Source organism: Pseudomonas sp. P2S-1 (genome assembly GCF_057197725.1).
In genome coordinates this window covers 166,773-622,211 of the sequence record NZ_CM170068.1, presented here as the reverse complement: position 1 = coordinate 622,211, position 455,439 = coordinate 166,773, and the positions used below count along the sequence as shown (strand labels likewise).

The 455,439-nt window shown below is 64.2% G+C and carries 411 protein-coding genes, 1 tRNA gene, 9 pseudogenes and 1 riboswitch (2 of these 422 running past the window's edge); of the genes and pseudogenes, 185 read left to right on the top strand and 236 right to left on the bottom strand.

The window, feature by feature from the left end; all coding sequences use genetic code 11:
* From AC2CQI_RS02940 to AC2CQI_RS02925, 4 genes are all read left to right on the top strand, one after another.
* On the top strand, positions 1-56 hold the end of the coding sequence (locus AC2CQI_RS02940; protein ID WP_484579107.1) for an HpcH/HpaI aldolase family protein. It extends 712 nt beyond the left edge of the window; 56 of the gene's 768 nt are visible here — the last part of the coding sequence; its start codon lies beyond the left edge, outside the window; it ends in the stop codon at positions 54-56.
* Positions 57-88: 32 nt separating this feature from the next.
* Positions 89-1,021 (top strand): DUF6282 family protein, encoded by a 933-nt coding sequence (locus tag AC2CQI_RS02935; protein WP_484579106.1) that lies wholly within the window; start codon positions 89-91, stop codon positions 1,019-1,021.
* Between the two features lie 8 nt (positions 1,022-1,029).
* Positions 1,030-2,091 carry a beta/alpha barrel domain-containing protein gene (locus AC2CQI_RS02930; RefSeq protein ID WP_075805623.1) on the top strand — a complete coding sequence of 354 codons (1,062 nt, stop codon included), beginning with the start codon at positions 1,030-1,032 and terminating at the stop codon, positions 2,089-2,091.
* Between the two features lie 263 nt (positions 2,092-2,354).
* A complete protein-coding gene (locus AC2CQI_RS02925; protein ID WP_484579105.1) occupies positions 2,355-3,521 on the top strand; it encodes an MFS transporter in 1,167 nt (388 codons plus the stop codon).
* Between the two features lie 21 nt (positions 3,522-3,542).
* Here AC2CQI_RS02925 and yghU read toward each other — a convergent pair whose 3' ends face one another.
* The gene (gene yghU, locus AC2CQI_RS02920) at positions 3,543-4,382 is read right to left on the bottom strand and encodes a glutathione-dependent disulfide-bond oxidoreductase (protein ID WP_484579104.1); all 840 of its coding nucleotides are present in this window, start codon (positions 4,380-4,382) and stop codon (positions 3,543-3,545) included.
* 207 nt (positions 4,383-4,589) lie between these two features.
* Between yghU and AC2CQI_RS02915 the strand changes: the two genes are divergently transcribed.
* Both AC2CQI_RS02915 and gabP (AC2CQI_RS02910) read left to right on the top strand, forming a co-directional pair.
* Positions 4,590-5,813, top strand: coding sequence for a DUF1444 domain-containing protein (locus AC2CQI_RS02915; RefSeq protein ID WP_484579103.1), 1,224 nt, complete (start codon positions 4,590-4,592; stop codon positions 5,811-5,813).
* 254 nt (positions 5,814-6,067) lie between these two features.
* Positions 6,068-7,468, top strand: a complete 1,401-nt coding sequence (gabP, locus tag AC2CQI_RS02910) for a GABA permease (protein ID WP_484579102.1) — start codon at positions 6,068-6,070, stop codon at positions 7,466-7,468.
* Positions 7,469-7,472: 4 nt separating this feature from the next.
* Here the strand turns inward: gabP (AC2CQI_RS02910) and AC2CQI_RS02905 are convergent, their stop codons facing one another.
* From AC2CQI_RS02905 to AC2CQI_RS02795, 23 genes and pseudogenes are all read right to left on the bottom strand, one after another.
* On the bottom strand, positions 7,473-8,591 hold the full coding sequence (locus AC2CQI_RS02905; RefSeq protein ID WP_484579101.1) for an OmpA family protein: 1,119 nt from the start codon (positions 8,589-8,591) through the stop codon (positions 7,473-7,475).
* Between the two features lie 23 nt (positions 8,592-8,614).
* Positions 8,615-9,052 carry a type VI secretion system baseplate subunit TssE gene (tssE, locus tag AC2CQI_RS02900; protein ID WP_484579100.1) on the bottom strand — a complete coding sequence of 146 codons (438 nt, stop codon included), beginning with the start codon at positions 9,050-9,052 and terminating at the stop codon, positions 8,615-8,617.
* A 3-nt stretch (positions 9,053-9,055) separates the two neighbouring features.
* Positions 9,056-9,586, bottom strand: a complete 531-nt coding sequence (gene tssJ, locus AC2CQI_RS02895) for a type VI secretion system lipoprotein TssJ (protein WP_484579099.1) — start codon at positions 9,584-9,586, stop codon at positions 9,056-9,058.
* A complete protein-coding gene (gene tssG / locus AC2CQI_RS02890; protein WP_484579098.1) occupies positions 9,567-10,652 on the bottom strand; it encodes a type VI secretion system baseplate subunit TssG in 1,086 nt (361 codons plus the stop codon). The genes tssJ and tssG overlap by 20 nt, the downstream gene beginning before the upstream one ends.
* Positions 10,616-12,379, bottom strand: a complete 1,764-nt coding sequence (gene tssF / locus AC2CQI_RS02885) for a type VI secretion system baseplate subunit TssF (RefSeq protein WP_484579097.1) — start codon at positions 12,377-12,379, stop codon at positions 10,616-10,618. Before tssF ends, tssG begins: the two co-directional genes overlap by 37 nt.
* Before the next feature lie 27 nt (positions 12,380-12,406).
* Positions 12,407-13,993: a type VI secretion system protein TssA gene (gene tssA / locus AC2CQI_RS02880; RefSeq protein ID WP_484579096.1), complete on the bottom strand. Its 1,587-nt coding sequence runs from the start codon at positions 13,991-13,993 to the stop codon at positions 12,407-12,409.
* 30 nt (positions 13,994-14,023) lie between these two features.
* Complete coding sequence (locus AC2CQI_RS02875) at positions 14,024-14,722, bottom strand: DUF3592 domain-containing protein (RefSeq protein WP_484579095.1); 699 nt, start codon at positions 14,720-14,722, stop codon at positions 14,024-14,026.
* Between the two features lie 178 nt (positions 14,723-14,900).
* Complete coding sequence (locus tag AC2CQI_RS02870) at positions 14,901-18,227, bottom strand: ImcF-related family protein (RefSeq protein ID WP_484579094.1); 3,327 nt, start codon at positions 18,225-18,227, stop codon at positions 14,901-14,903.
* 13 nt (positions 18,228-18,240) lie between these two features.
* The gene (locus tag AC2CQI_RS02865) at positions 18,241-19,428 is read right to left on the bottom strand and encodes a hypothetical protein (protein WP_484579093.1); all 1,188 of its coding nucleotides are present in this window, start codon (positions 19,426-19,428) and stop codon (positions 18,241-18,243) included.
* Between the two features lie 54 nt (positions 19,429-19,482).
* The gene (locus AC2CQI_RS02860; RefSeq protein WP_484579092.1) at positions 19,483-20,757 is read right to left on the bottom strand and encodes an SEL1-like repeat protein; all 1,275 of its coding nucleotides are present in this window, start codon (positions 20,755-20,757) and stop codon (positions 19,483-19,485) included.
* Positions 20,757-21,755 (bottom strand): annotated as a pseudogene (locus AC2CQI_RS02855) (phospholipase D-like domain-containing protein); the annotation flags it as partial. The gene AC2CQI_RS02860 and the pseudogene AC2CQI_RS02855, both read right to left, overlap by 1 nt.
* Positions 21,756-21,851: 96 nt before the next feature.
* Positions 21,852-23,036: an SEL1-like repeat protein gene (locus tag AC2CQI_RS02850; protein WP_484579091.1), complete on the bottom strand. Its 1,185-nt coding sequence runs from the start codon at positions 23,034-23,036 to the stop codon at positions 21,852-21,854.
* 92 nt (positions 23,037-23,128) lie between these two features.
* Positions 23,129-24,937, bottom strand: coding sequence for a phospholipase D-like domain-containing protein (locus AC2CQI_RS02845; RefSeq protein WP_484579090.1), 1,809 nt, complete (start codon positions 24,935-24,937; stop codon positions 23,129-23,131).
* Positions 24,934-27,711, bottom strand: a complete 2,778-nt coding sequence (locus tag AC2CQI_RS02840; protein WP_484579089.1) for a type VI secretion system Vgr family protein — start codon at positions 27,709-27,711, stop codon at positions 24,934-24,936. The genes AC2CQI_RS02845 and AC2CQI_RS02840 overlap by 4 nt, the downstream gene beginning before the upstream one ends.
* 49 nt (positions 27,712-27,760) lie before the next feature.
* Positions 27,761-30,391, bottom strand: coding sequence for a type VI secretion system ATPase TssH (gene tssH / locus AC2CQI_RS02835; RefSeq protein WP_484579088.1), 2,631 nt, complete (start codon positions 30,389-30,391; stop codon positions 27,761-27,763).
* An 89-nt stretch (positions 30,392-30,480) separates the two neighbouring features.
* Positions 30,481-30,984 carry a type VI secretion system tube protein TssD gene (tssD, locus tag AC2CQI_RS02830; RefSeq protein ID WP_484579087.1) on the bottom strand — a complete coding sequence of 168 codons (504 nt, stop codon included), beginning with the start codon at positions 30,982-30,984 and terminating at the stop codon, positions 30,481-30,483.
* Positions 30,985-31,031: 47 nt separating this feature from the next.
* Positions 31,032-32,714, bottom strand: coding sequence for an OmpA family protein (locus AC2CQI_RS02825; protein ID WP_484579086.1), 1,683 nt, complete (start codon positions 32,712-32,714; stop codon positions 31,032-31,034).
* 9 nt (positions 32,715-32,723) lie between these two features.
* Positions 32,724-33,386, bottom strand: coding sequence for a type VI secretion system protein TssL, short form (tssL, locus tag AC2CQI_RS02820; protein ID WP_484579085.1), 663 nt, complete (start codon positions 33,384-33,386; stop codon positions 32,724-32,726).
* Positions 33,383-34,735 (bottom strand): type VI secretion system baseplate subunit TssK, encoded by a 1,353-nt coding sequence (gene tssK, locus AC2CQI_RS02815; protein WP_484579084.1) that lies wholly within the window; start codon positions 34,733-34,735, stop codon positions 33,383-33,385. The genes tssL and tssK overlap by 4 nt, the downstream gene beginning before the upstream one ends.
* 23 nt (positions 34,736-34,758) lie before the next feature.
* A complete protein-coding gene (tssC, locus tag AC2CQI_RS02810) occupies positions 34,759-36,297 on the bottom strand; it encodes a type VI secretion system contractile sheath large subunit (protein ID WP_484579083.1) in 1,539 nt (512 codons plus the stop codon).
* Positions 36,298-36,331: 34 nt separating this feature from the next.
* The gene (gene tssB / locus AC2CQI_RS02805) at positions 36,332-36,835 is read right to left on the bottom strand and encodes a type VI secretion system contractile sheath small subunit (protein WP_484579082.1); all 504 of its coding nucleotides are present in this window, start codon (positions 36,833-36,835) and stop codon (positions 36,332-36,334) included.
* A 517-nt stretch (positions 36,836-37,352) separates the two neighbouring features.
* Positions 37,353-38,084: a carbon-nitrogen hydrolase family protein gene (locus AC2CQI_RS02800; RefSeq protein ID WP_075805557.1), complete on the bottom strand. Its 732-nt coding sequence runs from the start codon at positions 38,082-38,084 to the stop codon at positions 37,353-37,355.
* A 23-nt stretch (positions 38,085-38,107) separates the two neighbouring features.
* Positions 38,108-39,961 (bottom strand): ABC transporter ATP-binding protein, encoded by a 1,854-nt coding sequence (locus AC2CQI_RS02795; protein WP_075805556.1) that lies wholly within the window; start codon positions 39,959-39,961, stop codon positions 38,108-38,110.
* A gap of 229 nt (positions 39,962-40,190) precedes the next feature.
* On the opposite strand from AC2CQI_RS02795, the gene AC2CQI_RS02790 reads away from it, so the two are divergent.
* From AC2CQI_RS02790 to AC2CQI_RS02780, 3 genes are all read left to right on the top strand, one after another.
* Positions 40,191-40,676, top strand: coding sequence for a sigma-70 family RNA polymerase sigma factor (locus AC2CQI_RS02790; protein ID WP_075805622.1), 486 nt, complete (start codon positions 40,191-40,193; stop codon positions 40,674-40,676).
* Positions 40,673-41,614, top strand: a complete 942-nt coding sequence (locus AC2CQI_RS02785) for a FecR domain-containing protein (protein WP_075805555.1) — start codon at positions 40,673-40,675, stop codon at positions 41,612-41,614. The genes AC2CQI_RS02790 and AC2CQI_RS02785 overlap by 4 nt, the downstream gene beginning before the upstream one ends.
* Before the next feature lie 87 nt (positions 41,615-41,701).
* Entirely contained in the window at positions 41,702-44,161 is a 2,460-nt protein-coding gene (locus AC2CQI_RS02780) for a TonB-dependent siderophore receptor (RefSeq protein ID WP_484579081.1), read from the top strand.
* A gap of 20 nt (positions 44,162-44,181) precedes the next feature.
* On the opposite strand, the gene AC2CQI_RS02775 is transcribed toward AC2CQI_RS02780, so the two are convergent.
* The 4 genes from AC2CQI_RS02775 to AC2CQI_RS02760 are packed head-to-tail and all read right to left on the bottom strand — an operon-like array spanning position 44,182 to position 47,324.
* Positions 44,182-44,721, bottom strand: a complete 540-nt coding sequence (locus AC2CQI_RS02775; protein WP_484579080.1) for a histidine phosphatase family protein — start codon at positions 44,719-44,721, stop codon at positions 44,182-44,184.
* Positions 44,722-44,751: 30 nt separating this feature from the next.
* Positions 44,752-45,255: a flavin reductase family protein gene (locus tag AC2CQI_RS02770; protein ID WP_484579079.1), complete on the bottom strand. Its 504-nt coding sequence runs from the start codon at positions 45,253-45,255 to the stop codon at positions 44,752-44,754.
* A 21-nt stretch (positions 45,256-45,276) separates the two neighbouring features.
* Positions 45,277-46,311: a methionine synthase gene (locus tag AC2CQI_RS02765; protein ID WP_075805551.1), complete on the bottom strand. Its 1,035-nt coding sequence runs from the start codon at positions 46,309-46,311 to the stop codon at positions 45,277-45,279.
* Between the two features lie 29 nt (positions 46,312-46,340).
* On the bottom strand, positions 46,341-47,324 hold the full coding sequence (locus AC2CQI_RS02760; RefSeq protein WP_075805550.1) for a DUF1852 domain-containing protein: 984 nt from the start codon (positions 47,322-47,324) through the stop codon (positions 46,341-46,343).
* A 122-nt stretch (positions 47,325-47,446) separates the two neighbouring features.
* Here AC2CQI_RS02760 and AC2CQI_RS02755 point away from each other — a divergent pair, with 122 nt between their 5' ends.
* On the top strand, positions 47,447-47,926 hold the full coding sequence (locus AC2CQI_RS02755; RefSeq protein WP_484579078.1) for a P-loop nucleotide/nucleoside kinase family protein: 480 nt from the start codon (positions 47,447-47,449) through the stop codon (positions 47,924-47,926).
* Positions 47,927-48,345: 419 nt separating this feature from the next.
* Here AC2CQI_RS02755 and AC2CQI_RS02750 read toward each other — a convergent pair.
* From AC2CQI_RS02750 to AC2CQI_RS02735, 4 genes and pseudogenes are all read right to left on the bottom strand, one after another.
* Positions 48,346-48,423, bottom strand: a pseudogene (locus tag AC2CQI_RS02750) (hypothetical protein); the annotation flags it as partial.
* Between the two features lie 188 nt (positions 48,424-48,611).
* Positions 48,612-51,038 (bottom strand): TonB-dependent siderophore receptor, encoded by a 2,427-nt coding sequence (locus AC2CQI_RS02745; protein WP_484579077.1) that lies wholly within the window; start codon positions 51,036-51,038, stop codon positions 48,612-48,614.
* A gap of 109 nt (positions 51,039-51,147) precedes the next feature.
* Positions 51,148-52,092: a FecR domain-containing protein gene (locus AC2CQI_RS02740; protein WP_075805547.1), complete on the bottom strand. Its 945-nt coding sequence runs from the start codon at positions 52,090-52,092 to the stop codon at positions 51,148-51,150.
* Positions 52,089-52,592, bottom strand: coding sequence for a sigma-70 family RNA polymerase sigma factor (locus tag AC2CQI_RS02735; RefSeq protein ID WP_075805546.1), 504 nt, complete (start codon positions 52,590-52,592; stop codon positions 52,089-52,091). The genes AC2CQI_RS02740 and AC2CQI_RS02735 overlap by 4 nt, the downstream gene beginning before the upstream one ends.
* Positions 52,593-52,755: 163 nt before the next feature.
* Between AC2CQI_RS02735 and AC2CQI_RS02730 the strand changes: the two genes are divergently transcribed.
* Complete coding sequence (locus AC2CQI_RS02730; RefSeq protein ID WP_178392050.1) at positions 52,756-52,908, top strand: hypothetical protein; 153 nt, start codon at positions 52,756-52,758, stop codon at positions 52,906-52,908.
* Positions 52,905-53,342 (top strand): hypothetical protein, encoded by a 438-nt coding sequence (locus AC2CQI_RS02725; protein ID WP_075805545.1) that lies wholly within the window; start codon positions 52,905-52,907, stop codon positions 53,340-53,342. Before AC2CQI_RS02730 ends, AC2CQI_RS02725 begins: the two co-directional genes overlap by 4 nt.
* Before the next feature lie 36 nt (positions 53,343-53,378).
* Here the strand turns inward: AC2CQI_RS02725 and AC2CQI_RS02720 are convergent, their stop codons facing one another.
* The 8 genes from AC2CQI_RS02720 to AC2CQI_RS02685 all read right to left on the bottom strand — a co-directional run bounded on the left by AC2CQI_RS02720 (position 53,379) and on the right by AC2CQI_RS02685 (position 60,647).
* Positions 53,379-54,272 carry a LysR family transcriptional regulator gene (locus AC2CQI_RS02720; protein WP_075805544.1) on the bottom strand — a complete coding sequence of 298 codons (894 nt, stop codon included), beginning with the start codon at positions 54,270-54,272 and terminating at the stop codon, positions 53,379-53,381.
* Between the two features lie 82 nt (positions 54,273-54,354).
* Entirely contained in the window at positions 54,355-55,407 is a 1,053-nt protein-coding gene (locus AC2CQI_RS02715) for an alpha/beta hydrolase (protein ID WP_075805543.1), read from the bottom strand.
* 49 nt (positions 55,408-55,456) lie between these two features.
* Complete coding sequence (locus AC2CQI_RS02710; RefSeq protein ID WP_484580575.1) at positions 55,457-56,401, bottom strand: alpha/beta hydrolase; 945 nt, start codon at positions 56,399-56,401, stop codon at positions 55,457-55,459.
* Between the two features lie 121 nt (positions 56,402-56,522).
* Positions 56,523-57,296, bottom strand: coding sequence for a carboxymuconolactone decarboxylase family protein (locus AC2CQI_RS02705; protein ID WP_484579076.1), 774 nt, complete (start codon positions 57,294-57,296; stop codon positions 56,523-56,525).
* A gap of 229 nt (positions 57,297-57,525) precedes the next feature.
* Positions 57,526-57,993, bottom strand: a complete 468-nt coding sequence (locus AC2CQI_RS02700; protein ID WP_075805541.1) for a (R)-mandelonitrile lyase — start codon at positions 57,991-57,993, stop codon at positions 57,526-57,528.
* Between the two features lie 60 nt (positions 57,994-58,053).
* Positions 58,054-59,046 (bottom strand): aldo/keto reductase, encoded by a 993-nt coding sequence (locus tag AC2CQI_RS02695; RefSeq protein ID WP_075805540.1) that lies wholly within the window; start codon positions 59,044-59,046, stop codon positions 58,054-58,056.
* Between the two features lie 24 nt (positions 59,047-59,070).
* On the bottom strand, positions 59,071-59,661 hold the full coding sequence (locus AC2CQI_RS02690; protein WP_484579075.1) for a flavodoxin: 591 nt from the start codon (positions 59,659-59,661) through the stop codon (positions 59,071-59,073).
* A complete protein-coding gene (locus AC2CQI_RS02685; protein WP_075805538.1) occupies positions 59,658-60,647 on the bottom strand; it encodes an aldo/keto reductase in 990 nt (329 codons plus the stop codon). The genes AC2CQI_RS02690 and AC2CQI_RS02685 overlap by 4 nt, the downstream gene beginning before the upstream one ends.
* A 288-nt stretch (positions 60,648-60,935) precedes the next feature.
* Here AC2CQI_RS02685 and AC2CQI_RS02680 point away from each other — a divergent pair, with 288 nt between their 5' ends.
* The gene (locus AC2CQI_RS02680; protein ID WP_256721191.1) at positions 60,936-61,610 is read left to right on the top strand and encodes a hypothetical protein; all 675 of its coding nucleotides are present in this window, start codon (positions 60,936-60,938) and stop codon (positions 61,608-61,610) included.
* Positions 61,611-61,627: 17 nt separating this feature from the next.
* A complete protein-coding gene (locus AC2CQI_RS02675; RefSeq protein WP_075805537.1) occupies positions 61,628-62,143 on the top strand; it encodes a DUF2846 domain-containing protein in 516 nt (171 codons plus the stop codon).
* Between the two features lie 162 nt (positions 62,144-62,305).
* On the opposite strand, the gene AC2CQI_RS02670 is transcribed toward AC2CQI_RS02675, so the two are convergent.
* Positions 62,306-62,746: a PACE efflux transporter gene (locus tag AC2CQI_RS02670; protein ID WP_484579074.1), complete on the bottom strand. Its 441-nt coding sequence runs from the start codon at positions 62,744-62,746 to the stop codon at positions 62,306-62,308.
* A 115-nt stretch (positions 62,747-62,861) separates the two neighbouring features.
* On the opposite strand from AC2CQI_RS02670, the gene AC2CQI_RS02665 reads away from it, so the two are divergent.
* Positions 62,862-63,752 (top strand): LysR substrate-binding domain-containing protein, encoded by an 891-nt coding sequence (locus AC2CQI_RS02665; RefSeq protein WP_484579073.1) that lies wholly within the window; start codon positions 62,862-62,864, stop codon positions 63,750-63,752.
* A 190-nt stretch (positions 63,753-63,942) separates the two neighbouring features.
* On the top strand, positions 63,943-65,169 hold the full coding sequence (locus AC2CQI_RS02660) for an MFS transporter (protein ID WP_075805534.1): 1,227 nt from the start codon (positions 63,943-63,945) through the stop codon (positions 65,167-65,169).
* A 140-nt stretch (positions 65,170-65,309) separates the two neighbouring features.
* Here AC2CQI_RS02660 and AC2CQI_RS02655 read toward each other — a convergent pair whose 3' ends face one another.
* Positions 65,310-66,227 (bottom strand): bifunctional helix-turn-helix transcriptional regulator/GNAT family N-acetyltransferase, encoded by a 918-nt coding sequence (locus AC2CQI_RS02655; protein ID WP_484579072.1) that lies wholly within the window; start codon positions 66,225-66,227, stop codon positions 65,310-65,312.
* A gap of 136 nt (positions 66,228-66,363) precedes the next feature.
* Here AC2CQI_RS02655 and AC2CQI_RS02650 point away from each other — a divergent pair, with 136 nt between their 5' ends.
* Both AC2CQI_RS02650 and AC2CQI_RS02645 read left to right on the top strand, forming a co-directional pair.
* Positions 66,364-66,810: a GNAT family N-acetyltransferase gene (locus AC2CQI_RS02650; protein ID WP_075805532.1), complete on the top strand. Its 447-nt coding sequence runs from the start codon at positions 66,364-66,366 to the stop codon at positions 66,808-66,810.
* 336 nt (positions 66,811-67,146) lie between these two features.
* Entirely contained in the window at positions 67,147-68,481 is a 1,335-nt protein-coding gene (locus AC2CQI_RS02645; protein WP_484579071.1) for an MFS transporter, read from the top strand.
* 98 nt (positions 68,482-68,579) lie between these two features.
* On the opposite strand, the gene AC2CQI_RS02640 is transcribed toward AC2CQI_RS02645, so the two are convergent.
* The 5 genes from AC2CQI_RS02640 to AC2CQI_RS02620 form a co-directional block, all read right to left on the bottom strand.
* Complete coding sequence (locus tag AC2CQI_RS02640; protein ID WP_484579070.1) at positions 68,580-69,914, bottom strand: OprD family porin; 1,335 nt, start codon at positions 69,912-69,914, stop codon at positions 68,580-68,582.
* Positions 69,911-70,345 (bottom strand): pseudoazurin, encoded by a 435-nt coding sequence (locus AC2CQI_RS02635; protein WP_484579069.1) that lies wholly within the window; start codon positions 70,343-70,345, stop codon positions 69,911-69,913. The genes AC2CQI_RS02640 and AC2CQI_RS02635 overlap by 4 nt, the downstream gene beginning before the upstream one ends.
* Positions 70,342-71,355: an ABC transporter substrate-binding protein gene (locus AC2CQI_RS02630; protein WP_484579068.1), complete on the bottom strand. Its 1,014-nt coding sequence runs from the start codon at positions 71,353-71,355 to the stop codon at positions 70,342-70,344. The genes AC2CQI_RS02635 and AC2CQI_RS02630 overlap by 4 nt, the downstream gene beginning before the upstream one ends.
* Positions 71,356-71,481: 126 nt before the next feature.
* Positions 71,482-71,682: riboswitch (cobalamin riboswitch) on the bottom strand.
* Between the two features lie 22 nt (positions 71,683-71,704).
* Entirely contained in the window at positions 71,705-72,826 is a 1,122-nt protein-coding gene (locus tag AC2CQI_RS02625; RefSeq protein ID WP_484579067.1) for a ShlB/FhaC/HecB family hemolysin secretion/activation protein, read from the bottom strand.
* A 160-nt stretch (positions 72,827-72,986) separates the two neighbouring features.
* A complete protein-coding gene (locus AC2CQI_RS02620) occupies positions 72,987-73,280 on the bottom strand; it encodes a hypothetical protein (protein ID WP_484579066.1) in 294 nt (97 codons plus the stop codon).
* 261 nt (positions 73,281-73,541) lie between these two features.
* On the opposite strand from AC2CQI_RS02620, the gene AC2CQI_RS02615 reads away from it, so the two are divergent.
* From AC2CQI_RS02615 to AC2CQI_RS02605, 3 genes are all read left to right on the top strand, one after another.
* Positions 73,542-74,234, top strand: coding sequence for a response regulator (locus tag AC2CQI_RS02615; RefSeq protein WP_484579065.1), 693 nt, complete (start codon positions 73,542-73,544; stop codon positions 74,232-74,234).
* 59 nt (positions 74,235-74,293) lie between these two features.
* The gene (locus AC2CQI_RS02610) at positions 74,294-76,054 is read left to right on the top strand and encodes a sensor histidine kinase (RefSeq protein ID WP_484579064.1); all 1,761 of its coding nucleotides are present in this window, start codon (positions 74,294-74,296) and stop codon (positions 76,052-76,054) included.
* A 283-nt stretch (positions 76,055-76,337) separates the two neighbouring features.
* Positions 76,338-76,847 carry a GNAT family N-acetyltransferase gene (locus AC2CQI_RS02605; protein ID WP_484579063.1) on the top strand — a complete coding sequence of 170 codons (510 nt, stop codon included), beginning with the start codon at positions 76,338-76,340 and terminating at the stop codon, positions 76,845-76,847.
* Here AC2CQI_RS02605 and AC2CQI_RS02600 read toward each other — a convergent pair.
* Positions 76,783-77,922 (bottom strand): oxidoreductase, encoded by a 1,140-nt coding sequence (locus AC2CQI_RS02600; RefSeq protein ID WP_484579062.1) that lies wholly within the window; start codon positions 77,920-77,922, stop codon positions 76,783-76,785. The genes AC2CQI_RS02605 and AC2CQI_RS02600 overlap by 65 nt on opposite strands.
* Before the next feature lie 114 nt (positions 77,923-78,036).
* Between AC2CQI_RS02600 and AC2CQI_RS02595 the strand changes: the two genes are divergently transcribed.
* From AC2CQI_RS02595 to AC2CQI_RS02575, 5 genes are all read left to right on the top strand, one after another.
* Positions 78,037-78,930, top strand: a complete 894-nt coding sequence (locus tag AC2CQI_RS02595) for a LysR family transcriptional regulator (RefSeq protein WP_484579061.1) — start codon at positions 78,037-78,039, stop codon at positions 78,928-78,930.
* A gap of 72 nt (positions 78,931-79,002) precedes the next feature.
* A complete protein-coding gene (locus tag AC2CQI_RS02590; RefSeq protein WP_484579060.1) occupies positions 79,003-79,620 on the top strand; it encodes a hypothetical protein in 618 nt (205 codons plus the stop codon).
* Between the two features lie 7 nt (positions 79,621-79,627).
* Complete coding sequence (locus tag AC2CQI_RS02585; RefSeq protein ID WP_484579059.1) at positions 79,628-80,023, top strand: ASCH domain-containing protein; 396 nt, start codon at positions 79,628-79,630, stop codon at positions 80,021-80,023.
* Positions 80,014-80,517, top strand: a complete 504-nt coding sequence (locus AC2CQI_RS02580; RefSeq protein ID WP_484579058.1) for a surface-adhesin E family protein — start codon at positions 80,014-80,016, stop codon at positions 80,515-80,517. Before AC2CQI_RS02585 ends, AC2CQI_RS02580 begins: the two co-directional genes overlap by 10 nt.
* Before the next feature lie 53 nt (positions 80,518-80,570).
* Entirely contained in the window at positions 80,571-80,873 is a 303-nt protein-coding gene (locus AC2CQI_RS02575; protein ID WP_484579057.1) for an HAD family hydrolase, read from the top strand.
* A gap of 1 nt (position 80,874) precedes the next feature.
* Here AC2CQI_RS02575 and AC2CQI_RS02570 read toward each other — a convergent pair whose 3' ends face one another.
* The gene (locus AC2CQI_RS02570; protein ID WP_484579056.1) at positions 80,875-81,303 is read right to left on the bottom strand and encodes a TOBE domain-containing protein; all 429 of its coding nucleotides are present in this window, start codon (positions 81,301-81,303) and stop codon (positions 80,875-80,877) included.
* Positions 81,304-81,678: 375 nt separating this feature from the next.
* Here AC2CQI_RS02570 and AC2CQI_RS02565 point away from each other — a divergent pair, with 375 nt between their 5' ends.
* The gene (locus tag AC2CQI_RS02565; protein WP_075805516.1) at positions 81,679-83,037 is read left to right on the top strand and encodes an 8-oxoguanine deaminase; all 1,359 of its coding nucleotides are present in this window, start codon (positions 81,679-81,681) and stop codon (positions 83,035-83,037) included.
* A 99-nt stretch (positions 83,038-83,136) separates the two neighbouring features.
* Here the strand turns inward: AC2CQI_RS02565 and AC2CQI_RS02560 are convergent, their stop codons facing one another.
* Positions 83,137-84,063 carry a PDR/VanB family oxidoreductase gene (locus AC2CQI_RS02560; RefSeq protein WP_484579055.1) on the bottom strand — a complete coding sequence of 309 codons (927 nt, stop codon included), beginning with the start codon at positions 84,061-84,063 and terminating at the stop codon, positions 83,137-83,139.
* Positions 84,060-85,112 (bottom strand): Rieske 2Fe-2S domain-containing protein, encoded by a 1,053-nt coding sequence (locus tag AC2CQI_RS02555; protein ID WP_484579054.1) that lies wholly within the window; start codon positions 85,110-85,112, stop codon positions 84,060-84,062. Before AC2CQI_RS02555 ends, AC2CQI_RS02560 begins: the two co-directional genes overlap by 4 nt.
* Before the next feature lie 192 nt (positions 85,113-85,304).
* Here AC2CQI_RS02555 and AC2CQI_RS02550 point away from each other — a divergent pair, with 192 nt between their 5' ends.
* The 6 genes from AC2CQI_RS02550 to AC2CQI_RS02525 all read left to right on the top strand — a co-directional run bounded on the left by AC2CQI_RS02550 (position 85,305) and on the right by AC2CQI_RS02525 (position 94,341).
* A complete protein-coding gene (locus AC2CQI_RS02550; RefSeq protein ID WP_484579053.1) occupies positions 85,305-86,006 on the top strand; it encodes a GntR family transcriptional regulator in 702 nt (233 codons plus the stop codon).
* A 225-nt stretch (positions 86,007-86,231) separates the two neighbouring features.
* A complete protein-coding gene (locus tag AC2CQI_RS02545; RefSeq protein ID WP_484579052.1) occupies positions 86,232-87,047 on the top strand; it encodes an NADPH-dependent oxidoreductase in 816 nt (271 codons plus the stop codon).
* Positions 87,048-87,111: 64 nt separating this feature from the next.
* Positions 87,112-88,446: an MFS transporter gene (locus tag AC2CQI_RS02540; RefSeq protein WP_484579051.1), complete on the top strand. Its 1,335-nt coding sequence runs from the start codon at positions 87,112-87,114 to the stop codon at positions 88,444-88,446.
* A 329-nt stretch (positions 88,447-88,775) separates the two neighbouring features.
* Positions 88,776-89,933, top strand: coding sequence for a TolC family protein (locus AC2CQI_RS02535; RefSeq protein WP_484580574.1), 1,158 nt, complete (start codon positions 88,776-88,778; stop codon positions 89,931-89,933).
* 22 nt (positions 89,934-89,955) lie between these two features.
* Positions 89,956-91,170: an efflux RND transporter periplasmic adaptor subunit gene (locus AC2CQI_RS02530; protein WP_484579050.1), complete on the top strand. Its 1,215-nt coding sequence runs from the start codon at positions 89,956-89,958 to the stop codon at positions 91,168-91,170.
* A gap of 24 nt (positions 91,171-91,194) precedes the next feature.
* Positions 91,195-94,341, top strand: a complete 3,147-nt coding sequence (locus AC2CQI_RS02525; RefSeq protein ID WP_484579049.1) for a CusA/CzcA family heavy metal efflux RND transporter — start codon at positions 91,195-91,197, stop codon at positions 94,339-94,341.
* A gap of 39 nt (positions 94,342-94,380) precedes the next feature.
* Here the strand turns inward: AC2CQI_RS02525 and AC2CQI_RS02520 are convergent, their stop codons facing one another.
* Both AC2CQI_RS02520 and ptrR read right to left on the bottom strand, forming a co-directional pair.
* Positions 94,381-95,094, bottom strand: a complete 714-nt coding sequence (locus tag AC2CQI_RS02520; RefSeq protein WP_484579048.1) for an alpha/beta fold hydrolase — start codon at positions 95,092-95,094, stop codon at positions 94,381-94,383.
* Positions 95,095-95,271: 177 nt separating this feature from the next.
* Positions 95,272-96,153 carry a putrescine utilization regulator PtrR gene (gene ptrR / locus AC2CQI_RS02515; protein WP_075805507.1) on the bottom strand — a complete coding sequence of 294 codons (882 nt, stop codon included), beginning with the start codon at positions 96,151-96,153 and terminating at the stop codon, positions 95,272-95,274.
* Between the two features lie 105 nt (positions 96,154-96,258).
* Between ptrR and AC2CQI_RS02510 the strand changes: the two genes are divergently transcribed.
* Positions 96,259-97,650 (top strand): aldehyde dehydrogenase family protein, encoded by a 1,392-nt coding sequence (locus tag AC2CQI_RS02510; RefSeq protein WP_484579047.1) that lies wholly within the window; start codon positions 96,259-96,261, stop codon positions 97,648-97,650.
* Positions 97,651-97,763: 113 nt separating this feature from the next.
* Here the strand turns inward: AC2CQI_RS02510 and AC2CQI_RS02505 are convergent, their stop codons facing one another.
* The 4 genes from AC2CQI_RS02505 to glcC form a co-directional block, all read right to left on the bottom strand.
* The gene (locus AC2CQI_RS02505; RefSeq protein ID WP_484580573.1) at positions 97,764-99,194 is read right to left on the bottom strand and encodes an aldehyde dehydrogenase family protein; all 1,431 of its coding nucleotides are present in this window, start codon (positions 99,192-99,194) and stop codon (positions 97,764-97,766) included.
* Positions 99,195-99,201: 7 nt separating this feature from the next.
* The gene (locus AC2CQI_RS02500; protein WP_484579046.1) at positions 99,202-100,701 is read right to left on the bottom strand and encodes a purine-cytosine permease family protein; all 1,500 of its coding nucleotides are present in this window, start codon (positions 100,699-100,701) and stop codon (positions 99,202-99,204) included.
* Positions 100,702-100,774: 73 nt separating this feature from the next.
* Positions 100,775-101,176: a YybH family protein gene (locus AC2CQI_RS02495; RefSeq protein ID WP_484579045.1), complete on the bottom strand. Its 402-nt coding sequence runs from the start codon at positions 101,174-101,176 to the stop codon at positions 100,775-100,777.
* Positions 101,177-101,500: 324 nt separating this feature from the next.
* Positions 101,501-102,259 (bottom strand): transcriptional regulator GlcC, encoded by a 759-nt coding sequence (gene glcC, locus AC2CQI_RS02490; protein WP_484579044.1) that lies wholly within the window; start codon positions 102,257-102,259, stop codon positions 101,501-101,503.
* A 211-nt stretch (positions 102,260-102,470) separates the two neighbouring features.
* Between glcC and glcD the strand changes: the two genes are divergently transcribed.
* From glcD to AC2CQI_RS02465, 5 genes are all read left to right on the top strand, one after another.
* On the top strand, positions 102,471-103,970 hold the full coding sequence (gene glcD / locus AC2CQI_RS02485) for a glycolate oxidase subunit GlcD (RefSeq protein WP_484579043.1): 1,500 nt from the start codon (positions 102,471-102,473) through the stop codon (positions 103,968-103,970).
* The gene (gene glcE / locus AC2CQI_RS02480; RefSeq protein ID WP_484579042.1) at positions 103,970-105,022 is read left to right on the top strand and encodes a glycolate oxidase subunit GlcE; all 1,053 of its coding nucleotides are present in this window, start codon (positions 103,970-103,972) and stop codon (positions 105,020-105,022) included. The genes glcD and glcE overlap by 1 nt, the downstream gene beginning before the upstream one ends.
* 6 nt (positions 105,023-105,028) lie before the next feature.
* Positions 105,029-106,246 carry a glycolate oxidase subunit GlcF gene (gene glcF / locus AC2CQI_RS02475; RefSeq protein ID WP_484579041.1) on the top strand — a complete coding sequence of 406 codons (1,218 nt, stop codon included), beginning with the start codon at positions 105,029-105,031 and terminating at the stop codon, positions 106,244-106,246.
* Positions 106,247-106,374: 128 nt separating this feature from the next.
* On the top strand, positions 106,375-106,773 hold the full coding sequence (locus AC2CQI_RS02470; RefSeq protein ID WP_484579040.1) for a heme-binding protein: 399 nt from the start codon (positions 106,375-106,377) through the stop codon (positions 106,771-106,773).
* A 28-nt stretch (positions 106,774-106,801) separates the two neighbouring features.
* A complete protein-coding gene (locus AC2CQI_RS02465) occupies positions 106,802-108,985 on the top strand; it encodes a malate synthase G (RefSeq protein WP_484579039.1) in 2,184 nt (727 codons plus the stop codon).
* 101 nt (positions 108,986-109,086) lie between these two features.
* Here AC2CQI_RS02465 and treS read toward each other — a convergent pair whose 3' ends face one another.
* The gene (treS, locus tag AC2CQI_RS02460; RefSeq protein WP_484579038.1) at positions 109,087-111,153 is read right to left on the bottom strand and encodes a maltose alpha-D-glucosyltransferase; all 2,067 of its coding nucleotides are present in this window, start codon (positions 111,151-111,153) and stop codon (positions 109,087-109,089) included.
* A 122-nt stretch (positions 111,154-111,275) separates the two neighbouring features.
* On the opposite strand from treS, the gene acuI reads away from it, so the two are divergent.
* The gene (acuI, locus tag AC2CQI_RS02455; protein ID WP_484579037.1) at positions 111,276-112,256 is read left to right on the top strand and encodes an acrylyl-CoA reductase (NADPH); all 981 of its coding nucleotides are present in this window, start codon (positions 111,276-111,278) and stop codon (positions 112,254-112,256) included.
* Positions 112,257-112,303: 47 nt separating this feature from the next.
* Here the strand turns inward: acuI and AC2CQI_RS02450 are convergent, their stop codons facing one another.
* Complete coding sequence (locus AC2CQI_RS02450) at positions 112,304-113,209, bottom strand: LysR substrate-binding domain-containing protein (RefSeq protein ID WP_484579036.1); 906 nt, start codon at positions 113,207-113,209, stop codon at positions 112,304-112,306.
* Positions 113,210-113,304: 95 nt separating this feature from the next.
* On the opposite strand from AC2CQI_RS02450, the gene AC2CQI_RS02445 reads away from it, so the two are divergent.
* The 5 genes from AC2CQI_RS02445 to AC2CQI_RS02425 all read left to right on the top strand — a co-directional run bounded on the left by AC2CQI_RS02445 (position 113,305) and on the right by AC2CQI_RS02425 (position 119,657).
* Positions 113,305-114,399, top strand: a complete 1,095-nt coding sequence (locus AC2CQI_RS02445) for a tartrate dehydrogenase (RefSeq protein ID WP_484579035.1) — start codon at positions 113,305-113,307, stop codon at positions 114,397-114,399.
* A 173-nt stretch (positions 114,400-114,572) separates the two neighbouring features.
* Positions 114,573-116,192 carry a BCCT family transporter gene (locus AC2CQI_RS02440; protein WP_484579034.1) on the top strand — a complete coding sequence of 540 codons (1,620 nt, stop codon included), beginning with the start codon at positions 114,573-114,575 and terminating at the stop codon, positions 116,190-116,192.
* 131 nt (positions 116,193-116,323) lie between these two features.
* Positions 116,324-117,442 carry an aromatic ring-hydroxylating oxygenase subunit alpha gene (locus tag AC2CQI_RS02435; RefSeq protein WP_484579033.1) on the top strand — a complete coding sequence of 373 codons (1,119 nt, stop codon included), beginning with the start codon at positions 116,324-116,326 and terminating at the stop codon, positions 117,440-117,442.
* A gap of 101 nt (positions 117,443-117,543) precedes the next feature.
* Positions 117,544-118,503 (top strand): PDR/VanB family oxidoreductase, encoded by a 960-nt coding sequence (locus AC2CQI_RS02430; RefSeq protein WP_484579032.1) that lies wholly within the window; start codon positions 117,544-117,546, stop codon positions 118,501-118,503.
* A 74-nt stretch (positions 118,504-118,577) separates the two neighbouring features.
* The gene (locus tag AC2CQI_RS02425; protein ID WP_484579031.1) at positions 118,578-119,657 is read left to right on the top strand and encodes a PAS domain-containing protein; all 1,080 of its coding nucleotides are present in this window, start codon (positions 118,578-118,580) and stop codon (positions 119,655-119,657) included.
* On the opposite strand, the gene metC is transcribed toward AC2CQI_RS02425, so the two are convergent.
* The 6 genes from metC to AC2CQI_RS02395 all read right to left on the bottom strand — a co-directional run bounded on the left by metC (position 119,654) and on the right by AC2CQI_RS02395 (position 126,663).
* Positions 119,654-120,832, bottom strand: a complete 1,179-nt coding sequence (gene metC / locus AC2CQI_RS02420) for a cystathionine beta-lyase (RefSeq protein WP_484579030.1) — start codon at positions 120,830-120,832, stop codon at positions 119,654-119,656. The two genes, AC2CQI_RS02425 and metC, sit on opposite strands and share 4 nt — an antisense overlap.
* Positions 120,832-121,323: a GNAT family N-acetyltransferase gene (locus AC2CQI_RS02415; protein WP_484579029.1), complete on the bottom strand. Its 492-nt coding sequence runs from the start codon at positions 121,321-121,323 to the stop codon at positions 120,832-120,834. The genes metC and AC2CQI_RS02415 overlap by 1 nt, the downstream gene beginning before the upstream one ends.
* Positions 121,324-121,501: 178 nt before the next feature.
* A complete protein-coding gene (locus AC2CQI_RS02410; protein WP_484579028.1) occupies positions 121,502-122,755 on the bottom strand; it encodes an OprD family porin in 1,254 nt (417 codons plus the stop codon).
* 36 nt (positions 122,756-122,791) lie between these two features.
* Positions 122,792-124,096, bottom strand: coding sequence for a CitMHS family transporter (locus tag AC2CQI_RS02405; RefSeq protein WP_484579027.1), 1,305 nt, complete (start codon positions 124,094-124,096; stop codon positions 122,792-122,794).
* A 106-nt stretch (positions 124,097-124,202) separates the two neighbouring features.
* Positions 124,203-125,522, bottom strand: coding sequence for a dicarboxylate/amino acid:cation symporter (locus tag AC2CQI_RS02400; protein WP_484579026.1), 1,320 nt, complete (start codon positions 125,520-125,522; stop codon positions 124,203-124,205).
* 61 nt (positions 125,523-125,583) lie between these two features.
* Positions 125,584-126,663: a 4-oxalomesaconate tautomerase gene (locus AC2CQI_RS02395; protein WP_484579025.1), complete on the bottom strand. Its 1,080-nt coding sequence runs from the start codon at positions 126,661-126,663 to the stop codon at positions 125,584-125,586.
* On the opposite strand from AC2CQI_RS02395, the gene AC2CQI_RS02390 reads away from it, so the two are divergent.
* Entirely contained in the window at positions 126,662-126,835 is a 174-nt protein-coding gene (locus tag AC2CQI_RS02390) for a hypothetical protein (protein WP_178392048.1), read from the top strand. The two genes, AC2CQI_RS02395 and AC2CQI_RS02390, sit on opposite strands and share 2 nt — an antisense overlap.
* The gene (locus AC2CQI_RS02385; protein ID WP_484579024.1) at positions 126,811-127,704 is read left to right on the top strand and encodes a LysR family transcriptional regulator; all 894 of its coding nucleotides are present in this window, start codon (positions 126,811-126,813) and stop codon (positions 127,702-127,704) included. Before AC2CQI_RS02390 ends, AC2CQI_RS02385 begins: the two co-directional genes overlap by 25 nt.
* Positions 127,705-127,720: 16 nt before the next feature.
* On the opposite strand, the gene AC2CQI_RS02380 is transcribed toward AC2CQI_RS02385, so the two are convergent.
* Entirely contained in the window at positions 127,721-128,380 is a 660-nt protein-coding gene (locus tag AC2CQI_RS02380) for a FadR/GntR family transcriptional regulator (RefSeq protein ID WP_484579023.1), read from the bottom strand.
* Positions 128,381-128,480: 100 nt separating this feature from the next.
* On the opposite strand from AC2CQI_RS02380, the gene AC2CQI_RS02375 reads away from it, so the two are divergent.
* Complete coding sequence (locus AC2CQI_RS02375) at positions 128,481-129,224, top strand: FadR/GntR family transcriptional regulator (RefSeq protein WP_484579022.1); 744 nt, start codon at positions 128,481-128,483, stop codon at positions 129,222-129,224.
* A gap of 124 nt (positions 129,225-129,348) precedes the next feature.
* Here the strand turns inward: AC2CQI_RS02375 and AC2CQI_RS02370 are convergent, their stop codons facing one another.
* The 9 genes from AC2CQI_RS02370 to AC2CQI_RS02330 form a co-directional block, all read right to left on the bottom strand.
* Complete coding sequence (locus tag AC2CQI_RS02370) at positions 129,349-131,109, bottom strand: glycosyl hydrolase family 28 protein (protein WP_484579021.1); 1,761 nt, start codon at positions 131,107-131,109, stop codon at positions 129,349-129,351.
* A 161-nt stretch (positions 131,110-131,270) separates the two neighbouring features.
* Positions 131,271-131,618 (bottom strand): 5-carboxymethyl-2-hydroxymuconate Delta-isomerase, encoded by a 348-nt coding sequence (locus tag AC2CQI_RS02365; protein WP_484579020.1) that lies wholly within the window; start codon positions 131,616-131,618, stop codon positions 131,271-131,273.
* Positions 131,603-132,382 (bottom strand): ABC transporter ATP-binding protein, encoded by a 780-nt coding sequence (locus AC2CQI_RS02360; RefSeq protein WP_075805479.1) that lies wholly within the window; start codon positions 132,380-132,382, stop codon positions 131,603-131,605. Before AC2CQI_RS02360 ends, AC2CQI_RS02365 begins: the two co-directional genes overlap by 16 nt.
* Before the next feature lie 10 nt (positions 132,383-132,392).
* On the bottom strand, positions 132,393-133,232 hold the full coding sequence (locus tag AC2CQI_RS02355) for an ABC transporter ATP-binding protein (RefSeq protein WP_484579019.1): 840 nt from the start codon (positions 133,230-133,232) through the stop codon (positions 132,393-132,395).
* 12 nt (positions 133,233-133,244) lie between these two features.
* The gene (locus AC2CQI_RS02350) at positions 133,245-134,162 is read right to left on the bottom strand and encodes an ABC transporter permease (RefSeq protein WP_484579018.1); all 918 of its coding nucleotides are present in this window, start codon (positions 134,160-134,162) and stop codon (positions 133,245-133,247) included.
* A gap of 53 nt (positions 134,163-134,215) precedes the next feature.
* A complete protein-coding gene (locus AC2CQI_RS02345) occupies positions 134,216-135,814 on the bottom strand; it encodes an ABC transporter substrate-binding protein (RefSeq protein WP_484579017.1) in 1,599 nt (532 codons plus the stop codon).
* Between the two features lie 45 nt (positions 135,815-135,859).
* Entirely contained in the window at positions 135,860-136,897 is a 1,038-nt protein-coding gene (locus AC2CQI_RS02340; RefSeq protein WP_484579016.1) for an ABC transporter permease, read from the bottom strand.
* Between the two features lie 31 nt (positions 136,898-136,928).
* The gene (locus AC2CQI_RS02335) at positions 136,929-138,539 is read right to left on the bottom strand and encodes an ABC transporter substrate-binding protein (protein WP_484579015.1); all 1,611 of its coding nucleotides are present in this window, start codon (positions 138,537-138,539) and stop codon (positions 136,929-136,931) included.
* Between the two features lie 71 nt (positions 138,540-138,610).
* Entirely contained in the window at positions 138,611-139,765 is a 1,155-nt protein-coding gene (locus tag AC2CQI_RS02330; RefSeq protein WP_484579014.1) for a mandelate racemase family protein, read from the bottom strand.
* Positions 139,766-140,116: 351 nt separating this feature from the next.
* On the opposite strand from AC2CQI_RS02330, the gene AC2CQI_RS02325 reads away from it, so the two are divergent.
* Together AC2CQI_RS02325 and AC2CQI_RS02320 are read left to right on the top strand one after the other, a co-directional pair.
* Positions 140,117-140,842: an oligogalacturonate-specific porin KdgM family protein gene (locus AC2CQI_RS02325; RefSeq protein WP_075805472.1), complete on the top strand. Its 726-nt coding sequence runs from the start codon at positions 140,117-140,119 to the stop codon at positions 140,840-140,842.
* 66 nt (positions 140,843-140,908) lie between these two features.
* Positions 140,909-141,709 carry an NAD-dependent epimerase/dehydratase family protein gene (locus AC2CQI_RS02320; protein WP_484579013.1) on the top strand — a complete coding sequence of 267 codons (801 nt, stop codon included), beginning with the start codon at positions 140,909-140,911 and terminating at the stop codon, positions 141,707-141,709.
* Between the two features lie 183 nt (positions 141,710-141,892).
* Here AC2CQI_RS02320 and AC2CQI_RS02315 read toward each other — a convergent pair whose 3' ends face one another.
* Positions 141,893-142,786, bottom strand: a complete 894-nt coding sequence (locus AC2CQI_RS02315; protein ID WP_484579012.1) for an AraC family transcriptional regulator — start codon at positions 142,784-142,786, stop codon at positions 141,893-141,895.
* A gap of 166 nt (positions 142,787-142,952) precedes the next feature.
* Here AC2CQI_RS02315 and AC2CQI_RS02310 point away from each other — a divergent pair, with 166 nt between their 5' ends.
* Positions 142,953-144,008, top strand: a complete 1,056-nt coding sequence (locus AC2CQI_RS02310; protein ID WP_484579011.1) for an NAD(P)-dependent alcohol dehydrogenase — start codon at positions 142,953-142,955, stop codon at positions 144,006-144,008.
* Positions 144,009-144,013: 5 nt separating this feature from the next.
* On the opposite strand, the gene AC2CQI_RS02305 is transcribed toward AC2CQI_RS02310, so the two are convergent.
* Positions 144,014-144,916, bottom strand: coding sequence for a LysR family transcriptional regulator (locus AC2CQI_RS02305; protein WP_484579010.1), 903 nt, complete (start codon positions 144,914-144,916; stop codon positions 144,014-144,016).
* Positions 144,917-145,101: 185 nt separating this feature from the next.
* Here AC2CQI_RS02305 and AC2CQI_RS02300 point away from each other — a divergent pair, with 185 nt between their 5' ends.
* Positions 145,102-146,118: an AbrB family transcriptional regulator gene (locus AC2CQI_RS02300; protein ID WP_484580572.1), complete on the top strand. Its 1,017-nt coding sequence runs from the start codon at positions 145,102-145,104 to the stop codon at positions 146,116-146,118.
* A gap of 107 nt (positions 146,119-146,225) precedes the next feature.
* Here AC2CQI_RS02300 and AC2CQI_RS02295 read toward each other — a convergent pair whose 3' ends face one another.
* The 7 genes from AC2CQI_RS02295 to AC2CQI_RS02265 form a co-directional block, all read right to left on the bottom strand.
* Entirely contained in the window at positions 146,226-147,611 is a 1,386-nt protein-coding gene (locus AC2CQI_RS02295; protein WP_484579009.1) for an amino acid permease, read from the bottom strand.
* Positions 147,612-147,674: 63 nt separating this feature from the next.
* A complete protein-coding gene (locus AC2CQI_RS02290) occupies positions 147,675-148,022 on the bottom strand; it encodes a RidA family protein (protein WP_484579008.1) in 348 nt (115 codons plus the stop codon).
* Positions 148,023-148,053: 31 nt separating this feature from the next.
* On the bottom strand, positions 148,054-148,770 hold the full coding sequence (locus AC2CQI_RS02285; RefSeq protein WP_075805465.1) for an ABC transporter ATP-binding protein: 717 nt from the start codon (positions 148,768-148,770) through the stop codon (positions 148,054-148,056).
* Positions 148,767-149,540, bottom strand: coding sequence for an ABC transporter ATP-binding protein (locus AC2CQI_RS02280; RefSeq protein ID WP_484579007.1), 774 nt, complete (start codon positions 149,538-149,540; stop codon positions 148,767-148,769). Before AC2CQI_RS02280 ends, AC2CQI_RS02285 begins: the two co-directional genes overlap by 4 nt.
* The gene (locus AC2CQI_RS02275) at positions 149,537-150,784 is read right to left on the bottom strand and encodes an ABC transporter permease subunit (protein WP_484579006.1); all 1,248 of its coding nucleotides are present in this window, start codon (positions 150,782-150,784) and stop codon (positions 149,537-149,539) included. Before AC2CQI_RS02275 ends, AC2CQI_RS02280 begins: the two co-directional genes overlap by 4 nt.
* Positions 150,785-150,794: 10 nt before the next feature.
* Entirely contained in the window at positions 150,795-151,733 is a 939-nt protein-coding gene (locus tag AC2CQI_RS02270) for a branched-chain amino acid ABC transporter permease (RefSeq protein WP_484579005.1), read from the bottom strand.
* 135 nt (positions 151,734-151,868) lie between these two features.
* The gene (locus AC2CQI_RS02265) at positions 151,869-153,008 is read right to left on the bottom strand and encodes a branched-chain amino acid ABC transporter substrate-binding protein (RefSeq protein WP_484579004.1); all 1,140 of its coding nucleotides are present in this window, start codon (positions 153,006-153,008) and stop codon (positions 151,869-151,871) included.
* 380 nt (positions 153,009-153,388) lie between these two features.
* On the opposite strand from AC2CQI_RS02265, the gene AC2CQI_RS02260 reads away from it, so the two are divergent.
* On the top strand, positions 153,389-154,114 hold the full coding sequence (locus AC2CQI_RS02260; RefSeq protein ID WP_484579003.1) for a FadR/GntR family transcriptional regulator: 726 nt from the start codon (positions 153,389-153,391) through the stop codon (positions 154,112-154,114).
* Between the two features lie 116 nt (positions 154,115-154,230).
* Here AC2CQI_RS02260 and AC2CQI_RS02255 read toward each other — a convergent pair whose 3' ends face one another.
* From AC2CQI_RS02255 to AC2CQI_RS02215, 9 genes are all read right to left on the bottom strand, one after another.
* Positions 154,231-155,679 carry an NAD-dependent succinate-semialdehyde dehydrogenase gene (locus AC2CQI_RS02255; RefSeq protein WP_484579002.1) on the bottom strand — a complete coding sequence of 483 codons (1,449 nt, stop codon included), beginning with the start codon at positions 155,677-155,679 and terminating at the stop codon, positions 154,231-154,233.
* A 63-nt stretch (positions 155,680-155,742) separates the two neighbouring features.
* Positions 155,743-157,428, bottom strand: a complete 1,686-nt coding sequence (locus AC2CQI_RS02250; RefSeq protein WP_484579001.1) for a thiamine pyrophosphate-binding protein — start codon at positions 157,426-157,428, stop codon at positions 155,743-155,745.
* Between the two features lie 25 nt (positions 157,429-157,453).
* Positions 157,454-158,650: an NAD(P)/FAD-dependent oxidoreductase gene (locus AC2CQI_RS02245; protein ID WP_484579000.1), complete on the bottom strand. Its 1,197-nt coding sequence runs from the start codon at positions 158,648-158,650 to the stop codon at positions 157,454-157,456.
* Between the two features lie 26 nt (positions 158,651-158,676).
* A complete protein-coding gene (locus AC2CQI_RS02240) occupies positions 158,677-159,489 on the bottom strand; it encodes an NAD-dependent epimerase/dehydratase family protein (RefSeq protein WP_484578999.1) in 813 nt (270 codons plus the stop codon).
* A gap of 22 nt (positions 159,490-159,511) precedes the next feature.
* Complete coding sequence (locus AC2CQI_RS02235; RefSeq protein WP_484578998.1) at positions 159,512-160,714, bottom strand: pyridoxal phosphate-dependent aminotransferase; 1,203 nt, start codon at positions 160,712-160,714, stop codon at positions 159,512-159,514.
* 1 nt (position 160,715) lies between these two features.
* Positions 160,716-162,380 carry a hydantoinase B/oxoprolinase family protein gene (locus AC2CQI_RS02230; RefSeq protein ID WP_484578997.1) on the bottom strand — a complete coding sequence of 555 codons (1,665 nt, stop codon included), beginning with the start codon at positions 162,378-162,380 and terminating at the stop codon, positions 160,716-160,718.
* Between the two features lie 23 nt (positions 162,381-162,403).
* Positions 162,404-164,479 carry a hydantoinase/oxoprolinase family protein gene (locus AC2CQI_RS02225; RefSeq protein WP_484578996.1) on the bottom strand — a complete coding sequence of 692 codons (2,076 nt, stop codon included), beginning with the start codon at positions 164,477-164,479 and terminating at the stop codon, positions 162,404-162,406.
* A 235-nt stretch (positions 164,480-164,714) separates the two neighbouring features.
* Positions 164,715-165,470 (bottom strand): SDR family oxidoreductase, encoded by a 756-nt coding sequence (locus tag AC2CQI_RS02220; RefSeq protein ID WP_075805453.1) that lies wholly within the window; start codon positions 165,468-165,470, stop codon positions 164,715-164,717.
* The gene (locus AC2CQI_RS02215) at positions 165,463-166,212 is read right to left on the bottom strand and encodes an SDR family NAD(P)-dependent oxidoreductase (protein WP_075805452.1); all 750 of its coding nucleotides are present in this window, start codon (positions 166,210-166,212) and stop codon (positions 165,463-165,465) included. The genes AC2CQI_RS02220 and AC2CQI_RS02215 overlap by 8 nt, the downstream gene beginning before the upstream one ends.
* An 85-nt stretch (positions 166,213-166,297) precedes the next feature.
* On the opposite strand from AC2CQI_RS02215, the gene AC2CQI_RS02210 reads away from it, so the two are divergent.
* From AC2CQI_RS02210 to AC2CQI_RS02185, 6 genes are all read left to right on the top strand, one after another.
* Complete coding sequence (locus AC2CQI_RS02210; protein WP_484578995.1) at positions 166,298-166,891, top strand: TetR/AcrR family transcriptional regulator; 594 nt, start codon at positions 166,298-166,300, stop codon at positions 166,889-166,891.
* Positions 166,892-167,089: 198 nt separating this feature from the next.
* Positions 167,090-167,257 carry a periplasmic nitrate reductase, NapE protein gene (gene napE, locus AC2CQI_RS02205; protein ID WP_075805450.1) on the top strand — a complete coding sequence of 56 codons (168 nt, stop codon included), beginning with the start codon at positions 167,090-167,092 and terminating at the stop codon, positions 167,255-167,257.
* Positions 167,258-167,292: 35 nt separating this feature from the next.
* Positions 167,293-167,547: a chaperone NapD gene (locus tag AC2CQI_RS02200; RefSeq protein ID WP_075805613.1), complete on the top strand. Its 255-nt coding sequence runs from the start codon at positions 167,293-167,295 to the stop codon at positions 167,545-167,547.
* Entirely contained in the window at positions 167,544-170,048 is a 2,505-nt protein-coding gene (napA, locus tag AC2CQI_RS02195; protein ID WP_484578994.1) for a nitrate reductase catalytic subunit NapA, read from the top strand. The genes AC2CQI_RS02200 and napA overlap by 4 nt, the downstream gene beginning before the upstream one ends.
* Before the next feature lie 11 nt (positions 170,049-170,059).
* On the top strand, positions 170,060-170,539 hold the full coding sequence (locus AC2CQI_RS02190) for a nitrate reductase cytochrome c-type subunit (protein WP_075805448.1): 480 nt from the start codon (positions 170,060-170,062) through the stop codon (positions 170,537-170,539).
* A 9-nt stretch (positions 170,540-170,548) separates the two neighbouring features.
* Complete coding sequence (locus tag AC2CQI_RS02185; protein ID WP_075805447.1) at positions 170,549-171,145, top strand: cytochrome c3 family protein; 597 nt, start codon at positions 170,549-170,551, stop codon at positions 171,143-171,145.
* Positions 171,146-171,270: 125 nt separating this feature from the next.
* Here the strand turns inward: AC2CQI_RS02185 and AC2CQI_RS02180 are convergent, their stop codons facing one another.
* From AC2CQI_RS02180 to AC2CQI_RS02125, 12 genes are all read right to left on the bottom strand, one after another.
* Complete coding sequence (locus AC2CQI_RS02180) at positions 171,271-171,729, bottom strand: methyl-accepting chemotaxis protein (protein ID WP_484580571.1); 459 nt, start codon at positions 171,727-171,729, stop codon at positions 171,271-171,273.
* Positions 171,730-172,132: 403 nt separating this feature from the next.
* Positions 172,133-173,398 (bottom strand): OprD family porin, encoded by a 1,266-nt coding sequence (locus tag AC2CQI_RS02175; protein WP_484578993.1) that lies wholly within the window; start codon positions 173,396-173,398, stop codon positions 172,133-172,135.
* A gap of 90 nt (positions 173,399-173,488) precedes the next feature.
* Positions 173,489-174,691, bottom strand: a complete 1,203-nt coding sequence (locus AC2CQI_RS02170) for a benzoate/H(+) symporter BenE family transporter (RefSeq protein WP_484578992.1) — start codon at positions 174,689-174,691, stop codon at positions 173,489-173,491.
* Positions 174,692-174,878: 187 nt separating this feature from the next.
* A complete protein-coding gene (catA, locus tag AC2CQI_RS02165) occupies positions 174,879-175,805 on the bottom strand; it encodes a catechol 1,2-dioxygenase (RefSeq protein ID WP_484578991.1) in 927 nt (308 codons plus the stop codon).
* Positions 175,806-175,847: 42 nt separating this feature from the next.
* Positions 175,848-177,176 carry an MFS transporter gene (locus tag AC2CQI_RS02160; RefSeq protein ID WP_484578990.1) on the bottom strand — a complete coding sequence of 443 codons (1,329 nt, stop codon included), beginning with the start codon at positions 177,174-177,176 and terminating at the stop codon, positions 175,848-175,850.
* 47 nt (positions 177,177-177,223) lie between these two features.
* Complete coding sequence (locus AC2CQI_RS02155) at positions 177,224-177,985, bottom strand: 1,6-dihydroxycyclohexa-2,4-diene-1-carboxylate dehydrogenase (protein WP_484578989.1); 762 nt, start codon at positions 177,983-177,985, stop codon at positions 177,224-177,226.
* Between the two features lie 61 nt (positions 177,986-178,046).
* A complete protein-coding gene (benC, locus tag AC2CQI_RS02150; protein WP_484578988.1) occupies positions 178,047-179,057 on the bottom strand; it encodes a benzoate 1,2-dioxygenase electron transfer component BenC in 1,011 nt (336 codons plus the stop codon).
* 44 nt (positions 179,058-179,101) lie between these two features.
* Positions 179,102-179,590, bottom strand: a complete 489-nt coding sequence (gene benB / locus AC2CQI_RS02145; protein WP_484578987.1) for a benzoate 1,2-dioxygenase small subunit — start codon at positions 179,588-179,590, stop codon at positions 179,102-179,104.
* The gene (benA, locus tag AC2CQI_RS02140; protein WP_075805440.1) at positions 179,590-180,945 is read right to left on the bottom strand and encodes a benzoate 1,2-dioxygenase large subunit; all 1,356 of its coding nucleotides are present in this window, start codon (positions 180,943-180,945) and stop codon (positions 179,590-179,592) included. The genes benB and benA overlap by 1 nt, the downstream gene beginning before the upstream one ends.
* 213 nt (positions 180,946-181,158) lie before the next feature.
* Positions 181,159-182,112 carry an AraC family transcriptional regulator gene (locus AC2CQI_RS02135; protein ID WP_484578986.1) on the bottom strand — a complete coding sequence of 318 codons (954 nt, stop codon included), beginning with the start codon at positions 182,110-182,112 and terminating at the stop codon, positions 181,159-181,161.
* 166 nt (positions 182,113-182,278) lie between these two features.
* Complete coding sequence (catC, locus tag AC2CQI_RS02130; protein ID WP_484578985.1) at positions 182,279-182,569, bottom strand: muconolactone Delta-isomerase; 291 nt, start codon at positions 182,567-182,569, stop codon at positions 182,279-182,281.
* 13 nt (positions 182,570-182,582) lie between these two features.
* Positions 182,583-183,704, bottom strand: coding sequence for a muconate cycloisomerase family protein (locus tag AC2CQI_RS02125; RefSeq protein ID WP_484578984.1), 1,122 nt, complete (start codon positions 183,702-183,704; stop codon positions 182,583-182,585).
* 130 nt (positions 183,705-183,834) lie between these two features.
* Between AC2CQI_RS02125 and AC2CQI_RS02120 the strand changes: the two genes are divergently transcribed.
* The 3 genes from AC2CQI_RS02120 (at position 183,835) to AC2CQI_RS02110 (ending at position 186,680) form a co-directional block, all read left to right on the top strand.
* Positions 183,835-184,716, top strand: a complete 882-nt coding sequence (locus AC2CQI_RS02120) for a LysR family transcriptional regulator (RefSeq protein ID WP_484578983.1) — start codon at positions 183,835-183,837, stop codon at positions 184,714-184,716.
* A 355-nt stretch (positions 184,717-185,071) separates the two neighbouring features.
* Entirely contained in the window at positions 185,072-185,314 is a 243-nt protein-coding gene (locus AC2CQI_RS02115; protein WP_075805435.1) for a hypothetical protein, read from the top strand.
* A 340-nt stretch (positions 185,315-185,654) separates the two neighbouring features.
* Positions 185,655-186,680: an AraC family transcriptional regulator gene (locus AC2CQI_RS02110; protein ID WP_075805434.1), complete on the top strand. Its 1,026-nt coding sequence runs from the start codon at positions 185,655-185,657 to the stop codon at positions 186,678-186,680.
* Between the two features lie 131 nt (positions 186,681-186,811).
* On the opposite strand, the gene AC2CQI_RS02105 is transcribed toward AC2CQI_RS02110, so the two are convergent.
* From AC2CQI_RS02105 to AC2CQI_RS02070, 8 genes are all read right to left on the bottom strand, one after another.
* Positions 186,812-189,223 carry a TonB-dependent siderophore receptor gene (locus AC2CQI_RS02105; protein ID WP_484578982.1) on the bottom strand — a complete coding sequence of 804 codons (2,412 nt, stop codon included), beginning with the start codon at positions 189,221-189,223 and terminating at the stop codon, positions 186,812-186,814.
* Between the two features lie 102 nt (positions 189,224-189,325).
* Positions 189,326-190,315: a FecR domain-containing protein gene (locus AC2CQI_RS02100; RefSeq protein WP_075805432.1), complete on the bottom strand. Its 990-nt coding sequence runs from the start codon at positions 190,313-190,315 to the stop codon at positions 189,326-189,328.
* Complete coding sequence (locus tag AC2CQI_RS02095; protein WP_075805431.1) at positions 190,302-190,817, bottom strand: sigma-70 family RNA polymerase sigma factor; 516 nt, start codon at positions 190,815-190,817, stop codon at positions 190,302-190,304. Before AC2CQI_RS02095 ends, AC2CQI_RS02100 begins: the two co-directional genes overlap by 14 nt.
* 456 nt (positions 190,818-191,273) lie before the next feature.
* A complete protein-coding gene (locus tag AC2CQI_RS02090; protein ID WP_484578981.1) occupies positions 191,274-193,733 on the bottom strand; it encodes a TonB-dependent siderophore receptor in 2,460 nt (819 codons plus the stop codon).
* Between the two features lie 74 nt (positions 193,734-193,807).
* A complete protein-coding gene (locus AC2CQI_RS02085) occupies positions 193,808-194,749 on the bottom strand; it encodes a FecR domain-containing protein (protein WP_484578980.1) in 942 nt (313 codons plus the stop codon).
* Positions 194,746-195,255, bottom strand: coding sequence for a sigma-70 family RNA polymerase sigma factor (locus AC2CQI_RS02080; RefSeq protein ID WP_484578979.1), 510 nt, complete (start codon positions 195,253-195,255; stop codon positions 194,746-194,748). The genes AC2CQI_RS02085 and AC2CQI_RS02080 overlap by 4 nt, the downstream gene beginning before the upstream one ends.
* Before the next feature lie 51 nt (positions 195,256-195,306).
* Positions 195,307-195,498: a DUF2986 domain-containing protein gene (locus AC2CQI_RS02075; protein WP_075805427.1), complete on the bottom strand. Its 192-nt coding sequence runs from the start codon at positions 195,496-195,498 to the stop codon at positions 195,307-195,309.
* Between the two features lie 85 nt (positions 195,499-195,583).
* A complete protein-coding gene (locus AC2CQI_RS02070; RefSeq protein ID WP_484578978.1) occupies positions 195,584-196,708 on the bottom strand; it encodes a hypothetical protein in 1,125 nt (374 codons plus the stop codon).
* Here AC2CQI_RS02070 and AC2CQI_RS02065 point away from each other — a divergent pair.
* Positions 196,707-197,894: an MFS transporter gene (locus AC2CQI_RS02065; protein WP_484578977.1), complete on the top strand. Its 1,188-nt coding sequence runs from the start codon at positions 196,707-196,709 to the stop codon at positions 197,892-197,894. The genes AC2CQI_RS02070 and AC2CQI_RS02065 overlap by 2 nt on opposite strands.
* On the opposite strand, the gene AC2CQI_RS02060 is transcribed toward AC2CQI_RS02065, so the two are convergent.
* From AC2CQI_RS02060 to AC2CQI_RS02035, 6 genes are all read right to left on the bottom strand, one after another.
* Positions 197,895-198,824 (bottom strand): LysR family transcriptional regulator, encoded by a 930-nt coding sequence (locus AC2CQI_RS02060; protein WP_075805423.1) that lies wholly within the window; start codon positions 198,822-198,824, stop codon positions 197,895-197,897.
* A gap of 71 nt (positions 198,825-198,895) precedes the next feature.
* Positions 198,896-200,146 carry an aspartate aminotransferase family protein gene (locus AC2CQI_RS02055; protein WP_484578976.1) on the bottom strand — a complete coding sequence of 417 codons (1,251 nt, stop codon included), beginning with the start codon at positions 200,144-200,146 and terminating at the stop codon, positions 198,896-198,898.
* Positions 200,147-200,171: 25 nt separating this feature from the next.
* Positions 200,172-201,077: a LysR family transcriptional regulator gene (locus tag AC2CQI_RS02050; RefSeq protein WP_075805421.1), complete on the bottom strand. Its 906-nt coding sequence runs from the start codon at positions 201,075-201,077 to the stop codon at positions 200,172-200,174.
* A 34-nt stretch (positions 201,078-201,111) separates the two neighbouring features.
* Positions 201,112-201,648, bottom strand: a complete 537-nt coding sequence (locus AC2CQI_RS02045) for a 2,4'-dihydroxyacetophenone dioxygenase family protein (protein WP_484578975.1) — start codon at positions 201,646-201,648, stop codon at positions 201,112-201,114.
* A gap of 127 nt (positions 201,649-201,775) precedes the next feature.
* Complete coding sequence (locus tag AC2CQI_RS02040) at positions 201,776-203,188, bottom strand: amino acid permease (RefSeq protein WP_484578974.1); 1,413 nt, start codon at positions 203,186-203,188, stop codon at positions 201,776-201,778.
* Positions 203,189-203,465: 277 nt separating this feature from the next.
* Entirely contained in the window at positions 203,466-204,476 is a 1,011-nt protein-coding gene (locus tag AC2CQI_RS02035; RefSeq protein WP_484578973.1) for an AraC-like ligand-binding domain-containing protein, read from the bottom strand.
* A 248-nt stretch (positions 204,477-204,724) separates the two neighbouring features.
* Between AC2CQI_RS02035 and AC2CQI_RS02030 the strand changes: the two genes are divergently transcribed.
* Genes AC2CQI_RS02030 through AC2CQI_RS02010 form a run of 5 tightly spaced genes read left to right on the top strand, consistent with a single transcriptional unit; the run spans position 204,725 to position 209,506 of the window.
* A complete protein-coding gene (locus AC2CQI_RS02030) occupies positions 204,725-205,621 on the top strand; it encodes a transporter (protein WP_484578972.1) in 897 nt (298 codons plus the stop codon).
* A gap of 41 nt (positions 205,622-205,662) precedes the next feature.
* On the top strand, positions 205,663-206,703 hold the full coding sequence (locus AC2CQI_RS02025; RefSeq protein ID WP_484578971.1) for a phenylacetaldoxime dehydratase family protein: 1,041 nt from the start codon (positions 205,663-205,665) through the stop codon (positions 206,701-206,703).
* Between the two features lie 16 nt (positions 206,704-206,719).
* Positions 206,720-207,325, top strand: a complete 606-nt coding sequence (gene nthA / locus AC2CQI_RS02020; RefSeq protein WP_484578970.1) for a nitrile hydratase subunit alpha — start codon at positions 206,720-206,722, stop codon at positions 207,323-207,325.
* On the top strand, positions 207,325-207,957 hold the full coding sequence (gene nthB, locus AC2CQI_RS02015) for a nitrile hydratase subunit beta (RefSeq protein ID WP_484578969.1): 633 nt from the start codon (positions 207,325-207,327) through the stop codon (positions 207,955-207,957). Before nthA ends, nthB begins: the two co-directional genes overlap by 1 nt.
* Positions 207,958-207,988: 31 nt before the next feature.
* On the top strand, positions 207,989-209,506 hold the full coding sequence (locus AC2CQI_RS02010) for an amidase (protein ID WP_484578968.1): 1,518 nt from the start codon (positions 207,989-207,991) through the stop codon (positions 209,504-209,506).
* A gap of 192 nt (positions 209,507-209,698) precedes the next feature.
* Here AC2CQI_RS02010 and AC2CQI_RS02005 read toward each other — a convergent pair whose 3' ends face one another.
* Both AC2CQI_RS02005 and AC2CQI_RS02000 read right to left on the bottom strand, forming a co-directional pair.
* Positions 209,699-210,094: a hypothetical protein gene (locus tag AC2CQI_RS02005; protein ID WP_484578967.1), complete on the bottom strand. Its 396-nt coding sequence runs from the start codon at positions 210,092-210,094 to the stop codon at positions 209,699-209,701.
* A gap of 64 nt (positions 210,095-210,158) precedes the next feature.
* A complete protein-coding gene (locus AC2CQI_RS02000; RefSeq protein ID WP_484578966.1) occupies positions 210,159-210,467 on the bottom strand; it encodes an ABA4-like family protein in 309 nt (102 codons plus the stop codon).
* Positions 210,468-210,576: 109 nt separating this feature from the next.
* On the opposite strand from AC2CQI_RS02000, the gene AC2CQI_RS01995 reads away from it, so the two are divergent.
* The 3 genes from AC2CQI_RS01995 (at position 210,577) to AC2CQI_RS01985 (ending at position 212,047) form a co-directional block, all read left to right on the top strand.
* Positions 210,577-211,386, top strand: coding sequence for a helix-turn-helix domain-containing protein (locus AC2CQI_RS01995; RefSeq protein ID WP_484580570.1), 810 nt, complete (start codon positions 210,577-210,579; stop codon positions 211,384-211,386).
* A 118-nt stretch (positions 211,387-211,504) separates the two neighbouring features.
* Positions 211,505-211,801, top strand: a complete 297-nt coding sequence (locus tag AC2CQI_RS01990; RefSeq protein ID WP_075805412.1) for a DUF6555 family protein — start codon at positions 211,505-211,507, stop codon at positions 211,799-211,801.
* Between the two features lie 18 nt (positions 211,802-211,819).
* The gene (locus AC2CQI_RS01985; protein ID WP_075805607.1) at positions 211,820-212,047 is read left to right on the top strand and encodes a hypothetical protein; all 228 of its coding nucleotides are present in this window, start codon (positions 211,820-211,822) and stop codon (positions 212,045-212,047) included.
* A gap of 56 nt (positions 212,048-212,103) precedes the next feature.
* On the opposite strand, the gene AC2CQI_RS01980 is transcribed toward AC2CQI_RS01985, so the two are convergent.
* Positions 212,104-212,409: a hypothetical protein gene (locus AC2CQI_RS01980; RefSeq protein ID WP_075805411.1), complete on the bottom strand. Its 306-nt coding sequence runs from the start codon at positions 212,407-212,409 to the stop codon at positions 212,104-212,106.
* Positions 212,410-212,871: 462 nt separating this feature from the next.
* Complete coding sequence (locus tag AC2CQI_RS01975) at positions 212,872-214,590, bottom strand: SulP family inorganic anion transporter (protein ID WP_484578965.1); 1,719 nt, start codon at positions 214,588-214,590, stop codon at positions 212,872-212,874.
* Between the two features lie 369 nt (positions 214,591-214,959).
* Here AC2CQI_RS01975 and AC2CQI_RS01970 point away from each other — a divergent pair, with 369 nt between their 5' ends.
* Positions 214,960-217,014: an ATP-binding protein gene (locus AC2CQI_RS01970; RefSeq protein ID WP_484580569.1), complete on the top strand. Its 2,055-nt coding sequence runs from the start codon at positions 214,960-214,962 to the stop codon at positions 217,012-217,014.
* Positions 217,015-217,116: 102 nt separating this feature from the next.
* On the opposite strand, the gene yfcF is transcribed toward AC2CQI_RS01970, so the two are convergent.
* The 7 genes from yfcF to AC2CQI_RS01935 all read right to left on the bottom strand — a co-directional run bounded on the left by yfcF (position 217,117) and on the right by AC2CQI_RS01935 (position 228,011).
* Positions 217,117-217,743 carry a glutathione transferase gene (yfcF, locus tag AC2CQI_RS01965; RefSeq protein ID WP_484578964.1) on the bottom strand — a complete coding sequence of 209 codons (627 nt, stop codon included), beginning with the start codon at positions 217,741-217,743 and terminating at the stop codon, positions 217,117-217,119.
* A 191-nt stretch (positions 217,744-217,934) separates the two neighbouring features.
* Positions 217,935-220,919 carry an autotransporter outer membrane beta-barrel domain-containing protein gene (locus AC2CQI_RS01960; protein ID WP_484578963.1) on the bottom strand — a complete coding sequence of 995 codons (2,985 nt, stop codon included), beginning with the start codon at positions 220,917-220,919 and terminating at the stop codon, positions 217,935-217,937.
* Positions 220,920-221,124: 205 nt separating this feature from the next.
* Positions 221,125-222,732 (bottom strand): GMC family oxidoreductase, encoded by a 1,608-nt coding sequence (locus AC2CQI_RS01955; RefSeq protein ID WP_484578962.1) that lies wholly within the window; start codon positions 222,730-222,732, stop codon positions 221,125-221,127.
* Positions 222,733-222,787: 55 nt separating this feature from the next.
* Positions 222,788-224,005 (bottom strand): mandelate racemase/muconate lactonizing enzyme family protein, encoded by a 1,218-nt coding sequence (locus AC2CQI_RS01950; protein ID WP_484578961.1) that lies wholly within the window; start codon positions 224,003-224,005, stop codon positions 222,788-222,790.
* Position 224,006: 1 nt separating this feature from the next.
* Positions 224,007-225,317 carry an MFS transporter gene (locus AC2CQI_RS01945; RefSeq protein WP_075805404.1) on the bottom strand — a complete coding sequence of 437 codons (1,311 nt, stop codon included), beginning with the start codon at positions 225,315-225,317 and terminating at the stop codon, positions 224,007-224,009.
* 108 nt (positions 225,318-225,425) lie between these two features.
* Positions 225,426-226,850, bottom strand: a complete 1,425-nt coding sequence (locus tag AC2CQI_RS01940) for an aldehyde dehydrogenase family protein (RefSeq protein WP_484578960.1) — start codon at positions 226,848-226,850, stop codon at positions 225,426-225,428.
* Positions 226,851-227,078: 228 nt separating this feature from the next.
* A complete protein-coding gene (locus tag AC2CQI_RS01935) occupies positions 227,079-228,011 on the bottom strand; it encodes a LysR substrate-binding domain-containing protein (RefSeq protein ID WP_484578959.1) in 933 nt (310 codons plus the stop codon).
* A 193-nt stretch (positions 228,012-228,204) separates the two neighbouring features.
* Here AC2CQI_RS01935 and AC2CQI_RS01930 point away from each other — a divergent pair, with 193 nt between their 5' ends.
* Both AC2CQI_RS01930 and AC2CQI_RS01925 read left to right on the top strand, forming a co-directional pair.
* Positions 228,205-229,383: a hypothetical protein gene (locus AC2CQI_RS01930; RefSeq protein ID WP_484578958.1), complete on the top strand. Its 1,179-nt coding sequence runs from the start codon at positions 228,205-228,207 to the stop codon at positions 229,381-229,383.
* 27 nt (positions 229,384-229,410) lie between these two features.
* Complete coding sequence (locus AC2CQI_RS01925) at positions 229,411-230,283, top strand: LysR substrate-binding domain-containing protein (protein WP_075805400.1); 873 nt, start codon at positions 229,411-229,413, stop codon at positions 230,281-230,283.
* 104 nt (positions 230,284-230,387) lie between these two features.
* Here the strand turns inward: AC2CQI_RS01925 and AC2CQI_RS01920 are convergent, their stop codons facing one another.
* From AC2CQI_RS01920 to fae, 4 genes are all read right to left on the bottom strand, one after another.
* Complete coding sequence (locus AC2CQI_RS01920) at positions 230,388-231,746, bottom strand: MFS transporter (RefSeq protein ID WP_484578957.1); 1,359 nt, start codon at positions 231,744-231,746, stop codon at positions 230,388-230,390.
* A gap of 78 nt (positions 231,747-231,824) precedes the next feature.
* Entirely contained in the window at positions 231,825-233,258 is a 1,434-nt protein-coding gene (locus tag AC2CQI_RS01915) for an NAD-dependent succinate-semialdehyde dehydrogenase (protein ID WP_484578956.1), read from the bottom strand.
* The gene (locus AC2CQI_RS01910; protein WP_075805397.1) at positions 233,255-234,289 is read right to left on the bottom strand and encodes an aldo/keto reductase; all 1,035 of its coding nucleotides are present in this window, start codon (positions 234,287-234,289) and stop codon (positions 233,255-233,257) included. The genes AC2CQI_RS01915 and AC2CQI_RS01910 overlap by 4 nt, the downstream gene beginning before the upstream one ends.
* A 10-nt stretch (positions 234,290-234,299) precedes the next feature.
* Positions 234,300-234,812, bottom strand: coding sequence for a formaldehyde-activating enzyme (gene fae, locus AC2CQI_RS01905; RefSeq protein ID WP_075805396.1), 513 nt, complete (start codon positions 234,810-234,812; stop codon positions 234,300-234,302).
* Between the two features lie 175 nt (positions 234,813-234,987).
* Here fae and AC2CQI_RS01900 point away from each other — a divergent pair, with 175 nt between their 5' ends.
* Positions 234,988-235,293 carry a hypothetical protein gene (locus AC2CQI_RS01900; RefSeq protein WP_484578955.1) on the top strand — a complete coding sequence of 102 codons (306 nt, stop codon included), beginning with the start codon at positions 234,988-234,990 and terminating at the stop codon, positions 235,291-235,293.
* Between the two features lie 151 nt (positions 235,294-235,444).
* Here the strand turns inward: AC2CQI_RS01900 and AC2CQI_RS01895 are convergent, their stop codons facing one another.
* A complete protein-coding gene (locus AC2CQI_RS01895) occupies positions 235,445-235,636 on the bottom strand; it encodes a hypothetical protein (RefSeq protein WP_484580568.1) in 192 nt (63 codons plus the stop codon).
* 99 nt (positions 235,637-235,735) lie between these two features.
* Between AC2CQI_RS01895 and AC2CQI_RS01890 the strand changes: the two genes are divergently transcribed.
* On the top strand, positions 235,736-236,569 hold the full coding sequence (locus tag AC2CQI_RS01890) for a hypothetical protein (RefSeq protein WP_372239139.1): 834 nt from the start codon (positions 235,736-235,738) through the stop codon (positions 236,567-236,569).
* Between the two features lie 3 nt (positions 236,570-236,572).
* On the opposite strand, the gene AC2CQI_RS01885 is transcribed toward AC2CQI_RS01890, so the two are convergent.
* Together AC2CQI_RS01885 and AC2CQI_RS01880 are read right to left on the bottom strand one after the other, a co-directional pair.
* Positions 236,573-237,112, bottom strand: coding sequence for a methylated-DNA--[protein]-cysteine S-methyltransferase (locus tag AC2CQI_RS01885; RefSeq protein WP_484578954.1), 540 nt, complete (start codon positions 237,110-237,112; stop codon positions 236,573-236,575).
* A 179-nt stretch (positions 237,113-237,291) separates the two neighbouring features.
* A complete protein-coding gene (locus AC2CQI_RS01880) occupies positions 237,292-238,200 on the bottom strand; it encodes a LysR family transcriptional regulator (RefSeq protein ID WP_484578953.1) in 909 nt (302 codons plus the stop codon).
* Between the two features lie 135 nt (positions 238,201-238,335).
* On the opposite strand from AC2CQI_RS01880, the gene araD1 reads away from it, so the two are divergent.
* The 4 genes from araD1 (at position 238,336) to AC2CQI_RS01860 (ending at position 243,900) form a co-directional block, all read left to right on the top strand.
* Positions 238,336-239,334 carry an AraD1 family protein gene (gene araD1, locus AC2CQI_RS01875; RefSeq protein WP_075805391.1) on the top strand — a complete coding sequence of 333 codons (999 nt, stop codon included), beginning with the start codon at positions 238,336-238,338 and terminating at the stop codon, positions 239,332-239,334.
* A gap of 67 nt (positions 239,335-239,401) precedes the next feature.
* Positions 239,402-240,721 carry an MFS transporter gene (locus AC2CQI_RS01870; protein ID WP_178392046.1) on the top strand — a complete coding sequence of 440 codons (1,320 nt, stop codon included), beginning with the start codon at positions 239,402-239,404 and terminating at the stop codon, positions 240,719-240,721.
* A gap of 28 nt (positions 240,722-240,749) precedes the next feature.
* Positions 240,750-242,303: a UxaA family hydrolase gene (locus AC2CQI_RS01865; RefSeq protein ID WP_484578952.1), complete on the top strand. Its 1,554-nt coding sequence runs from the start codon at positions 240,750-240,752 to the stop codon at positions 242,301-242,303.
* Between the two features lie 19 nt (positions 242,304-242,322).
* Complete coding sequence (locus AC2CQI_RS01860) at positions 242,323-243,900, top strand: aldehyde dehydrogenase (NADP(+)) (RefSeq protein WP_484578951.1); 1,578 nt, start codon at positions 242,323-242,325, stop codon at positions 243,898-243,900.
* Positions 243,901-244,016: 116 nt separating this feature from the next.
* Here the strand turns inward: AC2CQI_RS01860 and AC2CQI_RS01855 are convergent, their stop codons facing one another.
* From AC2CQI_RS01855 to AC2CQI_RS01835, 5 genes are all read right to left on the bottom strand, one after another.
* The gene (locus AC2CQI_RS01855) at positions 244,017-245,798 is read right to left on the bottom strand and encodes a thiamine pyrophosphate-requiring protein (RefSeq protein ID WP_484578950.1); all 1,782 of its coding nucleotides are present in this window, start codon (positions 245,796-245,798) and stop codon (positions 244,017-244,019) included.
* Positions 245,799-245,895: 97 nt separating this feature from the next.
* Positions 245,896-247,980 carry an ATP-binding protein gene (locus tag AC2CQI_RS01850; protein ID WP_484578949.1) on the bottom strand — a complete coding sequence of 695 codons (2,085 nt, stop codon included), beginning with the start codon at positions 247,978-247,980 and terminating at the stop codon, positions 245,896-245,898.
* Between the two features lie 250 nt (positions 247,981-248,230).
* Positions 248,231-250,468: an ATP-binding protein gene (locus AC2CQI_RS01845; protein WP_484578948.1), complete on the bottom strand. Its 2,238-nt coding sequence runs from the start codon at positions 250,466-250,468 to the stop codon at positions 248,231-248,233.
* Entirely contained in the window at positions 250,465-251,079 is a 615-nt protein-coding gene (locus tag AC2CQI_RS01840; RefSeq protein WP_075805384.1) for a biliverdin-producing heme oxygenase, read from the bottom strand. Before AC2CQI_RS01840 ends, AC2CQI_RS01845 begins: the two co-directional genes overlap by 4 nt.
* A 179-nt stretch (positions 251,080-251,258) precedes the next feature.
* The gene (locus tag AC2CQI_RS01835; RefSeq protein ID WP_009406505.1) at positions 251,259-251,876 is read right to left on the bottom strand and encodes a LysE family transporter; all 618 of its coding nucleotides are present in this window, start codon (positions 251,874-251,876) and stop codon (positions 251,259-251,261) included.
* Positions 251,877-252,027: 151 nt separating this feature from the next.
* Here AC2CQI_RS01835 and AC2CQI_RS01830 point away from each other — a divergent pair, with 151 nt between their 5' ends.
* The 6 genes from AC2CQI_RS01830 to AC2CQI_RS01805 are packed head-to-tail and all read left to right on the top strand — an operon-like array spanning position 252,028 to position 256,987.
* Positions 252,028-252,450, top strand: a complete 423-nt coding sequence (locus tag AC2CQI_RS01830) for a nuclear transport factor 2 family protein (protein ID WP_075805382.1) — start codon at positions 252,028-252,030, stop codon at positions 252,448-252,450.
* Entirely contained in the window at positions 252,447-253,199 is a 753-nt protein-coding gene (locus AC2CQI_RS01825; RefSeq protein WP_484578947.1) for an SDR family NAD(P)-dependent oxidoreductase, read from the top strand. Before AC2CQI_RS01830 ends, AC2CQI_RS01825 begins: the two co-directional genes overlap by 4 nt.
* Positions 253,200-253,206: 7 nt before the next feature.
* On the top strand, positions 253,207-254,454 hold the full coding sequence (locus AC2CQI_RS01820; RefSeq protein WP_484578946.1) for an NAD(P)/FAD-dependent oxidoreductase: 1,248 nt from the start codon (positions 253,207-253,209) through the stop codon (positions 254,452-254,454).
* The gene (locus AC2CQI_RS01815; RefSeq protein WP_484578945.1) at positions 254,451-255,263 is read left to right on the top strand and encodes a DUF1365 domain-containing protein; all 813 of its coding nucleotides are present in this window, start codon (positions 254,451-254,453) and stop codon (positions 255,261-255,263) included. Before AC2CQI_RS01820 ends, AC2CQI_RS01815 begins: the two co-directional genes overlap by 4 nt.
* Positions 255,238-256,494, top strand: a complete 1,257-nt coding sequence (locus AC2CQI_RS01810) for a class I SAM-dependent methyltransferase (RefSeq protein ID WP_484578944.1) — start codon at positions 255,238-255,240, stop codon at positions 256,492-256,494. Before AC2CQI_RS01815 ends, AC2CQI_RS01810 begins: the two co-directional genes overlap by 26 nt.
* A 1-nt stretch (position 256,495) precedes the next feature.
* Positions 256,496-256,987 carry a DUF2878 domain-containing protein gene (locus tag AC2CQI_RS01805; RefSeq protein WP_484578943.1) on the top strand — a complete coding sequence of 164 codons (492 nt, stop codon included), beginning with the start codon at positions 256,496-256,498 and terminating at the stop codon, positions 256,985-256,987.
* Between the two features lie 157 nt (positions 256,988-257,144).
* Here the strand turns inward: AC2CQI_RS01805 and AC2CQI_RS01800 are convergent.
* From AC2CQI_RS01800 to AC2CQI_RS01790, 3 genes are all read right to left on the bottom strand, one after another.
* Positions 257,145-258,496, bottom strand: a protein-coding gene (locus AC2CQI_RS01800) for an IS3 family transposase (RefSeq protein WP_484577124.1) whose coding sequence is annotated in 2 segments (ribosomal slippage) — positions 257,145-258,016 and positions 258,016-258,496 — 1,353 coding nt in all. Because the reading frame shifts where the segments join, the coding sequence is not laid out codon by codon here.
* A gap of 115 nt (positions 258,497-258,611) precedes the next feature.
* Positions 258,612-259,148, bottom strand: coding sequence for a DUF3833 domain-containing protein (locus tag AC2CQI_RS01795; RefSeq protein WP_484578942.1), 537 nt, complete (start codon positions 259,146-259,148; stop codon positions 258,612-258,614).
* Between the two features lie 2 nt (positions 259,149-259,150).
* Positions 259,151-259,702 (bottom strand): chalcone isomerase family protein, encoded by a 552-nt coding sequence (locus AC2CQI_RS01790; RefSeq protein WP_484578941.1) that lies wholly within the window; start codon positions 259,700-259,702, stop codon positions 259,151-259,153.
* A gap of 139 nt (positions 259,703-259,841) precedes the next feature.
* Here AC2CQI_RS01790 and AC2CQI_RS01785 point away from each other — a divergent pair, with 139 nt between their 5' ends.
* From AC2CQI_RS01785 to AC2CQI_RS01775, 3 genes are all read left to right on the top strand, one after another.
* Complete coding sequence (locus AC2CQI_RS01785; protein WP_081430324.1) at positions 259,842-260,387, top strand: lipocalin family protein; 546 nt, start codon at positions 259,842-259,844, stop codon at positions 260,385-260,387.
* 125 nt (positions 260,388-260,512) lie between these two features.
* Positions 260,513-261,208 carry a tRNA (adenine(22)-N(1))-methyltransferase gene (locus AC2CQI_RS01780; RefSeq protein ID WP_484578940.1) on the top strand — a complete coding sequence of 232 codons (696 nt, stop codon included), beginning with the start codon at positions 260,513-260,515 and terminating at the stop codon, positions 261,206-261,208.
* Between the two features lie 238 nt (positions 261,209-261,446).
* A complete protein-coding gene (locus AC2CQI_RS01775) occupies positions 261,447-262,310 on the top strand; it encodes a sensor domain-containing diguanylate cyclase (protein ID WP_075805373.1) in 864 nt (287 codons plus the stop codon).
* Positions 262,311-262,342: 32 nt separating this feature from the next.
* Here AC2CQI_RS01775 and AC2CQI_RS01770 read toward each other — a convergent pair.
* Both AC2CQI_RS01770 and AC2CQI_RS01765 read right to left on the bottom strand, forming a co-directional pair.
* Positions 262,343-262,687 (bottom strand): annotated as a pseudogene (locus AC2CQI_RS01770) (glyoxalase superfamily protein); the annotation flags it as partial.
* 21 nt (positions 262,688-262,708) lie between these two features.
* Positions 262,709-263,116, bottom strand: a pseudogene (locus AC2CQI_RS01765) (NUDIX hydrolase); the annotation flags it as partial.
* 309 nt (positions 263,117-263,425) lie between these two features.
* Here AC2CQI_RS01765 and AC2CQI_RS01760 point away from each other — a divergent pair.
* Positions 263,426-263,566, top strand: a complete 141-nt coding sequence (locus tag AC2CQI_RS01760; protein WP_178392045.1) for a hypothetical protein — start codon at positions 263,426-263,428, stop codon at positions 263,564-263,566.
* A 7-nt stretch (positions 263,567-263,573) separates the two neighbouring features.
* Here the strand turns inward: AC2CQI_RS01760 and AC2CQI_RS01755 are convergent, their stop codons facing one another.
* The 3 genes from AC2CQI_RS01755 to AC2CQI_RS01745 all read right to left on the bottom strand — a co-directional run bounded on the left by AC2CQI_RS01755 (position 263,574) and on the right by AC2CQI_RS01745 (position 266,988).
* Positions 263,574-264,527: a D-2-hydroxyacid dehydrogenase family protein gene (locus AC2CQI_RS01755; protein ID WP_484578939.1), complete on the bottom strand. Its 954-nt coding sequence runs from the start codon at positions 264,525-264,527 to the stop codon at positions 263,574-263,576.
* A gap of 120 nt (positions 264,528-264,647) precedes the next feature.
* The gene (locus tag AC2CQI_RS01750) at positions 264,648-265,691 is read right to left on the bottom strand and encodes an ABC transporter substrate-binding protein (protein WP_484578938.1); all 1,044 of its coding nucleotides are present in this window, start codon (positions 265,689-265,691) and stop codon (positions 264,648-264,650) included.
* A gap of 325 nt (positions 265,692-266,016) precedes the next feature.
* Positions 266,017-266,988 carry an AraC family transcriptional regulator gene (locus AC2CQI_RS01745; protein WP_484578937.1) on the bottom strand — a complete coding sequence of 324 codons (972 nt, stop codon included), beginning with the start codon at positions 266,986-266,988 and terminating at the stop codon, positions 266,017-266,019.
* Positions 266,989-267,190: 202 nt separating this feature from the next.
* Here AC2CQI_RS01745 and antA point away from each other — a divergent pair, with 202 nt between their 5' ends.
* From antA to catA (AC2CQI_RS01725), 4 genes are read left to right on the top strand one after another with little or no spacing between them, the layout of a single operon-like run.
* On the top strand, positions 267,191-268,579 hold the full coding sequence (gene antA / locus AC2CQI_RS01740; RefSeq protein WP_484578936.1) for an anthranilate 1,2-dioxygenase large subunit: 1,389 nt from the start codon (positions 267,191-267,193) through the stop codon (positions 268,577-268,579).
* Positions 268,576-269,067, top strand: a complete 492-nt coding sequence (antB, locus tag AC2CQI_RS01735) for an anthranilate 1,2-dioxygenase small subunit (protein WP_484578935.1) — start codon at positions 268,576-268,578, stop codon at positions 269,065-269,067. Before antA ends, antB begins: the two co-directional genes overlap by 4 nt.
* 11 nt (positions 269,068-269,078) lie before the next feature.
* Positions 269,079-270,113, top strand: coding sequence for an anthranilate 1,2-dioxygenase electron transfer component AntC (antC, locus tag AC2CQI_RS01730; protein ID WP_484578934.1), 1,035 nt, complete (start codon positions 269,079-269,081; stop codon positions 270,111-270,113).
* 32 nt (positions 270,114-270,145) lie between these two features.
* The gene (catA, locus tag AC2CQI_RS01725) at positions 270,146-271,060 is read left to right on the top strand and encodes a catechol 1,2-dioxygenase (RefSeq protein ID WP_484578933.1); all 915 of its coding nucleotides are present in this window, start codon (positions 270,146-270,148) and stop codon (positions 271,058-271,060) included.
* 249 nt (positions 271,061-271,309) lie between these two features.
* Here the strand turns inward: catA (AC2CQI_RS01725) and AC2CQI_RS01720 are convergent.
* From AC2CQI_RS01720 to AC2CQI_RS01695, 6 genes and pseudogenes are all read right to left on the bottom strand, one after another.
* Positions 271,310-271,529 (bottom strand): annotated as a pseudogene (locus AC2CQI_RS01720) (methyl-accepting chemotaxis protein); the annotation flags it as partial.
* A gap of 412 nt (positions 271,530-271,941) precedes the next feature.
* A complete protein-coding gene (locus tag AC2CQI_RS01715) occupies positions 271,942-272,874 on the bottom strand; it encodes a SphA family protein (RefSeq protein ID WP_484578932.1) in 933 nt (310 codons plus the stop codon).
* A gap of 40 nt (positions 272,875-272,914) precedes the next feature.
* A complete protein-coding gene (locus tag AC2CQI_RS01710; protein WP_484578931.1) occupies positions 272,915-273,451 on the bottom strand; it encodes a flavin reductase family protein in 537 nt (178 codons plus the stop codon).
* A 12-nt stretch (positions 273,452-273,463) separates the two neighbouring features.
* The gene (locus tag AC2CQI_RS01705) at positions 273,464-274,702 is read right to left on the bottom strand and encodes a styrene monooxygenase/indole monooxygenase family protein (protein ID WP_484578930.1); all 1,239 of its coding nucleotides are present in this window, start codon (positions 274,700-274,702) and stop codon (positions 273,464-273,466) included.
* 44 nt (positions 274,703-274,746) lie between these two features.
* Positions 274,747-275,532: an SDR family oxidoreductase gene (locus AC2CQI_RS01700; protein WP_484578929.1), complete on the bottom strand. Its 786-nt coding sequence runs from the start codon at positions 275,530-275,532 to the stop codon at positions 274,747-274,749.
* A 3-nt stretch (positions 275,533-275,535) separates the two neighbouring features.
* Positions 275,536-276,786, bottom strand: a complete 1,251-nt coding sequence (locus AC2CQI_RS01695) for a dienelactone hydrolase family protein (RefSeq protein ID WP_484578928.1) — start codon at positions 276,784-276,786, stop codon at positions 275,536-275,538.
* Between the two features lie 262 nt (positions 276,787-277,048).
* On the opposite strand from AC2CQI_RS01695, the gene AC2CQI_RS01690 reads away from it, so the two are divergent.
* The 7 genes from AC2CQI_RS01690 (at position 277,049) to AC2CQI_RS01660 (ending at position 284,369) form a co-directional block, all read left to right on the top strand.
* Positions 277,049-277,564 (top strand): sigma-70 family RNA polymerase sigma factor, encoded by a 516-nt coding sequence (locus AC2CQI_RS01690; RefSeq protein ID WP_075805358.1) that lies wholly within the window; start codon positions 277,049-277,051, stop codon positions 277,562-277,564.
* The gene (locus tag AC2CQI_RS01685; protein WP_075805357.1) at positions 277,561-278,529 is read left to right on the top strand and encodes a FecR domain-containing protein; all 969 of its coding nucleotides are present in this window, start codon (positions 277,561-277,563) and stop codon (positions 278,527-278,529) included. Before AC2CQI_RS01690 ends, AC2CQI_RS01685 begins: the two co-directional genes overlap by 4 nt.
* A 103-nt stretch (positions 278,530-278,632) precedes the next feature.
* Entirely contained in the window at positions 278,633-281,137 is a 2,505-nt protein-coding gene (locus AC2CQI_RS01680) for a TonB-dependent siderophore receptor (RefSeq protein WP_484578927.1), read from the top strand.
* A gap of 255 nt (positions 281,138-281,392) precedes the next feature.
* Entirely contained in the window at positions 281,393-282,016 is a 624-nt protein-coding gene (locus AC2CQI_RS01675; RefSeq protein WP_075805355.1) for a glutathione S-transferase family protein, read from the top strand.
* 3 nt (positions 282,017-282,019) lie between these two features.
* A complete protein-coding gene (locus AC2CQI_RS01670) occupies positions 282,020-282,544 on the top strand; it encodes a P-loop NTPase family protein (RefSeq protein ID WP_484578926.1) in 525 nt (174 codons plus the stop codon).
* A 343-nt stretch (positions 282,545-282,887) separates the two neighbouring features.
* Positions 282,888-283,130: a hypothetical protein gene (locus AC2CQI_RS01665; RefSeq protein WP_075805353.1), complete on the top strand. Its 243-nt coding sequence runs from the start codon at positions 282,888-282,890 to the stop codon at positions 283,128-283,130.
* Between the two features lie 231 nt (positions 283,131-283,361).
* Entirely contained in the window at positions 283,362-284,369 is a 1,008-nt protein-coding gene (locus AC2CQI_RS01660; RefSeq protein ID WP_484578925.1) for an alpha/beta fold hydrolase, read from the top strand.
* 366 nt (positions 284,370-284,735) lie between these two features.
* Here AC2CQI_RS01660 and AC2CQI_RS01655 read toward each other — a convergent pair whose 3' ends face one another.
* Positions 284,736-285,092 (bottom strand): hypothetical protein, encoded by a 357-nt coding sequence (locus AC2CQI_RS01655; RefSeq protein WP_484578924.1) that lies wholly within the window; start codon positions 285,090-285,092, stop codon positions 284,736-284,738.
* 75 nt (positions 285,093-285,167) lie between these two features.
* A pseudogene (locus AC2CQI_RS01650) lies at positions 285,168-285,335 on the bottom strand (LysR family transcriptional regulator); the annotation flags it as partial.
* 114 nt (positions 285,336-285,449) lie between these two features.
* On the opposite strand from AC2CQI_RS01650, the gene AC2CQI_RS01645 reads away from it, so the two are divergent.
* Both AC2CQI_RS01645 and AC2CQI_RS01640 read left to right on the top strand, forming a co-directional pair.
* On the top strand, positions 285,450-285,848 hold the full coding sequence (locus AC2CQI_RS01645; protein ID WP_484578923.1) for a RidA family protein: 399 nt from the start codon (positions 285,450-285,452) through the stop codon (positions 285,846-285,848).
* Positions 285,849-286,314: 466 nt separating this feature from the next.
* Positions 286,315-286,623, top strand: coding sequence for a hypothetical protein (locus AC2CQI_RS01640; protein WP_484578922.1), 309 nt, complete (start codon positions 286,315-286,317; stop codon positions 286,621-286,623).
* A 189-nt stretch (positions 286,624-286,812) separates the two neighbouring features.
* On the opposite strand, the gene AC2CQI_RS01635 is transcribed toward AC2CQI_RS01640, so the two are convergent.
* The 9 genes and pseudogenes from AC2CQI_RS01635 to AC2CQI_RS01595 form a co-directional block, all read right to left on the bottom strand.
* Positions 286,813-287,244, bottom strand: a complete 432-nt coding sequence (locus tag AC2CQI_RS01635; RefSeq protein WP_484578921.1) for a hypothetical protein — start codon at positions 287,242-287,244, stop codon at positions 286,813-286,815.
* A 487-nt stretch (positions 287,245-287,731) separates the two neighbouring features.
* On the bottom strand, positions 287,732-288,097 hold the full coding sequence (locus AC2CQI_RS01630) for a hypothetical protein (protein WP_484578920.1): 366 nt from the start codon (positions 288,095-288,097) through the stop codon (positions 287,732-287,734).
* A 427-nt stretch (positions 288,098-288,524) separates the two neighbouring features.
* Positions 288,525-288,848: a hypothetical protein gene (locus AC2CQI_RS01625; protein WP_484578919.1), complete on the bottom strand. Its 324-nt coding sequence runs from the start codon at positions 288,846-288,848 to the stop codon at positions 288,525-288,527.
* A 514-nt stretch (positions 288,849-289,362) separates the two neighbouring features.
* Positions 289,363-289,686, bottom strand: coding sequence for a hypothetical protein (locus tag AC2CQI_RS01620; protein ID WP_484578918.1), 324 nt, complete (start codon positions 289,684-289,686; stop codon positions 289,363-289,365).
* A 90-nt stretch (positions 289,687-289,776) separates the two neighbouring features.
* On the bottom strand, positions 289,777-290,475 hold the full coding sequence (locus AC2CQI_RS01615; protein WP_484578917.1) for a transposase: 699 nt from the start codon (positions 290,473-290,475) through the stop codon (positions 289,777-289,779).
* A gap of 303 nt (positions 290,476-290,778) precedes the next feature.
* A complete protein-coding gene (locus AC2CQI_RS01610; protein WP_484578916.1) occupies positions 290,779-291,120 on the bottom strand; it encodes a contact-dependent growth inhibition system immunity protein in 342 nt (113 codons plus the stop codon).
* A 330-nt stretch (positions 291,121-291,450) separates the two neighbouring features.
* Positions 291,451-291,729, bottom strand: a complete 279-nt coding sequence (locus AC2CQI_RS01605; RefSeq protein ID WP_484578915.1) for a hypothetical protein — start codon at positions 291,727-291,729, stop codon at positions 291,451-291,453.
* 142 nt (positions 291,730-291,871) lie between these two features.
* Positions 291,872-293,269: pseudogene (locus tag AC2CQI_RS01600) on the bottom strand (GAF domain-containing hybrid sensor histidine kinase/response regulator); the annotation flags it as partial.
* Positions 293,270-293,341: 72 nt separating this feature from the next.
* Positions 293,342-293,953, bottom strand: a complete 612-nt coding sequence (locus AC2CQI_RS01595) for a TetR/AcrR family transcriptional regulator (RefSeq protein ID WP_484578914.1) — start codon at positions 293,951-293,953, stop codon at positions 293,342-293,344.
* Positions 293,954-294,320: 367 nt separating this feature from the next.
* Here AC2CQI_RS01595 and AC2CQI_RS01590 point away from each other — a divergent pair, with 367 nt between their 5' ends.
* The 8 genes from AC2CQI_RS01590 to AC2CQI_RS01555 all read left to right on the top strand — a co-directional run bounded on the left by AC2CQI_RS01590 (position 294,321) and on the right by AC2CQI_RS01555 (position 304,820).
* A complete protein-coding gene (locus tag AC2CQI_RS01590) occupies positions 294,321-296,051 on the top strand; it encodes an ABC transporter ATP-binding protein (RefSeq protein ID WP_484578913.1) in 1,731 nt (576 codons plus the stop codon).
* Positions 296,045-297,784, top strand: a complete 1,740-nt coding sequence (locus AC2CQI_RS01585; RefSeq protein ID WP_484578912.1) for an ABC transporter ATP-binding protein — start codon at positions 296,045-296,047, stop codon at positions 297,782-297,784. The genes AC2CQI_RS01590 and AC2CQI_RS01585 overlap by 7 nt, the downstream gene beginning before the upstream one ends.
* Positions 297,775-298,716: an ABC transporter permease gene (locus AC2CQI_RS01580; protein WP_484578911.1), complete on the top strand. Its 942-nt coding sequence runs from the start codon at positions 297,775-297,777 to the stop codon at positions 298,714-298,716. Before AC2CQI_RS01585 ends, AC2CQI_RS01580 begins: the two co-directional genes overlap by 10 nt.
* Positions 298,713-299,654: an iron chelate uptake ABC transporter family permease subunit gene (locus AC2CQI_RS01575; RefSeq protein ID WP_484578910.1), complete on the top strand. Its 942-nt coding sequence runs from the start codon at positions 298,713-298,715 to the stop codon at positions 299,652-299,654. The genes AC2CQI_RS01580 and AC2CQI_RS01575 overlap by 4 nt, the downstream gene beginning before the upstream one ends.
* Positions 299,651-300,427 (top strand): iron ABC transporter ATP-binding protein, encoded by a 777-nt coding sequence (locus AC2CQI_RS01570; RefSeq protein WP_075805338.1) that lies wholly within the window; start codon positions 299,651-299,653, stop codon positions 300,425-300,427. Before AC2CQI_RS01575 ends, AC2CQI_RS01570 begins: the two co-directional genes overlap by 4 nt.
* Positions 300,424-301,395, top strand: a complete 972-nt coding sequence (locus tag AC2CQI_RS01565; protein ID WP_484578909.1) for a siderophore ABC transporter substrate-binding protein — start codon at positions 300,424-300,426, stop codon at positions 301,393-301,395. Before AC2CQI_RS01570 ends, AC2CQI_RS01565 begins: the two co-directional genes overlap by 4 nt.
* A 115-nt stretch (positions 301,396-301,510) precedes the next feature.
* Positions 301,511-303,700, top strand: coding sequence for a TonB-dependent receptor (locus AC2CQI_RS01560; RefSeq protein ID WP_484578908.1), 2,190 nt, complete (start codon positions 301,511-301,513; stop codon positions 303,698-303,700).
* Between the two features lie 205 nt (positions 303,701-303,905).
* Complete coding sequence (locus AC2CQI_RS01555; RefSeq protein ID WP_484578907.1) at positions 303,906-304,820, top strand: LysR substrate-binding domain-containing protein; 915 nt, start codon at positions 303,906-303,908, stop codon at positions 304,818-304,820.
* A gap of 112 nt (positions 304,821-304,932) precedes the next feature.
* Here AC2CQI_RS01555 and leuD read toward each other — a convergent pair whose 3' ends face one another.
* Genes leuD through AC2CQI_RS01540 form a run of 3 tightly spaced genes read right to left on the bottom strand, consistent with a single transcriptional unit; the run spans position 304,933 to position 307,851 of the window.
* Positions 304,933-305,541, bottom strand: a complete 609-nt coding sequence (gene leuD, locus AC2CQI_RS01550; protein ID WP_484578906.1) for a 3-isopropylmalate dehydratase small subunit — start codon at positions 305,539-305,541, stop codon at positions 304,933-304,935.
* Between the two features lies 1 nt (position 305,542).
* Positions 305,543-306,964 (bottom strand): 3-isopropylmalate dehydratase large subunit, encoded by a 1,422-nt coding sequence (leuC, locus tag AC2CQI_RS01545; RefSeq protein ID WP_484578905.1) that lies wholly within the window; start codon positions 306,962-306,964, stop codon positions 305,543-305,545.
* Complete coding sequence (locus tag AC2CQI_RS01540; protein WP_484578904.1) at positions 306,961-307,851, bottom strand: alpha/beta fold hydrolase; 891 nt, start codon at positions 307,849-307,851, stop codon at positions 306,961-306,963. Before AC2CQI_RS01540 ends, leuC begins: the two co-directional genes overlap by 4 nt.
* Positions 307,852-308,619: 768 nt before the next feature.
* Between AC2CQI_RS01540 and AC2CQI_RS01535 the strand changes: the two genes are divergently transcribed.
* Together AC2CQI_RS01535 and AC2CQI_RS01530 are read left to right on the top strand one after the other, a co-directional pair.
* On the top strand, positions 308,620-309,315 hold the full coding sequence (locus tag AC2CQI_RS01535) for a 3-oxoacid CoA-transferase subunit A (RefSeq protein ID WP_484578903.1): 696 nt from the start codon (positions 308,620-308,622) through the stop codon (positions 309,313-309,315).
* An 8-nt stretch (positions 309,316-309,323) separates the two neighbouring features.
* Positions 309,324-309,965, top strand: coding sequence for a 3-oxoacid CoA-transferase subunit B (locus AC2CQI_RS01530; RefSeq protein WP_427637879.1), 642 nt, complete (start codon positions 309,324-309,326; stop codon positions 309,963-309,965).
* A gap of 141 nt (positions 309,966-310,106) precedes the next feature.
* Here AC2CQI_RS01530 and AC2CQI_RS01525 read toward each other — a convergent pair whose 3' ends face one another.
* From AC2CQI_RS01525 to AC2CQI_RS01515, 3 genes are all read right to left on the bottom strand, one after another.
* A complete protein-coding gene (locus tag AC2CQI_RS01525) occupies positions 310,107-310,289 on the bottom strand; it encodes a DUF1289 domain-containing protein (protein ID WP_075805737.1) in 183 nt (60 codons plus the stop codon).
* A gap of 114 nt (positions 310,290-310,403) precedes the next feature.
* Positions 310,404-311,174: an SDR family NAD(P)-dependent oxidoreductase gene (locus AC2CQI_RS01520; RefSeq protein ID WP_484578902.1), complete on the bottom strand. Its 771-nt coding sequence runs from the start codon at positions 311,172-311,174 to the stop codon at positions 310,404-310,406.
* Between the two features lie 80 nt (positions 311,175-311,254).
* Entirely contained in the window at positions 311,255-312,079 is an 825-nt protein-coding gene (locus AC2CQI_RS01515; RefSeq protein WP_484578901.1) for a transporter substrate-binding domain-containing protein, read from the bottom strand.
* Between the two features lie 301 nt (positions 312,080-312,380).
* On the opposite strand from AC2CQI_RS01515, the gene AC2CQI_RS01510 reads away from it, so the two are divergent.
* From AC2CQI_RS01510 to ppsA, 3 genes are all read left to right on the top strand, one after another.
* On the top strand, positions 312,381-312,887 hold the full coding sequence (locus AC2CQI_RS01510; RefSeq protein WP_484578900.1) for a heme-degrading domain-containing protein: 507 nt from the start codon (positions 312,381-312,383) through the stop codon (positions 312,885-312,887).
* A 69-nt stretch (positions 312,888-312,956) separates the two neighbouring features.
* Positions 312,957-314,345 (top strand): GABA permease, encoded by a 1,389-nt coding sequence (gene gabP / locus AC2CQI_RS01505; protein ID WP_484578899.1) that lies wholly within the window; start codon positions 312,957-312,959, stop codon positions 314,343-314,345.
* Positions 314,346-314,391: 46 nt separating this feature from the next.
* Positions 314,392-316,758 (top strand): phosphoenolpyruvate synthase, encoded by a 2,367-nt coding sequence (gene ppsA, locus AC2CQI_RS01500; protein WP_484578898.1) that lies wholly within the window; start codon positions 314,392-314,394, stop codon positions 316,756-316,758.
* 139 nt (positions 316,759-316,897) lie between these two features.
* On the opposite strand, the gene AC2CQI_RS01495 is transcribed toward ppsA, so the two are convergent.
* The 4 genes from AC2CQI_RS01495 to aptA all read right to left on the bottom strand — a co-directional run bounded on the left by AC2CQI_RS01495 (position 316,898) and on the right by aptA (position 323,284).
* Positions 316,898-318,844: a methyl-accepting chemotaxis protein gene (locus AC2CQI_RS01495; RefSeq protein ID WP_484578897.1), complete on the bottom strand. Its 1,947-nt coding sequence runs from the start codon at positions 318,842-318,844 to the stop codon at positions 316,898-316,900.
* A gap of 132 nt (positions 318,845-318,976) precedes the next feature.
* Entirely contained in the window at positions 318,977-320,281 is a 1,305-nt protein-coding gene (locus AC2CQI_RS01490; RefSeq protein WP_484578896.1) for an aminotransferase class III-fold pyridoxal phosphate-dependent enzyme, read from the bottom strand.
* A 109-nt stretch (positions 320,282-320,390) separates the two neighbouring features.
* Positions 320,391-321,887 carry a CoA-acylating methylmalonate-semialdehyde dehydrogenase gene (locus AC2CQI_RS01485; protein ID WP_075805748.1) on the bottom strand — a complete coding sequence of 499 codons (1,497 nt, stop codon included), beginning with the start codon at positions 321,885-321,887 and terminating at the stop codon, positions 320,391-320,393.
* Between the two features lie 50 nt (positions 321,888-321,937).
* Entirely contained in the window at positions 321,938-323,284 is a 1,347-nt protein-coding gene (aptA, locus tag AC2CQI_RS01480; RefSeq protein WP_484578895.1) for an omega-aminotransferase AptA, read from the bottom strand.
* Positions 323,285-323,385: 101 nt separating this feature from the next.
* On the opposite strand from aptA, the gene AC2CQI_RS01475 reads away from it, so the two are divergent.
* The 11 genes from AC2CQI_RS01475 to AC2CQI_RS01425 all read left to right on the top strand — a co-directional run bounded on the left by AC2CQI_RS01475 (position 323,386) and on the right by AC2CQI_RS01425 (position 334,305).
* Positions 323,386-324,306, top strand: coding sequence for a LysR family transcriptional regulator (locus AC2CQI_RS01475; RefSeq protein WP_484578894.1), 921 nt, complete (start codon positions 323,386-323,388; stop codon positions 324,304-324,306).
* A 324-nt stretch (positions 324,307-324,630) separates the two neighbouring features.
* Positions 324,631-325,467, top strand: coding sequence for a transporter substrate-binding domain-containing protein (locus tag AC2CQI_RS01470; protein ID WP_075805745.1), 837 nt, complete (start codon positions 324,631-324,633; stop codon positions 325,465-325,467).
* Positions 325,468-325,524: 57 nt separating this feature from the next.
* On the top strand, positions 325,525-326,346 hold the full coding sequence (locus AC2CQI_RS01465) for an amino acid ABC transporter ATP-binding protein (RefSeq protein WP_484578893.1): 822 nt from the start codon (positions 325,525-325,527) through the stop codon (positions 326,344-326,346).
* A gap of 10 nt (positions 326,347-326,356) precedes the next feature.
* Positions 326,357-327,028 (top strand): amino acid ABC transporter permease, encoded by a 672-nt coding sequence (locus AC2CQI_RS01460; RefSeq protein ID WP_484578892.1) that lies wholly within the window; start codon positions 326,357-326,359, stop codon positions 327,026-327,028.
* Between the two features lie 12 nt (positions 327,029-327,040).
* Entirely contained in the window at positions 327,041-327,706 is a 666-nt protein-coding gene (locus tag AC2CQI_RS01455) for an amino acid ABC transporter permease (protein ID WP_484578891.1), read from the top strand.
* 30 nt (positions 327,707-327,736) lie between these two features.
* Positions 327,737-328,612, top strand: a complete 876-nt coding sequence (locus tag AC2CQI_RS01450; RefSeq protein WP_484578890.1) for a dihydrodipicolinate synthase family protein — start codon at positions 327,737-327,739, stop codon at positions 328,610-328,612.
* Between the two features lie 172 nt (positions 328,613-328,784).
* Positions 328,785-330,065, top strand: coding sequence for an NAD(P)/FAD-dependent oxidoreductase (locus AC2CQI_RS01445; protein WP_484578889.1), 1,281 nt, complete (start codon positions 328,785-328,787; stop codon positions 330,063-330,065).
* Positions 330,062-331,543: an aldehyde dehydrogenase family protein gene (locus AC2CQI_RS01440; protein WP_484578888.1), complete on the top strand. Its 1,482-nt coding sequence runs from the start codon at positions 330,062-330,064 to the stop codon at positions 331,541-331,543. The genes AC2CQI_RS01445 and AC2CQI_RS01440 overlap by 4 nt, the downstream gene beginning before the upstream one ends.
* Positions 331,544-331,553: 10 nt before the next feature.
* Positions 331,554-332,582: a proline racemase family protein gene (locus AC2CQI_RS01435; RefSeq protein ID WP_075804230.1), complete on the top strand. Its 1,029-nt coding sequence runs from the start codon at positions 331,554-331,556 to the stop codon at positions 332,580-332,582.
* Between the two features lie 54 nt (positions 332,583-332,636).
* Positions 332,637-333,341, top strand: coding sequence for a GntR family transcriptional regulator (locus AC2CQI_RS01430; RefSeq protein WP_256721152.1), 705 nt, complete (start codon positions 332,637-332,639; stop codon positions 333,339-333,341).
* 208 nt (positions 333,342-333,549) lie between these two features.
* Positions 333,550-334,305, top strand: coding sequence for an SDR family NAD(P)-dependent oxidoreductase (locus AC2CQI_RS01425; protein ID WP_484578887.1), 756 nt, complete (start codon positions 333,550-333,552; stop codon positions 334,303-334,305).
* A 66-nt stretch (positions 334,306-334,371) separates the two neighbouring features.
* Here AC2CQI_RS01425 and AC2CQI_RS01420 read toward each other — a convergent pair whose 3' ends face one another.
* Both AC2CQI_RS01420 and AC2CQI_RS01415 read right to left on the bottom strand, forming a co-directional pair.
* Entirely contained in the window at positions 334,372-336,432 is a 2,061-nt protein-coding gene (locus tag AC2CQI_RS01420; protein ID WP_484578886.1) for a TonB-dependent receptor, read from the bottom strand.
* Positions 336,433-336,509: 77 nt separating this feature from the next.
* The gene (locus AC2CQI_RS01415) at positions 336,510-336,914 is read right to left on the bottom strand and encodes a DUF2946 domain-containing protein (RefSeq protein ID WP_484578885.1); all 405 of its coding nucleotides are present in this window, start codon (positions 336,912-336,914) and stop codon (positions 336,510-336,512) included.
* Between the two features lie 194 nt (positions 336,915-337,108).
* Here AC2CQI_RS01415 and AC2CQI_RS01410 point away from each other — a divergent pair, with 194 nt between their 5' ends.
* The 8 genes from AC2CQI_RS01410 to mdcH all read left to right on the top strand — a co-directional run bounded on the left by AC2CQI_RS01410 (position 337,109) and on the right by mdcH (position 343,894).
* The gene (locus tag AC2CQI_RS01410) at positions 337,109-337,600 is read left to right on the top strand and encodes a DUF1543 domain-containing protein (protein WP_484578884.1); all 492 of its coding nucleotides are present in this window, start codon (positions 337,109-337,111) and stop codon (positions 337,598-337,600) included.
* 307 nt (positions 337,601-337,907) lie between these two features.
* On the top strand, positions 337,908-339,569 hold the full coding sequence (gene mdcA / locus AC2CQI_RS01405; RefSeq protein ID WP_484578883.1) for a malonate decarboxylase subunit alpha: 1,662 nt from the start codon (positions 337,908-337,910) through the stop codon (positions 339,567-339,569).
* Positions 339,569-340,423: a triphosphoribosyl-dephospho-CoA synthase gene (locus tag AC2CQI_RS01400; protein ID WP_484578882.1), complete on the top strand. Its 855-nt coding sequence runs from the start codon at positions 339,569-339,571 to the stop codon at positions 340,421-340,423. Before mdcA ends, AC2CQI_RS01400 begins: the two co-directional genes overlap by 1 nt.
* 2 nt (positions 340,424-340,425) lie before the next feature.
* Positions 340,426-340,725: a malonate decarboxylase subunit delta gene (locus AC2CQI_RS01395; protein ID WP_075804222.1), complete on the top strand. Its 300-nt coding sequence runs from the start codon at positions 340,426-340,428 to the stop codon at positions 340,723-340,725.
* Positions 340,718-341,572 (top strand): biotin-independent malonate decarboxylase subunit beta, encoded by an 855-nt coding sequence (locus AC2CQI_RS01390; RefSeq protein ID WP_075804221.1) that lies wholly within the window; start codon positions 340,718-340,720, stop codon positions 341,570-341,572. Before AC2CQI_RS01395 ends, AC2CQI_RS01390 begins: the two co-directional genes overlap by 8 nt.
* On the top strand, positions 341,569-342,351 hold the full coding sequence (mdcE, locus tag AC2CQI_RS01385; protein ID WP_484578881.1) for a biotin-independent malonate decarboxylase subunit gamma: 783 nt from the start codon (positions 341,569-341,571) through the stop codon (positions 342,349-342,351). The genes AC2CQI_RS01390 and mdcE overlap by 4 nt, the downstream gene beginning before the upstream one ends.
* A gap of 5 nt (positions 342,352-342,356) precedes the next feature.
* A complete protein-coding gene (locus AC2CQI_RS01380) occupies positions 342,357-342,974 on the top strand; it encodes a malonate decarboxylase holo-ACP synthase (protein WP_484578880.1) in 618 nt (205 codons plus the stop codon).
* On the top strand, positions 342,971-343,894 hold the full coding sequence (gene mdcH / locus AC2CQI_RS01375) for a malonate decarboxylase subunit epsilon (RefSeq protein ID WP_484578879.1): 924 nt from the start codon (positions 342,971-342,973) through the stop codon (positions 343,892-343,894). Before AC2CQI_RS01380 ends, mdcH begins: the two co-directional genes overlap by 4 nt.
* A gap of 170 nt (positions 343,895-344,064) precedes the next feature.
* On the opposite strand, the gene AC2CQI_RS01370 is transcribed toward mdcH, so the two are convergent.
* From AC2CQI_RS01370 to AC2CQI_RS01355, 4 genes are all read right to left on the bottom strand, one after another.
* Positions 344,065-344,982, bottom strand: a complete 918-nt coding sequence (locus tag AC2CQI_RS01370; RefSeq protein ID WP_075804217.1) for a LysR family transcriptional regulator — start codon at positions 344,980-344,982, stop codon at positions 344,065-344,067.
* A 90-nt stretch (positions 344,983-345,072) separates the two neighbouring features.
* The gene (locus AC2CQI_RS01365; RefSeq protein ID WP_484578878.1) at positions 345,073-346,419 is read right to left on the bottom strand and encodes an SLC13 family permease; all 1,347 of its coding nucleotides are present in this window, start codon (positions 346,417-346,419) and stop codon (positions 345,073-345,075) included.
* A gap of 336 nt (positions 346,420-346,755) precedes the next feature.
* Positions 346,756-347,499 (bottom strand): SDR family NAD(P)-dependent oxidoreductase, encoded by a 744-nt coding sequence (locus tag AC2CQI_RS01360; protein WP_484578877.1) that lies wholly within the window; start codon positions 347,497-347,499, stop codon positions 346,756-346,758.
* 17 nt (positions 347,500-347,516) lie between these two features.
* On the bottom strand, positions 347,517-347,924 hold the full coding sequence (locus AC2CQI_RS01355; protein WP_484578876.1) for a DoxX family protein: 408 nt from the start codon (positions 347,922-347,924) through the stop codon (positions 347,517-347,519).
* A gap of 94 nt (positions 347,925-348,018) precedes the next feature.
* On the opposite strand from AC2CQI_RS01355, the gene AC2CQI_RS01350 reads away from it, so the two are divergent.
* A complete protein-coding gene (locus AC2CQI_RS01350) occupies positions 348,019-348,399 on the top strand; it encodes a winged helix-turn-helix transcriptional regulator (protein ID WP_075804213.1) in 381 nt (126 codons plus the stop codon).
* A gap of 40 nt (positions 348,400-348,439) precedes the next feature.
* Here AC2CQI_RS01350 and AC2CQI_RS01345 read toward each other — a convergent pair whose 3' ends face one another.
* The 4 genes from AC2CQI_RS01345 to AC2CQI_RS01330 all read right to left on the bottom strand — a co-directional run bounded on the left by AC2CQI_RS01345 (position 348,440) and on the right by AC2CQI_RS01330 (position 354,580).
* Positions 348,440-350,839 (bottom strand): TonB-dependent siderophore receptor, encoded by a 2,400-nt coding sequence (locus AC2CQI_RS01345; protein WP_484578875.1) that lies wholly within the window; start codon positions 350,837-350,839, stop codon positions 348,440-348,442.
* Between the two features lie 80 nt (positions 350,840-350,919).
* Positions 350,920-351,858, bottom strand: coding sequence for a FecR family protein (locus AC2CQI_RS01340; protein ID WP_484578874.1), 939 nt, complete (start codon positions 351,856-351,858; stop codon positions 350,920-350,922).
* Between the two features lie 2 nt (positions 351,859-351,860).
* Entirely contained in the window at positions 351,861-352,385 is a 525-nt protein-coding gene (locus AC2CQI_RS01335; RefSeq protein WP_484578873.1) for a sigma-70 family RNA polymerase sigma factor, read from the bottom strand.
* Positions 352,386-352,465: 80 nt separating this feature from the next.
* Entirely contained in the window at positions 352,466-354,580 is a 2,115-nt protein-coding gene (locus AC2CQI_RS01330; RefSeq protein ID WP_484578872.1) for a TonB-dependent receptor, read from the bottom strand.
* Positions 354,581-354,752: 172 nt separating this feature from the next.
* On the opposite strand from AC2CQI_RS01330, the gene AC2CQI_RS01325 reads away from it, so the two are divergent.
* Positions 354,753-355,472, top strand: a complete 720-nt coding sequence (locus AC2CQI_RS01325) for a DUF4198 domain-containing protein (RefSeq protein ID WP_484578871.1) — start codon at positions 354,753-354,755, stop codon at positions 355,470-355,472.
* Between the two features lie 235 nt (positions 355,473-355,707).
* On the opposite strand, the gene AC2CQI_RS01320 is transcribed toward AC2CQI_RS01325, so the two are convergent.
* Together AC2CQI_RS01320 and AC2CQI_RS01315 are read right to left on the bottom strand one after the other, a co-directional pair.
* Positions 355,708-356,967 carry a pyridoxal phosphate-dependent aminotransferase gene (locus AC2CQI_RS01320; protein WP_484578870.1) on the bottom strand — a complete coding sequence of 420 codons (1,260 nt, stop codon included), beginning with the start codon at positions 356,965-356,967 and terminating at the stop codon, positions 355,708-355,710.
* A gap of 1 nt (position 356,968) precedes the next feature.
* Entirely contained in the window at positions 356,969-357,631 is a 663-nt protein-coding gene (locus AC2CQI_RS01315; RefSeq protein ID WP_484578869.1) for an RraA family protein, read from the bottom strand.
* Positions 357,632-357,738: 107 nt separating this feature from the next.
* Between AC2CQI_RS01315 and AC2CQI_RS01310 the strand changes: the two genes are divergently transcribed.
* Positions 357,739-358,638, top strand: coding sequence for a LysR substrate-binding domain-containing protein (locus AC2CQI_RS01310; RefSeq protein WP_484578868.1), 900 nt, complete (start codon positions 357,739-357,741; stop codon positions 358,636-358,638).
* A gap of 89 nt (positions 358,639-358,727) precedes the next feature.
* Positions 358,728-359,537 (top strand): alpha/beta fold hydrolase, encoded by an 810-nt coding sequence (locus AC2CQI_RS01305; RefSeq protein ID WP_484578867.1) that lies wholly within the window; start codon positions 358,728-358,730, stop codon positions 359,535-359,537.
* Here AC2CQI_RS01305 and AC2CQI_RS01300 read toward each other — a convergent pair whose 3' ends face one another.
* The 4 genes from AC2CQI_RS01300 to AC2CQI_RS01285 form a co-directional block, all read right to left on the bottom strand.
* Positions 359,538-360,908, bottom strand: a complete 1,371-nt coding sequence (locus tag AC2CQI_RS01300) for an MFS family transporter (protein ID WP_484578866.1) — start codon at positions 360,906-360,908, stop codon at positions 359,538-359,540.
* A gap of 269 nt (positions 360,909-361,177) precedes the next feature.
* Positions 361,178-362,101, bottom strand: coding sequence for a LysR family transcriptional regulator (locus tag AC2CQI_RS01295; protein ID WP_484578865.1), 924 nt, complete (start codon positions 362,099-362,101; stop codon positions 361,178-361,180).
* A gap of 165 nt (positions 362,102-362,266) precedes the next feature.
* Positions 362,267-363,550, bottom strand: coding sequence for a dicarboxylate/amino acid:cation symporter (locus AC2CQI_RS01290; RefSeq protein WP_484578864.1), 1,284 nt, complete (start codon positions 363,548-363,550; stop codon positions 362,267-362,269).
* A 49-nt stretch (positions 363,551-363,599) separates the two neighbouring features.
* A complete protein-coding gene (locus AC2CQI_RS01285) occupies positions 363,600-363,722 on the bottom strand; it encodes a hypothetical protein (protein ID WP_484578863.1) in 123 nt (40 codons plus the stop codon).
* A gap of 285 nt (positions 363,723-364,007) precedes the next feature.
* Here AC2CQI_RS01285 and AC2CQI_RS01280 point away from each other — a divergent pair, with 285 nt between their 5' ends.
* From AC2CQI_RS01280 to AC2CQI_RS01240, 9 genes are all read left to right on the top strand, one after another.
* The gene (locus tag AC2CQI_RS01280) at positions 364,008-364,538 is read left to right on the top strand and encodes a thiamine pyrophosphate-binding protein (protein WP_484578862.1); all 531 of its coding nucleotides are present in this window, start codon (positions 364,008-364,010) and stop codon (positions 364,536-364,538) included.
* On the top strand, positions 364,526-365,122 hold the full coding sequence (locus tag AC2CQI_RS01275) for a thiamine pyrophosphate-dependent enzyme (protein ID WP_484578861.1): 597 nt from the start codon (positions 364,526-364,528) through the stop codon (positions 365,120-365,122). The genes AC2CQI_RS01280 and AC2CQI_RS01275 overlap by 13 nt, the downstream gene beginning before the upstream one ends.
* Before the next feature lie 69 nt (positions 365,123-365,191).
* The gene (locus tag AC2CQI_RS01270) at positions 365,192-366,355 is read left to right on the top strand and encodes an acyl-CoA dehydrogenase family protein (RefSeq protein WP_484578860.1); all 1,164 of its coding nucleotides are present in this window, start codon (positions 365,192-365,194) and stop codon (positions 366,353-366,355) included.
* 58 nt (positions 366,356-366,413) lie between these two features.
* Positions 366,414-367,616: a CaiB/BaiF CoA transferase family protein gene (locus tag AC2CQI_RS01265; RefSeq protein ID WP_484578859.1), complete on the top strand. Its 1,203-nt coding sequence runs from the start codon at positions 366,414-366,416 to the stop codon at positions 367,614-367,616.
* 49 nt (positions 367,617-367,665) lie between these two features.
* Positions 367,666-368,418 carry an electron transfer flavoprotein subunit beta/FixA family protein gene (locus tag AC2CQI_RS01260; RefSeq protein WP_484578858.1) on the top strand — a complete coding sequence of 251 codons (753 nt, stop codon included), beginning with the start codon at positions 367,666-367,668 and terminating at the stop codon, positions 368,416-368,418.
* Positions 368,415-369,344: an electron transfer flavoprotein subunit alpha/FixB family protein gene (locus AC2CQI_RS01255; protein ID WP_484578857.1), complete on the top strand. Its 930-nt coding sequence runs from the start codon at positions 368,415-368,417 to the stop codon at positions 369,342-369,344. The genes AC2CQI_RS01260 and AC2CQI_RS01255 overlap by 4 nt, the downstream gene beginning before the upstream one ends.
* A gap of 16 nt (positions 369,345-369,360) precedes the next feature.
* A complete protein-coding gene (locus AC2CQI_RS01250; RefSeq protein WP_484578856.1) occupies positions 369,361-370,200 on the top strand; it encodes an HTD2 family dehydratase in 840 nt (279 codons plus the stop codon).
* Positions 370,197-371,012 (top strand): HpcH/HpaI aldolase/citrate lyase family protein, encoded by an 816-nt coding sequence (locus AC2CQI_RS01245; RefSeq protein WP_484578855.1) that lies wholly within the window; start codon positions 370,197-370,199, stop codon positions 371,010-371,012. The genes AC2CQI_RS01250 and AC2CQI_RS01245 overlap by 4 nt, the downstream gene beginning before the upstream one ends.
* Before the next feature lie 186 nt (positions 371,013-371,198).
* A complete protein-coding gene (locus AC2CQI_RS01240) occupies positions 371,199-371,801 on the top strand; it encodes a TetR/AcrR family transcriptional regulator (RefSeq protein WP_484578854.1) in 603 nt (200 codons plus the stop codon).
* 602 nt (positions 371,802-372,403) lie between these two features.
* Here AC2CQI_RS01240 and AC2CQI_RS01235 read toward each other — a convergent pair.
* The 6 genes from AC2CQI_RS01235 to AC2CQI_RS01210 form a co-directional block, all read right to left on the bottom strand.
* Complete coding sequence (locus AC2CQI_RS01235) at positions 372,404-373,426, bottom strand: hydroxyacid dehydrogenase (RefSeq protein WP_484578853.1); 1,023 nt, start codon at positions 373,424-373,426, stop codon at positions 372,404-372,406.
* A 38-nt stretch (positions 373,427-373,464) separates the two neighbouring features.
* Complete coding sequence (locus AC2CQI_RS01230; RefSeq protein ID WP_484578852.1) at positions 373,465-374,820, bottom strand: MFS family transporter; 1,356 nt, start codon at positions 374,818-374,820, stop codon at positions 373,465-373,467.
* A 114-nt stretch (positions 374,821-374,934) separates the two neighbouring features.
* Positions 374,935-375,594 (bottom strand): alpha/beta hydrolase, encoded by a 660-nt coding sequence (locus AC2CQI_RS01225; RefSeq protein WP_484578851.1) that lies wholly within the window; start codon positions 375,592-375,594, stop codon positions 374,935-374,937.
* Complete coding sequence (locus tag AC2CQI_RS01220; RefSeq protein ID WP_484580567.1) at positions 375,587-376,747, bottom strand: MFS transporter; 1,161 nt, start codon at positions 376,745-376,747, stop codon at positions 375,587-375,589. Before AC2CQI_RS01220 ends, AC2CQI_RS01225 begins: the two co-directional genes overlap by 8 nt.
* Before the next feature lie 213 nt (positions 376,748-376,960).
* Positions 376,961-377,623 carry an RraA family protein gene (locus AC2CQI_RS01215; RefSeq protein ID WP_484578850.1) on the bottom strand — a complete coding sequence of 221 codons (663 nt, stop codon included), beginning with the start codon at positions 377,621-377,623 and terminating at the stop codon, positions 376,961-376,963.
* 58 nt (positions 377,624-377,681) lie between these two features.
* Positions 377,682-379,028, bottom strand: a complete 1,347-nt coding sequence (locus tag AC2CQI_RS01210) for an MFS transporter (RefSeq protein ID WP_484578849.1) — start codon at positions 379,026-379,028, stop codon at positions 377,682-377,684.
* Positions 379,029-379,169: 141 nt separating this feature from the next.
* On the opposite strand from AC2CQI_RS01210, the gene AC2CQI_RS01205 reads away from it, so the two are divergent.
* Together AC2CQI_RS01205 and AC2CQI_RS01200 are read left to right on the top strand one after the other, a co-directional pair.
* Positions 379,170-380,069 carry a LysR family transcriptional regulator gene (locus AC2CQI_RS01205; protein ID WP_484578848.1) on the top strand — a complete coding sequence of 300 codons (900 nt, stop codon included), beginning with the start codon at positions 379,170-379,172 and terminating at the stop codon, positions 380,067-380,069.
* A 100-nt stretch (positions 380,070-380,169) separates the two neighbouring features.
* The gene (locus AC2CQI_RS01200; protein WP_484578847.1) at positions 380,170-380,835 is read left to right on the top strand and encodes an RraA family protein; all 666 of its coding nucleotides are present in this window, start codon (positions 380,170-380,172) and stop codon (positions 380,833-380,835) included.
* 218 nt (positions 380,836-381,053) lie between these two features.
* Here the strand turns inward: AC2CQI_RS01200 and AC2CQI_RS01195 are convergent.
* From AC2CQI_RS01195 to AC2CQI_RS01165, 7 genes and pseudogenes are all read right to left on the bottom strand, one after another.
* A tRNA-Gly gene (locus AC2CQI_RS01195) sits at positions 381,054-381,129 on the bottom strand.
* Between the two features lie 67 nt (positions 381,130-381,196).
* Complete coding sequence (gene pgsA, locus AC2CQI_RS01190) at positions 381,197-381,757, bottom strand: CDP-diacylglycerol--glycerol-3-phosphate 3-phosphatidyltransferase (protein WP_075804200.1); 561 nt, start codon at positions 381,755-381,757, stop codon at positions 381,197-381,199.
* Between the two features lie 33 nt (positions 381,758-381,790).
* On the bottom strand, positions 381,791-383,614 hold the full coding sequence (gene uvrC, locus AC2CQI_RS01185; RefSeq protein ID WP_075804199.1) for an excinuclease ABC subunit UvrC: 1,824 nt from the start codon (positions 383,612-383,614) through the stop codon (positions 381,791-381,793).
* A gap of 2 nt (positions 383,615-383,616) precedes the next feature.
* On the bottom strand, positions 383,617-384,258 hold the full coding sequence (gene gacA / locus AC2CQI_RS01180; protein ID WP_075804198.1) for a response regulator transcription factor GacA: 642 nt from the start codon (positions 384,256-384,258) through the stop codon (positions 383,617-383,619).
* Positions 384,259-384,392: 134 nt separating this feature from the next.
* Positions 384,393-384,746 carry a helix-turn-helix domain-containing protein gene (locus tag AC2CQI_RS01175; RefSeq protein WP_075804197.1) on the bottom strand — a complete coding sequence of 118 codons (354 nt, stop codon included), beginning with the start codon at positions 384,744-384,746 and terminating at the stop codon, positions 384,393-384,395.
* A 134-nt stretch (positions 384,747-384,880) separates the two neighbouring features.
* Positions 384,881-385,312, bottom strand: coding sequence for a GNAT family N-acetyltransferase (locus AC2CQI_RS01170; protein WP_484578846.1), 432 nt, complete (start codon positions 385,310-385,312; stop codon positions 384,881-384,883).
* Positions 385,309-385,717, bottom strand: a pseudogene (locus AC2CQI_RS01165) (DUF488 domain-containing protein). The gene AC2CQI_RS01170 and the pseudogene AC2CQI_RS01165 overlap by 4 nt, the downstream one beginning before the upstream one ends.
* A 145-nt stretch (positions 385,718-385,862) precedes the next feature.
* Between AC2CQI_RS01165 and AC2CQI_RS01160 the strand changes: the two are divergent.
* Positions 385,863-387,473, top strand: a complete 1,611-nt coding sequence (locus AC2CQI_RS01160) for an inorganic phosphate transporter (RefSeq protein ID WP_484578845.1) — start codon at positions 385,863-385,865, stop codon at positions 387,471-387,473.
* Here the strand turns inward: AC2CQI_RS01160 and AC2CQI_RS01155 are convergent, their stop codons facing one another.
* Positions 387,474-388,538: a sigma-54 interaction domain-containing protein gene (locus AC2CQI_RS01155; protein ID WP_075804193.1), complete on the bottom strand. Its 1,065-nt coding sequence runs from the start codon at positions 388,536-388,538 to the stop codon at positions 387,474-387,476.
* 289 nt (positions 388,539-388,827) lie between these two features.
* On the opposite strand from AC2CQI_RS01155, the gene AC2CQI_RS01150 reads away from it, so the two are divergent.
* The 3 genes and pseudogenes from AC2CQI_RS01150 to AC2CQI_RS01140 all read left to right on the top strand — a co-directional run.
* Positions 388,828-390,051, top strand: a complete 1,224-nt coding sequence (locus tag AC2CQI_RS01150) for a lipase family protein (protein ID WP_484578844.1) — start codon at positions 388,828-388,830, stop codon at positions 390,049-390,051.
* A gap of 11 nt (positions 390,052-390,062) precedes the next feature.
* Positions 390,063-391,250: an LLM class flavin-dependent oxidoreductase gene (locus tag AC2CQI_RS01145; RefSeq protein ID WP_484578843.1), complete on the top strand. Its 1,188-nt coding sequence runs from the start codon at positions 390,063-390,065 to the stop codon at positions 391,248-391,250.
* A gap of 103 nt (positions 391,251-391,353) precedes the next feature.
* Positions 391,354-392,453 (top strand): annotated as a pseudogene (locus AC2CQI_RS01140) (IS3 family transposase); the annotation flags it as partial.
* Between the two features lie 154 nt (positions 392,454-392,607).
* Here the strand turns inward: AC2CQI_RS01140 and hpaA are convergent.
* Positions 392,608-393,495: a 4-hydroxyphenylacetate catabolism regulatory protein HpaA gene (gene hpaA / locus AC2CQI_RS01135; RefSeq protein ID WP_075804190.1), complete on the bottom strand. Its 888-nt coding sequence runs from the start codon at positions 393,493-393,495 to the stop codon at positions 392,608-392,610.
* 165 nt (positions 393,496-393,660) lie between these two features.
* Between hpaA and AC2CQI_RS01130 the strand changes: the two genes are divergently transcribed.
* From AC2CQI_RS01130 to hpaI, 8 genes are all read left to right on the top strand, one after another.
* Positions 393,661-394,332, top strand: a complete 672-nt coding sequence (locus tag AC2CQI_RS01130) for a fumarylacetoacetate hydrolase family protein (RefSeq protein ID WP_484578842.1) — start codon at positions 393,661-393,663, stop codon at positions 394,330-394,332.
* On the top strand, positions 394,332-395,123 hold the full coding sequence (locus tag AC2CQI_RS01125; RefSeq protein WP_484578841.1) for a fumarylacetoacetate hydrolase family protein: 792 nt from the start codon (positions 394,332-394,334) through the stop codon (positions 395,121-395,123). Before AC2CQI_RS01130 ends, AC2CQI_RS01125 begins: the two co-directional genes overlap by 1 nt.
* 5 nt (positions 395,124-395,128) lie before the next feature.
* On the top strand, positions 395,129-396,589 hold the full coding sequence (gene hpaE, locus AC2CQI_RS01120) for a 5-carboxymethyl-2-hydroxymuconate semialdehyde dehydrogenase (RefSeq protein ID WP_075804187.1): 1,461 nt from the start codon (positions 395,129-395,131) through the stop codon (positions 396,587-396,589).
* A 109-nt stretch (positions 396,590-396,698) separates the two neighbouring features.
* A complete protein-coding gene (gene hpaD, locus AC2CQI_RS01115) occupies positions 396,699-397,556 on the top strand; it encodes a 3,4-dihydroxyphenylacetate 2,3-dioxygenase (RefSeq protein ID WP_075804186.1) in 858 nt (285 codons plus the stop codon).
* A 116-nt stretch (positions 397,557-397,672) separates the two neighbouring features.
* Positions 397,673-398,065 (top strand): tautomerase family protein, encoded by a 393-nt coding sequence (locus AC2CQI_RS01110; protein WP_484578840.1) that lies wholly within the window; start codon positions 397,673-397,675, stop codon positions 398,063-398,065.
* Positions 398,066-398,116: 51 nt separating this feature from the next.
* Positions 398,117-399,421, top strand: a complete 1,305-nt coding sequence (locus tag AC2CQI_RS01105; protein ID WP_484578839.1) for an MFS transporter — start codon at positions 398,117-398,119, stop codon at positions 399,419-399,421.
* Between the two features lie 11 nt (positions 399,422-399,432).
* Positions 399,433-400,236, top strand: a complete 804-nt coding sequence (gene hpaH / locus AC2CQI_RS01100; RefSeq protein WP_484578838.1) for a 2-oxo-hept-4-ene-1,7-dioate hydratase — start codon at positions 399,433-399,435, stop codon at positions 400,234-400,236.
* A gap of 13 nt (positions 400,237-400,249) precedes the next feature.
* Complete coding sequence (gene hpaI / locus AC2CQI_RS01095) at positions 400,250-401,053, top strand: 4-hydroxy-2-oxoheptanedioate aldolase (protein ID WP_075804182.1); 804 nt, start codon at positions 400,250-400,252, stop codon at positions 401,051-401,053.
* Between the two features lie 90 nt (positions 401,054-401,143).
* On the opposite strand, the gene hpaR is transcribed toward hpaI, so the two are convergent.
* On the bottom strand, positions 401,144-401,569 hold the full coding sequence (hpaR, locus tag AC2CQI_RS01090) for a homoprotocatechuate degradation operon regulator HpaR (RefSeq protein ID WP_009394239.1): 426 nt from the start codon (positions 401,567-401,569) through the stop codon (positions 401,144-401,146).
* A 167-nt stretch (positions 401,570-401,736) separates the two neighbouring features.
* Here hpaR and AC2CQI_RS01085 point away from each other — a divergent pair, with 167 nt between their 5' ends.
* A complete protein-coding gene (locus AC2CQI_RS01085) occupies positions 401,737-402,102 on the top strand; it encodes a cupin domain-containing protein (RefSeq protein WP_484578837.1) in 366 nt (121 codons plus the stop codon).
* A gap of 93 nt (positions 402,103-402,195) precedes the next feature.
* On the opposite strand, the gene AC2CQI_RS01080 is transcribed toward AC2CQI_RS01085, so the two are convergent.
* The 6 genes from AC2CQI_RS01080 to AC2CQI_RS01055 form a co-directional block, all read right to left on the bottom strand.
* Positions 402,196-402,774, bottom strand: coding sequence for a TetR/AcrR family transcriptional regulator (locus AC2CQI_RS01080; protein ID WP_075804180.1), 579 nt, complete (start codon positions 402,772-402,774; stop codon positions 402,196-402,198).
* A gap of 31 nt (positions 402,775-402,805) precedes the next feature.
* Positions 402,806-404,029 carry a multidrug effflux MFS transporter gene (locus tag AC2CQI_RS01075; protein WP_484578836.1) on the bottom strand — a complete coding sequence of 408 codons (1,224 nt, stop codon included), beginning with the start codon at positions 404,027-404,029 and terminating at the stop codon, positions 402,806-402,808.
* Positions 404,030-404,170: 141 nt separating this feature from the next.
* Positions 404,171-405,130: a transcriptional regulator FeaR gene (gene feaR / locus AC2CQI_RS01070; RefSeq protein WP_484578835.1), complete on the bottom strand. Its 960-nt coding sequence runs from the start codon at positions 405,128-405,130 to the stop codon at positions 404,171-404,173.
* 246 nt (positions 405,131-405,376) lie between these two features.
* On the bottom strand, positions 405,377-405,964 hold the full coding sequence (locus tag AC2CQI_RS01065; protein ID WP_484578834.1) for a DUF3156 family protein: 588 nt from the start codon (positions 405,962-405,964) through the stop codon (positions 405,377-405,379).
* Positions 405,924-407,426 carry an APC family permease gene (locus AC2CQI_RS01060; RefSeq protein ID WP_484578833.1) on the bottom strand — a complete coding sequence of 501 codons (1,503 nt, stop codon included), beginning with the start codon at positions 407,424-407,426 and terminating at the stop codon, positions 405,924-405,926. The genes AC2CQI_RS01065 and AC2CQI_RS01060 overlap by 41 nt, the downstream gene beginning before the upstream one ends.
* A 199-nt stretch (positions 407,427-407,625) precedes the next feature.
* The gene (locus AC2CQI_RS01055) at positions 407,626-408,123 is read right to left on the bottom strand and encodes a PaaI family thioesterase (RefSeq protein WP_484578832.1); all 498 of its coding nucleotides are present in this window, start codon (positions 408,121-408,123) and stop codon (positions 407,626-407,628) included.
* A 170-nt stretch (positions 408,124-408,293) separates the two neighbouring features.
* On the opposite strand from AC2CQI_RS01055, the gene AC2CQI_RS01050 reads away from it, so the two are divergent.
* On the top strand, positions 408,294-408,698 hold the full coding sequence (locus AC2CQI_RS01050; RefSeq protein ID WP_075804174.1) for a DUF7832 domain-containing protein: 405 nt from the start codon (positions 408,294-408,296) through the stop codon (positions 408,696-408,698).
* 160 nt (positions 408,699-408,858) lie between these two features.
* Positions 408,859-409,503 (top strand): TIGR04211 family SH3 domain-containing protein, encoded by a 645-nt coding sequence (locus AC2CQI_RS01045; protein ID WP_075804173.1) that lies wholly within the window; start codon positions 408,859-408,861, stop codon positions 409,501-409,503.
* Here the strand turns inward: AC2CQI_RS01045 and AC2CQI_RS01040 are convergent.
* Positions 409,500-410,444, bottom strand: a complete 945-nt coding sequence (locus tag AC2CQI_RS01040; RefSeq protein ID WP_484578831.1) for a LysR family transcriptional regulator — start codon at positions 410,442-410,444, stop codon at positions 409,500-409,502. The two genes, AC2CQI_RS01045 and AC2CQI_RS01040, sit on opposite strands and share 4 nt — an antisense overlap.
* Positions 410,445-410,535: 91 nt before the next feature.
* Here AC2CQI_RS01040 and AC2CQI_RS01035 point away from each other — a divergent pair, with 91 nt between their 5' ends.
* The 5 genes from AC2CQI_RS01035 (at position 410,536) to fusA (ending at position 417,056) form a co-directional block, all read left to right on the top strand.
* Positions 410,536-411,588: a Gfo/Idh/MocA family protein gene (locus tag AC2CQI_RS01035; protein ID WP_484578830.1), complete on the top strand. Its 1,053-nt coding sequence runs from the start codon at positions 410,536-410,538 to the stop codon at positions 411,586-411,588.
* A 130-nt stretch (positions 411,589-411,718) separates the two neighbouring features.
* Positions 411,719-413,098 carry an MFS transporter gene (locus AC2CQI_RS01030; protein ID WP_484578829.1) on the top strand — a complete coding sequence of 460 codons (1,380 nt, stop codon included), beginning with the start codon at positions 411,719-411,721 and terminating at the stop codon, positions 413,096-413,098.
* Positions 413,099-413,127: 29 nt separating this feature from the next.
* On the top strand, positions 413,128-413,574 hold the full coding sequence (gene aroQ / locus AC2CQI_RS01025) for a type II 3-dehydroquinate dehydratase (protein WP_075804169.1): 447 nt from the start codon (positions 413,128-413,130) through the stop codon (positions 413,572-413,574).
* Positions 413,571-414,737, top strand: a complete 1,167-nt coding sequence (locus AC2CQI_RS01020) for a Gfo/Idh/MocA family protein (RefSeq protein WP_484578828.1) — start codon at positions 413,571-413,573, stop codon at positions 414,735-414,737. Before aroQ ends, AC2CQI_RS01020 begins: the two co-directional genes overlap by 4 nt.
* A gap of 213 nt (positions 414,738-414,950) precedes the next feature.
* On the top strand, positions 414,951-417,056 hold the full coding sequence (fusA, locus tag AC2CQI_RS01015; protein ID WP_484578827.1) for an elongation factor G: 2,106 nt from the start codon (positions 414,951-414,953) through the stop codon (positions 417,054-417,056).
* 51 nt (positions 417,057-417,107) lie between these two features.
* Here the strand turns inward: fusA and AC2CQI_RS01010 are convergent, their stop codons facing one another.
* Positions 417,108-418,307, bottom strand: coding sequence for a hypothetical protein (locus AC2CQI_RS01010; RefSeq protein WP_075805129.1), 1,200 nt, complete (start codon positions 418,305-418,307; stop codon positions 417,108-417,110).
* Positions 418,308-418,420: 113 nt separating this feature from the next.
* Positions 418,421-419,878, bottom strand: a complete 1,458-nt coding sequence (locus tag AC2CQI_RS01005) for a SulP family inorganic anion transporter (RefSeq protein ID WP_484578826.1) — start codon at positions 419,876-419,878, stop codon at positions 418,421-418,423.
* 277 nt (positions 419,879-420,155) lie between these two features.
* On the opposite strand from AC2CQI_RS01005, the gene AC2CQI_RS01000 reads away from it, so the two are divergent.
* The 5 genes from AC2CQI_RS01000 (at position 420,156) to AC2CQI_RS00980 (ending at position 428,014) form a co-directional block, all read left to right on the top strand.
* Positions 420,156-421,433 carry a bifunctional O-acetylhomoserine aminocarboxypropyltransferase/cysteine synthase gene (locus AC2CQI_RS01000; protein ID WP_484578825.1) on the top strand — a complete coding sequence of 426 codons (1,278 nt, stop codon included), beginning with the start codon at positions 420,156-420,158 and terminating at the stop codon, positions 421,431-421,433.
* A 243-nt stretch (positions 421,434-421,676) separates the two neighbouring features.
* Positions 421,677-423,449: a flavin monoamine oxidase family protein gene (locus tag AC2CQI_RS00995; RefSeq protein WP_484578824.1), complete on the top strand. Its 1,773-nt coding sequence runs from the start codon at positions 421,677-421,679 to the stop codon at positions 423,447-423,449.
* On the top strand, positions 423,446-425,128 hold the full coding sequence (locus AC2CQI_RS00990; RefSeq protein ID WP_484578823.1) for an alpha-keto acid decarboxylase family protein: 1,683 nt from the start codon (positions 423,446-423,448) through the stop codon (positions 425,126-425,128). The genes AC2CQI_RS00995 and AC2CQI_RS00990 overlap by 4 nt, the downstream gene beginning before the upstream one ends.
* Positions 425,129-425,435: 307 nt before the next feature.
* A complete protein-coding gene (locus AC2CQI_RS00985) occupies positions 425,436-425,933 on the top strand; it encodes a hypothetical protein (protein ID WP_484578822.1) in 498 nt (165 codons plus the stop codon).
* Between the two features lie 125 nt (positions 425,934-426,058).
* Positions 426,059-428,014 carry a DNA topoisomerase III gene (locus AC2CQI_RS00980; protein WP_484578821.1) on the top strand — a complete coding sequence of 652 codons (1,956 nt, stop codon included), beginning with the start codon at positions 426,059-426,061 and terminating at the stop codon, positions 428,012-428,014.
* 133 nt (positions 428,015-428,147) lie between these two features.
* On the opposite strand, the gene AC2CQI_RS00975 is transcribed toward AC2CQI_RS00980, so the two are convergent.
* Positions 428,148-428,969, bottom strand: coding sequence for a class I SAM-dependent methyltransferase (locus tag AC2CQI_RS00975; RefSeq protein ID WP_484578820.1), 822 nt, complete (start codon positions 428,967-428,969; stop codon positions 428,148-428,150).
* A gap of 116 nt (positions 428,970-429,085) precedes the next feature.
* Between AC2CQI_RS00975 and AC2CQI_RS00970 the strand changes: the two genes are divergently transcribed.
* Positions 429,086-429,475: a VOC family protein gene (locus AC2CQI_RS00970; protein ID WP_075805135.1), complete on the top strand. Its 390-nt coding sequence runs from the start codon at positions 429,086-429,088 to the stop codon at positions 429,473-429,475.
* Between the two features lie 81 nt (positions 429,476-429,556).
* Here the strand turns inward: AC2CQI_RS00970 and AC2CQI_RS00965 are convergent, their stop codons facing one another.
* The 3 genes from AC2CQI_RS00965 to AC2CQI_RS00955 form a co-directional block, all read right to left on the bottom strand.
* Complete coding sequence (locus AC2CQI_RS00965; RefSeq protein WP_484578819.1) at positions 429,557-431,650, bottom strand: TonB-dependent siderophore receptor; 2,094 nt, start codon at positions 431,648-431,650, stop codon at positions 429,557-429,559.
* A 188-nt stretch (positions 431,651-431,838) separates the two neighbouring features.
* Positions 431,839-432,783, bottom strand: a complete 945-nt coding sequence (locus AC2CQI_RS00960) for a p-hydroxyphenylacetate 3-hydroxylase reductase component (protein WP_484578818.1) — start codon at positions 432,781-432,783, stop codon at positions 431,839-431,841.
* Positions 432,784-432,852: 69 nt separating this feature from the next.
* Positions 432,853-434,022, bottom strand: coding sequence for a p-hydroxyphenylacetate 3-hydroxylase oxygenase component (locus AC2CQI_RS00955; protein WP_484578817.1), 1,170 nt, complete (start codon positions 434,020-434,022; stop codon positions 432,853-432,855).
* Positions 434,023-434,282: 260 nt separating this feature from the next.
* Here AC2CQI_RS00955 and AC2CQI_RS00950 point away from each other — a divergent pair, with 260 nt between their 5' ends.
* Both AC2CQI_RS00950 and AC2CQI_RS00945 read left to right on the top strand, forming a co-directional pair.
* The gene (locus AC2CQI_RS00950; protein WP_484578816.1) at positions 434,283-435,767 is read left to right on the top strand and encodes an aldehyde dehydrogenase family protein; all 1,485 of its coding nucleotides are present in this window, start codon (positions 434,283-434,285) and stop codon (positions 435,765-435,767) included.
* A 194-nt stretch (positions 435,768-435,961) separates the two neighbouring features.
* Complete coding sequence (locus AC2CQI_RS00945; protein ID WP_075805141.1) at positions 435,962-436,825, top strand: LysR family transcriptional regulator; 864 nt, start codon at positions 435,962-435,964, stop codon at positions 436,823-436,825.
* Here the strand turns inward: AC2CQI_RS00945 and AC2CQI_RS00940 are convergent.
* From AC2CQI_RS00940 to AC2CQI_RS00920, 5 genes are all read right to left on the bottom strand, one after another.
* On the bottom strand, positions 436,822-437,970 hold the full coding sequence (locus AC2CQI_RS00940) for an HPP family protein (RefSeq protein ID WP_484578815.1): 1,149 nt from the start codon (positions 437,968-437,970) through the stop codon (positions 436,822-436,824). The two genes, AC2CQI_RS00945 and AC2CQI_RS00940, sit on opposite strands and share 4 nt — an antisense overlap.
* Before the next feature lie 200 nt (positions 437,971-438,170).
* Positions 438,171-438,893, bottom strand: a complete 723-nt coding sequence (locus AC2CQI_RS00935) for an anti-sigma factor (RefSeq protein WP_484578814.1) — start codon at positions 438,891-438,893, stop codon at positions 438,171-438,173.
* Complete coding sequence (locus AC2CQI_RS00930; RefSeq protein WP_484578813.1) at positions 438,890-439,426, bottom strand: sigma-70 family RNA polymerase sigma factor; 537 nt, start codon at positions 439,424-439,426, stop codon at positions 438,890-438,892. Before AC2CQI_RS00930 ends, AC2CQI_RS00935 begins: the two co-directional genes overlap by 4 nt.
* Positions 439,427-439,494: 68 nt before the next feature.
* Positions 439,495-440,019 (bottom strand): DUF3455 domain-containing protein, encoded by a 525-nt coding sequence (locus AC2CQI_RS00925; protein ID WP_075805145.1) that lies wholly within the window; start codon positions 440,017-440,019, stop codon positions 439,495-439,497.
* A 122-nt stretch (positions 440,020-440,141) separates the two neighbouring features.
* Positions 440,142-440,429, bottom strand: coding sequence for a hypothetical protein (locus AC2CQI_RS00920; protein WP_484578812.1), 288 nt, complete (start codon positions 440,427-440,429; stop codon positions 440,142-440,144).
* 154 nt (positions 440,430-440,583) lie between these two features.
* Between AC2CQI_RS00920 and AC2CQI_RS00915 the strand changes: the two genes are divergently transcribed.
* The gene (locus AC2CQI_RS00915; protein WP_075805147.1) at positions 440,584-441,021 is read left to right on the top strand and encodes a hypothetical protein; all 438 of its coding nucleotides are present in this window, start codon (positions 440,584-440,586) and stop codon (positions 441,019-441,021) included.
* A gap of 80 nt (positions 441,022-441,101) precedes the next feature.
* Here the strand turns inward: AC2CQI_RS00915 and AC2CQI_RS00910 are convergent.
* The 3 genes from AC2CQI_RS00910 to AC2CQI_RS00900 form a co-directional block, all read right to left on the bottom strand.
* Positions 441,102-442,453 (bottom strand): IS3 family transposase gene (locus tag AC2CQI_RS00910; protein WP_484577124.1). Its coding sequence is split into 2 segments (ribosomal slippage): positions 441,102-441,973 and positions 441,973-442,453, totalling 1,353 coding nucleotides; the frame shifts between segments, so codons are not numbered across the junction.
* A gap of 90 nt (positions 442,454-442,543) precedes the next feature.
* Positions 442,544-443,917 (bottom strand): nucleotide 5'-monophosphate nucleosidase PpnN, encoded by a 1,374-nt coding sequence (gene ppnN / locus AC2CQI_RS00905; protein WP_484578811.1) that lies wholly within the window; start codon positions 443,915-443,917, stop codon positions 442,544-442,546.
* Between the two features lie 164 nt (positions 443,918-444,081).
* Positions 444,082-445,275: a Bcr/CflA family multidrug efflux MFS transporter gene (locus AC2CQI_RS00900; protein ID WP_484578810.1), complete on the bottom strand. Its 1,194-nt coding sequence runs from the start codon at positions 445,273-445,275 to the stop codon at positions 444,082-444,084.
* A gap of 149 nt (positions 445,276-445,424) precedes the next feature.
* Here AC2CQI_RS00900 and AC2CQI_RS00895 point away from each other — a divergent pair, with 149 nt between their 5' ends.
* The 3 genes from AC2CQI_RS00895 to AC2CQI_RS00885 all read left to right on the top strand — a co-directional run bounded on the left by AC2CQI_RS00895 (position 445,425) and on the right by AC2CQI_RS00885 (position 448,773).
* Complete coding sequence (locus AC2CQI_RS00895; RefSeq protein ID WP_484578809.1) at positions 445,425-446,681, top strand: OprD family porin; 1,257 nt, start codon at positions 445,425-445,427, stop codon at positions 446,679-446,681.
* A gap of 178 nt (positions 446,682-446,859) precedes the next feature.
* Positions 446,860-448,041: an MFS transporter gene (locus AC2CQI_RS00890; RefSeq protein WP_484578808.1), complete on the top strand. Its 1,182-nt coding sequence runs from the start codon at positions 446,860-446,862 to the stop codon at positions 448,039-448,041.
* A gap of 183 nt (positions 448,042-448,224) precedes the next feature.
* Entirely contained in the window at positions 448,225-448,773 is a 549-nt protein-coding gene (locus AC2CQI_RS00885) for a cupin domain-containing protein (RefSeq protein ID WP_009408871.1), read from the top strand.
* A gap of 28 nt (positions 448,774-448,801) precedes the next feature.
* On the opposite strand, the gene AC2CQI_RS00880 is transcribed toward AC2CQI_RS00885, so the two are convergent.
* The gene (locus AC2CQI_RS00880; RefSeq protein ID WP_484578807.1) at positions 448,802-450,283 is read right to left on the bottom strand and encodes a DASS family sodium-coupled anion symporter; all 1,482 of its coding nucleotides are present in this window, start codon (positions 450,281-450,283) and stop codon (positions 448,802-448,804) included.
* A 445-nt stretch (positions 450,284-450,728) separates the two neighbouring features.
* Here AC2CQI_RS00880 and AC2CQI_RS00875 point away from each other — a divergent pair, with 445 nt between their 5' ends.
* On the top strand, positions 450,729-451,061 hold the full coding sequence (locus AC2CQI_RS00875) for a hypothetical protein (protein ID WP_081430311.1): 333 nt from the start codon (positions 450,729-450,731) through the stop codon (positions 451,059-451,061).
* Between the two features lie 99 nt (positions 451,062-451,160).
* On the opposite strand, the gene AC2CQI_RS00870 is transcribed toward AC2CQI_RS00875, so the two are convergent.
* From AC2CQI_RS00870 to AC2CQI_RS00850, 5 genes are all read right to left on the bottom strand, one after another.
* On the bottom strand, positions 451,161-451,463 hold the full coding sequence (locus AC2CQI_RS00870; RefSeq protein WP_484578806.1) for a hypothetical protein: 303 nt from the start codon (positions 451,461-451,463) through the stop codon (positions 451,161-451,163).
* Positions 451,464-451,633: 170 nt separating this feature from the next.
* Positions 451,634-451,825 (bottom strand): hypothetical protein, encoded by a 192-nt coding sequence (locus AC2CQI_RS00865; RefSeq protein ID WP_075805153.1) that lies wholly within the window; start codon positions 451,823-451,825, stop codon positions 451,634-451,636.
* 138 nt (positions 451,826-451,963) lie between these two features.
* A complete protein-coding gene (locus AC2CQI_RS00860; RefSeq protein ID WP_075805154.1) occupies positions 451,964-452,848 on the bottom strand; it encodes an EamA family transporter in 885 nt (294 codons plus the stop codon).
* Positions 452,849-453,077: 229 nt separating this feature from the next.
* Entirely contained in the window at positions 453,078-453,629 is a 552-nt protein-coding gene (locus tag AC2CQI_RS00855) for an ATP-dependent Clp protease proteolytic subunit (RefSeq protein WP_075805155.1), read from the bottom strand.
* A 2-nt stretch (positions 453,630-453,631) separates the two neighbouring features.
* Positions 453,632-454,048, bottom strand: a complete 417-nt coding sequence (locus AC2CQI_RS00850) for a low affinity iron permease family protein (RefSeq protein WP_075805156.1) — start codon at positions 454,046-454,048, stop codon at positions 453,632-453,634.
* 237 nt (positions 454,049-454,285) lie between these two features.
* Between AC2CQI_RS00850 and AC2CQI_RS00845 the strand changes: the two genes are divergently transcribed.
* Complete coding sequence (locus tag AC2CQI_RS00845) at positions 454,286-455,203, top strand: DUF72 domain-containing protein (RefSeq protein ID WP_484578805.1); 918 nt, start codon at positions 454,286-454,288, stop codon at positions 455,201-455,203.
* Positions 455,204-455,228: 25 nt separating this feature from the next.
* Positions 455,229-455,439, top strand: the 5' portion of a protein-coding gene (locus tag AC2CQI_RS00840) for a Rho termination factor N-terminal domain-containing protein (RefSeq protein ID WP_484578804.1). It continues 161 nt past the right edge of the window; the window shows 211 of its 372 coding nt (coding positions 1-211); the start codon lies at positions 455,229-455,231; its stop codon lies off the right edge, out of view.

Genomic DNA, 455,439 nt, shown 5'->3' with positions numbered 1-455,439 from the left:
TGCTGCGCGCCGGCTGGAGCCAACAGGTCAGGCACCTGCGCAACCGCGCCCGCTGACCCCACCCGACAATAAAAAAGAGGTACCTGCCATGAATGCCATCCTGACCCCGACTGCCAGCGAAGAACGCCAGGCCCGCATCAATGAACTGCTGCACGGCGCCATCGACCTGCATTGCCATAGCGGTCCTTCGGTGATGCCGCGCTACTGCGACCATATCGAAGCCATGCGCGAAGCCTCCGAAGCCGGACTCAAGGCCGTGTTGCTCAAGGACCACTACTACAGCTGCACGCCGGTCACCACCCTGCTCAACAAGCACTTCAGTGAACTCGACGTGCACATGCTCTCCGGCGTGCCGCTGAACAACTCGGTGGGCGGCCTCAACGTGCATGCGGTGGAGCACGGCCTGAACCTGGGCGCCAAGCTGGTGTGGATGCCGACCTTCTCCTCGGCCAACCACATTGCCCACCATCACCAGGACGTGAAGTTCGTCGAGAAATTCCCCCAGACCACCCAGCGCATGCTGCAGCCGATCCCGCTGACCGTGCTCGATGACGACGGCAAGCTGAAGGAAGAGGTCAAGGCCATCCTCGACCTGATCGCCGCCCAGGACGTGGTGCTCTCCGCCGGGCACCTGAATATCCGCGAGATCTGGCCGCTGTTCGAGGAAGCGCGCAAGCGCGGGGTCAAGCGCCTGCTGGTCAACCACCCGACCTATGTCGTGGACGCCACCCTCGACGACATGCGCCAGCTGGCCAGGGAAGGCGTGTTCATGGAGCACTCGATGTGCATGTGGGTCCCGGGCTCCAAGTTCAAGTTCTATGACGACACCTTCCTGCGCCAGGTGATCGAGGCCGGCACCATCGACCTCACCATCCTCGGCTCCGACCTTGGCCAGCAGGGCAACCCGAGCATCGCCGACGGCTTCCGCAACGTGATCGGCCAGTTGCTCGACCTGGAATACAGCGACGCCGACATCCGCAAGATGATCTCCGGCAACGCCGCCCGGCTGATGAACCTGTGAGCGCCGTCATGACCCGACTCACCACCCGCATCGGCAACCTGACCCTGAAGAACCCGGTGATCTGCGGCGCCGGCGAGCAGACCATGACCGCCGAGGCGATCCGCGCCGCCCTGCACAGCGGCGCCGGGGCGGTGGTGGCGAAATCCACCAACGAGTCCCAGGCCGCCAAGGCCCAGCTGGACAAGACCGACTACGTGCTGCTGGACAGCCACTGGCGGCGCCTGCCCTGGAACTTCGCGCCGCCGGCCGATGCGCATCTGTTCGGGCGCTCCGGGCTGGTCCAGCGGGACTTCGACCAGTGGCTGGAAGAACTGGCCGGGCTCGACCGCGAAGCGCGGATGCTGGACAGCTATGTGGTGCCGAGCCTGATCCTCAGCGACCTGGAGCAATGCGCCGAATTTGCCCGGCGCATCGAGCAGGCCGGGTTGCGGGTGCTGGAGCTGAATATCGGTGCGCCCCATGGCGAGGAAGCGGCCAAGGGCGCCATTGTCCTGGAGCGCGGTGCGGCGCGGATCGAGACGATCGTCCGCAGGATCCGCGAAGCGACCCGCCTGCCGCTGTGGATCAAGCTCACCGGGCAAAGCGAGGATGTCGTCGGCCTGGCCCAGGCGGCACGCCGTGGCGGGGCTGACAGCGTGGTGATGATGGGGCGCTTCATGGGCTTTCTGCCAGACCTCGACACCGGCCTGCCGCTGCTGGGCACCAGTGCCGCCATCGGCGGTGCCTGGGCCCTGCCCCTCACGGCGCGCTGGCTGATGCTGACGCGCAAGGCCATGGCCGATGACTATCCGCTGATCGCCACCAATGGTGCGCGCAACGGGCTGGATGTGGCGCGCTTCCTGTTGGCCGGGGCTTGTGCCACGGAGATGACGTCGGCGGTGTTTACCGGCGGCTATGAAGTCCTGAGCCGGGCCGTCGAGGAGCTGGATGCCTACGTCGCCAGTCGCGACAGCAGTGTCGAGGCCTTGCTCGGCAGTGCGGCGGATCGGGTCGAGAGCTACCAGCAACAGGCCGACCGACCGGGCTGGTGGCAGGGCTTCGCCCCAAAGCCGACGGGGTCTCCCGAGTGAAGCGGTTGTGTCGGGAGATCACTGAGAGTTGGCGGATGTTGGCACCCTGAGAGGTTGAGAGTGTTCTTCAGGGCCTCATCGCTGGCAAGCCAGCTCCCACAGGTTCAGCGGCGCACGCGATACCTGTGGGAGCTGGCTTGCCAGCGATGAGGCCCGGGCGAACGACAGATTAATATCTGCCTGACTCAACTCCACCATTCCCATGACAATCCCCCACCCCGCCCATGCTAGAACGGCACCTTCCCCCGACCCGGAAGGTATCAATGTCCGCCAGCTCCCGCTTCACCCTGTTCTGCATCGCCTGCTTCCTGCTGTCCATCTCCTACGGTGCGACCTTCCTCCTGTCGCTGCTGGTGCATTCCTTCGGCGGTAACGAGCGCGACGCCGGCCAGGTCTTCGCCGTGGCCATGTGCACCACCCTGGTCGCAGTCCTGCTTTCCGGCCACCTGATGCAGCGCATCGGCGCTGCCCGTGGCGTGGCCTGGGCAGCGGCCTCCCTGGTCCTGGCCTCGCTGGGCTTCGCCCTGGTGCCCGGCCTGGGCAATGCCCTGCTGGCCTGCGGCGTGCTGCTCGGCATTGGCTGGGGCATTTTCTACACCCTTGGCCCGATCATGGTCGCGGCCATGGTCGAGCCCGCGCGCCGCACCCACTGCTTCGCCCTGCTTTCCGGCAGCATGCTCAGCGGCATCGGCAGCGGACCGTTGCTGGGCAAGCTGGCCAGCCTCGGCGGCCTGCCGGTGCAAACCGCATACTTCTGTGCCGCCGTGGCGGCGACCTTGAGCGCCATCTATTTCTGGCGCCTTGGTGCAGGCCTGGACGGACAGAAACCCGCCGAACGGGTGCAGATCAGCCTCGCCGCCACCGGCCGGGTACTGGGCTCACGCTCGGCATTCTCGATCCTGCTGGTCGGCCTCGGCGGCGCGATCTTCGGCGGCATGGGCAGCTTCCAGACCAGCTACGCGGCGAGCCTGGGGCTGGATTATTCGCTGTTCTTCATCGGCTTCATGGGCGCGGCGATCTGCTGTCGGCTGCTGATCGCCGGCTGGGTGGTCAAGCGCAATCCGTTCGCCAGCGCCTGGGTGCTGACCAGCCTGATGCTCCTGGCGGTACTGGGCTTTGGCGGCTGGGTACATGACAGCGTCGGCTATCTGTTGATGGCAGCACTGCTCGGCGTCGGCTATGGCCTGAACTACTCGGTGATCAACGGCCTCGCCGCCAATGAAGCGCCCCAGGGCCTGACGGCGCAGGCCTTGCTGCTGTTCAGCCTGTCGTATTTCATCGGAGTGTTCGGCTTCCCCTTCGTCGCCGGCAAGCTGATCAGCCATGGCGGGGTGCAGGGAATGCTGGTCAGCGTCGGGGTGATTGCCGGTGTGGTCTGGCTCGTGAGTGGTGGGCGCTGGGTGGCCTGGCGACTGGCTTGCAGAACCTGACCACTGCGCTCGCCGCGCCGATCAGTCGAAATCACTCGCCGCATGCCGCTCCGGCAACTGCTCCGCCTCATCCCCCCAGGTCTTGTTCACCCGCTGCCCGCGCTTGACCGCCGGGCGCTCGGCAATCTCGTTGGCCCAGCGCAGCACATGGGTGTAGCTGGCAGCGTCGAGGAATTCGGCAGCGCCATACACCTTGTTGCGCAGCATTTCGCCGAACCAGGGCCAGCAGGCGATATCGGCGATGCTGTATTCGTCCCCGGCGACATAGCGGTTTTCCGCCAATTGCCGGTCCAGCACGTCGAGCAGGCGCTTGACCTCCATGGTGTATCGGTTGATCGGGTACTCGAACTTTTCCGGCGCATAGGCGAAGAAATGCCCGAAGCCGCCACCGACGAAACCGGCGCCGCTCATCTGCCAGAACAGCCAGTTCAGGCATTCGGCGCGCTTGGCCGGGTCCTTGGGGATGAAGGCGCCGAAGGAGTCGGCCAGGTACAGCAGGATCGAGCCGGACTCGAAGAGGCGCACCGCCGGTTTCTGCCGGGTGTCCAGCAGCGCCGGAATTTTCGAGTTGGGATTGAGTTCGACGAAGCCGCTGCCGAACTGGTCGCCCTCGCCGATACGGATCAGCCAGGCGTCGTACTCGGCGTCCTTGAAGCCGGCCGCAAGCAACTCCTCGAGCAGCATGCCGACCTTGGCGCCGTTAGGTGTGGCCAGGGAATACAGCTGCAGCGGATGGCGGCCCTGGGGCAGTTCGCGCTCATGGGTCGCACCGGCGATCGGCCGGTTGATGTTGGCGAACTGGCCACCGCTGGCCTTGTCCCAGGTCCAGACCCTGGGCGGGGTATAGGGTTTGTCTGACACGGAAAAGCCCTCCTTGATCGGCTCGGAAACGAGTCTTTATCAGGGATTTCGGCAGCGCGAGGCAAGCCCGGGTTCAGTTTTTGGAAGGATTGCCCGGGACGGGTTTGCCCCTATGAGTGAATTTCCCTCGCTGAGCACGGTCATCTACAGGCTCGCGCTGTTGCCGCGCGGGGTCATGGACCACTGCCACTCACGGAGGAGCCCCACATGCTCGGCGCCCTGCTCGACAAAGTCTTCAACCGCCCCCTCGACGAACACGGCTTCGCCCGCAAGATGATCGAAGCCGCCCGCAGCGCAGGTTATCGAGAGCCGCTGGACTACCTGCCGGACGAGTTCCGGCTGCGCCACGGCGATGGCGCCTACTTCAACCTGCACAACGCCTTTCGCGATTATCGAAACGCCGAGCGCCCGAAACAGAGCGCGGTGCTCGAAGGCTACGTGGCGACCCTGCTACGTTCGCGGGACAAGGCCGCGCGCAGCCTCGACGAGGTGCGCCCGCTGCTGCGCCCGGTGATCCGCAACCTGGCCATGCTCGAAGAGGTGCGCCTGCACCATCTGCGCAGCGAAGCCGGGGGCGCCGGCTACGAGGTGATCCACCGCAGCCTCGGCAAGGACTGCGTGATCCTCCTGGCCATCGACCATCCGGAATCCACCTCGAGCCTGACCAAGGGCCCGGAACCAGGCTGGGGCCTGAGCATGGACGATGCCTTGGGCATCGCCCGCGACAACCTCCGGGCGAGCACGGCCGAAGCGTTCGAGGAGATCGTCCCGGGCCTGTACATCGGCCGCTGGAACGATGGTTACGACGTCAGCCGCGCCTTGCTCCCGGATGTCCTGCAACGGGCGCCGATCAAGGGCCAGCCGGTGTTCATGATCCCCACCAACGACGTTCTGCTGGTGGCCGGCGACCATGACCCGGCGGCGTTGCGGCAGATGGTCGAGCTGAGCTTCAAGGCCCAGGAAAACGGCCGCCCGGTGTCCAGCCAGATCTTCACTTACCAGGACCAGCGCGTAGTGGCGTTCAAATCCAGTGACGACATGCTGCTCGCCCGCCTCGCCACCCTCGACCACCTGCTGCTGCAAGGCGCCTATCACGCGCAGAAGGAACTGCTCGACAAGCTCCACGAAGCGCGCAGCGAGGACCTGTTCGTCGCCAGCTACATGCTCTACGAGCTGGCTGACAGCGGTGGTCGCACCTTCTCCATGTGCAGTTGGACGCAGACGGTAAACAGCCTGCTGCCGCGCACTGACCGGGTGGCCCTGGTGGAACTGGGGCCGGACGGGGTGAGCAATACGCGGCTGGTGGCATGGGCGGAGCTGGAGAGCAAGGCCGGTGGCTTGCTGGAGCAGGTCAGCCTGTATCCGCCGCGGTATCGGACCTTGGGGTTTCCCTTGCCGGAGCAGTTGGGGCAGATGGCGGTGCTTGGCTGAACAGGCTTCGTCGTCCTCCAGGCCTCATCGCTGGCAAGCCAGCTCCACACAGGGAGCTGGGCGAGCCACAGAATTGTGTTCGCCGCAGCGCCGCCCTCCGGCATGCCAATGTCGCTTTCAGCAATGAACGCGGCAAACCCAGGCAACAGACACCTTCCGTAACGGCCTAGCTTCGGCACAGGGCTGCGCTGCGTGCCCGAGCGCAGTCCTTCAGTGCCATTGCATAACAAGTCCAATAACAAAAGGCCTTCAGGATGAATACACCCTCCACGTCGCGTGATCGTGCACAACTGGCGCAGGGTTTCAAACCGCGCCATGTCACCATGCTGTCCATCGCCGGGGTGATCGGCGCCGGGCTGTTCGTCGGTTCCGGACATGCCATTGCCGCCGCCGGCCCCGCCGCCATTCTTGCCTACGTCATGGCTGGCTCCCTGGTGGTGCTGGTGATGCGCATGCTCGGGGAAATGGCGGTCGCCAGCCCCGATACCGGCTCCTTCTCCACCTACGCCGACCGCGCCATCGGGCGCTGGGCCGGGTTCAGCATCGGCTGGCTGTACTGGTGGTTCTGGGTGCTGGTGATCCCCATCGAAGCCATCGCCGCCGGCGTGGTACTCAATGCCTGGTTCCCGCAGGTCGATGCCTGGCTGTTCGCCCTCAGCCTGACCGTGGCCCTGACCGCCACCAACCTGGCCAGCGTCGGCAAGTACGGCGAGTTCGAGTTCTGGTTCGCCATGCTCAAGATCATCGCCATCGTGGCCTTCATCGGCCTGGGCTTCTTCGCCCTGCTCGGCGGCCTGCCAGGTCGCGAGGTCAGCGGCCTGAACCAGCTTCTGCAGACCCAGGGCGGCTTCCTGCCCAACGGCTGGACCGCGATCATCGGCGCCCTGCTCACCACCATGTTCAGCTTCATGGGCACCGAAGCCGTGACCATCGCCGCCTCGGAGTCCAGCAACCCCGCCGGCAACATCGCCCGCGCCACCCGCTCGGTGATCTGGCGGATCAGCGTGTTCTACCTGCTGTCGATCTTCGTGATCATCTCCATCGTGCCGTGGAACGACCCGCTGCTGCCGGTCCAGGGCTCCTACCAGCGCGCCCTGGAAATCATGCAGATTCCCTACGCCAAGCTGCTGGTGGACGCGGTGGTGCTGGTGGCGGTCGCCAGTTGCCTGAACTCGTCGATCTACATCTCCTCGCGGATGGTCTTCTCCCTCGGCAAACGCGGCGACGCCCCGGCGCTGCTGCAACGCACTTCATCCCGCGGCGTACCGCGCGCAGCAGTGATCGCCAGCACCTTGATCGGCATGCTCGCCACGGTGGTCAACTATTTCGCTCCGGCCCACGTGTTCCAGTTCCTGCTGGCCACGTCCGGGTCGATCGCCCTGCTGGTGTACCTGGTGATCGCCTGTTCGCAACTGCGCATGCGCGGCATCCTGCGCCGCGAAGGCAAGGCGCTGGAGTTCCGCATGTGGCTGTTCCCCTGGCTGACCCTGGCGGTGATCGCCTTTATCGTGTTCGCCCTGGGGGTGATGTTCGTGATGCCGGCGCACCGCCTGGAAGTGACGGCGACGCTGGCGTTGGCGGGGGGCATTGCGTTGCTGGGGGTGATGCGTTCACGCCGGCAGGGGCTCGGTGCGCAGGCCTGCGGCCAGGCCTGACGATTCACGCCCCACAGCCCTGGGCCTCAGGCAACAGATGGATATCCACGCGCCGGTTGGCAGCACGCCCCGGCGCGTGGTCATTGCTGGCGACGGGCTGGCTGTCGGCGGCATGGCGAATGGCGAAGCAATCGTCGGGGAGGTCGCTCATGCGCTGGATCCAGGCCCGCACGGCCAGGGCGCGGTCACGCGACAGCTCGCGGTTGCGAGCACTGTCACCGCTACTGTCGGCATGCCCGGTAATGACGATCAACCGGCCCGGATGTGCCGTTATGCCCAAAAGCGCCGCCATCAATGCCATGGTCGAATCGGCTTTCAGCTCGGCGCGGCCCGCCTCGAACAGCGTCAGGGCGCCCAGGCTGACGACCTCGGAAAGACGTGCAGTCTCGCGCAGGTCCGACTGCCAATGGGCCCACCCCGCCCATCCCGCCATCGCGGCCAGCAGAACAGCGGTACCAAGCCCCAGGAGCAGACGGGGCTTGCCCCGGCGCGGCTCGATGACGAACGGCGACGGTACCGGCACAGGCGGCAGGACGAACAGCGGCATGACCACCTGCGTCTCGCTCCCAACTGCGCCCGGCAACGCCATCGGTAGCGGCAAGCGACTGCGTTCGAGGTGTTGCAGGAACCCGGCAAGGTACTGGTCCAGCGACTGCAGCCCGGCCGGCGCCTGACTGACGTGCCCACGCAACAGGTCCTGCAGGCTGCGCACTTGCGCCTCCAGCTGCATCACCCGGGTCAAGGAAGTGGGCGCGACACTCAATCCGCGCAGCATTACCAGCACCTGCTGGCACAGCCAATCGAGGATCTCCAGCCGCGTCGCGTCAGCCTTCGGCCAGATGCCTGGCCATTGCCGCGCAAGCTCTTCGAGCAATGCGAACCCTTGCACCAGGCCCTCTGCCCCGCGCTGGTTGCCAAGGGCAAGGACGAAGGCCACGCCCGATTGCAGGTCGATGCCGTTCTCCTTGAAAAGCGCAAGGCACAAACCCTCCACCCGCTCCCAGTGCACATCCGGGCAGGCGGGATGATTCAGCTTTGCCAACTCGGTACACAGGTGCTTGAACGCTTCGAGGTGCCGCGGATCGCCGCCAAGGCGGACCTGCGCTGCGAATAGTGCCGTCATCCGGCGCTCCTTATCATGAGGCTTCAGGTAGCCAGGTGATCCTGGCGCTTGAGGTGGCGGATCAGCACGCGGCCACCGCCGGCCAGGGACGTGTCGAAGGTGACTGCTTCGCCGTTTTTCAGACGGGCGTGGAGCCGGTATTCCAGATGGCCCGGTCGCGTCAGGGGAGCAGCCTCGATGCGCAGATGGGACAGGCGTGGCTCGTAGACACCCACCGTCTTGCGCATGGCGTCGAGCACACCGTTGGCGGCAGGTGCCAGGCTCTGCAGGACTTGCCCCATGTCAGGCAGGCCAAGGTCCGGCAGGTGCGCCAGGCTGCCGGCGCGGCTGTTGAAAATGCGCTGCAGGTTGTCCAGTACCGACAGCACATGCTGGTCCTGTTCGTCGATGTGGTGCAGGTCCAGCTCGCCACTGAAGTTGCCCAGCAGCACCTCGTAAAGCGAGGGCGGATGATCGCTCAAGGCTCAGCCCTCCTCGGGTCGCAGGCTGAGGTGGTTGTCGCCCAGCTCGATGACCCGGGCCTGGTCCGGATCGAGGTCATCACGTTGCAACACCAGGCGCCAGGTGCCGGCCTGCGGCTCCGGGAAGCGAAACAGTGCGACCACGGCCACATGCCTGGCATCCCGGTGCATCGGCATGTTCAGTTGCGCGCCCTGCTCGGGCGTCACCACCACTGCGCGCTGATCCAGCAGGTCGGCGCCAAGCGCCTTCTGGCTGTCGTCCAGCAGTTCTTCGTAGCTGGCCTTGTGCAAGGCCTTCTGGTCGCGCAACTGGTAGACCCGCACCAGGGCCGGGACAGACAGCGCATTCATGTCCTGCAGACCGGTGTTCAGCGCCGAGCGGCCACTGAAATCCAGGTGCAGGGTCTTCACCTGCTTGTAGAACACTGCCTGTGCAGTGTCGCGGGTGCCGTCGGTGATGCCCTGGAACAGCCCGCAGCCGCCCAGCGAAACAGCCAGTGCAAAAATCGATGCCCTAGAAACGGTACGCCACATCTTCACTTTTCCTTTCCCGAGGGTTGTTCTTCAGGCCTTCGTAGCGGCCCAGATTGATGGTGATGCTGGCCTGCCGGTCGTCGCCGAGTGGCCCGAGTACCGCAGTCATGCCGAGCAAGGCGGTGCTGCCTCCCAGGGCTGCCGGCGCCAGGCTGTGCAGCGGCAGTGACAGATGCAGGCGCGCGGTACAGCGCCAGCCCAGGTACACCCGCAGCAGCACCAGCAGATCACTGTGCAGGTGCCCGCCGGGCAGCCAGTCACGGGCTTCCCGGGGATCCTCGGTCGAGAGCACCAGCAGCAACTGGCTGCTGGCATCCCGGGCCACCGCGCCCAGCGGCGTGCTTTGGTTCAGGTAGGTCGGGCGGCCGTGGCCCAGTCCCGGAGCCGGCGTCAGGTGGACAGTACGCGGCCAGTGCCCCTGGACCCGCACCCGGGTATGGCTCGCCAGCAGCGTGACCAGCGCGGTGACCCCTTCGGCATTGCGGGTCGGCAGGCGCATGACCGAGAGCAACGCAAGAAAACGCGAGACCGGCGTGGCGATGCGCTCGGCCGTCCCCGGTATGCCCAGGCCGATCAGGCCCAGCAGGCACTGCGAGGTGGCGTCGCGGCCACCCGCCTCGAAGGTGGCCGGATAGGAGTACTTGCGCCAGATCCGGTAGAACTGGGTGAAGATCCGGTGGTTGAACATATCCAGGAAGGACTCCAGCGCCTCGTGGCCTTCACGGCGGCAGGCGATGTCGTCCAGGTAGGCCGTAGGCAACGGCGAATCCACGCCATACAGCCCCAGCAAGCGGGTGCGTACCGTCGCCGGACGCTGCGGCGCCCGCTCGTCGAACTCGATGGCGCGCAGCTCGCCGCCGGGAAAGCCCATGCCGGGATCGGGGCGGAACCGCACCGGATCGTCGGCCGGATCATGGGTGCTGCCCAGCGGCGGCAGGCCGGATGAAGCGTTTTCCAGCAACTGGCAAAAGCGGTACAGGTCGGCCTCGGCCACCCGCCCCTGCAGGGCGCGGAGCAGTTCGGCGGCGTTCAGCCGGGGATCCGCTGGCTGTGGTTCTCGTTCCATCGCAGGGTCTTCCCGGTCGGTTGCAGGATCAGCGTGAGCTGGTTGAACAAATGGATATCGGCATACAAGGCGAAGAAGCGGTTGAGCAGCTCGCCGAACAGGGCGATATCGCCCTCGCCGCAGAAACCGTCGGCGTCCAGGGTCACTTCGATATCCACGCCGCGCAGCAGGAAGCCTTTGTCGTAGCGCTGGATCAGGTGATGGCGCACCTCGACGATGGCCGCCAGGCGCCGGCGGTTGAGTTCGTTGTCACCCCAGTCATACAGCGCCAGGGTGCCACGCAGGACCTCGGCGCTGTCGAGCATGGGCAGGAAGTTCGAGCCGAGGTGGCTGAGCACGCGCCAGTGGAAGCGGTCGCGGCTGGGGGGGTAGCACGGCAGGGTCGGGGCGGTGAGGTTGCGCACGCGCAGGCTGCCGTGCTCCGACTGCTGATGACTATCGAGCAGCGTGCTCTGCAGGGCCTTGCGCGGCAGTTGGCCATTGGTCCCGGTCAGGCTCAGGGACAGGCTTCTGCCAGCGACACAATCTTCCGTCTCGAAGCCTTCGCCCCCCAGAATCAGCCAGGTGTCGTGCAAGCCAGCGGGCCCCACTTTCACCCGACTATGGAAATAGCGCTCCGATGCCTCTTCCCGGAGCATTCCGCCCTTGTGGCGGAAGCTGCTGAACGAAACATAGTCGCGAGCCCCTCCCTCCCCCATCGTGGAAACGGCATCCACCGAGTAGATTTCGGTATGGCCATCCTGCAGGCGTTGAGGGCGCAACAAATAGCCCGATTGCAGCGGATCCAGTTGCAGGGGATCGCACTCGAGCGGGAACAGATTGATCACCGGCACGGCGTTCAAGCGTATATGTTCGAGCGCCGGATTGACGCTGTGGGACCACGGCTCGGGCAACACGACCTCCACCTCGAACCAGCGGGCACCGGCAGCCAGTTGCCAACGCTCCAGCCCATGCAGGGTCACGAACATGAACTTCTCGCGAAAACCGAAGTACTCCAGCAAGAGCTGATAGCCGCTGAATGCACTGTCGCCCTTGGCCCAGAGACGGTCTTCCTCGGCAAAGCCGGCGGGTGAGAAGTGGCCGTGCAGACGTCGACGCTGCACGTCTCCCGCCTGGCGAATGTAAAGCTCCGGCTGGTCCAGCGTCAGCGCCTTGTGCAGGGCGCACGCCATGGCCGGCTCGGCGTTGAGATAGAGCTCCAGGCGCTGCGGCCCCGGGAGCGTCTCAAGCGCACTGCGATCCAGGCGCAAGCGCAGCACGGTACGGCCATCCGCCTGGTAGTCGAGGCCAAAAGCGCTGACGGCGAAGGGTTGGAGACGCATGTCCCGGGTGGTGAGATAGCTGCACCGGGTACGCTTGGGACCGATCGGTTGCGATTGCACGGCGAAGCCGCGCGGAATCGAGGCCTGCGCCTTCATCTGCTGCAGATCCGGGATCAACTCGACGATCGCCAGCGACGGGATGGTCCGCAGGTAATGGGGCCAGAGCAGGCTGACCAGCCCTTCGGTCAGCTCGGGCAGGTCGTCATCGAGTTTTTCCCGCAGCCGCCCCATGAGAAAGGCGAAGCCTTCCAGCAGCCGTTCGACGAAAGGGTCGCGGGCGCCGGTCCGGTCCAGGTTGAGGTGCGCGGCGCGATCAGGAAACGCTTCGGCGAATTCCTTGCCTGCCTCACGCAGGTAGCGCATTTCGGCATCGAAATAGCGCAGGGTCAGGTTGTCGATGGTCAAGGGAGTCAGGTTCCGTTCAAGAGAAAGTCAGCCGCACAGCACGGCGGCACGTACCGGGTCGATGGCCACCAGGGCGGCGAGCTGGGCGTCCATCCGCCGGGCCAGCGCGGCACGGTCGACATCACCGCGCTGGGCCCTAAGGCGCAGCAGCCTGAGCAGGCGGGCCTTGATCTCGAAATGCAGGTCGGGCTCCCAGTCGCGCAGGCCCTGGCGCTCACCGATCTCGTCCAGTTCGCCCAGCAGATGCAGGGCCAGGTCGCTCTTGCCGTACTGCTCGGCAATCCGCGCCATCAGCAGGCGCAGCAGCCAGCGCTGACGTCCCGAACGCACCTCCGGACGCCCGGCCAGCCAGGCCAGGGCCTGCTCGACGCCCTCGCTGTCGGCCTGGGCAAGGGCTTCGCTTTCCAGTGCCAGGATGTCGTCCCGGGCCGGGGCCGCATCGTTGCCGGGAGCCGGCAGCCAGTTTTCGGGCCGGTTGCCGCTGACCTCGCGGGCGATCCATTCACGGGTCGCCTCCTCGGCCAGGGGTGAACCGTCCTCCCAGCACAAGGCTTCCAGGCCGGGCAAGCGTTCGAGAAACATGCCGAGGTCGCGCTGGATGATGCCGGCCCAGCTCCGCCGAGGCTCCGGTAGATGCGTCAGGGCCTGGTGCAGGTACCAATGCAGGTCGAGCCAGAAATGATTGACCGCTTCGGCGAACGCGTCCTCGACCTGTTCCAGCAACTCCTCCCAGCGCTGCCGGGTGTGCAGGCGCTTGAGCTGGGTGATCAGGGTTGCGCGGGGCGCATACAGATGGGTGCAGCCCCGGGTATCGTGGGGCGGGGTTTCCTGCAGGGTGTCCCAGCGCAGGCTGCGCATCAGGCGATGGGCCGCCAGCCAGCCTTCGGGTTGCTCGCGCAGCCAGCCGGCCAGCAGGCGACCGCTGTCCAGCAGGTCGCGGCCGGATCTGGGTGCCTGAATCGGCGTCGCGGAATCAGCAGCGGTCGGGTCCTGCGCCGTGGTGTTCTGCGGGACCACAGCCGTCACTCCGCCGGACTGATTCAGGCGCAATGACAACACCGAGTACAGCGAACCAAGGTCAGGGCGCTGTGCCTCAGGCCAGGCTTGCACGGTCTTGTCCAGCCAGGCCAGGGCTGCCACGGTACGTTCGGCCTCCTCCCGGACCACCGCCGGGAACTGCGCCAGGCCGTCCAGGACCTTGGCCGTGGCCAGCCATTCCAGGGCCATGCGCCGGGCATTGCCTCGGGCGGGCAGGACATCGCCGGCAAAGCGTTCGAGCAGCGCCGCCAGCAGGCTCAAGCCATCGGCCAGGCCGGCCTCGCCATCCCGTTGCAGACGGGCCCAGAGGTAGTACGTGGCGACCCGCAGGTCCTTGCAGCGGGTCTGCAACAGTCTCCGGGCCAGCTCCGCCACTTGCTGCGGGTCGGCCCCGGAGAGCTTGTTGACCTCCTCGCGCATCTGCTGGAAATCATCCTCGGAGGCCGGGTCAGCGCCGACCGCCGAGGTGCCGTCGATGGGCAGCAGCCAGTCCTGCCAGCGCTGCGCCTCCTTGCGAGCCAGGGACAGCGGATCACGGTCGCCGAAGCAACTATCGATAAGAGATGGCAGGCTCATGGATTTCCCTCGCAATGGACTTCAGGCCGCTCAGACCACAACGTTCGGCAGGAATGAAATATCCACGTGGTAGTTGCGGGAGTTGCGTTCATCCAGCAGAACGCGGATCTTTTCGCCATTGATATAACGGGACGGTTCGAACCAGATATTCTCGCTTTCGAAGACATGAAACTGCGAAGTCTGCGGATTGACCCAATGGCACACGATAACGAACGGGTTATTGCCATTCACCGATACAGTGCGGTTGCGCCGCACTTCCTGAAGGTCTGCCTGCACCTCGATACCGTTCTTGTGCAGATACTCCTTGTTACGCTTTCGCCGCAGACCGAACAGCATCATGAGGAGCCCGATCAACAGGAACGGCAGGCCCACGACCAGCAGCACCAGGCTCACCGCCCAATGCTCCGAAAAACTGTCTATACGGGCATCTTCCGGCTGATTCGGCGGGTACATCACCGTGACGCTCTCGCCCTTCTGGTAGGCCGGTGGGTAGCTGCTCACACTGGAGCTGAAGCGTACCGGCTTGCCATTGTCGTCCCTGAACACCACCACCGGGCGCAGGGTGGTGGAGTTGTCCCGGACCTCTGCCTGCAAGTCGACGACCACGCCGGTGGCAGACTTTGCGCTGGCGATGAAGTGCTGGGTGTTCTGATAGGAGATAACCGCACCGAGGACAGCGAGCCCCCCAATCAGCAGGAACAGGTATGTGGCAATTTTTAGAATTTTCATTTCTACCCTTGGAAATCGAAATGGCAACTGCGGCACTAATAGAGTGCACCGGATTGTTATTAGTTATGTTTTGCTCTACGCGAGTATCTTTCCCGCACCGGACAGTAAGTGATCTCAGCTAATAGTTCTACGGCTCGAGCCTACGCTGGGATTTTTCCATGCTTTAATAGGAAATTTCCTACAAGTCTCTGACCGTAACTTCCCTTTTGTCTTTGCCTTCCAGAAAGATCTGCGCCGGCAACTTGAACCCCCGCAACCGCAACAACGCCAGTGGCCCCTCGCCCAACTCCGTGCGCAGATGCCAGGTCAGTGCCTTGCCATCCGGTGCCCGCACCTCCAGGTGGTAACGGCTGGCGCCATCGTCCAGCAGGGTGACCTTGGCATTCTCCAGGAAGCGGATCAGCCCCCAGGTCCCCTGGTAATCGCCATACATACGCAGATCGCTGCCCACGCTGGTCCATAGCACTCGGGTGCCCGGATGACTGCCCTGCCCCGGCCAGTAGAAGCGCTGCCAGCGTTCCTTCTGGTTGAAGTAGTGATGCTTCTCGCCATTGAGGATCAACTGGGTATCGATCACGTTGCTGACCGGCTTGCCCCGCAGTTCGAAGCTCATGCCCAGCCCGCCATCGGGCGTGTAGAGCACGTCCGAAAGGTGGCTGAGCTGGTTGACCGCCTCCAGGAAACGCGGGTTGAAGCGCAGGCCCTGGCTGTGTTGCGGGTCGGCCACCCAGCGGCTGCCTTCCTTGCGCATCACGCCATTGAGCTGGGCGCTGAGGAACTGGTCGATACGCCCGGAATCGCTGCGGATCATCTGGCCGAGCATCGGCAGCGAGACATCGCTGTCGGTTGCCGCGAAGGGATAGCGGCCATCGAAGGCGCTGCGCCATTCACTCACGATGGCGCGCTGCCATTGGTTGTTCAGGCTTGCGGCCGCAGGTTGCAGCACCCGCTGCCAGGCCTCGTCCAGCGGTTGCACGAACAGGGTTTCGCCCATCGAGCCCCATTCGGCGCCGAGGCTGGCGGAGAGCAGGCTGCCGTAGGCGCGGGTGTCGCTGAGGTCCACGCTCTTGCCCTGGAACACGGTCTGGGCCAGGGCCTGGGTGGATTCGCGGGGGTCGGCGGCGTTGCTGATCTGCTGGAGCTTCAGGCGTACCCGGGTAACGCGGGTGAGGAAGGCTTGCAGGGTCAGGCGCTCTTCGCCGCTTTGCGCTTCTTCCTTGCCAAGCACCGCCAGCAGCGGGCCGAAGGTGTCGTCCAGCGGGCTGTCGAGGTGGGCGGCGACGCGCTCGACCAGTTGGGCCTTGTCTTTGTCCTTGCCGAGCAATTCCTGGGCAGATTGCAGCAGCGAATCGGCAAGCGCCTGTTCACGGGTGCCGGCGCGGCCCTGCCAGGCCAGGGTGTCCATCAGCGCCAGCAGCGGCGACAGGCGCACATCGCTCATTACCGTCAGTTGGTCGATCACCTCCGACAGGCTTCCCGCCCGCTGCCAGCGCAGGCTGTTGAGAAAGGCCAGCCAGGCGCTGCTGTAGTCACGGAAATAGCGGGTGGTGAGGCGTTGCTTGAGGACCTCGGGGGTCAGGTCGCTGGCGACTTCGCCATGGTTGTCGCTGAGCACCCAGTCGATCTCTTCGCGGCGGGCTTCGGCAATGTCGTCGATGGCCTTGCGAATCTCGCCTTCCCAGGCCTCGCGGGTGAAGACCCCGGGGACGCTCTTTGGGGTGGTGAACAGCGTGGCCTCGGTGTCGCCGAGCATCTGGTTCAGGTGCAGGTCCGGGTAGTGGCTGGTGGCGCGTTCGAGGACCTGTTGGTAGAGGGTGGCTTCGGCGTTGCGCTGGCCCAGTTGACCGAGCAGGACCTGGCGCGCCTGGCCCAGCAGAAGAGGATCGAGGTTTGCCGTCGGGTGGGCTTCAAGGTGCTCGGCGTAGAACTTCCATAACCCTGGCGCCAAGGTGTCCCAGGCTCCGGGCGATATGCCCTCGCGCTCAGGCTCCAGCTCGCCCATCACCCGCACCAGATAGCCCGGATCGACCTTTTCCGGCCGGGCCATCATCAGCCAGGCCTTGAGTTGCTCATAGGATTGACTGGCACGCCGGGCGCGCTCGGGGCTGTCCGGTGGCAGGCGCACCAGCGCGTCGAGCCTGGCTTGCAGCAGCGCTACGGCGGGGTCGCGCAGCAGCCGGGCATTGAGCTCGACATAGCGCGGCCACAGGGTGTCGAGCAGGTCCTGGTTCTGGCTGAGGCCGAAACGCAGGTACCACGGCGGGCCTTCCTGGGAGCGGTAGTCGAGGCGATCCAGTTGGCGGACCAGTTCGTGCAAAGCCAGCAACTGGGCATCGCCCTGCCCGGCCTGGTCCAGCGTGGTCAGCAGGGTTTGCACGTCGAGAATCTGCTGGCGGTTGGTGGTGAAGGACAAGGCCATTCCGGCGCCCCACACCAGCGCGAAAACCATGAACGTCGCATAGGCGATGCGCGGGGCCTGCCAGCCGAAACGGCGCGGGCGGGTCTTGTCATCGATCAGGGCTTGCCAAGGTTTTTCGGTGATCCAGAGGTGACCGAGCTTGTCGTCGGTACGCGGCGCGAAGACCGGGCCGAACCACAGGCCGCGCAGGTCCACGCCACGAATCCCGGAGACCAGCCATGGGCGCAGTACCGTCAGCCAACGAGGGATGCCGTTGTGGTGCAGGTCGTTGGACAGGCGCAGGAGGAAGTCGTGGTTCATGTTCTTGCGCATCTGGGCCAGGCCGGTAACGCGCAGGGGCTCGACCAGGGCGGTCAGTTGGTCTTCCAGGCTGGCGGTGGTGGCCTTCGGCGGCAGCAAACAGCCGACGGGCTGGGTTTCGCGGCCGTCCTGGGACCACTTGCTGGTGCGGACTTCCCAGAGGTACAGCGGCAGGTGCCAGTGCAGCGCACCCGCCAGTGAGCGAAGCCCCTCCTGACAAGTGCCCATGGCGTTTTCATCGATGCTCTGCTCACGGGTCAGGGCCCAGACCACACCGTCCAGACCGCGCCAGCGACTCAGGCTGCGCCACAGGGCCAGGTCGGCGGGATCGGGGTCCGCTTGCAGGCTACCGGCCCAAAGCAGCACGGTGTGCTCACCTACCAGCCAGCGCTGCTCGGCCAGGCCCGGGGCGATGGCCTCGATCTCGGCGGGTTCGCCGGCGATCAGCAGCAGGCGGGTCTTGCGACGCCAGAAGGGGCCGTAGCGTTCATGCAAGTAGCGACCGAGGGTGCCTGCAGCGGGCGTCTCGGCACGGTAGAGCGGCTGAGGCGGCCTTTTGCGCAACGGAGCAGAAAAGTCGGTCGCGCCCAGCTTGCCAAGCCCCAGCAGCCCCATCCATTGCAGAAAGAGCAGCAACAAACCGCCCCCCATAAGTGCTGCGGTAACCCTCCACCGGGTCGGTTCGGAGCCAATACTGACCAGATCGTTATCCACCCAGATCAGCAGGAAACCACACAGGAACAGGCAAGCGATCATCAACCAGATCGCTGCGAAAACATTCTTCATCGATAGACCTCGATCATGCTTGTTGCGCAGGACGGACCACGCACCAATGCGCTGTTGCGTCCTGCACCATCAAAAGTTGCGGCTGCTGGTCAGCGATCGCCTGCTCGCTGCCAACCACCAGCGCGATATTGCCAACCGCACAGCCCGGAGCCCCGAGAGTGTCGTCAAGGCGCAAGCCGGTATCGTTGGCCGGCGCACGTCCCTGCGACTGGTACAGTTCGCGCAGCAGCCCATCCGAAACCTGGGCCTGCCAGGCGAACGGCAGCGTGTCGTCAGGCAAGCAACCCCACAGCAGGACGTCACGCAAGGAATCGGCTTCGGCGCTCATCGCGACGGGGCGGTGAACCCAGGCCGAAGGGCCCACGCCTTGCTCCTCGCAAAATCCGGCACGTGCCAGCAGCACCGCCGATACCGACTCGGCCTGATCGGCGACGGGCTTGTCGAAGAGATTGATTTCAATGGACAGCACCAGCGGAAATGCCTGGGTCTGGTCCAGCCAGGTGTCCAGCCAGAACAGGCCATCGTCGCAGGCGACGTTCAGCGACTCGACATTCAGCGCCCGTTGCTGCGCACAGGCATGGCAGACCGCAAGGACGGTCTTGTTGGCAAGCACATGGTTGTGACGTACCCGCACACGAACGCGCTGCCCCGGGAAAAGGCGATTCAGATCCAGGTCGGGGGTGGACAGAACGCGCTCGAGCCAACTGCGCAGGCGCTGCGCCTGCTCTTCAGGCCCCAGCGGCTGCGGATCGATCAGGGGGCTCCAGCGCATCGTCTGGCTGGTGAGCGGCACGAACACCGTCTGCAAGGGCTTGCTGCCACTGCGCAACGACGCGGCCAGGCGCTCGTTGCCGCCTGCGGTGCAATAGGACATCGCCACGATACCGATCGCCTGGCGCCCCTGCTCGATCAGATCCTGCTCCAGATCTGCCCGGGCGGAGTTCCAGGCGCTGACGTAGGCCTGGCGATTTTCGTAGACGAGCAAGCGCAAGCCATACAGGAACACGCCGAGGGTCAAGGGAAACAACAGGGAGCGGATCCAGAACCATAGGGAGTCAGGTGGCACCTCGAACGGCTGGAGCAACAGCGTCAAGGCAAAGCCCGTCGCCGTGCATAGCAGGATCACCAACAACCAGCGGACTTTGCCGGGGGCGGCCGGGAGCGCGAGTTTATTGGGGAGGTCACGCAGGTTAACTGGCATGCGTTGGCCTCCCGGGAATGTCGATGAGCTGTTCAGTGGTGGACTTGCTTGACTTCATCCCAGCAGCCCCCACTTCACGTATATCGGACCCTTCATCAACTTTCTGGGCAAAGGCCAGATTCGGTGAATGTAGTAGTTGCCCTCAGGGTGGGGCATCAGATCGCCTTCGTTGAAGTGCTGAATAACGTCCTCGTTATGCACCCAGCTTTCTGGCCACATGACTTTCCAGTAGCCCTCTTGTGGGCAAGGTTCGCCGCTTTGGCAGATATCTGCTGGGAAGTATTCAGTCTGGAAGGCAGGAGATCCGGGTTTCGGTCTGCCCGTGGCAGGGTCCAAGCCTTTTTCCTTGGCCAGTTTTTCGATCAGCCACTCTTCGGGTTTGGGTGGAGGGACATTAGCGAGACGTTCTTCCAGCCATCGAAGCTTGCCCTCCCAAGGAGGAAGTCTCGTGGGTGGTAGTGGGGCTATTTCGTCGATTTCAGGGACTTTTGGATGGGCGTAAGAATAGTTGGCTAGTATTCGCCATATTTTTTCGTAACGCTCAGCTCGTTCAGGATCATCCGCTTGCCCAAGATAATAGAGTTCATCGTCGGGTTTTGCGCCTTGGAATGCCTGCCACAGACCATAGGCTGCACTTTCATCTCCTGCTCTCACCCCCATCTGCAGTAGCTTAATCGCCTCTTTATATTCACGTTTGCGTCGAAAAATGACTCCCAATACAGCAGCTGCCTCTCCGTGCCCCTGCTCAGCAGCGCAACGATACATCTGAAGTGCTACATGAGGAGCTATGGTTCTCGGCTCAAGCATTCCTCCGACATAATATTGCGCAAGAGAGCTACCAGCATCCGCAGCTTTACGGAAATACCGCAAAGCCATTTCCGCATCCTGTTCCAACCCCGCGGCACCTTTTTGTAGGAACGTCGCAACAAAGTAATAACCTGAAGCAACTTCATCATCAATCAGATTTTGACTCAGCCGTAAATGCTCATGACCTCGCAATCGAAAATACCCGTGCTCCGCCCCATTCTGCAGATTAATGTTAGACTTAGCATGCCCATGCTCAGCCGCAATTCGATAAAGCCGCTCAATCTCAGAATACACTGAAAAATCCTGCTTTAGTTTGTTGTTTACTTGAAGCCACCTCGCATAGAAAAATAGAGAATCCACACTTTCCACAGAAACAGGAAAGCGTTCATGCGCACAGGAAAAATCAATAACTTTTTCTACAGAACCCAATAGCTGCATTTTAACCAAACCCTCTGAAACCTTTTCACTGCCGTCCTTACAGCCAATCATCAGCAAGACCGTCAACAGCAACAATTTATGCATCAATCAAAATCCCTGAGAGATGCCTCCGCAAAGTGGAACTCAATCAGCGGGGCACAAGGCGCATCTCTATCCTTTTCCCTCCTCCCGTTATCTTGCATAATCGACTTCCAACCAGCGAAAGCTGCGCCCGCATTGTCCTGCGCCCCCCGATCATTTGTGTGCAAACCCCATAGCCTCCTCCTTAACTTCTGGGTCACACCCGCCCACTCATGCGCAATATTTATTTCCGAATCTACCTGCATACTGCGTGTATTGATGTTGGCCGACCCCAGCGTGGTAAACACGTCATCGACAATCATCAACTTGGAGTGAATATAAGTCGGCATCCAATCCGAACATGGCAATGAATCAGGCGCCACCAGTGAGCAGATATGCACTTTGAGGCCGGGAATATCCTCGGCACGGATCGTGGCTTGTTCGACTTGCTCAAGCCGCCGCTCGAGTTCGTCCGTGGTCCTGGCACTTTTCCAGACTTCGTTCTTGCGCTTCAGCTTGGTCGCGGCAGGCATCGTGTCGGCTCGGCCGAGGCTCTCCACCATGCGTTGGGTGTTGGCGATCCCCGGTCCAAGTCCGCCCGGATCGGCATTGGTGATGACGAATAGATGAAGTGCACCATGCAGGCCCGGATCACGCCCGGCAGCCGTTTGCTTGCGGGCGATTTCCTTGATCTTTTCGGCGAGCGGAGGCCAGCGAAAATACTGATTCTCGAGATAGATGAACTGCGTAGCGTTATTGGCGGCCTGCAAATACATCCGCTCGATGTCGCGAACACCGAACTGCGGCTGAGTTCGCAGTAATTGCGCGAGTTGCCGGGTACCGGGGCCACACTCGAGGTCCAGCGCCAGTGCTTTCGCCTTGCGAACGTCCAACAGGTTCTCGTAGGTTTCCTTGAGCCAGGATTGGGCAAAGTTGTGATGAAGGTGCTCCAGAATCGGCCTCGTCAAGCGGCTGGAAATGTCCTGCCGGGGCTTTGCTCCCCGAGGCCCCCGATCAGGAGCGGGTTTGCTGTCGCCAGTACGGTCACGCAGGTTGATCGGCATGCGTTGACCTCCCTGGAATAGCGATAGGTTGTTGAGTGGTGCAGTAGGTGAGCTTCATCCCAATAAGCCCCACTTCACGTAGATCGGCCCTTTCACCAGTTTTCTGGGCAGAGGCCAGATTCGGTGAAGGTAGTAATTGCCTTCCGGGTGCGGCAGCAGGTCGCCTTCGTTGAAATGCTGGATAACTTCTTCGTTGCGCACCCAGCTTTCCGGCCAAATGACTTTCCAGTAGCCCTCTTGTGGGCAAGGTTCGCCGCTTTGGCAGATATCTGCTGGGAAGTACTCAGCCTGGAAGGCAGGAGATCCGGGTGTCGGTCTACCTGTGGCAGGGTCCAGGCCTTTTTCCTTGGCCAGTTTTTCGATCAGCCACTCTTCGGGTTTGGGTGGAGGGACATTAGCGAGACGTTCTTCGAGCCACTGGAGCTTGCCGTCCCATGGCGGAAGTTTGGCAGGCGGCAACGGAACAATACGATTAAGTTCTGGAACCGTTGGATTCGCATAAGAATAATTAGCAATTACACGCCAAATTTTATTATATCTTTCCACACGCTCAAGGTCCTTAGGCTGCCCAAGATAATTGAACTTATCTTCAACTGACGGACCTTTGAAAGCCTCTTCCAGAAAACCGAGAGCCGACTCATCACCAGCCTTAGCCCCTAGATGAAACAGCTCCATAGCGTCGGTGAAAGCTCCCATCCGCTGATAATGAAGCGCCACCATCACGGCTGCGTGCCCGTGCCCTTGCTCAGCCGCACATCGGCGCATCTTTCGAGCAACTTTAGATAAAGCAGCTATAGGGGCCAGTTTGTCTGCAACGTAAGCTTGCGCCGCTGCATTGCCCTCATCTGCAGCCTTCCTGTAATACTTCAGGGACATTTCCTCATCCTGCTGCAAACCGCCGCCTCCGACCTGCAACATTCTGGCAATCATCAAGTAACCCGCAGCGACTTCGGCCTCTATCAATTGCTGGCTCATCCTCAACCGCTCGTACCCTCTCAGCTTGTAGTGCCCGCGCATTGCGCCAATTTGCAGATTGATATTGGCCTTGTGGTGCCCGCCCTCAGAGGCGATGCGATAAAGCCTTTCGACCTCGGCATAAATACTTGCATCGCGAGATAGTTGGTTATTTACTTGCAACCAGCGTGCGTAACGAAAAATCACATCTGCATCTCCCGTCAACTCAGGGATGACTTCATGCTTGCACGAAAAACTCAACCGACTCATTTCGGCATTGCTCATAGTTTCAACTCCAGACACAGCATCGGAAAGGTCTGACCGGCCGGTGCCACACGAAATCAACAGAGTGCTTAGCACCACCACAACACACCGCATCAATCGGTCTCCTTGAAAACCGGTGCCTGAAAGTCAAATTCAACCAAAGGAGCCCATGGGCTTTTTCTATCTTCCTGTAGCGCTTTATTTCGACTCATGATTTTTCTCCATTCCCTAAATGCCTCCACCGGATCATCCTGCGCGCCCTTTCCTCCCGTATGTAATTTCCACAACCGCCGCCGCAGCGCCTGAGTCACACTCATCCATTCATGCGCAATATTCAGCTCACTATCCCCAACCATGCTTCTATGGTTGATATTGGCCGACCCCTGAGTAGTGAAAACATCGTCGACAATCATCAACTTCGAGTGCACATACACCGGCATCCAGGGAGAGCCATCGAGAGAGTCAGGCGCTACCAGTGAACACACATGCACTTTCAACCCGGGTATTTCCTCCGGCAGGATCGTGCTGTCTTCGATTTCCTGGATCTGCCTGCCGACTGTTTCTTCCCACTGTTCCAGTTCGCGTTTCCCTCGGTGATCCCGTGGGTCCGGGCGTGGTTTGGGCGGCGCCGCCCGTTTGACTTCACGTATCCGCCGCAACTTGGTGACATGGGGAATGGTGTCCGCCCGCCCAAGACTTTCGAGCATGCGCTGCGTATTGGCAGAACCAGCCGCGACCGGATCAACACCGGCATTGGTGATCACGAACAGGTGCAGCGCTTCATGTACGCCGGGGTCGCGTCCCTGGCGGGTCTGGTTCAGCGCTGCGGTCTTGATCAGTTCGGCCAGAGGCGGCCAGCGAAAGTACTGGTTTTCGATGTAGATGAACTGAGTGGCATTGTTCGCGGCCTGCAAGTACAGCGACTGGATGTCCCGTATGCCGTGCTGGGGCTGGGTGCGCAGCACCTGGATCATCTGCCTTCTGCCGGGGCCGCATTGCAGACGTTTCCCCAACGCTTTGGCCGGGCGTACCTCGAACAGGTTCTCGCCGGTTTCCTTGAGCCAGGCTTCGGCGAAGTTCGCATGCAGATGTTCGAGTATCGGCCCGCTGAGCTGGCAGGAAATATCCTGCCGGGGCAGCAGACCTCGTGGACCGCGGTTCGGCGCCGGGCGACTATCGCCAAAGCGGTTGTGGGCAGAGTGCTGGTCGGTGTCCCAGTACTCGTCGAGCAGGTTGTGCCCGAGCACGAAGCCGATCGCTTCCTCTGGCAACTCGTAGTCGACCAGTACACTTTTCTGGTGATGACTTGGCGCGACTGCCATCACCAGCCGGGTTTTCCCGGCGATCTGTGGATCGCCGGCATGCTCTTTCAGCGCCTGGGCGATGTTACGGCGCTCGGAAAAATCAAAGCCGCGACTGACCAGCAACGGGATCCGGTCCTCCGCCCGCCTGGCCGCCTCGCTGTCCCCGATGCCGAAGCGCTTGAACCACTCGCGGTCAGCCTGGGCCTGCTCCTCGGTTGAACTCTGCATTGCAGTGTCCCAGAGGCCCAGTGCGCGGCGCTGCGGCAGGTTGGCCTCACCCGCCATACCCGCGGTGTTGAACGGCGCTTCCCAGGTCAGCACCCGGACCTTCACCCCTTCTGCGGCTTTCTGCCGGAGCAGTTCGCCGACGCTGGGTGATTGGCCATCGCGGATCAGGAACATCGACGGCTGGAATCCCCAGCAGATGATGTCGATGCTTCTCTTCGCCTGGGCGATGGCTTGGTGTACGGCCTTGAAGGTTTCCTCGCCGTTGACCAGCGGCTGGTACGTCGCCGTCTCCGGGTGGTACAGCGTGTTCTGCACGAACCAGGGTGAGACACAGGTGGCTTCCTGGGTGTGCTGCAGGGCTATGGGGACGACGATTTCGGGGCGGGTCATGGGTTCTCTTCCCTGGTAGCCGCGGAACCATCCAGCAACGCGGAGTAATGCGTGCGATGCTCCTTGTGAGTCCGGGGTTGATTGACAATTTCGTTGGTTAAAGACTGGTGGTTTTGCAGGCCACGATTAGCCATATGCGCCTGCTCTGGGTTGCTGTACTGGTCTGGAACCGGCAGGCGGAACTCCAGACCGTTGGCCAACTGCAGGCGGTAGCTGTGGGTGACGGGCTGGTGCTCGATCCGGACCTGTCCGCTTCTATCCAGTACACCCTCGCCGACCAGGCCGTCCCCCGCATACAGGCGATAGGGCATTCCCGCCCAACCGACTCGTGGCGCAGTGGCCGTCCGGGTGATGTTGAACCGCACCGGCTGCCTGAACTGCGCCAACGGATACTCCGGATGCGCCGCACTCATGCTCGCCGCCCCGGTAAACGCCACCCGGGGTGCCTTGACGTTGTAGTCCCCTTCGGTTCCGGCCTCGATCCGCGTCGGGTCGAGCACGAGGTAGCTGCCACCGGCATTCAGGGTGATCTTCTTTTTCGCGACGATGCGGATCTCGTCTTCGGTGCTGGTGATTTCCAGCCCTTGCCGCGCCATCAGGGTCAGGGTGTCGTGCTGCGCCTGGATTTCCACCGGCCCCTGGTTGGCGATCAGCTTGATGCCGAGTTTGCGCACGAACAGGCTCAGCCCTTCTCCCACGCCGATGAACAAGCGCTTGATCACGCTCATGTCGGCGTGCCCGCCAGCGTTGAGCATCAGGTTCCTCTCGGCCGCCAGTTGCAGGTGGCTGCCACTGGCAAGGGCGATGCCCTTGGGGGCACTGAGCAACAGCACCGCGGACTTCAACTGTTCCAGGTCGTTCTTCATCAACGCCAGTTGTGCCTGTACATCCGCAGGATCTGCACGACAGGCCTGGGCATCGGCGGAGAGCGCTTGCAACTGCTCGCCTGCCTGTTGCAGGCGCTCGAGTGCCGGGCCCATTTCCAGCACCGGCCCTTGCGCCTTGGGTTGCGCATCGGCACTGATGAATAACCCCTTGCCCGCCCGCAGTGCGCCCCAGTGATCGGTACGCAGCTCATACCCTTCACCGCGCTTCTGGCGCTGGTTGTCCACCAGATGCCCAAGGTTGAGCTGGCTCTTGCCGGCAAACTCGGTACTGAGCTTGACGTGCTCCTCACCCTCACGGTCGCCCATGCGCAGTTTGTTGTTGGCCGGCGTGCGCAGCACGTTGCGCTGATAGTTGTCGTCGTTGACGTGGTCCGGGTGCTTGCTGTCGTGCAGGGCATGGGCAATGTAGGGACGGTCCGGGTCCCCCTGCTCGAAGGCGATCGCCACCTCGGTGCCGGCGATCAGCGGCAGGTGCAGGCCGTATTTTTCCCCGGCGTAAGGCCGCGCCAGGCGCAGCCAGGCGCTTTCGAAACCGCGCTCGCGTTCGTCGCGGTCGAAGTGGAAACGCACCCGATAGCGGCCTTCCTGGTTGAGGTGGCCGTAGCGGTCATATTCCGTGCTGCTGCTGATCCGCGCAGGAATGGTCCCGGCAATGACCGGCTTGGGCTGCAGGGCCGGTCGGAAGCCGACGAACTCGTCGAAGGGAATCCCCGTGAACGTGGCGGTGAACCCAATCCTCCGCCCGCCCTTGGTCGCCACGCTGTGGATCAGGACTTTCTTCGCGAAGTCCTGGGGGATGTCGCCTTCGGGCATCAGCAGGTGCGCCGGCATGAGGATCTGGCTGCTGCTGACGCCGGTCAGGCGGGTGCGCAGGTTCTGGTTGCGCTGGTGGGTGAGCCGGGCGTAGAAGTGCCCGCTCCCGGTGGCCGGGCCGGGAAGCTGGGAGCCCTTTACCCCCAGCTCGGTGTAGGGCATGGCGTATTCGTAGCGTTCGCCATGGGCGGTTTCGGTGGTGCCCGGGATTTCGGTCTGGTCATACAGGCCATGCGCCGCCTGGCGGGGGTCGTAGCTGCGGAAATACACGTCCTTTTCCACCACCTGGTGGTGGGTGGCGAGGTTCCAGAGGCTGTCGTGGCCGGAACTGTTCATGCCCTTGCCGGGTAGATAGGGCAACTGGATTTCGAGACCCTTGCGCAGCGGCACGTCGGCGCAATGCATGACATCGGTCAGGTGCCGGGAGTCGAAGCCGATGCGGTACCAGATGCCGACTTCCGCCAGCAGGCGCTGGACGAAGGCCAGGTCGCTTTCGCCGAACTGCATGACCTGCTCGCGCTTGGGGTATTCGCGGTCGAGAAGGAAGTCGATCTGGTGGGGGTACCAGCGGTGCCGTTGGATCAGGATCTGCTTGACGATTTCCGGCACGGACTGGTTTCGGTACAGGCGGTATTGCTTGCCCTGGCCAAGCAGGGCCAGGCGCGGTTCCAGGGTGATCTGGTAGTGCCCCTCCTCTACGGAGCCACCGGTGCGCTGGAAGGAGGTGATGAAGCCGAACAGTTCGCGCAAGGGTTCATGCTGGGGCGGTTTTTCTTCCCAGGGGTACTTCTGTCGTGCCTCGCCGTAGATGGCGAAACGGGCGAAGCGCTTGAGCAGTTGATCCTTGTCCAGGTCCAGCGCCTTGGGCGCCTGCGGGTCAGGGCCGTGATAAATCGTGCCGGGCACATACCTGGGCTCGGCGCAGGTGAAGCGGATGGTGTAGCAGAACGGCTGGCTGAGGTGTTCCTCGCCGTCGAACGACAGCACATCGAGAGGGGCGTCGAGGTCATTGACGTTCAGTTGGTAGGGGTTTCGCGTGGTAGGCGAAGGGTATCGGCTGTTGATGCTGGCCATGCTCGAGCCTCTGGGTTCCGGTGGGAAATGCCGTGCTTGCCGGTTACGGCTAGCGGGCGGTCAATTCGGGCAGGTCGATGCTCTCGCTGGCTTCGTCGAACTCCAGCACCACCCCCTCGTCCGCGTCATACCCCAACACCACCCGCCCCACCGCCTGCTTCAGCGCCTGACGCTGCAGCAATTGCTGGCTGAGCACCGGCAGGATCTGCTGGTTGAGCAGGCTGTCGATGTTCCGCGCGCCGCTGTCCGGCAGCAGGCAGGCGGCGACCAGGGCCTGGTTGAGCGAGTCGTGGACGCGGCAGTCGAGGCCGTAGTGCCGGTGCAGGCGGCGGGCGACCTTGTCGAGTTTCAGGCCGACGATGGCCTGCAAGGCTTCGGCGCCCAGCGGGCGGTAGACCAGGGTCTGGAAGCGGGCGAGCAAGGCCGGCTGGAAGTGCTCGCGCAGCAGCGGACGCAGCAGTTCCTGCAGCGCCGCGTCAGGCGCGTCGGGCTGCTCGCCGAGCAAGGCCTGCAAGGCGTCGCTGCCGAGGTTGGAAGTCATGAGGATGACGGTGTTGCGGAAGTCGATCTCGCGCCCTTCGCCATCGCGCATGAAACCGCGGTCGAAGACCTGGTAGAACAGGTTGAGCACGTCGCGGTGGGCCTTTTCCACTTCATCCAGCAGTACCACGCTGTAGGGCCGCTGGCGCACGGCCTCGGTCAGCACCCCGCCCTGGCCGTAGCCGACGTAGCCCGGCGGCGAGCCCTTGAGCTGGCTGACGGTGTGGGCTTCCTGGTATTCGGAGAGGTTGAGGGTAACCAGGGATTTTTCCCCGCCGAACAGGGCATCGGCGAGGGCCAGGGCGGTTTCGGTCTTGCCCACGCCGCTGCTGCCGACCAGCAGGAATACGCCCTGGGGCGCCTGCTCTTCGCACAGGCCGGTGCGCGCTGCACGCAGGCGCTGGGCCAGGGCGTGCAGGGCCGGACCCTGGCCGATGATGCGCTGGCCCAGTTGCGCTTCGAGCTCCAGCAGGCCGGCCTGCTCGTCCTTGAGCAGGCTGCCCAGGGGGACGCCGGTCCAGTCGGCGATGACTTCGGCAACACCGCGGGCGTCGACCTCAAGGCTGAGCAGCGGTTGTTCACCCTGGATTTCGGCGAGGTGTCGTTGCAGGCGCTCGCACAGCTCCCGGCAGGGCTGCTCGCTTTGCCGGGCGTCGAGCAACTGCCGGCTCAGGTCCAGTTCCTGGCGGTATTGCGCCTCCAGCGTGGCGCACGCCTGGGCCAGCGCCGAGGACTGCGCGGCAATGGCGGCGATGCGCTCGCCACCGGCAGTGCCACCGAGGGCCAGATCCGCTTCCAGTGCCTGGCGCTCCAGCAGCAGGCCGGCCTGGCGGGCCTTGAGGCGCACAAGGGCCTGGGGCTCGCAGTCGAGGCTCATGCGCACCCGCGCGCTGGCGGTATCGAGCAGGTCGACGGCCTTGTCCGGAAGCTGTCGCCCGGTCAGGTAACGCCGCGACAGGCCGACCGCCGCCTGCACCGCCGCGTCCTGGATATGCACGCCGTGGTGAGTGGCATAACGCGGCTTCAGGCCACGCAGCATCAGGCAGGCGCCAGCATCGTCGGGCTCGTCGACCTTGATCATCTGGAAGCGCCGCTCGAGGGCGGCGTCCCGTTCGAAATATTGCTTGTATTCGCTCCAGGTGGTGGCGGCGATGGTGCGCAGTTCGCCGCGAGCCAGGGCCGGCTTGAGCAGGTTGGCAGCGTCGGCGCCTCCGGCCTGGTTGCCGGCGCCGATCAGGGTGTGGGCTTCGTCGATGAACAGCAGGACCGGATGGGGCGATTGCTGCACGGCCTCGATCACGTTTTTCAGGCGCTGCTCGAACTCGCCCTTGACCCCGGCACCGGCCTGCAACAGGCCAAGGTCGAGGACGTGGACGGCCACCGTCCTGAGGCTGTCCGGGACGTTTCCTTCAGCGATACGCAGGGCCAGGCCCTCGACCAGGGCGGTCTTGCCGACACCGGGCTCGCCGACCAGGATCGGGTTGTTCTTGCGCCGCCGGCTGAGGATATCGATGACCTGGCGAATTTCGTCGTCACGGCCGAACACCGGGTCGATCCTGCCTTGGGCGGCCTTGGCGGTGAGGTCTTCGGTGTATTTGTCCAGCACGCCGCTGGCCGGCGTTGCCACGACATCCCCAAGGGTGGTCGCAGTTTCGTGCTGAAGCTGCGGACGTTCTTCGGAGTGCTGGTCGAGCACCTCCATCAGCCGCTGCAACTGCACGCGGCTGACGCTCAGCAGCGGCCAGGCGGCCTCGCAGGCGAGCAGGTCAGGGCTGTCCAGCAAAGCGTCGAGCAAGTGCACCGAGCGCAATTGCCGGCGGTCATCGTCCAGCGACGCCAGCAGCCAGGCATCCTTGATCAGGCGCTGCAAGCGCGGACAGAGTTGCGGACGGGCCTGGACCGAGCGTGGCAGGCTGTCGAGGTGATCGAGAAGGCCCTGCCAAAGGGCGTCCATGTCCCAGTCATAGCGTCGGGCGATCAGGGTCAGGTCGCCTTCACCCTGTTCCAGCAGCTTGAGCAGCCAGTGTTCGATGCTGATATCGGCATGGGCGCGGGTCTGGCAAAGCGATGCCGCAGCACTCAGGGCTTCGGCGCAATAGGGGTTGAGACGGCGGAGCAGACGGGTGGGACTGATGGCCATGCAAGGCGTCCTTGGGCTGGAGTACGGGCGGGAAATAAGGGGGTGGAAAAATGCGCGCCCGAAACGGGCGCGCATTTTTCCGGTTCGAATCAGCCGGCGGCAGCGGTGATCGGACGGGTGTCCCAGTTATCGGTGTGGAGGTGGTTGCCATCCTTGTAATTCCAGGTGATTTCCTGGTAACGCAGCTCCACCTCTTCCAGGTGCTTGTAGCTCTTGTTGTCCGGGTCCTTGATGTCCAGCATCTTCTTGGTGACGCTGACCACCTTTACGTCCTTCAGGATCATGCTGAAGTACACCTCGATCTCACCGTCCGGCAGAACCTGCTGGAAATCGAGCCGGGCTTCCTGCCAGCTCCGGCCGGAGCCGACGGCTCGGTCGAGATAAACGGTGGAGGCGTCGATCTCCTTGGTCAGCATGATCGGCGAATGGACCCGCTCGCCGGTGTACTTGCCAGTATTGTCATCGGTCGGCCGGGACACCTTGTGCTCGAATTCGGTCAGTTCGATGCATCCTTCAAGCCCCTTGGCCGTCACCGAGCCTTTCAGGTGCTTGCCTGTTTCATCGGTGATTTTCAGATAGATCGGAAGTGCCATTTGAAGCTCCTTGTTCAGGTTTGAATGTCGCGACTGCGACGGGGTTGTCAGCCAGCCACCGGCGAGGTGGCCGTACAGGCCCCCTCCACCGGCAGCAGGCGGATATCGACACGACGGTTGCTCATGCGTCCGTCCTCGTGGTCATTACTGGCAACGGGCTGGCTGGCACCGAAGCCCTGGATGGCGAAGCAGCTGTCGGGGATGTCGCCCATACGCTGCATCCAGTCGCGCACCGCAGCGGCACGCTCGCGGGACAGCCGCAGGTTGTGCTGGTCGTTGCCGGTGGCGTCGGTATGCCCGGCAATCACGATCAGCCAGCCGGGCTGGGCCTTGATGTCCACCAGGGCATTGACCAGCACTTTGGTCGACTCCGGCTTGAGCCGGGCGCTGCCGGAGGCGAACAGCGACAGGCTGTCCAGCCGCACGGTGCCGGGCGCCTTGGGCGCGGGGCGCGGGATCACCGGCTGGCGATGCTCCAGCAGCACCGCCAGCAGGCGCTCACGCAGGACCTCGTCACGGTACAGGCCGAAGCTCAGCGCCAGGGGTTCGCCCCGCCGGCTGTAGTGCTCGAGCAGCGCGGCGTGCTGACGCAATACGGCCATGGCTTCCTCGCGCAATTCATGGGCCGTTTGCCCGGCACGCGCGGGCATGGGAATCGAGGCATAGCGCTGCAGATCGGCACTGACCTGGCGAATCAGGCGGTCGTTGTTCCAGGCCGAACTGGCAAGGGCGAGAATCCCCGCCACGGTGAACATCCAGATCGCCTTGACCGTAGCCCGCTGACGCGGCGTCGCACGCAGGCGCATCGGCATCAGGGACAGTGCGACGTCAGGAAGCCCCAGCAAGCCGCCTTGGGCGGCCTGGGCCCCGCGTACGCTTTGCAGGGCCAGCGTCTGGCGCAGCCACTGCTGCCAGAGATTGCCGCGGCGCTCGCCCGGCAGCGTGTCGACGAAGGTCATGGCACAGGCCGCCGGCGTGATGCCGGGCAGATGCACCAGTACCTGTTCGCGCCACCAGTGCGCCGCGCCATTCAACTGCACCGCAGCCCGCACGCGTGTGCTGAGCGTGGCGCTGTCGTCGGCCTGCCGTTGCCACAGGTCCAGACGGCTGCAAGTACCGGCTTCATGCACCTGCGGACAAACCTCGCTATCGCTCCAGACGAACCACGGCGCCCTTGCTGCCGGCCCGCGCAGATAGCTGGCCAGCAGCAACGGAAGCTCCAACCCCTGCTGCCTGCGCACCAGGGCCAGTTGATGAGCGAGCGCCCGGCTCTGGCTGGCCAGCAGGGTCGGGTCGTCCTGTGCTTCAGGGTTGACCACGTACAACACCCCGAGCTGTCCGCTCCAGTCCGGACGCCGTGCCAGCAAGGCCGACACCAGCGTCGGCAGCCGACGCGAGTCGCCCGCATCGAGATAGCAGGCCTGGGCACTCATGCGCAGACGCGGCCGATCGCCGTTCTTTTCGGCAAACAGGCCATCGCTATCGCCACACACCAGCACTACCGGCTGGCGATAACCGGCGGGGGGCAACACAACGCCCTCGGCCAGTTGCAAGGCCTCGCGCAATTGCCCGCTGTGCCGTCCGGCACGACGCCAGCCCTGCGCCACCCACGCGGTAACCAGCACCGCCGCCATCACCCGCCAGCCCGCGGCGAGCGGCACGATAAGCAGCACACCCAAGGCCAGGACCATGCCCCATAGCCAAAGTCCGCGAACCCACTTGAGAGTCATCCGCGCTCCTTAGCCCTGTCCGGGCAGCAAGCTGGAAACCAGACCATCGAGCAGCAGGTCCAGCCCCCACCACAGGCCCGCCAGCAGCAAGCCTGCGAGCAAAGCGTGACGCCAGGGCGAACCGGACCAGAGGCCACCGAACAGCACCCTGCCGCCCCGGCCCGCCAGGCCGCCCTGCGGCACCAATGGCGCGACCCGCTGATCAAGCGCGGCAATCAACTGTTCCCGCTGCGGATCGTCGAGCTGCTTGTAGCGCCCTTTGAACCCCAGGTTGAGGACGCGCTGGAACACCGTCAGGACCAGCGGATCCGCAGACGCTTCGCGCAATGCCTCGCGGATCTGCTCATACAGCCACTCGCCGGCCTGATGGCTGTTGAACAACCGTGCCTGCAATGACTCCCGGGCCCAGGCTTCATGCTCCTTGCCTGTGCACTTGCCCAGCACGGCTTCATCCAGCAGCGCGCACTGGGCATGGCTGATCAGATCCATGGAGCGCTGGCTCAAGCCAGCTTCCCGCAGACGCTCGCGCAGCGCCTCCACCAGTTCCAGGCAGCGCTTCCACAGGGCCTCGCTGCCTTCCAGCGCGTCGCTGTTGCTGACTTCCACTGCCAGCAGATAGCTGTCCTGCAGCAATGCGTCGATATCGAGGCCTTGCGCCTCATGCCGACTCATGAGCGCAGTACCGCGTAGAGCTCGAGCTTCACCTCACCCAGCGAGCCGGGCACATAGAAGGCACAGCCTTGCGCATCGAGGGCGGCACGACCTTTCGGGTGCCTGAAGTCGAGGGCAAAGTACTGGTTCTCGAGACGCAGCGGAATGGCCGCCGGAACCTGGGTCAGCGCTTGCAGTGGCACGCCATCGAGGGCGGAATTGACCAGTTGGTCGACGTCGTCCGGCGCCCCCACCTTGCACAGCCGCGGGAACTGCTCCTGCAACTGCACCGCCGACAGGCGACAGCGCACCGACAGGTAGAAATCAACACCCTCCGGTTCGCGCAGACGCGGGTCATGCAGCGCGACTTTCCAGCGGTGGCTGCCCTCGGGCAGCAGCTCCAGGGCGATCACCCGGGATGGCAGGCTGGCTTCGAGCAAGGTCGAGAGGGTCTGCATCAAGGGCGGGAAGACCTGTTCAAGACGCTCGTGGTGATAGGCCGGAATGCGGTCGAGGTCGTGCTCCAGGGAAAAGGTCAGCAAGCTGCCGGCCAGCTTGACCAGCTCGACATAGACCTGTTCCGGCGCCCGGGGATGGGCCTGGAGATCAGCGAGCACCGGCTGGTAGCTGTTCAGGGCATTGAGCAGCCAGAACAGCGAAACATCGGCAACGGCGAAATCGGCCATGCGCTGGTTGCTTTCCCGACGCATGCCCATCAGGCGCTGGCGCTTGGCCATGAGCTGGATCAGCAGGTTGTCCAGCTGCGCCACCAACCCGGCATGGGCCGTGAAGCGCAGCAACGGCGGCACGAAATTATCGTCGAGCCCCCACTCGCCCTGGGCGTCGCGAACCAGGCGCGCCAACGGGCAGGTCGCCCAGTCAGCGTTATCGTCGCTGCCCAGGCGCAGGCTCAGGTTGTGCTCCATAACGCTGATCTGTTGCTGGTCCTCGCCGTGGACATCCTGGACCTCGCACCACCCCTGGCGATAGCGCAACGGCCGCTCGGCTCTGCCCCCCTCGAACAGACAGTTTTCGCCATTGGCATGCTCCAGGGGCAAGGCCAGCAGCACCTCGACCGGGCCCGCACCCTCGGGCAGCAACCTGGCCAGCTCCAGCGCAGGCGGCAGGCGGTCGGCGCGGGCCGTGTCGATCAGCGTGCCATCAGGCATGCGCACCAAAAGCTCGGTGGCCTTGAGCACGCCGAGACGCAGTGCATCCTGATCAAACTGCGCGACCTCCACGCCCCAGGGGTGAGCAAGGGCCAGGCGGGCGACATTCTCAGTGGTGCGCGCCTCCCAGCGCGCCTGTTGCTGGAACTGCTGCGGGCACAGCAAGGCGCCCGCGAACCAGAGTGGACGATGGATCTTCATCAGATGGACTCCCTCCGCACGCTTCAGGCCTTGGCCTTGGGCATCCGGGAAACCAGCGACAGATTCACGTCCATGCCTTCCACCTGGAAATGCGGTACGGCATACAGCTTGATACGGAAGAAACCGGGGTTGTCGTCGATGTCCTCGACGATGACCTTGCCTTCGCGCAGCGGGTGGGAGGCCTGCAGGTCATCGCCCGGGTCGGTCATTTCAGTGACCAGCCCCTTGATCCAGCGATTCAGCTCCTGCTCCAGGACGCTGCGGTCCTTGGTGGTGCCGATATTTTCCCGCTGGATCAGCTTCAGGTAATGGGCAATGCGCGAGAGCAGGAAGATGTACGGCAGACGTGCGTTGATCCGGCTGTTGGCCGTAGCGTCGGCGGTATCGTACAGCGCCGGTTTTTGCGCCGAGTTGGCCGAGAAGAAGCACGCGTAGTCACGGTTCTTGTAATACGAGAGCGGAATCAGGCCGAGGTTGGCGAACTCGAACTCGCGGGTTTCGGGAATCATCACCTCCGAGGGGATCTTGGCCTGGTTGCCGGTGCCCAGGTCATACAGGTGGATCGGCAGGTCGGTCACCGCCCCGCCAGACTGCGGGCCACGGATCTGCACGCACCAGCCATTGGCGATAAAGCTCTTGACCATGTTGGCGGCAAAGGCGAACGAGGCGCTGGTCCACAGGTACTTGTCGTGGTCCGGGCCCTTGACGCTTTCGATGTAGTTGAAGCTGCGTACGGGCACGGTATCCGGGCCATACGGCAGGCGACCGAGCACCCGGGGCATGGTCAGGCCGATGTAGCGCGCGTCGTCGCTATCGCGAAACGCCTTCCACTTGAGGTATTCGGCGCGATCGAAGTAGTTGCCGATATCCTTGATCGCCGCCACTTCCTCCATCGACTGCTTGCCGAAGAACGCCGGCCCCACCGCACCGATAAAAGGCATGTGAGCGGCGGCCGCCACCTTGGAGATGTTGCGCAACAGGGCGATATCCTGGGGACCGCGTCCGAACTCGTAGTTGGAAATGGCCGCAGCGATGGGTTCGCCACCGGGGGTGTCGTATTCTTGGGTGTAGGTTTGCAGGTACAGGCCGCTCTGGGCGATTTCCGGCGCGTCTTCGAAGTCCTGGACAAGGTGGTCCTTGCTGATATCGAGCAACTCGATGCGCACGTTATGGCGGAAATCGGTCTGGTCGATCAGCAGTTTTACCCCGCGCCAGGTGGACTCGACGCGCTGGAAATCAGGGTGATGCATGACCGCATCGAGTTGCCGGCTGATCTGTGCATCGAGGGTGGCGATATGTTCATCCAGCAAGGCTTTGTCCAGCCGCTCGACTTTGCGTGATGACGCCTGGACCAGTTTCAGCAATACATTGACTGCCGCCGTGACCCGTTCATCCGCGGACACTTCGGAAAGTGCCTCGGTATGCTGGAAGACTTCGATATCACCGAGTTCGGAAACAGGATCGAGATTGATCTTGCCGAACAGCGAACTGTAAATACCCTGGCTATCTTCGGCCACGGTAGTGGTGCCACGGGACGACGCGGAAGAGTGTTCTACGGACATTGTTTTAACTTCCTGGAATACGGGACGAAGGGGATCAGCGGGTTTCCTGCGGCGCCAGTGCGGCCAGTTCGCGACGCAGGCCGTCACTCAGGTCTTGATCCTTGAGAATGCGCTCCAGCTCCTGGCGGAAGGTGGCGTTGTCGAGCAGGTTGGACTTGAGGTCGCGCAGCAGATTGCGCATGGCCAGCAGCGCCCGCAGCTCGGGAATCTGCCGGGCCACCTGTTCCGGCTCGAAGTCCTTCATCTGGCGGAACACCAGGTCTACCGGCATTTCCGACGCATCGCCGGCCAGGGTGTTCTCAGCCGCAAGCTTGAGCGACGGGGAAAAGTCGGCCAGCACGCTATTGAAGTTGTTGCGGTCGATATTGACCTTGCTGCGTTCGGACAGCGGACGTTGCTCACGGCCGTTGCTGTAGTCGCCCATCATCATGAGCTTCAAGGGCAACTCGACTTTTTTCTGCGCACCGCCGGTATGCAGGTCGAGTTTGATATTCACGCGGGCCTTGGGTACTTCGTTCTGGAAACTGTTTGAAGCCATTGGACTCTCCAAAAGCGGACTACGGAATGGGGGCATCCCTCTTCGTGACCGGCACGAAAACGGTTGCTACACGGATAGCGAATCGCCGGACCGGGAAGGACTTACACAAGAAGTGCTCGGCGAATGACGCAAGACAATGAACTATCCGATTCCGCTATTCCAGCCCTGGATGGCTCGTCACTACTTTTCCTACAACACCTTCGGAATATTCTCTTTGATCTTCGGAAGCAATTAGGACTAGATTTGAAACATCTAAAATTAAAACCCAATAAAACCGGGCATAAAGTGTTTCAAGCGATGCGGAAAGATGAAATATTTACTTACCAACAGATAAAGTTCACCTAAACGCTTAATCTGCCAGATAGAGCGGTGAAAAAGACAAGTAACTGCAGCAGGTTAACGCAGGGCGATGTGCGCCCTGAGACAATCAAGTCAATGGCTGTGCGGCCCTTCGCGACCGTTCGGCGCTCCGACAAGCCAGCGCAGCCCACAAAGGGGCCGCATCGTCTCCCGCGCTTCACTGCAACCCGATTACCTCACCCTCCCCGGTCCCGAGCTCATACACCACCAGCGCTTCGCTGACCGCATCGGCCCCGGCCACCAGTAGGCCCTCGGCGTTCCACACCCCCGACTGCCCGGCCGCGATAGAGTCATCCGCCCGCCCCACGCAGTTGGCCATCAGTACCGTCATGCCATGCTCCCGGGCAATCATCGGGTAATGCCCATAAGCGCTGTCCACCCCGCGCTGCGATTTGGCCACGCTGGTGAAATACACCTGCGCTCCGGCCTGCGCGGCATGTTGCGCATGCTCGGCTTGCAGCGACTCGAAGCAGATGGCCGGGGCCAGACGATAGTCGCCGCGGGTAAACAGGCTTTGCCCGGCCCCCGGCAGGAAGAACGGCAGCTCATCCGGATGCAGGCGCTGCTTGCAGTACAGGCTGCGCGGCAGCTCCGGCTGGAACACCAGCATGCCGATGCGGTTGCCACCGGCCTTGCGGATCGGCGCCCCCACGGCGATCAGCAGGCCGAAACGGTCGCTCAGCCACTGGAAGACATCCAGCCGCTCGTCCTCCGGCTGCATCGCCAGCACCTCGGCCAGGCGCGGTTCATAACCGGTCAGGGACAGTTCCGGAAAGACGATGGCATCGGCCCCCAGGCTGGCGGCGATCTCGATGATATCGACATGCTTGTCGAGGTTGTGCTCGACATCGCCAGGAACGCAGGCGATCTGTGCGGCGATCAGTTTCATTGCAGCTCCTTGTGAATCCGTCATTACTCCACGGCCTCGACCACACCCTGGTCCTCACCGAGGAAGCCACCGCTCTGGTGCTGCCAGAGCCGGGCGTAGGTGCCGTTCTTCGCCAGCAGTTCGGCGTGGGTGCCCTGCTCGATGATCTGACCGTTGTCCATGACGATCAACCGATCCATGGCCGCAATGGTAGACAGCCGGTGGGCGATGGCGATGACGGTCTTGCCCTGCATCATCTCGTCGAGGCTTTCCTGGATGGCGACCTCCACTTCCGAGTCTAGGGCGCTGGTGGCTTCGTCCAGCAGCAGGATCGGCGCGTTCTTCAGCATCACCCGGGCAATGGCGATGCGCTGGCGCTGGCCGCCGGAAAGCTTGATACCGCGCTCGCCGACCAGGGTGTCGTAGCCGCTATGGCCCTGGCGATCACTCAACTGGCGGATGAAGTCGTCGGCCTGGGCGTTGATCGCAGCCGCCCGGACTTGCGCATCGCTAGCTTCCGGGCGGCCGTAGGCGATGTTGTCGCGGATCGAGCGATGCAGCAGCGAGGTGTCCTGGGTGACCATGCCAATGGCGCTGCGCAGGCTGTCCTGGGTGACTTTGGAAATGTCCTGGCCATCGATGCGGATCGTGCCGCTGTCGACATCGTAGAAGCGCAGCAGCAGGTTGATCAGGGTCGACTTTCCGGCGCCGGAGCGGCCCACCAGGCCGATCTTCTCGCCCGGACGGATGTTCAGGCTCAGGCCATCGAGGACCTGGCGCTCGCCGTTGTAGTTGAAGCACACGTTGTCGAAGCTCACCGCACCGCCGGAGGTCTTCAACTCGCCGGCGTCGTCGGCATCCACCACCTTGGGGCCCAGGGTCAGGGTCTGCATGCCGTCCTGCACGGTGCCGATGCTTTCGAACAGCGAGGTCATCTGCCACATGATCCAGTGCGACATGCCGTTGATGCGCAGGGCCATGGCGGTGATCGCCGCCACCGCGCCGGTACCGACATCGCCCTGGTGCCAGAGCCACAGGGAATAGCCGCCGGCACCGATGATCAGGCCGACCACCAGGGCCTGGTTGACGATCTCGAACAGGCTGACCAGGCGCATCTGGCGGAAGCCGGTTTCCTTGAAGTCCTCCATCGCCGCGCGGGCGAAATGCGCCTCGCGCTTGGAATGGGAGAACAGCTTGACCGTGGTGATATTGGTGTAGGCATCCGACACCCGCCCGGTCATGGACGAACGCGCATTGGCCTGCTCCTGGCCGACCTTGCCCAGGCGCGGCACGAAATACAGCATGGCCAGGCCGAACAGGACGATCCAGGCAATGAACGGCAGCATCAGCTTGAGGGCGAAGCCGCCGGCCAGGGCGATGATCGCGATGAAGTACACGCCGATGCCGGGAAGGATCTCGATCAGGGTGAACAGCACTTCGCGCACCGCCAGCGCGGTCTGCATCACCTTGGTAGTGACCCGCCCGGAGAACTCGTCGGAGAAGAACGACAGGCTCTGGCGCAGCATCAGGCGGTGGAAGTCCCAGCGCAGGCGCAGCGGCAGGTTGATCGCCAGTACCTGGTGCTGAACCATGGTGCGTAGCGCCACCAGGCCGATGCTGGTCACCAGCACGATGCCGATGCCCCACAGCACGCGGCTCTCCTGCTCGCCTGCCGTACCGCCGGCCTGCCAGGCGGACAGCAGATCGACGACCTCGCCGAGGAAGGAAAACAGCCAGGCTTCGTAGATCGAAACGGCGGCGCTCAACAGGGCGAAAAGCAGCACGTAACCCCGGGCGCCGCGGGTGCAGGCCCAGAGGAAACGCAGCAGGCCAACGGGAGGTGGCGGGAGTTCGTCAGGCGGGAATGGGTCGAGGCGGCGTTCGAAAACACGAAGCATGGAGCATCTCTACAAAGGTGGTGGTGGGGAGAGTCTGCCATCTGATGGAGGCTTTGCGGGGGTTTTTGGTTCCAGGAAACTCGGGAAGTTGAACGACATGCCAGAAACCTGGTGATTGCAAAGTCCTTGGCGAAGCGTACAATTGCGATCAATTCTTATCCGCGTTAGTGGGCTCAAGGAGTTCCCGGTGTCCAACGGCTCGCTGCCCCCCTCTTCCCTGCACGACGACATGCACGGCCTTTATCGCGACCACAACCAATGGCTGCTGGGCTGGCTGCTCCGACGCCTGGGAGACCGCGAGCAGGCGGCGGACCTGACCCAGGACACCTTCGTGCGCCTGATCAGCAGTGCGCTGACCCGCGTTCCACAAGAGCCACGCAGTTACCTGGCGACCGTGGCCAAGCGCCTGATGATCGACCAGTTGCGCCGTCGCCAATTGGAAAGGTCGTACCTGGAATACCTGGCCAACGAGCCTTTGATGCAGGAGTGCTCACCCGAACGCCGGATCATGGTCATGGAAACCCTGCTGCAGCTGGATGCGATGCTCGACGGCTTGGACACCAAGGTGCGCCAGGCCTTCTTCTACGTGCAGCTCGACGGCATGGCCTACGGCGAAGTCGCCGCGCGCCTCGGCGTGAGCGTCAGCTCGGTGACCAAGTACATGGCCAAGGCCACCGAGCGCTGCCTGTTCTTCGAGCTGGACTCGCAGGCATGACCCTGTCCGATCGCCACCTGGCCCTGCGCGCGGCGGCACAGTGGCATGCCCGGTTATGCGCCATGCCGCACTGCCAAACTACCCGCGAGCAATTGCAGGACTGGTTGCTGGCCGACCCGTTGCATCCCTGGGCCTGGCAGCGGGTGGAGCGTCTGCAGGCCGGCCTGCAAGGGATTTCCGGCGGCCTGGCCCGATACACCCTGAGTACCGATGCCAGCGCCAGCGGACGCCGCGCGCTGCTCAAGGGCATGCTCTTCGGGTTGGGCGCGGCCGGCCTGGCGTGGGGCGGTTACCAGCGCTCGCCGGTATGGCTCGCCGATCTGCGTACCGCTATTGGCGAACGCCGCAACCTGCTGCTGGCCGACGGCTCGCGCCTGTTCCTCAACACCGGCAGCGCAGTGGATATCCGCTACGACGCAGATCAGCGCCTGATCCTGCTGAGGGCCGGGGAAATCCTCGTGGAGACCGCCGCCGACCCGCGCCCGCTCAGCGTGCGCAGTCCTCACGGTGACATGCGCGCCCTGGGCACCCGCTTCGGCATCCGCCTGTTCGACGACCACACCCGCCTCAGCGTGCTGGAACATGCGGTGGCCGTCAGCAATGCCAGCGCCGGCACGCCACTGCGGGTGGATGCCGGCATGGGCCTGGACTTCGACACCGGCCCCCTGCCCGCGCCGCACGTCACGGACGTCAGCCAGGGCGCCTGGAGCCAGGGTCGCCTGGTGGTCGACGACTGGCGCCTGGACCGCACCCTTGCCGAGCTTGAACGTTACCGCCGCGGCTTCATCCGCTGCGACGAGTCGATCGCCGGCCTGCGGGTGTCCGGGGTCTATCCGCTCGACGATATCGACCGCACGCTGCAGGTCATCGCCCAGGCCCTCAAGCTCCAGATGCACACGCGTACCCGCTTCTGGACGCGGTTCACTGCAGCAGCGTGAAAAAAGTTCGCAGGTCCGTTGTCGGATTCCGCGAGTTGTCCGTGCTCTCCTGACAACCGCCTGAAACAGGCCTTCGAAGGAGCCGTCATGCCACGCTTTATCCGCCCCCTGATCACCCCTGGTCCGACCCTGCCCAGGTTGCTGCTGGGCGCCGCCGTCGCCCTGCAGGCCGGGATCATCCAGCCGCTGCTGGGCGACGCTGGCCAGGCCTACGCCGAACAGCCATCACGCACCTACAGCATCGCCCCGGGTGCCCTGGGCAGCGCCCTGAACCAGTTCGCCCGCGAAGCCGGCGTGGTGCTGTCGTTCGATGCCGCCTTGACCCATGGCCGCCAGACACCAGGCCTGCAGGGCAACTACAGCGTGGACCAGGGCTTCGCCGTGCTGCTGCGCGGCTCAGGACTGCAGGTGCTCAGGACGGGCGACAACTACCTGCTTGAAACCATCAGCAGCGAGGCCTCCGTCGTGCAACTGGGCGCCACCAGCATCGAAGCCCAACGCCTTGGCGATATCACCGAAGGTACTGGCTCCTACACCACCGGCGCGCAAAAGACTGCGACCAAACTGGCGATGTCACTGCGGGAAACCCCGCAAAGCGTCACGGTGATGACCCGCCAGCGCCTCGACGACCAGGCCCTGGCCGACCTCAACGACGTGGTGCAGAACACCCCGGGCATGGTCATCCGCCGTACCGGCCCGGAGCGCTCGACCTATTACGCCCGGGGCTTTGCCCTCGACAACCTCATGTACGACGGCCTGCCCACCAGCCTCGACAGTTCGCAGTTGTCCCAGGACCTGCTGTCCGCCGACATGGCCCTGTACGACCGGGTCGAAGTCGTGCGCGGCGCCACCGGCCTGATGCAGGGCGCGGGCAACCCGGCGGCGGCCATCAACCTGATTCGCAAGCGGCCCACTCCTGTCTTCCAGGCCAGCATCCAGGGCAGCGCCGGCACCTGGGACCGCTACCGAACCGATGTCGACCTGTCCGGTCCGCTGACCGACAACGGTACGCTGCGCGGCCGGCTGGTCAGTGCCTACCAGACCCAGGGCAGCTTCCGCGACGCGCTGGAGAACGAGCGCAGCCTGTTCTACGGGATGCTCGAGGCAGACCTGAACGACAGCACCACCCTGACCCTCAGCGCCTCGCGCCAGCAGGACAACTACAACGGCAACGGCTGGACCGGCCTGCCCGTGGGCTTCGACGGCAGCGACCTGAAGCTGTCGCGCTCCACCTCGCTGAGCAACGACTGGGAATACTGGAACAAGACCAGCACGTCGGCCTATGCCGCCATCGAGCACGCCCTGGACAACGGCTGGAAACTCAATGTGTCGGCCACGCGGACCTGGGCCGACCTGGACATGCTGGGCACCTATATCCTGGGGCGCACCGCCACCCGGACCTACGACCAGTTCGTCGGCGCCGGCCACTACCGGGAAACCCAGAACAGCTTCGATGCCTATGCCAGCGGTCCCTTCCGCCTGCTGGACCGCGATCACGAACTGGTGCTCGGCGCCAGCCATCGCCGCGTGGTGTTCAATGGCGATGTGCCGACCAGTGTCCTGCTGCATAGCAACATCGATCCCTACAACTGGGACGGCAACACCCGGAAGATCGACAGCCAAAGCAAGTACGCCTGGCAGAACACCAACGCCAAACTCAACAGCGTCTATGCGACCACCCGCTGGAGCCTGGCCGAGCCGTTGAAACTGATCCTCGGCAGCCGCCTGGACTGGTACGAAAACAACACCAGCGCCCCCTACAAAGGCACCTCGACCGAACTCAAGGTCAACCGCCACGTGACCAAATATGCGGGCCTGGTCTATGACCTGGCCCCCCATCACTCGGTCTATGTCAGCTACACCGATATCTTCAAGCCGCAGAGCTACTTCGACACCTCGGGCTCGATCATCGCGCCCATCACCGGCAAGAACTACGAACTGGGTATCAAGGGCGAGTATTTCGACGGCGGCCTGAACGCCTCGGCGGCCATTTTCCAGCTGGACCAGGAAAACCGCGCCAAGACTATCACCGACCAGAGCCTGTGCCCGAGCTATCCCACCACCTCATGCTATGAGGCCGCAGGCAAAGTGCGCAGCCAGGGCATCGAGCTGGAACTCCAGGGGCAGCTCACCCCCGACTGGCAAATGGGCGCTGGCTACACCTTCACCGAGGCCAAGTACCGCAAGGATGCCAACAAGGCCAACGAGGGCCGTCTGTTCGACACCGACATCCCGCGCCACCTGTTCAAGCTGAGTACCACCTATAGGTTGCCGGGCATGCTCGATCAGTGGCGCGTCGGCAGTTCGCTCTACCACCAGAACCGTATCTACAACAAAGGCACGACCTACCTGGTGGAGCAGGATGGCTACACGCTGGTGGACTTCATGCTGGGCTTCAAGCCGACCGAGCATATCGATGCGCAATTGAACCTGAACAACGCGTTCGACAAAAAGTACTACAACTCGCTGAGTTCCTCGGTCACGGTGCCGAGCAATGTGTACGGGGAGCCGCGGAACATGATGTTGTCGGTGAAGTATGACTTCTGAGGCGAAGCGCTAGCCTTCGTTCAGCCGGCCTTGAACCGCCAGCGTCCATAGTGGCTGAGCTGCACCACGGACAATGGCGGCACATCGATTTGGTGGAAGGCCTCCAGCGGACAGCCCAGCACATGGATCAGTGCCGCCCTGACCACCATCGGGTGGGTCACCACCTGCCAACTGCCGCCCTGCGCCATGCCCTCCACCCAGCGTGCCACACGCTGGCACACATGCTCGACCGACTCGCCGCCGTGTGGCGCGGCGCACGGGTCGCCGAGCCACTGCTGCAGCGCCTCCGGCTCCTGCGCCTCCAGGTGCTTGAGCAACATGCCCTGCCAGCGCCCGAAATCGCAGTCGCGTAGCTCGTCATCCACCTGCCCTCGCAAGCCCAGGGCCTCGGCAGTCTGCCGGGCACGCAGCTCCGGCGCGACCAGCACATGATCGGCCGCAGGCAGCGATATCCGGACCTGCGCCGCGTCGCGGAGAGCTTCGTCAGCCCCAGGGAAACGTCCCACCCGCTGGGCCTCGGTCGGGGCGTGGCAGATCAGGCTCAGCGAGGTGCTCTTCATGGGTAACCCTTTCTTCAACGAACGCGCGTATCAGGCGTGTGCGGCAAGATTGCAGTATTCCCCCTTGAAGTACAGCAAGGGCTGCGCAACGTCGGTTTGTACCGGGCTCAACGCCTTGACTTCACCGATGACGATGAGGTGATCGCCAGCAACATGTTCGGCGTGGATCTCGCAATCGAGCCAGTGCAGGCTGCCGGCGATCAAGGGATTGCCCAGGGGCGAGTCCTGCCATTCCACGCCCTGCCATTTGTCCATGCCACGCCGGGCGAACAGGTTCGAAATCCCCACCTGCGCGCCCGAGAGGATATTCACCGCGAAGCGCCCCGCCTGGCGAATCCTCGGATAGCTCCCCGAACCGGCCATCACGCTGAAGGACACCAGCGGCGGATTCACCGACACGCTGTAGAACGACTGGCAGGTGAAGCCGACCGGCTCGTCATCGATGAGCGAGGTGATCACCGTGATTCCGGAGGCGTAGTGCCCAAGCGCCTCACGGAAATGCAGCGGCTCGATGGCGGTACTGGAAAGTGACATGACAGGTCTCGACAGCCTGGATCAATACTGGTTGAGCAGTTCTTTGCGGACGATCTCCGCGCCCGCGCTCAAAGCGTTGAGCTTGCCCCGCGCCACCTGGCGCGGCAGCGGCGCCATGCCGCAGTTGGTGCACGGATAGAGCTTGTCGGCATCGACGAACTGCAGGGCCTTGCGCAGGGTGTTGGCAACCTCCTCCGGCGTTTCGATGGCGTGGTTGGCCACGTCGATGGCACCGACCATCACCTTCTTGCCGCGGATCAGCTCGATCAGTTCCATCGGCACATGGGAGTTGTGGCACTCCAGCGAGACGATATCGATGCTGGACTTCTGCAGCCTGGGGAAGGCCTCTTCGTATTGGCGCCATTCCGAACCCAGGGTCTTCTTCCAGTCGGTGTTGGCCTTGATACCGTAGCCATAGCAGATATGCACGGCGGTCTCGCATTTCAGGCCTTCGATGGCCCGCTCCAGGGTGGCGACGCCCCATTCGTTCACTTCATCGAAGAACACGTTGAAGGCCGGTTCATCGAACTGGATGATATCGACGCCTGCCGCTTCCAGCTCGCGGGCTTCCTGGTTGAGGATCTTCGCGAACTCCCAGGCGAGTTTTTCGCGGCTCTTGTAATGGGCATCGTAGAGCGTGTCGATCATGGTCATCGGGCCAGGCAGCGCCCACTTGATCGGTTGCCCGGTCTGTTCGCGGAGAAACCTCGCATCCTCGACGAACACCGGTTTCTTCCGCGAAACCGCGCCCACCACGGTCGGCACGCTGGCGTCATAACGGTCACGGATGCGCACGGTTTCTCGTTTCTCGAAATCGACGCCTTCGAGGTGCTCGATAAAGGTCGTGACGAAGTGCTGGCGGGTCTGCTCGCCGTCGCTGACGATATCGATGCCCGCGTGTAGCTGTTCCTGCAACGCCAGGCGCAGGGCGTCCTGCTTGCCCTGGAGCAGTTCCTCGCCTTCGAGTTTCCAGGGCGACCAAAGGGTTTCGGGCTGGGCCAGCCAGGAAGGTTTTGGCAGGCTGCCGGCAGTGGAAGTTGGAAGCAGTTTTTTCATGAACAGATGGACCTTGTCGTTTCGATTATTCAGAAGGCGTGGCTGGCGGACCATTGCTGAAGAACAGCCTGGTAAGGCTTGATGAACTGCTCTTCGGCGAACTTGCCCTGCTCGATGGCCAGGCGGGTGCGCTCTTCCCGGTCGTAGACGATCCGGGTCAATGAATAATCCTCGTGCTTCAGGCTCGGCTGGTAGGACTTACCGGCCGCGGAATTGGCGTTGTAGATTTCCGGACGATAGATCTTCTGGAAGGTGTCCATGGTGGCGATGGTGCTGATCAGCTCAAGATTGGTGTAATCACCGAGCAGATCACCAGAGAAGTAGAACGCCAGCGGCGCGACGCTGTTCGGCGGCATGAAATAGCGCACCTTCAGGCCCATCTTGCGGAAGTAGTCGTCGGTCAGGGAGTACTCGTCCTGCTGGTATTCGAAGCCCAGCACCGGGTGCTGGTTCTCGGTACGGTGGTAGGTCTTGCTGCTCGATACGCTCAGGCAGATGACCGGCTGCTTGGCGAAATGCGCACTGTAGGCGCTGGAGTTCACGAAGCACTTGAATAGCTTGCCGTGCAGGTCGCCGAAGTCCTCCGGGGTACTGAACCCGGCCTGCCCCTTGTTGTGCCCCAGCAGCAACACGCTGAAGTCGTAGTCACGGACATAGGACGAGAAGTTGTTGCCGACGATGCCTTCGCTACGCTCGCCGGTCTTCCGGTCGATGATGTTGGTCTTGAGGATTTCGATCAGTGGCAGCGCTTCAATACGGCGGTTGCCGTCGATATTCATCGCGACGGAGATGATCTCGAGCTCGACCGCGTAGCGATCGCCTTGCGGGTTGTCCCAGTGCGCCAGGGCATTGAAGCGGTTGTCGATCATGCGCAGGGTGTTACGCAGGTTCTCCCGGCGGCGGGTGCCACGGGCCAGATTGGCAAAGTTGGTGGTAATGCGGGTATTGTCGGCGGGCTGATAGTTCTCGTCGAAATCAATACTCTTGATGGTGAAGCTGAATTCGTTGTTCATCGCGGTCCTGCGCCCTGTAGCTGTCTCGATAGGGCGCATTCTAGGGCGCGAGGATCATGAGCAAAATTGAATTGATTTCAGCGAAGCATTAGCCGGACTCATGATAAGGAATCGTCGCCCCCATGCCTGTACTCCACCTCTTATGCGGCAAGATCGCTTCGGGAAAGTCCACCCTCTCCAGGTCGCTGGCAGCCAGGCACGCCGCCATCGTGCTCAGTGAAGATCACTGGCTGGCCCGGCTGTATCCCGGGCAGATCAGTTCAGTGGCCGATTACGTGCGCCATGCCCGGCAGATTCGCGAAGTACTGGGGCCGCTGGTGATCGATATCCTCAAGGCCGGCGCTCATGTGGTGCTGGATTTTCCGGCGAACACGCTGGCAGACCGCAAATGGCTGAGCCATCTCGCCGATGTGGCGGGGGCTCAGCATTGTGTGCATTACCTGGAGGTCGAGGATGCGGTTTGCCGTGAGCGGCTGCGGGCGAGAAATGCCTTGGGTGAGCATGATTTCGCGGCCAGCGATGCGGATTTCGACTTGATTACCAGCTATTTCCGGGCGCCGGAAGCGGCGGAGGGGCTGGAGGTACAAGTACATCGGGGTTAGCAGGAACGACGCGGACCTTGTAGGAGCTGGCTTGCCAGCGATTTGGCCGGCACTGGCAAAGAGGATGTCAGGACGGGCCTCATCGCTGCATGGGTATCTACACAGCTCTGTTTCTGGCACGACGCCGTCGGGGTGGGAGCGGATTCATCCGCGATTGGGCGCGAAGCGGCCATAAAACCTGACTCCCAGGTGTGTCAGGCAAACCTGGGACTTAGGTTTTACGACGGCTCCGCCGCCGATCGCGGATGAATCCGCTCCCACACCGACCGCGTCGTTTCAGCCGTACCCCCGGCAACCCGTTGGCCGGCGCAGTACCGGTGGCATCATGGAACCGCCGCAGGGTCGCCATGTGACCTCAATTCTCGGAGCGCAGCGTAACGGCAAAGTTACGCGGCTCGCCGTAGTAATTGCCCAGGATAAAGGTCGCCACCCATGTGCCAGTCGCTCAGCTCGCCGGGCAGGCGGTAGCTGGTCGCCAGCTTGAACAGGCGCCGGGGAGCGGTTTCAGTCATCTCATGGACCATGAGTTTCAAACTCCCGGATTCTCGCTCGCTACAACCTGTGCGATCTCCACCGCCCCCCCCAGGGCAAGCTCACCAACCTATTGAGTGGGTTCAAGCGCGTTTGAAACGCGAGACTACACCGACCTGCGGAGCGGGCTGTCGATCCCGCAGGTCGGTATCGCTCAATTCTCGTACCGCAGCGTCAGCGCAAAATTGCGCGGTGCACCGTAGTAGTTGCCGAGGTCCGGGCTGAACACCGCCGTGTAGTACTTCTCGTCGAACAGGTTGTTCAGGTTGAGCTGCACACTGAGGTTCTTGTCGATCGCGTACCGGGTATTGAGGTCGACCAGGTTGTAGGCGCCCTGCTGCACCTCATCCAGGTAGATCCTGCTTTGGTGATAGACGTTGGCGCCTACCGTCCAGCTTTGCAGGCCGCCCGGCAGCCGGTAGGTCGTCCCCGCCTTGAACAGGCGCTGCGGCGCGGTTTCGGTGCCATAGTCCTTGCCTTTGTTCGGACCTGCCACGTACTCGGGGTGGCTGTAGGTATAGCCGGCCAATGCATTCCAGCCCGGCAGCAGCTCGCCCGACACTTCCAGGTCGAACCCCTGGTTACGCACTTTTGCCCCTTCGCTGTAGCAGCGCGAAGTGCGCGTCGGCCCACACTGACGAGGTGCATCCGCAATCACCGCCGGCAGGCCCGTCTGGTCCACTTCGAAGAGCGCCACGGCGGTGTTGAGCCGACCATCGAAGTACTCGCTTTTCACACCGATCTCATAGTTGCTGCCGGTGATGGGCTTCAGCAGTTTGTTGTCCAGGCTGTAGTTGCTTTGCATCTTGTAGATCTCGGTGTAGCTGGCATATACCGAGTGGTTGTCGTTCAGGTCATACACCACCCCGCCGTAGGGAATGATCTTGGCATCCTCCTTGAACGCGTCGGTATCCCAGGGCCCGGCGGTGTCGTAGTCGACCCAGCTCAGGCGGCTGCCGATGATCAGGTGCAAGTCGTCGACCGGGTTGAGGCGCGTGGCGAGGTAGAGGCCTTTGTCCTTGCGCAGATGGCGACTTTCGGAGACGGAGGGAAGCAGCTCTGGCGCGGGCAGCGGGCCTCCGCTGAAGGTATCCAGGTCGATCGTGGTGGGACCAGCGGTGCTGCGGGTGCCGTATTCCAGGCGGTCGCGCCGCGCACTGGCCCCGATCACCAGCTCATGCTTGCGGCCGAACAGTTCGAAGGCGCCATCGAGCGCGGCATCCAGGCTGATCTGGTCGTCGTCGTAGCGCGCCGAGTTGGCGTAGAAGTCCAGAACGCTGTCGTCACCACTGCGGTGGTAACCGTACTGGGCGAGAAAGTCGGCGTTGGACCAGATGACGTTGGTGGCCAGCGTCAGCTTCCAGTCCTCGTTGAAGCTGTGCTTGATATCGGCAAATACACTGCGATTGATCTTGTCCAGGTGCGCCCACTTGCCAGTGAACGAGGTGGAGCGGGAGAACCCGTAGGACTGGCCATTGCTGCGGGTCGGCATGCCGCCCCAGTCGTAGCCGCCGTTGTCGTCCTGTTGCAGGGAGATACCCAGCGATACCGTGGTGCGCTCGCCGAGGTCAGCCTCGCCGATGGCATAGAACAGCTGGTTGTCCTTCTCGGAATAGTCCTGGTAGCTGTTGCCCGTGTTGTACATCAGTACCGTGCGCCCCCGCAGGGTGCCCTGCTGGTTGAGCGGCCCGCCGACGTCCACCTGACCGCGGTACTGGTCCCATGAGCCGGCGCTGAGTTCGCCCTTGAGCTGGTAGAAATCGGTCGGCCGTTTACGCACCAGGTTGACCGCTGCGGACGGGCTGCCCGCGCCTTGCAGCAAGCCATTGGCGCCGCGCACGAACTCGACGCGGTCGTAGATGGCCATGTTGGTCACCGACATCACGTCCATCGAGAAGCTTTCCGAGATGCTCGTCGGCAGGCCATCGAACTGCAGATCGTCAACCTGGAAACCGCGGGAGAAATACCGGGAGCGTTCAGTGCCGAAGTCCTTGACGGTGTTGATCCCCGTCGCGGCCCGCGCGACGTCATCAAGGGACTGCATGTTCTGATCGTCCATCTGCTGGCGCGTCACCACGGTGACCGACTGCGGTGTCTCCCGTGGCGACAAGGCAAGCTTCGTTGCGGTACTGGTGGAGCCGGTGATGTAGGACCCGGTGCCCTCGCTCGCCGCCCCGGGCGCCCGCGCGTTCACGTTGGTCGCCCCCAGCTCCATCACCGCGTCACCGCTGGCGACCACCAGCACGTAACCCCCATTTGCCTGGCGCTGGGCGTGCAGGCCACTATTGGCCAACAGGCGTTGCAAACCTTCCTCGACACTGTAGGCACCTTCAAGCCCGGGGGTGGTGAGCTGGCGTGTCTGATTGGTGTCGAACGACAAAGTCACGCCGGCCTGCACGGCAAACTGCGTGAGTGCCGCGCCCAGAGGGCCGGCGGGAATCTGGTAGATGGCTTGGGTTTGCGCTGCGACCTGGGCTGGCAACAGCACGGCGGCAGGCACCGCGGCGAGGGTGATGCCGAACAGGGAAAGGCGGATGGCGCGGGTAATGGCGGGGCTGGCATCGAGGTGAAGCGGGAGCATTGAGTGATCCTTCCGTTGCTATGGCAGAAGTCGCTGTGATCGCGGCTTGTGTCATTGACGGATGAGAATCCAGATCAGCAAGGCAGCCCGAAAAGTTTTTGCAAAGGGCTCAGGCGGGTTCGACGCTGGCCCAGTAGCGCGTGAGGTAGCGCACCCTGACCGGCAGGCTCTTGCCGAGGTTTTCCAGGACCGTGTCGGTATCGTCGATGCGGAAGGCGCCGGAGATCTTCAGGTTCTCCACGGCGGCTGCACAACGCAGTACGCCCGGACGGTAGCGCCCCAGCTCGCTGATGAAATCGCCCAGCCGGCAGTCGTTCACGCTCAGCATGCCCTGCACCCAGGCGGCCGAGTTGGCGGGTAAAGGCTCGATGCTGCCGGTTTGCGTGTCGTCGAAGACTACCTGCTCTCCGGCCTCTACACGCAGGGCGGTCCCGGCAAGATATTGCGGACGCACCTCCACCGCTGCCTGCAATACTCCGACCTGGGTCCGCTGTTCCAGCTGGCGCACGCTGAACCGGGTGCCCAGGGCGCGCACGCTGCCGTTGGCGGTCTGCACGATAAAGGGCCGTTGCCCAGGGTCCCTGGCCGTTTCGATCAGCACTTCCCCTTGGTACAAGCGGATCAAACGCGTGTCGGCATCGAAGCGAATATCCACGGCGCTACCGGCGTTCAGTTCCAGTTGCGAACCATCGTCCAGGCGCAGCGAGCGGCGTTCGCGCACGCTGGTGCGCTGCTGGGCAAGCAGCGCTTGATACGGCAGCTGTTCGACGGCCAGCCAGGTGCTGCCGCTGGCGGCGAGCAACAGCCCCAGCAGCTTCAGCACCTGGCGTCGTTGTGCCTGGGCGGCCCCCAGACCGGACAGCGCCGCCTCCTGGGGAATCCGCGCCCATTGCTGCTGCAGCCGCTCGACCCGCGCCCAGGCCGAAGCGTGCTCAGGGCTGGCCAGCAGCCAGGTCCGCCAGGCCTGCTTGCGCGCGGCATCATCGTCACCGTCATTGAGTTGCACATACCAGGTTGCGGCGGCCTCCAGGACCTTGAGGTCGGGAGCGTTCATGGCGCGTCGACCAGCAACAGGCAGCGGGTGGTGGCACGGATCAGGTGGTTCTTCACCGTGGTGATCGACACGCCGAACTGCTCGGCAACGGCCCCGTAGCTCAGGCCCTCCAGTTGCACGGCGAGGAAAATATCCCGCGTGCGCGGGCCCAGTTCATCGAGCAATGTATCGATCTGGAGCAGCATCTCGATGATCGACAGCCGCACCTCCGGCGACACCTCCACCGGCTCCGGGCGCTGCGCCAGGGCGAACAGATAGGCCTGTTCGATGGCCCGGCGGCGTGACTTGTCGATCAACAGGGACCGGGCGATGGCACTGAGGTAACCGCGCGGCTCGCGGATGGGCGCGTCGTTGCGCGCGGTCATCACCCGGATGAAGGTGTCCTGGGCCAGGTCGGCAGCATCGGCTGCGTTGCCAAGGCGTACCCGCAGCCAGCCCTTCAGCCAGGTGTTGTGTTCGCGGTAAAGCAGATGGACAGCGGCTGAGTCGAGCGTCGACATGGGATGCAACCGATATGCAAATGGGAATTTGTCGCATTGTCTGGAGTTGAGGGATTTAATGCAAGGTTCAAAGGCCGCACCGAACGCGTTTTACTGTTTCGCCCATAGCGGGTGGAAAACACCTGGCCTCAAACGTCTTTCATAGACAGCCAAAGGAGCAACCATGAAAACGGACTGGAACCTGATTCGCGAAATGATGAACACCGCCATCGATAGCTGTGAGCAAATCGAGGCAGCGGGCTTTGACGAATCCCTTCGTTCAGCCACCATCAACATCAGCGGCGTCGAGTGCACGGTAATGGGAGCGCAAGAGTGAATACCACCCTGTTGCGCCGTCTCGTCTTTTGCCTCATCGGCACCCTCGGTCTCGCCCTGCTCCTCCCTTGGGGTATCTACTGGTTGGGATTGTCCAGGCTTTCCCACTACCCAGAGCCCCCCGTTCGCGCCATATCAGCCGTGCAACATGAATGGGTAAGGCGCCTCGCCGGAGGCGAAGGTGATCCGGTCGTGACGCCGCTGACTCCGTTTTCGTACGGCTACGCTATTTTCGCCCGGGAAATGGAAGCGGACAAAAGTACTCGGGTCATCGGGTTGGTGGCCTCCGATCATCTCAGCAATCAGGAACCCCAGCAGAGAATGCTGTGGCGGCACTTGTCGGGCGCGGCCCTGACCATCTGGTTGAGCAGGAACTGGACAGATCAACAGATTACGGCAGCGGCCTTGGTCGCCCTTCAGCGCCGGCCTCGCTGAACGAGCGACGACACCGCTTCAGGGTTCGTGACTCTCTCAGCGCTTGTGCCGCAATGCCTCAACCACCACGCCAAACGCTGACGAATGCTCACGCCGATTCGGGTAGTAGAGATGGTATCCGGCGAAGGGCTGGCACCAGTCTTCAAGTACCCGCAGCAGCGAGCCATCGGCCAGATGGTTCGCCACCATGTCTTCAGGTAGAAACCCCAGGCCACACCCCGCCACGGCCGCACGCAGGATCGGCACGCTGCTGTTGAAGGTCCACTGCCCCTCCACGCGGGCCTTGAGTTCATGGCCGTCCTTTTCAAAATCCCACTGCAGCAGGCTTCCGTGCGTGGGCAGGCGCAGGTTGATGCAGTTGTGGCTGGCCAGGTCACCAGGCTCCATGGGGAATGGCCGCTGCCTGAAGTACTCGGGCGACCCTACGACCGCAATGCGCAAAGGCGGGCCGATCGGCACGGCAATCATGTCCTTGGCCACCTGGTCACCCAGCCGCACACCTGCGTCATAGCGCTGGGCGACAATGTCGGAGAGCGCGTAATCCACGGTGATTTCGACCTTGATGTCCGGGTAGTCGGGCAATACCTTCAGCAGCTTTGGCCAGAGGATATTGTTCGCTGCGTGCTCGGACGCGGAGATCCGCACGTTGCCGGCCGGAGTGTCACGAAACTCGCTGACCGCCGCCAGTTCAAGCTCTATCTCGTCGAAGCGTGGCGCCATGGATTGATACAGGCGCTGGCCAGCTTCGGTCGGCGACACGCTGCGTGTGGTACGCGTGAGCAGACGTACCCCGAGCCGGGTTTCCAGCGCGCGCATGGTGTGGCTGAGCGCAGACTGGGAAACGCCCAACTGTGCGGCCGCGCGGGTGAAGCTGCCTTCGCGGGCGATGACCACGAAGGCTTGCAGGTCGTTGAGGTTGGCGCGGGACATTGATGAGAACCTCTCATGAGGGGCGCGGGATTGATCCATGAAAGCAGGTTGCACACGGATGCGCGACCCTCAGGAGCGCTGATTACAAGGTGCGGGCGTAAAACGCGGTCAGTTTGCCAATCGCGGCATCGACATAACGGGGCACCCAATAGGTTTCGATGTGCGTGGCGCCCTCGAGGATAAACACTTCCTTGTCGGTGGTGCCGGTTGCCCTGGGGAAGGCGTCCTGCGTCATGTACAGGCTGTCGGCCTTGCTGCCGGCAATCATCAGCAATGGCTGGTTGATCAGCTCGATGTGGTCAGTGGCGTCGAAACGCATCAGGTCGATCAGGCTGCTGGTGGTGTATTTGAAGGTCGAGTTGGGGTGCGCGTGCGTCTTCCAGTAGTACTCATAACCTTGGCGATACAGTTCGAAGGGCAGCTTGGCAATCTGCTCGTCGGTGAGGTTGGCGTCCCCCGAGTAGAGCACGGCACCACCGGCCGCTTGCTGGGCACGGGCTGCTGACGCCTGCTCCAGGCGTTGCTGGATGCTATCCATCTGCGAGTCGTTGTAGCCGTTGCGACGTACCCTTCCGGAGTTGAACATGCTCACCGTGGCCAGCGATTTGAAGCGTTTGTCGGTTTGCGCTGCCGCCAGCGAATAACCACCGCCACCACAGATGCCGAGCAGGCCCAGCCGCTTGTCATCGACGCCGGCAAACTGGCTGATGAAGTCAGCCATACCGTGAATGTCTTCTATGCGATACGCCGGTTTATCGATGCTGCGTGGCTGGCCGCCGCTCGCGCCCTGGTAGGCCGCGTCGGCCGTGATGGTGATGTAGCCCTGCTCGGCCAGGCGTTGCGCGTACAGACCGGCGACTTGCTCTTTTACGCCGCCATTGGGGTGTGCAACGACCACGGTCGGGTAGCTCTTCTTCGCGTCATAGTTGGCCGGCGTGTAGACGTTGGCGGCGATATCCAGACCGTTGAGCGTGTAGCTGACTGGATGGATATTGACCTTGCCGGGTTCGTTCTTGCTGATCGCGCCCTCGTAGGCAAGGGTGAACGGGTTCTTTTTGTAATCGGCGGCCAAGGCTTCGCCCGTAGAAAGGCCGACCAATGCCGACATGAACGTGGCTTTGAGGGTGTTTTTCATGTGAAGCTCCTGAGCAATCAAAGGGGCGGCAGTTGCAAAAGTGTTCGGGTCAGTCCAGCTGGTTTTCTTTGAGGAATTGCGCAACCAGGTCCGCGATCTGCATGTTGTTCAGATCCGACATGGGGAAATGGGTATTGCCGTGAATGCCGATTTCCGGCAGGTGGATCAGTCGCACGGCACCGCCGTGGCGATTGACCGCTTCACGCCAGAGTCGGGCCATTTTCAAACGTGCGCGCCAACTGTCCTGAGCGGGCAGGTCGACCTTCTCCTCCGGGATGTTGTCGCCGTAGAGGATCAGGATCGGAATGCGTGTAAGGGCCATGAATTGCTCCATCGACACTGCCGCGCCTTGCACCGTGTCGAACGCGCTGGGAATCGGCGCAGGCACCTCACCCTCGGCGAATACGAAGCTGCTGCCCGGTTCGAACGCCACGACGGCCTTGACCTTGTCGTTCTTGATCGCCGTCAACCAGCCCGGCCCGCCACCTTGCGAATGGGTGAATAAAATCCCCGGGCCAATCTTGTCGAACAGTGCTGACACGCCATCAGAAACCACGGCCATGTCGAAGGGCCCGGTGTTCGGCGTCATCGCCCGGAAAAACTGCTCGCGGGCCGGGGCATCCTGTGCCACTTGCACGCCGTTGAAGTAGTTGGGCCACAGGCCGAGGCGGAACTGGTTGAACCATAGTTGTTCGTCAGGCACAGGCTTGATGGTGGCCTCGACCATGCTGCGTCCGGCATCGCCACGTCGCGGCTGATCGATCAGGTAGACGCCGTAGTGCCGACGCAGAAAGATGTTCTGAAAGCCTTCGCGACCATCAGCGGTGGTTTCCCAGGTCTTGGAAAACTGACCCGCACCGTGCCACATGACGATGGGCAGTTTTCGCGCATCCACCGGAATTTGATAGAAGGCGTAGGCGTGGTCACCGTGGTAGGTCTGGCCGTTGGGCGTCATCGGTTGGCGCGGGTTGAAGGTGCCCGGTGCAGTGGTCACCGTTCCGCCAGCGGCAAAGCTGCCTTGTCGTTGAATCAGCAACGCGCCGTCGGGGTGATTCGCGCAGGCCGCCAACAGGCTCAACAGCGCGATGTTCAGCAGGTACTTTGCACGATTCATGTCATTTCCCCGAAGCCGCGAGCGCCTGGCTCAACGCGGTACTGGCACGTTCAGCCGTCTGCGCATCGCCGTGTTGTTTCAGCAGTTCGGTAACCTCGTGCAACTGTGCCGCGCTCAGACCGACGCGCAGGCTCGCCGCCATGTGCGAGCGCAATTGCGGCTCGACACCTGGGGTTGCCGCCAGCGCCCCGACGGTCGCCAGTTCGCGGCTTTGCCAGTCGAGGTTGTCGCGCTCGAAGATGTCGCCGAACAGGTGGGTTTGCAGGAAGCGGTTGATCACCGGCGCGAACTCGAACACCGGGCCTTTGACCGGAGCACCGGAGATCCTGGTTTGATTCGCGGTGCCGGCGGCCAGCAACTCATCCCCGCTCGGAATCGCCCGGCCTGGCTCACGCCCCGGTGCATCTTCGATGCCGCGCTGTTTGCGCGCCTGCACCACCGTCATCAGCTCGCTCAAGGCATTGAGGCTGCGCGGGAAGCCCACATAGGCGTACAGTTGCACCAGAATTTCCCGGGTTTCGCTGATGCTCAAGCCAGCATCGAGCCCTTGATTGAGCGCGGTGTCCAGGTTGGGCATGTCGCTGGTCGCCATGAACGCGGCGATCAGGGGAATCGCTTGTTGCTGGCGCGACAAGGTGACTGCGCTGGGGTGCGTACTGGCCATGGTCTGCGATACCTCGGCTGCTTGAGTCGTAACGCTGGGCATCGCCCCGATGCCCAGACAAAGCGCCATGAGTGCGGGAAGCGCAGCGCTGCGGCGTGCGTCAGTGTTCATCGTGAAAGGCTCCATCCATTGCGGGTAGCTGCGGTGTCGCTGGATCGTACGGAGGACGGTTGTGGCGATTAACCCCGAAATTGCGCAAGGACTTCTGAGCAGGGCTCATGAGTCGGCCTCGCCATAACCGCGACAATTGCAGCGCAACCACGCCACTACGGGGCCTGGAGCACGGATGACGGCTTGCGGCAAAGGTGCCGGGCGAGCGACCTCGACACATTCGGTAACTTCATTGGCCTGCGTATTGCGCCTCCGAGACCTGTTCCGCCCAGGTAACGGTCTGGCCGTCCTCGGCTTCTGCGATGGCGATGTGGGTCATGCCAGTGCTGGCCGTGGCGCCATGCCAGTGACGGGTGTGGGGCGCAATCCAGACAGTGTCGCCCGGTCGGATTTCCTGTCGCGGCCCCCCTTCTTGTTGAACGTAGCCGACGCCTGCGGTGACGATCAGCGTTTGCCCAAGCGGATGGGTGTGCCACGCCGTGCGTGCGCCGGGTTCGAAGGTCACCGTGCCGCCGGCGATGCGCGCAGGCGGCTCGCCCTTGAACAGGCCATCAACACGTACCGTGCCGGTGAAGTTTTGCGCCGCGCCCTTGACCGAGGGCTGCGAGCCGTGCGGCGTGATGCGGATTCCGCTGGCAGCCTGGGATTCCACTGCCATGAATGACAGGGCAACGAGTGGTGCGATCAATCGGTTCATCGGCTCGACTCCGGCCAGACGTGAAGGCAGCGGCGCACAGCGCGCCGCGTTTGCGCAGACTCAGAGTCCGGTCATCTTCAATGCCGATTCCGGCAGGCGTTCACCCTGTACCTGAAGCTGCGCCATCTGCTCGCTGATCATGCGCAGATCCTCGCTGGTCAACTGCAGCTCGACGGCGCCCAGGTTCTCTTCCAGCCGATGCGGCTTGGTCGTGCCCGGGATCGGCACGATCCACGGTTTCTGTGCGAGCAACCAGGCCAGCGCGACTTGCGCCGGCGTGGCCTGTTTGCGCTGCGCAACGGCTTTCACCACCTCGACCAATGCCAGATTGGCCTTGCGCGCTTCAGGGGAAAAGCGCGGGACGACGTTGCGGAAATCGCTGGCGTCGAACTGCGTGTGCTCGTCGATCTGACCGGTGAGGAAGCCGGCACCGAGCGGGCTGAACGGCACGAAACCGATTCTCAGTTCTTCCAGTACCGCCAGCAGCTCCAGCTCCGGGCCGCGCCAGAACAGCGAATATTCGCTCTGCACCGCCGTGACCGCTTGCACCGCGTGCGCCCGGCGAATGGTGTCCACACCCGCCTCGGACAAGCCGAAATGCTTGACCTTGCCCTCGGCGATCAGGTCCTTGACGGTGCCGGCGACGTCTTCGATAGGCACCTGCGGATCAACGCGATGCTGATAGAACAGGTCGATGCAATCAGTACGCAGACGCTTCAGCGACGCCTCGGCCACAGCGCGGATGTGTTCCGGGCGGCTGTTGGTGCCACCGCCGCGTGCGCCGGTGAGCAGGTCGATATCGAAACCGAACTTTGTAGCGATGACGACCTGCTCGCGGATCGGCTGCAACGCCTCGCCCAGCAGATCTTCATTGGCGAACGGGCCATAGGCTTCGGCGGTGTCGAACAAGGTGATGCCTTGCTCGTGGGCCAAACGAATCAGCTTGATCATGCTGGCCTTGTCGGCAGCAGGCCCATAGGCCGAGGTCATGCTCATGCAGCCAAGACCCAGTGCGGACACTTCCAGGCCATTGCCCAACGTGCGGATTTTCATGATGTCACTCCGTAGAGAATTCGATCAAGGCGTGAGGGGGTGATCGCTCAGCCAGCCGTTCACGCGCTCCATGGTCTTGCGCTCCTGCTCGCTCTCCATCACAAAACCTTCCAGAACCCTGGCCTTCGGCGCGTGCTCGACCAGCACGCTGCGGCTGTTGCCCAAGCCAAAACCGCCGTGGGTATTGACCGGGATAAGGGTCTTGCCGCTCAGGTCGTGGGCGCTGAGAAAGGCGCGCACAATGGGCGGAGCGGTTTCCCCCCAGATCGGAAAGCCGAGATAGATCGTGTCGTAGTCGCTGAGGGCGTGAACCTTGTTTTGCAGCTCGGGTTCGAAGCCGCTGTCACGCTCCCGGCGCGCCTGCTCCACGGTTTGCAGATAGTCCTCGGGGTAGGCATTGGCCGGCTGGATCTCGAACAGATCGGCGCCGAGCCCACGCTGGACCAGCCCGGCGACCACCCGGGTGTTGCCGGAGCGCGAAAAGTACGCCACCAGGATCCGTGATCCCGAACGCGGCGTTTCAGCACCGGCCTGCGTGTCGGCGAGCGAAAGCAGTGGAGCACTCGCAAGCGCCGCTATCACCGTGCGCCGGAGCGGATCGGGTTCATCGCTCATCGCCCGACCCGCGCCTTGAGTGCCTCAGGATAGCGATCACCTTCGATCGGTATCTGCGCCAGCGCGCTATCGATGGCCCTGAGTTCGCTGGCGTCAAGGGTGATGTCCGCGCCGCCCAGGTTCTCTTCCAGCCGGTGCAATTTGCTGGTGCCGGGAATCGGCACGATCCACGGCGCCTGGGCCAGCAGCCAGGCCAGCGCGATCTGCGCCGGGGTAGCCTGTTTCTCCTGCGCAATCTGCCGGATCAGGGCGACCAGGCCCTGATTGGCCAGCAGCGCCGACTGGCTGAAGCGGGGTACGACGCTGCGGAAATCGTCTTTGGCGTAAGTCGTCTCCGGCGACACGGTGCCGGTGAGAAAGCCCTTGCCCAGCGGACTGAACGGTACCAGTCCTATGCCCAGCTCCCAGAGCGTAGGCAGAATCTCCTGCTCCGGCTCCCGCCACCATAACGAGTATTCGCTTTGCAGCGCCGTCACCGGTTGCACCGCATGGGCGCGGCGAATGGTTTGCGCCCCGGCCTCCGACAGACCGAAATGCTTGACCTTGCCCTCCTCGATCAGAGTCTTCACCGCACCCGCAACGTCCTCGATCGGCACGTCCGGATCAACCCGGTGCTGGTAAAGCAGGTCGATGACATCGGTCTTCAAGCGGCGCAGTGATCCTTCGACGGCGACGCGGATATGCTCCGGACGGCTGTTGAGGATCTGCTGTTTATTGTCGGCGCCGAAGGTAAAGCCGAACTTGGTTGCGATCACCACCTGATCACGAATCGGGGCCAGCGCCTGCCCCACAACCTCTTCGTTCAGGTAGGGGCCGTAGACCTCGGCGGTGTCGAAGAAGGTGACGCCCCGATCCACTGCTGCGCGGATCAGCCCGATGGCCTGTTGCGTGTCCGTCGCCGGGCCATAGCCATGGCTCAAACCCATGCAGCCCAGGCCCAGGGCGGACACTTCGAGTGAACTGCAACCGAGTGTGCGCTTGTTCATGTGGTTCTCCTGACGTTGGCGTTGAGAGAACATTAAGGGAGGTCGGGATGGGGGACTAGAGGGTCAAATTGGGAAGGGTTCATGAGCAGTGCTCATGAATGTTGATGCGGGGTGGCTGCGTTGGGTAGATTGTAGTGAGTGTCCGCATTCGACCCAAAGCTGCTGTTGGCTAAAGGCTGCTTACGGCCAGGGGCGGACGCTCACGACGGCCAGAATTTGAGGACAGGAGGAACCCACGAAACCAAAAGCTATTCAACTTAACGCCTCGCAGACGTTGCGAGGCAAGACATGCATATCCGCTTGAATCGTTACCCGAACAAGGTCGAATTGATCTACACGGACGCTCACAGGCCTAATGGCCTCGATCACCTCAAGGAACAGAGCCCTATGTATGCCCGCTTTATCTTGGTCACGGTCGCCCTCATCCTCAGCGGATGCACAGCCAACCAGTACGACAACAGCAAACCCCCGGACCCAACTCAAGCCGTCATAGTTGGCCGCATCGCCGAAGGTTTCCTCACGCAACCGCACGGTCTGCAGATAGACATCCAACGTCAGGGCGAGCCCGCCACACGTATCCAGCTCAGGACCCTCGGGAACAACAAAGACGTCCACGGCCGTTTCGTTCTGGGCGAACACTTCATGTACCAGGTCCCACCAGGTACCTATGAAGTCACCGGTTGGCAGTACCAGTACTACGCTGGCAAGTCGATGGCCAGGCGCGCCGCCGACCATTTCACCGTCAAGGCTGGAGAAGTAGCCTACATCGGCAACTACACCGCTAATTCCCTGAGCTACTGTCTGACCCGCAACAGCCAGTTGGAGCCGGCCGTGGAGCCTTTGGTGAAGAAGTTCCCGATACTCAAAGACCGCCCCATCAACAACGTCGCCGAGAGCGCCCCCTTCGCCCCCTGGCCAACGTCTGATGCCCGTGACAATGGCAAAGGCCTCTGCAACTTCTGATCGAGTATCCCCCCACGATGATCAAGCACTTCCTGGCCGCTGTAGTGGTCGCCACCTCCCTCCTCCTCGCCGGCTGCAGCACTTCCAACTTGGAGGGGCGCCCATTCTTCGACACACTCGAAGCGCCACGCGCCGACCAGGCCACCCTGTACTTCTACCGAGTCATGCCCACCATCGCAGCCAAGGTCCCGGCAACCATCACCGTCAACGGCAACACCGCCGGCGAACTGCTAGGTGGAAGCTATTTCGTCACCCACCTGCCAGCTGGCAAGTACCACATCAAGTCGTCAACCTCGCCCCTGCTTGCAAGCCGGGACAATAGCGCTTTCGATCTGCAGGTTGAGAGTGGCAAGACCTACTTCATCGCCGACCAGGAAAACACCGAGCCCTTCAAAGCCGACGGCCAGTTGCTTGGATTGGAGTCCCACGCCAACTACCAGCGTAGCCCCTTCTATTTCCGTTACGCCCTGGTAACCCAAGATGAAGCACTGCGCGCGCTTAAGTGGTGTCAGAAAAGTACACCGGTGCGCTGAGGTTGAAACCCGGGCTACTACAGCGAACGGATGGAACTCAGATGGTCTCCGGTGGCAGGCCCAAGAAATTGGGTCTTTAGGCCGCAACATGAGCGTCTGCTATGGCTCGTAAACGGCCGTTCACGACCCATCGCAGGATGGCCAATTGGCGTTTCGGGCGGATTATGAGTTAACAGAACCCGCCTCCTTCGCGGACACTGGTAGATCAAACACCCTGTCGAAGACCCACTGAAATACCAGCGCGTAGAAAAAGAAGAACACGAACAACCCCAGATCAGTGACCAGTGCAGCCCACCAGGAAATCTCCAGCCACCAGGCCACCAGTGGCACCAACAGCAGAACCAGTCCGCCCTCGAAACCCAGTGAATGGAGCAACCGTCTGCTCAATGTCCGCTCACGCCGGGGCTGGCGCGCTTCCCAGTACTCGAAAACATGGTTGAACAGTACGTTCCACAGCAGCGCGCTGACAGACAACATCACTGACAGCGCACCCGCATGAGCCAAACCTTCGCCGTATATCGACGCAATGCTGGGTGACAGCACCGTAATAGCGATCGACTCATAGAGGATGGCTTGAAGGATTTTTCTGGAAGGGCCTTGCACGATGTTCTCCGAAGGTTGGGCAAGTCGAATACCAGCGACGGTACCCTCCCCTACGCACCAGGAAAAATGAGATAAATTGAATCCGCATCAATTCAATTCATTCAGGGAGCCCTGCGTGTTTTCGACTCTTCCACTCAACGCGCTGCGCACCTTCGAAGCGGCGGCGAGGCTGGGCAGTTTCAAGGCGGCCGCTGAGGAACTTTCGGTCACCCCGGCGGCCATTTCCCACCAGGTCAAAACACTGGAAACCCACCTCGGAACGCTGCTGTTCAATCGGTCCGGACAAGGCGTGGCATTGACCGATGAGGGTGAGTTGCTCTATCGCCAGACCCATCAGGCGTTATCAGACATTCGCCGCAGTCTGCAGGCTTTGCAGCCGGACACCGTTCACCAGACCCTGACCATCACCACTACGCCGGGCCTGGCCGCAGCCTGGCTGATTCCACGGCTGGGTGGCTTTTACCGGCGCTTCCCACAATTCACCGTGCGGGTCGATACACGCAATGAACTCGTCGATCTCCTGCGTGATTCCAGCATCGATCTTGCCATTCGCTCGGTCAGCCGCGATGACCCCAGGTTGTTCTGCCAAGCGCTGATGAATGAGCGATTTTCGGCTTACGGCGCCCCGGACCTGGTCGCCTCGCTGAACCTGGATCAGCTCGAGCTGATCAACCTGCAATGGAAAATTCCAGGCGCATTCCCGGTCAATTGGCAAAGCTGGTGTGCGTCAGCGGCTTGCCAGGCCTGGCTGGAAACCGCGCAGATGCGTGAGTTCGATGATGAGCATTTTGCCTTGAGCGCAGCCATCGCCGGTCACGGGCTGGTGCTGGCCAGCAATGTGCTGGTCGCTGACAGCCTCAGGCGTGGGGAACTGGTGGCCTACAGGCCAGAAATCAGCCTGCCGGGGCCGCGGTACGTTGCTGCGTGCGTACCGGGAAGGGAGCGGCAGGTGCAGGTGAGCGCGTTCCTGAGGTGGCTGGCAGATACCGCGCTACAGGAAGGATGACCAAACCGGAGAACGCGAATCCAACCACCCCGTGACCATTCCACGATCACGGATGTCCCATCGATCACACTGATGATTACTATCGAACCGCCCGCCTGTCGAGCGGTGGAACCGCGCTCTTATAATCCCCTTCGATTTTCCCCGCTTTCCCGCCTGCTCCAGGCGACCTCCCTCCTTGGAATCCGACACTATGCCAAGCGCCAGCCAGGCCCCACGGGGCCGTCCCGAACATGATCAACAAAGCGTTTTCCAGCAGTGGCTGGCGATCCTCTCCGTCGCCGTGGGTGCCTTCGCCCTGGTGACCAGCGAATTCCTGCCGGTGGGCGTGCTCAACGATGTCGCCAGCGACCTGGGCATCAGCGCCGGCCATGCCGGACTGATGGTGACCCTGCCCGGCATCATGGCCGCCCTCGCCGCGCCGCTGCTGTCGGTGGGTATTGGCGCGATGGACCGACGCTACCTGCTGGTCGGCCTGACGCTGATCATGATCCTCGCCAACTCGGTGGTCGCCTTCGCCAGCGACTTCAACCTGCTGCTGGTCGGCCGCGTCCTGCTGGGCATCAGCATCGGCGGCTTCTGGGCCACCGCCATCGCCCTGAGCGGGCGCCTGGCACCCAAGGGAGTCGGCGTGGCCCAGGCCACCTCGATCATCATGGCCGGGGTGACCCTCGCCACCGTGCTCGGCGTGCCCGTCGGCACCTGGCTCAGCGGCCTGATGGGCTGGCGCATGACCTTCCTGGCCACCGCGCTGGTGGGCATTCCGGTGCTGCTGGCGCAGGTCTTCCTGCTGCCAAAGCTGACACCCGACAAGGCGATCCGCGTCAGCGACCTGCCGGCCCTGTTCATCAACCCGCTGGCCCGGGTCGGCCTGATCGCCGTGTTGCTGATCGGCCTGGCGCACTTTGCCGCCTATACCTATGTCGCGCCGTTCTTCAAGCACAGCTCCGGCTTCGATGGCGCGACCATCAGCTCGTTGCTGCTGCTCTACGGCGTAGCCGGGGTGATCGGCAACCTCTTCGCCGGCTTTGCCGCCAACCAGAGCGTGCGCCATACCCTGCTGCTGGTCGCGCTGATGATCGGCGCCAGCACCGCGCTGTTCCCCTACTTCGCCACCGGCATGACCGGCGCGGTGATGCTGATCGCGCTGTGGGGCTTCGCCTTCGGTGCCTTCCCGGCCTGCGCCAGCATCTGGATGTTCGTGGTCGCGCCCAAGGACGTGGAGCGCGGCATGCCGCTGTTCGTTGCGATGTTCCAGGTGATCATTGCCCTGGGTTCGTTCTTCGGTGGGCAGATCGTCGACCAGTTCGGCAGTGCGCTGCTGCTGAGCCTGGCCACGGCGCTGGTGGGGTGTGGTTTCATCACCGTGCTGGTGCTGGGGCGCAATGTCAGCAATAGCCTGGCCACCCAGGCCGGCTAGGGTTTGGACGAAAAGTCGCCGAGCGGCGATCAGGCAAGGCGAAAACAGGCGAGGAAGCGGAGTTGACTGGTTGTCAATGAGCATTCCGAGCCTGTTTTCAACGCAGCATGATCGTCGCGCAGGCACTTTTCGTACAAAACCTAGAGTTGCAAGGCCCAGGTCTGGCTGACCAGATCCTTGCCGAACTCATGCACCGGCGCCTCCTCGACCAGTTGGAAACCCGCCTTCTGGTACAGGCGCCGGGCATCGGTCAGCACACTGACCGTCCATAGCATCATCCGCGTGTAGCCGCTGTCCCGGGCGAAGCGCAGGGTTTCTTCGATCAGCCGCTGGCCGATGCCCAGGCCACGGGCGCTGGCATCCACGTACAGCATGCGCAGCTTGGCGGTGCTGTCGTCGTGGCGGGTGACGAAGACCGAGCCGATCACCTTGCCGTCCTTTTCGGCGATCCAGCAGCGCTCCGCAGCCGGGTCGAACTCGCGCAGGAACTTCGCCACGATCTCCGCCAGCATGGCCTCGAACTCCGGGTTCCAGCCGTATTCACGGGTGTAGAGCTGCGCCTGCTGCTGGACGATCAGGCCCATGTCCCCGGCCTGGGGCGGGCGCAGGATGTATGAGCTGTCGCGCTCGCCAAGCAGCGACTGGACCTGCGCCATGGCCAGGATCAGTTGCTGTTGCCGGGCCGCAGGCATGTCCTGAAGCAGAAGCGCGACCTCTTCGCGGGCCGCTTGCTCGAGAGAGGCCAGCACCGCCTTGCCCTGTGCAGTGAGCTGAAGCACCGTCGCCCGCGCATCGCTGGCGGAGCGCGACTTGCTGATCAAGCCTTTCCTTGCGAAGCCGGCGATGATCCGGCTCAGGTAGCCGGCGTCCAGGCCCAGCAGTTGCCGAAGCTCGGCGCTGGTCAGGCCCGGGGTGCTGCCCAGTTCGAAGAGGATGCGGCTTTCGCTGAGGGAAAACCCGGTGCGCGCCAGATGCTCGTCCAGGGCGCCGATCTGGCGGGTGTAGAAGCGGTTGAAGCGGCGGATGGCGTCGGCGTGTTCAAGAAGAATGGCGTTCATTGGCAAGACGACTCATTTAGTTGCTTTGAGCAAATATATATTTGCCTTTAACAATCATGTCAATAGTTGGGCATTCTCTTGGGTAGACTCCCTCCCTTTACGCAAGCAGCGACTCTCGAAACCAAGGACGACCCTCATGCAGATACGCCACCTCACCCACGCCGACCTTCCCCACGCCAGCGCCCTGTGCCTGGAGGCCTTCATGCAGGCGGTGGCGCCGTCGCTGTCGGCGCAAGGCGTGGAAACCTTTTCGGGGATTGCGACAGAGACCGCCTTCGCCGAGCGCATGAAGGGTGACAACCTGATGCTGGCCTGTGTTATCGATGAGCTGCTGGTCGGGCTGATAGAGCTCAAGGAAGGCCGGCACGTGGCGATGCTCTTCGTTCTGCCGCAATGGCAGCGCAAGGGCGTTGGCCGACGCCTGATGGAGGCGGCGCTGGAGCAGGCCAGGAGCGAGGTGGTGACGGTCAGGGCGTCGTTGTCCTCAGTGCCGTCCTATGAACGCTATGGGTTCGTGCGCAGTGGTGAGGTGGGCGAGTTTGCCGGGATGGTGTTCCAGCCGCTGGAAAAGCATCTGGCCTGAGGCCCCTGTAGGAGCTGGCTTGCCTGCGAAGGACCGCAGAGCGGTCCCAAAACCATCCAGCACGAGCCGGCACCTCGCTCGATTACGGATTCGGTGCCTGCCAGACCGTAGTCATCCCGATACACGGTGAGACAGGTTTCGGGACCGCTTTGCGGTCCTTCGCAGGCAAGCCAGCTCCTACAAGATCCGCGTGCGTCCCGGTTACTGCGCCCACCCTCACCCAATACGACCCCCATCATCCCGATCGAGACACCCATCTTGCCGACCGGCCCGGGCGCCTTGCATCGTGCGCGAAACCCCATTCGCGCCGCTGCAAGACCCAGGAGAGCACCGGTCATGACCGAGACCATCAGCGTATCCCCCGCCACATTGCGCAAGGTGACCGCCGCCGCAGCCGTGGGCAACTTCGTCGAGTGGTTCGACTTTGCCGTGTACGGTTTTCTCGCCACCATCATCGCCAAGCAGTTCTTCGCCAGCGATGACCCCAACGCCGCCCTGCTGCAAACCTTCGCGGTGTTCGCCGTAGCTTTTGCCCTGCGCCCGCTCGGCGGGATCGTTTTCGGCGCACTGGGCGACCGCCTAGGCCGCAAGCGTGTACTCTCGGCCACGGTACTGATGATGGCCGCCGCGACCACGGTGATCGGCCTGCTGCCGACCTACGCCAGCATCGGCCTTATGGCCCCGGTGCTGCTGACCCTGACCCGCTGCGTCCAGGGCTTCTCCGCCGGCGGTGAATACGCCGGGGCCTGCGCCTACCTGATGGAACATGCGCCCAATCACCAGCGCGCCTGGTATGGCAGTTTCCTCCCGGTGTCGACCTTCTCCGCCTTCGCCAGCGCTGCGGTGATCGCCTACCTGCTGGAAGCCAGCCTGTCCGCCGAGGCCATGTCCCAGTGGGGCTGGCGCGTGCCGTTCCTGGTGGCCGCGCCGCTGGGCATCGTCGGCCTTTACCTGCGCTGGAGAATGGAGGAAACCCCGGCCTTCCGCCTGGCCATGGCGGAGCAGAAGGAGCATGCCCACTCGCCGCTGCGGGAAACCCTGACCCAGCAGAAAGGCGCGATGCTGCGCCTGGGGGCGTTCATCTCGCTGACGGCACTGTCGTTCTACATGTTCACCACCTACTTCGCGACCTACCTGCAGGTGGTCGGGCATCTGACCCGGGCGCAGTCGCTGATGGTCTCGACCATCGCCCTGCTCTTCGCGGCCGGCGCGTGTCCAGCGGCAGGTGCCTTCGCCGACCGCTTCGGCCGGCGCCGGACCATCGGCCTGACCTGCCTGTGGGTGATCGTCGCGGTGTTCCCGGCCTACTGGCTGGCGAGTTCCGGGAATGTGGTGGCGGCCGTGGTCGGGGTCATCCTGCTGGCGGTGGGCGCGGTGTCGTCAGGCGTAGTGACAGCGGCGCTGCTCTCGGAAACCTTCCCGACCCGCACCCGCTATACCGCCTCGGCGATGACCTACAACGTGGCCTACACCCTGTTCGGGGGCACCGCACCACTGATGGCGACCTGGCTGATCGGCCTCAGCGGCAGCAGCCTGGCGCCGGCGTTCTATCTGGTGGTGATTGCCTTGGTGGCGTTGGTCGGAGGGTTGGCGTTGCCGGAGACCAGCCGGATTTCGTTGCATGATGAGCCAGCCGCTGCACCTGCCAGCGGTGTGGGACAGACCCACTGAGGATTTCAAGCCAGCCCCCACGGGTACCGCGCGCACCGCTGAACCTGTGGGAGCTGGCTTGCCAGCGATGAGGCCCTGAAAAGCACCACAAGGCCCGATCAGAGCCCGCCGCCCAACGGATACTCCACCGCCAAACGGATTTGATCCCCATCCAGCTCCGCCTGCGCCGTATCCCCCCGGTGCACATTGTGCCGAATCGAGAAGGCCAGGCCCTTGGCCTTGCCGTCCTGCACCACATAACGCGCTTCCAGATCCCGCTCCCAGTGCTTGCCGTCCTTGCCGTAGCCCAGGTACGCATAGCCACCGTTCGGATCGACATGGGTCCCGTCGATATCGAAGCCACGGACATAGAGCGCCGTCAGGTTCAACCCCGGCATCCCGAACGCGCCCATGTCCAGGTCATAGCGCGCTTGCCAGGACTTCTCGTTGGGCGCGTTGAAGTCGGACAGCTGCACCGCGTTGCTGATATAGATCGCGCCACGGCTGACGTAGTCGAACGGCGTGTTGCCATCCACCTGCTGCCAGCCAAGCCCGAAGCCATGAGGCCCGCGGACGTAGCGCGACATCAGGCTCCAGGTGGTGTTGTCGATCCGCCCCGAAAGGGCCTTGCCGGTGTCGGTGGTGCGATACAGGTTGAGATCCAGGCTCAGGCTGCTGCGGTCATCCAGGGCGTGGGTGAAAGTGCTGCCGAGGTAATGCTGGTTCCAGCTGTCCTCGTAGCGCGAGGTGTACAGGCTGGCGCTGAAATCATCGCGTGGGTTCCACACCGCCCCGGCCAGGTCGAAAGCATTGCCCTGCTCGGCGTTGGAGTAATTGACCACGAAGCCCTGGTCATGACTGGAGGCATTGCGGTCGGCGTTCTCGGTGAAGTGGCCGGCCACCAGCTTGAGTGTGTCGATCTCGTTGCTGGTGAGGAAGAAGCCGGTGAAGGTCTCGGGCAGCAGACGGCTATCGGAAGAACTGAACACCGGCGTTTTCACCCGCTGCTCGCCCCAGGCCAGCACCGTGTCGGACACCCGCACCTTGAGCGCCGCGCCGGCCCGGCCGTAATCGTCCTTCGGATGCCCCTCGTTATCGACGCTGAGCAAGCGCGCCTTGCCGGCACGACCGCCCCCACTGTCGAGCTTCACGCCGAGATAACCATGGGCGTCCACCCCGAAACCGACCGTGCCCTGGGTAAAGCCGGATTGATAGCTGCCCATCAGGCCATAAGCCCATTCCTGCGCCAGGCCATTACGCTCGCTGCGCGGCTTCCAGGCATTGCGCGCACTGCCATTGCGGCCGCCGTGGCGATAGTCGCGCTGGTCAAAGACGCTGCGGTTGAGCACGCTCCAGGTGCTGTCCGCGATAAAGCCGTTGGACTGCGATTGCGCCGGGTCGGCCTGGGCGAACGGTGCTGCAACCAGCAGCGGAAGGTACCTGAACGCACTCACTGAGCGGCCCCCAGCTTCTCCAGCTGACTGGCCAGACGTGCAGTTGCCCGCGCCGGCAGGCCATCCGGCAACGCCGCCTTGTCGACAGACCCATCCCCCACCCGGATCAGCATGACCATGCCCATGGCCAGGTGCGGCACGCACTGGATGCCATACAGCCCCGGCACGCTGAAGGTCTGCTCGAACGGCTGGCTGAGCTTGCTCTTGAACGCCTGGGCCCCTGCCGGCAGCAACCCTGGAAGGCTGGCGGCATTGTGGCTGGCCTGGGTCGGCAGGAAGCGCACGCTATCGCCGGGCGCAATGTGCAGGTGGTCCGGCTCGTAGACCATGGCACCGCCAGCGCCACGGTTGAGCATCTTCACTTCATGCACTTCGGCCAGCGCCACGCCGCTGAACACCAGGCCGGCCAGGGCGAGCAGCACAGCCCTCATTGAGCCACCGCCTTGCCCGTGGCAAAGGCCGTGGACAGGGTTTCCAGGCCGCGGAACAGTCGGATACCGGCCTGCATGGCATCGGCGTCGAGAACGATGATGCGGTTGTTCTTCACCGCGTCCATATGCTGCGCCACCGGGTCGCTGCGCAGGAATTCCAGCTTCTTCAGGTAGTCATCGGCGGGGAAGCGGCGGCGGTCCATGCGGGCGATGATGATCCAGGTCGGATTGGCCTTGGCCAGGGTCTCCCAGCCCACCGAGGGCCATTCCTCGTTGGACTCGACCACGTTGCGCACGCCCAGGGTCTGCAGCATGTAGTCGGCCACGCCGCTGCGGCCCGCCACATATGGGTCGACTTCCATATCGGCACTGGAGAACCAGAACACCGCGCTGGTCTTGCTCAGGTCCTTGCCGGCCAGCTGCGCCCTGGCCTTGTCCATCTGCCCCTTGAGCCGGGCATTCAGCGCCTCGCCCCGGTCCTGCACGTCGAAGATCTGCGCCAGCTGGCTGACGCTCTTGTAGATGCTGTCGATATTGAACGGCTGGGTCCGGGTGCCATCGGCGCCGACCAGGTTGTCCTTGCCTTCGCAATCGGAGGGCAGGATGTAGGTCGGGATACTCAGCTCGTGGAACTGCTCGCGGGTGCCGACCACGCCTTGCGCGCCGACCATCCACTCGAACTGCACCGCCACCAGTTGCGGGCGCTTGCCGGTGACCGACTCGAAGCTCGGGTCGTTGTCGGCCAAACGCGGCACCCTGGCGTTCTGCGCAGCGAACTCGGGCAGCACATCGTTGAACCACAGCGAAGTCCCGGCGAGTTTGTCACCCAGGTCAAGGGCATAGAGCATCTCGGTGCCGGCCTGGCCGATGGTCACGGCGCGCTCCGGCGCCTGGGCGAAGGTCTGCGGCATGCCGCAGTTGTCAATGGTCAGGGGATAGTGGGTAGCGGCGGCCTGGGCCAGACAGGTCAGGCTGAGTCCGGCAAGCAGGATGGCGAAGCGAGGCAACATCAGGGGCGATCTCCTATCGAACGCGGCGCGGGACGAGCGCGCGGACAGGCATCACCGGGCTCCCGGCCGGCAGCAGGGAGCGCCACCCAGGGACAGGGCGGGATGTCCATCCCGGACACCCCGCCGGTTGGTAAATGTATGCCGGCAGGTCTCCTGACTGGTGCGTCCTCATCTGGCCCCACCTTCCCGGATCGAAGGATCCAGTGGCGATCAAAAGGAGCAGACTCGGCACCTACAGTTGCGGGGGCAGTTCCGTTTGGCCCGTGCGGGACGGGCTACGGATTCCCTATTGATTCCGTGAAGGAAACCGGCGGGCGGCATGGTAGACCATCTGCCCGCCGAAAGGGAATCAGAAGGAATACGCCAGTTGCCCCCAGATTCGCGGCTGACGATCCTCACTCTCGCGCTCCCCCAGCGGCCAGCCCGCCAGCGCGCTGATATTCCAGCCCCCATTTGACCAGCTTCCGCCAAACCCTGCAGCCGAAAGGCGCCGGGGTGCCGTGTCGACGGTCCAACTGGGCGTATTCAAGCGTGCCTCACCATGATCGGCAAAGGCGACCAGTTGCCAGTGTTGGGTCAGGGCATAGCGCAATTCGGCGCTGGCCTGCCAGCCCTGGTCGCCGAAGGCGGCGGTCTGGGGTTCGTAGCGCGCGCCGAAGACACCGCCGAGATAGAGCTTTTCCGAGTCATCCAGGTTGTCGTTCGACCATTGCCCTCGCACGCCCACGTACAGCGCCAGGCGATCACCCAGTGGCTGCAGACGTGCCAGGCTTGCGCGCAGCGCGCTGAAACGCCCCGTATCGGCCTTGCCGACCAGCGACCAGGGCGAGCCTTCGATCTCCAGGCGACCCTGGCGCCAGTTCAGTTCCAGGGCGCTCCTGCCCGCCGTGGCCAGCAGACCGTAGTCGAAGACCCGGGAGTGCTTGTCGCTGTCGAAGGCAAGCAGTCCCGATTCATCGCGCAGGTGCTTGTCGTCGTATTGCAGGCGGGCCTTGAGATCGAAGCCTGCGGTTTGCAACAGCGGCTGGAGGATAAAGGCACTGGCGGTACGCGCCTTGCCCTTGGCGTCGAGGGCTTGCAGTTCGTCACCGAGCTTGTAGGCCAGGTCCGAGAGGATGAAGCCGACACGGCTGGACCATGGGCTGACGGCCAGGGAGTAAGCGGCCCAGTGATAGTGCCCCGCCTCGGCCGAGCCCAGGCTGCGCAGGCTCAGCAAGTCGTCCGTGGCGAGCAGGCCATGCAGGTTGAGGCCGCTGGCGAGGCGGCCCTGGTCATCATGGCCGCCGAAGTTGTCCAGAGCCACGCTGCCGCTGAGGAACGGCATCGCCGTGATGTCTTCGGGCAGGTCGTAATGGGTGTCGGCCAGCGACAGGCTGCTGCGGGTCGGCAGGTCGGGCAGCTCCTGGAACGGCAGCACCTGGGCAAGGCAGGACAGCGGCAGGAGGCAGGCTGTGGACAACAGGGTGCGCATGGAGAGGATTACCAAAAAAAGAGAGAGCGACACGGACCCTGTGGGAGCTGGCTTGCCAGCGATGAGGCCAGCACTGACGATGATGTTGTCAGGACTGGCCAAATCGCTGGCAAGCCAGCTCCCACAAGTCCCTGCTAAATCAATGAGTCATGCAGGGTACTTAGAACGATCGAACCACCTGCGCCCACAACCGCGGCGTGCGGTCCACATCGCTTTGCGGATCATCATTGCCCAGCTTCCACGCCGCCACCGCGTTCACCTGCCACCCATAGGCCGCCCAGCGTGCACCCACGCCCGCCGCCGACAGGCTGCGGTGGTTCTCGCCATTGCTCCAGGTGTCCTTGTTCAGCCGCACTTCGCCGTGGTCGACGAAGGTGCTGAGCTGCCAGGCATCGGTCAGCGCATAGCGCAACTCGACGTTGGCCAGCCAGCCCGAGATTCGGGCTCCAGACAAGCGCGTAGGTGCGGTTCATGGTGGTACTCCTGGGGCCTTGCCGATGAACGGACGACAAGGTAAGGGCCGGAAAGTGGGCACAGGCGATACGGACCGCAAGGCCTGGCAAAGTGCTATTGGGCGTGAACCTATTGGCAAGTGGCTATCACCGAAATCAGGTAATTTCAGCGGCCCGGCATACCTGATTCTGGTGATGGTCGAAGGCCGTCACGGCATGTCAGACTAATGGCATTCCTTGTTAGCGGCATGGAGTGCCATTACTTGATAGCAATTCCCAATCACCCTCCTGATGAATCCCTGCTGCCTGCGCCGGTACTGGTCGTCGAGGACGATCCACTGATGCGCCAACGGCTGTCGCGGGTGCTCGGGGAGATCGGCTATGGCACCGATGCGGTGAGTTTCTCGGTCAACCTCGCCGAGGCCCGCGCCCATGTCAGCCAGCACCCGGCCGCGATGGTGCTGGTGGACCTCGGCCTGCCGGACGGCAATGGCATCGAGCTGATCCGCGAGCTGCGCGCCCAGGACCCGGCGCTGTGGATCCTGGTGATCTCGGCCTGGAGCACCGAGGAAGCGATCCTAGGTGCCTTGCGTGCCGGGGCCACCGGCTATGTGCTCAAGGAACGGGATGACCTCGAGGTGAGCCTGTCGATCCGCAGCGTGCTGCGCGGCGGCGCGCCGATCGACCCGTTCATTGCCCGGCGCATTCTCACCCTGCTGCCCACCGAACCGCTGGCCAAGCCGGCCGATGCCCAGGATGGCGAGGCCCTCAGTGCCCGCGAGAACGAGATTCTGCAATGGGTTTCCCGCGGCTTGAGCAACCGGGAAATCGCCGATCAGCTGACCATTTCCCGCTATACCGTCGAATGCCATATCAAACGGATCTACCGCAAGCTGGCCGTTTCCTCGCGTACTCGCGCGGTAAACGAAGCCCGGCAACGCGGCTTGTTGCCCTGATCCTGCTGCTCGCCCTGCTGCCCTGGCTGCCCGGCCTGGCGCGGGCGAGTTGTCAGCCGGTGATTACCCAGGTATCGGTCGCTCCCGAGCGGGCTGGCGATGGCTTGCGCCCGGTCGAGGGCTGGCAGCCGGTCACCCTGCCGGACCTTTGGCAACGGCACTGGCCCGGTTTCAGCGCAGCGGTCTGGTATCGCCTGGACTGGCAGGCCGACTGCCCGGGCGAAGTGCTGGCGCTGAATATCGACCGCCTGGTCATGGCCGCCGAGGTGTGGCTCAACGATGACCTGCTGTGGCGTGATGACAGCCTGGTCGAGCCCCTGTCACGCAGCTGGAACCTGCCGCGCTACTGGTTGCTGCCGCAGTCCGGGCTGCAAGCCGACAACACCTTGTGGATTCGCCTGGTGGGCTCGGAGCACGCCGCGCCGGGGCTGGGCACGGTGCGCCTGGGCACGCCTGCGCAGGTCTGGCCCGAATACCGCAAGCAGGAGTTCCAGCAGCGCGAGGTAATTTTCGTCAGCCTGATGATTTCCCTGGTGCTCGGCGTATTGTTCCTCACCTTCTGGCTGTTCCGCCGCCAGGAGCGCGCCTTCGGCTGGTTCGCCCTGGCCTCGTTGTTGTGGTCGCTGGGTATCCTCAACATGCTGGTGACCTCGTCGTGGCCCTTCCCCAATGGCGAAGTCTGGGACCGCCTGAGCCTGGGGGCGCTGGCCCTGTACTGTCCGGCGTTCTGCCTGTTCATCTGGACCTTCGGCGGCATGCAGTTCCCGCGGTTCAGGACCGCGCTGTGGACCCTGTCCCTGGCCCTGTGCCTGGCGACGGTGGTGGTACCAAAGAGCGACCTGGCAGTCCTGCAACTGACCTCGGCGTTTTCCCTGCGCCTGGCCTTGTTCGTGGTTTGCCTGCAACTCTTGTGGCGGGCGTTCCGGGTCCAGGATATCTACCTGATCCTGCTGGGGCTGGGCATCGGCGCCCTTTCCGTCTTCGAGTTCCTGGCCCTGACCGGGGTCCTCGGTATCGAGGGCGTCTACGCCCTGCTCTCTGCCCCGCTGATGTCGGTGCTGATGTTCCTGATCCTGGCCACGCGCTTCTCCAACAGCCTGCAGCGTATCGAGCGTTTCAACGATGAATTGCGGGCCACGGTCGACAGCACCCGCGCGGAGCTGACCCAGACCCTGCAGCGTGAACACCGCCTGGAAGGCGACAACATCCGCCTCAATGAACGCCTGCGGCTGACCCACGACCTTCACGACAGCCTGGGCAGTTCGTTGATGCGCTCGATCGCCCGCATGGAACATGGCGAGGGCTTGCGCGAGGCGCAGTTCCTCTCGGTGCTCAAGACCCTGCGCAGCGACCTGCGCGACGTGATCGACGGCTCGTCCGCCGTGCCGGCCTGGCAATCGCCGCAGGAATGGCTGGCGCCGTTGCGGCGGCGCTTCATCGACCTGTTCGATGACCTGGGCATCACCACGCGGTGGGACCTGCCGGAGCACTGGCCCGGGGTGTTCAGTGCAACGCAGTTGCTGGCGTTGACGCGCTTTCTGGAGGAAGCGCTGACTAATGTGCTCAAGCATGCCCGGGCAACCCGGCTGGAGGTGGGCGTTTGGGCTGAAGGGGAACATGGGTTGGGGCTATGGGTCTGTGACAATGGGCGCGGGTTCGATGTGGAGACGGTGCTGGCGGCCGGGACCGGGGTGGGCATGAGCAGCATGCGCATGCGCATCGAGCGGATGGGTGGGGAATTGCGGGTTGAATCGCGGGCGGGGGAAACGCGGTTGGTGGCAACGATTCGCGGGGCTGCGCCGGGTTCCACGGGGTCTTGAATCAAACCTGGCCTTTGTGCCCGATAGAAAACCCTGTGGGAGCGGGTTCACCCGCGATTGCGATAGTGGCTGCACCACCGCAATCGCTGGCAAGCCAGCTCCCACAGGTTTCTCGGCCAGCCACAGGTGTTGTGTTCAACGCGGTCACTGTGGGAGCTGGCTTGCCAGCGATTGCGGCAGATCAGGCAACATCATTGTCATCGCCGGCCTCATCGCCGGCAACGCCGGCTCCCACAGGGTCCGCGCCCTCCAAGAGTTATGGACTGTTTCTGGAAGATCACCCATGGAACTCCGACTGACCACCCAGAACGACTGGCAACGTCTCAAGCAGGCCCGCCTAGCCGCCCTCCTCGACTCCCCCACAGCCTTTGGCGTGAGCTACCAGACAGCCGCCGGGTACACCGACGAACAATGGCAGCAACGCGCCTCATCAACGGGCACGGCGTTCTGGCTGGCCATGCTTGGGGATCAAACCCTGGGGATGGTCGGTGCAGCGTTCAGCGACACCGGGCGCTTCAACCTGATCGGCATGTGGCTCGCCCCCGACGCCCGCGGCAGCGGCGCAGCCGAGCAACTGATCGAGGCGGTCAAGGCGCGGGCACGGGAACGCGGGCATGGACAGGTCTGCCTTGATGTCTCCCCGGAAAACGCCAGGGCGGTGAGCTTCTATCTCAAGCAGGGCTTCGTCTTCGTGGATGAATGGGAAACCCTGGAAAGTCATCCGCAGATCAAGGTGCGAGGGATGGTCTGGTCAGCTTCAACCCGAGATTGCCGATCAATTCATCGTCCTTGATATCGGCAATCGGCCCGAGAACGGCCGGATCGAACGCCGCCAACGCCTGACCAGCAAGAACCCGACGCGGAAAATCCGGATTGGCCAGCGCCACCTTGCCCAGCGCAACGATATCGGCCCCGTCCTCGATCAACGCCTCGGCACGCTCACCCTCCTGCACCCCGCCATTGCCAATCACCACGACACCCGGCGCATAACGACGCGCCAGCGCCACCAGGCTCCGGTCGCTGTCCACGAACGCCGGCTTCCAGGCTTCGAACTCGGTGACATGGACAAAATCCACACCCGCATCCGTCAGCGAACCGAAGATCACCTCGGCATCCGCCTCGCCCCCCGCCCACTTGTGGGCAAAGTCATTGACCTTGCCCTGGGAGATCCTGACCCCAACCGGAACCTCACCCACCGCATCCCGAACCGCCTTGACCACCTCCAGCGTCAGACCAATCCGTGCACGAACATCCCCCCCCCAACGGTCACCGCGCTGATTGCTGTAGTCCGTCAGGAACTGGTCGAGCAGATAGCCATTGGCGCCATGAATCTCGACTCCGTCAAACCCCGACTCCTGCACAGAGCGCCGCGCAGCCTGGGCAAAACCCGCGACGGCATCGGCGATGTCTTCCTCGCTCATGGCCCGAGGCACCCGGTACTTGCCCTCGCCGTAGTAGAAACGCATCTGCTCGCCCTTGGGCTGCACTGCAGAAGGCGCGACGCTGTGATCGACGAAGCGGTTGCCCTGGCTCAAGGCCCCGGCATGCATCAGCTGGGCGAATACCTTGGCGCCATGCACATGAGCGGCATCGGTGATGGTGCGCCAGGCCGCAGACTGCTGCGCATCGACGATCCCCGGCTGATACGGATAGCCCTGGGCAAACTGCCGGTCGGTGTAGATCCCCTCGGTGATCACCAGGCCGAACCCGCCCCGGGCGAATCGCTGGTAGTAATCAGCCATGCGCCGGGTGGCCAGCCCGGTCTCCGTGGCGCTGACCCGGGTCATGGGCGCAACCGCCAGGCGGTTGTGTAGCGCCAGGCCTTTAATATCGAATGGCGTTAGAATCCTGCTGTCTGAATGGCTCATGGCTGTCTCGTCGCTCCAGTGCTGTAGGGATGAATGAGCCAATCCTAGAAGTGACAACGAAGCCGACCAAGCCATGCTGAGGTGAAGGCGGCTTAACCAAAAAGGATAAAACCAATGCTGGTCGCGGATCTGCGCATCTTCCTTTCGGTCACCGGCGCCGGAAGCCTTTCGGCGGCAGCGCGGCAACTCGACGTGGCGCCCATGCAGGTGTCGCGACGCCTGGCGGCGCTGGAGGAGGAACTGGGCGTGCGCCTGTTCCACCGCACTACCCGCTCGGTCGCGCCGACCGCCGAGGGCGAAGCCTTGCTGCCCTACGCCAGGACGATGATCGATGCCGAAGAAAGCGCTCTGCGCGAGCTTGGCCCCTCCTCCGCCGGCGTCAGCGGCACCCTGCGCCTCACCACACCCAGCGTGTTCGGCCAGTCCGTGGTGCTGAACCTGCTGCCGAAACTGCTGGCCGAGCACCCCGGTCTGCGCGTGGACCTGGAGGTGTCCGACCGCCTGGTGGATATCGTCGCCGGCGGTTTCGACCTGGCCCTGCGCGTAGCGCCCCTGGCTGATTCGGAACTGGTCGCGCGCAAGGTCGCGCCCAACCCGCGTGTGCTGTGTGCCGCGCCGGCCTACCTGAAACACCGCGGTCACCCCAAGCACCTGGCCGACCTGGATGCCCATGACTGCATCCAGCTCCAGGCCGTGGCGCGGTGGCCGTTCGTGATCGACGGGCAAGTCCAGCGTCGGCGCATGCATGGCCGGGTCAGCACCAGCAGCGTCGATGCCGTGCGCAGCGCCGCCGTCGCCGGCCTGGGCATCGCCATGCTGGCGTACTGGGATGTGGTGCAGCAGTTGCGCGATGGCTCGCTGGTGGAGATCGAACTGCAGGACGCCGGGATGGAAGCCCTGTCGGTTTGGGCGGTGACACCAACCAGGCGCTACGTGCCGGCTCGGGTCAAGGTCTTTCTCGAAGCGCTGGAGGCCGAGATGAATGCGCTGCAAGCCGCAACGCCCTGAAGGCATTCCCCGTGCCCTCGATGAACCCTGTATCCTCCGCCACGGACGTGCCCACTTTCAGAAGGATCTCGAATGAAGTTCGCAGCAATCGCCACCAGCGTACTGTCCCTGGCCCTGCTCAACACGGCTCACGCAGGAAACGACGACAACAGGGCGTTGGTCGAAGCCCGCTGGTACACCCTGGACTATCTCGAGAAGCGGCTGGCCGTCATCAATCCGGGCTTGCTCAAAGAGACCTTTCCCGGGCGCACTACCTATGCCTTCGTCGACGACGTGCCTGGATATCCGGTGAAAGGGGCAAACCTGTTGCGCGAACCGTCGCAGACGCTACAAGGCGCCTTCATGCGCTGGCCGGATCCGAAAAGCGGCAATGTACTGGCGACAGCGGTGGACGACTTGTGCGTGAGAAACGCTGCGCTGGGACTGCGTTCGTTGTATCGGCAGGCCCGCCAGGTAGCACACCCCAAGCCCGGCCAGGGCATCGTCATCGCCGGGATCAGCACCGGGGAGCTGAAGTCGGCACCGCAGGATCTGGACCGGACCCCAAGCAGGAACCGCGACGACATCAGGTCGGTACGCCCCACGGACGAAGGCAGAATCCGCTGCAACGTCTATCGCACTGTTACCAACCGCAGCACGGTCTACGACATCTCCGTGGTCATGCGGTCCATGGGGGCCTACTGGAAGTGACCGGGATATGAAAACCCTCTCGATCGTCAGCCCCGGCGGCACAAGAATCGCCTCCGGCCAGAAAACCCTCGAGATCCGCCGCTGGCATCCTGACCTGGCCCTCTGCGAGGACCTGCTGATCGTCGAGAACGAACGCTTCCTGCACAACGACGGCGAGGAAGACGAGGGACACGCGGTAGCCATCGTCCGGGTCAAGGCCGTGCGCCCCTTCGAAGTCGCCGATATCGAGGCGGCCTGTGCCAGCTATCACGAAGACGGCTGGCTCGCCTGGGAACTCACCGACATCAGGGCGATCACAAAACCGCTGCCCGTTCGCGCTGCCCGGGGGATCTACGAGGTGGATTTCCCGGACTCGCACCCGCAGTCTTCCACGTGTTCAGGAGCTACGACGCAATGGAACTGACCCGCCCCCTCATCTGCCTGGCCGCCGCCCTGCTCCTGGCCGGCTGCGCCCATGACGCCGCAAAACCCGAGACCACCCCGGCAGCGCCTGTCGCGCCAACTCCCTCTTCCGACAAGCCAGCCGGCCTGTTCGAGATCCTCTCGACGTCCGAAGTCGCCACCTTCTTCGATGCCCATTCCGTGGCGCTGTACCAGGGCAAACCACAGCTGCGCCAGTTCAACCTGATCAACAACTACGCCAAGCCCGCCAAGATCGGCTCCGGCGAAACCTGGGTACGCAGCTCCAGCTCGCTGCGGGTAATCGACTGCGAACAAGGCAAGACAGCCCAGTTCGGCCGGGTGTATTTCACCGAATACTTCGCCAAAGGCGAAGAGGTCCTGCGCAAGGACGAAGTCCCGCGGTGGGAGGCGGTGCTGCAGCAGTCGATGCTGGGGCAATTGCGCACCATGGTGTGCGGGCTCGATCCGGCACGACTCAGGGGCGCAGGTAACTGACCCGACGACCACCGGCGACCACAGACCAACCCGAAGATAGAAAGGACAGCCCCATGCACCACGCGGCTCCCGCCATCGACACCATCGTATTTGACCTCGGAGGCGTTCTGGTCGACTGGAACCCCCGGCACCTGTACCGAAAGATCTTCATGAACGACGAACCGACAGTGGAGGCGTTCCTGTCCGAGGTCTGCAACACCGCCTGGAACGAGCACCAGGACCGCGGCCGCCCCTGGGCGGAGGCCATCGCCCAGGCAACTGCCGGGCACCCGACCCACGCGGCCAACATCCGCGCCTATCGCGAGCGCTGGGACGAGATGCTCGGCGAACTGTTGGAACGGGGCCTGCTGCGCTGACTCAGGCCGGCACACCCAGAATGATATGCGACGCCTTGATCACCGCCGTAGCACTCACCCCCGCCTTCAACCCCAGCTCATCCACCGCATCACGCGTGACGATCGAATACACCTTGCTGCCACCTGCCAGCTCCAGCAGCACCTCGGCATTCACCGCACCGTCGGTCACGCTGAGCACCTTGCCCTCCAGGCAGTTGCGCGCCGAAAGACGGATGCCGGCAGCCTCGGTCATCAGCATCACCCACGGCGCCTTGACCAGCGCCACGGCCTCCTTGCCCACCGCGATGCCGAGGCTGCGCACACTTTCCATGGTGACCACGGCCACCAGTTGCTCGCCACCCGGCAGGGTCAGGACCACTTCGGCGTTGACCGCGCCTTCCTGCACCTGGCTGACCTGACCCTTGAATACGTTGCGTGCGCTGACCTTCATGAGAGACTCCATTTCCTGACTTCAAAGTTAGATTCTGCCGTCAAGATGCGAGCTTGCGCTGTGTAGTCACAACCATAACGCCAGACATTCCCTGTATACAAAAACCAAAAACACTGCTTACAATCGTTACCGCCTACGACATCGGCAATCGCCCATGCGTATAGCAACGGTCCACAGCCATGCAACGCCAACCACAGTTCGACCTAATCGAACGTCCCCGCTGCATCCCCCTCGGTAACGCCCGTTCACGCCAGCCCTTGGGCAGGTCGAGGCCCTCGTCCTCGACAGCCATCCCGTTCGCGCCTTTGCACTGATCGATTTCGCCCGAGCGAAATGCCTTTGAAAACCGCACTCCCCCTCAGGAGAGGAATCCCCATGCCCAAGACATTACTGGTCAAGAACGCCGAGCTTCTGGTGACGATGGACGGCGAACGCCGCGAGATCAGACGCGGCGGCCTGTACATCGTAGACAATGTGATCCAGCAGGTCGGCCCCAGCGACGAACTGCCGCAACAGGCCGACACGGTCCTCGACATGACCGGCAAGGTGGTCATCCCCGGCCTGGTCAACACTCACCATCACATGTACCAGAGCCTTACCCGGGTGGTCCCGGCAGCCCAGGATGGCGAGCTGTTCAACTGGCTGACCAACCTCTACCCGATCTGGGCCCGGCTGACCCCCGAGATGATCGCCGTCTCGACCCAGACCGCCATGGCCGAGCTGATCCTCTCGGGCTGCACCACCTCCAGCGACCACCTGTACATCTACCCCAACGGCTGCAAGCTGGACGACAGCATCCACGCTGCCGGCGAGATCGGCATGCGCTTCCATGCCGCCCGCGGCAGCATGAGCGTCGGCCGCAGTCAGGGCGGCCTGCCGCCGGATTCGGTGGTGGAGAAGGAGAGCGACATCCTCAAGGAGTCGCAGCGCCTGATCGAGGACTACCACGACGCCAGCCATGGCTCGATGCTGCGGGTCGTGGTCGCGCCCTGCTCGCCGTTCTCGGTGAGCCGCGACCTGATGCGCGAAGCGGCGGTGCTGGCCCGTGAACACGGGGTGTCCCTGCACACCCACCTGGCGGAAAACGTCAACGATATCGCCTACAGCCGCGAGAAGTTCGGCATGACCCCGGCCGAGTACGCCGAGGACCTGGGCTGGGTCGGCCACGACGTCTGGCATGCCCACTGCGTGCAACTCGACCAGCATGGCATCGAGCTGTTCGCCCGCACCGGCACTGGCGTCGCCCACTGCCCGTGCTCGAACATGCGCCTGGCCTCGGGTATCGCGCCGATCCGCAAGATGCGCGATCACGGTGTGCCGGTGGGTCTGGGCGTGGATGGTTCCGCGTCCAACGATGGTGCCAGCATGATCGGCGAAGTGCGCCAGGCCCTGCTGCTGCAGCGGGTCGGTTTCGGTCCGGATGCGATGACCGCCCGGGAAGCCCTGGAAATCGCCACCCTGGGCGGCGCCAAGGTGCTCAACCGCAACGATATCGGCGCCCTGGCGCCGGGCATGGTGGCGGACTTCGTGGCCTTCGACCTCGGCCATGTGGCCTATGCCGGTGCCCTCCACGATCCGCTGGCAGCGCTAGTGTTCTGCACCCCGACCCATGTCGATACCAGCGTGATCAATGGCCGGGTGGTGGTGAAGGACGGGCGTATCACCACCGTCGACCTGCCACTGGTGCTGGAACGGCATAACCAGTTGGCGCGGCAATTGGTGCTCGGCGAGTAAAGAGATCTGAGTTGCCGCTGAGGGTCTCATCGCTGGCAACGCCGACCTGGGCTGGAAAAGGGGTGCTCCGGCCGGGATCGACCAGGCAGCACACCCTGGCTAGATATCCAGCACCAGGCACCCGCCTTTGGCCCGGGAACAGCAGGGCGTCATCTGCCCCCGCCGCTCCTCGGCCGTGAGGAACTGGTCCCGGTGCTCCACCTCGCCCTCCACCACCCGGGTGATGCAGGTGCCGCAAATCCCCTGCTCGCAGGACACCGGAATGATGATCCCGGCCTCGTCCAGCACCTGGGTGATGGAGCGGTCCGGCGGAATCTCGAAGACCTCCCCGGTCGCGTGGATGCGCACTTCGAAGGTTGCGTCGCCCGCCTGCGTTACGGGCGCCGCGCCGAAGTACTCGCGGTGCAGCCGCGATTCGTTCCAGCCCAGCGCCCGGGCGCCATCGAGTACGTGAGCCATGTAACCCGCCGGGCCACAGACGTAGAGATGGGTATCCGCAGGCTCGGCCGCCAGCACCTCGGCCAGCGCCAGGCGTTCGCCATCGTCGAAGTAACAACGCGCCGACAGCGCCCCAAGCACATCGAGAAACGCCGCGCACTGCGCCGAACGCGCCGAGTAATGCACCGCGAACGCCCGCCCCTCGCGGGCCAGGCTACGGGCCATGGCCAGGATCGGCGTGACGCCGATTCCCCCGGCAAACAACAGCGAGCGCCCGCCGTCGCGCTCCAGGGCGAAAAGATTGCGCGGCTCGCTCACCGTCACCCGTTGCCCCACCCGCAAACGCTCATGTACCGCCCGCGAGCCACCGCGAGACGCGGCATCGCGCAGCACGCCAATGCAATAGCGATGGCGCTCCTGGGGGTCATTGCACAATGAATACTGGCGCACCAGACCCTCGCCCAGGTGCACGTCGATATGCGCCCCGGCGGCGAACGACGGCAGTTCGCCACCGTCCTCGCGCACCAGCTCCAAACCGAGGATGTCCTGCGCCTCCAGGCGCATCGCCCTGATCAGCAGTTCCATCACGACGCACTCCGGGCAATGACCGGCGCCTGTTCCGCCGCAATGATCCGCTCGATGATGCGCCGCGATTGCACGCCACCGGCATCGATATTCAGCTTGAGCAGGTTGCGCTGCGGGTGCTCCAGCAGGTTGCGCTGCTGGCGCTCGAGCATTTGCAGGTCCTCGGCGAAGATCTTGCCCTGGCCCGTGCGGATGGTCTCGGTCAGCGCTGCATCATCGGCCTTGAAGTTGCGCGCCATGCCCCAGAAGTACCAGATCGAGGTGTCGCTCTCGGGGGTGATGAAGTCGACCACGATGCTCCCGGCCTTGCATTCGGCCGGGGCGTCGTAGCCACCGGTGCCGGCATGGGCCACGCCGACCTCGATCATCACGTGGCTGGGCGGGGTGAAGCGGCAGACCTGCCAGCGGTCCACCGCCACGTCGTCGGCCAGGCCGTTGCCACGCAAGGCCGCCTGCCAAAACGGCGGCGGCAGGATGTTTTCCATGTAGCGGCTGGTGATCACCTCGTCGCCATTGACCTTGGTACTGACCGGCGCCTCGTCGATTTCCTTCTGGCCGATGCTGGAGGCATGCACGTAGGTTTCGTGGGTCAGGTCCATCAGGTTGTCGATCATCAGGCGGTAGTCACAGGCGATGTGGTAGAGCCCGCCGCCATAGGCCCAGTCCGGGCTCTCGGCCCAGTGCAGATGGGGGATCAGCGCCGGATCCGCCAGCGCCGGATCACCCGGCCAGACCCAGATGAAGCCGTGGCGCTCCTCCACCGGGAAGCTGCGGATCGCCGGAAAGGCCTGGACCCGCTGGCACGGCATGGCGGCCGTTCGGCCGTCGCTGCCCATCTCCAGGCCGTGGTAACCGCAGATCAGCTTGCCGTCACGGACGAAGCCCAGGGACAGCGGCGCACCACGGTGCGGACAGAAGTCTTCCAGCGCGCCGACACGGGACGCGTCACCGCGATAGAACACCATGTTCTCGTTGCAGATCTTGCGGCCCAGGGGCTTTTCAGCGATCTCGTCGGGGGTGCAGGCGACGTACCAGGCGTTTTTCGGGTGCATGGGTCAGGCTCGTTTTGTTGTTGTGATGGATCCATAAACTGCAATTTAACGACCAATAACACAACAGAAACGCAAATAATGGATCCATTAACGGTTCGATAATCGCCCCGCTTTTGTTTCGCCCCTCCCTTCGCAGCGGCCGGCAAAGCCGTTACAGTGCCGCGCACGAAGGGTTTGGCCGTGGAGGCCGCAGTGAGTGGATCCGGACAACGTGTATTGAACCTGCTGCGCAGGATGATCCTCGACGGGCAGTTCGCCCCCGGCGAGCGCATCGCCGAGGTGCCGACCGCCGAATTGCTGGAGGTGTCGCGGATGCCGGTGCGCATGGCCTTGCGGGCGCTGGAGCAGGAAGGCTTGCTGGTACGCCAGGGTGCGCGGGGCTTTGCGGTGAAGCAGGTGACCGCCGAAACCCTGGGCAATGCCGTGGAAGTGCGCGGTGCGCTGGAAGGCCTGGCAGCGCGGCAAGCGGCCGAGCGCGGCCTGGACAAGGCGGCGCGGGCGGTGTTGCTGGAGTGCCTGGAGCAGGCGGACCTGTTGTTCGAGAAGGGCTTCGTCACCGAGGAAGACCTGGCGGCCTATCACGACATCAACAAGCGCTTCCACCAGACCATCATCGAGGCCAGCGGCAATGCGGCGGTGGCCGAAGCGCTGTCCCGCAACGAGCACCTGCCGTTCGCCTCGGTCAGCTCGATCGCCGTGGACCGCGGCAACCTGGCCCAGGAGTTCCGCCGCTTCAACTTCGCCAACATGCAGCATCACACCCTCGTCGATGCCCTGCTGGCCGGGCAAGGGGCACGGGCCGAGGCGATCATGCGCGAGCATGCGCAGGTGACCATCAGGTACATGAAGATCTTCAGCGGGCCGCGGCAGGAGGGGTTGAAGATTATTCAGTGACTGTACCGGCCTCATCGCCGGCAACGCCGGCTCCCACAGGTTCGGCGGTGCACGCGACACCTGTGGGAGCCGGCGTTGCCGGCGACGAGGCCCGAAAGTGAAACATGTAAATTCCGCATAAAAACAAAACATTGTTATTAACAAAGCACCAACCGGTATTTCACAACCTACCCTTCCCGCCCCTACTCTGTTCGCCATCCCTCCCCGTGATGAAGAACCCCGACCATGTCCCGATCCACCACCCTCCTGACCCACCGCTACGGCCCCACCCACACCACGCCCGCCCTCGACAACCCGATCATCGAGCACCTGCTGAACCACCGCAGCCTGCGCACCTACGCCGACCAGCCACTGCCGCCGGGCACCCTGGAAACCCTGGTCGCCGCCGCTCAATCCGCTGCCACCTCGTCCAACCTGCAGGCCTGGAGCGTGATCGAGGTCCGGGACCCTACCCGTCGCGCGCGCCTGGCAAAACTGGCCAACAACCAGGCGCATATCGTCCAGGCACCGCTGTTCCTCGTCTGGCTGGCGGATTTCTCCCGCGCCCAGCGCATCGCTGACCAGCGCGATACCGAACTCAAGGCGCCTGCATACTTCGACAGCCTGCTGGTCGGCAGCATCGACGCGGCCCTGGCCGCGCAGAACGCGGTGGTCGCGGCCGAAGCCCTGGGCCTCGGCACCGTCTACATCGGCGCCCTGCGCAACGACCTGCAGGCAGTGATCGATGAGCTGCAACTGCCGCCACTGGTCTACCCGGTCTTCGGCCTGTGCGTCGGCTACGCCGCCACGGAAACCGCGATCAAGCCACGCCTGCCGCAAACCGTGACGGTGCACCGCGATACCTACCAGGTCGACCCTGAACAGGAACAGGCGCAGATCCGCGACTACGAAACCCTGGCCGCCGACTTCGCCCGCAGCCAGGGCCAGAACACACTGTCGTGGAGCGAGCAGGTGATCAATCGCCTCAAGGACGAAAGCGCCCTGCACGGCCGCGAACGCATCGCCGGAGTACTCAACGCCCAGAAACTCGCCCTGCGCTAAGGCGGACCACCTGAACGCCCTGACCCGCCCGGACGCACCGCCAACCTTCCAGCGCAAGGTGCCGATGATCATCGGCTGCGCGCTGTTCATGGAACTGCTCGACTCCACCGCCGTGCTCACCGCCCTGCCCCAGTTGGCGGCGGACTTCGGCGAGCCCAGCGTGCGCATGAACCTGGTGGTGACCCTGTACCTGCTGGCGGTGGCGATGTTCATCCCGCTGAGCGGCTGGCTGGCGGAGCGCCTGGGGCCGCGCCGGGTGTTCATCGCGGCGATCGGGTTGTTCGTGGTCAGTTCGCTGGCCTGCGCGCTGTCCGCCAGCCTGTGGCAACTGGCCCTGGCACGCTTTTGCCAGGGCATGGCCGGGGCGCTGATGGTGCCGGTGGGCCAGGTGATCCTGCTGCGCTGGTCGAGCAAGGGCGATCTGCTCAAGGCCATGGCCTACCTGACCATGCCCGCCCTGCTCGGCCCGGTGTTCGGCCCGCCGCTGGGCGGGCTGCTGGTGACCTGGCTGTCGTGGCACTGGATCTTCCTGCTCAACCTGCCCATTGGTCTGCTCGGCATCTTGCTGGTGCTGCGCCATGTGCCGGACTATCCGGGGCAGCGCATCCGGCCGTTGGACCTGCGCGGGTTCCTTCTTGGCAGCCCGGCGCTGGCTTGCCTGGTGCTGGCCTTCGAAAGCCTCGGGCAGGGTTCGCTGCGCTGGGAGTGGTCGTGCCTGTTGCTGGTTTCGGGAATCGCTTTCGCCTGGGCCTATGTGCGCCATGCCCGGCGGGCAGTGGCGCCGCTGCTGGACCTGTCGCTGTTGCGCATCCCCAGTTTCGCCCTGGTGCTCTGGGGCGGCACCCTGTTTCGCCTCGGCAGTGCCTCATTGCCCTTCCTGCTGGTGCTGCTGTTCCAGCTCGGCTACGGCATGAGCGCGCTGGAGGCCGGGCTGCTGACCTTTGCCGGCGGCGCCGGGGCCTTGCTGATCAAGTTCATTTCCGTGCCGCTGGCGCGGCGTTTCGGCTTTCGTGACCTGCTGGTGTGGAACACGGTGCTGGGCGCGCTTTCCATTGCCCTGTGTGCGTTGTTTACCGAGGACACGGCTCCTGTCGTGGTGATGTTCATGCTGTTCGTGGGCGGGCTGTCGCGGTCGTTGCAGATGACGGCGATGGGGGCACTGACCTATGCGGATATCCCGCCGGAGCGCTCGGCCAGTGCGGCGACTTTGTCGGCGACCAGTGTGCAGATCAGTTTGAGTCTGGCGGTGTGCCTGGCGGCGATGTTGCTGGGCGGGATCCAGCGGGTGCAGGGGCATGGGCGGCCGCAGGCCGGGGATATTCAGGTGACCCTGGTGCTGGTGAGTTTGATGTGCCTGGGGGCTGGGTTGGTGTTCAGGCGGTTGGACAGGGAGAAGTGAGGGTGCTCTCTCGGGCCTCATCGCTGGCAAGCCAGCTCCCACAGGTTCACCAGTGTTCTTAAGAGCACCGCTGTACCTGTGGGAGCTGGCTTGCCAGCGATGAGGCCGGTAAGAGCAACACAAAATCTGGCGCTGTCCCTCGATTACAGAATTGTAATTTTGCCGCCACCCCCCTGATACCTGCCGCTCCTTAGAGTGCCGCCATCTTTCCAACCGGGCCTGGCGGCACCTTCGGCGTTTCCGTCGGGCTTTTCGAGCACGAGGACCCGCCAGTGCCCCGCCCCTCCTTGTTCCTTACGCTGTGCGCCGCGCTGGCCACGCCCGTCGCCATGGCCGACAGCCTGAGCCTGCCCCAGGCCCTCGCTACGGCCCTCGAACACAATCCGGACATGGCCGCCGCGCGCCAGGAGATCGGTATCGCCGACGGTGCCCGGCGCCAGGCCGGGCTGATCCCCAATCCGGAGCTGTCGGTCGAGGTCGAGGACACCCGGCGCAACACCAGCACCACCACCGTGACCCTCAGTCAGCCCCTGGAACTGGGCGGCAAGCGCGCGGCGCGGGTCGAGGTGGCCAGCGTCGGCCAGGCCCTCGCGCAGATGACCCTGGAACGCCAGGTCAACGACCTGCGCGCCGAAGTCACCCAGGCCTTCCATGCCGCCCTGCGCGCGCAGACCGGCGTGGAACTGGCGCAGCAATCCCTGGAACTGACCGGGCGCGGTCTGCAGGTGGTCGAGGGCCGCGTCCGCGCCGGCAAGTCCTCGCCAGTGGAAGCCACCCGCGCCGAAGTGCAACTGGCCGAGGCACGCCTGCAACTGAGCCGCGCCGAAACCGAAAAGACCAGCGCCTGGCGGCAACTGGCGCAGATCACCGGCAGCAGCGTGAGCACCTTCGACCGCCTGCAAGCCCCTTCCCTCTCGCCCGGCCTGCCACCCGATGCAGAGCTGATGCTCGCCCGTATCGAACAGACTGCCGAACTGCGCCAGGCCGCCGCACAGATCGAGCAGAACGAGGCGGCGCTGGGCTCGGAAAAGGCCCGGCGCATTCCCGACCTGACCGTCAGCCTCGGCAGCCAGTACAACCGCGCCGAGCGCGAGCGGGTCAACGTGGTCGGTCTGTCCCTGCCCTTGCCACTGTTCGATCGTAACCAGGGCAATGTCCTCGCCGCCGCGCGCCGCGCCGACCAGTCCCGCGACCTGCGCAATGCCGTGGAGCTGCGCCTGCGCAGCGAGACGCACACGGCCCTGAACCAGTGGGCCACGGCCATGGGCGAGGTCGGCGCCTATGACAGGACCATCCTGCCCGCCGCGCGCCAGGCCGTGGACACCGCCACCCGCGGCTTCGAGAGGGGCAAGTTCGGCTTTATCGAAGTGCTCGACGCCCAGCGCACCCTGATCAGCGCCCGCGAGCAATACCTCGCCGCCCTCACCGCCGCCACCGAGGCCCGGGCCCGGGTGGAACGGATCTACGGCGACCTCGGCCCCCTTTGAATCCCCTGCCTCTGGAGCATCCATGAACAACACACGCAAGATCGCCCTCGCCCTGGTTGCGGCGACGGCCCTGGGCTTTGCCACCGTGGCCTGGAATGGCAGCGCCGAGCATGGCGAGGAAGACGGTCACGGCCATGGCACCGAGAAAACCACAGCCGCCAAGGATGAGCACGGCCATGAAGAACAAGGCGAAGCCGGCCACGAAGAGGAAGGCAGGCTGACCCTCAACGAACAGCAGATCCAGGCCGCCGGCATCGAACTGGAAGCCGCCGCGCCCCGGGACCTGGGCAGCGTGGTCAGCTTCCCCGGCGAGATCCGCTTCGACGAGGACCGCACCGCCCACGTGGTACCCCGGGTCCCCGGCGTGGTGGAAAGCGTGCACGCCAACCTCGGCGAGCCGGTGAAAAAGGGCCAGTTGCTGGCAGTGATCGCCAGCCAGCAGATTTCCGACCTGCGCAGCGAGCAGCAGGCGGCGCAGCGCCGGGTCGAACTGGCGCGGGTCACCTTCGAGCGGGAAAAACAGCTGTGGCAGGAGCGCATCTCCGCCGAGCAGGACTTCCTGCAAGCCCGGCAGACCCTGCAGGAAGCCGAGATCGGCCTGGCCAACGCCCGGCAGAAGGTCGCCGCACTGGGCGCCTCGGTCAGCGCCGCCGGCGGCAACCGCTATGAACTGCGGGCGCCCTTCGATTCGGTGGTAGTGGAGAAACACCTGGCCCTCGGCGAGGTGGTCAGCGAAGCCAGCAATGCCTTCACCCTGTCCGACCTGTCCCGGGTCTGGGCCACCTTCGCCGTGCCGCCGCGGGACCTGGACAAGGTTGCCAGCGGCCGTCCCGTGCGCGTGTCGTCACCGGACCTGGACAGCGAAGTGGCCGGCACCATCGGTTATGTCGGCAGCCTGCTCGGCGAGCAGAACCGCGCCGCCACCGTGCGCGTCACCCTGACCAACCCCAATGGCGCCTGGCGCCCGGGGCTGTTCGTCAGCGTCGCGGTCACTGCGCAAACCGCCCCGGCAGCCGTCACGGTGCGCCATGACGCGGTGCAAACCGTGGAAGAGAAACCCTCGGTGTTCGTGCGCAGCGCCGACGGTTTCGACACCCGCCCGGTCACCCTGGGCCGCCGCGACGGCGACTACGTCGAGGTGCTCGACGGCCTGCCCGCCGGGGCGCTGGTCGCCACCCGCGGCAGCTTCACCCTCAAGTCCGAGCTGGGCAAGGCCTCCGCCGAGCACAGCCACTGATGCGCCCGTACAGGATGACCTTCCATGTTTGAACGTCTGATTCGCTTCGCCATCGAGCAGCGCATCGTGGTGATGATCGCCGTGCTGCTGATGGCCGGCCTGGGGATCTACAGCTACCAGAAGCTGCCGATCGACGCCGTGCCGGACATCACCAACGTCCAGGTGCAGATCAACGCCGCCGCGCCCGGCTATTCACCGCTGGAAACCGAGCAGCGCATCACCTTCCCGGTGGAAACCGCCATGGCCGGCCTGCCCGGGCTCAAGCAGACCCGCTCGCTGTCGCGCTCGGGGCTGTCCCAGGTGACGGTGATCTTCGCCGACGGCACCGATATCTTCTTCGCCCGCCAGCAGGTCAACGAACGCCTGCAGGTGGCCAAGGAACAGTTGCCGGAAGGCGTCGAGGCGGTGATGGGCCCGGTGTCCACCGGCCTGGGCGAGATCTTCCTGTGGACCGTGGAAGCCGAGGACGGCGCGCGCAAGGAAGACGGCACGCCCTACACCCCCACCGACCTGCGGGTGATCCAGGACTGGATCATCAAGCCGCAACTGCGCAACGTCCCGGGGGTGGCCGAGATCAACACCATCGGCGGTTTCGCCAAGCAGTACCTGATCGCTCCGGACCCCAAGCGCCTGGCCGCCTACAAGCTGACCCTCAGCGATCTGGTCACGGCACTTGAACGCAACAACGGCAACGTCGGCGCCGGCTATATCGAGCGCAGCGGCGAGCAATTGCTGGTCCGCGCCCCGGGCCAGGTCGCCGGCCTGGACGACATCGCCAACGTGGTGATCTCCAGCGTCGACGGTGCGCCGATCCGGGTCAGCAACGTGGCCGAGGTCAGCATCGGCAAGGAACTGCGCTCCGGTGCCGCCACCGAGAACGGCCGCGAAGTGGTGCTGGGCACGGTGTTCATGCTGATCGGCGAAAACAGCCGCACGGTGTCCCAGGCCGTGGCCGCCAAACTGGCCGAGATCAACCGCACCCTGCCCGAGGGCGTGGTCGCGGTGACCGTCTACGACCGCACCAACCTGGTGGAAAAGGCCATCGCCACGGTGAAGAAGAACCTGGTCGAAGGGGCGATCCTGGTGATCGCCGTGCTCTTCCTGTTCCTCGGCAATATCCGTGCGGCGCTGATCACCGCCATGGTCATCCCGCTGTCGATGCTGTTCACCTTCACCGGCATGTTCCACAACAAGGTCAGTGCCAACCTGATGAGCCTGGGCGCCCTGGACTTCGGCATCATCGTCGACGGCGCGGTGGTGATCGTCGAGAACGCCATCCGCCGCCTGGCCCATGCCCAGCACAAGCACGGGCGCATGCTGACCCGCAGCGAGCGCTTCCACGAAGTCTTCGCCGCCGCCCGCGAGGCGCGCCGGCCGCTGATCTTCGGCCAGTTGATCATCATGGTGGTGTACCTGCCGATCTTCGCCCTGACCGGGGTCGAAGGCAAAATGTTCCACCCCATGGCCTTTACCGTGGTCATCGCCCTGCTCGGCGCCATGCTCCTGTCGGTGACCTTCGTGCCGGCGGCGATCGCCATGTTCGTCACCGGCAAGGTCAAGGAAGAGGAAGGCCTGGTCATGCGCAAGGCGCGCCTGGGCTATGCCCCGGTACTGGAGTGGGTGCTCAAGCATCGCAACCTGGCCTTTGCCTCGGCGGTCGGCGTGGTGCTGCTGACCGGGGCCATGGCCAGCCGCATGGGCAGCGAGTTCATCCCCAGCCTCAGCGAGGGCGACCTGGCCCTGCAGGCGCTGCGGGTGCCGGGCACCAGCCTGAGCCAGTCGGTGGACATGCAGCAGCGCCTGGAAAAGGCGGTGATGCAGCAGGTGCCGGAAGTCGAACGGGTGTTCGCCCGTACCGGCACCGCGGAAATCGCCGCCGACCCGATGCCGCCGAACATCTCCGACGCCTACATCATGCTCAAGCCCAAGGCGCAGTGGCCGGATCCGGGCAAATCGCGGGAGGCCATCATCGCTGCCGTGCAGCAAGCCGCCGCTGGCGTTCCAGGCAGCAACTACGAACTGTCGCAGCCGATCCAGTTGCGTTTCAACGAGCTGATTTCCGGGGTGCGCAGCGACGTCGCGGTGAAGGTCTTCGGCGACGACATGGACACCCTCAACCGCACGGCAGCGAAGATCGCCACGGCCTTGCAGGGCGTTCCCGGCGCCTCGGAAGTGAAGGTGGAACAGACCACCGGCCTGCCGGTGCTGACCATCAATATCGACCGGGAAAAGGCCGCCCGCTACGGCCTGAACATCGGCGAAGTGCAGGATGCCGCGGCGATTGCCGTGGGTGGGCGCCAGGCCGGTACCTTGTATGAGGGCGACCGTCGCTTCGACATGGTGGTACGCCTGTCCGAAGCGCTGCGCACCGATGTCGCCGGGCTGGCCGAGCTGCTGATCCCGGTGCCGGCGAATGCTGCCCTGGGCGCCGAACAGATCGGCTTCATCCCGCTGTCCCAGGTCGCCAGCCTCGACCTGCAACTGGGGCCGAACCAGATCAGCCGGGAAAACGGCAAGCGCCTGGTGGTGGTCAGTGCCAACGTGCGTGGGCGCGACCTGGGTTCGTTCGTCGAGGAGGCCAGCGACACGCTGGTGCGTGAGGTGCAGGTCCCGGCGGGCTACTGGACGACATGGGGCGGGCAGTTCGAGCAGTTGCAATCGGCGGCCAAGCGCCTGCAGGTGGTGGTGCCGGTGGCCTTGCTGCTGGTCATGACCCTGCTGTTCCTGATGTTCAACAACCTCAAGGACGGCTTGCTGGTGTTCACCGGGATTCCCTTTGCCCTTACCGGTGGGGTGCTGGCGTTGTGGTTGCGGGATATTCCGCTGTCGATCTCGGCGGGCGTGGGCTTTATTGCCCTGTCCGGGGTGGCGGTGCTTAACGGGTTGGTGATGATTTCCTTCATCCGCAACCTGCGCGAGGAAGGGGCTTCATTGAGCAGTGCCGTGACCGACGGCGCCCTGACCCGCCTGCGGCCGGTGCTGATGACGGCGCTGGTGGCATCCCTTGGCTTCATTCCAATGGCCCTCGCCACCGGCACCGGCGCCGAGGTGCAGCGGCCGCTGGCGACGGTGGTGATTGGCGGGATCCTGTCGTCGACCGCGCTGACCCTGCTGGTATTGCCGGCGCTGTACCAGTGGGCGCATCGCCGGGATGAGGCGCTCGATCAGTAGCTCATGCCGGGGTTCGAGGGCCTGATCGCTGCGCAGCGATCAGGCGTCGAAGCGCCCGGCCAGCCAGTGGCCGAGCAGCTCGCTGGTGCGCTCGGGGTGCTCCAGCGGCGGCAGGTGGCCGCACTCGCCAATCACCTCGAAATGGGCTCCGGGGATGCCGGCATGGATCACCCGAGCCTCGGCCAGCGGAGTGATTTCATCCTGGGCGCCGAACAGCACCAGGGTCGGCACCTTGATATCGGCCAGCAGTGGTTGGTAATCGGCACGGTCGATGATCGCCTGCTGCTGGCGGATAAAGCCTTCGCGGCCGATGGCGTCGGCCATGTCCATGACGATCCGGGGCACCTCGGTGTCCAGGGCGCGGGCGTGCATCAGGCGTGGCAACAACTGTGGCGTCACCCCCTTGAACTTGCCCAGCCCGGCCAGTTCCAGCAGGCCGCGACGGACCCGGGCACGGTTCGCATCGTCGGGGCGGGCCATGGTGTCGAGCAGGGCCAGGCGTTCGACCCGCTGCGCAGCGCGGCGGAGAATCTCGAAGGCGACATAGCCGCCCATGGACAGTGCGGCCAGGGCAAAGCGTGGTGGCGCCTGTTCCAGCACGTGATCGGCCATGGCGGCGATGGAGTCATGCTGGCTGAGGTCCGGAATCAGGATCTCGCGGTCGGATTCGAAGGTGGCCTGGGCGTGGGTCCAGAGACGGTGGTCATTGAGCAGACCGGGGAGCAGGACGAGCGGGAGGTTGTTGCGGGACAACGGCAGGACTCCAGGGTGACGCTTGGGATGAGGGGGATAGTTTATACAGGATGTGTCTGGGAGTGTTGGGGTGATCTCTCGGGCCTCATCGCTGGCAAGCCATCTCCCACAGGGATCGCGTGCACCGCTGAACCTGTCGGAGCTGGCTTGCCAGCGATGAGGCCCTCAAATACACCATCAGGCTTCAATATCCAGCACATCCCCCCGCTCCCTGAGCAACTCGACAAACGTGCTCAGACACCGCGACATCATCCCCTTCCTCCACACCAGCCAGGTCCGCAGATAGCGGAAGCGCTCCGACAACGGCCAGACACTGACCGTACTGCACCCCGGCATGCTATCGAGCATGCTTCGCGGCATCAGCGCCAGCCCGGCCCCGGCGCTGACGCAGGCGAGCATGCCGTGATAGGACTCCATCTCGAGGATCTTCCCCGGCACCGCGCCATCCTGGGCGAACCAGCTTTCGAAGTGATGCCGGTACGAGCAGTTGGCCCGGAAGGCATAGATGGTCGAGCCGTTGACCTCCGCCGCCCGGCTGATCGCCCCGTGATTGAGCGGCGCGATCAGGACCATCTCCTCGATGAACACCGGCACGCCCTCCAGCGCCGGGTGCAGCACCGGCCCATCGACGAAGGCGGCGCTCAGGCGCCCGGCCAGCACGCCTTCGATCATCGCCCCGGAAGGCCCGGTGCTCAGGTCCAGCTCGACCTTGGCATAGCTCTGGTTATAGGCCGCCAGCAGCGCCGGAATCCTTACCGCCGCGGTACTTTCCAGCGAACCGAGGGCAAACGGGCCCTGGGGTTCATCGCCGGCCACCGTCTGCCGCGCCTCGCTCACCAGGTCGAGAATGCGCCGGGCATAGTCGAGAAAGGTCCAGCCGGCCGGCGACAGACGCAGGCGGCTTTTCTCGCGGATGAACAGGTCGACCCCCAGCTCTTCTTCCAGTTGTCGGATTCGCGTGGTCAGGTTCGACGGCACCCGATGAATATGCTGGGCCGCCGCACTGATGCTGCCCTGCTCTGCCACGGCCTTGAACATCTCCAGCTGGACCAGATCCATACACTCATTCTCTCTACGTGAACGTTTCGCTCAGTATTATTCAGTTTCAGGGAAACATACAACGCAGTAGGCTTCGATCCGTACTCCTTCCATCAGGACGCCGAGATGACCGTGATCAGCCACCAGACCCATGCCCTGTCGATCAATCCCGCCACCGGCGAGCAGATCGGCCACTACCCCTACGAAAGCGACGCCGTACTAGACGCCGCCCTGGCTCGTGCCGCTGCCGGCTACGCGGTATGGCGCCGCACCCCGCTGGAAGGCCGTGTCGGCCAGTTGCGCGCCCTGGGCGCTGCCCTGCGCGACAACGCCGAAGCCATGGCGCTGATGATCACTGACGAAATGGGCAAGCCGATTGCCCAGGCCCGTGGCGAAATCGAGAAATGCGCCCAGCTCTGCGACTGGTACGCCGAAGCCGGCCCGGCCATGCTCGCGCCTGAGCCCGCGCCGGTTCCGGTAGGCAAGGCGCGTATCGAATACCGTCCGCTCGGCCCGCTGCTGGCGGTGATGCCGTGGAACTTCCCGATCTGGCAGGTCCTGCGTGGCGCCGTTCCGGCCCTGCTGGCCGGCAACACCTACGTGCTCAAGCACGCGCCGAACGTGATGGGCAGCGCCTACCTGCTGCTGGATGCGTTCAAGCGTGCCGGCTTCCCTGAAGGCGTGTTCGAGGTGATCAACGTCACCCCGGATGGCGTGTCCAAGGCCATCGCCGACCCGCGCATCGCCGCCGTGACCCTGACCGGCAGCGTGCGCGCCGGTACCGCCATCGGTGCCCAGGCCGGTGCCGCGCTGAAGAAATGCGTGCTGGAGCTGGGAGGCTCCGACCCGTTCATCGTGCTCAACGACGCCAACCTGGATGAGGCGGTGAAGGCTGCCGTGATCGGTCGCTACCAGAACACCGGCCAGGTCTGCGCTGCGGCCAAGCGCCTGATCGTCGAGGAAGGCGTGGTCCAGGCCTTTACCGAGAAGTTCGTCGAGATGACCCGTGCCCTGGTGGTGGGTGATCCGGGCAATGCCGAGACCTACATCGGCCCGATGGCCCGTTTCGACCTGCGTGACGAGCTGGATGGCCAGGTCCAGGCGACCCTGGCCGAAGGCGCGACCCTGCTGCTGGGTGGCGGCAAGGCGGAGGGCGAAGGCAACTACTACCAGCCGACCATTCTGGCCGATGTCACTGACCAGATGACCTCGTTCAAGGAGGAGCTGTTCGGCCCGGTGGCTTCGATCATCACCGCCCGTGACGCGCGGCATGCCCTGCAACTGGCGAACGACAGCGAGTTCGGCCTGGCCTCGACTATCTACACCGCCAATGTGGAACTGGCCGAGCAACTGGTGGAAGAGCTGGATACCGGCGGCATCTTCATCAACGGCTACTGCGCCAGTGATCCGCGGGTGACCTTTGGTGGCGTGAAGAAGAGTGGATTCGGGCGGGAGCTGTCGCACTTTGGTGTGCGTGAGTTCTGCAATGCGCAGACGGTGTGGCTGGATCGCAACTAAGGCAAACACAAAACCCCTGTGGGAGCTGGCTTGCCAGCGATTGCGATGGTGAATTCACTACCGCTATCGCTGGCAAGCCAGCTCCCACAAGGTTTATCACAGGCCTGGAGATATCACCCCAGGCAACGGGTCACATGCTTGACCGACTGATACGCCGACAACCCCCAAGGCCCCAGCTCACGGCCAATGCCGCTGCCCTTGGTCCCGCCCCATGACGTCTCGACGAACACCGCCTGGATCGAGTTGATCCACACATGCCCCACTTCCAGGGCATCGGCGACCCGCTCGGCACGCGCCAGATCAGCACTGACCACCGTCGCCACCAGCCCGAAGCGGCTGTCATTGGCCAGGGCGATCGCCTCTTCCTCGGTCCCGAAGCGCTGGCTGCACAGCACCGGCCCGAAGATCTCCTCGCTCCACAGACGGCTGCCCGCCGGCACATCGGCATACAGCGTCGGGCTGACGAACCAGCCAGCACGGTCCAGCGGCTTGCCGCCGGTCAGGCAGTTCAGGCCCTCCTCCTTCGCCACGGCAAAGTACGCCGCGACCTTGAGCCATTGCCCCTGGCTGGTCAGCGGGCCCATGTCCACGTCTTCGGTCAGCGGATTGCCGACCCGCAGTTTCTCCAGCGCGACCTTCAGGCGTGCCAGCAGGTCATCGGCAATCCCGTCCTGGATCAGCAGGCGCGAAGTGGCCGAGCACATCTGCCCGGCGTTCCAGCAGATCCCGGCGACGATCCAGTCCACCGCCTGGTCCAGGTCGCAGTCATCGAAGACCACGATGGCCGACTTGCCACCCAGCTCCAGGGTCACCGGCCGACACTGCGCCGAGGCACTGCGCATCACCTGGCTGCCGACGGTGTTGCTGCCGGTGAAGGACAGCTTGTCCAGGCCGCTGTGGTTGCTCAGGGCGATCCCGGTTTCGGCCTTGCCCACCACGATATTCAGCACGCCTGCCGGCAGGCCCAACTGCTCGGCGATCTGCCCGTAGCTCTGTTCGATCAGCGGGGTCACCTCGGACGGCTTGAGCACCACGGTGCAGCCGGCGGCCAGGGCCGGGGCGAGTTTCCAGGCGCTGGTCACCAGCGGGAAGTTCCACGGCACGATCAGGCCGACCACGCCCACCGGCTCCAGCCGGGTACGGGCACTGAAGCCCGGGGCGGCCAGGGCCACATTGAGATCTTTCTGCGCCTGCTGCTCGATCAGGTCGGCGTAGTAGCCGAAGGTGGCGACGGCGTCGTCCAGGTCCACTTCCGCTTCATGACGCGGCTTGCCGTTGTTGCGCATCTGCAGGGCAATCAGTTCTTCACGGCGCAGGCCCAGTTGCTCGGCGAAACCGCGCAGGTAGCCGGCACGGGTGGCCACGTCGAGGGTTTTCCAGCCCGGCAGTGCGGCGCGGGCGGCCGCCACGGCGTCGTCCACCTGGGCGGCACTGGCCGCGATCAGCTCGGCGAAAGGCTCGCCCAGGGACGGGTCGAAGACCTTGATGCAGTCAGCGGTGGCGCCATCCACCCAGCGGCCATCGATGTAATGAGTCATGTGCAGCTCCAGTTCAGGCCGTTTCGGCAGTCGTCAGCGGCGCGTCGGCCGCCGGTTTGCGAAATACCCAGCGCGGGCCCTTGGGGCCATACACCGCAGCGGGTTCGGGGAAAATATTGATCAGCGCCAGGTACAGCACGGTGGCCAGGCCCAGGGTGATCGGCAGGCTGACGTCGATGCCGCCGGCCAGTTCGCCCAGGCTGCCAACGAACTGCCCAGGCAGGTTGACGAAGCACAGGCCGATGATCGCGCTGGGCACCCAGGCGCCCATGCCGCGCCAGTTCCAGCCATGGTGGAACCAGTAGTGGCCGCCCCGCTCGCCACGGGTGAACACCTGCAGGTCATCGGCGTGGTAGAAGCCGCGACGGGTGATCAGGCCGAGGATCATGATCACCATCCACGGGCTGGTGCAGGTGATGATCAGCACGGCGAAGGTGGACACGCTCTGCACCAGGTTGAAGGTGAAGCGGCCGATAAAGATGAAGGCGATGGCCGCGACGCCGATCAGCAGGGTCGCCCCGGCGCGGCTGAGCAGGCGCGGGAACACGCTGGACATGTCCAGGCCGGTGCCGTAGAGCGCCGTAGTACCGGTGGACATGCCGCCGATCACCGCGATCAGGCACACCGGCAGGAAGAACCAGGTCGGTGCGACCGCCAGCAGGCCGCCGACATAGTTGTTGGCCTCGATGTACTGCGGCGCCTGGCTGGCCACCAGGGTCGCGGTGCACAGGCCGAAGAAGAACGGGATCAGGGTGCCGACCTGCGAGGCGATCACCGCCAGCATGATCCGCGCCTTGGGGGTTTCCCGCGGGATATAGCGCGACCAGTCGCCGAGGAAGGCGCCGAACGACACCGGGTTGCTCATGGCCAGCAGCGCCGAGCCGATGAAGGCTGCCCAGAAGCCCGGCTGACCGAGGTTGACGCTCCCTGCAAAGCCCGCATCGAAGGGCCCGGCAAAGGCAAAGATGCCCAGCAGGAACAGCAGGCTGGAGGCCCACACGGCGATCTTGTTGACCCAGAGCATGAAGCGGAAGCCGTGGATGCAGACGATCAGCACCAACACCGCGAACAGGCCGTAGGCCAGGCCCAGGGTCAGGTCGGTTTCCGGCAGGCCGGCCAGGCGCTTGGCGCCGCCCACCAGGGCGTCACCGGAGCTCCACACCGACAGCGAGAAGAACGCCACCGCCGTCAGCAGCGACAGGAAGGAGCCGACGATGCGCCCGTGCACGCCGAAGTGCGCCCCGGACGACACCGCATTGTTGGTGCCGTTGAGGGCGCCGAACAGGCCCATGGGCGAAAGGATCAGCGCGCCGACCCCGACGCCCAGCAGGATCGCCCAGACCCCGGCCTGGAACGACAGGCCGAACAGTACCGGGAAACTGCCCAGTACGGCGGTGGCGAAGGTATTGGCGCCGCCGAAGATCAGGCGGAACAGGTCCAGTGGGGAGGCATCGCGTTGGTTGTCGGGGATCTGTTCGACCCCGTTGGTTTCGATCCCGGAGGAATGGCTCATGGTGGTGCTCCAGCGCCTGTCGTGATTGTTGTTGAGTGCGTTGGCAGTGACGGCAAGGCCGTCAAAAAGGGGCTCAGCTATCGCTCAGTGCCGACAGGTGCTCGTGACAGGCCAGCCAGTGCTCGCCGTGCAGGCGGAACACGATGGTTTCCCGTTCCTGCAACTGGAGTTCCTCGCCGCCGACCCGCAGATGGGTCGCCACGTCATGCAGGAAGATCGCCACATCGCCCTGCAGGCTGACCTGGCCATTGCTCGACTGGCAGCCGAGCACGGCAAAGCCTTCGGCCTGCCATTGGGCCCACAGCTGTTCATAGGCACGGCGCGACATCAGCGGTTGCGGGAGGGTGTGAAAGAGGAAGGTCGCGTCTTCGCTAAAGCAGGCGAAGTAGCGTTCGGTATGGTTGCTGGCAAAGGCCTCGACCAGGGTGGCGGCGGCCTGCAGAACCTGGGATTCACGCGTAGGTATAGGGTTCACGAGTGTGGCACTCACGGTTTTTGTAGTTGTCGTGAGGGATTCTGGCGAGGCGCCAGTGCCGGAAGAATCGCTGGGGGCAAATAATCAGTTCAGGATTTTCTAAACCAAGATCAAGGGCACCGCGGTCAATGTAGGAGCTGGTTTACCTGCGATGGACCGCAAAGCGGTCCCAAAACCATCCAGCACGAGATCTGGCTATAAGGGGATTCAGATTCAGCGCCTGCTTGATCGGGCTCATTCAGACTGATCGGAGTGGCAGGTTTTGGGACCGCTGCGCGGTCCATCGCAGGTAAACCAGCTCCTACACCGACCGTGTCGCCCGCTCTACTCCCAGCCCTCCAGCCGCATCGTCGCCCGCACCAGCCGCTGCTCCTCCTGCTCGATCTCCCGCAGGTTGTCCCTGATGCTCCCCAGATGCTCCCGCGCCGCCCGTTGCGCCTGCTCCGGCAACTGCTCCATCACCGCGTGGTACAGGCGCGCGTGCTGGCGATCGATCTGGCGTTTCTGCGCCGGGCGGCAATAGAGGTTGTTCACCGAGGCGAACACCGTGCTGAGCATCAGGTCGTTGAGCCCCTGCAACGTGTGCACCAGCACCGGGTTGTGCGAGGCCTCGCTGATGGCGCGGTGGAAGGCGTGATCGAGACGGGCCTGCTCGCGGGCATCCTGCTCCTCGGAACCGACCATTTCATCGAAACGCCGCTTGATCAGCAGGCGGTCGACATCAGTAGCGCGCAACGCCGCCAGCCGCGCCGACTCCCCTTCCAGCAGCGCCCGCACCTCCAGCAGGTCGAACAGCGTGCGCGGCTGCGAGGCGAACAGGTGCATCAGCGGCGTGGTGTCGTCGGCCCGGCTCAGGTCGGCGACATAGGAGCCACGTCCATGCTCGGTCTCGACGATGCCGCGCCCGCGCAGGATGCGCAGCCCCTCGCGCAAGGCCGAGCGCGAACAGCCCAGCTTGTCCACCAGGCGCCGCTCCGAAGGCAGCGCCTGGCCGACCTTGAGCACCCCGTCGACGATCAGCTTCTCGATACGCTCGGCCACCTGGTCGGCGACCTGCTTCTTGCCCGCAGTGGAATCGGCCATCGGATGACGCTCCATAACTGGTAGGACCAGTATGAGCCTGACAATGATTTTTGCCCGGAGTTTAGGGGCAGAATCCTTGAGATAGCCACCTGTTACTGCGGATCCGCGCAAAAACTGGTAGGACCAGTTCGCTCCCCGGTCGACGGACAAGCGCACGGACGAGCAGTCTGCAAGGCGTTCACCCCATAACAAGAATGGATGCCCCAGCCCGATGAACATCCTCTACGACGAACGCGTGGACGGCGCCCTCCCCGCCGTCGACAAGCCGCGCCTGCTGGCGCAATTGCGCCAGGCCCTGCCCGATCTGGAAATACTCCACAGCACCGAAGACCTGCGGCCCTACGAGTGCGATGGCCTGTCCGCCTACCGCGTGGTGCCGCTGCTGGTGGTCCTGCCGGAGCGCATCGAGCAGGTACAGACCCTGCTGCGCCTGTGCCACGCCAACCAGGTGCCGGTGGTGGCCCGTGGCGCCGGGACCGGCCTGTCCGGCGGCGCCCTGCCCCTGGAAAAGGGCATCCTCCTGGTGATGGCGCGCTTCAACCGGATCATCGAGGTCAACCCGCAGGGCCGCTTCGCCCGGGTCCAGCCCGGGGTGCGCAACCTGGCAATTTCCCAGGCCGCCGCGCCCCACGGCCTGTACTACGCCCCCGATCCGTCTTCGCAGATCGCCTGCTCCATCGGCGGCAATGTCGCCGAGAACGCCGGCGGCGTGCATTGCCTGAAATACGGGCTGACCGTGCACAACCTGCTGCGGGTCGACATCCTCACCGTCGAGGGCGAGCCCCTGACCCTGGGCAGCGACGCCCTGGACTCGCCGGGCTTCGACCTGCTGGCGCTGTTCACCGGCTCCGAAGGCATGCTCGGCATCGTCACCGAGGTCACCGTCAAGCTGCTGCCCAAACCGCAGGTGGCGCGGGTGCTGCTGGCCAGCTTCGATTCGGTGGAACTGGCCGGGCGGGCGGTGGCCGATATCATCGCCGCCGGCATCATCCCCGGTGGCCTGGAAATGATGGACAACCTGTCGATCCGCGCCGCCGAGGACTTTATCCACGCCGGCTACCCGGTGGACGCCGCGGCCATGCTCCTGTGCGAGCTGGACGGGGTCGAGGCGGATGTCCACGAGGACTGCGCCCGGGTCGATGCCGTGCTGCGCCAGGCCGGCGCCACCGATGTGCGCCTGGCCCGGGACGAAGCCGAGCGCGTGCGCTTCTGGGCCGGACGCAAGAACGCCTTCCCCGCCGTAGGGCGCATCTCTCCGGACTACTACTGCATGGACGGCACCATTCCGCGCCGCGAACTGCCGGCGGTGCTGCGCGGAATCGAGGAACTGTCGCGGGAGTTCGACCTGCGGGTGGCCAATGTCTTCCATGCCGGCGACGGCAATATGCACCCGCTGATCCTCTTCGACGCCAACCAGCCCGGCGAGCTGGAGCGGGCCGAAGCCCTGGGCGCGAAGATCCTCGAACTGTGCGTGGCGGTGGGCGGCAGCATCACCGGCGAGCACGGCGTTGGCCGGGAAAAGATCAACGCCATGTGCGCCCAGTTCAGCAGCGAGGAAATCACCCTGTTCCACGCGGTCAAGCACGCCTTCGATCCCAAGGGCCTGCTCAACCCCGGCAAGAACATCCCCACCCTGCACCGCTGCGCCGAGTTCGGCTCGATGCATATCCACCAGGGCAAGCTGCCCTTCCCGGAACTGGAGCGTTTCTGATGAGCCTCGATCACGATGACAGCACGGCGCTGCTGGAACAGGTCAACCAGGCGCTGAACGCCGGCAATGCCTTGCGTATCCAGGGCGGCAATACCAAGGCCCTGCTGGGGCGCCACACCAGCGGCGAGGTGCTGGACACCCGCAGCCATCGCGGCATCGTCAGCTATGACCCAACCGAACTGGTGCTGAGCGCCCGGGCCGGCACGCCGCTGGCGGAGATCGAAGCGGCGCTGGAGGCCGAGGGGCAGATGCTGCCGTTCGAACCACCGCATTTCGGCGCCGGGGCGACCATTGGCGGTGCCATCGCCAGCGGCCTGTCGGGGCCGCGTCGGCCCTGGTCCGGTTCGGCGCGGGACTATGTGCTCGGCACCCGCGTCATCACCGGCCACGGCAAGCTCCTGCGCTTTGGCGGCGAGGTGATGAAGAACGTCGCCGGCTACGACCTGTCGCGCCTGCTGGCGGGCAGCTTCGGTTGCCTGGGCGTACTCGCCGAAGTCTCGCTCAAGGTGCTGCCGAAACCACGCACCTGCGTCAGCCTCAAGCTGGAAATGGGCGCCGCCGAGGCCCTGTGCGAACTGGCCGAGTGGGGCCAGCAACCGATCCCGATCAGCGCCGCCTGCCACGACGGCGAACACCTGCACCTGCGCCTGGAAGGCGGCGAAGGCTCGGTGAAATCCGCCTGCCAGCGCCTCGGCGGCGAGCACATCGACAGCGGCTACTGGACGCAACTGCGCGAGCAGCAATTGCCGTTCTTCGCCAGCACCCGGCCACTGTGGCGACTGTCCGTGCCCAACAACACCGGGTTACTGGATCTGCCAGGCCAGCAGTTGCTGGACTGGGCCGGGGCGCAGCGCTGGTTGCTATCGGAGGCGCCTGCGGAAGATATCCGCCGCGTGGTGAGTGCGGCGGGCGGTCACGCGACCCGTTACGGGCCTCACGACTCACCGTTCCAGCCCTTGCCGGCGCTGCTGTTGCGCTATCACCAGAACCTGAAAAAGCAGCTCGATCCCCAGGGCATCTTCAACCCTGGCCGACTGTACGCGGAGGTCTGAGACGCCATGCAAACCCATCTGAGCGAACAGGCCAAGCGCCTGCCCCGCGCCGCCGAAGCCGAACGTATCCTGCGCTCCTGCGTGCACTGCGGATTCTGCACCGCCACCTGCCCGACCTACCAATTGATGGGCGACGAGCTGGATGGCCCGCGCGGGCGCATCTACCTGATCAAGCAGGTGCTGGAAGGCCAGGACGTGACTGCCAGCACCCGGGAACACCTGGATCGCTGCCTGTCCTGCCGCAACTGCGAAACCACCTGCCCGTCCGGGGTGGAGTACCACAACTTGCTGGATATCGGCCGGGCGGTGGTCGAAGAGCAGGTGCCACGCGGTCTTGGCGAGCGCCTGTTGCGCCAGGGGCTGAGAGCGCTGGTGCCGAACCCCGTGGTGTTCAAGGCGCTGGCCCGCACCGGGCAGGTGTTCCGCCCGTTGCTGCCGGAAAGCCTGAAAGCCAAGCTGCCCCGCCATCCGGTTGCGGCCAAGGCGCGTCCGCTGAGCCAGCATCCACGCAAGGTGCTGATGCTGGAAGGTTGCGTGCAGCCGTCGCTGTCGCCCAATACCAATGCGGCGGCGGCGCGGGTGCTGGATCGGCTGGGCATCTCCGTCGTCGCGGCGAAGGAAGCTGGCTGCTGTGGCGCCATCGACTATCACCTGAATGCCCAGGAACAAGGGCTGCAGCGGGCACGGCGGAATATCGATGCCTGGTGGCCGGCGATCGAGGCCGGCGCGGAGGCGATCGTGCAGACCGCCAGTGGTTGCGGTGCCTTCGTGCGGGATTACGGGCACCTGCTGGAAAACGATCCGGCCTATGCGGCCAAGGCGGCGCGGGTCAGCGAACTGAGCCGGGACCTGGCCCAGGTGCTGGGTGCCGAGCCGGTGGAGCGCCTGGGAATTCACGCCGAACGGCGCCTGGCGTTCCACTGCCCTTGCACCTTGCAGCATGCGTTGAAGCTGGGCGGTGCGGTGGAAAGCATTCTCCAGCGCCTGGGCTTCAGCCTGACCGCCGTGAGTGACGGGCACCTGTGCTGCGGCTCGGCGGGAACCTACTCGCTGACCCAGCCGGAGCTGTCACGGCGCTTGCGGGATAACCGCCTGAATGCCCTGGAGGCCGGCAATCCGGAGGTGATCGTCACCGCCAATATCGGCTGCCAGACCCACCTCGACGGGGCCGGGCGAACGCCGGTGCGGCACTGGATCGAGCTAGTAGAAGAAGCACTGTCATAAGCGCCGCGGACCCTGTGGGAGCTGGCTTGCCAGCGATAGCGGCGGTGAATTCGCCGACGTAATCGCTGGCAAGCCAGCTCCCACAGGGGTCCGCGTATCGCTCTCGAACGTCGTAAAAGGAGAACCCCATGCACCAAAAAGCAGTCCTTGAACACACCGACGCCACCCGCCTCCTCGCCGCTGCCCGCGACGAGGCCCGGCGCAACGGCTGGAACGTGAGCATCGCCATCGTCGACGACGGCGGCCATCTCCTGGCCCTGGAACGCCTCGACGGCAGCGCACCGATCAGCGCCTACATCGCCACCGAAAAGGCCCGCTCGGCCGCCCTGGGCCGACGCGAAACCAAAGGCTACGAGGAGATGGTCAACAACGGCCGCACGGCCTTCGTCAGCGCCCCGCTGCTGACCTCGCTGGAAGGCGGCGTTCCGGTCCGCTTCGAGGGCCAGGTGATCGGCGCCGTCGGCGTGTCCGGCGTGAAGTCGGAACAGGATGCACAGGTCGCAGCGGCAGGTGTCGCCGCGCTTTGAACCCAACATGTCCCAAGGAGTACTGGCCGTGACCCAGCGTATTGCCAGCCACCGGTTGCAGGTGGCGGAAAACCTCAAGCGATTCATCGATGACGAAGCCCTGCCGGGTACCGGGGTCGATGCCACAGCGTTCTGGAGCGGCTTCGACCGGCTGGTCCACGATCTCGTCCCGAAGAACCGCGCCCTGCTGGCCGAGCGGGATCGCCTGCAAACCCTGCTGGACACCTGGCACACCGAGCACCCGGGGCCGGTCACGGACCTGCCGGGCTACCAGGCGTTTCTCGAAGAGATCGGCTACCTGGTGCCGCAACCGGCGAACGTGAAAGTCGCCACCGCCAAGGTCGACCACGAAATCACCACCCAGGCCGGCCCGCAGTTGGTCGTTCCGGTGATGAATGCCCGCTATGCCCTGAACGCAGCCAACGCCCGCTGGGGCTCGCTGTACGACGCGCTGTATGGCACCGATATGCTCAGCGAAGCGGATGGCGCACAGAAAAGCGGCGGCTATAACCCGCAGCGCGGCGCGAAGGTGGTGGCCTGGGCCAAGGCGTTCCTCGACCAGGTGTTTGCCCTCGAAGGTGCGTCGCACACGGAGGCCGTGGCCTATCGCGTGGCTGCCGGGGAACTGAAGGTCGCGCTTGCCGATGGCCGTGACACGGGGCTGAGCAAACCCGGGCAGTTCGCCGGTTATCAGGGCAGCGCCGAAGCCCCAGGCGCGGTGCTGCTGCAAAACCACGCCCTGCATATCGAAGTGCAGATCGACCACGACAGCCCCATCGGCGCCACCGACCCCGCCGGGGTCAAGGACCTGCTGGTGGAGTCGGCCATCAGCACGATCATGGACTGCGAGGACTCGGTGGCGGCCGTGGATGCCGACGACAAGGTGCTGGTCTACCGCAACTGGCTGGGCCTGATGAAAGGCGAGCTGAGCGAATCGGTGAGCAAGGGCGGCAAGACCTTCTCCCGCACCCTCAACCCCGATCGCCGCTACCACGGGCGTGACGGCGCGGAACTGACCCTGCCTGGTCGCTCGCTGCTGTTCGTGCGCAATGTCGGCCACCTGATGAGCAACCCGGCGATTCTCGACGAGGCCGGCCGGGAGATCCCCGAAGGCATTCTCGACGCGGTGGTCACCAGCCTCGCCGCCGTGCACGACCTGCAGCGCAAGGGCAACTCGCGGACCGGCAGCGTCTATATCGTCAAGCCGAAGATGCACGGCCCGCAGGAAGTCGCCTTCGCCAACGAACTCTTCGGCCGCGTCGAGGACCTCCTCGGCCTGCCCCGCCACACCCTGAAAATGGGCATCATGGACGAGGAGCGGCGCACCAGCGTCAACCTCAAGGCCTGTATCGCCGAGGCGGCGCAGCGGGTGGTGTTCATCAACACCGGCTTCCTCGACCGCACCGGCGACGAGATGCACAGCGCCATGCAGGCCGGGGCCATGCTGCGCAAGGGCGACATGAAGGGCAGCGCCTGGATCCAGGCCTATGAGCGCAGCAACGTGCTGGTCGGTCTGGCTTGCGGGCTGCGTGGGCGGGCGCAGATCGGCAAGGGCATGTGGGCCATGCCGGACTTGATGGCGGCCATGTACGAACAGAAGATCGCCCACCCGCAGGCCGGCGCCAACACCGCCTGGGTGCCCTCGCCCACCGCCGCGACCCTGCATGCCCTGCACTACCACCAGGTGGATGTGCAGCAGGTTCAGGCCGGGCTCGAAGCCATCGATGCGGACGCCGAGCGCGGGGCGTTGCTGCACGGGTTGCTCAGTGTTCCGGTCAGTGCCGGGCGCGATTGGAGTGCGGCGGATATCCAGGCGGAGCTGGACAACAACTGCCAGGGCATCCTCGGTTATGTGGTGCGCTGGGTGGAACAGGGCGTGGGGTGCTCCAAGGTGCCGGATATCCATGATGTCGGGCTGATGGAAGACCGTGCGACCTTGCGCATCTCGGCGCAGCATATTGCCAACTGGCTGCACCATGGGGTGGTGGGTGCCGGGCAGGTGCGCGAGACGCTGGAGCGCATGGCGGCGGTGGTGGACGGGCAGAATGCCGGGGATCCGGCGTACCGGCCGATGGCGCCGGGGTTCGAGGCGTCCCATGCATTCCGCGCGGCCTGTGACCTGGTGTTCAAGGGGGTGGAGCAGCCGAGCGGGTATACCGAGCCGTTGTTGCATGAATGGCGGCGCAGGTTCAAGGAGGAAGTCAGTCAGTAATCATGGGGTGTTGCTGATGGCCCTATCGCTGGCAAGCCAGCTCCCACAGGGTACGCGTACCTGTGGGAGCTGGCTTGCCAGCGATAGGGCCAGTACTGTCATCACAAATGCCCGCTACTGCTGACAATCCGCAACGACAACGCTTCATACGGATCCAGGTTGATCAGCAACCGTCCATCCTCCCGCAAATCCCCCTCCAGCGTCTCACCCAGCATGTCCACCACAGGCCCCGGAGTGAAGCCCTCCAGCACGATCTCCTCGGCGATTACCTCGTTGCCGAAGTTCAGCGCCGTCAGTTGCGTGCCCTTCCCCGCCGGCAACTCATGCACCATCACCAGCAACCCCGGATGCTGCACCTCCGGCACCAGCACCTGGCGACTGGCGGCGATGCCATAGGCCTGACGTACCGCGAGCACCTTCTTCACCCGGCTGGCAAAGGAGTCCGCCTGCTGCAACTGGCTGGCCAGGCTGCCGTACAACGAGCGCGCTCGCGGCATGCCGCGCAACGATTCCCCGGCCTCCGGCGCCAGATCCACCAGGTCGTAGCCGCCGCGATGAATCCAGCGGGTATCGCCATCGCCCATGCGCTCGGCCACCTCTTCGGCGGCCAGCGGCAAGGCCCCGACCAGGTCCCAGCCGGACAGCGCCACCACCCCCGGCTGCATGGCGTTGTAGATCACCAGCAGCAGGTGAATCTTCTGGATCAGCGCCAGCTCTTCACTGCCGATCTGCGCCAGGTCACGAATCCCCAGCGCCGCCGTAATGATGCTGACAGTGGTGCAGGACACGCCATTGGTGACGAAACGCAAATTGTACGGCGCATGCTCGCCGGACAGGCGCTCGTACATTTCCTCGCGGATATGCTCGCGCAGGATGCTGCCGGGGAAGGTCTGGCCCTTGTAGAGGAACATGTCGTTGGCGTGCAGGGTCCAGAAATGCACCAGTTCGATGGTCAGTTCGTCATGATTCTGCAGGGCATGGATCAGCGAGGCCGGGTCGATGCCGAAACGCTGCATCTCGCCGAGCATCAGGCGCAGGAAGCTGGTGTCACCGGTCAGCAGCGCATGCTGGTAGGCCGGGCGGGTGACGAAGTCATAGGACAGGTCGGCGCCGCCCTTGGACATCTGGGCGATATCGTCGAGGGTCAGGTTGAGCTCCTGGAAGCTGAAGGCGCCGGCCTTGCGGATCATGCCGCCGAGGATCTGGTTGCCGGTCAGGGACAGCGGGTGGCTTTCCGACCAGGCGGTGTCGTCGGGGCGCATCTCCACGCCAAGGAAACCGTTGGCATCCAGGCGCAACCCACGGGCGCCCAGGCAGTCGATGGCATGCAGGGCATCGCCGATGATCAGTTGCTGGGCGGCGAAGGTCGGGTCGAGCCAGTTGAGGGACGGCTGGCCTTCCTTGAAGTAGTGCAGGTACACCCAGCGCCGGGTCTTGCCATCGCTGCCCACCACCGGCGGCGTCGCGCTCCAGTCGGTTTCCTTGACCCCGGGCTCGAAGAAGATCACCCGCTGCAGCTGGCCGACGATGTACTGGCGCTGCTTGAGTTCGTCGCACTGCGCCGGGCTGAGGTTGACCGCGTCGCGGCCCTCGGGCACCTCAGGCAGCAGGCCCCAGTCTTCCTCGCGGATCTCGACCATATGGTAGATGCCGGGGTATTCCCCGTGGCCCATCTCCGCCAGGCGGAAGTCCGCGCCCTTGCCGGTGTGGGAGGGAATCAGGTCGTCGATGGTCACCGCATTGTGCGCCGCCGCCATGCGGCTCAGGTGCACCAGTTGCTCCTCGCTGCCGTAGAGCGGATCGATATCGAAGCTGATGCGGTCGAAATTGCCATCGACGCTGGGGGTGAATTCACGGCCGCTGATACCGCCCGAGCGCTTGATCGGGCCGGTGTGGATGCCCTGCACGCCGAGTTCGGACAGGGCCTTCCACAGGCTGTCGGCGCCGAGGGCGTCGAGCACGCTGGCATCCTCGGGGCCGATGATGGAATCGGGGTAGACCGTCAGCCACACCGAGGCGATCTCGATGGCCCGCCGCGGCCGCGCCTCGGCATAGGGGTTCATCCACAAGCGGGACTGGCCGGCATAGCTCCGCGCCCGCTCCCGGGCCGCCTTGAGCATGGATTGCGCCTCCAGCCATTCCACGTAGTCGCCTTTTGCGGCCGTCATCACTACCTCCTTAGCAGCAGGGTCATTGCTAACTCTGACGGCGTGGAGGCGGAAACGTTCTGGTTGACAACGATGATGGCCTGGGACCATTAAGGACCCTTTGCCAAAACAGGAAGTCCACCATGTTCAACGCACTGTTGGTCGAAAAAGAACCCGCCTACGCCACCCGCCTGGCGCAACTGGACGATGAGCGCCTGCCCGAGGGCGATGTCACCGTTCGCGTGGCCTACAGCACCCTGAACTTCAAGGATGCCCTGGCGATTACCGGGCAGAGCCCGGTGGTCCGGCAGTTTCCACTGGTGCCGGGGATCGACCTGGCGGGGACCGTGGAACAGAGTTCGCATCCGCGCTACAAGGCCGGCGACCGGGTGTTGCTCAATGGTTGGGGCGTCGGTGAGAACCATTGGGGTGGGCTGGCGCAAAAGGCCCGGTTGAATGGCGACTGGTTGATCCCCCATCCCGAAGCCTTCAGCGAGCGTCAGAGCATGGCCATCGGCACCGCCGGCTACACCGCCATGCTCTGCCTGATGGCGCTGGAGCGGCATGGCCTGAATCCCAATGACGGCCCGGTGCTGGTGACCGGTGCCAGTGGCGGCGTTGGCAGCTTTGCGATCAGCCTGCTGGCGGGGCGCGGGTATTCGGTGATCGCGGCCACGGGCAAGGCCAATGAGGCGGACTACCTGAAGCGCCTGGGTGCCGGCAGCTTGATCGACCGTGCCGAGCTGTCCGAACCGGGCCGGCCATTGGCCAAGGAGCGCTGGGCGGCGGCCATCGACTCGGTGGGCAGCCATACCCTGGCCAACGTCTGCGCCGCGACCCGGGCCGAAGGTGCAGTGGCCGCCTGCGGGCTGGCCCAGGGGATGGACCTGCCGGCCACAGTGGCGCCGTTTATCCTGCGTGGGGTGAGCCTGCTCGGGGTGAACAGCGTGACCCAGCCCTATGCGCGGCGGGTCGAGGCCTGGGAGCGGTTGGGGAGCAGTGTCAGTGCCGAGCAGCTGGAGCTGATTACCGAGGAGATCGGGTTGGGGGATGCCATCGAAGCGGCGGCGCGGTTGTTGCGGGGTGAGGTTCGTGGGCGGATCGTGGTGGATGTGAATCGCTGACAGTCCCACGGAACCTGGTTGTTTTTGAGGGCAAAGCCGCATCCGGATCAATCACCTGCCCGCCCCGCGAAGTAACCCTTCAAATGCTCCACCGCCACCCGCACTTTCGCCGAGCCCAGCAACGGTGAAGCATGCACCGCCCAGATATCCGCATCCTGGCGATACTCCGGCAACACCCGGACCAGCCGCCCGCTGGCCAGGTCATCACCCACGTCCCAGATCGAACGCAAGAGGATCCCGCGCCCGTCCATACACCACTGGCGCACGATATCGCCCTGGTTGGCCGACAACCCGCCACCGACCTTGACGCTCTGCACCCCCTTCGGCCCGTCCAGGCTCCACACGCCGAAGGGGTGGTCGCGCTCCTTGATCACCAGGCAGTCATGCTGGGCCAGCTCCGCGAGACTGGCTGGCATGCCGCGCCGGGCAATGTAGGCAGGGCTGGCACACAACACCCGGTGATTCTTCGCCAGCAGCTTGGCGATCACGTTCGGCGCGATCTCGTTGCCGACCCGCACATCCAGGTCCACGCCCTCCTCCACCAGGTCCACCAGGCGGTCATGGATATCCAGGCGGATATCCAGCTTCGGATAGAGCAGGTTCAACTCCGCCAGCGCTGGCGCCACCCTGCGCCGTCCCAGTCCCGGGCTGCTGACCACCCGCAATAACCCCTTGGGTTCGGCATGCAGGGCCTCGATCTCATCGTCCAGGGCACTGACCTGGTACAGCAGCTGCTGGGCCCAGCGCGTCACCCGCTCGCCTTCATCGGTCAGGGCCACACTGCGGGTGGTGCGGTGCAGCAGGCGCAGGTTGAGGTCCTGCTCGAGCATCTTCACTCGCTTGCTGACAAAGGCTGCGGACATTCCCAGCTCTTCGGCCGCCGCCGAAAAACTCAGGCGCCGGGCCACCAGGAGGAAGACTTCAAGGTCCTGCAGATCGGGATATTTATTCACGGTTCGTAGTTAAAGTTTCAATAGTTGGCCGGATTATCTTCGAAGCAATGACGCCTAGCATAGCCCTCCTCACTTACCCCACAGAGGAACGAACCATGGCGTCCACACCCTTCCGCATTGCCGCAATCCCCGGTGACGGCATCGGCCTCGAAGTGCTGCCCGAAGGCCTCCGGGTGGTCGAGGCCGCTGCGGCCAGGCACGGCCTGGACCTGCAATTCGATACCTTCGAATGGGCCAGCTGCGATTACTACCTGCAACACGGCAGCATGATGCCGGCCGACTGGTTCGAGCAGCTCAAGGGCTACGATGCCATCTACTTCGGCGCCGTCGGCTGGCCGGACAAGGTGCCGGACCATATCTCCCTGTGGGGCTCGCTGCTGAAATTCCGTCGCGAGTTCGACCAGTACGTGAACATCCGTCCCGTGCGCCTGTTCCCCGGCGTACCCTGCGCCCTGGCCAACCGCAAGGTCGGCGACATCGATTTCGTCGTGGTCCGCGAAAACACCGAGGGCGAGTACTCCTCGGTCGGCGGGATCCTGTTCGAGAACACCGAGAACGAGGTGGTGATCCAGGAATCCGTCTTCACCCGCCGCGGCACCGACCGCATCCTGCGCTACGCCTTCGAACTGGCGCAGACCCGCGAGCGCAAGCATGTCACCTCGGCCACCAAGTCCAACGGCATGGCGATCAGCATGCCCTGGTGGGACAAGCGCACCGAGGCCATTGCCAGCGAATACCCGGCAGTGAGCTGGGACAAGCAGCATATCGACATCCTCTGCGCGCGCTTCGTCCTGCAGCCCAATCGCTTCGACGTGGTGGTGGCCTCGAACCTGTTCGGCGACATCCTTTCCGACCTTGGCCCGGCCTGCGCCGGGACCATCGGCATCGCGCCGTCGGCCAACCTCAATCCGGAGCGCAATTTCCCCTCGCTGTTCGAACCTGTGCACGGCTCGGCGCCGGATATCTTCGGGCAGAACATCGCCAACCCGATCGCGATGATCTGGTCCGGGGCGATGATGCTGGAATTCCTTGGCAACGGTGACGCGCGTTTCCAGCGCGCCCATGACGAAATCCTCGTGGCCATCGAGCAGGTGATTGCCGCCGGCGACGTGACCCCGGACATGGGTGGCAAGCTGTCCACCCAACAGGTCGGCCAGGCTATCACCGCAACCCTGCAGCGCCTGTCCTGACCCAAAAGCCCTGTTTCATCGCCGCAGGGACCCTGTGGCGATGAAATGCCCTTGCGTTACGCGACGATTGATCGCAGACTGTTAACCAATGGATTCATGTTAATCAACAGTTAACAGAAGCCAGGCCTGCGTTGGATATGCCACAACAACAAAAAAATCCTGGGAGTCGCCTGATGTCCTCCACGAACAAAAAGGTCGATGTGTTTCTCATCACCATGAGCCTGATCGCGGTCCTGCTGACCGTGGTCGGCCTTGCCGCATTTCCTGAACAAGCCGGTGTCGCCGCCAACCAGCTGTTCGAGTGGTCCACCCGCTCCTTTGGCACCGCCGTGCAACTGATCATCTTCGCCAGCACCCTGGCGGTGCTGTACATCGCCTTCAGCAAATACGGCAACATCCGCCTGGGCAGTGGCAAGGCGGAATACTCCACCACCACCTGGGTGTTCATGTTCATCTGCGCCGGCATGGGGTCCTCGACCCTGTACTGGGGCGTGATGGAATGGGCCTACTACTACCAGACCCCGGGCCTGAACATCGCCGCGCAGTCCCGCGAGGCGCTGGAATACAGCGTCGGCTACTCGTTCTTCCACTGGGGCATCAGCGCCTGGTCGATCTACGCCCTGGCCTCGCTGGCCATGGCCTACCACTTCCACGTGCGCAAGAAGAGCGGCCTCAACCTCGCCTCCGTGGTCGAGGCAGTCACCGGCTTCAAGGCCACCGGGCCGGTCGGGCGCATCGTCGACCTGATCTTCCTGCTGACCATGATGGGCGCCCTCACCGTGTCCCTGGCGCTCACCGCCTCGACCCTGACCCGCGGCCTCTCGGGCCTGGCCGGAACGCCAGACACCTTCACCGTGCAGGTGCTGGTGATCGGGGTGATCGCTGTGCTGTTCTCCCTCAGTTCCTATATCGGCATCGACGGCGGCCTGCAGAAGCTGAGCAAGATCGTCTGCTACGGCGCCCTGGTATTCGCGGCGGTGATCCTGCTGGTCGGCCCGACCCAGTTCACCCTCAACAACACCGCCAACGGCATCGGCCTGATGATTCAGAACTACGTGCACATGAGCCTGTTCACCGACCCGGCGGGCGACGGCGCGTTCACCCGCAACTGGACGGTCTTCTACTGGCTGTGGTGGGTGTCCTATGCCCCGGGCGTGGCCATGTTCGTGACCCGAGTGTCCCGTGGCCGCCAGTTGAAGGAAGTGGTGCTCGCCCTGCTGCTGGGCGGTAGCGTCGGCTGCTGGTTCTTCTTCGGCGCGCTGGAAAGCTACAGCATGCACCAGTTCATCACGGGCGCCATCGACGTGCCGGCGATCCTCACGGCCCAGGGCGGTGAAAGCGCAGTGGAAGCGGTGTTGCTGAGCCTGCCGTGGGGCAAGCTGTTCCTCGCCGTGTACCTGTTCATCATGGCGGTGTTCTGCGCCTCGCACATGGACGCGGCAGCCTATGCCGTGGCGGCCACCAGCACCCGCAACCTCCAGGAAGGCCAGGACCCAAGCCCGACCCACCGCCTGTTCTGGTGCGTGACCCTGACCCTGGTACCGCTGGCAATGCTGTTCGCCAAGGCCTCGCTGTCGACCATGAAGACCGCCGTGGTCCTCACCGCAATCCCCTTTACCCTGATCCTGATGGTCAAGGTCTACGGCTTCTTCCGCTGGCTGGTGCAGGACTACGGCAACGTGCCGACCCACCGTATCGAAGAGGAAGCCGCCGCCATGGCCCTCGGCGAGCAGCCTCGTGCTGGACAGCCGCCGAGCCAGGCCGTCAGCGTCGAACCGGGTCTGGCCCGCTGATTTCCTCCCGCGCAGGCGTTGCACTGCCTCGGTTGATGCCTTCGCGGGATTTTTTTTGCCCAGACTGTTAACCAACAGATTCACGTTAACCATAGATTACAAATAGCGCACTGCGCAGCCTGGAGACACCCATGACCAAGTTCGAACGCCTGCCCGCAGACTTCTGCAGCAATCACGAAAATGCCTTTACCATCCCGGCGCGCTTCTACACCAGCCCCGAGGTGTTCGAGCACGAGAAGGAGCAGATCTTCGCGAAAAGCTGGATCTGCGTCGGCCACCGCAGCGAAGTGGCGCAGAACAACGACTACATCACCCGCGAGATCATCGGCGAAAGCATCATCGTGATCCGCGGCCGCGACAGCGTGCTGCGCGCCTTCTACAACGTCTGCCCGCACCGCGGCCACCAGTTGCTGGAAGGCAGCGGCAAGGCCAAGAACGTGATCGCCTGCCCGTACCACGCCTGGACCTTCAAGCTCGACGGTGACCTGACCCACGTGCGCAACTGCGACCAGGTGGAAGCCTTCGACAAGGGCGACTTCAGCCTGGTGCAACTGCGGGTCGAGGAATACGCCGGCTTTATCTTCATCAACATGGATATGGAGGCCGGCAGCGTCGAAGACCAGCTCCCGGGCCTGCAACAGCGCATGCGCGACGCCTGCGCGGTGATCGACGACCTGCAACTGGCGGCGCGTTTCGTCAGCCACACCCCGGCCAACTGGAAGTCCATCGTCGACAACTACCTCGAGTGCTACCACTGTGGCCCGGCCCACCCGAGCTTCGCCGACTCGGTGGATGTCGGCCAGTACGGCCACAGCCTGCACGGCAACTGGACCCTGCAATACGGCGTGGCGAAGTCCTCGGAGCAGTCGTTCAAGGTCGATGAATCGGTCAAGGATCCCTCCTTCGCCGGCTTCTGGGCCTGGCCGTGCACCATGTTCAACGTGCCGCCGGGCGCCAACTTCATGACCGTCATCTACGAGTTCCCGGTGGATGCGGAAACCACCCTGCAGCACTACGACATCTACTTCCTCGACAAGAACGTCACCGAGGAACAGCAGGTGCTGATCGACTGGTACCGCGAGGTGTTCCGCCCGGAAGACCTGCGCCTGGTAGAAAGCGTGCAGAAAGGATTGAAGTCCCGCGGCTATCGCGGCCAGGGGCGGATCATGGTGGACAAGGAACGTTCGGGGATCAGCGAGCACGGCATCGCCCACTTCCACAACCTGATCGCCGTGGCGCATCTGGACTGATCACACAATTGAATGAAGGACGCGGCCCCTGTGGGCCGTGTCGCCCCAGGCAATATCCCGGGAACAGCAGGCCGCTGTCACCGGTGCAGTCGAGGTGAATCATGGCCAATGCTTACCAGATGTTCAGTGTGCGGGTGGTCGCGGTCGAGCAAGCGACGCCGCAGATCAAGCGCTTTACCCTGGCCCGCGCCAACGGCGAGGCCCTGCCTGCCTTCAGCGGCGGCAGCCATGTGATCGTGAAAATGGCCGAAGGGCTGAGCAACGCCTATTCGCTGATGAGCGACCCGCGCGACCTGAGCCAGTACCAGATCGGCGTGCGCCTGGAGGAAGAATCCAAAGGCGGCTCGGCTTTCATGCATCAGCAGGTCGACGTGGGCAGCGAACTGACCATCTCCACCCCGAACAACCTGTTCGCCCTGGATCCGGGCGCTGGCCGCCATGTGCTGATCGCCGGAGGCATCGGCATCACCCCGTTCATGTCCCAGTTGCATGAACTGGAAAACAGCGCGACGCCCTACGAACTGCACTACGCCTTCCGCAGCCCGGAACAAGGTGCATTCCACGGCGAACTGGCCGATGGCCCCCATGGCGGCAACGTCAACCTGTACCCCGACAGCCTCGGCACGCGCCTGGACCTCGCCGGGCTATGCGCCAGCCTGGCTGCCGATGCCCACCTCTACGTCTGCGGGCCCAAGCCCCTGATCGACGCCGTGATCGCCGAGGCCAAAAACGCCGGTATCGCCAACAGTCGCGTGCACTACGAGCAGTTCGCCGCCGAGCCCGCCAGCGGCGGCGCCTTTACCCTGGTACTGGGGCGTTCCGGTCGCGAACTGCGGGTCGAGGAAGGCATGACCATCATCCAGGCCATCGAGAACGTGAAGGCCGCCCAGGTCGATTGCCTGTGCCGCGAAGGGGTCTGCGGGACCTGTGAAACCCGCATCCTCGAAGGCGAGGCCGAGCACTTCGACCAGTACCTGTCGGATGAGGAAAAAGCCGCCCAGCAGTCACTGATGATCTGCGTCTCCCGGGCCCGGGGTGAGCGGCTGGTGATCGACCTCTAGGGTCGTGCCCCTGTAATCCATGGGTTTACGGATGTGTATACTGCCGGTTTTGACTCGGTTCAGGATCGGTGCCCATGCAGGAAAACAGCTTTGCGTTCCGCCTCAAGGAGCTCCTGGAGCACAACAAACTGACCCTGCAGGCGGTGGGCACGGCCCTGGGCATTTCCCGTACTGCGGTGCACAAGTGGACCAAGGGCGGCGAGATCGACTACGACAACCTGCGCAAGCTGGCGACCTTCCTGCGGGTCAACTGGATCTGGCTGCGCTATGGCCAGGAAGCCCTGGGCAGCCTGGAAAATGCCGAGCCGGTAGAATTGCCGATGACTGACCTGCGCCGGCGCTACACCACCGAGATCATGGAAAACGAAGCGCGGATGAAACTGGCCCAGGAGGCGGCGCGCATCGTCACCTGGGAATGGAACCTGATCAGTGACGAACTGACCTACTCCTCCAACGTCGAGGAAGTCTACGGCTGGACCTTCAGTTCCAACCCGGACTTCTGGCGGCACCTGCCCGCCGAGGACGTCAAGGCCATGCAGGCCCTCTACGACAACACCATCGCCACAGGCGGCAAGTGCGAGTACGACTACCGCATCTTCCAGCCCGATGGCAGCGTGCGCTGGATCTCATCCCGCTCGACAGTGGTCCACGACACCGCCGGGCGTCCGGTGAAGATGGTGGGCATCAGCATGGACAACACTGCGCGCAAGCTGATGGAAGAAGAGTTGCGCAACAGCGAGGAGCGCTTCCGCTCGATCTTCGAACTGACCGGTGGTGCCCTCGCCTACGTCGGCCTGGACGGCAAGTGGCAGCGGGTCAACGGCAGTCTCTGCGACTTGCTCGGCTACAGTGCGGAAGAGCTGTACGGCCTGACCTTCCAGGACCTCACCCACCCCGACGACCTGCCACGCAACCTGCAACTGCTCAACCAGCTGTTCGCCGGCACGGTGGACCGCTACGTGGTGGAAAAACGCGTGCAGCACCGCGACGGCAGCTACCACTGGGTGCGGGTCCGCACCTCGATGCAGCGCCGGCCCGACGGCTTCCCGGAAAACCTGATCAGCCTGTTCGAGGACATCAGCGCCGAACGTGCCGAGCGCGACCAGTTGCTGGCGCGCATCGGCGAACTGGAAGCCCGCCTGGGCGGGGCTTAAACCTTCTCCGCCAGGCGGTCGAGCCCGGCACGCAGATCGCGCTTGAGGTCCTCCATGCCTTCCAGCCCTATCTGCAACCGCAACGCCAGCCCCTCCGGCGCCCAGCGGGTCGCCGTGCGGTAGCTGCGGCAATCGAAGGGAATGATCAGGCTCTCGAACCCGCCCCAGGAATAGCCCATGCCGAACAGCGCCAGGTTATCCAGCATATGGGCGAGGTTCGCCTTGCTGTAGCCGGGCTTGAGAATCACCGAGAACAACCCGGTGGAGCCGCTGAAATCACGCTTCCAGATCTCATGCCCCGGACACTCCGGGAAGGCCGGGTGCAGCACCGTGGCGACCTCGGGCTGCGCCGCCATCCAGTGGGCCATTTCCAGGCCCCGGCGCTGGGCCTCTTCCAGGCGCAGGTGCAGGGTACGCAGGCCACGCAGGGCCAGGAAGCAATCCTCGGCCCCCGGCAGCATGGCCATGGCGTCGTAGGTCTTGCGCAGGGCCGGCCAGGTTTCGGCATTGGCCGTGACCAGCCCCATCAGCAGGTCGGAATGCCCGCCGAGGTACTTGGTCCCCGCCTCCACCGCCAGGTCGCAGCCGTGCTCGTGGGCGCGGAAGAACACCGGCGTGGCCCAGGTGTTGTCGAGGATGGTCTTGATCCCCCGGGCCTTCGCCACGGCGGTGATGGCCGGGACGTCCTGGACTTCGAAAGTCTGCGAGCCGGGGGACTCGAGGAAGATGGTCGAGGTGTTGGGCTTGAGCAATTCGGTGATATTGGCGCCGACCAGCGGGTCGTAGTAGGTCACCTCGACGCCGAACTTCTTCACCAGGTTCTCGCACAGCATGCGGGTCGGCTGGTAGGTGGAGTCAGGCATCAGCAGGTGGTCGCCGCTTTTCAGCGTGGTGAACAGCGCCAGGGCCAGGGCGCCGAGCCCCGACGGCGACATCACCGTGCCCGCCGCCCCGGACAGTTCGCTCCAGGCCTTTTCCAGGGCTTCGATGGTCGGCGTGCCCTTGGTCCCGTAGGTGTAGCGGCCGCGGTTCGCTTCCAGATCGGCCAGGGTCTTGAACACCACGGTGGAACCGCGGAACACCGGCATATTGACGAAGCCGTGCTGCATGTCGTGATCGCGGCCCAGGCGGGTCAGTTGCGTCGCGAGGGAAAACTCGTCGTTGGAATCGGTCATCAGAGGCTCATGATCATTTCATGCCAGGACATGCCGCCATGCTCGGACGGCGACGGTTGTACGTACTGATAGCCCATCCGGCGATACAAATCGACATGCTGTTGCTTGCACATCAGATGGATGGTGGCCTTGTTCAGGACCTTCATCTGCCGGACGAATTCCGTCATCAGCGCCTTGGCGTAGCCCTTGCCCTGGAACGCTGGGTCCACCACCACCGACATGATCACCACATTGGGCGCTGCCGGATCGTGGCCGACCAGTTCCTTGAAGGCCTCGTCGGACATCACCACCTCGTGGGCACAGCCGCTGTTGATGAAGCCGGCGATCTGGCCGTCCACTTCGAGAATCAGGAAGCCCTGCGGGTACTGGCCGATACGGGTGCGGATCTTCTCCAGGGTCGCCGCCTCGTCACCTTCGTAGGCGCCGGTTTCGATGGCGAAGCAGCGTTCGGCGTCGGCGGGGAGCGGGTGGCGGAAATGCAGGGTGGACATGAGTGAGGCTCCTGGCTAAGGCGGGCGAGGTGCCTATGGTAAAGCAGATGTCGTCTGATAGGGCCTAATCGCTGGCAAGCCAGCTCCCACAGGTTTACCAGTGCTCTCGAGAGCACCGCTGTACCTGTGGGAGCTGGCTTGCCAGCGATTAGGCCATCAGCAACACAACAAAATCCAGCTACCAGATCGCGATGTCATAGGTGAGATAGACCCGATTGCTATCCCGCCCCCTGGAAAAATCCGAGCGATACACATAGTTCCGTGCCTTGATGCCCAGCCCTTTCAAAGGCCCCGACTGCAGGACATAGGCCAGCTCCATATCCCGCTCCCACTCCTGCCGGCTGGCACTGCCGGAGTGGTCGTTGTCGCCACTCAGGTAACGGGTCATGAACGTCAGGCCCGGTACCCCCACGGCGGCAAAGTTGTAGGCATAACTGGCCATCCAGGTCTTTTCATCCTCCTCGATGAACTTGCCGATACCGACGTTGCTGAACGAATACACGGTCGCGCCGCTGATATAAGGCAGCCCCGCATCCCCCCGCAGCACCTGGTAGCCGCCACCGACCGTGTGCCCGGAATGGCTGTACGACAGCTGCCCGCTGAGCATGTCGTTGTCGATCTTGCCGCCGTGGGCCGCGCCGCTGTCCTGGCTCTTGAAGAAGCGCAGGTCACTGGTCAGCACGCCGCCGGCCAGCGGCAAGTCGTGCTGGACTCCGGCGAAGTCCTGGCGATAGAAGTTCTGCAGTTCGCCATGGAAGAAGCTGAGACGCAATTGCTTGCTGAAGGCGTAGTCGGCACCGGCGTAATTGAAGTCTCCGGAAGCGTCGCCGCTGTAGCCATCGAGGAACAGGCCGACGCTGTCGGACGAGTCGCGCAGCTTGAAGCGGTCCAGGTGACCGGCCGTCAGGGTCAGGCCGGCGATGTCCTTGCTGACCAGTTCCGAGCCCTGGTAGGTCTGTGGTAGCAGGCGCGCGTCGTTGTAGACCAGCAAGGGATTCTTCGGCAGCAAGGTGCCATGGCGCAGCACGGTTTCGCCCAGGCGAACCTTGGCGGTAGCCCCGGCGCTGGCGAATTCGTCGGCGGCCCGGCCGTCGTCATGCACCGGTAACAGACCGGTACCGCTGCGGCCCTTGCCCGAGTCGAGCCTGACGCCGACTAGGCCCAACGCATCCACGCCGAATCCAAGGGTGCCCTGGGTAAAGCCCGACTGGTAATCGAGCAGGAAGCCTTGGGCCCACTCCACCCGCTCGCTTTTCGCAGTAGCTGCGGCGCGGGCGCTCATACCCTGCTCGTCGCGGAAGTTTTCGTTGAAGTAGACGTTGCGCAGTTGCAGCTTGAGCTTGCTGTCTTCGATGAAGCCTGCGGCGCCGACAACGGGCAGATAGCAGAAACACAGGCCGCAAGCGACCCCACGACGGTAGATACGGGTCATGTTGGAAACTCTGTTTTATTGTTGTTGGGTGTGGTTTCAGACGAAGAACGAAATGGCGCCGGTCAGCACGGCCAGTACGGTGATCACCAGGGAGGTCAACACCGCCCATTTCACCGTGGCTTTCTGGAAATCGCCGATATCGCGATCGACCATGCCCACCAGCAGCAGGGTCGAGGCCACCAGCGGGCTCATCAGGTGCACCGGCTGGCCGAGTACCGAGGCGCGGGCGATCTCGATCGGGTCGATGCCGTAGGCCGCAGCGGCGTTGGCCAGGATCGGCACCACCCCGAAGTAGTAGGCATCGTTGGACAGCACGAAGGTCAGCGGCATGCTGGTCAGCGCCACCACCAGCGGGAACCAGTGGCCCCAGGCCTCGGGAATCCAGGCGACCAGGGTCTGGGCCAGGGCATCGACCATCTTGGTCCCGGAGAAGATGCCGGCGAAGATGCCGGCGGCGAACACCAGCAGGACCACGGTCATGGCGTTGCCGGAATGGGCGAGGATCCGCTCTTTCTGCAGTTCGAGCTGCGGGTAGTTGATCATCAGTGCCGCGACGAAGCCGATCATGAACAGGATGGCGGCGTGCATCAGGCCCATCACCAAGGCGACCATCACCACGATCACCAGCACCAGGTTGACGTAGGCCAGGCGCGGGCGCTTGTGCGGGGTGTCTTCGAGGATCGCCTTGATGTAGCAGTTGCCGCCGCCGGACTCGAGCTTGATGTTGCCGATGCGCTTGCGCTCCATGCGCCCCAGCAGGAAGGCGGTGAACACCACCCAGGCCGCCCCGCCGATCATGGTCGGCAGCATGGGGATGAAGTACTCCGTGGCATCCAGGCCAAGGGCCGCGATCGCCCGGGTCGCCGGACCGCCCCAGGGGCTCATGCCGCTCATGATGCTCAGCGAGAGCATGGACACGGTCGCCAGGATCATCGGGTTCATGCCGATGCGCTTGTACAGCGGCAGCATCGCCGCGCAGGTGATCATGTAGGTGGTGGTGCCGTCGCCGTCCAGGGCCACCAGCAGCGAGAGCAAGGCAGTGCCGATGGCGATCTTGACCGGGTCGCCGTTGACCCGCTTGAGGATCTTGCGGATCAGCGGATCGAACAGGCCGGCATCGATCATCAGGCCGAAGAACAGGATGGCGAACAGCAGCAGTGCGGCGGACGGCGCAACCATCTTCAGGCCGTCGAGCATCATCTTGCCCAGCTCCGGGGCGAAGCCGCCGATCAGGGCGAAGCCGATCGGCACCACCGTCAGGGCGACGATCGGGGACAGGCGTTTACTCATGATCAGGTAGGTGAAGGTCACCACCATGATCAAACCCAGCAATGCGAGCATAGGATTCACTCTTGTTTTTATTGTGAAGGCAGCCGTATTCGCTACCCGGCAGTATGACTGCCGGGCAGGGGTATCGGAGTGTTATGTCGGGGTAACGCGGGTTGGATCAGGTGTGGCGCTGGGGCTGCTCGGCAGGCCAGGGCACCGATTGCTCGCCAGGCTCGGCGACAGGCGCCTGGTGGCCCTCGTCCAGGGCACGCATCAGCACCTCGCGGTCACAGGCCTTTTCGGACAGCGACATGACCACGGTGGCTACCGCGTTACTGACCAGGCTGGTCAGGGCCCGGGCCTCGGACATGAAGCGGTCGATACCGATCAGCAACGCCAGACCGGCCAGCGGGATGTCGTGGATCACGGTGAGGGTCGAGGCCAGGGCGACGAAGCCGCTGCCGGTCACCCCTGCCGCGCCCTTGGACGACAGCAGCATGATCGCCAGCATGGTCAGGGTCTGGCCAAGGCTCAGGTCGATATTGCAGGCCTGGGCGATGAAGACGGCGGCCAGCGACAGGTAGATCGCCGTACCGTCGAGGTTGAACGAGTAGCCGGTGGGCAGCACCAGGCCGACCACGCCCTTCTTGCAGCCAAGGCCTTCGAGCTTCTCGATCATCCGCGGCAGCACCGGCTCGGTGGACGAGGTGCCGAGGACCACGAGGAATTCCTCGCGGAAGTAGCGCAGCAGCTTCCACAGGCTGAAGCCATGGAAACGGCACACGGCCCCCAGCACCACGATGACGAAGAAGGCGCAGGCGATGTACAGGGTCATCACCAGCTTGGCCAGCGAGCCCAGCGAGGTGATGCCGTACTGGCCGACGGTGAACGCCAGCGCGCCGAAAGCGCCGACCGGGGCGAAGCGCATCAGGTAGCCGAAGATGCGGAAGACCATCTGCGACAGTGCTTCCAGGACGTCCAGCACCGGCCGCCCGCGCTCGCCCATGGCCGACAGGGCGAAACCGCAGAGCACGGCGATGAACAGCACCGGCAGGACCTCGCCCTTGTTGAAGGCGCCGATGAAGGTGTCGGGGATGATGTGCATGAAGAAGTCCACCACGCCCAGCTTCGCCGCCGAATCGGTGTACTGGCTGAGGCCGGCCATGCTCAGGGTGGACGGGTCGATGTTCATGCCCACGCCGGGCTTGAACAGATGGACCGCCGCCAGGCCGATCGCCAGGCTGATCACCGTCAGCGCCAGGAACAGCAGCAGGGTCTTGCTCATCAGGCGGCCCAGGCTGCTCTTGTCGGTCATCCCGGCGATGCCGGTGACGATGGTGCAGAACACCACGGGGGCGATCATCATCTTGATCAGCTTGATGAAGGCATCACCCAGGGGCTTGAGGGCAACCGCCTGTTGCGCCCAGAAGTGGCCGACCAGCACGCCGAGCAGGACGGCGCAGATGATCTGGAAATACAGTGATTTTGCGAGTTTCATGAGGCATCACCCATTCTTGAATTTGTGCGGATGCGCGCTGTGGTGACGGTTGCTTGCAGTATCAGCCAGCAAGCCGTCGCGAGGTTGGTGCGTAGACGAAACCGGAGAACAGCCGACGGGCGGTACGGACCACCGAGGCTTGCAGGGTCTTGCCGCCCGGTCCGCTACGGGACAGGGCGATATCGATGCCGCCGCCCGGGTGCTCCAGGCGCACTTCGGTCAGGTCCGCCGCGCTGTCACCGAGCAGTTGCTGGGCAACGGTGCCCGGGCTGACGCAGGCGGTGGCCAGGCCGATGGCACCGGTGATCGCCAGTGCACGATGGCAGTTGTGCGGCATGAAGTAGCGGACCTGCAGGGTGCCGTCCTGGCGCGGCGGCGAAACCAGCACCGGCTTGGGGATGACCATATTGCTCACATCACCCAGGCCCATCGCCCTGCCCGCCTTGAGCCGCAGCGCTTCCAGGCGCTCCAGCAACTCACGGTCGGCATCCAGTTGCGCCGGGCTCTCCGAACCACTGACGCCCAACTGGCTGGCCTCGACGATCATCATCGGCATCGCCATGTCGATGCACGTCACCGGCACGCCGTCGATCACATCCCGGGCATGACCCGTGGGGAACAGCTTGCCGGTCTTGCTGCCGACGGCATCGAGGAAGGTCAGGTGGATCGGTGCTGCAGTACCCGGTACGCCGTCGATGGCAGTCCGGCCCTCGTAGCGGACGATGCCACCCGGGGTCTCCACCAGCGAATTGACGAAGGTATTGGTGTTCAGGTTACGAATGCGCACCAAGGTGCGGCCTTCCTGGCCCTTGACCAGCCCCTGCTCGATGGCGAACGGGCCGACGGCGCAGAGCATGTTGCCGCAATTCGGCGCGGTATCGACCCGGCGCTGGGCGACCATCACCTGGACGAACAGGTAATCGACGTCGGCATCGGCGTGCAGCGACGGGCTGACGATCGCCACCTTGCTGGTCTGCGGGCTGCCGCCACCGATGCCGTCGATTTCCAGCTCGTGCCCCGACCCCATGATATTGAGCAGGACTTCATCACGCTCGACCACGTTCGACGGCAGATCCCAGGCATGGAAGATCGGGCCTTTCGAGGTACCGCCGCGCATGAGCACACAGGGAATTCGTTGCATGACTACTGACTCTCGTTTATCAATCGACATGATTGATGCTGTTGAAACAAGAGTGACAGGCTCGTATAAATCAATCCAATGCAAAGATCGTCCTGATTATTGCGTTTCAAACATGAATAAAAGCGCCATCGACCAAGGCTGTTTTCCATGGAATATGAGCTTCAAGATTTGAGATCTTTCGTCAAAATCGCCGAACTCGGGAGCTTCCATGAAGCGGCCGAAGCCCTGCACCTGTCGCAGCCGGCCCTGAGCCGGCGCATCAAGAAGCTGGAGGAAGGCCTGGGCACCCCGCTGCTCGAACGCACCACCCGGCGCGTCGGCCTGACCAGCGTCGGCCGCGACTTCCTGCCCAAGGCGCGGCGCCTTCTGGATGACTTCGAGGATTCGATCCTGAGCATCCGCGAACTGGCCGAGCGCCAGAGTGGCCAGGTCACCCTGGCCTGCATTCCGACCGCCGCGTTCTATTTCCTGCCTTCGGTGATCCGCCTGTACAACGAGCAGTACCCGAAGATCCGCATCCGCCTGCTCGACCTCAGCGCCAACGACGGATTGGAAGCGGTGCTGCGCGGCGAGGCGGATTTCGGCATCAACATGATGGGCGGCCAGCACGCCGACATCGAGTTCGTACCATTGGTAGAAGAGAAGTTCGTCCTGGCCTGTCGCCGCGACCATGAACTGGCCGAGCGCAAGGCCCTGACCTGGTCGGAGCTGGCGCCCTACCGGCTGATCGGCGTGGGGCGTTTGAGCGGCAACCGCATGCTGCTCGACCATGCCTTGAGCGGGCTGAATATCAAGCCGAAGTGGTTCTATGAAGTGCAGCACCTGTCCACGTCGCTGGGCATGGTCGAGGCCGGCCTGGGGGTCTCGGCCATGCCCAGCCTGGCGATGCCGGAGGCCGACCACCCGACCCTGGTCAGCATCCCGCTGGCCGAGCCGGAGGTGACCCGGACCCTGGGCCTGGTCTATCGCCGGGGGGCGTCGTTGTCGCCGGCGGCGGAGAAGTTCGTGGCGATCCTGCTGGAGAAATGGAAGGAGCGCTGAGGGCCACGGGGCAGGTTCACTGCACCGCGGCGCGAGCCTGAACCAGGCAATTGACCAGGTGCAAACGCATCGCCGCCCGGGCGCCTTCGGCGTCCTTGCGGGTAATCGAGGCGAAGACCTGCTCGCGCTCGCGGCTCCAGCGCGCCCGCTGCGGCTCGTCGAGCACGGGAGCGGCGTCGCTCATCAGGCTGCTGCCCAGATGGCGCATGGCATCGATGAAGAAGCTGTTGCCGGTGCACAGGGCGATCTGCAGGTCGAAGGCGAAATCGTCGTCCGCCTGATCGAGGGCGGCACGCATGGCCTCCAGTTGCGCGGCATTGGCCCGCTGCGCGGCGATCCCGGCGGCTTCCACTTCCAGGCTCAGGCGCAGTTCGACGATGGCCACCGCGTCGCAGGCGCTGCCCTTCTCCGGGGCCTCACCTTCGGTTTCACCGGGGCGCACCGCATCGACGACGAAGGTGCCGATGCCCCGGCGCGTTTCCACCAGCCCTTCGGCCTGCAAGCGCGACAACGCCTCGCGCACCGTGGTGCGGCTGACGCCATGGGCCTCGGTCAGCACCTGCTCGGTCGGCAGCTTGCTGCCCGCCGGCCATTCACCGGCGTGGATTTTCTCCGACAGCACCAGCACCAGTCGCTGGGCCAGGCTCGGACGTCGATCAGGGGAAGCGTGCGGCATATTCAGGAACAACCGTGCTAAGCGAAAAGATGATGGCAGTATACCGGCAGCCCTTGGGCAAACCGCACTATACTGCCGGCCAATTGACGAAGAGCCTGCCATGACGGACCTCACCGCCCTCACGCCGCACAAGCCCCGCCGCCTCGCCGAAACCCTGGTCGAACGCTTTGCCCAGCGCATGCGCGACGGCCAGTTGCAGCGTGGCGAAAAGCTGCCCACCGAAGCCAGCATCATGGAGGCCGAAGGGGTCAGCCGCGCCGTGGTGCGCGAGGCGTTGTCGCGGATGCAGGCGGCGGGGCTGGTGGAGACCCGGCATGGCGTCGGCACCTTCGTCCTCGACATGCCGGCACCGGAGGGTTTCAACGTCGGGCCGGCGACCATCGTCCTGCTGTCCGACGTCCTCGCTCTGCTGGAGTTCCGCCTGAGCCTGGAAGTCCAGGCCGCCGGCATGGCCGCCGAACGTGCCACGCCGCAGGCGCTGGAGGAACTGGAGCAGGCCCTGGAAGCGCTGATGCAGGGGCCGGAAAAATCCGGCAGCACCACCAATGCCGACTTCCAGTTTCACCTGAAGGTTGCCAAGGCGTCGGGTAACCGGTACCTGATCGACATCATGAAGAACCTCGGGACCAAGATGATCCCGCGGACCCGGATGAACTCCGCCTACACCGGCCAGAGCAACCGCAGCACCTACCTGGCCGGGATCAATGTCGAGCACCAGCAGATCTTCGACGCCATCGCCAGCCGCCAGGTGGATGCGGCGCGGGCGGCGATGTTCATGCATTTGAACAACAGTCGCATGCGCTTGCGTGAGGCGCAGAAGCTGCAGGCGTTCTACAGCGAATGAAGCCGTAACACATAACCTGTGGGAGCTGGCTTGCCAGCGATGAGGCCCGACCAGACAACATCGTTGCTCTAGCCGGCCTTATCGCTGGCAAGCCAGCTCCCACAGGGTCATCTGAGGTCAGGCGTTATGGGGTTGGCTCGACATCGCTGAACGCCAGGTCCGCGCTAGTTGCGATCTTCCAGGGGTTGCCCCCCATCGTCTCACTGAACCTCACCCCCTCGAACCGCGAATCCCGCAGCCCGTCGATCTTCACCTTGGCCCCGCCACTGAAGCGCACCCGCTCGAACACCAACCCCTGGTGCCAGGCATCGTGCGCGCTATCCCCCTTGACCTCGATCGCCGCCATCCCGGCATTCTCCACACTCACATCACTGACCCGCACATCGCGGAACTGCCCGGCAATGGTCGAGCGCTGGTAGTCGAGCTTGGCGTTGGGGTCGTTGTAATCAAGGGTGAAGATGAACGCCTGCTTCACCGTGTTGCGCAGCGCCGAATCGCGGAACACCACGTTGCGCGCCCCGCCGCCCATGAAGGTGGTGCTCTTCATGCGCAACCCGGCATCGGTACCGTCGGAGACGTTGTCCTCGGCAAGGATATTCTCGATCCAGGCCCCCGTGTGACTGCCGGCGACCACCATGCCGTGGCCCTTGCGGAAGTAGTTGTTGAAGATCCACGCGCCATCCTGAGGCTTCTGCTTCACCGCCTCGGCACCGGTGCCGGCAGCGAAGTTGACGCAGTCGTCACCGGTATCGAAGAAGTTGTTGAAGACCATGGCATTGCGGCTGTTGGCGAACTCGATGCCGTCGCCGTTGTTGGCGTCGTAGGTCTTGTGGGTGGTATTGGCCAGCACCACGTTCTCGGTCTCCAGGTTCATGATCCCGTGGTACGCCGGGTTGAGCACGGTGAAGCCGCCGTAGAAGACGTTCTTCACATCGCGCAGGGTGATCAGCGACGAGCGCATCTGCCCGTAGGCGTCCTTGACGTTCATGCCCTCGGCCACCGCCCGCTCCACCTGGGCCTTGGCCAGCACGCCATCGTGCATGTAGCGGGTGTTGTCGCTGGGCAGGTAGAACGGCAGCGTTTCGCCCGCGCGATCCTCGCGCTTCCAGCCGTTGCCGTCGATGGTGCCCTTGCCGACGATGCGGATGTTCTCGAAGGCCTGGTGGGCACGCGGGTCGCGGGGCAAGGCGTTGATCAGCGAGGCCGGGCGCACGGTGGTCGAGTACGGGTACTGGATATAGCCATCGCGCGGGTAGTCCTCAGGGCGCTCGGAGCCGAGCAGGGTCGCGCCTTCGGCGATTTCCAGGGTCATGTTGCTCTTCAGGTAGAGCGCGCCGCTCTTGTAGGTGCCGGCGGGCAGCAGGACCTTGCAGCCGGTGGTGCAGGCGTCGATGGCGCGCTGGATGGCGGCGGTGTCCAGGGTAGAGCCATCACCCTTGGCGCCATACTGGCGGACGTCGAACAGGGCCGGAACCTTGCTGGTGCGCTGCACGACCGCCGGGCTGTCGGCGGACTCCTTGCCGTCCCGGCCCACCGAACGCACGGTGAAGCGGTATTCGCGGTCGGGTTGCAGGTTTTCCGCGGTGAAGCTGTGCAGGGCGATGCGGTGGTGGAACTTGCGGGTGTCCTGCTGGTAGAAGCGGTCGATCCAGGGTTTGGCCGGCGAGACCTGATCGGCGTTGGCGTTGGCGCCGCCGAGCAGCTTGCCGTTGGCGTAGATGTGGTAGTCGGTGATGTCGGCGTGGCCGGCTGGTTTTTCCCAGACCAGGATGATCTGCCGGTCGTCATAGGCCAGGGTCGGGACCTGGGGTTTGGGTGGGGCTTCAAGGGCCCAGAGCGGCAGGCTGCCGGTCAGAGCCAGCGTGGCAATAAGGGGGCGCATCATTGTTATCTTCCTTGTAAACACGGCACCGTCCAGGTAGGAGCGTGGCTTGCCCGCGAAGGACCGCGCTAGCGGTCCCAAAAATCGTGCGGTCGCTGAAAATTTGGGACCGCTGCGCGGTCCTTCGCGGGCAAGCCACGCTCCTACAGGGACATGCATTAGATTTAGGAATAGTTGGAGCGATTGACGAACACCGCCCGCTGCATCTCCCGGACATCCATGGACAGCGTCTTCACCTCCGGCAACAGGGCAACCAGCGCCGCGATGGTCGCGGTCGCCAGGCTGCGTCGTTGCTCGACACTGCGCCCATCCAGCACCGACAGGGTCACATGCACGAAGTCATCCTCCCCTGCCCCGCAGCGGTAATGCCCATAGCCGGCAATCCGCACCTTGATATCCCCGGGCTTGAAAAACCCGCTGGCATCGATGGCGTCATGCACCGCCGTCAGCAGCACCCGCTCGCCGACCCGCGCGGCCAGCGTGGTCGGGCATTCGATCAGGCAGTGAGGCATGGACGGCTCCCCTCGGCACTGAAATCACGGCTGGCCTGGACCAGCATCCGGGTGTACTCGTGGGTCGCCAGGTCCTGGCTCAACCCCTGGCAATCCAGGCGCTCGACGATGCGCCCGTGCTGCATCACCGCGACCTTGTCGCACAGGTGGCTGACCACCCCGAGATCGTGGGTGACCATCAGGTAGGTGAGCTTCTCGCGCTGGCGCAGGTCCGAGAGCAGGTTGAGGATTTCCGCCTGCACCGACACATCCAGCGCCGAGGTCGGCTCGTCCAGCAGCAACACCCGCGGCTGCAGGATCAACGCCCGGGCGATCGCCACGCGCTGGCGCTGGCCACCGGACAACTGGTGCGGGTAGCGATAGCGGAAGCTGTCGTTGAGCCCGACCTTGTGCAGGATGTCGTCGATGCGGTCGTCGCGCTCGCCGATGCCATGGATCACCAGCGGCTCGCGCAGCGCGGTGTCGATGGTGTGGCGCGGGTGCAGCGAGCCGTAGGGGTCCTGGAAGACCATCTGCACCTTGCGAAAGTGCTCCTTGGGAATCTTGTGCTGCAAGGGCACGCCGGCAATGCTCAGCGCGCCGGTCCAGTGCCGGTATTGCCCGGCCAGGCAGCGCAATACGGTGGTCTTGCCGGACCCGGACTCACCGACCAGGCCGAAGGATTCACCATCCTCGACACTCAGGTTGACGTCGTGCAGCACCTGGTTCAGCGCCGGGCCGACGCCGAAGCTCAGGTTCAGCGATTGGGCTTGGATCATGGACATGGTCGGTTCCTCAGCAGGTGAGCCAGAGCGGGTCGCGTTGCAGCACCGGCAGGCGCGGACGGCGGTTGTCCATGCTCGGCAGGGCCGCCAGCAGGCCGCGGGTATAAGGATGTTCGGCGCGGTGCAGGTCGGCGGCGGCAAGGGATTCGACCACCCGCCCCGCGTACATCACCAGCACCCGGTCGCAGTAGTTGCGCACCAGGTTGAGGTCGTGACTGACGAAGATCAGCCCCATCTGCTGCTCCACCACCAGCTCTTCCAGCACATTGAGCACCTGCTGGCGCACCGAGACATCGAGGGCCGAGGTGGGCTCGTCGGCGATGATCACCTCCGGGTTGGTGATGACCATCATGGCGATCATGATGCGCTGGCCCATGCCGCCGCTGACTTCGTGGGGGTACAGGTTGTAGACCCGCTTGGGGTCGCGGATATGCACCTTCTCCAGCATCAGCAGGACCCGCTCGCGGGCCTCGGCGCGGCTGGCCTTGTGGTGCGCCAGGTAGGCCTCGGCGATCTGGTCGCCGACCCTGACCACCGGGTTCAGCGAGTACTTGGGGTCCTGCATGATCATCGAGATGCGCTGGCCGCGGATCTGCTGCATGGCCTTTTCGCTGGCCGAGAGCAGGTCGACATCGCCAAAGCGCAGGGCCTTGGCGGTGATTTGCGTGCTGGCCGGGTGCAGCTTGAGCAGGCTGCGCCCGACCGTGGACTTGCCCGAGCCGGACTCGCCGACGATGGCCAGCTTTTCCCGGCCCAGGGTGAAGGACACATCGCGCACCGCGTGCATCTCTTTCTTGCCGTTGACGAAGCGCACGTTGAGCGAATCGACAGTGAGTTTGAGCGACGACATAGAAGCCTCCAGTTACTCGCTACGCGGATCGAGGATGTCCCGCAGGCCGTCGCCCAGCAGGTTGAACGCCAGGCTGACGAGCATGATCGCCGCCCCCGGTACCGCCACCAGCCACCAGCACTCGAGCATGTAGCGGCGCCCGGTGGAGATCATCGCGCCCCACTCCGGCAACGGCGCCTGGGCGCCCAGGCCGAGGAAGCCCAGGGCCGCGGCGGTGAGGATGATGCCGGCCATGTTCATGGTCAGGCGGATGATCACCGAGGACAGGCACATCGGCACGATATGCCGGAGGATGATGCGGCTCGCCGAAGCCCCCTGCAGCTCCACGGCGACGACGAAGTCGGCCTTGCGCAGGGACAGGGTTTCGGCCCGGGCCAGGCGGGCGATCGGCGGCCAGGAAGTAAGCGCGATGGCGACCACCGCATGCTCCAGGCCAGGGCCGAGCGCCGCGATGAACGCCAGGGCCAGGACCAGGCTGGGGAAGGAGATGAAGATATCAGTGATGCGCATGAACACCGTGTCCACCACCCCGCCGAAGTAGCCGGAGACGGTGCCGATGAACAGCCCGATCGGGCCGACGATCACGGTCACCAGGGCAATGATGTACAGGGTGATGCGCGAGCCGTAGACCAGGCGGCTGAAGATATCCCGGCCATATTCGTCGGTGCCGAACCAGTGCGCGGCGCCCGGCGCCTGCAAGGCATTGGCGAGGTTCTGCACCACCGGGTCATGGGTGGCGATCCACGGCGCGAAGGCCGCGACCACCACCAGCAACAGGGCGACGATCGAGCCCGCCAGGGTCATGGGGTTGCGCAGCAGGTGGCGCGCCACGCGCAGGCTGCTCTTGTAGAAGGCGTCGAGACTGGACGCCGGGGTAGTGTCGGCTGGCCGCTTGGCGGCGCTTTCGCTGGAAGACATGTTGGCAATCATCGGCCTGTTCTCGCGGTCGGTTGATGACCGCCCGGGTCGCCCCGGACGGGTACTCAGCGTTGCTTGTAGACGCCTAGGTAACGGGTCGCCTCGGCGTCGTCGCCGGTGAAGCCCTTGATATCCACCGCGCTGACCGCGGTGTCGGTCATCTGCGAAATCATCATGATCGGCCCGGACTCCTGGTCGTAGCGGGTCTGCGCCTCGTGGTAGAGGGCCAGGCGCTTGGCGGCATCGCGCTCGACGCCGGCACGGTCGATCAGCTCGTTGAGCTGGCGGTCGAAGAACGAGGCGCGCCAGCCCTGGAAGTTGGGCAGGCCGGCAGCATCGCTGTTGTCCGGGTTGTAGACGAAGGTGCGCAGGCTGAAATACGGGTGCGGATAACGCTCGGCGCCGCGAGCGACGATCATCTCGAAGTTGCGCGCACGCATGGCGCCGTACACCTGGTTGCCGGTGCCGGGGACGATGGTGGCCTTGATCCCGCCTTCGGCCAGGGTCGCCTGCATCCGCGCGGCGATATCGATGAAGGGCGGCTCGGACAGGGTGCGGATGGTGGTAGTGAAACCGTCCGGATAGCCCGCCTCGGCCAGCAGCGCCTTGGCTTTCGGCACGTCCAGCTTGTAGCCCGGATCCGGCAGGCGCGCCTCCAGGCCCAGTTGCATCGGCTGCTGGTTGAGCTTGCCGTAGTGCGGCATGACCTGCTGGTCCAGGCCCTGGTAGTCGATCAGGTTGCGCACCGCCTCGCGGACCTTCTGGTTGGCGAACTGCGGCTGCTTCATGCTCATCGCCACGTAGTACATGGTGCCGCGTTGCAGGGACTGCACCTGCAATTTGTCCGAGCTTTCGATAGCCTTGATATCCGGCGCGGCCATGCCGTAGGCCAGGTCGAGGTCGCCGCGCTCGAGCATCAGGCGCAGCGACTGCGACTCGGTCATATGCCGCAGCAGCACCCGCTTCATCTTCGCCGGGCCGCCCCAGTAGCCGTCGAAACGGGTCATCACCAGGGCGTCGTTGGCGCTCCATTTGCTCAGGGTGAAGGGGCCGCTGCCGGCTTCGTTGGTGACCAGCCAGGCGCCGCCGAGGTCGCCGTTCTTCTCGTGCTTGAGCACTTCCACACGGTCCACCACCACCGCGCTTGGCGAGGTGGCCAGGGAGTCGATCACCAGCAGCGGATCGGTGGGCTGCGGCAGCTCGACTACCAGGGTGTGGGCATCGCTGGCACGGATCAGCGCCTGGATATTCTCGACGTTGTAGCCGTAGGCCTTCCAGGTGGTGGCCAGGCCGAAGTTGAGCTTCATCACCCGGTACAGCGACCAGGCCAGGTCCTCGGCGGTCAGCGGGTTGCCGGAGTGGAACTTGACGTCATCGCGCAGGTGGAAGGTGATCGACTTGCCGTCCTCGCTCACCTCCCAGCGCTCGGCCAGTTGCGGCAGGTGCTTTTCCGGGTTGCCCTGGTCGCGCTTGACCAGGGTGTCATAGAGGTTGGCGTTGATCCCGGAGGCATCCAGGCCCGGGGCGTTGGCCGGGTCGATGGAGAACAGGTTGACCAGGCTCATGCCGACGATCAACTGGTCGGCCGGGGTCTTGGCCTGCACCGCGGCCATCGGGCCCAACGCCAGCACGGCGCCGAGCAAGGCGGGAAATACAGTCTTCATGGGGCATCCTTCTTTTTGTAGTTATGCCGGGTGGCCACGGGGGCTTCAGCGGGTCCTTGGGTCGAACACCTTGTACAGGGCGTCGCTGATCAGGTTGAGGGCGACGAAGATCAGGCCGATCACCAGCACGCAGCCCATCACCGCGTTCATGTCGCCGAGCATCAGGCTGCTGGTCAGGTACTGGCCGAAACCGGGCCAGGCGAACACCGTCTCGATCAGCACAGCGCCTTCGAGCAGCGAGCCATAGGCCAGGGCCACCACCGTCAGCAGCTGCACGAGGATGTTGCGGAAGGCATGCCCCCAGACCACCTGGCGCCGCGACAGGCCCTTGACCCGGGCGGTGATGATGTATTCCTGGGACAGCTGTTCGAGCATGAAGCTGCGGGTCATGCGGCTGATATAGGCCACCGAGTTCAGGCCGAGGATCAGCCCCGGCAGGACGATATGCTTGAGCGCGCTGGCGAAGGCGTCCCAGTCGCGGGCGATGGCGGTGTCCACCAGCAGCAGGCCGGTGACTTCCTCGACCATGCCGTCGTAGGCCAGGTCGATGCGCCCTGCCCCGCCGGCCCAGCCGAGCCAGGCGTAGAACACCAGCAGGCCCATCATGCCGACCCAGAAGATCGGCGTGGAGTAGCCGAACAGGGTGATGACCCGGGCCACATGGTCACCGACCTTGCCCTGGTTGCTGGCCGCGACCACGCCCAGCGGCAGGCCGATCAGCACGCCGAAGAGGATCGCCAGGGTGGCCAGCTCGATGGTCGCCGGGAACACCCGCTTGATGTCCTCCAGCACCGGGTGGCCGGTGAGCAGGGCGTTGCCGAAATCACCGTGGAGCAGGTCGTTGAGGTACAGGCCGAACTGGGTCCAGATCGGCTTGTCCAGGCCCATGGCCCGGTACACCTGGTCGTAGGTGGAGCTGTCGGCGTCCGGGCCGACCACGGCCAGCACCGGGTCGAGGGGCATGACCCGGCCGATGAAGAAGGTCAGCGCCAGCAGACCGAGCAGGGTCACCAGGACCGTACCGGCCCGGCGCGCGGTGCCGGACGCGCGGGCGCCCAGCAGGGAGGCAGAGGAAGCGAACATAACGGGCTCCTGAAGAACGCTGCACCAGGCCTCAGCGGGCCTTGTACACGTCCTTGTAACGGGTGGTGGCGGCGCTATGGCCCTGGTAGTCCTGGACGTCGTGATAGAGCACCACGGTGTCGGTCATCTGCGACACCGGCAGGATCGCCCCGACCTGCTGGTCCAGGGTGGTCTGGATCTGCTGGTACTGGGCCAGTTGCTTCGCCGGGTCCGCTTCGACTTCGGCCTGCTCGATCAGGGTGTTGAGCTCCGGGCTGTAGAACGAGGTGCGCCAGCCCTGGAAGTTGCTCAGCTTGGCTTCGTCGCGGTTGTCCGGGTTGTACACCAGGGTGCGCAGGCTGGAATGCGGATGGCGCTCGGCCCCGCCGCCGCCACGACCGACCAGAATGTCGAAGCTGCGCTCGCGCATGGCACCGTAGATCTGGTTGCCGGTGCCGGTGATGATGGTCGCCTGGATCCCGGCCTGGGCCAGGGTCGCCTGCAGGCTGGAGGCGATATTGATGAAGGGCGGCTCGGTGAGCACGCGAATGGTGGTCTTGAAGCCTTCGGGGTAGCCGGCCTCGGCCAGCAGTTTCTTCGCCTCGGCGACATTCAGGGTGTAGCCCGGATCGTCCAGGCGCGCGGCCAGGCCCAGGGGCAATGGACGCTGGTTCAGTTGGCCGTAGTGCGGCATCACCGTCTGGTTCAGGCCCTGGTAGTCGATCAGCGAGCGCACGGCCTTGCGTACCCGGGCGTCGTCGTAGGGTTTGTTCTTCACGCTGAGGGCGACGTAGTAGAGGGTGCCGCGCTGCACGGTCTGGGTACGGACCTGGTCGGATTTCTCCAGCGCTTCGATGTCCGGCGCCGACATGCCCTTGGCCAGGTCGAGGTCACCGCGCTCGACCATCAGGCGCAGCGACTGCGACTCGGTCATGTTGCGCATGACGATGCGCTTGAGCTTGGCCGGGCCGCCCCAGTAGCCGTCGAAGCGGTTCATCAGGATCACATCGTTGGCGCGCCAGTCCTTGAGCACGAACGGGCCGCTGCCGGCCGCGTGGGTGGTCAGCCAGGCGCCGCCCATGTCGTCGCCCTTCTGGTGCTGCTGCACCACCTTGCGGTCGAGGATGAAAGCGCTGGGGGAGGTGGCGAGGGTGTTGAGCACCAGCAGCGGGTCGGTCGGCCGCGGCAGCTCGATGACGAAGGTCTGCGGGTCGACGGCGCGCATCTGCGTGGCGACGTTGCCAGCGGTGAAACCGTAGGCCTTCCAGGTCGAGGCCAGGGCCAGGTTGAGCTTGAGCACCCGTTGCAACGACCAGGCGACGTCCTCGGCAGTCAGGGTGTTGCCGGAGTGGAACTTGACGCCCTCGCGCAGCTTGAAGGTCAGGGTCTTGCGGTCGTCGCTGACCTGCCAGCTTTCGGCCAGGGCCGGGACCAGTTGGTCCGGCTGGCGGGCGTCCTGGACCAGGAGCATGTCGTAGAGGTTGGCATTGACCTCCGACACGTCCAGCCCGGTGGCAGCGGCCGGGTCGAGGGACAGCAGGTTGATCATGCTCATGCCGACGATCAGCTGGTCGGCCGGGGTCTTGGCGAAAGCCAGGGGCGTGGCGCTCAGGGCCAGCAGCGTAGCCAACGCCCCCGCGCGGAGTTTCGGGAGAACGCTCATGTGAGATTGCCTTTCTTGTAGTTATTGGACTCTCGGACGGCACGCGCCGGGCGCGCGCCGCCAGGCACGAATCAGTAGCTGTGCAGCGTGTTGGTCTCTACGTAGTTGAAATCGATGTCCTCGCCCAGGCCCGGCAGGTCGGAGAGGTGGACGAAGCCGTCGGCATCCATCGGGTCGACCAGGCGCTTGAGGTAGGCCGGCACCTCGTCGTAGTCGAGGAACGGGTGCAGCAGGCCGCGCTCGTACCAGGTGCAGTTCTTGATCGCGCCGACCACCGCCAGGTTGGCCGCGCCGTTGCCGTGGATCTCGCAGTCCATGCCGAACGACTCCGCCATGTGCGCCACCTTCAGGCACGGGGCGATACCGCCGACCCCGGCGACACCGGCACGCAGGATGTCACAGACATCGTTCTTGACCCAGCTGGCCCGGCTCAGGTGTTTGCCACCGAGGCTTTCCGGGCCGAGGATCGGGATGTCCAGCTGGCCGGCGAGCCAGGCATAGGACTCGGCCGAATCTTCCATCATCGGCTCTTCGAACCAGGCGAAGTCGAGCTTCTCCAGGGCGCGGCCGATGGTCAGGGCGTCGGTGCGGCTGTACCAGTGGTAGCCGTCGATCATCAGGGCGATATCCGGGCCGACCGCCTCGCGCACGGCGGCGCAGGCCTTGATGTCCATCGGCACACTAGGGGCGAAGGACACCGGCGGCATCCAGGTGTGCAGCTTGATCGCCTTGTAGCCGCGCTTGACCAGGGTCTCGGCGAAGCGGCCGTACTCTTCAGGGGTGGACAGGCCACCGGGGAGTTCGTCGCCGCACATGGTCGAGCCATAGGCCGGGACCTTGTCGCGGTAGGCGCCGACCAGCTTGTGCACCGGCAGGTTCAGCTTGCGTCCGGCCCAGTCCCACAGCGCCTGTTCCACCAGGGCCAGGGCGCGGTCGGTGAGCTGGCTGGCGCTGCCGCGCTGCCAGTGGGCGAGGTCGTGCCAGATCTTCTCGCGGTCGAAGGCATTGGCCCCGACCAGCACCTTGCGCACGAAGCCGTCGAGCACATAAGGGCGGATCAGTTCGGGGGCGCCCAGGGCGTAGCCTTCGTTGCCGCATTCGGTGGTGATGCGCAGCAGGGCCATCTTCGCCTGGGTCACGTCACCGGGGTGGGCATGACCGGCGCTGTCGACGGCGCGGCGGGTGGGGTAGGAAAAAATCTGCACGTTTACAGCAGTGATGATCATGGACGTCTGAGCCTTTTTATTTAGGTTTGGCGGCGGGAGAGTCACGCTCTGGACAGGATCCTACGTCATCATACAACTTTTGAAAAGCACCCCTTTGAAATCTTTATCAACGACCCTTAACCACCCAATTCAGCACCTGAAAACCTCCATAAACTCCAACTCATACAGGCGAAACGCCCGAAATAGAGCCATCAAAATTTGTCGTCAGACAACATCTCAAGAAATCGTAGACAACCCAAGAGTTGTCCGATAACTTGTTTTGCACCTGCCGCCACGGAGCCACCCATCCACAGCACCTTTACCGACCCCTGCCTCATACCGACCTCAACAACAAAAACAAAAGAAGATCGCATGAACATCACACTGCACAGCCTTGTGGCCGTCGCCACACTCGGCCTGTCCCTGCACGCCTTCGCGGACTCGGCCAGCATCAACTACCGCCACGGTTTCACCGAAGACGACAGCATCCATTCGGACCGGATCAAGATGAACTACCGGATGGACAGCGGCCTGGGCTTCGCCGCCGAGATCAAATACAAGACAGCGGGCGATCGCGAAGACGTCGCCTACGACAACATGGTCAACAACGGCCATGAATTCACGGTGGACTACAACTACAAGTTGAGTCCCCGGTCGACGCTGACGCCGGCGTTCCAGATGGACAGTTCCAAGGACTCGACCACCTACAAGTTCGGCCTGAAGTACAGCTACAAGATCTCCGATACCTGGTACGTCGCTACCCGCGTACGCCAGGACGCCCGCAGCCTCGATCGCGACCAGATCGACCGCAGCAAGGACGACCGCGCCAAGGACAACCAGAACACGACCCGTCTGGAAGGCTGGCTTGGCTACACCCCGAAAGGCCCGTGGGCCTTCGAATACCAGTACATCCACTTCAGTACCGACTACATCCGCTACGACAACAAGAAGAGCGACTACGAGCAGAACCTGATCATCAAGTACAAGCTCAACAAGCAATGGGCGCCGTTCATGGAAGTGGGTGACATCAAGGTCAGCTCCACCACCGACGACCGCCAGGCTCGCTGGCGCCTTGGGATCCAGTACAACTTCATGTAGCGCCCTCCTCCGGGCAGCCCTCCTGGCTGCCCGGTCCTGTTTTCCACCGAAGCAAAGGCCACTCTCATGACCACCAGCAAACCCTTCCACCGCCTGCTGCTCACCGGCGCCGCCGGCGGCCTCGGGCAGATCCTGCGCGAGGCCCTGCGGGCCCATACCGCCATCGTTCGTGTTTCCGATATCAGCGAAATGGCGCCGGCTGCCGGCGCCCATGAAGAAGTGCTGCCCTGCGACCTCGCCGACAAGGCCGGGGTCCTGGCCCTGGCCGAGGGTGTCGATGCCATCGTGCACCTGGGCGGAATTTCTACCGAGCGGGCGTTCGAGGAGATTCTCGACGCGAATATCCGCGGCACCTTCCATATCTACGAGGCGGCGCGCAAACAGGGGATCAAGCGGGTGATCTTCGCCAGTTCGAACCATGTCACCGGTTTCTATCCGCAGGACGAGACCGTCGACGCCCACTCGCCGCGCAGGCCGGACTGCTATTACGGGCTGTCGAAGTCCTATGGCGAGGACCTGGCGACCTTCTATTTCCATCGCTATGGCATCGAGACCGTGAGCTTGCGGATCGGCTCGTCATTCCCCGAGCCGCGCAACCTGCGCATGCTCTCGACCTGGCTGAGCTATGCCGACCTGGCGCACCTGGTGGAGCGGGCGCTGCTGGCGGAGGGTGTGGGGCATACGGTGGTCTACGGGGTATCGGCCAACCGTGAGCTGTGGTGGGACAACCGTCATGCGGCGCACCTGGGGTTCGAGCCGAAGGACAGCTCGGAGCGGTTTCGCGGGAAGATGCAGCCGGCGGCGAACGATCCGGGTGCCGGGTTGCAAGGCGGGGCGTTTACCCAGGCGGGGCCGTTCGGCGACTGATCAATCGGGCGCCGCTTGCGCGGCGCATCGCTGGCAAGCCAGCTCCCACAGGGTCCGCGCCGCCCTTGAGAGCACTGCAATACCTGTGGAATGAAGCCACCTCAAGGACTGCGCCGCTCCTGAGAGCACTGCAATACCTGTGGGAGCTGGCTTGCCAGCGATGAGGCCATCAGCAACACCCCATCACCTACTGGCCACCTCCTCCCCAGGATTGCGCGCAAACTGCCGCTTGTACTCGCGACTGAACTGCGAACTGCTCTGATACCCCACCCGATGCGCCACCTGCGCCACCCCCAGCCCTTCGCCGATCAGCATCTGCTGCGCCTTCAACAAGCGCAGGCGCTTCAGATACTGGATCGGCGACAGCAAGGTGGTGCGCTTGAAATGCTCATGAAACGCCGACGCACTCATATTCGCCCGCCCCGCCAGATCATCGATGCTCAACGGCTGGTCATAGTGATCCCGCAGAAACGCCAGTGACGCACCGATCCGCGCAAAATGCCCCTGCTGCTCCACCAACGCCCGCAAGGCCCCGGCCTGCGGCCCGTTGAGCGCCGCGAAATACACCTCGCGCATCCGCGCCGCGCCCATCACCCGGGCATCCTCGTCCCGTTGCAGGCATTGCAGCAGGCGCAGCACCGCCTCCGCCATCGGCTCGTCCAGCGGCGCCGAACTCATGGATTCCGGGGTCTGCGCCCGAGCCAGGCCAGCCGCCAGCGGATCCATGCTCTGGACCATTTCACTCAACACCAGCGGATCCAGCGCCACCGAAACCCCATACAACGGCTCCGCCTCGCTGGCGAAGGTTTCGCACATGAACGGCACCGACAGCGCCTGCACCAGGTACTGCCCGGCGCCATAGTCCAGGGTGCGTTCGCCAAGCCGCGCCAGCTTGCTGCCCTGGGCCAGGATCATCAGGCTGGGCTCGTAGATCTGCGGGCTGCTGGCCACATAGCCGGACCACGACAGCACCTCCACCTCGGGCAGGCGGGTCTCGACGAACCCGGGTCGGGTGGCCAGGGGACGGATCAGGTTGCAGAGGTGTTCAAGGCCGGGCGCGGCTATCGAGGCGGACATGCTGAATCGCTACAGTGGACAGGCCGGCCATGATCCCAGATTTCACCGGTAAATGAGCAGCCCTGGAGGAATAGGCACGACAAACGGAGGAATGCTCATCGGCAGGCGCGGCCGCCGCGCGTAAAGTGCGCCGCCCTCGCAAGTCGCAAAATGAGAGTGTCCCACCATGTACAAAGCCATTGGCTACGCTGCCCAATCCTCCACCGCCCCGCTCACCCCGATGCACTTCGAACGCCGCGCCCCGCGGGCCGACGACGTGGTCATCGAGATCCTCTACTGCGGCGTGTGCCACTCCGATATCCACCAGGCACGCAACGAATGGGGCATCGCCGTGTACCCGCTGATGCCGGGCCACGAGATCATCGGCCGGGTCAGTGCGGTCGGCAGCAATGTCAGCAAATACCAGGCCGGCGACCTGGTCGGGGTGGGCTGCATGGTCGACTCCTGCCGCACCTGCGAAGCCTGTCATGCCGACCTGGAGCAGTACTGCCTGGAAGGCCCGACCATGACCTACACCACCCCGGACCGGGTCGACGGCAGCTACACCCTGGGCGGCTACTCCAACCGCATCGTGGTCAGTGAAGCCTTCGTCGTGCGCATTCCCGACGGCATGGACCTGGCCAGCGCGGCGCCGATCCTCTGTGCGGGCATCACCACGTACTCGCCACTGCGCCACCACGGCGTCGGCCCGGGCCACAAGGTCGGCATCCTCGGCATGGGCGGCCTCGGCCATATGGGCATCAAGCTGGCCAAGGCCCTGGGCGCCGAAGTCACCCTGTTCACCCGCTCCGCCGCCAAGGCTGCCGAAGCGCGCAGCCAGGGTGCCGACCATGTGATCGTGTCCACCGACCCCGAGCAGATGGCCGCCGCGGCGGACCACTTCGATTTCCTGCTGGACACCATCCCGGTGCAGCACGACCTCAACCCGTACCTGCAAACCCTCAAGTTCAATGGCGTGCATATCCTGGTCGGGCTGATCGAGCCGATCGAACCGGCCATCGATGCGGCGCACCTGGTGCTCAAGCGCCGGGTCATCGCCGGGTCGCTGATCGGCGGGATTGCCGAGACCCAGGAGGTCCTGGATTTCTGCGCGGCCCACGACATCCGTTGCGACATCGAGATGCTGGATATCCGCAATATCAATGAAGCCTATGAGCGGATGATCAAGGGGGATGTGAAGTATCGGTTCGTGATCGATATGGCGACCTTGCAGGACGCCTGAGCCCGTCACACCTCGCGGAAAAACCTGCGCCCGTTCTCCCTCAGCAATTCGACCAGTGCATTCGCCGCCGGCGGGATATAACGCCCCGCCGGCAGCGAAATCCCGATGGAACGCAGCATGGTGGTCTGCGCCAGCGGCACTTCCCTCAGGCGCGACATCCCCTGCCCATGTTCAAGTATTTCCCGTGCGACGAAACTCAGCAGCCGGGTCTGGGCGATCAGCCGCGGCAGCATGGAGATGGTATTGGTCTCCACCTGCACCACCGGGACCGGCAACTGGTGTTCGATGAAGGCATTGTCGATCCAGCGCCTGGCACTGACCGTTGGCGCACCGAGCACCCAGCGGTACTGGCACAGGTCCTTCATCGCCACCGGCCCGTCGAACAGCGGATGTTCGGCGCTGGCTACCACCACCATTTCATCCTCGAGTACCGGATAGCTGACGAAGTGCTCTTCATCCGCAACCAGCGGGCAGATGATCACATCCAGCCGATCGGAGCGCAGCGACTCCCTGAGTACGTCGTCCTGGGCGATCGACAGCTTCAGCAGCAGATCCGGCGCCCGCTCCAGCAGCGCAGCGGTGAGCTGGGGCAACAGGTACTCCGCCATGCTCGCCGCACACCCCAGGCGAATCGTGCCGGTCAGGCCACCGGCGAAGTCGCGGATCTCGCGCTCGGTCTCGGCGATGCTCATCTGCAGTTGCCGACCACGGGCCAACAGCAGTTCACCGACATCGGTCAGCTTGATGCGCCGGCCATCGCGCTTGAACAGGCGTGCGCCCAAGGACTCTTCAAGGCGCTGGATGCTTTTGCTCAGGGCCGGCTGGCTACGGTTGAGCTTTTCCGCCGCCCGCCCGAGATGGCCCAGTTCGGCGATGGTTGCGAAGTACTTGAGGTCGCGAAGGTCCATGATTGATGAATTTCAGTTATCGATTGATCGAAAGTAGAAAATAGACTTGATGATTCGCCAAGTCGATAATTTCTCCGCCGACGGCCACTGGCCCGCCGGTCATTGCCCCCCCCCGCAGGAGACTCTCGACCTTGCCTGACCCCACCCCGAAACACCGCCTCCACACCTCCCTTCCCCGCTGGCTGATGCTGATCCTGAGCGCCGGCAGCGCGGGCCAGATCCTCCACGCCCTGTCGGTTCCCGCCGGCCTGTTCCTCGGCCCGATGCTGGTGGCCATCGTCTTCGGTGTCAGCGGCGCCAACCTCAGCCTGCATCGCCAGGTATTCCGCTTCGGCCAGGGTTGCGTCGGCTTGCTGGTGGCCCATTCGGTGACCTGGGCCGTCCTGGTGTCACTGGCCCAGGCCTGGCCGCTGATGCTGTTCGCCACCCTGGTTACCGTGGTGTTGAGTGCCCTGGTGGGCCTGGGCACCGTGCGCTTTGGTGGCATCCCCGGCAGCACGGCAGCCTGGGGCACGGCCCCCGGCGCGGCTTCGGCGATGGTCTCGATGGCCGAGGAATACGGCGCCGATTCGCGGGTCGTGGCGACCATGCAGTATGTGCGGGTGGTGTGCGTGGTGATGGTGGGTTCGCTGGTCAGCCATGCCCTCGGGGCGTCCATCGGTGATGGCCTGGCCGCCAGCGCCGCGCCACTGGTGGCGGCGCCGGACCTGGGCAACATGGCCCTGAGCCTGGGGGTGGTCCTGCTGGGGATCGCGCTGGGCAACCGGCTGCCGGCGGGCGCCTTGCTGGTGCCGTTGCTGCTCGGTGGTGTGTTGCAACTGAGCGGCGTGCTGGTCATCGACATGCCGGAATGGCTGCTGGCCTTCGCCTACGGCGCCATCGGTTGCTACATCGGCCTGCGCTTCGACCGCCAGACCATGGGCTATGTCTGGAAACGCCTGCCGACGATGATCGCCGGGGCACTGGTGCTGATCCTGCTGTGCGCCGGCTGCGCCTGGGTACTGGCACGCATCGCCGGCACGGACTTCCTGTCCATGTACCTGGCCACCAGCCCCGGCGGGCTGGATGCCATGGCGATCATCGCGGTGGAAACCCATGCCGATGTCGGCCTGGTCCTGGCGATGCAAACCTTGCGGCTGTTCGGGGTGATCCTGACCGGGGCGTTCTGTGCGAGGCAGATCATTCGCCTGACCCAGCGTTGAACGCTATCGCCCCGCCTGCCCCAAAACGACATCGATATCCCAGCCTTCATCCAGCGCCCTGGCCAGGCGCCCCTCGATCACCTCCGATGAGGCCATCAGCAGCACCCTCAATCCACAGCAGCCGCCAACCCCGGCACCCGCTGCCGGGTAAAGCACACCAGCAGGATGAACAGGGTCACCCCCGCCGTCATCAGCGCCTCGTAGCGATAGGCATCGCTGACCAGCATATAGCCCAGCACCGTGAGGATCGCCGCGATCACCAGCCAGGTCAGCCAAGGGAACAGCCACATGCGAAACGCCAGTGGCGTCCCTGCCCGCTCGGCTCGCGCCCGCATGCGCAGCTGGGACACGGCGATCACCAGGTACACCAGCAAGGCAATCGACCCGGTGGTCGAGAGCAGGAAGCTGAACACCTTGCCCGGAAACACATAGTTCACGACACAGCCGCCAAACCCGGCCAGGGTCGACAACAACACCGCCACCACCGGCACGCCATTGCGCGAGACCCGCCGGACAATCGGCAGCGCCTCGCCCCGGGCACCCAGCGAATGCAACATGCGCGACGCGGTATACAGCCCCGAGTTCATGCAACTGGTCACCGCCACCAGCACCACCAGGTCGACGATCAGCTTGGCCCCCGGCACATTCAGCACCTCCAGCACCCGTTGGAAAGACCCCACCGCCTTGAGCCCCGGGTCATTCCAGGCCACCAGCGACACCACCAGGAAGATCGACGCCAGGTAGAAGATCGCGATGCGGTACACCACCAGGTTGGTGGCACGACGGATCTTATCCTGGGGATTGGAGATTTCATCGGCGGCAATGGTGACGATCTCGGCACCGAAGAACGAGAAGATGGTGATCAGCACCCCGCCCAGCACCGTGCCGAAACCATTGGGCATGAAACCGCCATTGGCCCACAGCTGGCTGACCCCGGAAACCTGCGCCAGTGGCCAGAAACCAGACACCGCCATGCCACCGACCACGATAAAGGCGATGATCGCCAGCACCTTGACCAGGGCGAACCAGAATTCGAACTCGCCGAAGTTCTTCACGCTGACCAGGTTGCTGCAGGCCAGCACGCCCATGATCAGGAAGGCGAACAACCAGGACGGCACGGCCGGGAACCAGGCGTGCAGGATGTCCGCGCCAGCGATAGCCTCGACCGGGATGATCAGCACCCAGAACCACCAGTACAGCCAGCCGATGGTAAAACCAGCCCAGGGCCCGATGGCCTGCCCGGCATAGGTGGAGAACGAGCCGCTGTCGGGGTTGGCCACGGCCATTTCGCCGAGCATGCGCATCACCAGCAACACCAGCAGGCCGGTCATGGCGTAGGAGATGAGAATCGCCGGGCCGGCCGAGGCGATGGCATTGGATGAACCAATGAACAGGCCGGCACCGATGATGCCGGCAATGGAAATCATGGAGACCTGACGGGAGGTCAGGCCATGTTGCAGGGAGCCGTGTTTTTCTTGTGATTGCGACGTCATCTGAAACCTTCGATGCACTTCGCCGTCGCGCGGACGACGGCGAGATAAAGCCAATACCGTCCCTCAGGCCGCGGCGGTAACGATGATTTCCACCAGCATGCCGGGCCTGGTCATGCGCACCTGGCCAGTGGAACGGGCCGGGGCGTGCGCCGTGTCGACCCAGGCATCCCAGACCTGGTTGACCTCGTCGAAGTCGCGCAGATCGTCCAGCCACAGCTGGACGTTGAGGATGCGGCGCTTGTCAGTGCCGGCCTGGGCCAGCAGCTCATCGATCTTGCCCAGCACCTCGCGGGCCTGGTCGGCGGCGGAGGTTCCCGGCGTGCCGACCTGGCCGGTCAGGTAGACCACGCCGTTGTGCTTTACCCCATGGTGGACCCGGGTATCGAATCCGTAGCGTTCAATCTGGCTCACAGCTTTTCCTCTCCATTCAAAAACAGCCCGGTCATTCGCCGAGATAGGCCTTCTGCACCTGCTGGTCATGCAGCAGTTCGTGGCAATCACCCGCCAGGGCAATGCGCCCGGAATCGATCACATAGGCGCGGTCGCAAGTCTGCAGCGCCAGGCGCGCGTTCTGCTCCACCAGCAGCAGGGTCACGCCGCCCTTGACCACCTCGCGGATGGTTTCGAAGATCTTCTGCACGATGATCGGCGCCAGGCCCATGGACGGCTCGTCCAGCAACAGCAGCTTGGGCCGGCCCATCAACGCGCGAGAGATCGCCAGCATCTGCTGCTCGCCGCCGGACATGGTCCCGGCCAGCTGGAAGGCGCGTTCCTTGAGACGCGGGAAAATGCCGTACATGCGCTCGATATCGGCGTTGATCGCGTCCTTGCCGTCGCGCCGGGAAAAGGCGCCCATTTCCAGGTTCTCGTGCACGGTCAGCTTGGGGAAGATGCCCCGCCCTTCCGGCACCAGGGCCAGGCCCTCGCGGATCAGGTCATAGGCCTTGATCGCCGAATGGGCCTTGCCGTCGAAGGTGATCTGCCCGGCACTCGGAGTGAGCAGGCCGCCAAGGGTCTTCAGCGTGGTGGTCTTGCCAGCACCGTTGGCGCCGATCAGGGCGACCATCTCGCCTTCGCGGACCTTGAGGTCGATGCCCTTGATCGCCTGGATCGCACCGTAGGCGACCTTGAGGTCGCTGACTTCGAGAATGTTCTTCATGCCTCTACCTCCGCACCGAGGTACGCCTCGATGACCTTGGGATCCTTCTGCACGTCGGCCGGCAGGCCGTCGGCGATCTTGCGACCGAATTCCAGCACGGTGACGTGGTCGCACAGGCCCATGACCAGCTTCACGTCGTGCTCGATCAGCAGCACCGTCTTGCCGTCCGCCTGCATCTTGCACATCAGCTTGCGCAGGCCTTCGGTCTCCGAAGCGTTCATGCCGGCGGCGGGCTCGTCGAGGGCGATCAGCTTGGGTTCGGTGGCCAGGGCGCGGGCGATTTCCAGGCGGCGCTGGTCGCCGTAGGAGAGGTTTTTCGCCAGTTCGCTGCCGAGGTGGGCGATGCCGACGTAGTCCAGCCAATGGCGCGCAGCCTGGCGGATCTCGCGCTCCTCGCGCACGCAGGCGGCGGTACGCAGGATGGCGCCGAACACACCGCTGCGGGTACGCACATGGCGGCCGATCATCACGTTCTCCAGGGCCGTCATGTTGTGGAACAGGCGGATGTTCTGGAAGGTCCGCGAGATGCCGGCTTCCACCACCTTGTCCGGCTTGCTGATGCGCAGCGGCTTGCCGTCGAACATCACCCGCCCCTGCTCGGCCTGGTACAGCCCGGTGAGCACGTTGAACAGGGTGGTCTTGCCGGCGCCGTTGGGGCCGAGCAGGCCGCGGATCTCGCCGCGGCGGATGTTCAGGTCGATGCCATGCAGGGCCTGCAGGCCGCCGAAGAACTTGCTGACCTGATGCAGTTCGAGAAGGATATCGCTCATGCCTTGTCCGCCTCTTTGGCCGGGTATTCGAAGGAAGCCTCGCTGGCCGGCGCATGCACTGCCGAGCTCAATGCCGCCGGTACGGGGGCGGGCTCGGGGTCGGCGTCATGCAGCTCGGCGCGACGGCGATCGGACGGCCACAGGCCTTCGGGACGGAAACGCATGACCAGGATCAGGGCAAAGCCGAACACCAGCATGCGCAGGGTCGAGGCATCCAGCACGTTGCGCAGGATGTCGCGGCTGACGAAGGTGACGTTGTCCATTACCCAGGGCTGGATCCAGTTGACCAGGTCGCGGAACAGCTCGGGCATCACCGACAGGATCAGCGCCCCCAGGACCACGCCACGAATCGAACCCATGCCACCGAGCACCACCATGGCCAGGACCATGATCGATTCCATCAGGGTGAAGGACTCGGGGCTGACGAAGCCCTGGTAGCTGGAGAACAGCACCCCGGACACCCCGCCGAAGGTGGCGCCCATGGCGAAGGCCAGCAGCTTGAGGTTGCGCTTGTTCAGGCCCATGGCCTCGGCCGCCACTTCATCCTCGCGCAGGGCCATCCAGGCGCGGCCGATGCGCGAGACTTCGAGGCGCTTGGAAAGGACGATGCAGAGAATCACGATGAACAGGAAGAACAGGTAGTAGCTGATCACCGGCGACACGTTCAGGCCGAACAGGCTCCAGCTTTCCTGCAGCGACAGCACCGGCGCCGCGCCCTGCCCCGGTGCGTGGCTCCAGGCACCGAAATCCATATGCAGCGGGGCGATGTTGCTGATGCCCTGGGGACCGTTGGTGAGGTTCAGCGGCTGGTCGAGATTGTTCATGAAGATGCGGATGATCTCGCCGAAGCCCAGGGTGACAATGGCCAGGTAGTCACCACGCAGCTTGAGCACCGGGGCGCCGATCAGCACCCCGCAGATGGCTGCGGCCACGGCCGCCACGGGGATGATCACCCACAGCGGCCAGTCCAGCACGCTACCGGTCAGCCCGGCCATGTTCAGGTGCGGCGAGGCGAGCAAGGCGTACAGGTAGGCGCCGATGGCGTAGAAGCCGATATAGCCCATGTCCAGCAGGCCGGCGTAGCCGATCACGATGTTCAGGCCCAGGGCCAGGAGCACGTAGAGCATGGCGAAGCCGAGGATGCGCACCCAGGTCGGGCCGAGCATGGGGATGGCGTCGACCAGGAACGGCAAGGCGATGAAACCGAGGATCAGCAACAGGTATTGGGTCTTGTGGTTTTTCATCACGGCCACCTCAGGCGCGGTCGGCCTGGCGTTCGCCAAGCAGGCCATTGGGGCGGAACAGCAGGACCAGGATCAGCACGGCGAAGGCGAAGATGTCCTGGTAGTTGGCACCGAGGAAACCGCCGGTGAACTGCCCGGCATACCCCGCCGCCAGCGACTCGATCAGCCCCAGCAACAGGCCGCCGGCCATGGCCCCGAAGAGGTTGCCGATACCGCCGAGCACCGCCGCGGAGAAGGCTTTCAGGCCCAGCAGCAGGCCCATGTAGGCGTCGGCCTGGCCGTAGTTGATGGCGCGCATCACCCCGGCGATCGCGCCAAGGCTGGCGCCGATCAGGAAGGTCGCGGAAATCACCCGGTTGATATTGATGCCCATCAGCCCGGCCACTTCCTGGTTCTGCGCGGTGGCGCGCATGGCCTTGCCAAGGCGGGTCTTGTCCACCAGCAGCCAGAGGCCGAGCATGATCACCACGGAGATGATCATGATCGACACCTGCACGTTGGTCAGGGTGGCGCCGAAGATGTCCACCGGCTGGGTTTCGATCACTTCCGGGAAGGTCTTGTAGCCGCGCCCCCAGATCATCATCGCCAGGTTCTGCAAGGCGATGGAAATACCGATGGCGAGGATCAGCGGGGTCAGGCGCGGCGCCTTGCGCAGCGGCCGGTAGGCGTATTTCTCCATGCCCTGGGCCAGCAGCATGCACACCACCGCCGCGGCCATGATCGCCAGGAGCAAGGTGACGATGCCCGGCGCAAAGCCTGCGCCCGCCAGCATGGAGAGAACCGAAATGGTGACCATGGCGCCAACCATCACCACTTCGCCATGGGCGAAGTTGATCAGGCCGATGATCCCGTAGACCATGGTGTAGCCCAGCGCGACCAGGGCGTAGATGCTGCCCAGCACCAGGCCGTTGAGGACCTGTTGCAACAAAATATCGAAAGTACCGTCCACGAGCTGAATCCTCGAAACTGCATTGAGGTCGCCACGGCGGTGGAGTGACCGCACGCGCGACTGGCCTGGCAGGTGGGAAAAAATCTTCTTGTTATGCGGCGGGCCTCGCGGGCCCGCTTGTTATTGGGACAAAGCTCAGTCGCGCTCGACCGACAGGGTTTTCCAGCCGCCGTCGGCGAACTGGAACACGGTGGCGGCCGGGCTTTTCAGGTTGCCCTTGTCGTCGAAGGCGATGGTCCCGGTGACGCCTTCGTAGCTCTCGCTCTTGAGCACCGGCAGGTAGGTCTTGGGATCGGCGGAACCGGCCTTGACCATGGCGTTGATCGCCGCCCAGGTGGCGTCGTAGGCCGCCGGCGAGGACTGCACCACACCGACGCCGAACTTGTCCTTGAGCTTCTGCTCGAAAGCCGCGCCCTTGGGCATGTCCAGCAGCGGCGTGCCGTAGTTCCAGGCGTAGACGCCGTCGGCAGCGCTGCCGGCCATCTGCTTGAACTGTTCGTTGGGCAGGTTGCCGATGTTCATGAAGCGCGCCTTCAGGCCGAGGTTCTTCATCTGCTTGGCCATGGGTGCAGCCTGGTAGTCGAGGGCGGCGAAGAACACTGCATCGGCCTTCTGTGCCTTGGCCGTGGTGAGGATGGCGTTGAAGTCGGTGGACTTGTCGTTGGTGTACTCGCGTACCACCACATTGCCGCCGGCCGCCTTGACCGCCTTGGTCACCTCGTCGGCCAGGCCCTGGCCGTAGGCGGTACGGTCATCGAAGATGGCGATGCGCTTGGCTTCGAGCTTGTTGACCAGGTAGTTGCCGGCGTAACGGCCGAGGGTCGCGTCGTCGTTGACCACGCGGAACACCGAAGGGATGCCCTGCTGGGTCAACGCCGGGTTGGTGGCGGACGGCGAGATCTGCGGGACGCCGGCGGCGGCATAGATCTTCGAAGCGGGAATGCTGGTACCGGAGTTGTAGTGACCGATCACCACCGCCACCTTCGAGTCCACCAGGCGCTGGGCCACGGCAGTGCCGGTGCGGGGGTCGGCGACATCGTCCTCGGAGACCAGCTTGAACTCGGCCACTTCGCCACCGATCTTCAGTTGTTGCTGGTTGGCTTCCTCGATGGCGATCTGGATGCCGTGCTCGACATCCTGCCCCTGGTGTGCCGAAGGCCCGGTGAGGGGGCCGGCGAAACCGATCTTGACCACTTCCGCCTGCGCGGTCCCCATGGCCATGAACAACGTTACCGCGGTCGCTAGGGCTGTACGCCCGCCGATATTCTTCTTCATTTTTTCAGCTCCCAGTAGTGGTCGGACGAACCAGCGAGAAACAGGGCAAGCCAATGGGGTGCACGCAAGCAGACCGAGCACCTCGTCATCGCTTACCGCTTGCGATTGGCCAGAACGCCATCGCACTTGTAAGATAACAGTCAGCAGGCAACTGTCAATGGGTGTATGCTTGGGAAAAATGTAAAAAGCCTGGCAAGCGCCGGAGGCGAACCCAAGCGGAAATCAGGGCCCGCCACCTGCCTGGTCAGATGTTTGATAACATATGGCTACATAATCACCGCTGGTTGGCTACGGATCCCGACCGCATGGGGCTTACGGGCTGCGCATGACCTGGCGGAGAATCAACCGTGATGAGCCAAATCAGTTTCAGGAGCAATTCGATGAATGCGTCGTTAGGCACGCGCCGCGCCAATCTGGCGGAAACCGTGATCCAGGAGCTGTCCGGGCGGATCGACAATGGCACCTACCGGCCCGGCGACAAGCTGCCGTCCGAGCAGGAGCTGTGCAAGGAATTCGGGGTCAGCCGCCCGGTGATCCGCGAGGCCGTGGCCTCGCTGCGCCTCGGCGGCCGCCTCATTGCCCGCCAGGGGGTGGGGGTGTTCGTGGTCGAGCAGGATGTGAAGCGCATCGGCTTCGCCATCGACAGCGTGGTCGATGATGTACGCGCAGCGGCGCACATCCTCGAATTGCGCCTGGGCATCGAGACCGAATCGGTGGCCCGTGCTGCCGAGCGCCGCAGCCCGACCAGCATGGCGCAGATCACCGAAGCCTTCGACCGCTTCAATGCGCTGGACGGGGCGAGCCTGGAAGAAGAAGCCAAGGCCGACTTCGAATTCCACCTGGCGATTGCCCGGGCCACCAACAACCCGCACTTCACCCAACTGCTCGAAGCCCTGGGGCCGGACATCATCCTTGACCTCAACCTCAAGCATGGCCAGGTGACGGGCAAGAACCGCCAGACCCATATCAAGAAGATCGGCCGCGAGCATGGTGCGATCCTTTCGGCGATCACCATGGGTGATGTGAACGGGGCACGGACGGCGTTGCGCAAGCACCTGGAAGAGAGTCTGTCGCGGTACCAGCGGGTGCTTGATAGCAAGAATTGAGGTCGCCTGGACCGGCCTCATCGCTGGCAAGCCAGCTCCCACAGGGTCAGCACAAATCTTGAGATCTGTGCAGTACCTGTGGGAGCTGGCTTGCCAGCGATGGAGCCATCAGCATTTCACAAACCTAAACAGACGTACTTGATCTCCAGGTAATCCTCGATCCCGTACCGCGACCCCTCCCGCCCCAGCCCCGACGCCTTGACCCCACCAAACGGCGCGACCTCGGTCGCCACCACCCCGACATTGACCCCGACCATCCCGTATTCCAGCGCCTCCGAGACCCGCCACACACGCCCCAGATCCCGCGCATACAGGTAGCAGGCCAGGCCGAACTCGGTGTCATTGGCCGCCGCGATCACCTCCTCCTCGCTGGAGAAGCGGAAGATCGGCGCTACCGGCCCGAAGATCTCCTCCCGCGCCACGCGCATCTGCGGCGTGACATCCGCCAGCAAGGTCGGCTCGAAGAACGCATCACCCAGCGCATGCCGACGCCCACCCGCGACCACCCGGGCACCCGCCTCCACCGCCTCGCTGACCATGCGCTCCACCCCGGTGGCCGCACGCCCGTCGATCATCGGTCCGACCTGAGTTCCCGGCTGATCGCCCTCGCCCACCACCAGCTCGTTCACCCGCTCGGCAAAGCGCTGCACGAAGCGCTCGTAGATGCCGTCCTGGATATAGAAGCGGTTGGCACAGACACAGGTCTGCCCACTGTTGCGGAACTTGGCGATCAGCGCACCTTCCACCGCCTTCTCCAGGTCGGCGTCATCGAAGACGATAAACGGCGCATTGCCGCCCAGCTCCATGGTCACCTTCTTCACCGTCGCCGCGCATTGCTGCAGCAACTGGATGCCGATTGGCGTCGAGCCGGTGAACGACAGCTTGCGCACCACCGGGCTGGCCGTCAGCTCACCACCGATGGCCGCGGAATCCCCGGTCACCACGCTGAGCACACCCGGCGGAATACCCGCGCGCTCCGCCAATACACACAGCGCCAGGGCACTGAACGGTGTCTGCGAGGCCGGCTTGAGTACCAGGGTGCAGCCCGCCGCCAGCGCAGGGGCGGCCTTGCGGGTGATCATCGCCGAGGGGAAGTTCCATGGCGTGATCGCCGCGCAGACGCCAATCGGTTCCTTGGTCACCAGCAGGCGGCGGTCGGCATTCGGCGACGGGATCACATCGCCATAGATGCGCTTGCCCTCCTCGGCATAGAACTCCAGATAGGACGCGGCAAAGGCGATCTCTCCACGGGATTCGGCCAGGGGCTTGCCCTGCTCGGCGGTCATGATCCGCGCCAGGTCTTCCTGGTGGGCCATGATCTCGCGGAACCAGGCTTGCAGGCGCGCCGCCCGCTCCTTGGCAGTCAAGGCGCGCCAGACCGGCAGGGCACGCTCGGCGGCGGCGATGGCGCGACGGGTCTCTTCGCCGCCCATGCGCGGCACATGCCCCAGCACCTCGCCATTGGCCGGATTGGTCACGGCAATGCGCTGGCCGCTATCGGCCGCCAGCCATTGCCCGTCGATATAGCAACACTCACGCAGCAGGTCGTGATCGGCAAGTTTCATGTCGATTGGCTCGTTCGAAAAAGGGAAAAAGGTGGGGCCGTACCGCGCCCCACCCGAGGTGAATCAGCGCGCGGACTGCAACGCCTTCTCGCGGATCTGGCTGAGGGTCATGCGCGGGGTCAGGGCTTCCGGATCCACCTGGATCTCGATCAGCGCCGCCCTGCCGGAGGCCTGGCAGCGCTCGAAGGCGCCGGCGAAGTCCTCGGTGCGGGTCACGGTCTCGCCATGCAGGCCGTAGGCCCGGGCCAGGGCGGCGAAGTCCGGGTTATGCAGCTCGGTGCCGGAAACCCGGCCCGGGTAGCTGCGCTCCTGGTGCATGCGGATGGTGCCGTACATGCCGTTGTTGATCACGATGGTGATCAGCCGGGCGTCGTAGTGCGCCGCCGTGGCCAGCTCCTGGCCGTTCATCATGAAGCAGCCGTCACCGGCGAAGGCGATCACCGTGCGCTGCGGGTAGGTCAGCTTGGCCGCCACCGCCGCCGGCACGCCGTAGCCCATGGAGCCGTTGGTCGGGCCCAGCAAGGTGCGGAACACCCGGTGCTGGTAGCCACGGTGTACCCAGCCGGTGTAGTTGCCGGCGCCACAGGTGAGGATGCTATCGGCCGGCAGGGTCTTGTTCAGCCAGGCGATCACTTCGCTCATCTGCACATCGCCGGGCGAGCGCGGGGTCTCGAAGTTGCCGCGATAGCCGCGATTGAGGCTGGCGACCCAGTCCTCGAAGGCCGCTGGCGCCACCGCCGGCAAGGCCGCAGCCTGGGCCAGGAAGCTGGCCGGCCCGGCATTGATGCCCAGGGTCGGCTGGTAGACCCGGCCGATCTCCTCGGCACTGGCATGCACATGGACCAGGGCCTGCTTCGGCGTCGGAATATCCACCAGGGCATAGCCACCGGTGGTCATCTCGCCGAGACGGGCACCGACCACGATCAGCAGGTCGGCGCCTTTCACCGCCTCCACCAGCGCCGGGCCGGCCGCCAGGCCAAGGTCACCGGCATAGTGCGGGTCGGTGTTGTCGAACAGGTCCTGGCAGCGGAACGAGGCCGCCAGGGGCAGGTTCTGCACTTCGACGAAGCGCTTGAGGTCGGCCACCGCCGCAGCATTCCAGCCACCACCACCGGCGATCACCAGCGGCTTGCCGGCCTTGCCGATCAGCGTTTGCAACTCGGCCAGCGCCGCCGGAGCCGGTGCCGCCTCGACGCGCTGCGCCGGGCGGGCATCGGCCACCGAGACCAGATCGGTCAGCATGTCTTCCGGCAACGCCACTACCACTGGGCCCGGGCGCCCGCTGATGGCGCGCTGGAAGGCCTGATTGACCAGCTCGGGAATCCGCGCCGCGTCGTCGATCTGCACCACCCACTTGGCCATCTGCCCGAACATGCGCCGGTAGTCCACCTCCTGGAAAGCCTCGCGCTCGATCTGGTCGCGGGCCACCTGGCCGATGAACAGGATCATCGGCGTCGAGTCCTGGAACGCCGTGTGGACGCCCACCGAGGCGTTGGTCGCGCCCGGGCCGCGGGTGACCATGCAGATCCCCGGCTTGCCGGTGAGCTTGCCGTAGGCCTCGGCCATGTAGGCCGCCCCGCCCTCCTGGCGGCAGACGATCAGGTCGATCTCGTCCTGCACGTCATGCAGCGCATCGAGCACCGCCAGGTAGCTTTCGCCGGGCACGCAGAAGGCGCGCTCGACCCCGTTGACCCGCAAGGCATCGACCAGGACCTGCCCGCCGCTGCGTACTGCTGTGTTGTCGCTCATTGTTGTTCTCCTTCAGGCAGCGCGCTCAGATAACCGAGTCTTCGAGGAACGGCTTGTTGTCGATGACCCGCTGGTAGGACAGCGCGCCCAGGTCCAGCGAGCGATAGCCGCCATAGGTGATCAGCTCGGACAGACCGCGCCCGATGGCGGGCGCCTGCTGCAGGCCGTGGCCGCTGAAACCGTTGCAGAAAAGGAAGTTGCCCACCTCGTTGTGCGGGCCGACGATGGCGTTGTGGTCGAGCACGCAGAAGTCGTAGTGCCCGGCCCAGAAGTTGACCACCTTGATCCCTTCGAAGGCCGGCACGCGCTCGGCGAGGATCGGCCAGACCTCTTCGTCGAACTCGTCGTGCATGACGTCGAAGTCCTCGAAGTCCACTTCCGGGTCGTGTTTCGGGTAGGTGCCACCGAGGTAGAACTGGCCTTCAGGACGGAAGAACACCCCGGTCGGATCGATGGTCAACGGCACCGTGCCTTGCAGCGGGGTGCGGCAATCGAAGACGAACAGCGAGCGGCGGCGTGGCTCCACCGGAATATCCAGGCCGGCCAGACGGGCGACCTTGGTGCCCCGGGTGCCAGCGCAGTTGACCAGCACGCCGCAGCCGATGCGCTCGCCACTGGCCAGTTGCACGCCGGTGATGCGGTCGCCTTCACGCTGAATGCCGACCACCTCGTTCTCGATGTACTCGATGCCCATGGCGCGCGCCTTGCGCCGGAAGCCGTTGAGCATGCCGAGGCTATCGAACCAGCCCTCGCCGGTCTTGCCGTAGCTGGCCCCGGCCAGGGAATCGATATTCACCCAGGGGAACCGCCGCGCCAGTTGCTCGGGGTCGAGCAGGTGCACGTCGGCGCCATGGGACACCTGGGTGTCGTGCAGGCGGCGCAGCACCTCGTAGCCCTTGTCGTCGCCGAGGAACAGGTAGCCGTTCTCGTGGAAGGCCAGGTTCGGCTTGTCGCCGTCCACTTCCATGACCTCGGGGAAGTTGCGCACGAACTCGGCACCGAACTTCGAGATCTCGATATTGATCGGGTTGGAGAACTGCTGGCGGATCGAGCTGCTGGACAGCGCGGTGGCCGACTTGTTGTAGGTCCAGTCACGCTCGATGACCAGCACCGAACCCTTGAAGTCCGGGTTGTTGGCGAGGAAGTAGGCGGTGGAGCTGCCGTTGACCGCGCCACCGACGATCACCACATCGTAATTCTGTTGTTTAGCCGTGGAAGCCATGATTCAGCACTCTGTTGATGTGGAGGTCATTTCGGGTCTTCGAAGTGCCCGGCACCGGCGAAGTTGCCGCCGTGGAAGCGCGCCGCCGGTTCGTTCGGGTCCAGCGGCGGATGCTCGGCCAGGACCTTTTCCCGATAGTCGTCGGCGCTGTCCCGGGGCACGTAGCCGATGGACGAGGCCAGGCGGTTGTCCCACAGGCTTTCGCGGTTGGCCGACATGCCGTAGACGATCATGTGCCCGACCCGTGGCGCCAGCAGCGAGCGCTCGGTGAGCTGGGCAAAGTCGTCGAACGACAGCCAGGTGGCGAGCATGCGTCGGTCCAGCGGCTCGGGGAACGAGGAGCCGATGCGCAGGTTGACCGACTCGATGCCGAACTTGTCCCAGTAGTAGCGGCCCAGGTCCTCGGCGAAGCACTTGCTCACGCCGTACAGGCTGTCCGGGCGGTGGGCGGCAGTCGCGTCGATGGTTTCGGTGCGGTCGTAGAAGCCGATGGCGTGGTTGGAACTGGTGTACACCACGCGCTTGACGCCATTGCGCCGCGCCGCTTCGTAGATGTTGTAGGTGCCGACGATATTGCCGTTGAGGATCTTCGCGAAGGTGTCCTCCACCGGCACGCCGCCGGCATGCACGATGGCGTCGACGCCTTCGGTCAGCGGCAGCACGTCGTCGAAGTTGCCCAGGTCGCAGCGGATCAGCTGCTCATGGGGCGCGGCCTGGCCCAGGTCGGCGATATCGGTCAGGCGCAGCTCGTCGGCGAAGGCTGCCAAGTGCTTGCGCAGCACCGAGCCGAGGCGTCCGGCGGCACCGGTGATCAGCAGGCGTTTGAAAGGTTTGTTCATGGTGACCTCGAATTCCGATTAATCAGGACAGGGCCGCGAAGGCATCGCGCAGCTGCCCGAGGGCCTGTTCCAGTTCCTGCCGCGATGTGGCGAACGACAGCCGTACATAGGGTTCCAGACCGAAAGCAGAGCCCGGCACCGTGGCCACCTTGCCGACCCGCAACAGATAGGCCGAGAGGTCGGCGTCGTTGCCGATCACCTCGCCGTCCGGGGTGCGTTTGCCGATAAAGGCCGCGACATTGGGGAAGGCATAGAAGGCGCCTTGCGGCATCTCCAGTTGCAGCCCCGGGATCTGCGCCAGCCCGCGCACCACCAGTTCGCCCCGCGCCTGGTACTCGCGGTTGGCTTCGCGGACGAAGTCCTGCGGGCCGTTCAACGCGGCCACAGCGGCCAGTTGGGAGATGCTCGACGGACAGGTAGTGGTCTGCGACTGGGTCTTGTTCATCGCCACGATCAGGTGCTTCGGCCCGGCGGCATAGCCGAGGCGGTAGCCGGTCATGGCATAGGCCTTGGACACGCCGTTGATCAGCAGGGTGCGATCGCGCAGCTGCGGGCAGGCGGTGACGAAGGACACGAACGGCTGGTCGCCGAGCACGATGTGCTCGTAGATCTCGTCGGAGATCACCAGCACGTGCGGGTGGCGCTCCAGGACCGCGCCGAGGGCGGCCAACTCCTCACGGGTGAAGATCGCCCCGCTCGGGTTGTTCGGCGAATTGAGCATGACCCAGCGGGTACGCGGGGTGATTGCCGCCTCCAGTTGCTCCGGGCGCAGCTTGAAGCCCTGGTCGGCATCGCACGGAATAACCTTGGGCACGCCGCCATTGAGCATCGCCATATCGGTGTAGGACACCCAGTACGGCGCCGGGGTGATTACCTCGTCGCCCGGCTCCAGGGTGGCGAGGAAGGCATTGAACAGCAGTTGCTTAGCACCGTTGCCGACGCAGATTTCATCGAGGCCGTAGACCAGGTCGTTTTCCCGGGCGAACTTGTCGACGATGGCCTGGCGCAGCGCCTCCAGGCCGTTGGGCCCGGTGTAATGGTTGTTACCGGCGAGCATCGCCTGGTGGGCCGCCTCGATCACGTGGGCCGGAACGTTGTAGTCCGGCTCGCCGAGGGCCAGGTTGATCACCGACTCGCCCTGGGCCAGCATCTGCTTGGCCAGGACCGACACCGCCATGCTTGGCGAGCTCTTCACCGCGCGCACGCGGCTGCTCTGGATTTCCATCTCAACGCTCCCCGCCGGCTTCGAAGCCGTAGTCGTCCCGCGCCTGCTCGGCGCTGATGTAGCCAAAGCGCAGATCGCGCTCGACCTGCTGGCGATCACGCTGGCGCGGATCGCCGTAGCCACCGCCACCGGGCAGGCGCAGGACCAGGCGCCGTTCCGCCGGCACGAACTGCTGGCCCTTGCCGCGCAGCAGCTGGCCGTCATCCAGGCCGACATAGCCCGCCGCTCCCGGCTGGCCGCCTTCCAGGCCACGGGCGGCGTACTGGATACGGTCGAACATGGCGCTGAAGCGGAAGCTGTAACCCTCGGCCGCCGAGACCTCGATCTCCTGGCCCAGGCCGCCGCGCAGCAGGCCGGCACCGCCGGAACCTTCACGCAGCTCCTTGCGCCAGACCACCACCGGCCCGGCGTGCTCGGTGGCTTCCACCGGCATGGTGTGCACGCCGCTCGGGAAGGCCGTGGCGCTCAGGCCATCCATCGCCGAACGGGCGCCCATGCCGCCGCTGTTGAACATCAGCATCTCGGCATTGCGGCCATTGGGGTTGCTGTCCAGTGGGCGCACGCTCAGGTGCAGGTTCCACAGGGCGCTGGCGCCTTCGGCCGGCACCTTGCCCGGCAGGCACTTGTGCAGCGCACCGAGAACCAGGTCGGGCACGAAGTGGCCGAGCACATGGCGCACCGACACCGGCGCCGGGTGCTTGGCATTGAGGATGCAGCCTTCCGGCGCAGTCACCTCGAAGGGCTCCAGGGACGCCGAGTTGTTGGGGATCTCCGGCGCAACGATGCATTTCAGGCCATAGCAGGCATAGGCCTTGGCATAGCCCAGGGGCACGTTGATGCCGAACTGGCTCATGCCCGAGGTGCCGGTGAAATCGCTCTTGATGCCGTCCGGGCCGACGGTCAGGGTCACCGCCAGGGTGACCGGCACGTCGTAGCCGTCCAGGGTCATGCTGTTGCTGTAGGTGCCGTGGGGCAGCGACTTGAAGCATTCCAGGGTGGCGCGGCGGCTGTGTTCCAGGATGAAGCTGCCGATATGCTCCAGGTCGTCCAGCTGGAACTCCTCGAGCATGTCCAGCAGGCGCTTGTGCCCGGTCTCGTTGCACGCCGACAGGGCGTAGAAGTCGCCGACCACCCGATCGTTCTCGCGCACGTTGTTGCGCAGGATATTGATCAGGTCGCGGTTGACCTTGCCGCGCTCGAACAGCTTCATGATCGGGATGAACAGGCCTTCCTCGTACACCTCGCGGGCATCCGGGCCGAAGCCGCGGCCGCCGATATCCACCACGTGGGCGGTACTGGCGAAGTAGCCGATCAGCCGCCCCCGGTAGAAGGATGGCGAGACGATGGTGATGTCGTGCAGGTGCCCGGTGCCCTTCCACGGGTCGTTGGTCACGTAGACATCGCCTTCGAAGATGTTGTCCTCGCCGATGTCCTTGATGAAGTGCACCACCGCCTCGGCCATGGTGTTGACGTGGCCCGGGGTGCCGGTCACGGCCTGGGCAAGCATGTTGCCGGCGCGGTCGAAGACCCCGGCCGACAGGTCGCCGGCCTCGCGCACGCTGGTGGAGAAGGCGGTGCGGATCAGGGTCAGGGCCTGCTCTTCGACCACCGAGACCAGGCGGTTCCACATCACCTGCATTTGAATGTCGATCAATGTTTCGCTCATGGTGAATGCTTCCGAATCAGGTATTAGCGACGGGCGACCAGCAGGCAGCCGTCGGGCTGGACCGTGGCGGTGAAGTTCGAGGTAACGAAGGTCGAGGTCTCGCGTTCGACGATGATCGCCGGGCCATCGACCCGGGCGCCGACCTGCAGCTCTTCGCGCGGGTGGATACCGGCGTCGACGAAGCCACCGGCCGCCACGTCGAAGACCTGGCGGCGCGCGATTTCATGGGCACGGTACGAAGCCGCGACTTCCTCGATTCGGGCCACCGGTGGCAGTGGCGAGCTGGCCCTGACCGACCAGCTGACGATCTCGATGTCCGGACCTTCGATCGGGCGACCGAAGAAGCGGGTGTAGGCCTCTTCGAAACGCGCCTTGAACTCGACGGTGTCCGCCGCACTGAAGGCCTTGAACGGCAGGCCCACGGGGATTTCCCAGCCCTGGCCGACGTAGCGCATGAAGGCGGTGCAGTCCATTTCCGGCTCGCCCTCGGGCATGCCCTGGCGCAGGAAGCCCAGCGATTCGGCCTTCATTTCCTCGATCAGCACATTGACCGCGGCGGCATCGAACTCGGACAGGCGCACGAAGGCGCTGCGCACCGCCTCGTAGCCGAACGGCGCACGCAGGAAGCCGATGGCCGAACCCACGCCGGCACCGGCCGGGACCAGGAAGCGCGAAACACCCATTTTTTCGCAGAGGCGCGCAGCATGCAGCGGACCACCGCCGCCGAAGGTGATCATGGTGTAGTCGGCGATGTCCTTGCCGCTTTCCACGGCATGCACGCGACCGGCGTTGGCCATGTTCTCGTCGACCACCTCGCAGACGCCGAAGGCAGCGGTATCGGCCTGCATGTTCAGCGGCTGGCCGATCACCCGGCCCATGGCGCTGGCAGCGTTATCGCTGGACAGGCGCAGGGCACCACCGGCGAAGTTGTCGGCGTCCAGGCGACCGAGCAGCAGGTTGGCGTCGGTGATGGTCGGCTCCAGGCCACCGCGACCGTAGCAGGCCGGGCCTGGCTCGGAGGCGGCACTGTGCGGGCCGACGCGGATCTGGCGCATGCTGTCGATGCTGGCGATGGAACCGCCGCCGGCACCGATCTCGACCATCTCTACCACCGGAATGGAAATCGGCATGCCGCTGCCCTTCTTGAAGCGGTAGGTCCGGGCGACTTCGAAGGTCTTGGCGGTCTTGGGCACCTGGTCTTCGATCAGGCAGATTTTCGCCGTGGTCCCGCCCATGTCGAAGGACAGGACGTTTTCCAGTTGGTAGCGGCGGGCAATATCGGCGGCGAAGATCGCCCCGCCGGCCGGGCCGGACTCCACCAGGCGCACCGGGAACTCGGCGGCGCTCTGCACGGAAATGATGCCGCCGCCGGAGTGGATCATGAACACCGGGCAATCGGCGCCTTCCTTTTTCAGCGTGATGACCAGGCGGTCCAGGTAGGACTTGATCAGCGGCTTGACGTAGGCGTTGGCGCACACGGTGTTGAAGCGTTCGAACTCGCGCATCTGCGGCGAGACTTCGCTGGAAATCGAGATGGACAGCTGTGGCAGGCGCGCCTGCAGCGCATCACGCAGTTGACGCTCGTGGGCGCCGTTGACGTAGCTGTGGATGAAGCCGATCGCCACGCTTTCGTAGTCGCCTTCGGCGATGCGCTCGACCAGGGCGTCGACCTCGGCCTGGACCGGGGCGATCAGCACGCGACCCTTCACATCCAGGCGCTCGCGCAGGGTGTAGCGGTGTTCACGGTCGATCAGCGGCGGCGGCAGGGCGATATTGATGTCGTACTGCTCGAAGCGGTTTTCCGTGCGCATTTCCAGGGTGTCGCGGAAGCCTTCGGTGGTGATGAAGGCGGTGCGTGCGCCACGGCGTTCGATCAGGGCGTTGGTCGCCAGGGTGGTGCCGTGGATCAGCTGGTGGATATCCGAGAGCTGCAGGCCGGCCTGCTCCACCACCTGGCGCACGCCGGTGAGGATGGCCCGCTCGGGCAGCTCATAGTCGGTCAGGATCTTGGTCGAATGCAGAACCCCGTCCACGTCCAGCGCGATATCGGTGAAGGTCCCGCCTATGTCCACGCCGACCCGGCATGATGTCGCAGTCATCGTCATATCCCCTGCAATGCTTTGTAGTTGTACGACCCCGCCTTGGTGGGCGGCTTTAAACGTAAGTTATATGTTGTCTTACAGGTGGTCAAGCACCTCTAGACAGAAATCTGTTGCCTTTGCCGGCCTCATCGCTGGCAACGCCAGCTCCCACGGGGTGTGGTGCCAGCCACAGGATCCGGGCCCGACACGAACCCTGTGGGAGCCGGCGTTGCCGGCGATGGCGTCGGTCCTGTCACCCCAGCGTCTTGACCATCCGTGCCCCACCCACCGCCTGCGCCGTGGGGAACACCTCCAGCCGCGACACATCCACCGCTGCCGGCATCCTCAGCGCTGCCAGCAACAGCTCGGCGATATCCGCCGGCTGGATCGACTCATAGCCGTCATACAGCTCGCTGCCCGCCGCCTGCATGCCCATCGCGGTCTTGTACAACTGGGTCTGCACCCGCCCCGGGGCGATCTCGGTCACCCGCACGCCAGTACCGAGCAGGTCACAGCGCAAGGCATCGCAGAACAGGCTGACGCCCGCCTTCGAAGCACCATACACCGCGGCCCCTGGATGCGGCGCCCGCCCGGCGCTCGAGCCGATGAAGAACAGGTGCCCCCTGCCCCGCCCGACCATTCCCGGCAACACCTGCCGGGCCAGGTGCAGCGGCGCCTTGAGGTTGATATCGAGCATGTTGTCGATCTCCGCCTCGTCGATCTCCTGGAACGCGGCCCGGGTCGAGAGGATGCCGGCGTTGTTCACCAGCACATCCACCGCCTGCCCTTCCAGTGCGGCGCTCAGCCCACGGAAATCACGGACATCCGCCTGCAGGGTGGTCACCCCCGGCTCGCCGGCCAGCTCGGCCAGCGCTTCGGGGCTGCGCCCGACCGCGATCACCTGCAGCCCGACATCGCGCAACGCCAGGACGATGGCCTTGCCGATACCGCTGGTGGCGCCGGTGACCAGGGCCCGCTGGTAGCCGGCGGGAAAGGCGACTTCAGGCATAGATATAGCCCCCACTGACGATGACGTTTTCACCGGTGGCATAGCTGTTGCGGCTGCTGCCCATCATCACGATCCATTCGGCGATTTCCGCAGGCTCGGCGGCGCGGCCCAGCGGGTTGGCGGCGGCCAGTTCGCCGAGGAAGCCCAACTGGCGGGCACGCTCGGTGGCGAAACCGGCCGGGGCCACCGAGTTGACCAGGATCTGGTCCTTGGCACAGGCCTGGGCGAAGGATTTGGTCAGGCTGACCACGGCGGCCTTGGTCGCCGCGTAGTGGGCGTTCTGCGGGTGAGCCTTGAAGGCATCCACCGAGGTAACGTTGACGATGCGCCCGGTCACTGCCGGCGCCGCCACGTACTGCTGCATATGCCGCACCGCCGCGACCATCATGTGGTAGGTGCCCTTGATATTGACAGCGTTTTCCAGGTCCCATTCATCGTCGGTGATCTCGAAGATGTCCTTGCGCGGGTAGATCGCCGCGCTGTTGACCAGGCAATGCACCCGGCCCAGGGCCGCGACGATCTCCTCGAACGCGCCGTGGGCGCTGTCCTTGCGGGCGATATCGCCAACCGCCAGCGCCACCTCGGCACCCAGGCCGCGCAACTCTTCTGCCGCCTGCACCAGCAACTGCTCATTTCGGTCGATCAGACCGATCTTCGTCGCCCCGCGCTTGACCATCAGGCGCGCCGTCTCCAGGCCCAGGCCCGATGCGCCGCCCACGATCACCACCGTTTGATTTTCCATGAACCACCTCTGCGATTGAGTCTTTACGTAAGATGCCTGTTGTCTTACATTTGGTCAAACATCAAATCGTTCACAGGTCATCCCGATGCCCGCCGCCAGCCGCCTGTCCCCGCCCTCCCCCGACGCCCGCGATCGCTTGCTGGAGGCGGCCAGCAGCCTGTTCGCCAGCCATGGCTACCAGGCCATCGGCCTGCGTGACCTGGCCAGCCACCTGGGCTTGCGCGCGGGGTCGCTGTACCACCATATCGAAAGCAAGCAGGGGTTGTTGTTCGAACTGATCGAGTCGAGTCTGACCGACCTCCTGTACGAAACAAGGCAATGCCTGAAGGGCAGCCGGAGCAACGGCGAGCGCTTGCAATGCTTCGTCCAGGCGTTCATCTCGTTCAGCCAACGTCACCCTGACAAGCTCACCCTGCTGACCCGCGAGGCAGTCAACCTGAGTACGGAACAGATCGGCCAGATAGACGAACTGAAGGCGGCCTACAGCGACCTGCTCAGCGAGATCATCGCCGCCGAATGCGGGCCGGCATCCGAGCCGCAGGCCCGTCCCATTGCCCTCGCGGTTCTGAGCCTGCTGTGCGGTCAGGGGCAATGGGGAGCGATCAGCACCGCGCGGGAGCAGATCGTGGCATTCGTGAGGGGCATCGTGCGCAGTGGGATGAATGGTCAGGCCTTCTGACTGTTCATGCCCATTGAGCTAAAGCCCTCCAGACTTACGTTATATATAAAAATTTATTACGAAACACGAAGCAAACAGGATTCCGCTTAAAGCCAATCAAACTAAAAACCTCACCAAACATTGATCTGGCTCCCCTCTTCCAATTCCTATCCAGACTATGTTTCCAGCCTGACACCGTTTCAGCCTGGAGTAATAAAAGTGTCAACTACGGATAAACGCCCGGCCACGCGCAGCAAGGAGTTGCGGCTCTTCCTGTTTCTTGTCGTGTGCCTCTTCCCGTTGATATCGGTCATGGTCGTCGGTGGCTACGGCTTTATCATCTGGTTCCTCCAAATGCTCTTCGGCCCGCCCGGGCCGCCCAACTGAAAGTTGCCTGCCAAAGAGCCCAGTGGAGCATGAACATGGATGACACCCTGCATATCGCCAGCCTTGTCGTACTGGCCCGACCCGAACTGTTCGACGCCGTAAAAGCCAACCTGCGCCTGCTCGATGACCTCGAGCTGCATCACGAAAGCCCCGCCGGAAAACTGGTGGTGGTCCTCGAAGCCGGCGACGAGCGCCGGATCCTGCAACGCATCGAGCAGATCAACGCGATCCCCGGCGTGCTCAACGCCGCGTTGATCTATCACGAACTCCTCGATGGAGAACGCCCATGAGCATGACCCGCCGCACCTTCGTCAAATCCCATGCCGCCGCCATCGCCGCGGCCGCCGCCGGCCTGCCCATCGCCACCAGCGCGAGCAACCTGGTCACCGATGCAGACATGGTCAGCCTGAACTGGAACAAGGCGCCCTGCCGCTTCTGCGGCACCGGCTGCAGCGTGATGGTGGCGACCCGCGACAACCGCGTGGTCGCCACCCACGGCGATATCAAGGCCGAGGTCAATCGCGGGCTGAACTGCGTCAAGGGCTACTTCCTGTCGAAGATCATGTACGGCGTCGACCGCCTGACCCAGCCGCTGCTGCGCATGACCAACGGCCAGTACGACAAGCAGGGCGAATTCCACCCGGTGAGCTGGGACCAGGCCTTCGACATCATGGCCGTCAAGTTCAAGGAAGCCCTGAAGAACAAGGGCCCGCAGGCCGTCGGCATGTTCGGCTCGGGGCAGTGGACGGTGTGGGAAGGCTACGCCGCCAACAAGCTGATGAAAGCCGGGTTCCGCAGCAACAACATCGACCCCAATGCGCGGCACTGCATGGCCTCCGCGGTGATGGGCTTCATGCGCACCTTCGGCATGGACGAGCCCATGGGCTGCTACGACGATATCGAGGCCACCGACGCGTTCGTCCTGTGGGGCTCGAACATGGCCGAGATGCACCCGATCCTCTGGAGCCGGGTCACCGACCGCCGCCTCAGCCAGCCTCACGTCAAGGTCGCGGTGCTGTCGACCTTCGAGCACCGCAGCTTCGAGCTGGCGGATATACCGCTGGTGTTCAAGCCGCAGACCGACCTGCTGATCCTCAACTACATCGCCAACCACATCATCCAGAGTGGCGCGGTGAACAAGGACTTCATCGGCAAGTACACGCGCTTCGCCAAGGGTGCCGACGATATCGGCTACGGCCTGCGCCCGACCGACCCACGGGAAAAACAGGCGAAGAACGCCGAGCAGGCCAATACCTGGTCGGATATCTCCTTCGAGCAGTTCGCCGAGTTCGTCAGGCCCTACACCCTGGAGCGCACGGCGAAGGAATCCGGGGTCGCCGCCGAGTATTTGAAATCCCTGGCCGAGCTGTATGCCGATCCGAAGCGCAAGGTGGTGTCGTTCTGGACCATGGGCTTCAACCAGCACACCCGTGGCGTCTGGGCCAACAACCTGATCTACAACATCCACCTGCTCACCGGGAAGATCAGCGAGCCGGGCAACAGCCCCTTCTCCCTCACCGGCCAGCCCTCGGCCTGCGGCACCGCGCGGGAGGTGGGCACCTTCTCCCACCGCCTGCCGGCGGACCTGGTGGTGACCAATCCGAAACACCGCGCCACCGCCGAGAAGATCTGGAAGCTGCCGGCCGGCACCCTCCAGGAAAAGCCCGGTTTCCACGCCGTGCAGCAGAGCCGCATGCTCAAGGATGGCGTGCTCAACGTGTACTGGACCCAGGTCAGCAACAACATGCATGCCGGCCCGAACATCATGCAGGAGGTGCTGCCCGGCTGGCGCAATCCGGACAACTTCGTGATCGTCTCGGACGTCTACCCCACCGTCTCGGCCCAGGCCGCCGACCTGATCCTGCCCAGCGCCATGTGGGTGGAAAAGGAAGGCGCCTACGGCAATGCCGAGCGGCGCACGCAGTTCTGGCACCAGCTGGTGCGGGCACCGGGTGATGCCCGCTCGGACCTCTGGCAACTGATGGAATTCTCCAAGCGCTTCACCACCGACGAGGCCTGGCCTGCCGAACTGCTGGCCAAGGCTCCGCAGTACAAGGGCAAGACCCTGTTCGAGGTGCTGTTCAAGAATGGTCAGGTCGACCAGTTCCCGGTCGAGCAGATCGAGGCCGGCCACCTCAACGACGAAGCCATCGCCTTCGGCTTCTACCCGCAGAAAGGCCTGTTCGAGGAATACGCGCAGTTCGGTCGCGGCCATGGCCATGACCTCGCCGACTTCGACCGCTACCACCACGAACGCGGCCTGCGCTGGCCGGTAGTGGACGGCAAGGAAACCCGCTGGCGCTACCGCGAGGGCCACGATCCCTATGTCGAGGCCGGCAGCGGCGTGCAGTTCTACGGCTACCCGGACAAGAAGGCGATCATCTTCGCCCTGCCCTACGAGCCGCCGGCGGAATCGCCGGATGCCGAATTCCCGTTCTGGCTCAGTACCGGACGGGTCCTCGAACACTGGCACACCGGGACCATGACCCAGCGCGTCGAGGAGCTGTACAAGGCGGTGCCCGACGCCCTGGTGTACATGCACCCGGACGACGCCAAGGCCATGAAGGCCCGGCGTGGCAGCGAGGTCAAGGTGGTCAGCCGGCGTGGCGAGATCCGCGCGCGCATCGAGACCCGCGGGCGCAACAAGCCGCCGCGGGGCCTGGTGTTCGTGCCGTTCTTCGATGCCAACAAGCTGATCAACAAGGTCACCCTGGACGCCACCGACCCGATCTCCAAGCAGACCGACTACAAGAAATGCGCGGTGCGCATCGAACTGATCAGCGCGGCCTGAGGAGCCCAGTCATGAAACTCTCGATCCTGCCCCTGTTGTTGCTGGCCGTGCTGGGCACGGCCCGCGCCGCCGACTATCCGCTGGACGCCCCTGCCCCGGATGGTCGCCGCCCCGGCGGCACCCTCAGCCAGACCCTGGCGTCGCCGACCATCGCCAACGATGAAAACAAGGACCTCAAGCGCGAGCGCAACTACCCGGACCAGCCGCCGACCATTCCCCACAGCATCCGCGGCTACCAGATCGACAAGTACGGCAACAAGTGCCTGACCTGCCACAGCCGGGCCAACAGCGCGAAAACCCAGGCCACCATGATCAGCATCACCCACTACATGGACCGCGACGGCCAGCCGCTGGCGGCGGTGTCGCCGCGGCGCTACTTCTGCGACCAGTGCCATGTGGTACAGAGCGATGCCAAGCCGCTGGTGGGCAACAGCTTCGAGAACATCGACAAGCTGCTGCAGGACGATGCCAATGCCGCGCGCAAGCCGTAGGGAGGCGTCATGAAAGGATTGTTCGGCCTGATCAAGGAGTACTGGGGCATCCTCTGTCGCCCCAGCGTGTACTTCAGCCTCGGCTTCCTGGTGCTTGGCGGGTTCATTGCCGGGATCATTTTCTGGGGTGGATTCAACACCGCGCTGGAGGCGACCAATACCGAGAAGTTCTGCATTTCCTGCCATGAAATGCGCGACAACGTGTACGTCGAATTGCAGGAAACCATCCACTACACCAACCGCTCCGGGGTGCGCGCCAGTTGCCCGGACTGCCATGTACCGCATGAATGGACGCACAAGATCGCGCGCAAGATGCAGGCCTCGAAGGAGGTCTGGGGCAAGCTGTTCGGCACCATCGACACCCGCGACAAATTCCTCGAACTGCGCCGCACCCTGGCCGAGCATGAATGGGCGCGGCTCAAGGCCAATGACTCGCGGGAGTGTCGCAACTGCCACAACTTCGAGTTCATGGACTTCACCCGGCAAAGCAAGCGGGCCGCGGCGATGCACTCGACCTCGTTGGCCAAGGGGGAAGCGACCTGTATCGATTGCCACAAGGGGATCGCGCACAAGTTGCCGGATATGCATGGGGTGAAGGGGTGGTGAAAGGGCTCCGGATCTTTATTGCCTGACCCGGCCTCATCGCTGGCAAGCCAGCTCCCACAGGGTTCGGCAGCGACGCGGACACTGTGGGAGCTGGCTTGCCAGCGATGAGGCCATCAGCAGCACCATCAATGCAGAGGGCCTACCAACCTCCCCGCCTCCCCCGCCAACGCCCGCTGACTCGCCAGCCGCCCCATCACCCGCTCGACGATCTCCACCCGCGCCACCGCCGCGCTGCGCATGTCCTGCATGGCCTGCAACGCCACCCCGGACTGCGCCAGACCCTGCCGCGCCGCCTCGCCAAGCTGGCCGATCCCCAACCGCGCCTCCTCCGCCGACTGCTCCAGCCCCTTGGCAATCTGGCGAATCCGCGCACTGGAATCCGCCGCCCGCCGCGACAGGTTGCGCACCTCATCCGCGACCACTGCGAACCCGCGCCCCTGATCCCCGGCCCGCGCAGCCTCGATCGCCGCATTAAGCGCCAGCAGGTTGGTCTGGCTGGAAATATCCTGGATGCTGCCCACCAACGAACCGATCTGCACCGATTGCGCGCCCAGCTCGTCGAAGGCACTGGCGACCTGGACCATGGAGCTGTCCAGGCGCCCGAGAATCTCCGCCGAGGCCTGGATGCTTTCGGCACTGGCGACGACCTTGCCCCCGGCCTCCCGCGCCAGCTGGTTAGCGAAACGCATGTCCTCCTCGGTGGCATGGATCTCGCCATCCAGCTCCACCAGGCAACCGCGCAGGCGCGGGTCTTCCACGGGCATTACAGGCGGCGCCGGGGCACAAGGCTCCGGCAGCGGCGCCGGGATTTCGACGATCACTTCCTGCACCCGATACTCCACCACGCCCTGCCAGAGCATGGCGGCCAGCCCCATGCCCGCCACGGCCAGGACAGTCCCGGCCGGGTGCCACAGCGCGGCGATACAGGCGAGCCCGGACAGGCCCTGCACCAGCAGGGCCAGACCTTTTCGCGTCATGCCGCCTCCTTCAGAGCAGTTTCCAGGTGTAGGTGAAGATCAAGCGGTTCTCGTCGATATCGCTACGGTAGTTGGAACGGGCCATGGCGTTGCGCACGCGAATGCCCAGGCCGCCGAGCACGCCGCTCTGCACCACATAGGCGATATCCAGGTCGCGCTCGCGGTCCTTGCCCTCGAAGCCACGGCCGGTATCGACGTTGTCGCCGGTGATATAGCGCACGCCGGCGGTCAGACCAGGCACGCCCATGGCAGCGAAATCGTAGTCATAGCGCGCCTGCCAGGAGCGCTCGTCGGTGTAGGCGAACTCGTAGGTCGGCACTTCGTTGCCCAGCGGGGTGATGTTGGCGAACACCCGCGGGAACGGGCTGTCGCCGTACATAGCCTGATAGCCGACGTAGAAGGTATGCCCGCCACGCTTGGCCGAGAGCAGCGAGAACAGCGCCTGGTTGTCGATCTTGCCGAGCAGCGCATCGCCGTCTTCCCGGGCGCTGTAGTAGCCGAGGTTGGCGCCCAGGACCCAGTCACCCACCGGCTGCGAGTGCTTCAGGCCAAGGAAGCCCTGCTCGTAGATGTCCTCCAGTTGGCCGTACCACAGGCTCGCCGTGGTGCGGTTGGCGTTGAAGGCATAGTCGGCGCCGGCGTAGTTGAAGCCATCGCTGTCCGCCTGACGCTGCGGCAGGTGGCCGAGCATGGCGAGCATCTTGCCGTCGCCGCTTTCATTGCGCAGGTGGGTGGACTTGAGGTGGCCGGCCTGCAGGGTCAGGCCGTCGATTTCCGCCGAGCTGATCGCCACGCCCTGGTAGGTCGGCGGCAGCAGGCGGATATCGCTGAAGGCCAGCACCGGCAGGTTGGGCTGCAGTTCGCCGAACTTCAGCTCGGTCTTCGACAGCCGGGCCTTGAGGGTCAGGCCGAGGCGGCTGTAGTTGTCGGCGGCCTCGCCATCCTCCTGCATCGGCAGCAGGCCGGTGTTGGCGCGGTCCGGGCTGCTGTCGAGCTTGAGCCCGAGCAGGCCGATGGCATCCACGCCGAAGCCGAGGGTGCCCGGGGTGTAGCCGGACTTGAAGGTGAGGATGAAGCCCTGGGCCCACTCCTCTGCCTTCGACTGCTGGTTGGCCCCGACAATGTCGGAGAAGTCGCGGCTGAAGTAGTAGTTACGGGTGGTCAGGGTGGCGGTGGAATCCTTGAAGAAGTCCGCCTCGGCCGCCAGCAGCGACGGGCTGGCGACAACCAGGCCGAGAGGGAGCATGACGCGGGTAGCGCAAGGTGCATGTTTCATCGGGAAGCTCTCTGATCTTGTTTTTATTGGGGTGCAGCTTTCCAGGCAGCGGTCCGGTGAGGCCGCTGCCTTGGGTGTGAAACCGGTGGATCAATGGCTGCGGCGCAAGGCAGCCTCGGTGGTGGATGGGCCGCGCAGCGCCAGCAGGAAGTGGGTCAGCAGGCCGAACAGCAAGCCCCAGAACGCCGCCGACAGGCCGAGGAAGGACACCCCCGAAGCGGTCACCAGGAAGGTGAACAGCCCGGCATCGCGCTCCTTGGGTTCGGCCAGGCTGCGGGCCAGGGCCTCGCTGATGGCGCCATACAGCGCCAGCCCCGCCAGCGCCGCGATCAACTCCGCCGGGAAGGCGGCGAACAGCGAGACCAGCGTCGCCCCGGCAATGCCGAACAGCAGGTACAGGGCACAGCCGGACAGCGCCGCGATATAGCGGCGACGCGGATTCTCATGGGCCTCGCGCCCGGTACACAGGCTGGCGGTGACCGCCGCCAGGTTCAGCCCATGGCAACCGAACGGCGCCAGCAGGCCGCCGACCAGCGCACTGCTGCTGATGATCGGGCTCGCCGGTGTCTGATAGCCGGCATTGCGCAGCACCGCCATGCCCGGCATGAACTGCCCGGTCAGCGACACCAGCACCAGCGGCAGGGCCAGGTTGAGAATCGCGCCCAGGCTGAATTCCGGGGTGATCCACTGCGGCGTGGCAAAGTCGAAGACCAGCGCCTCGCTATGGAAATGCCCGCCGAACAGGGTGATGCCAACGCCCACCAGCAGTACCGCCGCCACCGAGTAGCGCGGCCACAGCCGGCGCATCGTCACGTAGGTGATGAACATCCCCAGCACCAGCGCCGGTTGCGCCGGCAGGGCCTTGAACACTTCGATACCGAAGCTGAACAGGATGCCCGCCTGCATGCCGGCGGCAATCGAGCCCGGCAAGCGCGCGATGATGCGGTCGAAGGCGCCGCTCAAGCCGATCAGCAGCAAGACGAGGTTGGTCACCAGGTAGGCGCCGATGGCCTGGTTCAGGCCGATCTGCGGCAAGGCGGTGACCAGCAGCGCCGAACCCGGGATCGACCAGGCGATCACCACCGGCACCCGGTAGCGCAGGCTGAGCACGCCGCCGAGCACGGCGCTGCCGATGGAGATTGCCCAGACCCAGGACGACAGCAGTTCATGGGACAGGCGGGCGCTTTCCGCGGCGTGGAAGACCAGCACCAACGGGCCGGCGTAGGAGATCACCGTGGCGATCATCCCGGCTACCAGGGCGGAGAGGGAACAATCCTTGAAAAGGTCTTTCATGGGACCTCACTTGGGCCGGTTAACGGCGTGATTGTTTTCGGGCTTTAAGCCGTTCGCGATTCTCGTAGGAGCGTGGCTTGCCCGCGAAGGAGTGCGAAGCGCTCCCAAAATGGTGCTGACATTGAGAATGTGGGACCGCTGCGCGGTCCTTCGCGGGCAAGCCACGCTCCTACGGGATCGCGCCGCTTCAGGCCTCCTGCAAGGCCCGAGGACGCTTGCTGCGCACCTCGGCCGCCGCATCCGGCGCCTCCTGCAGCTGGAAGTCGAAGCTCAGCTCGGCATAACGCCCCGCCACACCACGGGCGCCGTCCTCGCGGAACTGCACCTCACCCACCAGCCCCTCGCGGGTGGCGTAGGCGAAGTCATCCCACAGGTACTTGTCGCCGGAAAGGTTGATCTGGGTAGTCAGGTGACGATAACCCGGGGCCGAGATGAAGAAGTGCACATGAGCCGGGCGCTGGCCATGACGGCCGAGCTGATCCAGGCATTCCTGGGTCGGGCCCTGCGGGTCGCAGCCGTAGCCGGACGGCACGATGCTGCGAGCACGGTAGCGGCCTTCGGCATCGGTGACGATCCGGCGGCGCAGGTTGTATTCGGACTGGCTCTGGTCAAAGAACGAGTAGGTACCCTTGGTGTTCGCGTGCCACAGATCGACAACAGCACCGGCCACCGGATTGCCTTGCGGATCCAGCACCTGGCCTTCCAGGAACATCAAGGTCGCAACGCCCTCCTCGCTGCCATCGTCCATCCGCGTCTCGCCCTGGGCGATTGGCGCGCCGGCCACGTACAGCGGGCCTTCGATGGTCCGCGGAGTGCCGCCGGTCAGGCCGACCTGGGCGTCCTTGGCGTCCTGCAACAGGTCGAGGAAGTGCTCGATGCCCAGGCCCGCCACCAGCAGCCCGGCTTCATTGCGCCCGCCGAGGCGGTTGAAGTAGTCGACGGTCTTCCAGAACTCGTCCTCGGTGATCTCCAGGTCCTCGACGATCCGCGCCAGGTCCTGCAGCACGCGGAGCATGATGCGTTTCAGGCGCGGGCTGCCTTCGTCGTTACCAAGGCCGGCGGCCTCTTCGAAGAACTTCTGGATCTCGGCAGTGTGGGAAATCTTCACGGTCATTGTGTTCACCTCTTGTTGTGATCTGTGGGTGTGGCGGGTGCCTCAAACCGCCGGGGCAGCCGCCAGGTTCTGGCGCTTGCCGCTGAGCACATGGATGGTCATGGCCAGGGCGGCGACCGCACCGGGGATGGCGAAGGCGATGAAGTTCAGTTGCAGCGGCAGGTTGATACCCATCAGCGCGCCGCCCAGCAGCGGGCCGACGATGGCGCCGTTGCGGCCGATGCCCGAGGCCCAGCCAAGGCCGGTGGAGCGAATCGACAGGCCGTACAGCTGGGCCGCGCCGGCATACAGGAGGATCTGGGTGCCGATGGTGGTGGCGCCGGCGATGAAGATCAGCAGGTAGAGCACCGGCATCGGGCTGTTGACCCCGAGCAGGCTGATCGAGGCCGCCGCCGCGAGGAAGAAGCAGATCTTCACCTTGACCAGGTTGTAGCGGTCGCCCAGCCAGCCACCGAGAATGGCCCCGGCCATGCCGCCGAAGTTCAGCGCCAGCAGGAACGACAGGCTCGAGCCCAGGCTGTAGCCGGCGCTGGCCATAAGCTTCGGCAGCCAGGAACTCAGGGCGTAGACCATCAGCAGGCAGCAGAAGAACGCCACCCACACCGACAGGGTGCGCACCGCCAGCCCGCCACGGAACAGCTCCAGCACAGAGACGCTCTTGCCCTTGTTGTCATGGGCTTCCAGCACATCCTCGGCCTTCGGGTCGCACGCCGGATCGAGGCGTTTGAGCAGGGCCTTGGCCTGTTCGCCACGGCCCTGGCGCACCAGGAAACCGATGGATTCCGGCAGGTAGTAGAGGATCACCGGCAGCAGCAACAGCGGGATGGCGGCGGCGAAGAACATCGATTCCCAGCCGAAGCGCGGCAGCATGTAGATGCCAACCCCGGCCGACAGCATGCCGCCCACCGAGTAGCCGCTGAACATGATCGCCACCAGGGTGCTGCGCAGGCGCTTGGGTGCGTATTCGTTCATCAGTGCCACGGCATTGGGCATCAGGCCGCCGCAGCCGAGGCCGGCGAAGAAGCGGTAGATGCCGAACTCGGTGGGGCTGCTGGCAAAGCCGTTGAGCAGGGTGGCGGTGGAGAACAGGGCGAAGCAGATGGCGATGCCCTTCTTGCGCCCGATCCTGTCGGCCAGGCTGCCGAAGGCCAGGGCGCCGAACATCATGCCGAACAGCGCGTAGCTGCCGAGGGCGCCGGCCTGCAACGGGGTCAGGCCCCACTCTTTCATCAGGACCGGCAGGACCACGCCATAGATGAACAGGTCGTAGCCGTCGAAGATCAGCAGCAAGGCGCACCAGCACATCACCATCCAGTGAAAGCGGGTAAAGGGCGCCTGGTCGATGACCTGGTGAACGTCGATTTTTCGCATGGCATCCATCTCTTGTTTTTGTTGTAGAAACCGTGTTGCAGTGGTGCTCAACCGAGGTCGCCACCGCCTACGGGGAGAATCGTTCCGGTGATGTAGGAGGCCTCGTCGGAGGCCAGGAAGAGGATCGCGCCGACCTGTTCGTCGAGGTTGCCGTAGCGCTTCATCAGGCTGCTGTCGATGGTCTGGTCGACGATCTGCTGGTACCAGCTCTGCTCCTGCTCGCTCTGCTGCGCGCTGTTGCGCGGGATGCGTCGCGGCGGTGCCTCGGTGCCACCCGGCGCGGTGGCGTTGACGCGAATCCCGCGCCCGGCGTTCTCGAAAGCCAGGCACGCGGTCAGGGCATTCACTCCGCCCTTGGCCGCGCCGTAGGGCACGCGGTTAACGCTACGGGTGGCAATGGAGGAAACGTTGACGATCGCCCCGCTGCCCTGCTCCAGCATGTACGGCAGCGCCGCATGGCAGCACCACAGGGTGGGGAACAGCGAGCGGCGCACTTCGGCCTCGATCTCGTGCTCCTGGTAATGCTCGAACGGCTTGGCCCAGATGGTCCCGCCGACGTTGTTGACGAGGATGTCGAGACGGCCGAAGCGCTCGACCGCTGCCGCCATCACCCGCTGGCAATCGGCGTACTGTTCCAGGTCGGCGGTCAGGGCCAGCAGGGTCTCGCCCTGTTCCAGCTCGAACACCAGTTCGGAGCGGTCCACGGCAATCACCCGGGCGCCCTCGGCCAGCAGGCGCTCGACCACGCGGCGGCCGATGCCCTGGGCCGCGCCGGTCACCAGCGCGATCTTGTCGTCGAATCTGTTCATTGCGACCTCGAATAAAAGGGGGCCACCCCACCCGCACGACAGGGCAACCCCATAAAAGGGTTCAGACGGCGGCGGCGAACTTCTCGTAGTAGAAGTTGGCCGGATTGATGTTCTGCTCGCGCAGGTACTGGCTGACCGCCTCGACCATCGGCGGCGGGCCGCACAGGTACACATCCACGTCGCCATCGTTCAGGTGCGAAGGGGCGATGTGCTGGGTGACATAGCCCTTGTTCGGGTACTGGCTGCCCGGGTTGGCCACGCAGGCGCTGAAGGTGAAGTTGGGGATCTGCGCGGCGAACTGCTCCAGGCGCTCCAGCTCCACCAGGTCGAAGTCATTGGTGACCCCGTAGATCAGGTGCAGCGGGTGTTCGCTGCCCTGCCCGGCGATCTTCTCCAGCATCGCGGTGAACGGCGCCAGGCCGGTGCCGCCGGCCAGCAGCAACAGCGGACGCTTGACCTCGCGCAGGTAGAAACTGCCCAGCGGGCCGGTCAGGGTCATGCTGTCGCCGGCCTTGGCCAGGCCGCTGAGGAAGCTGCTCATCAGGCCGCCCGGCACGTTGCGGATCAGGAAGCTGACCTCGCCGTTCTTCTGCAGGGAGCTGAAGGAGTAGGCGCGGGTCTGCTCGCTGCCCGGCACCTTGAGGTTGACGTACTGCCCCGGCAGGAAGGCCAGGCGCGACAGGGATTCATCCTTGATCGACAGCGCGATGGTGCTCTCGGACAGCTGGCGCACCTGGCTGATGGCCGCCTCGAAGCTGGCCTGCTGGGTCTTGCACAGCTGGGACGAGGCCGGCACCCGCACCACGCAATCGCTCTCGGCGCGCATCTGGCAGGTCAGCACGTAGCCCTGCTCCAGTTCGTCGGGGCTGAGGGCGTCCTCGATGAAGTTGTCGCCCATGTCGTAGCGGCCGGCTTCGGCGAAGCACTTGCAGGTCCCGCAGGCGCCGTCGCGGCAGTCCAGCGGGATATTGATGCCCTGGCGGTAGGCGGCGTCGGCCACGGTTTCGCTGGCGGTGGCGTCGATGAAGCGGGTCACCCCGTCTTCGAAATTGAGCGCGATCTGGAAGCTCATGCTGCACCTCGCACGACAGCGCCTGGGGCGGCGCTGCCGGGTATTCAAATGTGGTAGATGTCAATGACCTGGCGGACGTAGTCGTTTTTCAGGACCACCTTCTTCGCCTTGACCAGCGGCTGCTCGCCGCGCAGGTCGAGGGTGTAGAAGCTGGTGCCGAAGTAGCTGTCGGTGGTCTTGTAGCGGAAGCTCAGGGTGTGCCAGTTGAAGCGCACCAGGCACTGGCCCTCGCCTTGCTCGACGATCTCGATGTTGCTCAGGTTGTGCGAGGTCCGGGTATCCGGGATGGTCGCGCTGGAACGCTCGGTCTTGATGCGGAAGATGCGGTCTTCCAGGCCACCCCGGTTGCCGTACCAGATCAGCGAGATCTCGCTTTGCGGGTCTTCGGTAAGGGTGTCGTTGTCGTCCCAGGACGGCATCCAGAAGGTCGCGTCGGCGGCGTACAGCTCCAGCCATTCGTCCCACCGGGCATCGTCGAGCAGGCGTGCTTCGCGGTAGAGGAAGTCGCGCACGGTTTCGTAGAGAGCACTCATCACACAGCCTCCACGGGGATCAGTTGCGGCTCGGCGCTGGCGGCCTTGAGCATGGTGTCCTGCCAGTATTTGTGTTGCAGCACGAACAGCCCTTCATCCTCGGTACGCACGCCGGACAGCAGCGGATGCAGGTCGATTTCCTTGGCGGCCTCGTCGGCACCTTCCACCCAGTGCTCGGCACCGCGGGACATGTCGTTCCAGCCGCGACCGCCGCCGTAGCCGGTCTGGCAGGAACGGAATTCCTCCAGGTCGTCCGGGGTGGCCATGCCGCTGACATTGAAGAAGTCTTCGTACTGGCGGATGCGCTTGGCCCGTGCGTCGGCGCTTTCGCCGCGCGGTGCGATGCAGTAGATGGTGATCTCGGTCTTGTCCACGGAGATCGGCCGGGCGATGCGGATCTGCGAGCTGAACTGGTCCATCAGGTAGACGTTGGGGTACAGGCACAGGTTGCGCGAGTTCTGGATCATCCAGTCGGCGCGGGCCTGGCCGAATTCCTCGGCGAGCTCGGCGCGGCGCTCGAAGGCCGGGCGGTCCTCGGGGTTGGCCCAGCGGGTCCAGAGCAGCAGGTGGCCGTGCTCGAAGGAGTAGAAGCCGCCGCCGTTCTTGGCCCAGCTGCCGGCGCTCATGGTCTTGATCTCTTCACCCGCCTCGCGCTGCTTGCGCTGGTTCTGGGTGGCGGCGTAGTTCCAGTGCACGGAACTGACGTGGTAGCCGTCGGCGCCGTTCTCGGCGGTGAGCTTCCAGTTGCCCTCGTAGATGTACGAGCTGGAGCCGCGCAGCACTTCCAGGCCGTCGGGGGACTGGTCAACGATCATGTCGATGATCTTCGCCGACTCGCCCAGGTGCTCGACCAGGGGCTTCACGTCGGGGTTGAGGCTGCCGAACAGGAAGCCGCGATAGGACTCGAAACGCGCGACCTTGGTCAGGTCGTGGGAGCCTTCGCAGTTGAAGGAGGACGGGTAGCCGGCCTCGCTCGGGTCCTTGACCTTGAGCAACTTGCCGCTGTTGTTGAAGGTCCAGCCGTGGAACGGGCAGGTGTAGCTGGAGCGGTTGCCGGTCTTGTGCCGGCAAAGCATCGCGCCGCGGTGGCTGCAGGCGTTGAGGAAGGCATTCAGCTCACCGTCCTTGTTGCGCGCAATGAAGATCGGCTGGCGCCCCATGGTGGTGGTGAGGAAATCGTTCTTGTTGGGGATCTGGCTGTCGTGGGCAAGGTAGATCCAGTTACCTTCGAAGATGTGCTGCATCTCCAGTTCGAACAGCCGAGGGTCGGTGAACATCTCCCGCTTGCAGCGGTAGACGCCTTGGTCCTTGTCTTCCTCGAGCAGGGCATTCAGGTAGTCGATTCCCAGGGTCATGGCCGGGACCTCCATTTTTATTATCAGACGGAGGCAAGGTTAAGGAGCCGGGAGGGGGCGAGATATCCGGTTTTTGCAGACCGTTATCCATTTCTTGCAGTTGGGAATGGCGCGGACCCTGTGGGAGCTGGCTTGCCAGCGATAGCGATAGTGAATTCACCACCGCCATCGCTGGCAAGCCAGCTCCCACAGGGTCCGCAGTGCTGTCTGGTTTTATGGCCGGCGCTTGAGAGTATCGGAAGGCAGCTCGCCAAACTGCAGGCGATAGCTTTCGGAGAACCGCCCCAGATGCAGGAAGCCATAGTCCATCGCCAGCTCGGTCAAACTGCGCACCAGGCAATCCGGATCACTCAGGCAGGCCTGGATGCATTCCAGCTTGCGCTGGCGGATGTACTGCTTCGGGGTGATGCCCAGTTGCCGCTCGAACAGCGCATACAACGACCGCACGCTCATCCGCGCCTGCTCCGCCAGGTGCTCGCTGGACAGTTCCTGCTTCAGGTTGCGCTCGATGTAGTCGAGGATCCGCTCGAAACTGGCCGCCGATGCGCCCAGGCTTTCACGGCGGATATTGGTGGTCAGCAACGACAGCAGCTTGCTGCCGACGATCTGGCTGTAGTGGCTCTGCACCCGCAGCAACGGGTCACTGGCCTCGGCTTCCATGCAGACCATCGCCAGCAAACTGGAAAAGCCCTCCAGCTCATCCAGCCGGTAATGGTTGCGCAAAAAGCGCACGCCGCTGTCCGGTCGCTGCCAGCGGTGCTCGTCGCACACCGACTCGAGCACCTTGACCGGCACTTTCAGGATGAATTTCTCGCAGTCTTCCGAGTAGGTCAGGTCCACCGGGTCGTCCGGGTTGATCAGCAGCAGCTCCCCCGGCACCAGGTGATGCTCGCGCTGGTGCCCGCGCCACAGGCAGTTGCCGCTGAGCAGCACCTGCAGGTGGTAGATGGTCTCCAGCGCCGGCGAGGTCACGCGCACGCTGCCGCCATAGCTGATACGGCACAGGTCGAGGTCGGCGAACTTGCGGTGGTTGAGGCTGGCCAGGGGGTGGGTGCTGCGGGAAAGGCCTATGCAATGCTGGCCGACGTGACGGTTGACGTAGTCGGACACGGCATAGGGGTCGGCATGGCGAAACACGCTACTGCGGTCACTCAGCAGGCTATCCATCGGCAAGGCACTCGGTTTTTTTATTTATTGTCATGGCGCTCCTCCTCCAGGCATTCCTGCGGGGGCGCTCTCTGGCATCACAGTACGCAAAGGCAAGGGCGGGCACAATTCACCGGCGACAAACAACCGGAGGCGCGGGGTGCCGCCCTGGCCGGGCTTCAGGCCCTCAACGGTCATCCTCGTGGATCGACGACGGGTGCCGGCACAGGCCGTCGATCTCGATATCCATGTAGGGGAACAGCGGCAACTGCATCAGCAGGTTGTGCAGGTCCTCGACGCTGGGCACGTCGAACACGCTGTAGTTGGCGTAGTGCCCGGCAATGCGCCACAGGTGGCGCCAGGTACCCTCGCGCTGGAGGTTCTGGGCCAGGGCCTTTTCGTCGGCCTTGAGCTGGTTGGCCTTGGCCGGGTCCATATCGATCGGCAGTTTTACCGTCATCTTCACGTGGAACAGCATGGTCGTTTCCTTCTTAACGGCGGGCGAAGCGCGACAGTTGCGCGTCGTCGAGGGTCAGGCCGAGGCCGGGGGTGTTCGGGACATGCAGCTGGAAGTCGCGGTAGACCGGCGCTTCGCGGACGATTTCCTCGGTCAGCAGCAGCGGCCCGAACAGTTCGGTGCCCCAGGTCAGCTGGCGCAGGGTGAGGAAGGCATGGGCCGAGGCCAGGGTGCCGACCGAGCCTTCGAGCATGGTCCCGCCATACAGGGCGATCCCCGCCGCCTCGGCGATCTGCGCGGTGCGCAGCACGGCACGGGGGCCGCCGTTCTTGGCGATCTTCAGGGCGAAAATGCTGGCGGCGCCATCGGCGGCCAGGCTGAAGGCGTCCTCGACGCTTTCGATGGATTCGTCGGCCATGATCGGCGCCGGGCTGCGCTGGTTCAGGCGCACCTGGCCGGAGCGGTTGACCCGGGAGATCGGCTGTTCGATCAGGTCGATACCGTTGTCGCCCAGCACCTGGCAGCCCCGGATGGCCTGGGATTCGTCCCAGTACTGGTTGACGTCGACGCGCACGCTGGCGTAGTCGCCCAGGGCCTTTTTGATCGCCACCACGTGCTTGAGGTCCTGCTCCAGCGGGTTGGCGCCGATCTTCAGCTTGAAGATGCGGTGGCGACGCAGTTCCAGCATCTGCTCGGCCTCGGCGATATCCCGGGCGGTGTCGCCGCTGGCCAGGGTCCAGGCCACTTCCAGGCTGTCGCGCACGCGCCCGCCGAGCAGCTCGCTGACCGGCAGGCCGAGGCGCTTGCCCTGGGCATCGAGCAAGGCGCTTTCCAGGCCGGACTTGGCGAAGGTGTTGCCCTTGGCGATCTTGTCCAGTTTGAGCATGGCGGCGTTGATATTGTCGGCGGCCATGCCGACCAGGGCCGGGGCCAGGTGCGCATCGATATTGGCCTTGATGCTTTCCGGGCTCTCATAGCCGTAGGACAGCCCGCCGATGGTGGTGGCCTCGCCGATCCCCTCGACGCCGTCGCTGCAGCGCAGGCGCAGGATCACCAGGGTCTGCTGCTGCATGGTGTGCATTGCCAGCTTGTGCGGGCGGATGGTGGGCAGGTCGACGATGATCGCCTGGACCTGTTCGATCAGTGCATTGCTCATATGCCGGGACACCTTGTGGCCGGCGACGCCCCTGCGCCGCCGTTGTTGTTCGTTGGATGAGCAAAGGATTGCCTGTTGGCGGCTGGCAATCCAATATCGAATACCTCTGCCACCATACCCAGGAAGTCTGATGGAGCTTCGCCACCTGCGTTACTTCAAGGCGCTCGCCGAAACCCTGAACTTCACCCGCGCCGCCGAACGCCTGCATATGGCCCAGCCGCCGTTGAGCCGGCAGATCAGCCAGCTGGAGGAAGAACTCGGCACCCTGCTGGTGGAGCGCGGGCGGCCATTGCGCCTGACCGAGGCCGGACGCTACTTCTATGAACAGACCGGCACCCTGCTCCAGCAACTGGAACAGATCGGCGCCACCACCCGGCGCATCGGCCAGGGGCAGCGGCACTGGCTGGGGATCGGTTTTGCGCCGTCGACCCTGTATGGACTGCTGCCGGAACTGACCCGGGAACTGCGCAGCGATGCCGAGCTGCAACTGGACCTGGTGGAGATGACCACGGTGCAACAGGTCGAGGCGCTCAAGGCCGGGCGTATCGATATCGGCTTCGGGCGGATCCGCATCGACGACCCGGCCATCGAGCAACGGGTGCTGTACGAGGATCCGCTGGTGGCGGTGCTGCCGCGCGGGCATGCGCTGTGCGGGACCACGCCGAGCCTGGCGCAACTGGCCGGCGAGCCCTTCGTGCTCTACCCCGCCACGCCCCGGCCCAGCTATGCCGACCATGTACTGGCGCTGTTTGCCCACCATGGTTTGAGCGTCAAGGTCGGGCAGTGGAGCAATGAATTGCAGACGGCGCTGGGGCTGGTGGCGGCCGGGCTGGGGGTTACCCTCGCCCCGGCTTCGGTGCGCCAGCAGCATCGGGCGGATCTGGAGTACACCGGGGTGAGCGACCGGGATGCGGTGAGTCCGATCATTCTGAGTCGGCGCAAGGGTGATGCGGGGGCGGAGTTGCAGCGTTGTCTGGAGTTGATCGAGGTACTGCGCAACGGGATGCCTTAAGTCATGCAACCTGATGCTCGGCAACGCTGCCAAACGATGTTGCATTTGAGGGTAAAACCTCCCCGATTTCCGACTTTCTTGTAGGCAATTTCCCAAGCATACTCCCCAGCCCCTCCAGCGGGTTGCGTCTAGTGGAAACGGTGCCTAGTCTGCGTCGGTCGTCGCAAAATCGATGACACGGATTAGCAGTCCGGAAACCACATATAACGCTCCCAGCAACCTGTCATGGCGGCTGTGCGTGTGGGCACCTTCGGGTGCACCGGGTTTTCCTATGTGTCCCGGTCTGCTAACTCACGTACAGTCGCCACCCCTTCGCATAGCAGCGGAATCGTGGCGATCCGATCAGCACATTGCCATGAAAAAGCTCGTCCCTGATCCACCTCCCGTCCTCTGCGTCGGCCCTGGCCTTTATCACGAAGAAGCCATCGCCCGGGCTGCCGAGCACCTCAATAAAGCCATCCATGGTGCAGGCTCGTTGCCTGACACGCCCACTCCCCGTAATGAAGCGGAACTGAGCAACATCCTCCTGGAAATGAGGATTGCCAAAGCGTTGCTTGGGGTGGCGTTATCGGCCTCGCCGGTGACGGTAGAGGTGTAGAAAAACTTGTGGGAGCTGGCTTGCCAGCGATTTGGCCCGATCTGGCAACATCATTGCCCAAGCCGGCCTCATCGCTGGCAAGCCAGCTCCCACAGGGTCCGTGTTGACCTTTGGAAAATGAATCTGCCTCCCCCCTCTTCCCTCACCTCGCCCACCGGCGACGACCAACCTACAGGTTGGTCTGTTCCTTGCTGAGAGATAGGCAAGCCGACGGTGATCGGCACCAAGGATCACACTGCCGCCCGGGCATTATCCGGACACTGCAACGACCATCCGGTAACTGCAGGGGCCGACGCCCGAAAGCGTGCAGCCGTGGTTGCCTGTGTAACGAGAGGTGACAATGATCTCCAACGAAGCAAGCCTTGCGAGCGGTGAATGCTTCAGTGATCTGCAGCTTTTCACTGAACAGAACCAGTTGTTCCTGCATTACGACCTGGACAGCGTGCGCAGCAGTGTCGGGCGTATCTTCAAGCCCCATGAGCTGTCGGCAGTACGCAGTACCGAGACGGTTGGCGCCTGCATGCACCATGTCGCCCGTGGCGGCCTGGCCCTGAGTCGCCTGGAATACGCCACGGAAGTGGATATCGATCCGGGACGCCTGGAAGACTTCTACCTGATCCAGATTCCGATCCAGGGCGGTGCGCTGATCCGCTGCGAGGGGCAGGAGTTCGAATCCTCGCCGCTGGTCGCCTCGCTGCTGTCGCCGACCCTGCCGGCGCAGATGCGTTGGCAGGGGCATGCGCCGCAACTGACCTTGCGCATCGAGCAGGCCGACATGGCCTACCACTGCCGCCAGCACATCCCCCAGGCCAGCCAGCGCCTGCCGCAATTCGACCCGCGCCTGGACTTCTCGCGGCCTGGGGCGGCGTATTTCCTGCAGTTGCTCAATACCCTGGCCAATGCCATCGGCAGCCCCGAGCACCCGCTGCACCAGCCGCTGGTGCTCAAGCAGTTCGAATCGGCGCTGCTCAATTCCCTGCTCTACGGGCAGCCCCACAGTGCGCTGGGCAATCTGGAGCGGCCGGCGGAGAAGAACATCTCGCCCTACTTCATCAAGCGCACCGAGGCCTATATCCGCGAGCATCTGCATGAGCCGCTGAGCGTCGAGTCACTGGCAGAGCAGGCCGGGGTCAGCGTGCGCACCTTGTTCGCCGGGTTCCGCAGCTTCCGCAATAGCAGCCCGATGGCCTATATGCGCGAGCTACGCCTGGAGCAGGTGCACGAGGAACTGACACGCAACGAGCAGGCGTCGGTGACGGATGTGGCGTTCAAATGGGGATTTGCGCATCTGGGGCGGTTTGCCCAGGAGTACAAGCGGCGGTATGGGGAATTGCCGTCGGCGACCCGGCGGTTTCGGGCGTCGTGATGCCAGACGTTATCCTGGCCAGCCTGGGAGTGGCGCCCTGGTCAATCGGCACCTGCCGTGGCCATTGACCACACCCAATGATGCCTGCGCGAGGGGCACCTTCAGGTGCCCCTCGCGCAGGCCGTTCGCCCTTACCAGTTGTAACTCAACTTCGCCGTCACTTCCCGCCCCGGGTTGTAGTAGTTCGCCGTACCCGACCCCACGACATGCTGCTCGTCCAGCAGGTTGCTGACGTTCAGGGCCAGTTCGGTACCCTTGGCGATCTTGTAGTTGAAGGCGGCATCGAACAACGTGGTGCCATCGGTCTTGCGGGTGTTGGCGGCATCCAGGTAGTAGGCGCCGACATAACGCGCGCCCAGGCCAACGCTCACGTCGGTACCCGGCACGTCGTAGTAGCTCCACAGCGAAGCGGAATGCCGCGGTGCGGTGGTGAACTCATTGCCCTTGAGCGAGCTGCCGTCTCTCAGCGAACCGCGCAGCACATCGGACTGCATGTACGAGTAGCCGCCTACCAGGCTGAGGTTCTGCGTGACCTGTGCCTTGCCTTCCAGGTCCAGGCCGCGGACCCGCGATTCGCCCACGGTCTGCTGCTCGATGATGCCGCTCGGCAACACCACGGCGATGGTGACGTTTTCCTGGGTCAGGTCGTACACGGCCGCCGAGAACAGCGCGTTCATGCCCATTGGCGAGTATTTCACGCCCACCTCGTACTGCCGGCCGGTCTGCGGCGTGACGCCCACCTGAGGCGGCGAAACCGATTCCACCATGCTGACATAGCTGGATACCTCGTCGTTGACGATGTAGGTCAATGCCCCGCGGTAGGAGGTTTCCGAGAAGTTGTCCTTGTCGTCGAACTGCACCGGGCTGGAGAACTGGTTGTAACCCTTGCTGGACAGGTCCATGGAGTCGTTGCGCACGCCGGCAGTGACAATGAAACGCTCGTAGAACGACAGGTTCTGCTGGAGGAACACGGCCTTGGTCCTGGCCTCGTTCTTTTTCGCGGTGTACGGCGTCAGCGTTGCCGGAACACCGGTGAACACCGGGTTGGCGATGTCGATCGAGGACACCAGGTCGTACACCGAGCTGTCCTTGGTCGAGGAGTCGAGGTATTCCACGCCCACCAGGCTGCTGCTGTCGATGTTCTCGAAGCGGGCATCGTATTGCAGCATCAGGTTGCCGTTGAACTGGGTGGCGTCGCTGTCCGTGCCCAGCAGGTAGCGGGGAATGGTAGTACCAACACGCGAGGCGTTGTCGCTCAGGTACACGTAGCCATAGTCATCGCTCAGCTTGCTGTAGCGCATATTGCTGCGCAGCACGAAACCGTTGTCGAAGTCGTGGGTGATGTTGCCGCTGAGGCTGGTGCGCTCGACATCGTGGAAGTTGTAGCCCGGCTCGCCGAAGAAATCGCTGCGATCGTATTCCTTGTCCAGCGGCGAGCCGCCGTTGTTGGGCGTGCTTTCGGTCTTCAGGTGATCGAGGATCACGGTGGCCGAAGTGTAGTCGCTCGGCGCCCAGGTCAGGCCGCCCATGACCAGGCGGTTGTCGTCCTGGGAGTGATCGTATTCGCGGTCGCTGTTCTGCCCTTTGGCGACAAAGCGGCCGGCCAGGGTCTTGTCGTCGTTCAGCGCATCGGTCACATCGATGCCGCTCTCGATATGGTTGAACGAGCCATAGGTCACGTAGCCCTGGCCCGACGCCTCGAAGCGCGGCTGCTTGCTGACGAAGTTCACCGAGCCACCCGGGTCCGCCGGGCCGAACAGCGTGGAGTTGGCGCCGCGGATGATCTCGATGCGTTCATAGGCGAACGGATCTTCGCGCACACCGCGCATCGAACTCAGGGTCAGGCCGTCACGGTAAGTGGTGGCCTGGAAGCCGCGGATCTGGAAGTAGTCGTTGCGGTCGTCCGAGCCGTAGTAGTCGCTGACCACACCCGGGGTGTACTGCAGCGCTTCTTCCGTGGTGCTGACGCTGCGTTGCTCCATTTCCTTGCCGGTCACCACCGATACCGAAGCGGGCGTGTTGAGAATGCTGGTCGCCACCTTGCCGCCGACCCAGAGCTCCTGGGCGACCACCGAGTTGGCGTCGTCGTCGGCACTGACCTTGACCTTGGAATTGATGATCACCGGCGCCAGTCGGTAGTCATCGATGGACGTGGCGTCCAGCTCCACCGGGCCGGCCGCCGCCGGCTGGGCGACCAGCAGGTAGGCGCCGGGCCCCTGCTGCTCGATCTGCAAGCCACTGCCCTGCAACAACGAGGACAACGCGGCGGCGGTATCGAAGTTGCCGTTCACGCCCTGGGTCATGCGATTGGCGACGCTCGCGGCGTCGAAAGACAGGCTGATGCCCGCCTCCCGTGCGAAGCGGTCAAGTGCAGGTGCCAGTGGACCGGCGGCGATGCTCCAGTGCTGGACCAGGCTGCCAGGTGCAGCGCTCGCGGTTTGCGCCAGCGTCGGCAGGGCATGGCTGCTGACGATCAAGCCAAGGATCGCGCCCTGCAAGGCACGGCTCAGGGGATGGCGCTGTGGGACCGGGGAAGAACTCATTATCTCGCTCCGTGGAAGGGTGTCGGCAAACTGGCCTGTACTGCGGCCTTCCTTACAGGTCGAGCGAGAATGCGAAACCACCTCATTTATTTTTCGGAGGCTTCAACTGGCGGCGGTCAGGGTCACCCAGTAGCGGGTCCGGTAGTCGACCCGCAGACGCAGCGACTTGGCGACCAGCGCCAGGACCTGGTCGTTGTCGGCCAACTGGAAGGTGCCGGATACCCGCCGATCGGCCACCTCCGGGGCGCAGCGCAGGACGCCCGGGCGATAGCGCGACAGCTCGGCGGTGAAATCACCCAGGCGCATGTCGTGGGCGGTGATCACTCCGTCGCCCCAGCCCCAGACATCCAGGCCGTTGTCCTTGACCTCACGGGGCCCCTGGGCGGTGAAGAACAGCTGGTTCGCGGCCTGGACTGCACCGCTGTCACTCTCGCCCAGGGGCTGGACAGAGCCGGTAAACACTTCCACCGTACCGCCCTGCACCGCCAGCAAGGTCCCGTCCTCCTGCTCGCGCACCAGGAAACGCGGACTGTGGGAGCGCACCAGTCCGTCGCGGGTCTTGACCCAGAACGGTCGTGGTTGCGATGCATGCTCGTCCGCGCCGACGTTCACGATGATCTCCCCGCGCAGCAGGGTGATCAGGCGCCGTTGCGGGTCGAAGTGGCTGTCCACGGCGCTGTCGCTGTTGAGCTGGACCAGGCTGCCATCGTCGAGCTGGAAGTCGCGCCGTTCGCCAGTGTCGCTGCGCTGCTGGGCAAACAGCGTCGGCAGTGGCGTGTAGTCGCGGGCAAGCCAGGCGGCCGTGCCGACTGCAGAGAACAGGCCCAGCAGCTTGAGGCTTTGCCGTCGGCGCATGCCCTTGCTGGCACCGGCGAGGGTCTGCCGGGCCAGTTGCGGGGGAATTCCGGCCAGCTCATCGCCCAGCCCCGCCACCCGCTGCCAGGCCAGGGCGTGCTCCGGGCGCTGTTGCAGCCAGTGCTCGAAGTTGCGCTGTGAGCGCTCATCGGCCTGGTTGAAGCGCAAGCGCACCAGCCAATCGATCGCCTGGTCGACAACGGCCGGATCCAGCACCTGCGGCTCAGGCTTCGACATAGCGCAACCTATAGCAATGTTGCAAGGCCAGGGCCAGGTCGCGTTCCACGGTGGCGCGGGAAACCTCCAGCTTCGCGGCGATCTGCGGACAGCTCAAGCCATCGAGGTGAGCCAGCAGGAACGCCTGCCGGGCCCGTGGCTTGAGGCGGTCGAGCATGCGGTCGATGCGTTCGAGTGCATCGAGGATCAGCAGCCGGTCTTCTTCGCTGGGCACCTCTTGCGCGGGCAATGCCTCGATGCTTTGCAGGTAGGCACGCTCCAGCTCGCGACGGCGGAACTGGTCGATCATCAGCCCGCGGGCGATGCTGCTGAGGTAGGCACGGGGTTCGCGCAGGGGGCTTGCCTGGCGGGACTTGAGCAGGCGCACGAAGGTGTCCTGGGCCAGGTCGGCGGCGTGTTCATGGCAGCCGACCCGCCGGCTCAGCCAGCCGCGCAGCCAGGAGTGATGGGTGCGATAGAGCAGCTCTGGATCGGCAGTAGCTAATGAATCGTCGCTGCGCATCGGCGTCCCGGGAGAATACATGATTGATAATAATTTGCATTCTACTCACGCAGGCAGCTACCACGCAAATGGGTGTGCCGAACGGGCTCGCCAAAACATAACGCGGACCTTTTGGGAGCGGGTTCACCCGCGATTACGTCGGTGAACCCACCATTCCTATCGCTGGCAAGCCAGCTCCCACAGTGACCGCGCCATGCCCGGGATTGATGGCTGGCAGGAACCCTGTGGGAGCTGGCTTGTCGGACCGCCGAACCGCAGCGATTACGGTGGTGAATTCACTGCCCTCATCGCGGGTGACCCCGCTCCCACAGTGACCGCGTCGTACCCGGGATTGATGGCTGGCAGGAACCCTGTGGGAGCTGGCTTGTCGGACCGCCGAACCGCAGCGATTGCGGTGGTGAATTCACGGCCCTCATCGCGGGTGAGCCCGCTCCCACAGGGTCCGAGCCAGGTCGATCAGAAATCAGCCCGCAACGTCACCGTGTAGTTGCGCGGATCCCCGTAATGGTTCGCCGCATACAACCAGCCGATCGTCGAGAAGTACTTCTTGTCGAACAGGTTGTTGCCATTGAGCGCCACGCTGAAGTTCTTGTTGATCCGGTACGCCACCCGCGCATTCCAGATCGCATACCCCGCCTGCTCGATATCCCCGACCCCATCCGTGCCACCGAAGTTGGCGTGGTAGTTCCTGCTCTGGATATTCGCGCCGCCACCGACCGTCCATTGCTCCAGTTGGCCCGGCAGGTTGTAGTCGGCCCAGAAGCGCAGCAAGTGACGCGGGGTATAGCTGTTGAACGTGCCACCCGCCGTCGAGACATCATCCTTCGGATCGTTGAGGTACTCGGTGCTGGTGTAGGTATACCCGGCGAACAACTGCAGCCCCGCCAGTACCTCGCCGCTGATCTCGGCGTCGAAGCCCTGGGCGCGCACCTTGCCGCCGGCGACATAGCAGTCGTTGTTGCAGAGCGGGTTGTTGGTCAGCTGCGCGCGGTTTTCCTGGTCGACGCGGAACAGCGCAAAGCTGGTGTTGACCCGGCCATCGAGCAGCTCGCCCTTCAAGCCGAGCTCGTAGTTGGAGCCCGTCAGCGGTTCGAGCGTGGTGCTCTGTGCGGTCAGCTCGGTCTGCGGCTTGAAGATATCGGCATAGCTGACGTAGGTGGACCATTGCTCGTTGAGCGCGTAGATCAAGCCGCCGTAGGGCGTGAATTCGCCGCTTTCCCGGGAGCGGGCCGGGTCCGGGGAGGCCGCGTTGAAGCGGTGCAGCTCATAGTCGTACTTGTAGTTGCTGCTGCGCCCGCCCAGCACCAGGGTCAGCGGCTCCGCCAGCTTGTAGCGGACCACGCCATAGATCCCGTTCTGGCTGATCTTGCCCTGGGAAGTACCGGCATAGGTGGTGCCCAGCAGTTGCTCCATGGTCGGGCGCTGCGGCGAGACCGGGTCGTAGATATTGATCGAGCCCAGGTTGAGCAGACCGCCCTGCAGGTCATCGGTCTTCAGGTCGCTGGCATTGGCCCCGACCACCACTTCATGCTCCAGGTCGAAGGCCCGCCATTTGCCGGTGAGGTTGATATCGGCGCCCTTGTTGACGTTCTCGAAGTCGTACAGATAGGCCCGGGAACGCATGCCATCGCCGGTAGCCGGATCGACCGAGCCGCGGCCGAAGCTGTAGAGAATGTAGTTGGTCTCGCGCAGGTAGCTGCCCGACGCCTTCAACCGCCAGTCGTCGTTGAAGTCATGGGTGATATCGGCAAAGTAAGTGGTCTGCTTGTTGTTCCACTTGTTCCAGTCGGCGCCGGTAAAGGTCGAGCGCCCGGCGTTCACCGCGCTGCCATCCTTGTTGCGCGGCAGGCCACTGAAGAACGGCACGGCGTGCAGGTCTTCGACACTGGCGCCGGCCGCCACCGTGGTGCTGTCGCCCAGGTCATATTCGAGGATGCCGTAGAGCACGTTCTTGCGGCTTTCGGCGGTGTCGTAGAAATAGTCCTGGTCTTCATGGGCGGCGACCATGCGCCCGCGCAGGGCGCCATCGGCAGTCAGTGGCGCGCTGGCATCGATGGTTTGCCGGTAGCTGTCCCAGGAGCCGGCGCTGGCGGTGACGGACAGCGCCGCCTCGGCCTTGGGCCGCTTGCGCACCAGGTTGATCGCCGCCCCGGGGTTGCCGCTGCCCTGCAGCAGGCCGTTGGCGCCGCGCAGGATTTCCACACGGTCGTACAACAGGGTGTCCGAGGTGAAGCTGCTGCCGATCGCGTAGTAGCGACGGTCCAGCGGCACGCCGTCGTACTGGATGGTTTCCACCTCGAAGCCGCGGGAATAGATGTACTTGCCCCCGGACGGGCTCTGGAAGGTGGTGACCCCGGTGGTCTTTTCCAGCACGTCGTCGAGGGTGTCCAGGCGCTGGTCGTCCATGGCCTTGCGCGTCACCACGCTGACCGACTGCGGGATGTCCTTGAGGCGATGGGTGGACTTGCCGATGGTGACCGCATTGGAGGTATAGCTGCCCGAGTCTTCGGTGGTCGCGTCGACATGCACGCCGGTAATGCTCAAGGGCGCCAGGTCCAGGGAGCCCGAAGCCGGCAGTGGTTCCAGGCCGTAGACGTCGTCCCCACGACGCACGGCCTGCAGGCCGGTCCCGGCGAGCAATTTGAAGAAGCCTTCTTCGATCCCGTAGTTGCCCTGCAGGCCGGGGCTGGACAGATCGCGGACCAGCGCCGGGGTGTATTGCAGGGTGACCCCGCCTTCGCTGGCAAAACGCGCCAGCACCTGGGCCAGGCTGCCGGAGGCAATGCTGTAGGCCTGCGGCGCCTGCGCCGGCGCGGCCAGGGCGGACAGGCTCGCGCCCTGCAGGGCGAGGGTCAGCGCGCTCAAGGCCAGCAGGTGGCGATAGCCGGGGTTGCGGGGTGAAGAAGAGCGAATCATGAAGTGAGGGTCCCTATGTTGTTGGCAGTTCCATACACAAGGACTGACGAGCTGGAAAAACGGGCCAACTTTTTTCAAAGCGCCGTGACGGTGACCCAGTAGCGGGTGCGGTACTCGACCTGGACCGCCAGCGTGGCCGGCAATGCGGCAAGAATCCGCTCGGTGTTGTCGAGCTGGAACGCGCCGCTGATCAACAGGCGGGAAACCTCGGGCTGGCACCTCAGCCAGCCGTTGCGATAACGGCCCAGTTCGCCAAGGAACTCGGCCAGGGGCATTTCCTCGACGATCAACTGGCCGCGGGTCCACTGGCTGTCCTGCTCGCGTGCCGGACCAACGGTCCCCTGCCCTCGCGCGCTGAAGGTCAACTGCTGGCCGGCGGCGAGGGTCTGCTGCGGACCGCTCAGCGGGCTGACCCGCACTGCGCCCTGGAACACGCTCAGTTGCGTGCTGGCGTCGCGCTGACGCACCAGGAAGCGGGTGCCGAGCGCCTCCATCAGGCCTTCCCCGCTGGCGACCCGCAGTGGGCGGTGATGCGCGCTTTGCGGGTCGGCGCCGCTGTCCACGAGGATCTCGCCGCGCTTGAGAATCACCAGGCGCTGGGCTTCGTCGAACTCGACCTCGACGGCGCTATCGGTGTTCAGGTCCAGCACCGTGCCGTCCGCCAGGGTCAGGCGGCGGCGCTCGCCAACGGCGGTGGCGTAGCGCTCCTGCGGCATGAGCTGGCAGTAGCCGGTATAGCCGACAGGTGCGAGGATCGCCAGCACCAGCAGTTGCTTGAGCGCCTGGCGCCGCTCGCGGTTGAGCGTGCCCATGGCCAGCCGTTGCGGCAGCAGGCCCAGGCGTGCCTGGACCCGCTCGGCCTTCTGCCACGCCTGTTCGTGCTCCGCCGCCGCCGCCCGCCAGCGCGCGCAGGCCGCCTGCTGCGCCGGGCTGACCTGCTCGTCGAGCATCAGCATCTGCCAGTGGGCGGCCTGGCGAGCGACCTCGGGGGTTATCCGGGCCTGCGCCTGGCTCACAGGAAGTCATCCTCGAACAGGATGCAGGCTTCCAGTGCCCGGGCCATATGGCGCTTCACCGTACGCTCGCCGATGCCCAGCCGCTCGGCCACCTGCACATAGGTCGCGCCCTCCAGCTGGACCATCAGGAATACCGAACGCACGACCGGTTTCAGGCCGTCGAGCAAGGCGTCCAGTTGCTGCAGGGTTTCGCGCATGCAGGCCAGTTCTTCCTCGGACACCACGAACAACTCGGGCAGTTGCGCGAGCAGGTCCAGGTAGGCGCGTTCAAGGGACTGGCGGCGGAAATGATCGTAGACCAGGCGCCGGCCGACGGTGGTCAGGTAAGCCCGGGGGCGTTGCAGGGCGAGGCTGGTGCCGGCTTTCCGTTGTGCCTGGAGGATGCGCAGGAAGGTGTCCTGGGCCAGGTCGGCAGCCTGGGCGGAGCAGCCGATGCGACGGTACAACCACTGCTTGAACCAGCCGTTGTGCTCGGTGTAGACCTGGGTCAGTTCGTCGTTGATCACGGGGGGCCCTCCAGTACGAGGGCCGCATCGTAAATGGTAACGATTATCAGATCAATTAATAACCGTAGTCGTTGAATCGGGTTGGCTTTCAGGTACGGCACTCGCGCCGTCGCCGGCCTCGGCCGCCAGCTTCAGCCGGTCCGCCTTGGAAACATAGGTATTGCGGTTCTTCGGCGCCAGCTTGGCACTGGCCTTCTTGGCCTTGGCCTTGAACAGTTGCTGCAATTTCTTTTGACGATTCATGGAGTTCTACTCAGCCTGCTGGCGCATCACGCCATTTCGGCCGCCACCTTAAGGAGTCGGGTGCGGCGTGTCCATGACAATTACCCTACGGCCGCAAGCGTTTCCTGGCCTTGGCGCAGTCATTGAGATCGACCGCTTTCTGATAGAACGCCGAACGCTGCGCTCGATTCCAGTCCCCCAGCAGCCGATAGACTTCCGCCTGGTAGTCACGACTGCTGCCCCACTGCAAGGCCATACCCACTGGCTGCCCAGGCTTGCACTCCAGCCACACGCCAGGCTGTGGGAAATACTGCTCGTAACCCGGCATAGCGGCCTCGACAGCCTGTAGCTGCGCCTGATAAAGCGGCGTTTTGGCATGGGCCAGGCACCACGTTGAAATCACCACTGCCGGCGGCGCAAAGCCTTGAGCCAGGCTCTGTTCGAACAGGGGGCAGGCTTTCTCTTCGATCACTTCGCTCGGCGCCAGCAGCATCACCCGGATCAAGCCCAAACGATATTGAGCAACAGGGTGACCAAGAGCAGCTGCCTGCTCAAGCAACTGCACCGCTGGTTTGAGCAGCGCGCCACCTTCCGCAGCAAGGCCCAGGGAACGCTGTTCTTCCGCTTCGCTGGTCTCTGGTGTGATGGCCGTGACCGCTTCGAACTTGCTATCGGCTTGTTGCAGATAAGGGATAGCCTGCTGATAAAGGCTGTCGCCACGTGGATCGATCTGAAGCGGGCTGGCGACGCAAGCCTGCGACAGCAGGCAGGCGGCCAGGGTGTAGAACCGGTGATGACGAGGCATGAGTGGCTTCCTTGCGGCACATTGCCAGTAGCGTACCGAGTCTCTTGTCTTGAAACCAATGCCACGGGTTTGCTGAACTGTTGAGCGGCCCATCCCACAATCCATCTTCTGCAAGCCACCAATACCGGGCACGATGCGGTCACTGTGTGGGTTCACCCGCGATGACGGCAGTGAACCCACCACCGCAATCGCTGGCAAGCCAGCTCCCACAGTTATTGCGTCGTGTCTGGGATTGGTGTCTGGGAGAGGACCCTGTGGGAGCTGGCTTGCCAGCGATTGCGGTAGTGACTTCACCATAGCAATCGGGGGTGAACTCCACGCATGAATTAATGAATCCATTTCCTCAAACAAGAGAAAAACCGCCAAAAATAGGAAGCCCAATAATAAATAGACTAGCCCCCTGTTTCTTGGAGCTTCCTCGTTCATGTCCGCACACCAACCCGTCCCTCACCTGGCATCCGCCCGCAACACCGCAATCAGCATCGCCATCCTCGCCTTCTCGGCCTTCCTGATCGTCACCACCGAATTCCTGATCGTCGGCCTGCTGCCCGCCCTGGCGCGGGACCTGGACATTTCGATTTCCCTGGCCGGGCAACTGGTCACCCTCTTCGCCTTCACGGTGATGATCTTCGGCCCGCCGCTGACCGCCGCCCTGTCCCACCTGGACCGCAAGCATCTGTTCGTCGCCATCCTGCTGATCTTCGCCGCGTCCAATGCCCTGGCGGCCGCCTCGGACAGCTTCCTGATACTGGCCATCGCGCGAATCATCCCGGCCCTGGCGCTGCCAGTGTTCTGGGGTACCGCCAGTGAAACCGCCGGGCAACTGGCCGGGCCATTGAAGGCGGGCCAGGCCATCTCCAAGGTCTACCTGGGGATCTCGGCGGCCATGCTGCTGGGCATTCCACTGGGGACCGTGGCCGCCAGCGCCATCGGCTGGCGCGGTGCGTTCTGGCTGCTGGCGGGGCTGTCGCTGCTGATGGCACTGGCGATGATACTGTACATGCCCAGGGTGGCACGCACCGCGAAGGTCGATTTCATGCAGCAGGCGCGGATCTTCAAGGAGTCCTGGTTCCTCGGCAACGTGCTGCTCTCGGTGCTGGTGTTCAGCGCCATGTTCATCGGCTACACCTACCTGGCCGATATCCTCGAACGGGTCGCGGGCGTACCGGCCACCCAGGTCGGCTGGTGGCTGATGGGCTTCGGCGCCGTCGGCCTGCTGGGCAACTGGATCGGCGGCAAGGCGGTCGATCGCTCGCCGATCAAGGCCACGGCGCTGTTCCTGTTGCTGCTGGCGATCGGCATGGCGGCCATCGTGCCGCTGGCCCAGGCCGGGGTACTGTTCTGCCTGGCGCTCGGGCTCTGGGGCATCGCCAATACGGCGCTGTACCCGATCAGCCAGGTGCGGGTGATGGGCTCGGTGACGCACTCCCAGGCGCTGGCCGGCAGCACCAACGTCTCGGCGGCGAATGCCGGCATCGGCATTGGCGCAGTGGTCGGCGGGCTGACCATCCCGAGCCTTGGGGTCGAGTCCGTCGGCTACGTGGCCGCTCTGGTGGCAGTGCTCGCCTTGCTGGTGATCGTGCCGCTGCGCAAGCTGGCGCCGCAGCCCTGATCAGGCCAGTGCCGTGCTACCGTGCGCGGCCAGCCGGGGCAGCAGGTAGTCCAGCAATGCCCGGACCTTCGGCAGATTCTCCCGGCTTCTGAGCCACACCAGGTGCATCGGCAAGCCGTCCGTGGCCAGCTCCGGCAACACCTCGACCAGGGTCCCGGCATCGATATGCTGCTGGGTCAGCCAGGTCGGCAACTGGCCGATGCCATGCCCGGCCAGCACGGCTGCCACCTCGCCCTCGCCATCCCCCACCGCGATACGCGCCGGCATCGTGCGGCGCTCCATCTCGCCGGGCTGGCGGCCCTTGAAGTGCCAGGGAGTGACCCGCCCGTCGCTGTGCCCGTAGACCACGCAGTGATGGTGCTCCAGGTCCTCCTCGGCAAGCGGTACGCCGTAACGCGCCAGGTACTCGGGAGCGGCACAGAAGATCTGGCGCTGGGCGCCGAAGTAGCGATGCCCGAGGGCGGCCGGCCAGGTATCCGGCCCGCCGATGCGCACGACGATATCGATCCCCTCGTAGACCGGGTCGATAAAGCGGTCGGAGAAGGAAATATGCGGCTGCAGCAAGGGATGAAGACGCAGGAAATCCATGATCAGCGGCAGCACATGCAGGCGACCGAAGGAGGCAGGAAGTTCGATACGCACCCGGCCCTGGGGCTCGTTGCCCTTGGCGACGATGGCCTGCTCGACCTCTTCCAGGTCAGCCAGCACCGAGGTGCAGGTGCGATAGAAGGTCACCCCGGCCTCGGTCAGGGCCAGGCTGCGGGTGGTGCGGCTGAACAGCCGGGTACCCAGGCGGTTTTCCAGGCGGGCCACGCTTTTGCTGACGGCGGAGCTGGTGAGGTTCAGGCGCAGCGCTGCCGCGGTGAAGCTGCCCAAGTCGGCGACCGCGACGAACACATCGATACCCTTGAGCCGTTCGGAAGAGAACATGGCGGTTCCACTGTTGCACGAAACCGCCATTAGCTCGCATGGCACCGCGCAAAGCAATGCCAGCCGGCAACTTAGTCCCGGCTCGCAAAGCGAGGCGCCAACTGCCCCGCCGCTACCTCGAACGCCGCCCTCATCGCCTCCACGACCTCATCGTCATGCTCGAACGACAGGTAGATTCGCCCATACTGCGACGGCATCACCAGCACCCCGACCGCCCGCAGCGCCAGGTGCAGCTCCCGACTGAACGCCGCATCGCCAAATTCCAGCGCCTCGGCATAACCCTCCGGCGCCCGCTGCGACGGCCAGATGCCGAACACATTGCCGTAGCCACTGGTACTCACCGTGATCCCCCGCGCCGCGAAGATCGCCTGCACGTCCCGGCGCAGCCGTTCACCGCGTTCGATCACGGCGCCATAGTCGGCCCGGTCCAGTTGCTCCAGGGTACCCAGCACGGCCGCACAGGCCAGGGGATTGCCACTGAACGTCCCGCCGCGCAGCACCTTGCCCTCTTCGAACCCGGCCAGCACCTGCGGCTTGCCGACAATGGCCGACACCGGCACGCCATTGCCGATCGCCTTGCCGATACTGGCGATATCCGGGTCCAACCCGGCCAGTTCACTCGCCAGCCCGGCATGCAGCCTGAAGCCCATCAGCACTTCATCGCTGATCACCAGCGCCCCGTGCCGCCGTGCCACCTCTTGAACGTGTTGCAGATACCCCGGTGCGGCCATGATGCAACCGGCGTTGGCGAGCATGGGTTCAAGGATCACCGCCGCGATGTCACGGTCCTCGGCGAACAGCCGCTCGACATCCGCGAAGTCGTTGAAACGCAGCAGTGTGGTGCGTGGCGTCAGCGGACGCTGGCCATCGGCAAAATTGGCCTCGGCGGAACCGACGTTGCCAAAGCTCACATCATCGAACCAGCCATCGAACCCGGCCGCCATCTTGGCAATCCGCCCGCGCCCGGTATAAGCCCGGGCCGCCCGACACGCCAGATGCACGGCTTCACTGCCGGAGTTGGTGAAGATCACCTTGCTCAGCGCCCCGGTATGCGCCGCCAGCGCACTGGCCGCATCATGCTCGCGAACATGGGCCCAGGACGGCGAAGCGGAGTCGGCCAGGGCCTCGGCAACCCGACCGTTGACCGCATCATTGGCATGACCGAGCAGCACGGCGCCAAAACCAAGGGCCGTGTCGATATAGCGCCGGCCCTGGTCGTCCCACAGGTACGGGCCCTTGCCATTGCGGATAAACAGGGTCTGGCCGTCGAGCGCCGGGAGAATGCGGGCGGCGCTGGACACATCGCCTACGAGATTGGGCATGGTTACCTCTTGGAAAAGTTGTGCCTCAGCGGGCATTCCACGGGCTGACCGCGAGCTTCTGTTCAAGGAAGTCGCGGAATACCCGGATCCTCGGGCTGAGGTGCTTGCGATTGGTGTAGATCAGGTAGATCGGTTCGGTGCTGTCCTGGGCGTAATCTTCCAGCAGCGGCACCAGACGGCCGTCCTGCAGGTCCTGGCCGATATGGAAGCCGGCCAGGCGCACGATGCCGGCGCCACTCAGCGCCAGGTCACGCAGCATGTCGCCCTGGCCGAAGGTGGCCCGGGGCACGATGGGCACGGTGACGCTTTCACCGTCGACCACGAAGCCCCAGGTGTTCCACACGCTGTTGAAGCCGAAGGAGAAGCAGGTGTGCTCCAGCAACTGCGCCGGGTGTTCCGGCGTGCCGTGCCTGGCGAGATACTCCGGCGAGGCGCAGACGATCCAGCGGCTCTGCCCGACCTTGCGCGCGATGCGCGTGGAGTCCGGCAGGACGCCGCTGTGGATCGCCACGTCGAGGCCCTGGTCGAACTGGTCGCTGAACTGCGCGCCGACCTGGATATCCACGGTCAGCCCCGGGTAGGCGGCGAGAAACTCCGGCAACCAGGGAATGATCTGGTGCTTGGCGAAGGTGGTCATGGTGTGCACGCGCAGGGTGCCGCTGACCCGGGTCGGAAAGGCCTCGGCCAGGGAGTCGGCCTCGGCCATCGCGTTGCTCACCGCACGGGCGCTGACCAGGTAGGCGGCGCCCTCCTCGGTCAGGGTCAGGCTGCGGGTGCCGCGCTGGAACAGGCGCACCTGCAGGCGATCCTCCAGCCGCGAGATCAGCTTGCTGATGGCCGACGGCGTCAGCCCGCAAGCCCGCGCCGCGGCGGAGAAGTTGCCATGCTCGGCAGCGCCGAGAAAGGCCAGCAGTTGCGAATAATGGTCCATGTCCTGCCTCCGGAACCCGACCTGACCGGCGCGGTCAGCGGATGAACTGCTCGATGTACTCGTCAGGCAAACCGAGGGACTTGTAGTGCGCCCGGGCGGTTTCCAGCTTGGTGAACACGTCCTCGTAGCCCACGGCGACGCCTTGCGGATCGACATAGGTATAGCCGCCCTGGACGTGGAACCAGGTGATCATCTCTTCGACATCCTCCGGAACGAAAAGTGTGTGGGTCTCTCCCGGCGGCTCGAAGGCGAAGGAACCTTCCTCGGCGATCCAGTCGTGCTCCAGGTAGAACCAGCGGCCCTTGAGTACCAGGGCATGGACGCTGCCGGTATGGCGGTGACGGGACAGCACGCCGCTCTGGCGAACCCGCAGCAGGTTGATGTAGTAGCCGCCGGACACGCTCAGCAGCAGCGGTTTGAAGGAGACCGAGGCGGTCACCGGGACCCACAGCTGGTCGTCTTCGAGCCACTTGCCGAGCACGCCCGGGTGGACCATGTCCGGGGACATGAACGGCACCTGCGGCAGTTGGTAGGGGATGGCCAGTTCATCGGGTTTGCGCACTACGCTCATTGGGATTTCCACATCAGGTTTCGAATGGCCGGCCTGCGATGGGCCGGATTGACGTCAGGTTAGAACCGCGTGTCAGCGGGAAAAAGCAGGTCACCGGCATAGCTGCTGTGACCTGCGGTCATGGCTGTCAGGCGGCTGCCGGGGCTTCGGGCTGCCAGGCACTACGCTGCGCGGACAGGGCCGGCTGGCTCTTCTGCAGATACACGCCGATGCTGACCAGGATGGCGGTCAGGCCCAGGGTGCTGAGCAGCTCCGCTCGTTGCCCGGGGAACGCCGCCATCACCGCGAACACCGCGACGATGAAGGCGATGGTCAGCAGGGTCAGCCAGGGGAACAGCCACATGCGCACTTCCAGGGTCTTGCCCATGGCCAGCAATTTTCGGCGCATGCACAGCTGGGTCACGGCGATCACCAGGTACATCAGCAGGGCCAGGGCGCCGCTGGTGGCGAGGAGGAACTGGAACACCTGGGCCGGCAGCAGGTAGTTGGCCGCCAGGGCGATCAGTGCGGCGACCGAGGTCAGCGCCACTGCCAGCAGCGGCACGCCCTTGGCCGTGGTCCGCGACACCGCCTGCGGCGCGTCACCACGCCGGGCCAGCGACCAGGCCATGCGCGAGGCGGTGTAGATCGCCGAGTTCAGGCAACTGGTCACCGCCACCAGCACCACGATGCTCATGATCCCCGGGGCCCAGGGGATGTTCATCGCCATCAGCACCGCCTGGTACGACCCCTGGGCCAGGCCCGGGGCATTCCACGGGATCAGGCACACCACCACGAACATCGAGCCGAGGTAGAACAGGCCCAGGCGCCAGACCACGGCGCGGATGGCCTTCTTGATATTGGCTTTCGGGTCGCGGGATTCGGCCGCGGCGATGGTCACCACCTCGCTGCCCTGGAAGCTGAACATCGCCGTGAGCAAGGCGGCGACGATGGCCACGTTGCCCTTGGGCGCGAAGCCGCCGTTGGCCCACAGGTTGCTGATGCCGCTGGTGGACGAGCCGGGCATCAGGCCAAGAATGGCCAGCACCCCGAGCACGATAAAGCCGACGATCGACATCACCTTGAACAGCGACAGCCAGTACTCCAGGGTGCCGAACGAGCCGACGCTGAGGCTGTTGCAGAAGATCAGCACGCCGGTGATGGCGAAGGCCGTCAGCCAGTGCGGCAGGCCCAGCCAGTCACCGAGGATATTGCCGGCGACGATGGCCTCGATGGCGATCACCAGCACGTAGAACCACCAGTACAGCCAGCCGATGGAAAACCCGGCCCAACGGCCGATGGCCTGGTCGGCATAGGAGGAAAACGACCCGGTGTCCGGCCGCGCCGTGGCCATCTCGCCGAGCATCTGCATCACCAGCACCACGATCGCCGCGGCGATCACGTACGCCACCAGCACCGCCGGCCCGGCCGCCGCGATGGCGTTGCTCGAACCCACGAACAGCCCGGCGCCGATCACCCCGCCAATGGAGATCATCGTCACCTGTCTGGTTTTCAGGCCGGTTCCCAGCCTGTTGTTGCTCTCTTCTCGTTCACCACGCATCGGCTCGTACCTCGGTTGCACGCTTGTTGTTGTCATGGGTCGCACTCGGGGGCGGCCCTGCTGACTACGTTAAGCGAGCGGGATACGGCGGATTAGGTGGAATGGCGGCATAGCGGGTGTGACGAGGGTTCAAAGCACGGGTATCGACACTGGACCAGTAGGAGCGTGGCTTGCCCGCGAAGGACCGCGCAGCGGTCCCAAATTAGTGCCAACAATACAAATTTGGGACCGCTGCGCGGTCCTTCGCGGCGGTTCGGCGGCCCGACAAGCCACGCTCCTACAGGCGTACGAATGCCGAGAGTCGTTCCTCTTTCCACTCCCTCGGGCTTTGCCCGTGGCATTCGCGAAACACCCGGCTGAAATGCGAGAGGTCATTGAACCCCCAGCGAAACGCCACATCGGAAATTCGCTGGGCCGCCAGCAACGGGTTCTCCAGCTCCCCGGCACAGCGCTCCAGGCGTCGGCGCAACACATAGCGCATCAGCGAACTGCCCTCGCGCTCGAACAGCTTGGCGATATAGCGAGTGGACAGGCCCATGGCCTGGGCGACCTGCCGGGCACTCAGCGCGGGATCGCGCAGGTTGTCATTGATATAGACCTTGACCCGGGTGAGGGTCAGCATCTGCGAGCGTGACTGATCGCCATCCAGCGGCTGCAGGTTGCCCAGGGTCAGGGCGATCAACTGGGTGGCAGACTCCGCCAGGCGCGCCATTTCCTGGGCGCTGAACTGCCCGACCTGCCCGCACAGGGTCTCGAGGAAAGCACGCAACACCCGCCCGCTGGGGTTGTCGAGGGAGACCCGGGTCGCAGTCCGGCACTCCATGCCCACCACCAGTTGATTCAGGCTGGTGCGCGGGATGCTGATGATGATCTGCCGCCAGTCACCGTCGAAGCTCAACTGGTGCGGCCGGGTGGCGTCGTAGATGGCGAACTCCCCCGGCCCGATCCGTGCCCGGTTGTCCCCCTGGGCCAGGGACTCCTGACCATCGAGCATCAGCACCGCAAAATACTTGTCTTCCTCGCGGCAGCGCGGGTTCAGGTGGCGCCGGTTGACCGCCTGGGCCGAGGCGCCGACCTCGCTGACCCGCAATGCCTCGCATTTCTGCGAACGCACCCGGCCATGGAACGCCGGGTCGGGCAGCGCGCCGATTTCAACGTCGGCGAACAGGCGCAGGATCATCTCCCGCCAATAGTCCACGCGGTCGTGAAAGGAATGGCCAAGGGTCGCCAGCTCGATCCGTTCGCTCGCCCAGTTGGCCGGCGCTTGTGCCCGTGGTGGTTCGATCATCGCGATGCACCCCTGTTATTGATCTTTTCAGGATGGATCCATGGCCTCTGGGGCCCGGTTTCCATTCATACACCAGCCCCGGCAGGCATTCCAGCAGTCCCGACGCAAGGGCCGTCCGGAGCAAATGCTGGTTCCCTTTCAGCCAAGAACCCGTGGGCACAGCGTTTCATCCTTGAGCCACGACAGCGAGGACGTCGAGCGTCAGCGACCAGGCCGGTCACCCGTCCCTCTCCACCCAAGGCAAGCCCATGAAAACAACAAGACCTTTGCTTTGCGAGCTGAAACACAGCGTGATCGCCGGCCTGATCCTGATCGGCGTATCGTTCTCCAGCCTGGCGGCGGAAGTCGCCCCCGGCGACTACGAGCAGTTCCCCGGCGGCGCGACCATCGGCCTGCTCTACTACCAGCATGCGACTACCGACGCGCTGCGCAGCGACGGTCGGTCGGCCAGTTCCGACTTCAATCTGACCTCGGATATCGGCATCCTGCGTCTGCTCCACGTCTTTCAACTGAGTGAACGGATCACCGTCGATCCGCAGTTCCTCCTGCCCTTCGGCCATGTCTCCGGCAATGGCGATGCCTCGGCCCTCGGCGATGCCAGCGGGGTCGGCGACCTGATCCTCACCGCGCCGATCAAGCTGCTGCTCAACGAGGCCCGCGACACCCTCAGCGCCAACGCCTACCTGTACGTGCCGACCGGCAACTACGACCGCGACGATGCCCTGAACCTTGGCGAGAACCGCTGGAAGGTGGATTTCCAGGGCGCCTATATCAAGCACTTCGGCGAGAAATGGGCGATGGACCTGATCGGCGATGTCATCTGGTATGGCGACAACGACGACTTCGGCCCCGCATCGGCCACCCTGAAGCAGAAAACCTCCTACGGCGCCCAGATCATGGGCCGCTACATGCCCGAGCCGGCCACCAGCCTGGGCGTGGGCATCGGCCAGCTGTGGGGCGGCGAAACCCGGGTGGACGGGGTTGACCGCGATGACCGCCAGCGCAGCACCAACCTGCGCTTCACCGCCAGCCACTTCTTCACGCCCAAGGACCAGCTGCAGTTGCAACTGGGCCGTGACCTCGCCGTGGACAACGGGCCGCGCGAGGACTTCCGCCTGAACCTGCGCTACGCGCACATCTTCTAGCGCCCATCCATAACAACAACGACAACACCTGTGAGGCTCCCATGGAATCGGCAATCGACAAGCACCTGCTGTGCCCGCGCCTGCGCGCGCGACGCATCGAAGACGACTACACCCCGCCCTTCCCCGCCTGGGTCGGCCGGGCAGACCCGGCGATCACCCGCTACGTGATGGCCTACCTGGGCGTGCAGAGCAAGGGCGAAAGCCAGCTCGGCGCCGCCTGCGCAGCCCTGCGCCAGATCGTCCAGAGCCTGGAGCACGGCGGCGGCCCGCGTTACCACGACATGGCCCATTACCAGGATGCCAGCGGCTACGACAACCTGTTCGTCATCGCCTACTGGGACAACCCCGCCACCTTCGCCCGCTGGCAGCGCGACGAGACCGTCGAGGCCTGGTGGTCGGGCAAGGAGACCGGGCATCAGGGCCTGGGCTTCTTCCGCGAAATCATCAGCCCCGGCGTCGAGCGCTTCGAAACCCTCTACGCCATGCCCGAAGGCATGGAAGGCGTCGGCCTGGCGATGGGCGAGCGCAGCGGCGAGATACAGGAGCACGGCTATTGGGGTTCGATGCGTGACCGGGTTCCGCTGTCGCAGACCGATGGCATGGCCGCGTCCGGTGAACTCAAGGCCGAGCGCAGCACGCAGCGGGTCCGGGTCAGCGGCCATGAAAACCTGGTGGTGATCCGCTCCGGCCAGGACTGGAGCGAAACCGAGGGCCAGGAACGCCAGCTCTACCTCGGTGAAATGGAACCGGTGCTGCGCGCCGGCATGGACTTCCTGCGCGACCAGGGCCTGCCGGTGGGCTGCTACAGCAACCGCTACGTGCAGCATATCGACGCCCATGGCCAGCCCATGGAGAAGCGTTTCTCGGTCAGCCACTGGCGCTCGATGTCCGCGCTGGAGCGCTGGTCCGAGTCGCACCCGACCCATATCGAGATCTTCGGCACCTTCATGCGCATGGTCCAGACCCTGGGCGGCCAACTGAAGTGGAAGGGCTATCACGAGGTCAGCGTGCTGCGCGCCCAGGACCAGCACTACGACTACATCAACTGCCATCCCGGCACCGGCCTGATGGCCGGCGTCTGAGCACGAGGAGAACGACATGGACCACAAGCATGCCCCGGCGGGCTCCGCCGCCGAACGCGCCTTCGCCCTCAAGCACGCCCTGGCCGAAAAAGGGGTGATCCCGGACGGCTATATCGAACACTTCACCGAGGTCATGGAAACCGACTTCGACCCGGCCAATGGCGCCCGCGTGGTGGCCCGGGCCTGGGTCGACCCGGCCTACCGCGAACTGCTGCTGCGCGACGGCACCGCCGCCTGCGAGCAGTTCGGCTACACCGGCGTGCAGGGCGAATACATCGTCGCCCTGGAAAACACCCCGACCCTGCAGAACGTCATCGTCTGCACCCTGTGCTCGTGCACCGCCTGGCCGGTGCTCGGCCTGCCACCCGATTGGTACAAGAGCTTCGAATACCGCGCCCGGGTGGTGCGCGAGGCCCGCACGGTGCTGCGGGAAATGGGTCTCGACCTGCCCGAGGACGTGGCGATCCGGGTCTGGGACACCACCGCCGAAACCCGCTACATGGTCCTGCCGGTGCGCCCCGAGGGCACCGAAGGCTGGAGCGAAGAAGCCCTTGTCGCGCTGGTGACCAAGGACGTGCTGATCGGCATCGCCCGCCCCGAAGTCAGCGGAGGGCGCGCGTGATGGACGGCATTCATGATCTTGGCGGCCTGCAAGGTTTCGGGCCGGTCGCGCACACGGCCAACTCCCTGAGCTACAAGCCGGTGTTCCACGAAGACTGGGAACACCTGGGCTACAGCCTGCTGTTTCTCGGTGCGGGGGAACTGGGCCTGTTCAATGTCGACGAACTGCGCCATGCGATCGAACGCATGGAGCCCCGGCAGTACCTGACCTCCAGCTACTACGACCGGATCGTGGTGGGCACTGCCTCGCTGTTCGTCGAAAAAGGCCTGCTGAGCCAGGAGCGCCTGGCGCAACTGGCCGGTGGCAGCTATCCCCTCGCCTTGCCGATCGGTCCGGGGCGGGCAGCGAACCCGCCGCGCAAACCGTTCGAGGTCGGTGAGCAGGTGCAAGTGCGCGACGAATTCGTCGACGGGCATATCCGTATGCCGGGGTACGTGCGCGGCAAGCGCGGCGTAGTGCTGCACCGCACCACCCATGCCTGGCCCTTCCCCGATGCGGTCGGGCATGGCCTGGACAGCGCGCCGGAGCCGACCTACCACGTTCAGTTCACTACCCAGGAGTTGTGGGGCGATGCCGCCGACGCCGGTACGGTAGTGGTCGATCTCTTCGGCGGCTACCTGCTCCCGGCCTGACCAACAGCCACTTTCCCGAGGACACTTCAAGATGACCCTACGCAGACCCGACTTCAACGAACTGGGCCAGATCGCCGAGAGCCTCGGCCTGACCTTGAGCGCTGCACAACTGGATGCCTGCCAGAGCGCGTTGCAGGCCAACTTCGATGCCTATGACCTGCTCGACGAACTGCCCGACTTCCTCCCCGAGGTGCGTTATCCCCGTGGCCCGGTACACAGGCCGGAAGCCGCTGAAAATGCCCTCGGTGCCTGGCAATGCAAGTCGCTGATCCAGGGCGCCGCGAACGGCCCGCTGGCGGGCAAGCGGGTGGTGATCAAGGACAACATCGCCGTCGCCGGGCTACCGATGTTCAACGGCAGCGTCACCCTCGACGGTTATGTCCCGGAGGTGGACGCCACGGTGGTCAGCCGCCTGCTCGATGCCGGCGCGACCATCACCGGCAAGTCCGTCTGCGAAGCGCTGTGCTTCTCTGGTGGCTCGCATACCTCGGCCAGCGGGCCGGTGCACAACCCCCGGCGGCATGGCTATTCCGCCGGCGGCTCTTCGTCCGGATCGGCGGCGCTGGTGGCGGCCGGCGAAGTGGAAATGGCCCTGGGCAGCGACCAGGGCGGCTCGGTGCGCATTCCTTCGGCGTACTGCGGCGTGTACGGGATGAAACCGACCCATGGCCTGGTGCCCTACACCGGAGCGATGCCGATCGAAGCGACCCTCGACCACCTCGGCCCGATCACCGCCAACGTGCGTGACAATGCGCTGCTGCTCGAAGTCTTGGCCGGCCCGGACGGGCTGGACCCGAGGCAAGTTGCGGTGCCTTCGGAGCGGCGTTATCTGCAAGACCTGGAGCAGGGTGTCGCGGGCATGCGCATCGGCGTTCTGCGCGAGGGTTTCGGGCAGGCCAATTCCGAGGCTGAGGTGGATGACGCAGTACGTGCGGCGGCCGAGGTGTTCCGTGAGTTGGGAGCTACGGTTGCGGACGTGTCGTTGCCGATGCATGGCCTGGGTCCTGCCATCTGGCTGGCGATCGCCGCCGAGGGTGCTACCGGGCAGATGATGAAGGGCGACAGCCATGGCCTCAACTGGCGCGGGCTGTACCTCACCGGGATGATGGAGCACCACGCGCGCTGGCGCGAACGCGCCGACCAATTGCCGGACACGGTCAAGGTCACCCTGCTGCTGGGCGAGTACGTCAACCGCAACTACGGCGGCCGCTACTACGGCAAGGCGCAGAACCTCGCCCGGCAACTGCGCCTGGCCTATGACGGGCTGTTCGAGGACTACGACCTGCTGCTGATGCCGACCCTGCCACTGCGTGCGACGCCCCTGCCGGCTGCCGATGCGCCCATGCCGGAGGTGCTCGACCGGGCCTTCGAGATGCTGGGCAACACCTGCGGCTTCGACGCCACCGGGCATCCGGCGATGTCGATTCCCTGTGCTTGTCGGGGTGGGTTGCCGGTGGGGATGCAGTTGGTGGGCCGGTATTTTGCCGAGGGGCAGATTTATCGGGCGGCGTATGCGTTTGAGCGGGCTGCGGAGTGGGAGAGGCGTTAACTGTCGTACTCGCGACGGTGGTGAGTCCTCCATCGCAATCGCTGGCAAGCCAGCTCCCACAAGGTCCTGAGTCGATCATCAGATCCGGGCACGACGCGGTCACTGTGGGAGCTGGCTTGCCAGCGATTGCGGTGGTGCGGCCACTATTGCAATCACGGGTGCCCCCCCACAGAGTCCGTGTCGACATATCGATCACTTCACCCCGAACTCGATGCTGTACTCGACCTTCTCCCCCCGCCGCGCCGAGGCCCGCATCTGGTACACCTCGATCCGGTACTCCCCCGAGTCCGGCAACACCGCACTCCAGTCACTGCCGACACTCCCGCCACCCAGGGCCGTCGACGCCCCGGGCGCGAAGACATTGAAGTTGGCATTGCGACTGCCCTGGATCCGCACCGTCATGCTCTGCCCGGCCTTGGCGCCGAGGGTGTAACGGACGCTGTCATAACCACTGAAGCGCCCCTTGAGTTCCGCACTCGACGCCCCCTTGGCGAAGTGCACCGGCACCTGGGTCACGGTGTCCTTGGCCTGCACCGAACCATTGACACCGCACGCAAGGAAGAGGGAGAACAGAAGTGCTGATTTCATGCTGAAAACTCCAATAAGGCCAATGCCGCTCACAGCGTAGAAGCCTGTCCACACCACCGCCAGGCTAACCCTCCCGACGCAACCCCCGCACTGCGATATACAACAACGGCCCCAACGACACGAACACCGCCGTCAGCACCAGCCAGGGCACGGCACTCCACCGGCGGCCGCCGCGCAAGCGCACGTCCCTGACCATCCACGCCCCGGCCAGCCCCGCCATCAGGTACAGATCGATCACCACCTGCGCAGTATCCGGCCGCGACAGCAGCTGCATGCCGAACGCCAGCAACGATTGCTCGGCGATCGCCATGGTCCAGGTGGTGTACAGCGCAAGCACGATGAACAGGGCGAACGCCCCGATACGAACAGCCATCTCCAGCCCTCCTGATTGGGAATGCCGTCAATGTAGTGATAGGGTGAGCCGTCCCTCAATGACCTCCCAGGTCATGGACGCCCCGCACAAGGACCGTCACAGTCGCGCCATGAGCCCACGCCCTTTTCATACCCTTAACCCGGCCACCCATGCCGGCCAGCATCTGCGCCAGTTGCGCCGGCAAGCCGGGCTGAGCCAGCTCGGCCTGTCCCTGGCCTGCGGCATTTCCCAGCGCCACCTCAGTTGCATCGAGACCGGCCGCGCCAAGGCCGGACCCGGTACCCTGCATGCCCTGCTGTCGGCGCTGGATGTACCGCTGGAGCAGTGCAACGAGGTGTTTCTCGCTGCCGGCTACGCGCCGCGATACCAGGCCTCGGCTCTGGATACTCCGGCGCTGGAGATGATCCACCGCGCCATCGAGCACCTGCTCCACGCCCAGGATCCGGCCCCGGCGATAGCCCTGGATAGTGACTGGAACATCATCGCGACCAACGCCGGCGCCCTGCGCCTGGTGGCCATGGCCGGAGAGCCGGTGACCGGCACGCAAGGCCTCAACCTGCTGGAGACGCTGCTACGTCCCGGTGGCCTCGGCGACCATCTGGTCAATGCCGCACAGATCCGTGCGCTCACCTGGCAGCGGGCGAACCGCGAAGCCCTGGGCAATCCCGGCCTCGCCCGGCGCCTGCAGGATCTGCCGACACCCGAAGCCCTGCCGCAGGACGACGAGCCTTCGCCATTGATCCTGACCCGCGTGCGCACGGCGGATGGCGAGCTGACATTCCTTTCCACCTTCACCACCTTCGGCATGCCCCTGGACATCAGCGTGGCGTCGCTGCGCATTGAACACCTGATCCCGGCGGACGAGCAGACCTGGGCAGCAATGCGCAGCCAAGTTGCCTTGCCAACCGTCTCATGTTGATCCACGTCAATATGTAAAGAATGTAAATAAACTACGACATTTTCCATTCATTCAATTGAATTGAATTTTTCCGAGCGGCCACTCTCCATTCATCCGGTATCTGATGAAGGAGATCGCCATGAAGGGACCACAACTCTATGTAATCGACTATGAACTGCGCGGCGAACATCGCACTTTCATCATCAGGCTGGAACGCATGGATAACGCCGAGGCCTGGCATTGGGCAAGTTGCGATGCAGGAATAGGCATCATTCCACGCTTCGGCCAGCAGAAGGTCAAGAAAGTCAGCAAGCCGATGGCGGAGCGCTACGGCCTCGAAAACGTGCGCTGGCGACTGGCGGGCGACGGACCGGCCTTCCAGCCGCCACCCGCGGATCCGAAGCAGTCTTCCGATGCCAGCCAGATAGCGGATTGAAACGAGAGGGTGGAAACCATGAGGTTCCAGATCGAATATTCACTCAAGGGTGTACAGCGGACCTGGTGCTGCGAGACGCCGAGGAATGCCCTGTCGTTGGACGATGCGGTGGTGGCCCTGCTGCGCCTGCATCTACCGTTCAACCAGGTGATCACTCCGCGTAGCCTCGGCCAGTTATCGAAGGAGAAGCACCTGCGGGCGGTACAGGAACTGGGGATATCCGATATCCGCATCATAGGCCCTTGAAATCATGGCGTATTGAGCGCTGCAAGGAGAGTCCTGCGGCAGGCCAGGCTCTCCACTCACCCTTTCATTCCGACATTCACACCCCTGCCGTCGCGGACCAGCCGCGATGCCTGGCGCCTGGCTTGCACGACGCCCAGGGCCAGGGCCTTGGACATGGATTCTCCAGGCCGTGAATCGAAAGCCTCCTCGTGCAGGGCCCGACCATCGTCAGCGTAGAGGCCAATGAACAACTGTGTGCTGCCAGTCCGCGATAGCCTGACCTGCACATCGATACTGCTGCCATCGGCGAGTATTTCATCGTAGGAGCGGTGGTGCAGGCTGGCGTCTGCCCATGACCAGAATACTTCTCCGCGAATTCTCATCGCTGCTCTCCGGAAACGTTTAGTCAGACGACACCTTAGTCCCTCTTCCTGTCAGCCTGGAAAGTTATCGCGCAAATATTCTCCGATTCTGACCGGTGGAAATAAAGTTATACCCGAGCGCACGATCTGTACAACTTTACGGAGAAAGCTATACACCTATTACAACCCTCAACTATTGGAAGTGAATAGCAACCAAACAAAACACACGCGAGCGCAGACACTGTCCGGACTGTAGAACCAGGCGTCCATCAACTAACCTCCGCACACTCGCCAACCACACCGACTCATTGATCGCGTTCATCGTCGCACTCCTCGCTCTGTGCGGTGAAGTCCGCTCGCCAGGCGCGGGTTCAACTGCATGACGCCGAGTGTCGCTCGCGGTTTTCCTGGAACCAATCCAGGCACCGGTGCGTCAACCGCAAAATTGAAGGCAAGATCGCGGTGGTCCCGCAGCTAGAGTGATCAAGGCGTCCAGTCGACCTGGTGTTCCTCCAGATACACATCCACCGCCGCCCCCACCGTCGGCTGGAACACTTCCCGGCCAATCCGCGCCAGCACCTCCAGGCGCTCCAGCTTGTCCTTCACCGGGTCCTTCACCTCGGCGAAGCGCAGTTCGACCCCCTGCCCACGCAGGATCTGCTCCAGCTCGACCAACATGTCCGCCGAGGTCACGTCCACGCTGGTCACCGGCTCCGCCGCAATCACGATCCGCCGCACCTTGTCCGGCGCCTGTGCCACCGCCTGCAGCACGCAGTTCTGGAACAGCTCGGCATTGGCGAAGAACAGCGGTGCATCCCAGCGGAACAGCACCAGCCCCGGCACCCGGCGGGCATCGGGATAGCGGCTGATATCGTGATAACCGCGAATCCCCGCCACCCGCCCGAGCACCGCGTAATGCGGGCGCCAGCCATCCCAGAGAAATTCGATCACCGCAATCACCACCGCCAGCCCGATCCCCGGCACCGCCCCGAGCACCACCACGCCGACGAAGCAGGTCATCGACAACCAGAACTCCCACTGCTGGATGCGGTAGATGCGCCGCAGGTCCTTGAACTCGAACAGGCCGATGGCCGCGGCGATAACCACGGCGGCCAGGGCGCTGCTGGGCAGGTGCCGGAGCAGATCGGGACCGAACAGCAGCAACAGTGCCACCCCCAGCGCACCGAACACCCCGGCCAACTGGGTCCGGGCGCCCGCCGCCTCGGCCACCGGGGTGCGCGACGAACTGCTGCTGACCGGAATGCCCTGGAACAGCCCGGTAGCGAGGTTGGCCATGCCCAGGCCGATCATTTCCTGGTTGGCATCCACCGGGGTCCGGGTTTTCGCCGCATAGGTCCGCGACAGCACGCTGGTATCGGCGAACGACACCAAGGCCACGGCAAAACCGCCGACCAGCACGGCCTGGATGTCGACGGCATCGATCAGCGGAAAGACGAAAGCCGGCAAGCCCTGGGGCAACGAACCGGTGACCTTGACCCCATGCCCGGCCTCCAGGTCGAACAGCCACGCAGCGAGCGTGGCAAGCACCACCGCGATCAGGATCCCCGGCACCCGCTCGAAGCGTTTGAGCAACAGGATGATCGCCAGGCTGCCGGCGCCGATGGCCAGGGCATAGCCGTTGGCCTTGCCCTCGAACAGGGCCTGGAACAGGTGCCAGATGTCCTGCCCCGGGCCTTCGCTGTCGAGGCTGATACCGAACAGCTTCGGCGTCTGGCTGATCAGCACGGTCAGGGCGATGCCGTTCATGTAGCCGTAGCGGATCGGCTTGGACAGCAACTCGGTGATAAAACCCAGGCGCAGCACCCCGGCGCCCAGGCAGACCAGCCCGGAGACCAGAGCCATGGCGCTGGCCAGGGTGATTGCCTTGAGCGGATCGCCTGCTGACAAAGGCAGCACCACGGCCAGGATGATCGCCACCAGCGCCGAGTCCGGACCGAGCACCAGGATCCGGCTGGGACCGAACAGCGCATAGGCCAGCAGCGGCACGATGGTCGCGTACAGACCGTAGATGCCCGGCACCCCGGAGGCCTGGGCATAGGCGATACCCACCGGCACCAGCATGGCGGTCAGGACCAGGCCGGCCAACAGGTCCCTGGGCAACCAGACCGGCACATAGCCCCGCAACAACTGCAAGCCTGGCAGCCAGCGACGCCAGTCACGGGGAGGGAACGAATTCGACATGGACACTTCCTTGGCAATGGGCCTGACGCCTGTGAATCTAGCAAGGATCGCCGTCTGCGCGAGCGGTCGCGGTCAATGCTCAGTGCACTGAGCAATATTCATTTGCCAGTACGCCTGTGCTAGAACATCCGTGCAGCCGGCAGGCTAAGGTTTCTCCAGGTCGAGGCGGAACGTATCGACAGGCCCGCCACTCCAAACCGGCTGCCCCTGGCAACAACGAACGAAAAGAACCTGCGGTGGAACAGCATGAAGCACCTGACCCGTGAAGCGCTGGAGGCGGAAGTCCTGCGTTTGCGCCTGACCCTGGAGATGGCGGGCCTCGACCCCGAGCCGCCGTCAGCCCATTACCAGCCTCTTGAAACCACCGCCATGCACAGCGCCAGGGTCGCCCTGCGCAAGAGCGAAGAGCGTTTCCGCACCATCCTCGAAACCGTCGAATCGGCCTTTGCCATCGTCAAGGTCAAGTTCGATGCCACCGACCGTCCCATCGACTACCAGTTCGTCGAAGCCAACCCGGCCTTCGAGCGCCAGGCGGGGGTCGACCTGCGCGGCAAGTGGGTCACCGAGTTCGCTCCGGACCTGGAGGACTTCTGGTTCCAGACCTATGGCCACGTCGCGAAAACCGGCGAGCCGGCGACTTTCGAGAACTATGCCGAGGCGTTCAAGCGCTGGTTCGATGTGCGCGCGGTGAAGATCGGCGAGCCGGACGAGCGCCTGATCGCGATCATCTTCAGCGACGTCACCGAACGTCGCAATGCCGAGGAACGCCTGCGCCTGAGCGAGGCCGTGGCCCGACAGAACATCGAAAGGGTCCAGTTGGCCCTGGCCGCCGGCGCGATCATCGGGACCTGGCACTGGGACCTGGGCAACGGCCAGTTCACCATCGACGACGCCTTCGCCCGCGCCTGCGGACTGGACCCGGCCTGGGGCACCGAGGGCCTGACCCTGGAGCAGGTGCTGCAGTCGGTGCACCCGGACGACCGCAACGGCCTGACCGAGGCCATCGGCGCGGTGATCGCCAGCGGCAAGCCCTATGCCCATCAATACCGGGTGCGGCGCAGCGATGGCTGCTGGTACTGGATCGAAGCCAATGGCCGGGTCGATCGTGACGAAGGCGGCACTCCCACCAGCCTGCCGGGGGTGGTGATCGACGTCGAGGAACGGCGCTCGGTCGAAGCCGAGCGCGACCGCGCCATCGCGGCCTTGCGCAGCCTCAATGAAACCCTGGAGCAGCGGGTCGCCGCCCGGACCCTGGAACTGATGCAGGCGGAAGAAAAGCTGCGCCAGTCGCAGAAGATGGAAGCGGTCGGCCAGCTCACCGGCGGCATCGCCCATGACTTCAACAACCTGCTGGCCGGGGTGTCCGGCGCCCTGGAAATGATGGCCGCGCGCATCGCCCAGGGCCGTATCCAGGAGCTGGACAAATACCTGGAGACCGCACAGGGTGCGGTCAAGCGCGCCGCCGCCCTGACCCATCGCCTGCTCGCCTTTTCCCGGCGCCAGACCCTCGACCCGCGGCCCACGGACGTCAACCGCCTGATGCAGGGCATGGGCGAGCTGATCCAGCGCACCGTGGGCCCCGGCATCGCCGTCGACACTCTGGCCGCCCCCGGGTTATGGCCAACCCTGGTGGATGCCAGCCAACTGGAAAACGCCTTGCTCAACCTGTGCATCAATGCCCGCGATGCCATGCCCGATGGCGGGCGTATCCGCATCGAAACCGCCAATATCAGCCTGGATGCCGACGGCGCCCGGGCCCAGGAGATCAGCGAAGGCGAGTATGTACTGCTAACGGTGGCCGACAGCGGCATCGGCATGACCCCGGACATCCTCGCCAAGGCCTTCGATCCTTTCTTCACCACCAAGCCGATCGGCCAGGGCACCGGGCTGGGCTTGTCGATGATCTACGGCTTCGCCAAGCAGTCCGGTGGCCAGGTGCGCATCAGCTCGGAATCGAGCGGCGGCACCACGGTGCAGATCCTGCTGCCGCGTTATCACGGCGCGCTCGATGAGGACAGCCGCGCCGACGACGCCAGCGCCGTGATACCCAGCGAGTCAGGGGAAACCATTCTGATCGTCGACGACGAGCCCAGCGTGCGCATGCTGCTGATGGATGCGCTCGGCGACCTCGACTACAGCCTGATCGAGGCCGGCGACAGCCTGTCGGGGCTCAAGGTGTTGCGCTCGGACGTGCATATCGACCTGCTGATTACCGATGTCGGTCTGCCCGGCGGCATGAATGGCCGGCAGATGGCCGATGCCGGGCGGGTGGTCAGGCCGGACCTGAAGGTGCTGTTCATTACCGGCTATGCCGAGACCGCCGCGATCGGCGAAGGGCAACTGGAGCCGGGGATGCAGGTGCTGACCAAGCCGTTCGCCCTGGAGGCACTGGCGGAGCGGGTGCGGGAGATGATCAGGTCTTGAGGGCCTCATCGCCGGGAACGCCGGCTCCCACAAAGTCCGCGTACACCGCTAACCCTGTGGGAGCTGGCGTTGCCAGCGATGAGGCCAGTAGCAGCAGCGCAGTTACAAGGCCGGCCGCACCTTCTCGACCCACTCCCGCACCGAAGCCCGCTGCCACTGCCGCGCCGCGTAGTCCTGCAAGCGCTGCGGCACCTTGTCACCATTGAGGACCAGTCGATTGAGCATCACCGCCAGTTCCACATCGGCAATCGACCACTCTCCGCACAAATACTGCGCTCCTTCCGGCAACAACGTCTGCACCGCTGCGATCAGCTTGGCGGCGGCCACCCGCCCCGCCGCCGACAGCGGGCCGTTCTTCACGCCATAGAACACCACCACGGTGGAGCGCTCCTCACGGATCGGCATCAGGTCGCTGCGTACCCAGGCCTGGACCTGCCGGGCACGGGCCCGTTGGGCCGGGTCGCGGGGATAGACCGGATGCTGCGGATACAGGTCTTCCAGATATTCGGTAATGGCCGAGGACTCGGACAGGGCGAAACCCTCGTGGATCAGGGTCGGTACCCGTTGAGTAAGAGAGAGGCGGCTGTAGTCGCCAGACTGGTTCTGCCCCTGGTCGAGATCGACCAGCACGGTTTCGAACTCCAGGCCCTTTTCCCGCAGGGTCACGTAGACCGACATGGCGTAGGGGCTGGCATAGCGGGCATCGACGAACAGGCGGAACTGACTCATGGCGCGATCTCCTTGGTTGAGGCGATCACGCTATGAGGTTTTCAGGGGGAAATACAATTCAAGGTTTTCATGGGCGTATTCCACGGGGGAATAGGATGTCGCCTGGACGATCATCGCTGGCAAGCCAGCTCCCACAGGGTCTGTGTGGGAGCTGGCTTGCCAGCGATGAGGCCCTCAGCAGCAACTCAGGATCAGAACTTCATCTGCCACTGTCCCACGAGTGCATGGTTACGGCTGTTGCTGCCCAGTTCGCCGTTGTAGCCAAGCCCCACCGACTGGGTCGCACTCACCCCCAGTTCCAGCCCCGCCTCGACCACCAGGCTGTCGCGGTCCAGCGCGCTGCCCTCGACACTGAAGGCATCGCCCCCGGCAATGAACGCCTGGCGGGTGCGGGTATCGACATCGCCATACACATGGCGCCAGCCCAGGCTCGCCCGCGGGGTCAGGCTCATGCCGTTGTCGAGCATGCCAAGGTGGGCCAGGCGCACGCCGAAGGTGCTGCTGACGTTGTCCTGGGTATCGCTGTCCACCGCCAGGGCCGCGTCACCACCCTTCTCGCGGTAACCATCGCGGTGATAACGCTGGTAGCCCAGGTTGGCGAACGGCTCGGCACTCAGGCGGCCGCTGCCCATGGCATAACCCAGCTCGGCAAAGGCCTGCTGGCTGTCGGCGTCGTAGTCGCCCTTGAGGCGCTCGTCGAAGCTGCCGAAGCTCGCGTCGCGCTTGCTGTCGCCCTTGTGCGCGCTGTAGGCAGCGCCCAGGCGCAAGGCCAGCGGGCCGCTCTGGCGCATGGCGTAGACACCGGCGTGCCAGCTGTTGACCTTGCCATCCAGGCCGGTGGCGTCGAGACGGGTGCTCGAATAGCCGCCCAGCACACCGAGACGCCAGTCGCTGCCGGCGGCCCAGTCCAGGCCCAGCACACCACCGCCGGTACGCTGTTCCAGCTCGCTGCCGCCATGGCTGCCATCGACCTTGCCGTAGCTGCCCAGGGCCTGCACCCACAGGCGACTGCGGGCGTTCGGATCGTTGAGGTTGCGTAGGCCCTGGGGCACACCAGTGGCCGCCAGCATCGGGGTGTCCTGCTCATTCATGCCGACCAGCAGACCGGCATTGCTGCCCATGGACTGCATGGCACCGAGCATGGTGCTGCCGACCTGCGCGCTGCCGCTCAAGGTCGCCGCAGCGAGGTTGGCGGTGTTGCTGCCGGAAAGCTGCTCGATGGCGCTGCTGGCCGTACCGGTCGAGGTGTTCAGCAAGGCGCTGTACAAGCGGCTGTTGCTGCCCAGGCTGCCCAGGGAGCGGGCAGCGGCGGCACCGTTGCCGGTCTGGGTGTACTGCTCGAAGGCCACGTCGTTGCGGGTGTAGGTCAGGCCCACCGAGGTGGCGCTGTAGCTCAGGGTCGGGGTGAGGAAGGCGTAGTCGCTGGTGACCTTGCCGAAGGTGCCGTCCACGGCGCCGGCCGTCAGCACGGTGTATTGGCTCTTCCACGGGTATTCCCCCGAGGATGGCGCGACATTCAGGGTGGCGCCGTTCAGATGTGCGGTGCCGGTAACGCTGATCGGCGCGCTGCTGCCATCGGCGTTGACGCCGTAGACCAGGCTCGAACCGCTGCCAAAGCTCAGGTCGCCATTGACCTTGGCCACGCCCAGCCCGGTATTGGTCAACATGCTGCCGTTGACCGTCAGGCCGCCCACCGAACCGCCACCGGCATACACGCCGCCCTGGTCCACGGTCATGGCGCCGAGGATGCTGCCCTGGTTGACCAGGGTCGCGCCGGAGGTGACCGTGCCGCCCTGGCTGAAATCGTTGGTGCTGCTCAGGGTCCAGCTACCGCCGCTGACCACCAGCTTCTCGAAGTTGGCACTGTTGCCGAAGCTGCCGGTGCCATCGAGGGTCAGGGTGTCGATTCCGTCGCCGCCGTCCACCAGGCCCTTGAAGCGGCCCCCGGTGTTGACGATCAGTGTGTCGTTGCCGGCACCCATGCTCAGGGCCAGGCCGTTGCCGCCGCTGATCAGGCCGCTGTTGATCACCGTGTCATCGTACGGGCCGATCAGCTTGATGCCGAAACCGCCGTGGCCTTCGATCAGGCCGGCGTTGGTGATCCGGGTGCTTTCCACGCCCGGGCCTTCGGCACCGTCATCGACCAGGATGCCGTTATCGGTGCTGCGGATGATGCCGGTGCTGGTGTTGACGATGGTCCCGCCGCCCATGGCGATGCCTTCGCTGCCGTTGGGCCGGCCGCCGCTGTCGACACCCTTGGCGCCCAGGCCCTGGATGGTGCCTTCGTTGTAGATATGGCCGACGTTGTCGATATCCACGCCATCGCCGTCGCCGTTGATCTTGCCGTCGGCGATAGCCCCGGTGATCACCCCGCCGGCGTAGTTGAACACCGTGCCGGAGCCATCCGAACCGAAGCCCGAGCCGTTGCGCCCGGTAACGCTGCCGTAGTTGTAGAGGGTCGCGTCGGTCTTCAGGTCGATGCCGTGGCGGTCGGCCGTGACGGTACCGTAGTTGTACACGGTGACCCCGGTGGAGGTGCCGATCTTGATGCCGTCGAACTTCTGGTCCTTGCCGTCCTTGTCCTGGGGCGCGGTGTCGGTGGTGATCAGGCCGCGGTTGATCACCGTGGCATTGGAGCCGGTCTTGATCGCGTCGTTGCCCACCGCATGGATCACCCCGGTGGCTTCGTTGGTAATGGTGGTGGTGAACTTGACGTTGTTCAGGGTTTCCAGGTCGATGGCCTGGCCGTCGCCGATGGACTCGATGGTCCCGGCGTTGGAGATCTTCAGGGTGCCGCCCGCGGTGGGGTTGGTCTGGAAGCGCAGGCCGTCGTTGGCGCCCTGGATCAGCGCCCCGGCGCGGTTGTTGATCACGTAGGCACTGACATCCTCGCCCTCGTCCTTGGTATCGATACCGCGGTCCTTGGTGGAGCGGATCATCCCGGCGTTGTCCACGGTCATCGTGGTGCCGCTGGTGTGCTTGGGCAGGATCACCCCGTCATCCTTGCTCGAAACGATACTGCCCTTGGCGGAAATGGACAGGTTGTCGCCTTTTTTCAACTCCAGCGTGTCGGTGGTGGCGCTGGTGATCGAATAGTCCTTGGCGAACAGGGTTGGAGCGAACGAAGCGCTAGCGAGCGCGACGCAAAGAGCAAGGCGATGCGGGGTGAAAAGCATGGTTGGCGGCCATTGTCGTTATGATAAGGCCGCCTAATATGCTGAGTTGATATTACGGTTTGATTGATTGGATTCGTGAACGCCGCCCCCACCCTGTGGGAGCTGGCTTGCCAGCGATGAGGCCAGCAGGCGCAACCCTGTTGTCTGGTCGAGCCAAATCGCTGGCAAGCCAGCTCCCACAGGGTTTTGTGCAAGCCTCTCCAGATCAGGCATCGGCCAGAATCAGGTCCGCGCCCTTCTCCGCCACCATCAGCACCGCCGCATGGGTATTGCCCGACGTCACATTGGGGAAGATCGACGCATCCACCACCCGCAGCCCGTCCAGGCCATGCACCTTCAAGCGCTTGTCGACTACCGAAACCTGCTCGTCCGCGCCCATCGCACAGGTGCCGCACAGGTGGTAGATCGACCCGCAGTTCTGGCGAAAATACTCGAGCATCTGCTCGTCGCTCTCCACCGCCGGCCCCGGCAGCACTTCGTCCACGGTGATGCCCTTGAGCGCGGGCGCCTGCATGATCCGGCGCATCAGGCGGCTGCCCTGGATCGCTTCCGCCCTGTCCTTCTCGGTACTCAGATAATTAGGGTCGATCAGCGCGGCATCCCGCGGATTACCCGAAGCGATCTCGACATGCCCGCGGCTGGTCGGCCGGCACGGGTTGAAGCACAGCAGGAAACCGGAGTAAGGCTCAGGCTTGAGACTGGCCTTGTTGTTCTTCGGAATCTGGTACGACAGCGGGTTGAAGTACAGCTGCAGGTTGGGGTTCTGCTCCAGCTCGTCACCGCGGAAGAAACCGCCCGCCTGGTTGACGCTCATCGCCAGCGCGCCCTTGCGCGTCAGCAGGTACTGGATGCCCAGCTTGAGCTGGCCCAGCAGCGAGCTGAGCTGGTCATTGAGGGTCGGCACATTGGCCTTGTAGTAGTAGCTGACGCAGAGGTGGTCCTGCAGGTTCTGCCCCACCGCCGGCAGTTGCTTGACCTGGGCGATACCGTGCCGGTCCAGCAGTCCGCGATCGCCGACACCGGACAGTTGCAGGATTTTCGGCGTATCCACGGCACCGGCACAGAGGATCACTTCCTTGCGCGCGGTGAAGGTGCGGTTGACGCCGTTCTGGCTGACCATCACGCCAGTCGCCCGCTGCCCTTCGAACAACACCCGGTCCACCAACGCATGATGCTCGACCTTGAGATTGGTCCGGCCCAGCGCCGGATGCAGGTGGGCGAAGCTGCTGGAGCAGCGCTGGCCATTGCGGGTGTTGACGTCGTAGATCCCGGCGCCTTCGAAGTCCGGTCCGTTGAAATCATCGCTGCGCGGGTAGCCCAACTCTTCGCAGCCCTTGAGGAAGACATCGCAGATGGCGTGGGTCTGGCCCTTCATCGGGGTGATGCTGATCGGCCCGCTGCCACCGTGGTACTCACTGTCGCCCAGCGGGTGGTTTTCCAGCTTGCGGAAGTACGGCAGCACATCCTTGAAGCCCCAGCCATCGTTGCCGTTGGCGGCCCAATCGTCGAAGTCATGGGCCTGGCCACGCACGTAGATCATCGCGTTGATCGAGCCGGAGCCGCCCTGCACCTTGCCCCGCGGGGCATACAGGGCACGGCCGCCGAGCTGCTGTTGCGGCTGGCTGTAGTACATCCAGTTGAAGGTCGGGTTGTAGTACATCTTGGCGAAGCCGACCGGGATGCGGAACCAGAACGAATCGTCCTTGCCGCCCGCTTCCAGGAGCAGGACCGAATGTTTGCCCGAGGCCGAAAGCCGGTTGGCCAGGACGCAACCGGCAGCGCCTGCGCCGGCGATGATGTAGTCGTAAGTCATGCAAGTTACCGCGTAAGTCGGGAAAAACACCGCCCGTTGCCGGGCGGGAACAAGGTCAGCCTTTGGCTGGCGAGGTGTCGCGCACATCCACCGGGTTGGCGGCCATCTGCAGATGCAGGCGCTGGCCGGTGTACGGGCTGTGCTTGCGCACCACGTCCATGTTCAGCTCCACGCCCAGGCCCGGCTCGCTGGACGGGATGATGTAGCCGTCCTCCCATTGCAGCGGCTTCTTCAGCACCTCGGCATGGAAGCCGCCCCAGGTCTCGATGCTTTCCTGGATCAGGAAGTTCGGCGTGCAGGCCGCCAGCTGGAAGCTCGCCGCCGCGCCGACCGGCCCGTTGTAGAGGTGCGGGGCAATCTGCGCGTAGTAGACCTCGGCCAGGCTGGCGATCTTCTTCGCTTCCAACAGGCCGCCGCAGCGCGCCACGTTCATCTGCAGGATCGACGCCCCGCCGGCCTGCAGCAGCTTGAAGAACTCGTACTTGGTAGTCAGGCGCTCACCGGTGGCGATCGGGATGCTGGTCTTGCCGGCAACCTGGGCCATAGCGTCTTCCTGCCCTGGCGGGATCGGTTCCTCGAACCACAGCGGATCGTATTTCTCCAGGCGCCTGGCCAAACGAATCGCCGAGGACGGCACCATCTGCCCGTGGGTGCCGAACAGCAAATCGCACTTGTTGCCCACCGCCTCGCGGATCTTGCGGCAGAAGGTTTCGCAGCGGTCCAGCACCTCCAGGGAGATCTGGTGCCCGGAATACGCGGTGTACGGGCCGGCCGGGTCGAACTTGAGGGCGGTGAAGCCCTTGTTCATGTTCTGCACCGCGCATTCGGCGGCCAGGTCCGGGTCGTCGTAGTCGTACTCGCCCTGGCTGTTCAGCGGGTACAGGTAGGTGTAGGAGCGCAGGCGCTCATGGACCTTGCCGCCAAGCAGCTCGTACACCGGCTTGTTCGCCGCCTTGCCGATGATGTCCCAGCAGGCCATTTCCAGGCCGCTGACCACGCCCATCATGGTCAGGTCGGGGCGCTGGGTGAAGCCGCTGGAATAGGCCTGGCGGAAGAAGCGCTCGATATGGTGCGGGTCCTGGTCGAGCAGATAGCGCTCGAACACGTCCTCGATGATCGGCAGCATGGCCTTGGGGCCGAAGGTGGCGGCGTAGATCTCGCCGACGCCTTCGATGCCGCAGGCAGTGCGCAACTTGACGAACAGCCAGTACATGCCGCCGATATGGGGTGGCGGTACGGCGACGATATGGGTTTCGAGAGCGACGATTTTCATCTCAGGCACCAGTGTTCTGAAGGAGTTGCTTGCGTTTGACCCGGCCACGCAATGCCACCGCGGCCAGCGTGCCGACCAGGCCCACGGCGCCGATGTAGCCGAAGTACAGCTGGTAGCCGAGGGCGCCCGGGTAGTGTTCGGTGAGGTAGCCATTGATCAGCGGGATGAAGGTGTCCGGCAGGTAACCCACCACCGAGACGATGCCGATGGCCAGGCCGGTGATGCGCAGCGGGATGGCGCAAGTGTCGAGGATCGCCCAGTACAGCCCGCGAATCGCGTAAGTCATCAGGCCGATGAAGATCACCGTGGCGATCAGCAGGCCGAGGCTGTTCAGGCCCGGGAAGATGATCAGGCCGAAGATGCCCAGGGTCGCCAGCAGCAGCGCGACGATCAGCACCGAGACATTGCTGAACTTGTCACCCAGCCAGCCGCCGCCGATGCCGCCGATGGGGCGCATCCACAGCTTGATGGTGGTGATGGTGCCGGCCATGACCGCGGTCATGCCGCTGCCTTGCAGGTAGTCGGAGAAGCTGTAGGTGGCCCAGAAGATGTGGTAGCCGCAGAACACGATGGCGGTCACCAGCCAGAGCTCGGGGATCTTCACCAAGGTCGCCAGGTCGCTGAGCAGGTTGAACTTGCCCTGCTCCACCGGCCGGGTGTCGTCCATGGATTTCGGGTCTTTCAGCAGCACCAGCACGCAGCCGATGGCGATACAGGTGAAGGAATACAGGTAGACCACATGCCTGAAGCCTTCGGCCACCGACTCGCCGCGGGTTTCCGTGGCCATGGCGAACAGCGCCAGGGCGACGGTGGCCAGCAGCGCCTCGACCAGCCCGCGACCGCCGTCGAGGATGCCGAAGAAGCGGCCCTGTTCGGACTGCCGGGCGATCATCTTCACGCGCTTGAGCACCGAGGCCCAGAAGGTCAGGCCGGTGGTCAGGCCCCAGCAACCGAAGATCACCAGCAGGCCGTCCATGCCCGGTGCGGTGGAGTACCACAGGCCGAGGGCGCCGGTGGCGACCAGCGAGAAGAAGATCAGGAAGCGCGGGGCGATCCGGTCCGCCAGCCAGCCGCTGGGCAGGTAGCTGAGCAGGAAGATGGTGCCGAGCATGGAATACAGGTAGCCCAGCTCGGAATGGTTGATCTGGAACACTTCGAGCATGGTGGTCTGGTAGACCTGGCGCAGGTACAGGATCGGGTAGATCGCCCCGGCGGCGAGGACCAGCAGCATCAACTGGAAATAGCGACTTCCCTTGTCGCTGGCGTCCTCGGCGAGGACGGCAGAATGCGGAGCGGCAGCATGCTTGGACATAAATGGATTCTCTGTTGTTCTTATTAGGGAGCGGCAAGCTGCAAGCCATAAGCGCCAAGTAAAAGCGCGACGCGGACTGCTCGAAACTTGTAGCTTGCCGCTTGCAGCTCAGTACTTCATGACCACCAGTCGGGTCTGGGTGAATTCGAGCATGCCGTGCTTGCCGTCATCGCCGCCCAGGCCCGAGCGTTTCCAGCCCGCGTGGAAGCCCTGGTAAGGGTCGGCCGGGGTGCGGTTGACGTAGAGCTCGCCGGCTTCGATGGCGGCCGCGACCTTCAGGGTGGTGCGGTAGTTCTCGCTGAACAGCACCGAGGACAGGCCGAATTGATGGTCGTTGGCCATCTCCAGGGCCTGGTCGATATCGTGGTAGCTGAGCAAGGCGAGCACCGGACCGAAGGTTTCTTCCTGGACGATCTCCATGTCCTGGCGGCAGTGGCTGAGCAGGGTCGCCGGGTAGAAATGGCCCGGGCCTTCCGGGATGAAACCGCCCGCCTCCAGCACCGCACCGGCAGCGACGGCGCGCTCGACCATGGCGTGGATGTTACGCCGGGAGGCGGCGTTGACCAGCGGGCCCATCAGGCTCGGGTCTTCGGCACGGTCGCCGAAGCGCACGGCAGCGAACTTCTCTTTCAGCAGCGCCAGCAGGCGCTCATGCACGCTCTCATGGGCATAGACCCGCTCCACCGCCGTGCACAACTGGCCGCAATGGGTAGTCTTGGAGGCGACGATGGCGTTGGCGGCCTGTTCCAGGTCGGCATCCGGCTCGACGATTACCGGGGTCTTGCCGCCCAGCTCCAGCGACGGCTTGGCGATGTTTTCCTTGCAGTAGTCGAGAACGATGCGCCCGGCGTTGACACTGCCGGTCAGGGTGATCAGGCCCACCGCCTTGTGGGTGCACAGGCTGGCGGCGGTTGCGTGGTCCATGGTCAGGATATTCAGCACGCCGGCCGGCAGGCCCGCTTGCTGTGCCGCACGGGCGATCTCGAAAGCCGACAGCGGGGTGTTGTTGCTCGGGCGCACCACCACCGTGTTGCCGGCGATCAGCGCCGGGGCGACCTTGCGCAGCAGGGTGTAGACCGGGTAGTTGAACGGGATCAGGCAGGCCACCACACCGATGGCCTCGCGGTGCAGGAACAGGCGTTCGTCCGGGGTATCGCTGGGGATGATCTCGCCTTCGATGCGGCGTGCCCACTCGGCGTGGTAGCGGGTGATCTGCGCGGCGTAGCGGGCTTCATTGCTGGCGTCGACCAGGCTTTTGCCGGACTCGGCGGCCAGGGCTTCGCCAATGGGCACGGCACGGGCTTCCAGGGCATCGGCGAAGGCGCGCAGGTAGTCGCCGCGTTCGATGCTGGTCAGCTTGCCCCAGGTTTTCTGGGCGGCGGCGGCAGCGTCTACGGCGGCGATGGCCTCGTTGACGGTGGCGGCGGCTACTTCACCGACCTTGGCTTCGGTGGCCGGATCAAACACGGTGATCCGCGCCGTGCCGGCCGGTTCGATAAAGTCGCCCTGAACAAAATTTCGCTCGATTCGCATCGCAGACTGCCCATCGTTGTCACGTTGTTATTGGCGGGCAGTGTTGTGATTTGCGCTGGGGGGGACAAACGATTAATTGGTGGGGGTAACATTCGAAAAAGGCATGTTAGTGAGAGGGAGGGTGTCCTCTCGGGCCTCATCGCTGGCAAGCCAGCTCCCACAGGTCCGGCGGCGCACACAGACCCTGTGGGAGCTGGCTTGCCAGCGATGAGGCCCTGAAGAGCACCATCACACTGCCGGAGTAGACGGCTCCAGCTGCCGCTGCCCCAACCAGATCTCCTCCTGCAACCACTGGTGGAACAGCTGCAACTGCGGCGCATCACGCTGCTCCGGCCGGGTCACCAGCCAGTACGACTGGTGCCCTTCCACATGCACATTGAGCACCTGGGTCAGGCGCCCGCTGGCCAGCTCCGCCGCGACCATATGCCAGTCGGCAATGGTGATCCCCAGCCCATCCACCGCCGCACGGATGGCCAGGTCCAGCAGGTCGAACTCGTAACCACCCTGGGTATCCACGCCACTGATCCGCGCCGCATCCAGCCAGTGCTTCCAGGTCAGGTAGCGCTGGTCTTCCCGGGCCAGCACATGCAGCAAGGTCATGCGGTTGAGGTCGATGCCCTCCTCGTCCTGCTCCCGGGCATACAGCGACGGCGCACACACGGCGATATGCCGCTCCTGGATCAGCAGCGAGCTGTCCAGCCCGTCCCACTCGCCATTGCCGAAACGGATCGCGCAGTCAAGGGTGGCGGTCTCGGCCAGGCTGTCCTGCAACTGCGTGGTGATGCTCAGCTCCAGCTCCGGATGACGCTCGCGCAGGCGCCCCAGGCGCGGCATCAGCCAGCGGCTGGTAAAGGTCGGCGGGGCATTGAGGTGCAGGCGGTTGGCGTGGGTCTTCTGCTGGATGCTGCGCACGGTCATTTCGATCTTGTCGAAGGACTGGTGCAGCGCCCGCAGCAGCACGCGCCCGGCATTGGTCAATTCAAGATGGTGATGGCGGCGCTGCAACAGGTGCTCGCCAAGCTGCTCTTCCAGTTGCCGGACCTGGCGGCTGACCGCGCTCTGGGTGACGTTGAGCAACTCGGCAGCACGGGTGAAGCTGCCGGTGCTGCCGGCCACTTCGAAGGCCTTGAGGGCGTTGAGACCTGGCATCTTGCGTTTCATGGAAGGCGCTCGGCGGGACGGGAAAGGTGTGAAGTATCCCATGCAGCGTAAGACACATCCCACAGGACATTCGGAATATTCCTCGACTAACCTGCGTTTATTGCAGGTTTACCCTGCCATTTAATCGTTTGTCCGACAAAGCCCCGCTGGCAACACTGCGCGCGTCTCACATAACAACAACGAGAGCCGCACCATGCCCTTCAGTTCTTCCCTGCGCTTGCAGTCCGTCTGTCTTGCCGCCCTGTCCAGCCTCGCCGTTCCGGCCTTCGCCGTGCAGGTCACCGACCACCTCGACCTCGGCGGCGCCGTCCGCGCGCGCTGGGACTACGACCCGGACCGGGATATCCAGAAGTTCAACTTCGACACCGCCTTCCTCACCGCCAAATACGACTCCGACAGCTGGATCGGCGCGGCCAAGTACCGTTTCTACGGGCGGGCCTACCCGTACAAGTACACCAACAATGTCGGTGATATCGCCTTCGCCGAAACCGCCTGGGTCGGCTACAGATTCAATCCCGAGCAGCAGGTCCAGATCGGTCTCAACCAGATCCCCTTCGGCCTGCTGCCCTACTTCGGCAGCACCTTCTTCGAAACCCTGGGCAACGTGATCGGCCTGGAAGACGTCGAGCAGATCGGCGCCAAGTACATCCAGCAGGCCGGCGCCTGGAACGTCCAGGCCGGCTGGTACCTGCGCCCGGCCTGGCAGGGCAAGGGCACCAGCAACGGGCGCACCTACTCGACGGTGGTGTCTTCCGCCGACAGCTATGTCGCCGACGGCAGCGACAACCGCGAGCGCAACACCGCCGTGCTGCGGGTGGCGCGGGCGGTGCAACTGGGCGACTGGAAATCCGAGGTGGGCGTGTCCGGCATGACCTCGACCCTGAAGAACAACGACACCCACGACGATGGCCGGCGCAACGCCGTAGCCGTGCACTACCTGGGCAAGAACGGCCCCTGGGGCGTGCAGTTGATGGCGGCGCGGCAACAGATGTCACCACGCAACGAAGGCACCGACGAGCTGGTCACCTTCGGCGGCTACGACGGCACCTTCAACGTCGCCAGCCGCGGCAATTTCTATGTCGCCGACCTGAGCTACGACGTCGACGGCAAGTACCTGTTCGACCAGGTCAGCGGCATCAAGCTGTACGCCAACTACAGCGCCTTCGACAAGTCGGCCGCGGGCTTCGACACCTCGGAGCGGCTGATCCTCGGTTCGTCCTTCTCGGTGAGCAAACTGTGGATCGCCACCGAGTGGCTGTTCGGCAAGAACGATCCCTATATCGGCGGCAGCAACTACACCCAGAGCCTGGGTGCGGGTGGTAGCGACCAGTGGGAAAACCAGGTCTACGTGAACATCGGGTACTACTTCTAACGTCCTTTCCCCAAAGGGGGTGGCCCCATGCGTCAGCTCCCTCCCCTCAACATGCTGCGCGTCTTCGAAGAAGTCGCGCGGCACCGCAGTTTCAGCCGCGCCGCCCTTGAGTTGAACGTGACCCAGGGTGCGGTCAGCCGGCAGATCAAGCAGTTGGAAGATCACCTGGGCGTGGCGCTGTTCGTGCGGACTCATCTGGGTTTGACCCTGACCGAGGCCGGCGCGGCGCTGTCGCCGCAACTGGCGGCGGCCTTCGACCAGATCGACCGTGCCCTGCAATCGGTACGCATCCCCAACCTGCGCCAGCGCCTGCGCATCCTCGCCCCGCCCACCTGGGGCACGCGCTGGCTGTCGCCGCAGTTGCGGGATTTCTGCCGGCGCTATCCGGAGATCAGCCTGAGCGTGAGCAACCAGGCCAGCCATGAGCACCTGGCCGAGATCGACTGTCGCATCCGCTTCGGCCTGGGGCCGGCGGAGCACTGGCATAGCGAGTTGCTGGTGATGGAGCGGCATGTGGCGGTAGCCAGTGCCGAGCTGTTCGTCGACGGCCAGGCGCCGGATCTGCGCGCCTGGCCGCTGCTGCATATCCTGCATGACGGCAAGCGCTTGAAGGTCTGGGAAAACTGGCTGGCAGCCATGGGCCGGGATGATGTGGAGACGGCCGGAGGGCTGGAATTCACTACCCTGGACCAGGTAATTCACACCGCGCTGGCCGGCGGTGGGCTGGCGGTGATCGACCGGCAGATGATCGAGCGGGAATTGCGTGAGGGCAGCCTGCTGCCGATTGCCGGGGTGGAGGTGCTGGGGCCTTATGGGTACTGGCTGGATGTGGCGGGGGACAAGCAGGGGTTGTCGAAGGTGGGGTTGTTCACTGACTGGTTGCAAGGGGTCACTGGCTGATTCTTCCGTTGTTATCACCGGCCTCATCGCTGGCAAGCCAGCTCCCACAGGGATCGCGTACCCTGTGGGAGCTGGCTTGCCAGCGATGAGGCCAGTAAAGACACCTAGGTAGCCAGGCCAGACACAGCCCCGACCTTCACCCCATCAACACTCGGCACATCACACGCCTGGCTCAGGGTCAGCGCCTTGGTCTCCGGCGCCCAGGCCCAGGAAATCAGCGCGCCAAACGCCAGGATCGCCGCCAGGATGCCCATGGTCGGGCTCAAGCCGATCCCCGCTACGCTCAGCGGCAGCAGGAAAGTACTCACCGCCGAACCCAGGCGGCTCACTGCCGTGGCCAGGCCGATTCCACTGGCCCGTACCGGCGTCGGGAAGCTCTCCGCCGGGAACACCCCGGCCAGGTTGCTCACCGCCGACAGCACCAGGGTGAACAACCCGAACACCAGCACCATCAGCCACGCCGCACCGCCCGGCAACACCGCCAGCAGGAACAGCGCCGCCGCCAGGATCACGAACGAGCCGATGAGGAACCCGCGCCGCGAGAACTTCACCGTGCACCAGATCCCCAGCAATGCCCCGACGATCAGCAGCAGGTTGAGCATCAGCTCGGTACCGAAACCTTCGGCCAGCCCCATCTTTTCCAGGATAGTCGGCAGGAAGGTGTAGATGGCGAAGTACGGCATGACGATGCACACGAAGAACAGGCAGTTGAACGCGGTGCGCTTGCGGTACTCGCGACTGAACAGCGCGGCATACCCCGAGCGATGCTCGCCGGCCGGCTCTTCATCCAGCACCACATGGGCGCCAAGGTGCTCGCGCACGATGGCCCGGGCTTCCTCGATGCGCCCGCGATTGACCAGCCAGCGCGGCGACTCCGGGGTACCGATACGCGCCAGCAGGATCAACCCGGCAGGAATCGCCGAGGACGCCAGCATGTAGCGCCAGGCGTCATCGCCCAGGCTGAGCATCGCCGTGCCAACAAAGGTCGCCGCCACATAACCGAAGGTCCAGATCACGCTGAACGAACCCAGCAGCACGCCACGGTGCTTGCGCGGGGCGAACTCGGCGAGCATGGCATGGCCGACGCTGAAGTCCCCGCCCAGGCCGATGCCGATAAGGATCCGGCAGGCCAGCAAGGCCGCCGCGCTTTCCACGTAGAACTGCATGACCGAAGCCAGGGTGATCAGCACGAAGCTGATCAGGAAGATCTTCTGCCGGCCAAGGCGGTCGGAAATCCAGCCGAAGAACAGGCTGCCGAGGAACAGGCCGATCAGCGCCGAGGCACCGATCAGCCCCTGCCAGAAGGCGTCCAGCTGCATCTGCGGGCTGAGCAAGGTGAAGGCGATACCGATCAGGCCAAGGATATAGCCGTCGGTGAAGTGGGCGCCGAAGGTCAGGCCGGCGATCTTGATATGGAAGCGACCGATCGGCAGGTCATCGATCTTGAGTGGGGTTACGGACATGTTCGTCTCCGGTTTTTGTTCTTGAAGCAGAGATGAAGCCGAAACGCCGCCGGTGTGCTGCCAGCGGCGGTGGGTGCCTTACAACCCGCCCATCAGCAGGTATTTGATCTCCAGGTATTCGTCGAGGCCGTACTTCGAGCCCTCCCGGCCCAGGCCCGATTCCTTGATCCCGCCAAAGGGCGCGACTTCCGTGGAAATCACCCCTTCGTTGATCCCGACCATGCCAACCTCCAGGCCCGACGCCATGCGCCAGACCCGGCCGATCTCGCGGCTGTAGAAGTAGGCGGAAAGGCCATAAGGCGTGTCGTTGGCCGCCTGCAGCACCTCGGCTTCGTCCTTGAAGCGGAAGCAGGCGGCCACCGGGCCGAAGGTTTCGTCGCTGGCGATGAGCATGTCGCGGCTCGCCTCGGCCAGCACCGTGGGTTCGAAGAAGGTCCCGCCCAGGGCATGGCGCTGGCCGCCGCAGACCAGTCGTGCACCCTTCTCCAGGGCATCGCCGACATGGGCCTCGACTTTGGCCAGGGCCGCCGCGTTGATCAGCGGGCCCTGGTCGGTCGCGCCTTCCAGCGCCGAACCGACACGCATGGCCCGCACCGCCTCGGCCAGCTTGCCGACGAAGGCGTCGTACACCCCGTCCTGGATAAAGAAGCGGTTGACGCACACGCAGGTCTGCCCGGTATTGCGGAATTTCGAGGCCATGGCGCCCTTCACCGCTGCGTCCAGGTCGGCATCGTCGAAGACGATGAAGGGCGCATTGCCGCCCAGTTCCAGCGAAACCTTCTTCAGAGTCTCGGCGGCCTGGCGCATCAGCAGCTTGCCGGTGCGGGTCGAGCCGGTGAACGACAGCTTGCGCACCACGCTGGAGGCTTGCAGCGCACCGCCGATGGCCACGGCATCGCCGGAGACGATATTGAATACGCCTGCCGGAATCCCGGCCTGCTCGGCCAGCACCGCCAGGGCGAAGGCCGACAGCGGGGTTTCTTCCGAAGGCTTGAGGACCATGGTGCAGCCCGCTGCCAGCGCCGGACCGACCTTGCGGGTGACCATCGCCAGGGGGAAGTTCCACGGGGTAATGGCGGCCACCACACCGATCGCTTCCTTGACCACGACGATGCGCGCATCGGCCTTGTGGCTGGGGATTACATCGCCGTAGGCGCGCTTGGCTTCCTCAGCGAACCACTCGAGGAAACTCGCGGCATAGACCACCTCGCCCATGGCCTCGGCCAGCGGCTTGCCCTGTTCGCGGCTGAGCAGCGTGGCCAGCTCGCGCTGCTGGGCGAGCATCAGTTCGCCCCAGCGCTTGAGGCGCTGGCTGCGCTCCTTGGCGGTCAGGCCGCGCCAGGCCGGCAAGGCCCGTTCGGCAGCGGCGATGGCCAGGCTGGTTTCCTCGGCGCCGGCCTTCTGCACCTGGGTGATCAGCTCGCCGCTGGCCGGGTCGGTCACCGGGTAGGTCGCACCGCCGGAGCACCACTGGCCATCGATGTAGTTGCCGTGACGCAGCAGCCCGCTCATGCCACCGCCTCGCTCAGCAGGAAACGCTCGCTGCCCGGCCGTGCCGAACGCAGAATGCGCTTGCCGGCGGTGTAGTCGTTGATCAGGTCGCACGGTGTGTAGTTGCGCTCCAGTTCATGCAGTTCCTCGCTATCCAGGCGGGTATCCAGGGCCGCCAAAGCGCTGTCGAACTGCGCCGTGGTATCGGCGCCCACCAGCATGCAGTCGACACCCTGGTGACCGAGCACCCAGGCCTGGGCCACCTGCGCGTTGGACACGCCACGGGCGCGGGCCACTCGCTGTACCGAACGGGCGATCTCGAACGACGCCTCGTCGCTGTACATCTGCTGGGTGAAGAAGTCGGTCTGGTTGCGCGTCGACTGCACATCGCCGCTGAGCAGACCGCGGGCCAGCGGGCTGAACACCGACACGCCCAGGCCCTGGTCGCGGCACAGCGGGATCATCTCGCGCTCTTCCTCGCGGTAGGCGACGTTGAGCTGCAGCTGCATGTTGATCGGCTTGACCCAGCCATTGCGCTCGCAGCACATGAGGATCTTCGCCAGTTGCCCGGCGAGCATGGTCGAGACCCCGATATAGCGGGCCTTGCCGGCCTTGACGATGTCGTTGAGCGCACCCATGGTTTCTTCCACCGGGGTGTTCACATCGAAGTAATGCAGCATGTACAGGTCGACGTAGTCCATGCCCAGGCGGGTCAGGGAGGCGTCGATGCTGTCCATGATGTGCTTGCGCGAATGGCCGCTGGCGTTGATCCCGGCGCGGGTGCCGTAGCCGACCTTGGTGGTGATCACCAGGTCTTCGCGACGGGCCAGGCGCTTGACGATGCGCCCCACCACTTCCTCGCCGACGCCGGCGGAATAGAAGTCGGCCAGGTCGATGAAATTGACCCCGTTGGCCAAGGCATGGGCGACGATCGGCTCGCTCTGCTTCTCGTCGAAGATCCACGGTTTCCAGTCCGGGGTACCCATGTTCATGGTGCCCAGGCACAGGCGCGAGACTTCCAGGCCGGAATGGCCCAAGCGAATGTATTGCATGGCGGCCACCTCAGGCTTTCGGGGTATAGAAGGGATTGCTGATCTGCCCGACCACATCGGCCAGCTGGGCGCGTTCCGGCTTGCCCGTGAGGGCGGCGCGGATGGCGGTGCGGCAGGCGTTGTAGTTGTTCAGGTAGACCGCATCGAGGTCGTCGCAGGCGGGGTTGACCCAGTTGGCGGTGACGATGGCCCACTCGTCCTCGGCCTCGGCCGGCAGGGTGCCATCGAGCAAGGCCTCGGTCACGGCCTTGGCGATGCCGGCCTGGGACGCGCCCCAGGTGGCGTTGCCGTGCAGCTCGCCATCGATGGCGGCCTTGTTCACATACAGGGTCATGGGCTTGACCGGGATGTTCGGCTGGGCGATCACCATGAACGGGCAATGACCCTGGCTCGGCGAGGCCAGGCTGTTGGCAAAGGCCTGGCCGGCGGGGCCGTTGCGCGGGCCGATAAGGATATTGATATGCGCGGCGTTGACGCCCGGGCCTTCGAAACCTTCGCCGATGTACAGGTCAAGTTCTTTCATCTGCAAACACTCTTTGTTGTTGGTGGGTGTGTTTGCAGGTTTTGTATCACCGGGGCTGGCGGGGGCTGGAACCACATAAAGTCATGGGGGTATGAGGGAAAGTCATGGCCGGGCCACAGGGCTCCGGCAGGATCGGTGTACCTGTTATCATCGCCGCCCCATCAAGGAGGAACCCATGGTCGATATCGCCATCGAAGTATCGGAAAAATCCGCAGCCGACGAGCTGGAAGCACTGGGCCAGGAGGTAGGCAGCTTCGCCTCCGAGCGCCGCGGCCTGGACGGGCAGATGCTGCTGACCGTGATCATGACCCTGGCGCCCATGGTGATCACCGGTATCGTCGCGGTGGTTCGCGCGCGGATCGCCGCGCAGAAGCACGTCAGGGTGATCGTCGACGGCATGGAGATCCGTGGTGTGAGCGAACGCGCGCTGCTCGAGATCCTCAAGGCGAAAAGTCCCCAGGTGAACGCAGATGACAACTGACACGTCGTCTATCGACCGCTTCATCCGGGTGACCCGGTCCAACCAGGCAGGCCGGGTCCAGCCGCAGCTGTACCGCAAGGGTGTCGCGCGGCTGTCTCACCTGGCGACGCTGTTCGAGGTGCCCACCCATTTCAGGATCGTCTACTCGACATCACGCCGTGTGGAGCTGGTGACCCTTCCGGACGCCACCTGGATCGTCTACGACCAGTACCTGGGGCAATCGCTGAACCTGCTCAATCGCCTGTTCATCGAGGCCGGTGACCTGGAGCCGGCGATCATCTACTTTCACAAGGTCCTGGCAGAGCGGCTTGTCGAGGTGGGGCGCCTGGAGCAAGCGCTGCATTGTGCGGCGTTCTATGACGAGCACCGTGACCTCCTGCAACCACGCCGCCTCGACGAGCCCTGGCGTTTCCTCCTGACCGAGGTGCATGAAACCTTCCTGATGAGCCACGAGCTCGGCCATCGGCTCTACGACCAGGAAAACGCCCTGCCGGAAACACGGGAGCAGGTGGCCGAGCTGATCGCCGCTCAGATCACGTCCAAGCAGCGTTCGCTGGAGGACCAGGTGCGTGACCTGCGCAACGCCCCTGCGGCCGCCATCCATCATCGGGACGTAGAGGACGTCATCAACGACGTGCAGCAGCTGGCGCAAGCTCCGGACACCTTCATGGCCGCGCAACTGGCGTGCCTGGATGACCCGCAGACCTTCGAGGAAGTCTTCTGCGACATCTTCGCCGCGGACCTGGTGATGGCCGCCATGACCAGTGAAGGCGCGGATCCGATACAGGTACTCCGCGCGATCTACATCGGGTTCTATCACATACAGGCCCTGGAATACCTGAAGCGTTTCCCCCTGCTGGCCGGGAGCGAAACCGACTGGGCGACGGATATCGTGCCTCGTGTCCAGACTCGCGCCCACTGCCTGCAGGACCACCTGAAATTCCTTTACGGCGTCTACCTGCTCAGTAATGGGTCCGATGCGGCGGAACTGCCGGCGGCCACAGCCAGGCTGGGCATCGCCCTGTTCGAGGACCAGAAGCGCCATTACGAGTCGGTCTACGACGCGGCGATGAACCTGTGCGACAACCTGCGCAAGGATAACTGGATCGAGGAACTGGGCCAGGCCGCCATGGGTGAGCTGCACGACAGGATCGGCGAAGCCGGTGGAGACGCGATCACCGCAGACAGGCTCAAGCGACTGGTACTGGCAATGACCGGCTGGCTTGGCGACCCCGCGCCGGCCACACCACCCGCACCGGGAGCGGAAACAGAGTGACGGCTAGGGCGCGCTGCTGCGGCTGGGCGTATAGAACAGCGACGACAGCGCCCCCTCATGCTCCAGCAGCTGGATCTTCTTCTCGATCCCCCCGGCATACCCGGTCAGGCTGCCGTCGCGGCCGATCACCCGGTGGCAGGGGATGATGATGGAGATCGGGTTGTGCCCCACCGCCCCGCCAACCGCCTGGCTGGACATGCTCGGCAGGCCGCTGCGCGCGGCCACGGCCTTGGCGATCTCGCCGTAGGTGGTGGTACCGCCGTAGGGGATCTCGCAAAGCAGGGCCCACACGGCCTGGCGGAAGTCGCTGCCCAGCGGGGCCATGGGCAAATCGGCGATGGGGGGTTGTGCGCCGGCGAAGTATTGGTCGAGCCAGTGGCGCACCTGCTGGAAGAACGGCAGGTCGTCGCTCGGCTCCAGGGTCCCGGGGGCACTGCCGCCGAAGTACTTCTGGCCGACCATCCACAGGCCCAGCAGGTGGCTGTCGCTGGCGGCGAGCTGCAGGGTGCCGACGGGGGACTGGTAGAGGGTGGAGTAGTACATGGGGCGGTCCTGGGTCTGGGGGGAAGTCTTTACCATGAATCAAGCCGCAGCTGAAAGAGCGACACGGCCCTCGTAGGAGCGTGGCTTGCCCGCGAAGGACCGCGCAGCGGTCCCAAAAATGTCATTGTCAGCACCATTTTTGGGAGCGCTTCGCACTCCTTCGCGGGCAAGCCACGCTCCTACAACGAGTCCGCGTACATCAAAATATCCACCAACACCCGCCCCGGCCCGCTCAGTTCCACGCCGCGCCGCGTCACCACCTCATACGGCTCACTGCGCGACACCAGTTGCAACGGCAACTTCACCAGCATCCCATGCTCCACCGCCACCCGCGCCACATCCCAGGGCATCACCGCCAGCAACCCCGGGTCCTGGCGCAACAGCGACAAGGTGGTGAAGGTCGATGAAGTCTCGATCGGGTACTGCGGAAACCCCAGCCCCGCCTCGCGAAACTCCCGTTCCAGGGTCAGGCGCATCGGCATGTTCACCGGGAACACCACCCAGCGCGAATCCGCCAGTTGCGCCAGCTCCAGATGCTCACTGCCCGCCAGGGCATGGGCCGGGTTGGCCACCAGCACCAGTTGCTCCTGATGCTTGACCCGGCTGTCATAGGCATCCGGCCGGCGGCTGACGCTGGTCCGGCAGATCACCACGTCCAGCCGGCCCTGATCCAGCAGGCTGAGCAGGCGGTCGCTGGTGTCCTCGACCACCGTCACCGACAAATCCGGCTGTTCCTCGCGCAGCCGCGCCAGCCCGTCCACCAGCATCGGCACCGCGCCCATGATGGTGCCCACCGACAGCCGCCCGCCATGCCCCTGCATGATCCCGATCATCTCCTCGCGCAGGTGCGCCAGGTCAGTGCTGATCAACCGCGCATAACGCACCACGCAGCGCCCCAGGTCATTGGCCTCCAGGCCCTTGCTGGTGCGCTCGAAAAGCACCGCGCCAAGGGCCGATTCGATCTCGTTGAGGGCCTTGGTCGCCCCCGGCTGGGTGATCGACATGACCTCGGCGGCCTTGTGGATCGAGCCCAGTTCGTCGAGACAGATCAGCAGGCGCAGTTGCCGCATGCGAAGGCGCGAGGCCATGGAACTCAGGGGTGGCAGCACAGGGGATCACCAAAAGTTATCACGGAGTCAATAGCTGTCATTAGGCAGCATCGACCGGGAAATTTAAAGTGGCCCCATCGATCCTCCACAAGAACAATCAATCATGGAGCCGCCATGCGCCTGATCCAATTCGAAACCGCAACCGCAGGGCGCCACGTCGGCGTGGTCGAAGGCGACCTGATCCAGCCGGTGCGCGACACCACCCATATGCGTGAACTGGCCCTGGCCGCGATCCGCAACCAGCGCAGCCTGGCCGCCGAGGTCCTGGCCCGTGGCCTGGCCGACGTTACTGAAAGTTATTCCCTGGCCCTGGCCGAAGCCCGGGTGCTGCCGCCCCTTGATCATGAAGACCCGGCCCACTGCCTGATCAGCGGCACCGGCCTGACCCACCTGGGCAGTGCCTCGACCCGCGACAAGATGCACCAGCAGAAGATCGACGATGCCGCCGCCCTGACCGATACCGCGCGCATGTTCCAGTGGGGCATCGAGGGCGGTCGCCCGGCCGCCGGCAGCGTCGGTGCCCAGCCGGAGTGGTTCTACAAGGGCGACGGTTCCACCGTGGTGCGCCCGGGACAGGCGTTCCAGAGCCCTGCCTTCGCCGAAGATGCCGGCGAGGAGCCGGAACTGGCCGGCCTCTACGTGATCGGAGATGATGGCCAGCCCTACCGCCTGGGCTTCGCCATCGGCAACGAGTTTTCCGACCATGTGATGGAGCGTCGCAGCTACCTGTACCTGGCCCATTCGAAACTGCGCAACTGCGCCTACGGCCCGGAACTGCGGGTCGGCGAACTGCCGCGCCACCTCGAAGGCGTCAGCCGCATCCGCCGTGGCGACACGGTACTCTGGGAGAAACCCTTCCTCAGCGGCGAGGACAACATGTGCCACTCCCTGGAGAACCTCGAATACCACCACTTCAAGTACCCGCAATTCCTCCGGCCGGGCGACGTGCATATCCACTTCTTCGGCACCGCCACCCTGTCGTTCGCCGACCAGGTCAGGACCGCGCCGGGGGATGTGTTCGAGATCAGCCTGGCCGAGTTCGGCGCGCCGCTGCGCAATGCCGTGGGCCAGGCCGCCGAGCCGCTGGCACCGGGAGCCGTGAAACCGCTCTGAACCGATGGACCCGGCGCAGGGAGGCGCCCAACCGGCATTTCATAACAAACATAAGAGTGAGATGAGCATGAAGAACAGCCCTTACCCGGCGGCCCCCTCGCCCGCCCTCGCCAGCACCGATAGCGCACGTCCGACCAACGTGCGCTGGCGCATCTTCCTGATCCTGCTGTTGCTGGCGGCGATCAACTACATCGACCGCGCCTCGCTGTCGGTGGCCCTGCCGCTGATTTCCGCCGAGTTCGAACTGACCCCGGCCCTGGAAGGCCTGATCCTCAGCGCGTTCTTCTGGTCCTATGCGCTGATGCAGATCCCCAGCGGCATGCTCCTGGACCGTTTCCAGGTGCGCAATATCGTCGGCGTCGCCACCGTCGGCTGGGGTGCCTTCCAGGCCCTCGGCGGCTTCGCCCATAACTGGATCACCCTGCTGGTCACCCGCATCGGCCTGGGCGTGGCCGAGTCGCCGATCATGCCGGCCGGGGCCAAGCTCAACGGTTCATGGCTGACCCCCAACGAGCGTGGGCGCGGCGCTACCCTGGTGGACGGCGGCGCACCGCTGGGCACCGCCTTCGGCGCGATCATCATCGCCGGGCTGATCACCTGGTTCGACTCCTGGCGCATCGCCTTCGTGATTGCCGGCGTCGGCACCGTGGTGGTCGGCATCTGGGCCTGGTGGTACATCCGCAACCACCCGAGCGAACACCCGCTGGTGAACAAGGCCGAGCTGGACTACATCACCCAGGCCAACGACGCTGCGAGCAAGTCCAACGGCAACCGCAAGGCGGTGCTCAAGGAACTGCTGAAAAGCCGTTCGGTACTGTGCATGTTCGCCGGCTACGCCTGCTACAACAGCGTGTTCTACGGCCTGCTGACCTGGATGCCAAGCTACCTGCACCAGGCCCATAACCTCGACATCAAGGCCATGGGCGGGGCGACCTTCCTGATCTTCATGTGCGGATTCGTCGGCGAGCTGGTCGGCGGCTGGATTGCCGACAAATGGCGGACCAACGGCGGCCAGCCGAACACCGTGATGCGCAGCATGTTTGCCGGCTCCGCCGCCGTCGCCGCCCTGTGCATCCTGCTGGTGGCCTACACCCCGGACGCCGCGCTGGTGATCTCGCTGCTCTGCGTGGCCCTGTTCTTCATCCGCTGGTGCGGCATGTACTGGTGCCTGCCGGCCATCCTCGGCGGCAAGTCCAAGGCCGGCGTGCTGGGCGGCAGCATGAACTTCTGCGGCAACATGGTCGGGGTGATCGTACCGATCCTGATCGGCCTGATCGTGCAGTTCACCGGTTCCTATTTCCTGGCCCTGATCTTCTTCGTGGTCATGGCCTTCGGCCTGATGCTGTTCTCCGGCCTGATCGACTATCGCGAGCGTGGGCTGGCCTGAGCCCCCGCTGTTATCTGAGGTAACCGTCATGCAACTCATTACAACAACAGGCAGCGAACGCGCTGCCCTCGCCGTGATCCGACTCAACCCGCTGGACGACGTGCTGATCGCCCGCCAGCCACTGACCGAAGGCCTGGAACTGCCGGAGGGCATCCGCGTGCGCGAGCCGGTGCCGGCCGGGCACAAGATCGCCGCCCGGGATATCGCCGAGGGCGAGCCGCTGCGCCGCTACGGACAGATCATCGGTTTTGCCAGCCAGGCCATCGGTGTCGGCCAGCATGTGCATGTGCACAACGTGGCCATGGGCGACTTCAGCCGCGACTACGCCTTCGGCGTCGATGCCAAGGGCATCAAGGCACCGGTCGCGGATACCTTCATGGGCATCGTGCGCAGCGATGGCCGGGTGGCCACGCGCAACTACATCGGCATCCTCACCTCGGTGAACTGCTCGGCCACCGTGGCCCGGGCCATCGCCGACCATTTCCGCCGGGATATCCATCCCGAGGCGCTGGCCGACTACCCGAATGTCGACGGCGTGGTCGCCCTCACCCACGGCGTTGGCTGCGCCGTGGACCCGGGCGGCGAGGCCCTGGCGATGCTGCAGCGCACCCTTGGCGGCTATGCGGTGCACGCCAACTTCCACTCGGTGCTGATGATCGGCCTGGGCTGCGAGACCAACCAGATCCCCGACCTGCTCGCTGCGCAAGGCCTGGAAAGCTGCAACACCCTGCGCACCTTCACCATCCAGGGCACCGGCGGCACCTCGAAGACCATCGCCAGCGGTATCGCCCAGGTCCAGTCGCTGCTGGCCGAAGCCAATGCGGTGCAGCGTGAGCCGGTCAGCGTGCGCCACCTCACCGTCGGCCTGCAATGCGGCGGTTCCGATGGTTATTCCGGAATCACCGCCAACCCGGCGCTGGGCAATGCAGTGGACCGCCTGGTGGCTGCCGGCGGCACCGCGATCCTCTCGGAAACCCCGGAGATCTATGGCGCCGAGCACCTGCTGACCCGTCGCGCCGTGAACCAGGCCGTGGGTGAAAAACTCATCGCCCGTATCCAGTGGTGGGAAGCCTACTGCCAGCGCATGGGCGCCGAGCTGAACAACAACCCGTCCGCCGGCAACAAGGCCGGGGGCCTGACCACCATCCTGGAAAAATCCCTCGGCGCCGTGGCCAAGGCCGGTTCCAGCGACCTGGTGGATGTCTACGAATACGCCGAACCGGTGCGCGCCCATGGCCTGGTGTTCATGGACACCCCCGGCTACGACCCGATCTCGGCCACCGGCCAGGTCGCCGGCGGCGCCAACCTGATCGCCTTCACCACCGGACGCGGCTCGGCCTATGGCTGCGCGCCGTCGCCGTCGATCAAGCTGGCGACCAACACCCGCCTGTGGGAAACCCAGGAGGAAGACATGGACGTGAACTGCGGCGGCATCGCCGACGGCAGCATGACCATCGAAGAGCGCGGCGAGCATATCTACCGCCTGATGCTGGCAATCGCCTCGGGCGAGCGCAGCAAGAGCGAGCAGCACGGCTACGGGCAGAACGAGTTCGTGCCGTGGCAGATCGGCGCCATCACCTGATTTCTTAAGGGAGTACCCCATGATCCTCGGTCACAACTACATCGGCGGGCAGCGTTCGGCACGGGGCGATGTACGCCTGCACAGCCTCGACGCGGCCAGCGGCGAGGCCCTGCCGGGCGCATTCGTCCAGGCCACCGAAGCGGAAGTCGATGCGGCAGCACAGGCAGCAGCGGCGGCCTTCCCGGTCTATCGCACGCTTTCGCCGGAACAGCGTGCGCAGTTCCTCGACGCCATCGCCGACGAACTGGACGCCCTGGGCGATGACTTCGTCGCCACGGTCTGCCGCGAAACCGCCCTGCCCGCCGGGCGTATCCAGGGTGAGCGCGGGCGCACCAGCGGGCAGATGCGCCTGTTCGCCAAAGTACTGCGTCGTGGCGACTTCCTCGGTGCGCGGATCGATCGCGCCCTGCCGGATCGTCAGCCCCTGCCCCGGGTCGACCTGCGCCAGATGCGTATCGGCATCGGCCCGGTGGCGGTGTTCGGCGCCAGCAACTTCCCCCTGGCCTTCTCCACGGCGGGTGGCGATACCGCTGCCGCGCTGGCCGCTGGCTGCCCGGTGGTGGTCAAGGCCCACAGCGGGCATATGGCGACCGCCGAAGCGGTGGCTGACGCGATTGTCCGTGCCGCCGAACGCACCGGCATGCCGGCCGGAGTGTTCAACATGGTCTATGGCGGGGGTGTCGGCGAGTGGCTGGTCAAGCACCCGGCGATCCAGGCCGTGGGCTTTACCGGTTCGCTGCGCGGCGGCAATGCCCTGTGCCGCCTGGCTGCCGAGCGGCCGCAACCGATCCCGGTGTTCGCCGAGATGTCCAGCATCAACCCGGTGATCCTGTTGCCGCAGGCGCTGCAAGCCCGGGGCGAGACCATCGCCCGGGAACTGGCGGCGTCGGTGACCATGGGTTGCGGGCAGTTCTGTACCAATCCGGGGTTGATCATCGGTCAGCGTTCGCCAGCGTTTTCCGCGTTCGTCGAACAGCTCAAGGCGCAGATGGCCGACCAGCCGGCGCAGACCATGCTCAATCGCGGCACCCTGGCCAGCTATCGCAAGGGGCTGGAGCATCTGCACGGGCATCCGGGCGTGCGTCATCTGGCTGGAGCGGTGCAAGGCGACGGGCAAGCGCAACCGCAGCTGTTCGCAGCGGATGTGCGCATGTTGCTGGAAGGGGATGAACTGCTGCAGGAAGAGGTGTTCGGGCCGGCGACCGTGGTGATCGAGGTCGAGGACGCGGCGCAACTGCGGGCGGCGATCCAGGCCCTGCGCGGGCAACTGACGGCGACGCTGATCGGCGAGCAGGATGAGTTACTGGCCCATGCCTGGCTGGGTGAATTGTTGCAGGACAAGGTCGGACGGGTGCTGGTCAATGGCTATCCGACCGGGGTCGAGGTGTGCGATGCCATGGTGCATGGCGGGCCGTATCCGGCGACCTCGGATAGTCGCGGGACGTCGGTGGGGACGCTGGCGATCGACAGGTTCCTGCGGCCGGTGTGCTTCCAGAATTATCCGGATGCGCTGTTGCCAGAGGCGCTTAAGGACGGGAATCCGCTGGAGATAGTGCGACTGGTGGACGGGGTGTTCAGTCGGGAGCGTCTGGTCTGATGATGTTCTGTTGATCTTCAGGGCCCAATCGCTGGCAAGCCAGCTCCCACAGGTTCAGCGGTGCACACAATACCTGTGGGAGCTGGCTTGCCAGCGATGAGGCCCTGGAAGTCACCTCACTTCTTCGGCAGGACACTGCTCACAAGCTGCCTGGCCGTCTGCCGGATCACCCCCACCCCACCCGGATCCCCCTGCAACAATGCACCGGCGAACTGGCGGGCCTGCTTCAGGTTGATATGCGGCGGCAACGGCGGCACATCCGGGTCGGTGCGGAAGTCGATGACCACCGGCACATCGCTGGCCAGCGCCTGCTCCCAGGCCGGGGCCACGTCCTCCTCGCGCTCGACGCAGATCCCCTTCAGGCCAATGGAAATGGCGAACAGGTGATACGGCACATCGGGAATTTCCTGGCTCGCCACGAATTTCGGGTCACCCTCCATCACCCGCTGCTCCCAGGTCACCTGGTTCAGGTCCTGGTTGTTGAACACCGCACAGATCCAGCGCCCGTTACCCCACTGCCGCCAGTACTTGGCGACGGTGATCAGCTCGGCGAGGTTGTTCATCTGCATCGCCCCATCGCCCACCAGCGCGACCACGGTCTGCTCCGGATGGGCGAACTTGGCCGCAATCGCATAGGGCACCGCCGCCCCCATCGAGGCCAGCCCGCCGGACAGCGAGCAGCGCATGCCCGGACGAACCCGCAGGTCACGGGCAAACCAATTGGCGCAGGAGCCGGAGTCGCTGGTGACGATCGAGTGATCCGGCAGGCGCGGCGATAGCTCGTAGACCACCCGCTGCGGATTGATCGGATCTGCCTTGGCCAGGGCACGCTTTTCCAGCTTGCTGTCCCAGGCCTTGCGCCAGCCCTCGACCTTCTTGCGCCAGCGCCGCTCGGTCTTCTGCTCGATCAGCGGCAGCAGGGCGTCGAGGCTGTCGGCCGCATCACCGACCAGGTTGATTTCCATCGGATAACGCAGGCCGAGCATGTTCGGCGCGATATCGATCTGCACGCCCCGGGCCTGGCCTTCCTTGGGCAGGAACTCGGCATAGGGGAAGCCCGAGCCGATCATCAGCAAGGTGTCGCATTCGTTCATCAGCTTGAAGCTCGGCTCGGTGCCGAGCAGGCCGATGCAGCCGGTGACCCAGGGCAGATCGTCGGAGAGCACGGCCTTGCCCAGCAGCGCCTTGGCCACCCCGGCACCGAGCTTCTCCGCCAGTTGCCTGACCTGCTCGCTGGCGCCCAGGGCACCGGCGCCCACCAGGATGGCAACCTTGCTGCCTGCATTGAGCACTTTCGCCGCCGCGGCAAGATCATCCTCCCGCGGCAGCACCTGCGGACGGCTGTAGCCGACGCTGGAGTGCAGGGTGCCGTGGGCGCGGGCCGGCTCTTCGTAGGGCAGTTCCTGGAGGTCGTTGGGCAGGATCAGCGCCGTGACCTTGCGCTCGCCGACTGCCGTGCGCACAGCCCGGTCCAGCAGGTGACGCACCTGGGACGGCGCCGCAGCCTGCTGGACGAAGGCCCCGGCGACATCCTTGAACATCGAGACCAGATCGACTTCCTGCTGGTAATGCCCTCCCAATGCGGTACGAGCCTGCTGGCCGCAGATCGCCAGGACCGGCATATGGTCCATGCGCGCGTCGTAGAGGCCGGTGATCAGGTGCGAGGCACCGGGCCCGGAGGTGGCGATGCACACGCCCAGCTCGCCGGTGAACTTGGCGTGGGCGCTGGCCATGAACGCGGCCATTTCCTCGTGGCGGCACTGGACGAACTCGATCTTGCCGGAGCGGCGCAAGGCGCCGAACACGCCGTTGATGCCATCGCCGGGGTAGCCGAAGATGCGCTTCACGCCCCACTGGCTGAGCCGCTCCACGAGAAAGTCGCCTACGGTGCTGGACATGTGCTGCCTCCTTTATCGTTCGGGTCGGTAAAGGCTGGGACAGGACGCCCGGCACAGGTGTTCAGATTGATTGGTCGTTGCTGGCAACCCTGGCCCTTCAGGAACCACCCAGCAACCGCGCCAGGCTCCTGGCCAGCTCCACCCGCCGGAACGGTTTGCGCAGCACCTCGAAGTCATGCAACGCCTGCGGCGGCAGGTTGGCGTAGCCGGTGATGATCAACACCGGCAAGTCCGCCCGCGTCTGGCGCAGATCGCGGGCGAAGCGGCTGCCGGTTTCATCCGCCATGATCTGGTCGGTGACTAGGATATCCAGCGCCAGCCCTTCCTCGATCAGGCGCCGCGCCTGGACCGGTCCGTCCGCCTCGGTGACCTTGTAGCCCAGGTCGCGCAACTGCAAGGCGGTGGCATGCCGGACGATTTCCTCGTCATCCACCAGCAGCACGCGGTTCAGGCGCCGGGCCAGGGGCACCGTGTCACCGAACTCGTCCTGCCCCTCCTGCGCCACTTCGCCCACCGGCAGCCACAGCGTGACGTGCGTGCCGCGTCCCGGCCACGACTGGATCTCCATGCCGCCACCGGATTGCCCGGCCAGGCCCTGGACCATCGACAGGCCTAGCCCGGTGCCGCGGCCCATGCCCTTGGTGGAGAAAAACGGTTCGGCACAGCGGCGCAGCACATCGGCACTCATGCCACAGCCGCTGTCGCTGACCTTGAGCCACAACTGCGGACCCGCCACGCCCTCCGGCGGCTCGCCCCTCCCGGCCGCGATCAGCAGGCGCCCGCCCTGCGCCATGGCGTCGCGGGCATTGACCACCAGGTTGAGCACGGCCAGCTCGAGCTGATGAGGATCGACCACCACGGTGGGCAGGTCCTCAGCGACCTGCATGTCGATCTGGATGGTCGGCCCCAGGGAGTGGGCGATCAACTCGCTCATTTCCGCCATCAGGCTGGCCAGTGCCACGGTCTGTGGGGTCAGGGTCTGGCGCCGGGCGAAGCTGAGCAGGCGCCCGACCAGATTGCGTGCCCGCTCCGCCGCCTGCAGCGCGCCCTGGGTCAGGCGCGCGGTGCGCTGCTGGTCATCGGGGCGGCGCTGGATCAGTTCCAGCGACGTGATGATCGGGGTCAGCATGTTGTTGAAGTCGTGGGCAATGCCGCCGCTGAGCTGGCCGATCATTTCCATCTTGCGAGCTTCGTGCAATTCGACGATGGCCGCCTCGCGCTCGGCGATGATCGCGGCGACCCGTTCTTCGAGGCTTTCATTGAGCGCCAGCATTTCCGCGAAGGTCGCCTGCAGATGCGCCGAACTGGCCTGCAGGGCCCGTTGTGCACGAGCGTGGCTGATGGCATCCCAGGTCAGCCGGGCGCACTCCTCGATCAGCAGGCATTCATCCTCGCAGAGCACCCGCGGCCGGGCGAAGTCCACGCTGAGCATGGCTTCGAGCTTGCCGGCGCGCAGTACGGGCATCTGGACGCTGGCCGGTGGGGAACCTTGCAGGGCGTCTTCGACGCAGAACTGGTCTTCAACCGACATAGCGTCTTCAACCAGAAAGACCCCGGAGGCATTCACTTCCTGCCGGAGGCGCCCGCAGGCCAGGTCACGGATCGCCTCGGGATCCTCGAGCCCCCGCAGCGCGGCGCCCAATTCCAGAAGGAAGGCCTGGCGGCGCTGGAACTGCACCCGCCGGGTGGTTTCGGTGACGATGCACAACACTCCGCCCACCGCACCATCGCCCTCGCGCACGGCGGAATAGGACACATCGAACCAGGCAGTCTCGCCGACGCCGCTGCGCTCGATATAGAACGGTCGGTCCGAGGCGGAAAAGGTCTGCCCGGTCTCGCGCACGCCACGCAGCAGCGGCTCGAGATCGTCCCACAGCTCGCTCCAGTGCTCGACGGCAGGACGGCCCAGGGCGTGGGGATGCTTGGCGCCGATGGTCGGCGCATAGGCCTCGTTGTACAGGGCCACATACTGCGGCCCCCAGAACAGCACGATCTGCGCTTGGGCCGCAAGCAGGGTGCCCATGACCGTCTGCAGTCCCGGCGACCAGCCATGCGGCGGGCCCAGGGGCGAGTCCTGCCAGTCGAGGGCCTGCAGCAGACCGCTGATAGCGTCGCCATTGCCGAGAAAGTCCGGCGCCAGTGTTGTGCAACCGCGCAAAGGGTTGCCGTGGCTTGATTTCATCCTGGTAAGGCCCCGGCCGTGTTTCGTTGATCCAACCAATATGAAGTGCAGCGCAGGCGGATCGTTCCGCGAGGAACGACCGATGGCTGGAAAATTTGATTAGTTGCGAAAATTCCCGCGAATCAACGGATTAATGCTGCGCGATGGCGAGGGCCTGTCAGAAAACCGCGTTATGGCCACCAGGTGCATGCCGGGAGAGCTTCGGCGCCCTCAGGATCGAGCGCCGTGTGGACGGCGCTCGAGTTGCGGGTCAATCCCCCATCGGCATGGTGAACCTGAACTCGGTGCCCTTGCCCACCTCGCTCCTGGCCTCGATCCGCCCGCCATGGGCCTCGACGATCCCCTGGGTGATATACAGCCCCAGCCCGGTGCCGTTGGGGTTGCCCTCCTTCATCGTCCAGTAGCGCTCGAACACATGGGGCAACTGCTCCGCGGGAATGCCTTCGCCGTTGTCCTTGACGGTAAACACGATCTCGTTGCCGCCCAGCGCCGCATGCACCCCCACGGTGCCCAGGCGCGGAGTGAACTTGATGGCGTTGCCCACCAGGTTCGACAGCACCTGGAACAGACGCTCCGGGTCGGCGTGGATCTTCAGGTCCGGCTCGCTTTCGAAGGCGATGCTGATGTTCTTGTTCAACGCCAGCGGTGCCAGCAGGGCCTGGGTTTCCTCGAAGATCTGCCCGACATCCAGGGTCTTGGGGGAAATGCTGTAGCGCCCGGCGTCGATCTTCGAGGTGTCCAGCAGGTCGTCCAGCAGCGTGCTCATGCGCCCCGCCGCCTGCTGCATGGTGTCAATGGCCGTGGCGATGCGCCGCGAAGTGTGCGGGCCGTCGGAACTGAAGCTCTTCTGCATCATGCCGCAGAGCATGGAGATGACCGTCATCGGGTTGCGCAGATCGTGGGACACCACCGCCACCAGGTCATCGCGGGTACGCACCGCCTGCTGCTCGCGGCGCACCTGGCGCGCCAGGTCGTTTTCCAGGGCGGAACGGCGCAGGTCATTGGCGGCGAACAGGTCGCCATGGCTCCATTTGCGCGAGATCCCGGCCATTTCCACCTTCCAGATCTCGAAGGACGTGCGCGGACGCAAGCGCAGGCCGGTTTCGGAGCTCTCCAGGTCCAGTGGCTTTTTCGGGTCGCCACTCCAGTTGATACTCTCCTTCACTTCCGGGCGGAACCACAGCACGCCGTTGTCCACCGGCTTGGGCAGGCTCATGGCGAGCACCCCGCTGGCCACATGCTGGTAGGCCTTGGCAGGCGGATACACCGCGGACAGGTTGTGGCTGGCGAACACCGGCTCGCCGCCCTGCTGCAACCACTTGTGCAGGGCACGGATGTCCTCGGGTTCCGGACAGTTGCCGTAACGGTGCAGCTGTTTGTCCTCGATGATCGCGATGCCGGCGGCACCGGTCAGGGCCATCAGCACCTCGGGCTGACGGGCCAGGCCGTCGAAGACGTTCTGTGGCGAGTCGACCATGGCCTGGTTGAGCAGCGCCAGCGCCTCGACCTTCTCTTCGCGCTGGCGGCTGACTTCCAGCGCTTCCATGGCGCTGATCTGCAGCGACAGCACCTGGCCGATGGACTGGCAAGCCATGCGCAATTCATGGGGCACGTGCAACGGCTGGCGGTTGCCGCAGCTGATCAGGCCCCAAAGCTCGCCGTCCTTGAGCAGGGAAATGCTCATGGACGAGAGCACACCCATGTTCTTCATGTACTGGCAGTGGATCGGCGACACGCTGCGCAGGGTGGCGAAGGTCAGGTCCAGCGCTTCGCCGGTATCGGGCCGCAGCACGGGCACCAGCGGCACGGCCTGGTAATCGGCGTCGGGGATGATCCGCAGCCAGTTCTTGCGGTACAGCTCGCGGGCCTGCTGGGGGATATCCGAGGCCGGGAAGAACAGGCCGTTGAACAGTTCCATGGAGGGGGCGGACGCCTCGGCGATCACCTGGCCATGGCCCTCCTCCTCGAAGCGGTAGATCAGCACCCGGTCGTAGCCGGTCAGTGCCTGGATCTCGCGCACGCTGACGTCATACAGCGCCTGCAGGGTCGTCGCGCCCTGCAAACGCTGGAGCATGCGTCCAAGATTGGTCAGGTTGCCGGCGATGCTGCCGGGCTCGTAGTGACCGGCGTGCAGCTCGAGCTCGAGGATCAGCACGCCGTCATGGCGGTGCAGCAAACTATCGAAGGTCACGCCATTGAGCGCGACGGTCAGTGGCGACTCGTTGGACAGCACCGGCTGTTCCAGGGTTTTGCGCACGCTCGCGACGAGGTCCTGCCCCAGCAGGCCGTCCAGGGTCTGCCCGATCAGCGACTGGGGCGTGCGGCCAAGCAGGGTCTCGACGTTGGCGCTGATCTGGATGATCTCCAGGCCCGGTTCGGCCAGGGTCAACAGCAGGCCATGGGGCTGGATCGCCCCGGGAAAGCGGATCGGTTCGTTGGCGCAATTGGCCAACAGCGTTTCGAACGCCTCCTGATCTTCTGGGGTCATAGCAGTACCTCCCGGCTTTGCAGCCAGTGTTCGAAACAACGGAATGTATCTTGGGCTGCGCCAACCACGGCGTCACGCTCGGCCTCGGTCAGTGGCCGCGAGCACAGGTAATGAAGAAAGGCGCGCCAGCGGCGGCCGGTCTCTTCACCATAGACATCGAGAAAGGCCGCACCGTTTCCGGCATCCAGGCCAAGGCTCGCGAGGATCTGCCGGCGCAGGACCTGACCGCCGAGTGTCGCGCCTTCCAGTACGTAAAGCACACCCAGGCAGGCGGCGCTGGAGTCCAGGGGCGGCAAGTCCCGGCAACGCGGCAGGCGGGCGATGGCCTCGGCCGACAGGCCCATGGCCTGAAGGTCGCTGCGCAGGGTGGCAGACTTCAGGCGGGCTTGCAGATCGAAATCGGCGGGGAAACAAGGGCTGGTTCGCAGGGCGTCTTCCAGCGGCGCGTAGAAACCGTGATAAGCCTGCATCAGGTGCAGGAAAGCAGGGGCATCCAGGGAATCGGCGAAGAAAGGCAGGCGTTTTTCCAGTGCGATGTGCAGTTCGGCGGTGTGGGCACGCAATGCTTGCAGTACCGGCGCCGAAGCGACGTCGCAGGACGGTGATGGCATAGAAGGGGGGCTCGGGTGGCTGACCTCGTGACGGCCAATGACTATAAGTTGATCGATGGATCAGCGTACAAAATGGCCGAATTCCTACAAGGAATCAATGCGGACGAGGGTTTTTGTCCTCGGCATGGGCCTCATCGCCGGCAATGCCGGCTCTCACAGGATGCGTGCCAGGCCGAAGATCAGCGCATCGCCGCCAGCTTGATACCGAAGCCCACCAGGCAAGCACCTGCGAGGCGCTCGAACAGGTTGGAGATCCGCGGATTGGCACGCATGCGCTCGGCCAGTTGCTGGGTCAGCACCACGGCGATCAAGCCGTACAGGAAAGTCACCACCGCCACCGTGGCCGCCAGGAAACCAAAGGTGATCAGCCCCTGGTGCTTCACCGGATCGACGAACAACGGGAAGAACGCCATGTAGAACATGATCGCCTTGGGATTGAGCAAGGTGATCATCATGGTCTGGCGCAGGTAGTGACCGTTGTCCATGCGGCTCTTGCGCGGTTCGCCGCCGGGCTTGCTGAGCAGCATGCGCATGCCCAGGTAGGCGAGGTACGCCGCGCCGGCCCACTGCACCACATGGAAGGCCGCCGGATAGGCCGCCAGCAGCGTGGCCACCCCGGCCACCGCCAGCCACAGCAGCACTTGGTCACCCAGGATCACCCCGCAGGTCGCCGCCAGCCCGGCCTTGATCCCGCCCTTGCCGGTGGCGGTGATCAGGGCAAAGTTGCCGGGGCCAGGGATCGCCAGGACGATGATGAAGGCGATCACGAAGGCGCCATAGTCGGTCACGCCAAGCATGGGGAAGGTCTCCTGAGTCGGGTAGGAAAAATCTGACAGGTGGCTAGCCTAACCCAGACCCCGCACATTTGACTTGTACCATTTATGGCTTAGCCTTCTGGAATACCTGTACAAGAATTTAATCTTGTACAAGATTACCCGGGAGCCGTGGATGTCAGAGTACCTGGAAAGCTTTGCCGAGCGCTTCGCTACGCTGGATGCAGGCAATCTGCACAAGCTGAACGAGTTGTACAACGAGGACATCACCTTTCGCGACCCACTGCATCAGATCCACGGGCTGCCCGCCCTGCGCGAGTATTTCGCCGAGCTGTATGCCAATGTCCGGGATATCCGTTACGACTTCCACGATGCCAGCGAGACCCGCCCTGGCCACGGCTACCTGCGCTGGACCCTGCACTTTCGCCACCCGCGCCTGAACGGCGGCCACCCCATCGCCCTCGACGGCTGCAGCCATCTGCAATGGGACGAGCGCGTGCATTTCCACCAGGACTATTTCGACGCCGGTGCCCTGCTCTATGAACATGTGCCCGTGCTCGGCGGGCTGATCGGCTGGCTCAAGGGACGCCTGGCATGACCCGCTGCTGGCTGACCGGCGCCAGCAGCGGCATCGGTGCCGCCCTGGCCCGTTGCCTGCTGGAACAGGGCTGGCAGATGGTCCTCAGCGGTCGCCGCCGCGAACCGCTGGAACAGCTACGCGAGCGTTATCCGACCCAGGTGGTGCTGGCCGTTGGCGATATCGCTGAACGCAGCGATGTCGCGGCCATCGGCCAGGTCATCGAAGACACCTGGGGCGCCCTTGACCTGGCAATCCTCAACGCCGGCACCTGCGAGTACCTGGAGCCAGGCCGGTTCGACGCCGCCCTGGTGGAGCGGGTGATGCGCACCAACCTGCTGGGCCTCGCCCTGTGCCTGGAGGTGGCCCTGCCGCTGTTGCAACGCGGCCAGCGCCCGCACCTGGTGGTGACCGGCAGCTCGGTGGACTGGCTGGCCCTGCCCCGCGCCGGAGCCTATGGTGCGTCCAAGGCCGCCGTGCGCTACCTGGTGGAATCCCTGCGGATCGACCTGATCAGCGCCGGGATCGACGTCACCCTGGTCAGCCCCGGCTTCGTCGACACCCCGCTGACCCGGCGCAACGACTTCCCCATGCCCCAGATCTGGAGCGCCGAACGGGCCGCCACGTATATCGCCCGGCGCCTGCCCCGACGACCGCTGGCAATCAGTTTCCCCACCCTTTTCATCCTGGTGCTGCGCCTGCTCGGCGCGCTGCCGGGGCGCTGGCGCCTGAAACTGGGCCAGCGCATGGCCCGACCCGAACAGGACTGAAGCCACCATGCGCATCGCCATCATCGGCAGCGGTATCGCCGGCCTCACCTGTGCCCACCTGCTCTCGCGCCATCACGAGATCAGCGTGTTCGAGGCCGCCGACTGGATCGGCGGCCACACCCATACCGTCGACGTGCAGTGCCAGGGCCGCCGCTATGCGGTGGACACCGGTTTCATCGTGTTCAACGACTGGACCTACCCCAACTTCATCCGCCTGCTCGACCAGCTCGGCGTGCCTTCGCGGCCCACCGAGATGAGCTTCTCGGTACACGACCCGGCCAGCGGCCTGGAGTACAACGGCCATGACCTGGACAGCCTCTTCGCCCAGCGCAGCAACCTGCTGTCGCCGGGGTTCTGGGGCATGTTGCGGGACATCCTGCGCTTCAACCGCCAGGCCCTGGCCGACCTCGATGGCCAACGCATCGACCCGGCCACCACCCTGGGTGACTACCTGCGCCAGCACGGTTACGGACGACGCTTTATCGACCACTACATCGTGCCCATGGGTTCGGCAATCTGGTCGATGTCGCTGGCGGACATGCTCGGTTTTCCGCTGCAGTTCTTCGTGCGCTTCTGCCGCAACCACGGTCTGCTGTCGGTCAGCCACCGGCCGCAGTGGCGGGTGATCGAGGGCGGCTCGCGCAGTTATGTGGAGCCGCTGTGCCGCAGCTTCATCGGGCGCATTCGCCTGAATTGCCCGGTCCATCAGGTCACCCGCGACGACAGCGGCGTGACGGTCGCCAGCGCCAGCGGTAGCGAGCACTTCGACAAGGTGGTCTTCGCCTGTCACAGCAACCAGGCGCTGGCCCTGCTCGACGCCCCCAGCGAGGCCGAACGGCAGATCCTCGGCGCCATCCGTTACGCCGGCAACGAGGTGGTGCTGCACACCGACACCCGCCTGCTGCCGACCCGGCGCAAGGCCTGGGCCAGCTGGAACTACCGCCTCGGCGGCCCGAGCCAGGCGCCGGCGGCGCTGACCTACGATATGAACATCCTGCAGGGCATCGAGGCGCCGCAGACCTTCTGCGTCAGCCTCAACCAGACCGACCTGATCGACCCGCAGACGATCCTCGCCCGCTTCGACTACGCCCATCCGCAATACAGCCTGGCCGCGCTGGCAGCCCAGGCGCGGCGCAGCGAGATCCAGGGTCCGCGCCACAGCTATTACTGCGGCGCCTACTGGGCCAACGGCTTCCATGAAGACGGCGTGGTCAGCGCCTTGCAGGTCGCCGAACTGTTTGGAGAGCGCTTGTGAACAGCAGCCTGTGTCACGGCTGGGTCAGCCATCGGCGCCTGGGGCCCCGGCTGCATGCGTTTCGCTACCGGATCGGGATGTTGCTGGTCAATCTGGACGAGCAAGACGCCTTGCTCAAGCTGTCGCCGTGGCTCGGGCCATCCCGTTTCGCGCCCCTCAGCTGGCGTGAACGCGATTACCTGCCGAGCCTGACCCACCAGGGCGTGCCCCTGGCCGAGGCGGCGCGGCGACTGGTGGAACAGGCCAGCGGGCAGATCCCGGCAGGCCCCGTGCACCTGCTGACCCAGCCGCGTTGCTGGGGGTTGTCGTTCAATCCGGTAAGTTTCTACTTCTGTCACGGCGCGGACGGGCAACTGGCGGCGATCCTCCTGGAAGTGCGCAATACGCCCTGGCGCGAGCGCTACCACTATGTACTGCCGGTGCAGCCGGGACAGCCGCAGCGCTTCGCCCTGGCCAAGGCCTTCCATGTCTCGCCGTTCATGCCGCTGGACATGGACTACCGCCTGGATTTCCGTCTCGAAGGCGAACGCCTGCGCATCCATATGGAGAACTGGCGCGCCGGCCAGCGGGTGTTCGACGCTGACCTGGCCCTGAACTGCCAGCCCCTGGACCGCCCTGCCCTGCACCGGCATATCCGTCGATTCCCATGGATGAGCCTGCGCACCGTAAGCGCCATCTACTGGCAAGCCCTGCGCCTGCTGTGCAAACGCACGCCCATCCATGACCACCACGCCAGCCAGGGCAACCTGGGTCTTGGCCACGCCATCCACGAGGAGCCCGACCATGTCCAATCCCACCCTGAGCGTTAGCAAGTCGGCCGGGCTGGCGCCCCTCCTGGGCAGCCTGGCCCGGCGTGCGGTAACGGCGCAATTGCAGCGCCTGCGCCAGGGCCATCTGCGCCTGCTGTATCAGGGCCAACAATGGAGCTTCGGCGATGCCGCCTCGCCCCTGCAGGCCGAAGTCGAAGTCCTCGACGAAGCGGCCTGGGGCCTGGTGGCCGGCAACGGTTCGATCGGCGCGGGCGAAGGCTATATCCATGGCTACTGGCGCAGCCCGGACCTGGCCGCGGTGACCCGCCTGTTCGTCGCCAACCTCGACGTGCTCGATGGTCTGGAGGGCGGCCTGGCGCGCTTCGGGCGCCCGGCGCTGCGCCTGTTGCATCGTCTCAACCGCAACGATCGGCGCGGTTCGCGGCGCAATATCCTGGCCCACTACGACCTCGGCAACACCCTCTTCGAGCGCCTGCTCGACCCGACCATGATGTATTCGGCGGCGCAATTCGAAAGCCCGGAACAGAGCCTCGAGCAGGCCCAGCTAAACAAGCTCCAGCGCATCTGCGAAAGGCTCCGGCTCAGGCCCGAGGATCACCTGCTGGAAATCGGCACCGGCTGGGGCAGCCTGGCGATCCACGCCGCCAGCCGTTTCGGCTGCCGGGTGACCACCACCACGCTGTCCGAGGCGCAGTACACCCACACCCTGCAACGGGTCCGCGACCTTGGCCTGGAGCAGCGCATCAGCGTGCTGCGCGAGGACTACCGTGACCTGCGCGGGCGCTTCGACAAGCTGGTCTCCATCGAAATGATCGAAGCGGTCGGCCACCGCTACCTGCCGGACTACTTCCGCCAGTGCGGCGCCCTGCTCAAGGACGACGGCCTGATGCTGCTGCAGGCCATCACCATCCGCGATCAACGCTATGCCCAGGCGCGGCGTTCGGTGGACTTTATCCAGCGCTACATCTTCCCCGGCGGCGCCCTGCCCTCGCTCAGCGTGCTGCTGGACACCGCCAGCCGCCAGACCGGGCTGAACCTGGTGCAGATGGAGGACTTCGGCCAGGACTACGCGCGCACCCTGCGGTACTGGCGCGACAACCTGCAGCGTTCCCGGGTGGCGCTGGCCGAGTTGGGGTATGACGAAGCCTTCCAGCGCTTGTGGGAGTTCTACCTGTGTTACTGCCAGGGTGGCTTCGAGGAGCGGGCGATTGGTGTGGCGCAATTGCTGTGGGCCGCGCCGCTGGCGGGTCGGGCGCCGTTGGAGGCCTGAGATGTCGCGGCGGGCGTGGCTGGTCGGCAACGCCCTGTGGCTGCAGGCCGGGTGGTGGGGTTGTGTGCTCGGCGCCCGGCATTCGTGGCTGTTATGGGCGGTCGGGGTTGGGTTGATCGTGCATCTGCGGTTTTGCCCGGATTGGCGGGCGGAAGTGCGGGTGGTGCTTGGGGTCGGGCTGGCGGGCTGCGTGCTCGACTCGCTGCTCGGCGTTTTCGGAGTATTCGACTTTGCGCCGCTGCCAATCTGGCTGGCGCTGCTCTGGCTGGTGCTGGCCAGCGGGTTGCGGCATAGCCTGGGCTGGATGCGCACGCCGGTCTGGCTGGGGGTGGTGGGTGGAATGATCGGCGGGCCTTTGGCTTATCTGGCGGGGGCTCGGCTGGCGGGAGTCGGGTTGCCGTTGGGGAGCTTGGGGACGGTACTGGTGCTGGCGCCGCTTTGGGGGCTGTGGTTTCCGATTTGCCTTCGTTGGGCGCAGCCCCATGCCCATTGATGGTGAGGCCACTACCGCTATCGCTGGCAAGCCAGCTCCCACAGGTTCTGTGCCAGGCTCAAGGTCCGAGGTGATCCCTGACCCATATCGGCACTGGCACACCACCATTCCTGAAGGCTGCGGTGAACCTGGACTGCCCCCGAAAAGTTGGACAGCTTTAGCCAGCGGCCTGAGCCCTGTAATCGACGGGGCTTAGGCCATTTAGCCTCAGCTTGATGCGGTCATGGTTGTAGTAGCGGATGTACTCATCTAGGCCGGTGATCAGCTCTTCGACGCTCTCAAACCGTTTCAAGTAGAAAAACTCCGACTTGAGCGTGCCGAAGAAGCTTTCCATAGCGGCGTTATCCAGGCAATTCCCTTTGCGCGACATGCTCTGCTTTACGCCGCGCTGCTCAAGCTTTTCTCGGTATTGGCGCTGCTGATAATGCCACCCCTGATCAGAGTGAATGACCAGCTTCGGCTCCTTTCCCAAGCTACTCAGGGCTTTTTCCAGCATGTTCCCCACCAGCTCATAGCTGGGCCGGCGAGCGATCTCGTAGGCCACGATCTCACTGTTGTACAGGTCCATCACTGGTGAGAGGTAGAGCTTTTGCTGAGCCACTTTAAACTCGGTTACGTCAGTTACCCACTTCTGATTGGGCCGCTGGGCGATGAAGTTCCGCTCCAGCAGATTCTCGGCAATCCTGCCTACCTCTCCTCGATAGGACCGATATTTTTTAGGCCGCACTACCGCCTGCAAACCTTGGTCTGCCATCAGTCGCTCCACAACCTTCTTGTTCACCAGGACGCCTTGATTCTTGATCGCCAGCGTCACGCGCCGATACCCATAGAGCCCTTTTTCCTTGTGATAGACCTGACTCACTAGTTCTTTCAGATGGGCGTGTTTATCCGGCCTTTGAAGGCTTTTGAGCTGGTAATAGAAGGTGCTGTTCGACAACTCAACCAAGTCCAGCAACGCTGACAGCGGGAACCGGGTTCGGAGTCTGGAAACGATCAGCGTTTTTTCTCTTGCCTTCGCTCCTTCTCCTCTCTCAAAGCCTTCAGCTCCTTTAGGACAGCGTTCTCCATGCGCAGATACTCGAGTTCCGCCATGAGCTGATCTCGTGGCTTCAGCGCGTCGTCGGTATCAGTGGGTTTGAGTGGCTTAATCTTCTTGGACACGTCGGTAGGCTTTTTTCGTTGAGAGGCAGAGGAGGCAAGGTTGCCACTGTAGTACTGGTCCTCCCAAATGCCTATCCGAGAGGACTGGCCCAAGCCAAAATGCGCTGCCGTTTGACGCAGGGAAAGCCGGTGCTCGCGCATGTGCTGCACAACTCTGCGCTTGAAGTCGATGTGGTAGCGCTGACTATGAGGTATGGAACTGATAGTGGAGCGAGCTTTGTAGCTGGCCACCCAGCGCCTCAGCAGGCTGAAATCGATGTTGAAATGCTGGGCTACCTTTCGAAAACCATCACTGCCCTCTAGATAGGCAGTGATGGCTGCCAGCTTGAACTGTTCGGTGTACTTCATAACTCCCCCAAGGGTTGGATTAGTCTCCAATTTCTTGGGGGCAGTCCAACCTGTGGGAGCTGGCTTGCCAGCGATGAGGCCGACAGCTACACCATGAACCTCCAACACTCCTGACTCATGGCGTACCCTGCGGCAAGCGCCGGAAGAACAGGGTGATCTGCCCGACCTCCACACCCAGCTTGCTCATGCGCGTGCGATTGATCAGGGTGTCTTCGTCCATCAGGTACATCCAGTCGTCCATATCCATGGTCCAGTGCCGGCCATCCACCGGCAGGTCCAGGCGATAGCGCCAATGCAAGGCATTGCCCGCGACCTCGCCGAGCGCCTCGCCAATCACGTCGCCGGCGGTACCGCGCCAGCGGCCCGGGCCGTCCGGCACCAGGGTCCAGGTCCGCTGCTGGCGGGTGCCATCGCTGTAGACGAAGCGCTCATCGAGGATCAGCTTGTCACCGTCACGGCGACTGGTGACCTGAACGTGAAAACGCTTGACCACCTCCCCCGAACGCTTCTGGAACACGCCCCAGGCCTCCACGGGCCGGTCGAAGAAGGCGACAAGGTCGAACTTCGGTTGCTCCTGGGCATAGTCCTCGACCTCGACATTGCCGCAAGCCGTCAGCAGCACACAGACCAGCGCAGTCAACAAGGCGCGCATCGTCACTCTCCTCGATTCTCCGGGGCCAGCCCGACCAGGCGCTGGCGCAGCTGTGGATCACGGGCCCGCGGGTCCAGCCAGATGGCGAAAAAGGCCCGGGCGAACGCGACATCCGCGACCTGATGGCGCAACTGGTCACCGACGTAGAAACGACAACCCTCCCCGGGCAGGTAGACCCCGGTGATGCGCATGCCCGGCTGCACATCGACGAAGGCTTCGCGCATTTGCGCAGTCCAGCGTTCAAGCACCGCCTCAGACAGTTTGTCGCCCTGCAGCCGGCGCATCTCGTCCACGCTCGCCTCGACCAGGGTGTCCCGGGACAGGCGCCGGTGATAGGTCAGCTCCAGGGCGAAGGGCTGCGCCCAGTTCAGCGGCGTGGCCGGGCTCCAGGTCCGTGCGCTGTAAAGGCGCAGGCCGAACCAGGTGAAATCGCCACTACCCACGGCGCGAGCGCCCGGCAGCACGGCCTGCCAGTCGGCCAGGGCCGGGGTCGACAGGGCAAGCAGGCAGAATGCGATCCGGACCAGCCAGCGACGTTCGCCCGCAGTTGCCATGGGCCTGACTCCTCGTGGGGGGACATCCTGTGCAGGTATATCTGTTTGTACAGTTTTCGTCGGGAAAGTTTGTACAACTTTTCCGGACGCGACGCCTCCAATCTTCAAGAGCCGGTTACCCAAGCCCCTGGAGGTCGAAATGGCTATGCGCACACCCTTGCTGCTGTCCTGCGTGATGCTGGCTTTGGCCGGCTGTTCCAGCACCGACCACGGCACCCCGCCACCGACCACCATGCAGGTGGACCTCAAGCGCTACCAGGGCACCTGGTACGAACAGGCACGCTTGCCGATGTTCTTCCAGCGCAACTGCGTGCAGTCCGAGGCGCACTACGGGCTGCGCGAGGACGGCAAGATCGATGTGACCAACCGCTGCAAGGAAAAGGACGGGGAATGGAATGAAGCCAAGGGCATCGCCGAGGCCCAGGTCCCGGGCCGGACCGACAAGCTCTGGGTGCGCTTCGACAACTGGTTCAGCCGCCTGGCGCCGGAGATGACCAAGGGCGAGTACTGGGTGCTGTATCACGATGCCGACTACAAGGTAGCCCTGGTCGGCCATCCGAACCGCGAGTACCTGTGGCTGCTGTCGCGGGACAAGGACATCAGCAGTTCCACCCGCAGCGAACTGCTCGGGATTGCCCGCAAGCAGGGGTATGACGTCGGCGAGCTGATCTGGCGCCAGCCCTGAACGCGATAGCGGCCTCGGCCTGGCCGGTACGCGGGGGATCGTCAGGCGGATTTGAAATTACGGGCAATGCCCTCCAGAATCGCCAGCCGATCCGCTCTCCCCGCCGCCGAACAAGGGCTCCACGCTTGAACCACCAGACACTCTCCCGACGCCTCGAACGCGTCGCCGCCCATGTGCCGGCCGGCGCACGGCTGGCCGATATCGGCTCGGACCATGGTTACCTGCCGGTAGCGCTGATGCGTCGTGGCCTGCTGGAGGCCGCGGTGGCCGGGGAAGTAGCGCTGACGCCCTTCCAGGCGGCGCAACGCAGTGTCCGCGAGAACGGGCTGGAGGCGTCGATCAGCGTGCGCCTGGCCAGTGGCCTGCAGGCGATCGAAACCCAGGACCGGATCGACGTGATCACCCTGTGCGGAATGGGCGGCGAGACCATTCGCGACATCCTCGAAGCGGACCAGGCACGCCTCCAGGGCCATGAGCGCCTGGTGCTGCAGCCCAATGGCGGCGGGCAGCCGTTGCGCCTGTGGCTGATGGCGCACGGGTACCGGATCGTCGCGGAGGAGGTGCTGCGGGAGAACCGCTTCGATTACGAAATCATCGTCGCCGAGCCCGACGGGCCGGTGCTGTATAGCGCCGAGGAGCTGTATTTCGGGCCCTTGCTGCTGCGTGAGCGGAGCGAAGCGTTCCTGGCGAAATGGCGGCGGTTGTTGCGCCTGAAGGAAAAGACCCTGGCGGGATTGAGCGGGGCGAAGCGGGCGGTGCCGGAAGAGAAGACCCAGGAACTGGCACAGCAGATCAAATGGATTGGCGCGCTGATTTCGTAGAATGTCGATCAACGCCGTCCGCCAAGATATCAAACCGCCAGCTATATTTTCCCTGATCCCCAAGCCCGCACTTTTTATCCCCTTTTTCTGTCATCGTTTTTCTGCTTATGTACGCTGTATTTGGCGCCACACCACCGTTCCAGAACGGCGCCAAGCGACAGGAAGTCTGCCAGATCGCTCGCCCGGGCCTTATTCGGCCAGGCCATGCCCTAGCGTCACGAACCGGACTACCTGACTTATGCCCGTTGACCTGCAAGCGCTGTACCCCAAGCTTATCCACCTGATGCTGGATACGGTGTTCGTGGTCGACCGGGACGATCAGATCGTTTTCGTCAGCGATGCCTGCCACGCCCTGCTGGGCTACCGCGCCGACGAACTGGTCGGCACGCCGATCACCCGCTACATGCACCCCGAAGACCTGCCCTCGACCCGCGCCTCCATCGTCCGGGTGATGAACGGTCAGCCGCATTTCGACTTCCGTAACCGCTACCTGCGCAAGGATGGTGGCGTGGTGTACATCCTTTGGGCGGCCTTCTGGTCCGAGGAAGTCGGCGCGCGCATCGGCGTGGCGCGCAATGTCACGGCCCTGGCCAAGGCCGAGGAGGAGTTGCGCTTTCTCGCCCATCACGACCCGCTGACCAAGCTGACCAACCGCTCCCTGTTCAGCGACCGCCTGGAAGCCGCCCTGCATATCGCCCACCGGCACAAGACCACCTTCGCCCTGCTGTTCCTCGATATCAACGACTTCAAGGGCATCAACGACGACCACGGCCACACCATGGGCGACCGCGTGCTCTGCGTGATCGCCCAGCGCCTGCAAGGCTGCGTGCGCGAAACCGATACGGTGGCGCGGATGGGTGGCGACGAGTTCATCGTGCTGCTGACCGACATCCCGTCGGATAATGCCGTCTCGGAGAAAGTCGCACAGATCCTCGCGGTCATGGCCGAGCCGCTGGACGCGGACTTCGACGGGCTGGCCATGCCGACCTGCAGTATCGGCGTGGCCTGCTATCCGGCCAATGGCGAGGACGCCGACACCCTGCTGAGCCATGCCGACGGGGATATGTACCGGATCAAGCGGCGACGTAGAGGGGCTTGCTGAGCCAACAACCCGGCCGCCAGCAGACCCATGGTTCACCCCTCGCAGAATCTGATTCGATTGCCGAACGGATCATGCACTTCCAGCACCTTGCCCCAGCCCTGTTCGACGATATCCGGACGGGCATAGCCATAGCGTTTGTTACGCAACTCATCCCGTAACGACTCGATGCCCTGCACCGGTACGAACAGCGTCGTGCCCGGGCTGGCATCGCCATGGTGTTCGGACAGGTGCAGTTGCAGGCCGTTGCGACGGATACCCAGGTACAGCGGCAGGTCCGCTTCGAAACGGTGTTCGAATTCGACCCCGAAACCGAGGAAGTCCAGATAGAACTCCCGGGCCTTGGTTTCATCGAACATGCGCAGGATCGGGATGGCGCGCTCCAGACGAATGGCAGGCCGGGCTTTCAGGGCCTTGCCAACGAATTCCAGGGCGCGCTGGAAGAGCGGATCACAGTCCGCGAGCGGCAACTGATCGAGAGGCGCCCAGAAGAAATCGAAACAATGCCCATGGTCGTCCAGGGTCTGGTGCGACCATTGTTCGGCGAGAGGGCCGGAGACACGACACAGGTGGAAGGACCAGACCTGCTCGCGGTGACCGGATGCCCACAGCCCCAGGTCGGCCTCGAGGGTCGCGGCCGTGATGCCCGACTCCTCGGCCAGCTCGCGCAAGGCCGCCGCACCCGGGGTTTCACCCGGCTCGATACCGCCCTTGACCAACTGCACCCCGGCCACCGGGTGGCGAAACAGGAGAATGCGCGGGGTCGGGTCGGCGGACAGGACCACGGCACAGGCCTTGGTGGGATGCATGACGAATTCCTTGTCGAAACGGATGGCCTGTCATCATACGGCACTGCGCAGTTGCAACCAGTCACAACTGCATCGCAAACAAAAATGAACGTTATTGAAAGTTGCCGGCCTGAGCATTATGAATCTGGCATGAAATTCTCATGCAAGAACTTGAAACATATACTCAAGCCTTTAATTACTCGTTTTCCCCACCCAACAAAAACACAGGGGGTTCCTATGAGTTGTCTGATCTGCGCGGGTCGTGCCGAATCCGTCGAGTGTTCCCCGGGGTGGGAAGAGCGGCGCTGCCCACAATGCGGGTGTTACCGGATGTCCCAGTCGCTGGTGCTGCTGATGATGAACGAAGGCCAGATCTTCGATTCACCGAAGATGCGTGCATGGCTGGAAGTCAGCCGCAGCCAGGTACCGGTACCGTCGATCGATTTGAAACAGGCGATCATCGTTCAATAGCCGAGTTTCAATTGGCGACGTTCTTCGGCACGCCTTCGAAAAATGCCACGACATTGTCGAACGCATCACCGAAATACAACTCGTACCCGTTCTTCTCGACGTAGCCAAGGTGCGGTGTCGCCAGCACCCGTGGATGCGTGAGCAATGGATGCTGCGGATCGAGCAATGGCTCCTGCTCATACACATCCACCGCCGCAAACCCCGGCCGCCCGGCATCCAGCGCCCGTAGCAAGGCTCCCGGCGCGATCAGTTCGGCGCGGCTGACATTCACCAGCAAAGCGTCGGTTTTCATCCGGCTGAGGTCTTCGAAGGTCACCCCGTGACGGGTGCTGTCGGACAGGCGCAGGTTGAGCGTGACGATATCCGCCTCGGCAAAGAACGCCTCCCGCGACAGCGCAGCCCGATGACCCTCGGCTTCAGCCGCCGCCCGGCTGGTTTCGCTGCCCCACACCAGCACCGGCATGTCGAACGCCCGGGCATAACGCGCCAGACGCTGGCCGATCTTGCCGTAGCCCCAGATACCCAGGGTCTGGCCCGCCACGGCCTGGCCCAGGTTGACCTGCCAGCGCCCCTGCCTGAACGCGTCGATCGCCGGAACCAGTTGCCGGCGAGCATTCAGGATCAGCGACCAGGCCAGTTCTGCTGGCGCCACCGGCGAGCCACGCCCCTCGGTAACGACGATGCCCCGGGCCGTGCAGGCGTCCAGATCGATATGCCCGGAGACCTTGCCGGTCTGGCTGATCAGCTTGAGTTTTGGCAGGCGCTCGAGCAAGGCGGCGTCGATGCGGGTGCGTTCGCGGGTCAGCACCAGGGCGTCGGCATCGATGAAGCGCGCGGCGAGTTCGTCGAGGGATGCGGGCTGGACGTGGTGAAGCACGGTGACCTCATGGCCGGCCAGTCGCGCGAAGCAGTCGAGCGTGCGAATCACATGCTGGTAATCGTCGGGAATGACTATGTGCATCGGGAGGGTCCAGGCGAGGGATCGAGAGGGGTGACAATAGCCGAACCACGATGGAAATGTCTCGGGAAGCCGGACTTGCCGGCGGTCCGGGTAAACCCGCACCGGCCGGCCAGGTCGAGGCTAGCGCGCCGCCCAGGCGTTGAAGCGCTCCTCCAGCTCCTCGCCGTGATCCACCCAGAAGCCCGAATCCACCAGCAGCCCCTGTTCCAGGTTGGCCGGCGCCGTCGGCAACTGCGCCTGGATATCCGCCGGCAAGGCGCTCAGGGTCTGCTTGTTGACCGGACCATAGGGAATGTTCGACGAGAACACTTTCTGGTTCTGCGCCTGACTGGCGAAGACGATGAATTTCTCGGCCAATGCCTTGTTCGGCGAGCCCTTGACGATGGCCCAGTGGTCGGGGTCGTAGAGGCCGCCATTCCAGACGATGCCCAGAGGGGTGCCCTCCTTCTGCGCCACGGCGATCCGCCCGTTGTAGGCGGCGGACATCACCACGTCATTGGCCGCCAGCCATTGCGGCGGCTGGGCGCCGGCCTCCCACCACTGGATCGAGGACTTGATCTGGTCGAGCTTGGCGAAGGCGCGGGTCACGCCCGCCGGGGTAGCGAGCACTTTATAGAGGTCGGCGCGGCTGACGCCGTCGGCCAGCAAGGCCGCTTCGAGGGTGTACTTGGCGCCTTTGCGCAGGCCGCGCTTGCCGGGGTACTTGACGGTGTCCCAGAAATCCGCCCAGGACGCCGGCGGCGTCGCCAGCTTCGCGGGGTTGTAGGCCATGACCATGGACCAGACATAGCTGGCCACCCCGCATTCACTGACGGTATTGGCGATGTACTGCTCGCCGTTGCCGAGCAGGGCCGGGTCGATCTTCTCGAACAGGCCTTCCTCGCAGCCGCGCAGCAGTTCCGGGCTTTCCACCTCGACGACATCCCAGGAAACCTGCCCGACGCTGACCATCGCCTTAACCTTGGACAGTTCGCCGTTATAGTCGCCGGCCACCACCTTGCCCGCCCCGCTCTGCTCGAACGGCTTGAAATAGGCCTGGCTCTGGGCAGCCTTGGTCGCGCCGCCGAAGGAGATCACCGTAAGCGGGTCAGTCGCCGCCAGGGCATGGCCCGCCGCCAACGTGGACAGTACAGCCAACGCGCACGCACGCATTTTCATAGACATCGACACTTGCTCCCTACGTCTCAAGGTAAATGCCGGGTAGCCGCGAACAGCTGGCGCGGGTCGTCGACCCCGACATGGTTGGCACAGACAGTCTTGAAAGGGCAGTAAGGCGGGTGCGGGTCTTGTTATTCAGCGGTCCTGGCACCGGCCGGTATCGAGCGCGTGGAGTGCGCGTCGTTTTTGTTGTTCGAGTAGGACGGATGATGGGGCAGGCGCAGGGTTAGGCAAATTATTAAAAATGTTGGGGTTGAGCAGGAAAAAGCTTTGCTGGGCCATTGATCGCTGGCAAGCCCATAGGGTGTTCGTCGACCTTGCCTGGCGGTGTTCAACGCAGGCGCGCGAGCGTGCCTGAGGGCGACTCGCCGAACGCCTTGCGGTAATCACTGGCAAATCGCCCCAGGTGCCCGAAGCCCCACTCCAGTGCCACGCTCGACACACTCACCGCCGCCCCGCCACTCAGCAAGGCACTGCGCACCGCCGTCAGGCGGTAATGCTTGAGATAGGCCATCGGCGTCAATCCGTGATGGCGACGGAAGGCCTCGTATAGCTTCTCCCGCGAAACCCCGGCCACCTGCTCCAGATCGTTCAGCCGCAGCGCCTCCCGGGCATGGTCCTGGAGAAACTGCCGGGCGCGGACCAGGTAATGCGGGATCCGCTCCTGCCCGCCCTGCTCCAGCTCATCCGAATAGTTGTTCGGCTGCGCCAGCAGCAACGCCCGGATCAGCAAACATTCCATATCCCGTGCCAGCCGCGGCTGGGCATACAGCGCGCTGAGCGGCCCCCAGTTATCCAGCAACTGGCGCACACTCAACCACCAGGCTGCCACTTCCTCACGGCCGATATCCATTTCCGCCCGAAAGCGGATCGGCTCGCGCAAGGGTCGCTGCAGCATCTCCTCGGCCACCTCCTCCAGCGCCCGCCGATGCACCACCACCTGGAGCTTTTCACAGTCTCCGCCCAGCTCCAGCGAATGCGCCTCCAGCGGTGACACCACCAACCCGCACGCCGCATCCGAACGCACCTGCGCCCGCCCGCTGCGCAAGCGCTGCCGCCCGCGCAGGGGCAGGCTGATGCTGTAGGCGTCCAGCGAGCGGATATCGATATTCACCGCCGTGCCATAGGCGATCCGCCCGAGCACCGTGCCCAGCGCCGGCAGGCGTGTGCCCAGGTGGCTGAAGCAGAGCTGTTCGGGATGCCGCGAGCGCAGCAGGTGCGGGCCGCAGATGGCGCTCATCCACTGCTGCGCCTGGGTCAGTTCGGCGCTGTGGGTGTGCAGGGTGGCGATGGCACGGTGCATGGGCGTCTCCTCGGTGGACTGACTTGATTGTCCGGGCTCTGCGGCCCTTCCCACTATCCATTTTCTGCAGCTATTTGCCCGCCCGCCATCCACCCGCTGCAAGGACGGAAGAAATGGCTGGTCAACGCCCACTAAGCGGCTAGAGCGCCCCCGCCACCAGCGCTTCAATCCGGCACAGAACACAACAACGAGGACACGCCCGATGAGCGCCCGCAACCTGAGCCAATGGCAAGACTACGTCCAGGGCTGCCTGGACTTCCGCCCCGTCGAGGGGGTCTACCGCGTCGCCCGCGATATCTTCACCGAGCCGGAACTGTTCGAGCTGGAGATGGAGCTGATTTTCGAGAAGCAGTGGATCTACGCCTGCCATGAAAGCGAAATCAGCCAGCCCAACGACTTCCTGACCCTGCGCGCCGGGCGCCAGCCGATGATCATCACCCGCGACGGCAACGGCGAACTGCATGCCCTGATCAACGCCTGCCAGCACCGCGGCGCGACCCTGACCCGCCAGGGCTCGGGCAACCAGTCGACCTTCACCTGCCCCTTCCATGCCTGGTGCTACAAGAGCGACGGCCGGCTGGTGAAGGTCAAGGCCCCGGGGGAATACCCGGAAGGCTTCGACAAGGCCACCCGCGGCCTGCGCAAGGCGCGGATCCAGAGCTACAAGGGCTTCGTCTTCATCAGCCTCGACAGCCAGGCCAGCGACTCGCTGGAAGACTTCCTCGGCGATGCGCGGATCTTCTTCGACATGATGGTGGCCCAGTCCCCCACCGGCGAACTCGAGGTGCTGCCGGGCAAGTCCACCTACACCTACGACGGCAACTGGAAGCTGCAGAACGAGAACGGCCTGGACGGTTATCACGTCAGCACCGTGCACTACAACTACGTGTCGACGGTGCAGCACCGCCAGCAGGTCAATGCCGAAAAGGGCCAGGGCGACAGCACCCTGGACTACAGCAAGCTGGGCGCGGGCGATGCGGAAACCGATGACGGCTGGTTCAGCTTCCACAACGGCCACAGCGTGCTGTTCAGTGATATGCCCAACCCGGCCGTGCGCCCGGGCTACGCCAGCGTCATGCCGCGCCTGGTCAGCGAATACGGGCAGGTGCGCGCCGAGTGGATGATGCACCGCCTGCGCAACCTGAACATCTATCCGAGCCTGTTCTTCATGGACCAGATCAGCTCGCAACTGCGCATCGTCCGTCCGGTGGCCTGGAACAAGACCGAAGTCACCAGCCAGTGCATCGGGGTCAAGGGCGAGTCCGCCGCCGACCGGCGCAACCGCATCCGCCAGTTCGAAGACTTCTTCAACGTTTCGGGCATGGGCACGCCGGACGACCTGGTGGAATTCCGCGAACAGCAACGCGGTTTCCAGGCCCGCCTGGAACGCTGGAGCGATATCTCCCGGGGCCATCACCGCTGGACCGACGGCGCCACTCCCAACAGCGAAGCCCTGGGCATCCAGCCGGTGCTGACCGGCCGCGAATTCACCCACGAAGGCCTCTACGTCAACCAGCACGGCACCTGGCAGCGCCTGCTGCTCGAAGGCCTGGCCCGTCGCGCCCTGCAACCGAAGGAAGTCCAAGCATGAACCTTTCCCTGCACTACGCCATCGAGCAGTTCCTCTTGCGCAAGGCCGAGCTGTGCGACGCCCAGGACTGGGACGCCTACCTGGAACTGTTCGACCCGGACAGCCTGTTCCACCTGCCGCAGTGGGAAAGCGAGCACCGCTATGTCAAAGACCCCGACCAGGGCCTCTCGTACATCTACTACGAGGACCGCTCCGGCCTGGAAGACCGGGTGTTCCGCCTGCGCACCGGCAAGTCGGCGGCGTCCACCCCGCACCCGCGCACCCTGCACCAGATCAGCAACCTGCGGGTCCGCGAGCTGCAGGACGGGCAGTTCGAGGCGCGGGTCGCCTGGCACACCCTGTACGCCCGCCAGGGGCGTCAGGGCAGCTTCTTCGGCCACTGCACCTACCAACTGCGCCAAGACGGCGAAAGCTTCCGCATCCGCCGCAAGCAGGTGCTGCTGCTCAACGACACCATCGACTCCGTGCTCGATTTCTATCACCTCTGAGGGCTGCCGCCATGTCCCATAACGTTGCCCTCAGCTTCGCCGACGGCAAGACCTTCTTTATCGCGGTCAAGCCCAACGAGCTGTTGCTGGACGCCGCCTTGCGCCAGGGCATCAGCCTGCCGCTGGACTGCCGCGAAGGGGTGTGCGGCACCTGCCAGGGCCGCTGCGAGTCCGGGCGCTACGAGCAGGAGTACGTCGACGACGAAGCCCTGAGTGCCCGCGACCTGGCCCAGCGCAAGATGCTCGCCTGCCAGACCCGCGTGCAGTCCGATGCCACCTTCTACTTCGACCATGACTCCAGCCACTGCCATGCAGGCGAACCGCTGCGCCTGCAGAGCAAGGTGCTGCGGGTCGAGCAGGTCTCGGCCAGCACCGCGATCCTCCACCTGGATGCCGGCGCCCAGGCCGACACCCTGCAGTTCCTTCCCGGCCAGTACGCCCGCCTGCAGGTGCCGGGCACCGACCAGTGGCGCGCCTACTCCTTCGCCAACCGGCCGAACCCCGGCAACCAGTTGCAGTTCCTGATCCGCCTGCTGCCGGACGGGGTGATGAGCAACTTCCTGCGCGAACACTGCGCCCCCGGCATGGACATGCAGCTGGAGGCGCCGCTGGGCAGCTTCTACCTGCGCCAGGTCGAGCGGCCGCTGGTGATGGTCGCGGGCGGCACCGGCCTGTCGGCCTTCCTCGGCATGCTCGACGAGATTGCCGAGCGTGGCGACTGCGGCTACCCGATCCAGCTGTTCTACGGGGTCAACCAGGAAGCCGACCTGTGCGAGACCGCCCGCCTGGAGGGCCTGCGCCAGCGCATCCCCGGCTTCGAGTTCACCCCGGTGGTCAGCCAGCCGGGTGCCGGCTGGAGCGGCCGCCGCGGCTATATCCACGAGCACTTCGACGCCGCGCGGCTGAACGCCCAGCCCTTCGACCTGTACCTGTGCGGCCCGCCGCCGATGGTCGAGGCAGTGAAAGGCTGGGTCGCCGACCAGGCCCGGGGCGAGGTGCAGATCTACGCCGAGAAATTCCTGCAAAGCGCAACGACCCGAAGCTGACCCGAACAATCACAACAAGAGAGGTACACATCATGACCGTAGCCATTTCCCACACCGCCGACCTGCAGACCTTCTTCGAGGAGGCTGCCGGCTACCGCAACGACGATGGCAACCCGCGGATGAAGCGCATCGTCCTGCGGGTCCTGCAGGACGCCGCCCGGCTGATCGAAGACCTGGAGATCAGCGACGACGAATTCTGGACTGCCGTGGACTACCTCAACCGCCTCGGCGGGCAGAACGAGGCCGGGCTGCTGGTGGCCGGGCTGGGCCTGGAGCACTTCCTCGACCTGCTGGCCGATACCCGCGATGCCAGGGTCGGCAAGGTCGGCGGCACGCCGCGGACCATCGAAGGGCCGCTGTATGTGGCCGGCGCACCGATTGCCGAGGGTGAGGTGCGCATGGACGACGGCAGCGAGGACGGCACGGCCACGGTGATGCTCCTCGAGGGCCGGGTACTGGACCTGGACGGCGCGCCGATCGCCGGGGCCACCGTGGACCTGTGGCATGCCAATACCAAGGGCAACTACTCGTACTTCGACCAGAGCCAGTCGGCCTACAACCTGCGCCGGCGCATCCTCACCGACGCCGAAGGGCGCTACCGCGCGCGCAGCATCGTGCCCAGCGGTTATGGCTGCAACCCGCAAGGGCCGACCCAGGAATGCCTGGACCAACTGGGCCGTCACGGGCAGCGGCCGGCCCATGTGCACTTCTTCATCTCGGCGCCGGGGTACCGGCACCTGACCACCCAGATCAACCTGTCGGGTGACCGGTACCTGTGGGATGACTTTGCCTATGCCACGCGGGACGGGCTGGTGGGGGACGTGACCTTCAGCGAGGACGGGCGTGAGGCGCATATGAGCTTCGACTTCGCCCTGCAGGGGGCGGCGAGTGCCGATGACCAGGAACGCAGCCAGCGGCCTCGGGTGATGCAGGGGCAAGGTGCCTAGGATTTTGCAGGGCACTTGATGGCCCCATCGCTGGCAAGCCAGCTCCCACAGGTTCAGCGGTGCACGCGATCCCTGTGGGAGCTGGCTTGCCAGCGATGAGGCCATCAGCAACACCACACCTTCAGCGATCGAAATACCGGGCCAGGCTCAAGAGATTCTCCGACTCACGCTTCAACTCCCCACCCAACCCCTCCGCCACCCTCGCCTGCTCCACACTCCTTCCGATCGCCTCGACATTCCCCTGCAACTGCCCGGCCACCACACTGAACCCGCGCCCCGCCTCACCGGCACGGGCCGCTTCGATGGCGGCATTCAGCGCCAGCAGGTTGGTCTGGCTGGCGGACTGGCTGGCAACCTGGACATTGCGCGTAACCTCCTGGATGGTCGCCGCCAGCTCATGCAACGCAGTCGCCACCTGCTGGTTGGCATCGCGTTGGTAATCCAGTTGCCGGACCTCGTCGCGGATCATTCCGGCCATGTCCCGCGCCTGTCCGCCCAGACTGGGCCAGGCGCGCTACCAGTGGGTCAGCAGGTCGTCCAGGGGTTTGTGCTGTAGCACCGCCATCGTGAGCCCATGGGCCTGGCAGAACGCCTCAGTTGTTAATACCAGGCGCCCCTGCAGATCGGTCCGGCAGATCAGTGCATCGAAATCCAAGGCACATCCTCAAAAACAAAAAAAGGCCTGCCGCTAATCACCAATGCTGATCAGTTGGCGTTCCGGGACCGCTGCGCGGTCCTTCGCGAGCAAGCTCGCTCCCACAAGGTCCGCGCAGAACCGGTGGGAGCGAGCTTGCTCGCGAAGGGCCGCAAAGCGGCCCCAGTTGGCTCGACTGAATGACATTGGCCGCTAACGGCAGGCCAAACACTGATAGAACTTCCGATCAGAAGTGGTGGATATAACGCACCTGCAACCGCGACCCGTCCGGACGGTTTTCCACGTCCTGTTCGAAATAGGCGTTGAACACCAGATGATCGTCCTTGGAGAAGCTGTACATCGCCCCCGGCCCGATGGCCCAGACTTTCTCCCGGCGCCCGGAGACTTCATGACCATCCACCCGGGTATCGCTGATCTGCTTGAGCCAGTAGCCATTCACCCCCAGGCGCAGTTGCGGGGTGAGCGCATATTCGGTGGCGAAGTTGGCGTGCAGGGCCTGGCCGGCCTGGATATCGCCGGCATCGCCAAAGCCATAGCCCGGGTCATGGTTCTTGAAGTTGTACAGGTAGTGAGCCCGCACCGAGGCGGTCCAGTCCGGGGTGAACCAGTAGGTCGCCGCCCAGTACGGGTTGAACGACACGGCGTTGTTGCCCGGGTTGATGTCCTTCTTGTCGCTGTATTCACCGGTCGGCAGGTTGACCTGCAACTCGATGCGGTGGACGAAGCGCGGGCCGTCCTTGCCCATGATCGGGTCGAACTGGATAAACGGGCCGATCAGCCAGTCCCCTACCCCGCCCTGGTCCTTGAGCGCCGCATTGTCGAGACCATCATCGACTTTCATTCTGGTGACGATAGGCAACACGGTGTTCAGGCCAAGGCTCGCGTTGCCCAGGCGCAGGTCCGAGAGGTAGCTGACCTGGGTCACCGCGACCTGGTAATCCAGGCGGGTCTTCGGCAAGCCCAGCTTATCACCGTTGGCGTCCACCAGGCGGTTGGCGCTGTAGTTCTGGAAGTACTGCTGCAGGTACCAGCCCGGCCCCGCCGGCAAGCCGCCGTCGAGAAAGCTGGTGAGCCCGAGGTTGACCACCGGCAGGTCATAGGCCTGGGCGCTGCCGGTGGCGAGCGCAAGCGCGCAGGCCAGATAACACGGATTGTTCATGCAAGGCTCCTCATTGCTGTTGTTGTAGGAGGCAGGAGACTCAACGCCCGAGTTCGGGGTGCGCGATGGCGACCCGGTATTGCCCGGCGTGGAAGACCAGCGGTTCTCCGCCGCTGTGTCGGTAGTGCTCGATTTCACCGAGGAAGATCAGGTGGTCGCCGCCCTCGTACTGGGTCAGGTTGCGGCACACCAGGGTGGCGATGGCACCGTCCAGTACCGGCACACCCGCCGTGGCTTCGACATGCCCGATGCCGGCGAACTTGTCCGCCGCCGGCCGCGCGAAGTGCCCGGACAGGCCGTGCTGGTCGCTGCCCAGCACGTTGATCGCGAAATGGCTGGCATTGAGGAAGTCGTTCACGCTCGGCGCCGTGCGCGCCAGGCTCCAGAGCACCAGCGGCGGGTCCAGGGACACCGAGGAAAACGAGTTGGCGGTCATCCCGACCTTGCGCCCGTCGGCGCCACGGGTGGTGATCACCGTGACCCCGGTGGCGAACTGGCCGAGCAGGTTGCGCAGGGCGCGGGGCTCGCTGCCGTCGGCGGCGATCAGGTCGGGAGGCAGCAGGTGCAGTGCGTTCATCGTGGTCATTCCTCAGGCAGCGGCGCGGGACAGCTTGTCGACGAAGGCCTGGCAAGCCTGGGCATCGAACCACCAGGGGGCAAAGCGGCGCGGGTCGTCGAAGTTGTTGGCGATCACCGAGGCCAGGGTCTGCGACTGGCCGGCGGCACCGAGCAGTTGCAGCAGGTGCTCGGGTGGCGGCAGCAGCATGCTGTTGGTCCAGCCCACCACGTGCTGGGCGTAGTCCCAGTAGCGCTCGAAGGTCTGTTCCATCCAGCCGGCGGTGAAGGGTTGGTCGCCGCGGGCGAGGATCGCGTCGAGGTAGACCTTGCTGCACTTGGCGGCGTTGTTGGAGCCCTGTCCGGTGATCGGGTCGTTGACCACCAGGGCGTCGGCCATGCCGAACACCGGCAGCCCGGACGGCAGCTCCAGTACCGGCTTGCGCACCATCGGGGTGAAACGCCCGGCGAGCACGCCGCCGGCATCGGTCAGCTCGACATTGCGGCAGCGCTCGGCTTCCCACGGCACGTAACGGCGGATGATTTCCAGGCTGCGCTGCAGGTGCTGCTCAGGCGTTTGCACATCCTGCCAGCAGTCCATCGGGCCGCCGGGCACGCCTTCGAAGACCATGATTTCGCACGGCCCGCTCAGGGTCAGGGCGGGGAACACGAAGTACTCGCCCACCCCCGGAATCAGGTTGAAGGCCACCCGCGAGTACGGCGACATCGGCGTCATGCCCTTCACATAGGTCAGGGCCAGGGCCCGCTGCGGCTTGTCGAAGTGGCTGCGTTCGGCATCCCGTGGAAATTGATTGACGATCTCGCCCTTGCCTGCGGCCAGTAGTACCAGGTCGTGGCTGGCGGCCAGGCGTTCCAGGTCGGCGGTACCGACATCCTCGATCTTCAGCTCGCCGCCACGGCGGACGAACTCATCCATCCACGCCGGCATCTTCAGGCGCTGGTCCACGGCCTGGGCGTAGCGCTCCAGGCGCGCACTCCAGTCGATCACCTTGTGCCCGGGCTGCTCCGGGTGCGGCACGCTGAGGCCGATGCCTTCGACTGCCGGGCACTGTTCTTCCCAGAAGTTCAGGCCCAGGTCCCGTTCGGTCTGCAGGGCGGTGTTGAACATGCACTGGCTGGACATGACTTTGCCGGCACGGATCTGCTCGGCGCTGCGGTTGGTGCTGATGCTGACCTGGTAACCGTGGGCGAGCAGGCCCAGGCCCAGCTGGAGTCCGGCCTGGCCGGCCCCGACGATGGCGATGCGACGCATTGGAGTGTCTCCTGTTGTTCGAATGTCTTGGGGGAAAAAGCGATCTATTGCGCCAGCCGGGGAATGGCCGGCAGGTTGCGTTCCGGGCCCATCACCGAGTAGCCGCCGTCCACCGCGTAGTCCGCGCCGGTGACGAAGCTGGCCGCTGGCGAGCAGAGGAAGGCCACCACCTGGGCCACTTCGGCCGGGTCGCCGAGGCGCCCGAGCAGGTGGTAGTCGGCGGCCACCCGGTCGGCCTTGGCACGGTCGCCGCCGCTGACTTCGGCGATCACCCGCGACCAGGTCCAGCCCGGCGACACCGAGTTGACGCGGATGCCGTCGGCGGCCAGGTCCATGGCCATGCAGCGGGTGAGCTGGGCCATGGCGGCCTTGGACACCGGGTAGAGCCAGCGCCCGGTCTGGGCGCAGCCGGCGGAAATCGAGGTGAAATTGACCACCACGCCGCCGCTGGCCTTGAGGTCCTGGTGCACCGCACGCACCAGTTGCACCGCCGACACCAGGTTGATATCGAGGGCGCGCAGCCATTCATTGCGGTCGGAGGCGATGCCCTGGTCGAGGTAGCTGCACGCCAGGTTGATCACCATGTCGATACGGCCCCAGCGCTGGCGCACCTGACCCAGCGCGTCGCTGACCGCGGCATCGTCGGTCAGGTCCACGGCGATGAAGAGCCCGGCCTCGGCAAAGCCCGCCGCCACTTCACTGCCCCGGGGATCGATATCCAGCAGCGCCACCCGGGCGCCCGCGGCGACCAGCGCTGCGGCCACTGCCGCGCCGATCAGAGTCGCGCCACCACTGATCAGCGCCACCTTGCCTTGCAGGTTCATGGACATGGCTCAGCCCTCGATCGGCAGGTCGGCGCTGGCGGCCCAGCCGGGCATCAGCGTGTTGGAGGGCAGGCTTTCGTCGAGCAGCTTGTGCGCCGTCACCGCCCCGGCCACCGGCAGGCCGGCAGGGTCGAGCAGGCCGATCTGCACCAGCACGCTGGCCTGGTCCCAGTAGATATGCTCGTGGTAGAGCTTCGGCCCGCGGAACTTGACCACCCCGAGCATGGGGATCTCGACGAAGCGCCCGGTCGGCGCCACGCCCGGCAGCAGCCAGTCGATCTCGCGGTCGTGGGTGAAGCTCATGATGAACTCGTCGACGATCTGCGACGCGCCGACGGTGCGCGAGATCGGGGTCAGGCTCATGTCCTTCGGGTTGCCATGCACGAAGTGGTAGCGATAGAAACGCGCCAGCTCGCGGTAGCCGACGCCGCCGGTCATGGTCGGGATATGGTTGACGTAGGGTTGGGGCACCATGGTCGCCATGGTCGCCGGCACGTCGCGGGTATCGAACTCGTGACGGATATGTTCTTCCCACAGGTCCGACAGGTTGTAGTCCGGGCCGAGGGTGCGGCGCAGTGCGGCGATGCTGCGTTCATGGGCGAGCAGCGCCGAGGGCTTGTGGAAGTGATCCCCGGCGGGCCGGGCGAAGGCATGGTCGACATTGGGGTAGACGTAGGCTTCGGTGCCGGGTTTCTGCTTGAGTGCGTTGATGATCGACTCGCGGGCGTCGGCCTGGCAGAAGCGGTCCATCTCGGCGAAGTGCAGGACCAGGCGACCGCTGAGGCCTTCCAGTTCATGCAGTGCCTGTTCGATGCCGACGCCGTAGTAGCCGACGGCGCAGGCCACTTCCGGCAGGCGGCAGGCCGTGAGGTAGGCAAGCTTGCCGCCCAGGCAGTAGCCGACCACGCCAAGGCCGGCATCGCTGCAGGCGTCCAGGCCACGAAGATGGCCCAGGGTCGCAGCGATATCGCGGATGCCGTGGCCTTCGTCGAAGGCTTCGTACAGGGCGAAGGCGCGCTGGAAATCGGCCTCGTTGTAGCCCAGGTCGACCCCGGCCTGCTGGCGCCAGTAAAGGTCCGGCACCAGCACGGTGTAGCCCTCCTCGGCCAGTTGGTCGGCCACCTCGCGCATGGCCGCGTTGACCCCGAAGATCTCCTGGCAGAGGACCACGCCCGGTCCACGGCCATCGATGGACGTGGCCAGGTAGGCCTGGAACTGCTCGCCGGAGTCCGAGCGGACGTAGACGTAATGCCCCTTCATTGCGATATCTCCAGTCGTTGACGTTGGAGACATCTTCACGGGGTTGGGGGATCGGGGCTGTCCGCTGGGTGCGGGGAATGTCCGTTGGGTGCGGAAAGTTTTTGGATAATGAATCTGTCCCCTTTTTCTAACGCAGGATCTGCAGGAGCGCCCTGGTTGTGTAGATACCCCCGCCCATGCGGAGGGTTCTGTTATCCGGGCATTGCCAAATCCGTTACAAAAAGGTGAAATTGCAACAAATTCTCATTAGCGACTCCTTCCCATGTCCGCCGACGATTTCGCCCTGCGCTCCGCCGTCCACGATCTCTACAGCAGCCACAGCGGCTGGCTACGCGGCTGGTTGCGCAAGCGCCTGGACAACCACAGCGATGCCGCCGACCTGGTCCAGGACACCTTCGTCCGGGTGATCAAGGCCCGCCAGGCCACGGAAATTCGGCAGCCCCGGCAATACCTGAGTACCGTGGCCAAGGGCCTGGTGATCGATCTGTTCCGGCGTCGCGCGCTGGAACACAGCTACCTCGAAGCCCTCGCCGTCCTGCCCGAAGACGCCTGGCCCTCCCAGGAAACCCAGGCCATCGTCCTCGAGACCCTGATGGAGATCGACCGCATGCTCGACAGCCTCGGCGACAAGGTGCGCCAGACCTTCATCCTGTCGCAGTTCGAAGGCCTGAGTTACCCGAAGATCGCCGAGCGCCAGGGCATCTCCTTGCGCACGGTGAACAACCATATGGCCAAGGCCATCGAACACTGCTGCCTGATCCGCATGGGGTTGCTGTGAGTACCGTCCGCCCGGCCCTGAACCCTGCCGAACGCGAGGCCCTGCACAGCGCGGCGCAATGGTATGCGCGGCTGTCGTCGGGGATCGAGAGCGAATCCGACCGCCTTGGCTGGCAGCGCTGGCACAACGCTGATCCGCTGCACCGCCAGGCCTGGCAGCAGGTCGAGTCGGTGCGGCAGATGGTCGAAGGCGTCCCGGGCACTGTCGCCGCTTCGGCGCTGAATCATTCCCGGGCGTCACGGCGCCGGGTGCTGCGCCAACTGCTGGTGCTGGCCGGGGTCGGCGCGGTGGGCTGGAGCGGCTGGGACAGCCAGTGGCGCTCGGCGTTGATGGCCAGCCATCACACCGGCGTGGGCGAGCAGCGCCGCGTGGCCCTGGCCGATGGCAGCCAGGTGCTGCTGGACAGTCAGTCCGCCGTGGATGTGCGCTTCGACGCCGAGCGCCGCCTGCTGCGCCTGCTTAGTGGCCGGGTGTTGGTGGAGACGGCGGTCGATGGCCTGGCCCGGCCGTTCCTGGTGGACACCGCGCAAGGCCGGATCCGTGCGCTGGGCACCCGCTTCACAGTGCAGACCGAGGCGCAGTTCTGCGAGGTGGCGGTCCTGGAAAAAGCCGTGGAAGTCCGCCCCGCCGCCAGTGATCAGGTACTGCGGATCGAAGCCGGGCAGCAATTGCGCTTCGACCGCGCCCGCCTCGGCGCCCCCTGGCAGAGCGATTCCAGCGTGGCCTCCTGGCGCACCGGCAGCCTGATCGCCATCCAGCGCCCCCTCGGCGAACTGCTCGAAGAACTGTCGCGCTATCGCCACGGCTGGCTGCGCTGCGATCCGGCCATCGCTGGCCTGAAGATCTCCGGCGCCTTCCCCCTGGACGACACCGACCGCGCCCTCGCCGCCCTGGAAAGCGGCTTCGGCCTGCGCATCGTGCGGCGCACCGACTACTGGGTCAGCGTATTGCCGGCGCACGCATAAGCCGCGAAAAAATACTTCGATTCCCGTTGCACTGTTTGCCCACCCTGCTCGGCCAATCCTCAGTAGATGCCGTTTTGCACGGTTTCATTTGGGGAGGAACACCATGAAGTACCCGCACGCACGCCTGCTGACACCGGTGGCCGTGGCCATTCGCCTGGGCTTTTGCACACTCGGCGTGCTTAGCCTGCCTGGCCTGGCCCAGGCTGCCGAAGCCGGCGCAATGCAGTCGTATCACGTCCCGGCGGGCAGCCTGACGGCGGCCCTCAGCACCTTCGCCTCGGCATCGGGCACTGCCCTGTCGTTCGATGCGGCGTTGCTCCAGGGGCGCCAGTCCGGCGGACTCGACGGCACCTACAGCGTCGACCAGGGCTTCGCCATCCTCCTGCAAGGCAGCGGCCTGCAAGCGGTACCGCAAAGCAACGGCAGCTATGCCCTGCGGCCTTTGCTCAACGAGCAGGGCTCGATGGAACTGGGCGCCACCACCATCAGCAGCCAGCGTCTTGACCCCACCAGCGAAGACACCAACGCTTACGCCGCCCAGGCAGTGACCATCGGCAAGGGCGTGCATACCCTGCGCGAAACCCCGCAGGCCGTCACCGTGCTGACCCGCAGGTACATGGACGACCAGAACATCAACACCGTCGACCAGGCCATGGAGAAAACCCCGGGCATCGTCGCCTACGAATCACCCATGGGCGGCAAGTACTTCTATTCCCGTGGTTTCATGATGCAGGGCCAATACCAGTACGACGGCGTGCCGCTGGATGTAGGCGGCGAGTACGTGCAGGCCAACAGCTTCTCCGGCGACATGGCCTTCTACGATCGCGTCGAGGTGCTCAAGGGCGCCGCCGGCATGCTCAAGGGCTCCGGCAGCTCGGCCGGCGGGGTCAATTTCGTGCGCAAGCGCGGCCAGGCCAGCCCCTCCACCAGCCTGAGCCTGTCGGCCGGGTCGTGGGACAATTATCGTGGCCAGGTGGACAGCGGCGGCCCGCTCAACGAATCGGGCACCCTGCGCGGGCGGGCCGTGGTCGCGGTGCAGGATCGCCAGTACTTCTACGATGTCGCCAAACGCAACGACCAGATTCTCTACGGCGCCCTGGACTACGACATCACCCCCGACACCACCGTCGGCCTGGGCATCGCCTATGAGCGCCTGGACGCCACCCCGTGCTGGCACGGCCTGCCCCGCTACAGCAACGGCAAGAGCCTCGACCTCAGCCGCTCTACCTGCCTCGGCGCCTCGTGGAACAACTGGGAGAGCGAGCGCACCACGCTGTTCGCCGACCTGGCGCACCGGCTGAACGAAGACTGGACATTCAAGTTCGCCGGCGTCTGGACCCACAACGACCAGGACATCAAGTACGCCCTCTCGGAAACCCCGGGCGGCGTCACCCCGGGCGCGACTGCGGCGCCGTCCTCCGTCTATTCCGGGGTGTTCGACTACGACCAAAGCGACTATGGCTTCGATGCGTACCTGGACGGCAAGTTCGAGGCCTTCGGCCTGCGCCACGAACTGGTCGTCGGCGCCAACGCCAGCCGTGCCACCACCCACGACCGCTGGGCGCTGATCAACATGAGCGGCCTGCCCGGTGTCTCGCAGGATCCGTTCAATCCCAACCCGCACCTGCCTGAGCCGGCTGACGCCTACTATCCGCCCAACTCCTACCGCGGCGGACCGCTGCCCACGGAGTCGGACACCCGGCAGTTCGGCACCTACGCCACCTTGCGCCTGAAACTGGCTGAACCGCTGACCTTCGTCCTCGGCTCGCGGGTGAGCTGGTACCGCAACAGCCGCGACTCCTATACCCAGGCCTGGGACTACTGGCAGCATGACCGCAGCCAGGAAAACGGCCAGGTCACGCCTTTTGCCGCGCTGGTCTACGACCTGGACGATAACTGGTCGGTCTACACCAGCTACGCCGATATCTTCCAGCCGCAGAGCACCTACACCGACGAATCCGGCAGTCCGCTGCAGCCCAAGACCGGCGCCAGCTACGAGATCGGCATCAAGGGCGAGTTGCTGGACGGTCGCGTCAATACCGCCTTCAACCTGTTCCGCACGGTCGAGGAGCATCGCGCCGAAGCCAACTACGACAGCACCTGCATCGGCTCCTCGGACGGCTACTGCTACACCGACGTGGGCAAGGTCCGGGCGCAGGGCTTCGAAGCGGAAGTCAGCGGCGAGGTCCTTGACCGCCTGCAACTGCTGGCAGGCTACACCTACACCCAGACCCGCTACCTGGACAGCGCCAACAGCAACCCCCAGGAGCCGACCTTCTCGACCACCTACTTCCCCCGCCACCTGTTCAGGGCCTGGAGCGACTATCAGTTGGCCGGGGAGCTGGAGCGCTGGAGCCTTGGCGCCGGGGTCACCGCACAGAGCGATGTTTCGGTACACAACGCGAGGCCGGCAGTGACCTCGGTCCAGGCCGGCTACGCCATCTGGAGCGGCCGGGTCGCCTACCGGATCGACGAGCACTGGACCGTGGCGCTCAACGGCAACAACCTGTTCGACAAGAAGTACTACCAAAGCGTGGGCGCAGTGTCGTGGGGCAACTTCTACGGTGAACCGCGCAACTTCATGGTCAGCCTCAAGGGCACGTTCTGATCATCCGCGCGAACGCTGCGACGTACTCTTGCCAGGGCCACGCCTTTACCGGCGTGTCGCCCTTGGGAGCGATGGCCTGGAGGCCGACACGTGCCCTGTGGGAGCTGGCTTGCCAGCGATTGCGGCGGTGAGCTCACCATAGCTATCGCTGGCAAGCCAGCTCCCACAGGGTTTTGCGTCTACTTCGACAACCCATCTTGACCATCATCAGTCCGCTGTGGAGGATGCACACCTCGCCACCCAAGGACGGAAAAGATGCTTCGGATACTCGGCAAAGCCACCTCCATCAACGTGCGCAAGGTCCTCTGGACCTGCGCCGAGATCGGCCTCCCCTTCGAGCGCGAAGACTGGGGTTCGGGCTTCCGGCCCCTCGACACCCCGGAGTACCTCGCCCTCAACCCCAACGCCATGATCCCGGTGATCCAGGACGGCGACTTCACCCTGTGGGAATCCAACAGCATCATCCGCTACCTGGCGACGCGCTACGGCGAGGCGGCGCTGTATCCGCTCGAGGCGAAAGCCCGGGCCCGGGTCGATCAGTGGATCGACTGGCAGGCCTCCGACCTGAACCGCTCCTGGAGCTATACCTTCATGTCGCTGGTGCGCCAGTCGCCACTGCATCAGTCACCCGAAGCGCTCGCCGCCGGGCAGGCGGAGTGGTCGCGGTACATGGGCATTCTCGACCAGCAACTTGCCCGGACCGGCGCCTTCGTCGCCGGGGAGCAGTTCACCCTGGCCGACATTCCGCTGGGGCTGTCGGTCAATCGCTGGTTCGGCACGCCGTTCGAGCGTCCGCATCTGCCGGCGGTGAGCGAGTACTACGAGCGCTTGAGCCAGCGGCAGGGGTATCTGCTGCATGGCCGTAACGGGACGCCTTGAGCCATGCAACGTATCGTGATCCTCGGCAACGCCGGCAGCGGCAAGTCGACCCTCGCCCGTGAACTGGGCAGGCGCTTCGGGCTGCCGGTGGTGCACCTCGACAAACTTTTCTGGCAGCCCGGCTGGGTCGAGCCTGACGCCGAACAATTCCGCGAGCGGGTGCGTGAGGCGGTGGCCGGTGAGCGCTGGGTGTGCGAGGGCAACTATGCCCGGCGCACCTTCGATCTGCGTCTGCCGCGCGCCGACCTGGTGATCTGGCTGGATACACCGCGCCTGACCTGTGCGCTGCGGGTGATCAGGCGCAGCGCCTTCCAGCGCTCGCGGCCGGACCTGGCCGAGGGCTGTCATGAGAAGTTCGACCGGGCGTATCTAGAGTTTCTCAAGTACGTGTGGGGGTTCGATGGTGATTATCGCCAGGGGCTGGAGGCGGTGAGGATGGCCGTTGCACCGCAGGTCCCGGTGGTGCATTTGCGTGGAGCCGGGGAGATTCGACAGTTCATCGAGGGGTTGGCCGTGGTGCCTGCTTGACGCTCGGCAACGCTGCCAAATGATGTTGCATTTGAGGGTAAAACTTCCCAGATTTCCGACTTTCTTGTAGGCAATTTCCCAAGCATACTCCCCAGCCCTGCCAACGGGTTGCGTCTTATGGAAACGGTGCCTAGGCTGCGTCCGTCGTTGCGAAAATCGACGACACGGATTAGCAGTCCGTCGAGATATAGGCGCACCAGTAACCTTCAATGGCGGCTGTGCGTGTGGGCACCTTCGGGTGCGCCGGATTCCTATATCTCCGGTCTGCTAACCCGCGTACAGTCGCCACCCTTCGTTTAGCAGCGACGTGTGGTGAATTCCTGAACTGATATAGGGTTACACCATGAAAAAACTCGTCCCTGATCCACCTCCCGTCCTCTGCGTCGGCCCCGGCCTCTATCACGCCGAAGCCATCGCCCGAGCTGCCGAGCACCTCAACAAAGCCATCCACGGCGCAGGCGCATTGCCTGATCGACCTACTCCCCGTAATGAAGCGGAACTGAGCAATATCCTGCTGGAAATGAGGATTGCCAAAGCGTTGCTGGGCGTGGCGTTGTCGGCCTCACCGGTGACGGTGGAGGTGTAGAACAAACCTGTGGGTCCGGATATCCAGGCACGCCACCGCGCCTCCTGCCACTGCGGCGCGGTCTGCCTGGAACTGCTCGCTGTGCCGGCGGCGGGCTGCGGTGAAGGTGGCCAGGAATTCTGGACCAGCGCCTCCTGCATCAGACCGAGGTTTCTACAGAACTGTTAATGCCGCTTTAATCCCGGCAATGCCGAGTGGTCACCCCCCCTCGGAAAACAGGAAGCAAGCCCCGTGAAACGCACACTACACGCTGCACTCCTTGCCGGTCTGCTGGGTTGCGGCCTGCAATACGCGACCGCCGCCAACGTCTATGGCCCGCAACTGGAAGGCTTTGCCTACCCTTATCCCCTGAAGCACCTGAACTTCACCTCGCAGGGCAAGGACCTGCAAATGGGCTACCTGGATGTACCCGCGCAAAAGCCTGAATCGACCGTGGGCACAGTCGTGTTGCTGCACGGCAAGAACTTCTGCGCGGCCACCTGGGAAGACACCATCAAAGGGCTTAGCCAGGCCGGTTACCGGGTGATCGCCCCGGACCAGATCGGCTTCTGCTCGTCGAGCAAACCCGAGAACTACCAGTACAGCTTCCAGCAACTGGCGCACAACACCCACGCACTGCTGAAGCACCTGGGCATCGACAAGGCCAGCATCGTCGGCCACTCCACCGGTGGCATGCTGGCGACCCGCTACGCGCTTATGTACCCCTCTGAAACGTCCCGGCTGGTGATGGTCAACCCGATCGGCCTCGAAGACTGGAAGGCCATGGGCGTACCGTACCGCACGGTCGATCAATGGTTCGAGCGTGAGCTGAAGGTGACGGCGGAAGGCATCAAGGCCTACGAACAAAAGACCTATTACGATGGCCGCTGGAAGCCGGAATACGACAAATGGGTGGAGATGCTGGCAGGGCTCAATGCCGGGCCTGGGCGCCAGGCAGTGGCGTGGAACTCGGCGCTTATCTACGACATGATCTTCACCCAGCCGGTGGTGTATGAGTTTCCGAAACTCCAGGTACCTACCCTGCTGATGATCGGCCAGACCGATACCACGGCCATTGGTAGCGATATCGCACCGGCTGAAGTGAAGGCGAAGATCGGTAAGTACCCCGAGTTGGGCAAAGCCACGCAGAAGGCGATACCTGGGGCGGAGCTGATCGAGTTTGCGAAGTTGGGACATGCTCCGCAGATGGAGGAGCCGGGGAGGTTCAATCAGGCGCTGCTGGGGTGGTTGGCGAAGTGATGGGGTGCTGACGACTGAAGTGCTGGATTGAGCAGCAGTGTCCTTGAAGGAAAAAGGGGACAGATTTATTTTCCACTCCACGCCATTCACTCGCAGAGAAAAATAAATCTGTCCCCTTTTCCCTTTTCCGTCCCCTTTTCCCCAGGTTACTGAAAACGGGAAAAAGCGGGAAAAAGGGGACAGATTTATTTTCTACCCTAGACCGTCCGCTTAGCTGGCAGCCGAGAAAATACCCCCCCCTTTCCCATTTCAAACCTTTATATAAAATCCTTTTCGCACACAAAATAAAACGAGAGTTTCACTCTCTACTCAACAACGCTAGTTCAGTCGAAGAGCTACACGCGCCCTTTTTCGTCCGCTTTTTTGCTACTCCTCATCCCCAAACGTTCTAGGCGCAGCGTATTCACCGCCTACGATAACCGGGCACCAGCCGAACACTCTATTAAACATTTCCAAATCAACAATCCTATACACATCATTTTCAATCTCCTCTAGAGTTATTCGACCAAATCCATAGTGGGTATATTGCCCCCCAACACCAGCTGCTGCCCTCCTCTCCAGCTCTGCCCTATCCCATTCCGAGACTATTCCTGATACCTCTGGCAGTGGCTTTAAAAACGATATCTCAAACTCTTTTGCAACTTTGCAAAAGCATGGGATAAATCTCAAAGCAAGCAGACCCTCTGTAGACAAATTCTTGATAAAAGAAATATTTAGCTTCATTTCGACACACTCCTAGGAATGACGATATCACCAGAGAAAAAAAGCAGAGAAAATAAATCTGTCCCCTTTTCCCACCACCTTGCGCGTGGTGCGGTTGAGCAACTTGACCCGCAGTCGCGCCTCCAGTTGCTGGACCAGTTGGCTCACCGTGGTCTTGCTCATGTGCAAGGTGCTGGCAGCGCGGGTGAAACTGCCGGTTTCCACCACGCGGGCGAAGGCCTGCATCGCATCGAAACGGTCCATCGGGGCTCCGGATTGTCTGGAATCTGCAAACAGTGCTGGCCAGCATTGCCTGTTTATCGGGGGCGGACAAGGGCCTTACCGTAGGCGGGTTCCTTGCACATTCTGGAGTTAGCGATGAATCAGCGTGATGTGGTATTCCCGGCCGGGCGCCAGGCTTTGTACGAAAAGAACCGCTATTGGGCGGCGGTGCGCGCCAATGGCCTGCTGTTCGTTTCCGGGCAGGTCGGCAGCCGCGAGGATGGCTCGCCGGAGCCCGGGCTCAAGGCTCAGGTACGCCGGGCCTTCGACAATCTGAATGCAGTGCTGGCCGCCGCCGGCTGCAGCTTCGACGATGTGCAGGATGTCACGGTGTTCATGGTCGAGCCGCAGAAGATCTTCGAGGAGGTCTGGGAGGTGGTGCCAGAGTACTGGGGGCAAGCACCCTTTCCGACACTGACGGCGGTCGGGGTGACCTGGCTTTATGGATTCGATGTGGAGATCAAGGTGGTGGCGAAGTTGCCCGAGAGGCGCTGAAGCCGTTCACTTTCCGCTGGCCATTTGCGCCTATTGTTCACTACGGCCTCTTGGTGCCATGGAAGATCCGGAAAAATAAAGGTGCCCCTCTTTCTGCGGATTAGTGCAGCCCGCAGAGGCGCTCAATCGTTCACCGATGGCCGATTTGCCCTACAAACATCAGACCACTTCCGACTTTCATGTAGGCAATTTCCCAAGCATACTTTTTCGCCCCATCCAGCGTTGCGCTCCTGGAAATGGTTGCCTAGCCTTCGCCGGTCGTTGTCCAGCAACGACCGGCTTTGACAGGCCGGAAGACCGTTTTTCGAGGAGACGCCAGTCGTTATGGCGGCTGTGCGTGTGGGCGCCTTCGGGCGCGCCAGGTCGTTCTCCTCATGGTCCCTGGTCTGTCAACCCACGCACAGTTACCACCCTCCTGGTTTGACAGCCGGTTCGTGGCAGCACCTGTTGACCAGAGGAGCACGTGATGAAGAAGCTTGTCCCCGATCCACCCCAACTCACTCAAAGACGCATCACCACACTGACCCATTTCGGCTCATGCAATGGCGCGCATCCGCCACTGTTCGCCATACACCCGGAAGCCGATATCGAGGATGCGCTGATGCATCTGCATGCGGCGATAACCTCGGCGTTCGAAAGCAATGCCCAGCTTTGCGAGATGCTCTCGCGCCCGCTGGCGGACAAGGCTTGGGCGACCTGGCAATCATTGGAGATTTGTCAGGCGCTGCTGGAGACATTGCGTGGAGAGCCTTGTTGCCCGCAGGGTCTGGGGTGAAAGGTTGAAGGCTGCTTAGGCGGCCTTTTCTATTTGGAGTGGCTCAGAGGGTCAGGAGCTAAGTAAGTACCATTCGGAAAGATTTATTTTCTATTTGATGCCATTCGTCTAACCGACGAAAACTAAATTTGTCTCCATTCATCTCAAAACAGCAGGAAATGGTGGCCTTTGGCCTTGATTTGAGACTGACTAATGAGCGTCCTCTTCGTCTTTCTGAAAGCCCAAACGCTTTATAACTTCGTCTTTAAACTCCTCCACAGCCCTAACATCCAGATTACTTCTCGTACACTTAGAAAGAGCAGGCATCAAATAGTAGGCCATCAACTCCACATCTGCCTTTTCCTCTGGAATATAATTGACAAGCTCTTTTAATAAGACTCTGGCAGGCATGATGGATGCAAGAGCCTCGTACGCGCGCCCCGCAGCAAACGGAACCTTCCTGAGGTAGTAGTTAGCCAACTTCCGCTGCTCGTTGCGCCCCCAAGAACGATGAGGAATAAGCACAAATGCTTCGCTGTATTCCTCTGAGCTTATGGGATACCTATTTATCAGCCACTCCGCCGCTTGCTCGGAAGTCATCCCAGAAATCATCAAACATTCTACTCCACGCTTCTCATTCATTACCGGCCTCAAAGCGAGTTAAATAGATCTCTTGGCAGCCCCGCATTCTCACTCATACTACTAGGCGGCTTATAGTGACCAGAATTGTTAGTCCACTGAACTATTGAACCACGACTCGGACCATCATTATTACCAAATCTAATAGAGCCCGCATACTTTACCTCACCGCCTCCGCTTAGACCTAGGTGGGTGGAGTAGTCTTGATTTACATTCGGCCTTGACACTCTAATACTCCCATCGGGCATCGTCACAAAATCATATGAGCCTGATGGAGTAATTCTACTCCCGGATGATGTTTGTAACCAGTAGCGCCCTGCTTCGTCCTGCACAAGGGTCCTGACAGGCCTCTGGGCGACTGCGGCATCATTCGGTCTCAGATTTACAAGCGTGCCTCGTTCTGTAACATTCAGAAAAAAGGGGACAGATTTATTTTACGTAAGGACGCACCATTCAAACCTGCCCCCTTTTCCCTCTTTGCCCAATCCAACTAGCAGAAGCGCCTGATCAAATATTTTCGATACGCTTCCGGAGCAGAAAAAATCAATTTTGAAAAATCCAACCCGTCGACAAAATACATTTCAACCAACGACTCAAAAAAATAATAATGCTCGGCAGGCAACTCACTCAAGGCTTGGGAGTTATCCAGACAGAATCTAACCATATCATTCAAAGAGGCAGCATTGGCCATGGATCTCGCAATTTCCTCATAAGCAGATATATACAGCTTTGACTCAACAACCCCCTGAACACCATCAAACTCTTCCAAAACTGCGTTCAGCCCTTCACCAGAAAGAACCTTAGAAGTAACCAGCCGCTCTACAAAATCAAGAAACACCTCAGCGCTTGATCGCATCAGAAAGTTCCTTTAAAAGCTCACGAGCATAATCGATATCCCTTTGAGTGTACGGATAGCTTCCAGGCGGCTGATTATCAGCCTTTCGAATAAAATTGTTAAGCCTTGTCTGCATCTCAACAGCTTTCTGAGTATGCCCCACAGTAGAAAGCAGATCTCCCGTCTGATTTTCATATCTGAGAGCGTCACCCAACCCGCCATTGCCCACACGAGCTCCGTTTTTTCTACAGTACTGGCTAGAACAGAGCGAACACCATTCGCATCCTCTACTACCGCAACAGCCATAGTTATTCGGCCTTGAGAGTTCTGGTATTTGAGACTGATTTTCACTTACACGATTTTGGACAAGATTTGATGGATTGTTATAAGCGAGATCTCGCTCTAAGGATACACCTGCGCCTTCTGCACCGACTAGCCTTGGTGTTCTTTAAAAAACCTCATGCCTCAGCAACTTAAAGCCACCACCTTGTCTAATTAATTTTTCTATATCAGCAGAACGACTTGTAGCGTTTACGTAGAGCAAAATTTTATAGCTAGCGTAACTCTGCTCTACTGGATCGCCATCCAAAGGATCAATATTAAATTTTAAAATAAAATTCTCTGAATCACTCCTGCCCCACATATAGTAAATACCCCCTTGATAAGAGCTATCCCTTTCCTCAAAAATCTCTCCCAGCGCTCTTTCCACATCGCTTCTCGCCGACAGAAGACATGATTTTTCCGCACCATAGAGATCATACACAATAGTCATTTCGGTAACACCACACTCGGAGCACGACTTGCGGCAGTTGCCGCAGAGTCATAGATAATAAAATTAACTTCGCGTCCTGCTTGGGCACTCATCTTACTCGACAAATCTTTCAGGCCAAGCTTGCAAATCTCTTGCACTCAACGGCCCCGTACGAGTTCCGCCACTCCTCAAACTTATTCCTAAGAATTGAGCGCGCTGCAAAAGTTCTGGACTTGCCAGAGAAAAAGGGGACCGAAAAAAGGAAAAAAGGGGACGACCGAAAAGGGGACCGACCGAAAAGGGGACAGATTTATTTTCTGAGAGAAAAAATCTATCCCCTATTCCGTCCTTGCTGACCAAACCACGTCGAGCAGCAAGGGCTGAGGTGAGGAAAAATGGACACCCGAAGCATGTTAAGTAAGTGCCATTCAAAACTATCCCCTTTTCCCAGTCCCCTTTTCCCAAACAGAATTCTGCCAGAAGCGAAAATCATCAGCAGCATAAGTCGCTGCATTGCCTGCGCCTTTTGCACTATCTAATCAACCGAGACTGAAGAGAAATAAAACGACAACTTATTATCCTCAAGATCGCTCAATTGATAACGCATCCTGTCCAAGCCAGAATCCAGCTTATTCACGTTCATATGCATCAACTGAGTCAATCCGCCGCCAAAATCACGGCACGTAAACTGGCTGACGTCAATGAACCTGATACGCACGACATCAACCCCTGCCTTTTCAGAGGTCGAAATCGATAGAGATAAGTCATAAGCCATCGCATCCACGCTCAACTGAATACTAATTTCATGCAAGCAATTGTGAGCAACAAGCAAATCATTCAATTCCAGAACACTAATCATTGTTTATTCTCATCTCTTTCCCCTTGGGGCCATAGCCAGGACCATATTGGACCAAAAAAGCAAAAAAGGGGACGAAAAAAGGGGACAGATTCATTTAATACTTGAACGTGGCCTACCTTGCCCACGCCACTCTACTCGAGCACCACATATTCTTTCAACCTCATCAACAAAACGAGTTATCCCTGTCAACTGACCTCGCTGTAAGGCCATTCTGATGTGATCCAACTCTCCCGATGGGGTAGCTTGTCTGACAAAGGATATATATCGGTCCACCATTTCTTCAGGCGTTTCGCCCAACGACTCAAAACATGGGGCAATGTCCAGCCAGTCAAAGCCCGCCTGCGAGTTGATTCGAGCTCGATAGCTCGACCAAGGGTAATCTTCTGGCTGAATAACCATAAATGCTCGTACTGGGTTCAACTCGATGTACCGGCAGCACGCTAGCAGATAGGTTTCTGATTGTACGACACTAGATTTATAACGGCTCTCCCATAACGTCCCGGAGCGCCCCTCCAATTTGTTGCGGTAGCGGGTAGTACGTCCAGCCAGCGCTTTCATAAACTGTCCAAGACTGGCTACTACCGCCCCTGGCTGCACCAATAAATGCACATGATTTGTCATGAGGCAGTACGCATAAACTTTTATACCAAATGCGTCCTTAAGCTCACGCAGGTCGGTAATGTAACGCTGATAGTCCTGCGGTGCTGCAAAAACGATTTGTCGATTGTGACCACGTTGAACAACATGGTGGGGATAATTCGGTAGCACTACTCGTCCAATTCTCGGCATAGCAACCTCACTCCGTTGAGGCCTTTCAGTTTAGTCGCCTGATCTGGAATAGCCGCAGCGCGTGACCGTAGCAAAGTAAGACATTTTATGTTCCCCTCGACTCCCCCCTACACCCGAGAAAATAAATCTGTCCCCTTTTCCTTGTCCCCTTTTCCTAGACATCCCTGGCTTCGCGGGCAGCCACCGAGACCTGGCGGCTGTCGGCGGTCAGCTGGGTGACATCGTCGAGGGTGAGTATCGATATGGAGACAGGCTATCGAAAAAGGTGAGAAAGAATAGATTCTCTACATGCTCGCACTTCGCCTAACGACCACCAAACTTAACATCCCGCAAAATCCTTATTAACTCTAAAACATCACTCAAAACCTCTCTATCCCCCTGACCATCCAAAGCCATATCCAAGAGAGCAACAATTTCTTCCAACTCCCTCACATGCCCAAGCCAACAGCTTTTGTCTAAACCCGCAAGAGCCTTTATAAGCTCGCCATCATAGAAATCTCCAGCCAGCACATCTACCCTAAGCATGTTCAGCGCAATGTACAATATTTCAGGAACAAAAATACCTTGTCTAATTGCGCGACAAATATCACCAACAGAAAGGCAATCTATAGGAATCTCTCGAACAGCGTCATACCAGTCACCCAACGACGACCGCTCCCCCTCGGGGTTGTATACCCGCCCGTGTCTCAACTCAAAATCACGAAAATTCATATTCCAAAGCCTTTTGAGGAGCGTTCAATTCTTTTGATAGCTTCCAGTACTTATTGCCGGGCAGCTTGAACCGAAGGGTTGTTCACACCCTTTAAGGTTTCAACATGATTCCTCGAGCCACCAGGCCTTAGCCGTTAAAAATAAATCTGTTCCCTTCCCCGTCTTCGTACGAATACTGTCCAGGAACCCTGAAAACACCACTGCGGGAAATTACATCATCTGTACTATCAAGCAAAAACCTGCCAGCACGCATTCCATCCCACCTCAAGTGATGATCAGCCCAGTGGCCAGCGAGCACGCAGAGACAAAAAAATCCATGGACATCTCGACATAGCTACCCTCACCAGCGGAGAGAGCATCTTGCAATGTGACAATACCCTGTTCAAAATCCAGAAAAACATCAAAGCAATTAAACTCAAGCTCCGTGAACAGAATAGTGCTTGAGCGCAACCGCTCTTCGAGGGCACTTTCCAAAACAGAGCGAACGGCACCGTTTAACTCCTGGTCGATAAATCGTCCGATCAGTGCACCCTGGCCATTCATAACCATTCCTGACAATGAGATACATGATGAAAAGTATTGACGCCGACCGGCTGATCGCGTTCATCCAGGACCACGGCGTGGCAGGTTTTGGGACCGCTTGCGCGGTCCTTCGCAGGCAAGCCAGCTCCTACGGACTTTCGGGTTGTCCCTGGTGCCGCGGAAGATAAAGCGACACCGTAGTCCCCGCGCCTTCCTGCGATGCGATATGCGCCTGCCCCCCGGATTGCTGGACGAATCCATAGATCATCGACAGCCCCAGCCCCGTGCCCTGCCCGTCGGGCTTGGTCGTGAAGAACGGCTCGAACGCCCGCTCCATTACATGCGCGGGCATTCCGCAACCGGTGTCCGACACCGTCAGGCACAGGTAACCGCCCGCCGGTAGTTCGAGGGCCACTGCCCGCTCGCCGTCGAGATGCAGATTGCTGGTCCTGACCTGGATCCGCCCGCCGTCGGGCATGGCGTCACGGGCATTGATGCACAGGTTGAGCAACGCGTTTTCCAGTTGGCTCGCATCGACGAAGGCCGGCCAGAGGTCGAGGACGCCGAGGGTCTCGATGGAGATGCCCGGGCCGACGGAGCGCTGTATCAAGTCGAGCATGCCGCGAATCAGCGCATTGACGTCGGTGGCCTTCGGCGCCAACGGCTGCCGCCGGGAGAACGCCAGGAGCCGCCGGGTCAGGGTCGCGGCCCGGGTGACCCCGCCCTGGGCGGCCGCCAGGTATTTGTCGAGGTCGCCGAAGCGCCCCTGGCTCACGCGCCCTTCGAGCATTTCCAGGGCACCGGCGATGCCGGCCAGCAGGTTGTTGAAGTCGTGGGCGATGCCGCCGGTCAACTGGCCGACCGCCTCCATCTTCTGCGACTGGCGCAGGCTGGCTTCGGCGGCCATGAGCGCCTGGGTCCGTTCTTCGACCCGTTGTTCGAGGGTGTCGTTGAGCAGGCGCAGGGCTTCTTCGGAATGCGTGCGCTCAAGCAGGTCGGCGGCCTGGCGGGCGAGGATGTCCAGCAGGCGCAGATCGCGCTCGGAAGGATGGTGGGGGTGACGCCAATGGGTCGAGATCATCCCCAGCAACGCACCGCTGCGCGACACCAGCGGCGTTGTCTGCGCCGCGCGGATACCGGTGCGACGGAACGCTTCCAGCTCCTCGGTCCCGGCGATTTCCGGCCATTGCTCGTAATCGGCAATGATCGCCCGCTGCCCGCAACGCAGGGCCAGGGCACAGCTGCTCAGGGCCTGGGGGCTGACCCAGTGCCAGAACGCCACCGCCTCGCCAGGCAAGTGCCGCGCGCACAGCAACTGCAGGCCGGTGACGGCGCCCTGGCCGTGGTCGCGGGCGGACAACACCTGCATGGTGCCGAACTGCGAGCCGCCGATGGTCACGGCCGCATCGACGATCTTCTCGTAGAGGGCTCCGAGGTCCTGCTCGCCGATCAGCGTGGTGCTGATGCGGTGCACAAGCTCGAGGTCCGCCAGGTCATCGACCACTGCCTGGAGGGGAGCCGCGTGCGACTCCGAAGGTTGAACGACATTGGTGAGGGTCATGAACGGGGGCCTGGCGAGCACGCGGGGAAAGATGATGAGTGTATTCGACAGGCTGGCGCCGGTATATCCCGCTCAGCGGCGCCGTTCGAGCAAAACCAGCATGCCAACGATCAACGCCCGCATCCCCTCATGCAGCTCCACCTCCATCTCCGACTCTTCCCCGGCCCGGTCCGCCTCCAGCAGCGGCTCACGACCGGACACGGTGTACACCGTATCCGCCACCGCAAACCCATGGAACGCCACGGTTGAAAGCAACCACCGCGCCTGCTCCAGGCTCAGCCCGTAAGCCTGGGCGATATGCGCCTGGTGCGCATGGATCTTGTCGATCATCGATTCGGTGGCCGCCAGGCGGCGGATGACGTAGGGCGTCAGGCCCGGATGCGCTTTGACGAAGGTCTGGACCGAGGCGGCGAAGCCGGTCAGGTAGTCCTCCAGCCCCTGCGGTGCGTCGGCATCGGCCTGGGGAATCTCCCAGCGCTGGAAGATCTCCTCGGCCACCAGGCATTTGAGCGCCTCGATATTGGCCACGTGCTTGTACAGCGCCATATGGCTCACACCCAACGCCGCCGCCACACCGACAAAGGTCAGGCTGGGCAGGCCGATGGCGATGCTGACATCGGCAATGCGTTCGCGGGTGATGGTTCGCGGGCGGCCGCGGCCGGGGGATGGTGCTGGGGATTCCATGGATGACTCCGCTTTCGTGCTTTACCGAGACCTTACTGCTTTGCATACATCCTGTGGGAGCGAGCTTGCTCGCGAAGGGCCGCACAGCGGCCCTAAAACCATCCAGCACGAACAACTGTCATGTGCGGTTATGGATTCGGTATCTGGTTGATCGCAATCATCCAGATGTACTCGCATGGCAGGTTTTGGGACCGCTCTGCGGTCCTTCGCGAGCAAGCTCGCTCCCACACTATCCGCGCTGCATTCAAGCATCCACAGGGTCCGCGTCGTGCTTTGAAGAAGTGTCTTGTAGCCGTCTTGTCGGGTTTTCGCAAATTAGTTTATATTCATGCAACTAATTATTTCCGCGCTCCTCCAGGCCCGCTTCATGTCCGACTCCTCCTCTGCAAACCCCATCAAACGTGTGCTCAGGCCGATCCGTGGGCGCCTGATCACCGCCGCGCTGCTGGCCGCCAGCGGCTCGATGCTGACCCTCGCGCCCCTCGCCGGGATTGCCGAAATCGCACGCCTGGCCTTGAACGGTGACCCCATTGGCTCGCTGGTGCTGCTCAGCGTCGCCAGTCTGTTCGCCGGCATGGCGTTGATCACCGCCGGCGAGTGGCTCGCGCACCAGGCCGATAACCGCATCACCCACCACCTGCGCACCGCCATCGCCCAGCGCCTGACCCAGGTGCCCCTGGGCTGGTTCAGCGAGCGGGCGTCGAGCGAGGTGAAACGGGCGATGCAGGACGATATCGGCACCCTGCACAGCCTTACCGCGCACTTCTACACCACCCTCGGCCGGGCCCTGGGCGCGGTGCTGATTTCGCTGGTCTACCTGTTTGCCATGGACTGGCGCATGGCGCTGATCGTGTTGCTGCCGTTCCCGGCGTTCTTCCTGTTCCTGCGTCGTGCGGTGCAGGCCAGTGCGGCGCATATGGACGAACTGGTCGCCGGCATGGCCGGGATCGACAACGCCGTGGTCGAGTTCGTCAACGGCATGCCGCTGGTCAAGGCGTTCGGTGACCGGGGCACTGCGCAAGACCGCTACCGCACTGCCGTGCAGAGCTTCGCCCGCACCTTCGGCACCTTCACCCGCCCGCTGGTGGCGTCCATGGCCCGGGCCAATGCCCTGATCGCCCCCGTGTCGGTGCTGGGCCTGGTGCTGTTGACCGGGATGGTCTTCGTGACCCTGGGCTGGAGCGAACCGCTGGATATCCTGCCGTTCGCCCTGGTCACGCCGGGCCTGTGTGCGCCCCTGCAGTTGCTGCACTACATCACCCACGACCTCAACCACGCGGTCGGGGCCGCGCAACGGGTGCTGGCCCTGCTGGATACGCCGGTCCTGCCCGCCCCTGCCGTCGGTCAGGAACCCCAAGGCAACGAGGTGCGCGTTGAGCGCGTCAGCCATGCCTACGTCACCGGCACCCCGGTGCTCGACGACATCAGCTTCACCCTGACCCCAGGCACCACTACCGCCATCGTCGGGCCGTCCGGTGCCGGCAAGTCGACCCTGGCGCGCCTGCTGCTGCGCTTCTTCGACCCCGACAGCGGTCGCATCACCCTCGGCGGCGCCGACCTGCGGCAACTCGACAGCCGCACGCTGTACCGGCGCATCGGCTTCGTCCTGCAGGACGTGCGCCTGATCCACGCCAGCGTGGCCGAGAACATTGCCCTGGGCCTGGCGGACGCCTCCCGCGAGCAGATCGAGGCCGCCACGCGCCTGGCCAATCTCCATGAACGCATCCTGCAATTGCCGCGCGGCTACGACTCGGTGATCGGCGAAGACGCCCTGCTTTCCGGCGGTGAACAGCAACGCCTGAGCATCGCCCGCGCCGTGCTGCTCGACCCGCCGGTGCTGGTGCTCGACGAGGCCACCGCCGCCGCCGATGCCGACAACGAAGCAGCGATCCAGCACGCCCTGTCGCGCTTCGCCGAGGGCCGCACCTTGCTGGTGATCGCCCACCGGCTGGACACGGTGATGCACGCCGACCGGATCCTCGTGCTCGACGGCGGCGTCATCCGCGAGCAAGGCCATCACACCGAGTTGCTGGCCCGCCAGGGCCTGTACGCCCGCCTCTGGCAGCAAGGCCGTTACCAGGACACCGCGACATGCTGAACACCCTGAACCAACTGCTGGGCGATGCTGCCCCGGCCTTGCGCCGCTATCTGTGGATGACCGTGCTGTATGGCACCTTCAGCGGCCTGACCATCAGCACCCTGGCGCCCCTCATGCTGCACCTGCTGAACGGCGATAACGCCGCGGCCGGCCTGTGGCTGGCAGCCCTGGCCGACGGCACCCTGCTCTGCTGGATCTGCCGCCGCCGGGTCGAGCACGCCGGCATCGCCGTGGCCACCGCCGTGCTCCGCGACGGCCGCCTGCGCCTCGGTGAGCATGTCGCGCAACTGCCGCTGGGCTGGTTCACCCCGGATAACACCGCGCGCCTCGGCCATGTGATCACCCATGGGCTGATGGCCGTGGCCCAGTTGCCGGCCCATGTCTTCACGCCGCTGATCGCCGGCAGCGTCATGCCGGTAGTGCTGGCTCTGGTGCTGTGCGCACTGCACGGTGCGCTGGGCCTGATCGCCCTGCTGGCGTTGCCGCTGCTGGTCGGCGTGATGCTGTTCAGCGCTCGCCTCGGCCGGCGCGCCGACCAGAGTTTCCAGCAGCACTTCGCCGAAGCCAGCCAGCGTGTGGTCGAGTTCGCCCAGGCGCAGTCGGTGCTGCGTGCGTTCAATGGCGCGGGCGGCGCCACCCGGCGGCTGGACGAAAGCCTGGAGCGCCAGCGCCGCAGCGGTCGCGCCTTGATCCTGCGCTCCGCGTTGTCGGCGCTGCTGAACAGTTGGGCGGTACAGGCGACCTTCGCCGCGTTGCTGGTGGCGGCGAGTTTCAGTTTTGCCGGGCATGACGGGCTCGCAGTGAGCGTGGCCCTGGTCATCGCCTGTCGCTTTATCGATCCCTTGCAGGACGTCGCCAGCCACGTCGAGATTCTTCGTGGCAGCGAGGGCCAGCTCAAGGAGATCGAACGCATCCTTGCCGCCCAACCGCTACCGGAACCCGCCGCGCCACAGCAACCGGTAGACGCGGCGATCGAGCTGCAAGGCGTGAGCCTGCGCTACAGCGCCGACGGCCCCGATGTGCTGCAGGACATTGACCTGCACCTGCCCGCCGGCAGCATGACGGCGATCATCGGCGCCTCGGGCTCGGGCAAGACGTCGCTGCTGCGCCTGATCGCGCGCTTCTTCGATGCCAGCCAGGGCAGCGTGCGGATCGGCGGCGTCGACCTGCGGCAGATCGACCGCGCGACCCGGGTTGGCACGGTCAGCCAGGTACTCCAGGACACCTGGCTGTTCCAGGGCAGCATCGCCGACAACATCCGTATCGGCCGGGCCGACGCCAGCGACGCCGAAGTCCTGCGCGCCGCCCGCCTGGCCGGCCTGGGCGAAGTACTCGAGCGCTTGCCCGAGAGGCTCGACACACAAGCCGGCGAAGGCGGCGCCCGGCTCTCGGGTGGCGAACGCCAGCGCGTGACCATCGCCCGCGCGTTGATCAAGGAAGCCCCGGTGCTGCTGGTGGACGAAGCCACCGCCGCCCTCGACGCGCACAACGAGGCGCTGATCATCGACACCCTGGCCAGCCTGCGCGGCCAGTGCACCCTGGTGGTGGTCGCGCACCAGTTGAATACCGTGGCCATGGCCGACCATATCGTCGTGCTCGATAACGGTCGGATCGTCGAGCAGGGTTCGCCGGACGCCTTGCGCGCCAGTGGCGGCCATTACGCGCGCTTCCTCGAACAGCGGCAGGCGGCGAGCGGCTGGCGAATTGCGCTGGAGCACGACGGATGCGCCTGAGCTGGCTGCTGGCCTTCTTCCTGTTGTGCCTCGCCTCGCTGGCGGTCGGTGCCCACGAACTGGCGTGGTCGCAGCTGTTCAACCTGGAAGGCGACCTGTGGCTGACCCTGGGCGCCAGCCGCCTGCCGCGCCTGGCCGCACTGATCCTGGTGGGGGTCGGGCTGGCGGTGTGCGGGGTAATCCTCCAGCAGATCGTGCGCAACCGCTTCGTCGAGCCCGGTACCAGCGGCGGCCTGGATGCCGCGCGCCTCGGCATCCTCCTTTCCCTGAGCCTGGCCCCGGCGGCCGGGGCGCTGACACGGATGTTCTTCGCCCTGCTGTTGTGCTTCGCCGCCAGCGCGCTGTTCGTGATGATCATCCGGCGCATCCGCGCCCGAAATGCGGTGCTGGTGCCGGTCATCGGCCTGATGTACGGCGGTGTGCTGAGCGCCGTCGCCGAGTTCTACGCCTACCGCTTCAACCTGATGCAGAGCATGCAGGGCTGGCTGCTGGGCGACTTTTCCAAGGTGGTGCAGGGGCGCTACGAGATCCTCTACCTGATCCTGCCGATCATCGTCCTCACCTACCTGTACGCCCAGCGTTTCACCGTACTCGGCATGGGCGAAGGGCTGGCCACCAGCCTCGGCCTGAACTACACCGCCAACGTCGCCCTCGGCCTGATGCTGGTGGCGGTGACGGTGTCGGCCAGCGTGATCGCCGTCGGCGCGATTCCCTTCGTCGGCCTGGTGGTGCCCAACCTGGTCGCCCTGCGCCATGGCGACAACCTGCGCCGCACCCTGCCGATCATTGCCCTGGCTGGCGCCGCCTTGCTGCTGGTCTGCGACCTAGTCGGGCGGCTGTTGATCTACCCGTTCGAAGTGCCCATCGGCCTCACCGCCGGTAGCCTCGGCGGCCTGGTGTTCCTCGCCCTGATCATCCGGAGCCAGCGATGAAGCGCAGCTACCTGGCCTGGGCCGTGGTACTCGCCCTGGCCCTGGTCTTCCTGTTCGCCGGTGCCGGGCTGGACTTCGCCTATGTGATCCCCAAGCGCTTCGCCCGGCTCAGCGCCATGGTCATTGGCGGGGTCTGCGTGGCCTGCTCGGCGATCGTCTTCCAGACCCTCACCGGCAACCGCATCCTGACCCCGGCGATCATGGGCTACGAGGCGGTCTACCTGCTGCTCCAGGCGCTGCTGGTCCTGATCGTGGGCATGCAGGGGCTGGTACTGCTGGGCAGCGACGGCAACTTCCTGCTGTCGGTGCTGATGATGCTCGGCTATTCGTGGGCCCTGCACCGCTGGCTGTTCCGCGACGGCAAGAGCAACGTGTATTTCCTCCTGCTGATCGGGCTGGTGCTGACCCTGGTCATGGGTACCCTGACCCAGTTCGTCCAGCTCAAGGTCAGCCCCGGCGAGTTCTCGATGCTGCAGGGCTACACCCAGGCCTCGTTCAACCGCGCCACGCCGCGCCTGCTGCTCGGCTCGGCCGTGCTGGTGGCGGTGCTCTGCGTGGTGCAGGCGCGAACGCTGGCAGTGCTCGATGTGCTTGCCCTGGGCCGTGACCAGGCCATCTCCCTCGGCGTGGATTACCGCCGCCAGTTGCGCCTGCAACTGGCGCTGATCGCCGCGCTGGTCGCGGTCTCCACCAGCCTGCTCGGGCCCACCGCCTTCATGGGCGTATTCGTCGCCAATATCACCTACGCACTGGCCGGCACCTTCAGGCACCGGGTCACCCTGGCCCTGGGCAGCGCCGTGGCCATCGCCGTGTTCATCGCCGCCCAGTTGCTGGTGGAACACCTTTTCAACTACCGGACCACCGTCGGCATCCTGGTCAACCTGGTGTGCGGCACCTGGTTCCTGGCCCTGATGGTCCGCACCCGGGGCACCTCATGATCAGCGTTCACGACCTGCACAAAGCCTATGCCGGCAAGCCCGTGCTCTCGGGCATCGACCTGGAATTTCCGGCCGGGCGCCTGACCTCGCTGATCGGCCCCAACGGCGCGGGCAAGACCACCCTGCTGCTGATGCTCGCCCGGCTGCTGCAGGGCGATCGCGGCGAGGTGCGCCTGGACGGTCGACGTATCGACAGCATCGCCCTCGGCGACTACGCCCGGCGGGTCGCCACGCTGCGTCAGTCAGTGGATTTCAACCTGCGCCTGACCGTCGACGAACTGGTCGCCTTCGGCCGCTTTCCCTACAGCCGTGGCGCCCTCACCCGCGACGACCGCCGGGCCATCGACGACGCCATCGCCTTCCTCGCCCTGGAGCCGCTGCGCTCGGCCTATGTCGACGAACTGAGCGGCGGCCAGCGGCAGATGGCGTTCCTGGCCATGACCATCGCCCAGCAGACCGACTGCCTGCTGCTGGACGAACCGCTGAACAACCTCGACATGCGCCATGCCCTGCAGATCATGCGCGCGCTGCGCCGGCTCTGCGACGACTTCGGGCGCACGGTGATCCTGGTGGTTCACGACATCAATTTCGCCGCCAGTTACTCCGACTGGATCGTCGCCATGCAGGACGGCCGGGTGCACTGCACCGGCAGCGTCGACGAGGTGGTGACCGAACAACGGCTGCAGGGCCTGTACGGGATCGATTTCGAGATCACCCGGGGCGCCCGCGGCCGCCTGTGCAATTACTTCAACCCACCGGGAGCACAACCATGAAACCCAACCACCCCGCCGGCTGGCCGCTGGCCCTGCTGCTGGGCGCCACCCTCGCCCTGCACGGCTGCAACGAGCCCGCGGCCGAAGCCAGGGCACCCCAGGCTACGACTGCCGCCATCAGCGTGCAGCACAAGCTGGGCACCACCGTGATCAATCACAGGCCCCAGCGCGCGGTCGCCCTGGACATGAACGAAGTGGACTTCCTCGACCAGTTGGGCGTGGCGGTGGCGGGCATGCCCAAGGACTTCGTGCCGCACTTCCTGGCGCGCTACAAGGACGATGCGCAGGTCGCGGATATCGGCTCGATCGTCCAGCCCAACCTGGAGCGGGTGCATGCCGCGCGCCCGGACCTGATCCTGATCACCTCGCTGCAAGCCAACCAGTACGCCGAGCTCAGCGAAATGGCCCCGACCCTGCACTTCGACGTGGACTACCGCGACAGCGAGGCCGGGCATGTCGAGGTGATCAAGCAGCATCTGCTCAGCCTCGGCGAGGTGTTCGGCAAGCAGGCCCTGGCCGGGCAAAAGGCCGCCGAGCTGCAAGCCCGGGTCGACCAGGCCCACGCCGTCACCCACGAGCGTCCCGAACGGGCCCTGGTGGTGCTGCACAACAACGGCGCCTTCAGTGCCTTCGGCGTGCATTCGCGCTACGGCTTCGTCTTCACCGACCTCGGCGTCAAGCCGGCCACCGACACCCTGGAGACCGGGTTGCACGGCCAGCCGATTTCCAGCGAGTTCATCCAGCAGGCGGACCCGGACATCCTCTACGTGGTCGACCGCACCGCAGTGATGGAACACCGCCCGGCGCTGAACAAGGAGACCCTCGGCAACCCGTTGCTGCGCCAGACCAAGGCGTGGAAGCACGACCGCGTGGTGTTCGTCGATCCCGAAGCCTGGTACGTCACCGCTGCCAGCCCGACGTCCCTCGCGTTGATCGTCGATGACGTGCTCAAGGGCTACGCGAACTAAGCAACAAAGGGCGGCAGCGATGCACACCTTTATTAGCAGGTGATTCTCGTTCGCCCTACGTCTTCGCTTCTCAAATATTAGAAACACCCTGCCAACCAACGTTCGGAGTCATAGCGTGTCCCACCGTCCCTCCCCTGTCGTAACCCTGCAACACACCCCGCTGGCCCAGGCCATTCTGCTCGGGCTTGCCCTTGGCGCCTGCGCGCTGTCGTCTGCCAGGGTCCATGCCGAAGAAGAACAGCCCGCCCCGACGGATCTGCCCGCCACCCGCATCGATGCCGAGGCGATCACCAGTGAAACCCTGCCGGCACCCTATGCCGGCGGCCAGGTCGCCAGCGGTGGCCGCGTCGGGTTGCTGGGCAACAAGGACTTCATGGAAACCCCGTTCAGCACGGTCAGCTACACCGAAAGCTATGTGCGCGACCTGCAGGCCCGGGATATCACCGACGTGATCGCCGCCACCGACCCGTCGGTGTTCAGCAACGGGCTGACCGGCACCTTCAGCGAGAACTATTCGATCCGCGGCTTCCAGACCAGCGTCAGCGACATGACCGTCGACGGCCTGTTCGGCATGGCCCCGTACTACCGCGCCTCGCCGGAGATGTACGAGCGCATCGAAGTGCTCAAGGGCCCGTCGGCGTTGCTCAACGGCATGCCCCCGGGTGGTTCGGTGGGCGGCTTCGTCAACCTGATCCCCAAGCGTGCCGGCGACACCCCGCTGACCCGCCTGACCGCCACCTGGGCCTCCGACAACCAGCTCGGCAGCCACCTCGACGTGGGCCGGCGCTTCGGCGAGGACAACCAGTTCGGCGTGCGCTTCAACGGCATGTACCGTGACGGCGACACCGCCATCGACGACCAGTCGCAGCGCAACGTGCTGTCGTCCCTGGCCCTGGACTGGCGCGGCGAACGCGGCAAGCTGTCCCTCGACCTGTTCGATACCGATGACAAGATCAACGGCCAGAACCGTGGTATGGGCCTCGCGGCCAACGTGCCGGTGCCGCGCCCGCCGAGCAACGACATCCTGCTCAACCCCGACTGGGCCTACGTGGAAACCAAGGACAAGGGCGTCATCCTGCGTGGCGAATACGAGCTGAACGACCAGTTGCTGGCCTACGGCGCCATCGGTACCAGCAAGACCCAGTACCAGTACAGCGGCGCGCTGACCGCCACGGTGATCAACACGGCGGGCGACTTCACCACCGCCATGGGCCAATTGCAGATGGAGATCTACAAGACCTCCGCCGAAGCCGGGCTGCGCGGGCACTTCGACACCTTCGGGATCAATCACCAGTGGTCGGTCAACGCCACCCAGTACAGCGACACGCAGAAGGACTTCGGTCGCCGTGCGGCGGGCTCGAACTGGACCACCAATATCTACAACCCGGTGTGGGGGCCGAAGGTCTCCGAGGCATGGCCGCAGATCGCCCACACCGAGAACGACCTGAAGAGCTATGGCGTCGCCGATACCCTCTCGGTCATGGACGAGCGTCTGCAACTGACTCTGGGTGTACGGCGCCAGGAGGTGGTCACCGATACCTGGAACGTCACCACCGGCGCGCGCAACAAGCCCGGCTACGACACCCACGCCACTACTCCGGCCGGGGCGATCCTGTTCAAGCTGACCGACGAGTTGTCGCTGTACGCCAACTACATCGAGGGCCTGAGCAAGGGCGCGGCGGCGCCGATCACTGCCGCCAACTACGGTGACGTGTTCGCGCCGTACAAGACCAAGCAGAAGGAAGTCGGCCTGAAGCTCGACCTGGGTACTTTCAGCCATACCCTGGCGCTGTACGAAATCACCCGGCCGAGCAGCTACACCGATCCGGCCACCAACCTCTTCTCGTTCGGTGGCGAGCAGCGTAACCGTGGTGTGGAATGGACCTTCTTCGGCGCGCCGCTGGAGGATGTACGGTTGATGGGTGGCGTGGCCTATGTCGACCCGGAGCTGACCAAGACCCAGGGCGGCATCAACGAAGGCAAGACGGCCACGGCCTATCCCAAGCTGCAGGGCAAGCTGGGGGCCGAGTGGGATATCCCGGGGCTCGAGGGGCTGACGCTGACGGGCAATGTCAGCTCGCAGTCGAAGCAGTACATCTCGGCGGACAACAGCCTGACGATTCCCGGCTTCACCGTGTTCGACGTAGGTGCGCGCTACGCCACGCAGGTGGCCAGCAAGCCGGTGACCCTGCGTGCGGCGATCACCAACCTGGCCGACAAGGACTACTGGGGTGTGCCGCTGACCCAGACCCTGGGCACGGGGGCGCCGCGGACCTATCAGTTGTCGGCGACGGTGGACTTCTGATCCGAACCTGAGGTCGACCCAACCGGCCTCATCGCTGGCAAGCCAGCTCCCACAGGGTCAGCACAGACCTTGAGACTTGTGCTGTACCTGTGGGAGCTGGCTTGTCGGATCGCCGCACCGCAGCGATAGCGGTAGCCCAGACAACACATGTCCGGCAGGAAAACCGCTAGAATCCAGCCACCTTCCCCCACCCTGCCCAGCCCCCATGACCAGCCTCCCCGAAGCCGCCCCCCTGGCCACCGACCTGCGGGTCTTCCTGACCGTCATCCGCATGGGCAGCTTCGCCGGTGCCGCCCTGGAACTCGACCAGTCGCCGGCCTACATCAGCAAGCGCATCAAGATCCTCGAAAGCACCCTCGGCACCCGCCTGCTGCACCGCTCGGCGCGGCATATCGCGCTGACCGACGCCGGCCTGCGCACGCAACACTGGGCCGAACGGATCCTCGAGCAGTTCGATGATTTCATGAGCGACCTGAGCCAGGTGCGCAAGGCACCCCGCGGCCTGTTGCACGTGTGCAGCAGCCTCGGCTTCGGGCGCAACCATGTGGCCCCGGCCATCGCCGAACTGGCCGCGACCTATCCCGACCTGGAAGTGCGCCTGGACGTGTTCGACCGGGTGGTGGATATCGTCGCCGAAGGCTTCGACCTGGAGATCCGCGTGGGCAACGACCTGCCCGGGCAGCATATGAGCCGGCGGCTGGCGAGTAACCGGCGGGTCGTGTGTGCCACGCCCGAGTACCTGGAGCGCTGCGGGACGCCGATGACCCTGGAGGACCTGGGGCAGCACGATTGCCTGGTGCTCAAGGAGCGCAACAGCCCGTTCGGTTTGTGGCGGCTGGAGTCTGCCGAGGGGGAACATACGGTGCCGGTGAATGGCACGCTGTCGTCCAACAGTGGCGAGATCGTGTTGCAGTGGGCGCTGGCCCATCGCGGGTTGTTGCTGCGTTCATGGTGGGATGTGCAGCCGCTGCTGGCCCAGGGGCGGCTGGTGCAGGTGTTGCACGGGTACAGCCAGGGCGCGGATATCTGGGCGGTGTATCCGACGCGGCTGGCTGATTCGGCGAAGTTGCGGGTGTGCGTGGAGTTTCTGGAAGCCAGGTTGAAGCATTTGGCGGTGTAGTGCTCTTCCGGGCCTCATCGCTGGCAAGCCAGCTCCCACAGGGTTGGCGGCGCATGCAATACCTGTGGGAGCTGGCTTGCCAGCGATAGGGCCCGAAAGCGCAGCACAGGGCTCAAGCCAGCCAGGGACTTCCGGCCAGATGCCGCGCCTCGAACGCCCGAATCTGCTCACTGCGCAGCAAGGTACTGCCAATCGCATCCAGCCCCGAGAGCAAGGCCTCCTTGCGCAGCGCCTCGATCTGGAAGGCAATGCTCTCCCCCTCCCCCAACACAATCCGCTGCCCCGGCAGGTCGATCTCGATGTCGGCGGTTTCAGGCTGGCTGACCCGCTCGCCCAAGCGCTTCAATTCGTCCGGCTTGAGCTGAATGGTCAGCACTCCGTTGCGCTGGCAGTTGTCATGGAAAATCCCGGCAAAGCTGGTCCCGATCAACGCCCGTATCCCCAGTTGCTTCAGCCCCCACACCGCATGCTCGCGGCTGGAACCACATCCAAAGTTCGGCCCGACCACCAGGAACGCCGCCTCCTGCCACGGCGCCTGGTTCAGCACGAACCCCGGATTGGGCGAGCCATCCTCCTGAAAGCGCAGATCGAAGAACACACCCCGGTCCAATCCGGCCCGGTCGATGCCCTTGAGAAACTGCTTGGGCATGATCACGTCGGTGTCGACGTTGGCCGCCAGCAACGGCGCTGCCACGCCCTGTACATGAATGAACGGTTGCATCTCAAACCTCCCCCTGCAGCGAGCGCACATCGACCAGATGGCCACTTACCGCCGCCGCGGCGACCATCGCCGGGCTCATCAGATGGGTACGCGCGCCAGCACCCTGGCGCCCTTCGAAGTTGCGGTTGGTACTGGACGCGCAGCGGTCACCTGGACTGAGCACGTCGTCGTTCATCGCCAGGCACATGGAGCACCCCGATTGCCGCCATTCGAAACCGGCCTCGCGGAAGATCTGCGCCAGCCCCTCGGCTTCGGCCTGGTCGCGGACCTGGGTGGAACCCGGGACGATCATCGCCCGCACGCCCTGCGCCACCTTGCGCCCTTTGGCGACCCGGGCCGCGTCACGCAGGTCTTCAATCCGTGCATTGGTGCAGGAGCCGATAAAGGCATGGCTGATGGGGATGCCGCTGAGCGCCGCACCCGGTTGCAGGCCCATGTAGCGCAGGGCGCGTTGCAGGTCCTGGCGCAGGATCAGGTCCGGTTCGGCCAGCGGGTCCGGCACGCAGGCGCCGATGGCGGCAGCCTGGTCGGGGCTGGTGCCCCAGGTGACCATGGGCTCGAGGTCGCCGACCTGCAGGGTCACCTCGCGGTCGAACGGCGCGCCCGGATCGCTGAACAGCTCGCGCCAGCGCGCCACGCCTTGTTCCCACAGAGCGCCACGGGGTGCCCGGGGCTTGTCCTTGAGGTAGTCGAAGACCTTGTCGTCCGGCGCCATGAAGGCGCCCCGGGCACCTGCCTCCACCGCCATGTTGCACAGGGTCATGCGCCCTTCGACGCTCAGGGCACTGATCGCCGGGCCGGCGAACTCGATGGCGTAGCCGGTGGCCCCGGAGGCACCGATGCGGCGGATCAGTTCCATGATGATGTCCTTGGCCACCAGCCCCGGGCCCGGTTCACCTTCGACGGTCACCCGCAGGGTTTTCAGGCGCTTGTAGACCAGGGTCTGGGTCGCCAGCAGGTGCTCGATCTCCGACGTGCCAATGCCGAAGCCGAAAGCCCCCAGGGCGCCATAGGTGGTGGTGTGGCTGTCGCCGGCCGCCACCACCATGCCCGGCAGGATGAAGCCCTGTTCCGGCGCCACCACGTGCTCGATGCCCTGGCGCTTGTCGAGCACGCCGAACAGCTCGATGCCGAAGTCGCGGCAGTTCTCCTCGAAGTAGCTGACCTGGCGCGCACCACCCGGGTCGGGCATATGGGCGTCACGCTCCGGCGCGGTGGGGTTGACGTGATCCACCACGCACAGGGTCGCCGCCGGCCGCCAGACCTGCCGCCCTGCCTCGCGCAGGCCGCTGAAGGCCTGGGGGCTGGTGTATTCGTTGGCGACCTGGCGGTCGATGTACAACAGCACGTGGCCCTGGTCGTCCAGTTCGCACACGGTATGGGCGTCGATGTGTTTCTGGTAGAGCGTTCTCGGGCCAGTCATGGTCGTGCCCCCTCGAGGAGGAACGGCAGCGCCTGTTCCAGCAGGGCTTGCGGGGTTTCTTCGGCGATGTAGTGCCCGCATGGCAGCTCGCCGCCGCGCACGTCCGTGGCGATGGCGCGCCACTCTTCCAGCGGCGAGAAGCACTTGCCGATCACACCGTCGCGGCCCCACATCACCAGCAGCGGGAGCTGGAGCTTGTTGCCGGCATCGATATCGGCCTGGTCATGTTCCAGGTCGATGCCGGCGGCGGCGCGATAGTCCTCGCAGACGCCTCGGGCGGCACCGGGCAGGGACAGGCAGCGGCGGTACTCGGCGAAGGCTTCGTCGGTGAACGGCGCGAGGCCGGCGCTGCGCCCGCCCATGACGCTGCGCAGGTAGCCCTCGGGGTCAGCCTCGATCAGGGTTTCCGGCAGCGGCGCCGGGCGGATCAGGAAGAACCAGTGCCAGTAGGCGCGGGCGAAGGCCTCGTTGGTCTGGCGGTACATGGCCAGGGTCGGGGCGATATCCAGGAGGACCAGGCGGGTCAGGCGCTGCGAATGGTCCAGGGCCAGGCGGTGGGCAACCCGGGCGCCGCGGTCGTGGGCCATCAGGGCGAAGGTGTCGAAGCCCAGTGCGCGCATCAGGCCGACCATGTCGTTGGCCATGGTGCGCTTGGAATAGCGCTCATGGGCGGGGTCGGCCTCGGGCTTGGCGGAGTCGCCGTAGCCGCGCAGGTCGGCGGCGATCACGGTGAAGTGTTTGGCAAGGGTGGCGGCGACCTTGTGCCAGATCACATGGGTCTGGGGGTGGCCGTGCAGCAGAAGCAGCGCCGGGCCCTGGCCGCCCTGGCGGTAGGCGATCTCGACACCCTCGACGGTGCAGGTGGATTTATGGAAGTCACGGAACATCGGAGGTACTCCATTTCTTGTTCTTTCAGGCTGGTGTCGAGGATAGCTCCCGGGGGGATGGGTTCAACGGGTGAAATGGAGAGGGATGGAACACGGATCGTGAATTTGAAGCTGAGGGATTACCGATATGGAAAACGCCTCGGACCCTGTGGGAGCGGGTTCACCCGCGATTCGATGGTGGACCCACCGCCGCAATCGCGGGCAGTGGTGGCTGCGATGTGTCTGTCAGAGGACCGCGTTATGGCCACCAGGCGCATGCCGGTAGATCTTCAGCGCACTCAAGATCGAGCGCCGCCCGCGCGGCGCATCGCTGGCAAGCCAGCTCCCACATTTGTTGCAACGTACCTATGTCTGCAAGGCCATAGTTGATCGCTTTGTTTGTCCGACTCGATATTCTGCCGAGCCCAAAAGCCTCCCCGCGATATATCGCCGAACATCCAAAGGCTGGCAACTGAGATCCCACAGGCCATGGTACGTTGCAACAAATGTGGGAGCTGGCTTGCCAGCGATGCGCCGCGCGGGCGGCGCTCGATCTCAAGGGCGCTAGAAAAGCCATGACAAGCACCTCTCAGCCCTGATGCCCCTGCGCGCATATCGCACAACAGTTCGATAATCGCACCACTTCCGCTTTACCCCCTCTACTTGTCGCCCGCTCTGCGGCACGCTATGGACAAGTCAGCCAACGACTCCAGGCGCTGACTGGCCCAGGCCTTATGACGCGTCGGCCAGTCCGGCAATCAATACTCCAGGAATGACCAGGAGCCCGCTTTGATCAATAAAACGTTTGAGTCCATCGCCAGCGCGGTGGAGGGGATCACCGACGGTTCGACCATCATGGTCGGCGGCTTCGGCACCGCCGGCATGCCGTCCGAGCTTATCGACGGACTCATCGCCACCGGTGCCCGCGACCTGACCATCATCAGCAACAACGCCGGCAACGGCGAAATCGGCCTGGCCGCCCTGCTCATGGCCGGCAGCGTGCGCAAGGTGATCTGCTCCTTCCCGCGCCAGTCCGACTCCTACGTGTTCGACGAACTGTACCGCGCCGGCAAGATCGAGCTGGAAGTGGTGCCACAAGGCAACCTGGCCGAGCGTATCCGCGCCGCAGGCTCCGGCATCGGTGCGTTCTTCTCGCCGACCGGCTACGGCACCCTGCTCGCCGAAGGCAAGGAAACCCGCGAGATCGACGGCCGCCAGTACGTGCTGGAAATGCCGCTGCATGCCGACTTCGCCCTGATCAAGGCGCACAAGGGTGACCGCTGGGGCAACCTGACCTACCGCAAGGCCGCGCGCAACTTCGGCCCGATCATGGCCATGGCCGCCAAGACCGCCATTGCCCAGGTCGACCAGATCGTCGAGCTCGGCGAGCTGGATCCGGAGCACATCATCACCCCCGGTATTTTCGTCCAGCGCGTGGTCGCCGTTTCCGGCGCTACCGCTTCTTCGATCGCCAAAGCTGTCTGAGGCCTGCCATGACCATCACCAAGAAACTCTCCCGCACCGAGATGGCCCAGCGCGTCGCCGCCGACATCCAGGAAGGCGCCTACGTCAACCTCGGTATCGGCGCGCCGACCCTGGTGGCCAACTACCTGGGCGACAAGGAAGTCTTCCTGCACAGTGAAAACGGCCTGCTGGGCATGGGCCCGAGCCCGGCCCCGGGCGAGGAAGACGACGACCTGATCAACGCCGGCAAACAGCATGTGACCCTGCTCACCGGCGGTGCCTTCTTCCACCACGCCGACTCGTTCTCGATGATGCGCGGCGGCCACCTGGACATCGCCGTACTGGGCGCCTTCCAGGTCTCGGTCAAGGGCGACCTGGCCAACTGGCACACCGGCGCCGAAGGCTCGATCCCGGCCGTGGGCGGCGCGATGGACCTGGCCACCGGCGCGCGCCAGGTGTTCGTGATGATGGACCACCTGACCAAGTCCGGCGAAAGCAAGCTGGTGCCCGAGTGCACCTACCCGCTGACCGGGATCGCCTGCGTCAGCCGTATCTATACCGACCTGGCGGTGCTGGAAGTGACCGCTGAAGGCCTGAAGGTGGTAGAGATCTGCGCCGATATCGACTTCGATGAATTGCAGAAGCTCAGTGGTGTGCCGCTGATCAAGTAAACCTGTTTCGATGCGCGCCGCGAACCCTGTGGGAGCTGGCTTGCCAGCGATAGCAGTAGTGAATTCACCATAGCTATCGCTGGCAAGCCAGCTCCCACAGGGTTCGCGGCGCGCTTTGGATGCAGCGAAAATATCCAGGCCCTACTTTTTCTTTTTCGCGATACCTTTCATCCGCAACGCCGCCTTCTGCACCGCAGCCATCTTCTCCGGCCTCTTCATCCCGCGCCACTTACGGATTTCCTCCCGGGTCCGCCCGCAACTGACACACATTTCGCTGTTCAGCTGACAAAGCGAGACACAGGGGTTTTCAACATCTTTTGCCATTGTTCTGCCTGAGTGATCCATGAGCAAGGCCCTGATGGCCCCGAGCTTGCGCCAGCAGCAGGATACCGCCCAGCACCAGGGCTTGCCCGAATATCCTGCATCCGCACAAACCCCTTAGCGGATATAGCTGCCGCCGTTGACATCGAGCGTCGCGCCATTGAGCGACGCCTGGGACGGACGCAAGGCGAAGGCCACCAGCTCGGCGATTTCCGCCGGGGCCGCCATGCGCCCGACCGGGATATCCGACACTGCCGCCGCTTCACCATGCTGGGCGACGAACTGCTCGGCCATGTCTGTGCGCACCCAGCCCGGCGCGATGGCGACCGATACGATGCCCTCCCCGGCAACACTGCGTGCCAGGGACTTGCTCAGGTTGATCAGGGCCGCCTTGCTGGTGCCATAGGGCAAGGCGTCGGCGGCATAACCGCGCTGGGCCGCGCGACTGGCCATGGTGATGATGCGGCCACCACCCTGGCGGCGGAAATGCAGGACCGCCTCGCGACTGAGGTCGGCGGCAGCGAAGAAGTTGACCTGGAACTCGCGACGCCAGGCCGCACGCCATTCGGCGGCGGGTGCGTCGAGGGGAATCTCGGTACGGATACCGGCGTTGTTGACCAGGCCGTGGATACGTCCGCCGGCCAGTTCCAGCGCCGCTTGCCACAGGCGCTCGGGGCCGGCTTCGTCGCTCAGGTCACCCTGGACGATCCAGCCCTTGCCGCCAATGCGCTCGAGCAGCGCCCGGGCACCCTCGGCATCACGGCTGTAATGGATCAACGCCCGGGCACCTTCGGCCACCAGTTGCTCGACGATGGCCGCACCGATGCCACCCGAGGCGCCGGTTACCAGGACGGTCTGGCCATCGAGGGGCCGCTTGAAATCACTCATCTGTGCTCACCTTGCAGGTCTGGAGAAAAGAGAAATGCCGCGTGCCTCGACGAAGCACGCGGCGATGCGCGATGCAGGCGCTATTTGGCCAGGGCGTTGGCTTCGGTCGAGGCCTTGTCGACCAGCCTCTGGATGTCACCGGTTTCGCGACGCTGGGTCAGGTAGATGTTCAGTACCTGGAGGTCCACCGGCGAAATATCGCGGCGCACACCGAAGGATACGCCCTGCTTGGCCAATGCCGGCTTGGGCAGGATCTCACGGGTCCAATCGGGGTTGGCGAGGGCGAACAGGTGGTTGGTATCGCTGGCGTCGACCAGCACGTCGGCGCGCTTGGACATCACTGCCAGCCGCGCCTCATCCATGCCGGGCAGGCGCATGATCTTGCCCTTGCTGATCACCGACGAAATGGCCTTGTCCTGGGCAGTGCCGGACATCACGGCAAAGGTGACCTCGGGCTTGTCGAGGGCAGCGATATCGTCCTTGACCTCGGCCACCTTGGGGTTGTCCTTGTTCACCAGCAACGATACCTGGTAGTCGGTGGCCGGCACGGTGAAGGCCACCGCCAGGGCGCGTTCCGGGGTTTGGTTGAGGGCCATGGCCAGGTCCCATTTGCTGCTTTGCAGGCCGGCCACCAGGTTATCCCAGTTGGTGTCGACGAACTCGACTTTGACCTTCAGCACCTTCTCGCCGAAGTCCCGGCACAGGTCGACGAAATAGCCGCTGTAGGCGCTGGTCGCGGCATCGCGCATCACATAGGGCGCAGCCACGGCGGCGCCGCAACGCAGCACTCCGGCTTTCTGCACATCCTTCCACACCGAGGTTTCCGCAGCCTGGGCAAGCATGCCCGCGGACAATCCGGCGCAGACGGCCAGGGCTTTGAGGGAAGAGGAAATTGAACGAACCATTGTTGACCTCACTGATATTGATTGTTTTTGGCAGGAAGGTACGGCGCAGTGCTGCATGCGATTTTGTATGCATGACTGCATTCAAAATAAAAACTAAGATAGGCACTGTCAACACGCTTGTCATTGGTCAGCAACACTCAATTCAAACGACTGTTTTAGCTTTTGAAAAACCCGCATTTCACGAAAGAAAAATCAAATATTAGCGTGAGAAAAAATGGATTTAACTCACCCATTATTTCATCCCACACTGTGCGGATCAGTGATCCACGCCCTTCCCTGGCGCTGGATGGAGGCCCCCGATATGACCTTGAATGACGATCTGGCTTGCGTGATTCGCCAGGAAGAAACCCTTCGCTTTGCGCATTTCGATGAGGACACGGCCTGGCAACTGGGCACCCGCCTGCAGGACAAGGCCATCGCCAATGCCTGGCCATTGGTGATCGATATCCGCCGCTTCGACCGACCACTGTTCTTCGCCGCAAGGCCCGGAATCACCTCCGATAACCACGACTGGGTACGGCGCAAGAACAACACCGTGCAGCGGTTTCTGCGCAGCTCCTACCGGCTGCGCCATCAACTCGCGCTGGAGAACCTGGATATCAGCCAGCGTTATTTCCTCTCGCCGGCCGACTACGCCAGCGTCGGCGGCGGCTTCCCGATCAACGTGCAGGGCGCTGGTGTGATCGGCTCGGTCACGGTCTCCGGCCTGCCCGACCGCGAAGACCATCGGATCATCGTCGACACGCTGTGCGAACTGCTCGGCCAGGATCGCGATGACCTGGCGCTTGCCATCGAGTCCCCCTTCTAGCGCCTTCCTTGCACTGCCGCTTCCGCGTTTCGGATCAGAACGCTCCAATAACAATCAACGAGTCTATCCATGTCCAATTCCTCCCTTGCACCCGGGCTGAAACAGCGCCACGTCACCATGCTGTCGATTGCCGGGGTGATCGGCGCCGGCCTCTTCGTCTTCTCCGGCCATGCGATCGCCAAGGCCGGTCCCGCCGCCCTCCTTGCCTATATCTTTACCGGCGCCCTGGTGGTGCTGGTGATGCGCATGCTGGGGGAAATGGCGGTGGCCTCGCCGGATACCGGCTCGTTCTCCACCTACGCCGACCGGGCCATCGGCCCCTGGGCCGGGTTCAGCATCGGCTGGCTGTACTGGTGGTTCTGGGTCCTGGCGATTCCGCTGGAAGCGATCGCCGCGGCGAACATCATCAATGCCTGGGTACCGGCCGTGGACACCTGGGTGATCGCCTCGGCGCTGATCCTGGTGCTGACCTGCTCGAACTTCTTCAGCGTGGCCCGCTACGGCGAATTCGAGTTCTGGTTCGGGCTGCTGAAGATCATCGCCATCATTGCCTTCATCGCCCTGTGCGCCGCCGCCCTGATGGGCTGGCTACCCGAGCGCGAAGTCAGTGGCATGGGGCGCCTGATGGAGCTGCATGGCGGGTTCGCGCCCAACGGCCTGAGCGCCATCGTCGGCGCGATGCTGACCACCATGTTCAGTTTCATCGGTGCCGAGGTGGTGACCATTGCCGCTGCCGAATCGAAGAACCCGGCCCGACAGATCACCCGCGCGACCAACTCGGTGGTGTGGCGCATCTGCGTGTTCTACCTGCTGTCGATCCTGATGATCCTGTCCATCGTGCCGTGGAACGACCCGCGCCTGCCGCAGGTCGGCTCCTTCCAGCGAGCGCTGGAGATCATGAACATTCCCGATGCCAAGCTGATCATTGACGTCGTGGTGCTGCTGGCGGTCGCCAGTTGCATGAACTCCCAGGTCTACACGGGCTCGCGGATGCTTTACTCCCTGGCCCGGCGTGGCGACGCACCGACATTCCTCAAGCGCGTCAACCTGGCGAAAGTGCCGGTTGCCGCCGTGGCCTGCACCACGGTGCTGGGCGTGCTGGCGACCTTCATCAACTACTTCGCGCCGGAGAACGTCTTCAAATTCCTGCTCTCCACTTCGGGCGCCGTGGCATTGCTGGTGTACCTGGTGATCGCCGTCTCGCAACTGTGCCTGCGCCGCAAGATGCACGCCGCCGGCGAGGTACTGGAGTTCCGCATGTGGCTGTTCCCGTGGTTGACGTGGGCGGTGATCCTGTTCATCAGCGCGGCCCTGGTCAGCATGTTCTTCATTCCGGCCTATCGCTCGGAAATCACCGCTACCGGGTTGCTGGCGATCGTGATTGTCTGCCTGGGGCTGATGAATGCGCGCAAGGCCTCGCACGCGCCGGCTCGCCGGGCCAGCCCGCTGGCGGAATGATCCAGACGCTGTACCTGTACCCGCAACATTTACCGGAGAGTCAAACGTGGTTGAGTATGTAGTGTCCCTGGATAAGCTCGGCGTCCATGATGTAGAGCACGTAGGGGGCAAGAACGCATCCCTGGGCGAGATGATCAGTAACCTCGCCGGTGCCGGCGTTTCCGTACCAGGCGGCTTTGCCACTACGTCCCAGGCGTACCGCGACTTCCTCGAGCAGAGCGGCCTGAACGACAAGATCCACGCGGCCCTCGACGCCCTGGACGTAGACGATGTCAACGCCCTGGCCAAGACCGGCGCGCAGATCCGCCAGTGGGTGATGGAAGCCGAGTTCCCGGCCCGCCTGGACGCGGAAATCCGCACCGCCTTCGCTGAAATGGCCAACGGCAACGAGAACATGGCCGTGGCCGTGCGCTCCTCCGCCACCGCCGAAGACCTGCCCGACGCATCCTTCGCCGGCCAGCAGGAAACCTTCCTGAACATCCGCGGCGTGGACAACGTGATCCGCGCTGCCAAGGAAGTCTTCGCCTCGCTGTTCAACGACCGCGCCATTTCCTACCGCGTGCACCAGGGCTTCGACCATAAGCTGGTCGCCCTGTCTGCCGGCGTGCAGCGCATGGTCCGTTCGGAAACCGGAACGGCCGGCGTGATGTTCACCCTCGACACCGAATCGGGCTTCCGCGACGTGGTCTTCATTACCGGTGCCTACGGCCTGGGTGAAACCGTCGTACAAGGCGCGGTCAACCCGGACGAGTTCTACGTCCACAAGAACACCCTCGAAGCCGGCCGCCCGGCCATCCTGCGCCGCAACCTGGGCAGCAAGGCAATCAAGATGATCTACGGCGACGAAGCCAAGGCCGGTCGTTCGGTCAAGGTGGTCGATGTGGATCGCGCCGACCGCGCACGCTTCTGCCTGACCGACGCCGAAGTGGCCGAACTGGCCAAGCAGGCGATGATCATCGAGAAGCACTACCAGCGTCCGATGGACATCGAGTGGGCGAAAGACGGCGACGACGGCAAGCTGTACATCGTTCAGGCCCGTCCTGAAACCGTGAAGAGCCGCGCCAGCGCCAACGTGATGGAGCGCTACCTGCTGAAAGAGAAGGGCACCGTGCTGGTCGAAGGCCGTGCCATCGGTCAGCGCATCGGCGCCGGTAAAGTCCGGGTGATCCACGACGTATCCGAGATGGACAAGGTCCAGCCGGGCGACGTGCTGGTCTCCGACATGACCGACCCGGACTGGGAACCGGTGATGAAGCGCGCCAGCGCCATCGTTACCAACCGCGGCGGCCGTACCTGCCACGCGGCGATCATCGCTCGTGAGCTGGGTATTCCGGCAGTGGTCGGTTGCGGCAACGCGACCCAGGTCCTGAAAGATGGCCAGGGCGTGACCGTTTCCTGCGCCGAAGGCGATACCGGTTTCATCTTCGAAGGCGAGTTGGGCTTCGATGTGCGTCAGAACTCCGTGGACGCCATGCCTGACCTGCCGTTCAAGATCATGATGAACGTCGGCAACCCGGACCGCGCCTTCGACTTCGCCCAGTTGCCGAACGCCGGTGTGGGCCTGGCCCGTCTGGAATTCATCATCAACCGCATGATCGGCGTGCACCCCAAGGCACTGCTGAACTACGCGGGCCTGCCGCAAGAGCTGAAAGAGAGCGTCGACAAGCGCATCGCCGGCTACAACGACCCGGTCGATTTCTACGTCGAGAAGCTGGTCGAGGGCATCAGCACCCTGGCTGCTGCGTTCTGGCCGAAGAAGGTCATCGTGCGTCTGTCGGACTTCAAGTCCAACGAATACGCCAACCTGATCGGCGGCAAGCTGTACGAGCCGGAAGAAGAGAACCCGATGCTGGGCTTCCGCGGTGCCTCGCGCTACATCAGCGAGTCGTTCCGTGACTGCTTCGAGCTGGAATGCCGTGCGCTGAAGCGTGTGCGCAACGAGATGGGCCTGACCAACGTCGAGATCATGGTGCCGTTCGTGCGTACCCTGGGCGAAGCCAGCCAGGTGGTCGACCTGCTCGCCGAGAACGGCCTGGGCCGCGGCGTCAACGGCCTGCGCGTGATCATGATGTGCGAACTGCCGTCCAACGCCATCCTGGCGGAAGAGTTCCTCGAGTACTTCGACGGCTTCTCCATCGGCTCCAACGACCTGACCCAGCTGACCCTGGGCCTGGACCGCGACTCCGGGATCATCGCGCACCTGTTCGATGAGCGGAATCCGGCGGTGAAGAAGCTGCTGGCCAACGCCATCCAGGCGTGCAACAAGGCGGGCAAGTACATCGGTATCTGCGGTCAGGGTCCTTCGGACCACCCGGATCTGGCCAAGTGGCTGATGGAGCAAGGGATCGACAGTGTCTCGCTGAATCCGGATTCGGTGATCGAGACCTGGTTGTTCCTGGCTGAGAACCGCTGACCCATCCCCTTGTAGGAGCGTGGCTTGCCCGCGAAGGACCGCGCAGCGGTCCCAAAATCTCTGTGTTTCCACTATTTTGGGACCGCTGCGCGGTCCTTCGCGGGCAAGCCACGCTCCTACAGGGTTGTGCGGTCCCGTCTTATGTGCGGAACCGCCGCACCAGTTGATCCAGCTCCCCAGACAACACCGCCAGACTCCGCGAATCCTCCCGCGCCGCCTGCGCCAGCCCGGCCACCTGCTGCGCATCCCCATGAATCTGCCCGATATGCCGCTGGATCTCCTCGGCCACCTGGTGCTGCTCCTCCGCCGCCGTGGCAATCTGGGTATTCATGTCGCGGATCACATCCACCGATTCGCGGATCTGCCCGAAGCTGTTCCGCGCCCTGCCGATGCTGTCGACCGACTGCGCCGACACCTCCAGGCTGGCATGCATCTGCCCCGCCACCTGGGCGGTACGACTGGCCAGGTTGCCCAGCAGACCATCGATTTCCGCCGTGGAGTCCGCCGTGCGCTTGGCCAGCGCCCGCACTTCATCGGCCACCACCGCGAACCCGCGCCCCTGCTCCCCCGCCCGCGCCGCCTCGATGGCCGCATTCAAGGCCAGCAGGTTGGTCTGCTCGGCGATCGAGCGGATGGTGCCGAGGATAGACTGAATGTCATTGCTGTCGCGCTCCAGTTGCTGGATCGACTGCGCCGACTGCTCGATCTCCTCGCTCAGGCGATGAACACTCTGCACCGCCGCATCGATCTCCTGCTGGCCATCCCGGGCCTGTTGCTGCCCGCTGTCCGCCGACTGCGCCGCCTGGCTGCAGGAGCGCGCCACCTCGTTGGCGGTGGCGACCATTTCATGGAACGCGGTGGAGACCATGTCCACGGCTTCGCGCTGGCGGTTGGCGGCGTCGGCCATGTCAGCGGAGACCCGAGTGGAGCTGGCAGAGCTGCTCAGGATCTGTGCCGCCGCCGCACCAATGCTCTGGATCAGGCTGCGGATGGCTTCGAGGAACTGGTTGAACCAACTGGCGAGCTGTGCGGTTTCATCCCGGCCGCGGACGCTCAGGCTGCGGGTCAGGTCGCCCTCGCCCTGGGCGATGTTCTCAAGGCCGCTGGAGACGCTGTTGATCGGCCGCACGATCAGCGAGGCGAAGGCCGCGCCCACCGCCGCAAAGATCGCCGCCAGCACCAAGGCAATCGCGGCGATCAGCCAGGTCAGGCGGGTCGTGGCCTGCATCACTTCCGCCGTGGGGATCAGCCCGATGAAGGTCCAGCCCAACCGGGCATCAGGATGGACGTTGGCCATATACGGCTTGCCGTCCAATACCACTTCCACCAACCCTTCCCCAGCACTCGCCAACTCGGCATAACCGGGACCGAAGCCCTGCAATTGCTTGAAGTTGTGCGCGGGCTCGCGGGGGTCGACCATCACGTTGCCGCTGTTCTCCACCAGCATCAGGTAGCCGCTCTCCCCCAGGGTGATCTGCTTGATGATCGCGGTCAGCCCCTTGAGCGAGACGTCGATATTGATCACCCCGCCCTGGCTGCCCAGGCGGTTGGCTACCGTGCGCACGGTACTGACCAGCACCGTATCGTCACCCGCCCAGTAGTAAGGCGCGGTGCGCAGCGTCCTACCGGGATTGGCCATCGCCAGTTGGTACCACGGCCGCTGCCGTGGGTCGTAGCTGGACAGCACCTGCCCCGGCGGCCAGGTCACATGCCCGCCGTCGGCGACGCCATAGGAAATGTAGGCGTAGTCCGGATGGGACTTGCCCAGGCGGTCAGCCATGTCCATCAGGCGCTGGTCCTGCTCGCCCAGGGGCAACGGCTGGGTGTGGGCCTCCCGGTATTTGTTCAGGTTGTCGCCGGTACCGCTCACCTCGGGCTGGGTCGCCAGCATCTCGACGTTCTGGCTGATGCCCTGGAAGAACAGGTGCATGGCATTGCCCACCTGCTGGATCTCCCGGCTGCTGCTGTCGAGGAAATGCCCACGGGCCTCTTCCCGCAGGTTGAGGATGATCAGGACCGTGACCAAGGCGATGGGCAGCCCGGCGATCACGGCGAACGCGCAAGTCAGTTTGTGCTTGATATTCATCGATGCTCTCTGGATTTTTGTTGTCGGCAGAAATGAAAAAGGCCGCCAGTGTGGGAGCGGCCAGGTCTAGAGCCGGAGCTTTCGACAAAGAAAGGGTGCCCGCTGCCCAGGACAGGCAGCGGGTTGTGGTGGTCAGCCCAGCACGGCGCCGAGCACGTCATCGAGGATGGCGATGCCCTCCTCGACCTGCGCAGCCGAAATGACGCACGGCGGCACCACATGAATGCGGTTTTCGACGATGAAGGGCAGCAGGCCGCGCTCCATCAGTTGCGCCTTGATCTGCTGCATCTTGTCCGCCGCCAGCGGCGCACGGCTGTCCTTGCTGGCGACCAGTTCCAGCGCCCAGAACACCCCGGCACCGCGGACTTCACCGATCGCCGGATGACGCTGCTGCAGTTCGCGCAGGCGCGGACCGAGCTGGTCGTTGCCGATTGCCAAGGCGTTCTCGACCACGCCTTCCTTGCGCATCGCGTCGATGGCCGCGACGATCGAGGCCATCGCCAGCGGATGCCCGGAATAGGTCAAGCCGCCGGGGAAGTAGCGGGTGTCGAAGTACGCGCAGATCTGCTCGGAGATGATCACGCCACCGACCGGTACGTACCCTGAGTTGACGCCCTTGGCGAAGGTGATCAGGTCAGGCACCACGCCGTAGTGCTCCAGGGCGAACCACTTGCCGGTACGGCCGAAACCGGACATCACCTCGTCGAGGATCAACAGGATGCCGAACTCGGTGGCCAGTTCGCGTACACCCTGCATGTAGGCAGCGGAGGGCATCAGGATGCCGGCGGTACCGGACAGGCTCTCCAGGAGGATGGCCGCGATCGAACCGGCGCCTTCGCTCTCGATGACCCGACGCAGATGGCGCAGGGCACGTTCGGTTTCCTCGGTCTCGGTCTGCGCGTTGAACTCGCTGCGGTACAGGTACGGGGTGAAGAAGTGAACGTGGCCGCGGGCGTATTCGTTGGGTACACGGCGCGGGTCACCGGTGGCGACGATCGCCGAGCCGGTATTGCCGTGATAGGAGCGGTACGACGACAGGACCTTGTCACGACCGGTGAACAGCCGGGCCATGCGGATGGCGTTCTCGTTGGCGTCGGCGCCGCCGTTGGTGAAGAAGACCTTTTTGAAACCCGCCGGGGCCTGCTCGATGATGCGCTTGGCCGCTTCGCCACGCATCAGGTTGGCGGTGGCCGGGGCAATGGTGGTCAGGGTCGCGGCCTGTTCCTGGATCGCCGCGATCACTGCCGGATGCTGGTGTCCCAGGTTGGTGTTGACCAGCTGGCTGGAGAAGTCCAGGTAGCGCTTGCCTGCGTAGTCCCAGACCGTGCAGCCCTCCCCGCCGGCAATGACCAGGGGGTTGAGTGCGCCTTGCACCGACCACGAGTGGAACACGTAGTCGCGATCAAGGCCTTTAACGTAATCGTTGCTGATTGCCATGCTGTATCGATCTCTTCGACTGGATCGGATGAAAGTGCGGGCACCAGCGCCAGCGGCGTTTCTCCGTCAGAACAGACGCCGACGCTGTTGCCCGAACAACGGGTACTCCTTAGCTGTTGCTAGGGAATGCGAACTGCGCCGCCTCGTGGCTGGTACGTTTCGGCCAGCGCTGGGTGATGGCTTTCTTGCGGGTGTAGAAGCGCACGCCATCCGGGCCGTAGGCGTGCAGGTCGCCAAACAGCGAACGTTTCCAGCCGCCGAAGCTGTGGTAGCTCACCGGTACCGGCAGCGGTACGTTGACGCCGACCATGCCGACTTCGATCTCGTCGCAGAACAGACGGGCCGACTCGCCGTCACGGGTGAAGATGCAGGTGCCGTTGCCGTACTCGTGGTCGTTGATCAGCTGGATCGCCGCTTCGAGGCTGTCGACACGGACGATGCACAGCACCGGACCGAAGATCTCTTCCTTGTAGATGCGCATTTCCGGGGAGACGCGATCGAACAGGGTACCGCCGACGAAGTAGCCGTTCTCGTTGCCGGCGACCTTGAAGCCACGGCCGTCCACGACCACTTCGGCGCCAGCGGCGACGCCGTCGTCGATATAGCCCAGCACCTTGTCACGGGCAGCGGCAGTGACCAGCGGGCCCATGTCCAGGCCACAGTTGGTACCGGCACCGATCTTCAGGGCCTTGATCTGCGGGACCAGCTTGGCCACCAGCGCATCGGCAACCTGGTCACCGACGCACACTGCGACCGAGATCGCCATGCAGCGCTCGCCGCAGGAACCGTAGGCCGCACCCATCAGGGCGCTGACGGCGTTGTCCAGGTCCGCATCAGGCATCAGCACGGCGTGGTTCTTGGCGCCGCCCAGTGCTTGCACGCGCTTGCCGCGCTTGGTGCCTTCGGCATAGATGTACTCGGCGATCGGGGTCGAACCGACGAAGCTCAGGGCCTTCACTTCCGGTGCTTCGATCAGCGCGTCCACTGCTTCCTTGTCACCGTGCACCACGTTCAGAACGCCTTTCGGCAGGCCGGCTTCGTGCAGCAGTTCGGCGATCAGCAGGGTCGAGCTCGGGTCACGCTCGGAGGGCTTGAGGATGAAGCAGTTGCCGCAGGCGATGGCCAGCGGGTACATCCACAGCGGAACCATGGCCGGGAAGTTGAACGGGGTGATGCCGGCGACCACGCCGATTGGCTGCAGGTCGCTCCAGGCGTCGATGTTCGGGCCGACGTTGCGGCTGTATTCACCCTTGAGGATTTCCGGGGCGGCCGAGGCGAACTCGACGTTCTCGATGCCGCGCTTGAGTTCGCCCACGGCGTCCTCGAGGGTCTTGCCGTGCTCTTCGCTGATCAGCTGGGCGATGCGCTGCTCGTTGGCTTCCAGCAGTTGCTTGAAGCGGAACATCACCTGGGCACGCTTGGCCGGCGGGGTGTTGCGCCAGGCCGGGAAGGCGGCCTGGGCCGAGTCGATGGCCTTCTGCACGGTGGCACGGCTGGCCAGGCCCAGGGTGTGGATGGCCTGGCCGGTGGACGGATTGAACACGTCGGTGGTGCGGGCGGCGTCGGCGACGTACTCGCCATGGATCAGGTGCTTGATGGTGCTCATCGTGGTTCCTCGAGGCTTGCTGGCAAGCGGTTTATATAAGGAAGGGTCACTCAGTTGATGCCGTGCAGGGCTTCGCCCACGGCATCGAACAGGCGATCCAGTTCCTGGGGTTGGGTGTTGAAGGTTGGGCCGAACTGCAAGGTGTCGCCGCCGAAGCGGACGTAGAAGCCGGCCTTCCACAGGGCCATGCCAGCCTCGAACGGACGGATGATCGCGTCGCCGTCGCGCGGGGCGATCTGCAGGGCGCCGGCCAGGCCGCAGTTGCGGATATCGACCACGTGTTTCGCGCCCTTCAGGCCATGAAGGGCTTTCTCGAAATACGGTGCCAGTTCGGCGGACTGCCGGACCAGGTTGTCCCTCTCCAGCAGTTCGAAGGTGGCGAGCGCGGCGGCGCAGGCCACCGGATGGGCGGAATAGGTGTAGCCGTGGGCGAACTCGACGGCGTATTCGGGCGCCGCCTGGTACATGAAGGTGTCGTAGATCTCACGGCTGGCGATCACCGCGCCCATGGGGATGGCGCCGTTGGTGATCTGCTTGGCCACGTTCATCAGGTCCGGGGTCACGCCGAAGTACTCGGCGCCGGTCATGCAGCCCAGGCGGCCGAAGGCGGTGATCACTTCGTCGAAGATCAGCAGGATGTCGTGCTGGTCGCAGATCTCCCGCAGCCGTTGCAGGTAGCCCTGAGGGGGCACCAGTACGCCTGCCGAGCCGGACATGGGTTCGACGATGACCGCAGCGATGGTCGAGGCGTCGTGCAGTTCGATCAGTTTCAGCAGTTCGTCGGCCAGGGCCACGCCGCCGGTTTCAGCGGCGCCCTTGGTGAAGGCCAGCCCGGGTTGCAGGGTGTGCGGCAGGTGATCGACATCCATCAGTTGCCCGAACATCTTGCGGTTGCCACCGATACCGCCGAGGGACGTGCCGGCCACGTTCACCCCGTGGTAGCCACGGGCCCGGCCGATCAGCCGGGTCTTCTGCGGCTGGCCTTTCAGGCGCCAGTAGGCGCGGGCCATCTTGATCGAGGTGTCGGCGCATTCCGAGCCGGAACCGGTGAAGAACACATGATTGAGATCGCCCGGGGTCAGACTGGCGATCTTCTCCGACAGCTTGAACGACAGTGGATGGCCATACTGGAAGGCTGGGGAGTAATCCAGGGTGGTGAGCTGGCGGGCCACGGCGTCGGCGATTTCCGGGCGCGAATGGCCGGCACCGCAGGTCCACAGGCCGGACAGGCTGTCGAAGACCTTGCGGCCCTGCTCGTCGAACAGCCAGTTGCCCTGGGCGCCGACGATGAAGCGCGGGTCCTTGTGGAAATTGCGGTTCGACGAAAACGGCATCCAGTGGGAGTCCAGCTGGAGTCCGCTGGCCAGGGAAATTGTTGTGTTCAAGGCCTGGTTCATGACGGTTGCCCTAGGGTGGGTAGATAGCACCTAGCTTGAATCCAGAACTCATGTCAGTTAAATCTGTATTTTCTTTCACTCGGTTATTGGATTACTCACCCATGACAAAGAAAACACCGCTGCACCAGGTCAGCGATTTCGATCTCCGGTTGCTGCGGGTGTTCAAGACCGTGGCCGAATGCGGCAGTTTTTCCGGGGCCGAGAGCGTGCTGGGGATCACCCGCTCGGCCATCAGCCTGCACATGGGCGACCTGGAGAAGCGCCTGGGCATGCGCCTGTGCCAGCGCGGCCGGGCCGGTTTCGCCCTGACCGACCAGGGCCGCGAGGTGCTGCGCGCCAGCGAGACCGTGCTGGTGGCGATCGAGGGCTTTCGCAGCGAAGTGAACCAGATGCACCAGCAACTGCGCGGCGACCTCAACGTGGCCATCGTCAACAACCTGGTGACCCAGCCGAAAATGCGCATCACCCACGCCCTCAAGGCGGTGCGCGCCGAGGGCAGCGGCGTGCGGATCAACCTGAGCATGAGCACGCCAGGGGAGATCGAGCGCGGGCTGATCGACGGGCGCCTGCACGTCGGCGCGGTGCCGCTGATCACACCCTTGTCCGGCCTGGACTACAGCCTGCTGTACGAGGAGCGTTCGTTCCTGTACTGCAGCCATGAGCACCCGTTGTTCGCCCAGGCGGCGAGCGTGACCGACGCGCAGCTGGCCGCGGCCGATGCGGTGATTCCCGCGTACCGCATGACTGCCGAGGCCATCGGCCTGCACCAGTTGCTCAGCTTCGCGGCCTCGGCGACCGACCGCGAGGGCATCGCTTTCCTGATCCTCACAGGTTCGTACATCGGCTTCCTGCCGGACCATTACGCCGCGACCTGGGTCGAGAAAGGGCAGATGGTCGCCCTGGACCCGCAGCGCCTGCATTTCGACTCGAAGATCGCCATCGCGCTGCGCAAGGGACGGCGGCAGAACCTGATTCTCGAGCGGTTTCTCAGTGAGCTGGAACTGACTGACAGCCCTGCCTGAAACCACTGCGGTCCTTGTGGGAGCTGGCTTGCCAGCGATAGGGCCCTAATTCACAACTTCATTGCCCAGGCCGGCCTCATCGCTGGCAAGCCAGCTCCCACAGGGGCCCCGTGTCGCCCCCTCCTCTGAACGCCCTCATTCACCGATCACGGTGAGCGAGGGCGTTTTTGCTTCCAAAAATTCTTTCAGCCGTGTTGACAGCCCGAACAGATTCGAAATAACTTGAATGCATTGCTGCACACAACGCAGCACTCAAACAAGAACACAGCTCTGCTTCTCACTTGCTCGTCTGTCTACAAGAACAACTCACCAGAGAGACTCAACATGGCACGGTTCCTTTCTCGCAAACTCGGCGGCAGCGTTGCCTGCCTCACTGCGGCACTGACGCTGCTGATCCAAGCCCCGGCCCAGGCCGATACCCAGACCTGGCAGAACGTGCAGAAGACCGGCGTACTGCGTTGCGGCGCGGCCATCGCCGCCCCCTACGTGATGCGTGACCCGGCCAGCGGGCAGTACAGCGGCTTCTTCGTCGACCTGTGCCGCGACTTCGCCGAGAACGTGCTGAAGGTCAAGGCCGAGTTCGTCGACACCAGCTGGGACAACCAGGTCGCCGGTATCCAGAGCGGCAAGTGGGACATGGCCATGGCCCTCAACAGCACCCCGGAGCGGGCCAAGGCCGTGGCCTTCTCGGTGCCTGCCGTCGACTACCAGATCTCCCTGCTGGTCAACGGCAAGAACCCCAAGTTCGCCAGCGCCGGCACCGACCTCGCCGACTTCGACAAGCCCGGCGTGACCATCGCCGTGATCTCCGGCACCGCCGCCGACAAGGCGGTCTCCGGCGCCATCAAGCAAGCGAAGCTGATGCGCCTGCCCGGCTCCGATGAAACCCGCATGGCCCTGATGTCCAAGCGCGCCGACATCCTTGCCGACGCCAACGACACCAACCACCTGTTCGCCATGGCCAACAGCTGGGTCAAGGAAGTCCTGCCGGTGCCGGCCCTGGCCAAGCAGGGCGTGTCCTTTGCCCTGTCGCGGGAAACCCCTGCCGCCGACCTTGCCCAGCTTGACGACTACCTCACCGGGCGCCGCGCCTCGGGCGAGATCGACCAACTGGTGGACAAGGCTTCCGCCGAGATCCTCGCGGGCCAGAAAGCCCAGTAACTTCCGCCGACCTACCGGGGGCCGCCAGCCGGGCGCGCCCTCGCGGAGACAACTGCAATGACCACTCCTCATTTGGTGGCTGCCCAGCCACAGGCTTCGTTCACCCCGGATTCGGGCCAGGGCGGCAACTTCATCCGCCTGCAGAACGTGCGCAAGGCCTATTCGGAACAGCTGGTGGTGATGGACGGGATGAACCTGGACATGCGCGCCGACGACCGCCTGGTGATCATCGGCCCGTCCGGCAGCGGCAAGAGTTCGCTGCTGCGGGTGCTGATGGGCCTGGAAGGCATCCAGGGCGGCAGCATCCAGTTCCAGGGCAAGCCGTACATCGATGGCCAGCGCAAGCAGGGCAAGCCACTGGACGACGTGCTGCACAAGCAGATCGGCATGGTGTTCCAGCACTACACCCTGTTCCCGCACCTGTCGGTGCTGGGCAACCTGATCCTGGCACCGACCAAGGTCCACGGCCTGGGCAAGGCCGAGGCCACCGAGAAGGCCCGTGCCTACCTGGCCCGCCTGGGCCTGGAAAGCAAGCTGCACGCCTACCCGAGCCAGCTCTCGGGAGGGCAGAAGCAGCGCGTGGCGATCGCCCGCGCCTTGATGCTCGAACCCCGGCTGATGCTGTTCGACGAAGTCACCTCGGCCCTCGACCCGGAAATGGTCATCGAGGTGCAGAACGTGATGATGCAGCTGGCCGAGCAAAAGATGGCAATGATCATCGTCACCCACGACATGCACTTCGCCCGTCACATCGCCACCCGGGTGGTGTTCTGCGCCAACGGCAAGGTGGTCGAGCAAGGCCATCCCGACCAGATCTTCACCCAGCCTCGGGAAGCCCGCACACGCGAGTTCCTCGAAAAGGTCGTGCAGTTCGACTGAGGGCAATGCCATGAACTACCAATTCGACTTCCACTTCCTCAATGGCAGCCTGCCGGCCCTGCTCGACGGCCTCAAGGTGACCCTGGAACTGGCCCTGGTCTCGAACCTGATCGGCCTGACCTGCGGCTTCCTCCTGTGCCTGATGACCCTGAGCCGCTGGTTCTTCATCCGCTGGCCGGCGCAGCTGTTCATCGAGTTCTTCCGCTGCACCCCGGCGCTGCTGCAGATCGTCTGGTTCTTCTATTGCGTGCCGATGATCTTCGACGTGTTCATCGACCCGATCGCCATGGGCTTCCTCGCCCTGGGCCTGAACCTGACCGCGTTCAACGCCGAGGCCTACCGCGCCGGCGTGCAGGCGGTACCACGGGAACACCTGGATGCGTGCATCGCCCTAGGCCTGCGCTCCTGGCAACGGACCGTCTACGTGATCCTGCCGCAGTCGCTGCGCAGTGCCCTGCCGGTGTTGATCACCAATGGCATCGGCACCCTGCAGCAGAGCGCACTGGTGGCGATCGTCGCCGTCGCCGACCTGATGTACGTGGGCAAGAGCCTGGCCACCGAGGCCTACCGTCCGCTGGAAACCTACACCCTGATCGCCCTCATCTACTTCGCCCTGTCGCTGCCGGTAGCGCAATTGGTGCAGTGGTTCGAACGGCGCCAGGAACTGGCCGGCCAGCGCTGAGGAGAGATAACCATGCCACTCGATTTCTCGGTTGTTCTGCAGTACTGGCCGGTCCTGCTCAAGGGCCTCGGCCTGACCCTGGCCTTCACCGGCGCCTGCGCTGTACTGGGCAGCCTGCTGGGCTTTGCCGTCAGCATGCTGCGCCAACTGAAAACCCCGCTGGTGCGCTTGCCGCTGACCCTTTACGTGGAGTTCTTCCGCGGTACGCCGCTGCTGATCCAGCTGTTCTGGGTGTTCTTCTGCTTCCCGGTGGTGTTCGGCCTGGACATCCCGCCCTATGTGTCGGTGCTGATCGCCCTGACCCTGTTCATGGGCGCGATTACCAGCGAGACCTTCCGCGGCGCGCTCAAGTCCATCGCCAGCGAGCAGCACGACGCCTGTACCGCCCTGGGCCTCGGCTCGAAGGTCAAGGTGCTTTACGTGATCTTCCCGCAAGCCCTGCTGCGCGCCGTACCGCCGCTGCTGTCGAACGTGGTCAGCCTGTTCAAGGAGAGCGCGCTGATCTCTTCGGTGGGCGTCGCCGACCTGATGTTCGTCGGCCAGAACATTTCCAACAGCACCGCGCGCCCGGTCGAGTTCCTCTCGGCCGTGGCCGTCATCTACTTCCTCGTGGCCTTCCCGCTGACCCGTCTGGTCGGCGTGGTCGAAGGGCGCCTGCTGCGCCGCTACGCCTACTGACACAACCCTAACCAACCCGGAGAATCACCGATGAAACTGAAAGGTATCCTGCCTGCCCTGGTCACCCCGTTCGACGCCGCTGGCAAAGTCGATCACGACACCCTGGCCTCGGTCATCGAGCACCAACTGGCCGCTGGTGTCAGCGGTTTCGTACCCCTGGGCTCGACCGGCGAGTACTACGCCCTGGCCAATGACGAGCGTCGTCAGATCCTCGCCACCGTCAAGGAAGTGGTCGGCGACCGCGGCCTGCTGATTGCCGGCGCCAACGGCTCCTGCACCCGTGAAGTGCTGGAACAGATCAAACAGACCGTCGACGCTGGCTACACCAACCTGCTGATCGCCCCGCCGTATTACGCGCTGCCGTCCCAGGAAGAACTGCTGGCCCACTACAACACCATTCTCGACACCTTCCCCGAGATCAACGTGGTGCTCTACAACTATCCGGTGCGTACCAACGTCGAAGTCGGCCTGGACGTGATCGCCGCGCTGCACCAGCACCCGCGCGTGATCGGCATCAAGGAAAGCAGCGGCAACCTGCTGCGCGCCATCGAGATCGGCGAGAAGTACAAGGGCATCCAGCTGTCCTGCGGTTCCGACGACCAGGCCCTGGACTTCTACCTGTGGGGCGCCGATAGCTGGATCTGCGGTCCGGCCAACATCTTCCCGGAGAAGGTCGTGGCCTTCCACAAGGCCTTCACCGCCGGCGACATCCGTGGCGCCCAGGAAGTGATGCGCAGCCTGTTCCCGGCCATGGCCAACCTGGAAAGCGGCAAGTTCGTGCAGAAGGTCAAGTACGGCGCCGAGCTGGCCGGCTTCAAGGTCGGCCTGGCCCGCGCGCCGCTGCTGCCGCTGACCGATGAAGAGAAGGCCGAGTTCCGCAAGGTGTTCGAGGCGTCGCAAGCCTAAGGGCGCCCCTCCCGCTGTAGGAGCGTGGCTCGCCCGCGAAGGACCGCGCAGCGGTCCCGGATTTGTAGCGACAACACAATTTTGGGACCGCTACGCGGTCCTTCGCGGGCAAGCCACGCTCCTACACGGTATACCTTCTAACCGGTTTCCCTTTTTTCCGAGCATTGCACCCATGAACAACCCGCAAACGTCATCGCAACACGCAGTGGTCATCGGTGGTGGCATCGTCGGCGTGTGCTGCGCGCTGTACCTGCAGCGCGAAGGCCACCGGGTCACCCTGATCGACCCGGCCGCCCCGGGCGACAGCACCGCCAAGTGGAGCTGTGGCCAGATGGCGGTGAGCGAAGTCATCCCGCTGTCCAAGCCAGGCATCCTGATGAAGATCCCCGGCTGGCTGCTGGACCAGAAAGGCCCCCTCGCCCTGCGCCCGAGCGCATTGCCGGGGATCCTGCCGTGGTTCATGCGCTTCCTGGCCTGTGCCCGTCCCTCGAAGATCAACGAGATCGCCCAGGACATGGCGCGCCTGACCCAGCATGTCTACGAAGACTATGCCCCGCTGCTCGACGCTTGCCCCGACAAGACTCTGCTTGGCGAACGCCCGGTGCTCGAAGTGTTCGACACACCGGCCGGCCTGGCACACGAACGCCCGCACCTGGAACTGCGCAAGCAACTGGGCTTCCGCTCCCAGGAACTCAATGGGGCAGAGATTTCCGATCTGGAGCCGGCACTGGCCGGTAAATTCCAGCACGGCCTGATGTTCCCGGACTGGCGCGCCGTGAACGACACCGAAGGGTTTATCGCCGCCCTGACCGAGAGTTTCATCGCCCAGGGTGGCATCCGTGTCCGCCAGCGCGTGACGAAGATCGACGAGCAGCACGACAAGGCCACCGGCGTTACCCTGGAAGACGGCGCCCGCGTACCGGCCGACCTGCTGGTGGTCGCGGCCGGCACCGGCGCCCGTCCGTTCTTCGACAGCCTGGGGGTGAACATTCCCCTGGCCGGCATCGCTGGCTACCAGGCGGTGCTGCCGCAACCTGAAGTGGAGATCCGCCACTCGGTGATCTACGCCGACGGCGGCTTCTGCTTCGCCCCGATGACCCGTGGCCTGCAGATCGGCGGCACCATCGAGTTCGCCGGCCCGAATGCCGAGCCCAATTTCAAGCGTGCCGAAATCATCATGGAAAAGGCCCGCCGCGTCCTGCCGCAACTGAACACCCAAGGCATGGAGTTCGGCGTTGGTTATCGCCCGTTCCTGCCTGACACCAAACCGGTGATCGACCGCTCGCCGCGCCTGAAGAACGCCATCCTGGCCTTCGGCCACGGCCAGCTCGGTCTCACCCTCGGTGCTACCACCGGCCGCCTGGTCTGCGACCTCGCTGCCGGGCGCGCGCCAAACCAGAACCTTTCCGCATTCAGTGCCCGACGCTTCGCCGTCCTTGGAGGAAACGCATGAACCGCTACGACCAGTTCTACATCAATGGCCAGTGGGTCAGCCCGATCAACGGTGGCAGCTTCAACTCGTATGACCCGAGCGACGAAAGCCTGATCGCCAGCGTCGCCTCCGGCTGCGCCGCCGACGTGGACGTGGCGGTCAAGGCCGCTCGCGCCGCCTTCGACGAGGGTCCGTGGCCGCGCCTGAGCGGTGCCGAGCGGGGCGAATACCTGCGCAAGATCGCCGATGGCATTCGCGCCCGCCAGGAAGAACTGGCGACGATCGAGGTCCGCGACAACGGCAAGCCCTTCCCCGAAGCCATGTGGGACATCGGTGACACCGCCGGCTGCTTCGACTTCTATGCCAACCTGGCCGAAGAACTCGATCGCAACCGCGAAAAAGACGTGAGCCTGTCCGACGACCGCTTCAGCGCGATCGCCCGCAAGGAGCCTATCGGCGTGGCCGGCGCCATCGTGCCGTGGAACTTCCCGATGCTGATGGCCTCGTGGAAGATCGCCCCGGCCCTGGCCGCCGGTTGCTGCATCATCCTCAAGCCCGCCGAACAGACCTCGCTGACCGCCCTGGAACTGGCGCGCATCGCCGACGACGCCGGCCTGCCGCCAGGCGTGCTGAACATCGTCTCCGGCCCGGGCTCCACCGTCGGTGCCGCGCTGACCGCGCACCCGGGCGTGGACAAGCTGGCGTTCACCGGCAGCGTGCCGGTGGGCAGCCGGATCATGCAGGCCGCCGCCCAGGACATCAAGAACGTCACCCTGGAGCTGGGCGGCAAGTCGCCGTTCGTGATCTTCGCCGACAGCGATATCGAGCAAGCGGTCGAGTGGATCATGTTCGGCATCTTCTGGAACAAGGGCGAAGTCTGCTCCGCCACCTCCCGCGTGCTGGTCGAGCGCGCCGCCTATGAGCCGCTGCTGGCCCGGCTGGCCGAAGAGACCCGCAAGATCAAGATCGGCAACGGCCTGGAAGAAGGCGTGCTGCTCGGCCCGCTGGTCAATCGCAACCAGTACGACGGCACCCTCAAGGCCATCGCCAGCGGCCTGGAAGCCGGTGCCCGCCTGGTCTGCGGCGGCGAGCGTCCGGCGCACCTGGACAAGGGCTTCTACCTGCAACCGACCGTCTTCGCCGACGTTCCGGAAGACAGCTGGATCTGGAACGAAGAGATCTTCGGTCCGGTGGTGTGCATCCGTCCGTTCGACACCGAGGAAGAAGCGGTAAAATCCGCCAACAACTCGCGCTTCGGCCTCGGCGCCGCGGTGATGTCGAAGGACCTGGAGCGCTGCGAGCGCGTCGCCCGCAAGTTCCGCGCCGGCATCGTCTGGATCAACTGCTCCCAGCCGACCTTCACCGAAGCGCCGTGGGGCGGCTACAAGCAGAGCGGCATCGGCCGCGAGCTGGGTGAATGGGGCCTGAACAACTACCTCGAAACCAAGCAGATCACCTCTTACAACACCGACCAGCCGTGGGGCTGGTACATCAAGTGAGGTAACACCCATGCGTTGGAAACAGACGCTTCAGCTCGCTGAGGTGCACTGCGAAGGCGAGATCGGCAAGGTCATCACCGGCGGCGTCCTGGGTATCCCGGGCGCCACCATGCTGGACAAGATGAACCACATCAACGAGGTCGACGACAGCCTGCGTCGCCTGGTGACCCTGGAACCGCGCGGCTGCCTGCAGATGTCGGTCAACCTGCTGCTGCCGCCGACCCGTCCCGAGGCCCACGCCGGCTTCATCGTGCTGCAGGCGGACAAGGCGCACCCGATGTCGGGGAGCAACTGCATCTGCGTGGTCACCGCCCTGCTGGAACTGGGCATGGTGCCCATGCAGGAGCCCGAGACCACGGTGGTGCTGGACACCCCCGCCGGCCTCGTTACCGCCCGCGCCCTGTGCGCGGACGGGCGCTGCCTCAGCGTCTCGCTGGACATGGTGCCGGCGTTCGTCGAACACCTGGACCTGGCCATCGAGACCGAAGCCTTCGGCACGCTCAAGGTCGATGTGGCCTTCGGTGGCGTGTACTACGCACTGATCGATGTCGAGCAGATCGGTCTCTCCATTGCCCCGGAGCATGCCCGGGCCCTGGCCGATACCGGCGTGGCCTTGAAGGAGGTGATCAACCGCCAGTTGAGCATCCAGCATCCGTTGCTGCCGTCGGTCAACGAGGTGGCCTACGTGATGTTCCGCAATCGCCTGGACGAGCGCACCTACCAGACCTGTACTACCCTGCCCCCGGGCCGGGTCGACCGCTCGCCCTGCGGTACCGGCAGTTCGGCCAACCTCGCCACCCTGGCCGCCCGCGGCCTGGTGCAGGCAGGCGACCAACTGGTGTCGCGCTCGACCATCGGCGGTCAGTTCCAGGTGACGCTGCTCGGGCACACCGAGGTTGGCGGCAAGCCGGCGGTGCTGCCGCGGGTCACCGGCCGCGCCTGGCTCTACGGCCTGCAACAGCTGGGTGTGGACCCGGACGATCCGCTGGCGGCAGGCTTCATGCTCAGTGATACCTGGGGCGTCGGCCCCAGCCAGTAGTGACGACAATGGCCGGGCCTGTATGATGCCGGCCAGACCAACCGGGACCTGATGATGGCAAAAGATAACGACACCGAGAGCGGCCCACGCCGCCATAGCGGGCGCTACATCTACGAGGAACTGCGCAAGCAGATCCTCACCCTCAAGCTCAAGCCGGGCGTGCAGCTCGACGAAGTGTCCCTGGCCGCGCAGTTCGGGCTGTCCCGCTCTCCGGTCCGGGATGCCCTCGCCCGCCTGATCACCGAGGGCCTGGTGATCATCCTGCCGAACCGCACCACCCTGGTGACGCCGTTCGAGATCGAGGAGTTTCCCAACTACATCTCCGCGCTGGACCTGATCCAGCGTGCGGTCACCCGCCTGGCTGCCACCCAGCACCGCGCGGAAGACCTCGAGGCGATCCGCAAGGCCGATGCCGACTATCTCGCGGCCGTGACCAGCGGCGACTTCCAGGCCATGTCCGAGCTGAACAAGGCTTTCCACATGGCCATTGCCCAAGCCGGGCGCAACCCGTACTTCATCAATTACTACGAGCGCTTGCTCGGTGAAGGGCAGCGCCTGCTGCACCTGCATTTCGATCATGTGGTCAGTTCCGCCAGCACCCATCGCCTGGGTCGCGATCACGACGAGATGATCGAGGCCATCGCCTCGCGGGATGCCGATGCGGCCGAAGCGGCAGCGCATGAACACACCATGCTGTTCCAGCGCCGGTTCCTCGACTACATGCAGCAGAACCTGACGGCGCGCATGTCGATCGCCTGAACCGAAGCAGCTTTCCGACCTTTACGCGGCCCCTGTGGGAGCTGGCTTGCCAGCGATAGCGATGGTGAATTCACCGACGCAATCGCTGGCAAGCCAGCTCCCACAGGGGCCGTGTCGTTCTTACGTTCATTGGCCATCTTGACAGCCTGATGCCCTCCGGATAGCTTGCATGCAGCTCTGCACACAACAAATCCAAAGGGAGTCGACGATGCACAGATTCGAAAACAAGGTAGCGATCGTGACCGGCGCCGCCGGCGGTATCGGTTCGGCCATTGCCGCCCGTCTCGCCCGTGAAGGCGCGGCGGTGGTAGTCAGTGACGTCAATCTGGAAGCGGCCCAGGGCGTTGTCGAGGTGATCCGCAGCGAAGGCGGCAAAGCCGTGGCGATCGCTGCGGATATCGCCCAGGGCGATGCCTGCCGTGCGCTGGTGCAGCAGACCGTCGAGCAACTCGGTGCCATCGACATCCTGGTGAACAACGCCGGGATCAACCGCCGCGGCAACCTGCTTGCCCTGAGCGAAGACGACTGGCACACCAGCTTCACCGTCAACCTCGACTCGATGTTCCACCTGTGCCGCGCCGTCCTGCCGCTGATGATCGAGGCCGGTGGCGGCGCCATCGTCAACACCGCCTCGCAGTGGGGCCTGTACCCGGCGCCAGGGCATATCGCCTACAACGTCACCAAGGCCGCCGTGGCCTCCTTCACCCAGAACCTGGCGCGGGACTATGCGCCGCACAAGGTGCGGGTGAACGGGGTGTGCCCGGGCGAGATCCACACGCCGATGCTGGAAGCCGGGGTCACGCGCTCGGGCCGCACCATCGCCGACCTGGACAGGATGGTGCCGTTCGGGCGCATCGGCAAACCCGAGGAAGTGGCGGCACTGGTGGCGTTCCTGGCGTCGGAGGAAGCGGCGTTCATGTGTGGGTCGCTGGTGGAGATCACCGGAGCGCAGGCGGTGGCCTGACGCTGTCCCCAAGGCGGCCACTGTAGAGATCGAACGATCTCTACAGTGGCCTGTTCCGGACAACCTTCAGAAATCGAAGGTCAGCCCGGCATACAGTGCACGGCCATCTCCAGGCGAGTGCAGCGAGGCGTCAGCTCCATCCGGGTCAAACCAGACGTACTCGTAGTAACGATTGGTCAGGTTTTTCAGTTGCAGATCCACGCTCATCGACTCGCTGAGCTTGTAGGTCGCCCCGAGATTCATCAGCACATAGCCACCGTAGGCGCCTTGAGTGTTCTCACGCTCCAGGTAGTAATGGGTTTGCCCGTTCGCCCAGGCTGTCAGCTGAAGCGCAGGTGTGGCCTGGTAGCTGATCCCGGTGTTCCACAGATGATGCGGTACATGGTCGATTTCCTTGCCCTTGCTACCCGGCAGTGCGCTGCTGGGTTCCAGGATTTTCGAGTACTGCCAGGAATAGGACATCCACACCTCGGTACGCTCATCCGGCTGCAGGTTGACCTGCAGGTCATAGCCCCAGCGGCGGGTTTCGCCGACGTTATCGGACTCGCCGCTCGGGTCGTTGAGGCGACGGCTGACCTCGCCCGTGGCGTCCTGGCGCCAGTAGGCCACGCGGCCGTCGACCCACTCGGCCGGGGTGAACTTGACGCCGGTTTCCCAGCCTTCGTTGATCGACGGCTCCAGGTCCTCGTTGCGTGGCGGCACCTTGTACGACGCCGCACCGGTCCCCACCTGGAACGTCCGGCCCCAGTTGGCGTAGACACTGGCGAACGTCCAGGGCGAGTAAACGATGCTGAGCTTGGGCTGCTTGATCAGCCCGTAGTCGTTGATGTCCGAGTCCAGCCCGGTCAGCTTGTTGGTGAAGTCGCCATTGATCTTGTCTACCCGATAGGCCGGGACGATTTTCAGCGACTCGACCGGCTCGATTTCAGCCTGCACATAGGCGCCGACCGTATTGAAGTCGAAGTCCTGGTTGCGGGTCTGCGCCTGGCGCACCCGTTGCAGGGTGCGATAGCGCTCGCTGCGGTTTTCCTGTTTCTGCACATCGCTGCCGCCTTCCAGCGCGAAGGCGTGCAGCCAGTCGACCTGTGGGCGCCAGGTCAGGGAGGTGATGGCGCCGTACTGGTCCTCGTAGGTATCGCGTTCCTGCTGGGAGCTGGTGCGCCAGTACTGGGTCCAGCGACGATCATCGAAGGTATTGAGGTAAGTCTTCGCTGACCAGGACAAGGTGTCCGCAAGGTCGGTGTCGAAATGCAGGCTGACCTGGTTCATGCGCCGCGTACCCTTGTCCGTCGCGTTGTAGTCGTTGCTCATGCGCGGGTGGTGGCGAGCATCCTCTTCGGTCAGGTAGCCGGCCTCCTGCGCCTGCGACTCATAGTGCCGGGCAATCAGGCCCAGGCGGAAGCTGCCGTCGTCAGGGGTATAGAACCACTTGCCGCCGAAGCTGTAGCGCTCGGTGTCGCCGTGGTCGCGATAGCCATCGACCTGCTGGCGGGCGAAGAAGTAGTTCTGGGTCCAGTTGCTGGTTTCGATGCCCTTGGCCAGTTGCACCTCGCGGGTGTTGAAGCTGCCGTAGCGCAGGCGGGCCTTGTTGTAGTTGCCGCCCGTGCGGGTGTTGATGTTGACGTTGCCGGCGATGTTGTTGAGGCCATAGCGCGGGTCGCTGGTACCGCGCACGACTTCGATGCTGTCGATGTCCATCGGGAACACCGAATCGATGAAGGGCATGTTGCCGTCGTTGGTGTTGCTCGGGATGCCATCGACCAGCAGCTTGACCGCGTTGACTTCGCCTTCACCGTTGAAGCCCCGGAACGAGAGCTTGCCCGAGGTGGTGCCCTGGTTGAATTCGGTCAACATGACACCAGGAGCACGGCTGAACAGCTCCCAGCTGTAGGCCACAGGCATCTTCTCGACGATATCTGCGCCGAGGATGTCCACCGAGCTCAGCACGCTGCTGGTGGCCAATGGACCGGTCGTACTGCCGCTGACCGTGACAGCGCCAAGGGTGAGGGTGGAGTTATCGCTGGACAGCGTTTCAGCCACGGCTTGGGAAAGTGGGCTCAGGCTGGATACACAGGTGATCGTTAACACGGGCAAGACAGCGCGTGCGGTGCTACGGAACGCAGGCATGGACAAAGCTTCCTGGCAAAAAAGTCGGGCACGGTCATCACGCGCGTTGTGCGCGGGACCGGTGGATGGTCGACAGATCAGGCCAGGGGAGAGGCGCGCGGATTGAGGTTGGGCCACTGTTCGCGTGGCAGAGGCAAGGTGGGAGCGTGACCCAGCAGCAGGTCATCGGGCCAGAAACGCGGGAAGAGGTGTTTGAAGTAGTCGCCCGGCAGCACGGCCTGGCCGGCGTGACCGCAGCAGCAATCACCGGATTGCGGCTTGCTGTCGGCGCTGCCCGAGCGTTCGGACTGGTCGAGCTTGAGTTGCGCGAGCAGCGACTTGGGCAGGCTCTGCACACCGTGCAGACTGCAGAAACTGCCGAGAAGCAGCGACTGGTCAATAGCAGGTTCGCGCAAGGAACGGTCGAGCGGCATCACCAGCAGGTTGAACAACACTGCGAAGCAAGCGAGCAACCAGAGGTGAGTGCGAACACGTGACAGCATGGACCGCTCCATGGGTAAGCTGCGCATTAAGCCCCATCCGTGGCGGTCTGTAAAAGTTCCATTCAGCGCCATTTTGTCGCAGGCAGGCTGCTTCAGGCCTGTTTGCTCCAGGCACAGACGCGTCCCCGTAGCCGAGCAATCGACGAAGCGCTATGCCAACATGTGCTTCCCTGCCCCGTACCACAGGTTCATCCATGCTCTACGTTGTCATGCTGGGAGGAAAACATCCTCGGGCCAGCATCGAAGTCCACGACGTGGTCTTCGCCCACGGCGATACACTCGCCCAGACCTACCCGCAGTTGCGCAGCGCCTGGTTCGGCAGCCCCAAGGGCCTGCATATCGACTCCTGGTTGGAGGTCCACGGCGTGGATGGCTATCGCGTCGAACTCGGCCACGCGGCACCACAGCCCGGCGCCATGCGCTTGTTCTTCCTCAACCTGGGTGGCTACGCACCCGGCGAGTTTGGCGAGGATCACCGCTATTTGCTGGTCACGGCTACCGATGCGGCCGCTGCGAAGAAAGTGGGCAAGCAACGCATGGCCGCAGGCTGGCTGAAGCCGCATACCGACGCGGTAGTGGACGTCGATGACTGCCTGCCGGTGGATCTGATCGAAGGTCGTTATGTACACCTGGTCGAGGGTGAACATCGAGGCATGGTGCAGCGCAGCGATTACATCGTGATCTGAGTGGTGCGTAGGTGAGAAGGCCTGTCAGCAGATCGCATCAGGGCTGACAGGTGCTTGTCATGGCTTTTCTGGCGCCCTCAAGATCGAGCGCCGCGCGGGCGGCGCTCGATCTTGAGGGCGCTGAAAATCTACCGGCATGCACCTGGTGGCCATAACCCGGTTCTCTGACAGGCACCTCGCAGCCACCACTATTCAGTGCAAACCAATAGTTAACCTCAGAGTAACAATCCACTCCCAACCTTGATTGATACCCTCCCCGCCCAACCGTACCTTGACCTCCACGAAAGCGGACCCGTGGAGTCACACAATGACAACCAGCCCCTCCCCCCCACCGCAGTGGTCGCGCCGGCGCACCGAGAAGCAGCGCCGGCTCGACCAGCTACGCCATCTCGCGGATGGCGCGGTGATCCCCAGTGAACGTATCGTCGAAGCCCTCGAGCTGTTGATCGCCCCCGGGGATCGCGTGGTGCTCGAGGGCAACAACCAGAAGCAGGCGGATTTCCTCTCGCGCTCCCTGGCCAAGGCCGACCCCGGCAAGCTGCATGACCTGCACATGATCATGCCCAGCGTCAGCCGCGCCGAACACCTCGACCTGTTCGAACAGGGCATCGCCCGCAAGCTCGACTTTTCCTTCGCCGGCCCGCAAAGCCTGCGCATCGGCCAGTTGCTGGAAGACGGCCGCCTGGAAGTCGGCGCGATCCACACCTACATCGAGCTGTATTCGCGCCTGCTGGTCGACCTGATTCCCAACGTGGCCCTGGTCGCCGGCTTCATGGCCGACCGCGAGGGCAACATCTATACCGGCCCGAGCACCGAGGACACCCCGGCCCTGGTCGAACCGACCGCCTTCAGCGACGGCATCGTGATCGTCCAGGTCAACCAGTTGGTCGACGATGTGCGCGATCTGCCACGGGTCGATATCCCGGCCTCCTGGGTGGATTTCGTGGTGGTCGCCGACCGGCCGTTCTACATCGAACCGCTGTTCACCCGCGACCCGCGCCATATCAAGCCGGTGCATGTGCTGATGGCGATGATGGCGATCCGCGGGATCTACGAGAAACACAACGTCCAGTCCCTCAACCACGGCATCGGTTTCAATACCGCCGCGATCGAACTGATCCTGCCGACCTACGGCGAATCCCTCGGGCTCAAGGGCAAGATCTGCCGCAACTGGACGCTCAACCCCCACCCCACGCTGATTCCGGCCATCGAGTCCGGCTGGGTCGAGAGCGTGCATTGCTTCGGCACCGAGCTGGGCATGGAGGACTACATCGCCCAGCGCCCGGATGTGTTCTTCACCGGGCGCGATGGCTCGATGCGCTCCAACCGGATGATGTGCCAGTTGGCCGGCCAGTACGCCGTGGATCTGTTCATCGGCGCCACCCTGCAGATGGATGGCGACGGCCATTCCTCCACCGTGACCCGCGGCCGCCTGGCCGGCTTCGGCGGTGCGCCGAACATGGGTCACGACCCGCGCGGCCGCCGCCATGCGACCCCGGCCTGGCTCGACATGACCGAGCCGGTGACCCTGCTGGAGCGGGGGCGCAAGCTGGTGGTGCAGATGGTCGAGACCTTCCAGGAAGGCGGCAAGCCGACCTTCGTCGAGACCCTGGATGCCGTGGACGTGGCCCGCAAAGCCGGCATGCCCCTGGCGCCGGTGATGATCTACGGCGACGACGTCACCCACCTGCTCACAGAGGAAGGCATCGCCTACCTGTACAAGGCGCGCAGCCTCGAGGAGCGCCAGGCGATGATCGCTGCGGTCGCCGGCGTTACCGCCATCGGCCTGCGCCACGATCCGAAGGACACCCAGCGCATGCGCCGCGAAGGCCTGATCGCCCTGCCCGAAGACCTCGGCATCCAGCGCACCCAGGCCAGCCGCTCCCTGCTGGCGGCCAAGAGCATTGCCGAACTGGTCGACTGGTCCGGCGGCCTGTACAACCCGCCCGCACGCTTCAGGAGCTGGTAATGAGCGCATCCACACTGATTCATGTTCCGCTGCCGCTTTCCCAGTTGCTGGCCGACCTGGCGGTGGACGCCCTGATCGACGAGGCCGATCTGTCGCCCAAACCAGCGCTGGTGGACCGGCGCGGCGCGGGTGCCCACCAGGATCTGCACCTGGGCCTGATGCATGCGTCGGCGCTGTCGCTGTGGCCCTGCTTCAAGGAAATGGCCGAGGCGGCGCTGGCCTTCGGTGAAGTCGGCCAGCCGTTGCGCGAAGCGCTCGGGCAGATTGGCCGCGAAGGTGAAAACGCGATGCTGGCGACCACGGGCGGCGTCAACACCCACCGTGGGGCGATCTGGGCCCTGGGCCTGCTGGTCGCCGCCCGTGCGCTGGGCGGGCCAGATGAGGATGCCGGCGCAGTCGCCGCCCGCGCTGGGCGCATCGCCCTGATCGACGACCGTTTCGCCCCAAGGCAGCAGGACAGCCACGGCCTTCAGGTGCAACGCCGCTACGGTGCACGCGGCGCCCGGGAAGAAGCGCAATCGGGCTTCCCGACGGTGCTCGGGCATGGCCTTCCACAACTCGCTGCCAGTCGCAGCCGCGGCGCAGGCGAGCAAAACGCGCGCCTAGACGCCCTGCTGGCGATCATGGCAACCCTGGACGACACCTGCGTGCTCTGGCGCGCCGGGCCGCAGGGCTTGCAGACCATGCAGCAAGGCGCCCGTGGCGTCCTCGAGGCCGGCGGCAGCGCCAGCCTTGCCGGGCGCCGGCGACTGCGCGAACTGGATGCCAGCCTGCTGGCCCTCAACGCCTCGCCAGGCGGCGCCGCAGACCTGCTGGCGGCGTGCCTGTTCCTCGATAACGCCGGGAGTCTCTGAGCATGGAAACCCTGTCTTTCACCTTTCCCGCCGGCGAGCCCGGCGCAGGCCGCGCCCTGGTCGGCTGCGTCGGCTCCGGCGACCTTGAAGTGCTGCTCGAACCCGGCGCGCACGGCGTGCTGGCAATCAACGTGGTGACCTCGGTCAACGGCAGCGCGCCGCGCTGGCAACAGCTGTTCCAGCGCCTGTTCGCCGAGCAGTTGCCGCCGGCCATGAACATCGATATCCACGACTTCGGCGCCACGCCCGGCGTGGTGCGCCTGCGCCTGGAACAAGGTTTCGAGGAGATTGCCCATGACTGATGTCGCCCGCTTGCTCAACAGCCGCAGCTTCGTGGAACTGGGTGCCCGCGAGCGGGCCCGGGCCCTGCTCGATGCCGGCAGCTTTCGCGAACTGCTCGGCCCCTTCGACCGCCTGATGTCGCCCTGGCTGCCCGGCCAGGGCATCGTGCCCCAGGCCGACGATGGGGTGGTCATCGCCAAGGGCACCCTGAACGGCCAGCCGCTGCTGGTGGCCGCCATCGAAGGGGCGTTCCAGGGCGGCAGCATGGGCGAGGTCGGCGGCGCCAAGATCGCCGGGGCCCTGGAACTGGCGGTCGAGGACAACCGCAACGGCATTCCCACCGCCGCCGTGCTGCTGCTGGAAACCGGCGGCGTGCGCCTGCAAGAAGCCAACCTGGGGCTGGCGGCCATTGCCGAGATCCAGGCCGCGATCGTCGAGCTGCGTCAATTCCGACCCGTGGTCGGCCTGATCGCCGGCTCGGTCGGTTGCTTTGGCGGCATGTCCATCGCCGCCGGGCTGTGCAGTCATCTGATCGTGACCCGCGAGGCGCGCCTGGGCCTCAATGGCCCGCAGGTGATCGAGCAGGAAGCGGGGATCGACGAATACGACTCCCGCGACCGGCCCTTCATCTGGAGCCTGACCGGTGGCGAGCAACGTCATGCCTGCGGACTGGCGGACAGCTACATCGCGGACGATGTCGAGCAGCTGCGCGCAGCCTTGGTGACCGCCCTCGCGGCTGGCGAACCCGCCCTGCCCCGCAGCCGGCGCTACGCCGACTTCCTCGCACTGCTGAACAAGCTCGGGGCGGACTGCGAACAACTGGACGCGCGCCGCGTGCGCGCCATCTACCAGGGAGAACTGCAATGAGCCGAGGAATCGAGTGGCTGCGCGCATTGGCCGCCGGCCCTGAACTGCCGGGCTTTCCTGCCTCGGTAAAAGTCATCGACGGTGAACTGGGCAACCGCCCGGCGCGCTATCTGGCGGTAGTCCCGGATGCGCACAACCCCTTCCCCCGTGCACGCCAGGGCGAAGTCGGCCTGCTGGAAGGCTGGGGGCTGGCCAAGGCCATCGACGAGGCCATCGAGGCGGACGCCGGTGCTACGCCGCGCATCCTGGTGGCAGTGGTCGATGTGCCGAGCCAGGCCTACGGGCGGCGCGAGGAAGCGCTGGGGATCCACCAGGCGCTGGCCGGCGCGGTGGACGCCTACGCCCGGGCCCGGCTTGCCGGTCACCCGGTGATTGCCCTGCTGGTGGGCAAGGCGATGTCGGGCGCCTTTCTCGCCCATGGTTACCAGGCCCAGCGGATCATCGCCCTGGACGACGACGGGGTGATGGTCCACGCCATGGGCAAGGCCGCGGCGGCCCGTATTACCTTACGCAGCGTCGAGGAGCTCGAAGCCCTGGCCGCGACCGTGCCGCCCATGGCCTACGATATCGCCAGCTATGCCTCGCTGGGGCTGTTGTGGGAGCGGGTCAAGGTCGAGGGCATCGAGCAGCCCGGTACGGCGGATATCGACAGGGTCAACGAGGTGCTGGTCCGCGCGGTACTGGACATCGGCACGAGCACCGACCTGCGTGGCCGCCTCGGTGCGCCTAACCGGGCGATGTCGTCGCTGGTGCGGGAGCGCTTGCGGGCGCAGTGGTAGTGTTGATGAACAGCACTTTCCACGCCCACGATCTGCTCTGGGGCATGCCCTCTGCGCAACTGCCCGAAGACGCCCCGGACTGGGCGCGTCAGGTGCTGGATGCCGGCCTGCCCGTGGTAGTGCGGCGGGCCAGCGGCGAGGCCGGCTTGGTGCCGGTCGGTGTGCGTGGCGATCAACGCGCACGACGACTTGGGGCCTGGATGACGGCTACGCAGGTGAGCTGCCGACGCCGTCCTGAAGATCTGCGCCTGCAAGATCCGGCGGATCTGCCGGCACTCGTTGCCCTGCAACAGGTGACGCCGATCCTCGACGACCTCGGCCTCGCCTGGGGCCCCACGGGTGGCGTCGGCTACCAGTTGGCGACCGGGCTGACTGTGCTGCATGCCGACAGCGATCTCGACCTGCTGCTGCGTACACCGACGCGTTTCAGCCGCGCCGAGGCCCGTAGCCTGAGCCACAGGCTCAAGGCCATGGCCTGCCGGATCGACCTGCAACTGGAAACCCCCAATGGCGCCGTGGCCCTGGCCGAATGGGCCACGGACAGTGCACGTGTCCTGCTCAAGCATCGTGACGGCGCCCGTCTGGTCGCCGATCCCTGGCACCTCGCGGAGCAGCCGGCATGAGCAGCCTGTTCGCCTTTCCCGGCCAGGGCGCGCAACGCCCCGGCATGCTTCAGGGCCTGGTCGAGGATGCCTCGGGCCGGGCCTGTCTTGAAGAAGCCAGCGATGTGCTCGGCGAGTCTCTGTTGGGTCTCGACAGCCGCGAGGCGCTGGCGTCCACCCGCGCCGTGCAGCTGTGCCTGCTGGTGGCCGGCGTGGCTGCCGCGCGTGGATTGCTGCAACGCAATGCCCCGCCGGATTATGTCGCCGGACTGTCCATCGGTGCCTACCCGGCAGCGGTGATCGCCGGTGCGCTGGATTACGCCGACGCGGTGCGCCTGGTCGCCCTGCGCGGTGAGCTGATGCAACGTGCCTACCCCAGCGGCTATGGGATGACGGCCTTGATCGGATTGGACCAAGGCAGCGTCGAACGGCTGATCGAGAGTGAGTCGGTGTTCCTGGCCAATATCAATGCCGAGCAACAGTTCGTGATTGCCGGCAGCGATGCCGCCATGGAGCGGGTTGCCCAACAGGCGCTCGCCATGGGTGCCCGCGCCGCCAAGCGTCTGGCGATGAGCGTGCCGTCTCATTGCCCGTTGCTGGACGCGCCGGCCAAGGAATTGGCCCAGGCCTTCGCCCCGGTCACCCTGCGCCGGCCCGCCATCACGTTCCTGAGCAGCAACAGCGCCAGGCCGCTGCACAACGCCGAGGCCCTGCGCGACGACCTGGCCTTCAACATGTGCCGCCGCGTCGACTGGGCGGCGACCGTGCGCACCGCCTGGGAGCGCGGTGTACGCCTGCTAATCGAACTGCCACCCGGCGCCGTGCTCGGTGGTCTGGCCCGGTCTGTGTTCAATCCCGGAACGGTGGTCGCTTGCCAGGATGCTCGCGCTGATACGCTGGATGTGTTGCTGCGCAGGGAGGCAGCCGATTCCTCCCCATGACCGCAGAAGCTGGTTCTGCGCAGAACCCGTAGGAGCGTGGCTTGCCCGCGAAGGACCGCGCAGCGGTCCCAAAATCTCGCTGACACCACCATTTTTGGGACTGCTTTGCAGTCCTTCGCGGGCAAGCCACGCTCCTACCTGATCCGCGATATCCATGCCACCCCGTTTTTTCAGTCTTCCCGCCCCCGGCTATACATCCGGCACTCGGCAACCAACGCCAGCAAATTCGGATCCCGCTCACGACTCTTCAGGAACACCACGCCAATATGCTGCTGCAGCCGATAACGCGGCTGCAGCGGGATCAGCTTGACGCGGTTCTCATACACCGCCGAAATCCGCCCCGGCAACAACGCATACCCCACCCCCGAACTGACCATGCTGAGCAAGGTGAAGATGTCATTCACCTGCATCGCCACATTCGGCTTGAACCCGGCCTGGTCGAACACCCGCGTACCGTCGCGGTGTGTGGCGAAGCCCTGGGTCAGGGTGATGAAGGTCGAGTCGGCGAGGTCGGCAAGGTCCACTTGCGCTTCCACGGCAAAGGGCGAGTCGGTGGGCACGGCAAGGAAGATATCGTCGGAGAACAGCGGCAACTGCTCGCACGCGGGGTCGCTGGTGCTCTCGTCGAGGGACACCAGGATGGCATCCAGTTCGAAATTCTTCAGCCGGTACAGCAGGTCGACGTTGGAACCCAGGATCAGGTCGATATTCAACTCGCTGCGTCGCAGCTTCAGGCCCATGACCAGTTGCGGCACGGTTTTCACCGTCAGCGAGTACAGCGCGCCAAGCTTGAAACGCTCGGAAGAGAACCCGGCAGCCTCGCGGGTCAGGCGCACCATTTCACCGGCGTCCTTGATCAGAGTGCGGGCCTTTTCCTCCAGCACATAGGCACTTTCCAGCGGTGTCAGCTTGCGCCCTTCATGCTTGAACAGCGGGCAACGCAGGGCATTTTCCAGCGAATGGATGGCCCTGTGCACGCTGACACTGCTGGTCTCCAGCTCGCTGGCGGCACGGGCAAGGTTGCCGTTGTGCATGAACGAAAGAAAGATTTCCAGCTTCTTCAGGGTCAGTTCTTCATCGATTTGCATACTCGGGTCCAGGCAGCAAGGAGCTGCCGGTGAGCATATAGGAACGCCGCAAGGACGGGTGACTGCGCGCGCCGTCACCCTCCAGTGTGCTTACATCCAGCCCGGCACCACGAACAGCAGCCAGGCCAGCAGCGGACCGAAGGCCACCACCAGGCCGCTGTAGACCAGGAAGCGACGGAACAACGCTTCGCGCTCTTCCTTCGCCGCCGACGCCACCACCAAGGCGCCATTGGTGGAGAACGGGCTGACATCCACCACGGTCGAGGACACCGCCAGCGCACAGATAACCCCGGCCGCGCCGAGATGCCCCTGCATCAAGAACGGTACCGCCAGCGGGATGGTCGCGCCCAGTACCGCCGCCGAAGAAGCGAACGCGGAGACGATGCCACCGACATAACAGACCAGCAGCGCACCCAGCAGCGGGATGCCGATGGCACTGACGCCGTGGCCGACAAAGTCGACCGCCCCGGCCTTCTGCAGCACCGCGACATAGGTCACCACACCGCTGATCAGCAGCACCGTGGACCAACTGATGCCGTCCACCGCGCCCTTCTGCGCCGACGGCGAGACGATCGCGATCGCCACGGCGACGGTGATTGCCACCAGGCCGACGTTCAGGTCATAGGCCAGCGCGGCGATGCCCAGGCCCAGCAGGCCGACCAGGGTGATCAGGTGATCGCGGTTGATCTGCAGCTCGCTCAGCGCCTGCGGATCATTGGACAGGGTGCCGCCACCGGCACTGAGCAATGCACCATGGCCCTCGATGGCGAACTGTCGCGATGACGCCTGTACACCGGCCAGCAAAGGCTCACTGACCACCACACGACTGCGGGCCAACAGTGCGAGGCCGCCAAAGGCGAAGAAGCAGATGAACGCCATCAGCACGTTGAAGCCGAGGCTGGTGAGAAACACGGCCATTTCCGTGACGTCCAGCCCGGCCTTCTGCACCACCTGGTTGGTGATGCCGCCATACACGCTGATCGGCGAGAAGCCGCCGGCCTGCGCGCCGTGGATCACCAGCAGGCCCATCATCAACGGGTTGATCTCGTACTGCTTGGCAAAGCGCAGCGCGACCGGACCGATGATCGCCACCGCCGCCGGCCCCAGTGCACCAAAGGCGGTGAGCACGGCCGTGACGATGAACATCACCCAGGGAATGGCCACGATATGCCCCCTAACCGCCTTCACCGCCCAATGCACCAGCAGATCGATGGTGCCGTTCTTCTGGGCGATGGCGAACAGATAGGTGATCCCGACCAGGGTCAGGAACAGGTCGGCGGGGAAGCCCGCAAGCACCTCCTTGGCCCCCACGCCGACCCACAGGCCGCCGACGATGAACGCCAAGGCAAAGCCGACGGCCCCCATGTTGATGGGCAGGGCCGTGGCCACGACGAACATGACCACCAGACCGATGATCGTTGCGATTTCCGGACTCATACGGCCTCCCGGGACATCCGCTGCGATTCATTCGATGGCAATCCGTTGTCCAGCGTGATGAAACCGACCCGGGTACAGGTGGCAGGCAGGGCTACACCGTAGATCATCATTGTTCTTATCCTCATGACATCGAAGTTATTGTTCTTGTGCTTCGGTAATCAGTGTCGCTATCGGCTGCGGTTCACCTCTTTCCGCGTTCGTGGATGCACATTAGAAGTGCAGGCCATGGACCATCAATCAAGCGAAGAGGCACTCCATTACGCTCAGGTTAACGATCAGGTTCGGCACCTTGTCATCCTGCGCATGAAGTCGGTGCGAAGTTTCGTGTCGAGCGGATCAGCGGGCGCTGTCGATGATAGAGCCACCATCGGGGGTGAGGCTCGATCCGGTAATGAACTGACTGTCCTTGCTGGCCAGGAACAACACGACCGGGGCAATGTCGTGTTCGGGCGAGCCATAGCGGCCCAATGGATTGGTCGGCGCGGGCGGGCTGATGTCCGGTCCCCAGGTTTCAGCGACCGGCAGCACGTTGTTCACGGTGATCTTGTCTGCCCCCCACTCACGGGCAGCGGTTCGGGTCAGTGCCCGCACGGCCTCTTTCGCCATGTTGTACGGACCATAGCCGACCAGTCCGATGACCCCCGCCATCGAGCCGAAGTTGATGACACGCCCTTCACCGCTCTTTCTCAGGTATGGGTAGGCCGCTTGCATCGCGCGAAGGTAGGCTATGGGGCCAAGGTCGAAATTGCGCTGCAATTGCTCCGCTGACAGGTCGAGGATGGACGAGAACGGTGCATTGGGGTCGAAGGCGTTGTTCACCAGAATGTCGATGCCGCCATAGGCGTCCGCCACCTTGTCGACCGCCGCCTTGAGTTGGTCGGCATTGCCGATATCGCAGGGGATACCGATGGCCGTACCGCCAGCGCCGGTAATCTCGGCAACCACGGCCTCCACGTTCGCGGGTGTGAGCGAGAGGACGGCAACCTTGGCCCCCTCGGCCGCGAACAGCTTGGCGGTGGCTCGGCCGATGCCACGCCCGGCGCCCGTGACAATGGCTACTTTTCCGTTGAGTCGGGACATGTTTTTCTCCTTGGCAGTCAAGACGTGTGTTGTTGCGCAGACGCGATCACGCCATACGGCGAAGGAGTGTCGCGGGCAGCGTTCTGAGTAGTGAATGAGACGGTCAGGAGCACCAGGCCGAGGATGGCCGCAAGCGCGCCCTTGGGCTTGCGCACGCCGAGGTGGGCCGAGCCGGACAGCAGCAGGTGAAAGAAGATGCCGGCGTAGGCCAGGTCGCTCAAAGGCACGCTGATGCGCGACAAGATGGCAAGAGGCCCGAGCACCTTCACCACGACCATGAGCGGCACAAGATAGGGAGCGGGATACTTCAGTTCCGAGAGTGTCTGGCGTACCCAATCCGTCCTGAAGACATAGAGAGTCGCAGATGACAGGTAGAGCAGTGCCAGCAATGCAGTGCAGATCCAGTAGGCGTAGTGCGTAGCCATGAGCAGGCTCCTAACGTTGATTCAAAATCGACATGCACAAAGAATGTCGACTAACATGAGTCATCGCAAGTAGGATGAAAAAGTGGAACATAGTATGGAAAACCAGACTAATGACGGTGTCGAGATCAACATGCACGACGAAATGCGCCGCGCATTCGCGCTGCTTTCGGGCAAGTGGAAGCTGGAGATCATGTGGCTGCTCAACCAGCGGATCTACCGCTTCGGTGAGTTGCGCAAGGCGATTCCAGGAGTCACCCAGCACATGCTGACGGCTCAACTGCGCGAGCTGGAGAGAGACGGCCTGGTGTCGCGTACGGTGTTTGCAGAGGTCCCTCCCCGTGTCGAATACGAAATCACCGACAAGGCACGCGGCCTGGGACCAACGATGGAAGCGCTGACGGCCTGGTGGAAGGAATATGGAGCAAGTCTGCCGGGCAAACCCGTTTCACGAGGTCGCAAAGGGAAAAGCAGCTAGCTGACTTCGCCAGGCTGCATTCCCCCTCCCGGACCCACCTTTACCAGTTATAACTGAGCGAACCCACCACGCTGCGCTCATCACCGTAGCGGCATGAGTTGGCGCAATACAGGTAACGCTCGTTGGCCAGGTTCTGGGCCCGCGCGCTCACCTGCCATTGCTCATTCACCCGGTAGGTGACCCGTGCATCGAACAGGGTGTAGGCCGGGATCTTCCGATCGCTCACGCTCGGGACGGTATGCGTGGTGCCGTTGTAGCGAGCGCCGGTGCCGACGCTGATATCCGGCAGCCCGAATACGCTCAGGCGGTAGTCCAGCCACAACGCGGCACTGTGGTAAGGCGTGCCTTCGATCCGCGAGCCTTCGAGCGTCTTGTCGTTATCGGCAATGATGTGCGCATCGGTGTAGGCGTAGGTGGCGTTCAGCGCCAGATCGGGCGTCAGTTGCGCCTTGGCTTCCAGTTCGAAACCGGTACTGCGCTCCTTGCCGGTCTGCTCGTCGAAATCGGAACCGGCGATCGAGGTCAGCACATTGCGCTGGGTCAGTTGGTACAGCGCAGCGCTGACCAGCAGCTCGCGCCCGTCGGGCTGGTAGCGCACACCAATTTCGTATTGCTCGCCTTCGGTGGGCTCGAAGGTTTCGCCGTTGCTGTCGGTGCCCGCAGACGGCAGGAACGACTGGCTATAGCTGACATAGGGCGCCCAGCCGTTCTGGGCGAGGTACACCAGGCCCACCCGGCCGGTGGTCTTGCGGTCGGTGACGGTGCTGCGCGAACCGTCGCGGTAGTTGCGGGTGTTGTTTTCGGCCCAGTCCTGGCGCATGCCCAGGACCACCACCCAACGCTCGTCGAACTTGGCCTGGTCTTGCAGGTAGAGGCCCATCTGCGTGCTGTGCAGGTCCGAACCGCTGTCCACCGCGGTATTCACCCGCGGCAGGTTGCCGTAGACCGGGTTGGCCAGGTCCAGGGTCGGCGCGGCGCCGCTGTGGCGGTGGCTGTCGTAGGTCTTGCGGTAGTAATCGACGCCACCGAGCAGGGTGTGCTGCCAGTTGCCATGGTCAAGCTGCAGGGTCAGGTTGCTGTCGCTGGTCCAGCCGCTGGAAATGTCTTCGCGCACGTTGTAGCTGCGGGTCAGGTTGTTCAGCCTGGCCCCGGTGACCCGGCTGCTGTTCAGGGTGATGTAGTCATAGTCGGTGCGCGACTCGAAATAGCGGGTGGCATGACGCACTTGCAGGCTATCGCCCAGGCGGCTTTCCAGCAGGTAGCCGAAGGTCTCCAGGGTGCCGTCGTAATGGTCGAAGCCCGGCTCGCCGGGGAACAGGTCATACGGCACCTTGTAGCCCGGCGTGTTGCTGAAGGTGGTCAGGTCGTAGCGGATCGGCGGCGTCAAGGTCGTTTCGGTGCGCTGGTGGCTGGCCAGCAGCGTCAGCCGGGTATCGTCGTCCATTTGCCAGGTCAGGGCGGGAGCAATGTACTGCTTATCGTCATCGATCTCGTCGAACTGGGTGCCGCTGTCGCGTACCAGTGCGGTCAGCCGGTAGCTGAAGCGCCCCTGCTCATCCAGTGCACCACTGTGGTCGGTGGAGAGCTGCCGGCGCTGGTGGTTGCCGTATTCAAGATTGAGTTCGTGCAGCGGCGCCAGGGTCGGCCGCTTGCTGACGGTGTTGACCAGGCCTCCCGGCGCCAGCTGCCCATAGAGCACCGACGACGCGCCCTTGAGCACCTCGACACGCTCCAGGCCATAGGGCTCCTGGCCGCCTTCGAACTGGGTACTCTGCATCTTCATGCCATCACGCAGCACGCTTCCGGTACGCGGGCCGATATCGAAGCCGCGCAGCCGATAGTCATCGGCCACCCGGCTGTAGCCGTTGGGTTGCGTCACCAGGCCGGCGGTGTAGCCGAGCACGTCGGCCAGGCTATCGTGCTGGCGCGAGACCATCTCCTCGCGGGTAATGACCGAGATCGACTGGGGTATCTCCCTCAGCGGAGTGTCGGTCTTGCTCATCGTCGCGCTGCGCTGGGCGACCTTGCTGTAGGCCGGCCCCCAGGCATCCTGCTCGACCGCCATCCCGGACACGTCTATGGCGGAGAGATGCAGGACGTCGTCCGTCCGTGGCCCGATGCTCAGGGCGCCGCTGGGTGTGACGTTCAGTTGCAGCGACGTGCCGCGCAGCGCCTCGTGCAGGGCCTGCTCGGTGCTGAACCGACCACGCAGTGCAGGTACGGTAAGGCCGCGGGCGAGCGCTGCGTCGTAGGAAATGCTGCGCCCGCTCTGCCGGGCGATGGCGGTCAGGGTGGCATCCAGCGCGCCGGCTGGCAGGTCGAAGCCGTGAACCTGCTGTCGGGCATCGGCTTCGCTCGCCGTCACGGCAGGCAGGTGCAGTGCGCTCAAGGTCAGGACGAAGGCCAGCGGTTGCAGTCTGAAACGGTGTATCCGGTACATGGGCAGCGGTCCCGATAGGTAGTCGATGCCACCTGTGTGACGCGAGGGGCCGGGTTATTAAGGGGCGGATGAAAAAATAGTCAGCGCAGGCTCACCTGCGTCCACCAGGCGAATCGCTGTTCGACCCGCACGGGCAAGGTTTCCTGCAGCGTGCGCAGTACCTGCGCGCTGTCGTCCAGCGGGAACACTCCGGAAACCCGCACCCCGGCAGCGTCCGGGCTGATGCGCAGCACGCCCGGCCGATAGGGGCGCAAGGCATCGATCACCGCGCCCAAAGGTTGGTCATGAACTTCCAGATAGCCATCGCCCCAGCGCCCCTCGCCGGCACGGCCGGGGTCCAGCGCACGAATGGCGTTGGCGGACAGTTCCGCGCCCTCACCCGCGCCCAGGTCCAGGCGATCACCATTGGGAGCCTGCAACCGCACCCGAGACTCCTGCACCCAGACATCGGCTGAGCGCTCACGCAGGCTGACGGTAAAGCGCGTCCCCAAGGCACGCACCTGGCCAAACTCAGTGACGACCATCAGCGGCCGCTGCGGGTCGGCGGCCACCTGAATGTTCAGCGCGCCCTCCCGCAGGAAGAGCGTGCGCGACTGTTCGGCGAAGGCAAGGTCCACCCGGCTGCGGGCGTTGAGCACGACCCGGCTGCCGTCCTCCAGGGTGAACGCCTTGCGCTCGGCCAGGCCGGTGGACAGATCGCTCCCGGCAAACGGCAGCAGGCCCAGGCGCTGCAACCACCAGCCACCCACACCGACGCCGGCCAGCGCCAATGCACCGCGCAACAGCCGACGACGGCTGCTCGACTCGCTGCTGAGCACCTGGCGGGCCAACGGCGGCACCTCGGCAAACGCCTGGCCGAGCCGTTGTTCAAGTCGCTGCCAGGCCAGCAGGTGATCCGGGCTGAGGCTCAACCAGTGCTGGAAGCGCTGGCGATCGGCGTCGGTCATGCTTCCCGAGCGGTGCAGCGCCAGCCATTCGATGGCTTCGGCTACCCCCGGCGGCAGTTGGCTTTGCGGCATCGTCACTCCAGCGCCAGATAGCACAGGGTCAGGGCCTTCGCCACGTACTGATGCACGCGAGGCGCCGAGATACCCAACCGTGCGCCGATCTCGGCGTAGGTGAGGTTTTCCAGCTGGCTGTAGAGAAAGGCACTGCGCCCCAGCGGCGACAGGCCATCGAGCATGCGGTCGATACTGGCCAGGGTTTCCAGGGCCTGCACCTGTTCCTGCGCCGACTGCTCGTAGCCCGGTGCTTGCTGGGCCAGCGCCTCCAGGTAAGCACGCTCCAGGTCCCTGCGCCGCCAGCTGGCGAACACCAGTCGCTTGGCGATGGTGGTCAGCAGGGCACGGGGTTCGTGTATGGACTGCGGATCCGGCAGTTTCACCACCTGGACGAAGGTTTCGGAGGCCATGTCGGCAGCGTCATGGCAGCAGCCCAGACGCGCACGCAGGCGCTGGAACAGCCAGTCATGGTGATCCCCGAACATCTGCTGCAAAACACGGTTGCGAATGGCGAGACGCTGGGGATCGGGAAGAGCGGAAGTCATGGGCTTGTTTGCTAATGGTAACTATTAGCAAATGATGCCTTGAGCCTGGCGTTCCCGCAACTGCCGCCCCGTGCTGACGATCAGAAGTAGTACCTGACCGAAGCCCCCAGGGTGGTCGACGGCTGAGGCACAATCACCAGGCCACTGTTCGTGCCATAGGCCACTTCCGTCCCGTAACGGTGCGGCTGGAACGTGCCATACACACTGAACTGATACGCCTGGTAGTCGTAGCTGGCCCGAAGGTCATACCGGGTATAGGGCGGCATTTCATGTTTTTCGGTGCCGATATAGTACGGAATGCCATCCAGGTGGTAGACGTCGGCGTTGAGGGTCAGCTGGCCATCCATGAAATCGTTCCGGTACTGCACGCCCGCCTTGTAGGTGTGCTCGGGCACCACCAGTTGGGCACCTGTTCCGGGCGGCGGATTGTTGATGACGGCATCGATGATTCGCCCATAGCTCATGTAAGTGCTGATGGTGGACGTCAGCTGATAATTGAAGCTCGTTTCCGCTCCCCGACGCGTGGTATCGCCGACCTGCTCATACACACCAGGCGAGGTCTGGACCGTCTCGCTGTCGTTCTCGATGTAGTAGAACTCGGTGGTATTGGAGAAGCGTTCCGTTGGCCTCAGCGTGAAGCCAATATCATAGGACTTGACCTTGCTGGGCCGTACGCTGCTGTTGACCTGGCCACCCGTCTGGCTCGGTGGCAGCGCGCTGCCGCTACCGGAGCTGATGTATTCGGCTGCCGGCGAACGGAACCCCTGCGCCAGGTTGCTGAACAGTTCAAGCTGCTCGATCGGTGTCCAGACCAGTCCGAATTTCGGGGTGGTGACTGCATCGTGATAGCCGGTATCGGCGTTACGGAATTTCAGGTTTTCGATGTCGTAATCGAAGCGGTCGTAGCGAACGCCAGCCAACAACTTCAGCGAGTCGATCGGTTTGTACTGACCCTGGGCGAACACCCCGTAGGTGATCAGATCCATGTCGAAGTCGTAGTAGAAGTTCGGTGTCGGCTCGAAATTCCGATACTGCTGCCGGTAGGCATCGCCTTTGTCACGGCGCACATCAGCCCCGACCATCAGGGACGCGGTGTCCTGATGCACGAAGTTGTAGGCCAGCCGACCGCCATAGATGTCACGGTCATCTTCGCCATAGTTGTGGGTGACCGTGCCATTGGAGATGGCGCGCACGCGCCTGAAGTTTTCGTAGTAGGCGGTGTAGTACAGGCCGGCTTCGTCATAGGCCGGCGCACGGTTGAACACGATCGTATTACGGTTGGCGTTGCCGAAGCCGTAGAGATTGTCGGTGTCCCGGCGGCTGATAGTCCCCGCCCGCAGCGCCGGCAGATTCAGATAGCCGTCGTTCTTGAAGTCCGACTCGTAATGGCTGAAGCGGGCCGAATATTTGGCATCATCAAAGACCTTGGAAAGCTTCCAGAAATAGTTGTCGCGGTTGGTCTCGGCAGCCTTGCGGTAGCCGTTGGTCTTGTATACATCAGCGACGAACAGCGACTCGAAACCTTCATGCTCGCCCGCAAGAACCAGGTTGGCCCGACGACCGTCATAGCTCGCAATGTCCAGGCCGATACTCGAGGCCACATCGCCGCCATCAAGGGTTTCAATGTTCACCGCGCCGGCCCGGTTCTGATCACCGAACAGTGCTGAAACAGGGCCCTTGATCACGTCGACACGCTTGATCATCTGCGGCGTGAGCCACTCCAGGAAGACCGGGCCATGGCCCGCACCGCCCTGGCTCGAGGGGATATTCTGCGGGACGCCGTCCACGTACACCGCGACGTCGGCGCCATGGGTACCATTGGTTGCAAACCCGCGCATGCGGAAACCATTCCCGGTGTCGCCCTGGTCGATATTGTTCGCCACGACGCCAGGCACGCGGCGATAGATGTTGGAGATGTCGCGATCCACATTCAGTGTGCGAATGTCTTCATCGGTGATGGTGGATACCGCAGCGGGCAGGCTTGCGGGCTTGTTGCTGACCTCACCACGCAGCAACGGCTCTATGCGACTGCGACTGCTACCTCTCCCCTCACCGACCACCTCGATGGCTCCCAGCTCCGTCGCCGCCCTGGCCTCTTCTTCCGCAGCCAGGGCCATGTCGAATCCCCCCAGCCCCGCAGTCAGTGCCGCTCCCGTAAAAATCCAAGCCCTGCTGCGTTGTGCCGAATCCTGCATGAGACAATCCCGATTGTGATGTTATAACCTAATATCAGATCACCATACAGGATCGAATCGTCATAAGCCATGGACCCTGGCTTTTCGCGCCAGTCCAGGCGATGCGATTCCCATGACTCACGGGCGGCGCGCTGCAGTTGGTGATTGCCCCGCCACAACCAAAGGACTACTTATGAAATTGGCAGCAACCCTGGCAGCCGCGATCAGCGCGTTGATGATTCAATCGGCAAGTGCCCATGGCATCTGGACCGAGCAGCGCTACGGTCATCTGGAGGTCGTCTATGGGCACGGAGCAGAGGATGGGGCTTACGCGCCCGAGAAGATCAAAGGCGCATGGGCCTATGATGAACATGGCGGGCAGGTGCCAGTGACTGTCGAGCGGCTGGGTGATCACGCTCGATTGACGCCTGTCGCGGCACCGGCAGTGGTCGCGGTGGCACTCGACAATGGGGTGTGGAGCACTGACAAGTCAGGCAAGTCGGTGAACGCACCGATGGCCGAGGTACCAGGGGCCGTGAGTGCCACTCACAGCTACAAGTACAGCCTGGCCATCCTGAAGCCTCACGCCCACCTGCCTGAGCGCCTGAAGATTGCCATGGTCATACGCCCCCTGCAGGATCCGACCGAGGTGGGCGTTGGCAAGATGCTGCCGGTGGAGGTGCTCATCGATGGCAAGCCAGCGGCCAATATCGCGCTGTTCGATGACTATCGGGGCCTCCCCGATGCGCAGAACGTCAAGACTGATGCGCAGGGGCGCGCGAGCATCGCTGTTCGTAATGCCGGACTGAATATCATCGCGGCGCAGGCCAAGGTGCCTGTGACGGGTGGCGGGGTATCGGAGAGGAGTCTGTTTACCTCGTTGAGCTTCGTGGGTGAAGGGCATCAGCACTAGATAGATCGTATCAAGGCCTGACTTCCCGACACCCAGGATTCCATGCACTCGATCATGGGCCTGGAATTCTCGGAGACCACCGGCTTTCGATGGTTTTCCAGCACAACGGCCCCGAAGGGCTAATGCTGATCAGTTGGCAGCCGGGATGGGCGATTGAAAAAAAGGCCCTTCGGGCAATGCCAGTCAGTTAAGCCAATTGGGGCTGCAAAGCGGCCCCAATGCCCTGCCCCCGGTCCTAATGCACACCAGCACAGAACACCTTGATCGCTTCGCAGGCTTCGCGCAGCGAGTCCTCATCCAGTGCGTAGGCAATGCGCAAGTAACCCGGTAGCCCGAACGCGCTCCCCTGCACCACCGCCACGTTGGCCTCTTCCAGCAACCCTCTGGCAACAGCCTCGTCATCCACCAATTGCAGACCGGCCGCCGAACGCTTGCCGAGCAGGCCGCTGCAGTCGGCGAAGGCATAGAAGGCCCCGCCCGGACTCTCGCAACGAAGCCCGGGGGCCTGGTTCAGCAAAGCCACCATTATGTCGCGGCGGCGCTGGAACACTTCCCGGCTCTGCCTGATGAAGTCCTTGGGCCCGTCCAGCGCTGCGATCGCGGCATGCTGGGAGATCGAACAGGCACCGGAGGTCTGTTGCCCCTGGAGCTTTTCCATGGCCTCGAGCAGCCAGCGCGGTCCGGTGGCGAAGCCGATGCGCCAACCGGTCATGGCGTAGGCCTTGGACACGCCGTTCATGGTCAGTGTACGGGCGGCCAGCCGCGGCTCGACCTGGGCCAGGGTCGCGAACTCACGGTCATCGAAGATCAGGTGCTCGTAGATATCGTCAGCCAGCACCAGTACCTGGGGATGGGCCAGAAGCACCTCGGCCAGCGCCTGCAGCTCACTGCGGTCATACACCGCGCCCGTCGGATTGGAGGGTGAGTTGAGAACAAGCCAGCGGGTCTGCGGCCCGATCGCCGAGGACAACGCGTCCGCTGTCAGCTTGAAGCCACTGTCGGCAGCGCAGGGCACGACGCGTGCGACGCCGCCACACAGCTCGACCATTTCCGGATAACTGACCCAGCAAGGCGCCGGCACGATGACCTCGTCACCTTCATTGAGGGTGGCGGCCAGGGCATTGAAGATCACCTGCTTGCCGCCATTGCACACCAGGGTGTCCTGCCAACCGACCTGCAGGCCGTTCTCCCGCTGGTACTTGCGCGCGATCGCCTCGCGCAGCGCGCGCAGGCCCGCGACCTGGGTGTAGCGGGTGTGACCGCTGTCGATGGCGTGGATCGCCGCTGCGCGAATATGCGCCGGGGTGTCGAAGTCTGGCTCGCCAGCACACAGCGAGATGATCCGCGCGCCCTCGGCACGGCGGGCGGCAACGCGGTCGATGACCTGGTAGGTAGCCGATGGCCTCGCGGCCTCCAGGCGCCGGTTCAACGTATTCGGGTTCAAACCACCCTGTGCCTCGGGCGCCGCAGCGGATTCAGTGTCGGACGGACGCATTTCAAGACTTCCCCTTGATGGCTTCGAACTGGCTGTCGTGCATGACCTCTTCCACCGAGCGACCGGCGCGAACCGCTTCGACCATGCCTGCCTGGCGCTGCTCGATGCGCTCGGCCAGGCCCAGGACACCGGCAATGGCATCGGCGGCAATGAACACCGTGCCGCACTCGTCAGCGATGACGTAGTCGTCCTCCGCCACCTCCACGCCCGCCATGCGCACCTTGCTGCCGGCAGCGACCTGAACCAGCCGGTTGCGCGCACTGATCATGGTCACCCCGCGCCCGAACACCGGGTAACCGATCGCCGCGCTGCCGCCGATATCGCGACTGAAACCGTCGATCACCGAACCACGGATTCCCTTGCGTCGGGCCGCGTTGGCAAGAATGTCACCCCAGCTGGAAACTCCGTCGACACCACCGGCGATCACCAGCACGCGATCATCGCTGCTGATCTGTTCCACTACCGGGGTGATCAGGTGGACGGTCGGCGCACTGTCCTGCTTCGGGCCGAGTTGCACGGTGCTGGCGCGACCGACGATCTTCGGACAGTTCCACAGTGGCATCAGGCCATTGGTGGCGCCAGGCAGGCCAAGGAAGTCCAGTGCGTCGGACAGGGTGTTGGTGTCCAGTGTCGCCAGGCGTTCCAGCGGCGTTTTCGAACTCATGGTGGGCAAGCCTCCTGAAAGTGAGGCACAAGTATCGGTAAGGTGTTTCGATACGTATATTACGAAGAAGCTAAGCCTGTCATACCTTGAACCTATGGAATTGAGCCGTGATCAACTTCCGTCTGATACGTCATCTCTGGCTGTTCCTGGCCGTGGCCGAAGACCAGAATTTCAGCCGCGCAGCCAGGCGGCTGGGCATGTCCCAGCCGCCCTTGACCGAGCAGATCCAGGCCCTCGAACAGTCGCTGCGAGTGCAATTGTTCGTTCGCTCGCGGCGCGGCGCGCAGCTGACCCCTGCGGGTGCGGCGATCCTCCCGGCGGTACGCAAGTTCGCCGACCAGCTGGAGCGCCTCGAACTGGCCGTACACGAGGCCGTTGCCGGCCACGCTGGCGTGCTGACCATCGGTGCGATCACCTCGGCGATGATCGATGTGCTGCCGCCCCTGATCGAACGCTTCAAGGAGGACCATCCGCTGATCACCGTATCGGTACGGGAAATCGACAGCGTCGAGGCGATACCGGCGCTGGAAGCTGGCGATATCGACCTCGCCTTCGCCCGGCTGGAGGGGCATCTGGGGCGGCATGTGCAATCGCTGCCGCTGTCGGAGGATCGCCTGGCGGTCGCGCTGCCCAACGACCATCCGCAGGCAGGCGCATCGTCCATTGCCCTGGAGTCACTGGCCGACGAAACCCTGGTCATGGCCTCCCGCGACGTCAGCCCGGTGTACTTCGATTACCTGGTCGGCCTGTGCCGCGACAAGGGCTTTTCGCCGCGCATCGTGCACCAGGTGCGCTCGGTCTCGTCCCAGGTGGCGTTCGTCAGTTGCGGCCAGGGCATCGCCCTGGTGCCCACGTCCATGGACAAGCTGGCCCCGGAAAACGTGGTCATCCGCCCCCTGCATCCGGAGGTGCGGGTGGTCACCACGGCCATGGCCTGGAGCAACCGGCAGCAAAATCCGCTGGTCGCAGCCATGATCGAGCAGATCGAAGCTCGGCAGCAGCGATAGGTTCGGCGTATTACAGGCTTCAGTGCTTCGTATTTTACAAAGCGCCACGGCTGGCCGAGAGTCACCTGTCATTCCCAGGAGAACCGCTTGTGTCCCACCCTGCCCGCTTCACTCATGAAAGGCTGCCCCTGAACATCGACGGGGTCGAACTCGATCTGGCGGTGATCCACCGCGCGGGTACGAAAGCGCCCATCCTGTTCCTGCACGGTTTCGGCTCCACCAAGGAGGACTATGCCGACATCACCCTGCAGGCAGCGTTCGACGGCCACCCCTTCATCGCCTACGACGCGCCGGGTTGCGGCGAAACGCTCTGCGCCGACCTGTCGCGCATCGACATCCCCCTGCTGGTCAAGACCGCGCAGGCAGTGCTCGGGCACTTCGGCATCGAACGGTTTCACTTGGTAGGCCACTCCATGGGCGGCTTGACCGCGCTGATGCTGGCGCACGCCAACCCCCTGCGTGTACTGAGCTTCGTCGACATCGAGGGTAATATCGCGCCCGAAGACTGCTTCCTCAGCCGGCAGATCCACGACCATCGCCGCGACGACGACGAGCGCTTCTTCCGCGACTTCATCGAGCGCACCCGCCTCGCCCCGGACCCGGCCAGCGCGCTGTACGCCGCAAGCCTGGCGCACAAGGTTCGCTGTGGTGCGGTGCGGAGCATCTTCGAGTCCATGGTCGAACTGTCCGACCATGGCGACCTGATGCACAGGTTCCTCGCGCTACCCTTCCCGCGCCAGTACATGTACGGCGCCAGCAACGCCCACCTGTCCTACCTCGCCCATATCGGCGCGCAAGGCGTCGAGCTGGCGTGCATACCGGACTGCGGGCACTTCCCCATGTACTCGAATCCGCTGCTGATGTGGCAGCGGATCAAGACATTGCAGGACCGCGCCTGATCAGCCCCGGGCACCGGCATAGGCGGTACTGCTGCGCAGCCCGGTGTTTTCCTCGACGTTGCCAGTGCCGTCCAGGTAGCCGTGCTTGCGCAGATCGGGCATCAGCACGGCCGCCAGCAGGGTGATGGCGCTCATGGCCGCCACATAGTAGTAGAAGTAGGACTCGACCCCGGCCCCGCGCAGCAGCAGCGCCACATACTCGGCAGTGCCGCCGCACAGCGCATTGCCGATTGCGTAGGGCAGGCCGACCCCCAGGGCGCGAACGGTGGCAGGATACAGGTCGGCCTTGAGCACCCCGGTCACCGGCGTATAGAACGCCGCGATCAGTAACCCGCCCATGACCAGGGCAAAGGCTTCGTAGGGGTTGCTGACATTCTTCAGGCCCGTGAGCAGCGGCACGACGAACAAGCAGGAGAGCACGCCGAAGGCGATCATGCTGTTGCGCGAGCCGATACGGTCGGCAAGCATGCCGTAGACCGGCTGCAGGCACATGAACACCACCAGGGCTGCGGTCATGATGAAGCTGACGGTGGACGGTTCGAAACCGGCCGAGACCACCAGGTACTTCTGCATGTAGGTGGAGAAGGTGTAGAAGTGCAGCGAGCAGCCGGCGGTGATGGCCATGGTCAGCAGGATGGCTTTCTTGTGCCGCATCAGCGCCTTGATCGAACCCGCTTCCTTGTGTCGCTCACCCTGGACGTGGGCGGTTTCCAGCATGGAGCGACGCAGGTAGACCACCACCAGCGCACTCACCGCGCCGATCAGGAACGGAATCCGCCAGCCCCAGGCCTTGAGCTCTTCCAGCGGCAGGATGTTCTGCAGCGCGACCACGGTCAGCAGGGCCAGGAGCTGCCCGGCGATGATGGTGAAGTACTGGAACGAGCCGAAGAAGCAGCGCTTGCCCTTCCTGGACACCTCACTGATGTAGGTGGCGCCAGTGCCGTATTCCGCGCCGACCGACAGCCCCTGCATCAGGCGCGCGACCAGCAGCAGGACCGGAGCGGCCATGCCGATGGTTTCGTAGGTTGGCAGCACGGCGATCATCAGCGAACCGCCACACATCAGGAACACCGAGATGATCATCGAGAAGCGCCGGCCGCGGGTATCGGCGATATAGCCGAAGATCCAGCCGCCCAGCGGGCGCATGAAGAAGCCGACCGCGAAGATGCCGGCGGTGGCCAGTAATTGCGTGGTCTGGTCGCCCTGGGGGAAGAACAGCGCGGCGAAGTAGATCGAGGTGTAGGCGTAGATGAAGAAGTCGTACCACTCCACCAGGTTGCCCGAGCATGCGCCCAGGATGGCGCGAATGCGCTGGCTGTTGGTCAGGTTGCGGATATCGGGCGAAGCAGCATTATTGTTGTTGGCGTGCATGGGAAAACTCCGGATCGAAGACGAACGCAGGCGGGGAACGGGAGGCGTCGATTACAGATGGGGAGTCGCCGCTGGCGGGCACGAAACGGGAGGCAGGACACGGGGGGTCGTTACAGACATCTTGGGCACCTTCGGGATCTATTGTTCTAGTAAGCCGGCCAGGTCACCGGCTTTTATTCCCGGGCAAAGCTACGCCCCCGATCCCATGACAACCAGACCCGCTGCCCTCTAGCAGTTATGCCTCGTTTGCATAGCTGGCAGTGGCCAGCTCAGAGCATATGCCCGGCCCAGATCCCCTCGCCGACCAGCTCTGCGGCGATCTCGACGAAGGTCTCCCCGACGTAGCGCGTGGCGGGGCTGACATGCCGGTCCGCAGGCGAGACCAGCACCAGCTTGCGCATCGGCGTGGGGTCGATCAACGGCGCCGCACACAGGGTGCCGTCCTTGAGATGGGCGTAGATGGAGGCCAGCGGCAAGGCCGTGAACCCGAAGCCGTTGCGCACCAGGTCGATCATCGCGCCGAAGGAGTCGGCCTCGACGCTGGTGGTGATCTTGAAGCCACGCTCCAGCGCGCACTGGTCCATGATCTTGCGCAGGCCGTGGCGCGGACTGGGCAGGACCATCGGCTCGCCGGACAGCTCGCTGAAGGAGACGGCCCTGTCGCGATCGAGCCCCGCTTCAGCGGGACCGACCAACACCAGGTTCTCCATCATCACCGGCTCGATGCGCAGCGTGTGCAGGGGCTGCGGGTCGTAGGAGATGGCCAGTTCCAGTTCGCCGCGCTGCAGCCAGTCCAGCAGGTAACCGCTGAATGCGGAAGAAAAGCGGATGGACAGGTCGGGGTGGGTATCGCGGATGCGCTTGACCAGGGGCACGGTCACGATTTCGGCGATGGTCGGGGTGGTACCGATCGCGACCATCCCCCTGAAGGCCGCCCGACCGCCCGCAACCGAGGTACGGATGGATTCGAGCTCGTTCATGATGCGTGTCGCCCGCTCGAGGACCTCGAGTCCGGCGGCCGTGATTTCCATGCCGCGGCCATGGCGTTCGAACAGATAGACGCCGAGCTCCTTCTCCAACTGGCGGATCTGCCTGCTCAACGCAGGCTGGGCAACGTGCAAACGGTCGGAAGCCTTGCTCAGGCTGCCAAGCTCGGCCACATGGATAAGGGTTTTCAGTTGCACTACGTCCATCGGTCGACCATCGCAAGCGGGAAGGAAAGGCGCTCGAGACGGCGCTTCAAATCAGTCTAAACACCGCCCTGCCGGGCAGCTATACATTCTCGGCATAACAGATAGACAGAAGCGCGGCTTGAACGACAGTGCAATGCGCCCCTGTAGAAGCAGACGCATCCTGGTTCAGACCTGCTCGGTACGCGATAGCGCAGGCTGGGCGGGATTTTCCTCAGGGGAGTCCTGCAACTCCCCCTCCCACTTGGCAACCACTGCCGTGGCGATGGAATTGCCCACCGCATTGGTCGCCGAGCGCCCCATGTCGAGGAAGGTATCGATGCCGAGGATCAACAGCAGCCCCGCCTCGGGAATGTCGAACTGGACCAGGGTCGCGGCAATCACCACCAGGGACGCGCGGGGCACGCCGGCCAGGCCCTTGGAGGTGAGCATCAGGGTCAGCAGCATGAGGATCTGCGTTCCAAGGGTCATCTCGATGCCATAGGCCTGGGCGATGAACAGCACGGCGAAGGTGCAGTACATCATCGATCCGTCGAGGTTGAAGGAATAGCCCATGGGCATGACGAAGCTGGAGATCTTGCGACTGACGCCGAAGCGGTCCAGCGCCGCCAGCAGCTTGGGATAGGCCGACTCGGAGCTGGCGGTGGCGAAGGCGAGCATGAAGGCCTCCTTGATCAACCCCAGCAGGACGAACACCCGCCGCCCGAGGAACACCGCCCCGGCCAGCACCAACAGGCACCAGAGCATCCCCAACCCCATGTAGAAGTCGCGCATGAACACGGCGAAGGTGGCCAGGATCGACAGGCCGTTGACCGCTACCGTGGACGCCATCGCCGCCATCACGGCCAGCGGCGCCAGCTTCATCACATAGCCGGTGATCATCAGCATCGCCTGGGCCAGCTCGTCGGTCAGGCGCACCAGGCCCTTGGCCTTCTCCCCCAGCGCGGCCAGGGCGACACCGAAGAACAGCGAGAACACGACGATCTGCAGGATCTCGTTGTTGGCCAGCGCCTCGGCGAAGGACCTCGGCACCAGGTGAGTGACGAAGCCCTTGAGGGTGAAGGCCGATGTCTCCAGTGACGAACTCTGGTGCACGTCCGGCAGCGGCAAGGCCAGGTGAAGCCCCGGCTGCAGGATGTTCGCCATCATCAGGCCCACCGCCAGCGACAGCAACGAGGCGGTCATGAACCACAGCATCGACTTGCCGAAGACCCGCCCTACCGCTCCGGCATCGCCCATATGGGCAATGCCCACCACCAGGGTGGAGAACACCAGCGGTCCGATCAGCATCTTGATCAGGCGCAGGAAGACGTCGGAGACCACCGAGATATAGCCGGCCGTGGCCACGGCATCGGCCTTGGTCTCACTGGTGAGGAAAATGATGTAGCCGAGCACTACGCCCAGCGTCATGGTCAGCAGTATCCAGCCCGCCAGCGGTAATCTGAATTTCATGAAGCACCTGTAATCAAGTAAAGGGTACCGGCACCGCCAGGGCGGTGAGTCACGGAACGAGATAGGACAGTGCAAGATGCCGGAGCCGGCAGGGTGAGGAGGGTTCTGCAGCGCAGGCCTGATCCAGACGGCTGAATCGCGCAAGCAGACCGCGCAGGTTGCTGATGAACATGGGGCTTTCCTCGATATTGTTGTTGTTTTGATCGGCGCGCCCTCGCGGGGCGGCCTGTGGCAAAACTAACGCCTTGCCCGCGCGGTAATAAGTGTCAACGGCGCCTAACAGCTATGCCGGCAATGCATAGCCGCTCCCCGCTTCCCCTGCCATGCCCCCAGCGACACACGGCGGCGCGAGCTATGCCGCAGCGGCATATCTCAAAGAAAAAAACGGTAGTCGTCCTCACCGCAGTCTCTCGCCATGATGCGAGGAAACAAAAGCAGCACTGCCGGGAGAGACCCCATGTCATCGCAAGAAGCTGAACAACACTGGCAAGAGGACGTGTTCCGCGTCCTGAAGGCCCATGACGTCAAGCACGTCGTGTTCGTACCGGACGCCGGTCACTCGGCGGCCATCCGCATGTCCTACCAGGACCCCGATATCAAGGCCGTGGTGCTGACCACCGAAGAGGAAGGCATTGGCTACCTGGCGGGCGCCTGGCTGGGTGGCGAGCGTGGCGCCCTGCTGATGCAGTCCAGCGGTGTCGGCAACTGCATCAATACCCTGGCCCTGCAGAACTGCGCCGGTTTCCCGTTGCTGATGGTGGTGACCATGCGTGGCGACTGGGCGGAATTCAACGCCTGGCAAAACCCGATGGGCCAGGCCACCGAAGCCTCGCTCAACCTGATGAAGGTGCTGACCTGGCGCGCCGACAAGCCCGAAGACGTCGCCCCGCTGCTGCACGGCGCCGCCACCATGGCCTTCAACGGCGATTCCGCCACCGCCCTGCTGCTCGGCCAGCGCCTGATCGGAGAAAAGAAATGGGTCAAGTAAGCGCCAACCACGTGCTGTGCCGCCGCGAAGTGGTGCGCACCCTGCTCGCCGACCGCCACGACGTGCTGGTAGTCACCGGCCTGGGCTCGGCCTCCTATGACGTCATGGCCGCCGGTGACCATGACAACAATTACTACCTGTGGGCCGCCATGGGCAGCGCCATCACCGTCGGCCTCGGCCTGGCCAATGCGCAGCCCGACAAGAGCGTGGTAGTCATCACGGGTGACGGCGAGCTGCTGATGGGCTTCGGCGCCCTGGCCACCGTTTCCCTGCAGCAACCGAAGAACCTGACCATCGTGGTCCTGGACAACGGCCACTTCGGTGAGACCGGGATGCAGGTCAGCCATGCCGGGTTCGGCATCAAGCTCGACCAGGTGGCCAACACCTGCGGCTTTGCCTGGACCCGGGAAATCCGCGAGATGGACGGCGTACATGACCTGCGCGAACGCTTTGCCGACCGCCAAGGGGTGAAGCTGGCCACCGTGAAGATCAAGGCGGAAAACCCGCCCCGCGTGCTGCCACCGCGCGATGGTCACTACATCAAGAACCGCTTCCGTGCTGCCCTGGGCTTCCAGCCTATCTGACCGTTTTGGGCGGTACCGGCGGCCGATCCACGAAGACGCCGGCGGTACTGTCCTTCCTGGAGAACAAGAATGACCGAATACAACCATGAAGAGCTGGCTGCGATCCGTGAAGGCGTTCGCGCGCTGTGCGCCGACTTCCCTGCCGAATACTGGCGCAAGATCGATGAGGAAAAGGGCTTCCCGGAAGCCTTCGTCAAGGCCATGACCGAAGCGGGCTGGCTGTCGGCGATGATCCCCGAAGCGTTCGGCGGTTCCGGCCTTGGGCTGGCCGAGGCCTCTGTGATCCTCGAGGAAGTGAACGCCTGCGGCGGTAACTCCGGCACCATCCATGGCCAGATGTACAACATGTTCACCCTGCTGCGAAACGGCAGCGACGAGCAGAAAAGCTACTACCTGCCGAAGCTCGCCAGCGGCGAGCTGCGCCTGCAGTCGATGGGTGTCACCGAGCCGACCACCGGCACCGACACCACCAAGATCAAGACCACTGCCGTGCGCCGTGGCGACAAGTACGTGATCAACGGCCAGAAGGTGTGGATCTCGCGGGTCCAGCACTCCGACCTGATGATCCTGCTGGCACGCACCACCCCGCTGGCCGAAGTGAAGAAAAAATCCGAAGGCATGTCGATCTTCCTCGTCGACCTGCGCGAAGCCATCGGCAACGGCCTGACCGTGCAGCCGATCGCTAACCTGGTCAACCACGAGACCAACGAACTGTTCTTCGACAACCTGGAAATTCCTGCCAGCAGCCTGATCGGCGAAGAAGGCAAGGGCTTCCGCTACATCCTCGACGGCCTCAACGCCGAACGTACCCTGATTGCCGCCGAATGCATCGGTGACGGCCGCTGGTTCGTCGAGAAGGCCAGCCAGTATGCCCGCGACCGCGTGGTTTTCGGCCGGCCCATCGGCCAGAACCAGGGCGTGCAGTTCCCCATCGCCGAGGCCCACATCGAGATCGAGGCCGCCGACCTGATGCGCTGGCGCGCCTGCGCCGAGTATGACAGCGGCCGCAACGCCGGCGCCGCGGCCAACATGGCCAAGTACCTGGCGGCCAAGGCCAGTTGGGAAGCGGCCAACGCCTGCCTGCAGACCCACGGAGGCTTCGGCTTCGCCAACGAATACGACGTCGAGCGCAAGTTCCGCGAGACCCGTCTGTACCAGGTCGCGCCGATCTCCACCAACCTGATCCTGTCCTACGTGGCCGAGCACCTGCTGGAACTGCCGCGCTCCTTCTGATAGCGGATCCCTCCGGCACAGCGCCGGGGGGCTTGCCATAACAAGAGAGACCCCATCCATGACCCAGCCCACGGCCATCCGCCCCCTCGACGGCATCACCGTCATCAGCCTGGAGCACGCGATCGCTGCGCCATTCTGCACCCGTCAACTGGCCGACCTCGGCGCACGCGTGATCAAGGTCGAAAGGCCGGGCGTCGGCGACTTCGCCCGCGGCTACGACGAGCGGGTCAACGGCCTCGCCTCGCATTTCGTCTGGACCAACCGCTCGAAGGAAAGCCTCGCCCTGGACCTCAAGCAGGAGGTGGCAGGCGATATCCTCGACCAGTTGCTCGAACAGGCCGACGTGCTGGTGCAGAACCTCGCACCCGGTGCGGCGGCCCGCCTCGGGCTGGGCTTCGACACGCTGCACGAGCGCTTCCCGCGGCTGGTGGTGTGCGACATCTCCGGCTATGGCTCCGGCGGCCCCTACGAACAGAAGAAAGCCTATGACCTGCTGATCCAGAGCGAGGGCGGTTTCCTCTCGGTGACCGGTGGCCCGGGCGATGAGCAGATGGCCAAGGCCGGCAACTCGATCGCCGATATCGCCGCCGGCATGTACGCCTACACTGGCATCCTTTCCGCTCTGCTGCTGCGGGAAAAGACCGGTGTCGGCAGCCGCGTCGAGGTGTCCATGCTGGAAAGCCTCGTGGAATGGATGAACTACCCGCTCTACTACGCCTATGAAGGCGCCGCCCCGCCACCGCGCGCCGGCGCGGCCCACGCCACCATCTACCCCTACGGCCCGTTCCCGGTCGGCGACGGCAGCACCGTGATGCTGGGCCTGCAGAACGATCGCGAATGGCGCCTGTTCTGCGAGAAGGTCCTGCTGCAAGCGGAGCTGGCCGATGACGAGCGCTTCTCGGCCAACTTCAAGCGGGTGGCCAACCGGGACGTGCTGCGCAACCTGATCATCGAAGCGTTCGCCCGTCTCGACTTCGACACCGTGATCCAGCGCCTGGACAGCGCCAGCATCGCCAACGCCAGGGTCAATGACATGCAGGGTGTCTGGCAGCATCCGCAACTCAAGGCCCGGGATCGCTGGAGAGCAGTCGAAACCGCCGCCGGCACCATCCCCAGCCTGCTGCCTCCTGCCGTCAGCAACGCCTACACGCCGCGCATGGATCCCGTGCCCGCCCTGGGCGAGCACAGCGAGCAGATCCTCGCGCAGCTCGGCCTGTCCAACGAACGTATTCAGCAACTGCGCTCTTCAGGGGTCATCTGACCCCTCTTTTTTCGCGCAGCACCCTGTCCAACGAATGAGTAAAACTGCCATGAAAGTGCTGGTCGCTATCAAGCGTGTGGTCGATTACAACGTCAAGGTTCGCGTCAAGGCGGACAATTCCGGCGTCGACCTCGCCAACGTCAAAATGTCCATGAACCCCTTCTGCGAGATCGCCGTCGAAGAAGCCGTCCGCCTGAAAGAGAAAGGCGTGGCCAGCGAGATCGTCGTCGTTACCGTCGGCCCGGCCACTGCCCAGGAACAACTGCGTACCGCCCTGGCCCTGGGTGCCGACCGCGCCGTGCTGGTGGAGTCCGCCGAAGAGCTGACTTCCCTGGCCGTGGCCAAGCTGCTCAAGGCCGTTGTCGACAAGGAGCAGCCTCAGCTGGTGATCCTTGGCAAGCAGGCCATCGACAGCGACAACAACCAGACCGGCCAGATGCTGGCTGCGCTGACCGGCTACGCCCAAGGCACCTTCGCTTCGAAAGTCGAACTGGCTGGCGACAAGGTCAACGTCACCCGCGAAATCGACGGCGGCCTGCAGACCGTTGCCCTGAACCTGCCGGCCATCGTCACCACCGACCTGCGCCTGAACGAGCCGCGCTACGCGTCGCTGCCGAACATCATGAAGGCCAAGAAAAAGCCGCTGGAGACCGTTACTCCTGACACGCTGGGCGTTTCCACCGCCTCGACCAACAAAACCCTGAACGTCGAAGCGCCGGCTGCACGCAGCGCGGGCATCAAGGTCAAGTCGGTTGCTGAACTGGTCGAGAAACTGAAGAACGAGGCGAAGGTAATCCAATGACCATCCTGGTAATTGCAGAGCACGACAATCACACCCTGGCTGCCCCTACCCTCAATACCCTGGCCGCGGCACAGCGCATCGGCGGCGATATCGTCGTGCTGGTGGCGGGCCTCGACGTGGCCGGCGTAGCCTTCGCGGCCGCGCAGGTCGCCGGTGTCGGCAAGGTGCTGCTGGCCGACGATGTGGCGTATGCGCACCAGTTGCCGGAGAACCTCGCGCCACTGGTTGCCAACCTCGGTCGCGACTTCAGCCACGTGCTGGCGCCGGCCACCAGCAATGGCAAGAATCTTCTGCCCCGGGTGGCGGCATTGCTGGATGTGGACCAGCTTTCCGAGATCATCTCGGTGGAGTCAGCCGATACCTTCAAGCGTCCGGTCTATGCCGGCAATGCGATCGCGACGGTGCAATCGAGCGCAGCAGTCAAGGTCATTACCGTACGCGCCACCGGCTTCGAAGCCGTGGCGGCCGAAGGCGGCGCGGCGCCGATCGAGGCATTGGCCGGCGCCCGCGACGTCGGTATCTCGGCGTTCGTCAGTGAAGAACTGGCCAGCTCCGATCGTCCGGAGCTGACCGCCGCGAAAATCGTCGTTTCCGGTGGCCGCGGCATGGGCAGTGGCGACAACTTCAAGCACCTGTACGCCCTGGCCGACACACTCGGCGCTGGCGTCGGTGCGTCCCGCGCGGCCGTCGATGCCGGCTTCGTGCCCAACGACATGCAGGTCGGGCAGACCGGCAAGATCGTCGCGCCACAGCTGTACATTGCCGTGGGTATCTCCGGCGCAATCCAGCACCTGGCCGGGATGAAGGACTCCAAGGTCATCGTCGCGATCAACAAGGACGAAGAGGCACCGATCTTCCAGGTCGCCGACTACGGCCTGGTCGGCGACCTGTTCGAGATCGTGCCCGAGCTGACCGCTACCCTTTGACCCGAGGACATACACAATGACAACATACCTCAATAGCTGGATCGGACGCAGCGAGACCAGTCATGACCAGATCAGCCACAACCTGGTCAAGCGCATTGCCGCCACCTTGAGCGAAGCGCCGCCCGCCCCGGGCGCTGCCCTGCCGCTGCTGTGGCACTGGGCGTTTTTCCAGGACCCGGTGAATGCCGACGGCCTGGGCGCCGATGGCCATCCGGCGCGCGGTGGCTTCCTGCCCCCGGCGGACAACCGCAACCGCATGTGGGCCGGCAGCCGCCTGGAATTCCTGCGCCCGCTGCGGGTGGATGCCCAGGTCTCCCGGCGCTCGACCATTCTCGATGTCCAGGAAAAACAGGGACGCACCGGATCGCTGCTGTTCGTCACCGTCGAGCACGAGTATGTGCAGGACGGACAACGCGCCCTGGTCGAGGAACACGACATCGTCTATCGCGAGCCCACCCCGCCCCGGCTTGGCGGAACCGAGGCCTTGCCCCAGGCCGACTGGCAGGAGCCGGTGGAGCCCACGCCGACCTTGCTGTTCCGCTATTCAGCCGTCACCTTCAACGGACACCGTATTCACTATGACTGGCCGTATGTGACCGAGACCGAGGGCTATCCTGGACTGGTCGTGCATGGTCCGCTGATCGCCACCCTGAACCTGCGTGCGTTCGTGCGCGCCAACCCCGGTGCCAGGGTTCGACGCTTCAGTTTCCGCGGTCTGCGGCCGCTGATCTGCCCCGATGCCTTCGTGGTGGGTGGACAACTGCTGGGCCATGGCAAGGCCAGGGTCTGGGCCGGCAACGACTCCGGGCAGGCGCAGGCCGGCGAGATCGAATACACCGAGGAGGGCCGTCCATGAGCCCGGCTATCGTGCGTAGCGCCCTGTTCGTCCCCGCCAGCCGCCCCGAGCGTATCGCCAAGGCCCTGGCCAGCGGCGCCGACCGGGTGATCGTCGACCTTGAAGACGCGGTGGAGGAAGTGCTCAAGAAACAGGCCCGCGACAATCTGCAGCGTTTCCTCGAAGAACAGCCCCAGGCTCAGGTCCTGGTGCGGGTCAATGCGCCGGAACATTGGGCCCATGAGGCGGACCTGGCGCTGTGCCGGCGCTTCCCCGGGGTCACCGGCATTCTCCTGCCCAAGGCCGAGACGGTCGCGCAGGTGGCCCGGACCCATGCCACAGGCAAGCCGGTGTGGCCGATCATCGAAAGTGCCAGAGGCCTGGTCGCCCTTGGCGAACTGGCGGCGGCGGAAGGCGTCGACCGCCTGTCGTTCGGCAGCCTCGACCTGGGTCTGGACCTGGGCCTGCGGACCGGCAGCGAAGCCGCCGAGCAGGTACTCGGTCACGCTCGCTATGCGGTGCTGCTGCACAGCCGCGCGGCCGGCCTGGCCGCACCGCTCGATGGCGTATACCCGTCCATCCAGGACACCGAAGGCCTGCAGCGTCACGTCGGGTTCGCCCGTGACATGGGCTTTGGCGGCGCCCTGTGCATCCACCCCGGCCAGGTCCAAGTCATTCACCGTGCCCTGCGCCCTTCCGAGGCCGAGCTGGATTGGGCAAGGCGGGTTCTGGAGAAAGCCCGGGACGGGGCCGGGGTCTTCACCCTGGACGGCCAGATGGTCGATGCCCCGGTGATCCTGCGCGCCCGTGCCACCTTGCAACAAGCCGACTGATCCCCAGTTCCAACGCCCATGCCCCCGGTGCCCAGGCATTCCCCTGTTCTGACGGACAGCGAGCGCCGGCACCGGGGGCACCCTTGCGAAAGGATCTCCTCATGATCATCAAATCCTTCAAGGCCAGACGCCGTTGCAAGCGCCTGGTCTGCCGGCTGCTGCGCGCGCTGTCGAGGATGCCATCCTATGGCTGAAGTCGCCGGATCGTGCCCGCCGCACTTGCTGCAGGCCGCCCGGCAACTGATGGCCGAGCATGGTTATGCGGCCATGACCATGCGTCAGTTGGCCGGGCGGGTCGGCCTGCTGCCGGGCAGCCTCTATCACCATGTCGCCTGCAAGCAGGACCTGTTGCTGACGGTGTTGCTGGATATCGTGGAGCGTCGCATCGAGGCCTGGGAGAAAGGCAGTCACACCCGTGACCTGGCAGGCTTCGTCGGGTTTCTGCTGCAGCGCCAGTGCAGCCACCCCGATGAAGAAGTGCTGTTGCGTCATGAAGCGCGGTTTCTGGAGGACGCCCAGCGCAACTGGCTGGACAAGGCACTCGCACGCCTGGGCCAGCCGCTGGCACGCATCATCGAAGGCCGCTGGCTGACGCCGGATGGCCGCAAGGTCTGCGCGGCCATCCTGGCGGTGATCGATGCTGCGGGCAGTTTGCGTGTGCAGGGACATGACGAGGCCTGGGTCAACGCGCAGGCGCTGGAGATGTGCCACCTGCTGGCCCGGGATTGCGTCGGTGGGTTCGGTGGCGCAATTGCCGGCAAGCCAGCACGCACAGGGCAGCACTGTTAGCGCGAAGAACGCGGCAGGTCTTGAATGAAGAAGCATGGCTTGCCCATGAAGGTATGGGTATCTACACATCTTTTCCGAAGACCAGTGGTGACCCCGGGTCGCTTGTCGAGAGACCGCATGATGGCCACCAGGCGCATGCCGATGGATCTTCAGCGCTCTTCAGATCGAGCGCCGCCCGCGCGGCGCCTCGCTGGCAAGCCAGCTCCCACATTTGTTGCAACGCGCCATGGCCTGTGAGATCTCCGCTGCCAGCCTTTGGAGGCTCGGCGATACATAGCGGGGAGGCTGTTGAGTTCGACGCGATATAGCGTCGTACAAACAAGGCGATCAACTATGGCCTTACAGACATAGGTACGTTGCAACAAATGTGGGAGCTGGCTTGCCAGCGATGCGCCGCGTGGGCGGCGCTCGATCTCGAGGGCGCTGCAAGAGCATCGACATGCACAGCGATGCGCCGCGCGGGCGGCGCTCGATCTCAAGGGCACCAGAGAAGTCGTGGCAAGCACCTGTCAGCCTTGATGCGATCTACTGACAAGCCTTCTCACCTCAAAAGATGTGTAGATACCCATGGCCATCACGGGCAAGCCACGCTCCTACCTGAACTACGTCGTTCGGGCCTCGGCGCCCTGGCGCAAGCGCTGCAAAAACCGCGGAAACACCTCGGGGTTGACCATGCGTGGCGCCTCGTGACCCGCCAGCACCTGCAGGATCTGCTGCGCCGCCCAGCGCCCCATGCGCCAGCGCGCCTCCGTGGTCACCCCTGCCGTGTGATAGAGCCCGACGACATTCTCCAGCCCCAGCAGCGGGTGATCGAGCGCCGGTGGCTCTTCATCCCAGACATCCAGCCCGGCACTACCAAGATGGCCGCTGGCCAATGCAGCATGCAGCGCGGCTTCGTCATGCAGGCCTCCACGGGCGGTGTTGATGAACACCGCCCCCTTGCGCATGCGTGCGAAGGTGTCGGCATTCATCAGCCTCAGGGTGGCCTCGGTTCGCGGACAGTGCAGAGAGACCACGTCGCTCGATCGCAGCACGTCATCCAGCGTCACCGCCTGCCCTCCCCGCGCGGCCACCTGGCCGGCGTCGAGAAACGGATCATGGGCGAGCACCCGCATCCCCAGCGCCTGCCCCAACCGCGCCACCCGGGTACCGATTTCACCCAGGCCGATGAGGCCCAGGGTCTTTTCGTACAACTCCGAGCCCATCAGGTCCTCGCGGGAGAATCCACGGGAAGTCCGCAGACGCCGGTCGGACTCGCTGATACGCCGGGCACAATCGAGCATCAGGCCAAGGGTCGCCTCGGCTACCGACTGCGCGTTGGCGCCGGACTGGTTGACCACCAGCACGCCGGCACGGGTACAGGCAGCGACATCCACCGTGTCGTATCCGGCACCGTTGGTGGACACGCACAGCAGGCGCGGCAAGCGGGCCAGTAGCGGCGCGCCGACGTGCCAGGGCGGCGGCAGCTCATCCCTGGCCGACGGCACCTGGTAGACCTCGCAGGCTTGCAAGGTGTCGAAGATCAGCGCGGGGTCGGCGCTACGCGCTACCGTGCACAATTCAACACCCGGCGCCTCGGCAAAGGTCTGCGCCATGACCGGGTGGTACCACACATCGAAACGCATGACTCTTTTCATCTCGGCATTCATCTCCCGCACCTGCCTCAGTGACCGACCTGGGTGGATACGGCCTTGCGTCCGAGGAACTTGCGGATGCCGATGTTTTCCTCGACCTTGCCATCGCCATCGAGGTAGCCGTGCCTGCCCAATTCAGGCATCAACAACGCGGAAATCAGGGTAATTGCACCGATCGCGGCAACGTACACGTAGAAATACTCCTCCAGCCCGAGGGAGCGGAAACTCAGCGCCACGTACTCGGCCGAGCCGCCAAACATCGCGGCACCCACCGCATACGGCAGGCCGACCCCCAGGGCACGCACGGTGGGCGGGTAGAAGTCGGCCTTGAGCACACCGGTGACCGGGGTATAGAACGCCGCGATCAGCAGGCCGGCGACCACCAGGGCGAAGGCGCTGTAGGGGTCCTGCACGCCCTTGATGGCGGTTAGCAGAGGAATGACCAGGAAGGTCGACAGCACGCCGAAGATGATCATGTTGCGCCGCACGCCGATCTTGTCGGCAAGCAGGCCGAACACCGGCTGGCAGAGCATGAAGATGACCAGCGCGACCGCCATCAGGATACTCACGGTCGGTGCCGGCAGGCCGACGCTGACCACCAGGAATTTCTGCATGTAGGCGGTGAAGGTGTAGAAGTACAGGGAGCAGCCGATGGTGATGGTGAAGGTCAGCAGCACGGCCTTGCGGTGTTGCATCAGCGCCTTCAGCGAGCCGGACTCCTTGCGTTTCATGTCCGCTTCGGTCGCTGTCTCGCGCATGGTCCGCCGCAGGTAGACCACCACGATGGACGCCAGGGCGCCGATCAGGAACGGTATGCGCCAGCCCCAGGCCTTCAGGTCCTGCTCGCTGAGCAGCAGTTGCAGAACCGCCACGGTCAACAAGGCCAGCAACTGCCCGGCGATGATGGTCATGTACTGGAACGAGCCGTAGAACGAACGGCGCCCGGCCCTGGACACTTCACTGATATAGGTGGCCCCGGTGCCGTACTCGGCACCGACCGAAAGCCCCTGCATCAGCCGCGCGACCACCAGCAGCACCGGCGCGGCCACGCCGATCGAGGCGTAGGTGGGCATGACCGCGATCATCAGCGAGCCACCGCACATCATGAAGATGGAGATGATCATCGAGATCTTGCGCCCTCGGGTATCGGCGATATAGCCGAAGATCCAGCCGCCGAGCGGACGCATGAAGAACCCCACGGCAAAGATGCCGGCCGTGGCGAGGAGCTGGCTGGTCTGGTCGCCAGCGGGGAAGAACAGCGAGGCGAAGTAGATCGAGGTGTAGGCATAGATGAAGAAGTCGTACCACTCCACCAGGTTGCCGGAGCAGACCCCAACGATGGCGGTAGTGCGCTCTTTGCGAGTCAACGGACGTGCCGTATGCATGTCTGCGTTCATATCAGTACCCTTGTTGTTATTGTTTACCGACGCAGGGGGTAGCGTCGCACAGGGTCCTGAAACGAGCAGGGGCAGGCACGGCCTAACAGCTATGCTGATCCGCTATTCCTCGCGGCCCTCCTGTGCCCGGTTGCGCAGATGGTCGGCGACCTGTTGCGCGGCCTGGGCCAGGCAGCCCTTGAAGAAGTGGTTGGTCCCGCAATAGACCTGGACCGCTCGATGGTCCGCCCGCGCCCATTCGAGGAGGTTGGCCAGGGGCGCCATGTCGTCCTGCTCACCGTGCAGCAACAGGCACCCGGCAGGCAACGGCAGCGCGGCGTAGTGGCGACCGCCAGGCACCTGACCGACCGGCAGCCCCAGCAGGGCGATCGCGCTGAACTGCCCGGGCATTGCGCAGGCGAGACGGGCGAAGACATGGGCGCCGAACGAGAAGCCCACCAGCGCCAGCGGCAAATCCGGGTAACGGGTGCGCAGGTGCTCGACCAGCACCCGGCAATCCTCGGCCTCGCCCACCCCGCCATCGTGTGGCCCGGTGGTCTTGCCCACGCCCCGAAAGCTCGGGCGAACCACCCGCCAACCCTCGGCGACCAGCCCGCGAGCCAGGGTGACCGGCACTACATGCAGCGGACTGCCGCCCAGCAGCGGTTGCGGGTGAGCCACCAGCGCCACGCCACGCACCGGGCCGGTCGGTTCGTCGACCAGCAGCTGGATCTGCCCGGCAGGTCCCTGGATCAGTTGCTCGCCTCTCGCCTGGTCAGTCATCGGTGCTCCCCTCCCCGGTCGTCGCCTCGACAGTGTCGCGCCGCTGCATATGCCGCAGCACCAGCACCACCAACAGCACATTGAGCAGTGCCAGCAGGCACAGGGCGAGCAGTACGCCCTGGGCGCCGAAGTGCTGCAGGATAAAGCCACCGACCAGCGGCGTCAGCGCCTGCCCCACCAACGATGGACGTGACATCTTGCCCATCAGCGATACGTACTGGGCTGGCGGCATCAGCGCGAGCGGCAGCAAGCCGCGGACGATCGCCCGCAGGCCATTGCCCAGTCCGTACAGCACCAGCCCGAGCACGGTCATGCCGGGTACGGTGGCCACCAGCAGCATGCCCACCGCGACCAGCAGCACCGACACCAGCGCGGTCCATACCGGATGGCGCTTGCTGGCCAGCATCTGCAGGACCCGCGAGGCGACCTGGCTGGGGCCAAGCACGGCGCACAGGGCGATGGCTGCCGCCAAGGAGAAACCCATGCCCTGCAGCACCGCGACCAGTTGCACGGAGATGGCGGTCATGATGATCGCGCCGAGGGCGAAGATCCAGGTGAGCAGCAGGTAGATGCGCCTGTCCAGGCCCGCAGCCGGGCTGGCGACCGAGCCCTTCAGCACAGCACCAGGCGCCTGCGCCGGCAGCACCCACAGGTAGGCGGGCGCTACCACCACAAGCAGCAACAGGGCATAGGCGACGCAGGTCTGGCGCCAGCCCAGGTACTCGATCGCCAGGGCCACCAATGGCCACGACAAGGTGGTAGCGAAGCCGGAAATCAAGGTAATGCCGACGATCGCCTTGCCCGCCCTTTCGGCGTACAGGGCGCCCAGCGTGGCGAAGAGCGTCTCGTACAGCCCGCAGGCCATGCCCACCCCGATCACCCCCCAGGCGAGCATGAACCAGGCCAGGTTCTGGCTGGAGGCGACCAGCAATAGCCCGAGGGCGACGATGGCACCACTGCAGGCCAGTTGCACACGACCACCATGGCGCGCGACCAGGCGGCTGGACAGGGGCGCGAGCAACGCAGCCACCATCAGGCTGAGGGACAGCGACCCATAGACCCAGTGTGCGGCCCAGCCGGTATCGCGGGTGATCGGCTCACCCATGACCGCCAGCAGGAAGAACGAACCGCCCCAGACCAGGATCTGCAGCAGGCCTAGGCAAACGACGCCCGGGGCGCCAGGGAGACGAGCATCGGGCTGCACGAGAAAACCTTGGTCTGGAAACGAGGGGAAGCGAGGGTGCGATCAACGCAGGAAACGTCGCTATTCTAGGGCCCGCCATTGCCGCCTGCTATAGAACCTCGGCATATCAGCTATGGCCTGGTACCCGAGGCGCAGAGACGCTGCGCCCCCGGTACCGGCTGTTCAGGACTTGCGCTGCAAGGTGTGATAACCCAGCTCTTCACGCGCCTGGCTGAGCGTGCGGCCCTTGCCGATCAGCTCGCGAATGTTCGCTTCGACCGCCTCGATCTGGCGGGCCACCTCAGCGACCTCACGTGCCCGTGCACGCGGAACGACGACGACACCATTGGCATCCGCCACCACGATGTCCCGCGGGCTGACACGGGCCTGGCCGATGGACACCGGCTGGTTGACCGACTCCACCTGCACGCGGTCCTTGCCGGTGCGCATGAAGCGGCCCTTGGTGAACAACGGGTAGCCGTCGCCGAGCGCCTTGTTCACATCGCGGCAGACCCCGTCGATGACCGTGCCGGCAATGTTCCGCGCCCCGGCGTACTGGGTCATGATGTCGCCCCAGACCGTGCAATCGGTACGGCCATCGTTGTCGATGACCACGATATCGCCTTCAGCCACGTCATCCACGAAATCGCCCACGGTGCCCGGCGGAACGCTGGCCGAGACATAGCGAACGGTGAAGGCAGGCCCGACGACCACCTGCTTGTAGTTGTCCAGCGGCATTACCCCGAAGCAGTGGCCCGGCAGGCCCAGCTTGTCCAGCGCATCGGAAACGCCCGGGGTATCCAGCCCTTGGAACAGGGCGACCAGCTCTTTATCTTCTGGATGCATCGTTAGCTCCTCTCAACAGTTTGATCGACAGAAATGTACAGGCCCGACCAGGGCGAACTCATGCCGGCCTGGTCTTGGCAATCGGCTCGACGATGGTCAGCAGCAGCACGAAGCTGATCAGCGAACCGATCGCGAGGTAGGTGAATACGTAGTTCCAACCGTAGCTGTCGAGCAGCAAGCCGGTAAGGAACGGCGTCGCGGCAGCCCCCAGTTGCCCGATCATGTTGACGATGGCATTGGCGATCGGGAAGGTTGCCTTGGTGGCCAGGGCCATGGGGTAGACCATGTAGGAGGAGAAGCCGAAGCTCAGCACCATCCCGGTGGCCATCAACAGCAGGCCGTAAAGGAACGGATCCGCCGGCGAATTGATCAGCAGGTACATCATGATCGACGTGCCCAGGGCCGAGAGCAGCATGCCCGGCTTGCGTCGCCCGCCCAGCCAACGGTCCGAACAGTAGCCCCCGATCAGGTTGCCCAGCACCGCGCCCACCCAGGGCGCCGCCGAGACCAGGCCCATGTTCATCACGGAGAAGCCCTTGACGGTGATCAGGTAGGTGGGGATCCACGACAGCAGGACACTCGATACACCCAACTGGAAGCAGTAACTGGCGGCACAGCCCCAGACCAGCCACGAACCGAACACCTGGCGCCGGGTTTCCAGGGGCGCGACTTCACGGCGGCGGATCAGGAAGTCAAGGCGCTTGAAGCCAAGGCCGGTCTTCTTCGGCGAGGTGCCGGCGGCAGGCAGCGAATCCTGCGGGGTCTGGTCCACGATGTAGTCCAGTTCCGCCTGGTTGACGAAACGGCTCTTCGACGGATGGTCGGCGATCATGAAGTACCAGAGGATCGACAGCAGGATGCCCGGGATGGCGAAGAAATAGAACACCTCGCGCCAGCCCCAGACCGAAATGATCACCGCGCACAGTGGCGGGACTATGACCGGTCCGAACTTCACCGCAGAGAGGAAGATACCCGATGCGATGCCCTTCTCCCGGGGCGGAAACCAGTTGTTGATGGTGGTCGTCATGCTGATGGGAAGCGGACCCTCGGCCAGGCCCAGGCCAAAACGGTACAGCTTCAAGGCGATCAGCGAACCCGCGGTGCCGACCAGGCCGGTCAGCAGCGAGGTCATGACCATGGCGGCCGGCAGGATCCGACTTACGCCAAAGCGGCTGAACGCCAGCCCGGCGGGAATCTGGGCCAGGGCATAAGCCAGAAGGAACAGGCTCATCAGCCCGCCCGCCTCGGCGTTGCTCATCGCGAATTCCTGGCGAATGAACGGCAGCGCGACACCCAGGTTGGCCCGATCGGCGGCGGCGATGGTATAGATCGAAAAGATCATCCCGGCCACGACCCATCGATAGCTGCTGCGCCCTTTGGCATGGGCTGTTTCAGCGGTCGACATACTTGTACACCCTTTGTTTTTGTAATTCGGGCGTAATCTAGGCGCAGGTACGGGAGAAGAAAAGCGACAAATACTCACCACAATTCATCACTTTTAGTGGACAATCAAGCCCGCTCCGATTGCCGCCGCAGGTAGAAAAAATTGATCACGCTCAAGCAGATTGAAGCCATCTACTGGATCGTCGAACTGGGGAGCTTCGAGTCGGCGGCGACCAAGCTCAACATGTCGCAGTCAGCGATCTCCAAGCGTGTCCAGGAACTGGAGGACGCCTTCGGCGTCTCGATCTTCGACCGCTCCAAGCGCAGCGCCCGTCTGACTCAGAAAGGTGTCGAACTCTACGAGAGCGCGGTTGAAATGCTCCGTCAGCGCGATGACCTGCTGGAGCGGATCAGCTCGAAAGAAACCCTGGTCAGGCGCTTCAGGATAGGCGTCACCGAACTCACCGCCCTGACCTGGCTGCCGACCCTGGTCGAGCGCATCCACCAGACCTATCCGAAGATCGATCTGGAGCCCTCCATCGAGTTGAGCACCGACCTGTTGCGGCGCCTGGAAGCCGATGAACTCGACCTGATCATCGTGCCCGACATCTTCCGCGATGCACGCTTCGTCACCAGCCCGCTGGCCGCCGTGAAGAACGCCTGGATGTGTTCCCCTGCGCTGTATCCAGGCGACGAGCCCATGAGCCTGCAACAGCTGTCATCCCTGACGGTGCTGACCCAGGGCGCCAGCTCCGGCACTGGGCAAACCTACGAGCGCTGGCTGGCCGAACATAACGTGCGCCTGAACCGGACCCTGACCAGCAACTACCTGGTGGCACAGGTCGGCCTGGCCATCTCCGGCGTCGGCATCAGCTACCTGCCCCTGGAATGCATGGGGTCGGTGATCCGCGAGGGTAAATTGAAAGTGATCCAGACTGACCTGCCCTTGCCGGCGATCAGCTACGTATGCGTGCACCGGGCCGACCGCTACCAGGGGCTGAGCGTCGAAGTGGCTCGGCTGGCGCAGCAGACCTGCGACTTCAGCCGGCTTATCATCACCTGAAGCGATGTTTTCTCATTAATAAATATCGCTAAAAGTAAAAGCAGATCTTTCCTAACATCGACGGGCACCCCCTTGGGGTTACGTCATTCAGGAGATGGTCATGCTGTTACCCGGGTCCCGTGTTCTTCCCTCGCCCCCGCTCGCCCCTGCGCACGTCATCGAGTCGTTCCGCTCGGTCGTTACCCCCCACATCAGTGACAACCTGGGTCGTCACATCGGTGCGCGGGGCCTTACCCGCTACAACACCTCGGGCAAGATGGTCGGCACGGCCCTGACCGTGAAAACCCGTCCGGGCGACAACCTGTTCATCTACAAGGCGCTGACCCTGCTCGAACCGGGGCATGTCCTGGTTATCGATGCCCAGGGCGACACCAACAACGCGGTGATCGGCGAGCTGATCAAGCTGTATGCCGAGCAGCGCGGCTGCGTCGGCTTCGTGGTGGATGGTGCGATCCGCGATGTTGAAAGCTTCCGGGACAGCCCATGCTATGCCCGGGGCGTCGTTCACTGCGGCCCCTACAAGAGCGGCCCGGGGGAAATCAACGTGCCGGTTTCGGTGGGTGGGATGATCGTCAACCCGGGCGATATCATCATCGGGGACGAAGACGGGATCGTCGCGTTCGCCCAGGAACTCGCGGAGCCGGTGCTGACCCTGGCGAGGGCGCACGAGGCCCACGAGGAACTGGTCAAGGCCGAGATCGCGACAGGCGCGGTCGATCAGTCATGGCTCGACAAGGTACTGGATAAGGCCGGATTGGCGAATTGATCAGGCGCTGACGGCCTGGGCGCACGTACTTCGCCGACAGCCGTGGAGGGCTGCCGGCACCACAGCTTTGTACGTCCGGATTTCATTCACTCAATCGTGTGCTTGAACATCCGGGATGCTGGCGGTTTCCGTGTTTTTCCGCGCAACAAAAAAAGGCCCCGAAGGGCCTTTTTTCTTTCACTCCAGAGCAACCAAAAATCACTCTGAAGCGCCATATTTGGAGCGGGAAACGAGACTCGAACTCGCGACCCCGACCTTGGCAAGGTCGTGCTCTACCAACTGAGCTATTCCCGCGTCGTCTTGATGGTGGGCATTCTATAGAAATGAAATATTTCGTCAACCCCTTGATTCAAAAAACCTTTTATTTTGTTTCCGAGCCTTCGCGCAGGTGCGGCCAGGCGGCGCGCAGGTAGTGCACCATCGACCACAGGGTCAGGCCGGCCGCGATCAGCAGCAAGGCGTAGCCCAGCACCACCCAGGCGGTCAGCGCCGGCGGGTTGGCGAGGAGGATGACCAGCGCGAGCATCTGCGCCGCAGTCTTCCATTTGCCCAGGTTCGATACCGCGACATGCGCCCTCGCCCCCATCTCGGCCATCCATTCACGCAGCGCCGAAACCACGATCTCTCGGCCGATGATCACCGCCGCCGGCAAGGTCAGCCACAGGTTGGCATGGACCTGCACCAGCAGGACCAGGGCCACCGCGACCATCAGCTTGTCCGCCACCGGGTCGAGGAAGGCACCGAACGGCGTGCTCTGCTGCAGGCGCCGGGCCAGGTAGCCGTCGAGCCAGTCGGTGGCGGCGGCAATGGCGAACACGCTGCTGGCTGCTACGTAGCTCCAGTGATACGGGAGGTAGAACAGCAGAATGAAGATCGGGATGAGCAGGACACGAAGGACTGTAAGCAGATTCGGGATATTCATCAGGACAACTGGCTGCGAGGTGAGCGAAGGATTCTACTCGCTATGCAGGCTGTCATAAATCGACTCGGCGAGCTTTTTGCTGATTCCCGGTGCCTTGGCGATTTCTTCGGCACTGGCACGGGACAATTCCTGCAAGCCGCCGAAATGTTTCAGCAGGTCGCGGCGACGTTTCGGCCCGACTCCGGCGACATCTTCCAGGGTCGAGGTACGCCGCGCCTTGCCACGCCGGGCGCGGTGGCCGGTGATGGCGAAACGGTGGGCCTCGTCGCGGATCTGCTGGATCAGGTGCAGCGCCGGGGAGTCGCCACGCAGGGTGAATTCGTGGTGCACGTCGTTGAGGTACAGGGTCTCGAAGCCGGCCTTGCGGGTCACGCCCTTGGCCACGCCGAGCAGGGTCAGGTCAGGGACCTGCAGGGCCTCCATCACTTCCCGGGCCATGTTCAACTGGCCTTTGCCGCCGTCCACCAGGAGCACGTCGGGCAGCTTGCCCTCGCCGTCCTTGATCCGTCCGTAGCGCCGGGTCAGGGCCTGTTGCATGGCAGCATAGTCGTCGCCAGCGGTGACGCCTTCGATATTGAAGCGGCGATAGTCGGATTTGATCGGGCCTTCCGGGCCGAACACCACGCAGGAGGCCACGGTGGCTTCGCCGCTGGAGTGACTGATGTCGTAGCATTCCAGGCGCTGCGGGACTTCCGGCAGGCCAAGCACTTCGGCCAGGGCCTCGAAGCGCGCCGCCATATGCTGGCGGTTGGCGAGGCGGGCCATCAGCGCCTGCTCGGCATTGGTCACCGCCAGTTGCTGCCAGCGGGCACGGGTGCCGCGGACCCGGTGGCTGATGGTCAGCTCGCGGCCGCGCAGGGTTTCCACGGCGCTGCACAGGGCCTCGAAGTCCTCGTGCACGACGTTGACGATCAGCTCCGCCGGCAGTTCCCGTTCGGAGTTGCCCAGATAGTACTGGGAGAGGAAGGCCGACATGACCTCGGCCACCTCCTCCTCGATGCCCACCTGGGGGAAGAAGTTCTTGCTGCCCAGCACCCGCCCGCCGCGCACGCTGATCAGGTGCACGCAGGCGCCGCCCGGGTTGACGAAGGCCGCGACCACGTCGACGTCGCCGCTGCCGCCTTCCATGCTCTGCTGGTCCTGGACCCGGCGCAGCAGGGCGATCTGGTCACGCAGCTCGGCGGCCTTCTCGAACTCCAGGGACATGGCGGCTTTCTCCATGTCGGCATTCAGTTCGTTGGTCAGCTGATGGCTGCGGCCTTCGAGGAACATCACCGAGTGGCGCACGTCCACGCCGTATTCCTGCGGCTCGACCAGGCCGACGCACGGCGCCTTGCAGCGCTTGATCTGGTACTGCAGGCACGGCCGGGTGCGGTTGGCGTAGTAGCTGTCCTCGCACTGGCGGACATGGAAGGTCTTCTGCAACAGGCTCAGGCTTTCACGGATCGCCCCGGCGCTGGGGTACGGCCCGAAATACTTGCCCTTCTGCTTCTTGGCCCCACGATGAATACCCAGCCGCGGGAATTCGCCGTCGGACAGGAATACGTAGGGGTAGGATTTATCGTCGCGCAGCAGGATGTTGTAGGGCGGGCGCCATTCCTTGATCAGGGTCTGCTCGAGCAGCAGCGCCTCGGTCTCGCTGGAGACGATGGTGGTCTCGACACTGGCGATATGCCCGACCAGCGCGGCGGTCTTGGGCGCCAGGCCGGTCTTGCGGAAGTAGCTGGCCAGGCGCTTCTTGAGGTTCTTGGCCTTGCCTACATAAAGAAGGCGACCGCCCGCATCGAACATCCGGTAGACACCCGGACGGCCGCTGCAGGTTGCCAGAAAAGCACTTGGATCAAACGCGGGGGTCATGTTCAGAGGTTGGCATCAACCATACCGTGGCGGACGGCCAGCAAGGTGAGTTCCACATCGCTGGTGACCGAGAGTTTTTCGAAGATGCGGTAACGGTACGTGTTCACGGTTTTCGGCGACAAGCACAGTTTGTCGGAAATGATCTGCACCTTCTGGCAACCGACGATCATCAGGGCGATCTGGATTTCCCGCTCCGACAGGCTGTCGAACGGCGAAGCGTTCTTCGGTTCGAAGGATTTCAGCGCCAATTGCTGGGCGATCTGCGGGCTGATGTAGCGCTGCCCGGCGAACACCAGGCGGACCGCCTGGACCATTTCCTCGAGCCCGGCGCCCTTGGTCAGGTAACCGGCGGCGCCCGCCTGGAGCAGGCGCGTGGGAAACGGATCGTCCTCGCAGACGGTGACCGCGACCACCTTGATGTCGGGATGACTGCGCAACAGCTTGCGGGTGGCTTCGAGACCGCCGATTCCAGGCATTTTCACGTCCATCAGGACGACGTCCGGCTTCAGTTCGCGGGTCTTCTTCAGCGCTTCTTCGCCCGAATCAGCCTCGCCCACCACCTGCAGACCGTCGATGTCGGCCAGCATGCGGGTTATACCGGTACGTACCAGATCGTGATCGTCGACCACCAGAACCCTAATCAAGCAGACACCTCGCCTTACGGTCTGAATTGGATCCGGCCACCTTATCAAAAAATTGCAGGGTGGACCTAACAGAATGCGTCACAAATATGACGTCAGATTTCATTTTTTCGACATTTCTGGTGCGCTTTGTCCGATCAGGCCACTGCCACTTTACCTACAGGCGAAACGGCATTACCCGCCAGGCTCTCCAGAAGATGTCTTACAGCCTGCTGATCCGCCACTTGCAGGCGCCGGTAGCAGTCGAGCAGGTGGTTCTCGCCGGGACGCAAATCGTCCAGGGTCGCCGGAGTCGGCACACCACTCAGGACGTACAAGGCATCCACGCCATTCGCCGCCACCGCCGCGAGGTAATCGGCACGCGGCGTACGCTCGCCACTCTCATATTTGCCCTGGGCGTTGGGTTCGACCCCGCCAATATCGCCAAATGCCCGTTGAGTCAGCCCAAGGCGCTCGCGTTCTTCCCTGAGACGTAGTCCAATACCCTTCATACGAATACATAATCCTTTGCAAAACACCCATTAACGGGTAGGAAACCCGGTACATCCACTGCACCGTCAACAATCTTGAACTATGCCTGCGCGGCGAAGTTCTGCACAAGCCGTCCTACGCCTTTCGAAGGGGGTCAGCGAACGTTTCGCTGCATGCGGATAAAGCATTCCTCCTCGCCCTCTTCGCGGAATCCTTCACGCAGATAAAGTTGACGGGCCGGATTGGTTTTGAATACGGTCAGGCGCATCCATGGCAGGCGACGCCGCCCCGCCCAGGTGTTCAGTTCGCGCAACACCCAGGTGCCGACGCCCTGCCCCTGAAAATCTTCGGATATATGCAATTCGCGGATATACAGCGCGCGCATGTCCTGGCTGAGGCTGCAGAAACCCAGGCGTCGATCGTCGTCCATCACCAGCCATTGCTCGCGCCAGCCCCAGCCCTGATCGAAGGCCTCGTCCTGCCACAGCAGGTCGAAGTCGCAGTAGTAGCGGAGCATGCCCTTGCGGGTCAGGTCGCGGGCGTAGGCCAGGTCGAGGTCGCTGGCCCGTTGCAGTCGCAGGTTCAAGATGGATCTTTCTCCTGATCGGCGTAGCACACCGGGGAACTGCCCGGCCCCTGGCGTTCCAGTTCGTCTTCCAGCCATTCGGCGAGCACTTGGGCATTACTGTGCTCTGTGTCCTTCGCGGCATAGACCAGGGTCAGGTCGCCCTGGCGGGCCAGGTCCAGCAACGGCCACCAATGTTCCGGACGGGCGGTCAATTCCTGCCGGTAACGCTCGGCGAAGGCCCTGGCGTCGACCTCTCCGGCATGAAAGGCCTTGCGCAGCGCATTGGACGGCGCCAGCTCCGGCAGCCATTGCACGACATCGAGCCTGGTCCTTGCGCCGGTTGCGCGGCCACAGCCGGTCGACCAGCACACGCTGGCCATCCTCTTCAGCCGGGGCTTCATAGGCCCTTTTGCAGCGGATCATGACGCGCCCTCCTTGCCTGAACATCACTGAAATCAATGGAGCTTACACCCGGATTCGTTGACTGGCGTCAGCCCGATCACTGCCTATGCTAGTACGCTGCTCGGTACCAGGCAGGAGCCTGAAAATGTCACCCCCGGACCCGTACATGACTACCCAGACCAGCGCCGCCCCTTGCCCGGCCGCGCTTGCAACGCCCTCCTCCGGCTCGCGCGCGAGCCGTACCCCCACCGTGGTGTTCTGCAGCCTGTTGATCGGCGCCCTGCTCTACACCGCCTGGAGCCTGTTCCGCGATATCGATGCCAGCGGCACGGTCATCACCACCTGGACGCCCTTCCTGTTGCTCGGCCTGGCGCTGTTGATCGCCCTGGGCTTCGAGTTCGTCAATGGCTTCCACGACACCGCCAATGCGGTGGCCACGGTGATCTACACCAACTCCCTGCCGGCGCGCTTCGCCGTGGTCTGGTCGGGGGTGTGGAATTTCCTTGGTGTGCTGTTCTCCAGCGGCGCGGTGGCCTTCGGGATCATTGCCCTGCTGCCGGTGGAGCTGATCCTCCAGGTCGGTTCCTCGGCCGGTTTCGCCATGGTCTTCGCCCTGTTGCTGGCGGCGATCATCTGGAACCTCGGCACCTGGTGGCTGGGCCTGCCCGCCTCGTCGTCGCACACCCTGATCGGCTCGATCATCGGCGTCGGCGTGGCCAATGCATTGATGCACGGGCGCGACGGTACTTCGGGGGTCGACTGGGCCCAGGCCGGCAAGGTCGGCTATGCCCTGCTGTTCTCGCCGATCCTCGGTTTTGCCTGCGCCGCCGTGTTGCTGCTGGGCCTGCGCAAGCTGGTGAAGAGCCGCGAGCTGTATGAAGCGCCGAAGGGCGACCAGCCACCACCGCTGTGGATCCGCAGCCTGCTGATCGTCACCTGTACCGGAGTGTCCTTCGCCCACGGTTCCAACGACGGGCAGAAAGGCATGGGCCTGATCATGCTGATCCTGGTTGGCACCTTGCCCATGGCCTATGCGCTGAACCGGACCATGCCGGAGGAACAGTCGCAGCAGTTCGTGGTGGTTGCCCAGGACACCCGTCAGGCACTGACGAACTACGCCACGGTGCCGTTGCTGAACGCCCAGCCCCGTGACGTCCTGACCCAGTTCATCCGCGCCCCCGAAGCCAGCCCGCTGCTGATCCCGGCCCTCGCTGCACTGGCCGGGGATATCGGCCAGCAGGTCGACAGCTACGGCCTCGCCGGCATCCCCGCCGAAGCCGTGAGCAACGTGCGCAACGACATGTACCTGACCAGCGAAGCGATCCGCCTGATGGACAAGCACAAGCTGCCGGATATGGACGCCGCAACCCGGCAGACCGTGCAGCAGTTCAAAGCGCAGATCGACGACGCCACGCGCTTTATCCCGCTGTGGGTCAAGGTCGCCGTGGCCCTCGCCCTTGGCCTGGGCACCATGGTCGGCTGGAAGCGCATCGTGGTGACGGTCGGCGAGAAGATCGGCAAGACCCACCTGACCTACGCCCAGGGCGCCTCGGCCGAACTGGTCGCCATGTGCACCATCGGCGCGGCGGACCATTTCGGCCTGCCGGTCTCGACCACCCACGTACTCTCGTCGGGGGTGGCCGGGACCATGGTCGCCAACGGTTCCGGGGTGCAGGGCCGGACCATCCGCAACCTGGCGATGGCCTGGATCCTCACCCTGCCGATGTCGATCCTGCTGTCCGGCGCGCTGTACTGGCTGCTGACCCGGTTTATCTGATCAGGCGCTGCTGCTGCGCAGCTCGCCGATCTTCTCCAGGCGGGCACGGACGATATTGCGGCTGATGTTCAGCAGGCGCCCGGTCTGCAGCTGGTTGCCGTGGCAGAAGCGGTAGGCGGTGCGGAACACGGTCTCCTCGATATGCTCGTAGAGGTCGGGGATATTCTGCTCGAACAAGGCGGTCAGCGCCGCTTCCAGGTCCGGCGGGGCCGCCGGCAGGCGTTGCGGCAGCGCGTGCTCCTCATGCCTTACCCCCATCGGACGCATATCCACCAGGTGCAGGTCCCCCGGCTGCACGCGCTGCTGGCGGCAGACCAACAAGGCGTGATGGATGGCGTTCTCCAACTCGCGGATGTTGCCGGGCCAGCTATGGGACAGCAGCTTGCGCTCGCTTTCCGGGCTCAGGCTGGCGCGGTTGTAGCCCAGGCGCTGGCAATGTTCCTCAAGGAAGAATTCGGCCAGCGGCAGGATATCTCCCGGCCGCTCGCGCAGTGGCGGCAGGCGGATGGTCGCCACGTGCAGGCGGTAGAACAGGTCCTCGCGGAAATTCCCCGCCACCACCGCATCGGCCAGGTTGACGTTGGTCGCTGCCACCAGGCGCACGTTGATCGGCACCGGCGTGCGCGAGCCGAGGCGCACCACCTCGCGCTCCTGCAATACCCGCAGCAATTTCACCTGCATGTTCAGCGGCAGGTCGCCGATCTCGTCGAGGAACAGGGTGCCGCCGTTGGCCGCCTCGAACCAACCGGCCTTGGCATTGGTCGCCCCGGTGAACGCGCCCTTCTCGTGGCCGAACAGCTCGCTCTCCACCAGGGTCTCGGCGAAGGCGCCGCAGTTCACCGCCACGAAGGGCTCCCGGCCACGACGGCTGAGTTGATGGATATGCCGCGCCACCAGCTCCTTGCCGGTCCCGGTCTCGCCGATGATCAGCGTATTGGCTTCGCTGGGCGCCAGGCGCTCGATACGACTGAGCAACTCCTGGGAGCGCGGGTCCTTGAACACCAGGACGGTGGCGCGAACGGACTTGGTCAGTTCGCGGGCGTTGGGATGGGTAATCAGCGACATAAAGGCATTCCTGGCATGGGTGGCGCGCCTTCATAGTGCACGAAACAAATTAGAACAAATAATTATTAATTTGCATTTGTATATTCCAAAAAGAAGCATGCGGTTTGATTGCTGCTCCAGCAGCAGCGGCCAAGCAACGGGGTGCCCGGAGATCAGCACAGCGGCCCGGACGGGCTTCCGTGCGTTCGACTGAAAGCCACGCGTTGCAAGGGCTGCAGCGATTTCCCGGATAACTGGCATGGCTTTCGCTCAAGGGCTTCCCGACCGTCGTTTCGTTCAAGGACCCTTCATGAAACTGCCCCACGCGCTTACCCTTGGCCTCAGCCTGCTGACCCTCTCCTTCACCGCCCTCGCCGCCGAGAGCTACGCGCCGAAACCCGACCCGCTGCAAGGCGATGGCCGGGTTTCGGCGTTCTACAGCTTCGACAAGGCGATCCCCGCCACCCCGGGCAAACTGCTGCGCAGCGAACCGCTGGAGCAGACCCTGAGCCTGCCCGGCGCCGCCTCGCAACTGCGCATCCTGTACAGCTCCACCGACGGCATCGACGGCAAGACCCCGATCGCCGTGTCCGGGGCGCTGTTCATTCCTGAAGGCAAGGCGCCGGAAGGTGGCTGGCCGGTGGTGACCTGGGGCCATGGCACCGTGGGCGTGGCGGATATCTGCGCGCCGTCCTGGTCGGGGCGCTCGTACCGGGATGTGCAATACCTGGCGCGCTGGCTGAACGAGGGCTATGCCATCGTCGCCACCGACTACCAAGGCCTCGGCGTGCCCGGCGGGCATCCGCTGCTCAACAATCGCATGGCCGCCTACGGCATTCTCGATGCGGCGAAAGCGGTGATCGCCGGCGTGCCGGGCCTGGCCAACAAGGTGCTGGTGCTCGGCCAGTCCCAGGGCGGTGCCGGGGCCTTCGCCGCAGCCGCCTATGCGCCGACCTACGCGCCGGACCTCGGCCTCAAGGGCAGCGTCGGCACCGGGGTGATCTACACAGTCGGCAGCAAGAACGTCGGCGAGCAGGACCCGAACAAGGTCGATGCCGCCCTCGCCTACGGCTTCTACACCCTGCTCGCGGCGCAGCAGTACAACCCGAAGATCGATCCGCGTGACTACTACACCGAGAAAGCCCTGCCGCTGTTCGAACAGGCCCGCACCAGTTGCCTGGCGCAGTTGACCGCCGACGTGATCGGCACCGGCCTGACCCCGGCCAACACGCGCAAGGCCAATGACGGCGAGCAATTGAAAGCCTGGCAGGCCCAGGTCAGCTACCCGACCCTGAAACTGGCGCAGCCGATCTTCATCGGCACCGGTGCCGAGGACAAGACCCCCGCCGCCTCTACCCAGGTCGCCCTGATGCAGGACGCCTGCAAGGCCGGTTCGGTGGTCGAAGGCCATCTGTACAAGGGCCTCGGTCATAGCGAGACGGTCAATGCCTCGCTCAAGGACTCCCTGCCGTTCGCCCGCAAGGTGTTCAACGGCGAAACCATCGCCCCCGTCTGCAACCCCAGCGTGCAATAAGGACAGCGCCCATGAGCATCGAATTCTTCACCCGCCTGCCCTTGCACGGCGAAACCCAGTTCCTGCCCGGCGATCCGCGCAACCGTGGCGACTGGCATCCCGGTGGCGACAGCACCGGCGCCGTATCGGGCTTCCGCGTCGGCGATCACTTCACCTATATCGACTACCTCGGACAGATCGCCAAGGCAGCCGAGATCAACGGTTTCGGCGGCGTGCTGATGGTCAATGCGCCCTATGGCGAAGAGCCCTGGACCGTGTGCTCGTTGCTGGCCCGGGAGACCCGCACGCTGAACTACGTGGCGGCCTTCCAGCCGTACCACTACACCCCGTGGGTCGCGGTGCAGCAGGCCGCCACCTACCAGCGCGCGACGGGCAACCGGCTGATCTGGAACATCATCAACGGTGGCTCGGATGCGGTGCAGCGCCAGGTCGGGGACTTCTTCGAGCATGACGAGCGCTACGAGCGCGCCACCGAATTCATGGATGTGGTGCGTGGCTACTGGGGGTCGGAGAACTTCCATTATGACGGGCGTTTCTTCAAGGCCGAGGGTGGTGGCTTGCGCGGGCCGCAGAAGAAGGCCGAGCTGCCGCTGATCTGCACCGCCGGGTCATCGATTCCGGCGCGGGAGTTTGCGGCCAGGCATGCGGACTTCTATCTGATGAGGGCCGAGCATCCGGACAAGATCCGCGAACTGATCGCCGATATCCGCGAGCGGGCATTGAAGTACGGGCGCAGCGATATCCGCTTCGGACTGTCCATCGATGTGATCACCCGCGAGACCGAGGAACTGGCCCATGCCGAGGCCAAGCGTTTCTTCGATGAGGGCGTGGCGAAGAACACCATCAAGGCTGCTGCGGCCCATGCCGGGCTGCGCACGGCGCGCAAGCTCAGCTATGAAGAGGAATACGGCGAGCGCGAGGAGAGCAAGCGTTTCGATGAGTTCTTCATCTACCCGAATGTCTGGGCCGGGTTTGGCTATATCGGTATTCCGCCGGGGCTGGCGCTGGTGGGGAGCTATGAGAACGTGGTGGCGCGGATTCGAGAGTACAACGAGTTGGGGATCGATGTGTTCTTCCTGGCGGGGTATCCGCATCTGGAAGAGGCTTATCGGTTGGGGGAGCATATCCTTCCGCATTTTCGCGGGGAGCGAGAGGCTTTGAAGCGGGCTGCTTTGCCTGAACTTAAAGTGGCGGGCTGATACCTCTTCATTGCTCTCTCGGGCCTCATCGCTGGCAAGCCAGCTCCCACAGGTTTGGACTGCCCCCAAGAAATTGGAGACTAATCCAACCCTTGGGGGAGTTATGAAGTACACCGAACAGTTCAAGCTGGCAGCCATCACTGCCTATCTAGAGGGCAGTGATGGTTTTCGAAAGGTAGCCCAGCATTTCAACATCGATTTCAGCCTGCTGAGGCGCTGGGTGGCCAGCTACAAAGCTCGCTCCACTATCAGTTCCATACCTCATAGTCAGCGCTACCACATCGACTTCAAGCGCAGAGTTGTGCAGCACATGCGCGAGCACCGGCTTTCCCTGCGTCAAACGGCAGCGCATTTTGGCTTGGGCCAGTCCTCTCGGATAGGCATTTGGGAGGACCAGTACTACAGTGGCAACCTTGCCTCCTCTGCCTCTCAACGAAAAAAGCCTACCGACGTGTCCAAGAAGATTAAGCCACTCAAACCCACTGATACCGACGACGCGCTGAAGCCACGAGATCAGCTCATGGCGGAACTCGAGTATCTGCGCATGGAGAACGCTGTCCTAAAGGAGCTGAAGGCTTTGAGAGAGGAGAAGGAGCGAAGGCAAGAGAAAAAACGCTGATCGTTTCCAGACTCCGAACCCGGTTCCCGCTGTCAGCGTTGCTGGACTTGGTTGAGTTGTCGAACAGCACCTTCTATTACCAGCTCAAAAGCCTTCAAAGGCCGGATAAACACGCCCATCTGAAAGAACTAGTGAGTCAGGTCTATCACAAGGAAAAAGGGCTCTATGGGTATCGGCGCGTGACGCTGGCGATCAAGAATCAAGGCGTCCTGGTGAACAAGAAGGTTGTGGAGCGACTGATGGCAGACCAAGGTTTGCAGGCGGTAGTGCGGCCTAAAAAATATCGGTCCTATCGAGGAGAGGTAGGCAGGATTGCCGAGAATCTGCTGGAGCGGAACTTCATCGCCCAGCGGCCCAATCAGAAGTGGGTAACTGACGTAACCGAGTTTAAAGTGGCTCAGCAAAAGCTCTACCTCTCACCAGTGATGGACCTGTACAACAGTGAGATCGTGGCCTACGAGATCGCTCGCCGGCCCAGCTATGAGCTGGTGGGGAACATGCTGGAAAAAGCCCTGAGTAGCTTGGGAAAGGAGCCGAAGCTGGTCATTCACTCTGATCAGGGGTGGCATTATCAGCAGCGCCAATGCTAAATGGCCTAAGCCCCGTCGATTACAGGGCTCAGGCCGCTGGCTAAAGCTGTCCAACTTTTCGGGGGCAGTCCAGGTTCACCACTGCTCTCAAGAGCGGCGCTATACCTGTGGGAGCTGGCTTGCCAGCGATAGGGCCCGAGAGAACACCCTAGCGCAACCCGCCCTGCCGCAGCCGATACTCCCCCGGAGTCACCTGCGCATACCGCAAAAAGAACCGGCTGAAATACGCCGGATCCTTGAACCCCAGGCTATAGCAGATCTCGTTCGCCGAACTCCCGGTGAACAGCAGCAGCCGCTTGGCCTCCTGCATCACCCTTTCCAGCACCAGGCGCTTGGACGGCAAATCGGCGATGCGCCGGCAGACATCGTTCAAGCGCGCCTCGGTCACCCCGATCCCTTCGGCATAGCGCGACAACGGCCAGTGCTCCAGGTAATGCGCTTCGATCAGCTCGTTGAAGCGATGGAAGATCTGCAAATCCTCATGCCGCGTGGTCCGCGCCGGCAGTGAGCGGGCACACAAACGCAACAGGCTGATCATCAGCAGCCGGGTCAGGCTGTGCAGCGCCGCTTCCCTGCCCGCCTCCGCTCCTTCCACTTCCCCGCGCAACAGTTCGAAGAGCATCTCCAGCCGCTGCGCCTCGACCAGCCCACCCAGGGCCACGCACGCCGGTGCCACCTGCGCGCCGGGCGCCAGTCCGGGATCAGCCTCCAGCAACTGCCACACCAGTTGTTGCCTGACCGTCAGCACATGCCCGTCGGCATCCGCCTCGGTAACGAAGGAATGGGGAATGGTCGGCGGAGTCAGGAAAAACATCGGCCCGGACTCCACGTACTGCTGGTCATCCAGGTAGACCCGCACCGTCCCCGACTTGACGTAGTGCACCTGGAAAAACCGGTCATGCCGGTGCACCGGCATGTTGCGCCCGAAGAACCCGGCGAGGTTGCCGAGCTTGTCGTAGTGCACTTCCGAGTCGCTGTAGCGCTGGTCGTAGACCTGGCCGATGTTGATGTTGGGGATCGGCGTGCGATCACTCATGACTGCTTCTGCCTCGTACCACTTCTTGTTCTGCCCGCCAGCTTACCGCGCCGTCCGGCGATCGGCAGCTTGCATTTCGTTAACATCTTAATTATAAAGTTAACACATTAACAATTACCCTCGTGGGGCACCCCGTGTCGTCCCGCCCACTGTCAGGAGAAGAGCATGAGCCGTGCCCTGCATGACGCTGCCACCGGCACCCTGTTCGGCGTTGCGCTGAACTACAAGGGGCTGCTGGAACAGCGTCTCGCCGAATTCGAACAGGCGCCGTACCAGAAGCCACCGGTCAAGCCGGTGCTGTTCATCAAGACCCCCAACACCCGCAATGGCCATGGCCAGCCCGTGGTCTACCCGAACGGCGTCGAGCGCCTGCAGGCCGGCCCGGCCCTGGGTGTGGTGATCGGCAAGCGCGCCAGCCGGGTCAGCGCCGAACAGGCCCTGGAGCACGTCGCCGGCTTCACCATCGTCAACGAATTCAGCCTGCCGGAAGAGAGCTACTACCGTCCGGCGGTCAAGGCCAAGTGCCGTGACGGCTTCTGCGTGATCGGCCCGGAGCTGGTCCCGGTGACACAGATCGCCGACCCGCATGCCCTGGACATCCGCCTGTTCATCAACGGCGAAGTCCGCCAGCAGAACAGCACCGCCAACCTGGTGCGCGGCATCCCGCAACTGATCGCGGAAATCACCGAGTTCATGACCCTGCATGAAGGCGACGTGCTGATCACCGGCACCCCGGAAGGCCGTGTCGACGTGCAGCCGGGCGACCAGGTCGAAATCGAAATCACCGGGCTGGGCCGTCTGGCCAACCCCATCGTCGCCGAGCAGGAGGCCCACTGATGAAACACGCTCGTATCCGTTTCCAGGGTGAAGTCCACGCGGTGACCGTGGAAGCCGACAACGCCGTGCGCCTGGCCGATGGCCGCCTGATCGGCGAAGACCAGGTCGAGTGGCTGCCACCGGCCAACGGCAGCATGTTCGCCCTGGGCCTGAACTACGCCGACCACGCCGCCGAACTGGCCTTCGCGCCACCCACCGAGCCGCTGGCCTTCGTCAAGTCGCCAGGCACCTACGCCGGCCACAACCAGATCACCTGGCGCCCGGACAACATCAAGTACATGCACTACGAGTGCGAGCTGGTGGCCGTGATCGGCAAGCCGGCACGCAACGTCAAGCGCGAGGACGCCCTGGAGTACCTGGCGGGCTACACGGTCTGCAACGACTACGCCATCCGCGACTACCTGGAGAACTACTACCGGCCGAACCTGCGGGTGAAGAACCGCGACTGCACCACCCCGGTCGGCCCGTGGATCGTCGACGTGGCCGACGTGCCGGACCCGTCCAACCTGACCCTGCGCACCTGGATCAACGGTGAGCTGAAACAGGAAGGCAGCACCCGCGACATGATCTTCGACATCCCCTACCTGATCGAATACCTGTCCAGCTTCATGACCCTGCAACCGGGCGACATGATCGCCACCGGCACCCCGGAAGGCCTGGCCGACGTGGTCCCGGGCGATGAAGTGGTGGTGGAAGTGGAAGGTGTCGGCCGCCTGGTCAACCGCATCGTCAGCGAAGCCGAGTTCTTCGCCCCCAAAGACGATAAAAAGCGCAACAAAATCGAGGCATGAACAGCATGATCAAGCACTGGATCAACGGCCGCGAGGTCGAGAGCAAGGACACCTTCGTCAACTACAACCCGGCCACCGGCGAAGCCATCGGCGAAGTCGCCAGCGGCGGTGCCGAGGAAGTCGCCCAGGCCGTTGCCGCGGCCAAGGAAGCCTTCCCGAAATGGGCCAACACCCCGGCCAAGGAACGTGCCCGCCTGATGCGCAAGCTGGGTGAGCTGATCGACCAGAACGTCCCGCAACTGGCCGAACTGGAAACCCTGGACACCGGCCTGCCGATCCACCAGACCAGGAACGTGCTGATCCCGCGTGCCTCGCACAACTTCGATTTCTTCGCCGAAGTCTGCACGCGCATGGACGGCCACACCTACCCGGTCGACGACCAGATGCTCAACTACACCCTGTACCAGCCGGTGGGTGTATGCGGCCTGGTCTCGCCGTGGAACGTGCCGTTCATGACCGCCACCTGGAAGACCGCACCGTGCCTGGCCCTGGGCAACACCGCAGTTCTGAAGATGAGCGAACTGTCGCCGCTGACCGCCAACGAGCTGGGTCGCCTGGCGGTCGAAGCCGGTATCCCGAATGGCGTGCTCAACGTGATCCAGGGTTACGGCGCCACTGCGGGCGACGCCCTGGTCCGTCACCCGGACGTGCGTGCGATCTCCTTCACCGGCGGCACCGCCACCGGCAGGAAGATCATGCAGACCGCCGGCCTGAAGAAGTACTCCATGGAGCTGGGCGGCAAGTCGCCGGTGCTGATCTTCGAAGATGCCGACCTGGAACGTGCGCTGGACGCCGCGCTGTTCACCATCTTCTCGCTCAACGGCGAGCGCTGCACCGCCGGTAGCCGGATCTTCATCCAGGAAAGCGTGTACCCGCAGTTCGTCGCCGAGTTCGCCGCGCGTGCCAAACGCTTGATCGTGGGCGACCCGACCGACCCGAAAACCCAGGTCGGTTCGATGATCACCCAGGCGCACTACGACAAGGTCACCGGCTACATCCGCATCGGCATCGAAGAAGGCGCCACCCTGCTCGCCGGTGGCCTGGAGCGTCCGGCCAACCTGCCGGCGCACCTCGCCAAGGGCCAGTTCATCCAGCCGACGGTGTTCGCTGACGTGAACAACAAGATGCGCATCGCCCAGGAAGAGATCTTCGGCCCGGTGGTCTGCCTGATCCCGTTCAAGGACGAAGCCGAAGCGCTGCAACTGGCCAACGACACCGAATACGGCCTGGCCTCGTACATCTGGACCCAGGACATCGGCAAGGCGCATCGCCTGGCCCGCGGCATCGAGGCCGGCATGGTGTTCATCAACAGCCAGAACGTGCGCGACCTGCGCCAGCCGTTCGGCGGCGTGAAGGGCTCGGGTACCGGTCGCGAAGGCGGCCAGTACAGCTTCGAGGTGTTCGCCGAGATCAAGAACGTGTGCATCTCGATGGGCAGCCACCACATTCCGCGTTGGGGTGTGTGACCGGTAGATGAGGTTGCCTCGAAACCCGAGGCCACCCCAATCCCTGTGGGAGCTGGCTTGCCAGCTCCCACAGGGACCGTGCAACCAACAAGAAACCAGGAGATCCATCATGGGCGAAGTCGTCCTGGCAGCCAAAGTCTGCCACGTCCCCTCGATGTACCTGTCCGAGCTGCCCGGCAAGCATCACGGCTGCCGTGAAGCGGCCATCGCCGGGCACAAGGAAATCGGCCGCCGCGCCCGCGAGCTGGGCGCCGACACCGCCGTGGTGTTCGATGTGCACTGGCTGGTCAACAGCGCCTACCACATCAACTGTGGCGAGCATTTCGAAGGCATCTACACCAGCAACGAACTGCCCCATTTCATCAAGGACATGGCCTACGAATACCCGGGCTGTCCCGAACTGGGCGAACTGATCGCCGCCGAGGCCAACGCCGCCGGCGTACGCACCCAGGCCCACAACATCCCGAGCCTGGAACTGGAATACGGCACCCTCGTGCCGATGCGCTACATGCACATGGACGTACCGGCCACCGAGCGCCTCAAGGTCATTTCCATCGCCGCCTGGTGCGCCTGGCATCGCCTGGAAGACAGCCTGGCCTTCGGCGCCGCCGTGCGCCGGGCCATCGAGAAGAGTGACCGCAAGGTCCTGGTGCTGGCCTCCGGTTCCCTCTCCCACCGCTTCTCCGACGACCGCAACGCCGAAGCCAACATCCACAACTGGACCCGCGAATTCGACAAGCAGGTCGACATGCGCGTGGTGGAGCTGTGGAAGCAGGGTCGCTTCAAGGAGTTCTGCGCGATGCTCCCCGACTACGCCACCGCCTGCTACGGCGAAGGCGGCATGCACGACACCGCGATGCTCCTCGGCCTGCTCGGCGGCGCCGACTACGACAAGCCGGTGGAAGTTCTGACCGAAGCCTTCGGCAGCTCCGGCACCGGCCAGATCAACGCGATCTTCCCGGTTTGAACAGCTGCAAGCCACAAGCTTCAAGCCATAAGAAAAAGCGGTTCGCCGCGACCTTGAAATCAACGCAAAGCCTCTTGCCGCTTAGAGCTTGAAGCTTGCAGCCAAGGAACCCCGAAATGCCTCACTTCATCGCAGAAGTAACAGACAACATCGAAGCCCAGGCCGACCTGCCCGGCCTGTTCGAGAAGGTCCACGCCACCCTCGGCGCCAGCGGCGTGTTTCCCCTCGGCGGCATCCGCAGCCGTGCCGTGCGCCTCGACACCTGGCGCATGGCCGATGGCAAGCATGACTACGCCTTCGTCCATATGACCCTGAAGGTCGGCCACGGCCGCGACCTGGAAACCCGCAGCAAGGTGGCCGAGCAACTGTTCGCCGTCATCACCGAGCACTTCGCCGCGCTGCAGGCCGAGCGCCTGCTGGCCCTGTCGTTCGAGATGACCGAACTGCACCCGCAACTCAACTTCAAGCAGAACAACGTCCACGCGTTCCTGAGCAACCAGGCGGGCTGACCTCCCCGCCTGAAATACCCACGGCCACTCTGACAAAAAAAGTACAAGATCATGAGCACAGCCAATACCGCAGATAGCGTCACCCTTGCCCGTCAGGATTCAACCCATTCCACCGTGACCTGGCGGCTGATGCCGCTGTTGCTGGTGTGTTACCTGTTCGCCCACCTCGACCGCATCAACATCGGCTTCGCCAAGATGCAGATGAGCACCGACCTGCACTTCAGCGACACCGTGTATGGCTTCGGCGCCGGGCTGTTCTTCATTGCCTATGCGCTGTTCGGCGTGCCGAGCAACATTGCCCTGGACCGCTTCGGCCCGCGGCGCTGGATCGCCGCGCTGATGGTGGTCTGGGGCGCGCTGTCCACCAGCATGCTGCTGGTGGAAACGCCGACCGGCTTCTACGTGCTGCGCTTCCTCCTGGGCGTGGCCGAGGCCGGGTTCTTCCCGGGCATCCTGGTCTACCTCAACCGCTGGTACCCGGCGCGCCGGCGTGCCGGGATCACCGCGCTGTTCGCCATCGCCGTGCCCATGGCCGGGGTGATCGGCGGCCCGCTGTCCGGCGGCATCCTCGAACTCTTCCATGACGCCGCCGGCCTGCGGGGCTGGCAGTGGATGTTCCTGATTGAAGGCGCCCCGGTGATCCTGCTGGGTCTGGTAGTGCTCAAGTGCCTGCCGGACGGCTTCGCCAGCGTGAACTGGCTGAGCGACGAGCAGAAGCAGGGCCTGCGCGACGATCTGAACAAGGAAGAACAACGCAAGTCGATCACCTCCTTCGGCGGCATCCTCGGCGATGCCCGGGTCTGGCTGCTGGTGGCGGTGTACTGCGCGGTGATGCTGGCGGTGAACACCCTGGCCTTCTGGATGCCGAGCCTGATCCACGCGGCCGGGATCGGCAGCGACGGCCGCGTCGGCCTGCTCAGCGCCGTGCCGTACCTGGCCGGCTGCTTCTTCATGATCGCCTGCGGACGCTCCTCGGACCGCCGTCGCGAACGCCGCTGGCACCTCTGCGTGCCGCTGCTGATGTCCGCCGTCGGCATCGCCGTGGCCGGTATCGCGCCGGAAAACCCGACCCTGGTCATGGGCGGCCTGATCGTCGCCGGCATGGGCGCCAGCGCGGCCCTGCCGATGTTCTGGCAACTGCCGCCGGCGTTCCTGTCCAACGCCACCCAGGCGGCCGGCATCGCCCTGATCAGCTCGTTCGGCAGCATCGCCTCGTTCGCAGCGCCGTACCTGATCGGCTGGATGCGCGACACCACCCACAGCGCCAGCCTGGCCCTGTACGTGCTGGCCTTCTTCATCACTCTCGGCGGCCTGCTGGTGCTGCGCACCCACGCCGCCACCGTCAACCCTCAGTAAGAGACTCGATCATGCTCGACCACAGCCAGATCCTCAGCGCCGCGGCCCAACTGGACCGGGCCGAACGCACCCGCGAACAGGTACGCCAGTTCTCCCTGGAGCACCCCGGCATCACCATCGAGGACGCCTACGCCATCCAGCGCGCCTGGGTGGCGCAGAAGATCAAGGACGGGCGCAAGCTGGTCGGCCACAAGATCGGCCTGACCTCCCGCGCCATGCAGGTCTCCTCCAACATCACCGAGCCGGACTACGGCGCGCTGCTGGACGACATGCTGTTCGAGGAAGGCAGCGACATCCCGTTCGAGCGCTTCATCGTGCCGCGGGTCGAAGTGGAGCTGGCATTCATCCTCGGCAAGCCGCTGAAAGGCCCGAACGTCACGGTGTTCGACGTGCTCGACGCCACCGAGTGGGTGATCCCGGCCCTGGAGATCATCGACGCGCGCATCCAGCAGGTCGACCCGCAGACCCAGGTCACCCGCAAGGTCTTCGACACCATCTCCGACAACGCCGCCAATGCCGGCGTGGTCATGGGCGGGCGGCCGGTGCGACCGACCGAAATCGACCTGCGCAAGGTCCCGGCGGTGCTCTACCGCAATGGCGTGATCGAGGAATCCGGCGTCTCCGCCGCCGTGCTCAACCACCCGGCCAAGGGCGTGGCGTGGCTGGCCAACAAGCTGGCGCCGTACGACGTCACCCTGGAAGCCGGGCAGGTCATCCTTGGCGGCTCCTTCACCCGTCCGGTGGCGGCACGCCCGGGGGATACCTTCCATGTCGACTACGACATGCTCGGCTCCATCGCCTGCCGTTTCGTCTGATCAGGAGGTTTCCATGGACATGCCCATCAACCGCTTCAAGCAACGCCTGCAGCAGGACCAGGCGCAGATCGGCCTGTGGCTCGGCCTGGCCGATGCCTATTGCGCGGAACTGGCGGCCAACGCCGGGTTCGACTGGCTGCTGATCGATGGCGAACACGCTCCGAATGACCTGCGCGGGATGCTCGCGCAACTGCAGGCCGTGGCGCCTTATGCCAGCGAAGCGATCATTCGTCCGGTGATCGGCGAGACCGCGCTGATCAAGCAGGTGCTCGATATCGGCGCGCAGACCCTGCTGGTGCCGATGGTCGACACGGCCGAGCAGGCGCGGCAGCTGGTGCGTGCCGTGCACTATCCGCCGAAGGGCGTGCGCGGCGTGGGTAGTGCACTGGCGCGGGCTTCGCGCTGGAACAGCATCCCGGGGTACCTGGATCACGCCGATGCGCAGATGTGCCTGCTGGTGCAGATCGAGAACCTGGAGGCGCTGGCGAATCTGGACGAGATCGTGGCGGTGGACGGGGTCGATGGCGTGTTCATCGGGCCGGCGGACCTGAGCGCGTCCATGGGCCATCGCGGCAATCCGGGGCATCCTGAGGTGCAAGCGGCGATCGAGGACGCGATCCTGCGGATCAACAAGGCCGGCAAGGCGGCGGGGATCCTCAGTGCCGACGAGAAACTGGCCCGGCGCTATATCGAGCTGGGGGCGAAGTTCGTCGCCGTGGGGGTGGATACCACGGTGCTGATGCGCGGGTTGCAGGGGTTGGCGGCGAAGTTCAAGGAAGGCCAGGTGGTACAGCCAACCTCCGGCGGCGTCTACTAAATAGCTATCGCTGGCAAGCCAGCTCCCACAGGGACCGCATGCGCCGCGAACCCTGTGGGAGCTGGCTTGCCAGCGATGAGGCCAGTACAGTCACCGCCGAACCTGTTTCAGTTCATCCAATAAACCAAGCAACTGCTTCAGCTTCTCCTCCCCGAACTGCCCCTGCAGCGCCTGGTAATTGGCCTCCATGCACTGGCTCATCGAGGCAAAGCACTGCTCGCCCTTCTCCGCCAGTTCCACCAGCACCCTGCGCTGGTCGGTCTCGGCCTTGCGTCGCTTCACCAGCCCCGCCGCCTCCATGCGCACCAGCACCCCGGTCATGCTCGGCTTGAGAATGCAGGCCTGGTCGGCCAGTCGATAGATCTCCATCTCGCCCTGCTGGCGCAGGATGCGGATCACCCGCCACTGCTGCTCGGTCAGGCCGTGTTCGTTGAGGGAAGGTCGGAAAAAGCGCATCGCGGCTTCGCGGGCTTGCAACAGGGTAAGGGTCAGGGACTGACGAGGACGGCTGGACATGAAGAAATACGGTGCTCAGGTTATTTTGTTAACACTTTAACAAAAAGCCCTGCCGGCAACAGTGCCTGGCATCACCGATCAAATGCCCCGGCACGGATGGGCAAGACAGGGTTCGACGCAACGGCGTTAATGACCACCTTTCTTCCCTGTTTCAAAGGAACCCTGCCATGCCTCTTCACGCTGCCCAACACAATATCCAGCTCAGCGAACTCGACGCCTGGGGCACCGTTGCCGACCTCGGCTCGGAGATCCTCGAAGGTGAAGTGCGCGCCTTCGGCAAAATGACCTTCGGTGCGCCGACCGACACGGTCAGCAGCGCGTATTTCGGCACGACCCAGGGCAAGTTCCGCATGGTCTACCCGTTCAACGAACAGGCCGTGGTGGTCACTGGCGCAGTGCGCCTGACCGATGAAAGCACCGGCCAGGTGACCGAGTACAAGGTGGGTGACAGCTGGTTCGTGACCAAGGGCACGCCGGTGCTATGGGAGATTCTGAGCGAGAGCTTCGTGAAGCATTACTTCGCGGTGGCCTGAGTTTCTTCATAGGTCTTAAGGGCCTCATCGCTGGCAAGCCAGCTCCCACAAGTCCTGTGGGAGCTGGCTTGCCAGCGATGAGGCCCTCAAGATCTACACAGCAGCCCGAAGCGAAGCCGCAAAGATCGTCCACATCGCCCGCAACCGCCGCTCATACGCCGCCTGCCCCGCATAGATCAGCTCGACGATCAGACTGTCGATGACCCCCAGGTAGGCATCCACGAACAACTCACGCTTCTCCCCGTCCAGCGTCGGAAACTGCTGCTCCAGCGCCTTGCCGAACACCTCGCCCATCCGCGCCAGGTAACCCTCGAACCCCGAGGACACCAGCGGCCGCAGATCCGCCGGCGGAAAGAACGCCGCCCGCAGCAGGAAGCGCAAATGCGCCGACTCCAGGAAACGCTCGGACAACTGCTGTGCATACAGCGCCCCCGGCAGCCCGCCATCGCCCGCGAAGCAACCTTCGACATACAGGCGCTCGGCCTCGATGGCCCGCTCGAACACCGCCTCGAACAGGTCCACCTTGCCGCTGAAATGCGCATACAGCGACGGCTTGCGCATGCCCACCGCCACGGCGATGTCGTTGAGCGAGGCGGCGTCGTAGCCGGATTCGGCGAACTGCTCGACCGCTACCAGACAAATCTTCTCCGCCGAAGGCGACAGGACTCTCATTGCATAACTTCCTTGATCAAACGGGCGAATATCAATGACCGGCCAGGCTGTTCAGTTCCACCGGTACATTACGGGTGCTGGCATACACCAGCGCGGCCACCAGCAAGGCCGCCACTGCCAGCAACAACGCCCAGTGCGCCGCGCCCAGGGGCGCCATGATGCCTGACAGTGGCGTTGCCGACGACGAAATGATCAACTGCATGGCGCCCAGCAGCGCCGCCGTGGAACCCAGGGCGCGGCTTTGCGAAGACATGACCAGCGACATCAGGGTCGCCTCGGCCACCCCCAGGCCGAACATCGCCACGGCCATGCCGGCGACAATGCCCCACAGGCCGGCGCCCAGCTGCGTGCCGAGCAAGGCGATCAGCGCCCCCAGCAGCATCGAGCCTGCACCCCACTGCGCCAGGCGCACCAGGCCCTTGCGCGCGACCAGGCGGCCGGCCGTGATGGCACCGAGCAGGATCGCCACGCCGGTGGCACCGAACAGCGCGCCGAAGGCTTCCACCGACAGGCCGAAGTGGGTCTGGTAGACGAACGCCGCGCCACCGATGTAAGCGAACAGGTAGAAGAACACCGCCGACAGCGCCAGCGCCGGACGCAGGAAGGCACCGTCCCGGGCGATGCGCGCGTAGGTGCGCAGGAAGTCACTGGGGCGCCAGGCCATGCGCTTGTCCACCGGCAGGGTCTCCTTGAGCACCCAGGCCGAATTCAGCAGCACCAGCACACCCAAACCAGCCAAGGTCAGCATGATCGCCCGCCAGCCGAAGTGCGCGCCGATAAAGCCGCCCAGGGCCGGCGCAAGTACCGGCGCGAGGCCTTCGATGGTCATCAGCAGGGCGAAGATCTGCGCCGCCCGCGCGCCTTCGGCGACGTCGCGGACCATGCTCATGATCACCACCAGGGTCAGGGCGCTGCCCAGGCCCTGGACGAAACGCGCCAGCAGCAGCGCATCCAGGCTGCCGGCCTGGGCGGCGGCGAGGGAGCTGGCGACGAACACCGCCAGCCCCACCAGCAACGGCCGGCGCCGCCCCAGGGTATCCACCACCGGCCCGAACAGCAGCTGTCCGGCGCCCATGGCAAGGAGGAAAACCGTCAGGGTCAGTTGCACCCTGGCATAGGACGCCCCGTACTCCTCGGCAATACCCGGCAGGCTGGCCAGGTACATGTCCACCGCCGACGGACCCAGGGCACCAATCAGGGCCAGGGCCACGGCGAAGCGGACGTGAGGGGTCGGGGCTGATTCCGGGATTTGCATTTCAAGCTCTTCCAAGTGAGGGATGAAACGGATGCCGGTCGCCAGGCGATTATTTCACCTAACGACCGGTAGGTAGATAGCTTGGGCGAGCCTAAAGGCAACCCGGTCAAGGGTCAAGTCAACAACAGGCTTGAATGTCTCTTAGCTCAGGACCAGACCCGCAAGGCTGCTGCTGCGGAAGTCCTTGGGCGACTGCTCGTACTGCTTCTTGAACGACCGGCTGAAGTGCGCCGAATCGGTGAAGCCCCACTTGTAGGCGATGGTGGTGATGGATTCGGTCTTGTGGATCGGGTTGGCCAGGTCGTCGGCGCTGCGCTGCAGGCGGGCGCGCTGGATGTAGCGGCAGACGCTGTCGCCCTGCTCCTCGAACAGGCGATACAGGTGGCGCACCGAAATGTTCAGGCGGCTGGCCAGGCTGACCGGGGTCAGGCCGGGTTGGCCGAGGGACTCGTCGATGACCTTCTGCACGTAGCTGCGCAGGTCGGCGCCTTGCAGCGAGGCTGGCAGGCGGCTGTCCGGGTCACTGCCTTCGAGGGCCGAGCCGAGCAGCGAGAGGAAGGCACTGTGCAGCGCGTCGCCTTCGGCCTGCTCGCCATCCTGGGCACTGCTTTCCTTGCACAGTTGGTCCATTAGCAAGTGGAGCATGCGCCCGCAGGCTTTGCTCTGAGAGATCTTGCCGAAGATCCGCTGCTCGCCGCCCAGTTGCCGGCACACCTGGTCCCGGGACAGCCCGAGGGAAGCATGTTCGATCAGGCCGAAGGGCGTGATTTCGCAGGCGCCCACCGAGTCCATCAGCAGCATCTCGCCGGGGGCCAGTTGCAGGCTGGTGCCATTCTGGGTGATCTGGGAAAAGCCGGTGCGCTGGCTGACCAGGAAGCAATGCTGGTCATTGTCGCGATCGGCCTTGAGGCCATTGCGCCGGATCACCCCGGCGTTGGTGCGCAGGTTGGCCATGCCCAGCCCACCCCGCGACCAGGTGGAAATCTCGCCGATGAACAGCGAGCGGTTGAACGCAAGTTCGGTTTCGAAATACCCGCACGTTGCCTGCATCGCCGCGTTCCAGCGATCCAGGGCCGAGCCGGTAGCCTGATGGATACTCATGACGTACCTCCACAGTGGCATCTTGTTTTTGTCGGGCAATAGTTAACATGTTATCTATATGCGCGCAACAATTCTGTAAGCCTGTGTGTGAAAGCATATTGAGTGCCAACCTTTCGTTAGGTCGGTTTACGCGGACCTTGTGGGCGCTGGCTTGCCAGCGATTTGGCCGGATCTGACAACATCTTCGCCCAGGCCGACCTCATCGCTGGCAAGCCAGCTCCCACAGGGTTTTGCAGCGGTTTCGGATCAGTGGTCTTCCAGCAGCTTCTTGAAGCCGATCAACGCGCTCAGCAACAACTCGCTCTGCTGCGAATCCACCCGGATATACCGCCGAAACGCCGGCATCCGGTTAACAACTTCACTACCGCCCATATGCTCCAGGACCAGCGTCCACTGCCCTTCGGCACGCTCCAGGCGCAGGCGCTTGAAGTCCAGCGGCATCAGCGCCTGGTACAGGCCCTGGTCCTGCTCCAGGCGCTGGCGCAGGCGCTCCATCAAACCCGCCTCACCGCCCTTCTGCTTCCAGCCCAGACCGCTGCGACGAATCGCGCCAGTGTGGTGCATTTCCAGGGTCGCAGTGCCCTCTGAAGCGGCACTGCACTGCAGGCGAAACTCGCAGACCACGATGTGCATCAGCAACTGCGACTCGGTGCGCTCGCGCACCTCGAACTCCACCCCGCCGGCCAGGCTGAAGCGCGCCCGGCCGGGTTCCAGCACCTGGCACCCGGCAAGGCCGAGGTTGCGCCGCAGGTGCTCCAGGGTCACCCCCGGGCGATAGCCCGAGGGTGCGCGATCAAACAGTTTTTGCCAGAGGTTCGGCGTAGTGGCTGCCATGATGGGCTCCAGGTTCGTTGGCAAACTCCTTCGCCAAAACTTCTTCGACGACCGCTGGCTTGAACGGGTTGACCCGCTGTACCACCAAGGTCCAGAACAGCGCGTAGACCGCCGTACCACCGAGCATCCAGGCAAACGGCACATAGACGTCCGCAGGGTCCATGCCCGGCGGGGTGATGAACCACATGCCCAGCAGGATGCCGACGCTGGAGACGATCTGCGGCAGCGGGAACAACGGCGAGCGGTAGGCTCGCGGCAGGTCCGGGCGGCGGATGCGCAGGATCACCACCGACAGGGTCACCAGCAGGTACGCGGTGCTCCAGGCGCAGACTGCAGCCAGCACCAGGTGCATGATGTTGTCGGTGTTGCCGCCCAGGTACAGGGCGTGCAGGCACGGGATCAGCATGGCCACGAGGATGCACAGCAGCGGGGTCTTGTAGCGCGGGTGCAGGTAGGTGAAGACCTTCGGCAGCGCGCCGTCCACGGCCATCCCGTAGAGGATGCGCGGCACACCGGCCATCAGGGTGTTGATGGTCGCGGCGCCGGCGAACAGGAAGCCGACGCCCAGCCACAGCGGGCCGATATCGCCCATCACCTGCTCGGCGAATTTCGGGATGGCCATCGGCGTGTCCAGCAGGTGCACGCCGGAAGCGGCGTCCAGCACCACGTTCTCGACCTGGCGCTTCATCGCCGCGCCGTAGATGAACATGCAGCTGGCCACGCCTAGCAGGCCGAGGGCCATGGCCCGTGGCATGGTCCGCGCCGAGCGGCGCAGGTCCGGGGCCAGCGGGGTGACGAACTCGCAGCCGACGAACATGAACATGGCCATGCCCACCAGGGACAGCACGGTGATCAGGTCGGTGCCGACCATCGACTCGCCAAACCAGCCTTCCAGCTCCACTGCCGGCGCGGCGATCAGGCCGAGTACGCCGAACACCATCAGTGTGGTCCACATGCCGAAGGTGAGGATGATTTCAGCCTTGCCGAAGGCGCTGACGCCAAAGGCATTGAGGATCGCGAACACCACCACGAAGCCCACGCCCAGCAGCCAGGAGCCGCCGGCGGATTCAGCCAGGGTGTTGAGGTGCTCGAAGTTCACCAGGGCCATGACCCCGGCGAGGATGGTCTCGGCGGTACCGGCGAAGACGTGGACGATCAGGTAGGCCGAGAGCGTACCGGTGATCGCGAAGAAGCGGCCCATGCCGCAGTTGATGTAGTCGTAGACCGAGCCTGTGGTCGGCAGGATGGCCGCGGCTTCGGCGAAGGTGGTGGATTGCGCCAGCATCAACAGCACCGCGATCAGCATCGCCATGGCGAAGGCGCTGCCGCCGATGCCGAAGCCCATGGTCGCGGTCAGGATGACGGGGCTGGCCATGATCAGGCCGATGGTACTGGCAAGGGCGGTGGGGAACCCGATCGTGCCCCGGTTAAGGTGCGCGCTGAGCGTGTCGTTGAGCGACATGGTGAAGACCTCAAGTGCCGTTGTTATGGTTGTGCGTCACTGTGCGCCGCACTCCATTGCCACGTCTTGCCCCAGGCTGCCGGGGGTTTTGTTGCTGGCTGCCAGGCCTTGAGAGGGAGGTTGCTCCCACAAGGTTTGCGGTGCACGCGATCCCTGTGGGAGCTGGCTTGCCAGCGATGAGGCCCTCAAGGACTACACATCAACCTTGCCCATGCGCCTTCTGCTTCAACCGCTCCGTATCCACCTGCACGAACACCGAATCCGCCGTCACCGTGAGCACATCCCCCGCCCACACCTCGCAGATCACCCGGGTCTTGCGCCCGAGTTCACCTTCCACCCGCGCCTTCAAGGTCAACTCCACGCCCATCGGGGTCGGCTTGAGGTAGGTCAGCCCCAGATGCCCGGTCACGCAGTCGATCCGTGGCAACGACCCCGGCTCGCGCCCCTGGGCCCGGTAGTGATACGCCATCACCGTCCAGTTGGAGTGACAATCGACCAGCATCGCCAGCAAGCCGCCATAGACCAGGCCGGGCCAGCCGCAGAAGGTGCTGTCGGGAGAATGGGTGCAGACCACATGGACGCCGTCGTCGGCCCAGTGGCTCTTGAGGTGCAGGCCGCTCGGGTGCGCCGAGCCGCAGCCGTAGCAGACGCCATCCGGCGCCGCCAGGTCCTGAAGGGAGAGAACTTGGGAAGTCATTTGTTTCCAGATTTGTTTTTGTAGGAAAGTTCAGATGTTAACGCTCTCTCCTTTCTGATTCAAAGTGGGGCATTGTCTGCGTCATTAGGTCTCATATGGCTTCCGGCCATGCCGGGAAGGAGTAAGCTACAACCCCAGCAAGGCCCCACATCAGAACAAGGACTGCTGCGATGATGCTTCAAGATGCCGGCTGGCATTATGCCGATGATGGTTCCCCACGCCACGCGCCCTACACCGGGCTGTTCCTCGCCTGGAGCGCGACCCGCGACCTGCTCAGCCGCGACTTCAAGGCCGACTACGACGCCGAGATCCAGGCCCTCGCCGAGCGCCTGCTGACCCCCGCCCGCTTCTTCCAGTTGTGCTGCGACAACCTGCTGGTGGACGAAGACCTCAACCGCCAGGGCAACGCTTTCGCCGCCCACTACCTCGGCCGCCAGGCCCCGTCCCTGCCCGACGACCTGACCCAGTTGCTGGGCATGGTCAGCATCGATGAGCCCGGTGCCAGCTGGGAACACTACGACCTCCTGGAAGCGCGCCTCGACCAACGGTTCGCCCAATGGCGGGCCGGTCAGTGAACCTGACGCGATAAAAATGGTCTTTTCGCGGTGGCTTGTCGCGGCACTCCCTGACTGACAGGCCCCGGGGACGTCCAACGGTTATCCCCTTTTTTCGTTGCGCTGGCGGCAGGCATGCCGGTCGGCGGTTTTCATTTTTTTCTTCTCGGGGAAGATAACCATGCGCCTGCTTCGCCCTCTCCGCGCACGCTCCGCCGTGCTGCCCGCGCTGTTCGCCGGCCTCCTGCTGAACACCGTCGCCCACGCCGAAGAACCCGCCAGCGATGATCGCTGGGTCAGCGACAGCCTCAGCACCTACGTACGCAGCGGCCCCACCGACGGCCATCGCCTGGTCGGCACCCTGAAATCCGGGCAGAAGGTCAAGCTGCTCGGCACCCAAGGCAGCTACAGCCAGGTCCGTGGCGAATCCGGCGATACCGTGTGGATCTCCAGCAACGACCTGCAAGACGTGCCCGGCCAGGCCGAGCGCCTGCCGCAACTGACCGAGCGCGTGACCCAGCTCGAACAGGAACTGAAGACCATCGACGACAGCTGGAAAAACCGCGTCCAGGGCCTGCAGGAAACCTCCGACTCGCGCAAGAACCTGGTGGACGAACTGCAGGCCCGCAACCAGTCCCTCAGCGAGGAACTGGCCCAGGCCCAGTCGCAGTTGCGTGACACCCAGGCCCGTCTCGGCGACGAGAACAAGCAGGTGATGATGCGCTATATGGTCTACGGCGGCGGTATCGCCGGGGCCGGTCTGCTTGCCGGCCTGATCCTGCCGATGCTCACCCGCGGGCGCAAACGCAGCAGCGGCTGGGCTTAATCTTCCCGGGTCAGCGCATAGGGCCCGCTGGCGAGCTGTTCCCGCAGGAACGCCACGCAGGCCCGCACCTTGGCCGAACTGGACGAGCGCACCGCCGTCACCGCCCAGATATCTGCCGGCTGATGCCAGGCCGGCAGCACCTGGACCAGCGCGCCACTCTCCAGGCTGCCGGCGATATCCCAGCGCGAGGCCATGATGATGCCGTGGCCGTCATGGGCCCACTGGCGCACGATATCGCTGTGGTTTGAGGCCATCGGCCCGGTGACCTTGACCGTCTCGGCGCCGTTGGGGCCCACGAGACGCCACACCCCGAAACGATCGTCGCGGCTGCGGAACAGCAGGCAGTCATGCTGGGCCAGGTCCGCCGCCACCTTGGGCACGCCGCGCTTGGCCAGGTATTCCGGCGCCGCCGCCAGCACCCGGGTGCTTTCGGCGATGCGGTGGGCGATCAGGTGTTTCTCCTGCACCTCGCCGACGCGGATATCGATATCGAAGTTGTCGGCGATCAGGTCGACGCGCCGGTCCAGCAGCTCCAGCCACACCTCCAGCGCCGGGTACTGGCGACGCAGCAGCGAGAGGATCGGCGCGATATGTTCGCGGCCCAGGCGCAGGCTGGTGCATAAACGCAGCGTCCCCTGCGGCTCGCGCTGCCCGCCGGACAGCGCATCGACCATCGCCCCGACGTCCTCGAGGATCTTCTGTGCCCAGACAAAGGCCGCCTCGCCGTCGCTGGTGATATTCACCCGCCGGGTGGTGCGGTTGAACAGCTTGACCCCGAGTTGCTCCTCCAGGGTGGCGATGCGCTTGCTGACATGCGCCGGCGACAGCCCGGTCTCGCTGGCAGCCGCGATAAAGCTGGAGCGCCGGGCCACTTCGCAGAACAGCTGGAGGTCGCGCAGCAGCGGCTCATTATTCGCTGTGAGCACATTCTGATTCTTCATTACGCCCGATTATCTCCTGGGACTTTTTATTTAGCCTCTCACACAACCTGCCTTGCCTTGAAGCAGGACCTCAAAACAACAAGAGAGACCCATGAAGAAGATCCGCATTGCCGTGGCCGGTGCCGGGCTGATCGGCCGCCGCCATATCGAACTGATCCAGGCCAGCCAGGACTGCGAGCTGGCCGCCATCGTCGACCCGTTGCCGGCAACCGCCGCCTTCGCTGAAAGCCTCGGCGTGCCGCTGTTCAGCGACCTCGACAGCCTGCTCGCGAGCCAGCGCCCCGATGGCGTGATCCTCGCCACCCCCAACCAACTGCACGTCGAAGGCGCCCTCGCCTGCGTCGCCCATGGCGTGCCGGCACTGATCGAAAAACCGGTCGCCCACACCCTGGAAGAAGGCAAGCGCCTGCTGGAGATTGCCGAACAGGCCGGGGCGAAGCTGCTGGTCGGTCATCACCGCGCCCACAGTGCGATCCTGGAAAAGGCCCGGGAGGTGATCGCCGAGGGCGTGCTGGGCAACCTGGTGGCGGTGATGGGCAGCGCGCTGTTCTACAAGCCCGACGACTATTTCGATGCCGCCCCGTGGCGCCGCGAGGCCGGGGGCGGGCCGGTGCTGATCAACATGATCCACGAGATCGGCAACCTGAGGTCGCTGTGCGGCGAGATCGTCGCGGTGCAGGCCCAGGCATCCAGTGCCACCCGGGGCTTCGTGGTGGAAGACACGGTGTCCATCAGCCTGCGCTTCGCCAGTGGCGCGCTGGGCACCTTCATGCTCTCCGACACCGCCGCCTGTGCCCGCAGTTGGGAGCAGACGGCGCGGGAGAACCATGACTACCCGAGCTACGACGACGAGGACTGCTATGTGCTCGCCGGTACCCAGGGCTCGCTGTCGATCCCGACGATGCGCCTGAAGTACTACGGCAAGCGCGAGGACCGCTCGTGGTGGAAGCCGTTCGAGACGGCGGTGGCGGGGTTGCAGGAAGCTGATCCGCTGGCGCGGCAACTGGCGCATTTCTGCCAGGTGATTCGCGGTGAGGCCGAGCCGCTGGTGAGTGTGCGGGACGGGTTGCGCAACCTGCAGATCGTCGATGCGATCAGCGAGGCGGCACGGACCGGGCAAATCGTTTCAACCCAAGCGTTGTAGAGACCTTTCGGGCCCTATCGCTGGCAAGCCAGCTCCCACAGGTATCGCATGCACCGCTGGACCCTGTGGGAGCTGGCTTGCCAGCGATGAGGCCCTCAAGACCACCATAAAAACAACAAGAGTGAACACCATGGCCACACACGACAACACCCGGCAAACCCGCAAGGCCACCGCCAGCGGCTGGGTCGGCTCCGCCCTCGAGTACTACGATTTCTTCATCTACGCCCAGGCCGCCGCGCTGATCTTCCCGCAGATCTTCTTCCCCGCCGGCGACCCGAAACTGGCGATCATCGCCTCCCTCGCCACCTACGGCGTCGGCTACCTGGCGCGCCCGGTCGGGGCCTTCGTGCTCGGTCACTGGGGCGATACCCGCGGGCGCAAGAACGTCCTGCTGCTGTGCATGTTCCTGATGGGCATCGCCACCTTCGCCGTCGGCCTGCTGCCGACCTTCAGCCAGATCGGCTACTGGGCCCCGGCCCTGCTGGTGATCCTGCGCCTGATCCAGGGCTTCGCCGTGGCTGGCGAGATCGCCGGGGCCAGTTCGATGATCCTCGAACACGCACCACCGGGCCGCCGCGGCTTCTTCGCCAGCTTCACCCTGCAGGGCGTGCAGGCCGGCCAGGTGCTGGCGGCGGCGATCTTCCTGCCGCTGGCCTACTTCATGCCCGAGGAAGCCTTCAACAGCTGGGGCTGGCGCATCCCGTTCCTGCTCAGCGCCGCCGTGCTGATCGCCGCCTTCATCATCCGCCGCGAGGTCAAGGAGCCCGAAGCCTTCGTGCAGAAGGTGGAAAAGGTCACCCGCACCCGCTCGCCGATCCGCGACGCCTTCAAGTACAGCTGGCACGGCATGCTGGTGGTGTTCGGCGTGTCGCTGATGAACGTGATCCCGGTGGTGACCACCATCTTCGGCGCCGCCTATGCGGTGCAACCGGCCTACGGCATCGGCTTCGACAAGAGCGTGTACCTGTGGATTCCGGTGGTGGGCAATATCGTCGCGGTAATGGTGATTCCCTTCGTCGGCAACCTTTCCGACCGCATCGGCCGGCGTCCGCTGATCATCGGCGCGGCGATCGGTTGCGGCTTGATGTCGTTCCTTTACCTGCACGCCATCAGCATCCACAGCGTGCCGCTGGCCTTCGCCGCCTCGCTGCTGATGTGGGGCACGATCTACCAGGGCTACAACGCGATCTTCCCGAGCTTCTTCCCCGAGCAGTTCCAGACCCACTACCGGGTCTCGGCCATGGCCGTGGCGCAGAACATCGGCTACATGATCACCGCCCTGCTCCCGGCCCTGTTCACCGCCGTGGCCCCGCCGGGCTCGGACAACGTGCCGCTGATGATCGGCGCCATCACCTGCGTGGTCACCGCGATCTCGGCGATCGCCGCCTGGAGCGCCCCGGAAACCTACCGCACCCCGCTGGACCAGCTCGGCAAGCCCGATGCCGTGGCCCTCGACAAGACGACCTATGACGCGCAACGGGCCCAGGCCCTGCGCAGTACCAATGCCTGAATACCAGGCCTGAAATGGAAACCCTGCACATGAAAACCGTACTCGTCCTCAATGGCCCCAACCTCAACATGCTCGGCCTGCGCCAGCCCGAGGTGTATGGCCGCGAGACCCTCGCCGATGTCGAAAGCCTGTGCCGCGCCGCCGGCAGCCGGCACGAGCTGGCCATCGAGTTCCAGCAGACCAACCACGAAGGCCAGATGATCGACTGGATCCACCAGGCCCGCGGCCGCGTGGCCGGCATCGTCATCAACCCGGGCGCCTGGACCCACACCTCGGTGGCCATCCATGACGCGCTGATCGCCGCCGAAGTGCCGGTGATCGAGGTGCACATCTCCAACGTGCATCGCCGTGAAGCCTTCCGGCACCACTCCTACGTGTCCCTGGTGGCGCAGTCGGTGCTGGCCGGTTTCGGCACTCACGGCTATGTCCTGGCCATCGAGCATTTCGCCAAGCAACTGCAAGGAGGCAACGCGTGAAAACCCTCTCCAATCCTGGCCAACGCCTGCGCCTGGGCTTCGTCGGCGGCGGCCTGGAGTCGTCCATCGGCTCCACCCACCGCTATGCCGCGCACCTGGACGGTCATTTCGAACTGGTGGCCGGCGTGTTCGCCCGCGACCCGGCGCGCAACCGCGCAGCGGCCGAGGCCTACGGCGTGGCCCCGGACCGGGTCTACCCGGACTATCAGACCATGGCCAAGGCCGAGGCCGCCCGTGAGGACGGCATCCACGCCGCCGCGATCATGGCGCCGAATGCCGTGCATGTGCCGGCCAGCCTGGCGTTTCTCGACCAGGGTATCGACGTCATCAGCGACAAGCCGCTGGCGGTGAACATCGAGGAGGCCAACGTGCTGCTGGAGCGGGTCCGTCGCGGCCCTGCCCTGCACCTGCTGACCCACAACTACAGCGGCTACCCGCTGATCCGCGAAGCCCGCGAGCTGATTGCCAAGGGTGTCATCGGCGACGTGCGCCTGGTCCAGGTCGAGCACGCCACCGGCTTCGGCACCCACCCGCTGGAACAGCAAGGCGCCAAGGCGCTGATGTGGCGCACCGACCCGGCGCAATCCGGGCAGTCATCGGTGCTGGCGGATGTCGGCGTGCATGCGCACCAACTGCTGCGCTTCGTTACCGGCCAGGAAATCAGCGAAGTCTCGGCCGAGCTCAGCACCCTGGTGCCGGGCCGGGCCAGCGACGACAACGCCCATGTCAAGCTGCGCCTGGACAGCGGCGCGCGGGGCATGCTCTGGGCCAGCTTCGTCGCGGCCGGGCACCGGCATGGCCTGCAGTTGCGGGTGTTCGGGTCGAAGGGCTCGCTGTATTGGCACCAGGAGGATCCGGAGCGTCTGGAGGTTCGTTATCAGGACCAGCCGCACCAGATCCTGCGCCGTGGCGAGGCCTGGCTGAGCGAGTCGGCGCGGTTGTCGACGCGGATCAAGGCCGGGCAGCCGGAAGGTTTGCTGGAGGCGTTCGCCAATATCTACAGCGAGGCGGCGGAGCGGATTCGTGCAAGGCGTGAGCAACGGGCGCCGAGTGCCCAGGGGATGCTGTGCCCGACGGCGGAGGATGGGTTGAAGGGGATGAGCTTTATCGATGCCTGTGTCCGATCGGATCGGGCTGAGGGCAGGTGGACTGAAGTCAGCTGACTTTTGCTGTGCTGCTGATGGCCTCATCGCCGGCAACGCCGGCTCCCACAAGGTTCAGCGGCGCACGCGATACCTGTGGGAGCCGGCGTTGCCGGCGATGAGGCCATCAGTATCAACAGAAGGTCCAAACCACCGGGCACCCACCCAAGCACAACCCCCAGCCTCTGCTACCGTGGAAATACCACCCTCCCCACGCAGCACAGGTGACCCCTCATGGCGCGCACCACTCCCATCGAGCTGTACCGCAATATCGGCATCGTCGCCCACGTCGACGCGGGCAAGACCACCACCACCGAACGCATCCTGTTCTACACCGGGGTCAACCACAAGATGGGCGAGGTCCACGACGGCGCCGCGACCATGGACTGGATGGCCCAGGAGCAGGAACGCGGGATCACCATCACTTCGGCGGCGACCACGGCCTTCTGGCAAGGCTCGACCAAGCAGTTCCCCGACAAGTACCGCTTCAATATCATCGACACCCCCGGCCACGTGGACTTCACCATCGAGGTGGAACGCTCCCTGCGCGTGCTCGACGGCGCGGTGGTGGTGTTCAGCGGCGCCGACGGGGTCGAGCCGCAGTCCGAAACCGTGTGGCGCCAGGCCAACAAGTACCATGTGCCACGCCTGGCCTATGTGAACAAGATGGACCGCCAGGGCGCCGACTTCCTGCGCGTGGTCAAGCAGATCGACCAGCGCCTCGGCCACCATCCGGTGCCGATCCAGCTGGCCATCGGCGCCGAGGAGAACTTCGCCGGGCAGATCGACCTGGTGAAGATGAAGGCGATCTTCTGGAACGATGACGACCAGGGCACCAGCTACCGCGAGGAAGAGATCCCCGCCGAACTGCTGGACCAGGCCCGCGAGTGGCGCGCCCATATGATCGAGGCCGCCGCCGAGGCCAACGATGAGTTCATGAGCCTGTACCTCGACGGCGTCGAACTGAGCAACGAGCAGATCAAGGCCGGCCTGCGCCAGCGCACCCTGGCCAACAAGATCGTCCCGGCGATCCTCGGCTCGTCGTTCAAGAACAAGGGCGTGCCGCTGATGCTCGATGCGGTGATCGACTACCTCCCCGCCCCCTCGGAAATCCCGGCGATCAACGGCACCGACCCGGACCACGAGGACAAGCACCTGGAACGCCACGCCGACGACAACGAGCCGTTCTCGGCCCTGGCCTTCAAGATCGCCACCGATCCCTTTGTCGGCACCCTGACCTTCGCCCGGGTCTACTCCGGCGTGCTCAGCTCGGGCGACGCCGTGCTCAACTCGGTCAAGGGCAAGAAGGAACGGGTCGGGCGCATGGTGCAGATGCACGCCAACCAGCGTGCCGAGATCAAGGCCGTGTGCGCCGGCGATATCGCCGCGCTGATCGGCATGAAGGACGTCACCACCGGCGACACCCTGTGCGATATCAACAAGCCGATCATCCTCGAGCGCATGGACTTCCCCGATCCGGTGATCTCGGTGGCGGTGGAACCCAAAACCAAGGCCGACCAGGAAAAGATGGGCATCGCCCTCGGCAAGCTGGCCCAGGAAGACCCCTCGTTCCGGGTCAAGACCGACGAGGAGACCGGGCAGACCATCATCTCCGGCATGGGCGAGCTGCACCTGGACATCATCGTCGACCGCATGCGCCGCGAGTTCGGGGTCGAGGCCAATATCGGCAAGCCCCAGGTGGCCTACCGCGAGAAGATCCGCAACACCTGCGAGATCGAGGGCAAGTTCGTCCGCCAGTCCGGCGGGCGCGGCCAGTACGGCCATTGCTGGATCCGCTTCGCCCCGGGCGATGAAGGCAAGGAAGGCCTGGAGTTCATCAACGAGGTCGTTGGCGGCGTGGTACCGCGGGAATACATTCCGGCGATCCAGAAAGGCATCGAGGAGCAGATGCTCAATGGCGTGGTCGCCGGTTATCCGCTGATCAGCCTCAAGGCCGCGGTGTTCGACGGCTCGTACCACGACGTCGACTCCAACGAGATGGCCTTCAAGATCGCCGCGTCCATGGCTACCAAGCAACTGGCGCAAAAAGGCGGCGCGGTGCTGCTGGAGCCGGTGATGAAGGTCGAGGTGGTGATGCCCGAGGAATTCATGGGCGACATCATGGGTGACCTGAGCCGTCGGCGCGGGCTGATCCAGGGCAGCGAGGACACCCCGGCGGGCAAGGTGGTGCGGGCGGAAGTGCCGTTGGGCGAGATGTTCGGCTACTCCACCGAAATGCGTTCGATGACCCAGGGGCGGGCCAGCTATTCGATGGAGTTCACCCGGTACGCGGAAGCGCCGGCGAGCATTGCCGAGGTGATCATCAAGAAGCAGGGGTGAGGCGCAGCGGCCCGGAGATGGCCCGAAATACAGGTCATCTCCAGCCGTCGATCAGATCAACAGGCGAGCAATCATCAGGCGATGGACCTGGGTATCAGGGTCAATCACTTGCGCGTTCACCAACAAGGTGCCGGGTAGGTGCTCCAGCAACTGATTCGCAGGGAAATGGTACTCCACCCCAGGAAACGGCAGGGTGAAAACCGGCTGCTCGACGAAGCCATCGGGAGTGAGCACGGTTAGCTGCGCTCTATCCACGTACTCGTCCCGGGCCAGGGCGAACACCCGACCGGCCGCGTCGGCCAGCACAGCGCGGCCGGGAGTCCAGGACAGGGCCAGAGGCTCGCCGCGGTTGAAGGTATGGTCGCGCTCGCCATGCGGGCGCAGCTTCATCACAAAGCTGCGGCGTTTGTCGTTGTCGCTGGGGCTTATCTGGCCCTGTACGATGACCCTGCCGTCAGCCTGGAGAGCCAGGCTCTCGGTGGTCATGCTCTCTCCGCCGGGAACGGGCAGATCCGCAACCCCGCCGTCGCCGAACGATACATCCGTCTGACCCGCCGCATCATAACCTCTGACTTGGGCGTGCGAATCCGACCACCCGCCCATAAGGATGCGCCCATCCGGCCTGACCACAAGTGCGGGAAGCCGGAGACCGCGCTCGACGAAATGCACTCCATCTTCGCCGAACGTGGGATCGGGCCGCCCGTCGTGATCGAGGCGCATCAGCGCATTGGCCGTATAGCCTTCTGGCCACTGGACACCCTCTCCATGAGCAAGGACCTTGCCATCGCTTTGCAGCGTCGCGCTGAAAACATGGAAGACCCGGTTGTACGGCGCGATTATCGTTGTCCCGCCGCTGCCGAAACTACCGTCAAGGGCACCATCCGCGCCAACACAGGAGAAAAAATAGTCCTGGGCAATCATGTTGCTCACCTTACGGGTACCAATCAGTACCACTCGCTCGTCCGGAAGGGCCACGCAGTGATAAAGCATGTGCTCGAGGGCATCGGAAAGCTCGATGACTGCCACACCCTCCACGCCGAAGGTAGGGTCGAGGGCACCGCGTTGATCGAACCTGACCAGAGTGATGCTATGCGAACTGCCCGGAGACAGGCCGGCCGCAATGATGCGCCGGGACGGCGTCACCGCAATAAGTGCGCCGTAGTTGCCGCCTGGCAGGCTGACTTCCACCAGCCCTCCTGTACCGAAGGTGGGGTCGAGTACGAGTGAACGCTTTGTTCGTTGGTCGGTCATGATGCTCTCCATTAAGAATGGTGAAGACACGGGCGAAGGCGTCGTGCCTGGAGAAGATTCAAAACCTATTGCTGTAAACAAACACCTGACAGAAATATCAGGTACGCCGTCGCTCAGAGCTCCGCCCGCTTCAGCAACTGCTTGCAACGCTCCGACAGATGCACCACCCGCAGATGCTTCCCCGCCTTCTCATAGCGCTCGCGCAAGGTCTTCAACGCCGCGATCGCCGAGTAATCGACGAAGCTCAGGTGCCGGCAGTCCAGCGTTACCTGCGCCGGATCATTGGCCGGGTCGAACTGGTCGAGAAACGGCGTCGACGAGGCGAAGAACAACGTTCCATGCACCCGGTACAGCCGGCTGCCGTCCGCTTCGTCATGGATGTCGGCATACAGCTCGCGGGCGTGCTGCCAGGCGAAGTTGATCGCGGCGATGACGATGCCGAACAGCACCGCCGTGGCCAGGTCGGTGAACACCGTAACCACGGTCACCGCGACGATGGCCAGGACATCGCTGGCCGGCACCTTGCGCAATACCCGCAGCGAGGCCCAGGCGAAGGTCTGCTGGGCGACCACGAACATCACCCCGACCAGCGCCGCCAGCGGGATCTCCTCGATCAGCGGGGAGAGGAACAGCACGAACAGCAGGATCATCGCCCCGGCCACCACCCCGGACAGGCGCCCGCGGCCGTTGGAGCTGAGGTTGATCACGGTCTGCCCGATCATCGCGCAGCCGCCCATGCCGCCACACAGCCCGGAGACCATGTTGGCCGCGCCGAGGGCCACGCATTCGCGGTCGGGGTGGCCGCGGCTCTCGGTGATTTCGTCGGTGAGGTTGAGGGTCAGCAGGGTTTCCAGCAGCCCGACCAGGGCCATCAGCACCGCATAGGGAGCGATGATCCGCAGGGTTTCCAGGTTCCACGGCACCTGCGGCAGGGCCAGGGACGGCAGGCCGCCGGCGATATGGGCCATGTCACCAAGGGTGCGGGTCGGCAGGTCGAGCAGCCAGACCAGCACGCCGACGCCGAGGATCGCCACCAGTGCCGGGGGTACGGCGCGGGTCAGCTTCGGCAGGATGTAGACCACCGCCATGGTCAGCGCCACCAGGCCGAGCATCAGCCACAGCGCCGCGCCTTGCAGCCATTGCTCACCTTGCTTGAAGTGCTCCAGTTGGGCCATGGCGATGACGATGGCCAGGCCGTTGACGAAGCCGAGCATCACCGGGTACGGCACCAGGCGCACCAGCTTGCCCAGGCGCAGCAGGCCGAAGAGGATCATCAACAAGCCGCCCAGCAACACCGTGGCCAGCAGGTATTGCACGCCCTGCTGGACCACCAGCGCGACGATGACCACGGCCATGGAGCCGGCGGCGCCGGAGATCATCCCCGGGCGGCCACCGAACAGTGCGGTCAGGGTGCAGATGATGAAAGCCCCGTACAGGCCCATCAGCGGGTTGAGGTGGGCGACAAGGGCGAAGGCGATGCACTCCGGCACCAGGGCGAACGACGTGGTCAAACCGGCGAGGATATCACTGCGCACGCGCAGGGCCCGGTTCTTGGTGGGGGTCTGGGACATCGGGGGTTTCCGTGGGGGCAGGCAAGGCGGGGGAAAATCGTTAGCAAGCTTACCGGATTCGCCATGCTCGACACAAAACCCCTGTGGGAGCTGGCTTGCCAGCGATAGGGCCCGATCTGACAACATCATTGCTCAAGCCGGCCTCATCGCTGGCAAGCCAGCTCCCACAGGGTTTTGTGGTGCTCTGGCTATTTCCTTATGCCAAATAGGGTCATTGACCATCCAGCCACCCTACCTCCATGCTCCGCCGCTCCACCCTCTTTCAAGGAACGACTGCATGAAGCTGGAAACCCTGGCCATCCACGCGGGCTTCAGCCCGGACCCGACCACCAAGGCGGTGGCCGTGCCGATCTACCAGACCACCTCCTTCGCCTTCGACGACACCCAGCACGGCGCCGACCTGTTCGACCTGAAGGTCGCCGGGAACATCTATTCGCGGATCATGAACCCCACCAACGATGTGCTGGAGCAACGCATGGCCGCCCTCGAAGGCGGCGTCGGCGCGCTGGCCGTGGCCTCGGGCATGGCGGCGATCACCTACGCGATCCAGACCGTGGCCGAGGTCGGCGACAATATCGTGTCCGTCGCCAAGCTCTACGGCGGTACCTACAACCTGCTGGCCCATACCCTGCCACGCATCGGCATCCAGACCCGCTTCGCCCCGCACGACGACATCGCCGCCCTCGAAGCCCTGATCGACGAGCGCACCAAGGCGGTGTTCTGCGAGTCCATCGGCAACCCGGCGGGCAATATCGTCGACCTGCAGGCCCTGGCCGACGCCGCGCACCGCCATGGCGTGCCGCTGATCGTCGACAACACCGTGGCCACGCCGATCCTCTGCCGGCCGTTCGAACACGGCGCCGATATCGTCGTGCATTCCCTGACCAAGTACATCGGCGGCCACGGCACCAGCATCGGCGGTATCGTCATCGACTCGGGCACGTTCCCCTGGGCCGAGAACAAGGCACGCTTCGCCCTGCTCAACACCCCCGACCCGTCCTACCACGGCGTGACCTACACCGAAGCCTTCGGCCCCGCCGCCTTCATCGGCCGCTGCCGGGTGGTGCCGCTGCGCAATACCGGCGCGGCGCTGTCGCCGTTCAACGCCTTCCTGATCCTGCAAGGCCTGGAAACCCTGGCCCTGCGCATGGAACGGCATACCGAGAATGCCCTCAAGGTCGCCCGTTATCTGCAAGCCCATGAGCAAGTGGCCTGGGTCAAGTACGCCGGCCTGCCGGATCACCCGGAACACCCACTGGCCCAGCGCTACACCCAGGGCAAGCCGGCGTCGATCCTGTCCTTCGGCATCAAGGGGGGCCAGCAAGCCGGCGCCCGCTTCATCGATGCGCTGAAGCTGGTGGTACGCCTGGTAAATATCGGCGACGCCAAGTCCCTGGCCTGCCACCCGGCCTCCACCACCCACCGCCAACTGAACGACGAAGAACTGGAAAAAGCCGGTGTTCCGCGCGACATGGTGCGCCTGTCGATCGGTATCGAGCACAGCGACGACATCATCGCCGACCTGCAACAGGCCCTCGCCGCCAGCCGCGGATAATCCGCAAAACCGCCAGCCCCGCCCTGCCCGATTTCAACGGCGGGCGCGGGCTTTAGCGGTTCCTTCCGATTGCCTTGCGCACATACCTTCGCCTCCCGGCAAAGCCCCGGATTCATTGGGGTACATCGTTTCAGCCATCACCGACAAAATATTCAGTGATAGCAGATTGGCATTAACCCAAACCTCGTCAATACTGCCTCCCGCATGGACTTCCTTGCCCACAACAACATAGGGATATTTGCGATGAGCCAGACCCAGCCATTGGATGTCGCCATCATCGGCGGCGGCGTCTCCGGGACCTACAGCGCTTGGCGCCTGCAAGAAGCACAAGGCGATCATCAACGCATCCAGTTGTTCGAATACAGCGACCGCATCGGCGGGCGTCTCTTCAGTATCAATCTTCCCGGTCTGCCCAACGTCGTCGCCGAAGTCGGCGGCATGCGCTGGATGCCGGCCACCGACGACAACACCGGTGGCCATGTGATGGTCGACAAGCTGGTGAACGAGCTCGAACTGCCGACCAAGGACTTCCCCATGGGCAGCAACCTGCCGGAAAACGATCCGGTCGGTGCCAAAAACAACCTGTTCTACCTGCGCGGCGAGCGTTTCCGCCTGCGCGACTTCACCGAAGCCCCGGAAAAGATCCCCTACAACCTGGCCTGGTCCGAGCGCGGTTTCGGCCCCGAGGACCTGCAGGTCAAGGTGATGAACAGCATCTACCCGGGCTTCGACCAACTGAGCCTGGCCGAGCAGATGCAGGTCAAGGTGTTCGGCAAGGAAATCTGGCGCTACGGCTTCTGGGACCTGCTCTACCGCGTGCTGAGCAACGAGGGCTACCAGTTCATGAAGGACGCCGGCGGCTACGAGGCCAACGTGGCCAACGCCAGCGCCGTGACCCAGCTGCCCGCCACCGAATACAGCGACACCACCAAGTTCCTCACCCTCAAGACCGGTTTCCAGACCCTGCCGCTGACCCTCGCCCAGCGCTTCCAGGACGTCTCGGGCGGCCTGGTTCCCGCCGAGCAGCGGGTGCAGATGAACAAGCGCCTGGCCTCCCTGCAATACAGCGATGACACCGAGTACCCGTACCGCCTGCACTTCGTCCCCACCCAGACCGTGGATGGCAACACCACTGACGTCGCGGGCGCGGACGAGATCATCATCCATGCCCGCCAGGTGATCCTGGCCATGCCGCGGCGCTCCCTGGAGCTGATCCAGTCGCCACTGTTCGACGATCCGTGGCTGAAAGAGAACATCGGCTCGGTACTGGTGCAGTCGGCGTTCAAGCTGTTCCTCGCCTACGAACAACCCTGGTGGCGCGCCCAGGGCCTGGTGGCCGGGCGTTCGGTCACCGACCTGCCAATCCGCCAGTGCTACTACATGGGCACCGAGTGCGAGCAGGACGGCGGCGAGAAAACCCTCAACTCGCTGTTGATGGCCTCCTACAACGACATCGGTACCGTGCCGTTCTGGAAAGGCCTGGAAGACGGCGCACCGTTCGAAGGCTACCAGCCGAAAAGCCTGCAGGGCCGCATCGACAGCAATGAAGTGGTGCCGCGCATGCAGTACCAGATCAGCGAGGAAATGGTGCGCATCGCGCAGCGCCAGGTCACGTCCCTGCACGACCAGATCGAGCTGCCGGCGCCCTACTCCGCGGTCTATCACGCCTGGGATGCCGATCCGTTCGGCGGCGGCTGGCACGAGTGGAAAGCCAACTACCGTCTCGACCTGATCATCCAGGGCATGCGGCATCCGGTGCAGGACCAGGACGTCTTCATCGTCGGTGAAGCCTACTCCTACGGCCAGGGCTGGGTCGAAGGCGCCCTGACCACCGCCGAGTCCACCCTGCAGGACTTCTTCGGCCTGCCGCGTCCCGAGTGGCTGCCGGAGGCGTACCAGTTGCTGCCGACCCCGGCGCCGGTCGATATCGAGAACCCGCCATCCCTGACCTGCACCGACTGCAAGAAGACACTCGCCGAAGTCACTGACTTCGCCTACACGGGGATCAAGGCATGAGCACCGCACCCTTCACTGTTGCCGACTACCTGCTGACCCGTCTGAAGGAACTGGGCCTGACCAAGGTGTTCCAGGTCCCGGGGGACTATGTCTCCAACTTCATGAACGCCCTCGAGGCCTTCGACGGCATCGACGCCGTGGGCGAGGTCTATGAAATGGGCGCCGCCTACGCCGCCGACGGCTATGCCCGGGTGCATGGCCTCGGCGCCGTGTCGCTGCAATACGGCGTGGGCACCTTCAGCGCGGTCAATGCCATTGCCGGCTCGTTCGTCGAACGCGCCCCGGTGGTGGTGATCTCGGCCAGCCCGTCCACGGAAAACCGCGAGCTGGCGCGCCAGCAGCATGTGCTGTTCCACCATTCCACCGGCAACTTCGAGGCCGACCGCAATGTGCTGGAGCAGGTCACCGTGGCCTGCGAGATCATCTCCGACGCCCGCCAGGCACCGTGGCAGATCGACAGCGCGCTGATCGCCGCCATCACCCATCGCCAGCCGGTGTACCTGGAGGCCTGGAAGGATGTCTGGGGCCTGCCGTGCTCGCTCCCGCAAGGCACCCTGAAACCGGCGCCGCAACCGTCCAACCCGGATGCCCTCAAGCTGCTGGTGGACAACAGCGTCCAGCGCCTGGCCGAAGCGAAGAAGCCGCTGGTGCTGCTGGGCGTGGAAGTCATGCGCTACGGCTTGCAGGACGCGGTGCAGCGCCTGATCGACGGCTGCCAACTGCCGTTCAGCACCACCCTCGACGCCAAGACCGTGCTCGACGAAAGCCAGAAGCCCTTCATCGGCACCTACGCGGGCCCGGCCTCGCGCCTGGAGACTTCGCCGCAGGTGCTGGAGGCCGACTGCATCCTGGCCATCGGGGTGATCTTCACCGACGACTACCTCGACCTGCTCAAGGACCGCTTCGACCAGATTATCCAGGTCAACTGCGACCTGGCCCGCACCGGGGCCGAGTACTACCCCAACGTGCGCCTGCCGGACTACGTCGACAGCCTGCTCAAGGCCTTCGACCTGGACAAGCGCTTCCCGCGCAGCGACGTGTACCTGCCCCGGCACCCGGCCCTGCTCGGCGCCTGCGCGCCGAGCGACGCCCTCGGCTACGAAAACTTCTTCGCCAGCCTGGTGGACTTCGCCAAGGAGCATCGCCTCTGGCAAACCAGCACCCTGATCCTCGGCGAAAGCTCGTCGCTGTACGTGGCCAGCAACATCCAGGACATGCCGCGCAACAGCTTCCTCTCCGACGCCATCTGGGGCTCCCTCGGTCATGAAACCGGCTGCGCCCTTGGTGTTGCCCTGGGCAGCGGGCGACGGCCGATCGTGGTCGCCGGCGATGGCGGCTTCATGATGGTCAGCCAGTCCCTGGCGGCGCTGACGCGCAACAAGGTCAACGCCATCGTCTTCGTCATGAGCAACCAGGTGTATGCCATCGAGCAGGCGTTCGTCGATATCGACGCCTTCAATCCGGACGGCGAGTTCGCACCGTTCGATACCCTGCCGAGCCTGGATTACCCGGCCCTGGCCAAGGGTTATGGCGCGCTTGGCTACCAGGTGAATACGGTCAGCGAGCTGCAGGCGTTGCTGCCAACACTGCTGGAGATCAGCGACCGGCCGGCACTGGTGGAGGTGAAAATCCCGGAGAAGGATCTGGCGGTGCAGATCGAACGGCTGGCCAGCAACTGACGGGAATACAGAGAAGTCCTTCAACGGAAGGAAAGAACAGCGTGCGCATGGCATTGGCCTGCGCACTGCTGCATTCGTTGCCGGTCAAAAAGAGTGCCGACAGGTCGGTAACACGCTCTCCGGTTTGGGATTTGACAAAGTGCTCGGCAGGACTAATTTTAAATAAGCCATTGAGAGTGTATGGATAATTCTCGTTGGCTTTCTTGGCAGGTGTTTTTATCGCAACTCGACCGGATGCGGACTGAGTTTTGTTGGTAGGCGCGCAGTTCCGAACGCAAGGAAATTCATTTCCGCACGGAGACCTACCATGCAAAAGTACCTTTTCACCTTGCTGATAGTTGGATGCAGCTACTTTCTGAACTGGCCTTTGGCAATAGCCGGATCGCAAGGTTATGGGCAAACATGTGATCGCCAATCCGACTGCATGCCAGCATATACATGCGGGGGAGGCGTTTGTGGCTACGACGACAAGGCACCCGCAGATATGCAGGCATGCAAGAATAAGCTGGCGGGTAATGGTATGAACTCGAGCGAAAGAGTCTCACTCGATCAAGGTTTTTGCTATCACGACGCAAGTTGCCCAGGACTTCACGACAAGATCCATACCAGCCCCAAGTTTACGGGTGGCATCGGAGGTTCGTTGCCAGAACCTGTCTCCGGGGAAGTATTCATTCCTCACGTCTACACGCCTCATGAAAACACCGAGGAGCAAAGGAAAAAGATTCTGGAAGCAGCTATAAAAACGTGCGGCGAGTGTACGGCCGGCGGCAAACCCATGTGTTTCTATAGAAAACCTAGCCTTTAATTTGTGCATCTTCGTACGCTGGAAACATTAGGCATCGCCAAGACTGTACATCCATACAGATAAACCTTGCCACAGCGCCTCCCGCCAAGCATCCTAGGGAACCTCATTCCCCAGGATGCCCCTCCATGCGCCTGTTCCTCTGCGAAAAGCCCTCCCAGGCCAAGGATATCGCCAAGGTCCTCGGCGCCAGCCGGCGTGGCGATGGCTGCTGGGTGGGCACTGGGGTGACAGTGACCTGGTGCATCGGCCACCTGCTGGAAACCGCGCCGCCCGACGCCTACGACGCGCGCTACAAGCGCTGGGTGCTGGCCGACCTGCCGATCGTGCCGGAGAAGTGGAAGATGCAGGTCAAGCCGAAGACCGCCAGCCAGTACAAGGCGGTCAAGCGCCTGCTGGGTGAAGCTTCCGAGCTGGTGATCGCCACCGACGCCGACCGCGAGGGCGAGATGATCGCCCGCGAGCTGGTGGAACATTGCCGTTATCGTGGGCCGATCCAGCGCCTGTGGCTGTCGGCGCTGGACGATGCCTCGATCCGCAAGGCCCTGGCCGCGCTCAAGCCCGGCGCCGAGACCTTCAGCCTGTATCACTCGGCCCTCGGCCGCTCCCGCGCCGACTGGCTGATCGGCATGAACATGAGCCGCCTGTTCACCCTGCTCGGCCGCCAGTCCGGCTACCAGGGCGTGCTGCCGGTGGGCCGGGTGCAGACCCCGACCCTGCGCCTGGTGGTGGACCGCGACCGCAGCATCGCCGATTTCGTGCCGGTGCCGTTCTGGGCCATCGATGTGCAGCTGGACAGCGAGGGCAGCGTCTTCACCGCGCAATGGCGGGCGCCGGATGACGTATGCGACGATCAGGGCCGCTGCCTGAAGCAGGAACTGGCACAACAGGCGGCTGCGGCGATGCAGGCGGCGGGCACGGCGCAGGTGGTCGAGGTGAAGACCGAGCGAGTCCGCGAGGCCGCGCCCCTGCCCTTCGACCTCGGCACCCTGCAGGAGGTCTGCTCGAAGAAGTTCGGCCTCGGCGCCCAGGAAACCCTGGATATCGCCCAGTCGCTGTACGAAACCCACAAGGTCATCACCTACCCGCGCAGCGATTGCGGCTACCTGCCACTGAGCCAGCACAGCGAGGCGCCGGCGATTCTCGCGGCGCTCGGTCGGTCCGATCCATCACTGGCGCCACTGCAGCCACACCTTCAGGCACAGCGCCGTTCGCGGGCCTGGAACGATGCCAAGGTCAGCGCTCACCACGGCATCATCCCGACCGCAGCGGCGGTCGATCCGAATCGCCTGCCGGGCAAGGCCAAGGCGGTCTACACCCTGATCCGCGCACGCTACCTGGCGCAGTTCCTGCCCAACCACGAATACGACCGCACCCAGGCGGATTTCGATTGTGCCGGACAGGCATTGCGCGCCGTGGGCAAGCAGATCGTCGAGCCGGGCTGGCGCCGCGCGCTGCCGGAAGCGCTGACGCCGCCGAAAGGTCGCGAAGCGCCGGCAGCGCAAGTGCTGCCAGCGTTGAGCAAGGGGCAGTGGTGCGAGGTGCGCGACCTGGCGTTGAAGGACCTTTGGACCCAGCCGCCCAAGCCGTTCACCGAAGGCGACCTGATCAAGGCGATGAAGAACGTCGCCAAGCTGGTGGAGGATCCACGGCTGAAGCAGAAGCTCAAGGAAACCACCGGGATCGGCACCGAGGCGACCCGCGCCGGGATCATCCAGGGCCTGCTGGACCGGGGTTACCTGGTAAAGAACGGCAAGGCCCTGAATGCCACGCCGGCGGCCTTCAGCCTGATCGATGCGGTGCCACGGGCGATTGCCGACCCGGGGACCACGGCGATCTGGGAGCAGGCGCTGGACATGGTGCAAAGCGGGGAAATGAGCCTGGAGACCTTTGTCGAGAAACAATCGGCATGGATGAGCAAGCAGGTGGAACGCTGTGCCGGGATGCAACTGAGGATTTCCGGGCCGGCGACACCGGCGGGCCGGGGTGGGTCGCCGTGGAAGAAGAAGCGCAAGGCGGGGACTGCGGCCAAGGATGGGGTGAAGCGGGTGCGCAAGCCGAGGGTGAAGAAGGCCGGGAATTGATGGTGCTGCATCTGGCCTCATCGCTGGCAAGCCAGCTCCCACAGAGGTCGCAGTGATCTCAAGATCTGCACTAAACCTGTGGGAGCTGGCTTGCCAGCGATAGGGCCATCAGCAACACCATCAAGCCAAAGCCCTACTCCTTGACCGCCTGCAAGGTGTAGCTCAACGGCAACCGCCAGGGCTGGTTATCCAGCTGCCATTCGCCATTCTCCCGCCGGCTCATCTGCCCCGGCAGCGCTTCCCAAGGGATGCTGTCATGCTCCACCAGCCCGGTGAGCCGCATGCCCTGGCTGATCAGGGCACTCACCACCTCGCCCAGCCCATGGTTCCATTCATGGGTTTCGGTATTGACCAGGCTGGCCTCGGTGCTGACATAGGTCTGGTCACTGATCCAGACCGTCGGTTCGGGCCGTTCGAAGTACGGGTACTCCACCACCAGCCGGTCCTGATGATCCTCGTTGAGCGCCAGCAGCATCGGATGGCCTTCGCGCAGGAACAGCCGCCCGCCCGGCTTGAGCAAGGTCGCCACGGTGCCCGCCCAGCGCTGGATATCCGGCAGCCAGCAGAGGGCGCCGACCCCGGTGTAGAGCAGGTCGAACGACGCCGCCGGCAAGGTCGAGCAGGCGGCATAGACATCGGCCTCGACATACTCGATCGACGTCTCGCAGCGCTCGGCCAGGGCCCGGGCCTGCTCCAGCGAGCGCCCGGAAAAGTCCAGCCCGGTCATCTGCGCGCCCAGGCGGGCCAGGGACAACGTGTCGGTGCCGATATGGCATTGCAGGTGCAGGCCGCGCAGGCCGTCGATCTCCCCCAGCAACGGCAGGTCGAAGCGCACCACTTCGGAGAGGTGCGCAGGATCGGCGACGAATGCCGCCACTTCATAATCGCCAGACGCCGCATGCAACGGCGCGCGCTCATCCCAGCTGGCTTTGTTGAGGGCAAGTGAATCGGCCATGGTCAGCTCCTTTGGTCCCGGTCCGTGCCCCACGATAGAGCGCTCGCTCAACAGTGGCAATGTGCTGGTTGCCGCAGTGCGGTATAACGGCGGATCACTCATCAAGGAAGACAAGCATGAAACTGGGTTACACCATTGCCTATGTCGCGGATGTCGCGGCGTCGTTGAGCTTTTTCGAGGCCGCTTTCGGTCTGCAGCGGCGGTTCCTCCATGAGTCGGGGGACTATGGCGAGCTGGAAACCGGGGCCACGACCCTGGCGTTCGCTTCCCTGGAGCTGGGGGAGATGAATTTCGCGGGCGGCGTGCTGGCGGCTAGCGAGAGCGACAGGCCGCTGGGAATGGAGATCGGCCTGGTGACCGAGGATGTGCCGGCCGCCCATGCCCGGGCGTTGGCCGCAGGGGCGGTGGAGTTGAAGGCGCCGCAGGTGAAGCCCTGGGGACAGACGGTGTCGTGGGTCAGGTGTCCGGCGGGAATTCTGGTCGAGCTGTGTACGACCGTGGGTTGATGTATTGGTCTTGAGGGCCTCATCGCTGGCAAGCCAGCTCCCACGGGGCTGCGGCGCTTGCGATAAGGCCCTCAAAGACTTTTACATCGAATAGGCCAGGCTCAGGCTCAGGTTCCGCGGCTCGCCTGGCATGTTCCACGCCAGGTTGTAGCCCCGCTCGTAGTACTTGCGATCGAACAGGTTGTTCAGGTTCACCCCGAAGGTGAGCTGCTCACTGGCCTTGTAGTGGGCCAGCAGATCGACGGTGCTGTAGGAAGGCAAACGGAAACTGCTGCCCGCCTGCCCGGAGCGCTCGCCGACGTAGTTCGCCGCCGCACCAAAGTCCGATCCACGCAACGCCCCGTCCTGGAATTCATACACCGCCATCACGCTGCCGCTGTGCCGGGGAATGCCCAGCAGATCGCTGCCCTTGGGCAAGGCCGCATCGCCCTTGGTCACCTCGGCGTCGATATACGCATAGGCGCCGATCAGCCGCACCTCGTCCGTCACCTGCCCGCTGAATTGCAGATCCACGCCCTGGCTGCGCGCCTTGCCCGCCGCGATGCTGTCGCCGGAGGCATCGGTGGTGATGACGTTTTCCTTGTCGATATGGAACAGCGCCAGCGTTGCGCCAACCCGGCTATCGAACAGGTCCAGCTTCAGCCCGGTTTCGTAACCGATGCCCTTTTCCGGCTTGTACACCTCCCCGCGCGTGCCAATGGCGTTGGGTTTGAACGAGGTGGAAGCGTTGGCGAACACACCCATTTGCGGCGTCAGTTGGTACAGCAGGCCGAGCCGTGGCGTCGCCACATCCTTTTCCTGGCTATTGCTGACCCGGGTCGCGCGGTTCAGCGCGGTCTGCTCGACCCGCTCCAGGCGCACGCCGACCAGCCCGCGCAGGCGGTCGGTAAAGGCGATCTGGTCCTGCAGGTTCAACGCGTAGCTTTCAGTGTGCTCGAAGAAGTCATTGGCATTCACCAACGGCGGCTTGGCCTGACCGTACACCGGGTTGTAGATGTCCAGCCCGTAGCCGAAACCGGTCACGCTTTGCGGATACTTCTGGCTGTTGCGGTAGTTCTCGTACTCCAGGCCGATCAGGCTCTGGTGCTGCCAGCCAAGGAACTCGAACTGTCCGTGCAGCTCGGCCTGGGTGATGTTGTCGTTCCACTCGAAATCCCGCTCGCGGTAGAAGCGGCTGATGCGATCCCCCACCACGCGGGAGGTTTCCGAGCTGTCGCCCCGCAAGGTGCCCTGGGTGTAGTGGTTGGCCAGGCGCAGTTTCCAGTTGTCGTCGAGGTAATGCTCGAGGGCCACGTCGAGGGTCTGGTTGTCGTTGCGGATATGGCCGTCGTTGGGCTCGCCGAGGTAGGTCGAGCGCGAGACCGGCCCCAGCGCGTTGTTCACCGCCGGGATACCCCGGTCGAACACCGACTCGGTGCGGGAGAACTCGGTGTCGATGGACAACAGCGTGTCAGGGCTCAGTTGCCAGCTCAGCGACGGGCTGACGATGGCCCGGCGTCCGTCGACATGGTCGCGGAAGCTGCCGTTGTCCTCCACCGCCAGGTTCACCCGTGACAGCACCCGGCCGTCTTCGTCCAGCGGAGTGTTGACGTCGAGGCTGCTGCGGTAGCGGTCCCAGCTACCGGCGCTGGCCTTGAAAGTGCTGAAGGCTTCGGCCTGAGGTTTCTTGCCGACGATATTGACCAGGCCACCCGGGTCACCACGGCCGTAGAGGCTGGCGGCCGGGCCCTTGAGCACCTCGATACGCTCGATCGCCGAGGTGTCCGGCGCGCTGTAGCTGCCGCGGTTGATGGCGAAACCGTTCTTGTACAGCTCGCCGGTGGTGAAGCCGCGCACGCTGTAGTTGAGGAAGGTCAGGCCGCCGAAGTTGTTCTGCCGCGAGACGCCGCCGGCGAAGTCGAGGGCGCGGTCGATGCGGGTGGTGTTGAGGTCCTGCAGCACCTGGGCGGGTACCACGCTGATGGCTTGCGGGGTGTCGCGGATATCGGTGTCGGTGCGTGTCGCGGTGGCCGAACGGGTGGCGCGGTAGCCCTGGACGGGGCCGTCGGCGCGTTCTTCGATCTGGCGCTCGTTGATGTTCAGGGCATCGAGGAGAACCGGGTCCTGGGCAAGGGCGGGCAGGCCGAGCAGGCTGGCGGAAAGGCCAAGGGAGAGCTTGGTGAGAGGGGTGGTCATGGGGGCACCTGGATTGTTGATGTAATAACATAACAATTCAAATGGAAAAAGGCACCCTTGGGTTTGTGGGGGTTTGGGGTTCTCTGGCAAGCCTCAAGGGCCTCATCGCTGGCAAGCCAGCTCCCACAGGTTTTGCGGTGCACGCGGTCCCTGTGGGAGCTGGCTTGCCAGCGATAGGGCCAGTAGATTCACCCGCGAATCACAGCCTTCAACACCATCTTGAAATTCTCGATCTGCTCTTCACTGAACTGCCCGAACACCTTGTCCTGCTGTTCCTGCGCAATACTCCACAGCCCCTCGGTCTGCTCCACGCCATTGGCGGTCAGGCGCACATTGCCGCCCTCCTCGCTGCCGCTCACCAGCCCCTTGCGGGTCAGGTTGGCCACCGCTTCGTCGATCTCCCGCGCCGGCATCGCCACTTCCCGCTGCAGGTCGGCCAGGCTCAGGCCCGCATCGTTCTCCAGCACCATAAGCATCCGCGCTTCGCTGGTACGCAGGCCGCTGGACAACTGACGTGGCTGATACCCCGCCTGGTAGGCACGCAGGGCCTGGGTCATCAGGTAGTACAGGTTATGGCTCAGGCGCCCCTGGAAATGACTGCTCGGCGGCTGGCCTTCCTCGCGACGGGTCATGCGGGTATGCGGCAGCACCATGGAATACGCACCCTGGTGATACAGCAACGGCGAACGCCCGCAATCCTCGAAGGCCACCACCTTGCCGATCATGATCCAGTGATCGCCACCATCGACCATCTGGTACTTCTCGCACTGGAAGTTGGCCGAGCAGTCCGAGAGGATCGGTGCCCCACCCGCTCCCGCCTGGTGGGCGACACCGCCGAAGCGGTCATCCCGCGGCTTGGCGAAGTTGTTGGACAGGTCGATCTGGTCCGCCGCCAGGATATTCACCGCGAAATGGCTGGCCGCATCGAAGGTAGCCAGGCTGCTGGAGCGCTTGTCGAGGCTCCAGAGGATCAGCGGCGGGTCGAGGGACACCGAGTTGAAGCTGTTGGCGGTAACACCCACCTTGTTGCCCCGGCCATCGTCGGCGGTGACCACGGTGACGCCAGTGGCGAAGTTGCCCAGGGCGCGGCGGAAGGCACGGCTGTCGAAGGCCGCGGCAGTTTCTGTAGACATGCAAGACTCCCCGGCTGCCCGCGAATGGGCAACCGTGATTGTTGTTATACGAGAGAGAAGAAGTGGAACTCAGACCATGCTCGGGTCAGGTTCCAGGCCCATCAGTTCACGACCGAGGATCTGCGCGCAGACGTCGTAGTCGGTGTAGGCATGGGCGCCGGTCATGTGCGAGTCGCGCCACAGGCGCTGCAGCTCGTTGCTCTCGAACCAGGCGGTACCGCCGGCGGCTTCGTACAGGCGATCGACGGCCTGGATGCACATCTTCACCGCGTAGGCCTGGTTGGTGCGCCAGAAGGCCAGGGTCTCGCGGCTCGGGTATTCCTTGCGCGCACCGTGGTCGGCGTGGTCCTGCCAGGTCTTTTCGAGGAAGGCACGGGCGGCGGCGACCTGATGGGTCGATTCGGCCAGGCGCATCAGCGCCGGGGTCGCGGCACCGACGCTGACGCCGGTGTAGGCGCGCACGCGGTTTTTGGTCTTCTCGCGGAAGGCTTCCAGCATGCGCTCGGCGATGCCCAGGCTGATGGTCGCGAAACCGACTGCGAAGTACGGACGGTACGGGGTGTAGAAGATCTTGCTGTCCGGGTACAGACCGAAGCCGGCGGACTTGCCTTCCATCATGTCCTTGGCTTTCTGGATGCGGTGCTCGGGGACGAAGGCCTTGTCGATGATCAGGGTCTTGGTGCCGCTGCCCTTCATGCCGGCGGCGAACCAGTCGTCACGGATCTCGTAGTCGCTGCGTGGCAGCACGGCGAAGCAGTAGTCCTGGGTGCCTTCGGCATTGGCCCGGCGGCAACCGACGATGGCCCACTCGGCGTGATCGCAACCGCTGCTCCAGCCCATTTCGCCGCTGAACAGCAGGCCACCCTCGACCTCTTCGACACGGCCGAACGGCGCGATGCTGCTGGAGGCGGTGTGGTCCGGGTTCACGCCCCAGATTTCTTCCTGCAGCCTGGCCGGGAACATCGCCAACTGGTGGTTATGGGTGCACAGCAGGCTCATGGCCCAGGCGGTGCTGGCGCAGGCACCGGCCAGCAGGGCGATGCAATCGGTGAATTCCGGCAGGGAGATCTCCATGCCGCCGTAGGCTTTCGGCAGGAACGCGCGGTGCAGGCCGATGCCCTTGAGCAGGGCGATGTTCTCGGCAGGGACCATACGGTCCTTCTCGGCACGGGAGGCATTGGCGGCGATAGCCGGGAGTACCGACTTGAGGTCTTCGAGCAGCGGGTTTGGCTTTTTCATGGGAGGCCCTGCTTATTATTGGATGTCCGACTGAGCTACCAGTGGCAGCGACTGCGGCGGATTCGGGGCCAGTATGGGAGCCGGGCGACAGGCTGAAAATGCACCTTCCACAGACAAAATTGTACTTTCCATGGCGCAACCGACGCGGCTTTCCGATCGGTTGGCAGACCCGGTCATGTCGCCCTGGCAGGCACAGTCAAGTCACCCGCGCGAGCCTGCGCTAGGGTGCGGCTTTGCCTCTTTGCACAGGTACATCCGAGATGAGCATTTCCCTTCTGCCTGCCGTCCACGCCTTTCTCCAGCGCGACCACGGCCTGTTTATCGACGGCCGCGCCCAGGTCGCCGGCAGCGATCGCAAACTCGAGGTCATCGACCCGGCCAGCGGCGAAGTCATCAGCCGCGTTGGCGAAGCCAGCCCGGCGGATATCGACGCTGCCGTGGCGTCGGCGCGCAAGGGCTTCGCCCAATGGTCCCAGGCCGCCCCGGCGGTGCGTGGTGCAGTGCTGCTGAAACTCGCCGACCTGCTGGAAAGCCACTGCGAGGAACTGGCGCAGATCGAGACCCTGCAATCGGGCAAGCTGATCCAGATCTCGCGCAACTTCGAAGTCGCCCAGGCCGCGCATTTCCTGCGTTACTACGCTGGCTGGGCGACCAAGATCGGTGGCGAGACCATCACCCCGTCGCTGCCGTCGTTCAATGGCGAGAAGTACACCGCCTTCACCCTGCGCGAGCCGATCGGCGTGGTGGTGGGCATCGTGCCGTGGAACTTCTCGACCATGATCGCCATCTGGAAACTGGCCTCGGCGCTGGTCACCGGCTGCAGCGTGGTGATCAAGCCGAGCGAGTTCACCCCGCTGACTATCCTGCGCATCGCCGAACTGGCAGTGCAAGCCGGCCTGCCGGCGGGTGCCCTGAACGTGGTCACCGGTGCCGGTGGCGTGGGCAAGGCGCTGATCGAGCACCCGCATACCGACAAGGTCTCCTTCACCGGCTCGGTGCCCACCGGCCTGGCCGTGGGCCAGACCGCGATGGCCGCCAACCTGACCCGCGCCACCCTGGAACTGGGCGGCAAGAACGCCGCCGGTTTCCTGGCGGACGTGGACGTGGAAAAGGCAGTGAACGGCATCATCGAGGCAGGCTTCCTGCACTCCGGGCAGATCTGTGCGGCGGCGGAGCGCTTCTATGTGCACCGCTCGCAGATCCATGCCATCACCCAACGCCTGTGCGAGCGCCTGAGCCAGTTGAAGATCGGCTCGCCGCTGGATGAAAGCGCCGAGTTCGGCCCGGTCACCAACAAGCAGCACCAGGCCAAGCTGGGCCAGCTGTTCGCCAAGGCGCGCGCCGAGAACTGCACCATCCTGCATGGCGGCCAGTTGATCGACGGGCCGGGCTGCTATGTCGAGCCGACGGTGATCCTGGCCAACTCGGCCAGGGACAGCCTGATGACCGAAGAGACCTTCGGCCCGGTGGCGACCTTCCTCGCCTATGACACCGAGGAAGAGCTGGTCGAACTGATGAACGACAGCCCCTACGGCCTGAGTGCCAGCCTGTGGACCAATGACCTGGGCAAGGCCATGCGCCTGATCCCGCAGATCCAGGCGGGGACCTTGTGGGTGAACATGCACACCCTGCTGGACCCGGCGGTGCCGTTTGGCGGGATCAAGGCGTCGGGTGTGGGCCGGGAGTTTGGTGGGGCGTTTATCGAGGATTACACCGAGCTGAAGTCCGTAATGATCCGCTACTGACACAACCAAAACAGCAAGAACACCTCTGAACCTGTGGGAGCTGGCTTGCCAGCGATGAGGCCAGCCTGGGCAATGATGTTGTCAGGTCTGACCAAATCGCTGGCAAGCCAGCTCCCACAGGTTTTTGCATTGCCCCGAACATTCCATTCCAAAACCTTTAGAATGCCCAGCTCCCCTCCCCTCCAGGTTGCCCCATGGACATCGAGCTGGCCCGGACCTTCCTTGAAATCGTGCGCAGCGGCAGCCTGGTCGCGGCCGCCGAGCGCCTGCATGTCACCCAGACCGCCATCAGCGCCCGGGTGCAGAAGCTCGAACAGCAACTGGACAGCCAGCTCTTCATCCGCAGCCGCGCCGGCGCCAGCCTGACGCCCAATGGCGAGGCCTTCGTGCCCTACGCCAACCAGCTCCTGCACACCTGGGAAGCCGCCCGCCGCGACCTGCCGCTGACCGACAATTTCCACCAGGTCCTGCGCATCGGCGGTGAAGTCAGCCTGTGCAACCCGCTGATGCTCGACTGGGTCAGCGTGCTCCACGAACAGATGCCCCACCACGGGATCCGCAGCGAAGTCGGCGAAAGCGACACCCTGCTGCAGAAGCTCGAGGCCGGCACCCTCGACGCGGCGCTGGTCTACCAGCCGATCTACAGCCCCGGCCTGCAAGTGGAACAACTGCTGGAAGAAAAACTGATCCGCATCCAGCTCGCGCGCAAGCCCGAACCCTACGTGTATATCGACTGGGGCGACGCCTTCCGCCGTCTGCACGACGAAGCCCTGCCGGACTGCGCACGCCCGGCGCTGAGCTTCAACCTCGGCCCGCTGGCCCTGCAGTTCATCCTCGAACACGGCGGCAGCGGCTATTTCCGCACGCGGGTGGTGCAGAGCTATCTGGATCGCGGCGTGCTGCAACGGGTGCCCCAGGCCCCGGAATTCCCCTACCCCACCTGGCTGGTGTACCCACGGGAACGGGATTCGGAGGTGTTGCAGCAGGCTTTCGACCTGCTGCGCCAGGTGGTTGCGCGCGAGAGCGACTGGTCGCAGCGCTGGGATCCGCTGATTTAAGCGGCTTTGGCCAGACGGTCCTGGGCCAGCAAGTGTTGGCTCAGGGCAGCGATCAGGTCGGTCTGGGTGACGACGCCCACCACTTTCCCCGCCTCCAGCACCGGCAGGCAGTGCAAGCCGCGATCGCATAGCAGCGGGATCAGTTCCACCGCCTGATGATCGCTGTCCACGGTGATCACCGGCTCGCTCATGATCTGCTCCAGGGTCACCGGTTTGCCGCGACCGAACAGCCCGCGCCAGCTGAATCGGGCCTGGGCCATGGCCGGGCCGACCAGGTCGCTGAGGCTGACGATGCCCACCAGTTTGCCGGCCTTGTCCAGCACCGGGAGGTTCTTCAGGTGATGACTGGACAGTTGCTTCCAGGCCTGCTGCAAAGTGGTCTGCGGGGTGGCGAACTGCACGTCGCGGGACATCACATGGGCCGCACTGATCCCGCCGAGACTGCGCTGCACGGCGTGACGCTCGGTGGCGAGGATGATCCGTTCCAGCTCGGGGCGGGTCACATCGACGAACTCGCCCAGTTCATCCAGGGCCTCGTCCAGATCCCTGCTGCTGATCCCGACGCGCTCGCTGGCCGGCTGGTCGGCAGTGGCATGGGCAGCCTTGCGCGGCACGCCGATCTTTGGATAGAGCACCCCGGTCAGGCGGTTGTAGCCCACGGCCACGGCCAGCACGATCAAGGCGTTGAGCATCACCGGCTCGATCACCCTGGCACCCATGGCCGCCAGCGACGGATCGGCCAGGGCCAGGCTCACCGCCAGCGCCGCACCCGGCGGATGCAGGCAGCGCAGCAGGCACATCAGCAGGATCACCAGCAGCAGCGCAGCGCCGGCCACATACAGGTTATGACCGAACCAGTGATGCAGGCTGATGCCCACCGCCGCCGCGCAGACATAACTGGCCAGGAACGGCCAGGGCTGCGACAGCGCACCGGAGTGCACGGCGAACAGCAGCACGGTGGACGCCGCCAGCGGCGCCATCAGGTGCAAGGCGGCGGCACTGCCGAACAGGTAGCTGCAGGCACTGCCCGCCAGCACCAGGGCCAGCAAGGCACCGAAGGCAGCGCGGAACCATTCTTTGGGGGGGATATGCAAAGCAGCCGGAATGAAGCGATCGAACCAGTGACCCAGACCACGACTAGACATGTGAAGACCAGCACCTTTTGAAGAAAAGAAGCCCGCCCAACCTGGGCGGACTTGTATCGCGAGGGGGCAATACGCAAAGGGCTCCTTCCTTGGAGATGGAAAGATTGCCCGGCAGTGTGAAGAAATCCCGCCCCTTGCTCCAATTCAAAAAAGTGCTGTTTTAGTGCAATTATTTTGCAGTGTCACATTTTGGTGCAAATTTACAGCACCTTGACCGCCCGCCCGATGAACTGGATCGGCCCGCTCGGCTTGCCCGTCGGCGAGCCCGTCGGGCCTTCGAGGGTCAATTCGAAGAGCTGGTTGTTCTCCAGCGGCGGCAGGGTTTCGAGCGGTACCTCGACGCGCTCGCCCGGCTTGATCAGGCCCAGCGAAACCGGACCACTCCAGCCATCGGCCTTGGTCCAGAACTGCAGGGTCTTGCCGGCCGGGACCTCGGCCACGCCCAGCGGGATAAGTTGGGCGCTGCGCGGGCTGCTGGCCTGGACCACCCAGCCTGGAGCCTGGTCCTGCGGGGCTACCAGCACCACCAGGTAGGTCGGCAGCGGTGCAGACGTCCCGCGCAGCAGCAACACCGCCAGCACCAGGCTGGCCGCCAGCCCGGCCGCCGTGGTCCAGCGCCAGGGCGTGGCGCGCTGCCACCAACGGGAAGCAGCCACGCTGGCCACTACCGGTGCCGGCGAGAGGCCGTCAAGGCTGCGCTCGATCCGTTGCCACAGGAAATCCGAAGGCACTTGCGCTGGCGCCAACGCCTGCATCGACTGCAAACGTTGCTCCCAGGCATCCACCGCAGCACGCAGCGCCGGCTCGTGTTCCAGGCGGCGAGCCAAGGCCTGGCGCTGCTCGTACGGCAGCGTGCCGAGCACGTATTCGGCGGCCTGGGCGTCCAGGTCGTCGGCAAATTGCTTGTCGTCGCCGCTTGTCATCCCATGCACTCGCGCAAGGCAGCCAGGCTGCGTTTGACCCAGGCTTTCACCGTGCCCAGCGGACTATCGAGCCTGCGCGCGATTTCGCCGTGGGAATAACCGTCGACATAAGCGTGCACCAGACATGCCCGCCGCACGGGCTCCAGCTGGTCCAGGCACTGGCTCAGGCGAGCGCCGTGCAACAGCCCGTCGAGCTCGTCAGTCTGGGCCAGTGCCGGCTCGCTGTGCTCGTCCAGTGCCACGTCCCGCTCCTGGCGGCGCAGGAAATCCAGGGCCAGGTGCCGGGTAATGCTGAACATCCAGCCGCGCCCGCTGCCCCGCGTCGGGTCGAAGGTCGCGGCGCGGGTCCAGATGCGGATGAACGCGTCGTGCACCACGTCCTCGGCCAGGGCAGTGTCCTTGACCAGCCGCCGGGCCACGCCGAGCAGGCGCGGGCCCTCGACGTCATACAGGCGCCGCAGGGCCTCGCGGTCGCCGCGGGCGCAGGCCGCCAGGTGGTCTTCATAGTCGAACGCAGGTGCGGATAAGGTCACAGGGTCTCGCCGTGGCTGGGGACTGGCTGACAGCAGCGTAGACCAGCCCCCGGGCTGATAGCGGCGATTTACCGGGCGGTCCAGAAAATATAATCCGCCTGGTAGCTCACCACTTCGCGCTTGCCCTTGTCGGCCGTGGTGCAGGCGCTGCCCGGTGCAACCCCGCCCTTGAGCGCCGTGCGCTGGATATAGGTCACGCCGCTCATGGCGCCCTTGCCTTCGGCCGGGTTGGCCTTGACCAACTGGTACGGCAGGTTGCCCGGGCTCGACGGCGCTACCGCCAGTTGCGTACCGGTAACTTTCGAACCGTCCTTGGCCTGCCAGGTGGCGGGTGGACCGAAGTAATCGCCTACGGCCTTGCCACTACGGTCGTTGAGTACCGCTTTCGGACCGACGAAGACCCATTCGGTCTGCCCCGGCATATTCGCCTTGTCGCGGCATTCGTAGGTGATTTCACCGACGCCCGTGGTTTCCAGGGCGACCTTGTGGCCGTCCGGCACCTTGATGCTGTCGGGCAGCGAACTATTGGCGTGAGCGATGGAGCTGAACAACAGGGCGGCGAAGGCGAGTTCGAAGCGGGATTTGACGTTCATGGGCATGACTCCAGTCAGGGGATCGGTTCGACAGCGCGACGGCTGCTGTCTGAACTACCTGGCTGGAGGGCAAATGGATGCAGGCTGCTGAAAATAAATTTTCCGGCGGCCTGGCGAGCGGCTTAAAGGCCCAGTTCTTCCGGGGTCAGCATGTCGGATTCGAAGGCGAGCCAGCCGTACTCCAGCTCGGCGTGGCCGTTGACGATCTCGCCGTAGTAAGTCAGGCCGTTCTCCAGGGTGACGCAGAGATGGGTAGGGTTTTCCGGGGCGGCCAGGGTGCCGTTGAAGTGGACCTTCTTCAGGGTTTCCGACACCGCCTCGAGGGAAACCTGCACACCGGTGTTCTCGACGGCTTCGACGTCATCGCGCTGCTCGGCGCTGATGGTGACGGTGGCGGTGTATTTCTTCATGCGTGACGGCTCCGGGATCGGCGGGCGGGGAAAGGCGCACAGGATAAGCCAGGACGCCGGTAAAAGCCCGCCCGGCCATCACGAAAACGAGCGCCGGGCGCCGCTCGCTGGTATCGTGCCCGGCTGAATCCGCACGACCGCAAAGGAGAAGACCTTGAGTGCCGAAGCGAAAATGACCGGTGACCTGTTCGAAGTCGACAAGCGCCTGAGCCTGAAGCCCGTGGTGGACTTCAACACCTACCTGAGCAATGCCTTCGGCAACGGCCGCTGCGTTTGCGCGCGCTGCAAGGACAGCGCCAACGACGAAAGCGCCTACGCCTTCGCCCACAGTTTCGAATTCAACGGCATCCCGCTGCACCGGCGCTTTGCCGTGACCACGGCGGCGGATGTACTGGGCAACCTGAAAAAGGCCTGGCTGTCGTACAACAAGGAAGACATGCCGGCGACCGGGAGCCTGGACCTGGAGGCGGTGAAGGCCTTTGTCGAGCCGGGGCTGCACGTGCGGGTGAAGCCGCTGTTGCTGGCCAGTGGGTTGGTGAAGGAGCAGGCCGATGGGGGGCTGCAATTGATGGCTGACGGGGATTTTGTGTAGATCCTGAGGGCCTCATCGCTGGCAAGCCAGCTCCCACAGGGATCGCATAACCTGGACTGCCCCCGAAAAGTTGGACAGCTTTAGCCAGCGGCCTGAGCCCTGTAATCGACGGGGCTTAGGCCATTTAGCCTCAGCTTGATGCGGTCATGGTTGTAGTAGCGGATGTACTCATCTAGGCCGGTGATCAGCTCTTCGACGCTCTCAAACCGTTTCAAGTAGAAAAACTCCGACTTGAGCGTGCCGAAGAAGCTTTCCATAGCGGCGTTATCCAGGCAATTCCCTTTGCGCGACATGCTCTGCTTTACGCCGCGCTGCTCAAGCTTTTCTCGGTATTGGCGCTGCTGATAATGCCACCCCTGATCAGAGTGAATGACCAGCTTCGGCTCCTTTCCCAAGCTACTCAGGGCTTTTTCCAGCATGTTCCCCACCAGCTCATAGCTGGGCCGGCGAGCGATCTCGTAGGCCACGATCTCACTGTTGTACAGGTCCATCACTGGTGAGAGGTAGAGCTTTTGCTGAGCCACTTTAAACTCGGTTACGTCAGTTACCCACTTCTGATTGGGCCGCTGGGCGATGAAGTTCCGCTCCAGCAGATTCTCGGCAATCCTGCCTACCTCTCCTCGATAGGACCGATATTTTTTAGGCCGCACTACCGCCTGCAAACCTTGGTCTGCCATCAGTCGCTCCACAACCTTCTTGTTCACCAGGACGCCTTGATTCTTGATCGCCAGCGTCACGCGCCGATACCCATAGAGCCCTTTTTCCTTGTGATAGACCTGACTCACTAGTTCTTTCAGATGGGCGTGTTTATCCGGCCTTTGAAGGCTTTTGAGCTGGTAATAGAAGGTGCTGTTCGACAACTCAACCAAGTCCAGCAACGCTGACAGCGGGAACCGGGTTCGGAGTCTGGAAACGATCAGCGTTTTTTCTCTTGCCTTCGCTCCTTCTCCTCTCTCAAAGCCTTCAGCTCCTTTAGGACAGCGTTCTCCATGCGCAGATACTCGAGTTCCGCCATGAGCTGATCTCGTGGCTTCAGCGCGTCGTCGGTATCAGTGGGTTTGAGTGGCTTAATCTTCTTGGACACGTCGGTAGGCTTTTTTCGTTGAGAGGCAGAGGAGGCAAGGTTGCCACTGTAGTACTGGTCCTCCCAAATGCCTATCCGAGAGGACTGGCCCAAGCCAAAATGCGCTGCCGTTTGACGCAGGGAAAGCCGGTGCTCGCGCATGTGCTGCACAACTCTGCGCTTGAAGTCGATGTGGTAGCGCTGACTATGAGGTATGGAACTGATAGTGGAGCGAGCTTTGTAGCTGGCCACCCAGCGCCTCAGCAGGCTGAAATCGATGTTGAAATGCTGGGCTACCTTTCGAAAACCATCACTGCCCTCTAGATAGGCAGTGATGGCTGCCAGCTTGAACTGTTCGGTGTACTTCATAACTCCCCCAAGGGTTGGATTAGTCTCCAATTTCTTGGGGGCAGTCCAAACCTGTGGGAGCTGGCTTGCCAGCGATGAGGCCCTGAAGCGCTACGCCACTACCCGATAACACGGCACATAAGCCGCCCCACCCGGCAACTTCATCCGGTGCTGCTCGACGAACGCCTGCAACAGCTTGTCCAGCGGCCCCATGATCTCGGCATCACCATGGATCTCGTACGGTCCATGTTCCTCGATCAGCCGAATCCCCTTGTCCTTCACGTTCCCCGCGACGATCCCGGAAAACGCCCGGCGCAGGTTCGCCGCCAGCTCATGGGGCGGCAGCGAGCGGCTCAGTTGCAGCGCCGACATGTTGGCGTGGGTCGGGTCGAACGGACGCTGGAAACCCTCTTCGATCTTCAGCAGCCAGTTGAAATGGAAGGCGTCGTTGCGCTCGCGACGGAACTGCTTCACTTCCTTCAGCGCCTCGGTCATCACCCGCGCCACCTGCACCGGGTCGTCGATGATGATCTGGTACAGGCTCTGCGCCGCTTCACCCAGGGTCGCGCCGATAAAGGCGTTCAACTGCTGCATGTACGGCTCGGCACTGCGCGGGCCGCTGAGGATCACCGGGAAGCGCAGGTCGCGGTTGTCCGGGTGCATGAGAATGCCCAGCAGGTAGAGGAACTCCTCCGCCGTACCGGCGCCGCCCGGGAAGATGATGATGCCGTGGCCGACCCGGACGAAGGCTTCCAGGCGCTTCTCGATGTCCGGCAGGATCACCAGTTCGTTGACGATCGGGTTCGGCGCCTCGGCGGCGATGATCCCGGGTTCCGTCAGGCCCAGGTAGCGGCCGCTGCTCATACGCTGCTTGGCATGGGCGATGGTCGCGCCCTTCATCGGGCCCTTCATCACGCCCGGGCCGCAGCCGGTGCAGATATCCAGCTTGCGCAGGCCCAGCTCGTGGCCGACCTTCTTGGTGTACTGGTATTCCTCGCTACTGATTGAGTGCCCGCCCCAGCACACCACCAGCTTCGGATCGACGCCCGAACGCAGGGTGCGCGCATTGCGCAGGAGCTGGAAGACGTAGTCGGTGATGCCCTGGGAGCTGTCCAGGTCGATGTTCAGGCGGTCCAGCTCGCTTTCGGTGTAGACGATGTCACGCAGGGCGCTGAAGAGCATTTCCCGGGTGCTGGCGATCATTTCGCCATCGACGAAGGCGTCGGCCGGGGCATTCAGCAGTTCCAGGCGCACGCCGCGGTCCTGCTGGTGGAAACGGACCTCGAAGTCCTTGTAGGCATCGAGGATGGTCTTGGCATTGTCGACATGGGCGCCGGTGTTGAGGATGGCCAGGGCGCACTGGCGGAAAAGGCTGTACATGGAGCCCGAGCCGGCCTGGCTCAGTTGCTGGACTTCACGTTGGGAAAGCGTCTCCAGGCTACCCTTGGGGGCGACCGAAGCATTGATTACCTGTCTTTGGGTCATTCTGGATTCCATGCTGTTCGGTGCCTGCGAACCACTGTGGCACCGCTGTTGTGAACACCGCACGCGCGGGTCTTGCACCTGTTTGTAACAGGTGCCCCGGCATGAGGCAAACACCGCCGGGGTTCACTGAGTATGGACGCTTCCCAAGACTTGTCGTTCCGTGCTCAGGCCCTGTGCCTGACACCTCGGGCGATCATTGCGTAGCACGCCAGGCAACCCAGCCCGGCCACGGCCAGGGTCAGGCACATCGGCCGTGGCGTACCGTCGGCCAGGGCACTCACTGCGGCGGAAAACAGCGCGCCCAGGGCGAACTGGCAAGCCACCGCCAACCCGGCCGCCGCGCCCGCCTGACGCGGGAACAGGGCCAGCAGACTGGCCACGCAGTTGGCGCCGAGCAAACCGGTGACGCTGACGTAGAGCACCACCCAGGTGACGATCAGCGCCAGCCCGCCCCAGCCACTCAAGCCGGTCACCAGCAGCCCGAACGCCGCCAGCCCGGCCAGCCCTGCGCCTACCGCGAGCATGCGCAGCGGGCCGAGGCGACTGACCAGGTGGGCATTGATCAGGGTCATCAGGATGATCCCCAACACATTCAGGCCGAACAGCCAGGCATAGCCGCGCGGCGATACGCCGAAGAACTCAATGTAGACGAAGGGCGAGGCGGTGATGAAGGCGAACATGCCGCCGAAGGCCAGGCCCATGCACAGGATGTAGCCCAGCGCCAACGGCTGCGTGGCGATATGCCAATAGGCGAGGAAGACCTTGGCCAGGGATTCGCCGCGCTGGTCCGGGGCATGGGTTTCACCGATTTTCCACGCCGCGGCGACCAGGCACAGGGTGCCGAACAGCAGCAGGCCGAGGAACACCGTGCGCCAGCCGCCCATGTCCATCAGCACGCTGCCCAGCAGCGGCGCGACCAGGGTCGCGAGCATGGTTACCAGGTGCATCAGCGACAGCACTTTCGCCGCTTCGGCCAGGGCGAACAGGTCACGCACGATGGCCCGCGCCAATACCGCTGCCGCCGCGCCGCCGAGGGCCTGGAAAAAGCGCCAGGTCACCAGTTGCTCCACGGAGCCGGCGAATATGCAGCCGAGGGTCGCCACCAGGTACAGGCCCATGCCGCCGAGCAACAGCGGGCGCCGGCCATAGCGGTCGGACAGCGGCCCGTAGACCAGCATGCCCAGGCACAGGCCGACCAGGAACAGGCTGATGGTCAGTTGCACGCTGGCGGAACTGGCCTGCAGGTCGCTGGCGATCAGCGGCAGGCTGGGCAGGTAGGTGTCGATGGACAGTGGCGCAAAGGCCACCAGGGCGGCGAGCAGGACGATCAGGCGCGCCGGGTTGGAAGGTCGGGTCATCAGGGCTCCGCGAGCAGGACATAACGTTAATATCTTAATTTTATCTGCAAGCTTACCTAAAGGGCTTCACGCAACAAAAGATAACATGTTAACTATAGCGCGAGCCCATCACGGGCCAGACCACAAAAAGAACAAAAGGTATGCCATCGATGTCTCTTTCCCGTCGCCACTGCGCGGCTGCTGCCGGCCTGTGCAGCGCCCTCGCCCCGTTTCTCGCCCACGCCGAGTTCATCAAGGACAGCAAGGGCAGCCTGGAAGCCCGCAACTTCTACTTCAGCCGTGATTTCCGCCAGGACAACGCACCGCAGAGCCAGGCCCGGGAATGGGCGCAGGGCTTTATCCTGCGCCTGGAATCCGGGTTTACCGAAGGCACGCTGGGCTTCGGTGTCGATGCCCTTGGCGAGTTGGGCGTCAAGCTCGACTCCAGCCGCGATCGCCGTGGCACCGGCCTGCTGCCCTACGGCGCCAGCCAGGAGCCGGTGGACGACTTCAGCGAACTGGGCCTGACCGCCAAGGCGCGGATCAGCAAGACCACCCTCAAGCTCGGCACCCTGCAACCCGCGTTGCCGGTGGCGGCGATCAACGATGTGCGCCTGCTGCCGTCCACCTACAGCGGCGGCCTGCTGACTTCCCAGGACATCGACGGCCTGACCTTCAACCTCGGGCGCCTGGACAAGCAGAACCTGCGCGATTCCTCCAGCAACGACGAAATGAGCTACGCCGGGGTGGAAAGCAGCCACCTGGACCTCGCGGGCGGCACCTATGCGCTCACCCAGCATCTGGCGCTGAGTTACTACTACGCCGACATGCAGGACATCTACCGCCAGCACTACGCCGGGCTGGTGCATGACCTGCCGCTCGGCGACGGGGTCAGCCTGCGCAGCGACCTGCGCTACTTCGACACCCGGGAAAGCGGCCACGACGCCCTGCGTTCGGCGAACCGGGTGGATGGCGGGAAGATCGACAACCGCTTCTTCAACGGCATGCTGACCCTGGGTGTCGGTGCGCATAAATTCGGCCTGGGTTACCAGAACCTCTCCGGCGACGGTGATTTCGCCTACCCGGGGCTGGATCCCTACTCGGTGAACCTGGTCACGGTGAACGTGTTCACCAAGGCCGAGACCGATGCCTGGCAGGCCCGTTATGACTACAACTTCGCCAGCTTCGGCTTGCCGGGGCTGAGCTTCATGACCCGCTATGTGAACGGCAAGCACATCGAGACGGCGACGGTCAGCGGCGGCAAGGAATGGGAACGGGACACCGATATCGCCTATGTGGTGCAGAGCGGGCCGTTGAAGAATTTCAGCGTGCGCTTGAGGAATGCGACGTTTCGCTCCAGTGGCGGGTTGACCACTGATATCGATGAGAACCGGTTGATTCTTGGGTATACCGTGGCGCTGTGGTGAGGACAGAAAAAACGTAAATACGGGTTTTATCTTCAAGAAATGTTTCAGGGCGGGGCACAATGGTCGGCCTTTCGGGCCCTATCGCTGGCAAGCCAGCTCCCACAGGTTATGCGATCCCTGTGGGAGCTGGCTTGCCAGCGATGAGGCCCTGAAGAACACCACAAAAACAGGACCTCTTATGACCAAAGCCCAGGTAGCCCCTGCCTTCGACCTGCGCCCCCTGCTCTTCGCCCACATGGCCTGCACCATCGCCATGATGGCCTTCGTCTCGCTGATCGGCCCCATCGCCCGGGTCTTGCAACTGGCCCCCTGGCAGGCCGGTGCCGCCATGACCGTCTCCGGGGTGATCTGGATGCTCCTGGCCCGCCCCTGGGGCCGCGCCAGCGACCGCTACGGCCGGCGCCGCATCCTGCTGCTCGGTGCCGGCGGCTTCACCCTCGCCTATTGGGCCCTGTGCCTGTTCATCGACGGCGCCTTGCGCTGGCTGCCGCCGGCGTCCATCGCTTTCGTCGGGATGATGATCGGCCGCGGCGCCATCGGCGCGTTCTATGCTGCGCTGCCGGTGGGCAGCAATGCGCTGATCGCCGATAACGTCGAACCGGCCAACCGGGCCAAGGCCATGGCCTCACTGGGTGCTGCCAACGCCGTGGGCCTGGTGCTCGGCCCGGCCCTGGCCGCCCTGCTCGCCCGCTTCAGCCTGAGCCTGCCGATGTATGCCCTGGCAATCCTGCCGCTGCTGGCTCTGCTGGTGCTGCGCCACAAGCTGGTACGCCAGGAACTGCACCTGGCCCAGCCACCACGCCCGGTACGCCTGAACGACCCGCGCCTGCGCCGGCCGCTGGCGGTGGCCTTCGTCGCCATGCTCTGCGTGTCCCTGGCGCAGATCACCGTCGGCTTCTTCGCCCTTGACCGCCTCGGCCTGGAACCGGGCGCAGCGGCCCAGGCGGCGGGGATCGCCCTGACCATGGTCGGCGTGGCGCTGATCTTCTCCCAGTTGCTGGTGCGCAAGCTGCAATGGCCGCCGCTGCGGATGATCCGCGTCGGGGCCTGTGTCGGCGCGCTGGGCTTCGTGGTCAGTGCCTTTGCCGTGGACAGCCTGATGCTTTCGGCCGGCTTCTTCATCTGCGCCGGCGGCATGGGCTGGATCTTCCCGGCCTTCGCGGCGCTGGCGGCGAATGCGGTGGAAGCCTCGGAACAGGGCGCTACCGCCGGGTCGATCGGCGCGATGCAGGGGCTCGGGGTGGTGATCGGGCCGCTGGCCGGGACCTTGATCTACAGCCTGGATGCCCGGCTGCCGTGGCTGGTGGCGGCGGGGTTGTTGTTGCTGATCGGTCTCTGGACTACCTCGAAAGAGAAGTGACCTGTCGGGCCTCATCGCTGGCAAGCCAGCTCCCACAAAGTCCGCGGTGCACTCGGTCCCTGTGGGAGCTGGCTTGCCAGCGATGAGGCCCGAAAGAACAGCAGGGAAATCCAGCCCCGACACACCCCCGCCGAGTGTGTTTTAATGCGTCGCCCATTTTTTCTTCTCAACACCAAGGCGGCTATGGACACGGGGACACGACTCAGACTGGTGCGTGAACGCAACAAGCTCTCCCAACGGGAACTGGCCCGACGCAGCGGCCTGACCAACTCGACGATCTCGCAGATCGAGCAGAACCGCGTCAGCCCCTCGGTCAGTTCCCTGAAAAAACTACTCGAAGGCATTCCCATGTCCCTGGCGGAGTTTTTCAGCTTCGACGAGCCTCCGCGGGAGGAACGCTTTGTCTTCCGCGCCGCCGAACAGCCCGACCTGGGTCGCAGTGGCATGCGCATGCTGCTGGTCGGCGCCAGTGTCGAAGGCCGGCAGATGCGCATGCTGCGCGAACTGTACGCCCCCGGCGCGGACTCCGGTGAGGAGCCGATCGTCCATGCCGAAGGCGAGGAATGCGGCCTGGTCACCCGTGGCACCATCGAATTGCGGGTCGATGGCCAGGTAAGCATTCTCAACTCCGGTGACGGCTACTACTTCCCCACCACCCTGCCCCACAGCTTCAAGAACATCGGCCAGGACGAGGCCGAGATCATCAGCGCCAACACCCCGGCGAACTTCTGATGAAACGGCGGCCCTGAGGCCGCCGTTTTCACATCCAGCCCAGCCAGTGCCACCAGGTGGCGGCGAACACCAGCATCAGCAGGTAACCAACCAGGGTCACGACAAGGCCGACCTTGGCGAACTGCCGTGCGTTGAAGGTTTCCGTGCCCAGGCACACCATGTTCTGCGGCGCGTTGATCGGCAGGATAAAGCCGTAGCTGACCACGAAGCCGAGGACCATGGTCATGCCCAGCCGGTTGAAATCTCCCGGCAGGGTCTGCAACACGGCGATCAGGATCGGCAGCAGCGCCGAAGTCAGCGCGGTGGCACTGGCGAAGCCCAGGTGAATCAGGATCAGGAACGCCCCGAGAATGGCGAACACGCCCAGGGTGCCCAGTTGATCCAGCCCGGTATGGGCCACCACCTGCGCACCCAGCCATTGCCCGGCCTGGGTGGTCAGCAGCGTGGTGCCCAGACTGATGCCGACACCGAAGACGATCACCGTGCCCCAGGGAATCCGCGCCTGCACGTCCTTCCAGGTCATCACGCCGAAACGCGGCAGCAACAGCAGGACCAGCCCGGCATAGGTGGTCGAGGTAGTGTCGAAGCCGTGCAGCTTGCCTTCGGTGGCCCAGGCCAGCAGCAGCGCCAGCGATACCCCGAGCAGGCGCTTCTGCGCCCCGCTCATCGGCCCCAGCGCCGCCAACTGCTCGGCCACCGCCGCCTTGCCGCCGGGAATGCTGTCGGTCTCCGGCGGCAGCATCTTCAGCACCACCACGATCAGCAGCGCCGACATCAGCAGCGCCCACGGAGCACCGGCGATCAACCAGTCGATCCACGACACCCGGGCACCAAGCATCTTGTCCATGAAGCCCACGGTCAGCAGGTTCTGCGCGGCGGCGGTCTGGATGCCGATGTTCCAGATGCTGGTGCCCTGGGCGACGATGATCATGATCCCGGCGGCGATGTTCGAGCGCTTGTCCACGCCGAAGGCGGCGATCACCCCCATCATGATCGGCACCACGCAGGCACTGCGCGCGGTGGCGCTGGGCACGACCAGGCTGAGCAGGATGGTGACCACCACCGCACCAAGGAGAATGCGCCGCGTGCTGACGCCGATACGGTCGAGCGTGACCAGGGCGATGCGCCGGTCCAGCCCGGTATGGGTCATGGCGGCGGCGAGGAACAGCGCACCGACCACCAGCGCCAGCGCGGTATTGGAGAACCCGGTCAGGGCCATGCCCACGGCGGCGGATGAGCCATAGGTGAGGTTCGGGTCAGCCAGGGTCGGCGCAGTGCCGAGGAGAAAGGCCAACAGCGAGGTAATCATGATCGCACTGGCTTCGTAGGACACCGCCTCGGTGATCCAGATGACCACGGCGAAGGCCAGGATCGCCAGGACCCGCTGCCCCGCCACCGGCAGATCGCTCGGCAGCGGCAGCAACAGGACGCCGATCAGGGCGGCGATGCCCACCAGCAGGCCAATGGGTAGACCCGGCCGGAGGGTCGCGGTTGTGGGTGACGTATTCATGGCCTGCCTCGCTGCCTTGGGAAGTGCTGGCAAGCGCTCTATTCCGCGGCTTGCCCGTTCTCCTCGATCATCCTCCCGCGCTCTCGCGGAAAAAATGACATCGATCAAGCCCTGACGGATCAGGCTGCCGCAGGTTTTGTAGGACAACCCGGCAATAACTACATACGTGGGACATCATTTTTGTAGTGATAAGAAAAAATCACTACAAACCCGTTGACGCCGTTCATCGGGCTCTTGCATGATGGACTCGTCTCCCCGATCGGGAGCGCTGGCAAGGGTGTTCCAGACGATTCGAGTGATTTTCGGGTTGTCCGTGGAGTGGGACTGTCCAAAAGGCAGAGTGAAGAAAGCCCCTGTTGCGATGCTGCTGTAGCAGCCTTGGTAGATGCGCTACATGAAGCGCGAGTCTGAACGAATCAACCACTGAAGGGTTATGGGGGCTTTAATGATGAACTTGAACGAACAACCGACTATCCAGGAACTGGCCAAACTGTTCGCTGCGCGCAAAGACACGCTCGACAGCCACATCCTCTGGATCTGCGACGAAGGTGAAGTGCATATCGACAGCCTGTCGCCCTGCACCACCGAAGATGAATTCGAACAGGGCAAACCCGGCATGCGCGCCCGGATGAAGATGTACCGCCGTGGCCAGGGCTACGTCGGCAAGAAAGCGGCCGCCGATACCCAGTTCGTCGGTCGCGTGCTGGAAACCCTGCAGCAGGAGTGGCCAGCGCTGCGTGAAGGCCAGGGCGTTCAGGTCATCGACCGCCTCAGCTGAGTCCTTCGAAGCTGCAAGCTTCAAGCTATAAGCTGCAAGTAAAAGCGGACCCGGTGTCGCTTTTTCTTGGAGCTTGCGGCTTGTAGCTTGCAGCTTTTTTCATGCCCGTCGCAGCATCGCCAGTGGCTCCTCGGGTTGCAATTCGGCAACCATCGCCCTGGCCCGGTCCACACCCCAGACCAGCGCCCGGCTCATGCTTTCGCTCGGTCGTGTCGGGTAGTACTCCTCCAGCAACGCCTTGCCGTGGCGGGCATACACGCCGAGGAACAGTTGGGTCGCACCGGTGCGCGACAGCCGGACCTGCACATCGATGCTGGTACCGTCGCTGAGCACTTCATCATGGCTGCGGCTGTGCAACCCGGCATCCGCCCATTCCCAGTATTTGTCTTCCCTGATACGCATTGCTTTCCTCCACTGGAATAGCGCATTGACGGCACGTAGTAAGGCATAGATCGCCATCACTCTCCAGCGCCGCTGGGCGGCGCAATGAGCGAAATCAAACAAAGCGGCATCAATTGGCGCGAACCGCGTACCCGTCGGCGCTTTCGGCAAATAGCCGAAAGCGCTCTGGTTCAGCGTTTTGGCAGCGCAGCCGGGAGGAAGCGGCGGCTTTCGATGCGCGCAGGCATCTTCGCCTTGAAGGTGCCCTGGGCATCGTCCAGGGTCATGTGGCCAATGCCCAGGCGGAAGGCGGACTGACCGCAGCGCACCACGGAATTGATCGGGAATTCGTCGCCGAGGTCTTCGAGAAATTGATCCTTCATGTTCCTGCTCCCCTCTGAAAGCGACCGATACCGATCCTCCAGCCGGAGAACCTGAAAATATCGATCTCAACAATCCAGAGACTAGCCGGACATTTGCAGACTGGCCGGTCATCTTATCGATGCCCGACCAGTGGCACCTCAGGCCTGGGCGGTCCTGAACACGTCCTTCAGCCGTGGCCCGAACACATTGATCAGCAGCCCCAGCATCACCAGCACGCCACCCCAGCACTGGATCGCCGTCAGGCGCTCATCCAGCAGCAGGGCCGAAGAGGTCAGCCCCACCACCGGAACCAGAAGCGAAAACGGTGCCACTTTCCCCGCCGGGTAGCGCGACAGCAGGCGGCTCCACAATCCATAGCCGAGCATGGTGGCGATCGCCGCCAGGTAGATCAGCGACAGGATCGAGTTCAGCCCGATATTGCGCAGCGACGATTCGATCAGCGCCGGGCCTTCCAGGTACCAGGACAGGGCCAGGAACGGCAGTGGCGGAATCAGCGCGCCCCAGATCACCAGGGCCACCAGGTCGATCTTGCCGAAACGCCGGGTGATGATATTGCCGATCCCCCAGCAGGCACCGCCGCACAGGGTCAGGACCAGGGCCAGCATGGGCACGTGGCTGCCGTTCTCGCTGCCGATCAGCGCCAGCCCGCCTGCCGCCACCAGCAGCCCGAGGACGCTGGCCGCACGCAGGCGCTCACCGAGGAACACGGCGGCGAAGATCATGGTGAAGAAGGCCTGGGATTGCAGCACCAGCGAAGCCAGGCCCGGCGGCATGCCGTTGTGCATGGCCTCGAAGAGGAAGGCGAACTGGCCGAGGGAGATGGTCGAGCCGTAGGCGATCAGCCAGCGCCACGGCAACTGCGGCCGACGGATGAAGAATACGGCCGGAAAGGCCACCAGGATGAAACGCAGCGCCCCCAGCAACATCGGCGGCAAACCGTCCAGCCCGACCTTGATCACCACGAAGTTCAGGCCCCAGGCAACGATCACCACCAGCGCCAGCAACAAATCCTTGAGCGGCATTTTTCCCCCATTGCGCGCGTAATAATTTGAAACATCATATCGTCATTAGGCGGAGGGGTGACAGCAAAGGAAAGTCAGGCTGCGGGCGCACCAGCAGGTGGCGGGACGCTCGAAAATGATGCAATCCACAAGGGCCTCATCGCTGGCAAGCCAGCTCCCACAGGGACCGCGTACACCGCAAAACCTGTGGGAGCTGGCTTGCCAGCGATGAGGCCCTCAAGTTCAGCCACTAGGCATGCACACTCCACTGCACCACATCCACCCCGATCACCGAGTCATCCACCGCCTGGATCAACCCACAGCGAATGGCTTCCTCGGGCGTAACGATCCGCGGATGCGCCATCAGGTACCGAGGAATATCCAGCACCTCCTGCGCCCCCCGGGTCCGCTCGGCGACGATCTGCGCATAGAGCTGCAGGTCGTAGTCCAGGCTCATCGCATACTCGGCCATCCGCGCATGGTCTACCGAGCCATGCAAGGTCCAGTGGAAGGGATGGAACAGGAACTTGCTCAAGGCACAGGCGCTACGCCGCTCACCGGCGAGAAAGAGAATGTTGCCCATCGACTCAACCGTGCCGAGGTTATGGGTATCCACCGGCACCGGCAGCGAACGCAGGAAGTTGTACAGGCTGAAACCGTAGCTGCACTCCCCGCCCATGGTGGCGATATTCACCTGCAAACGTTCGGCGCCCTGTTGCAGCGCCTTGGAGCAGGTGCTGATCAGATTGCCGCAGGTGGAGGCGTTGATCGGTCCGGTGAAATGAATGATATGACTGGCCATGGTCACCTCGTGGAGTGCTTCCCTGGGTCTGCGTGAGGGTTGCGGAGCTGCTTGTCAGCCCCCGTGTCATCGGCGAGCGCGTCTATATGCTCGTAGCGCTGGCGCAACTCAGACAGTTGCTTCGCGTCCAGATCATCGAGCCCGAGCAGGGCGTTATGCGCCCGGCGGGTAGCGCGCAGCAACTCGTCGATCTTGATATGCAACTCGTCGGTATCGCGGTTCTGGGTGTTCTGGATCAGGAACACCATGAGGAAGGTGACAATGGTGGTCGAGGTATTGATCACCAGTTGCCACGTATCGCTGAAATGGAACAGCGGGCCACTGATTGCCCAGACCAGGACCAAGGCGAAGGCAATGAAGAAGGTCGTGGGGCGGCCGGTCCAACTGGCCAGCTTCTGGGCAAAGCGGGAAAACTTCATGGTGGCTTCCTCGTCGTGTCGCGCGCGTCGGGGCCGACATTCGGTGGAAAGGCTGGCGGGGGCAAAGTTCAGTTTTGGCAATACATCTACGCTTTACGCCGAACATCTTCTCGCCAACTGCGAATTTCCAAGCCCCGCCTGACGGGGCTTTTTTCTTCCCGCCATTCGTCCACCCTCCTGAACCCACACTCAGCCACGCCAGTCGCACCCTTAACGAACAGTGTAAGGAACGACGGCGTGAGCGAGATCCGCATCGGCATTTCCGGCTGGCGCTATGCCCCGTGGCGCAAGGTCTTCTACCCCGAGGGGCTGGTCCAGGCGAAAGAGCTGGCGTTCGCTTCGCGCGCGGTGAACAGCATCGAGATCAACGGTTCCTTCTATGCCCTGCAAACTCCGCAACGCTATGCCGAATGGCGCGATGCCACGCCGGATGACTTTGTCTTCGCGGTCAAGGCGCCGCGCTATATCACCCATGTGCGGCGGCTCAAGGAGATTGACGAGCCGCTGGCCAATTTCTTTGCCTCCGGGCCGCTGCAACTGGGCGCCAAGCTAGGGCCGATCCTCTGGCAGTTTCCGCCGAGCCTGAAGTTCGATTCGCAGCGCTTCGCCGATTTTCTCCAGCGCCTGCCCCACGATCAGGCCGCCGCCAGTCAATGCGCCCGGCACTGCGCCGCGCGGATGAAGAAAGACGGTGCATTCGACCACGATGACAAGGGGCAAGTGCGCCATGCCGTGGAGATTCGCCACGACAGCTTCCGCGACCCGGCCTTCATCGAGCTGCTGCGCAAGCACAAAGTGGCATTGGTGGTTGCCGATACCGCCGGCAAATGGCCGCTGCTGGAAGACCTGACTGCCGATTTCGTCTATCTGCGTCTGCACGGCGATGCCGAGCTGTATTCCAGCGGTTATACCGATAGCGCCCTGCAGCGTTGGGCCCGGCGTATCCGCACCTGGAGTCACGGCAAGCAACCTGGCGACGCCCATCTGGCCGGTCCACGGGAGGCCGCGACCAAAAGTGCCAAGGCGATCTATTGCTACTTCGACAACGACTTGAAAGTCCGTGCGCCGTTCGACGCGCGGGCACTGCTGCATCGATTGAAGCTCGATGCCCACCTGCAAACGGCGCCGGGCGAACTGCCGGACCCACCCCTGTAGCCATGGATAATCGGAGACCACACCCATGCCACGCGGAAGCAAAGCCAAGTACACCGAGGAACAGAAGCGCAAGGCCGCGCGTATCGAGGACAGCTACGAGGCCAAGGGCGTGCCCAGGGATGAAGCCGAAGCCCGTGCCTGGGCCACGGTCAACAAGCAGTCCGGCGGCGGCGAGAAGGCCGGGGGTTCCGGGCAGAAGAAGAGTGAGAGCGCTAAACACAAGTCGCGGCAGTCCT

Excerpts from the sequence above, each read along its gene's own strand:
- AC2CQI_RS02935 (WP_484579106.1), top strand. The coding sequence starts at position 89 with ATGAATGCCATCCTGACCCCGACTGCCAGCGAAGAACGCCAGGCCCGC.
- AC2CQI_RS02930 (WP_075805623.1), top strand. The coding sequence starts at position 1,030 with ATGACCCGACTCACCACCCGCATCGGCAACCTGACCCTGAAGAACCCG.
- AC2CQI_RS02925 (WP_484579105.1), top strand. The coding sequence starts at position 2,355 with ATGTCCGCCAGCTCCCGCTTCACCCTGTTCTGCATCGCCTGCTTCCTG.
- AC2CQI_RS02915 (WP_484579103.1), top strand. The coding sequence starts at position 4,590 with ATGCTCGGCGCCCTGCTCGACAAAGTCTTCAACCGCCCCCTCGACGAA.
- gabP (WP_484579102.1), top strand. The coding sequence starts at position 6,068 with ATGAATACACCCTCCACGTCGCGTGATCGTGCACAACTGGCGCAGGGT.
- AC2CQI_RS02905 (WP_484579101.1), bottom strand. The coding sequence starts at position 8,591 with ATGACGGCACTATTCGCAGCGCAGGTCCGCCTTGGCGGCGATCCGCGG.
- tssJ (WP_484579099.1), bottom strand. The coding sequence starts at position 9,586 with ATGTGGCGTACCGTTTCTAGGGCATCGATTTTTGCACTGGCTGTTTCG.
- tssG (WP_484579098.1), bottom strand. The coding sequence starts at position 10,652 with ATGGAACGAGAACCACAGCCAGCGGATCCCCGGCTGAACGCCGCCGAA.
- tssA (WP_484579096.1), bottom strand. The coding sequence starts at position 13,993 with ATGAGCCTGCCATCTCTTATCGATAGTTGCTTCGGCGACCGTGATCCG.
- AC2CQI_RS02875 (WP_484579095.1), bottom strand. The coding sequence starts at position 14,722 with ATGAAAATTCTAAAAATTGCCACATACCTGTTCCTGCTGATTGGGGGG.
- AC2CQI_RS02870 (WP_484579094.1), bottom strand. The coding sequence starts at position 18,227 with ATGAAGAATGTTTTCGCAGCGATCTGGTTGATGATCGCTTGCCTGTTC.
- AC2CQI_RS02865 (WP_484579093.1), bottom strand. The coding sequence starts at position 19,428 with ATGCCAGTTAACCTGCGTGACCTCCCCAATAAACTCGCGCTCCCGGCC.
- AC2CQI_RS02860 (WP_484579092.1), bottom strand. The coding sequence starts at position 20,757 with ATGCATAAATTGTTGCTGTTGACGGTCTTGCTGATGATTGGCTGTAAG.
- AC2CQI_RS02850 (WP_484579091.1), bottom strand. The coding sequence starts at position 23,036 with ATGAGCAATGCCGAAATGAGTCGGTTGAGTTTTTCGTGCAAGCATGAA.
- AC2CQI_RS02845 (WP_484579090.1), bottom strand. The coding sequence starts at position 24,937 with ATGACCCGCCCCGAAATCGTCGTCCCCATAGCCCTGCAGCACACCCAG.
- AC2CQI_RS02840 (WP_484579089.1), bottom strand. The coding sequence starts at position 27,711 with ATGGCCAGCATCAACAGCCGATACCCTTCGCCTACCACGCGAAACCCC.
- tssH (WP_484579088.1), bottom strand. The coding sequence starts at position 30,391 with ATGGCCATCAGTCCCACCCGTCTGCTCCGCCGTCTCAACCCCTATTGC.
- tssD (WP_484579087.1), bottom strand. The coding sequence starts at position 30,984 with ATGGCACTTCCGATCTATCTGAAAATCACCGATGAAACAGGCAAGCAC.
- AC2CQI_RS02825 (WP_484579086.1), bottom strand. The coding sequence starts at position 32,714 with ATGACTCTCAAGTGGGTTCGCGGACTTTGGCTATGGGGCATGGTCCTG.
- tssL (WP_484579085.1), bottom strand. The coding sequence starts at position 33,386 with ATGAGTCGGCATGAGGCGCAAGGCCTCGATATCGACGCATTGCTGCAG.
- tssK (WP_484579084.1), bottom strand. The coding sequence starts at position 34,735 with ATGAAGATCCATCGTCCACTCTGGTTCGCGGGCGCCTTGCTGTGCCCG.
- tssC (WP_484579083.1), bottom strand. The coding sequence starts at position 36,297 with ATGTCCGTAGAACACTCTTCCGCGTCGTCCCGTGGCACCACTACCGTG.
- tssB (WP_484579082.1), bottom strand. The coding sequence starts at position 36,835 with ATGGCTTCAAACAGTTTCCAGAACGAAGTACCCAAGGCCCGCGTGAAT.
- AC2CQI_RS02800 (WP_075805557.1), bottom strand. The coding sequence starts at position 38,084 with ATGAAACTGATCGCCGCACAGATCGCCTGCGTTCCTGGCGATGTCGAG.
- AC2CQI_RS02795 (WP_075805556.1), bottom strand. The coding sequence starts at position 39,961 with ATGCTTCGTGTTTTCGAACGCCGCCTCGACCCATTCCCGCCTGACGAA.
- AC2CQI_RS02790 (WP_075805622.1), top strand. The coding sequence starts at position 40,191 with ATGCACGGCCTTTATCGCGACCACAACCAATGGCTGCTGGGCTGGCTG.
- AC2CQI_RS02785 (WP_075805555.1), top strand. The coding sequence starts at position 40,673 with ATGACCCTGTCCGATCGCCACCTGGCCCTGCGCGCGGCGGCACAGTGG.
- AC2CQI_RS02780 (WP_484579081.1), top strand. The coding sequence starts at position 41,702 with ATGCCACGCTTTATCCGCCCCCTGATCACCCCTGGTCCGACCCTGCCC.
- AC2CQI_RS02775 (WP_484579080.1), bottom strand. The coding sequence starts at position 44,721 with ATGAAGAGCACCTCGCTGAGCCTGATCTGCCACGCCCCGACCGAGGCC.
- AC2CQI_RS02770 (WP_484579079.1), bottom strand. The coding sequence starts at position 45,255 with ATGTCACTTTCCAGTACCGCCATCGAGCCGCTGCATTTCCGTGAGGCG.
- AC2CQI_RS02765 (WP_075805551.1), bottom strand. The coding sequence starts at position 46,311 with ATGAAAAAACTGCTTCCAACTTCCACTGCCGGCAGCCTGCCAAAACCT.
- AC2CQI_RS02760 (WP_075805550.1), bottom strand. The coding sequence starts at position 47,324 with ATGAACAACGAATTCAGCTTCACCATCAAGAGTATTGATTTCGACGAG.
- AC2CQI_RS02755 (WP_484579078.1), top strand. The coding sequence starts at position 47,447 with ATGCCTGTACTCCACCTCTTATGCGGCAAGATCGCTTCGGGAAAGTCC.
- AC2CQI_RS02745 (WP_484579077.1), bottom strand. The coding sequence starts at position 51,038 with ATGCTCCCGCTTCACCTCGATGCCAGCCCCGCCATTACCCGCGCCATC.
- AC2CQI_RS02740 (WP_075805547.1), bottom strand. The coding sequence starts at position 52,092 with ATGAACGCTCCCGACCTCAAGGTCCTGGAGGCCGCCGCAACCTGGTAT.
- AC2CQI_RS02735 (WP_075805546.1), bottom strand. The coding sequence starts at position 52,592 with ATGTCGACGCTCGACTCAGCCGCTGTCCATCTGCTTTACCGCGAACAC.
- AC2CQI_RS02730 (WP_178392050.1), top strand. The coding sequence starts at position 52,756 with ATGAAAACGGACTGGAACCTGATTCGCGAAATGATGAACACCGCCATC.
- AC2CQI_RS02720 (WP_075805544.1), bottom strand. The coding sequence starts at position 54,272 with ATGTCCCGCGCCAACCTCAACGACCTGCAAGCCTTCGTGGTCATCGCC.
- AC2CQI_RS02715 (WP_075805543.1), bottom strand. The coding sequence starts at position 55,407 with ATGAAAAACACCCTCAAAGCCACGTTCATGTCGGCATTGGTCGGCCTT.
- AC2CQI_RS02705 (WP_484579076.1), bottom strand. The coding sequence starts at position 57,296 with ATGAACACTGACGCACGCCGCAGCGCTGCGCTTCCCGCACTCATGGCG.
- AC2CQI_RS02700 (WP_075805541.1), bottom strand. The coding sequence starts at position 57,993 with ATGAACCGATTGATCGCACCACTCGTTGCCCTGTCATTCATGGCAGTG.
- AC2CQI_RS02695 (WP_075805540.1), bottom strand. The coding sequence starts at position 59,046 with ATGAAAATCCGCACGTTGGGCAATGGCCTGGAAGTGTCCGCACTGGGT.
- AC2CQI_RS02690 (WP_484579075.1), bottom strand. The coding sequence starts at position 59,661 with ATGAGCGATGAACCCGATCCGCTCCGGCGCACGGTGATAGCGGCGCTT.
- AC2CQI_RS02685 (WP_075805538.1), bottom strand. The coding sequence starts at position 60,647 with ATGAACAAGCGCACACTCGGTTGCAGTTCACTCGAAGTGTCCGCCCTG.
- AC2CQI_RS02680 (WP_256721191.1), top strand. The coding sequence starts at position 60,936 with ATGCATATCCGCTTGAATCGTTACCCGAACAAGGTCGAATTGATCTAC.
- AC2CQI_RS02675 (WP_075805537.1), top strand. The coding sequence starts at position 61,628 with ATGATCAAGCACTTCCTGGCCGCTGTAGTGGTCGCCACCTCCCTCCTC.
- AC2CQI_RS02660 (WP_075805534.1), top strand. The coding sequence starts at position 63,943 with ATGCCAAGCGCCAGCCAGGCCCCACGGGGCCGTCCCGAACATGATCAA.
- AC2CQI_RS02655 (WP_484579072.1), bottom strand. The coding sequence starts at position 66,227 with ATGAACGCCATTCTTCTTGAACACGCCGACGCCATCCGCCGCTTCAAC.
- AC2CQI_RS02650 (WP_075805532.1), top strand. The coding sequence starts at position 66,364 with ATGCAGATACGCCACCTCACCCACGCCGACCTTCCCCACGCCAGCGCC.
- AC2CQI_RS02645 (WP_484579071.1), top strand. The coding sequence starts at position 67,147 with ATGACCGAGACCATCAGCGTATCCCCCGCCACATTGCGCAAGGTGACC.
- AC2CQI_RS02635 (WP_484579069.1), bottom strand. The coding sequence starts at position 70,345 with ATGAGGGCTGTGCTGCTCGCCCTGGCCGGCCTGGTGTTCAGCGGCGTG.
- AC2CQI_RS02630 (WP_484579068.1), bottom strand. The coding sequence starts at position 71,355 with ATGTTGCCTCGCTTCGCCATCCTGCTTGCCGGACTCAGCCTGACCTGT.
- AC2CQI_RS02625 (WP_484579067.1), bottom strand. The coding sequence starts at position 72,826 with ATGCGCACCCTGTTGTCCACAGCCTGCCTCCTGCCGCTGTCCTGCCTT.
- AC2CQI_RS02605 (WP_484579063.1), top strand. The coding sequence starts at position 76,338 with ATGGAACTCCGACTGACCACCCAGAACGACTGGCAACGTCTCAAGCAG.
- AC2CQI_RS02600 (WP_484579062.1), bottom strand. The coding sequence starts at position 77,922 with ATGAGCCATTCAGACAGCAGGATTCTAACGCCATTCGATATTAAAGGC.
- AC2CQI_RS02595 (WP_484579061.1), top strand. The coding sequence starts at position 78,037 with ATGCTGGTCGCGGATCTGCGCATCTTCCTTTCGGTCACCGGCGCCGGA.
- AC2CQI_RS02590 (WP_484579060.1), top strand. The coding sequence starts at position 79,003 with ATGAAGTTCGCAGCAATCGCCACCAGCGTACTGTCCCTGGCCCTGCTC.
- AC2CQI_RS02585 (WP_484579059.1), top strand. The coding sequence starts at position 79,628 with ATGAAAACCCTCTCGATCGTCAGCCCCGGCGGCACAAGAATCGCCTCC.
- AC2CQI_RS02580 (WP_484579058.1), top strand. The coding sequence starts at position 80,014 with ATGGAACTGACCCGCCCCCTCATCTGCCTGGCCGCCGCCCTGCTCCTG.
- AC2CQI_RS02575 (WP_484579057.1), top strand. The coding sequence starts at position 80,571 with ATGCACCACGCGGCTCCCGCCATCGACACCATCGTATTTGACCTCGGA.
- AC2CQI_RS02570 (WP_484579056.1), bottom strand. The coding sequence starts at position 81,303 with ATGAAGGTCAGCGCACGCAACGTATTCAAGGGTCAGGTCAGCCAGGTG.
- AC2CQI_RS02565 (WP_075805516.1), top strand. The coding sequence starts at position 81,679 with ATGCCCAAGACATTACTGGTCAAGAACGCCGAGCTTCTGGTGACGATG.
- AC2CQI_RS02555 (WP_484579054.1), bottom strand. The coding sequence starts at position 85,112 with ATGCACCCGAAAAACGCCTGGTACGTCGCCTGCACCCCCGACGAGATC.
- AC2CQI_RS02545 (WP_484579052.1), top strand. The coding sequence starts at position 86,232 with ATGTCCCGATCCACCACCCTCCTGACCCACCGCTACGGCCCCACCCAC.
- AC2CQI_RS02540 (WP_484579051.1), top strand. The coding sequence starts at position 87,112 with ATGATCATCGGCTGCGCGCTGTTCATGGAACTGCTCGACTCCACCGCC.
- AC2CQI_RS02535 (WP_484580574.1), top strand. The coding sequence starts at position 88,776 with ATGGCCGACAGCCTGAGCCTGCCCCAGGCCCTCGCTACGGCCCTCGAA.
- AC2CQI_RS02530 (WP_484579050.1), top strand. The coding sequence starts at position 89,956 with ATGAACAACACACGCAAGATCGCCCTCGCCCTGGTTGCGGCGACGGCC.
- AC2CQI_RS02525 (WP_484579049.1), top strand. The coding sequence starts at position 91,195 with ATGTTTGAACGTCTGATTCGCTTCGCCATCGAGCAGCGCATCGTGGTG.
- ptrR (WP_075805507.1), bottom strand. The coding sequence starts at position 96,153 with ATGGATCTGGTCCAGCTGGAGATGTTCAAGGCCGTGGCAGAGCAGGGC.
- AC2CQI_RS02510 (WP_484579047.1), top strand. The coding sequence starts at position 96,259 with ATGACCGTGATCAGCCACCAGACCCATGCCCTGTCGATCAATCCCGCC.
- AC2CQI_RS02500 (WP_484579046.1), bottom strand. The coding sequence starts at position 100,701 with ATGAGCCATTCCTCCGGGATCGAAACCAACGGGGTCGAACAGATCCCC.
- glcC (WP_484579044.1), bottom strand. The coding sequence starts at position 102,259 with ATGGCCGATTCCACTGCGGGCAAGAAGCAGGTCGCCGACCAGGTGGCC.
- glcD (WP_484579043.1), top strand. The coding sequence starts at position 102,471 with ATGAACATCCTCTACGACGAACGCGTGGACGGCGCCCTCCCCGCCGTC.
- glcE (WP_484579042.1), top strand. The coding sequence starts at position 103,970 with ATGAGCCTCGATCACGATGACAGCACGGCGCTGCTGGAACAGGTCAAC.
- glcF (WP_484579041.1), top strand. The coding sequence starts at position 105,029 with ATGCAAACCCATCTGAGCGAACAGGCCAAGCGCCTGCCCCGCGCCGCC.
- AC2CQI_RS02470 (WP_484579040.1), top strand. The coding sequence starts at position 106,375 with ATGCACCAAAAAGCAGTCCTTGAACACACCGACGCCACCCGCCTCCTC.
- treS (WP_484579038.1), bottom strand. The coding sequence starts at position 111,153 with ATGACGGCCGCAAAAGGCGACTACGTGGAATGGCTGGAGGCGCAATCC.
- acuI (WP_484579037.1), top strand. The coding sequence starts at position 111,276 with ATGTTCAACGCACTGTTGGTCGAAAAAGAACCCGCCTACGCCACCCGC.
- AC2CQI_RS02445 (WP_484579035.1), top strand. The coding sequence starts at position 113,305 with ATGGCGTCCACACCCTTCCGCATTGCCGCAATCCCCGGTGACGGCATC.
- AC2CQI_RS02440 (WP_484579034.1), top strand. The coding sequence starts at position 114,573 with ATGTCCTCCACGAACAAAAAGGTCGATGTGTTTCTCATCACCATGAGC.
- AC2CQI_RS02435 (WP_484579033.1), top strand. The coding sequence starts at position 116,324 with ATGACCAAGTTCGAACGCCTGCCCGCAGACTTCTGCAGCAATCACGAA.
- AC2CQI_RS02430 (WP_484579032.1), top strand. The coding sequence starts at position 117,544 with ATGGCCAATGCTTACCAGATGTTCAGTGTGCGGGTGGTCGCGGTCGAG.
- AC2CQI_RS02425 (WP_484579031.1), top strand. The coding sequence starts at position 118,578 with ATGCAGGAAAACAGCTTTGCGTTCCGCCTCAAGGAGCTCCTGGAGCAC.
- metC (WP_484579030.1), bottom strand. The coding sequence starts at position 120,832 with ATGACCGATTCCAACGACGAGTTTTCCCTCGCGACGCAACTGACCCGC.
- AC2CQI_RS02415 (WP_484579029.1), bottom strand. The coding sequence starts at position 121,323 with ATGTCCACCCTGCATTTCCGCCACCCGCTCCCCGCCGACGCCGAACGC.
- AC2CQI_RS02410 (WP_484579028.1), bottom strand. The coding sequence starts at position 122,755 with ATGACCCGTATCTACCGTCGTGGGGTCGCTTGCGGCCTGTGTTTCTGC.
- AC2CQI_RS02405 (WP_484579027.1), bottom strand. The coding sequence starts at position 124,096 with ATGCTCGCATTGCTGGGTTTGATCATGGTGGTGACCTTCACCTACCTG.
- AC2CQI_RS02400 (WP_484579026.1), bottom strand. The coding sequence starts at position 125,522 with ATGAAACTCGCAAAATCACTGTATTTCCAGATCATCTGCGCCGTCCTG.
- AC2CQI_RS02390 (WP_178392048.1), top strand. The coding sequence starts at position 126,662 with ATGACTACTGACTCTCGTTTATCAATCGACATGATTGATGCTGTTGAA.
- AC2CQI_RS02395 (WP_484579025.1), bottom strand. The coding sequence starts at position 126,663 with ATGCAACGAATTCCCTGTGTGCTCATGCGCGGCGGTACCTCGAAAGGC.
- AC2CQI_RS02385 (WP_484579024.1), top strand. The coding sequence starts at position 126,811 with ATGGAATATGAGCTTCAAGATTTGAGATCTTTCGTCAAAATCGCCGAA.
- AC2CQI_RS02380 (WP_484579023.1), bottom strand. The coding sequence starts at position 128,380 with ATGCCGCACGCTTCCCCTGATCGACGTCCGAGCCTGGCCCAGCGACTG.
- AC2CQI_RS02375 (WP_484579022.1), top strand. The coding sequence starts at position 128,481 with ATGACGGACCTCACCGCCCTCACGCCGCACAAGCCCCGCCGCCTCGCC.
- AC2CQI_RS02370 (WP_484579021.1), bottom strand. The coding sequence starts at position 131,109 with ATGATGCGCCCCCTTATTGCCACGCTGGCTCTGACCGGCAGCCTGCCG.
- AC2CQI_RS02365 (WP_484579020.1), bottom strand. The coding sequence starts at position 131,618 with ATGCCTCACTGCCTGATCGAATGCCCGACCACGCTGGCCGCGCGGGTC.
- AC2CQI_RS02360 (WP_075805479.1), bottom strand. The coding sequence starts at position 132,382 with ATGTCCATGATCCAAGCCCAATCGCTGAACCTGAGCTTCGGCGTCGGC.
- AC2CQI_RS02355 (WP_484579019.1), bottom strand. The coding sequence starts at position 133,232 with ATGTCGTCGCTCAAACTCACTGTCGATTCGCTCAACGTGCGCTTCGTC.
- AC2CQI_RS02350 (WP_484579018.1), bottom strand. The coding sequence starts at position 134,162 with ATGATTGCCAACATGTCTTCCAGCGAAAGCGCCGCCAAGCGGCCAGCC.
- AC2CQI_RS02345 (WP_484579017.1), bottom strand. The coding sequence starts at position 135,814 with ATGAAGACTGTATTTCCCGCCTTGCTCGGCGCCGTGCTGGCGTTGGGC.
- AC2CQI_RS02340 (WP_484579016.1), bottom strand. The coding sequence starts at position 136,897 with ATGTTCGCTTCCTCTGCCTCCCTGCTGGGCGCCCGCGCGTCCGGCACC.
- AC2CQI_RS02335 (WP_484579015.1), bottom strand. The coding sequence starts at position 138,539 with ATGAGCGTTCTCCCGAAACTCCGCGCGGGGGCGTTGGCTACGCTGCTG.
- AC2CQI_RS02330 (WP_484579014.1), bottom strand. The coding sequence starts at position 139,765 with ATGATCATCACTGCTGTAAACGTGCAGATTTTTTCCTACCCCACCCGC.
- AC2CQI_RS02325 (WP_075805472.1), top strand. The coding sequence starts at position 140,117 with ATGAACATCACACTGCACAGCCTTGTGGCCGTCGCCACACTCGGCCTG.
- AC2CQI_RS02320 (WP_484579013.1), top strand. The coding sequence starts at position 140,909 with ATGACCACCAGCAAACCCTTCCACCGCCTGCTGCTCACCGGCGCCGCC.
- AC2CQI_RS02315 (WP_484579012.1), bottom strand. The coding sequence starts at position 142,786 with ATGTCCGCCTCGATAGCCGCGCCCGGCCTTGAACACCTCTGCAACCTG.
- AC2CQI_RS02310 (WP_484579011.1), top strand. The coding sequence starts at position 142,953 with ATGTACAAAGCCATTGGCTACGCTGCCCAATCCTCCACCGCCCCGCTC.
- AC2CQI_RS02305 (WP_484579010.1), bottom strand. The coding sequence starts at position 144,916 with ATGGACCTTCGCGACCTCAAGTACTTCGCAACCATCGCCGAACTGGGC.
- AC2CQI_RS02300 (WP_484580572.1), top strand. The coding sequence starts at position 145,102 with ATGCTGATCCTGAGCGCCGGCAGCGCGGGCCAGATCCTCCACGCCCTG.
- AC2CQI_RS02295 (WP_484579009.1), bottom strand. The coding sequence starts at position 147,611 with ATGACGTCGCAATCACAAGAAAAACACGGCTCCCTGCAACATGGCCTG.
- AC2CQI_RS02285 (WP_075805465.1), bottom strand. The coding sequence starts at position 148,770 with ATGAAGAACATTCTCGAAGTCAGCGACCTCAAGGTCGCCTACGGTGCG.
- AC2CQI_RS02280 (WP_484579007.1), bottom strand. The coding sequence starts at position 149,540 with ATGAGCGATATCCTTCTCGAACTGCATCAGGTCAGCAAGTTCTTCGGC.
- AC2CQI_RS02275 (WP_484579006.1), bottom strand. The coding sequence starts at position 150,784 with ATGAAAAACCACAAGACCCAATACCTGTTGCTGATCCTCGGTTTCATC.
- AC2CQI_RS02265 (WP_484579004.1), bottom strand. The coding sequence starts at position 153,008 with ATGAAGAAGAATATCGGCGGGCGTACAGCCCTAGCGACCGCGGTAACG.
- AC2CQI_RS02260 (WP_484579003.1), top strand. The coding sequence starts at position 153,389 with ATGAATGCGTCGTTAGGCACGCGCCGCGCCAATCTGGCGGAAACCGTG.
- AC2CQI_RS02255 (WP_484579002.1), bottom strand. The coding sequence starts at position 155,679 with ATGAAACTTGCCGATCACGACCTGCTGCGTGAGTGTTGCTATATCGAC.
- AC2CQI_RS02250 (WP_484579001.1), bottom strand. The coding sequence starts at position 157,428 with ATGAGCGACAACACAGCAGTACGCAGCGGCGGGCAGGTCCTGGTCGAT.
- AC2CQI_RS02245 (WP_484579000.1), bottom strand. The coding sequence starts at position 158,650 with ATGGCTTCCACGGCTAAACAACAGAATTACGATGTGGTGATCGTCGGT.
- AC2CQI_RS02240 (WP_484578999.1), bottom strand. The coding sequence starts at position 159,489 with ATGAACAAACCTTTCAAACGCCTGCTGATCACCGGTGCCGCCGGACGC.
- AC2CQI_RS02235 (WP_484578998.1), bottom strand. The coding sequence starts at position 160,714 with ATGGAAATCCAGAGCAGCCGCGTGCGCGCGGTGAAGAGCTCGCCAAGC.
- AC2CQI_RS02230 (WP_484578997.1), bottom strand. The coding sequence starts at position 162,380 with ATGAGCGAAACATTGATCGACATTCAAATGCAGGTGATGTGGAACCGC.
- AC2CQI_RS02225 (WP_484578996.1), bottom strand. The coding sequence starts at position 164,479 with ATGACTGCGACATCATGCCGGGTCGGCGTGGACATAGGCGGGACCTTC.
- AC2CQI_RS02220 (WP_075805453.1), bottom strand. The coding sequence starts at position 165,470 with ATGCCTGAAGTCGCCTTTCCCGCCGGCTACCAGCGGGCCCTGGTCACC.
- AC2CQI_RS02215 (WP_075805452.1), bottom strand. The coding sequence starts at position 166,212 with ATGGAAAATCAAACGGTGGTGATCGTGGGCGGCGCATCGGGCCTGGGC.
- AC2CQI_RS02210 (WP_484578995.1), top strand. The coding sequence starts at position 166,298 with ATGCCCGCCGCCAGCCGCCTGTCCCCGCCCTCCCCCGACGCCCGCGAT.
- AC2CQI_RS02200 (WP_075805613.1), top strand. The coding sequence starts at position 167,293 with ATGGATGACACCCTGCATATCGCCAGCCTTGTCGTACTGGCCCGACCC.
- napA (WP_484578994.1), top strand. The coding sequence starts at position 167,544 with ATGAGCATGACCCGCCGCACCTTCGTCAAATCCCATGCCGCCGCCATC.
- AC2CQI_RS02190 (WP_075805448.1), top strand. The coding sequence starts at position 170,060 with ATGAAACTCTCGATCCTGCCCCTGTTGTTGCTGGCCGTGCTGGGCACG.
- AC2CQI_RS02185 (WP_075805447.1), top strand. The coding sequence starts at position 170,549 with ATGAAAGGATTGTTCGGCCTGATCAAGGAGTACTGGGGCATCCTCTGT.
- AC2CQI_RS02180 (WP_484580571.1), bottom strand. The coding sequence starts at position 171,729 with ATGGTCCAGGTCGCCAGTGCCTTCGACGAGCTGGGCGCGCAATCGGTG.
- AC2CQI_RS02175 (WP_484578993.1), bottom strand. The coding sequence starts at position 173,398 with ATGAAACATGCACCTTGCGCTACCCGCGTCATGCTCCCTCTCGGCCTG.
- AC2CQI_RS02170 (WP_484578992.1), bottom strand. The coding sequence starts at position 174,691 with ATGAAAGACCTTTTCAAGGATTGTTCCCTCTCCGCCCTGGTAGCCGGG.
- catA (WP_484578991.1), bottom strand. The coding sequence starts at position 175,805 with ATGACCGTGAAGATTTCCCACACTGCCGAGATCCAGAAGTTCTTCGAA.
- AC2CQI_RS02160 (WP_484578990.1), bottom strand. The coding sequence starts at position 177,176 with ATGCGAAAAATCGACGTTCACCAGGTCATCGACCAGGCGCCCTTTACC.
- AC2CQI_RS02155 (WP_484578989.1), bottom strand. The coding sequence starts at position 177,985 with ATGAACAGATTCGACGACAAGATCGCGCTGGTGACCGGCGCGGCCCAG.
- benC (WP_484578988.1), bottom strand. The coding sequence starts at position 179,057 with ATGAGCTTCCAGATCGCGCTCAATTTCGAAGACGGGGTGACCCGCTTC.
- benB (WP_484578987.1), bottom strand. The coding sequence starts at position 179,590 with ATGAGTGCTCTCTACGAAACCGTGCGCGACTTCCTCTACCGCGAAGCA.
- benA (WP_075805440.1), bottom strand. The coding sequence starts at position 180,945 with ATGACCCTGGGAATCGACTACCTGAATGCCCTGCTCGAGGAAGACAAG.
- AC2CQI_RS02135 (WP_484578986.1), bottom strand. The coding sequence starts at position 182,112 with ATGGATAGCCTGCTGAGTGACCGCAGTAGCGTGTTTCGCCATGCCGAC.
- catC (WP_484578985.1), bottom strand. The coding sequence starts at position 182,569 with ATGCTGTTCCACGTGAAGATGACGGTAAAACTGCCGATCGATATGGAC.
- AC2CQI_RS02125 (WP_484578984.1), bottom strand. The coding sequence starts at position 183,704 with ATGAGCAATGCACTGATCGAACAGGTCCAGGCGATCATCGTCGACCTG.
- AC2CQI_RS02120 (WP_484578983.1), top strand. The coding sequence starts at position 183,835 with ATGGAGCTTCGCCACCTGCGTTACTTCAAGGCGCTCGCCGAAACCCTG.
- AC2CQI_RS02115 (WP_075805435.1), top strand. The coding sequence starts at position 185,072 with ATGAAAAAGCTCGTCCCTGATCCACCTCCCGTCCTCTGCGTCGGCCCT.
- AC2CQI_RS02110 (WP_075805434.1), top strand. The coding sequence starts at position 185,655 with ATGATCTCCAACGAAGCAAGCCTTGCGAGCGGTGAATGCTTCAGTGAT.
- AC2CQI_RS02105 (WP_484578982.1), bottom strand. The coding sequence starts at position 189,223 with ATGAGTTCTTCCCCGGTCCCACAGCGCCATCCCCTGAGCCGTGCCTTG.
- AC2CQI_RS02100 (WP_075805432.1), bottom strand. The coding sequence starts at position 190,315 with ATGTCGAAGCCTGAGCCGCAGGTGCTGGATCCGGCCGTTGTCGACCAG.
- AC2CQI_RS02095 (WP_075805431.1), bottom strand. The coding sequence starts at position 190,817 with ATGCGCAGCGACGATTCATTAGCTACTGCCGATCCAGAGCTGCTCTAT.
- AC2CQI_RS02090 (WP_484578981.1), bottom strand. The coding sequence starts at position 193,733 with ATGATTCGCTCTTCTTCACCCCGCAACCCCGGCTATCGCCACCTGCTG.
- AC2CQI_RS02075 (WP_075805427.1), bottom strand. The coding sequence starts at position 195,498 with ATGAATCGTCAAAAGAAATTGCAGCAACTGTTCAAGGCCAAGGCCAAG.
- AC2CQI_RS02065 (WP_484578977.1), top strand. The coding sequence starts at position 196,707 with ATGTCCGCACACCAACCCGTCCCTCACCTGGCATCCGCCCGCAACACC.
- AC2CQI_RS02070 (WP_484578978.1), bottom strand. The coding sequence starts at position 196,708 with ATGAACGAGGAAGCTCCAAGAAACAGGGGGCTAGTCTATTTATTATTG.
- AC2CQI_RS02060 (WP_075805423.1), bottom strand. The coding sequence starts at position 198,824 with ATGTTCTCTTCCGAACGGCTCAAGGGTATCGATGTGTTCGTCGCGGTC.
- AC2CQI_RS02055 (WP_484578976.1), bottom strand. The coding sequence starts at position 200,146 with ATGCCCAATCTCGTAGGCGATGTGTCCAGCGCCGCCCGCATTCTCCCG.
- AC2CQI_RS02050 (WP_075805421.1), bottom strand. The coding sequence starts at position 201,077 with ATGGACCATTATTCGCAACTGCTGGCCTTTCTCGGCGCTGCCGAGCAT.
- AC2CQI_RS02045 (WP_484578975.1), bottom strand. The coding sequence starts at position 201,648 with ATGAGCGTAGTGCGCAAACCCGATGAACTGGCCATCCCCTACCAACTG.
- AC2CQI_RS02040 (WP_484578974.1), bottom strand. The coding sequence starts at position 203,188 with ATGCGTGGTGAACGAGAAGAGAGCAACAACAGGCTGGGAACCGGCCTG.
- AC2CQI_RS02035 (WP_484578973.1), bottom strand. The coding sequence starts at position 204,476 with ATGATCGAACCACCACGGGCACAAGCGCCGGCCAACTGGGCGAGCGAA.
- AC2CQI_RS02030 (WP_484578972.1), top strand. The coding sequence starts at position 204,725 with ATGAAAACAACAAGACCTTTGCTTTGCGAGCTGAAACACAGCGTGATC.
- AC2CQI_RS02025 (WP_484578971.1), top strand. The coding sequence starts at position 205,663 with ATGGAATCGGCAATCGACAAGCACCTGCTGTGCCCGCGCCTGCGCGCG.
- nthA (WP_484578970.1), top strand. The coding sequence starts at position 206,720 with ATGGACCACAAGCATGCCCCGGCGGGCTCCGCCGCCGAACGCGCCTTC.
- nthB (WP_484578969.1), top strand. The coding sequence starts at position 207,325 with ATGGACGGCATTCATGATCTTGGCGGCCTGCAAGGTTTCGGGCCGGTC.
- AC2CQI_RS02010 (WP_484578968.1), top strand. The coding sequence starts at position 207,989 with ATGACCCTACGCAGACCCGACTTCAACGAACTGGGCCAGATCGCCGAG.
- AC2CQI_RS02005 (WP_484578967.1), bottom strand. The coding sequence starts at position 210,094 with ATGAAATCAGCACTTCTGTTCTCCCTCTTCCTTGCGTGCGGTGTCAAT.
- AC2CQI_RS02000 (WP_484578966.1), bottom strand. The coding sequence starts at position 210,467 with ATGGCTGTTCGTATCGGGGCGTTCGCCCTGTTCATCGTGCTTGCGCTG.
- AC2CQI_RS01995 (WP_484580570.1), top strand. The coding sequence starts at position 210,577 with ATGAGCCCACGCCCTTTTCATACCCTTAACCCGGCCACCCATGCCGGC.
- AC2CQI_RS01990 (WP_075805412.1), top strand. The coding sequence starts at position 211,505 with ATGAAGGGACCACAACTCTATGTAATCGACTATGAACTGCGCGGCGAA.
- AC2CQI_RS01985 (WP_075805607.1), top strand. The coding sequence starts at position 211,820 with ATGAGGTTCCAGATCGAATATTCACTCAAGGGTGTACAGCGGACCTGG.
- AC2CQI_RS01980 (WP_075805411.1), bottom strand. The coding sequence starts at position 212,409 with ATGAGAATTCGCGGAGAAGTATTCTGGTCATGGGCAGACGCCAGCCTG.
- AC2CQI_RS01975 (WP_484578965.1), bottom strand. The coding sequence starts at position 214,590 with ATGTCGAATTCGTTCCCTCCCCGTGACTGGCGTCGCTGGCTGCCAGGC.
- AC2CQI_RS01970 (WP_484580569.1), top strand. The coding sequence starts at position 214,960 with ATGCACAGCGCCAGGGTCGCCCTGCGCAAGAGCGAAGAGCGTTTCCGC.
- yfcF (WP_484578964.1), bottom strand. The coding sequence starts at position 217,743 with ATGAGTCAGTTCCGCCTGTTCGTCGATGCCCGCTATGCCAGCCCCTAC.
- AC2CQI_RS01960 (WP_484578963.1), bottom strand. The coding sequence starts at position 220,919 with ATGCTTTTCACCCCGCATCGCCTTGCTCTTTGCGTCGCGCTCGCTAGC.
- AC2CQI_RS01955 (WP_484578962.1), bottom strand. The coding sequence starts at position 222,732 with ATGACTTACGACTACATCATCGCCGGCGCAGGCGCTGCCGGTTGCGTC.
- AC2CQI_RS01950 (WP_484578961.1), bottom strand. The coding sequence starts at position 224,005 with ATGAAAATCGTCGCTCTCGAAACCCATATCGTCGCCGTACCGCCACCC.
- AC2CQI_RS01945 (WP_075805404.1), bottom strand. The coding sequence starts at position 225,317 with ATGTCCAAGCATGCTGCCGCTCCGCATTCTGCCGTCCTCGCCGAGGAC.
- AC2CQI_RS01940 (WP_484578960.1), bottom strand. The coding sequence starts at position 226,850 with ATGCGAATCGAGCGAAATTTTGTTCAGGGCGACTTTATCGAACCGGCC.
- AC2CQI_RS01935 (WP_484578959.1), bottom strand. The coding sequence starts at position 228,011 with ATGAAACGCAAGATGCCAGGTCTCAACGCCCTCAAGGCCTTCGAAGTG.
- AC2CQI_RS01930 (WP_484578958.1), top strand. The coding sequence starts at position 228,205 with ATGCCCTTCAGTTCTTCCCTGCGCTTGCAGTCCGTCTGTCTTGCCGCC.
- AC2CQI_RS01925 (WP_075805400.1), top strand. The coding sequence starts at position 229,411 with ATGCGTCAGCTCCCTCCCCTCAACATGCTGCGCGTCTTCGAAGAAGTC.
- AC2CQI_RS01920 (WP_484578957.1), bottom strand. The coding sequence starts at position 231,746 with ATGTCCGTAACCCCACTCAAGATCGATGACCTGCCGATCGGTCGCTTC.
- AC2CQI_RS01915 (WP_484578956.1), bottom strand. The coding sequence starts at position 233,258 with ATGAGCGGGCTGCTGCGTCACGGCAACTACATCGATGGCCAGTGGTGC.
- AC2CQI_RS01910 (WP_075805397.1), bottom strand. The coding sequence starts at position 234,289 with ATGCAATACATTCGCTTGGGCCATTCCGGCCTGGAAGTCTCGCGCCTG.
- fae (WP_075805396.1), bottom strand. The coding sequence starts at position 234,812 with ATGAAAGAACTTGACCTGTACATCGGCGAAGGTTTCGAAGGCCCGGGC.
- AC2CQI_RS01900 (WP_484578955.1), top strand. The coding sequence starts at position 234,988 with ATGGTCGATATCGCCATCGAAGTATCGGAAAAATCCGCAGCCGACGAG.
- AC2CQI_RS01895 (WP_484580568.1), bottom strand. The coding sequence starts at position 235,636 with ATGCAGCGCTTGCTCCAGGCGCCCCACCTCGACAAGCCGCTCTGCCAG.
- AC2CQI_RS01890 (WP_372239139.1), top strand. The coding sequence starts at position 235,736 with ATGAGCCACGAGCTCGGCCATCGGCTCTACGACCAGGAAAACGCCCTG.
- AC2CQI_RS01885 (WP_484578954.1), bottom strand. The coding sequence starts at position 237,112 with ATGTACTACTCCACCCTCTACCAGTCCCCCGTCGGCACCCTGCAGCTC.
- AC2CQI_RS01880 (WP_484578953.1), bottom strand. The coding sequence starts at position 238,200 with ATGGCCTCGCGCCTTCGCATGCGGCAACTGCGCCTGCTGATCTGTCTC.
- araD1 (WP_075805391.1), top strand. The coding sequence starts at position 238,336 with ATGCGCCTGATCCAATTCGAAACCGCAACCGCAGGGCGCCACGTCGGC.
- AC2CQI_RS01870 (WP_178392046.1), top strand. The coding sequence starts at position 239,402 with ATGAAGAACAGCCCTTACCCGGCGGCCCCCTCGCCCGCCCTCGCCAGC.
- AC2CQI_RS01865 (WP_484578952.1), top strand. The coding sequence starts at position 240,750 with ATGCAACTCATTACAACAACAGGCAGCGAACGCGCTGCCCTCGCCGTG.
- AC2CQI_RS01860 (WP_484578951.1), top strand. The coding sequence starts at position 242,323 with ATGATCCTCGGTCACAACTACATCGGCGGGCAGCGTTCGGCACGGGGC.
- AC2CQI_RS01855 (WP_484578950.1), bottom strand. The coding sequence starts at position 245,798 with ATGTCCAGCACCGTAGGCGACTTTCTCGTGGAGCGGCTCAGCCAGTGG.
- AC2CQI_RS01850 (WP_484578949.1), bottom strand. The coding sequence starts at position 247,980 with ATGAAATCAAGCCACGGCAACCCTTTGCGCGGTTGCACAACACTGGCG.
- AC2CQI_RS01845 (WP_484578948.1), bottom strand. The coding sequence starts at position 250,468 with ATGACCCCAGAAGATCAGGAGGCGTTCGAAACGCTGTTGGCCAATTGC.
- AC2CQI_RS01840 (WP_075805384.1), bottom strand. The coding sequence starts at position 251,079 with ATGCCATCACCGTCCTGCGACGTCGCTTCGGCGCCGGTACTGCAAGCA.
- AC2CQI_RS01835 (WP_009406505.1), bottom strand. The coding sequence starts at position 251,876 with ATGCTTGGCGTGACCGACTATGGCGCCTTCGTGATCGCCTTCATCATC.
- AC2CQI_RS01830 (WP_075805382.1), top strand. The coding sequence starts at position 252,028 with ATGTCAGAGTACCTGGAAAGCTTTGCCGAGCGCTTCGCTACGCTGGAT.
- AC2CQI_RS01825 (WP_484578947.1), top strand. The coding sequence starts at position 252,447 with ATGACCCGCTGCTGGCTGACCGGCGCCAGCAGCGGCATCGGTGCCGCC.
- AC2CQI_RS01820 (WP_484578946.1), top strand. The coding sequence starts at position 253,207 with ATGCGCATCGCCATCATCGGCAGCGGTATCGCCGGCCTCACCTGTGCC.
- AC2CQI_RS01810 (WP_484578944.1), top strand. The coding sequence starts at position 255,238 with ATGTCCAATCCCACCCTGAGCGTTAGCAAGTCGGCCGGGCTGGCGCCC.
- AC2CQI_RS01805 (WP_484578943.1), top strand. The coding sequence starts at position 256,496 with ATGTCGCGGCGGGCGTGGCTGGTCGGCAACGCCCTGTGGCTGCAGGCC.
- AC2CQI_RS01795 (WP_484578942.1), bottom strand. The coding sequence starts at position 259,148 with ATGCGCGCCTTGTTGACTGCGCTGGTCTGTGTGCTGCTGACGGCTTGC.
- AC2CQI_RS01790 (WP_484578941.1), bottom strand. The coding sequence starts at position 259,702 with ATGGCAACTGCGGGCGAACGTCGCTGGCTGGTCCGGATCGCATTCTGC.
- AC2CQI_RS01785 (WP_081430324.1), top strand. The coding sequence starts at position 259,842 with ATGGCTATGCGCACACCCTTGCTGCTGTCCTGCGTGATGCTGGCTTTG.
- AC2CQI_RS01775 (WP_075805373.1), top strand. The coding sequence starts at position 261,447 with ATGCCCGTTGACCTGCAAGCGCTGTACCCCAAGCTTATCCACCTGATG.
- AC2CQI_RS01760 (WP_178392045.1), top strand. The coding sequence starts at position 263,426 with ATGTCCCAGTCGCTGGTGCTGCTGATGATGAACGAAGGCCAGATCTTC.
- AC2CQI_RS01755 (WP_484578939.1), bottom strand. The coding sequence starts at position 264,527 with ATGCACATAGTCATTCCCGACGATTACCAGCATGTGATTCGCACGCTC.
- AC2CQI_RS01750 (WP_484578938.1), bottom strand. The coding sequence starts at position 265,691 with ATGTCTATGAAAATGCGTGCGTGCGCGTTGGCTGTACTGTCCACGTTG.
- AC2CQI_RS01745 (WP_484578937.1), bottom strand. The coding sequence starts at position 266,988 with ATGCACCGTGCCATCGCCACCCTGCACACCCACAGCGCCGAACTGACC.
- antA (WP_484578936.1), top strand. The coding sequence starts at position 267,191 with ATGAGCGCCCGCAACCTGAGCCAATGGCAAGACTACGTCCAGGGCTGC.
- antB (WP_484578935.1), top strand. The coding sequence starts at position 268,576 with ATGAACCTTTCCCTGCACTACGCCATCGAGCAGTTCCTCTTGCGCAAG.
- antC (WP_484578934.1), top strand. The coding sequence starts at position 269,079 with ATGTCCCATAACGTTGCCCTCAGCTTCGCCGACGGCAAGACCTTCTTT.
- catA (WP_484578933.1), top strand. The coding sequence starts at position 270,146 with ATGACCGTAGCCATTTCCCACACCGCCGACCTGCAGACCTTCTTCGAG.
- AC2CQI_RS01715 (WP_484578932.1), bottom strand. The coding sequence starts at position 272,874 with ATGAACAATCCGTGTTATCTGGCCTGCGCGCTTGCGCTCGCCACCGGC.
- AC2CQI_RS01710 (WP_484578931.1), bottom strand. The coding sequence starts at position 273,451 with ATGAACGCACTGCACCTGCTGCCTCCCGACCTGATCGCCGCCGACGGC.
- AC2CQI_RS01705 (WP_484578930.1), bottom strand. The coding sequence starts at position 274,702 with ATGCGTCGCATCGCCATCGTCGGGGCCGGCCAGGCCGGACTCCAGCTG.
- AC2CQI_RS01700 (WP_484578929.1), bottom strand. The coding sequence starts at position 275,532 with ATGTCCATGAACCTGCAAGGCAAGGTGGCGCTGATCAGTGGTGGCGCG.
- AC2CQI_RS01695 (WP_484578928.1), bottom strand. The coding sequence starts at position 276,786 with ATGAAGGGGCATTACGTCTACGTCCGCTCGGACTCCGGCGAGCAGTTC.
- AC2CQI_RS01690 (WP_075805358.1), top strand. The coding sequence starts at position 277,049 with ATGTCCGCCGACGATTTCGCCCTGCGCTCCGCCGTCCACGATCTCTAC.
- AC2CQI_RS01680 (WP_484578927.1), top strand. The coding sequence starts at position 278,633 with ATGAAGTACCCGCACGCACGCCTGCTGACACCGGTGGCCGTGGCCATT.
- AC2CQI_RS01675 (WP_075805355.1), top strand. The coding sequence starts at position 281,393 with ATGCTTCGGATACTCGGCAAAGCCACCTCCATCAACGTGCGCAAGGTC.
- AC2CQI_RS01670 (WP_484578926.1), top strand. The coding sequence starts at position 282,020 with ATGCAACGTATCGTGATCCTCGGCAACGCCGGCAGCGGCAAGTCGACC.
- AC2CQI_RS01665 (WP_075805353.1), top strand. The coding sequence starts at position 282,888 with ATGAAAAAACTCGTCCCTGATCCACCTCCCGTCCTCTGCGTCGGCCCC.
- AC2CQI_RS01655 (WP_484578924.1), bottom strand. The coding sequence starts at position 285,092 with ATGAAGCTAAATATTTCTTTTATCAAGAATTTGTCTACAGAGGGTCTG.
- AC2CQI_RS01645 (WP_484578923.1), top strand. The coding sequence starts at position 285,450 with ATGAATCAGCGTGATGTGGTATTCCCGGCCGGGCGCCAGGCTTTGTAC.
- AC2CQI_RS01640 (WP_484578922.1), top strand. The coding sequence starts at position 286,315 with ATGAAGAAGCTTGTCCCCGATCCACCCCAACTCACTCAAAGACGCATC.
- AC2CQI_RS01635 (WP_484578921.1), bottom strand. The coding sequence starts at position 287,244 with ATGAATGAGAAGCGTGGAGTAGAATGTTTGATGATTTCTGGGATGACT.
- AC2CQI_RS01630 (WP_484578920.1), bottom strand. The coding sequence starts at position 288,097 with ATGCGATCAAGCGCTGAGGTGTTTCTTGATTTTGTAGAGCGGCTGGTT.
- AC2CQI_RS01625 (WP_484578919.1), bottom strand. The coding sequence starts at position 288,848 with ATGACTATTGTGTATGATCTCTATGGTGCGGAAAAATCATGTCTTCTG.
- AC2CQI_RS01620 (WP_484578918.1), bottom strand. The coding sequence starts at position 289,686 with ATGATTAGTGTTCTGGAATTGAATGATTTGCTTGTTGCTCACAATTGC.
- AC2CQI_RS01615 (WP_484578917.1), bottom strand. The coding sequence starts at position 290,475 with ATGCCGAGAATTGGACGAGTAGTGCTACCGAATTATCCCCACCATGTT.
- AC2CQI_RS01605 (WP_484578915.1), bottom strand. The coding sequence starts at position 291,729 with ATGAATGGCCAGGGTGCACTGATCGGACGATTTATCGACCAGGAGTTA.
- AC2CQI_RS01595 (WP_484578914.1), bottom strand. The coding sequence starts at position 293,953 with ATGGAATCCCCAGCACCATCCCCCGGCCGCGGCCGCCCGCGAACCATC.
- AC2CQI_RS01590 (WP_484578913.1), top strand. The coding sequence starts at position 294,321 with ATGTCCGACTCCTCCTCTGCAAACCCCATCAAACGTGTGCTCAGGCCG.
- AC2CQI_RS01585 (WP_484578912.1), top strand. The coding sequence starts at position 296,045 with ATGCTGAACACCCTGAACCAACTGCTGGGCGATGCTGCCCCGGCCTTG.
- AC2CQI_RS01580 (WP_484578911.1), top strand. The coding sequence starts at position 297,775 with ATGCGCCTGAGCTGGCTGCTGGCCTTCTTCCTGTTGTGCCTCGCCTCG.
- AC2CQI_RS01575 (WP_484578910.1), top strand. The coding sequence starts at position 298,713 with ATGAAGCGCAGCTACCTGGCCTGGGCCGTGGTACTCGCCCTGGCCCTG.
- AC2CQI_RS01570 (WP_075805338.1), top strand. The coding sequence starts at position 299,651 with ATGATCAGCGTTCACGACCTGCACAAAGCCTATGCCGGCAAGCCCGTG.
- AC2CQI_RS01565 (WP_484578909.1), top strand. The coding sequence starts at position 300,424 with ATGAAACCCAACCACCCCGCCGGCTGGCCGCTGGCCCTGCTGCTGGGC.
- AC2CQI_RS01555 (WP_484578907.1), top strand. The coding sequence starts at position 303,906 with ATGACCAGCCTCCCCGAAGCCGCCCCCCTGGCCACCGACCTGCGGGTC.
- leuD (WP_484578906.1), bottom strand. The coding sequence starts at position 305,541 with ATGCAACCGTTCATTCATGTACAGGGCGTGGCAGCGCCGTTGCTGGCG.
- leuC (WP_484578905.1), bottom strand. The coding sequence starts at position 306,964 with ATGACTGGCCCGAGAACGCTCTACCAGAAACACATCGACGCCCATACC.
- AC2CQI_RS01540 (WP_484578904.1), bottom strand. The coding sequence starts at position 307,851 with ATGTTCCGTGACTTCCATAAATCCACCTGCACCGTCGAGGGTGTCGAG.
- AC2CQI_RS01530 (WP_427637879.1), top strand. The coding sequence starts at position 309,324 with ATGACCATCACCAAGAAACTCTCCCGCACCGAGATGGCCCAGCGCGTC.
- AC2CQI_RS01525 (WP_075805737.1), bottom strand. The coding sequence starts at position 310,289 with ATGGCAAAAGATGTTGAAAACCCCTGTGTCTCGCTTTGTCAGCTGAAC.
- AC2CQI_RS01520 (WP_484578902.1), bottom strand. The coding sequence starts at position 311,174 with ATGAGTGATTTCAAGCGGCCCCTCGATGGCCAGACCGTCCTGGTAACC.
- AC2CQI_RS01515 (WP_484578901.1), bottom strand. The coding sequence starts at position 312,079 with ATGGTTCGTTCAATTTCCTCTTCCCTCAAAGCCCTGGCCGTCTGCGCC.
- AC2CQI_RS01510 (WP_484578900.1), top strand. The coding sequence starts at position 312,381 with ATGACCTTGAATGACGATCTGGCTTGCGTGATTCGCCAGGAAGAAACC.
- gabP (WP_484578899.1), top strand. The coding sequence starts at position 312,957 with ATGTCCAATTCCTCCCTTGCACCCGGGCTGAAACAGCGCCACGTCACC.
- AC2CQI_RS01495 (WP_484578897.1), bottom strand. The coding sequence starts at position 318,844 with ATGAATATCAAGCACAAACTGACTTGCGCGTTCGCCGTGATCGCCGGG.
- AC2CQI_RS01490 (WP_484578896.1), bottom strand. The coding sequence starts at position 320,281 with ATGGCAATCAGCAACGATTACGTTAAAGGCCTTGATCGCGACTACGTG.
- AC2CQI_RS01485 (WP_075805748.1), bottom strand. The coding sequence starts at position 321,887 with ATGAGCACCATCAAGCACCTGATCCATGGCGAGTACGTCGCCGACGCC.
- aptA (WP_484578895.1), bottom strand. The coding sequence starts at position 323,284 with ATGAACCAGGCCTTGAACACAACAATTTCCCTGGCCAGCGGACTCCAG.
- AC2CQI_RS01475 (WP_484578894.1), top strand. The coding sequence starts at position 323,386 with ATGACAAAGAAAACACCGCTGCACCAGGTCAGCGATTTCGATCTCCGG.
- AC2CQI_RS01470 (WP_075805745.1), top strand. The coding sequence starts at position 324,631 with ATGGCACGGTTCCTTTCTCGCAAACTCGGCGGCAGCGTTGCCTGCCTC.
- AC2CQI_RS01465 (WP_484578893.1), top strand. The coding sequence starts at position 325,525 with ATGACCACTCCTCATTTGGTGGCTGCCCAGCCACAGGCTTCGTTCACC.
- AC2CQI_RS01460 (WP_484578892.1), top strand. The coding sequence starts at position 326,357 with ATGAACTACCAATTCGACTTCCACTTCCTCAATGGCAGCCTGCCGGCC.
- AC2CQI_RS01455 (WP_484578891.1), top strand. The coding sequence starts at position 327,041 with ATGCCACTCGATTTCTCGGTTGTTCTGCAGTACTGGCCGGTCCTGCTC.
- AC2CQI_RS01450 (WP_484578890.1), top strand. The coding sequence starts at position 327,737 with ATGAAACTGAAAGGTATCCTGCCTGCCCTGGTCACCCCGTTCGACGCC.
- AC2CQI_RS01445 (WP_484578889.1), top strand. The coding sequence starts at position 328,785 with ATGAACAACCCGCAAACGTCATCGCAACACGCAGTGGTCATCGGTGGT.
- AC2CQI_RS01440 (WP_484578888.1), top strand. The coding sequence starts at position 330,062 with ATGAACCGCTACGACCAGTTCTACATCAATGGCCAGTGGGTCAGCCCG.
- AC2CQI_RS01435 (WP_075804230.1), top strand. The coding sequence starts at position 331,554 with ATGCGTTGGAAACAGACGCTTCAGCTCGCTGAGGTGCACTGCGAAGGC.
- AC2CQI_RS01430 (WP_256721152.1), top strand. The coding sequence starts at position 332,637 with ATGGCAAAAGATAACGACACCGAGAGCGGCCCACGCCGCCATAGCGGG.
- AC2CQI_RS01425 (WP_484578887.1), top strand. The coding sequence starts at position 333,550 with ATGCACAGATTCGAAAACAAGGTAGCGATCGTGACCGGCGCCGCCGGC.
- AC2CQI_RS01420 (WP_484578886.1), bottom strand. The coding sequence starts at position 336,432 with ATGCCTGCGTTCCGTAGCACCGCACGCGCTGTCTTGCCCGTGTTAACG.
- AC2CQI_RS01415 (WP_484578885.1), bottom strand. The coding sequence starts at position 336,914 with ATGCTGTCACGTGTTCGCACTCACCTCTGGTTGCTCGCTTGCTTCGCA.
- AC2CQI_RS01410 (WP_484578884.1), top strand. The coding sequence starts at position 337,109 with ATGCTCTACGTTGTCATGCTGGGAGGAAAACATCCTCGGGCCAGCATC.
- mdcA (WP_484578883.1), top strand. The coding sequence starts at position 337,908 with ATGACAACCAGCCCCTCCCCCCCACCGCAGTGGTCGCGCCGGCGCACC.
- AC2CQI_RS01400 (WP_484578882.1), top strand. The coding sequence starts at position 339,569 with ATGAGCGCATCCACACTGATTCATGTTCCGCTGCCGCTTTCCCAGTTG.
- AC2CQI_RS01395 (WP_075804222.1), top strand. The coding sequence starts at position 340,426 with ATGGAAACCCTGTCTTTCACCTTTCCCGCCGGCGAGCCCGGCGCAGGC.
- AC2CQI_RS01390 (WP_075804221.1), top strand. The coding sequence starts at position 340,718 with ATGACTGATGTCGCCCGCTTGCTCAACAGCCGCAGCTTCGTGGAACTG.
- mdcE (WP_484578881.1), top strand. The coding sequence starts at position 341,569 with ATGAGCCGAGGAATCGAGTGGCTGCGCGCATTGGCCGCCGGCCCTGAA.
- AC2CQI_RS01380 (WP_484578880.1), top strand. The coding sequence starts at position 342,357 with ATGAACAGCACTTTCCACGCCCACGATCTGCTCTGGGGCATGCCCTCT.
- mdcH (WP_484578879.1), top strand. The coding sequence starts at position 342,971 with ATGAGCAGCCTGTTCGCCTTTCCCGGCCAGGGCGCGCAACGCCCCGGC.
- AC2CQI_RS01370 (WP_075804217.1), bottom strand. The coding sequence starts at position 344,982 with ATGCAAATCGATGAAGAACTGACCCTGAAGAAGCTGGAAATCTTTCTT.
- AC2CQI_RS01365 (WP_484578878.1), bottom strand. The coding sequence starts at position 346,419 with ATGAGTCCGGAAATCGCAACGATCATCGGTCTGGTGGTCATGTTCGTC.
- AC2CQI_RS01360 (WP_484578877.1), bottom strand. The coding sequence starts at position 347,499 with ATGTCCCGACTCAACGGAAAAGTAGCCATTGTCACGGGCGCCGGGCGT.
- AC2CQI_RS01355 (WP_484578876.1), bottom strand. The coding sequence starts at position 347,924 with ATGGCTACGCACTACGCCTACTGGATCTGCACTGCATTGCTGGCACTG.
- AC2CQI_RS01350 (WP_075804213.1), top strand. The coding sequence starts at position 348,019 with ATGGAAAACCAGACTAATGACGGTGTCGAGATCAACATGCACGACGAA.
- AC2CQI_RS01345 (WP_484578875.1), bottom strand. The coding sequence starts at position 350,839 with ATGTACCGGATACACCGTTTCAGACTGCAACCGCTGGCCTTCGTCCTG.
- AC2CQI_RS01340 (WP_484578874.1), bottom strand. The coding sequence starts at position 351,858 with ATGCCGCAAAGCCAACTGCCGCCGGGGGTAGCCGAAGCCATCGAATGG.
- AC2CQI_RS01335 (WP_484578873.1), bottom strand. The coding sequence starts at position 352,385 with ATGACTTCCGCTCTTCCCGATCCCCAGCGTCTCGCCATTCGCAACCGT.
- AC2CQI_RS01330 (WP_484578872.1), bottom strand. The coding sequence starts at position 354,580 with ATGCAGGATTCGGCACAACGCAGCAGGGCTTGGATTTTTACGGGAGCG.
- AC2CQI_RS01325 (WP_484578871.1), top strand. The coding sequence starts at position 354,753 with ATGAAATTGGCAGCAACCCTGGCAGCCGCGATCAGCGCGTTGATGATT.
- AC2CQI_RS01320 (WP_484578870.1), bottom strand. The coding sequence starts at position 356,967 with ATGCGTCCGTCCGACACTGAATCCGCTGCGGCGCCCGAGGCACAGGGT.
- AC2CQI_RS01315 (WP_484578869.1), bottom strand. The coding sequence starts at position 357,631 with ATGAGTTCGAAAACGCCGCTGGAACGCCTGGCGACACTGGACACCAAC.
- AC2CQI_RS01300 (WP_484578866.1), bottom strand. The coding sequence starts at position 360,908 with ATGCACGCCAACAACAATAATGCTGCTTCGCCCGATATCCGCAACCTG.
- AC2CQI_RS01295 (WP_484578865.1), bottom strand. The coding sequence starts at position 362,101 with ATGGACGTAGTGCAACTGAAAACCCTTATCCATGTGGCCGAGCTTGGC.
- AC2CQI_RS01290 (WP_484578864.1), bottom strand. The coding sequence starts at position 363,550 with ATGAAATTCAGATTACCGCTGGCGGGCTGGATACTGCTGACCATGACG.
- AC2CQI_RS01285 (WP_484578863.1), bottom strand. The coding sequence starts at position 363,722 with ATGTTCATCAGCAACCTGCGCGGTCTGCTTGCGCGATTCAGCCGTCTG.
- AC2CQI_RS01280 (WP_484578862.1), top strand. The coding sequence starts at position 364,008 with ATGTCATCGCAAGAAGCTGAACAACACTGGCAAGAGGACGTGTTCCGC.
- AC2CQI_RS01275 (WP_484578861.1), top strand. The coding sequence starts at position 364,526 with ATGGGTCAAGTAAGCGCCAACCACGTGCTGTGCCGCCGCGAAGTGGTG.
- AC2CQI_RS01270 (WP_484578860.1), top strand. The coding sequence starts at position 365,192 with ATGACCGAATACAACCATGAAGAGCTGGCTGCGATCCGTGAAGGCGTT.
- AC2CQI_RS01265 (WP_484578859.1), top strand. The coding sequence starts at position 366,414 with ATGACCCAGCCCACGGCCATCCGCCCCCTCGACGGCATCACCGTCATC.
- AC2CQI_RS01260 (WP_484578858.1), top strand. The coding sequence starts at position 367,666 with ATGAAAGTGCTGGTCGCTATCAAGCGTGTGGTCGATTACAACGTCAAG.
- AC2CQI_RS01255 (WP_484578857.1), top strand. The coding sequence starts at position 368,415 with ATGACCATCCTGGTAATTGCAGAGCACGACAATCACACCCTGGCTGCC.
- AC2CQI_RS01250 (WP_484578856.1), top strand. The coding sequence starts at position 369,361 with ATGACAACATACCTCAATAGCTGGATCGGACGCAGCGAGACCAGTCAT.
- AC2CQI_RS01245 (WP_484578855.1), top strand. The coding sequence starts at position 370,197 with ATGAGCCCGGCTATCGTGCGTAGCGCCCTGTTCGTCCCCGCCAGCCGC.
- AC2CQI_RS01240 (WP_484578854.1), top strand. The coding sequence starts at position 371,199 with ATGGCTGAAGTCGCCGGATCGTGCCCGCCGCACTTGCTGCAGGCCGCC.
- AC2CQI_RS01235 (WP_484578853.1), bottom strand. The coding sequence starts at position 373,426 with ATGCGTTTCGATGTGTGGTACCACCCGGTCATGGCGCAGACCTTTGCC.
- AC2CQI_RS01230 (WP_484578852.1), bottom strand. The coding sequence starts at position 374,820 with ATGCATACGGCACGTCCGTTGACTCGCAAAGAGCGCACTACCGCCATC.
- AC2CQI_RS01225 (WP_484578851.1), bottom strand. The coding sequence starts at position 375,594 with ATGACTGACCAGGCGAGAGGCGAGCAACTGATCCAGGGACCTGCCGGG.
- AC2CQI_RS01215 (WP_484578850.1), bottom strand. The coding sequence starts at position 377,623 with ATGCATCCAGAAGATAAAGAGCTGGTCGCCCTGTTCCAAGGGCTGGAT.
- AC2CQI_RS01210 (WP_484578849.1), bottom strand. The coding sequence starts at position 379,028 with ATGTCGACCGCTGAAACAGCCCATGCCAAAGGGCGCAGCAGCTATCGA.
- AC2CQI_RS01200 (WP_484578847.1), top strand. The coding sequence starts at position 380,170 with ATGCTGTTACCCGGGTCCCGTGTTCTTCCCTCGCCCCCGCTCGCCCCT.
- pgsA (WP_075804200.1), bottom strand. The coding sequence starts at position 381,757 with ATGAATATCCCGAATCTGCTTACAGTCCTTCGTGTCCTGCTCATCCCG.
- uvrC (WP_075804199.1), bottom strand. The coding sequence starts at position 383,614 with ATGACCCCCGCGTTTGATCCAAGTGCTTTTCTGGCAACCTGCAGCGGC.
- AC2CQI_RS01175 (WP_075804197.1), bottom strand. The coding sequence starts at position 384,746 with ATGAAGGGTATTGGACTACGTCTCAGGGAAGAACGCGAGCGCCTTGGG.
- AC2CQI_RS01160 (WP_484578845.1), top strand. The coding sequence starts at position 385,863 with ATGACTACCCAGACCAGCGCCGCCCCTTGCCCGGCCGCGCTTGCAACG.
- AC2CQI_RS01155 (WP_075804193.1), bottom strand. The coding sequence starts at position 388,538 with ATGTCGCTGATTACCCATCCCAACGCCCGCGAACTGACCAAGTCCGTT.
- AC2CQI_RS01150 (WP_484578844.1), top strand. The coding sequence starts at position 388,828 with ATGAAACTGCCCCACGCGCTTACCCTTGGCCTCAGCCTGCTGACCCTC.
- AC2CQI_RS01145 (WP_484578843.1), top strand. The coding sequence starts at position 390,063 with ATGAGCATCGAATTCTTCACCCGCCTGCCCTTGCACGGCGAAACCCAG.
- hpaA (WP_075804190.1), bottom strand. The coding sequence starts at position 393,495 with ATGAGTGATCGCACGCCGATCCCCAACATCAACATCGGCCAGGTCTAC.
- AC2CQI_RS01130 (WP_484578842.1), top strand. The coding sequence starts at position 393,661 with ATGAGCCGTGCCCTGCATGACGCTGCCACCGGCACCCTGTTCGGCGTT.
- AC2CQI_RS01125 (WP_484578841.1), top strand. The coding sequence starts at position 394,332 with ATGAAACACGCTCGTATCCGTTTCCAGGGTGAAGTCCACGCGGTGACC.
- hpaE (WP_075804187.1), top strand. The coding sequence starts at position 395,129 with ATGATCAAGCACTGGATCAACGGCCGCGAGGTCGAGAGCAAGGACACC.
- hpaD (WP_075804186.1), top strand. The coding sequence starts at position 396,699 with ATGGGCGAAGTCGTCCTGGCAGCCAAAGTCTGCCACGTCCCCTCGATG.
- AC2CQI_RS01110 (WP_484578840.1), top strand. The coding sequence starts at position 397,673 with ATGCCTCACTTCATCGCAGAAGTAACAGACAACATCGAAGCCCAGGCC.
- AC2CQI_RS01105 (WP_484578839.1), top strand. The coding sequence starts at position 398,117 with ATGAGCACAGCCAATACCGCAGATAGCGTCACCCTTGCCCGTCAGGAT.
- hpaH (WP_484578838.1), top strand. The coding sequence starts at position 399,433 with ATGCTCGACCACAGCCAGATCCTCAGCGCCGCGGCCCAACTGGACCGG.
- hpaI (WP_075804182.1), top strand. The coding sequence starts at position 400,250 with ATGGACATGCCCATCAACCGCTTCAAGCAACGCCTGCAGCAGGACCAG.
- hpaR (WP_009394239.1), bottom strand. The coding sequence starts at position 401,569 with ATGTCCAGCCGTCCTCGTCAGTCCCTGACCCTTACCCTGTTGCAAGCC.
- AC2CQI_RS01085 (WP_484578837.1), top strand. The coding sequence starts at position 401,737 with ATGCCTCTTCACGCTGCCCAACACAATATCCAGCTCAGCGAACTCGAC.
- AC2CQI_RS01080 (WP_075804180.1), bottom strand. The coding sequence starts at position 402,774 with ATGAGAGTCCTGTCGCCTTCGGCGGAGAAGATTTGTCTGGTAGCGGTC.
- AC2CQI_RS01075 (WP_484578836.1), bottom strand. The coding sequence starts at position 404,029 with ATGCAAATCCCGGAATCAGCCCCGACCCCTCACGTCCGCTTCGCCGTG.
- feaR (WP_484578835.1), bottom strand. The coding sequence starts at position 405,130 with ATGAGTATCCATCAGGCTACCGGCTCGGCCCTGGATCGCTGGAACGCG.
- AC2CQI_RS01065 (WP_484578834.1), bottom strand. The coding sequence starts at position 405,964 with ATGGCAGCCACTACGCCGAACCTCTGGCAAAAACTGTTTGATCGCGCA.
- AC2CQI_RS01060 (WP_484578833.1), bottom strand. The coding sequence starts at position 407,426 with ATGTCGCTCAACGACACGCTCAGCGCGCACCTTAACCGGGGCACGATC.
- AC2CQI_RS01055 (WP_484578832.1), bottom strand. The coding sequence starts at position 408,123 with ATGACTTCCCAAGTTCTCTCCCTTCAGGACCTGGCGGCGCCGGATGGC.
- AC2CQI_RS01050 (WP_075804174.1), top strand. The coding sequence starts at position 408,294 with ATGATGCTTCAAGATGCCGGCTGGCATTATGCCGATGATGGTTCCCCA.
- AC2CQI_RS01045 (WP_075804173.1), top strand. The coding sequence starts at position 408,859 with ATGCGCCTGCTTCGCCCTCTCCGCGCACGCTCCGCCGTGCTGCCCGCG.
- AC2CQI_RS01040 (WP_484578831.1), bottom strand. The coding sequence starts at position 410,444 with ATGAAGAATCAGAATGTGCTCACAGCGAATAATGAGCCGCTGCTGCGC.
- AC2CQI_RS01035 (WP_484578830.1), top strand. The coding sequence starts at position 410,536 with ATGAAGAAGATCCGCATTGCCGTGGCCGGTGCCGGGCTGATCGGCCGC.
- AC2CQI_RS01030 (WP_484578829.1), top strand. The coding sequence starts at position 411,719 with ATGGCCACACACGACAACACCCGGCAAACCCGCAAGGCCACCGCCAGC.
- aroQ (WP_075804169.1), top strand. The coding sequence starts at position 413,128 with ATGAAAACCGTACTCGTCCTCAATGGCCCCAACCTCAACATGCTCGGC.
- fusA (WP_484578827.1), top strand. The coding sequence starts at position 414,951 with ATGGCGCGCACCACTCCCATCGAGCTGTACCGCAATATCGGCATCGTC.
- AC2CQI_RS01010 (WP_075805129.1), bottom strand. The coding sequence starts at position 418,307 with ATGACCGACCAACGAACAAAGCGTTCACTCGTACTCGACCCCACCTTC.
- AC2CQI_RS01005 (WP_484578826.1), bottom strand. The coding sequence starts at position 419,878 with ATGTCCCAGACCCCCACCAAGAACCGGGCCCTGCGCGTGCGCAGTGAT.
- AC2CQI_RS01000 (WP_484578825.1), top strand. The coding sequence starts at position 420,156 with ATGAAGCTGGAAACCCTGGCCATCCACGCGGGCTTCAGCCCGGACCCG.
- AC2CQI_RS00995 (WP_484578824.1), top strand. The coding sequence starts at position 421,677 with ATGAGCCAGACCCAGCCATTGGATGTCGCCATCATCGGCGGCGGCGTC.
- AC2CQI_RS00990 (WP_484578823.1), top strand. The coding sequence starts at position 423,446 with ATGAGCACCGCACCCTTCACTGTTGCCGACTACCTGCTGACCCGTCTG.
- AC2CQI_RS00985 (WP_484578822.1), top strand. The coding sequence starts at position 425,436 with ATGCAAAAGTACCTTTTCACCTTGCTGATAGTTGGATGCAGCTACTTT.
- AC2CQI_RS00980 (WP_484578821.1), top strand. The coding sequence starts at position 426,059 with ATGCGCCTGTTCCTCTGCGAAAAGCCCTCCCAGGCCAAGGATATCGCC.
- AC2CQI_RS00975 (WP_484578820.1), bottom strand. The coding sequence starts at position 428,969 with ATGGCCGATTCACTTGCCCTCAACAAAGCCAGCTGGGATGAGCGCGCG.
- AC2CQI_RS00970 (WP_075805135.1), top strand. The coding sequence starts at position 429,086 with ATGAAACTGGGTTACACCATTGCCTATGTCGCGGATGTCGCGGCGTCG.
- AC2CQI_RS00965 (WP_484578819.1), bottom strand. The coding sequence starts at position 431,650 with ATGACCACCCCTCTCACCAAGCTCTCCCTTGGCCTTTCCGCCAGCCTG.
- AC2CQI_RS00960 (WP_484578818.1), bottom strand. The coding sequence starts at position 432,783 with ATGTCTACAGAAACTGCCGCGGCCTTCGACAGCCGTGCCTTCCGCCGC.
- AC2CQI_RS00955 (WP_484578817.1), bottom strand. The coding sequence starts at position 434,022 with ATGAAAAAGCCAAACCCGCTGCTCGAAGACCTCAAGTCGGTACTCCCG.
- AC2CQI_RS00950 (WP_484578816.1), top strand. The coding sequence starts at position 434,283 with ATGAGCATTTCCCTTCTGCCTGCCGTCCACGCCTTTCTCCAGCGCGAC.
- AC2CQI_RS00945 (WP_075805141.1), top strand. The coding sequence starts at position 435,962 with ATGGACATCGAGCTGGCCCGGACCTTCCTTGAAATCGTGCGCAGCGGC.
- AC2CQI_RS00940 (WP_484578815.1), bottom strand. The coding sequence starts at position 437,970 with ATGTCTAGTCGTGGTCTGGGTCACTGGTTCGATCGCTTCATTCCGGCT.
- AC2CQI_RS00935 (WP_484578814.1), bottom strand. The coding sequence starts at position 438,893 with ATGACAAGCGGCGACGACAAGCAATTTGCCGACGACCTGGACGCCCAG.
- AC2CQI_RS00925 (WP_075805145.1), bottom strand. The coding sequence starts at position 440,019 with ATGAACGTCAAATCCCGCTTCGAACTCGCCTTCGCCGCCCTGTTGTTC.
- AC2CQI_RS00920 (WP_484578812.1), bottom strand. The coding sequence starts at position 440,429 with ATGAAGAAATACACCGCCACCGTCACCATCAGCGCCGAGCAGCGCGAT.
- ppnN (WP_484578811.1), bottom strand. The coding sequence starts at position 443,917 with ATGACCCAAAGACAGGTAATCAATGCTTCGGTCGCCCCCAAGGGTAGC.
- AC2CQI_RS00900 (WP_484578810.1), bottom strand. The coding sequence starts at position 445,275 with ATGACCCGACCTTCCAACCCGGCGCGCCTGATCGTCCTGCTCGCCGCC.
- AC2CQI_RS00895 (WP_484578809.1), top strand. The coding sequence starts at position 445,425 with ATGTCTCTTTCCCGTCGCCACTGCGCGGCTGCTGCCGGCCTGTGCAGC.
- AC2CQI_RS00890 (WP_484578808.1), top strand. The coding sequence starts at position 446,860 with ATGACCAAAGCCCAGGTAGCCCCTGCCTTCGACCTGCGCCCCCTGCTC.
- AC2CQI_RS00885 (WP_009408871.1), top strand. The coding sequence starts at position 448,225 with ATGGACACGGGGACACGACTCAGACTGGTGCGTGAACGCAACAAGCTC.
- AC2CQI_RS00880 (WP_484578807.1), bottom strand. The coding sequence starts at position 450,283 with ATGAATACGTCACCCACAACCGCGACCCTCCGGCCGGGTCTACCCATT.
- AC2CQI_RS00875 (WP_081430311.1), top strand. The coding sequence starts at position 450,729 with ATGATGAACTTGAACGAACAACCGACTATCCAGGAACTGGCCAAACTG.
- AC2CQI_RS00870 (WP_484578806.1), bottom strand. The coding sequence starts at position 451,463 with ATGCGTATCAGGGAAGACAAATACTGGGAATGGGCGGATGCCGGGTTG.
- AC2CQI_RS00865 (WP_075805153.1), bottom strand. The coding sequence starts at position 451,825 with ATGAAGGATCAATTTCTCGAAGACCTCGGCGACGAATTCCCGATCAAT.
- AC2CQI_RS00860 (WP_075805154.1), bottom strand. The coding sequence starts at position 452,848 with ATGCCGCTCAAGGATTTGTTGCTGGCGCTGGTGGTGATCGTTGCCTGG.
- AC2CQI_RS00855 (WP_075805155.1), bottom strand. The coding sequence starts at position 453,629 with ATGGCCAGTCATATCATTCATTTCACCGGACCGATCAACGCCTCCACC.
- AC2CQI_RS00850 (WP_075805156.1), bottom strand. The coding sequence starts at position 454,048 with ATGAAGTTTTCCCGCTTTGCCCAGAAGCTGGCCAGTTGGACCGGCCGC.